The organism is Streptococcus sp. GS001, from assembly GCF_021595565.1.
Classification (GTDB): domain Bacteria; phylum Bacillota; class Bacilli; order Lactobacillales; family Streptococcaceae; genus Streptococcus; species Streptococcus xiaochunlingii.
Window position 1 is genome coordinate 57,092 of record NZ_JACSYJ010000002.1, and the last position, 461,373, is coordinate 518,464.

Here is a 461,373-nt window from a genome sequence, read left to right on the forward strand (position 1 = left end):
GAACGTGAAGGAGTTGTAGTTGCTGAAGTAGCTTACAACTATGATGAAGAAAATGGATCAGTATTTACTCTTCGTGATGTAGAAGCGCGTGAGACCTATACATTCGATAGCATTGACTTAATCGCAATGGAGATCTACGAATTGTTGTACTAAGAAGTATCAATCAAGAGTCTAGAGCATCTAGTCTCTTTTTTGTTGGAAGAAAATAGTTATAGTTTCTTCTTATAACCTTGTCTAATCAAGAAGTGTTAGGAGCAGGTTCACAAATCTGATATAATAGAGAAGATATTGAATAGAAAAGAGATTGAGATGACACATGTAATTGATGGGAAGGCATTGGCAGTAAAATTGCAGGGGGAATTGGCTGAAAAAACCGCTCGCCTGAAGGCTGAGACTGGTCAGGTCCCAGGCTTGGTAGTGATTTTGGTGGGAGAAAACCCAGCTAGCCAGGTCTATGTCCGCAATAAAGAACGGTCAGCTTTGGCAGCAGGATTTCGAAGTGAAGTGGTTCGACTGCCAGAAAGTATTTCCCAGGAGGACTTGTTGGCCCTCATTGACCGCTACAATCAGGATCCACTCTGGCATGGAATTTTAGTCCAGTTGCCTCTACCAGCCCATATCGACGATGAGGCAGTCTTGTTAGCCATTGATCCGGCTAAGGATGTCGATGGCTTCCATCCTCTCAATATGGGACATCTTTGGGCAGGAAATCCGATCATGGTCCCCTCTACACCAGCAGGGATTATGGAAATGTTCCGGGAATATGATATCGATGTTGAAGGGAAAAATGCAGTCGTCATTGGCCGTTCAAACATCGTTGGGAAACCGATGGCCCAGCTTCTCCTAGCAAAAAATGCAACGGTGACCTTGACCCATTCGCGGACTCATCATTTGGCTAAAATTGCTAGAAAAGCCGATATCTTAGTGGTGGCAATTGGTCGTGCCAAATTTGTTACAGCTGACTTTGTCAAAGAGGGAGCGGTCGTTATCGATGTCGGAATGAACCGTGACGAAAATGGGAAGCTCTGTGGAGACGTCGACTATGAACAAGTAGCTCCTCTGGCTAGTCACATCACTCCGGTTCCAGGTGGCGTTGGTCCTATGACCATTACCATGCTGATGGAGCAGACCTATCAGGCTGCAGTGCGTAGTTTGGATAAAAATTAAGTTTATGATGAAAAATGGTTGAGATAGTAATTTCTCGACCTTTTTATTTATTATAAACCCTGTTTTGTCAATTGAAGTTTAATTCTATCTTTTTGTAGTATAATGAAGTAGAGGTGATTATATGATTGTAAAAGTTTGTAATTCAGATTATAGTCTCCAGTGGGATGGAATTTATCAATTTGCCCTTGAAAGCTATCCTCAGATTAAAGAATGGGAATTGGAGAAGCTAGCAAAGTTTATTGCTTATGAGCGCGACCATCATCGTCAGACCAATGTGGAATGTGAGAATCATGAATTAAATATACAAATTCATGATTACTTGCAAGAGCATAGCTATTTTCCTCCGTACAGACCAAGTCATCGCCTTGTAGCTTCTACCTATGATATCCAGAGGAAGTTGGTTACTTCAAATTATTGTAGTCATACTTGTACAGTTGAGGTGGCTAAGGCTATTTTTCAGACTGGAAAACTCATGTCGGCGGTAAAAGTATTTGGTAAAAGTGGGGCTGAGCTAGTTACAGATAGTCGTAATGCAGCTTCTGATCCAGCAGACTATTTTGACTATATCATGTTCGGATGGTCTAATACGACTTCGGGTTACCGACTCGCTATGGAGCGTTTGTTAGGACGGGCACCGTCTGAGGAGGAATTGCAAGAAAAGTTCATTCCTGGCGTTAGTTTTCATTTTCTGTATGAAGAATTAATTCAAGCACCAGGTTATATGTTTGATGGCTATCATGTTGCGAAGGTAAGAGATAGTTTAGATTTGGATACCTTTCTTCATTTGTGTGTTATTCCTTCAAAAGATAAGTCTTGTTTTGAAAGCTTGATTCCTTGTCAATTACAAGATAGAGTGATTTACCTAGACTATGAGGGAGAAGGGTTACAGGCTTGGAATACTAAGGTTAATCAAGTACTACATGGTAAGGATAAGTTGAAGGAGTAGTGTATGAAAGAGATTGATCAAGCTCTTTTGAAAAAAGTTATCATCGAGCGTCCTCGTTCTAGTCATAAGGGAGACTATGGGCGTCTGCTCTTGATTGGAGGGACCTATCCCTATGGTGGAGCCATTATTATGGCAGCCCTCGCAGCGGTTCATAGTGGAGCAGGACTTGTCACGGTAGCGACAGACCGAGAGAATATCCCTTCCCTTCATAGTCAGCTACCTGAAGCCATGGCATTTGCTGTGACGGACCAAGAATTATTGGCTGAGCAAATCGCAAAAGTAGGCGTCATTTTATTGGGACCAGGACTCAATGCCAATGAGCTAGGGGGACACCTTGTAGAACTTGTTTTTGAAAGAGTTCAACCTCATCAAGTGCTCATTCTAGATGGTGGGGCCATTAGCCTCTATACTCGCTTAGGACTTTCTCTTCCTCCAGCTCAACTGGTCTTTACTCCTCATCAAAAAGAATGGGAGGCCATGTCCGGGCTAGCAATCGGAGATCAAGGGGAAGAAGCAACAAGGCAGTCTCTGTCCCAACTTCCTCCAGCAAGTATTTTAGTCCAAAAGGGTCCTCAGACTAAGATCTGGCAACAAGGGCAGACAGATTATTACCAACTATCGGTTGGAGGCCCCTATCAAGCAACGGGTGGTATGGGCGATACTTTAGCAGGGATGATTGCGGGCTTTGCGGGTCAATTTCCGCAAGTTGGACTCTATGAGCGCGTGGTAGTTGCCAGTCACCTTCATTCGGGCATTGCAGACGATTTGAGCAAGAATGCCTACGTGGTTTTACCGACCGCGATTAGTAAAGAAATTCCAAAATGGATGAGGGAAATTTGCCTTTCCAACTGCCAATAAAAAATCAAGTCTCAGATGATGAAATCTGAGGCTTTTTCCGTAGGTAGAATCAGATTTTTCCGCTTATTTTTGGTATAATTTATACTAGAATTTTCCGTGTGAAAGGGGAACTATGTCAGAGTATTTATCGGTATCCAGTCTGACCAAATACCTCAAGTTAAAATTTGATAAGGACCCCTATCTAGAGCGGGTCTATTTGACGGGTCAGGTCTCGAATTTCCGTAAGCGTCCCAATCACCAGTATTTTTCTCTAAAGGATGAAAAAGCTGTGATCCAGGCGACTGTCTGGGCTGGGATTTATAAGAGTTTCGGCTTTGAGCTCGAAGAAGGCATGAAGATCAATGTCATCGGTCGGATCCAACTCTATGAGCCAAGTGGCAGTTATTCCATTGTCATCGAAAAGGCGGAGCCAGATGGCGTCGGTGCTCTAGCTATTCAGTTTGAGCAGTTGAAAAAGAAACTCCAGGAAGAAGGCCTTTTTCAAGAGAAGTTCAAACAGGCTATCCCCCAGTTCTCCAAGAAAATTGGGGTTATTACCAGTCAGAGTGGGGCCGTTATTCGCGATATTATCACGACTGTTTCGCGGCGCTTTCCGGGCGTGGAGATTCTCCTTTTTCCAACCAAGGTACAAGGAGAGGGAGCTGCCCAAGAAATTGTCGCCAATATCCAAAAGGCCAATGATCGGTCGGACCTCGATGTCTTGATCATCGGTCGTGGTGGTGGCTCCATCGAAGACCTGTGGGCCTTTAATGAAGAGCCAGTTGTGCGGGCTATTTTTGAGTCTAGAATTCCCATTATTTCCAGTGTAGGGCATGAGACAGATACTACTCTAGCAGACTTTGTCGCAGATCGCCGGGCAGCAACTCCTACAGCTGCGGCTGAGTTGGCAACGCCTGTGACCAAGTTGGACCTGCTCAATCATTTGCAGAAGCAGGAAGGGCGGATGGCAACCGCTATGCGCAATCGCCTAGTCTATCATCGAGAACGCCTGAAAAAACTAAGCCAATCGGTCATCTTCCGTCAGCCAGAGCGGCTGTACGATTCTTACCTGCAAAAGCTGGATCAGATTCAGTTGCGATTGAAACAGGCTGTGTCAGAGTCGGTTACCAGAAATAGTCGCCAGTTACAAGAACTCCGCCATCGATTGGCTTCCCAAGCGCCACAGCATCAGCTCGAGCGTTATCGAGACCAGATTCTCCAGATGGAGCGATTGCTGACCTTGAAAGTCAAGGAGCTCTACCAGACAAAAGCAGCAGATGCCAAGCGCCTATCGGAAGCTCTCTTGATGTTGGATACCAGTCGCATTGTGGCTAGAGGCTACGCCTTGGTACAGGCTGGAGATCATGTTTTGGATAGCGTGGATACAATCAAAGAAAAGGATGCCTTGACGCTAGTCATGCGGGATGGGCAAGTAGAAGTAGAGGTAAAGCATGTCGAAAGAAAAGAAATTTGAAGAAAATTTAGCTGATTTGGAAGCTATTGTCCAAAAGTTGGAAAGTGGGCAAGTGCCCCTCGAAGAGGCCATCTCAGAGTTTCAGAAAGGAATGAAGCTATCAAAAGACTTGCAAGAAACACTTGATCAGGCTGAAAAGACCTTGGTCAAGGTGATGCAAGCAGATGGCTCAGAAACGGAACTAGTATGATTCTAGAAGAAAAACTGCAAGGGGTTGAAAAAGCGATAGAAGGTTTCTACGAGGCTAAACAAATCGCTCCCCGCTTGGTAGAATCTATCCTCTATTCAGTCCATGCAGGGGGGAAACGGATTCGACCTTTGCTCTTATTGGAGTTGCTGGAAGCCTTTCATGCTCCCATCCTTGAAGCTCATTTTCAGGTGGCAGCCGCTCTTGAAATGATTCATACGGGAAGCTTGATTCATGATGATTTACCAGCCATGGATAATGATGATTATCGTCGTGGTCAATTGACCAACCATAAAAAGTTTGGGGAAGACCTAGCCATCTTAGCAGGAGACTCGCTCTTCTTAGATGCCTTTGGCTGTGTGGCAGAGGCAGACCTTCCAGCTTCTATCCGGGTGCAACTGATTGCTCTGTTATCGGATGCTTCAGGGACAGCTGGGATGGTGGCAGGCCAAGTCTTGGATATGGAAGGGGAAGGGGCGAGCCTGACCTTGGACCAGTTGCAAGTCATCCATGCCAATAAGACGGGGCGACTGCTCGCCTATCCATTCCAAGCAACAGGGATCCTCTTAGAGCTTGAGCCAGCTATCGCGACTCTCTTAGAGGAAATTGGCCTCCATTTAGGATTGGCCTTCCAGATTCGGGATGATATTTTGGATGTGACTGCTGATTTTGCCTCCTTAGGGAAAACCCCTCAGAAGGACCTGCAAGCTGAAAAATCGACCTATCCTGCCCTCCTCGGTCTAGATGGAGCTCAGGATTATTTGGACCGGGAGTTGGATGCCTGTGAGGACTTGCTCGATCGCATCTCACAGCAGGTAGACTTCGATGGGACTGGAATCAAGAAGATAATAGAAAGACTTAGAATTCATGGCGAAGGAAAGAGTTGACGTACTGGCCTACAAGCAGGGACTTTTTGAAACCCGGGAGCAGGCCAAACGCGGTGTGATGGCTGGTCTGGTCGTTGCGGTCCATAATGGCGAGCGCTTCGATAAACCAGGCGAAAAAATTGACGAAGCGACAGAATTAAAACTCAAGGGTGAAAAACTCAAATATGTCAGTCGTGGTGGTCTCAAGTTAGAAAAGGCCTTGGACCTTTTTGAGATTGATCTGCAGGACAAGGTCACGCTAGATATTGGTGCCTCAACAGGGGGCTTTACGGATGTCATGCTCCAAAATGGAGCCGCCTTGGTCTATGCAGTGGATGTAGGGACCAATCAGTTGGCTTGGAAACTCCGGCAGGATCCTCGTGTCATCTCGATGGAGCAGTTCAACTTCCGCTATGCGACGTCTGAGGATTTTGAACATAGACCAAGTTTTGCTAGCATTGATGTTAGTTTTATTTCCCTCAATCTCATCTTACCTGTCCTCCATGGGATTTTACAAGAAGGAGGCCAGGTGGTCGCCCTTGTCAAGCCCCAGTTCGAAGCTGGTCGGGAGCAGATTGGGAAAAATGGAATTATCAAGGATGCCAAGGTCCATCTGTCCGTTTTGGAACAGGTTCAAGGCTTTGCGTTAGAACATGGCTTCTCTATCTTGGGAGTGGATTATTCACCGATTCAAGGGGGCCATGGCAATATTGAATTTTTACTTTATTTAGAAAAAAATACCGGGAAAAATTGTCTTGATCAGCAAGAGTTTGCAGCTGTCGTCGACAAAGCCCACACTGATTTTAAACATGAATAGTAAACAAAACCGATTAGAAAAAATACGCCGCTTTATTCGTGAAAATAAGGTCGGTACTCAGGATGCAATTGTTGAGCATTTGAAAGAAGCAGGGATTTCTGCGACACAAGCAACTGTTTCCCGTGATATTAAAGAGCTAGGGATTATTAAAACACCATTAAAAGGTTCAGCCTATGTCTATGAATTGCGACGCGTCCAACATAGTGGAAAATTAGCAGAAAATAATCTTCAATCCTTTGAACGCATGGGGAGTTTTTTGACCCTCAAACTTGTCCCAGGGACAGCCTATCTAGTCAAGCGGCATCTACAAGAAGATTTTGATGACATCATCTTTAGCATGATCTCAGACGACAATAGTATTTTGATTGTGGCCCGCTCGGAAGAAAAGGCTCAGTTTATCGAACAACGATTGATGGAATGGTAGGAGAGAGATGCTATTAGAAATTTCAATTAAAAACTTTGCTATCATTGAAGAAATCGCTCTGAATTTTGAGACGGGGATGACGGTTTTAACCGGTGAAACTGGAGCAGGAAAATCCATCATTATCGATGCTATGAATATGATGCTGGGGAGCCGGGCGACGACTGATGTCATCCGCCACGGTGCTCCTAAGGCTGAGATTGAAGGTCTCTTTGCGATTGATGAAAACCGTGCCCTTCAGCAGCTCTTTGAGGAGCAGGGCTTAGAATGGGCAGAGGAGTTGATTATTCGCAGAGAAATTTTTCAGAATGGTCGGAGTGTCAGTCGCATCAATGGGCAGATGGTTAACCTCTCTGTTCTCAAGACGGTTGGCCAGCATTTGGTAGATATTCATGGCCAGCACGATCAGGAAGAACTGATGCGGGCTCCCTTGCATATCGCTATGCTGGATAGCTTTGGGGAAGATGCTTTTTTTGCGACGAAGAAGGCCTATAGAGAGACCTTTGAGAATTACAAGTCCTTGCGCAAGCAGGTCTTGCAAATCCAAAAAAATAACCAGGAAAACCAAGCTCGCATCGAAATGCTGGAATACCAAATTTCGGAAATCGAGGCGGCCACCTTGTCTCTGGATGAAGATGTCCAGTTAGAGCAAGAACGGCAACGCCTGCTCAACCATAAGATGATTGCGGATACCCTAAGCAATGCCTACGCTATGCTGGATGCAGAAGACTTCTCCAGTCTTAGCAATGTTCGATCGGCCATGAATGATCTGCAAGGTATCGAAGAGTATGATCCAGAATACAAGACCTTGTCTGACCAACTGGCTGAGACCTACTATACTCTGGAAGATCTGACCAAACGCTTGGAGGATCTGGTAGACGGCTTGGACTTTGACGGTAACCGCTTGATGCAGGTAGAAGCTCGATTAGACCTAATCCACTCGATCACGCGTAAGTACGGCGGTCAAGTAAAGGATGTTCTTGATTATCTGGAGCAAATCAGCAAGGAATATAGCCTATTAACAGGAGGGGGAACCTCCTCTGAAGACTTAGAGAAAGAACTCAAGTCCATGGAAGGTCAGCTGGTTGGCTTGGCTAAAGAACTGAGTCAAGGGCGTCATGACTTGGCCCAGCAGCTGGAAGCAGAGATCCAGCAGGAACTAGCGGATCTCTACATGGGAAAAGCCCGTTTCCAAGTGCGTTTTACCCCATCTAAATTTAACCGTGAAGGGAACGAAACGGTTGAGTTTTATATTTCGACCAACCCTGGGGAGGACTTTAAGCCTTTGGTAAAAGTAGCATCAGGTGGGGAATTGTCCCGTCTCATGTTGGCCATCAAGTCAGCCTTTTCCCGCAAAGAAGGCAAGACCAGTATCGTCTTTGACGAGGTGGATACAGGGGTATCTGGTCGGGTGGCGCAGGCCATTGCTTCGAAGATTTATAAAATTGGACGTTATGGTCAGGTGCTAGCCATCTCTCATTTACCTCAGGTCATTGCAGTAGCAGATTACCAATTCTTTATCGAAAAGGTGAGCGATGAATTTTCAACGGTTTCGACCGTTCGCTTGCTCAGTCATGAAGAACGGGTCGAAGAAGTCGCTAAGATGCTAGCTGGTGAAGATGTGACAGAAGCAGCCCGCATGCAGGCAGAGCAATTGCTAAAACGGCCGTCCTAAGAAGAAAGGAACCGATATGGAAAGCTATTTCGTAGTGGGAGACATTCATGGAAAAGCCGGTATGCTAGAGGAACTGATGACCCATTGGGATGGTCAGTCTCAGCTGGTTTTTCTCGGAGATATGATAGACCGTGGGGAAGATAGTCGTAAGGTTATCGAACTGGTCAAAGATGTTGTCGAACAGCAAGGGGCCATCTGCCTCTCTGGGAACCACGAATACATGTTTCTAGCCTGGATCGATAACCCAACAGAGCGCTACGACCATTACCGACGAAATGGTGGTGACACGACCATCAACTCTCTACTTGGTCGTCCCCTCACAGCTCCAGTAGATGGCGTGGCGGATGCTCGGCGCGTGCAAGAGACTTGTGGGGACCTCGTCGCTTTCATCCGTTCGCTTCCTTTTGTCTATGAAACAGAACACTATATTTTTGTGCATGCTGGGCTTGACTTGACCTTGCCTGATTGGCATGAAACGTCGGATTACCAAAAGGTCTGGATTTGCCAGCCCTTCCATGAAGCAATCAATCAGACAGGAAAGACCATTGTTTTTGGCCATACCCCGGTTCACTATCTCTTGGATCAAAAGATTGGAACCAAGGAGCTCTGGGTGACCAAAGATGGGAAGATTGGCATGGATGGCGGGGCTGTATATGGTGGCGTCCTCCATGGCATTCTCTTTGATGAAAGTGGAATGAAGGCCGATGTTGCTTTGGTCAATGATGGCTTTGCAGCTATCGATGATTAAGTAAAAAGGACTTTGTCCCACAAAAGCCTAGAAAATTTGATATAATAGAGTGGATATATCTAAGAAAAGATTGTAGGAATGTTATGTCACAAGTAAAAATTGTTACAGACTCATCCGTAACGATTGAGCCTGAAGTTGTTGAAAAATACGGAATTACCATCGTTCCCCTCTCTGTTATGGTGGACGGTGTCCTCTATTCAGATGCGGAATTAACAGAAGGACAATTCCTTCAGTTGATGAAGTCCAGTAAGAACCTTCCAAAGACCAGTCAACCTCCAGTAGGTGTGTTTGCGGAAGCCTTCGAAGGTTTGGCTGAAGAAGGGGCGCAAATTATTGCGATCCATATGTCTCATGCCTTATCTGGTACAGTGGAAGCTGCACGTCAAGGCGCTACCTTAGCCAATGCAGATGTTACGGTGATCGATAGTAGCTTTACAGACCAAGCCATGAAGTTCCAAGTGGTAGAAGCAGCGAAAATGGCTCAAGAAGGAGCTAGCGTAGAGGAAATTGTAGCCCGCATTGAAGAGGTCAAGCAAAAATCTAGACTCTACATTGGGGTTTCTACTCTGGAAAACCTGGTGAAAGGAGGCCGGATTGGCCGCGTAACTGGTTTATTGAGTTCCCTTTTGAATATTCGGGTTGTCATGGAAATGAAGAACGATGAACTGCAACCGATTGTCAAAGGACGCGGACAGAAGACCTTTAAAAAATGGTTGGACGAGTTGATACAAGACTTATCTGGTAAAGAAATCGCTGAGATAGGGATTTCCTATGCTGGTGGACCTGACTTTGCTAACCAAATGAAGGCGCAATTACAGCCTTTGGTTGCAACTCCAATCTCTGTTTTGGAGACAGGTTCGATCATTCAAACCCACACTGGTGAAGATGCCTGGGCAGTTCTTGTCCGATTTGCATAGAAGCCCGTCAATAAAGGAATTTATTCCTAGATAAATGTTGATAAAAACAAGTTTAGTACTTGACCTAAAAGCATTTTTTAGATATGATAGAGATGTTAAGGGTAAAACCTAAAAAAATTTGGAGGATTTGTTAAATGGCTAACAAACAAGATTTGATCGCAAAAGTGGCAGAAGCTACAGAATTGACTAAAAAAGACTCAGCAGCAGCAGTTGACGCTGTATTTGCAGCTGTTTCAGAATACCTTTCAAAAGGTGAAAAAGTTCAATTGATTGGTTTCGGTAACTTTGAAGTTCGTGAACGTGCAGCTCGTAAAGGTCGCAACCCACAAACTGGTAAAGAAATCAAAATCGCTGCTTCTAAAGTTCCAGCATTCAAAGCTGGTAAAGCTCTTAAAGACGCAGTTAAATAATTGTGATTACAAAGGTTCCTTCTAGCTTGCTAGAAGGAACTTTTTGTTTTGGAGTAGTTTCTAGACAGGGCCTATAAATAGGAGTATAATAGAAAAAAGTGAGAAATGGAGGGTGGACCATGAGATGGATTGTTGGAATCTTTGTTCTGCTCATGATTAAGCCAATTCTTTATCTATTGAAAGGTCTCTGGTTTATCGCGGAACTCTTCTTTATGTTCCTCTTTGTCAAAATTTTACTAGGAACCATGAGATGGATCCTTAGTTGGGGAAGTTAAGATTAGATATAAAAAAGTGTGGGAGTAAAAAAGCTTGATTCGAGCTGATTTAATCCTGCACTTTTCCTTATTTACAAACATTCTAATTAGGCAAAATGTAGTATTCGTGATATAATAGTTTTAAAGAAGAGACAGAAAGGGGAAAGACCATGCTAGCTTGTTTAAGGCTCGATTCCGTTCAACAAGAAAAAGTGGAAGATGTATTGCAGCACCTGCGTGAAAAATCTGTACGGATTACAGAGACGCGTCGGGCTGTCCTTTCCTATCTTGTCAAAAGTCAGGAACATCCGAGTGCGGATGCCATCTATCAGGACTTGAAACCAGCCTTTCCCAATATGAGCCTGGCAACCGTTTATAACAATCTCAAGGTCCTTATTGAAGAAGGCTTTGTCTCTGAAATAAAAGTACGCAATGATACCACGACCTACTTTGACTTTATGGGACATGATCATTTAAATCTGATTTGTGAGTCTTGTGGGAAGATTGATGATATTGACATCGAAGTTCCAGACGTGAGAGCAGAAGCGAGAGAAAAAAGTGGCTACGTCATTACCAAGTGCCAAACCACAGTTTATGGCCTTTGTCCGGAATGCCAGAAGCAATTGTAAGCAAACCTCTTTTTAGAGGTTTTTTTGTTTAGTCTGGTTTGTGGAAAGAGGGTGGAAGAGGCAGGATTTAGAACCTGATGAGAGCGACTTGTAAATGTCCATGAAAAAGAATTGATAAAATTTTCACGAAATCTTCGATCTAGCTCTGTTAAGACTAGATTTTTCCCTCAAAATCTAGTAGAATAGAATAGATAAACGAGGGGAACCTCGGAAAATAAAAGGAGATCCATCAAATGGTAAAATTGGTTTTTGCTCGCCACGGTGAGTCTGAATGGAACAAAGCTAACCTTTTCACTGGTTGGGCTGATGTTGATTTGTCTGAAAAAGGTACACAACAAGCGATCGACGCTGGTAAATTGATCAAAGAAGCTGGTATCGAATTTGACCAAGCTTACACTTCAGTATTGAAACGTGCGATCAAAACTACTAACTTGGCTCTTGAAGCTGCTGACCAATTGTGGGTTCCAGTTGAAAAATCATGGCGCTTGAACGAACGTCACTACGGTGGTTTGACTGGTAAAAACAAAGCTGAAGCTGCTGAACAATTTGGTGATGAGCAAGTTCACATCTGGCGTCGTTCATACGATGTATTGCCTCCAGCAATGGATCGCGATGATGAGCATTCAGCACACACTGACCGTCGTTACGCTTCACTTGATGACTCAGTGATTCCAGATGCTGAAAACTTGAAAGTGACTTTGGAACGTGCCCTTCCATTCTGGGAAGATAAAATCGCTCCAGCTCTTAAAGATGGTAAAAACGTATTCGTAGGTGCACACGGCAACTCAATCCGTGCCCTTGTAAAACACATCAAAGGTTTGTCAGACGACGAAATCATGGATGTGGAAATCCCTAACTTCCCACCATTGGTATTCGAATTTGACGAAAAATTGAACGTTGTAAAAGAATACTATCTTGGTAAGTAAGATAACATAATTTGTTATCCATAAAAAAGCTGACTTCGGTCAGCTTTTTTGTTTGTCCGTCGCAGACCTAGCTGTTTTTTGGTTTTCAGGGACTCCTAAAAATGATATAATGAAGTGTTATTACATAAGGTTTCATTAGCCTTGAAAGGAAAAGAAAATGACAAAATCATTCTACATCACAACCCCTATCTATTACCCATCTGGTAAATTGCATATTGGTTCAGCTTATACTACGATCGCCTGTGACGTCTTGGCGCGTTACAAACGTATGATGAACTACGATGTGTTCTACCTGACTGGTCTTGATGAGCACGGTCAAAAGATCCAGCAGAAAGCAGAAGAAGCTGGGATCACGCCGCAAGCTTATGTAGATGGGATGGCCGTTGGAGTGAAAGAACTCTGGCAATTACTCGATATCTCATATGATAAATTCATCCGTACGACAGACGATTACCATGAAAAAGTGGTGGCCCAGATCTTTGAACGCTTGCTTGCGCAAGACGACATCTACCTGGGTGAATACTCTGGTTGGTATTCAGTATCTGATGAAGAGTTCTTTACAGAAAGCCAATTGGCTGAGGTCTACCGTGATGAGAATGGCAAGGTCATCGGTGGGGTAGCCCCATCAGGCCACGAAGTAGAATGGGTTTCTGAAGAATCTTATTTCCTTCGCCTCAGCAAATACCAAGACCGCTTGGTTGAGTTTTTCAAATCCCAACCAGACTTCATCACTCCAGATGGCCGTCTCAATGAAATGTTAAAAAATTTCATCGAGCCAGGTTTGGAAGACTTGGCAGTATCTCGGACTACCTTTACCTGGGGAGTTCCAGTTCCATCCAATCCTAGACACGTTGTCTACGTTTGGTTTGATGCTCTGCTTAACTATGTGACAGCTCTTGGTTATGGCCAAGAAGATCATGAAAACTTTGACAAATTCTGGAACGGAACCGTCTTCCACATGGTCGGAAAAGACATCCTTCGTTTCCACTCCATCTACTGGCCAATCCTTCTCATGATGCTCGATATCAAATTGCCAGAACGTTTGATTGGCCATGGTTGGTTTGTCATGAAAGACGGTAAGATGTCTAAGTCTAAAGGGAATGTCATCTACCCAGAAATGTTGGTGGAACGCTTCGGCTTGGATCCGCTTCGTTACTACCTCATGCGCAGTTTGCCAGTTGGTTCGGATGGTACCTTTACACCAGAAGACTACGTGGCTCGTATCAACTATGAATTAGCAAATGACCTTGGAAACCTCCTCAACCGGACAGTAGCCATGATCAATAAATACTTTGGTGGTCAAGTTCCGGCTTATGTCGAAAATGTCACAACATTTGATGCAGATTTAGCTAAGGTAGTTGAAGAAAACATCGCTGAATACCACAAGCAAATGAACGCGGTTGATTACCCACGCGCTTTAGAAGCGGTATGGAATATTATCTCTCGGACTAACAAATACATCGATGAGACTGCTCCTTGGGTCCTCGCTAAAGAAGATGGTGACAAGGAACAATTGGCAGCAGTCATGGCTCACTTAGCAGCTGGCCTTCGTGTTGTGGCTCACTTGATCCAACCATTCATGATGAACACCTCAAATGCCATCATGGAACAACTAGGCTTGGGCTTGGACTTCGATCTTGAAAACTTGACCTTAGCAGGATTCCCTGAAAATGTCACAGTAGTTGCCAAAGGAACTCCAATTTTCCCACGTCTCGACATGGAAGAAGAAATTGCCTACATCCAATCTCAAATGACTGCTGGTAAACCACAAGAAAAAGAATGGATTCCAGAAGAAGTGGAACTCAAGTCTGAAAAAGACGAGATCAAATTTGAAGACTTTGACAAGGTTGAAATCCGTGTAGCAGAGGTCAAAGAAGTGGAACGCGTCGAAGGCTCAGACAAATTGCTTCGCTTCCGCCTAGATGCAGGAGATGGCGAAGACCGTCAAATCCTTTCTGGTATCGCAAAATTCTATCCAAATGAACAAGAATTGGTCGGCAAGAAACTCCAAATCGTGGCCAACCTCAAACCACGTAAGATGATGAAGAAATATGTCAGCCAAGGCATGATTCTTTCCGCAGAACACGGGGATCAATTAACAGTCTTAACAGTTGATCCATCTGTACCAAATGGAAGCATCATTGGGTAAACGATAGACAAAGAAAAAATCATCTAAAAAACTTTCCTTAGGTGAGTACGGACGTCAGCGAACTTCGAAGAAGTTCCATGACTTAGTTTTGGACCCTAGGTTCCAAAACTCCCGAGTGCTAGAAACACAATTGTTTCTAGCACTTTTCTCACGGCGGAAAGTTTCAGTATATGATTGAATAATTCTAACGAATAAATTTTTTGATTTTTATAAAATTAATTTGATTTGTAAGAAAGAACAGATTGTCTACACTCTCAAGCACTCCCTCGGGAGTGCTTTTCTTGTGTCGATATAGTTCCCATCATTGAATTTTATAAGGATGGTATATGATTCCTATTAGTAATGAATATTAATAGAGACTTCCGCAGTGAGAAAAGAGTCTGAAACGGTATCGTTTCAGACTCTCGAGAGATTTGAGACAGTGGGCTCAAATCTTAGGTATGGAATCCCAAAGGGATTCGCTACCGTCCGTCCTCACCTAAGGAAAGTCTTCGAATACAGTTTCTATTCATCTGGCCGGTATTCTAGGATATCTCCTGGCTGGCAGTCGAGTTCTTTGCAGATGGCTTCAAGGGTGGTGAAGCGGATGGCTTTGGCCTTGCCGGTCTTGAGAATGGAGAGGTTAGCTGTCGTGATGCCGATTTTGTCGGCTAGCTCATTAGATTTCATTTTGCGCTTGGCTAACATGACATCTAGATTGACGATAATCATGGCACCCTCCTTAAATGGTTAGCTCATTTTCTTCGGCGATCTCAATCCCTCTTTCCAGAATCTTGCCAAGGACCCAGACGATTGGAACGGCAAGGAGAAGCCCTGTGTTAAAGGTAAATTGGAAAGTGAAGGGAAGGAGATAAGCATTTCCACTGGTTTCAAGTGTGCCAGACATAAAGGACAAGACCAAGAGAATCTTCCAAGCTCGGTTGCAAAGATCAATGTTTGAGTGAGAAAAGATCTTTTCTTGGTAGAGATTTTGGAGGAAGCTGCGAATGGTGATGAGAAGGTAAATATAGATAGCGCTTGAGGCTAGTGGGAAGAGCAACTGCCAGAGAGGTTGCAGATGTTTGGGGAAGAGTTGGATGCCATTCACATCAAAGGACAAGCGTCCAGATTGAATGAGATCCTTAAACACTCCCATCCGGGAAAGCAGGTGGACTACCAGTGCAGCCACGGTCATAAAGCCACAGAAGTAAATGAAAGCCGTTAAGACTTCAATGACATTTTTTAAGGTTTTTGAGTTTTTCATCGCAAGCCTCCTTGAAGTTTTTGTATTTTCACTTATAGTATACTCCTTATAAAAAATAAGTCAATAAAAAAGTATCGAGAAACGATAAAAAATTTATGATTTTCAGTCAAAATTTGCTTTAAATAGAATTTAAGGTATACTATTAGGTAACTACCATTTCAAGGAGGTATTGAAATGATCAAAAAGTTAGATAAGAAATATCTTTGGATGATCATCGCTTTTGTGAGTGCATTGGTTCTAATCGGAGGAGTCTATCTCTACTCTAGCTCCAATATTCAACCGGATCATCAAAAAGAGTTCAACCAGACTTCGAAGACCTCGTCTTCATCTAAGGAAAAAGCTATCGATCTGTCTGGTGAATATGTCTCTAGTGCGCGTGATAAGGCCAAGATACAAAAAGATGGGAAATCTTGGAAAATTGATTATCAAACAGATGATGGTGCTGTTTCAGCAACGTTCTCAACGGATTTCAAAGTAGAAGGTGCCAATAAAGTTTCTACTAGTCAGATGAAAAAGTCTGATGGAAATACTGATTTCACCGTCACTGTGCGTATCTTTAAATACCAATCAGATAAGGATCCCCTCATTACGGTAACCATGTCAGATAAAGACCCCGATCATGAGATGGTCTTTGCCAATCGGAAGGATTTCTTCAAATCAACGAATCCAGATGATGCGGTATTGGATGGGGATTTGACAACCTTCTCAGGAAGTTATTCTAACGAATCGATTGAAAAGCAGATCGCAGATTCTGGCTTTAAGTTGTATGGTTATAGTCCAGAAGATTATTATAATCACCGGACTACTGTCTTCCCTTCTATCTACTCTGATCAGGATAAGGGATGGAGCTTCTGGAGTGGAGCTAGCAATGTCCAATTTGTCCTTAATAAAGATAAGAAACCGAAGAAAGCTGGATCGACCTATCAGGTTTACTTTGTCCAAGCTGGTACAAGTGGAGAAACTCCTGGTCAGGAATTGATTGTCACCTTGATTCCTGAAAATGTTCAAGGTCCTGATGGTGTCGTGTCGCCTTTGAGACGCCTCTTCTACCATCAAGCCTCCTTCCAAGCCTACCAAGACAAATGGTGGGAAGCCTACCCAGAGCCTAAGAAGGAAGCAGACCTTGATATTGCGGCCATCAATAGTGGAGATTTCTCAAGTCTGGCAGGGACATGGCGCAACGCTAAAGGCCAGGAGATGGTCATCCAAGAAGATGGAACTGTGAAAGGTCAAGGAAGATTAAAAGCAGTGCCGAACTCGGATAAGACAAGTAAAGTCCCTTATGTAGATCTACGTGTGGGAGAAACAGGAGTGGCAGTTGGCCTCTTTAAGATTGGTTTTGAAAATCCTGATGGAGACCAGTCAGATAAGAGCAAACCTCGCTTGGTTGTTACCCAATCAGCTGGGAACTATCCAGCGGATCAATACTTCTATCGCCAATAAGATTGAAGAAAAAGTCATTTTTAAAACTTTCCTTAGGTGAGTACGCACGTCAGCGAACTTCGAAGAAGTTCCATGACTAATTAAGATACGAAGGGCTTTTGCGGATAAAGTCAAAATAGGGAGCAGGACAGAAGCACTGTTGTATGGGATTGCTTCGTTGTCCTGCCCCCACAAGGCTGATTAGGATTCTTCCGAGCTGAAAGGTGAGAGAAGAATTCAATCAGCTACTGTGTCTTGGATTTAGTACTAATGTATTTGCACTTTTGACACAATCCGCCAAAACCCAGGAAATTCAATTTCCTGGGTTTTGTTTTGCTTCAATTGTTTATCACTAGGTGCTGAAGGAGTTGATTATTTCATACTTCAACCTGTCTCTTTAGACTTACTCTTTATGCTCAAGGAGCAGTGGTGAGGTGGTCTCAACTGCTTGTTTTCGCTTGAAAAATGCAGCCATTTGAACTAGGATACGAGGAACTGTTTGCCATTTTTTCCATGCTTGGACACGGGTGTCGATGAGTTGCTTGGCTAGACGTTCCAGCATTTCACGCTCGGTGGGGTCTAGGTCCTGAGCATTTTGAAAGATCTCTTTGATCTTGGAGAAATTTTTCAAGTTCATCAAATCGTTTATTGAAGTAATGCCTGTATCCAAGAAGAGGCCAAAGAAGGTATCGAAAAATTTCTTGAGTTGGCTATCAGGGACTTCTTGTACCCACTGTTTTAAGGTTTGGTCCATCTGCTGGCTATCGGGACTGGTTTGATCCAGTGTCACAAATCCATCCTTTTCAACCATCCAAGTAAAGGCGTCATGCTGGGCAAAGCCACCAAAAGCTCGACTTTTAACAATCGTAGCAGGCTCAGGGACTTCCAGCATCATGCCGACAATGGATCCTTGTGGGACAAAGCGATGAATGAGGTGTGCGATTCGTTGGTAGCCTTCTGTTTTGATAATGGACTTGTTGAGACCTGGAGCGTCGTAACAGTAAATGGCATCGACTTGTTTGAATAGCTGATCAGGAAGGTAGGAGCAGGCGTAGGCTGCGAGATTGCCCCCTTTGGAGTGTCCGGCTACCATGAAGCGTCCTTTTGGAAACTCCTTCATGACATGTTGTAGGTAGCTGGCTGCACGTCTCTGAGCTGGGATATGGTCCATGTAGGTCATGTGGAAATCTTCCTTCCAACCGATCAAGGTATCATCCGTCCCTCTGAAGACAACCAAATAAACATCCATGGTGAGACGATAGGTCATGGCCGCAAATTGCTTCTGAACATCAGGATCGTACTCATCGACATAGTTAAAGAGTTTGATGTTCTTAAAGCGCTTAGAAGTAGCTAGCTCATCGACTAATTGCAGGTGTTGGTCTGTCACGATGAAATTGGTAGTCTGATCGACTAGCGCTGCCGCATCAGATAAGCGCACTTCAATATTGGTCGTATCTCCTTGGGGAACGATTCGATTAAAAGGAAGATAGGTCAACTCCGTTAGTGCCAAGACATCCAATTCCTTAAAGGGACGATCGTAGATGGAATCATAGGTGACATGGTCTAGATAATCAAAAATCGTGGACATGAGATTCTCCTTTGTATCTGTATATTCAGTATAGCATAAAATACCTGAAAAGCCCCTCTGTAAAAATAGGTAATTGATGAAAGGGAGTAGCCTGTCAGTCGATATACCGAAAAAATGTATGCTTCTTGGATAATTTGATATAATGAAAGGGTAATACTCTAGTAAGAAAGAGCAGGAAAGAGCATGCATAAAATTCTTCTTGTCGAAGATGATGAAACCATTCGCCAACAGGTAAAGAAAATCATGGAACAGTGGGGCTTTGAGGTCATTGCAGTTGATGATTTTATGGATGTATTGGGCACCTTCGTCCAAACTAATCCTCATTTGATACTGATGGATATCGGCCTTCCTCTTTATAATGGTTATCATTGGTGCCAGGAAATTCGTAAGGTGTCTAAAGTCCCGATCATGTTTTTATCCTCACGCGATCAAGCTATGGACATCGTCATGGCCATTAATATGGGAGGAGATGACTATGTGACCAAGCCATTTGATCCCAATGTCCTCCTGGCAAAAATCCAGGGGCTTCTTCGTCGTTCTTATGAGTTTGGAACTGATCAAGATTTGTTAGAACACCGGGGCGCCATCCTCAATCTCAAATCCATGGATCTGGTCTACGAGGGAGAGGTGGTTAATTTGACCAAAAATGAATTTCAAATTCTTCGCATCCTTTTTGAAAAAGCTGGAAGTGTAGTGGCTCGGGATGATTTAATGAAGGAACTGTGGAACAGTGATTTCTTTATTGATGATAACACCCTCTCGGTCAATGTAGCTAGACTTCGGAAGAAACTCGAAGAAGCAGGACTGGAACATTTTATCGAAACGAAAAAAGGGATAGGATACGGGTTGAGCAATGGATAATCGATTCTTATTTGTCAAACACTATCTGATTTCTCACCGTCGCTATCTCTATTTGATTGGTTTACTCCTTTCATCCCTGGTCTTGTTTGCCTATATATTCGAAGGCTACCGCAATTTTCTCCTTTACCTGACAGGAATTTTGGCTTTTTTGAGTCTTCTTCTGGTCATTTGGGATGCAGTGGCTGGATATCAGGCCTGTCGTAAGGAAGTGCTCTATGGGGAGGGACCACCTGAGACCCCTCTAGAACTGGTCTTGAGTCAGAAACTAGCAACCAGTCAGCAAGCCCAACGTGAGCAGACAACGGTGAGTCTAGAGACCTACAATGACCTGATGGATTACTATACCCTCTGGGTTCACCAGATTAAGACGCCCATTGCGGCCAGTCAACTCTTGGTTAAAAATATAGAAGACAGCGACCTGAGACAACAAATGGAGCAGGAGCTCTTTAAGATTGATTCCTATGCTAATGTGGTCCTCCAGTATCTGAGACTCGAAAGCTTTCACGATGATTTGGTGCTTAAGCGTGTTCCACTCGAAGAGCTGGTCAAAGAAGTGGTGCGAAAGTATGCCATCTTCTTTATTCAAAAGGGCTTGACGGTGGATCTGCATGACTTAGATGTCGCCGTCATTACCGATCGCAAGTGGCTCTTGGTCATCATCGAGCAATTGCTGTCTAATAGTCTCAAGTATACCAGCACTGGCGGGATTGAGATCTATTTCAAAGACCAGACCCTTTTTATGAAAGATAGTGGGATTGGAATTAAGGATAGCGATATACTCCGTGTCTTTGAGCGGGGATTCTCCGGCTACAATGGGCATTTGACCCAGCAATCTTCTGGACTAGGCCTCTATCTGTCTAAAAAGATTGCCGATCAGCTAGGACATCAGATTCAGATGACGTCTCAGGTCGGCCAAGGGACGACTGTTGCCATTCACTTTGAAGAGAAGAAGTTGGTCATGGATTAGGGGAATTCGTCGGTATCTAATGTTTCTCTCCCTATGCTTCTCTTTTATTTGAAAATGACAAAAATGTAAGATTTAATTTTAAAAATGAAAGGTTAGGTTATGGTGACCACCTTTTATTTTTTATACAATAGTCTCATCAAATGAAGGAGGTCAAGAAAATGAAACTCTTGAAATGGATGAAAGAACCCAAAAAGATTAAGAAACCAAATAAGAAAACTGATTTGGAAAAGGCGGAATTTGGTCGCCAAGTCCTACAACAAACCCAAGAATTTTTCTTGATCTACTAGTATAAGGAGAAAAGTATGTCATTGCTAGACGTTCAACATATCAAAAAAATCTACAAAACCCGCTTTCAAGGGACGCAGGTCGAAGCATTGAAAGATATCCACTTCACCGTGGAAAAAGGGGAGTATGTCGCTATCATGGGGGAATCAGGGTCTGGGAAATCGACCCTTCTCAATATCCTAGCTATGCTGGACCAGCCGACGGAAGGGCGGGTCTACCTAAATAGCATAGACACCTCGACCATCAAGAACAAGGATGCTTCGAGCTTCCGTCGCGAAAAGTTAGGATTTGTCTTTCAAGACTTTAACCTGCTCGACACCTTATCCGTCAAGGATAATATCCTCTTGCCTCTCGTCCTTTCTCGCAAAGCGGTCAAGGAAATGATGACTAAGGTGGATGGCGTCAGTCGGGAGTTGGGCATTCACCAACTGCTTGAAAAATATCCCTACGAAATCTCTGGTGGGCAAAAGCAACGGGTGGCCGTAGCACGGGCCATCATCACATCTCCAGAAATCCTTCTTGCTGATGAGCCAACAGGAGCGCTGGATTCCAAGTCTTCGGCTGCGTTACTAGATGTCTTTGAAGATATCAATAGCATGGGGCAAACCATCCTCATGGTGACCCACTCAACCGCAGCGGCAGCTCGGGCCAAGCGCGTGCTCTTTATCAAGGATGGAATTCTCTACAACCAGATCTTCCGAGGGGAAAAAACAGAACGTCAGATGTTCCAAGAAATCTCAGATACTCTGACAGTCATGGCAAGCGAGGTGGGGTAGATGTTTCGATTAACCACTAAATTAGCTTGCTCCAATTTGATCAAGAACCGCAAGCTCTATTATCCCTTTGCGATTGCGGTCATTCTCGCAGTGACCATCGCCTATCTCTTTGATTCCTTGACCTTTAATCCCAACATTTCTAAGCTTCGAGGGGGATCTCCCATACTCTTCACCCTTGGATTGGGACTGTTCGTGGTAAATGTTGCGGGGGCTATCATCGTGCTCTATGCCAATAGCTTTGTCATGAAAAACCGCTCCAAGGAGTTGGGAATTTACAGTATGCTAGGCCTTGAGAAACGCCATCTCATCAGCATGATCTTCAAGGAACTCTTGATCTTTGGCTTTGTGACTATCTCAGCCGGTGTCTTGATCGGGGCTCTCTTTGACAAGCTGATCTTTGCCTTTCTCTTGAAACTCATGAAGATGAAGGTTCAGCTAGTATCCACCTTCCAACCTGGGATTGTCATCTTGGTCTTTGTCACTTTTGGCCTCATCTTTGCCCTTTTGGTCCTTCTCAATGCTTGGCGCATTCTCCGTTTGAATGCCCTTCAACTGACGCGCGAGAAGGCTAGTGGTGAAAAGAAAGCCCGCTTCTTGTGGCCCCAAACCATCCTGGGCTTAGCCTCTCTCGGTTTTGGCTACTACCTGGCTTTGTCAGTCAAAGACCCCATGTCTGCGATTTTGATCTTCTTTCTAGCCGTTGTCTTGGTTATGATCGGGACCTACTTACTCTTTAATGCTGGGATCACCGTCTTCTTGCATCTTCTTAAGAAAAAGAAGAACTATTATTACCAACCCAACAACATGATCTCGGTCTCTAACCTTATCTATCGCATGAAGAAAAATGCGGTGGGCCTTGCGACCATTGCCATCCTCTCGACCATGGTGCTAGTGACCATCTCTGCTGCGACCAATATCTATGTCGGTGGCGAAATGGTCAAGAAAATCATGGCTCCTCATGATTTCTCTGTCCAAGGAAAAGGGGTCGATCTGGAGCAAATCAATCAGAAATTTGATGAATTTGCTTCTGAGCACCAGCTTGAGATCAAGAATCGTGACCTGATGACCTATGCCAACTTTGGAATCAAATCCCAAAAGGGCACAGACTTTACGGTCTATCCAGCTGACGAACGCAGCGTCACTCCCAAAACCGTCTTTATGGTCTTTGACGCAGCTAGCTATGAGCAGATGACAGGAGAAGAGGCCGATCTGACTGGCAACCAAGTCCTTCTCTTTGCCCATAACGAGGCTCTCAAAGGGCAAAAGCAGTTTACCATCAATGGGCAGGACTTCCAAGTCAAGGAAGAAGTGAGCAAGGATTTTATCACTGATCATGTTCCAAATCAGTTCAATTTGCTAACAGAGGATTTCAATTATCTAATCGTGCCAGATCTCTCAGCCTTTATCGCCCAATTTCCAAATCTTGCCATCTATACCAATATCTATGGTGGCTTCAATGTCAATGTTGGTGAAGACCAGCAACTCAAGCTAGCAGCTAGTTATGACAAAATGATCGATGAATTGAGTAGCCAACAGGGCCAAGGAACATTTGTCTATGGAGGTAACCGTGCCAATGATGTGGCAGAGATGAATAGCCTCTTTGGTGGCATCTTCTTTATCGGGATTTTCTTGTCACTGATCTTTATGGTAGGAACGGTCATCGTTATCTACTACAAGCAAATTTCTGAAGGCTATGAAGACCGTGACCGCTTCGTCATCCTCCAACAGGTGGGGCTTGATGAAGATGAGGTCAAACGGACCATCAACCGTCAAGTACGGACTGTCTTTTTCCTCCCTCTCATCTTTGCCTTTATTCACCTGGCCTTTGCCTACCATATGATCCGACTCATTCTCAAAGTGCTCGGTGTCATCAATAGTGGCCAAGTCCTCGTCGTGACCCTCAGTGTCTGCGCCGTCTTTCTCATCACCTACCTGATCGTCTTTTGGATCACCTCTCGGAGCTACCGTAAGATTGTGCAGATATAAGAAAAAGAAGCTCGAATCAAATTAGAAACTTTCCTTAGGTGAGTACGGACGTCAGCGAACTTCGAAGAAGTTCCATGACTAATTATTGAGCCTAAGGTCTCAATAATTCCGAGTGCCTGAAACATGATTATTTCAGGCACTTTTCTCACAGCAGAAAGTTTCAATATACTCTAAATAATAATTAGAAATCATTTGGATATTTTTGCACAATAGTCCAGATTAGGTTATTCAAAGTAAAAATTGTCAACTTTTTAAGCTCGCTCATGGCGGGCTTTTGTGCGAAAATCGACAGCGATTGTTTTTGCTTTTCAAAGGGATATAAAAAAGACTGAACCAGTCGAGTTCAGTCTTTGTTCGCTTTCTATTAAAGTGATGTAAGGAAAGTCAATCCTCCTAGGATGACACCTGCCGAATTCGGAATGATCAAAATCCAGTCTTTTTTAGGTTCCTTTGTCCAACCATAAATGACCCAGATCAAGCAAGAAATAGCAGCTGACAAGGGTTGGAAAGGTTGGGCCTTGTTTCCCTGTAAATTAGCAATAATTTGTGGGATGTAGGCAATGAAAACGATAATCCCAATAAAGGCACCGATCGAGCCAACGATTTGGTTGATTTTTTGTTTATTCATAAAATTTTACCTCTGTGTATCAAAATAGCATAAATAGGAAGATAATGCAATTAATTTGCATGCTATTCAAGATGAAAATGATTATATTTGCAAAAAAATTAGACAAAGTGTCTAAAATAATTACTAGAGAGAAGACTCTCTCGAAGAGAAATCCATCTTCCTGCAAAATCACAAGATTGTGACACTTTACAGTTCGGTAACATTTGAAAAAAGCACTTGAATTTTAAGAGGGCAAGCGCTAGAATAGTGCATACTTTAAAAAAGAAAAGGAAATGGTAGTTTCAAAATGAATGATAAACAAATGAAAATTCTTGGTTGGGTTGCGACCTTTATGTCTGTCATGATGTATGTATCTTACTTCCCACAAATCATGGATAACCTCTCAGGTCACAAAGGAAACTTTGTTCAACCTTTAGTTGCCGCTATCAACTGTAGCCTTTGGGTCTATTACGGACTCTTTAAAAAAGAACGTGATATCCCACTTGCTGCAGCCAATGCACCAGGGATCATCTTTGGTTTGATCACAGCCATCACAGCTTTATAAGAAGGAACTAGCTCCCGCAAGGAAGCTAGTTTTTTTATACCTTACAGAAATGTAAGAAATCAGGCTAAAAATGAAAGGTTAGCTTATTGTAGATCTCTCTCCAAATGGTTACAATAGAGGTGTAAAAAAGTTTTACGGGTGTCAATCATATAACTGAATGGAAATGGAGAATGAAAATGGCCTTATTAGATGTACAACATGTGAAAAAAATTTACAAAACCCGCTTTCAAGGAACTCAGGTTGAAGCCTTAAAGGATATCCATTTTACCGTTGAGAAGGGTGAATACGTCGCCATCATGGGGGAATCAGGATCTGGGAAATCGACCCTCCTCAATATCCTGGCCATGCTGGACCAGCCGACCGAAGGGCGGGTCTACCTCAATGGCATGGACACCTCGACCATCAAGAACAAGGATGCGTCCAGTTTCCGTCGGGAAAAACTAGGCTTTGTCTTTCAAGACTTCAACCTGCTCGACACCTTATCGGTCAAGGACAATATCCTTCTCCCTCTGGTCCTTTCTCGCAGACCGGTCAAGGAAATGATGAGCAAGGTCGATAGCGTCAGTCGGGAGTTGGGCATTCACCAACTGCTTGAAAAATATCCCTACGAAATCTCTGGTGGGCAAAAACAACGGGTAGCCGTAGCACGGGCTATCATCACCTCGCCAGAAATCCTCCTTGCTGATGAGCCAACAGGGGCGCTAGATTCCAAATCATCTGCTGCGTTGCTCGACGTCTTTGAAGACATCAATAGCATGGGGCAAACCATTCTCATGGTGACCCACTCGACCGCAGCGGCAGCTCGGGCCAAGCGCGTGCTCTTTATCAAGGACGGGATTCTTTACAACCAGATTTTCCGTGGGGAAAAAACAGAGCGTCAGATGTTCCAAGAAATCTCAGATACCTTGACGGTCATGGCGGGAAAGGAGGATCGTGATGTTTAAATTAACAAGTAAATTAGCTCTTTCCAACCTCAAACAAAATCGTAAGCTCTATTATCCCTTTGCCTTGGCTGTTATTTTAACGACCATGATCCTTTATAGTTTTATCGCCTTGTCATCGACCCCTCATTTAGAGGATTCTTACGGAGGGGGAGCGGCGAGAACTGTTCTTGGTTTTGGTAGTTTCGTTGTCCAATTAGTCGTCATCATTTTAGTGGCTTATGCCAATGGCTATGTCATGAAAAATCGTTCCAAAGAACTGGGACTGTACAGTGTTCTGGGGATGGAGAAGAAGCACCTTCTCGTCATGACCTTATGGGAACTGCTCTCCTTCTATGTTCTCACAGTTGGAGTAGGACTAGGCTTGGGGCTCTTGTTTGATCGCTTGATTTTTGCCCTCCTCTTAAAATGTATGGGGTTACCAGTCGTCATTCAATCAACCTTCCAGATAGAACCTGTCCTTAACACTTTACTTGGGTTAGTACTAGCTTTTGGTTTCATTCTCTTGTTGAATTCTTTCCGCCTCTTGCGCTACAGTTCCCTAAACCTTATGCAACAGAAAAAGGCAGGAGAGAAGAAGGGACGCTTCTTGCTGGTTCAAACTCTTTTAGGACTAGGGCTCTTAGGAATTGCTTTTTATATAGCGCTAACCGTTGAGCGTCCGGTTGCAGCTGTCCAAGGATTCTTTATTGCCGTTATTTTGGTCATTCTAGCGACTTATCTCTTATTCAACGCAGGCTCGATTACCTTCTTAAGATTTCTCAAAGGTCGGAAAGCCTACTATTACAAGCCAGAGAATTTTATATCTGTCTCCAACTTAATAGCTCGGATGCGAAAAAATGCAGCGGGCCTTGCGACCATTAGTATTCTTTCCACCATGGTCTTGGTCACCTTAACAGGGTCGCTCAATATCTTTATTGGAGGGCAGAATTACCTAGATACTGTTTACCCTTCTGATTATATGATTAGTGTGGGGCATATGCCTTCAGATGCTGAAACAGAATCGGTTATTGAGGATGTTCAAGCTCAAATTAAGAAAACAGCCGATGCAACACATCTATCAGATTATCAGGTGGCACAGACAACATACTGGTCGGCTGAAATTCGAAAGATTGATGGAAGGACCTTAGAGGTGTATGAGCAGTCCGATCAAGAAGCTGGTCAGGAGTTGAAGTCAAAAGGAACAGTCTACTTTTTTGATCAGGCGACTTATGAGCAACTGACCGGTCAAAAAGTTGAGCTTGGGGAAAATGAAATCCTAGCCTATGGGTATCAGTATCCTGGAAGATTAGACGCACAATTAGAAATCAATGGGAAGACCTTCACAATTAAAGAAAAACTAAACTCCAATTTTATCCAAGGGAAACTCCCTCAATCCGACCTGTTTCAACACCAAATGGGCTTGTATCTGGTCCTCCCTGACTTGAACCAACTGGGACTAAAAGTTGATAAAAATTTGGAATTCGCTATTACTGCAAAAGATAAAGAGAATCAAGATTTCATCAGTGGCTTGATCAAAGACCTTTATTCGACAGACAAAATGAGTCAATATGGTGCGACTTTCTTTGGTGGATTTGAACGATACAGCATAGAGAAGGAGTGGCGTGAAACAGCAGGGACTCTCCTCTTTATTGGGATTTTCCTATCGGTCATCTTTCTATTAGCTACAGTACTCGTCATTTACTACAAACAGATTTCAGAGGGTCATGAGGATCGGGATAATTTTGTGATCTTGCAACAAGTAGGATTGGACCAAAAGCAAACCGGCACCACCATTCGCAAACAGATTCTCACTGTCTTCTTCCTTCCATTATTCTTCTCCTTCCTATACCTAGGAGTGGCCTACAAGATGATTGCAAAGATCGTTGCCATCTTAGGAGCGACCAATGCGGGACTGGTCCTTCAAACAACTCTTTCCATCTGCGCTGTCTTTTTCATCTCTTATGTCCTCGTCTTTCTTCTGACTTCTAGAAGTTATCGGAAGATTGTCGTGAGATAGCGTTTGATACGATGGAAGCTTAGGAAAATAGGTGAAAAAGAAATTAACTGGAACACTTTTTTCAACCAAAAACACCGAGGATTTGATCCTCGGTGTTTTTATCGTGATTATTTCACGTGTTCTGCAAGTTCTTCTTGCGCTTTTTTATTGGATTCTTCTTTTTTCTTCAACCAATTCTTATAAGCTTTGTCGTAGTCAGCCGTTGTGACTGTATCACTTTGTAATTCCATGTACTTGTAGTAGCTAGCCCCGTCTTTGATACCAATCAAGGAGAAGGCTTTTGTAAATGGTTTGATCTTCGTGATAGAAGGGACAGCACCCTTAGAGTAGACAGGAAGTGCAAAGGCATTGTCTGTCAACCAAGCTTGAGCAACAGCATATTTTTCATAACGAGTTTTGGTATCCAATTGTTCCGCATTGGCATCATCCAATAGTTGTTTGTACTCGTTCAAACCTAGTTTTTCAATTAGGGCTTGGTCAGTTGACGGATTGATTCCCATTCCTGCTAAGGCTGAACCATCGACTGGATTGAAGATATCCAAGTAAGTTGATGGGTCTTGGAAGTCAGGTCCCCAACCAGCGATATCCATATCAAAGTCTTTTTGATCAGGACTTTGAGCGAAGTAGGTTGCATTGTCCGCATCTTCCGTAGACATTTTCTGAACATCCACGACAACATTTTCTTTTCCTAATGTTTTTTCGATGGAGTCTTTCATTGAATCAGCTTGTTGCACAATGCTAGCAGAAGATTGGTCAACTACATAGTCGATGTGGATTGGGAATTGAACACCTTGTGCTTGGAGCTCTTCTTTGGCTTTAGCAAATTGTGCTTTGGCCTTGTCCGCATTGAACATGCTATCTTGCGCATCAGCTAGGCTGACATCCTTCCAATCATCTCCTGTTGCAGCAAGTTTTTCTTCAACAACAGTACCGAAGTCTTTGTTGTTTACTTGCACAAATGTTGGAGGTACAAGAAGCGTACGAAGAGTTTTGCTAGCCCCATCTTTCCCGTTTGATTGGGCACTTAGAGAAGTACGATCAAGGGCAAAGTTGATGGCTTGACGGAAGTTTTTGTTTTGAAGAGCTGTTTTGGTTTGGTTCTTCTGGTCGTCTGTTGTTTTCTCAGTATGACCGTAGTTTTGACGGTTTACGTTGAAGTAGACATAGTAGACAGTCGCATCTTGTGGTGAATAAACGATATTGTCCTTGAATTTTTTCTCAATCGTACTGAAAGTTGAGCTCGTTGGGAAGAGACGCGCTGTGGTCAAGTTTCCATCAGAGAAGTTACGAGCTAGGTAGTCTTGGTCAGAACCATCGAAGTAGGTCAATTTGATATCATCAATCTTCACATTGTCTTTGTCGTAGTAATTCTCATTTTTAGTGAATTCCATCAAAGATTTGGAAGTGAAGGATTTCAAGTAGTAAGGACCGTTGTAGAGGATTCCAGAAGGTTTGACGCTACCGAAGTCTTTCCCTGCAGACTTGAGGAATTTTTCATTGACGGGCATCATGGTTGAAGTCGTCAATTTAGAATTCCAGAAGGACTCAGGTTGAGCCAAGGTGTATTGGAGGGTATGATCATCAACGGCTTTGACCCCAACTTTAGAGAAGTCTGTATTTTTACCAGTGACATAGTCATCCAGGCCGGCTACTGAGTTTTGAACCAAGTAGAGGGCATCTGACTTGTTGTCCGCTACGTATTTCAGAGAAGTGACGAAGTCCTGTGCAGTGACATCTGCATATTCGTTCCCTTCTGAGTCATACCATTTTGCATCTTTACGAAGTTTGTAAGTATAAGTCAATCCATCCTTAGAAACAGACCAATCTTCTGCTAGAGCAGGGACCAAGTTACCGTATTGGTCGTTTTCAAAAAGTCCATCTACTAAGTTAGTTGTGACATCACTTGTTGTTGAACGGTTTGAAAGGAGGTAGTTCAAAGAGTCTGGATCAGTGCTATACACGTATGAAAAAGTGTTCGTCTGAGAAGACTTTGCAGATGATCCACAAGAAGCAAGGAACAGGGCTGAAGCAGCCGTGATACCTGCAAGGAAAGATAGTTTAGATTTTTTCATCACTTATCTCCTTTAATAAAGATTTTGTATTATTATACACCTTTTTTTATAAAAAGCAAATTTTTTTTGAAATTAATTGTATATTTAGTCATATTGTTATAATTTATTGAGTTTTATTCAAAATTTTTCACTATTATGCTTTACAAACTAGCTTGGGAGGAGTATACTAATAATGAAAGAGCTAGTATGTAAAACAAACTAGCTAAAAAGAGGCTGTATAGAAAGGGGTAGCAGGATGAAAGAGTCGCAATTGCTCAAGGGTGTCCTGGAAGGTTGTGTTTTAGAAATTATTTCAAAAAAATCTATTTATGGCTATGAATTGATCCAAAGTCTTAAGGAAACCGGCTTTGATAAGATTGTTGCGGGGACCGTTTATCCCTTGCTTCAGAAGCTAGAGAAGCAGGGAGTCATAGTAGGAGAGATGAGGCCCTCTCCGGATGGACCTGATCGCAAATATTTCTCTCTAACCACGGAAGGAAGAGAGCGACTAGAGGAATTTTGGAACCAGTGGCAGGATCTGATCATTAAAGTAGAACGCGTAAAAAAGGAGGGGGAAGAATGATCGAAGATTATACAGAAAAAATGTCAAACGAATTGATGCATCTAAATAAGGACGATCAAGCCTATATGAAGAAAATGGTGGCCTATATTGGGGCAAAGGCTTATTTTTATGATGATGAGCTACTGGGTGAACAGCTCTACAATATGGTTTGCGACCTAAAAGTTGCTGAGAAAGAAGGCATTCGGGCAGTGGATTATTTTGTAAAGGATCCTCGGGCAATGGTGGATCAAATTCTTTCAGAGTTACCTAAACGCTCTTTAGGATCTTATGTGGGACTAGTCTTCATACTTGGAGTGATCTTAGTTGGCATGCGTTATTTAATGGATTTTACCTGGATGATGCCACTGAAAATACAACCCTTAACATATGTTGTCATTCTACTCAATTTCTTGGTATTCAGTCAGTTCATCATGTGGCTTTGGTCCAAGCAAAGCTATGGAGAAATGAAGTGGCCTTGGGCTATGTTTATAAGTGTGATTAGCCTAATAGTGTTTCTGAACATCGTACGACTATTTTCGATCTATTTTGGCCATATTGGGAGTCTCCTCTTATCAGATGGTTGGGCGATTTCTCTTGCTGTCCTAGTCCTACTTGGGTTTGCGGTTATGGCTTATAGAAGCAGAGATCGTCTGATGACGAGTCTACTAGTAATGGGGCTGACTTTCCTTGTGACTGGATGCTGTGTTCGCTTTGTGAATCCAGGAACTGCTAATGTATTACGTTGGCTACTCCCTCTTATAGGACTAGCCCTGTTCCTCATTGTATTTCGTCTCCAAAGAAAGGGGAAAGCAATATGACATCAGCTATTTATTTTGAAGAAACGCAGGCTTTGGTTCAAACTTTTAGCCAGGAGGACCAAGCTTATTTCCAAGATCTCTGGGATTATTTCAATTTCGCCGGTTTCTTATATGAGGAGGAAGCTTTAAGAGAGCAGGTCTATAATCTAGCGCTAGATTTTTCGCAAGCAAGTGGAGATGGATTGACAGCGACGGACTATTTTGGACAGGATCCCAAGGGAATGGCAGACCAAATCATAGAGAACATGCCCAAAGAATCCACGCGATCAGTTCTAAAATATGGTGCGATCGTCTCAGGAATTGTGATTTTTTATCGCCTCTTAAGTGATTTTGCTTCACAAGCAGTCCTAGTTCTCAAGCCACTCGTCTATCTAACGGATAGTATTTTAGGACTTTTGGCTGTTGGGCTACTCTTCTATTTCCTTCGTCGCCTAATTTTTGCAGAAGAGAAGTCAAAAAAAGCAATCTATGTAGCAGTCGTTCTCGTTCTAGGAGTCTATTTTGCTAGTGAGATAGTGGGGGTCCGTTTCTTGCCAGCTTTTGCCTGGTTGACGGTACCTAGTCCATGGGATACTTTCCTCATTACAGGAGCTTCTGCAGGTCTTATCCTGTGGCAGTGGAAAGAAGAGTTTGCTCGTGCCTTCATCTTTCCTATTCTGTCCTTCTTAGTAGTGGGATTCTTGCATCGCTGGACTTTGGCGCAAGGGATTCAGAATCCTAGTATGACTATCCTCCTGCCAACAGCTGTCATTGTTTTTGGGCTAGTTATATACTATTTGTTTACCATTCGGGCCTTGAAAAAGAATAAGACAGAAAATGGTAAATAGAGTGAAAAGGGGGAGGAAGTTCCCCTTGTACTGTTGAAAAGCAACGAGGATGCTTGATTTTTGTTATAATGAAAGGGAGTATAAATCAAAGGAGAAGATGATGACATTCGAAGAAATCTTGCCTGGACTAAAGGCAAAAAAGAAATATGTGCGTACGGGTTGGGGCGGATCAGAGAACTATGTCCAGCTTTTCGATACCATCGAGCAAAATGGAGTGGCTCTAGAAGTGACGCCTTATTTTCTCATTAACGTATCTGGTGAAGGCGAAGGCTTTTCCATGTGGAGTCCAACTCCTTGTGATGTCTTAGCGACAGACTGGGTGGAAGTTCATGACTAAAGGGGTCTTGATTACAGGCGTTAGCTCCGGGATTGGTCTGGCTCAAGCCCGTCTCTTTCTAGAAAAGGGCTACCAGGTCTATGGGGTGGACCAGGGAGCTGCTCCCCAGTTGCCAGGTGAGTTTCACTTCTTGCAGCGGGACTTGACCCTAGATTTGACGCCGATTTTTGACTGGTGTCCTGAGGTCGACGTCTTGTGCAATACGGCTGGGGTATTGGATGACTACAAACCACTTCTTGAGCAAAGCGCTCAGGAGATTCAGGAGATCTTTGAGATCAACTATGTGACTCCGGTAGAATTGACACGGTATTATCTGACTCAAATGTTGGAGAAGAAGCAAGGAATCATCATCAATATGTGCTCCATTGCTTCTAGCCTAGCAGGAGGTGGCGGTCACGCTTATACTTCCTCCAAGCATGCTCTAGCAGGCTTTACCAAACAGCTGGCCTTGGATTATGCAGAAGCTGGGATTCAGGTCTTTGGCATTGCTCCTGGAGCTGTCAAAACGGCTATGACCGCTGCGGACTTTGAGCCAGGCGGCCTAGCAGACTGGGTGGCTAGCGAGACCCCTATCAAACGCTGGATAGAGCCAGAAGAAGTGGCAGAAGTCAGCCTCTTTTTGGCAAGCGGAAAGGCGACAGCTATGCAAGGACAGATCCTGACGATTGATGGTGGTTGGAGTTTGAAGTAAGGGCTGAAATAAGCAAAAAAGATAAGAATGAAATGAGTCTAGTTGAACAGCTGGACTCATTTTCTATTTTAGCTTTATGGAAAGGGAATCTTATGGTATGATAGCCTAAAAGGGACCTGTAATATGGAGGTCAAATAAAAAAAGCCTTTGGGAAGAGAGACTCAAAAGGAGACGAGATGCTAGTATTAACAGACACAGATCCAGCTATTTCAAGCGAAGATTTTTTACAATTTGAGGAGATTCTTGGAAAGAAATTGCCGGAAGCCATGAAGGATTTTTATCTCAAGTACAACGGTGGCCAGCCCCAAGTAAGGGGTGTTCACGATGACTGTCATCTCTTTCCTTTCAATTCCTTTGATTCACTTGAGGAGATGAAGAAGTCTTTTACCTGGTTTGACGATGAGGCTGTGCCTGAGGGATTTAAGGCCGCAGATCTTCTCCATTTTGCCTATGATCCTGGATCGGGTAACTATGCTCTTTCTCTAAGGGCAGAGGATTATGGCAAGGTGTATTTCTATGTTCTAGAAGAAACAGCTGAGATCTACGGTCAATGGGCTTCTTTTGAGGAATTTTTGAACTCTTTTGTTGAAGAGTGAGATTAAAAAGGAGAAGGGATGCGGAAATACCAAGAACTTTCACTAGAGCAGATAATTAAGCAGGTGCGAGCGAATCAATTATCTTCAGATGATTTTTGCCTCTATGGCAAGGAGGATGGAGAACTGGCACTAGATAGCCTCTATTGGGTATCCGATTATCCGGATGTCGTGGAAGACTCTGATGTCTACCCGACGGATGTAGCGGAGCAAGATCTCCAGCTAGTCTACTATGGAGAGCAGTTGATTGATGTTCTTGCAGTCGCACTTGAGGAAAAGCCAGATGCTAGTCACAATGACTTGGTCGAGGCTTTGAATTATTATCAGCAGCATGATTGCTTTATGAAATTTGAAGATTAGCTAGGCCGATTAGAGAACTGGCATCCGAAAGGAGGAAAGATAGTGATGAGAGAATATAAATTTGATATCCATAACGAGATGAATGTAGCAATTCCAGAGGAAAAGGAAAAAGTTTGCCTTGCTTTAAGTGATTCTTTAGAGGTTGTCAATGAGGAGTTGACTTCGTCTTATAAAGCAAAACTCGACCATCTACTGGATCAATCATCAGTATGGTATCCAAAAGCTTTGGAAAAAATTCAGGAGGAATTTACAGATCTATCACATGCAAGAATCCTTTCCATTTTTATCTTGTCTGAACAAAGTGACGTTGACTTAATTTTCGGCTTGGAATTTGGACTGAGAGAGGATTCGGAGCATGGTAGAGGACTTAAATTCTCCCTCAATAGTTTTGAAATTTTAGAATATGGTATAGGGGAAGTCGCTTACTACTAGGTCTAGTCGATAACAAAAGAAGCACTAGAAAATGGAGCAGGATATGGTTGAGAAAGATGGGATTATCATAAAGGATGGCCAGGTCATCCTAAACAGTGGTGAGAAGCTATCGATTGAAAATCTAATAGAGGAAGCGAGTAGGATTCGTTTCATTAGTAATCAGCACTTTAAGGATACAAGCATCAGTATACTAGAGGGTTCACGAGTCATATTTGAAAACTGTATCTTTGAGAATGTCGTTTTTGAAAACTGCGATTTAAGGGACATCGGCTTTAAAAATCATACAGTTATTCGAAACTGTACTTTCAAAAGCTGCAATTTAAAGGGAACATTATTTTATGACAGTCACATAATATCGTCTACCTTCCTTTCTTGTCAGATGAAGCGTCCTCTTTTAGAGAATGTCAGCGAGATGAGAGATTGTCTCTTTAAAAAGTGTAGGATGAACGATATTTTCTTTCCTCTACCAGAATTTCAGCAGAATAAAATTGTTGGAAAACTGTCTGAATGTACCTTTGGGTCGAAAACAAAGAAAGTAGAAAAGTTATATGCAGATCTATCAGAGGCTCATCTCAGTTTTGTCGAGTTTACAAGGTGTGATTTGACAGAGACCATTTGTCCCTCGGATCCAGATATTCTCTATATAAAAAATCTGAGTGAACGGTCAAAGAAGGCTCAGGAAAAAATTGCGACAATCCAAGATGATAGAAAAAGGCAGGCCCTTTCTATTTATACAGAAAGTTGGATGAATGAAAAGTATGTGGATTACTTGATGAGTCGCAAAGATTACAAATGGGCCTGGGATGATTATTTTGAGGATGTGTCTAGGTGTTTGGGACTTGAATGGAAGTAACTAGCTCTTGTTTGAAAAATGACTGAGATAATTGCCAATAGGTAAGCAAAAAAAGGGAGATCGGATAGAGAAATGACAGTCAATATCAATGAATTAGTGAAGGAGCAAGGTTTTTGTGTGGTGCCTACAGAGGAGAAACCATTTAGTTTGGATGAGGTCCGTTTCAACCTTTTGGCATATTTAGAGGATTATTCTAAAATGGGATTTTCTTTTGTTAAAGCAGGTGACGAACTAGTCGAACTCAGGAGAAAGCAAGAGGTCTATAGGCTTTTTGGTCAGTGTTTTTTAGGTGCTTTTGTAATAGGAGAAGAGAAGCAGATCTTCTTGCTTTGCAATCGAGAAGGAAGGGAAATTTTTCAAGAATCGAAGGTTTATGTCAATTCTTCCTTACATACTTTTGTTTCCTCTTATTCGCTCTTTCTATCAAGCATCTTTCTTTTGAAAGCAAAGTTTTATGAGATTGAGCAAGATGAAGTCGAAGAAATTGCAGCACACTTGAAGGATCAAGTACTTGCCTTAGAAAAGCCCCTTGAACAAGAAGTTCCTTTCTGGGAGCACATGGCCTATTTGATAGAAGACGATGGAATTGTTCTAAGAGATGATCTCTTTCATATCTTAAATAAAGAGCAGTAGGACTTGGAATTATATAAATAATGGAGAACAAATGACCCAGATAAAGATTCGAGATTGGAATGAAAAGCCAAGAACAAAACTTCGATTTATTAAAATTGGTGATATTTTTTGCTATCAATTTTCGGAGGAAATGTTTGTATTTGGTCAAATCCTTGGAAAAGTGAATGTTGGTCATGTCATCCAATTTTTCGATATCTTTCAAGCAAGTCATACTATAACAGTTGAAGAGCTAAGTCGTGCTCAATTTATAGGTAAGCCCATCATTGTAGATTCCTTCACCTTGTTTGATCGAAGTCCAGTATGGACTTGGCAGATAATTGGTCACCAAGCGGATTTTGATCCAAGCCCTTTTAAGGATTTAGCCTTTAAGTGGGGAGACCCAAATGGTCTTCACTTTGGGAAGGTCTGGCTAGATGGTAGGCGGGAACCTAAGTTTTTTTCTAGGGAAGAAGTTAAGGAGCTGGACTGGGAAGCCTGTGTCGGAAGTATAGTTTATAACAGAATATTGGAAGAAGAACTGGCAAGCAGAGGAAATAAAGGAGTTTGAGATGGACTATGTAGATGAGTTAACTTCAGGACGTACGCCCTTGGTAAAAAAGGCAGCGAAAAAAATTTTAAAGGACAGACTAAAAGGATATGGACCATTCTTGCATCAGGCCTTGGAAGGGGAGATGGAAAAGCCTAAATCATGGGAATCACAAATGTACTTGCTCTACGCCATGGCCGCAACGGATTGTACAGAAGAAGTCCCCTATCTCAAGTCATTACTGCTGAGAGACATCCCAACCCCTGTAACCTATCGCTCTCTAGCAGTAGCGATTGCTTATCTAGAAAATTTAGAAACAGAGAACTTGTCTTTTGTTTATGAGTCCTTGGAATCGAATAACTTATTGCAAGCTGCAGGTGCTTGTGCAGCACTCTATCTAAGAAAGATTGTGCTGAAAGATGACGATTTTGAGAAAATCATGACCTTTATCACCAAGGATGTTTATTTGGAAAATATAAGAGGAACAATCGCTCCGTTTATGTTCATTTTGGCTGCATCTTATCTATATCCAGATCAGAATCGCCAGAAAATTGTAGACTTTTCCTGTCAATTTAATGAAGTACATATAAATACGATCATTGAGGATGTATCCAAAGGAAAGGACGGCAGGAGGATTAGGCTATTCTAAGACCTACTTAGAGAGAGAAGTTACCATCTCCTTAAAGAGCGAAACAAAAACTCTTAAAAATAATACTTTTATTCATTTTTAAAAAGGAGTTCTTACTGTGAAATGGTTTGAAAAAGTAGTGGGGAAGGAAAAGATTATTCATTTGTTTGATGGTGATTTGGACTTGAATAATGTATTTCTTGATACTGTATTATGTTACGATTACAAATTAGATCTTGTCCTTTATTTATATGATTTCCCAACTAATTTTCCTGAAAAGTGGCAGAAAAGTGCATTTAATGCCATAAAAATTAATTTAGAGTTTTTTAATTTAGATGAAATCCATTTTTATTCTAAGGGGATTCATAAGGTGAATGGTCAACTAGAACTGCTTTTTTTAGAGAATAAGGTTGAATTCAATTTTATAAACCAAAATGATGTGATGTTATCGGGGGCTTCTGACCTAGTTAGAATTGCTGAGATTGCTCCTGTGAAAATAGATACTTAGAATTGCATTCCTAGATTAATGGAGGAGATTCTGGATGATCAAACAATCCTCCACTGCTAGGAGGGATACCACGACTATGGGAAAAAGTGAAGGAAGAGCACAAACATTAGACCTTGACCTAAGGCTAGGCCTTTCTACAAGAAAAACACTGCGAGACCACGAATATGAAGTTACAGTATTTTGAATTAGATAAGCCCTATGTGGAAAATCAACAGAGGATTGAGGTGTTGATGGACTCAGCTGGGCTAAATTACGAGGAAGCAAGAATTGAGGACTACCGACAGAATTGGAAAGGTCAGCGAAGAGCGTTCGTATATGAATCTAAATGTATGACCTCTATGGTAGAACGGCTTTTCAAACCAGTTATAACCCAGGATTGTTGGAAAATCATCGTAGAATGTGTAGATACGATTAGCAATCCAGCTATCATGAACCTACTTGGTGTCTATACTGTCCAGGTCTTATTTGATTTTTCTAGCTATGAAAGTTTGAGTCCATTGGAACAGAAAAAGATGCTCTTAGAGGCCTTGGTAAAAGGGGTAAAGCGCGTGTTTCAGGAGTTCTCTATTCCATACTCCTTGATAGAGGATGTAGTCAATGAAATAGAGAAAAACGATTATGAAAATAGCTGGGAGTGGAAAAGGAAGAAGATCCAATCCACGACCTATTCCATTCAAGTGGAGCATCAGCTGGATAAGGTGGATTTGTTTTGGGAGATAGAGCACAAGGATAAGAGCATCCGCCAGTTGATTCAATCCTGCCCTGCTCATGAGATGGATTATGGGGCTAAGCTTGGTAAACTGGAAGCAAAAGGTAACTTCCTATATCTGCTGGATAAAGAGAATGAGATTGTGAGCAAAATTTCTGTTTCAGAATGGTGGAGCAAGAACAATGAGTGACTTAAAAAAGAAATTATCCTTGTTAAAAGTGAAAAGACGAATCAAGAGTTTGAAGGGGATAAAGGATGTCCATTTTCTGACCGATAAACCTAAAGAAATTGCTTGGTATGCTGGGGAGTTGAATCCTATAGACTCTCCGATTCCTTGCCTTTATGAGTTTCCTCTTGCCCACACTACTAAAGATCTAAGTAGGTCAATTCAAAGTCTTGTTGGCAATAGCAGTCGGTTTATCCTAGTTTTTTGGGAGTTTTTACCAGTTTACGTCTTGTTTCAAATGGAGTCTTTGGATGACTTTTTGCCTTCTTATTTTAGTGAATTTTCTACCAGAGACCTGATACTTTTCTTTCAAGACCAGGAAAAAGTACTGGATCTCCATTTAGCGGAGGATAAAGTAGAAGTGAGAGTCTTGGAGAATAAATCTAAGAGCCCGTAGATTCTATAAATTGAAAATGAATATAGAATTAGTCGATGAAAGAGGCAAAGAGGAAAGAACGCCATTCATGGAGAGACAAATGGTAAAGGAAGATTCTAATGTGTGAAAAAGAATATTATTATGGCAATAGTGAGTTTATGTCAGGCCTAGGAGTTATTTATACAGAGTTTACTGGTCAGCGTGCAAGTCGACAAATTAACGTTTTGAATGGGCACTCTTATGCTTCTTCTTGCCTACAGGATTATGTTCCAGAAGTAGGGTTTCTACTCTATGATGGTCGAAAAGATGAGTTGGATTTATCAGACTCCATCAAGATTAGTCAAGAGGAATTTGAGCGAATTTGGGCTCAGGCTGTCGCTAGCGGCCAGAATGATACGTAATCGTCAGTTGAAAATAGCCAAATATAATCCCAAAAATGTGAGAGGAGTCTAATAATGATGTTCAATTTGTTGAAGGAATTTGTAGAAGTCTATCATAGAAACAAGGGCTTAGGAGAGCTTGTATTTACTAGTGACTGTCTCCATATCGAAAAGCCAGATTTGTCTGGTCAATTGAAAGAGTTCTACCAACATTTGAGCTTTGAGGAAGAAGCTTATTTTAGAGGAGCTCCCTATGATCTTGCTCTAATTCCTCTCCCTCTATGTGAAGCTGCATCAGAAGGATGGCAGGATACTAGCTGGAAAGAGAGTTATGTGGTTTTTGCTCACATGATGGGGGATGAGCCAATTTTTTGTGATCTAACTAGCGAGCTTAGTCCTGTATTTGGCAAGATTCCTGGGAATTCCAAGCTCTATTGCTTAAGCCCCTCTTTATCTACTTTCTTGTCTACTTATAGTCAGATGAAAAAGCTAGAAATCACCAAGTTTGAGAATGACATCTACTTTGATGAGGACTTGTCGGACTATAAAGAAGGTTTTTTAACAGGAATCATGGCTATTATCGAGGGGCAACTTCCTGAAGACTATCGAAATGATTTTATAGTATTTATGCTGGGTTAAAGCCAAATAGGGAGAGATGAGAAGCAAATGGAAATGAAGAATTTTTTAAAATGTTGTGAGGATCTGGTTATACAAGAAAGTGGGGCCTCAGCTCTTGAACTAGAAAAACTCAAAGCCAGACAGTTTCCTCAAGCTCACCTGGATTTGCTCTCCATAACCAATGGCTTGGAGTTTTATGGTGGCTATTATCGCTTGTTTGGGACGGATTCTACTCAAGCTATTACGCTAGATTCCTGGAATTCGGATGAGGTATGGAAAGACGTCTGGAGAGATTATGCATCAGACTACTATTTTTTTGGTATGTCTGCTATTGGAGATCAATTCGCTTATAGATTGAAGGATGGGAACATTCAAAGTCATCAAGTTTATTATTTAGATGGGATTACTATGGATGTCATCGAGATCTACGACAGTTTTGAAGCGTTTTTTGAGAGGGAATTTGTTCTGAAAGCCCAGGGTGGGATGGAATCTATTTTTGTTTCTGCAAGGGAACGATTCGGAAATCTAGACCTCTCTACAAGCTGTATTTATTCCCCTTCCTTAATGATTGTGAATGATCCAAGCGTTGAGAATCTTATGCTTTTACCGACAAAGGATGTCATGACCATCAATGGGGATTTGTTTGTTCAATTGTCTGATTCAGAGGAGTCTATTACGAAACTAGAGCAATATCTAGACGCTTCGGGTAGAGCCAGAGTCAAGGTCATTTTTGATCGAGATTGAGCAAGCAGGATATAGTTTATTTAGAAAAAATACTCTGAAGACTCGTGATTTTAACCTTTTGGCGACAAGCGATGATTTAGTCTTCTAGTCAGGGTGTCATTGTAAAATGATTTATGTTGAAAATAGAAAACGAAGCATTTTATTCATGAAAAGAGGTGAATAATGACCAGTTTAGATAAATATTTAGAGATCATTAAAAAAGGATTTTCTGAAAGAGAGAATCTAATGGCAATGGAGCCTCTGCATTCTATTGAAGAGATTGCACCATTATTGGATGAAACATTGACTTATAAAGAATTTATCAATATCAATCGCTTATTAAGACAAAAGTACATTGTCGAAAACCTAGAGGATATGCTGAAAGATGTAGATTTTAACCAGCTTTCTTTACCTAGCAATACGAGGGTGATTTACTTGATGGGAAGTAAATCTGATGTGCTAGACTTTTCAAAATATGAACAAGTAGAAAAGATTTTAATAGTTGGGGCTAGAAAAGTAAGAAAGATCATCTTACCCCAGAATGATTGTGTGAAAGCTCTAGGGATATCTTCCATGACAAATTTGGAAACGATAGAGAACATTTCTTTTCATACTGGCATGCGTTATCTGCACTTTGATTATGGTGTAATGTTGCCTAACTTTAATTTTATTAGAGATTTAAATCAGTTGCTCTATCTTTCATTTACGGCAAATAAAAAATTACCAGAATTGGATTTTATCCATCCATCTAGTGAGCTCCGTTTTTTAGATTTTGTCGATACGTCTATTTTTAACTACGCAACAACAGTTAGCTACCTGAAGAGTCTGAAACATCTTCGTTTTTTAACAACGGGAAGAACAAATCAAAAGCAAAGGGATCTTCTTAGAAGCGAGTTACCACATGTTTGCATGCGAGAGGGTTAAAAAATGACTTCAATACAGCTTTTTATGACCTATGTTTTCAGAATAAACGAACTATTAGTCCCATTGTTTAAGCAGGAGGAAATATGAGCCATACGAATCTAGCAAAAGAAACCTTCCTCCAGTTTATGCAGGCTATGTATTCTTGGGAGAGAAAAACCACTAGGAGCCTAAGAAACCAAGCCGATAAAGAGATGTTGAAGGATGAATTAGCTACTATTTTTAATCAGTTTTGTAAATCTAAAACAACACTCAGAGCAAGGGAAGTAACTTTGTCTGTCCGATTTCCATTTGAGTATAAATTAGAAACGCATCCCATCATTGCTGAAGAGCATGACGGGAATCAAACTTACTTCTATATCAAGGAGAATCGTTCTGGTTTAGAAACTCTCTATCGTTTTCGAATGGTATTTCAAAAGGGGAAATGGTGGATTGATAAGAAAGAATGGCTTGATGATGGGAAGTGGATCAATTCTTCCTTGTGATATACTGGATAGTATAGGAATGCAGGAAAAGATGTACTTCAAAAAACAGTGGTAGTTGGATTAGGCAATGACAAGTGTAAGTAATGAAATGTTAGAGGTCAATATGAATAAAACACTTTCAAATCAAAAAAGAAAATTAACTGCTATAAAAAATAAAATACTGAAGGCAAGAGATTTTCACTTAGAGGCAGAAAACCTATCTAATACTGAAGCCATTTTAACAGCTCTAAAATCTGATAAGAAAAGCGTTAAAATTAACTATGAAGAAAATGGTGAGAATCAATCATATCTGTATGATCATATAGATATGATTGATTCTATAAGTCCGTATCCTCTAGTCTCTAATTTTATAGAAAGTAAAACATCTGAAAACTACAAGTTATTATTGAATGGCTGTTTTTGTTCTGTAATGGCAGATATGGCTTCTGCTAAATATTTGGCTAAAGGGGGCTCAAACTTTGATACAGATATTTGTTTGAATATCTTATTTGCCCTTGCCTATTTAGATAATACTTATGTAGAGTTTTTAATTGATAAATTAGCCTATTTTAAAGAAGCCCAAGTTGAGAAAGGGAAAAAAATTATTTTCTTTTCAGCCAAGAGTTTATTGCCTTTAGTCGTTTTTCTTTATGGAAATGGGGAGGGTGATCGGCTTGCTAACCTACTGGAGAATGCTTGTGATGCCAAATATCAACCCTTTGACACGAATCCTTATCAGAATGTGAATGATGCCTATAAACAGGTTATGGAAACTATTTTTTCAGAGGAAGTTGATGTTTTTAGAGAAACAATTTTATCCATGTGTGATTATCATTTAGCGAACACCAGAGATAGTCATTTAGTAGATTTCAATACCTTACTTTGGCAATATTTCCCAATTGAAATCTTGGTTTTATTAAAAGAACGTCAGAAAAAAGGTCTCTCAATAGATGGAATTAGTCATCCCTTGCTTGATGACTTTTTGCCCTATTTGATGGATGACTTTCAGCTATCTGAGCAAAATAAGATGATTCTAGGAACGATTTTAGACTAGTTGTTTATAAAATATGGAAAATATACATGCCCAATTTATCGCTATGACAATTGAATCAAGTCGGGATTACTGGTTTAAGATAAACGAATATCAGGTTATTCAAGTACAAATTTTTCTAACTTAAGATAAAACTAATTTTCTTACTTTGAAAATTTGCAAGAAGGGATTTTTCTTTTGATCAATTAAATGATGATTTTAGCAAGGAGACTATATGCCACTCATAGAAGAATTAACATCAAAGCGTTCACCTTTAGTTAAGAAAGCAGCTAAGAAAATTTTAAAGGACAGACTAAAAGGATATGGGCCATACTTACATAGTGCTTTAGAGACGGAGATAGAGAAAAACAGAGCTTGGGAAACGCAAATGTACTTGCTCTACGCCATGGCCGCAACAGATTGTGCAGAAGAAATTCCCTATCTGAAGTCATTGATTCTAAGAGACATTCCAACACCTGTAACCTATCGCTCTCTAGCATTAGCCATTGTCTATCTAGAGAATTCAGAAATAGAGAATTTATCATTTGTTTATGAGTCCTTGGAATCAAATAGCTTCTCGAAAGCTGCAGGTGCTTGCGCTGCTATTTATATGAAAAAGTTAGTACTTAAAGATGATGATTTTAATAGAATTATGTCTTATGTAACTCAGCCTAAATACCTTGAGCATATTGGCAAAGTCACAAATCCATTTTTATTTATCTTAGCAGCATCTTATTTGTTTTCTGAGAGCAGTCGAGAGAAAATTTTGATCTTTTCGGAACAATTTGACGTTCAGATAGTGAGAGATATTATTTCAGATGTTAAAAAAGGGAAAGACGGGAAGCGCATTAACTTCTTTTAAGTTAACTCAGGTTCAGAATTTAATACAGCAATAATGTATGTAGTTGAGTTCTGTAAAATACCTGAGTTCTATGATGATCAGATTTATTTTTATTGCGATGAATATATACTCTTTTGGACGTCTATTGATGATGTGGGGGAGATAGATAAGGCTCGGGATTTTAAATTAAAGGGTCAAATAGTGCCAGCAACCCTAGAGGAAATCTGTAAGGAAGGTTTGATCAGTTCCATTCATTCTGTTAAGCAATATGCGATTGAGAACGGGAAAGTTGTAGGGATAACCTATATTCATATAGATTCCTAGGAAAATGCAATGAGGAACTCACCACATTCTGTTAGAAATAGAGGTAAAGAAATGAAAGAGGCCAAAGAACTCTTCCTAAAAAATGGCTTTTCGCGACTAAAGCGAACTAATAACTATTATAAAGTCGATCATGATTTTTACACAGTCATCTATTTTCAACGAAAATCAGATGGTAGTGCCTATTTCGTGAATGTTGGCCTTCATCCCCTCTTTCTGGACTCGGGGCTGTTAGAAGAAGTGGATTGTGCTTTAAGGACTCGATTAGGTTCTATCGATCATAGAAATGGCATGGATCAAGCTGAATTGGAAAAGGCTGTTCAAGAGGCCATCGATTTTACTGCTCAGTATTCATCGTATTCAACCGTATTTTCAAGCATAGATCCCGAGAAGGATCTTGAGAAGGATTGGTTGTTAAAACAATTCTCTATCACCAAAGTGAACTTATGCAGATTGTATGTTGAGTATTATGATGCAATCGATTCTAAGAAGTTGGCTTTAGATTTTGCAAACTATGGCTTATCCATTACACCTAAGATTGCCTCTGTACCTAAAAACTTCTTTAAAACCTATATTCGTTTGGGAGAAATAATCAAAACTACTTATTAGGGTGGAATGAAAGTGCTGATTTACTGGTCAACATCCTGACGAAAGGAACCGGTAGGAGAAAAGAAATGAATCTTAATGAACTCATCGAAGAGGTTGAAAATAATGTTGACTTAGCATCCTATATCAATCTTGTACCAAAAGGAAATAAGAAATGAAAAACTATTTACTTGATGAAAGGCTATTTCAGTATCCTGAATCGTTTAAAAAATTGATTGAATTCAATTTAGTTGATTTTGATTGTTGGTATCTGTTGGATTCAGAATGGGCCCTATCTTTGTATGAGGGATTGCAGGAAAGATACCCAAGCAGAAAGTTGATTCCATTTGCTAAAAGAGGAGATTGTGATGATACAGCTTGTTTTGAAATAGGAAAGGGCAATAAGGTCCAACTCATTCATGATTTTGCTGCGGAAGGATGGGAGCAACGGAAAGAGTTTAACGATTTTTGGGAATGGGTGGAATACGCAATCAAATGCATGATAGAGTATAACAAAGAGGATGGGATTGAATAATGGGAAGGCCCTATTATAGGGACGAAGAAACTGAACTACAAGGTAAGGAGAACAAATGGAAACGATTACCCAATTATTAAATGAGATTGAAAAAAGTCTCCAACAGCTACATCATCCTTGTGTAGATCATCTAAATCCGGGACTATTTTCTCAAAAAACTCAAGAATTATTTGAGGAAATCCCATTGCAACCAAACCAGGACTTGCATGCCCTTTATGCTTGGAGAAACGGATCAAAAGATAGTGAGGGAATCACACTCGGTGAGCTGGCATTTTTTCCTGGTTTCTATTTGATGTCTCTGGAAGAAAGTATACAGACCTACTTGGAACTAATAGAAACGGATGCTTGGGACAAATCTTGGTTCCCAATTTTTGCCAGCGGAGGTGGAGATTTTTATGCCATGAACCTAGCTTCAGAAGGTCAGGGGCAAATCCTTGGTTTTTATGTATTTGAAGAAGAGGCCCAGGTCGAATACCGGTCATTAGAATCTATGCTCACAGCTCTTAAAAACTGTTATGAACAAGGCATTATTTTCCGGAATGAACAAGGCTACTTGGATATGGATTATAAGAAGCATGCTGAGGTAGCTCATGAGATAAATCCAGATGTGAAGATATGGCAGGAATTCCTAAAGGAGACGTAAGAGAAATGACCAAGGAGAGAAAAATGACAGTAGTTACTGTATTAAAAAAGATCATTAAACTCTATTAGGAAACAACGTTTATCCCCCAATCGGTGAGTTTTTCAGATGAAAAATTGAGGATCCAGTCCTCAGATTTGACAGGAGAATTACTTGATTACTATCAACACATAGTGTTCAAAGAGGATTTATTTTTTGCCAATAAAAATTTTAATATCGTTTTGTTGCCATTAGATTCTCCTGCAAGGACAGTTGAATCTTGGGCCCTACAAGATGTTCTTCAATTTAGTGAAGGGCAATACCAGATATTCGCTACTACAGATACAGACGATATTCTTTTCTGTGATATGAAAGATGAAAAATCACCTGTTTACGCAGGCAGTCCTGGAGATCCTAATTTCTACAAACTCAGCGCAAGTTTGACGGAGTTTTTTGAGTTCTATTTCGCTTTTTCAAATTTTTGGAAGCAAAGAGAAGATGTCCCTCTGGAGGAGTATATTGTAGGGACAGGTGACTTGATAGAGCGCTACCTTTCCCCAGACGTCCAAGCGACAGCGAAAGAATATCTATTTCGGTAAAATTAATCTGAGAAAAGCCTTTCTTAGTAACACAAAGTGAGTTGGATAGGAGAAAAGAAATGAAAGTGAAAGAACTAATCGAAGAGATTGAAAATGATGCTGAGTTCTTCTCGTATTTAAACCAGGTTCCCAAAAAGAATAAGAAAATCCAAGCTAGCTATCTTGAATCGCTGAATCATCTGGCCTATTTATTTTATCTGGATGGCCAAGAGGAAATGGCTAAGGAATTATTAGATCGTATCATACAAGTTCCATTTGAAGGGAATTATAACACCTGGACCTTTGTTGATAGCTCTCTGGTTTTATTGGCCTATCTGGAAAGAGAGGTAGAAAATCAGGTAGTCGTCTATAAAAAGCATCTTTTATCTCCCTTAGAACAAGGGGAGGAATCCACTCAAAAAATTAGAAGGAGAGTTCATCAGAGATTTTTGAATGGTGATAGCTTGGAGCAAAAGCTTGCAAAAATCGAGCAAGCCTCAAGTCCTGAATCGGAAATGGAACGCCGTTTGTTATACTTGACAGATTTATTGAAGATTCACCTTTTTATTGATGAGTCAACTTGTGAAGAGACAGATATCCAAGCAAAAATCGAAGAGAATATGGAGATACTAAAGAAGTATATTAAGGAGCATGAAATCTATAGCCTCTTTCCTTTTAAGGGATAAGTGAGCTAACAATCTTGGAGATTAAGAAAGAATAGAATATGGAAATCAAAAATCACTTTGGGGTATACGGAGTCTGTCTTCGAGAGGGGAAACTGCTCTGTATTGAAAAAACAAGAGGCCCCTATCAAAATCGTTTTGATCTACCGGGTGGTAGTCAGGAACTCGGTGAGGGGTTGACAGAAACCCTCAAGAGAGAAGTTCTGGAAGAGACGGGCTATACTCTTAGCCGTTACTTAAATCCTAGGATTTATGACGTGCTGGTTCAAGAAGAAGGGCACGACTTCGCCGTACACCATATCATGGCTTTTTATGATATAGTACTTGATTTAGAACGTTTTCAAAAATCCCTTCCTCATGAAGTTCTTGATGGAAGCAATGATTCAGCAAATGCAATTTGGTTGAATTTGGAAGAAATTACTGCAGACAATGCCTCGCCTTTAGTATTAAAAGTGAAGGCAGAGTTACGAGGATTTCCAGAATTAGAACTGACAAGTTATAGGAATTGGAAGGTGAAATAGAGGGATAATGGAACTATTTAAAACCTGGAAGAAAAATATGGTTCTCTATGGTCTTAAATCTCAAATTGGAACTGTATACCGAAACAGTGATGGGACAACAAGTTTTTATGATATTGGGAATTTTCTATACCTAGCAGGGGAGCTAAATTCTAGATTTTGGGAAGATTTTATTAGGCAATATGGTTTAGATTATAAGATTATTATTTCAGAAGACACTAAGTGGCAAGATTTTATGCGTCGACAAGTTGGGTTAATTTCTTTTACTCGCTATTCTTTTAAGGATAAGGCAAATTTTCAAGTTGAATTTCTAAATGATCTAGTTAGTCAGTTAGAGAAAGGTTACAATATTGTACCTATTGATAATCATATTTATAACTGCCTTTCTGAGGATGAATGGTCACAAGATTTACAGGGAGATTTTGAGTCCTACCAGAATTTTACTTTAAAAGGTGGATTTGGCTTTGTGATTGTTAAAAATAAAGAACTGATTGCTGGGATTTCCTCAGGGTTAGTTTACCAAGGAGCAGTTGAAGTGGAAGTTGCAACTAGACCAAACGAACAAGGAAATGGATTTGCTAAAAAGCTTGGTGCTACAATGATTCTAGAGAGTTTAAATAGAGATACGTTTCCACTTTGGGATGCTCATAACGTGGCTTCTAAAAAAGTAGCAGAATTTTTAGGATATGAGTTAGTTGGACCTTATGAAGCTTTTGAACTAGAGGAAAGTGTCGTATAATGATATCTGATATTGTATCTTTTAAGACGAGGTGAAAGATGAGAAATCAACTGTCTCTTAGTGGCGAAAAAATTGTTGAAAAAGTTTATCCCCATTTATTGCACCACGTCGGCTTGATTCGTGGGGAATACTTGCTAAGAGAGCTCAATCAAAACATACTATTACCAAATTGTCAGCAATTTGTAAAAGATTATCTAAGCTCAATTTGCTCCTTATACTCAGATGAGGATGTATGGTATCGCTTTTCAGAGTTAACAAATGCAGAAGCAAATATTCTAGATGGGACTAAAGAGTATTTTGACGAACGCCACCCCTTATTTGGATACAGAGGTATCAGGCGTTTGTTGGCGTGTCCAGATGAATTTCAGGCTGAGACAAATGTCGTTACAGAAGTCTATCAAACTAATCCCAATCTGTCTGTTATTTTTCCTTTTGTCAATGATGCCGAACAGTTAAAACAAGCTATTAGAGTATTGCGCCAGCATGGTTTTACTGGAAAAGTTGGAACAATGATTGAATTACCGTCAGCTTATTTTGACTTAGACAGGATACTGGAAACAGGTATTTCAAAGATTGTAGTGGGAATGAATGATTTAACTTCTTTTGTTTTTGCCACTGTGAGAAATAGTCAATGGCATGATATGGAAAGTCCCATTATGTTAGAAATGCTGAGACAGATGCAGGATAAAGCAAGGATGAAAAAGATAGATTTCGCTGTAGCAGGTTATCTGAATCCTTCTTTCATACAAAAAATGAATCAGATGGGTATCGAATGTATTCTCCATTACAGCTCTATTCCAGAGATTTTTGATTTAGAAATTGACCATCCAGACCATCTTAAACATATAAAAGAAGAAAGTAAAAAATTACAAAGGAGAACTCATGACACCTCAAGAAATGTGGAATAAATACAAGCAAATGAACCCCTCTATCGGTGATGAAATCGATGCCTGGGCTTTTGGAGTAGAGGCAGATCTCTTGGCTGACTTGGTTCTAAGAGGCGAAAAAACAGCAACCGCCTCTGCCTACGACCTCTACGCAGTGGAGGACGAACCCCTTCCACAAGAAGGGACTTTCGATATCATTTTAGACAGTCAAAACCAGGCTATCTGCATTGTCGAAATTACCAAGGTTTCCGTTCATCCCTTCCATCAAGTGTCTGCTGAGCATGCCTATAAGGAAGGTGAGGGAGACAAATCTCTGGCCTATTGGCGTCAGGTTCATGAGGAGTTTTTCACGGAGTGGCTGGAGGAAGCAGGTCTGACGTTTACACCTGACAGCAAGGTGGTTTTAGAAGAATTTCGCAAGGTTTATCCATTATAGATATGCTCTCCTTTTTGGAGAGTTTTTTTGGTTCGGATCTAATTTTCCAAAAGGGCTAAAAAATGGTATAATGTAAGCGATATTGTACAGAAAAGAGAATGTCTATGCCAAATTATGCCATTATTTTAGCAGCGGGAAAAGGTACCCGTATGAAATCAGATTTGCCGAAGGTTCTACACAAGGTTGCTGGGATCTCTATGTTGGAACATGTTTTCCGTAGTGTTGGAGCCATCTCACCCGAAAAGACTGTAACGGTTGTGGGCCACAAGGCTGAATTGGTGGAGCAAGTGTTAGCGGGACAAACAGAGTTTGTCAAACAAACTGAACAATTGGGAACTGGTCATGCAGTTATGATGGCAGAGCCAGTCTTGGAAGCTCTTGAAGGCCACACCCTTGTCATCGCAGGGGATACACCTTTGATTACGGGTGAAAGCCTCAAACACTTGATCGATTTTCATATCAACCACAAAAATGTGGCAACGATTTTAACAGCCGAAGCAGTGAATCCATTTGGTTATGGTCGGATTGTCCGTAATGACAATGCGGAAGTGCTTCGAATCGTCGAGCAAAAAGATGCGACAGAATATGAACAACAAATCAAGGAAATCAATACAGGGACTTATGTCTTTGACAATGCGCGTCTCTTTGAAGCTTTAAAGAATATCAATACTAACAATGCCCAAGGAGAATACTATATCACGGATGTCATCGGAATTTTCCGAGAAGCAGGTGAAAAAGTTGGGGCTTATACTCTCAAAGACTTTGATGAAAGTCTTGGGGTTAATGACCGCGTAGCTCTTGCGACAGCAGAAGGCATCATGCGTCGTCGCATTAACCAAGTCCACATGGTTAATGGAGTGAGCTTTGTTAATCCAGACGCGGCCTATATCGATATCGATGTCGAAATCGCCCCAGAGGTACAAATTGAAGCCAATGTCACCCTAAAAGGACACACAAAAATTGGGGCTGAAACAGTCTTAACTAATGGAACCTATGTCGTGGACAGTGAGATTGGTGCAGGTGCTGTTATTACCAACTCTATGATTGAAGAAAGCACCGTAGCCGATGGCGTGACAGTAGGACCTTACGCCCATATTCGTCCAGGATCTAGCCTTGCAAAAGATGTCCATATCGGAAACTTTGTCGAAGTCAAAGGTTCGTCTATCGGCGAAAATACCAAAGCGGGCCATTTGACCTATATTGGTAACTGCCAAGTCGGCAGCAACGTCAACTTTGGTGCAGGAACCATCACTGTCAACTATGATGGGAAGAATAAATACAAGACCCTTATTGGAAATAATGTCTTTATTGGCTCAAATTCGACCATCATTGCACCAGTTGAATTAGGCGACAATTCCTTAGTCGGTGCTGGATCTACCATTACCAAGGATGTGCCAGCTGATGCGATTGCGATCGGTCGTGGCCGTCAAGTGAATAAGGATGAGTACGCTACTCGCCTTCCTCACCATCCTAAAAATAAATAGGAGATTTTCATGCAATTTGAAGAAAAAACCATTGATCGCAAGGAGATTTACCAAGGACCGATTTTCCAAGTAGTCACAGATCAAGTGGAACTGCCAGATGGGAAAGGTCAAGCACAGCGTGATTTGATTTTTCATAATGGAGCAGTAGCGGTTTTACCGATCACAGATGAGGGCAAGACCATTTTGGTCAAGCAGTACCGCAAGGCGATCGAGAGAACTTCTGTAGAGATCCCAGCAGGCAAGTTGGAAAAGGGTGAAAATGCGGATCCTCAAGCAGCTGCTCTGCGTGAATTGGAAGAAGAAATTGGTTACACAGCGGATTTAGAGTTGTTGTATGATTTTTATTCAGCCATTGGATTTTGTAACGAGCGGATCAAACTCTATCTTGCGACCAATTTGAAAAAAGTGGAAAATCCTCGCCCTCAAGATGCAGATGAGACTTTGGAGCTCTTTGAGGTGACTTTAGCAGAAGCTGAGGAGCTGATACAAACGGGTGATATCTGCGATGCCAAAACCATTATGGCAATTCAATACTGGAAACACCTACAAAACAAATAAAGAATAGAGGAGAAACCGATGGGCAAACCTTTATTAACAGATGAAATGATTGAGCGGGCAAACCGGGGAGAAGCGATCTCTGGTCCCCCGCTCTTTGATGAGGAAGAGACAAAAATTCTCCCGACAGGAAACAGAGGCTTTGGTTATGAACGGCCGGTGACCTCAAGAGAAGGCGATGGTGGACGAGGAACCTCCTATCCTCAGGAGACTATTCCGATCAGAGTCCAACCTACAGTGACCAAGAGCCGTCGGATTGAAAACCAAAAGGATGAGGTTTTTCAATCAAAATTAAATAAGATTTTATTTTGGGTCATCTTGCTCCTCATCTTGTTAATTCTTGCAATCTGGCGCCTATAGGGAGCGTCTACCAAAGGAGTGACGATTATGAAAATTGGAATCATTGCGGCCATGCCACAAGAGTTAAAAATCTTAGTGGAAGCTTTGCAGAACGGAGAGAAACACCTTCGCTTAGGAAAAGTCTACTATACAGGATCGATTGGTCGCCATGAAGTGGTCTTGGTTGAAAGTGGTATCGGCAAGGTCATGTCAGCCATGAGTGTGGCTGTATTGGCCAATGATTTTAAGGTGGAAGCCATTATTAACACGGGTTCTGCAGGTGCCGTTGCACCAGGGATGACTGTTGGAGATATTGTCCTTGCAGACAAATTGGCCTACCATGATGTCGATGTGACAGCCTTTGGCTATAAGTATGGTCAAATGGCAGGTCAACCACTTTACTTTGAATCCAGCCGCTATTTTGTATCAGAGATGAAAAAAGTTCTGGAAGAAGAGGCTGCAACCACACATGTTGGCTTGATTACAACAGGAGATAGCTTTATCGCGAGTGAAGAAAAAGTCGCAGCAATTCGGGAACATTTCCCAGAAGTATTGGCAGTTGAGATGGAAGGAGCAGCTATTGCCCAAGCCGCTCATGCAGCTGGGCGTCCTTTCATGGTCATTCGAGCTATGAGTGATACGGCAGATCACGTAGCCAATATCTCTTTTGATGAATTTATCGTAGAGGCTGGCGAACGCTCTGCTCAAACATTGATTTCTTTCTTGAAGAGATTGGTGTAAAACAAACAATAGAGTTAAGGCGCCTCTAATATAAATAGGAAGTGGGACAGAATGAATATCATTTAAAATTCATTCTGTCCTACTTCCTTTTCTGAAGCTGATTCCTTCAGAAATAGATGGACTTCATGCTATAATAAAGTCTAGTAATACAAAGGAGACGTTATGGTTTTATCAAAAAAACGGGCACGACATGTGATTGAAGAAATTATCGCCCTCTTTCCAGATGCTCAGCCAAGTCTGGATTTTCGCAACCATTTTGAATTATTAGTAGCGGTCATGCTCTCTGCTCAGACGACGGACGCAGCGGTCAATAAGGCAACGCCCGCTTTGTTTGAAGCTTTCCCAACTCCTCAAGACATGGCGGTCGCCAGTGAAGCCGACATTGCCAAGCATATTTCCAAATTAGGCCTCTATCGCAATAAGGCTAAGTTTCTCAAAAAATGTGCCCAACAATTGTTGGATAACTTTGATGGCCAAGTCCCTCAGACGCGTGAAGAATTAGAGAGCCTAGCTGGAGTGGGACGCAAGACAGCCAATGTGGTCATGAGTGTAGGATTTGGCATTCCTGCCTTTGCCGTTGATACCCATGTAGAGCGGATCTGCAAGCACCATGACATTGTCAAGAAGTCGGCTACGCCGTTAGAAGTGGAAAAACGAGTCATGGATGTTCTTCCCCCTGAGCGCTGGCTCCCAGCTCACCAGGCCATGATCTATTTTGGACGGGCTATTTGCCATCCAAAAAATCCTGAATGTGATCACTATCCGCAATTGTATAACTTTAAAGACAGTTAAAAAGCGAGGTCTAATGACTTCGCTTTTATTTGATAGGGAAGAAAGTAAGTAAGAGCCAAGAAATCAGTAGAGTAATAGCGCCAATTCCAAGGACAAATAGAATAGGAATGAGGATTCTTTGGTAGGGATCTTTACCCCTTTCTTCAGCTTCTTCAATCTCGCTCAGACTGCGTCCTTGTTCATAGGCGACAAGCTGGCGATAAGTACGAAGATTATGCTTTTTCTTGAATTTTTCAATGCGTAGGGCGTAGAATATACCGACAGCAAGAATCAAGCAACTAATAGCGATGCCGTATCCATCCAAATAAAGAATGAGGGGAGTGCTGATGATAGGACTGCCAATTAGTAGTAAGCTAAAGACCACTTCATCTTTTTGATAGCGCATAAATTCTTGGTCGTGAATAATTTGTTTCATGGTTTCCAAATCTCCTTTGACTAGTTTGTCCAATGACACTTCAAAGACCTTGCTTAGTAAGAGCAGGTTTTGAATATCAGGATAGGTTGCGCCGCGTTCCCAGTTGGAAATGGATTGACGGCTGACAAAGATGATTTCAGCCAAATCATCTTGAGATAAATTTTTCTCTTTACGATAGTGCTGGATCTGCTTTCCGACTTGCATAAGATTTCCTCGCTTTCTGATTTTATTCTACTCAATTATACAAAAAATGACTATCAAAGTTCTTTGACATGTTGATTTCATAGGCTTTAGCAACTGTTTTTGACTATAGATTTACAAGCCTGTCAATGGATAGTTACCTACTGAAAAAGAGGCCAAGAGCCTCCTTTTTCTTATTCACTAAATCTTAAAAAATAACCATCTGGATCCAAAATCGCAAATTCATGGGGATAGATAAAGTTATCTCCCACTCGAAATTCTCTTTTTGTCAGCGGACGATGGATGGGATAGTCAGCTTCCAGCAGTTTTTGATGGAGCTGTGGGACATCTTCAATGCCAAAGGAAATATTGATACCGCGACCGAAAGGATAGGTCAGTTGGGCTAATTCTTCCTCCTTGCCTTCTTCTAGCATTAGCTGACAGTCTTCAAGGGAAAGGAAGAGAAATTTTTCCTCTGGACGCTCGTATTGGACAGAGAATCCCAACAAGTCGCAGTAGAAGCGACGCGATTTCTCAATATCCGATACGACAAATTCAGGGATGACAGCTTGATAGTCCATTGTTTTCTCCTTAAAGATCAATCTCCATGACAATTGGTGTATGGTCTTGACGGGCACCGGAGTCAATCATAGCTGATTTAGTCACTTTGTCCACAATGCGGTTAGAAGTGAGCCAGTAGTCAATTCTCCAGCCTGTGTTGTTGATTTTAGATGTCTTGCTACGTTGTGCCCACCAAGTATATTGATCTGGAAGGTCCCCATGCAAGTGGCGGAAGGTATCAGTGAACCCTTTGGCTAGCAAGTTAGTGAAGCCAGCACGCTCTTCATCGGTAAAGCCTGGGGAACGACGGTTGCTGGCTGGATTGGCCAAGTCGATTTCCTTGTGGGCTACGTTGTAGTCTCCTGTTGCCAGAACTGGCTTTTGCTGGTCTAGTTCTGCCAAGTAGTCTGCATATTTGGCATCCCAGATTTGGCGTTCTTCCAAGCGTTTGAGCCCATCTCCAGCATTCGGAGTATAGACCTGGGTCACAAAGAAGTCATCAAATTCAAGGGTAATAATCCGACCTTCGACGTCCATGGTAGAAGGAGCACCGATTTCTGGGAAGGTTACGGTCGGTTTCAATTCTTTTTTGTAGAGGAACATGGTTCCTGCGTAGCCTTTACGGGCTGGTTCCACAGAGGACCGCCATGTATTTTCATATCCAGGGAAAAGTTCTGCTAAGACCTCCAAGTGTTTTTTTGTTGGTCCTTTAGCAGATAATTTTGTTTCCTGAATGGCAATGATATCCGCATCCTCTGCAACCAAGGTGAGGAGGACGTCTTGAGAGAGTTTTGCGCGTGCAGAGTCACTCGTCAAGGCGGCATTCAATGAGTCAATATTCCATGAGATCAGTTTCATATCGTTTCCTTTACTAACTTTTTCGATGTTTCTATTATACCAAAAAATCTCCTATCACTTGTCTCCTGTGATTTGAGGAAGGAGCTATTTTGCAGTCAAGAGCTATGCCTCCCGCATATGCATAAAACAATGCTTGCCGAGGAGTTCAGAATGACGATTATTTTATCTGGTCTAGCGACTCGTGTCTGGATGAAATGTGCTATAATGGAAGTTGAGTTTAAAATAGAAATATTCCTCAGATTCCCTTTAAAGTTATCCTATTTTTATGTCTTGTTAGGGACTGGGACTGAGAATCACAGTGAAAGGAGAGGTATGGCGCAAAAATCTAAACGTTCAAAAAAAGCGAATGCTAAGGTGAGAAAATTTGATAATCGGTGGATTACTAGACGACTTTATTTGTTATTCAGTATAGTCTGTACCCTCTTTTTGATTTTAATTGCTCGACTAAGGTATATGCAGATTACTCATCAAGGCTTTTATACACAAAAATTGGCAAAAGCTACCAAAAAACACTTAACAAGAGGGAGTCTCCGGGGACAGATTTATGATGCTTCTGGTCAGCCTCTGGTAGAAAATGTTGACAAGAAGGTCTTGTCTTTTACCCGAAGCAATAAGTTTACTGCAGAAGAAATGCGTCAAACAGCTCAGCTTCTTCTGAATTATGTAAGTGTTTCGAATCCCCAAATCACCAAGCGTCAAGAGATCGACTTTTATCTCGCAAATTCGGAAGTCTATAAAGAGGTAGTGGACAAGTTGCCCAAAGACGAACGAATCGATACGGACGGCAACCCACTTCCAGAAGCAACTATCTATCAGCATGCTGTTGATAGTATTGAGACTGAAAAATTAGGCTATACAGAAGAAGAAAAGAAGGCCATCTATCTATTTAGCCAAATGAATGCCGTTGAAAACTTTGCTAGTGCTACGATTGTGACCGATCCAATGTCCGATGAGCAGGTAACGACGGTCAAAGATCATTTAAAAGAATTTCCAGGATTTGAAGTGATTACGAGTTGGGATCGAAAAGTGGTTGATAGTCCCTTGGCTTCCATCGTTGGTAGTGTGTCGACAGAGCAAGCCGGTCTTCCAGCTGAAGAAGTGGATGATTATTTGGAAAAAGGCTATGCCTTAAATGATCGCGTCGGAACTTCTTATTTAGAAAAACAATATGAGTCTGTTCTCCAAGGAGAACGGGTTGAAAAAGAAATCCATTTGGATAAGAATGGCAATGTCGAAAAGATCGAAACCCTCTCCAAAGGAAGCAAAGGGAACAATATCAAGCTTTCCATTGATTTGGATTTCCAAAGAGGAGTGGAAGACATCTTGAAGAAGTCCTTCCAGGCAGAATTGGCCGCTGGCAACGCCACCTACTCAGAAGGTGTCTATGCTGTTGCCTTAGATCCAAAAACGGGTAGAATCCTTGCGATGGCGGGGATGAAACATGAAGCTGGTTCGCAAGATCTGACCCCTGATGCTTTAGGGACAGTGACCAATGTCTTTGTTCCAGGATCGGTTGTGAAAGCAGCGACTTTGACAGCAGGATGGGAAAATGGAGTGATTTCTGGGAACCAAGTCCTATTGGATCAACCAATCTCCTTTTCTGGTTCAGCTCCTATCACTTCATGGTTCACCCAGTTTGGAAGCCAAGAAATCAATGCGGTCCAAGCGTTGGAATATTCTTCCAACACCTATATGGTGCAGATTGCCCTTAATTTGATGGGCCAACCCTATCAGCCAAACATGAGTTTGAAGACAGATCAATTGGATCCAGCTATGAACAAATTGCGTTCGACCTTTGCCTCTTATGGTCTGGGAACAGAGACGGGAATTGACCTTCCGAATGAATCAACGGGCTATGTTCCCAAAGAGTTCACGATTGGTAATTACCTAACAGACGCCTTTGGTCAGTTTGATAACTATACACCTATGCAGTTGGCTCAATATGTTGCAACCATTGCCAACGATGGGAAACGCGTGGCGCCACACCTGGTCCAAGGAATTTATGAGAATGATGCCAAGGGAGGTTTGGGCCCTCTGAAAGAAGAGATTGCAACAAGAGAACTCAATCAAGTAGCTCTAACACCCGAAAATCTAGCTATCATTAAACAAGGTTTTTATCAGGTGGTATACGGAACCAGTGGCTTAACAACTGGTAAAACCATCGGAGAAGGAGCTGCCGTTCCAATCAGTGCGAAGACCGGGACTGCAGAAACATTTGTAAATGGTGGGACCCCTGCTGTAAATACCAATGTCATCGCCTATGCCCCATCTGAAAATCCTCAGATTGCGGTGGCAGTCGTCTTCCCTCACAATACTAATCTCCAAGCGACTGTTAGTCACAGTATTACCAGAGAGATTATCAATCTCTACCAGCAAAAACATCCTATGAATTAGAAAGGAAGCTATGCTCTATCCAACACCTATCGCAAAATTAATTGAAAGTTATTCGAAGCTCCCTGGTATTGGGATCAAAACAGCAACTCGTCTGGCCTTTTATACCATCGGAATGAGTGATGACGATGTCAATGAGTTTGCCAAGAATCTCTTGTCAGCAAAGCGGGAATTAAGCTATTGTTCCATCTGTGGGAATCTAACAGATGAAGAAGAGTGTGCCATTTGTCGAGACGAGACGCGCGATCCATCGACCATCTTAGTGGTAGAAGATAGTCGAGATGTGTCAGCCATGGAGAATATTCAGGAGTACCACGGTCGCTACCATGTCCTTCATGGCTTGATTTCGCCCATGAATGGGGTCGGACCAGATGATATTAACCTCAAGTCCTTGATCACACGATTAATGGATCATGAGGTCCAAGAAGTAATTGTGGCGACCAATGCAACCGCGGATGGGGAAGCAACTTCTATGTATATCTCTCGCGTCCTCAAACCAGCTGGCATCAAAGTGACCCGCCTAGCACGTGGATTAGCTGTCGGAGCCGATATCGAATATGCGGACGAAGTGACCCTTCTTCGAGCTATTGAAAATCGAACCGAGTTATAAGCGGTTACAGAAACTGGAGGAACCCCTCCGGTTTTTTGTTTTTTAGGTGTTCTCTCTCGTTTTCTTTCTTTTTAAAGTGTGGTATACTAGAGGGACGAACTTGGTTGTGAGGAGTGCTTCTGACAAGTCAATCAGAAAGCACAAAATTAAAAAAAGGATTAGGACCAAACAATGGCAAAAGAAAAAATTGTACTTCTTTATGGTGGCCGTAGCGCAGAGCGCGAAGTGTCTGTACTTTCAGCTGAAAGCGTCATGCGGGCGATTAATTATGACAAGTATTCTGTTGAGACCTATTTCATTACTCAGGCGGGAGACTTCATCAAGACCCAAACCTTTGAAGAGAAGCCTGCTGAAACAGAACGCTTGATGACCAACGAGACCATTGATTGGGAAGCTAAAGTATCTCCGAGCAGTATCTACCAAGAAGGAGCGGTTGTCTTTCCAGTCCTTCACGGACCAATGGGAGAAGATGGATCGGTTCAAGGTTTCCTAGAAGTCTTGAAACTTCCATATGTGGGATGTGATATCCTTTCTTCTAGTGTGGCGATGGACAAGATTACCACCAAACGGGTCCTAGAATCTGCAGGGATTCCACAAGTTCCTTATGTGGCTGTTCTTGAAGGAGATGACCTAGAAGCTAAAATTGCTTTAATAGAAACAGAATTGACCTATCCGGTCTTTACTAAGCCTTCTAATATGGGCTCTAGTGTCGGGATTTCAAAAGCAGAGAACCAGGCAGAACTTCGTCAATCTTTGGAATTGGCCTTTAAATATGATAGCCGTGTTCTGGTTGAGCAAGGGGTTGTGGCGCGCGAAATTGAAGTGGGGTTGTTGGGTAACTACGATGTCAAGAGCACCCTCCCTGGTGAGGTGGTCAAAGATGTAGCCTTCTATGACTACGAAGCCAAATATATCGATAATAAGATTACGATGGCGATTCCGGCTGAAATTCCTGCAGAAGTTGCTGCGACCATGCGTCAGAATGCCGAATTGGCCTTCCGTGCCATTGGTGGGAAAGGTCTCTCCCGTTGTGATTTCTTCTACACAGAGGATGAGGGCATCTACTTGAATGAGCTCAATACCATGCCTGGCTTTACCCAATGGTCTATGTATCCCTTGTTGTGGGACAACATGGGCTTGTCCTATCCTGATTTGATCGAGCGTTTGGTCGAGTTGGCAAAAGCAACTTTCGAAAAACGCGAAGCACACTTACTGTAAGAATCTGTTCCTAGCGGGAGTGGGAGATGAAGTCAACTCATAGAGGAGTCGCTTTTCTTCCTGCTCCCCCTTTTTAGAGGAGAATACCATGAATGTAACCTTGCACGAAGTAGCAGGTGTCCTGGCTGCTCGCAATGATATCAGTCAATTTGAAGATGTAGACTTTACCAAGCCTGAATTTGATAGCCGTTTGATTGGGCCTGGAGACCTTTTTGTCCCTCTTAAGGGGGCGCGTGATGGGCATGATTTCATCAAGACGGCCTTTGAAAATGGGGCTGTAGCGACCTTGTCTGAAAAAGAAGTAGAAGGCCACCCTTATTTGTTGGTAGATGATGTTCTAGCGGCCTTTCAAAAATTAGCCCAATATGTGTTGGAGAAGAGTCAAGTAGATGTCTTGGCGGTCACCGGTTCAAACGGTAAGACAACGACCAAAGATATGTTGGCTCAATTGCTGTCAACTACCTACAAAACCTATAAAACACAAGGGAACTACAATAACGAAATTGGCCTTCCTTATACGGTTCTCCATATGCCAGAAGGGACAGAGAAGCTTGTCCTTGAAATGGGGCAGGACCATCTGGGAGATATCCATCTTCTCTCAGAAATTGCGCATCCAAAGGCAGCAATCGTGACCCTTATTGGGGAAGCTCACCTGGAGTTTTTCAAAGATCGCAAAGAAATCGCTAAAGGAAAATTGCAAATTGCGGATGGGATGCCAGCTGGTGGCTTGCTTCTAGTGCCGGCCGATCCCATTGTCGAGGATTTTTTACCGAGCCAACAAGAGCTTGTGCGCTTTGGTGAAGGAGCAGACATCAGCATTACCAAGTTGGAGGAACGCAAGGACAGCCTAACCTTTGAAGCGAACTTCTTATCAGATGCTGTTGACTTACCTGTCACAGGTAAATACAATGCGACCAATGCCATGATTGCGGCCTATGTTGCCTTGAAAGAAGGAATCAGTGAAGAAGCCATCCGTGCAAGCTTTAAAGGCCTAGAACTTACTAAGAACCGCACAGAATGGAAGAAGGCAGGTAACGGAGCGGATATCCTATCCGATGTCTACAATGCCAATCCGACGGCTATGCGCTTAATTTTAGAAACCTTCTCCACTATTCCTGCCAATTCAAATGGCCGCAAGCTAGCGGTCTTGGCAGATATGAAAGAACTCGGGGAGCAATCCATTGATCTGCACAACCAAATGATTCTCAGCCTGTCACCGGATGTCTTGGATACCGTTATTTTCTACGGTCAAGACATTGCGGGCTTGGCTCAATTAGCGAGCCAGATGTTCCCACTCGGACATGTCTATTATTTCAAAAAGACCGCTGAGGAAGACCAGTTTGAGGACCTGGTCAAACAAGTCAAGGAAAGCTTAAAAGAGCTGGACCAAATCCTCATCAAGGGAAGCAATTCTATGAATCTAGCCAAATTGGTAGAGGAGTTGGAGAATGGCGAGTAATAATGTGCTAAAGAACATTCAGCGCTTGATTTCAATCACCAACACAGGCTTAGCGTTCTCAAAAGATCCATTTGATCAAGAGCGCTATCAGGATATTCGTGACATTTTACAGGATCTCGTCAGAGAAGCGACTGATTTGAATTCACAAGAATTATCGGATTTGTTTCGACCGACAAACTATTATGACACCCCCTTAATTGATGTTAGGGCTTGGATTGTCAAAGATGGAAAACTTTGTCTGGTGAAAGGTCAGGGAGAAGAGACCTGGGCTTTGCCGGGTGGTTTTGGTGAGGTTGGCTATTCTCCTAAAGAAAATATTTTAAAGGAAATCCAAGAAGAAACGGGCTATGTAGCACGTGTCAATCGGTTGTTGGCAGTATTTGATACCAATCGCTACCAATTGCAAAGTCGCCAATATGTGAAATTGGTATTTGAATGTGAATTGCTGGATGGAAGTTTTCAACAGAATCAGGAAATTTCCGACCTTGCCTTTTTTGAGAGAGAAAAAATACCTGCTCTTTCTACCAAGCGCAATACAGAAGAACAATTGAACTTCCTTTGGGAGGTCTATGATGGGAAACGAGATTTGTATTGTGATTAAAAACGATCTATAAATTAAAGGAATGTGAAAATGACACTTTGGGATTTATTGTTTACAAACCAAAAATCAGCCCCGCCTGGGTTTGGTCTCTGGTATTTCATTCTGCCGGCCTCTTTGTTGGTGGTTGGTTACTTTTCCATCAGATATGCACAGTCCAAAAGCTACCAACGCTTTTGGTATTGGGCACAGTTGATCCAAGTCCTGACCATCAATGCTTGGTATATTCTCGCCCACATGCCTTTGACGGATAATTTGCCTTTTTATCATTGCCGCTTGGCCATGTTGGTGATTCTCTTTGCCCCTAAAGGGACCTATATCAAGCAATATTTTGCTCTCTTGGGAGTTTTAGGATCGATTGCGGCCTTGGTGTATCCGGCCTTTGATCCTTTCCCATTCCCTCATATCACTGTGTTGAATCTGATTTTTAGTCACTGGGCCTTGCTTGCCAATAGTTTGATTTACCTACAGGATCATTATCAATCTGAAAAACAAGACAGCTTGAGAATTTTCAAGACCACTTTTGGCATGAATGCCTTGATTTTCTTGATAAATGTTTTGACGAAAGGAGATTATGGCTTCTTACGGCGTCCACCAATCATTGGCGACCACGGTGCTCTCTTAAACTACCTCTTGGTTAGCTTTGTGATGGTGGCTGGAATTTTCTTAGTCAACCAACGTTATAAGTACAAATACAAGATGGTTGAAGAGACTGTCGGTTCGCATTCGGAATAGAAATTAGATGAGCTGAGGTAAGGAAGACATGACTCTTTGGGATTTATTTTTCACCAGTCAACCAACGGCTCCTCCTCAATTGGGGGTTTGGTATTTCTTGTTGCCGACATCATTGGTAGTGGTGGGGCTTCTGTCTATTCGATTTGCCTCTTCCAAAGGCTATCAAAACTTTTGGTATTGGGGGCAATTGATCCAGTTGCTGATTATCAACGCTTGGTATATTGCAGCACATTTGCCTGTTTCAGAGAGTCTTCCCTTCTACCATAGCCGAATGGCCATGTGGATCATTCTGTTTGCTCCTAGGGGAAGATTCAAGCAATATTTTGCTCTTGTTGGTGTCTTTGGATCTATCATGGCTTTGGTTCATCCCGTCTTTTATCCCTATCCTTTTCCTCACGTATCCTCGATCAACAATGTCTTTGGTCACTGGGCCCTCTTGGCCAATTGCTTGATCTATCTGGTTCAATCCTACCAGGTGGAAGCAAGGGATGCCTGGAAAATCTGTCAGATGACTTTTGGGGTTAATGCTATTATTCAGCTTGCGAATCTTGTAACAGGTGGAAATTATGGTTTTATGCGTCGTCCTCCTGTACTTGGTGATCATGGACTTGTGCTCAACTATTTGATCGTGACCATCCTGATGACAGGGACCCTTATCCTGATCAATGCGATCGTTAAGTCCAGTAAGAAAAGAAAAAGAACATCTGAATCCGTTTAATAAGGAGATCGTATGCATCATTTTTTTACAACTGAATCCACTGCACCACCTGTTATCCCGCTCCTTTGGTATGGGGTCATGGTTCTTTTAATCCTAATGGCAGTTTGGGCTTCATTACGTTACTATCAAAATGAACAATTCCGGAAGATCTTTCGAAACTTACAAATATTTCAATTGATCTGTCTCTATATCTGGTATTTTGCTTTTCAACTTCCCTGGTCCAATAGTTTACCCTTGTATCATTGCCGTTTGGCCATGTTTGCTGTCTTGTTGTTGCCAGACCAATGGAAGAGCAAGCAGTTCTTTGCCTTGATGGGAGTCAGTGGGGCGATCTTTGCCTTGGGTTATCCGGTCTTTGATCCCTATACCTTCCCTCATATTACGAGCTTTTCTTTTCTCTTAGGGCATTACTGTCTCTTGGTTAATTCCTTGATTTATCTCTTGAGATTCTATGATTCGAGTCTCTTAAAAAATCGAGAAATTGTTCTTTATACTTTCGTCTTGGATTTATTCCTTGTGGGAGTCAACCAAGTCACTGGAGGCAATTATGGACTCATGGCGCGACCACCAATTATCAAAGGGGATAGTCTCTTGGTGAATTATGTCGTGGTTTCCAGCATCCTAGCAGCAGCCTTGCTTCTCTTTAATGTATTTTTCAGTCGCAGAAGAGAGCGGGTTAAAGTAAGTAATTCAATATAATTGAAGAAGACTAGAATCGTATGATTTTAGTCTTCCTTTTTGATTTCAAAGAAGAATCATCGTTGAAAAAAGTGCCTATTTTCGCTATAATAGGACAGATAGAGAAATTGAGGAGAAATCCGATGTAGAGATGAATTTGTAAACTTGTCAGAAAATAAGAAGAGAAAGAAATAGGAACATGAACGTACAAGAAGAAATTAAAAAACGCCGTACCTTTGCCATCATCTCCCACCCGGATGCTGGTAAAACGACGATTACAGAGCAGTTGCTCTACTTTGGGGGAGAGATTCGGGAAGCTGGTACTGTAAAAGGAAAGAAAACAGGAAACTTTGCCAAGTCTGACTGGATGGATATCGAGAAGCAACGTGGGATTTCGGTAACTTCATCTGTCATGCAGTTTGACTATGATGGCAAACGCGTCAACATCCTTGATACACCGGGGCACGAGGACTTTTCAGAAGATACTTATCGGACCTTGATGGCAGTGGATGCTGCCGTCATGGTGGTGGACTCTGCCAAGGGTATCGAGGCCCAAACCAAGAAATTGTTTGAGGTTGTCAAACACCGTGGCATTCCAGTCTTTACCTTTATGAACAAGCTGGACCGTGACGGTCGCGAGCCACTGGATCTCTTGCAAGAATTGGAAGAGGTCTTGGGCATCGCAAGTTACCCGATGAACTGGCCGATTGGGATGGGGAAAGCCTTTGAGGGACTCTATGACCTTTATAACCAACGTTTGGAACTTTATAAAGGGGATGAACGCTTTGCCAGTCTAGAAGATGGCGATAAGCTCTTTGCCAGCAACCCATTCTACGAACAAGTGAAAGAGGATATCGAACTCCTGAATGAAGCAGGAAATGAATTCTCAGAAGAAGCCATCCTTGCGGGTGAATTAACACCAGTCTTCTTCGGATCAGCTTTGACGAACTTTGGGGTACAGACTTTCTTAGAAACTTTCCTCAAGTTTGCTCCAGAACCACATGGCCACAAGAAGACTGACGGAGAGCTTGTTGATCCATATGACAAGGATTTCTCAGGCTTTGTCTTTAAAATCCAAGCCAATATGGACCCTCGTCACCGTGACCGCATCGCCTTTGTCCGTATTGTATCGGGTGAATTTGAGCGTGGTATGAGTGTTAACCTTCCTCGTACTGGTAAGGGCGCTAAGTTATCTAACGTGACTCAATTTATGGCCGAAAGCCGTGAAAATGTCACCAATGCTGTAGCAGGGGACATCATCGGGGTTTACGATACCGGTACTTATCAGGTTGGAGATACTTTGACAGTGGGCAAAAACAAGTTTGAATTTGAACCACTGCCAACCTTTACCCCTGAAATCTTCATGAAGGTATCTGCTAAGAATGTCATGAAGCAAAAATCCTTCCACAAAGGGATTGAGCAATTGGTGCAAGAAGGGGCCATCCAGCTCTATACCAACTACCAAACAGGTGAATACATGTTAGGTGCTGTCGGGCAACTCCAGTTTGAAGTCTTTAAACACCGGATGGAAAATGAGTACAATGCAGAAGTGGTCATGAGCCCAATGGGTAAAAAGACTGTTCGCTGGATCAAACCAGAAGACTTAGATGAGCGCATGTCTTCAAGCCGAAACATCTTGGCTAAGGACCGCTTTGACCAGCCAGTCTTCCTCTTTGAAAACGACTTTGCCCTCCGCTGGTTTGCGGATAAGTATCCAGATGTCGAGTTAGAGGAAAAGATGTAACTCAGCACCAACAATTGGAACTAAAGTCCCTAATTGTTGGACGCTAGCCACTATTTTGTAGGCTAGCTAACTAGTCTCTTGGTTCACTTTGGGAATAGAATATATAAATTAAAAAAGCCAGCTCAAGCGAGCTGGTTTTTATTGTTCTGTAATAAGGAGTCTTCCTAAAAATTCTTGTAAGATAAAGAAGACAATGAGGCTAGCAATGGTCTCCCCTAAGAAGGAAGAGCTATTCACAACAAGAGAATAAATGTAGGCACTTTGGCCTGCTGGTGCATAGCTTCCCCAGAAGATGACCCCTGCAATGTAGTGAATGAGGTAGCGTGCAAAACCACCTAAGACGACTCCGGCAGTAATATATGTGAGTGTCTGAACTCGTTTTTTATCTCTGATAGCCTTGTCAAGCGCAGGTTTGACAGTTCCACTCAGTCCAATTAGACTAAAGGCTACAAAATACTCTAAGAAACCTTGGATTGGAGTCAACCAACCACCAGCTGCTTCCCCCGTTACGACTTGCAAGAGTCCCCAGATGAATCCCCCCATGGCACCAGCCTTGACGCCCCAGCGGAAACTAAGGAGAAAGATAGGAACCATTTTAAAGGATAGAGAAATCCAAGGACCTAAGGACATGGGTTGAGTAACCAAATCCAAAATATAAGCAATGGTCGCTAAGAGAGCGACCTCAATCATTGGTCGAACCGTAGTTTTCGACATAAAAAAACCTCCTATACCAATCGTTTTGATTGGCTCATTTGTTGCCACACCAAAACGACGTCATAGAAGTTCTCTATTTCATTCTGTTTTGAGACACATCCCTACGCAGGTCCTAACCTGATCAGGTGGTAAGAGTTTAGGCCAGTAACGAACACCTCTGGTATCCAAGCTAGCCAATCTCAGCAATTGCTCCTCTTGTGACTCTTACATTATACTATCTAAAAAAACTTCCTGCAACTTTTTAACTCGCAAAAAATATGGTATAGTTATAAAGATAGAAAATGCACAAGTTGTGGAGGAAATAATCATGGGTATTTTTGCAGGTTTGATGGGCAATGCTTCTCAAAAGGATGTCGATAAGGTTGAAAAAGATTTAGGGGATATCCTAGTTCCAGGTGAGCAGGTAACCTTGGCTTTTAGCTTGATTCGTGACTTGATTGTCTTTACGGAGTACCGTCTGATTTTGGTGGACAAGCAAGGAATGACAGGGAAGAAAACATCTTATAAATCTCTTCCATATCGTTCTATTTCGCGTTTTTCAGTAGAAACATCTGGTCATTTTGATTTGGATGCTGAATTAAAAATTTGGGTTTCATCAGCTGTAGAACCATCAGAAACACTCCAATTTAAGAGTGATAATAGTGTCATCGAAATCCAGCAGGCTTTGGCAGCAGCTGTTTTGCGTTGATAAGTGAATGAGGACAGGACTCGTATAGTGATTTTGGATGATCGGTAGGAGCACTGGCAGATAAGGTAAAGAGGAAACGAAATGTTCGTTGAAAGAAAGTTAGGAGATGGCCGGAGTTGGATTAATATTGATTCTGACTTGATTGCGGAAACCTCCCAGTTGTATCAAAAGTATGATATTGATCAAGAAACCATTGAATATGCACTGGATAAAAATGAACGTGCCCACATGGATTATAATCGTGAAAATGGGACTGTGACTTTTATCTATAATGTATTGGATATGGAAAAGGAAAAGGAATATTACGAAACCATTCCTATGACTTTTATTATTCAAGGGCCTCGACTAGTCACCATCAGTAACCGGGATAATGCTTATGTTATCGAAAAAATGGAGCGCTATGTCGATGCTCATGAAAGCTTATCTACCTTTAAACTTTTATTTGCTGGCCTCGAGATGATCAGCAATGCTTATTATCCGATTATTGAGCGTCTGGATAAACATAAGGACGAAATCAATCGTCTCTTGCGAAAAACCACGACCAGTAAGAACCTTTATGCTCTTTCGGACTTGGAAACGGGTATGGTCTATCTGGTATCTGCGGCCAAGCAAAATCGCATGTTGCTCGAACATATCAAGGCTCACCTGATCTATCGTCAATTAGATGATGTGGAAAAAGAACAGTTTGATGATGCCATGATTGAGGCCCGGCAGTTGGCCTCCATGACAGAGTTAAACTCTCAGGTCTTGCAGCAATTGTCTAGCTCCTACAATAATATTCTGAATAACAATCTGAATGATAATTTGACAACCTTGACCATCTTAGAAGCCCTCTTAGCGGTCTTAGCAGTTGTCACTGGTTTCTTTGGAATGAACGTTCCATTGCCCTTTACAAACGATCCCAATGCCTGGATTTATATTTCGATCGCTAGCTTCGTCTTGTGGTTGATTTTATCACGAATCTTGCGCTGGATTGCTCATAAACGATAAAAAAAGAGAGGTAGGGAAGAAATTCCTTACCTCTTTCGTATCTTAGTTATTTCAGAAAATTCTTCATTTTTAACTCTGCCTCCCCTAAGAAGAAGAGGCAGTTTTGATACAAGTGATCGACTGTACAAAATCTTCTTGGAAATAGTAGGAGTAGATTTAAAAGTACTGAGTGGATTATAAACAATTTATAATTGGATTGAATCGTTGAATCAGTTAAATGAATGAATCATTTTAATGATACTGAAATATCCTAGATACTAAATTCATTATACATATTTTTATTTTAAAAATCAAGGAAATAATCCCAAAATAAAAGGGGATTTTTTGTGAGTAAAAATTTTTAGAAAGCCTATTGTAACGCTGTTTTTGTGAGGTGCTTCAAATGAAAGAAGAGACTTTTCAGTCTTCTTTATTATTGCAAATTTAAAAAAGAAATAAATAAGGAGTTATACTAATGAACCAAAGTTGGAAAGAGTTCATTTGAAAGGGGTTACCCACTAAAAACTTTTCAACCTGTTTCGTTTTACTATCTTTTAACCCTGGTCTATGGTATACTAGATAAGTTGCAAAAAAGCAGTACTTTTCTTTAGTGGAAAAGAAGCAACACGGTCTTTCATGAAAACTGAAAGTACGTCATGACAAGAAAAGTATAAACTAAGCGCTATAGGATGGCTTCGCACCATCTTTAGAAAGAAGAAAAACATGAAATTTAATGAATTGAACTTATCTGCTGAATTGTTAGCAGAAGTTGATAAAGCAGGATTTGTAGAAGCAAGTCCTATTCAAGAACAAACCATTCCTTTGGCTCTTGAAGGAAAAGATGTTATCGGACAAGCTCAAACAGGTACAGGGAAAACTGCAGCCTTTGGCTTGCCAACCCTTGAAAAAATTCGTACAGAAGATCAGACCATTCAAGCTTTGGTCATCGCGCCAACCCGTGAACTAGCTGTACAAAGTCAGGAAGAACTCTTCCGCTTTGGTCGAAGCAAGGGTGTAAAAGTCCGTTCTGTTTATGGTGGTTCAAGTATCGAAAAACAAATCAAGGCTCTTAAATCAGGTGCTCATATCGTAGTTGGAACGCCTGGTCGTCTCCTAGACTTGATCAAACGCAAGGCCTTGAAACTACAGTACATTGAAACTCTTATCCTTGACGAAGCAGATGAAATGCTCAACATGGGCTTCCTTGAAGATATTGAAGCCATTATCTCTCGTGTCCCAGATAATCGTCAAACCTTACTCTTTTCAGCAACCATGCCTGAAGCTATCAAACGCATCGGGGTTCAATTTATGAAAGACCCTGAGCATGTGAAGATTGCTGCCAAAGAGTTGACAACAGAACTAGTTGACCAGTACTATATCCGAGTTAAAGAACAAGAAAAATTTGACACCATGACTCGTCTCATGGACGTGGAGCAGCCAGAGCTTGCGATCGTATTTGGTCGTACCAAACGTCGTGTAGATGAGTTGACTCGCGGTCTGAAGATCCGTGGCTTCCGTGCTGAAGGAATTCATGGAGACCTTGACCAAAACAAGCGTCTTCGTGTCCTTCGTGATTTCAAAAATGGCAATCTGGATGTCCTCGTAGCAACAGACGTAGCGGCTCGTGGTTTGGATATTTCTGGTGTGACCCATGTCTACAACTATGATATTCCACAAGATTCAGAAAGCTATGTTCACCGTATCGGCCGTACAGGTCGTGCTGGTAAGTCAGGTCAATCGATTACTTTCGTAGCACCAAATGAGATGGGCTACCTCCAAATCATCGAAAACTTGACTAAGAAACGCATGAAAGGTCTCAAACCTGCGACAGCAGAAGAAGCCTTCCAAGCTAAGAAGCAGGTTGCACTGAAGAAGATTGAACGTGATTTTGCTGATGAAGCTATTCGAGGTAACTTCGAAAAATTTGCAAAAGACGCTCGTAAATTGGCTGCAGAATTCAGCCCAGAAGAATTGGCCATGTACATCCTTAGCTTGACAGTTCAGGATCCAGACAGTCTTCCAGAAGTTGAAATTGCGCGTGAGAAACCATTACCATTTAAACCATCTGGTGGTGGATTTGGCAGAAAAGGCAAGTCTGGTCGCGGTGGACGACTTGGTGATGACCGTCGAGATCGTGATCGTCGCGGCAATGGTCGTCGTGATGACTACCGAAAGGGTGGTCGTTCCAATGATCGTTTTGACAAAGAGAAGCGTTACCGCAAGGATCATAAAAAACCTCGTAATACTTCAAGCGAGAAGAAAACAGGCTTTGTGATTCGGAACAAAGGAGATAAATAAAAAATACAAGGGTAAACAACTGTTTACCCTTGTATATTTATAAGGAGACCGAAATTCGTAAACAAAACGTTTGCTATCACTCTGTGGTAGCGTTACCAATTCTGTTAACATATTAAGAATACAACTTTTTATGAGCCCTGTCAACAGATTTGCTAAAAAAAATTTACTTTTTTTTAAAAAATGAACAAAAAGTTTAATTTATCTACAAAAATGATCAACAAAATAAGTGGTTAATATAGAAAAAATTGGACAAAATGTTTGTTTCTTATTGAAAATGATCACTATTATAGTATAATGAAAGCAGAAATAGGAAAGTAGGACGTCATATGAAAGAGAGTAGACATGTAGCAATCTTACAAGAGTTGGACAAAAACGAAGTAGTCTCTGTTAAGGATCTAAGCGATTTCTTGGGTGTAACCGATATGACTATTCGACGTGATTTGATGGACTTAGAGGAACAAGGATTATTGGTTCGTGTTCATGGAGGGGCCCATCGAAAAATCAAGGATAGTCTGACAGAAGTCTCCCATACAGAAAAGAACATGTTGAACGTGGAAGATAAAAGGGAAATTGCTCAAAAATGTGCGGCTTTGATCGATGAAGGCGATACAATTTTTATTGGAGCAGGGACCACTACAGACTTTATTGGCGATTATCTTGAAGGGAAACATGTCAGTATTGTAACCAATTCCCTACCTATTTTTGAAAAATTAAAAGACCAACCCAATTATGACATTATCCTAGTGGGAGGTCGATATAGGGTCAAGACACAGACCTTTGTAGGACAGTTTGCAAATAAACTCTTAAAGGAAATTAAGGTTTCGAAAGCCTTTATCGGGGTAAATGGAATTGATGGTCATACAGCAATGACTGCAAACGAAGAAGAAGGAAACGGCAATAAAATTATTCTTAACAATGCCATTGAAAAGTATGTAGTAGCAGATAACAGTAAGTTTGATAGCTATTCTTTCTATGCTTTTTACCGTCTAGATGATTTAGATGCGGTGATTACCGATCATTCTATCTCTAAAAAGGTGCGAGAAAAATACAATTCTTATACAAAAATTTTGTAAAGATTCCTAAAGAAAGAGCTAAAAGACCAGGATTCAAGCAGATTCTGGTCTTTATTATATCCTTAAATAGGGGAGGGGTTATAAATAAATCTATAAAAAATAAACAAAAAAGAACAAAAAATTACATATTGTAATTGACAGCGCATTCATATAGTGATATACTTATCATGTAATTAAAAGATATTTTAAAAGTGGAAGGGGTGAAAAAATGGGATTAAATCAACTGTTTAATCGGGAATTAGTCTTTTGCCTAGATGTTGCGAATCAAGAGGAATTGTTTGACCAAGTTGCAACTTTATTGGAAGAACGTCAGATTGTGACAGATTCTTATCGAGCTGCATTAAAAGAAAGAGAGAAATCGTTCCCTACTGGTTTAGATATGGAATTTCTAGGAAAGGATCTTCCGAATGTAGCGATTCCTCATACGGATATCATCCATAACCTGACAGAGAATATTGTAGTTGTTCGATTGAAAAATCCGGTAACCTTCCACAATATGATCGCACCTGATAAAGAAGTAGAAGTTTCTCTTTTATTCTTCATCATTAACAATTCTAGTTCCAGCCAAACAAACATTTTGGCGCATTTGATGGATTTCTTTACGACAAACGGAAATCTTGAAAACATGTCGAAATTGGAAACTGAAGAAGACTTATATCGCTATATCACAGAAGCGATTGCTTAATAGTAACAATTAAATATATTTATAATGGAGGTCATTCAAATGATTAAAATTTTAGCTGCCTGTGGTGCAGGGGTTAACTCAAGCCACCAAATCAAAAGTGCTCTAGAAGAAGAGCTTTCAAACCGTGGATATGATGTACAATGTGATGCGGTAATGGTAAAAGATGTCAATGAAGACTTGATTAAAGGCTATGATATCTTTACACCAATCGCTGCAACAGATTTAGGCTTTGATCCTGGTATTCCAGTAGTTGAAGCTGGTCCAATCTTGTTCCGTATCCCAGCAATGAGCGCTCCGGTATATGACAATATCGAAGCAGCAATCAAAGAACACGGCTTAAGCTAATTTCTTCATCTATATTTTGTAAGTGATTCCTATGTTGGAAATTGCTGACATTCTTAATTTTGTAAAATATAAAAATATAAATCGGGAGGATTTATTATGAATGGCATTATCGATTTTGCCAATAAGTTTTTCAAACCCATTCTAGATATGGGTGCACCGATCATCATGTTGATCGTCCTAACTCTATTGGCACTTTTGTTTGGAGTGAAATTCTCCAAAGCGCTTGAAGGTGGTATTAAACTTGCCATCGCTCTTACTGGTATCGGTGCAATCATCGGTATGTTGAATGGAGCTTTCTCAGCGTCTCTTGCAAAATTCGTTGAGAACACTGGTATTCAATTGAATATCACAGACGTAGGTTGGGCGCCACTTGCGACCATCACTTGGGGGTCTGCCTGGACACTTTACTTCTTGCTAGTTATGTTGGTTGTCAACGTTGTCATGCTTGCAATGAAGAAAACAGACACACTTGATGTTGACATCTTTGATATCTGGCACTTGTCTATCACAGGTCTTTTGATTAAATGGTATGCTGATAAAAATGGAGTTAGCGCGGGAGTTTCTCTCTTCGTTGCCACTCTAGCAGTAGTCCTAGTAGGGATTATGAAGATCATCAACTCAGACTTGATGAAACCAACATTTGATGACTTGTTGAATGCACCTAGCTCTTCACCAATGACATCAACTCACATGAACTACATGATGAACCCAATCATCATGGTTTTGGATAAAATCTTTGACAAATTCTTCCCAGGTCTTGATAAATACGACTTTGACGCAGCTAAATTGAACAAGAAGATCGGTTTCTGGGGATCTAAATTCTTTATCGGTTTCCTTCTCGGTATCATTATTGGTTTGATGGGAACTCCACATCCTGATCCTAATGTAGCTGATGCTAAAACTTGGGAATTGGTTATTAAAGGTTGGTTGAGCCTTGGTTTGACTGCCGGTGTCTGCTTGGAATTGTTCTCATTGATTGGTTCTTGGTTCATTGCAGCGGTAGAACCATTGTCACAAGGTATTACAAATGTTGCTACTAAACGTCTTCAAGGACGTAAATTCAACATCGGTTTGGACTGGCCATTTATCGCTGGTCGTGCTGAAATCTGGGCTTGTGCCAACGTACTTGCACCAATTATGTTGATCGAAGCAGTACTTCTTTCTAAAGTCGGAAATGGTATCTTGCCACTTGCAGGGATCATCGCTATGGGTGTGACTCCAGCCTTGTTGGTTGTTACACGTGGTAAATTGATCCGTATGATCGTATTTGGAACACTCTTGTTGCCACTCTTCCTTCTTTCAGGTACTCTTATCGCACCATTTGCTACTGAATTGGCGAAAAGTGTAAATGCCTTCCCAGAAGGAGTTGATAAAGCTCAATTGATTACTCACTCAACTCTTGAAGGACCAGTTGAAAAACTTCTTGGTTGGACTATTGGTAACGCAACTACAGGAGACATCAAAGCTATTGTTGGTGTTGTTGCCTTCTTAGCATTCTACGTTGGAATCTTTGCATGGTATAGAAAACAAATGATCAAACGTAACGAAGAATACACAGCAAATGCAAAATAATCCGCTCCTAAATATGTAACTTGATAAAACTAGGGTATCAATTTTCCAGACATGGAGGGGTAGCCTAGTTTTTTCTCTAAAATAACATGCTAAGGAGTGAAATATGAGGATAGCTTTAAAAAATAATGATCTGGAAGTTTGTTTCAAGGAGTTAGGTGGTGAGCTGGCCTCTATCAAAGATCGGGATGGTATCGAATATCTTTGGCAGGGTGATGCTCAGTATTGGAGTGGCCAAGCCCCAGTTCTCTTTCCTATCTGTGGTTCGGTTCGAAATGATACGACCTTGTATCGCCCTCAAGGTGTTGGGAAGATCCCTCGCCACGGGCTGGTTCGCAAGAAAAACTTTGAGCTGGTAGAGCAAACAGAAGATCGGGTGACTTTTGGGATAGAAGATACGGAAGAAATGTATCAGCAATATCCCTACCATTTCAGATTAGAAATTTCCTATCAATTGCTAGGTAAGAAGATTCAAGTAACCTATCGGGTTTACCATCTTGGGGAGGAAGGAGTCATGCCCTTTTTCGTTGGTGGCCATCCAGGATTTAATTGTCCGTTACTGGCGGATGAAGGGTTTGAAGATTACTGCCTGGAATTCGAACAAGAAGAGACCTGTAGTATTCCTAAATCCTATCCAGAGACAGGCTTGCTAAATGTCTTTGATCGGACACCTTTCTTACAGCAAGAGAAAATCCTAAATCTCGATTACGATCTCTTCCAAAAGGATGCCATCACCTTAGATTGCTTACAATCAAGAAGGGTGACCCTTCGCTCTAAAAAGCACGAGAAGGGGGTAAGTCTTCATTTTCCAGATTTTTCAAACTTGATTATCTGGACAACGCCAAATAAAGGGCCATTTATCGCATTAGAACCTTGGTCTGGTTTATCCACTTCCCTTGAAGAGAGTGATTATTTGGAATATAAAAAGCAAGTTCGACTTTTGCCAGCAGGTCAAGCAGCTGAACTAAGTTTTGAAATCGAAATTTTATAGATAATAATGTTGTTGAATATAGAAGTTTCTGTATTTGATTGAAAAATGAATTAAAAGAAGGAGCATAATATGTCAGTTATTATTGGTGCGGATGCAGCAGGTATCCGCTTAAAAGAAGTAGTCAAAGAATATTTGGAAGCAGAAGGTTTCCAAGTAGTGGATGTGACAGAAGAAGGGCAAGACTTTGTGGATGTGACCTTGGCTGTCGCTAAGGAAGTCAAACAAGCAGAAGACAATCTTGGTATCGTCATTGATGCCTATGGTGCTGGTCCATTCATGGTCGCTACTAAAATTAAAGGAATGGTTGCGGCAGAAGTTTCAGATGAGCGTTCTGCCTACATGACTCGTGGCCACAACAATTCTCGCATGATCACCATGGGCGCTCAAATCGTGGGTGACCAATTGGCCAAAAATATCGCCAAAGGTTTTGTAAACGGTAAGTATGACGGCGGTCGCCACCAAATCCGTGTCGATATGCTCAACAAGATGTGCTAAGGGGAGGAGTAAACGAATGAAAATTGCAATTGGATGTGACCATATTGTCACAAATGAAAAAATGGCTGTTTCTGAATTTTTGAAATCAAAAGGTTATGAAGTTCTTGACTTCGGAACCTATGACCACGCGCGTACCCACTACCCAATTTTTGGGAAAAAAGTCGGAGAAGCAGTCGCTAGTGGTCAAGCTGATCTTGGAGTATGTATCTGTGGTACTGGTGTTGGAATTAACAACGCTGTTAACAAGGTTCCTGGAATTCGTTCAGCCTTGGTACGCGACATGACAACGGCTCTTTATGCAAAAGAAGAACTCAATGCTAATGTCATTGGTTTTGGTGGGAAAATAACCGGTGAATTGCTCATGTGTGATATCATTGAAGCTTTCATTCATGCAGAATACAAACCAAGTGAAGAAAACAAGAAATTGATTGCCAAGATTCAACATTTGGAAACCCATAATGATCACCAAGAAGATGCAGACTTCTTTACAGAATTCCTTGAAAAATGGGATCGTGGTGAATACCACGACTAAGAGGTGAGCTTATGATCTTAACTGTCACCTTGAATCCTTCCATTGATATTTCTTATCCCTTGGAAGAATTAAAGTTGGATACTGTGAATCGTGTGTCGGAAGTTTCTAAGACGGCTGGTGGTAAAGGGTTAAATGTCACCCGTGTCCTAGCTGAGAGCGGTGAAACAGTTGGAGCAACAGGTTTTGTTGGGGGGACCAATGGTCAATTCATCAAGACCCATCTTCCACGAGATGTCCAATCCTTCTTCTATGATATCTTGGGAGATACGCGGAACTGTATCGCCATCTTGCATGAAGGAAATCAAACAGAAATCTTAGAAGCGGGTCCAGAAATTATCCGGACGGAAGGTTTAGGATTCCTTCATCATTTCAAACTCCTCATGCCGACAGCGGATGTGATTGCTATTTCAGGGAGTCTTCCTACAGGGCTACCAGTGGACTATTATGCGAGCCTAATTGAGATTGCAAAAGAAGCAGGACGCAAGGTTGTACTTGATTCATCAGGCAAATCTTTAGAAGCGGTCCTTCACTCACCATTCAAACCAACGGTGATTAAACCCAATCGCGAAGAATTATCTCAACTCTTAGGACGAGATGTTTCGGCGGATTTTGAGGACTTAAAAGTAGTTTTGAAAGACCCACTGTTTGAAGGAATCGAATGGATTATCGTCTCCTTAGGTGGAGATGGTGCCTTTGCCAAACATGGAGACAGCTTCTATAAGGTCGATATTCCAAAAATAGAAGTGGTCAATCCAGTGGGATCTGGAGATTCAACCGTGGCTGGGATCTCTGCTGCCCTCAGTAGCGGAAAAGATGACGCGGCCCTCTTGACCCATGCTATGGTCTTAGGGATGCTAAATGCCCAAGAAAAGATAACAGGGCATGTCAATATGGCCCACTACGATGATTTGTATCAGAATATAATTGTAAAAGAGGTATAAGATGGTATTAACAGAACAAAAACGCAACTATTTAGAAAAATTGAGCACCAAAGAGGGTGTAATCTCAGCCTTGGCTTTTGACCAACGTGGTGCCTTGAAACGCCTCATGGCTCAATATCAAGACACAGAACCAACAGTAGCTCTAATGGAAGAATTGAAGGTCTTGGTGGCTGAAGAATTGACGCCATTCGCATCTTCTATGCTCTTGGACCCTGAGTATGGACTTCCAGCAACCAAGGTCTTGGATGCAGAAGCAGGTCTCTTGTTGGCTTATGAAAAAACCGGCTACGACACTTCTAGCACTAAACGTCTGCCAGACTGCCTTAACCTTTGGTCAGCTAAACGCATCAAAGAACAGGGCGCAGATGCAGTGAAATTCTTGCTCTACTATGATGTGGATAGTGCAGAAGAACTCAACCAAGAAAAACAAGCCTATATCGAACGCATCGGTTCAGAATGTGCTGCAGAAGAAATTCCATTCTTCCTTGAAATCTTGGCTTATGATGAAACTATTGCGGATGCAGGTTCTGTAGAATATGCGAAAGTAAAACCTCGTAAGGTCATCGAAGCTATGAAAGTCTTCTCAGACCCACGCTTCAACATCGATGTCTTGAAGGTAGAAGTGCCAGTCAATGTCAAATACGTTGAAGGTTTTGGCGATGGAGAAATCGTTCATAGCCGTGAAGAAGCGGCAGCCTTCTTTAAAGAACAAGAAGAAGCAACCAACCTTCCATACATCTACTTGAGTGCCGGTGTTTCTGCAAAACTCTTCCAAAAAACCCTCGTCTTTGCCCATGAAGCAGGCGCGAACTTCAACGGGGTCCTTTGTGGTCGTGCAACTTGGGCTGGATCTGTAGAAGCCTACATCAAGAATGGCGAAGCAGCAGCTCGTGAATGGCTCCGTACAGAAGGTCGTCGCAACATTGAAGAGCTCAACCAAGTCTTAGACCAAGTCGCAACTTCTTGGAAAGAGCGTATTTAATTCCTTAGTTCCTAACGTATCAAATAGTCTTTCTAGAAAAATCTAGAAGGACTATTTTTTTGTTTCTATGCAGGAGTAGTTCCGTCATTCATCAAAAATTGGTTCCCAATGTTCATAAATCTGATTAAGCTTTCATTCACTATTCAAATGGCTTCTAATTTGTAAGGGTTTATGTGATAATTTCACATTACAATCGAAAATAAGAGTGTTTTAGAGTATAATAGTTTTATTAGAATGAAGGAGTTGGCGTATGGAAAGGATCGTATATAGAGAAGCAAGGCTAGATGAGTACAAGCTAATTGGAAAAGTCTGTGCTGATGCTTTTATGAATTATCCATTTTTAACCGTCATTAAAGAAGATTTAAAAAAGCCTGAATACTTTCCAGCTTTTATTGAACTATTGCATACCTTGTTAGTCAAGCTCTACATCAAAGGGGAAACGTGCTTAGTTGCTGAACGAGATGGAGAAATTATAGCAGTAGGGCTCTTGCAACAAAAAGATTTCTCAATGGTCTCTTACCTACTAAATGGAATTATCAAATTGTTCCGTTACATTAGCCCTTGGAAATTGATGAAATATCTGGACCTAGTGGAGCGTTCGGAGCAACATTTAAAAAAATCTGGAAACTTTGATTGGTATCTAATGATATTAGCTGTGAGCCCAACTGTTCAGGGTCAAGGGGTTGGTAGTCATTTTCTCCAAAACGGGATTGAACCTTACGTCAAGGCCAAAGGTTGTAAGCGTCTAGGCTTGATTACTAGTACGCAACAAAATGTCTTCTTCTATGAAAAAAATGAATTCGTCCTATTAGATTCTATGGTGCTAGATTATGGGAAACAAAGCGTTGGGAATTGGGCTTTTTTAAAGACCCTTGATGACGAATCTTAGATAATTAAAAAAAGGAGCTCTTGGGAGCTCCTTTTAGCATGCAAACAGATGATTGTTACACCATCTAGGTGTTTTTTTGTTCGGGATCTATCTTGGATTGTTGATGCTTGATATAGGTCAGTTTTTCCTCTCGGCTCTTCCGTTTAAAGAGTGCCTCGGCTGACATAGCAGCTCTTTTGTCGGGAAAAGACTCCTGGTAGATCAAGGTCACAGGAAGTCTAGGACGGGTATATTTGGCGCCTTTGCCAGCATTGTGAGTTTTGATACGGCGCTCGATATCGGTGGTGTAGCCAGTATAGAGGGTCCCATCCGCACACTGGACTACATACATATAAGCTTTAGTTTCCATAATAAATCTCATGAATCTCCGGCGTATAGCTTCCATCTTCCTCATGAATAAACAGTGGAGGAAGAATTTTTAGACCATCCCGCGATCCATCTTTAATGGCCTCAATGAGAAGCATGTTGGCATCTTTATGAACCTTGGGATAGACAAATTGAATCCGTTTGGGAGCCAGATTGAAGCGTTTCATGGTTTCGATGATATCTAAGAAGCGATCCGGACGATGCACCATGACGAGTCGGCCATTGGACTTGAGAGTCCGTTGGGCCACTTGACAAATTTGGTCCAAATTGGTGGTGATCTCGTGACGGGCTAGCAAATAATGAGGGCTCTCATTTAAATTGGAATGCTCGTCCACTTTAAAGTAGGGAGGATTACAGAGAATAAGGTCGATTTTACTACCAGGGAAATGGTGGGGCAAATTTTTTAAATCATCGGTAATCATGGACATACGGTCGGAGAGGTCATTCAATTGGATGGAACGCTCTGCCATGTCGGCGAGTCTTTCTTGTATCTCCACTCCAACGATGGTTGCTTTGGTGCGCGTGCTAGCGAAGAGTCCGACAGCGCCATTGCCGGCACAAAGATCAACAATCAGACCACGGTTGGGCAACTTAGGAAAACGTGACAAAAGGACACTATCAATAGAATAGCTAAAAACTTCTCTGTTTTGAATGATTTTCACATCGCTTGAAAATAGTTGGTTGACGCGTTCGCCGTCTTTTAATTCGATATCGTTCATGGCTCTATTATAGCATGAAAAGAGGGCGGGGAAAAGCATAGAAAGGGATAAGAAAAAATAAGGACAGAACTTTTGTTCCATCCTTATCCAAGAGTTGTTTAATCAAATTCATATTTTTGATAAATGGTCGCCAAGATGAAGATTCCCGTAAAGAGAGCCATCAAGGCAAGGTAGACTGGGAAGGTCACAGCTGTCAATGTTCCGATTTCAATCAGACCTTTCAAGTAAAAGGCAGAGAGATAGAAACCGCAGACAGAGAAGATAATTAAGAGACCTCGCCAGATATTGAGTGGCAAGCAAGCCCGAATAACGGACAAGAAGCCAATAGATCCTAACAAGTAGTAGGAAAGGGTAGACATGTCCAGGCTAGACCAGCCATGATGAGCTCCCCATAAACGAACAAATAAGACGCTAAAGACAACCATCAAGGCATTTGGTAAGGCCAGATGCAAGGAGCGTTTGAGGAAGTGTTTTTCCACTGGATTAATGTTTCGTTCAAAGGTTAAGACAAATGGAGGGAATCCTTCGACAAACTGGTCAATCAGTGTAATCTGAATCGGAATAAATGGGAAGATCAACAAGTAGTTGATGTCAAATAAAAGGGCACTTGCGATACAAATAATCGCCAGAATGAAGGAGTAGATCGTCTTAATAAAGAAGATAGGAGCGATTCGTCCAATGTTATTGACGACCCGACGACCTTCAAAGAGAATTTCTGGAACATCATTAAAGTCAGAGTTTAACAAGACGAGATTGGCAATTTGACGGGTTGCAGGATCGCCTTCGGCCATCACGATGGAGCAGTCAGCTTCTCGTAAGGCTAGGATATCATTGACCCCGTCCCCCGTCATGGCAGTGGTTCGACCAGCGGCCTTGAGGGTTTGAATCAAAAGTTTCTTCTGATGAGGAGAAACCCGTCCAAAAATGGCTGTACTTTCAGCTAGGTCCACCAACTCATCGTCCTCAATCTTAGAACAGTCAATATAACTTTCGTAGCTTTCAAAACCAGCTTCCTTAGCAATGTAAGAAACAGTGACAGGATTATCACCAGAGATGATTTTGAGATCCACATCTTGGGAGCGAAGATAATCCAAGGTTTCGGCAGCCCCTTCGCGGATTGGATCGAGGATTTCAATGACGGCGATCGCTTCTACATCACTTGGCAAGGTCAAATCATGCATATCGATGGCTTCCACACTGCGAGCTAAGATCAAGACCCGAGATCCATGGGCTTGGGCTTCCAATACCGCTGGAGGATTTTCTTTGAGGAGCATTTCTGGTGCCCCCAAATAAACGGTCCCCAAGTTTGTCAGAGTCATGGCACCCCATTTTCGATCACTTGAAAATGGAATGATTGATTCGGCTGTATAAGCGTGTTCTAACTCGCCATATGCTTTGCGGATAGCTTGGGCAGTTGGGTTGTTATCCTCAGAATTTTGCATATAGGCAGCGAGAATAACTTCGATAGTTTCTTCAGAAAAGTGTTCAGACAGGGAGTGAATGCCTTTGACGGTCATTTTTCCTTGGGTGATGGTTCCTGTCTTATCCAAACAAAGAGTATCAACACGAGCCAAGGTTTCCACAGAGTACATCTCTTGGACCAAGACCTTGCGCATCCCTAACTTGATCACGGCTGTCAAGAGAGAGGTCACTGTCAGAAGGGCAATCCCTTTTGGCAACATGCCTAAGAGAGCAGTGGAAGAGGTAATCACAGAATCTTTCATTGGAAGCAGTTTAATTAAAAAGGCTTCACAGAAGAGAGCAATTCCAAATGGGATAATAATCTTTCCAGTAAAACTAGAGATTTTTGCGAGATTATAGAGAATGCGGGAATTGATGGGTTTGAGAGTTTTTGCCTCTACCATTAATTTATTAGCATAGTTATTGGCCCCCACACGACTGACACGAGCGTAGACCTGACCACTCGCTAAGAAGCTTCCGGATAGAAGTTCATCTCCCTCTTCCTTGAGAACCAAGTCACTTTCTCCTGTGAGCATGGCTTCATTGGCTTCAGCAACTCCCTTTTGAACGATGGCATCACTCGGAATTTGGTCTCCAGCTGATAGCTTAATCAGGTCGCCAAGGACGATTTTCTCTGGATCAATGGTTTCTTCTTCCCCGGCTCGGATGACAATGACGAGCTCCTTACTCATCAAATTCAATTTATCAATCATCCGTTTAGCGCGGAGCTCTGTGGCAATTCCGGATAAGGCATTAAAGCAGATGACTGCAAAAAAGACCAGGTTGCTCCAGGCTTGTACCGCAACCAAAGCGAGGGCGATCACAAAGTTCAAAGCATTAAACAAGGTGAAGACATTGCGCTTGATGATTTGCCAGGTACTGGTACTGGTATTCGCTTTAAATTCGTTGGTTTGGCCACGCTGTATTTTTTTGCGGACCTCTTCATGGGTTAATCCCTTTAATTCATTCATTTCCATAAAAACATCATATCATTTTTTTAAGAAAAAGACTAGGTGCAGTCGGTTTGTTGACTCATCCAGTTTTTGAAAAGATTTGCGGGGAAGAGAAGGATAAGGTATAATGGATAAACAAGAGAATTATCAAAGGAGAAAGCATGTTTTATACCTATTTACGTGGCTTAGTGACCTTTATTTTATGGGTTCTGAATGGAAATGCTCATTACCATCATAAGGAACTGATTCCGAGCCAAGAGGAAAATTACATTCTCGTAGCTCCTCATCGAACTTGGTGGGATCCTGTCTACATGGCCTTTGCGACCAAACCCAAGCAATTTATCTTTATGGCTAAGAAGGAACTCTTTACCAATCGGATTTTTGGATGGTGGATTCGCATGTGCGGGGCTTTCCCAATTGACCGTGAAAATCCAAGTGCAGCAGCGATAAAATACCCAGTGAATATGCTCAAAAAAAGCAAGCGTTCCTTGATTATGTTTCCAAGTGGAAGTCGCCATTCTCAGGATGTTAAGGGTGGAGTTGCCGTGATTGCCAAGATGGCCAAGGTACGTATTATGCCTGTCACTTATACGGGTCCAATGACTTTGAAAGGACTAGCGACCTGTGAACGGGTTGACATGAACTTTGGGCACCCTATTGATATCTCTGATATTGCAAAAATGAATGATGAGGGAGTGGAAGAAGTTGCAAGACGTATCCAGGCTGAGTTTGATCGCTTAGATGCGGAATCTCAGGCACTGCGCAATGACCGGAAACCTTTTATCCTCATCCGTTTATTGAAGTTTTTATTGTTGCCATTTGTCTTGGTTGTCGCTTTACTGACCCTCTTGTTTAGTTATATCGCAAGTTTCGTTTGGGATCCAGACAAGCATCGGAAGGACTAATGAGTTTTCTTGAGAACAAGAATGTCAAAAATCATGTGATTTTTGACATTCTTTTTTTATTTCTTCGATTTTTTACGAATAATAAAAATAAAAGGGGTATTTATGGAGACGTGGATTGAGAAGATCAAGGAATATAAACTGTTTTTAGGTTTGGCTGCTGTGGGGCTAGTAATGGGAGGAGTATTTCTCTTTTGGCCTAAGCAACCTCCACAAGCACCGGAAACTGTCATTTCCCAGTTAGAAATGGTGGATCAGGAGATTTCTCCTAAGGAAGAGACAAGCCTCCCTTCTAGCTCTCAACAGAGGAGTGAGGAAAAGACGGACTCCTCTCAAGAGAAAATTATGGTGGATGTGAAGGGTGCTGTTAGACAGGCAGGGGTCTACGAACTTCCAGTGGGGAGCCGGGTCTATGATGCTGTCCAAAAAGCAGGAGGGATGACAGACGAAGCCAACAGCCAATCCGTCAACTTAGCGCAAAAATTGGAGGATGAGTCCATCGTCTATGTTGCTAAGAATGGAGAGGAGGTAGCGCCTGTTGCGTCCGCATCTGCATCTGCTGGGACGACCGGTGGCGAAAAGCAGTCAAAAGATGGAAAGGTCAATCTCAATACGGCAACAGAAGCAGAACTACAGACGATTTCTGGGATAGGTCAAAAGCGAGCCCAAGATATCATTGCTTATCGAGAGGAAAAAGGAAAATTTCAGTCTGTTGATGAACTGAAAAATGTTTCTGGGATTGGCCAAAAGACGTTAGAAAAGTTAAAAGAGCATGTTACAGTGGATTAGAAGTCTCAACATTCATCCATTTCATCTCACCCTGCCGGTTTTAGCTCTCTATTATTGGATGTACAAGGGACACTGGCTTGCTTCGATCTTCCTTCTGGCCTTCTTCATCTTGTTTAGAAGACGCTACGATGGCAAACGATTTCTGTGCCTCATAGGGTTTCTTTCCCTCTTTGCCCTTTGTTTTGCTTTCCGGATCGAACAGGGAAAACAAGAGTCAAGCGATCATAGGGTCCCAAGTGTCATTCAGCTTTTACCGGATACCATCAAGGTGAATGGAGATGCCTTATCTTTTCGTGCCAAGTCAGGTAGCCGGACTTTTCAGGTTTTCTACCAGCTTCAGTCAGAGGAAGAACAAGCCTATTTTAAACACCTGGATCAGGGGCTAGAATTACGGATCAAAGGGGAATTGGAACCCCCGACAAAACAGCGTAATTTTATGGGCTTTGATTATCAGGCTTATCTGAAAACACAAGGGATCTATCACCTTTTGAAAATTAATCACATCCTTGAAAAGAGACCTGCTGAGCCTAGAGATTTCATAGGGCTACTGTCTAGTTGGAGGCGAAAGGCCCTTGTATGGGTTCACCAGCATTTTCCCCAGCCCATGAGCCACTATATGACGGGCTTGCTTTTTGGTTTTTTAGATGTAGAGTTTGAAGAAATGAGCCAGTTATATTCGAACTTGGGGATTATCCATCTGTTTGCCTTGTCGGGCATGCAGGTTGCCTTTTTCTTAGAAGCCTTTAGACGCTTTTTTCTACGTTTGGGACTGGAGCAGGAAAAGGTTGCCTACCTCCTCTATCCGTTTTCGCTTCTTTATGCTGGGATGACAGGCTTTTCGGTTTCGGTCGTTCGAAGCCTCTTACAGAAACTCCTGGCCCAGGCTGGGCTCAAAGGAATGGAGAATATGGGGGTCACTCTCCTCTTGTTAGTCCTTCTTTTACCATCCTCCTTGTTGACTGCTGGAGGTCTCTTATCCTGCGCCTACGCCTTTGTATTGACGCTAACCTCTTCTGAAGAGGAGAAGGAGGGAATCCGAAAAGTCATCAAGGAGAGTCTAGTGTTAACACTAGGGGTTCTTCCTTTTCTCCTTTTTTTCTTTGGAGAATACCAACCCTGGTCCCTTCCTCTAACCTTCATTTTTTCTCTCTTATTTGACCTTCTGTTGTTGCCAGGACTGAGTGTCGTTTTTCTCCTCTCTTTTCTGTATCCCTTGACCTTCTGGAATCCTTTCTTCGTCTGGATGGAAAAAAGTATGGAGTATCTAGCGGGCTTCACTAGTCAATCCTTGGTTTTCGGGCAGCCAAGCATTTACTATTTCATCTTGCTCTTGTGCTTGCTAGCTTGTCTCTATGAGATGCGAAAGGTTAAGAAATGGAGATACCTGTTCCTACTCTTAGTATGCTCTGTATTTGCCCTTGTGAAGCATCCTTTAGAAAATGAGATTACTATCATTGATATTGGTCAAGGTGATAGTATTTTACTACGTGATTGGCGTGGGAAAACCATCCTAATTGATACAGGAGGAAAAGTGGACTTTGGCCAAAAGGAGGCATGGAAGAAGCGAAGGTCTACTAGCAATGCAGAACGGACCCTGCTTCCCTATCTCAAGAGCAGGGGGATTGACCAGATTGATCATATGATTCTCACGCATACTGACACAGATCACATGGGAGATTTGGAAGTGCTCGCGACTAAGGTTAGGATAAAGGAAATCAACATTTCCAAGGGGAGCTTAAAAAAAGACTCTTTTGTCCGTTTGCTCAAACGGTTGAACTTACCGGTAAAAACGTTGGAGGCTGGTGATCAATTGTCGATCTTTGATGGGAGTGCAGAAGTCCTCTATCCGGTAGAAATAGGAGATGGGAGTAATAACGATTCCATTGTTCTTTATGGTCGCTTTTATGGGTTGTCCTTCCTTTTTACAGGAGATTTAGAAGAAGAAGGGGAAAAGACCTTGTTAGCCCGTTATCCTCAACTGCGCGTAGATGTCCTCAAAGCAGGCCACCATGGTTCTAAGGGTTCTTCTCACCCTGCCTTCTTAGAGAAAATACAAGCAAAAATTGCCCTGATATCTGCAGGCGAAAAAAATCGTTATCAGCACCCTCATCAGGAAACCTTGGAGCGTTTCAAAGAGTTACAAATGACTGTTTTTCGTACAGACCAGCAAGGAGCGATTCGTTTTAGAGGGTGGAATCAGTGGACGATTGAAACCGTTCGATAGGAGCTGTTTGATTTCTAGCTTGAAAATTGCTATGATAAAGTCAAGGAAATGAGGTTACAAGTATGAAATCATTACAGTTGTTTTGGACGCAATATGCTGATTTTTCAAGAAGATCAGATAGAAAAGAATTTTGGATCAGCCAAGCCTGGCATTTACTATTTACAAGTCCATTTTGGATTTACCAATTGGTCTTACTCTTTTCAAATTCGAAATCAGAGGAAGAGGTGATTCCCTTGACCGGGATGGACGTTTCAGCTTGGTTCAGCATTTTTTTTCTCCTTTATCTCTATCTTATTTTTGTTCCCCAGCAAGCAGTAGTCGTTCGGCGTTTGAGAGATGCAGGTCTTCATTGGTCTTTGATTTTCCTATTTCTAGGCCCTATCTTGCTCTACCTTTTATCTCCTATTTCCATTTTTCTAGTCTTAGCTCTTGCGGGTTTGCTCTGCTTGGCTTGTCTCCTGGTCCTTCCAAGTGCTAGACTTGCACAACCGGACCAGAATGCTTCTCAAGGATTTGCTTCGACGAGTCCCGAGGTCTCTTCGCCAAGTATGCCATCCCATTTGATGGATCCCAACAGTTTTTCAGCTATTCCCCAGATTGTTTCGGCTCCACCAACTCCACTAGAGAAAGCTCCGCTTGAAAAGAAAATGGAATCGGAACAGCCCCAGCATCAGTTTAGAGAGTGGAATGAGGTACCTTCAGAACATGCAGGCTTTACAAACAATTAAAAAAATCAGTGCCGAGAACCTTCCTCCTATCCTGGTTTTATCAGGGGATGACATCGGTCAGTTTGAGTGGATGAAAGAGCAACTTTTAAAGAAAGTTGGCTACGATTCGTCTGATTTGAACTATTCCTATTTTGACATGAAGGAAACAGCTTATTCTGAAGTCGAGCTTGACTTGGTTAGCCTTCCATTTTTTGCGGACGAAAAAATAGTGATTTTGGATCATTTTGTCGATGTGACGACCGCAAAAAAAAGATACCTGACGGATGATGAATTGCAGTCCTTTGAAGGATACTTATCAGCACCTTTAGAAACAACTCGCTTGATTGTCATTGCGGAAGGAAAACTGGATAGCAAACGAAGAATTGTCAAGCTTTTAAAAAGGGATGCCCAGTTGCTAGAAGCAACTGAATTAAAGGAACAGGAGTTGCGTGCCCATTTCGCGGAAGAGATCAAGTCTCTAGGGCTAGCGATTGATTCACAAGCCTTCGACCAACTTTTGATCAAATCTGGCTTTGATTTTAGTGAGATTCAGAAAAACTTGGAGTTTCTTAAAACCTACAAGGGAGCTTCAAGCATCACTATCACAGATATAGAAGAGGCTATTCTGAAGACACTCCAAGATAATCTGTTTGATCTGATCCAGATGATTCTAAAGAAACAAATTGATTCCGCTCGCAGTTTGGTCAAGGACCTTCGGCTGCAAGGAGAGGATGAAATCAAGCTTTTAGCCATTTTATTGAGTCAGTTCCGCATCTACACACAGGTCAAGCTGTTGAAGCAAGAGGGACGAACAGAATCCCAAATCGTTTCAGACCTATCAGAGCTGACCGGTCGAAAAGTAAATCCCTATCAAGTCAAATTTGCTCTAAGAGATAGTAGAGGGATATCTTTAAGCTATTTGGAGCAGGCGATTTGTCTTTTGATTGATACCGACTTCCAAATGAAATCGGGAACCTATGAGAAAGATTATCTATTTGATTTGGCTGTACTAAAGCTAGCTAACCCATCTGTGTAAGCAGAATAGTTGAATAAATTTGATGATTGCGTTATCATTTTTATATACATAAAGAAATAGAGGTATTTTCCATGGCAATTATTTTACCAGATCTTCCGTACGCATACGATGCATTGGAACCATACATTGATGCTGAAACAATGCACTTGCACCATGATAAACACCATCAAACTTACGTAAACAATGCAAATGCAGCTCTTGAAAAACACCCTGAAATTGGTGAAGACCTTGAAGCTTTGTTGGCAGATGTAGAGTCGATCCCAGCTGATCTCCGCCAAGCGCTTATCAACAATGGTGGTGGACACTTGAACCACGCTCTTTTCTGGGAATTGATGACTCCTGAAAAGACAGCTCCTTCAGCAGAACTTGCAGCAGCAATCGATGAAGCCTTCGGTTCATTCGAAGAATTCCAAGCAGCTTTCACTGCAGCAGCAACCACTCGTTTCGGTTCTGGATGGGCATGGTTGGTTGTGAACAAAGAAGGGAAGCTTGAAGTGACTTCAACAGCAAACCAAGACACACCAATCTCAGAAGGGAAGAAACCAATCTTGGGCTTGGATGTTTGGGAACATGCTTACTACGTGAAATACCGCAACGTTCGTCCTGACTACATCAAAGCTTTCTTCTCAGTGATTAACTGGAACAAAGTTGACGAGCTTTACGCAGCAGCTAAATAAGCTTTCATAATAAAAAAGTTTGAATCAAGAGGTCCCTTAAAGGAGCTTCTCGATTCAGGCTTTTTATTTTTCAAATTGGCCAACATAGTCTCAAATGAATACCCCATTTTAGGAGGGATATTTCTTGCGTTTATACCTGAAAATGATACACTAGAAGAGTATGTGAAAGTGAGGAGAAAGGCTTCCTACATAAGAAAGAAGCCGTATCACTTTTTCTGAAAAAAACTGTACCTCAACAAAAGGGAGAATGAAAATGACAAGTATTACGATTACAAAAGGAGCAGTGGATACGCAACTTTATCTAAAAATGCTCAACCGCCACGGGTTAATTGCAGGGGCTACTGGTACAGGGAAAACCGTGACCCTAAAAGTCATAACTGAAAAATTAAGTCAGCAAGGGATTCCGGTGTTTCTAGCAGATATCAAGGGAGATCTTTCAGGTCTTGCTAAAGCAGGACAATGGACGCCAAAGATGGAAGAGCGCTATAAACTACTTGGTATTACAGATCCTTTTGAACCTCAAGCTTTTCCAGTTCGCTTGTGGGATGTCTTTGGTCAAGCAGGCCATCCGGTCCGTGCAACGATTGAAGGAATGGGCTCTCTTTTGCTAGCGCGCTTGTTGGACCTCAACGAAACGCAAACAGGGATTTTGGCCATCGTCTTTAAATTGGCCAAAGAAAAAAATTGGCCTTTGATTGATTTGAAGGATTTGCAGAGTCTTTTGAAGGAAGTCTATGACCATGCCTCAGAATATTCCGCTCAATACGGAAATATCAGTAAACAATCAGTAGGAGCTATTCAACGAAGCTTGTTAGTGCTAGAGCAAGAGGGTGCAGATCAATTCTTCGGAGAGCCAGCCTTGGACCTTCAAGATTTTATGCAATTGGATAGCAGTGGACGAGGTTACATCAACATTCTATCAGCGACTCGTCTCTTCAACTCCCCTAAGCTCTATTCAACCTTCCTGATCTGGATGTTGTCTCGTCTGTTCGAGACCTTACCAGAAGTTGGAGATCTAGAAAAACCTAAATTTGTCTTCTTCTTTGATGAAGCCCACCTCTTGTTTAATGATGCTAGCAAGCTCTTCCTGGAAAAAGTTGAGCAAGTCGTTCGCCTTATCCGGTCTAAAGGAGTAGGAATCTACTTTATCACACAGAATCCTCAAGATCTCCCTGAGTCTGTATTGGCCCAGCTTGGGAATCGTGTCCAACATGCCTTGCGTGCCTATACGCCAAAGGAAATGAAGGCCATCAAAGTTGCTGCTCAAAGCTTCCGACCAAACCCAGAATTTGATACGGAAACTGTCTTGACGGAGTTGGGAACAGGGGAAGCTCTCGTCTCCTTCCTAAATGAAAAGGGGCAACCAAGTGTGGTGGAACGTTCTTATATTTTGTCTCCACAATCGAGTTTTGATTTGTTAAACGAGAGTGAACAGTTGGCCTTGATTACCAGCTCTCCTTTCCATCAAAAATATGCTGTTCGAGTAGACAATGAATCAGCTTATGAAAAATTGACTGAAAAATCTGCTAGAGAAGAGAAGGAAAAGGAGCGGGAAGAGGAAGATAAAGCAAGAGTTGCAGAAGAGAAGGCCAGTCAAAAACGGAGTCCGGGCCGTCCGCGGAAATCTAGTTTAGAAAAGGCCAAAGATTCCTTTATCAGTTCCTTGTTCCGTACCATTGCGCGTGAAGTGGCAAAACTAATCATGGGATCCTTTAAGCGGAAATAAGACAGTCAAAAGGGGATGGATTCTTAGGATATGAAGAAGGATTGACCTGGAAATCGCTAAAAAATTTCTTCTACAAGAAATCGTTTTCTGAACTGGAAATACCTTGTTATTTTAAAGAGAATCTTTTATAATTAACTTCATATGAAAAAAATATTTAATGTTCGATCGATCATGATTGTGTTGGGGATTTTATTATGTATAGGAGGAGTTGGAGCTTTAACTTACCTCCATCTTTATCAGGCTCCTGCCTCGCCTCTTGCTCAAGAGGGAACGACGCCTCAAGCAGTGGACTCCAAGCAAGAGAAGCAAGCCCTCCAACCTCCTCGTGTCAAAACTCCTGAGGAGAAACAAGCTGTCATGGATCAAGATCGTGAAACCATGGAAAATTTGGGTCTTGTCTATGATTATGCCAATAAAGGCTTGGTAGAAGTTGTACAAGACTATATGACTGAATATGGTATTGATCCTTCCCAAATTACCTTTACCTACAAAAATCCTGCGACAGGCCAACAGTTTTCAATGAATGAGTTACAGCCGATGACAGCTGGAAGTACCTATAAACTGCCCCTCAATATGTTGGTCGTGGATGAAGTCGATGCAGGGAAGTTAAACTTAACGGATGAATTTGATATTACCAATACTTACTACGAGTACCTTGGAGAGCACGATAATTATGTAGCTGCCTTTGGTGGCGCTATGACGATTCCAGATATGCAGCGTTATTCTCTTGTCTACTCAGAAAATACGCCGGCATATGCCTTGGCCGACCGCTTTGGTGGTATGGACAATGTCTATGAGAAGTATAAAAAATATGGAAAATCCCGGGCAGAAATAAAAACCATTAGTCCTGAAAACAAAACGACTTCTGATTACTATATTCAAGTCTTAGACTATCTTTGGAATCACAAAGAAAAATATGCGACCTTGCTAGAATTGATCGGAGAGTCCTTCCCGAATGAATACTACAAACGGTATTTACCAGATTTAGTCATTCAGCAAAAACCTGGTTATGTAGCAGAAGCCCTCAATGTCGAAGCCATCGTTTACGAACAAACACCCTACCTCATCTCGATTTTTACAGCTGGTCTAGGGGGAACTACTCCAGAAAGTACGGAGATCAGTGGCTACGGTCTTCATTTACTTGGTCAACTCTGCTATGTGATTAATGAATGGCACCGTGTAAATGTCAACTAACGATTTAGAACCTTTCCCAAAAACGTTTTGGGAAGGTTTTTTCTTAGCAAAGATAAGTTTCATGGTTAAAATCTTGGTGACATTCTTTGAGGTCAGTGAATAAATATGATATAATAACTAAAGAACCCAAAGAAAGAATAGAAATGATTACAAAAGAAGATTATCAGTTGATTCGCTCCCATCCAGCTTTCTCTGCGATTCCAGTTGAAAAATTTGATAAATTAGCTGTAGAAATTCATTATAGAGAAATCCCAAAGGGACAGATCCTATTTTTTGCCGGTGATAAGCGCGATCGAATTTTTTTAGTGGTAAAAGGCTATGTTCGTATTGAGGAGTTTGACTCTTCAGATACCTTCTCGTATATGGATTACATCAAAGAAGGAGCCGTCTTCCCATACGGTGGTATGTTTACAGATTCCAATTATCACTATACAGCCACTTCCATGACAACCGTTAAATACTTCAGTATTCCTGTTCAGCTTTATGAGGAAATTGTCCAGTCCAGTATGGAACAAGTTCTCTTTATAACGAGAAAACTTTCAAAAATATTGGAATTTCAGGAGTTGCGACTTCGCAATGTGGTTGCAGCCAGTGCCAGTGATCGTGTGATCCAATCCTTAGCTCTACTCTGTAAGGATTATCAAAAGTCTGGGCCAACTATTCCTTTTCCAATGAGTATGAAGGAGTTGGCTAGATTAGCTGCGACGACGAGAGAAACCGTCAATCAAGTGTTAAAGAAGCTCCTAGAAGAGGAGAGAATCGAGTACAAGCATAAGAAATTAACTTTTCTTGATCTTCCATTCTTTTTAGATAGTTTTGAAGAAGCCTAGTAGGGCTTCTTTTGGATTGAAGATAAAGTCTTCTGAAAAACTTTCCTTAGGTGAGTACGGACGTCAGCGAACTTCTACGAAGTTCCATGACTTAGTTTTGAACCTAAGGTTTCAAAACTCCCGAGTGCTTGAAATAATCATGTTTCAAGCACTTTTCTCACGGCGGAAAGTTTTTAAACTTCTTAAATGAAAAAATAATAAAAGTCATTTTTTGAAAATCATCTAGGTGTTTTATGTAAAATAAACTTTGTCTACATTCAAGAAGAAGCCTAGTAGGGATTCTTTTATTTTCTGTCAAAAACGTTAAAAAGTTTCAAAAATCAAATAAAAAAATATTTACTCACAAAAAGAATATATTTAGCAAAATATTCAAAGAAAGCGGTTCATTTTTCATAAAACAAGGGTGATATTTAAAAAAGTGTCAAATTCTTGGCATTCGTAATGGAAGATTGGTTGTGAAAGCGGTACCAATTGGTGATAAAATGAAACATGTAAACGGGATTAGCTAAGCTAAACCGCAAGAAAAAAGGAGGACTATAGATGTCTACACACCCAATTCATGTTTTCTCAGAAATTGGAAAACTGAAAAAAGTTTGTTTGCACCGTCCAGGTAAAGAGTTGGAAAACTTGATGCCTGACTATCTTGAACGTCTTCTTTTTGATGATATTCCATTCTTGGAAGATGCTCAAAAAGAACATGACGCATTTGCTGAAGCACTTCGTAACGAAGGAATCGAAGTACTTTATCTTGAGCAGTTGGCTGCTGAATCATTGACTTCTCCAGAAATTCGTGATCAGTTCATCGAAGAATACCTTGAAGAAGCAAACATTCGTGGACGCCAAACAAAAGTTGCGATCCGTGAATTGCTTCACAGCATTGAAGACAACCAAGAATTGGTTGAAAAAACAATGGCAGGGGTTCAAAAAGCTGAACTTCCAGAAATTCCTGAAGAAGCAAAAGGATTGACAGACCTTGTTGAATCTGACTATCCATTTGCAATCGACCCAATGCCAAACTTGTACTTCACACGTGACCCATTTGCTACAATTGGTAATGCAGTATCATTGAACCACATGTACGCAGATACACGTAACCGTGAAACTTTGTATGGTAAATACATCTTCAAATACCACCCAGTTTACGGTGGAAAAGTTGAACTTGTCTACAACCGTGAAGAAGATACTCGTATCGAAGGTGGAGATGAGTTGGTACTTTCTAAAGATGTATTGGCAGTTGGTATCTCACAACGTACAGATGCTGCATCAATCGAAAAATTGTTGGTAAACATCTTCAAGAAGAACGTTGGCTTCAAGAAAGTATTGGCCTTCGAATTTGCTAACAACCGTAAATTCATGCACTTGGATACAGTATTCACAATGGTGGACTACGATAAATTCACCATCCACCCTGAAATCCAAGGTAACCTTCGCGTCTTCTCTGTAACTTATGAAAACGAACAATTGAAGATCGTTGAAGAAAAAGGTGATTTGGCTGAATTGCTTGCTGAAAACCTTGGTGTAGAAAAAGTTACTTTGATTCCTTGTGGTGATGGCAATGTGGTTGCTGCTGCTCGTGAACAATGGAACGACGGTTCAAATACTCTTACAATCGCACCTGGTGTGGTAGTTGTATACGACCGTAACACTGTTACCAACAAGAAATTAGAAGAATACGGTCTTCGTTTGATCAAGATCCGCGGAAGTGAATTGGTTCGCGGTCGTGGTGGACCTCGTTGTATGTCAATGCCATTCGAACGTGAAGAAATCTAATCATCCTTCTACAGGTTAGACGGGCTCAGTGTCTAAACTGAGCCCTCTAAACTGATTGACAGGATCTTATCATGCATAATAAAAGGAGATAATTAATGACAACTTCAGTATTCCAAGGACGTAGCTTTTTAGCAGAAAAAGACTTTACACGTGCAGAGTTAGAATACCTTATCGGACTTTCAGCTCACTTGAAAGACCTTAAAAAACGCAACATCCAACACCACTACCTAGCTGGTAAAAACATTGCGCTTTTGTTTGAAAAAACTTCAACTCGTACTCGTGCAGCCTTCACTACTGCAGCCATCGACCTTGGTGCTCACCCAGAATACCTTGGTGCAAACGACATCCAACTTGGTAAAAAAGAATCTACAGAAGATACTGCTAAAGTTCTTGGACGTATGTTTGACGGTATCGAATTCCGTGGTTTCAGCCAACGCATGGTTGAAGAATTGGCTGAATTCTCAGGTGTTCCAGTATGGAACGGTTTGACTGACGAATGGCACCCAACTCAAATGCTTGCAGACTACTTGACTGTTCAAGAAAACTTTGGACGCCTTGAAGGTTTGACACTTGTGTACTGTGGTGATGGACGTAACAACGTTGCAAACAGCCTTCTTGTAACAGGTGCTATCCTTGGTGTGAACGTACACATCTTCTCACCAAAAGAACTCTTCCCAGAACAAGAAATTGTTGAATTGGCAGAAGGATTCGCAAAAGAAAGTGGCGCTCATATCTTGATCACTGAAGATGCTGACGAAGCTGTGAAAGGTGCAGATGTACTTTACACTGACGTTTGGGTATCTATGGGTGAAGAAGACAAATTTGCAGAACGCGTTGCCCTTTTGAAACCTTACCAAGTAAACATGGAATTGGTTAAGAAAGCTGATAACGAAGACTTGATCTTCTTGCACTGCTTGCCAGCTTTCCACGACACAAACACTGTTTATGGTAAAGATGTTGCTGAAAAATTCGGCGTAGAAGAAATGGAAGTTACTGACGAAGTGTTCCGCAGCAAATATGCTCGTCACTTTGACCAAGCTGAAAACCGTATGCACACAATCAAAGCGGTGATGGCAGCTACTCTTGGTAACTTGTACATTCCAAAAGTTTAAGACTTTATAACCGTATACCAACAGCTATAGGGGCTGGACTGCTAGCTTTAGTCCTGCCCCTATTTTTTATAGAAAGGGAAAACCTATGTCAAGAAAAATCGTCGTTGCTTTGGGAGGAAACGCCATCCTTTCATCTGATCCTTCTGCAAAAGCTCAACAAGAAGCACTTGTAGAAACAGCAAAACACTTAGTAAAATTAATCAAAAATGGGGATGACTTGATCATCACTCACGGAAATGGTCCTCAAGTAGGAAACCTTTTGCTCCAACACTTGGCAGCAGATTCTGAAAAGAACCCAGCTTTCCCGTTGGATTCATTGGTTGCAATGACTGAAGGAAGCATTGGCTACTGGCTTCAAAACGCTCTTCAAAATGCTCTTCTTGAAGAAGGAATTGAAAAAGACGTTGCTTCAGTTGTGACACAAGTCGTTGTAGATAAGAACGATCCAGCTTTTGTTAACCTCAGCAAACCAATTGGCCCATTCTACTCAGAAGAAGAAGCAAAAGCAGAAGCTGAAAAATCAGGTGCAACTTTCAAAGAAGATGCTGGTCGTGGCTGGCGTAAAGTTGTTGCTTCACCAAAACCAGTGGATATCAAAGAAATCAATACCATCCGTACCTTGTTGAACGACGGACAAGTCGTTGTCGCTGCTGGTGGTGGCGGTATCCCAGTTGTGAAAGAAGCAAATGGTAGCTTGACTGGTGTTGAAGCAGTTATCGATAAAGACTTTGCATCCCAACGTTTGGCTGAATTGGTAGAAGCAGACCTCTTCATCGTTTTGACAGGAGTGGACTATGTCTTTGTAAACTACAACAAACCAGACCAAGAAAAATTGGAACATGTCAATGTCGCTCAATTGGAAGAGTACATCAAACAAGACCAATTTGCACCAGGAAGCATGCTTCCTAAAGTAGAAGCTGCGATCGCCTTTGTAAATGGTCGTCCAGAAGGAAAAGCAGTCATCACTTCACTTGAAAACCTTGGCGCTTTGATTGAGTCTGAAAGTGGAACAATTATCGTTAAAGACTAATTCATGTACATGAGGAGGGGAGTAGATCTTATTTTTACAGGATTTTGTATAAAGATCCTCCCCTTGTTTTTTCTAAAAAAGATTAGGAAAAACTAGTTTTTTAATCTTAAATATGATAAAATGAACATATAGGTAAGCGCTTTCTAAAAGATAAACCTTTTGAAAGAGTCACTCAAACTTTGTTGCGTTAGGAGGATAAGCAAATGAGTGAAAAAGCGAAAAAAGGGTTTAAGATGCCCTCATCTTATACCGTATTGTTAATCATCATTGCGATTATGGCAGTGATGACTTGGATCATCCCAGCAGGGGCTTTTGTAGACGGTGTTTATAAAGCACAACCTCAAAACCCTCAAGGTATTTGGGACGTCTTGATGGCACCAATTCGTGCTATGCTAGGGACTAGCCCAGAAGAAGGGTCGCTGATTAAAGAAACCAGTGCAGCGATTGACGTAGCCTTCTTCATCTTGATGGTTGGTGGTTTCCTTGGTGTGGTCAATGAAACTGGTATGCTAGACACTGGTATTGCTTCTATCGTGAAGAAATACAAGGGTCGCGAAAAAATGTTGATTTTGGTTCTTATGCCTTTGTTTGCCCTTGGTGGTACAACTTATGGTATGGGTGAAGAAACCATGGCCTTCTATCCTCTTCTTGTGCCAGTTATGATGGCCGTAGGATTTGATAGCTTGACTGGTGTAGCCATTATCTTGCTCGGTTCACAGATTGGATGTTTGGCATCTACCTTGAACCCATTTGCAACAGGTATCGCTTCTTCAACTGCAGGTGTTGGTCTTGGTGAAGGGATCATCCTTCGTTTGATCTTCTGGGTTGTCTTGACTGGTCTTAGCACTTGGTTTGTATACAAGTATGCAGATAAGATCCAAAAAGACCCAACTAAATCCCTCACCTATGCAACACGTGAAGAAGATATGAAATTCTTCAATGTTGGTGAAAATGAAGAAGAAGTCAACTCAACACTTACTAAGAAACAAAAACAAGTCTTTGTACTCTTTGTATTGACCTTCGTCTTGATGGTCTTGAGTTTCATTCCATGGTCTGATTTAGGTATTACCTTCTTTGGAGATTTTAACACATGGTTAACAGGCCTTCCAGTAGTTGGTAAGATCATTGGTTCATCAACTGCAGCTCTTGGTACTTGGTACTTCCCTGAAGGAGCAATGCTCTTTGCCTTTATGGGTATTCTCATCGGTATTGTATACGGCCTTAAAGAAGAACAAATTATTTCTTCATTTATGGCTGGTGCAGCTGACCTCTTGAGCGTTGCCCTCATCGTAGCAATCGCTCGTGGTATTCAAGTTATCATGAACAACGGTATGATTACAGATACCATCCTTAACTGGGGTAAACAAGGACTCAGCGGTCTATCTTCTCAAGTCTTTATCGTCTTGACTTATATCTTCTACTTGCCAATGTCATTCTTGATTCCATCTTCATCTGGTCTTGCCAGCGCGACAATGGGTATCATGGCTCCATTGGGAGAATTCGTCAATGTACGTCCTAGCTTGATTATTACTGCCTACCAATCAGCATCTGGTGTCTTGAACTTGATCGCACCAACTTCTGGTATCGTTATGGGAGCTCTTGCTCTTGGACGTATCAACATTGCTACTTGGTGGAAATTCATGGCAAAACTTGTAGTTGCTGTTATTGTAATTACCATTGCCCTCCTTCTTCTCGGAACATTCGTTCCAGCCCTATAAGAAGTAAAGAGGTGATTCCATGAAAATTGAGATTACAAATCAAGTCAAAGATGACTTTCTAGCTTCATTAAAGACTCTGATTTCTTATCCTTCGGTTTTAAACGAAGGCGAAAATGGAACACCGTTTGGACAAGCTATCCAAGATGTCCTTGAGAAAACGTTAGAAATCGCTCAAGAAATGGGCTTTCAAACCTATCTAGATCCTGAAGGATACTATGGATATGCAGAGATCGGTCAGGGGGAAGAACTCCTGGCCGTTCTTTGTCACTTGGATGTTGTTCCAGCCGGTGATTTAGAAGATTGGCAAACGCCAGCTTTTGAGGCGACTCTGAAAGATGGATGGTTGATTGGACGTGGGGTACAAGATGACAAGGGGCCATCCCTTGCGGCGCTTTACGCAGTTAAGAGCCTGCTCGACCAAGGAGTTGTATTTACCAAACGGATTCGCTTTATATTTGGTACAGACGAGGAAACTCTCTGGCGCTGTATGAACCGCTACAATCAGATAGAAGAAAAAGCAGATCTTGGCTTTGCTCCAGATTCGTCCTTCCCATTAACCTATGCTGAAAAAGGCTTGCTTCAAGTGAAGCTCCATGGACCAGGCTGGGAGGATCGTCCCTTACAAGCTGGTCGTGCCCTTAACGTGGTACCAGATAAGGCAACTTATAAGGGGGAACGCTTAGAGGAACTCTTACCAGTGATCGAGCAAAGTGGTGTTAACTATACAGAAGAAGCAGGAGCAGTAACCGTTCTTGGATTGTCTAAACACTCCAAGGATGCGGCTGAGGGTGTCAATGCTATTGTCGGCTTAGCGGAAAGTCTTTCCTTGATCCAGCCTCATCCAGCCCTTCTCTTTATTGCAGATGCCGTTGGGGAAGATGCGACAGGAGCAGCTCTCTTTGGTGAAATCAAAGATGAACCAAGTGGTGCTCTTTCCTTCAATATTGCAACCCTCTCCATTGATGAACAGCAATCTGAAATCGGGATTGATATTCGGATCCCTGTCTTAGCGGATAAGGATGCCTTGGTAGAGCGTTTAACTGAAGTAGCGGCTAGCTATCAACTCCAGTATGAAGAGTTTGATTATGTAGCTCCACTATACGTTCCATTAGATAGTCCGTTGGTGAGTACCCTGATGGCGGTCTACCAAGAGGAAACGGGGGATCAGACCCCAGCTATGTCCTCAGGGGGAGCGACTTTTGCTCGAACTATGGAAAATTGTGTGGCTTATGGTGCCCTCTTGCCTGATGCTCTCCAAACAGAGCACCAGGCGAATGAACGAGCTAAACTGAATGATTTATATCGTGCAATGGAAATCTATGCAGAGACCATTCGACGATTAGCAGGTAAGGAAGCCTAATAGAGATTAGAAAAAAGAGGCTGGGACAAAAGTCCTAGCCTCTCAATTATTTTTGGATTGTTGAGCAAGACGCAGTGGTTGAGTGGGCTCTATTACGCTGATTTCATCAGCTTTTACAGCCCTACTCAACTGTGCGGAGGTGGGACGACGAAATCGAATTCTAACGAATTACCGATTTCTGTCCCACTCTCTTTCTTTTATTTGCTAAAGAAGAAGGGAGGAGTGAATTCTTTCAATTTTTCAAAGCAGTCCAAAGCTCCCTGATTGTCTTCACAAATGATGAGGCAGACATCATCTCCGCAGACGGTTGCGACAATTTGTGGCAATTCAAGGGCATCTAAGATGGCTCCGAAGGACTGGGCCAGACCAGGGAGTGTTTTGACGACTACTTGGTTTTGGACGGGACGAAGCATGACAAGGGCATCTTCCATATAAAAACGCAGTCGGTTTTCCCAGCGAGATGGGGCAATGCTATTGATGGCATAATAAGAGCTATCCCCTTCGTTAATTTTTACCAGATTCAAGGATTTGACATCTCTTGAGAGGGTTGACTGGGTCACGATGATGCCGTTCGCTTCCAGGCTGTCCTGCAATTCTTGTTGGGTTCGAATTTTCTTTTCTGAAATAATGGACCGGATCAGGCGGTGGCGACTTTCAATCTTATTCATAAGGGGCTCTCCTTATTTGATAAACATAGCATCTCCAAAGCTAAAGAAACGGTAGCCTTGGTCGATAGCGTGCTGATAAGCATCCAGAGTGAGTTCTCGACCTGCGAAGGCAGAAACGAGCATGACTAAGGTTGATTTTGGTAAGTGGAAGTTGGTTGAAAAGGCGTCGACAACTTGCCACTGATAGCCTGGTTTGATAAAGATATTGGTCCAACCAGAGTCGGCTTGTAACTCTCCATTAAACTTGTTCCCAATTGTTTCTAAAGTTCGGATAGAAGTGGTCCCAACGGCAACGATGCGGTGTCCACTCGCTTTGACTTGTCGAAGGGTTTGGGCGGCTTCTTCTGAGAGTTGATAAAATTCGGAATGCATTTCATGTTGGTCGAGATCATCGACGGATACAGGACGGAAGGTACCTAGTCCGACATGAAGGGTTAGATAAACCAAGTGAACCCCTTTGTCTTCGATCCTCTGTAAGAGCTCAGGTGTGAAATGGAGGCCAGCAGTAGGAGCTGCGGCAGATCCATTTTCTTTGGCATAGACTGTCTGGTAACGTTCCTTATCTTCTAATTTTTCATGGATGTAAGGTGGTAGGGGCATTTCTCCTAAACTTTCCAAGACTTCAAGGAAAATTCCTTGGTAAGAAAACTCTACGATACATCCTCCGTGTTCCAGCTTTTTGATTAGGGTCGCTTGAAGACGTCCATCGCCAAAGCTGACGACCCCTCCCTCTTTGAGACGTTTGGCAGGTTTAGCAAGAACCTCCCATTGATCGCCTTCGATATTTTTTAAGAGAAGAAGCTCCACATGCCCTCCTGTATCCGGTTTGACCCCATGGAGACGAGCTGGAAGGACACGGGTATTGTTCATGACTAAAGCATCCCCTGGTTCCAATTCATTGATAATGGCGTCAAAATGCTGGTCTTCCATCTGACCTGTTTGTCGATTGAGGATCAGTAGTTTTGAGGCATCGCGCTTCTCTAATGGGGTTTGCGCAATTAACTCCTCGGGGAGGTGGAAATCAAAGTCATTCGTGTTCATGTTCTCTCCTTGTATCTAAATTCTTCTATTTCTTACATTTAACCTTCCCCATTATATCATGAAATAAGAGTGAAACAAAGGAAATCACTAGCCGAATTTTAAAGGGATGAAGGTAAAAAATCCTTTTCTAACATCAAGAAAGCGCTTGACAAAAATTGGTCTATACCATATAATGAATATAAGAAATAAGCGGAGGATTTATCATGAAAGTTATTGAAGTAGCTAATCAAATCGAAGGGGGACAGGTTGCTTTTGACCTGCTAAAAGAAAAGTTAGAGCAGGGTGCCAAAACTCTGGGGCTTGCGACTGGAAGCAGTCCACTTGAGTTTTATAAATTGATTCGGGAGAGTGATTTGGATTTCTCAGACATGGTCAGTGTCAACTTGGATGAGTATGTCGGCTTGACGGGAGAAGATCCTCAATCCTATCGTTACTTTATGCAGGAAAATTTATTCAATGAGAAACCGTTTAATGTTAGCTATCTTCCAAAAGGAAATGAAGATACTGCAGAAGAAGAAACAGCTCATTACAATGAAATTTTGGCCCAACATCCAGTAGATCTGCAAATTCTAGGGATCGGTCGCAACGGCCACATTGGTTTTAACGAACCAGGCACGCCATTTGACAGCCAAACGCATTTGGTCCATTTGGATCAATCAACGATTGAAGCCAACTCTCGCTTCTTTGAAAAAATTGAAGATGTTCCAACTCAAGCCATCTCCATGGGGATTGCGAACATTCTTGCTGCCAAGTCTATCATTCTCTTTGCCTATGGAGAATCAAAAGCAGAAGCTATTGCAGGAATGGTTAATGGTCCAAAAACAGAGAGTTTACCAGCGAGTGCCCTTCAAGGTCATCCAGATGTCGTGATTATTGCAGACCAAGCAGCCTTGAGCCTACTGTAACCAGTTGAAAAAGAGAGACCTATCTGAAATATCCTGAAAGATAGGTTTTTTTATGGATTGAAGTATGGTACAATAAGATAAAATTCTATATTTGAGGAAAATATATTTTGAAAAAGAAGTTGCTCGTTTTAGGAATCGTCGTCTTATCTCTACTCCGCCCTCTGTCAATCGTAGCGGATGAGCTAGTGGATATGGCGCAAAAAATGTATCCCAATGATCATGTGCAAGCCTATAATCGACCAAGGTCCTCTCTCGTCATCGATGCGAATACCGGGGATGTTTTGTGGAGAGACAATATTGATGAAGTGCGGGATCCAGCAAGTATGAGTAAGCTCATGACATTGTATCTGCTTTTCGAAACCATGAAAGAGGGAAAAATTACCAAAGATACGGTTGTCACTGCAACAGCTGCGGATCAATCCATGTCAAAAATCTATGAGATTTCCAACAATAACATCGTTGCAGGTGTGGACTATACGGTCTCTGAATTGATTACCATGACGGCTGTTCCATCCTCCAATGTGGCTACGATTATGTTGGCTAATCTCCTTTCTAACCACGATGCGGATGCCTTTATTCAGCGGATGAACGAAAAGTCCAAGGAGTTGGGGATGACCAATACAATTTGGAACAATCCGAGTGGAGCGGCCATTTCAACCTTCCAAGGTTTATATACCAGTTATAACTATCCAAATGATGCGGCCAACCAGACAACTGCAAGAGATTTGGCGATTCTCGTCTATCATTTCGTGAAAGAATATCCAGAGATTCTTAGCTATACCAATCAGGCTAAGGTGACCGTGAAACAAGTCACGCCTTATGAGGAGACTTTTGATACCTATAACTATTCCTTGCCAGGAGCTAGATATGCTCTTGAAGGAGTAGATGGTCTGAAGACAGGTTCGAGTCCACGTGGTGCCTTTAATTATATCGCAACCGCTAAACGGGGGGACCAACGAATTATCTCCGTAGTCATGGGAGTTGGTGATTGGTCCGACCAGGATGGTGAATACTATCGACATCCATTTGGCAATGCCTTGATCGAAAAGGCTTTTGCTGATTATCGTTATAAGAAGTTGTTGGACAAGGGTGTTCAGACGATTGATGGAAAGACCTACACACTGGATCAACCTTTCTATGCCACGGTCAAAAAGGGAGAAGAGAATCCAAAACTCGTTGTCAAAGATGGACAGGTTGAGGCGGATTCAGGCTTGATGACCCTATCAGAAAAGATTTCTGATGGACTTCCAGTCAAAGAAGGAGCAGTGAGTCAATCGGATTCCCAAAGTACGGCGGCCCCAGCTAGAGAAAAATCCTTCCATTTTCCTCTTGAAAGCCTGGTCATTCTGATTCCAATTTTCATTCTTGCTATGATTCTGTATTTAGAAAGAGCTCATCGCAAAGAACGGGCGCGCAAGGCTCAGGATCGCTACAAAAAATAACTGATCAAAACTCAACTGAAATCCAGTTGGGTTTTGTCATTGCCTTTTATTTCTCATGTTGAAAGGAAACTTATGAAAGCATTTCGAAATTCCTATCCTGCTTATTTATTTTTATATAGTTTTTACTTCATGTCGACGGCCCTCTTTACGACTTTAATCTCTGTCTATCTGATAGGCCAGCAGTATTCAGCCAGTCAGGTATCTAATTTGGTGTCGACAGCCTTTTTCCTATCCATGCTTACCCAGCCCTTATTTGGTTATATCAATGAACGATTTGGCATTGTTAAAATCACGACCTTGAGCTTAGGAGTCCTCATGGCAGGAGTGGGTGGCTTTATCTGGGCCCCTAACTTCTTTTGGTTGACGATTTTTTATGGCTTGGTATTACTGTGTCTAAATGGGACGGCTCCCATGATGGAGATTTTAGCTACCCAGAGTCCCTATGCTTTTGGAAAAATCCGCGTTTGGGGGACGCTAGGGTATGCGGCTGGAGCCCACCTAGCTGGTTGGCTCTATGCTCATCTTAGCCCCCAGTCTGTATACTATTGTGTATTGGTCACGATCCTTCTTAGTTTCTTCACTTTAGGGGCTATCCGTATTTCCAAGACCAATCGGGTACAGAAAGAAGCTGTCTCGATCCGTCCTTTGCTCCATAATGGACCCTATCTCTTTTTCCTATTACTGATGGGGCTTGTGTCGGGCGTGGGGAATATTGGCCATACCTATATTCCAGCTCTCTTGATGGATAGTGGCCTTCCTGTTCAGATAGCCTCTACGGTTGTGGCCCTATCTGTTGTTGTAGAAGCGCCCCTCATCTTTTTTTCAGACCGTTTTATGGACCATTGGCCCTTGCGTTTACTAATCTTGCTTCCTGTGGGGATCCTCTTGCTCCAGTATTTTATCTATGCTCTTCCGAGTCCGGTCTTCTTAAAAGTGCTGGTCACCCTCTTGGCTAAGCATACGACAGGGATGGTCTTGATCATGGTCTCCTTGCGTTTTATCTCCCAACAGGTGGATAAGAAAGATCTAGTCTTAGCTATGGCTCTTGTACAAGGAGTCCGCTATCTTGGTACCATTCTCTTGCAACCGCTAGCAGCTTTCTTTGTGGATCACGGAGGATTTTCAATGATGAGTTACTTCTTGGTGGCTGTCCTAGTCCTCGTCCTTCTACTAAGCCTCTTTTTAAAGATGCCAAAAGGGAAATCTCCAGGTCTCTTTGGGAACACGAAGGAGTAAAAAGTTTAGGAAATAGAGTTTGTGAATAGAAGGACTTATGCTATAATGGAGAACGATGATGTTTATGAAAGAAATGAGAGAGAATGAAGTTTAAACGTGCCTTATTTGCGACACTTTCCCTTGCTTGCCTATGTTTCCCAATGCTAGCAAAGGCAGATGATCTTTACCAACAAGAAGATATCATGTCGATCACAGAAAAATCTGGGACTTCGGTGGATGAATTTTTCCGTCCCAAGGCTGATATTGTCGTTGATGCTCATACAGGAGCTATTCTTTATGGTGATAATATTGATGCTCCTCGTGACTCGGGTAGTATGGCTAAATTGATGTCTGTTTATGTTCTTCTGAGAGCTATTAAAGAAGGGCAGCTGGATTATGATACCCTGATTACAGCGACGGATACGGATGTGATCATTTCTCAAAATCAGAAGTTGAGCAATAGTCCCATTGTGGCGGGTGCTCAATACAAGGTATCTACCCTCCTAAATATGATTTTTGTTCCTTCATCCAGTGCCGCGACCATCATGATTGCCAATAAGGTGTCGGGAGGAGATCCAGATAAATTCTTGGATTTGATGAACCAGCGGGCCCAGGAAATTGGAATGACCAATACCAAGTGGAACAATCCTAATGGTGCCCCAACTGCAGTCCTAGATGGCTACTATAATCCGACCCGCTATGATCAACATGCCATTAACCAAACAACCGCAAGAGATATGTCTATTTTGGCCTATCACATAGTTAACGAGTTCCCTGAAATCCTCAACTATACTAAAAATGCCAAGATAACTCTCTTCCAAGGTACAGATTATGAAGAAACCCATGAAAATTATAATTATTCCTTGGAAGGTGGAAGGTATTCTCTAAAGGGAGCGGATGGCCTAAAAACCGGCTCTAGTCCGACAGCAGATTATAATTACACCTTGACGGTTAATCGCGGAAATCAGCGATTTGTTCAAGTCATTATGGGAGTTGGGCATTACGATGTGGAAATTGCAGAGAGCCTGCGCCACGTCATTGGAAATGCCCTGATTGAAAGACTCTATCAGGATTATGAGTACAAAGAGATCCTGCCTGCGGGGGATCACACGATTCAGGGGCAAACCTATCACTTAGACAAACCCTTCTATGCTACAGTGAAAAGAGGGACCAATCCAGAGATCAGTGTTCAAAATGGCCTGCTACAAATCGCCAATGGCTTGCAAACTGTTTCTCCGTCCATTCAGCAAACGCAGGCTGTAAGCGCAGTAGAAGCGTCCCATCAGAAGACCACGAGTAGTCGTCAAAAAGGCTGGGATCCAATGTGGCTCTGTTGCTTCCTTCCTTTTATTTTCTTAAGAATTTTCTTTAACATCAGATATAAGAGAAAATAAAAAGATTTCCGTATTTGGAAATCTTAAATTAAAGAAATAATATTCCTAGAAACTTCCATAGGTGAGTACGGACGTCATGGAACTTCGAAGAAGTTCCATGACTAATTAAGATATAAAGGGCGTCTGCGGATAAAGTCAAAATAGGAAGTTTGACGCAGAATCTTTGGATTCTAGGAGAACTTATCTTTTTGACACAATCCGCAGCCCGTGTTCAATTAGTTTTGGATCTAAGGCTCCAAAACTCCCGAGCTTGATGCTAAAATGGTAGTGGAAGCTTAAAAAGGAGAGAGTGAATGAAAAAAATACTAATATCGACGCTTGCTTTACTGGGAGTGATGGGGCTAGTAGCCTGCTCGAATCAAGAAGGGACCTCGTCCAGTGAAAAGTCTGTAAAGGAAACACGCCAGTCATCAACCTTTTCTCAGGGCAAGAAAGTGACCAGCTTGAAAGGATCCTCAGAGTCTCCTTTTGTCTTGTATACAGATGAGGAACTTGAAAATGCTAGAACTGTTGGAGACTTTAAAGCGCTCTATGCTTTGATGATGGACCGAACCGTTGCTCATTCAGAGGAAGCAGGAGCATCACTGACGGGCTCTGCTAAAGAGACCTATGAGACCTATCTGAAAGATTTGAAAGAGAAAATGGAAACGAGCAAGACCCGCTTTAATGAATCTATGGATACGATAGGGTCCGAAGACACCGAAGTCCCGGAAGCTACCCGTGCAACCATTGTTGAAAAATTTGAAACGGCTCGAAAACAAGCTGAAGCATCTGAAAATGGGACCGCTCCATCATCGGAAACTCCAGATCCGGCATCAGACGAGAATTCGAGTGAGTCAGATCAATAAGCTAGGGACGTATTTAAACTTCTCGTCTAGGATGGATGAGCAGTCGCTTTGCATGTAAGAACGATTATATCTAAACAAGGAGCTTGGCTCCTTTTTTTCTTTCTCTTCTATATAAATAAGCGTCTTCGGTTACGAATTATATAAGTGGAGGTGATGACATGTTTGTTGCGACAGATGCAAAGCAACAGCGTTGGAATTGTTTGGAGAAAATCCCGATGAAAAAGGAAGGTCCCTTTTTCTGTCTCTTGTGTGGAAAGGAAGTCCGCTTAAAGAAAGGATTCGTGATGCGTCCTCATTTTGCTCACGTTAGCCTAGAGGCTTGCCCCTTTCATCATGAGACGGAGAGTCCAGAGCATTTAGAGTTAAAACTGGGGCTTTATCAATGGGCCAAGCAAAACTCCGATGCTGAAGTGGAAAGTCCTCTGCAGGCTTTCCAACAGATTGCGGATGTTCTCCTTCCGGATCAAAAGATTGCCTTAGAAGTGCAATGCAGTTCCTTGTCTATGGAGCGTTTAAAAGAACGGAGCGATGCCTATCACAAGCATGGCTATCAGGTCTATTGGTTGTTAGGGAAAAACTTGTGGCTTAAGAAAAGCTTGTCTGCTCTGCAGGAAGGTTTTGTCTATTTTAGTCAAAATAGGGGCTTTCATCTCTGGGAGTTAGACCTAGAGAAGCAGGAAGTTCGTCTCCACTATCTCATTCATCAAGACTTGCGAGGGCGTCTTTATTATCGGACTCAACATTTCCCTTTTTATGGAGGTAATCTGTTAGAAGTTTTGCGGACGCCTTATGCCCAACAAAGCTTGCAACAAATGACAGTTCCTCTAGACAGACAGTTTAAGGACTATCTTCGTCAACAGCTGTATTACCGCCATCCTAAATGGATGGCCCTTCAGGAACAACTCTATCTGAAAGGAAAGCATCTCCTGGAGTTGGACTTGGAAGCCTTTTATCCCCTTTGTCGGCCACTGAAGTCTTCCCATTTTATTCAGATTAGGGGAGATTGGCGAAGCTATTACCAGGACTTTATGACCTACTATCGTCGAACTGGAATGAAAGCGACGCAGACTCTTTATTCCCCTCGTTTTTATCAGAATGGGAAAGCTTAAATTTCCGTGAATCAAATACCCCCAAATGGTAATATATGTGATAAAATAGAAACATTGGAGGATTTTTGTAATGGTAAAACAACGAAATGAAATTGATGAAAAATACCAATGGGATTTGTCGACCATTTTTGCGACAGACCAAGCTTGGGAAGAAGAAGCAACTGCTTTAGCTGCAGCGATTAAAGATGCTGCCCATTTTGCAGGATCTTTATTGTCTTCTCCAGCCAATCTATTAGAAACCACAGAAGTTTATTTGGACTTGAGCCGTCGTTTGGAGAAGGTCTATGTCTACGCCCATATGAAGAATGACCAGGATACACGCGTAGCCAAATACCAAGAATTCCAATCAAAAGCCATGTCTCTATACAGCCTTTTAGGGGAGATCTTTGCCTTCTACGAACCAGAATTTATGGAGATCACCGAAGAGCAATATGCCAACTTCTTGAAAGAAGTCCCTGCCTTAGAAGCTTATGCTCATTACTTTGACAAATTGCTCAAAACCAAAGAGCACGTTCTTTCTCAAAAAGAAGAAGAATTGCTAGCAGGAGCAGGTGAAATCTTTGCTGCGGCAGGGGAAACTTTTGAGATTTTGGACAATGCCGATATCGTCTTTCCAATGGTGAAAGATGACCAAGGCCAAGAAGTGCAGTTGACTCATGGAAACTACATCTCTTTGGTAGAGTCGAAGGACCGCCAAGTTCGTAAGGAAGCATACCAAGCCTTGTATGGTGTCTACGAACAGTACCAACATACCTATGCCAAGACCCTTCAGACCAACGTCAAGGTCCACAATTACAATGCTAAGGTTCGCAAATTCTCTAGCGCACGTGAAGCAGCTCTTTCTGCTAACTTTATCCCAGAGAGTGTCTATGATAGTTTGGTAGAAGCGGTTAACAAGCATTTGCCACTCTTGCAACGTTACGTGAAACTTCGCTCAAAAATCTTGGGAATTGAAGATTTGAAGATGTATGATGTCTACACACCATTGTCTTCTACTGACTACAAGTTCACTTACGAAGAAGCCCTTGCCAAATCTGAGCAGGCTTTGGCGGTGCTTGGTGATGACTACCTATCCCGCGTGAAGCGCGCCTTCACCGAACGTTGGATCGACGTCCAAGTCAACCAAGGGAAACGCTCAGGGGCTTATTCAGGTGGTTCATACGATACCAATGCCTTTATGTTGTTGAACTGGCAGGATACATTGGACAATCTCTTCACCTTGGTGCATGAGACAGGCCACAGTATGCACTCTAGCTATACTCGTGAGACTCAGCCTTATGTCTATGGGGATTATTCTATCTTCCTTGCTGAGATTGCTTCCACAACTAATGAAAATATCTTGACCGAGCAATTGTTGGCAGAAGTAGAAGATGATGAAACCCGTTTTGCCATTCTCAACCACTTCTTGGATGGTTTCCGTGGTACCGTCTTCCGTCAAACCCAGTTTGCTGAGTTTGAGCATGCCATTCATAAAGCAGATCAAGAAGGACAAGTCTTAACTAGCGAATTCTTGAATGAGCTCTATGCGGATTTGAACGAGAAATACTATGGTCTTTCTAAAGAAGACAATCCAGAAATCCAATACGAATGGGCTCGCATTCCTCATTTCTACTATAACTACTATGTTTTCCAATATTCAACTGGTTTTGCAGCAGCCTCTGCCTTAGCTGAGAAAATCGTTCATGGAACACAAGAAGATAAGGACAAATACCTAGAGTATTTGAAGGCCGGAAATTCGGATTACCCACTCAACGTAATCCGCAAGGCGGGTGTTGATATGGAAAAAGAAGACTACCTCAATGCTGCCTTTGAAGTCTTTGAACGTCGTCTCAATGAATTTGAGGCTCTCGTTGAAAAATTAGGATTGGCCTAAGATGGTAGAGTCTTACAGTAAAAATGCCAACCACAATATGCGCCGCCCAGTTGTCAAGGAGGAAATTGTCTCCTTCATGCGGGAGCGCCAAGCACCGGTAACGGATGCTTTAAAAGAGCTAGAAGAATTTGCTCGGCGGGAAAATATTCCCATCATCCCTCATGAAACGGTCGCTTTCTTTCGTCTCTTTTTGCAGACCATGCAACCCAAGTCGATCTTAGAAATTGGGACGGCGATCGGCTTTTCGGCCCTCTTGATGGCAGAGCAAGTACCTGATGCAAGGATTACAACCATTGATCGCAACGAGGAAATGATTGGTTTTGCCAAGGAAAACTTTGCTCGTTTTGACCAGCGTAACCAAATCACCCTCTTAGAAGGGGATGCGGTCGATCTGCTAGAGCATATCGAGCAACGCTTTGACTTGATTTTTATGGATTCGGCTAAGTCCAAGTACATCGTCTTTCTTCCAGAAGTTCTCAAACGGTTGGAAGTTGGGGGAGTAGTCATTTTGGACGATATCTTCCAAGGAGGAGATGTGGCGCGTGATATTATGGAAGTTCGTCGTGGACAACGCACCATCTATCGAGGCTTGCAGCGTCTTTTTGACGCCACTTTGGACCATCCTGGCTTGACGGCCAGTTTGATTCCCCTCGGCGATGGCATTCTTATGATTCGTAAAAATCAGGAAGAGATTTCTTTGCCGACAGAAGAGTAGCTTTTAGACTTATTTAAGTTATCCTGTTGAATTTGTGGTAAAATAGTAGCAGTGAATTTTAGAATGGAGAAATAAACATGAAGAAAAAATTTGTAGCTGGAGCGGTGACCCTCTTATCCGTTGTAACGCTAGCAGCTTGTGCAAAAGGTGGCAGTGACAAGGATATCGTCACAATGAAGGGTGACACGATCACTGTTGGTGATTTCTATGATGAAATCAAAAACAACCAAGGTGCACAACAATATCTTTTCCAAATGACCATTAATAAAGTCTTTGAAAAAGAATACGGCTCAAAAGTCTCAGACAAAGATGTTGAGAAAAAAGTTGATGAGCAGAAAAAACAATTGGGTGAAGCTTTCAAGAGCTACCTCACTCAACAAGGGTTAACAGAAGAAACCAACAAACAACAAATCCGTAGCAATCTTTTGTTAGAGTATGCGGTTGACCAAGCTATTTCAAAAGAGTTGACAGACGAAGCTTACAAAAAAGCCTTTGAAAGCTATACACCAGAAATCACTGCAAATGTGATTAAAGTGGATTCAGAAGAAAAAGCGAATGAAGTTCTTGCAAGTGTAAAAGCTGAAGGTGCTGACTTTGCACAAATTGCCAAAGAAAATTCTACAGATGCTAGCACCAAAGAAAAGGGTGGAGAAATCAAATTTGACTCTGGAACAACAACTGTTCCAACTCGTGTCAAGGAAGCAGCATCTAAGCTTGATGTAAATGGTATTTCAGATGTCGTTATTGATCCTGCTAGTCAAAAAAGCGCTGGTGCCTACTATATCGTTAAAGTAACTAAGAAGGAAGAAAAAGGATCTGACTGGAAGAAATACGAAAAACGCTTGAAAGAAATTCTGACGGCAGGACGTAAAAATGATGCCAACTTTATCCGTAGCATCATTGCCAAAGCAATGTCAAATGCCAATATCAAGGTCAAAGATGATGCCTTCAAGGCAACCTTCAACCAATACATGCAAAATATTGGTGCAACAACAGAAGGTAGCTCATCTTCTAAATAAGGATATTAGTTGACGAGCATTGTATTTATCTGTATAATGAGATAGTTGAGAATAAATCATTTAGAATCGGATGCAGAGAAGTGGCGGGGGTGCGAGCCATGGAAGAGAAATGATTTTGCTACTCAATAGAACAATTACATAATCGAATGAAGAATGACAAGTTCATTGAATGAAGGTGGTACCGCGGTTTTTCGCCCTTCGTTAGTGAGCTTGTCTTTTTTTCAGCATTTCTACCGGAGATCCTTTCTAATAAGAGAAAGGTTTTCATAAGGATTTGCAGGAGGAAACTGATGAAAACGTATCTGGTCAAACAAAAGTTTCGACTTGGAGGGGAACGCTTTGACATCAAAAATGATCTAGGAATGGTGGAATACCAGGTAGAAGGTTCATTTTTGAAGATTCCTAAGACCTTTACGGTATTTGATGTAGAAGGCCAGAAGGTCAGCCATATTATGAAGAAGCCTTTTAGCCTCTTGCCCCAATTCACTGTAGAATTGGCAGATGGCTCCAGTTTTTTCATCCGTAAAAAACTGACCTTATTACGTGATAAGTATGACATTTCTAACCTAGGACTTCGCATCGAAGGCAATATCTGGGATTTGGATTTCAAGTTATTGGATGATCGCGACCAGCTGGTTGCAGAGATTAGCAAGCAAGTCTTTACCTTGACGTCGACTTATCAGGTTTCTGTCTATGAAGAGGAATATGCCAATCTGGTGATTTCCTTGTGTCTTGCCATTGACTATGTAGAAATGATGGAAAATGGCTCCTAAGCCAATCAATAGAAAACAATAAATAGAGGAGAAAACATGAAACAATTAACTAGTGCACAAGTCCGCAAAATGTGGCTTGATTTCTGGGCGACCAAAGGTCACTCAGTAGAACCATCTGTTAGCTTGGTTCCAGTAAACGATCCAACCCTATTGTGGATTAACTCAGGGGTCGCAACCCTTAAGAAATACTTTGATGGAACTATCATCCCTGAAAACCCACGGATTACCAATGCGCAAAAGGCTATCCGTACCAACGATATCGAAAACGTAGGGAAGACTGCTCGTCACCATACTATGTTTGAAATGTTGGGGAATTTCTCCATCGGGGATTACTTCCGTGACGAAGCCATTACCTGGGCTTATGAACTCTTGACAAGTCCGGAGTGGTTTGACTTCCCTAAAGACAAACTCTACATGACCTACTATCCAGCTGATACAGATTCATACAACCGCTGGATCGAAGTGGGCGTGGACCCAAGTCACTTGATCCCAATCGAAGACAACTTCTGGGAAATCGGTGCTGGACCTTCTGGACCAGATACAGAAATCTTCTTTGACCGTGGAGAAGCATTTGACCCAGAAAACATCGGTATTCGCCTTCTTGCAGAAGATATCGAAAACGACCGTTACATCGAAATCTGGAACATTGTCTTGTCACAATTTAATGCAGACCCAGCGGTTCCTCGTAGCGAGTACAAGGAATTGCCACACAAGAACATTGATACGGGCGCTGGTTTAGAGCGTTTGGTGGCGGTTATCCAAGGGGCTAAGACAAACTTTGAAACAGACCTCTTCATGCCGATTATCCGTGAAGTTGAGAAGTTGTCTGGTAAAACCTACGATCCAGATGACGACAACATGAGCTTCAAGGTGATTGCGGACCACATCCGTTCGCTGTCATTTGCGATTGGGGATGGTGCCCTTCCTGGAAATGAAGGTCGTGGCTATGTCCTTCGTCGTCTCCTCCGTCGTGCCTCTATGCATGGTCAAAAATTGGGTATCAATGAGCCTTTCCTTTACAAACTGGTTCCAACTGTTGGAAAAATCATGGAAAGCTACTACCCAGAGGTGCTTGAAAAACGTGACTTTATCGAAAAAATCGTCAAGAGCGAAGAAGAGTCATTTGCTCGTACCCTTCACTCAGGTCAACACTTTGCCCAAGGCATCGTAGCAGACTTGAAAGAAAAAGGCCAAACAGTTATCGCTGGTCAAGATGTCTTCAAACTCTACGATACATACGGATTCCCAGTGGAATTGACAGAAGAAATCGCTGAAGAAGCGGGTATGACGGTTGACCGTGAAGGTTTTGAAGCAGCTATGAAAGAGCAACAAGAACGTGCGCGTGCGTCAGCTGTCAAAGGCGGCTCTATGGGGATGCAAAACGAAACCCTTCAAAACATTACAGTTGAGAGTGTCTTCAATTACAATGCTAGCCAATTGTCTTCTAAGTTGGTGGCTATCGTGGCGGACAATGCAGAAGTAGAAGCTGTATCTGAAGGAACTGCATCACTTATCTTTGCAGAAACACCTTTCTACGCTGAAATGGGTGGACAAGTTGCGGACCATGGTCAAATCTTGGATGCTCAAGGAAATGTCGTAGCAACTGTAACAGACGTTCAAAAAGCACCAAACGGACAAGCTCTCCATACTGTTGAAGTTCTTGCTCCACTTGCTTTGAACCAAGAATATACCTTGGCGATCGATACGAACCGTCGTCATCGTGTCATGAAGAACCACACAGCGACTCACTTGCTCCATGCAGCTCTTCACAATATCCTTGGCCACCATGCTACTCAAGCAGGATCTCTTAACGAAGTAGAATTCCTTCGCTTTGACTTCACCCACTTCCAGGCAGTAACTCCTGAAGAATTGCGGGCTATTGAGCAACAAGTCAATGAAAAGATTTGGGAAGCCATCGCAGTGGAAACAGTTGAGACTGACATCGATACAGCTAAAGAAATGGGAGCGATGGCCCTCTTTGGTGAGAAATATGGTAAAGAAGTCCGCGTTGTAACGATTGGTAACTACTCAGTCGAGCTTTGTGGTGGAACTCACGTTGGCAATACTTCTGAAATCGGCCTCTTTAAGATTGTCAAAGAAGAAGGGATTGGATCAGGAACTCGTCGTATCTTGGCAGTGACTGGTAAAGAAGCCTTCGAAGCTTACCGTGAACAAGAAGATGCACTGAAAGCAGTCGCAGCAACCTTGAAAGCACCTCAACTCAAGGAAGTTCCTCATAAGGTTGAAGGCCTTCAAGAGCAGCTCCGTCAATTGCAAAAAGAAAATGCAGAATTGAAGGAAAAAGCGGCAGCAGCGGCAGCAGGCGATGTCTTCAAGAATGTCCAAGAAGCAAACGGCCACCGTTACATTGCTAGTCAAGTTTCTGTATCAGATGCAGGTGCTCTTCGTACCTTTGCAGATAACTGGAAGCAAAAAGACTATTCGGATGTGCTTGTTCTTGTCGCAGCAATCGGTGACAAGGTGAATGTCCTTGTAGCCAGCAAGACAAAAGACATCCACGCTGGAAACTTGGTTAAAGAATTGGCTCCAATCGTCGATGGACGTGGTGGTGGTAAACCAGACATGGCCATGGCAGGAGGAAGCAACCAAGCGAAGATCCGAGAATTGTTGGATGCCGTAGCAGGTAAATTGTAATAAATAGGAGATCTACCTTCGGGTAGGTCTTTTGTTTGAGCATTTTTTTCTAAATGGCTTGACTATTTTTGAAAATGTGATAAACTAATATCCTTTGTCCATTGAGGAGGTGTCAGGACATGAGTGATTTATTCGTACAAAAGTCGGACTATGCTTTAGGTCTATCTGAACATAGAATTATCGTGAAAAATGGGAATCGCGAAATTGTCAGGGAGATTTCGATCCATCTGGTTGAAAATATCTTAATTTTTGGACCAGCTCAACTCTCTACCCAACTCTTACGAGAGTTGGCAATGGCTAAAAAGAATGTCTATTATTTTACAAAAGATGGAAAATTCTTGTTTTGTTTAGATTCCTATCGACAGGAGGATTTCGAAAAGCAAAAGATTCAAGTTCAGGCTTGTTTCCAGCCGGCCTTCTGTTTATCCCTTGCTCAGAAAATTGTGACGGCCAAGGTCAAGCACCAACTCACCTTACTGAAGGAATATGATCGAGAAGGTCTACTGTCTAGCGAAGATTTCACTCGCTTTGAGCAAACGCTCGATAAGATTGCTGGTGCGGAATCGATAACAGAAATTATGGGCTATGAAGGACGTATTGCAAAATCCTATTTTTACTATCTGAGTCTCCTTGTTCCAGACTCGTTTCGTTTTCATGGTCGGACTAGGAGGCCTGCCAAGGATTGTTTTAATAGTCTACTCAATTTTGGCTATTCTTTCTTGTATTCTAGTTTTTTAGGACTCATTCGTAAGAATGGCTTGAGTTTCGGCTTTGGTGTCCTGCACCAAAACCACCATCATCATGCTAGTCTTGCTAGTGATTTGATGGAGGAGTGGCGTCCCGTCATCGTGGACAATACAGTGATGGATTTGCTCCTTCATGAAGAGCTAGGAAAGGAGCATTTTGAAAAAGAGGAAGATGGTGCGGTCCTATTAACAGATGAAGGACGTGAAATCTTTATCCGAGCGTTGAGGGAAAGAATGCTGGAAATCCATCCATATGTAGAAGGGGATGGTAAACGCTACAGTTTTTTCTATACTGCTGATCAGCAAATCAAAAGCTTGATCAGATCGTTTGAAGAGCTAGATCCTCACTCTTATCGAACATGTGATACAGGAGATAGCTAATGGGATTATTCTATCATTTATCAGCAGATGAGAAGGAGTTCGCCAAGAAAAAGGCTCTCTTTTGCTTGATTATCTACGATATCACCAGCAATAAACGGAGATTGAAATTAGCTAAACTGCTAGAGGGCTTTGGTGTTCGCGTGCAACGGTCTTGTTTTGAGGTGGATTTAGAGGTCTCTAGTTATCAGCTCTTGCTTGGTGCTCTGCAAGATTTTTATGATGCCAAGCAAGAGGACAATATTATCATCTATGTCGGTAGTCGGGAGGAAACCGTTCGTTTGAATGGGGATGAGGGCTCAGTAGAACGTGAAGATTGTTTGTTCTTCTAGCTGAAAGCTCTCGTAAAATATGGTATACTTAAGATAGTTTCCAGGTAGGAACTATCTTGTGTGTTGAATCCCTTTGGGGATACAACATATGGGGGTAGGAAACTACCCAAGCCTCGAGAGGGGACGGAAACAAACGTACTCGTGCCCCTGGCACTCGGTCACTACTTGGTAGGAAACTACCCAAGCCTCGAGAGGGGACGGAAACTCCTGAAATACGCCATTGCAACTGCCTATAATCGTTAGGTAGGAAACTACCCAAGCCTCGAGAGGGGACGGAAACAATTGTGAGTCCCAAACCTCTATCATGCAATCATCATCAATCGTAGGAAACTACCCAAGCCTCGAGAGGGGACGGAAACCTGCTGTCGCAAATTTAAAAGTATTTTGTTTTTTGTAGGAAACTACCCAAGCCTCGAGAGGGGACGGAAACTGTATGTTTCATCCAAAAATTCAACAAATCGTGTAGGAACCCACCCATACCTCGAGAGGGGACGGAAACCCTAGTAACTGACTTGTTAATGTTGGTTCTAGCATCTGTAGGAAACCACGCATACCTCGCGAGGGGACGGAAACAAGCGTGACGTTTTTGGTTGATAAATTTTGTATGGCGGTAGGAAACTACCCAAGCCTCGCGAGGGGACGGAAACTGTATAACACTTATAGCTTTTAAGTGTTTGAAATGTGTAGGACCCCACCCAAGCCTCGATAGGGGCCGGAAACGCAAAGACGCCTTCCCTTTATAAACTTTGATTTCGGTAGGAAACCACTCATACCTCGCGAGGGGCCGGAAACATCCCAAACCAACCCCACGATAGACCACCGAAGCTGACGTAGGAACCCACCCATACCTCGATAGGGGCCGGAAACTGTCCTTCTTTCTCGTATTGACGAGTGCGAAGTTCGCCTTCGTAGGAAATCACTCATACCTCGAGAGGGGCCGGAAACCGTCCAACTAGGATTACTTTATTCATTTTAATTTACCGTAGGAAACACCCCCAAGCCTCGAGAGGGGCCGGAAACCCAAGCCCATATAGTGCTTGTCTGGTTCATCACTGTAGGAAACTACCCAAGCCTCGAGAGGGGCCGGAAACTTTGTAAGATTATAGCTTCTTACTAGCTTTTTTCTGGGTAGGAAACTCCCTAAGCCTCGCGAGGGGCCGGAAACGAATTTTTTCCCTCCTTATATCCTCCTATGATTGTGTAGGAAACTACCCAAGCCTTGAGAGGGGACGGAAACTCATTTTATTTTTCCTCTTTTTTCTATTTTTTTAAAAGTAGGAAACCACCCATACCTCGAGAGGGGACGGAAACCATCCGAATAGGCCGATTGTCACCAACATAAACCATAGTAGGAAACCACCCACACCTTGAGAGAGGCCGGAAACCATTGGGTTCCATAGCAACCATCAGCATCAGCACCGTAGGAAACCATCCATACCTCGAGAGGGGCCGGAAACACCTTGATAGGCGCTTTTTTGTAGCGACAAAGTTCGTAGGACCCCACCCATACCTCGAGAGGGGCCGGAAACATGATCTCTTTTGGATCAATTTCTATTTTTTTCATTTGTAGGAAACTACCCAAGCCTCGCGAGGGGCCGGAAACTTTAGGAAACTTGTGTACTATCCGTTATACTATGAGGGCGTAGGCCCCCAACCCTCGAGAGGGGATAAAAACTAGAAAAGTGTTGACAACGCTTACAAAAAATGTTAATATTTACATATATTAAGGGCGCCCCAAATGAGGTGAAAAGTACTTTTCAACTTTTGGGGTTTTTTCGTACATACAGTTTTTGAATGAGAGGGAAAGGGAATTTTAGAACACCTTTTTTCAAAAAGGTTTCTGAGAAAGGAACCAGTTGAATTAGAAATAGAACACTTATATCAATAAAGGAGGCATATGAAACGCATCATTATTTCATTGCAGCGGATCGACCAATCGCCAATCGACCTATCTGCTAAATTGCACGGATTTTTGATGGAAAAATTAGATCCAGACTATGTGGCTTGGTTACATGAGCAGGAGACCAATCCATACTCCATGAAGGTCACTCATCAGAGAGAGCAGACAATATGGACCCTTCAGCTCCTAACAGATGAGGCCATACAGCAGATTTTGCCTTTTGTACTAGAGCTCAAGAGGGTGGAACTAAATGGTCTGCCGGTCTTTGGAGTTCAGTCTATTACTATGCAAGATCTCAGTTCAGAGCAACTCTTTGAGTTTTTTAATGAAAACCAAGATCGGTCACTCTTTATCCTCCATTTTCAAACTCCGACAGGCTTTCGCTCTCAGGGAGAGTATGTCCTCTTTCCCACTATGCGTCTCATCTTTCAGAGTTTAATGATGAAGTATGCACGTCTGCTCGAGAATCGTCAGGACATCGAAGAGGAAACCTTGGACTACTTGGTCGAGCATAGTCGGATAACGAGCTATCGACTAGAGTCTAGCTATTTTAGGGTCCATGGAAAAAAGATACCGGGCTTTAAAGGGAAGTTGACCTTTAAGATTACAGGTCCAACTACCTTGAAAGCCTACGCCAATATGCTCCTGAAATTTGGGGAATACTCAGGTATTGGCATGAAAACAAGTTTAGGGATGGGAGGTTTAGAACTTGAAGAAAGAAAAGATTGATTTAGTTTATGGATCGCTTCTGCACGCTATTGGCAAGGTGATTCAAGGTTCAAGGTATGATGAAAGAGACATAGGTACCATTGGTTCCGAATGGTTTAAACGCTTTTCGGATAATAAAAAAATAGCCCAGCAGATAGCTAAGGCGACTTCTAGTGATGTGACGACGGATTTAGCTCCTGATAGTTTGGTCTATATCACGTCAGCTGCTGCAAAGATTGCTTCTGGCCTAAAAGGGGCGGCAGAGACCCAGGAAGAAAAAGAAGATTTCCTAAGCAGACAATCGGATATCTTCAATGTATTTTCAGATACCCCTAGTCAGCGTTATCTTGATGCACGGCCATTAGAGCTTGACGGGGAGCCAAACTATGCTAAGGAATCGAACGAGCCATCTGACCAGTCAGATTATGACCGAATAGTAGAAACTTTAGAAAAAGAGTTTGAGAGATTGGACTTTAGTCAATTGCAGATAGATGCCCTTTTGAATCTCCTTGAGTCTACCCTTTCCTATGTACCTGTTTCGACAAGGACCAAGGAATTATCGGATATTTCTCTAGCAACCTACAGTCGTCTAACAGCTGGCTTTGCCCTAGCTATAGAGGAATATCTAGCAGATAAGAAGTACCTTGATTATGAGAAGGTACTGGGGCGAGATTTAGAAGCTTTTTATAGCGAGAAGGCCTTTTTATTAGCTAGTTTTGACCTGTCAGGGATTCAGGACTTTATCTACAATATCGCAACAGCTGGTGCAGCCAAGCAACTAAAAGCCCGTTCCTTGTATCTAGATTTTATGGGGGAACATATCGCTGACAGCTTACTGGAGAAGTTAGAGCTGACAAGGGCGAATCTTCTCTACGTCGGTGGAGGGCACGCCTACTTTATCCTTCCAAACACCGAAAAAACTAGAGAAACCTTGGCTAGCTTTGAAGCAGAATTCAATCAGTTTTTGGTCAAGCATTTCCAGACAGGCTTGTATGTCGCTTTTGGTTGGAGTCCGTTTTCTGCCAATGATATGACAACGACACTGGCCGACTATCGAAAAGTCTATCAAACAACTAGTCGGATGATTTCCCAAAAGAAAATTTCTCGTTATGATGCTAAAACTCTCCTTGAACTCAACCAAGGAGGAAAAAGTTCCCAGAAAGAATGCGCTATTTGCCACTCAGTCGAAAAGCTTACCAAGTATAAAGATCAAGAGGTCTGCCATATCTGTGCAGGAATGTATCGCTTTTCTCAGGAAATACAAGAAAGCTACTATATTGTCACAAAAGAAAAAGGCCTCCCGATAGGTCCGGGAGCCTATATTAGAGGTATTTCCAAAGCCGACCTTGCTAAAGAAGAGTGGGTTCGTGTTTATGTCAAGAATAGCTATAGCACAGATATCCTAAAAGCAACCCATGTCTTTGTCGGAGATTACAAGTATGCTGAGATTGACCAGTATGCCAAACTATCTCAGAAGTCTGGACAAGGGATTAAACGACTAGCAGTTGTTCGACTAGATGTGGACGATTTGGGAGCTGCCTTTATGGCTGGATTCTCTTATCAAGCTGGTGGCAAGTATAATACTCTAGCACGCTCGGCAACCTTCTCTAGAAGTATGAGTCTCTTCTTTAAGGTCTATATCAACCAGTTTGCCAAAGAGAAAAAACTATCGATTATCTATGCCGGCGGAGATGATGTATTTGCGATTGGTTCCTGGCAGGATATTATTGAGTTCACTATTTGTCTCCGACAAAACTTTATCAAGTGGACAAATGGCAAATTAACCCTATCAGCAGGAATCGGCCTCTTTCCAGATAAAACTCCAGTTAGCCTCATGGCTGAAGAAACTGGTAAGTTAGAAGGAGCTGCCAAAGATAACGAAAAGGATAGTGTTTCTCTTTTTAAAACAGGCTATACCTTGAAGTTCGACCAATCTTTTGACAATGTCAATTCTGAAAAAAACTATACATTGAAGTTCGACCAATTTATTGACAATGTCTATAATGGGAAACTGAAGAGCATTCGTTACTACTTTAATATCCAAGATGAACGTGGTAAGAGCTTTATCTATAAACTGATTGAGCTCCTTCGTCACTACGATCGCATGAATATTGCTCGATTAGCTTATTATTTAACCCGCTTAGAAGATCAAACTTCTAAGGATCAAAAAGAAGAGTTTAAAGAGTTTAAAGATTTATTCTTTTCTTGGTATACAGGTAGCGAAAATGAACGTAAGGAAGCAGAGATAGCTTTACTTCTATATATTTATGAGATTAGAAAGGATTCATAGATGGCAATTTTAACAGATAATAATTACGTAGATAAGGCAGAACAGGTTATTAAATCTTTGAATCGTAATAAAAGGGATTCTAAGTTATTTCTTTTAACAACTAGTAAAATTCGAAACCTATTAAATTTGACGAGTACCCTCTTTGATGAAAGTAAGGTTAGAGAGTACAAGGATTTGGCTGACAAAATTGCCTATTTAAGAGTGCAGTTTGTTTATCAATCGGGTCGAGAAACTTCGGTTAAAGACTTGGTAAATAAGGCTGAAATTCTAGACATACTAAAAGAAATAAACAATAAGGAAAGTCTCCAACGTTTTTGCCGCTATATGGAAGCGCTAGTAGCTTATTTCAGATTTTATGGAGGAAAAGATTAATGGCATTTGCAAAAATTCAAGTAACAGGACAAATTCGTCTAGAAACAGGGCTTCATATTGGGACAAGCAATGCTTTTGCAGCGATTGGTGCTACGGACTCACCTGTGATTAAAGATCCAATTACGAACTTACCCATTATTCCAGGATCTAGTATCAAAGGGAAAATGCGTACCCTTCTAGCAAGAGTATATAATACTACATTAGCAGAAAAACCAGGAGACGATGGGGAAATTATTAGTCGTCTCTTTGGGAATAGTTCAGACAAAAATTATAAAGTAGGAAGACTTATTTTTAGAGATGCCTTTCTAACTAACAAAGATGATTTAGATTCACGAGATGTCAAAAGTTATACTGAAGTTAAGTTTGAAAATACGATTGACCGTATCACTGCTGAAGCAAATCCAAGACAAATTGAACGTGCTATCCGAGACAGTGTCTTTGGATTTGAGCTGATCTATGAGGTGACGGACAAGAGTCAAGCTCAAGTAGAAGAAGACTTTAAAGTGATTCTTGATGGATTAAAACTGTTGGAACTTGATTATTTAGGTGGTTCAGGCTCTCGTGGATATGGTAAAGTTGTTTTTGAGGATCTTAAAGCAAATACAGTTTTTGGAAACTATGATGTTAGTAGATTGAATGAACTTTTAACTACGGAGGTCTAGTATGACCTATAAGATGTATATTATGAACTTCCATACTGCTCACTTTGGTGCAGGTACTCTGGATAGTTCTAAAATGACTTTTGCAGCTGACCGCTTATTTTCTGCCTTAGCTATTGAGGCAAAAAAAATGGGAAAAATGGAGGAATTCGTGTCAATAGCGGGTCAAGATGAATTTGCTTTGACTGATGCCTTTCCTTATCTGTCAGGTCCATTTTTACCTAAGCCGATAGGATTTCCAAAGTTTGAACAGCCAGACTTAACAACGGATGTCAAGGAAGTAAGACGTCAAGCGAAAATGGCAAAGAAACTTCAGTTTATCCCTTTGGATAAATTTGATTCTTATGTAAATGGGACGCTTTTTAAAGATGAAGAACACGTAGTAACAAATATTGTCACTAAAAACCAACCTCATGTAGATGGAAATCTTTTCCAAGTGTCTACTGTTAGATTTAGAGATGACTCTTGTCTTTATGTGATTGCAAACGAGTCTGAGCTCTTGAATGAACTCTTTACAAGCTTGCAGTATACAGGAATTGGTGGGAAGCGTTCCAGTGGCTATGGACAATTTGATTTGACTATATTAGATTTACCAGATGGCTTCAAAAATCGTCTTACCAAGGTCTATCAAGGACCTGTCATGACTTTGACAACTGCTCTACCAATCGAAAAGGAACTTGAATATGCTATGGAAACTGGTTCCTATTTACTAAGTAAATCAAGTGGTTTTGCTTTTAGTACAGAAACCAATGAAAATTACCGTAAGCAGGATTTATATAAGTTTGCTTCTGGCTCTACTTTCTCTGAAACCTTTACAGGACAGATTGTGGATGTAAGACCTCTTGATTTCCCACATGAAGTATTAAATTATGCTAAACCACTATTTTTTAAGATGGAGGGAGAAAGATGAAAACAGAATATAGAACTTTTCAATTCAGCCTTCTTTCTATGGCTCCTATCCATATTGGCAGTGGTGATAAGTACACTTCTCGTGAATTTATATATGAAAATGGGTACTTTTATTTCCCTGATATGGGTAAGTTTTATAATCGAATGGTGGAGAAAGGTTATGATCAGAAGTTTGAGCGCTTCTTACAAGAGAGAAAGGCAAGAGCCAGTAATAATCGTTTGATTTCCTTTTTACTGGATAACCGTATTTCTGACCGTGATTTTGGTGGTTATAGGATTAAAGAGACAGGTTTGGAAACTGAAGAGAATGATAATGATTCCAAATTAGGTGCTATTAATGAAGTAGTAAAGTTTATGAGAGATCCGTTTGGGACTCCATATATTCCTGGAAGTTCATTAAAGGGTGCTATTCGAACTATTCTAATGAACACAAATCCTGACTGGAACAATAAAAAGGTGGTTGATACTCGTGGTAAACGTCCTAAGGAAAATAAAAATATGATCTCCTGGGGAGCTAAGAAGGGTAAAGAATTCAATGACTTATTTAATGCCATTCGTGTTAGTGATAGCAAACCATTTAGTAATGAGAGTCTTATTTTAGTTCAAAAATGGGACTGCTCAGCTAAGTCACTAAAAGTAAAACCTTTACCTCTATACCGAGAAGCTATTGCTCCTTTGACTAAAGTAGAGTTTACAATTACCACAACGACAGCAGAAGCGGCATCTTTAATTGAAAAACTTGAAGATAAGGCACTAGAGTTTTATAAGGGTTATAAAAACTTTTTCCTAAAAGATTTTCCGGAAGATAAGATCCAAGATAATATTGACTATCCTATATACTTGGGTGCTGGTAGTGGAGCCTGGACAAAAACAATTTTTAAACAAGCAAATGGAATCATACAAGACCGCCACAGGAAACCGGTACAAACTAAGATGAAGGGTAAAGGTGTGTTAAAGCTTACAAAAGCCCCTATCCTAAAGCAAGATGACTCTGTTCAGCCTTCCAAATTAATAAAAAATGATGAATCCTTCTATGAAATGGGGAAGGCAAACTTTATGATTAAGGAGATTACTAAATGAAGGTTTTGATTTCAGCAGTGGGGAATACGGATCCAATCCGAAATTTTCACGATGGAGCCTTAGTTCATATTGCGAGAAAATACCGTCCGGATAAGATTATTATTGTTTTTTCTGAGGAACTGATTCGTAAGAAAGATGATATTGAGAAAGTAATTCGTTCTATTGATAGTCAATACGTCCCAGAAATTGTATACCATGAGCCAATCATTTTAAACAATGAAGTACATATTTTTGATACCATGTTTGATCAATTTGATGCTATTATACGAGAGTATTATACAAAAGACGACGAATTTATTCTTAATCTTTCAAGTGGAACTCCTCAAATAAAATCAGCTTTGTTTGTTCTTAATAGACTAAGTGAAATCAATGTCAAGGCAGTACAAGTTCCAAGTCCTGAAAAAAAATCGAACGCTGGAGTTGGGCATGATGATTCAGAAGATATTGATGCACTAATTGATACAAATATAGATAATAAGCGGGACTTTGTCGATCGAACTATTGAAGATACTTCAGATAAGTTTAAGCAAGGCTTAATGAAAAAAACTTTACGTGATTTTATTAAGAAATATGATTATAAAGCTAGTTTAGAGCTAGCAAATCAACTGCCTGACTTCCCTGGTTTGAAAAACTGTCGCAAAAAGTTACAAGATATTGTGGATTCATTAGATAGGCAAGATATACCTCAACTCCTCCAAAAGAAAAAATGGAGTGAAGAACAGAAAAAAGTACTAAATGCCTATTTGACTATTGATTTACAAAAAGAACGTGGTAATTTTAGTGAAGGTTTGATTAGAATTAAAAACCTTACAGAATTTATCTTAGAAGACTATATTAAAAATCGTTATCCAGAATTTCTGGATAATTACGTGAATGAATCAGAGAAATATTACCTCGGGATTCAGGATTATAATAAGATTCTTCAAATAAAAGATCGGACATTGTATGACAAAATCAAACCGATTTTGAGAATAAACAAAACACGAAATACAGTAGCCCATCGATTAGATTCTATAAAAGCTGAAGACTTAAAACAGTTAGGTCCTGTTCTAAAAACCTTAAAAGAACTAGTCAAGGAACAGTATCCACTCACTGAGAAAGATTTTAATTTTTACAAGGACTTAAATAAGGAATTATTAGAATTACTGAAATAATGAGAGGTAGAATATCTTGGAAATTTTGATTTCAGCAGTTGGAACGACAGATCCGATAAGCAATAATCGAGATGCAGCTTTATTACATATTGCTCGAACTTACAGACCCGAACAGATTGTTTTGGTTTATAGTGAGGAAATGTTAGTAAAAAAAGATCTTGTTGAGAAAGCATTATATTCAATAGAGGGTTATCATCCTAAAGTGGTTATTGAATCAATCATATTGAAAAATGATGAAGTCTATCTATTTGATAAAATGTATGAAGTGATGGGACAGATTATCGAAAAATATTCTGGAACAGATGAGCAATTAATCTTAAATCTCTCCTCAGGGACACCTCAGATTATTTCTGCTTTATTCGCCTTAAATCGAATTAATGATTATAATACGCAAGCTATACAGGTTGCAACACCTAACAAATCAGCAAACAGAAAGTATGTGCCACTTACAAGTGAAGACGAACAAAGGTTATTTGATGACAATATGGATAACCAAAAAGATTACGAAAATCGTACAATCAAAGATGAAGCAGAGAAGTTCAGTCATTCTTTGTTAAAACGTCATTTGAGAAGTTTACTGGTATCTTATGATTACCAAGCTGCTGAAAAAATTATCAATCAAAAGCAGTATCATGCTTTACTGCCCAAGAAAGACTTATCTCGTTTACGAAATTTACTAAATGATTTTGTAAAAGTCTTTAAAAATCAAGGTCTACTTTCAGAAATTCAGCACTACCCCCTTTCAGATGTTGAAAAGAAGGCTCTCAATTACTTTTTAATGATTGAAGTTCTGAAAGAAAGAGGACAAGTAGCGGATGTTTTAATTAAGTCCAAATCATTTGTTGAATTTATCCTTGAAGAAAAGATCAAGGAGGAGCACCCTGATTTAATCAAATTTGAAGGGAGCCTGCCGAAATTAAATGAAGAATACGAAGATTTTGAAAATCTTCTACTTTATTTAGATTCTGAATTTAAACAAATGAGAGATTTGAAAGAAGTCGAGGAAATTATTTATCCTTATCAGTCTACTTTAAATCTATTGTCCTACACGAATATCTTAAGCTATTATCAAGCGTCTCCAGATTTATTGAAGTCACTATCAGTGATTACGAATTTAAATGGAGAACGAAATAAGGTGGCTCATGGATTGTCAGAAATTGATAGTCGATTAATAGGTCGGAAAAAAATGAATGAAGTAATTGCAGCGTTACGCAATATTTTGCAGGATAGTTTTGCGATTGATAATAGATATTTTAATTATTACCAAGAAAAAAACGAAGAAATGCTCACATTGCTTCGAAAATAATGAATATCAGAATTACTTGCTAGGTGTGATTTTACGATCCATACAAGCTCTAAGATATCATTCCCCAAAAATGATCAACAAAAAAACCTTTCCAGATGGAAAGGTTTTTGTCTTATAATCCGTAGTTGTAATCGTCATCCTGCATGGCTTCTACTTCACCGAGAAGATAACCATTTCCGACTTGAGAGAAGAAGTCGTGGTTGGATGTACCGGTTGAGATCCCGTTCATGACGATTGGGTTGACATCATCCGCTGAGTCAGGGAAAAGGGGATCTTGTCCCAAATTCATGAGGGCTTTGTTAGCATTGTAGCGAAGGAAGGTCTTGACTTCCTCTGTCCAACCTACACCGTCATAGAGGCTCTCTGTATAGCCTTCTTCGTTTTCATAGAGGGTGTAGAGCAAGTCATACATCCATTCTTTAAGTTTTTCTTGTTCGTCTTCTGGTAATTCGTTAAATCCAAGTTGGAACTTGTAGCCGATATAGGTTCCGTGAACAGATTCGTCCCGAATGATCAACTTGATGATTTCTGCCACGTTGGCCAATTTGTTGTTTCCAAGATAGTAGAGCGGTGTGAAGAAACCAGAGTAGAAGAGGAAGGTTTCAAGGAAGACGCTGGCTACTTTCTTTTCTAGAGGAGTGCCATTGAGGTAGATCTCGTTGATGATTTCTGCCTTCTTTTGAAGGAAGGGATTGGTATTGGTCCATTCGAAAATCTCTTCGATTTCTGACTTGGTATTCAAGGTAGAAAAGATAGAAGAGTAAGACTTAGCATGGACAGATTCCATGAATTGGATGTTGTTAAAGACAGCTTCTTCATGAGGAGTACGAATATCCGCACGAAGGGCTTGCACACCCGTTTCAGACTGCATGGTATCGAGAAGGGTTAAACCTCCAAAAACTTTACCAACAAGGTCTTTTTCCTTGTTAGACAGCTTTCTCCAGTCGTCCAAGTCGTTTGACAAAGGAATACGTGTATCCAACCAGAATTGTTCGGTTAGCTTTTCCCAAGTAGATTTATCGATGACATCCTCGATGGCATTCCAGTTAATGGCTTTGTAGTAAGTTTCCATTTGAAATCTCTTTCTTTTTCTAATTCATTCGATCATACAATCATTATTATTCTAACACAATTGTTAGAATACTGCACAAAAAGTCGGCGAACCGACTTTTTGGTAGCAATGGATCAGAGTGTCTTAGATGACACAGCTTTCACATTGGTTCGCGCCAACTTCTCCACCATCATCGGTAAAGGTACGGACGTAGTAGATAGACTTGATTCCCTTGTTAAAGGCGTAGTTGCGAAGGATAGACAAGTCACGAGTGGTTTGTTTGTTTTCTGTTTTCCATTCATAAAGCCCTTTTGGAATATCACTGCGCATGAAGAGGGTGAGTGAAAGACCTTGGTCTACGTGCTCAGTTGCGGCAGCATAGACATCGATGACTTTACGCATATCCATGTCGTAGGCAGAAGTGTAGTAAGGAATGGTTTCCGTCGACAATCCTGCTGCAGGGTAGTAGATCTTCCCGATTTTCTTCTCTTGACGTTCTTCAATCCGTTGTGTAATTGGGTGGATAGAAGCAGAGACGTCATTGATGTAGCTGATGGAACCATTTGGTGCGACAGCCAAGCGGTTTTGGTGGTAAAGACCATCTGCCTTGACTTTATCACGGAGTTCTGCCCAGTCTTCTGCACTAGGAATAAAGATATCTTTAAAGAGCTCTTTGACGCGATCAGATTTTGGTACAAATTCTCCAGTCGTGTACTTATCAAAGTAGCTACCGTTGGCATAGTCTGATTTTTCAAAGTTGTGGAAGGTAACACCACGTTCACGCGCGATGTTGTTTGATTCTACGAGAGTCCAGTAGTTCATGAGCATGAAGTAGATACTTGTGAACTCAACAGATTCAGGTGATCCGTATTCAATCAATTGTTGCGCAAGGTAGCTGTGAAGTCCCATAGCTCCAAGTCCGAACGAATGCGCCAGTTTATTTCCGTGGTCAATTGTTGGAACGGCCACGATATGAGAGCTATCTGTAACGAAGGTTAAAGCACGAACCATGGCACGAATCGAACGACCAAAATCAGGTGAAGTCATCATGTTAACCACGTTGGTTGAACCAAGGTTACATGAGACATCGGTTCCCATTTTAATGAATTCTTGAGCATCGTTGATCAAGCTTGGCTCTTGAACCTGGAGGATCTCTGAACACAAGTTACTCATGATGATCTTGCCATCAACAGGGTTGGCCCGGTTAGCAGTATCGATGTTAACTACATATGGGTAACCAGATTCTTGTTGCAATTTAGAAATTTCAGTTTCCAAATCACGGGCCTTAATTTTTGTCTTGCGGATATTTGGATTAGCAACTAACTCATCGTATTTTTCAGTGATGTCGATGTAGTTAAATGGCACTCCGTATTCACGCTCTACAGAATATGGGCTGAAGAGATACATTTCTTCATTCTTACGAGCCAACTCGTAGAACTTGTCTGGCACGACGACACCAAGTGAAAGGGTCTTAACACGAACCTTTTCATCGGCATTTTCTTTCTTAGTAGAAAGGAAGGCGATAATATCTGGGTGGAAGACATTGAGGTAAACCACCCCAGCCCCTTGGCGTTGTCCTAATTGGTTAGAGTAAGAGAAGCTATCTTCGAAGAGTTTCATGACTGGTACGACCCCAGAAGCGGCTCCTTCATAGCCCTTGATCGGTGCGCCAGCTTCACGAAGGTTGCTGAGGGAGATTCCAACCCCACCACCGATACGAGACAGTTGAAGAGCTGAGTTGATAGAGCGTCCGATCGCATTCATGTCGTCGGTTACCTGGATCAAGAAACAAGAAACCAATTCCCCACGGCGAGCACGTCCAGCATTTAAGAAAGAAGGAGTAGCTGGTTGGTAGCGTTGGTGAATGATTTCATTTGCGATGTCTTTAGCAATTTCTTCATTTCCATCCGCAAAGTAGAGAGCATTGAAGAAGACGCGGTCTTCCATGCTTTCGAGATAGTACTCTCCATCATTTGTTTTCAGAGCATACTGGTTATAGAATTTATAGGCAGCCATGAAGGACTTGAATTGGAAGTTTTGGTTTTTGATAAATTGGGCCAATTCTTCTAAAAATTCAGGACGGTACTTCTGAATGAAGGCTGTTTCGATATAGTTGTGTTCAATAAGGTAGTTGATTTTATCCGTTATTGAATCAAAGGCCATGGTATTTGGCACAACATTTTCTTTGAAGAAAGCATCCAAGGCTTCTTTATCTTTATGAAGCATGATTTGACCGTTAACTGGACGGTTGATTTCATTATTAAGACGGAAGTAGGTTACGTCTTCAAGTGATTTTAATCCCATAATGTTCCTTTTTCTAATTCAAAAACAAAGGGGAGGCAAGCTCCCCTGTACAAGTAAAAGGGCCAGGGGAACACCGTAGTCGAGAACTACAGTAATCCATTCCCTAGACCAATCAGATCCTGTTTGATAGTTTTAAGATAATTTCTTGAGCTTAGCTGGTTGGAAGCCAGAGAAGACTTCATCTGCTGTTTGGATAACTGGCGCAGCATTGAAACCAAGGTTCTTCACATGGTCTACAAACTCAGGTTGCTCATCTAGATTAATTTCACGGTATTCAACGTGATTGGTATCTAAAAAACGTTTGGTCATTTTACATTGAACGCAATTATTTTTTGAATAAATTGTCACCATAATGTGATCTAACTCCTCTAAATTCATAAATCTGTTTCTAGTATAAACAAAAGGTTTTTCCTTGTCAAGAGTTTTAACTAAATATTGTGCACATAAATTAACTATATCGAAGGATACCACAATATGTAGTATTGTAAGAATTAGTGAAAATTGAGGAAAACGTGATAAAATATAGGTTTTTTAAGTCAAAGGAATTCGAACCATTTTCCTAAAATTCTATATACTGTGTCCATGAAAGCAATTCTATTTATTTAATAGAAGAAAGTAAAAAAGTAGTTTAAAAGAAGAGAAAAAATGAGTGCTTCCTGTAAGTATTTTCAGTAAGTGTGTGATAAAAATCTTGAAAAATAATGAAGAAGATGATATAATAGCAAATTGTAAGGGTTATCACAGATAACTCAAAAACTAATTTTAAAAGGAGAGTCAAACTATGGCTTCTAAAGATTTCCACATCGTGGCAGAAACAGGTATCCACGCACGTCCAGCAACTTTGTTGGTTCAAACTGCTAGCAAATTTGCTTCAGATATTACTCTTGAATACAAAGGTAAATCAGTTAACTTGAAATCAATCATGGGTGTTATGAGCCTTGGTGTTGGTCAAGGAGCTGACGTTGTAATCTCAGCTGAAGGTGCTGACGCTGATGATGCTCTTGCAGCAATCGCTGAAACAATGGAAAAAGAAGGATTGGCATAAACATGACAGAAATGCTTAAAGGAATTGCAGCATCTGATGGTGTTGCCGTTGCTAAGGCATATCTACTTGTTCAACCCGACTTGTCATTTGAAACAATCTCAGTTGAAGATACAAATGCAGAAGAAGCTCGTTTGGATGCAGCTCTTGAAGCTTCACAGAACGAGCTTTCTCTTATTCGGGAGAATGCAGTAGCGAGCCTTGGTGAGGAAGCGGCACAAGTATTTGATGCTCACATGATGGTCCTTTCTGACCCTGAAATGGTTGGTCAGATCAAGGAAACAATTCGCACGAAGAAGGTGAATGCTGAGGCTGGTTTAAAAGAAGTCACAGACATGTTTATCACCATCTTTGAAGGAATGGAAGATAACCCATACATGCAAGAACGTGCAGCAGATATTCGCGACGTGACCAAACGTGTTCTTGCAAACTTGCTTGGTAAGAAATTGCCAAACCCTGCAACCATCAATGAAGAAGCAATCGTGGTTGCGCATGACTTGACTCCATCCGATACCGCTCAATTGAACAAACAGTTTGTTAAAGCCTTTGTTACAAACATTGGTGGACGTACAAGTCACTCAGCTATCATGGCGCGTACACTTGAAATTGCAGCGGTTCTTGGTACAAACAACATTACAGATCTTGTAAAAGATGGTGATGTGTTGGCTGTATCTGGAATCACTGGTGAAGTGGTCATCAACCCAAGTGAAGAACAAATTGCAGCCTTTAAAGCAGCTGGTGAAGCTTATGCCAAACAAAAAGCTGAATGGGCTCTTTTGAAAGATGCCAAAACTGTTACTGCAGATGGCAAACACTTCGAGTTGGCTGCTAACATCGGTACACCTAAAGATGTTGAAGGTGTGAACGAAAATGGTGCAGAAGCTGTTGGTCTCTATCGTACTGAATTCTTGTACATGGATTCTCAAGACTTCCCAACTGAAGATGACCAATACGAAGCATACAAAGCAGTTCTTGAAGGTATGAATGGTAAACCTGTTGTCGTTCGTACAATGGATATCGGTGGGGATAAAGAACTTCCTTACTTCGATCTTCCTAAAGAAATGAACCCATTTTTGGGTTACCGTGCGTTGCGTATCTCTATCTCTGAAACAGGTAACCAAATGTTCCGTACACAATTGCGTGCTTTGCTTCGTGCATCTGTTCACGGTAAATTGCGGATCATGTTCCCAATGGTTGCTTTGTTGACAGAGTTCCGTACAGCTAAAGGTATTCTGGAAGAAGAAAAAGCGAAATTGGTTGCGGAAGGTGTTGCCGTTGCTGACGACATCGAAGTAGGGATCATGATCGAAATCCCAGCAGCAGCGATGTTGGCTGATCAATTTGCCAAAGAAGTTGACTTCTTCTCAATTGGTACAAACGACTTGATCCAATACACCATGGCTGCTGACCGTATGAACGAACAAGTTTCATACCTTTACCAACCATATAACCCATCAATCCTTCGTTTGATCAACAATGTGATCAAAGCAGCTCACGCTGAAGGTAAATGGGCTGGAATGTGTGGTGAGATGGCTGGTGACCAAACAGCTGTTCCTCTTCTTGTCGGAATGGGCTTGGATGAGTTTTCTATGTCAGCTACATCTGTCCTTCGTACACGTAGCTTGATGAAGAAACTTGACACAGCTAAGATGCAAGAATACGCCAATCGTGCTCTTACTGAATGTTCAACTATGGAAGAAGTGCTTGAACTTTCTAAAGAATACGTGAACGTAGACTAATTGATCTTAAAAATCTGATAAAAGTTATCACCTTGGAAGAGGTGGTAGCTTTTTTATTTTAAACCTGTATTTGTTTCTTTAAATGAAGTAGCTGAACAAAAATGGAGTAGGTGTTGCTATATCAAAACAAAAAATTTAAATTTTCCAAAAAATTTCGGAAATAGGTTTAATTACAATTATTTTTATAGTATAATATTGGAAAGATAGTTTGAAAACTGAACAATTATGAATCTGCTTTAGGAAATTTCAGGGAAACAATGAAAGTTTCAAATTCTTTTCATAATTTTTCATCGTAATATTCAAGAAAAAATCTTGAATATTTCAACTATTTATAGTAGAATAATATTAATAGGAAGCGCTTACATAAAAGCGAGAGAGGTGAGTGAATGGATACGAAACAAGCATTGTATACATTTGGAACCGGTGAGAACTTTCATCTTCAACATTATCTAGGGGCTCATAAAGAGCAAGTAGATGGTGTGGAAGGGTATAGTTTCCGTGTATGGGCTCCAAATGCTCAGGCAGTACACCTGGTAGGTGATTTCACCCAATGGGAAGAAAATGAAATTCCTATGGTAAGAAACGAAGCTGGTGTTTGGGAAGTTTTTACAACTGCACCTCAAGTTGGCGATATCTATAAGTTCCATGTTACAAGACAAAATGGCCACCGCTTGATGAAGGTGGATCCTTTAGCAGTTCGCATGGAAAAACGTCCAGGAACAGGAGCGGTCATTACAGATATTCCAGAGAGGAAATGGAAAGATGGACTCTGGATGGCTAGACGGAGAAAACTTGGCTTTAGATCTCGTCCAGTAAATATCTATGAAGTTCATGCCGGTTCTTGGAAACGCAACGAAGATGGAAGCCCTTATTCGTTTGCTCAGTTGAAGGAAGACTTGATTCCTTACTTAGTAAAAATGAACTATACCCATGTGGAGTTCATGCCAGTGATGGCTCACCCGCTTGGATTAAGTTGGGGCTACCAATTGATGGGTTACTTTGCCTTAGAGCATACCTACGGAACACCGGAAGAGTTTCAGGATTTCGTTGAGGCCTGTCACTTGAATAACATCGGGGTGATTGTGGACTGGGTGCCGGGTCACTTTACCATCAATGATGATGCCTTGGCTTATTACGATGGAACACCAACCTTTGAATACCAAGACCATCATCGTGCCCACAACTATGGTTGGGGAGCAATGAACTTTGACCTAGGGAAAAACCAGGTCCAATCCTTCCTTATCTCTAGTGTGAAGTTCTGGATTGAGTTTTATCATTTGGATGGAATCCGGGTCGATGCGGTCAGCAACATGCTTTACTTAGACTACGATAGTGGTCCATGGACACCGAATATTGATGGTGGAAATCTCAACTATGAGGGGATCCATTTCCTTAAGCGGATGAATGCTGTGATTAAATCAGAACATCCGGATGTCATCATGGCAGCGGAGGAAAGTTCATCTGGCACCAAGATCACTGGTCCAGAAGAGTATGGCGGTTTAGGATTTGACTACAAGTGGAATATGGGCTGGATGAATGATATCCTTCGCTTCTATGAGGAAGATCCTATTTATCGGAAATTTGATTTCAACTTGGTGACCTTTAGCTTTATGTATGCCTTCTCTGAAAACTTCTTGTTGCCATTCTCTCATGATGAAGTGGTTCACGGGAAGAAGAGTCTCATGCATAAGATGTGGGGAGATCGCTATAACCAGTTCGCTGGCTTGCGAAACCTCTTGACCTATCAGATTTGTCACCCAGGTAAGAAATTGCTCTTCATGGGTTCAGAGTTTGGCCAATTCTTAGAATGGAAGTCTGAAGAACAGCTAGAGTGGTCCAATCTGGATGATGACATGAACCGCAAGATGCAAGAGTTTACTTCACAGCTCAATCAATTCTACAAAGACAACAAGATGCTCTGGGAAATTGATGATAGCTATGATGGTATTGAGATTATTGATGCAGATAATCGAGATCAAAGTGTCTTGACCTTTACTCGTAAGGATAAAAAAGGAAATCATCTGCTTTGTATCTTTAATATGGCACCAGTAGAGCGCAAGGACTTTACAGTCGGCGTCCCTGTTGCTGGGGTCTATGAAGAAATTTGGAATACAGAACTAGAGAAATGGGGAGGTGTCTGGAAAGAGCACAACCAGGAAGTGAAGACTCAAGAGGGATTATGGAAAGATTATCCACAAACTTTGACCTTCACCTTACCGGCTCTTGGAGCCAGTGTATGGAAAGTGAAACGAAAACTTCGTTCCAATGTGTCTAAAACAAAAAAATAGTTGTTGGTGATCAACTGATCGCAGTCTATGATCCCATTCCTAACTTTGTAGAAGAAGTTACAGAACCTCTCCTCAGAAGTGGGAAGAAGGTCTCGTCAATCCAAAAAGGAGTAATCAATGAAGAATGAAATGCTAGCTCTGATCCTTGCTGGTGGGCAAGGAACTCGCCTTGGAAAACTCACTCAAAGCATTGCCAAACCTGCAGTGCAATTTGGTGGACGTTATCGTATTATTGACTTTGCCTTATCCAACTGTGCCAACTCAGGTATCCACAATGTTGGCGTGATTACTCAGTATCAACCGCTTGCCTTAAACAACCATATCGGAAATGGTTCCAGTTGGGGTCTTGATGGTATTAATACTGGGGTTTCTATCCTTCAACCTTATTCTGCAAGTGAAGGAAATCGTTGGTTTGAAGGAACAAGTCATGCGATTTTCCAAAACATCGACTACATCGATAGCATCAATCCAGAGTACGTGTTGATCCTTTCTGGAGACCATATCTACAAGATGGACTATGACGACATGCTTCAGTCTCACAAAGATCACAATGCCAGCCTTACAGTAGCTGTATTGGATGTGCCTTTAAAAGAAGCTAGCCGTTTCGGAATTATGAATACGGATGCCAACAATCGAATTGTCGAATTTGAAGAAAAACCTGCAGAGCCAAAATCAACAAAAGCTTCTATGGGGATCTACATTTTTGACTGGTCTCGTCTTCGCAACATGCTAGTGGCTGCAGAGAAGAGTGACATCGATATGTCTGACTTTGGTAAAAACGTTATTCCAACTTATCTTGAATCTGGAGAAAGCGTCTATGCTTATGAATTCAAGGGCTATTGGAAAGACGTGGGGACTATTGAATCTCTCTGGGAAGCGAATATGGAATATATTGATCCAAACAATGCCTTGGACAGCCGGGATCGTCACTGGAAGATCTATTCTCGTAACTTGATTTCACCACCAAACTTATTTGGCGAACATGCCCATATTGAAGATTCCTTGGTAGTGGATGGCTGCTTGGTAGACGGAACAGTAAAACATTCTATCTTGTCTACGGAAGCACAAGTTCGTAAAGGTGCAGTCGTTGAAGATTCTGTCGTCATGAGTGGTGCCATTATCGGTCAAGGTGCTGTGATTAAACGTGCTATTATCGGTGAAGGAGCAGTTGTTTCAGAAGGTGTTGTCATCGATGGAACGGAAGAAGTACAAGTCGTTGGATATAACGAAAAAGTGGGGGTAGCAACAGATGAAGATTGATAAGTATTCAGCTATTTTAGGAAACACAGTAGGCTTCCATGATATGTCATCATTGACAGATCATCGTCCTGTTGCCAGTCTGCCATTTGATGGAAAATATCGCTTGATCGACTTCCCGCTTTCTAGCCTCGCTAATGCAGGAATTCGAAGTGTATTTGGTATCTTCCAGCAAGAAAATATCAGTTCTGTCTTTGACCATATTCGCTCTGGTCGTGAGTGGGGCTTGTCAACCCTCTTGAGTCACTACTATCTCGGTATCTACAACACTCCAGTAGAAAGTTCAAACGTTGGCAAAGAATACTACGAGCAACTCTTGACCTATTTGAAACGCTCTGGTTCAAACCAGACAGTCGCTCTGAACTGTGACGTCTTGGTGAATATTGATTTGAACCAGGTTTTCCATTTGCATAATACCATTGATGCACCTATTACAGTCGTATACAAAAAGATGCATCAACGGGATATCTCAGAAGTAAATGCAATCTTGGATATTGATGAGACAGACCATGTGAATGGTCAAAAATTGTTTGAAGGCCAAGATCCTGAAGCACTTTACAATATGTCGACCGACATCTTTATTGTGGACACTCCTTGGTTGATTGAAAAATTGGAGCAAGAAGTTCATAAGGAACATCCAGAAAAACTGCGTTATATCTTACGTGATTTAGCGGTTGAATATGGGGCATTCGCTTTTGAATACACTGGCTATATTGCTAATATTCACTCTGTTGAATCCTACTACCGCGCTAATCTTGACATGTTGGAAACTCAGAAATTCATGTCTCTCTTCTCACCAAATCAAAAGATTTATACCAAGGTGAAAAATGAAGAGCCAACTTACTATGCGACTGGTTCGCAAATTAAGAATTCGCAATTTGCCTCAGGAAGCATTGTCGAAGCTTTGGTACATGATTCTGTCATCTCTCGTCGTGTTCATCTCCATAAGGGGGCAGAAATTCGTAGCAGTCTTTTGTTCCCAGGTGTTGTTGTTCACGAAGGAGCAGTCGTAGAGCATGCGATTCTTGATAAGGGCGTCGTAGTTGAAACTGGTGTTACCATTCGTGGAACCAAAGAGGCACCTCTTGTAATTAAAAAAGGTGCTGTGATTACAGAGGATATTGGATAATGAAATTATTGTTTGTTGCCGCTGAAGGAGCTCCCTTTTCAAAAACAGGGGGCCTAGGAGATGTGATTGGAGCACTTCCTAAATCCTTGGCTAAAAAGGGACATGATGTTCGTGTCGTCCTCCCCTACTATGACATGGTAGAGGCGAAATTTGGCGACCAAGTTGAAGATGTGCTACACTTCGAGACCAGAGTTGGATGGAGAAGTGAATACGTTGGTGTGAAACGCATCTATCGTGATGGTGTTACTTTCTATTTTATTGATAACCAGAAATATTTCTTTAGAGGGCATGTCTACGGAGATTTTGATGATGGGGAGCGCTTTGCCTACTTCCAATTGGCAACGCTGGAGATGATGGAACGAGTAGACTTTATTCCAAATATCATCCATGTTCATGATTATCATACTGCCATGATTCCTTTCCTTCTTAAGGAAAAATACCGTTGGATTCAAGCTTACAATGGTATTAAGTCTGTCTTGACCATCCATAATCTAGAGTTCCAAGGTCAGTTTGACCCAGGAATGCTGTGGGATTTGTTTGGAGTTGGATTTGAACGCTATGAAGATGGGACACTTCGTTGGAAGGATTGCTTGAACTGGATGAAGGCCGGGATCCTCTATGCTGATCGTGTGACCACTGTTTCACCAAGTTACGGTTATGAAATCATGACGGCTGAATATGGTTGCGGACTCGATCAAATCTTGCGGATGGAATCTGGTAAATTAACGGGGATTGTGAATGGAATCGATACAGACCTCTACAATCCTGAAACAGACCCGCTCTTGACCTATCATTTCAGTCAAGATGATTTATCAGGGAAAGCAGCAAGTAAGCGAGCTCTTCAGGAACGTGTCGGACTTCCGGTACGTGATGATGTTCCCTTGTTTGGAATTGTTTCTCGTTTGACCCGCCAAAAAGGCTTTGACGTGGTGGTTGAAGAACTCCACAATCTTCTACAAAAGGATATCCAAATCGTTCTTTTGGGTACAGGAGATCCTGGCTTTGAGCAAGCCTTTGCTTGGTTTGGCCAAGCTTATCCAGATAAACTTTCTGCTAACATCATGTTTGACGTGCAGTTGGCGCAAGAAATCTATGCCGCTTCGGATGTTTTCTTGATGCCAAGTCGTTTTGAACCATGTGGACTATCTCAAATGATGGCCATGCGCTACGGTACCTTGCCATTGGTTCACGAGGTAGGGGGATTGCGTGATACAGTGCAAGCCTATAATGTCATCAATGGCAGTGGTACTGGATTTAGCTTTAACAACCTATCTGGTTATTGGTTAAACTGGGCTGTCGATCAAGCTTTGACAGTCTATACTCATGATAAGAATGCTTGGTACGGTCTTCAAAGAGAAGCCATGAGTCGTGATTTCTCTTGGGATACGGCTAGTCAACACTATGCGGATCTCTATCAGTCTTTGTAAGATAAATCTCTAAAAACGCCTATTTTGAACTGACCACAAAAGTTAGACAGAAAAATCTGACTCTTGGGGCCGGTACATTTTAGGAGTTTTTTGTTGCTAAGAAAGGAAAAGGAGCTACTTACATATAGGAAGCAAAAAGGGAAGAAATCTGAGTAAGATGAGTTGCTAAAAGATGCGAAAAAAGATAAGATAGATAAAGGTAAAAAATCACGGGAAGCGTTTTAGGGGAAGTGTCATTCCTCTCCAAACATAAATGTGACTTCCTATGATTTACAAATATTACTATGTAGGAAATTATAGGATGAAACAAAGAAGACAAGCTTTTGAAAAGATTACCAAGTATTCGATTCGGAAATTATCCGTCGGAGTAGGTCCGGTTGCTATTGGAGCCCTTATTTTTGCAGGGAGTGTATTAGGAGCACCTTCTGTACAAGCTGATCAATTCACGGCAGAAGCGACAGTTCATTTGGGGTATGTCACGGAAAATGAGTTGACACCTGAGGAACAAGCTCAGGTGATTCGTGCAATTCCTGAAGAATATCAAAATGAAGATACCTTTTATCTGGTGTATAAGAAAAAAACACCTAGTCAAGGGCTACTACCACAAACAGGGACGACCGAATTGGCGATTGCTGGCCTTAGTTTAGCGACTGCCTCTTTAGCAGTTCTTTTGCTGTCCAAAAAGCATCGTAAAAAAGTAATGGGACTCCTATTAATTGGTTCCATGGGGCAAAGTCTGCTCTTATCTATTGATGCCGCAGCCTTGCAAAATATTGAATTAGCAAGCTACAATCAAACTCTTTCAATTGCAAGCAGTAAAGAACTAGCCAATGGTGTCATTCCGATTGAAGGCTATGACTATGTTGGCTACCTTCGTTGTCCAGTTGATCCAAGAGCTACAGGCCAAGAACCTCATGTAAGAGTAGAGGAAAAGCCAGTATCCCAACCTGCAACAGAAGGAAAGACTCTATCTCAGGTAACACCTGAAGAGGGTCCTGCATTCCCTATAGTGGACAAGCCAAACGTTGAAGTTTCAACAGAAATTATTCCGTTTGAAACGGTAGAACAAGCAGATCCTACTTTAGCAAAAGGTCAAACAGCAGTTTTAAGAGTTGGACAAAATGGTGAACAGACTGTTTTTACAGAAGTAAGTACGGTAAATGGTCAGGAAGTTCGCAAGGTAGTTGAAAGCAAGGTTACTAAAGAACCAGTTTCACAAATTCTTGCTGTCGGGACCAAGGAGGATGTTCAACCAAGTTCACAACCTGCCCCAATAGTCACAGCTAAGGGAACTCAGGAAGAAGGTCATGTGGGAGAAGCGCCTGTTCAGCCGGAAGCCCCAGCCTATACCGGTGTGGTTGAAGCTAAGGGAACGCAAGAAGAAGGTCATGTAGGAGAAGCGCCTGTTCAACCGGAGACTCCATCCTATACAGGTGTCGTTGAAGCTAAGGGAACTCAGGAAGAAGGCCATGTCGGCGAAGCTCCCGTTCAACCAGAGAATCCAGCCTATACCGGTGTTGTCGAAGCCAAGGGAACGCAAGAAGAAGGCCATGTCGGCGAAGCCCCAATTCAACCGGAGAACCCAGTTTACCAAGCGACCGAAGGGACAGTGACGGAGACAGAAACGGTAATCCTTCCATATGAAACAGAGTATGTAACGGATGCCAATCGTTACACAGATGAAGAAAGCCTTCTTCAGAAAGGCGAGGCTGGTAGCCAGGAAATTCGTCGTGTTTATAAAACAGTCAATGGTGAGAAGATTGGAGAGCCCCTCAGTACGACAACTGAAACGGTAAAAGCTCCTGTGACAGAAAAAATTAGTCGTGGAAGTAAGGCGATTGAAGGCCAAACAGAGGATGTTTCGTTTGAGGATATTCCATTTAAGACGGTAACCGAACAAGATGGCACCCTGCTAAAAGGAACCGAAAGGGTTTCTCAAGCCGGTAAGAATGGGAAGAAGAAAATCACCAAGGTTTACAAGACCATCAAGGGGGTTAAAACGGCAGATGCTCCAACGGTTTCGGAAGAAGTAGTTGAACAGGCCCAAGATCGGATCATTCAAAAAGGGACCAAAGAACTTGAAAAGCCAACCTTAACCTTGACCCAGGTCGAGAAGGAAGAATTGAAGCGTAGTGCTAAAGCTACTTATCGTTTGGACAAACCAGACGGTGTGACCATCAAGTCTATCCAGGCTGTATTGAAGAAGGGTGATCAAGTGGTTAAAACGTTTGCCCTTTCAGAGACGGACTTAGCAGCTGCCTTAGCGGACTTGGACTACTACAAGGATTATACAATCACAACGACCATGGTCTATGACCGTGGAAACGGAGACGAAGAAGAAGTTCTTAAGGAAGAACCGCTAAGACTTGACCTTAAAAAAGTTGAAGTCAAAAACATCAAGGAAACCAGTCTGATTAGCGTGGATGACCAAGGCCTTGAGACTGATCGTAGCCTCTTGTCGGAGACACCATCAGATGTGAAGCCTTACTACTTAAAGGTCACCACCCATGAAAATAAGGTTACGAAACTAGCTGTTGATAAAATTGAAGAAGTTACTGTAGATGGAAATAAACTATACAAAGTAACTGCTAAAGCACCAGATTTGATTCAACGTACTGCAGAGAATCGTTTCACTGAAGAGTATGTACACTATTTACCTAAGCCAAAAGCTCACGAAGGTGATGTTTACTACGACTTTAATGAACTTGTAAAAGCTATGCAAGCCAATCCGACTGGTACATTTAAACTTGGTAGCAATATGAATGCTAATAATGTACCAGCTGCTGGCAAATCTTATGTAACCAATGCCTTTAAAGGTTCATTGGGAAGTACTGATGGCAATAAATTTGCCATTCATAATATCACTAGACCATTATTTGGAAACATTGAAGGTGGATCTGTCAAGGATCTCTTATTAGAAAATGTAAATATTGATATGCCTGGAGTTGATCGAGTAGCTCCAATTGCCAATGTCATCAAAAACAATGCAACTATCGAGAATATCAAAGTAACAGGAAATGTTGTTGGTAATAATGATGTGGCTGGTATTATCAATAAAATTGATGGTAGTGGAAAAGTAAGTAATGTCGCCTTTATCGGTAAACTTCACGCTGCCGGCAATAGAGGAGGCTATTTAGCTGGTGTTCTTGGTGAAAACTGGAAGGGTGTTGTTGAGAAAGCCTACGTTGATGCTGAAATTACTGGTAATAAAGCAAAAGCTGCAGGTCTAGTCTATTCATCTCAAAATGGTGCTAATAACTACACGGTCGGTAAAGAAGGGGTCCTCAGAAATTCAGTTGCTAAAGGTTCTATCGAACTGAAAGAAGCTGTTCAATCTGGTGGATTGCTGGGTACCAACTGGGCCTTGGGTACTATTGAAGACAACATCACTATGATGAAAGTCAAAACAGGTGAGATGGTATTTGGTCACTCAGATATTGATGCTGACGACTACTTCACCTATTCAAGAACCAAACGTAATTATAGTGTTGATGGTGTGAGTGAAGGTAAAAAATCCTTTAACAACTCCCGTAAAATTCCAAGTATCTCACTAGCAGAAGCTGAACAGAAAATTGAAGCAATGGGAATCACTGCTGATAAATTTACCAGCAGCAAACCTATTGAAGACAAGCTCAATAACAGTCTTAGCAAAGATGATCAATACAAGGCAATCACTGCTTACGATGCGACTCGTGAGCTAGCTTACCGCAATATCGCTAAACTTCAACCTTTCTATAATAAAGAGTGGATTGTCGATCAAGGAAATAAACTGGCTGCAACTAGTCCTCTCTTGACCAAGGAAGTCTTGTCTGTGACCTCTATGAAGGGCAATGATTTTGTCACTGAACTAGCTGATGCCGACCACATCCTGATCCACTACGCAGATAAGACCAAAGATGTCTTCAGCATTTCACCGAAAGAGTCCAAGGTCAAACAAGTCAAAGAGTACAGTGTAGCGGAGCTCGGTGAAGTAGTCTACACGCCGAATATGGTGGACAAAGATCGTAGTGATCTCATTGGTGCCATCGTAGGGAAATTAAGTCCTATAGAATTACAATCAGATCCTATCTACACACATCTTGGTCGAACAGGGCCAAACAAAGTCAATGCTATTAAGAACCTTTACCTCGAAGAAAGTTTCCAAGAAGTCAAGGACAATCTGACTCACTTTGTCAAACAACTGGTTGAAAACCAAGACCATCAATTAAACACGGATGAGGCTGCCAAACGTGCTCTTATCAAGAAAGTTGATGACAACAAGGCCGCTGTTCTTTTGGGTCTCTCTTACCTCAACCGCTATTATGGAGTGAAGTTTGATGATGTCAATCTTAAGCAGCTCATGTTGTTCAAGCCAGACTTCTATGGGAAGAATGTCGATGTTTTAGACCGCTTGATCGAAATTGGTTCAAAAGAAGACTACATCAAAGGGACTCGTACCCATGATGCTTTTCGAGAAGTAGTTGCTAAGCATACTCGCTCTGGAAATCTCAATGATTTCTTGCAATACAACATGGAACTCTTCACAAAAGAGACAGACTTGAACGATTGGTTCATCAAAGCAACCAAAGACAATGTCTATATTGTCGAGCCTGAGACGACCAATCCAGCATTCGCATCTGCTAAGCATAGAGCCTATGAGGGCTTAAACAATGATGTTCACGGTAAAATGATCTTGCCACTCTTGAACTTAAAAGATGCCCATATGTTCTTGATTTCAACCTATAACACCATGGCCTATAGTTCATTTGAAAAATATGGTAAGAATACGGAAGCAGAGCGGAATGCCTTCAAAGCTGAAATCGATAAGGTGGCTAAAGGACAACAGAATTACCTAGATTTCTGGTCACGTCTATCTTTAGATAAAGTCCGTAATCAGCTCTTGAAGAGCAATAATATGGTGCCGACCCCTGTTCTTGATAACCAAAACTATAAAGGTATCAGTACCGACCGTTATGGTCATACAAATGGTGGTAAAGATGTGGCACCTATCCGTGAATTGTATGGTCCGACCGACCGTTACCATGCGACTGATGGTCGTATGGGAGCTGTAGCTCGCGTTTATGCCAATCCATATAAAGATGACTCTGTCTTCTTTATGGTGACGGATATGGTTAGTGATTTTGGGGTTTCTGCCTTTACCCACGAAACGACTCACGTTAATGACCGCATGGTTTATCTAGGTGGCTCAAGACACCGTGAAGGAACAGATCTTGAAGCATTTGCTCAAGGAATGTTGCAAACTCCATCCGTATCAAATCCAAATGGTGAATACAAAGCCCTTGGTCTCAACATGGCTTATGAACGTCCAAACGATGGAAATCAATGGTATAACACTAATCCAAATGATCTGACTTCACGCGAGGAGATTGATCGCTACATGAAGGGTTATAATGATACCCTCATGCTTCTGGATTACCTAGAAGGAGAAGCAGTCCTCAATAAAGCAAATCAAGATTTAAACAACGCTTGGTTCAAGAAAGTAGACAAACAATACCGAGGAAATAATACCAAGAATCAATTCGATAAGGTACGTCCTTTGAGTGATGAGGAAAAGGCTATTCCATTACGTACAGTAGATGACCTAGTAACTAACAATTTCATGACCAACCGTGGCCCAGGTAACAGAGTTTATAATCCATCTGACTTTGATTCTGCTTATGTCACTGTTCCAATGATGTCTGGTATCTATGGTGGAAATACTAGTGAAGGTGCTCCTGGAGCTATGTCATTCAAACATAATACTTTCAGAATCTGGGGTTACTATGGCTATGAAAAAGGCTTCCTAAACTATGCTTCTAACATGTTAAAAGCTGAATCTAAAAAAGCTGGTAAAGATACTCTAGGGGATGATTTCATCATTAACAAGATTTCTGATGGTACATTCAGTACCCTTGAAGATTGGAAGAAAGCATACTTCAATAAAGTGGTGACCAGTGCTAAAAATGGAATGCAGGCTATTGACATCGATGGGAAGACGTACAGTAGCTATGAAGACTTGAAACGTGCATTTGCTGAAGCAGTTGATAAAGATAAGGCTACCCTAAGTAACGGCTCTGTCAAGTTTGACAATACGGTTTCACTGAAAGAAAAAGTCTTTAAGAAATTGCTGCAACAAACTGACAGTTTCAAAACCTCTATTTTTAAATAGGAAGAAAATGCTCATCTGCTCGTCAGGTGAGTTTTTTCTATACTTGGTAATAATGCCTCCTCTCTTGATAAAAATAATATAAATTTGTGTGAAATACAAAAATAGACAAAGTGTCTAAAAATAATTAGAATCTTTTGAACGCTAGTGGCAAGAGGAATTTTAAAAGTGATGACAGATTCGCAGTAAAACGTTTTCTTTCTAGGCAAACATTTGACTATTATATCTTTTAGGAGTAAACTAAGGGAGTAAAATTAATTTAAGGAGAATTCATCATGAATTTAACATTTTTAGGTCTTTGTTTTGCCTGCTTCGGCGTATCCATTGCTGAAGGATTGATTATGAGTAATCTTTTCAAAGCTGCTTCTCGTCAACCAGAGATTATCGGTCAATTACGTAGCCTTTTGATCCTCGGGATCGCCTTTGTAGAAGGTACCTTCTTCGTAACCTTGGCCATGGCCTTCGTTATTAAATAGACTTCTCTATTTAGGAAAGGAGGTGTCAAACCTTGGAAGAAAGTGTAAATCCAACCCTAAATATTGGACCTGTATCCTTTGATTTGACCCTACTTGCCATGTCTCTTGTAACCGTTCTGATGGTCTTTGCCTTTGTCTATTGGGCAAGTCGCAAAATGACCCTCCGTCCCAAGGGCAAACAAAATGCTCTTGAGATGATCTATGATTTTGTCATTAGCTTTACCAAGGGAAACATTGGAGAGCATTATATGAAGAATTATTCTTTATTCTTGTTTTCTCTTTTTATGTTTATTTTGGTGGCCAATAATATTGGCTTAATGGCAAAAATTCAAACAACAAATGGTTATAACTTGTGGACTTCCCCAACGGCTAACCTCGGATACGACTTATCTCTCTCCTTTATGATCACCTTGATCGCACATATAGAAGGGGTTCGTCGTCGAGGCTTTAAGGAATATTTGAAGGCTTTTGCAACTCCTGGTTTTATGACCCCAATGAACCTCCTAGAAGAGGTGACCAATTTTGCTTCCTTAGCAATTCGGATCTACGGGAATATTTTTGCCGGTGAAGTATTGGCAGGCTTGCTCTTAGCCTTGTCTCAACAAGCCTTTTATTGGTATCCAGCAGCCTTTATCGGAAGCATGTTATGGACAGCCTTTTCGATTTTCATTTCATGTATCCAGGCCTATGTATTTACCATGTTGTCATCCATGTACATAGGTAAAAAAATAAACGGTGAGGAAGAGTAAGTAGAGGAGTAGAAGATGGATTTAACAATTGGTACCATTATTGGTGACTTTATACTGATCGCTGGTTCCTTCCTCTTATTAATCTTTTTAGTAAAGAAATTTGCTTGGGGCAATATTACTAGTATTTTGGATGCGCGTGCTGAAAAAATCACCAACGATATTGACGAAGCAGAGGCAGCCCGTAAAAAGGCTGAGGAACTAGCTGCAAAACGCGAAGCAGAGTTGGCAGGTAGTCGTCAAGAAGCTACAACGATTCTTGAAACGGCTAAGGAAACAGCCGAAAAAAATAAGGCTCATATTCTCAGTGAAGCTAACCAAGAAGCTCTTCGCTTGAAAGAAAAAGCGCAATTAGAAATTTCGCAAAATAAAGAAGAAGCGATGAACAGTATCAAGGGGGATGTCGCAGATATAACCGTTAACTTAGCAGGGAAATTGCTAAGCCAACAGTTGGACTCTGAAGGCCATCGCCAACTGATCGATCGCTACCTAAATGAATTAGGAGATGCCTAATGGACAAAAAGCAATTAATGGTAATTGAGAAATATTCCCAGCCTTTTGTTCAATTGGTATTTGAAAAAAATCAGCAAGATGACGTTTATGAAAAATTAAGTCAAATAAAGGCTGTTTTTGAGGAAACAGGCCTTGCTGCATTTTTAGCTCATATCGGTGTAGAGGATGAAGAGAAGGCGAAGAGTCTGCGACTCTTTCAAAACTCGGATTCAGCATTACTAAACCATTTGATTGAAGTGGTTATTCTCAATCATCGTGAAGCCTTATTTTATGATATTGTCAGAGTTAGTATGGAGCAAATTCAACAGGTGAGCAACTGTTTCGAAGTAACCGTATCTTCGGTTACAGGACTCGATCAGGCTCAAAAAGAGAAGTTGATCCCTATTATTGAAAAGAAATTTGGTATTCAAGTTCGTTCTCTGAAAGAAACATTGGATCCAGATTTGATTGGTGGTTTTGTGGTTTCAGCAAATCACAAGACGCTTGATACCAGTCTAAAACGTCAATTGCAAGTCATAAAAGCAAATTTGAAATAGAAAGTGGTGTGAATTTTGGCGATTAACGCACAAGAAATCAGCGCTTTAATTAAGCAACAAATTGAAAATTTCCAGCCAAATTTTGACGTCACAGAGACCGGAGTCGTTACCTATATTGGTGACGGGATTGCGCGTGCTCATGGCCTTGAAAATGCAATGAGTGGTGAGTTGTTGATCTTTGAAAATGGCTCATACGGAATGGCGCAAAACTTGGAAACGACGGATGTCGGGATTATTATCCTTGGAGACTTCACGGATATTCGTGAAGGAGATTCGATTCGTCGGACTGGTAAAATCATGGAAGTCCCTGCTGGGGATGCCCTGATTGGTCGGGTTGTCAATCCTCTTGGTCAACCAGTGGATGGCTTGGGAGACATCGTAACAGATACCTTCCGTCCAGTTGAAACACCAGCTCCTGGTGTTATGCAACGGAAATCTGTCTCAGAGCCCCTTCAAACCGGTTTGAAAGCCATTGATGCCCTCGTTCCAATCGGACGGGGCCAACGGGAATTGATCATCGGAGACCGTCAAACAGGGAAAACCTCCATTGCCATCGATACCATCTTGAACCAAAAGGATCAAGACATGATCTGTATCTATGTCGCAATTGGACAAAAAGAATCAACGGTTCGGACACAAGTAGAAACACTTCGCAAGTATGGAGCAATGGATTATACCATTGTCGTGACAGCATCAGCCTCACAACCGTCTCCATTGCTATTCCTTGCTCCATATGCAGGGGTTGCTATGGCCGAAGAGTTCATGTACAATGGCAAACACGTTTTGATCGTCTATGATGATTTGTCTAAACAAGCCGTTGCTTACCGTGAATTGTCCCTTCTTCTTCGTCGTCCGCCAGGACGGGAAGCCTTCCCAGGGGATGTTTTCTACCTTCACAGCCGTTTATTGGAACGTTCTGCGAAAGTATCGGATGAATTGGGTGGTGGTTCCATCACTGCGCTTCCAATCATTGAAACACAGGCAGGGGATATTTCTGCTTATATCGCGACCAACGTGATTTCGATCACAGATGGCCAAATCTTCTTGCAAGATAGCCTCTTTAACTCAGGAATTCGTCCAGCCATCGATGCGGGATCATCTGTATCACGGGTTGGTGGATCAGCCCAAATCAAGGCTATGAAGAAGGTTGCAGGGACTCTCCGTATTGACCTAGCTTCTTATCGTGAGTTGGAAGCCTTCACGAAGTTTGGTAGTGACTTGGATGCCGCTACTCAAGCCAAGTTGAACCGTGGTCGCCGGACAGTAGAAGTCTTGAAACAACCGGTCCATGAACCATTGACTGTCGAAAAACAGGTGGTGATCTTGTATGCTTTGACACATGGATTCTTGGATAGTGTACCAGTTGATGATATCCTTCGCTTTGAAGAGGAATTGTTTGCCTTTGTAGAAGCACATCATGCAGATATCTTTGAAACCATTCGTACGACCAAAGATCTTCCAAGTGAAGAAACAATGGATGCAGTGATTACTGACTTTGTCAACCAATCAAGTTTCAAATAGAAATAGGAGTGGCAGATGGCAGTTTCTTTAAATGATATCAAAAATAAAATTGCATCGACAAAGAATACCAGTCAAATTACAAATGCTATGCAGATGGTATCTGCTGCCAAACTTGGGAAGTCTGAGCAAGCTGCCAGGGACTTCCAAATATACGCATCTAAGGTTCGTAAACTATTGACCGACCTCTTACATGGACACGAGGCTGAGAATGCTAAGTACCATCCATTTTTAAAGAGTCGTCCGGTCAAAAAGTCTGCTTATATTGTCATCACTTCTGACCGTGGGCTCGTGGGAGGCTACAACGCCTCTATCCTCAAGTCTGTCATGGAATTGAAGGAAGAATACCATCCAACGGGTGAGGATTTTGAAGTCATCTGTATTGGAAGTATTGGGGCAGATTTCTTTAGAGCAAGAGGCATCCAGCCGGTTTATGAACTACGTGGTCTAGCTGATCAACCAAGCTTTGATGAAGTGCGGAAGATCATCAATAAGACAGTCCAAATGTATCAAAATGAATTGTTTGATGAATTGTATGTCTGTTATAATCACCACGTCAACAGTTTGACCAGTCAATTGCGGGTAGAGCAAATGCTTCCGATCATTGACTTGGACCCCAATGAAGCAGATGAAGATTATATCTTGAATCTGGAGTTGGAATCAGACCGGGATGCGATTTTGGATCAATTGCTTCCACAGTTTGCAGAAAGTATGATTTATGGAGCCATCATTGATGCCAAAACAGCTGAAAATGCTGCCGGTATGATGGCCATGCAAACCGCAACAGACAATGCCAAGAAAGTAATTGATGAATTGACCATTCAATACAACCGAGCTCGTCAGGCAACCATTACGCAAGAAATTACGGAAATTGTTGCAGGAGCGAGTGCGCTTGAGTAGTTGATTCGATGCACATTTTAACAATACAAACATAAGCTTGATGGTGTGTATTCACAAGCTTAGAAACTTAATAGAATAGGAGAATGACATGAGTTTAGGCAAAATTTCTCAGGTTGTAGGTCCTGTCGTTGACGTAGCTTTTGCTGCGGGCGATAAACTCCCTGAGATTAATAATGCGCTTGTAGTCTATAAAAATGACCAACAAAAATCAAAAGTCGTTCTTGAAGTAGCTCTTGAACTTGGGGATGGTGTCGTTCGTACCATTGCCATGGAATCAACAGATGGCTTGACTCGTGGGATGGAAGTATTGGACACTGGTCGTCCAATCTCCGTACCTGTCGGAAAAGAAACTCTTGGACGGGTTTTCAACGTCTTGGGAGATACCATTGACTTGGAAGAAGCATTTCCAGAAGATGCTCCTCGTGAATCCATTCATAAAAAAGCTCCATCCTTTGATGAGCTTTCTACTTCAGAAGAAATTCTTGAAACAGGGATCAAGGTCATTGACCTCCTTGCCCCTTATTTGAAAGGTGGAAAGGTCGGCCTCTTCGGTGGTGCCGGAGTTGGGAAGACTGTCTTGATTCAAGAATTAATCCATAATATTGCCCAAGAGCACGGTGGGATCTCTGTATTTACCGGTGTTGGGGAACGGACCCGTGAAGGGAATGACCTTTACTGGGAAATGAAAGAATCTGGCGTTATTGAAAAAACAGCCATGGTCTTTGGACAAATGAACGAACCACCTGGAGCACGGATGCGTGTTGCCTTGACTGGTTTGACCATTGCGGAATACTTCCGTGATGTCGAAGGTCAGGACGTTCTCTTGTTTATCGACAATATCTTCCGTTTCACTCAAGCCGGTTCAGAAGTATCAGCCCTTTTGGGACGGATGCCATCCGCCGTTGGTTACCAACCGACCTTGGCAACTGAAATGGGACAATTGCAAGAACGGATTACCTCAACCAAGAAAGGTTCTGTTACATCGATCCAGGCCATCTACGTGCCAGCCGATGACTATACCGACCCTGCCCCAGCAACAGCCTTTGCCCATTTGGACTCAACCACCAACTTGGAGCGTAAATTGGTTCAATTGGGGATCTACCCTGCCGTTGACCCATTGGCATCTAGCTCCCGTGCCCTTTCTCCAGATATTGTCGGAGAAGAGCACTATGCAGTGGCTTCTGAGGTCAAACGCGTCCTTCAACGCTACCACGAATTGCAAGATATCATTGCTATCTTGGGGATGGATGAATTGTCTGATGATGAAAAGACCTTGGTTGCTCGTGCTCGCCGTATTCAATTCTTCTTGTCTCAAAACTTTAACGTGGCGGAACAATTCACTGGTCAACCTGGTTCTTATGTACCGGTTGCAGAAACTGTACGTGGCTTTAAGGAAATTTTGGATGGGAAACACGACCACTTGCCTGAGGACGCCTTCCGTGGTGTCGGTTCGATCGAAGATGTGATTGCAAAAGCTGAAAAAATGGGATTCTAAGAAGAGGTGAAAGATGAGTCAAATGAACGTCCAAATCGTTACACCGGATGGACTGGTTTATGATCATCATGCCGCATTTGTATCTGTCAAGACAATTGATGGTGAATTAGGGATTTTACCTCGTCATATCAATACCATTGCGGTTTTGGCTGTAGACCAAGTCAAGGTCCGTCGGGTCGATGACGAAAAACACATTGATTGGATCGCCGTGAATGGTGGGATTATCGAAGTAGTAGATAATGTCATTACCATCGTAGCGGATTCGGCGGAACGCGCTCGAGACATTGATATTAGCCGGGCTGAGCGTGCAAAAATGCGTGCTGAAAAAGCCCTTGAAGAAGCCAAGGACCAACATTCTGTTGATATGGAACGTCGTGCCAAGATTGCCCTTCAACGCGCTATTAACCGGATTAATGTCGGAAATCGATTATAAATATAAAAAGAAGTTGATTGGATCGACTTCTTTTTTTCGCATCTTAAGAATATGAAAGGAGACTTTGTCTTATGGTATAATAGAGGTATGATTCAAATGATTTTTACTTTTTGCAGTCACTTATTGTTTATTTTATTTGCCTACCACCTTCTTTCAACGGTGGTTCAGTGGGAGCGTTTTTTAAAGGTAACTGCCGATACAGCTGTGAAAATTCGGCTTCTTATTTTATTGATCAGCATTAGTTTAGGCTATTTAACTAGTAGCTTCTTTATCAGTATTTACGAATTCAGTCGGCAACTGTTTAACGGGAACTTTTAGATTCTTTTTTGATGAATTTATGGTATGATAGTAGTCGTGACTGAATGAAATGGAGTAATAACGAGTATGGACAAAATTATTGTAAATGGTGGTCAAAATCGCCTAGTTGGAACTGTGAGAATCGAAGGAGCAAAGAATGCAGTCCTTCCTCTTTTAGCAGCAACTGTTTTGGCCAGTGAAGGAACGACAACTTTGACCAATGTTCCTGTTTTATCTGATGTCTTTACAATGAACAATGTCGTTCGTGGCTTGAACACACAAGTTACGTTTGATGAAGAAACCAATACTGTAGTCGTTGATGCGACGCAACCATTAACAGAAGAAGCACCTTACAAATATGTCAGCAAGATGCGAGCTTCGATCGTCGTTCTAGGTCCTATCTTGGCCCGGAATGGTCATGCCAAAGTTTCCATGCCAGGTGGTTGTACCATTGGAAGTCGTCCAATCGATTTGCACTTAAAGGGCTTGGAAGCCATGGGAGCGAAGATTACCCAAACGGCTGGTTACATTGAAGCAAAAGCAGATCGTCTTCAAGGAGCTCATATCTACATGGATTTCCCATCCGTAGGTGCCACCCAAAATATCATGATGGCAGCAACCTTAGCAGATGGAACAACGGTTATTGAGAACGCGGCCCGCGAACCTGAAATCGTGGACTTGGCCTCTCTTTTGAATAAGATGGGTGCTAAGGTACGTGGAGCAGGTACAGAAACCTTGACAATTGTTGGGGTGGATCGTTTGCATGGAGCGGTTCACAATGTCGTTCAAGACCGAATTGAGGCAGGAACCTTCATGGTTGGTGCAGCCATGACAGGTGGAGACGTTTTAATCGAGGATGCGATTTGGGAACACAACCGCCCTCTTCTTTCTAAGATGCAAGAAATGGGCGTTGAGGTAACGGAAGAAGAGAATGGCATTCGCATTCGCTCAGATGTTTCTAAATTGAAACCAGTGACGGTAAAAACCTTGCCTTATCCAGGTTTTCCTACAGATATGCAAGCCCAATTTACTGCTTTGATGGCCATGGCTTCTGGTGAATCGACCATGATTGAAACGGTATTTGAAAATCGTTTCCAACATTTGGAAGAGATGCGTCGGATGGGCTTACATTCAGATATTATGAGAGATACAGCTCGTATCCAAGGTGGAGCTAGCTTACAAGGGGCTGAAGTAATGTCGACAGACTTGCGTGCTAGTGCAACCTTGATTTTAATGGGGCTTGTGGCTGAGGGAGAAACCAAAGTGAGCAAGTTAACCCACCTCGACCGTGGATATTTTAAATTCCATGAGAAATTGGTGGCTCTTGGAGCAGATGTACGTCGTGTGAAGGAAGATGATGATGAAAACTAAATTAAAAGCAATCGGAAAACAATTGGGGATCGTCCTATTGGTTGTTACTATCTTAGCGATTGTTTTCGCTCTTGGCTTGGTCATTGGATATGGTGTCATTGGCAATGGGAAGGATCCTTGGTCCATTCTCTCGCCAGATACATGGAAGGAAATCCTTCAGAAATTTTCAGGTAAGTAACTATCTATCAAAAAGAGGAGCTTGAGATCGTGATCCCAGGCTCTTTCCCATTCAGTAGAAACAGAGGAAATCAGTGTGGCAAACAATCAAAAGAAACCACTTAAAATGAAAAAATCAGGACAAACCCTACTGGGCTTGGTGGTGGCAGCAGCCCTCTCCATCGGTGGCTATTATTTTAGTCAACCCCAGCAAGTCGTTAGTCACTCTCAGGTTCAAACGGTTGTGACTTCGAGTCAAGAAGCAACACCGAGTAAGGAACTAGCGGAGAGTGTTCTGACAGATAGTGTTCGAGCTAAACTCGGAAAGAACATTCAATGGAACGAAGCGGGCGCTTTTATTATTAATCAAAACAAAACCAATCTGGATGCGGATGTTGCTAGTCTCCCTTATGCAGATACCAAGACAAAGACTGTAAAAGGACGAGAGATTCCAACAGTTGCCAACGCTTTGATGACCAAGGCGACTCGTCAATACCAAAAGAGAGAACAGACGGATGTAGCTTGGGCCCCTGCTGGCTGGCACCAAGTAACCAATTTAGCTGGGGAATATGACCATGCGGTTGATCGGGGCCATCTTCTCGGCTATGCCTTGATTGGCAACTTAGATGGGTTTGATGCCTCGATGACGAATCCTAAAAATATTGCGGTTCAAACAGCTTGGGCCAATCAAGCGCGTGACAGTTTTTCAACGGGACAAAATTACTATGAAACCCTTGTTCGGAAGGCCTTAGATAAAAATAAGCGGGTGCGTTATCGGGTGACTCTCTACTATGCTTCAGATGAAGATTTGGTACCAGTTGGCAGTCAAATTGAAGCAAAATCGAGTGATGGCAGTCTAGAGTTTAACGTTTTTGTTCCAAATGTCCAGAGTGGGATTAGTTTGGATTATCGTACTGGAAAAGTAACAGTGCATCGCTAAGCTAAAGATAAAAGAAGAAGCAGGATGAAAAGGATTCGGTTGGCTTTGTTGTCAACTGGATCTTTTTCCTTTCATGACTTCACCCTTTAGCTTATTTTAAGAAAACTGAGGTAAAATAACCTCTTCTAGACCTAAACAAAGGTCTTCCTAAGGAAAGGAGGAACTTGTGAGAACCATTATAGCTATGATTCGTTTTCTAATACGGGTTATTTGGAGTCTTGTTTGGGGCTTGTTTTGGACTCTCGCCCTTAGTTTTGCTTTGCTGGTTGCTGCTTTATTCTTTAGTGGCAAAACCGGTAGCGGAATAGATGGGGTCAGTCGCGCAGCCCAAACGGTTGTCACTCAGGTAGATGCTTACTTTCATCGAGATGGTCCTCTACTGGGTCAGGGAAGTCCATCTGCTCAAGAAGGTCTAACAACAGATGGCCATACCTCTACAGGAGCAAGGTGGGATCAAGCAACCGCAAAAGTTTATCTAGATCCTGAAATGGATGATACCTTTATCTGTGCCTATGAGGAAGCTCTTGAGTCTTGGAACCAGACAGGGGCCTTCACTTTCCAACTTGTCACCAGTGAAGAAGAGGCTGATATTATCTTAACGGAGATGGATGATAGCACGGTTTCTGCAGCGGGTGAAGCCGAATCCCAGACCAATGTTTTAACCAATCGATTCAAACGGGTGACAGTTCGTTTGAATCGCTATTACCTATTAAATAAGCAGTACAATTATTCCCATCAGCGAATTGTAAACACAGCTGAGCATGAACTAGGCCATGCGATCGGTTTGGACCATACTGAGGAAGAGTCCGTCATGCAGGCAGCTGGTTCCTTTTATAGCATCCAAGCAAGGGATATTGAGGCTGTTCGTCAACTATACAAGGAGTAGGAATGATTAAACGTATACTGTATGTTATTCGAACCTTTCCAGAACAAGTGGCACTCTTTGTGTTTAACTCAGGAATCTTTCTATGGATATCCCAAAAAGGGCTAGCAATCTCCCATGAATTAGGCATTCAACAGGCTTGGGAAAACTATGCTCCTGAGGGAGTCCGTCAATTTTTCGGGGACAATAAGGAAGCCGTTCAAGCTTTCTTCTCACATTCGGCCATCACTTGGCTGATTGGCTCCATGATGATCCTGTTTGTGATTCGCTTTGTAAAGGGCGTCATCAAATGGGGCTTGCTTTTGCTGGTGATCGGTATCGGGCTTTTCCTCGCCTATCAGTACAGCCAAATGGCTTCCAATATCTCAGCGATTTAAACAGTTAGGACAGGTCAAGCGCATCTAGCGTTTGGCCTTTTCTTCAATTGTCAATTTGTCAAAAGTAAGGTAAAATGAAACTATGATTATTTTACAAGCTAACAAAATTGAACGCTCTTTTGCAGGGGAGGTTCTTTTTGATAATATCAGCCTGCAGGTGGATGAACGGGACCGGATTGCCCTGGTCGGAAAGAACGGAGCCGGCAAGTCTACGCTCTTAAAAATCTTGGTGGGAGAAGAAGAGCCAACTTCTGGAGAAATCAATAAAAAACGGGACCTTTCCCTCTCTTATCTCGCTCAAGATAGCCGTTTTGAGTCGTCCAATACTATCTACGATGAGATGCTCCATGTCTTTGACGATCTCAGAAAGACTGAGAAAAGCTTGCGTCAAATGGAGCTTGCGATGGGGGAAAAAACTGGGGCTGACTTAGAAAAACTCATGCAGGACTATGACCGTCTATCGGAAGAATTCCGTCAGGCTGGTGGCTTCACCTATGAGGCAGATATCCGCGCCATTCTCAACGGATTTAAGTTTGATGAGTCTATGTGGCAGATGAAGATTGAAGAGCTGTCTGGAGGGCAAAATACCCGTCTCGCTCTGGCCAAGATGCTTTTGGAAAAACCAAATCTCTTGGTACTGGACGAGCCGACCAACCACTTGGATATTGAGACGATTGCCTGGTTGGAAAACTATCTGGTCAACTATAGTGGGGCCCTTCTTATTGTCAGCCACGATCGCTATTTCCTCGATAAAGTTGCTACCATTACCTTGGACCTAACCAAGCATTCTTTAGATCGCTATGTCGGTAATTACTCCAGCTTTGTGGAGCAAAAAGAGCAAAAACTGCTGACCGAAGCCAAGAACTACGAGAAGCAACAAAAAGAAATTGCTGCGCTGGAAGACTTTGTTAATCGCAATTTGGTGCGGGCGTCGACTACCAAGCGGGCCCAGTCTCGGCGTAAGCAGTTGGAAAAAATGGAGCGTCTAGACAAGCCGGAAGCTGGGACCAAGTCTGCCCATATGACCTTCCATTCCGATAAGACATCGGGCAATGTCGTCCTGACAGTAGAAGAGGCAGCCGTCGGCTATGACGATCAAATCCTGTCAGAGCCCATCAATCTGGATATCCGCAAGATGAATGCGGTCGCTATTGTAGGACCAAATGGGATCGGGAAATCTACTCTTATTAAGTCTATTATCGGGCAGATTCCTTTTATCAAGGGAGAAGCTCGTTTTGGGGCCAATGTCGAGGTAGGCTACTATGACCAGACTCAGAGTAAGCTAACCCCTCACAACAGTGTCTTGGATGAGCTCTGGAATGACTTTAAACTGACACCAGAAGTGGAGATCCGCAATCGCCTGGGAGCCTTTCTTTTCTCTGGGGATGATGTCAAGAAAACTGTCGGCATGCTGTCGGGTGGAGAGCGAGCCCGCTTGCTCTTGGCCAAGCTGTCCATGGAAAATAACAATTTCTTGATTCTCGACGAGCCGACCAACCACTTGGACATCGATAGCAAGGAAGTGCTGGAAAATGCCCTGATTGATTTTGACGGGACCTTGCTTTTTGTCAGCCACGACCGCTACTTTATCAATCGGGTGGCTACACAAGTCTTGGAACTCTCAGAAGAGGGATCGACCCTTTATCTAGGAGATTATGACTATTATCTGGAGAAAAAAGCTGAGTTAGAGGCCCTTGCGGTAGCGCAAGCAGAAGCTATGCCTGTTTCTTCGACCGAAGAAGTCACCAGCAATGACTACCACTTGCAAAAGCAAAACCAGAAGGAACTCCGTAAAATCACTCGTCGCATTGAGCAATTGGAAGCAGAGATGGAAGAGCTGGATCAGAAAATCCAAGACATCACCGAAACCATGCATAGCACCAACGATGCAGCCGACTTGGTACAACTCCAGAGTGAGCTGGACCAACTAACTGTCCAGCAGGAAGCAGTCATGGAAGAATGGGCAGAACTGTCAGAGCAGGTGGAATAGATGGACGATCTTGGAAAAGTTTTTCGTGAATTTCGAATCAGTAAAAATTATTCGTTGAAAGAAGCTGCAGGAGAAGCTTGCTCGACCTCCCAGTTATCCCGTTTTGAATTGGGGGAGTCGGATCTGGCTGCGTCGCGCTTCTTTGAAATTTTGGACAATATCCATGTGACGATTGAGAATTTTATGGATAAGGCCAGAAATTTTCAACACCATGAGCATGTTGCTTTGATGGCCCAGATTATTCCACTTTACTATTCAAATGATATTGCGGGTTTTCAAAAGCTTCAAAGAGAACAACTTGAAAAAGCCAAACATTCCACCAATCCCCTCTATTTTGAATTGAACTGGATTCTGCTACAAGGCCTGATTTGCCAGAGAGATGCCAGCTTCACGATGAAGCAACGTGATCTGGATAAGGTGGCGGATTACCTCTTTCAAACGGAAGAGTGGACCATGTATGAATTGATCCTCTTTGGCAATCTCTACAGCTTTTATGAGGTAGACTATGTCACACGGCTTGGGAGAGAAGTGATGGAGCGAGAAGATTTTTACAAAGAAATTGGTCGCCATCGAAAACTGGTCTTGATTCTAGCTCTGAATTGCTACCAGCATTGTTTAGAACACCGTTCTTTTGAAAACGCCAGCTATTTTGAATCCTATGTAGAAAAGATTATCGGCAAGAGCATCAAGCTCTACGAACGCAATGTCTTTCATTATCTCAAGGGATTTGCCCTGTATCAAAAGGGGCAAACAGAAGAAGGGCGGCAGCAAATGCAGGAAGCCATGCATATCTTTGATGTGCTGGGACTGCCAGAGCAGGTGGCCTATTATCAAGAACACTTTGATAAATTTGTAAAAAATGAATGTTCTAAATAGGACAGTGATAAAGGAGATTTTATGAACCGACATGCGGTCCAATTAATTAGTCGTGGAGCTATTAACAAAATTGGAAATATGCTCTATGATTATGGGAATAGTGTCTGGCTGGCCTCGATGGGTACTATAGGAAAGACGGTATTAGGGATCTATCAGATTTCTGAGTTAGTGACAGGGATTCTCGTGAATCCTTTTGGAGGAGTGATTTCAGACCGTTTTTCTCGTCGCAAGATTTTGATGACGACCGACTTGGTTTGTGGACTCCTTTGTTTGGCGATTTCTTTTATCACAAATGATAGCTTGATGATTGCGGCTCTTATTTTTGCCAATATTGTTCAGGCCATTGCCTTTGGTTTTTCTCGACCTGCCAATAAAGCCATTATTACCGAGGTAGTAGAGAAAGAAGAGATTGTGACCTATAACGCTCACTTGGAGTTAGTCTTACAGGTTGTTAGTGTCTGTTCACCTGTTTTTTCTTTCCTAGTTCTACAATTTGCCAGTCTTCATATGACCCTCTTATTAGATGCGCTGACCTTTTTCATTGCCTTTGTCCTAGTGGCTTTCCTTCCGAAAGAAGAAGCTAAGTTGCAAGAGAGGAAACAGTTTACCGGGAAAGATATTTTTTCTGATATCAAGGGTGGGTTAGACTATATCTGGCATCAGAAAGAGATTTTCTTACTCTTATTAGTGGCTTCTAGCGTCAATTTCTTTTTTGCGGCTTTTGAGTTTTTACTTCCCTTCTCGAATCGTCTATACGGGGTTAAAGGAGCTTATGCGACCATTTTAACGCTGGGAGCTATTGGATCTATTCTAGGAGCACTTGTTGCCAATAAAATGAAATCAAGTATGAGAATTCTCCTGTTTTTACTGCTTATGGCAGGGATAGGAGTGTTCATAATGGGCTTGCCCCTTCCACCTTATCTTTCCTTTTCAGGAAATCTGGTCTGTGAATTTTTTGTGACCATTTTCGACATCCACGTTTTTTCCCAAGTACAAACCAAGGTGGAAGATGATTATCTAGGTAGAGTATTGAGTACAATTTATACCTTGGCTGTTCTCTTTATGCCCATCGCCAAAGGGTTGATGACTTGGTTGCCAAGCGTCCGTATGGAATCATTTCTCTTGATTGGAGCTGGGGTTATTCTCTTTTCACTCTTGGCTCAGCTAGTAGCTAAGCAGCTTCAATCAAAAGAACAGTAGGGATCCTTTGATAAATTTGTAAACCATTATTTTTCCCAAATAGGGGACAAAATGAAAACCTCTTTCATGAACTGATACAATAGTTTCAGAAAATGAAGGAGGTTTTTTTATGAATCGACATGCAGTCCAATTGATTGCTCGTGGGGCGATCAATCGAATGGGAAATATGCTCTATGACTATGGGAACAGTGTTTGGTTGGCCTCGATGGGGACGGTAGGAAAGACAGTGTTGGGGATCTATCAGATTTCTGAACTCGTCACCTCCATTCTAATCAATCCATTTGGTGGCGTGATCTCAGACCGTTTTTCCCGTCGCAAGATTTTGATGACGACCGACTTGGTTTGTGGTCTTCTTTGTTTGGGCATTTCCTTTATCAGGAATGATCGTTGGATGATTGCAGCCCTGATTGTTGCCAATATTGTCCAGGCCATTGCCTTCGCTTTTTCTAGAACTGCCAATAAAGCTATTATCACAGAAGTTGTAGAGAAGGATGAGATTGTGACTTATAATGCCCGCTTGGAGTTGACCTTACAAGTGGTTGGTGTTAGTTCTCCTGTGTTCTCTTTCCTTGTTTTACAATTTGCCAGTCTCCATGCGACCCTCTTACTGGATGCGCTGACCTTTTTCATGGCTTTTGTCCTTGTGGCTTTGCTTCCGAAAGAAGAAGCCAAGGTTCAGGAAAAGAAACAGTTTACGGGAAAAGATATTTTTTCGGATATGAAAGATGGACTAGACTATATCTGGCATCAGAAAGAGATTTTCTTCCTCCTCTTGGTGGCTTCCAGTGTCAATTTCTTTTTTGCGGCTTTTGAGTTTTTGCTTCCTTTTTCGAATCGCCTTTACGGGGTCAAAGGAGCCTATGCGACCATCTTAACATTGGGGGCTATCGGCTCCATCATCGGAGCTTTGATCGCCAATAAATTTAAATCAAGCATGGAGATGCTTCTTTTCTTATTGATTTTAACAGGAGTAGGAGTCTTCATGATGGGCTTGCCCCTTCCGCCTCTTCTTACCTATTCTGGAAATTTAGTCTGTGAACTCTTTATGACAATTTTCAATATTCACTTTTTTACCCAGGTTCAAACCAAGGTAGAAGGAGACTATCTGGGCAGGGTCTTAAGCACCATTTTTACCCTAGCCATTCTCTTTATGCCGGTGGCTAAAGGTTTGATGACCTTGTTGCCAAGCGTCCGTGTAGAATCTTTTCTCCTGATAGGAGCTGGTGTCATCCTTTTTTCACTCCTAGCTCAAGTAGTCGCCAAGAAATTACAAGCAAAAGAAGGTACATCAGCATGAAAAAGCATCGATTGATTTCAGATTAAATACAAAGTTATATTAGAAACTTTCCTTAGGTGAGTACGGACGTTAGCGAACTTCGAAGAAGTTCCATGACTTAGTTTTGGATCTAAGGTTCCAAAACTCCCGAGTGCCTGAAACAACTCTGTTTCAGGCACTTTTCTCACAGCGGAAAGTTTCAGTATAACTTTTAGTAAGCCAAATTGAGTATCTACTTATATTTTATTCAGCATCACCTTGGTTGTTTTATGAAAAACAGTTTGTCTACATCAAAAAAGCACCGATTGGTGCTTTTTAGTTTTCGATTTGTTTGATTTTTTCTTCTTTATCACCTGACATCTTTTGTCCTAGTTGTTTTTTCGCAGTTTTTAACTCATGTTTTAATGAGAAATTTTTTGGAAGGCTGACTAAGAAAGTCACCAGCGAACCAAGAAGGACACAAACCAGAATCAAAATGATGAGCGGGAGTTTAAATTGGACCAGCAAAAAGTTTACAGTCACCGTTTGCATATTGGCCAAGGAAATAATCGCAATAAGCAAGACTGCAATCAGTAGTGCAACATATTGTAGTTTTCGTTTATTCATTTTGTCTCCCTATTCTTCTATTTCAGCTTTGCTTTTCACATCAGCGTATTCTTCTGCTTTTTCAAGGCTTAAGATATCATTGTAAGTCGCTAAGACGATGTCTTGTCCATATTTTTTCTTTAGAGCTGTTGTCACCAAGCGATAGGCCAAATTGGCGTTGCGAGACAAGATAGGGCCGTGGAAGTAGCTACCAAAGACGTTTTTGTAATGAACGCCTTCGCAACCATCTTCTTTATTGTTCCCATTTCCGTAGACGACCTTGCCCAGCGGTTCTTCATCCTCTGCCAAGAAGGTCCGACCTTGGTGGTTCTCAAAACCATAGTAGGTTTCATTGAACTCTTCATTATGGATCTTGATGTCTCCAATATAGCGATTGTTGACTTGGTTGAGGGTATAGTGCCCCATAATACCAAGTCCCTCAATGCGTTTACCAGAAGCTTCAATATAGTACTGGCCTAGAAGCTGAAATCCACCACAGATAGCAAGGACCACCCCATCGTTATGAATGAAGCGTTCGATGTCTTCTTTTTTATCTGGTAGATCTTCTGATACAATGGTCTGTTCGTAGTCTTGGCCTCCACCGAAAAAGGCAATATCGTAGACTTCTGGATCAAAGCGGTCTTTGAGAGAAACGATATCCACAGTGACATGAGCACCAAGTTTCTCCGCAACGTACTTGAGCATGAGGATATTTCCATTGTCCCCATAAGTATTCATCAGATTCCCATAAAGATGGGCAATTCTCAATTCATATTGGTAGTTTTCCTGATCAGGGGATTGTAGTGAAGTATACGTCATTAATTCATCTCCTTTTCAATCAGGTGTTCTTGAGCTAGCAATTCACGGAATTCTAGCATGGCCGTATAGGTGGCTAAAATATAGGCGTGAGGAGTAGCCTGTCCTTTAATCTGGGTAAAGACATCCTCTAATTTTGCATTTTCAGTAATCTGGTCAGACGGATAGCCTGTAACCCGAAGTCGTCGAGCAATTTCTGAGTGGCGTACCCCACCGGCGTTGATTTCTGGAATGTCCATCTGGGTGATTTGCTCAAAGTCGGCATCCCAGATCCAGCTGGTATCAATCCCATCTGCATAGTTGGCGTTGAGAAGAACGGACAAACTGAAGGGATACGGCGCTAGTTTGATCATTTCAATAGCCTGAGTAGCTCCAACCGGGTTTTTGATCAGGATTAGGGTACATTCTTTATCCCCAATCTTAAAGGTTTCCTGACGACCAAAGACAGCCTTACTCTTATCGAAACCACGCTTAATGACGTCTGGGCTTACATCAAAATAATGGGCCACCGCAACTGCAGCAAGGGCGTTGTAAATATTGTATAGGCCCCCAATATTAATGTGGTAGTTTGTACCGTTGATCTTAAAGTGAGAAGAAGTATTGGTCAGCTCGGTCAATTCATCGACAGCGACTGTTAAAGGAGGACGGTGGAAGCCACAGCTTTCACAAATGTAATCTCCCAGATTGGCATAGGTATTCAAGTGGTAGGTCAAGATTCTATGACATTCTGGGCAGACGATACCTTCTGTATTGTAATGAGCTAGCTGTGGAGCAGTTTTTTCCGTCTCAAAGCCAAAATATTGAACGGGATTTGGTAGGGGAAGGGTATGGAAAAGAGGACTATCCCCATTCATCAAAACAGTTGCTTGAGGCGCTTTTTTAATCCCATCTAAAATCATCCGATAAGTTGTGTAGATTTCTCCGTAGCGGTCCATTTGATCGCGGAAGATATTGGTGATCACAAACAAGGTCGGTGTGATGTAGTCACAAATCCGAGACAGACTGGCTTCATCAATTTCAAGAACAGCGATCGGACGACCAGAAGAACCTTTTGCGTTCAAGAAAGTAGTCGTAATCCCTGAAATCATATTGGCACCACTAGGATTGGTCACGATAGGTCCGAAAGCCTCCTGAAGAATCCCAACAGTGAGAGCTGTTGTTAGTGTTTTCCCATTCGTACCAGTGATAACCACAATTTCGTAGTTCTGGCCCAGATGTTGTAAAATGTCTTTATCAATTTGAAGGGCGATTTTTCCGGGAAGGGTAGAGCCACGTCCAAGCATACGCAAGAGGTGACTGCTCATTTTTCCGGCGATAAGCCCCATACTAGTCTTAATCTTCATAATTCATATTTTATCACAAAAAGCAACAGAAGGTTACAGAAAAATCTGTTGAAACATGATATAATGATGTGGAGTGGTTTGAACGCGCTATCCATTTTCTAGAAGCTCTGCTGTTGCCAGTAAGTATCTACAATGGTTAGTCGCGCGAAAAGCCTAGAAGAGAAGTGGTAGGTATGAGATTGTGAACATCCAACAACTGTCAAATCCCCAGTATTGGGCTAGTTTATTTCCCACTCCCTGGAGTGTGGTTGTCAACCTTATTGACATTGCCCTAGTGGCTTGGTTACTGTATTATTTTATCAAAGCCATTGTCGGCACTAAAATTATGATTTTGGTGCGTGGTGTTTTGACCTTTTTCTTATTTGAGTTAGTTGCCAATATGATTGGCTTGACGACCATTTCTTGGTTGATTAACCAAATCATCACATACGGGGTCATTGCTGCGGTAGTGATTTTCTCTCCGGAAATTCGGACGGGATTAGAACGATTAGGTCGAGCCACTGAATTTTTCTCAACCAATCAAATTAGTACTGAAGAAAAATTGGTTCAATCTTATGTAAAAGCGGTTGCTTATATGAGCCCTCGGAAGATTGGTGCCTTGGTTGCGATTCAAGGAAGTAGAACCCTTCAAGAATATATTTCTACTGGTATTCCCCTTGATGCAGATGTTTCGGGTGAACTTCTGATTAATATTTTTATCCCCAACACCCCGCTTCACGATGGGGCAGTGATTGTCACCAATGATAAAATTGCTGTATCTTGTGCCTATCTCCCCTTAACAGAAAGTACTGGGATTTCAAAAGAGTTCGGTACACGGCACCGGGCAGCCATCGGCTTATCCGAGGTAAGTGATGCCTTCACCTTTGTTATTTCGGAAGAAACAGGTGGTATCTCTATAACGAGAAATGGAAGCTTTAGACACGACCTCAGTATCGAAGAATTCGAACAAGAGTTGCGTTCTTTCATTATTCCAGAAGATCAAGGGAAAAAAGATTTGAAATCAAGAATTTTTGGAGGACGTATCAAATGATTCCAAAAAGAAAAATTGTCTATATCGTGACCTCCGTCTTTTTCTCAAGTCTCTTATTCATCAATGCAACCTCTGTTAATTTCCAGAATAACAGTAGTGCCCGTCAAGTGAGTTCTGAAACTTACACCAATACTCTTACCAATATTCCGATTGACGTAAAGTACAACGAAAGTAAATATTTTGTTAGTGGGATTAGTTCAGAAGTGACAGTCTTTCTGAAAGGATCTAACCGTGTTGCCTTAGCATCAGAGATGCAGGCTAGTACTCGTAAATTTAAAGTGGTTGCTGATTTAAGTGATCTGAAAGAAGGCCAGCATGAAATCACATTAAATATTGAAGGCTTACCTTCTGGTTTAACAGCAACCATCGAGCCTCAGAGGGTAACTGCAAAAATTGGTAAGAAGATGACGAAAAAGTTTGATGTTTCCGTCACTATACCTGATAAACAGATTGCTCCAGGGTGGAGTCTCTCACATGTTACTTTCTCTGAAGATGAAGTATCTGTGACAAGTGACCAAGATACTTTAGCTAAAATTGATCATGTGGAAGCCATCTTCCCTGAAGGAGATCTCTTGAACAATACCTACACTGCAACCGTATCAATGAAGGCAGTAGATAGTGAAGGGAATGATTTACCAGTCATTATCTCTCCATCAGAACTCTACATGAAGGTTGAGTTGAAACAAACAAGTTCCAGCTCTTCATCGACCAGTTCTTCATCACATAATAGCAATTAATATAGATTCATCGAAAGGAATATCATAATGGGTAAATATTTTGGAACGGACGGAGTCCGTGGAGAAGCAAACGTCGAATTGACGCCAGAGTTGGCCTTTAAGCTCGGTCGATACGGAGGTTATGTCCTCAGTCAACATGAAAAAGAAACTCCACTTGTTTTCGTAGGACGAGATACACGTATTTCTGGTGAAATGTTAGAAAGTGCTCTCGTAGCAGGTCTCCTATCTGTAGGGATTAAAGTTTATAAACTCGGTGTCATCGCGACACCAGGTGTAGCTTATTTGGTTCGTTCTGAAGGGGCAAGTGCTGGGGTCATGATTTCTGCCAGTCATAATCCAGCTCTAGACAATGGAATCAAATTTTTTGGGAATGACGGCTATAAACTGGATGATGACCGTGAATTAGAAATAGAAGCCTTATTGGATGCGGAGTCTGATACTCTCCCTCGTCCAAGTGCGGAAGGTCTTGGAACCGTGATGGATTATCCAGAAGGACTTCGTAAGTATCAAGAATACTTAGTTTCAACTGGAACCCAGCTGGAAGGAATGCACGTAGCTCTTGATGCTGCGAATGGTTCCGCATCTACAAGTGCCCGTCAAGTCTTTGCTGACCTAGGAGCACGTTTGACAGTTATTGGCGAAAGCCCAAATGGTCTCAATATCAATGACCAAGTAGGTTCAACCCATCCTGAGGCTTTGCAAGAGGCTGTCCGAGAATCTGGTGCGGCTATTGGTTTGGCTTTTGATGGTGATAGTGATCGTTTGATTGCAGTTGATGAAAATGGGGAACTAGTTGATGGTGATAAAATCATGTACATCATTGGGACTTATCTTTCTGATAAGGGCCTCTTAAAAGATAACACCATCGTAACGACCGTCATGTCTAATCTAGGTTTCCATAAGGCTTTGGATGCCAAGGGGATTAACAAGGTTGTGACTGCTGTTGGAGACCGCTATGTGGTCGAAGAGATGAGGAAGTCTGGTTACAATCTAGGTGGTGAACAGTCTGGTCACGTGATTGTCATGGACTACAATACCACTGGAGATGGTCAGATGAGTGCCGTTCAATTGACCAAGATTATGCAAGAAACTGGTCGTACATTATCAGACCTTGCATCAGAAGTTACCATCTATCCTCAAAAATTGGTCAATATCCGTGTTGAAAATAGCATGAAAGACAAGGCGATGGAAGTACCTGCTATTCGCGCGATTATTGAAAAGATGGAAGCTGAAATGGCTGGGAATGGGCGTATCCTAGTCCGTCCAAGTGGTACAGAACCTCTTCTCCGTGTCATGGCAGAAGCACCAACCCATGAAGAAGTAGACTACTATGTGGATACCATTGCTACAGTAGTCAAAGATGAAATTGGTCTTGAAGTTTAAATAATATAAGTAAACTTTCTAAAATAGAGTTTGAAAGGTTGGCTGAAAAAATACGTTGAATGATGAGGCCCATAGCCCTCATGACAACAGTTCTCTTTTCAATTACTTTTGTTCAAGCCATTCAAGCAGGAAACACCCTGATCTTGGCTTATCCTAAAGAAATAACTTTAATATCATCGTTTTTAAAAGGCTGGAATTTTCCAGTCTTTTTTGTTAGTTAGATGAAAAGGGATTTGAACAAGTGTGGATGTTTAAAAAAATATTTCATCCAATAGTCCTCTTTCGTATAGAGGTGGATGTTTGAAAAATGCCCTTATTCGTGGTAAAATAGGGCTAATGAATTTATTGTAATTGAGGTAAAAAACGTGGCTTTTGGAGACAACGGAAAACGCAAAAAAACTTTCTTTGAAAAATTGACCATGGTGGTCATTGTAATTATGTTGATTGTAACGGTTGGAGCAATCTTTGCTGCAGCTTTGGGTGCACTATCCTACTAAGGGACTACCAAGCAACACTTGGTTATAAAAGGAAAACGATAAACTATGAGTATGTTTTTAGATACAGCCAAGATTAAGGTCAAGGCTGGAAATGGCGGCGATGGCATGGTGGCCTTTCGCCGTGAAAAGTATGTTCCCAATGGCGGCCCTTGGGGTGGTGATGGTGGACGAGGAGGCAATGTCATCTTCGTTGTAGACGAAGGTTTGCGCACGCTGATGGACTTCCGCTATAACCGGCATTTCAAAGCCCAAAATGGGGAAAAGGGAATGACCAAAGGAATGCACGGACGGGGAGCAGAAGATCTCTATGTACGAGTTCCCCAAGGAACGACTGTCCGAGATGCTGAGACAGGCAAGGTCATTACCGACTTGGTTGAAAATGGGCAAGAGTACATTGTTGCCCATGGTGGACGTGGAGGACGCGGAAATATCCGTTTTGCCACTCCTAAAAATCCAGCACCTGAGATTTCAGAAAATGGGGAACCTGGTCAGGAACGCGAACTCGAATTAGAACTCAAAGTCTTGGCAGACGTTGGTTTGGTTGGCTTCCCATCAGTAGGAAAATCAACTCTTCTCAGTGTGATTACATCTGCCAAACCAAAAATCGGAGCCTATCATTTTACAACTATCGTTCCAAACTTGGGGATGGTTCGGACGCCGTCAGGTGAATCCTTTGCAGTCGCAGACCTTCCTGGATTGATCGAAGGAGCTAGCCAAGGGGTCGGGTTAGGAACCCAGTTCCTTCGTCACATCGAGCGCACCCGTGTTATCTTGCATATCATCGATATGTCAGCCAGTGAAGGACGAGATCCTTATGAAGATTACATTCAAATCAACAAAGAGCTTGAAACATATAATCTTCGCTTGATGGAACGTCCTCAGATTATCGTGGCGAATAAGATGGATATGCCAGAGAGCCAGGAAAATTTGAAAGAGTTCAAGAAAAAATTGGCGGCCAACTACGACGAGTTTGATGAACTGCCACAAATCTTCCCAATCTCTAGTTTAGCGCATCAAGGTTTGGACAACTTGTTAGAAGCAACAGCAGACTTGTTAGACAAAACACCAGAATTCTTGCTCTATACAGAAGAAGATATGGCGCAAGAAGAAGTCTACTACGGCTTTGATGAGGACCAACCAGCCTTCAAGATTAATCGTGATGATGATGCTTCTTGGATCTTGTCCGGTGATAAGCTAGAGAAGCTCTTCAATATGACCAATTTTGATCGCGACGAGTCTGTCATGAAGTTTGCGCGTCAATTGCGCGGAATGGGTGTCGATGAAGCCCTTCGTGCGCGTGGTGCCAAAGACGGAGATATCGTTCGGATCGGTAAATTTGAATTTGAATTTGTTGACTAGTTAGAGCTAAAGAGGAGAAGAAGATGGGAGATAAACCTATATCCTTTCGTGATAAAGACGGAAATTTTGTCTCTGCTGCAGACGTTTGGAATGCAGAAAAATTGGAAGAACTCTTTAATAAGCTGAATCCCAAACGTAAGTTACGCTTAGAACGGGAAAAATTAGCAGCATCCAGTGAAAATTAGGAATCAGGAGAAGAAAATGGCAAAAACAATTCACACAGACAAAGCACCGGCAGCAATTGGACCTTATGTTCAAGGAAAAATTGTGGGCAATCTTTTATTTGCAAGTGGGCAAGTTCCGCTTTCACCAGAAACAGGTGAAATTGTTGGAGAAACTATCCAAGAACAAACCCAGCAAGTGTTGAAGAATATTGCTGCTATCCTTGAGGAAGCTGGAACGAACTTTGATCACGTGGTTAAAACAACCTGTTTCTTAAGTGATATGAATGATTTTGTCCCTTTTAACGAGGTATACAAAACAGCATTTTCAAGTGAATTTCCAGCACGTTCTGCAGTAGAAGTGGCTCGCTTGCCACGCGATGTCAAAGTTGAAATTGAAGTCATTGCAGAAGTATAGTCTGAATAGAGGAATGCATTCGGGAAATAAGAATGCTGGAGTGAGAGCCATCGACTGACCAACTGGAAAGATGATGGTCTCCTCCTTTTTTGTAAGGAAAAGGTGATTAGGATGACAGATACAGAAAAAACAATTCAACTGGTCATTGTGACAGGAATGAGTGGTGCAGGAAAGACTGTAGCCATTCAATCCTTTGAAGATATGGGGTATTTCACCATCGACAATATGCCACCAGCTCTCTTGCCGAAATTTATTGAGCTGATTCAACTGTCGATGGACAATAATAAGTTGGCTCTCGTAGTGGATATGCGGAGCCGGTCTTTCTTCGCAGAAATTCGCTCCATTTTGGACGAATTAGAGAACCACGAAGGGATTGATTTTAAAATTCTCTTTTTGGATGCGACCGATAGTGAATTGGTTGCTCGCTACAAAGAGACTCGTCGTAGCCATCCACTGGCTGCTGATGGGCGTGTCTTGGATGGGATTACGTTGGAACGGGAACTTTTGGCTCCACTTAAAAACATGAGTCAAAATGTCATTGATACGACAGAACTAACTCCTCGTAATCTTCGAAAAGTTATTGCTGAACAGTTCTCTAGACAAGATAGCCAGCCTGAGTTTCGGATTGAAGTCATGTCCTTTGGCTTTAAGTATGGTTTGCCTTTAGATGCGGACTTGGTCTTTGATGTTCGTTTCCTACCGAATCCTTATTACAAATCAGAGCTACGGAATCAAACTGGCTTGGATGATGATGTCTATAACTATGTTATGGACCATCAAGAAGCAGAGGAGTTTTATCGTCATCTTTACGATTTGATTGCTCCCATCTTGCCAGCATACAAACGAGAAGGAAAATCTGTTTTGACGATTGCAGTTGGTTGCACAGGTGGCCAACACCGTTCAGTAGCCTTTGCTGCTCGTCTAGGACGGGATTTAGCGAAAGATTGGACGGTGAATATGAGTCATCGAGATAAAGACCGACGGAAGGAAACGGTGAATCGTTCATGAGAAAACCAAAAATGACCGTCATCGGAGGAGGTACGGGGATTTCCGTCATCTTGGATAGCCTTCGGAAAAAGGATGTTGAAATTACGGCTATTGTGACAGTGGCGGATGATGGGGGTAGTTCTGGGGAACTTCGAAAAAATATTCATCAATTGACACCACCAGGTGACTTGCGAAATGTACTAGTAGCCATGTCTGATATGCCTCGCTTTTATGAAAAAGTTTTTCAATACCGTTTTGCAGAAGAAGATGGGCCACTAGCTGGGCATCCTCTAGGGAATTTGATTATTGCAGGGATTTCTGAAATGCAGGGATCGACTTATAATGCCATGCAATTGCTGACTAAATTTTTCCATACGACAGGAAAAATCTATCCTTCTAGTGATACACCATTGACCCTTCATGCCGTCTTTATGGATGGGTCAGAGGTGGCTGGTGAGAGTGAAATCGCCCATCATGAGGGCATGATTGATTATGTTTATGTCACCAATACCTATAATGATGAGACGCCGAAAGCGAGTCGAAAAGTAGTAGATGCGATTTTAGAAAGTGATATGGTGATTTTAGGACCAGGTTCTCTCTTTACATCGATTCTTCCCAATCTAGTGATTGAAGAAATTGGACATGCCTTGCTTGAGACAAAAGCAGAGGTCGCTTATGTCTGCAATATCATGACCCAACGTGGGGAGACAGAACACTTTACCGATAGTGACCATGTTTCCGTCCTTCATAAACACTTGAAGAAGCCGTTTATTGATACTGTTTTAGTCAACATTGAAAAAGTCCCTCAAGAATATATGGACACGAATCGCTTTGATGAATACCTGGTTCAAGTAGAACATGATTTCGCAGGTCTAAAATCGCAGGTTCCCCGAGTTATTTCAAGCAATTTCCTTCGCTTGGAAAACGGCGGCGCCTTCCATGATGGAGAAGCTGTTGTGGATGAACTGATGCAAATTGTACAGGTGATTAAATGAGTTTTACCATTAAAGTAAAAGAAGAGCTCTTGACCCTTCACCGCTTTGAGAAAAGTGAGTTATCTGCTCTAATTAAGATGTCAGGTAGTTTGGGTCTAAGTATGGGGGGCTTAAGTTTGTCTCTGACCACGGAGAATGCTAAGATTGCCCGCCATATCTACGAATTGATTGTAGAATTTTATCAGGTCAAATCGGACATTCGTCACCACCAAAAAACCAATTTAAAAAAGAATCGCGTCTATACTGTTTCTATTGATGAAAAAGTCGAAGAGATTCTTGCAGACCTGCACTTAGCAGATTCTTTCTTTGGTATTGAGACAGGGATTGACCCAAGAATTTTAGAAGAAGATGAAGCAAGTCGAGCTTATCTGAGAGGTGCTTTCTTAGCAAGTGGGACCATCAAGGATCCGGAGTCTGGTCGCTATCAATTAGAAATTAGCTCTGTTTATTCTGACCATGCCCAGGACTTGGCCAACCTCATGCAACACTTTTTGTTAGATGCCAAGACCATCGAACGCAAAAAAGGAGTCGTTACCTATTTGCAACGGGCAGAGGATATTATTGATTTCCTTATCTTGGTAGAAGCCAAGCTGGCTTTGGAAGAATTTGAGTCTGTCAAGGTCATGCGAGAAGCGCGCAATGATCTCAATCGAGCCAATAATGCTGAAATGGCCAATATTGCGCGGACGGTCACAGCTAGTATGAAGACCATTAACAATATCGTCAAAATCATGGATACCATTGGATTAGGTGGTCTTCCGGTCGAGCTTCAGGAAGTTGCCTATGTTCGAATCCATAATCCCGACTATTCCATCCAGCAAATTGCGGATGCCCTGAAAACTCCCTTAACCAAAAGTGGGGTCAATCATCGCTTGCGGAAAATCAATAAGATAGCAGACGAGCTAGATGAACTATAAGAAAAAACCTTTGAATCAATGATTCAAAGGTTTTTTCTTACAAACTAGTCGAATGGACTGGTTGAACTTTCTTATCTGGATAAATGTAGTTTATCGCATTATTTACCGCAGTCGGAGCCTCGCCTAATCCAGTAGCAATCAAATCGATCTTTCCTTCGTAGAAGCAACAGTCGCCACAAGCGTAGATGCCTTCTCGGCTGGTCTCTTGTTTGCGGTTCACGAGGATCTTATGGCGTTGGAGGTCCAAGCCCCATTCTTTCAATTTCCCAACGGATGATTTAAAGCCATAGTTGACAAAGAGTTCATCGATGGGGAGTAATTGGGTTTCATCTGATTTAACCTTGCTAATTTCCAGATGGCTAGCATGGCCATTTTCTCCGATTAAACGGCTAGGAACATAAGGAGTTTGAATAGAGACGGACGAAGCCTTCAATTCTTCAACACTGTGTTCGAGAGCGCGGAAATTATCACGACGATGGACCAGAGTTGTCGGTGCGATTTTTTCAAAGGCTAGAGCCCAATCGACTGCTGAATCTCCTCCTCCTAGAATAGCAACTTGTTTGCCGGCATATTGTTGGATATTTGAAACATGGTAGTGAACGTTCTCGAATTCTTCAGCCCCATCCACTTCTAAAGGACGAGGTTTAAAGGCACCACCACCCATCGCAATAATAACAGCACGACTGAAATGCTGGTCTTTATTGGTTTCAATGAGGAAGTGATTCTCGTTTTTACGAATGTCCAAAACGGTTTCGTTCAGACAAATGTCAGTCTCGAATGTTTCTAATTGATCGATCAACCGTTGGGACAATTCTTCTCCAGTCAGGTTCGTAAAACCAGGGACATCCAGGATTCGTTTTTCAGGATAGAGAATAGCGGGTTGACCACCTAGTTGAGGAAGGGAATCAATCAATTTTACTTTTACTTGACGCATATGGCCATAGAAGGCAGCAAAGAGTCCTACAGGGCCTCCACCGATAATGGTAATGTCATAGATTTCAGACATGAGATCTCCTTTGTGATGTGTAACTAGTCCTATTGTATCATAATTCGGAGATAAATAGAAAGTGGAGGAGGGTACAAGGATTAAAAAGAATGAATCAGGGGATTGAGATATATTTTTTAAAAATAATGTTCGGTTTATTTACAAGTGTTCGATAATCTGTTAGAATAAATTATTATTATTTTTTTTATAAGGAGATTATTCAAAAATGCAATTTGATTTTTGGGTTAAAGTTGCGACCGAATTTATTGCAACAGCATTATTGATTATTTTAGGAAATGGTGCCGTTGCAAACGTTGAGTTGAAGGGTACCAAGGGGCATCAAAGTGGATGGCTCGTGATTGCGATTGGCTACGGAATAGGTGTTATGATGCCAGCCTTGATGTTTGGTAACGTTTCTGGTAACCATATCAACCCTGCCTTTACGATTGGTCTTGCAGTTAGCGGACTCTTCCCTTGGGAAAATGTTTTATACTACATCGTTGCTCAACTTCTTGGGGCTATGTTTGGGCAATTGGTTGTCGTTGCGACTCACCGTCCTTACTACCTTCAAACTGAAAATCCAAACAATATCTTGGGAACATTCTCAACGATTTCTAGCTTGGATAAAGGAACTCCAGAATCACGTAAAGCAGCAACCATCAATGGTTTCGTCAATGAGTTTGCTGGATCATTCGTCCTTTTCTTCGGTGCACTTGCCTTGACAAAACACTTCTTTGGTGCAGAGGTTGCTTCTCTAGCTCAAAGAGCAGCGACTGAGCAGGGAGGGATTTTTGATGCTTCTTCAACAGCCGCAAAATTGGCTTTGTCACAAGCACATGCTCCTGGTTTAGGAGTGGCTCACTTGGCACTTGGATTCCTCGTTATGGCTTTGGTGACATCACTTGGTGGTCCTACAGGACCTGGTTTGAACCCTGCACGTGACCTTGGTCCACGTTTGGTTCACGCTTTCCTTCCAAAATCTGTTTTAGGTGAACACAAGGGAGATTCAAAATGGTGGTACGCTTGGGTACCAGTTGTAGCACCAATCTTGGCTGCAATCGTTGCTATTGCCCTCTTTACCTTCCTTTATAAGTAAGACCAGAACACTTTTCGTAGACATTACGGAAAGTGTTTTTTTAAGAAAGTTTCGTGTAGAAACAATAATTAAGTCTGTTTTTTTATGGGGCTTTAATTGTGTTATTTTAATAAAGGAGTTAGTAGCTTGTTAATTATAATTATTACCATCTGCTTATTATTTTTATATTTCTTAATGCATCATCTAATTCAGCAGTCAAAGAATCCTACAGGAATACTCGGGAAAGGAATGATGAAAATTTGGAATTATACTTATTTTCCTATGTATGTGTGGGCAACCAGACAACTGGATAAAAATGATGTCCATAGAATACTAGATGTAGGAGTAGGAAACGGTCGTTCAAGTATCTTTTTGAAAGAAATCTATCCAAGAAGTACAGTTATAGGAATCGATAGTTCAGCAACTGCTATCTCAGAAGCGAAGGATTCGGAAAGTTTAAACCTTAAGTTTGAACGAAAAGATGTTAGAAAGACAGGTTATCCTGATGAAACGTTTGATTTAATAACAGGCTTTCAAACGCATTTTCATTGGGAGGATATAGAGACTTCATTTACGGAGTTAAGAAGAGTTCTTACATCAGATGGACTGCTTTTGCTAGCTTGTGAATGGCAAAAATTAGTTTATTTCTTGCCACAATTCAAAGTGGAGGATGAGTTTAGTAAGTTCTTGTCGTCAAAAGGACTGAATCTTTTAACAAGTCAGAAGAGTGGGCGATGGATTCTTTATAAGATTGTAAAAGAGACGAATTAAGTCAGTAAATGCTTATTATTAGGAGTAGGGATGAAAGAAAGGAATATAATAAAAGATAATAGAAGAGCTGGTTATTTTAGTTTTCTATATTATTTGCATGAGGAGAAAGAGTTTCATTCAGACGCACTTGTTGCTCTTTGTCAGTATCTAGAAAGGATGGATTCTGTTAGTCTTGAGCAACTGAAAGACTTACGTTGGATTGAATGTCAAATTTTGCGCCATATGGTCTATCATTTTGATCCAAATGATCTAAGTAGAATTCGCAATCTCCCAACGAATTATTGGGAGGAATTGGAAGCATTCGAACAAGTAGTGTCAAAGCTTTATGATCGTTATGAATGAAAGGATTTTCCAAAATCTGAAATTCTAGCACAGTTTTGAAGCTAAGATGATGGTGAGAGATGAATTCCTTTAACTTTTTCTTGACAATCTACAGAATTCCGTGTAGAATAGAATAGATCTTGAACTTGAAGGGAGTGAAAAACATGTCAAAAACAGTAGTACGTAAGAATGAATCTCTTGACGATGCTCTTCGTCGTTTCAAACGCGCGGTTACTAAAGCTGGTACTCTTCAAGAAACACGCAAACGTGAATTCTATGAAAAACCTTCTGTAAAACGTAAACGTAAATCAGAAGCAGCTCGTAAACGTAAAAAATTCTAATTGAATACAAGAACAGACTTCGGTCTGTTTTTTGTTTCTCTAGAAAAATTGAAGATAAAAAACCCGACCTTCTAGCTAGAAGATCGGATCTTTTTATCTGATTATTTGTTTGCAAGCAAGTCGCGGATTTCAGCAAGCAACTCTTCTTGAGTAGGAGCAGCTTCTTCTTCAGCAGCTTCCTCTTTTTTACCAAGGTTTTGAGCTTTCTCAGCAGCTTTTACTACGAAGAAAAGAACAGTACCAACAACAAGGAAGTTGATAACAGCGCTCAAGAAGCTACCGTAAGCAACACCGTTCCATGACAATTGTGCAATCTTTTCAACACCAGCAGCTTTCATAGCTGGGTTCAAAATAAGTGGAGTGATGATATCGTTAACAAATGATGTTACGATAGCTCCAAATGCAGCTCCGATAACGACTGCGACAGCAAGGTCAACAATATTCCCACGAAGGAGAAAAGCTTTCAAATCTTTTAACATATCCTAAATATGTCCTTTCATAATAAATTTTACAGGGCATAGTATAACTAAAATTTTTTTCGTATTCAATAAATATGCTCAAATTTTTTTAAAAAGTTGATTTAAGAAAAATGGAGGCTTTCAAAACTCAGGAAAAATGTGGAAAAATCGGGTGAAAATCAATACGGATGATTTACAATTGACAAAAATTAGTTTAAAATAGTTAATGATATTCTATGGTAAAATGGAGGCACTGTTTATGGTTGACAAACAACTGATTTCAGAAATAAAAAACAGTGTGAATATTGTAGATGTAATCGGAGAAGTCGTTCAATTGACAAAGGCAGGACGAAACTTTTTAGGTCTCTGCCCTTTTCATGGTGAAAAGACGCCTTCTTTCAATGTGGTCGAGGATAAACAATTCTATCATTGTTTTGGTTGTGGTCGCTCAGGCGATGTTTTTAAGTTTATCGAAGACTATCGTGGTGTCTCCTTCATGGAAGCTGTTCAAATTGTCGGAGATCAGGTGGGCATTCGTGTCCAGACTCTTCCTCCAAGTCAGTCTAGGCCCCAACAAGCAGATGAGAAACAGCCCTTCTATGAAATCCATCAAGAGGCTGCCAAGTTCTATCATGCCATCCTGATGACGACAAAGATGGGTGAAGAGGCTCGGCAATACTTGTATGATCGAGGGCTTGATGATGAGGTTCTTCGGCATTTTCAAATAGGGCTTGCACCAGCAGAAGGAAATTATCTGCTTCAGAGTGTTTCAGGGAAGTTTTCAGAAAATATTCTGGCCGACTCAGGTTTATTTCATATTAGTGATAGGGGGATCATGTATGATGCGTTTCAAGATCGCATCATGTTTCCCTTGTCGGATGATACTGGCCGAGTCATTGCTTTTTCTGGTCGACTCTGGCGTGAATCAGCTGAGGGAGCAAAGCCTCAGGGGAAATACAAGAACAGCCGCGGTACGCTCCTTTTTAACAAGAGTTATGAGCTCTACCATTTGGACAAGGCCAAGCAGGTCGCTAAGAAGAACCATGAGCTTTATCTGATGGAAGGATTCATGGATGTCATCGCAGCCTACCGAGCTGGGATTGAGAATGCCGTTGCTTCTATGGGGACAGCCCTCACGCAGGAACATGTGGCTCATCTGAGCAAATTTACCAAAAAGGTTATCTTGGCCTATGATGGGGATAAGGCGGGAAGGCTGGCGACAGCAAAAGCTTTGGAGGTCCTGGAAAAACAGGAGGTAGAGGTTGTTCAAATTCCTGATCAGATGGACCCAGACGAGTATCTCAATAAGAATTCTCCTCAGGCTTTGGCGGATTTATTGGAAAAAACACGTCTCAGTCGCGTAGAGTTTCTCATGGATTATTGGAAGCCAGATAATATTGAAAATTTGCAGGCGCAGATTGAATTTGTCGAAAAAATGGCTCCCTTAATTGCTCAGACGCCATCTGTAACGGCACAGAATACCTATATTTATAAATTAGCCGATCTCTTGGTCGACTTTGATTATATGCAGGTAGAACAGACGGTTAATGCTAGTCGCCTTCAGATGCGTAGCCAACGTCAGGAGCAAGGTCAAATTCAGACACAGGCTCCAGTTGCTAGTCCAACTGTTATCCAAAAGCAACTGCCTCGCCTGGTTCGGGCTGAGAATCATCTCCTTCATCGGATGAACGCTTTTCCTTATGTTTTGAATGAATATCGTCTTCGGACAGATTTTTCATTTGATACCCCTGCCTTGCAAACCTTGTACCAACTTCTTTGTCAAAATGGAGAAGTGACATCGCAGGATTTGTCAGAGCAGACAGAGGAAGTGCAACGGGCCTGGTATCTGATGATGGAAGAAAATTTACCGGATGAAATAGCGGAGAATGAGTTGGAAGAAGTGGAAGAAACGAGAAATCGGGAGCTTCTCCGTAAAGAAAGTCAACAAATAGGAAAGAAAGTCCGAGAAGCCTCTCACAGTGGAGATGCGGATCAGGCTTTATTGGAACTCGAGCGCTTAATCGCTCAAAAAAGAAGAATGGAGTAGGAATGGCGAAAGAACAAAAAGATATCACAACTTTAGATGTCCAAATTGCAGAGTTTATTCGTAGTCATAAGAAAAGTGGTACTGCAACAGATGATGAAATCAATGATCAATTGGTCATTCCTTTTACCTTGGATGCCGATGGAATTGATGATTTGTTGCAACGGATTCAAGATGCTGGAATTTCCATCACAGATAAGGAAGGAAATCCAAGCGCGCGTGTCTTAAACAACGAAGAGGAAGAACCAGAGTTGACGGATGAAGAATTGCTTGGAAGCAACTCTGCCAAGGTCAATGACCCAGTACGGATGTACTTGAAAGAAATTGGGGTCGTTCCTCTTTTGACCAATGAAGAAGAGCAAGAATTGGCCATCTTGGTGGAACAAGGAGACTTGGAAGCCAAGCAACGTTTGGCAGAAGCCAACCTTCGTTTGGTTGTTTCCATTGCGAAGCGCTATGTTGGACGTGGGATGCAATTCTTGGACTTGATCCAAGAAGGAAATATGGGATTGATGAAGGCCGTTGATAAGTTTGACTATACCAAAGGGTTCAAGTTCTCTACTTATGCGACTTGGTGGATTCGTCAGGCTATCACGCGTGCCATTGCAGACCAAGCTCGTACCATTCGGATCCCTGTTCATATGGTAGAAACTATTAACAAGTTGGTTCGTGAGCAACGCAATCTCTTGCAAGAATTGGGACAAGATCCGACACCAGAACAAATCGCTGAGCGCATGGATATGACACCTGATAAGGTGCGTGAAATATTGAAGATTGCCCAAGAGCCTGTTTCTTTAGAAACGCCAATCGGGGAAGAAGACGATAGCCATTTGGGAGATTTTATCGAAGACGAAGTGATTGAAAATCCAGTAGACTACACCACTCGTGTGGTTCTCCGCGAACAATTGGATGAAGTCCTCGATACTCTGACAGACCGTGAAGAGAACGTCTTGCGTCTTCGTTTCGGTTTGGATGATGGAAAAATGCGGACCTTGGAAGATGTGGGGAAAGTCTTCAACGTGACCCGTGAACGGATTCGTCAGATCGAAGCCAAAGCCCTCCGCAAACTCCGCCACCCAAGCAGAAGCAAACCATTACGTGACTTTATAGAGGATTAAAAATGTCCAGTGGACATTTTTAACGGCCACCCAAAAATAAAAGAGTGGCCAGGTCCAGTGGACCTTTTTAACGGCCACCAAAAAACAAGAGAGTGGCCAGGTCCGGGTGCCCTTTTTAACCCGAGCTAAGAAATTCAAAAGCGAGGAAGATCCAGGGGACCTTTTTAACGGCCACCAAAAAACAAGAGAGTGGCCAGGTCTGGGGGACCTTTTTAACCCGAGCTAAGAAATTCAAAAGCGAGGCAAGTCCAGTGGACATTTTTAACGGTTGCCTAGAAATGGAAAAGCAACCGAGGTCCGGGTGCCCTTTTCTAGAGCCCTTTGAATCTAGGGCTTGCTGTAAACAAAAAAATTCTTCCTGGGGTTGAACTGAGTGAAGAAGGAGTAAAGAATGAGTTATACGACAGAAGAAATCGAACAAATTAAAAACCGTATTCTTGAAAATCTAGAGCAAGTCATCGATCCTGAATTAGGTATAGATATTGTCAACCTTGGTTTGGTCTACGAAATTCGGTTTGATGGTGAAACTGGTGAAACAGAAATCGATATGACCCTCACTACCATGGGCTGTCCATTGGCAGACTTGCTGACGGATCAGATTTATGATGCTTTAACAGGAATGGAAGAAGTGACCAAGGTCGATGTAAAATTGGTCTGGTATCCAGCTTGGACGGTTGAAAAAATGAGCCGCTATGCACGGATTGCATTAGGAATTAAATAAAATTGTTTTAAAGGAGGAATGGATGTTCCTCTTTTTTTGCGAAGATGGTTTGGATGTCAAATAGTATGAATATTATATCTTCTTTTACGATTATATCTTGCAATCACTTCTTAGTAAGGTTATAATAGAATCATTATTAAATTAAGGAGAAGATTATGAATCAGTACCCTTTGGTCTACTTAGACCATGTTCAAAAAGTGTATGGTAAGCACATTGCCTTATATGATGTGAGTGTCAATATTCAACCGGGTCGTATCATTGGTTTGTTAGGACCAAATGGAAGTGGGAAAACAACCATTATTAAATTAGTGAATGGGCTTTTGCAACCAACTTCTGGTAATGTCTACATCCATGGCCAAGTGCCGTCTGCAAGAACCAAACAAGTCGTTTCTTATTTACCAGATACAACTTATTTGGATGAGAATATGAAGATTTCAGAGACTCTCCGTTTCTTCCAAGACTTCTATAAAGATTTCAATGTGCAACGTGCCTATCAATTGTTGAACGACTTACAATTGCACCCAGAGCAAAAGTTGAAACAACTCTCTAAAGGGAATAAAGAAAAAGTTCAATTAATTTTGGTCATGAGCCGTGAAGCGGATTTGTACATTCTCGATGAACCAATTGGTGGAGTGGACCCTGCTGCGCGTGACTACATTCTTAGAACCATCATTCAAAATCGTCGTCCAAACTCATCAGTATTGATTTCAACCCACTTGATTGCGGACGTTGAGCAAGTCTTGGATGAAGCACTCTTTATCAATCAAGGTCGTATTCTGTTGCATGAAAACACAACTGTTCTTCGTAACCAATACGGTAAATCGATTGATGAGATCTTCCGTGAACAATTTAGAATGTATTAGGAGGCTCTTATGTTTGGGAAATTAATGAAATATGAATTAAAAGCAACCTATAAGTGGTATCTCATTATTTCGGGTGTGCTTGCTATTCTCGCTATTTTTGCTGGTTTGTTAGCTTCTAGTGTTATTACTGGCGCAGCAAGTTATACAGCAGATACAACCTATACGATTGTGGGAATTGTTGTTCTGGTTATTTTTGCGGGTTACATTGGGTTGACCTTGACCAATTATATCATTATTATTCGTCGTTTTTACAATAATATTTTTGGTCGAGAAGGTTATTTGACCTGGACTTTGCCAACTAGCTCTCATACCGTTTTACTTGCAAAAGCTACCTCTGCTTTGATTTGGAGTATCTTCTGTTTTATTAGCTTGGTCCTTTCTTTGGTTATTTTCCTAGGTGTAATTGGACTTTCTCAACAACAGAATATCTTTGAGGTGCTTGGTCTACTTCTTGAACGTATTGGTGGCCCTCTGTTTTGGCAAACCTTGTTTTTCCAATTGTTAGCAACCATTTCAGGGATTTTGATGCTCTATTGTGCGATTTCACTGGGCCAACTTTTTATTAATCATCGTGTCGTAATGGCCTTTGTCTTTGGTTTTATTCTTTGGGTTGTTCTTAGCATCATTGGAAGAATGTTTCCTACTGTGGAGTTAACCAGCCTTTCATATCTGTCAAGTGGCTATTATGATACCCTTAGTGATGTATTGGCTGTTAACTTTATTCCGGCTTATATCTATGAACTAGTGAAAATTGTAGCGATGTACTTTACAGTTCATTATGTAACAAAATTCAAATTGAACTTGCAATAAGAATGAAAGAGGGAGGAATTCCTCTTTTTCTTTTGCCATTTTACCCAAAAAATGATAAACTTGAGTATATCATTTTGGGGTCGTTACGGATTCGACAGGCATTATGAGGCATATTTTGCGACTCGTGTGGCGACGTAAACGCTCAGTTAAATATAACTGCAAAAAATAACACTTCTTACGCTCTAGCTGCCTAAAAACCAGCAGGCGTGACCCGATTCGGATTGCTCGTGTCTGATGACAGGTCTTAATTTTAGCGAGATACGATCAAACTTTGTCTAGCAGTTTGATAAGAGATTAATGGACTCGCAGTTTCTTGGCTTGAGTTATGTGTCGAGGGACTGTTAAACCAATACATAACCTATGGTTGTAGACAAATATGTTGGCAGGTGTTTGGACGTGGGTTCGATTCCCACCGGCTCCATATATACTTTCTAAAGTTTTCTAAAACTTTCTAAAACGTTGTAAAAACAACGTTTTTTGTTTTATACTTTCTATTCCTTTTTGAACCTTTTTGAAACTGGCAGACCCAAAAACAGACCCTTTTTTATCCAAAGGGTCTGTCTTTATATTATTTGTTTAAAAATCAATATAGTTTGCGAATTTCTCACCAATGTCATCCTTAGCCTCTCTGGTGATGTGCGTATAGATGTTCATGGTTGTTTTTAAATCTGAGTGTCCAAGTCTATACTGTACCTGCTTGAGTGTCATTCCAGCTTCGAAGCATAGGCTGGCATGTGTGTGTCGGAAGCCGTGGATCCTAATTGGACGCATATCCGAATCTTTGACAATTTGTTGTAGCCATTTCCGTGGTAGTGTTCCTGGTATTGGTTTTCCGAATTCATTTTCAAAGATATAAGTAGTAGTAGGATTCATCGCTTTAAACTCTGCAAGAATCTCGCTTGTTTTTTTGTCCAGGCTAATCAATCGATTACTACTTTTATTTTTTGTAGCCCCGATGAATTCGCCCCCAAATCCTCTTGTAATGGCTTTATTTATACTCAGAGTGTTATTGGTCCAGTCTTCCCATTTGAGAGCTAAAACCTCCCCTCTTCGAGCCCCTGTGAAGGCTAGAAGGCGGAAGAGGACTTTCTTTCTCAATTCATCGGTCTGATCTACTAACTCAAGGAATGATTTCAGCTCCTCTTTGTCGTAAAAATCGCTATCTGTATCAACTCGCTTCTTGACAAGCGTCGTTACACTCTCAACCGGATTGGTTGAGATGTATCCGTGTCTGATAGCGTATTTACATATGTTATTCATCAGGCCTTTCATCTTACGGCCATAGACTAACTTCTTAGACCAGGAATTGACTTGTTCTTGAAGCTGAAGAGGAGTGAGAGAAGATATTTTTTGATCTCCTAAAGTCGGATATATATGATTTTTTATATTCCGTTCGGTCTTGATGTAGGTGCTATCCTGTACTGTGTCAGCATATTCCTTGAGCCATTTTTCAGCGACTTCCTCGACAGTGATTTCCTTGACAGTGATTTCTTCGCTATTTTCACGGTCAGTTTGAAGTTGAAGAAGTGCTGCTCTTGCCTTGGCTTTCGTCTGGAAGCCCTGACGCTTTACATACTTGTCTTTTCCATTTTCTTTGCCGACATAGATCCTGAATTTATAGGCAGTATCGCCATTTTTCTTTTTATATGACTTAATTTCCATTGCGTTTTACCTCATTTCTTGTTAAAATGGGTATAAGAAAACGACCTTTTGAATGGTTGTTTCTTATAATGCTGATCCTTACACTCTCCTCGACCAAAATTTGAGTGTAGGGATTTTTTTTATTTTCTTTTTTGATTATAAGTGTAGATTTTTATATTTTGTTCGATAGGTATGTTAAAAAAATCTGCATCGTGTGTAACGATAGAAAAACCTTCTGACATGGCTTTTTTGAGATAAAGCGCATCGTTTAAATCTAGCATATGTTCTGTTAGTTTTGAAATATCTTGGAAGTCTTGACTATCAAATTCTAAAATAGTCATTTTGGGAATGATTTCGGTTTCAACTGTATCAATAACTTCATCGTAAATATCTAAGAAATGCTGTGTTTTTTTGATATTTATGCTTAAAATCAAAAGCTTCTACTTGCAAGTTATGTTCTCTTAAGTACTGTTTGTACCCAGCTCTCACGAAAGTATTTACAAATTCTGAAATTGATAATGTAGTAAAGAATAATTCGTTTCCTTGCTTCCTAGCTAGTTCCCACATTTGATCATATCTTTTAGAATTGCCGCTCTGTAGGTAGACAAGGACATTGACATCAATGAGTAACTTTTCATCTGGTTTAAATTTAAAACGATTTAAGTCGTAGGCTGTTGTTGTCATACCCCAAGCTCCTCATCCATTTCAGCCGCAAGAATTTCTCTAAACTCTTTATCTTGTTTTCTTTTGTTTTTACTGTTTTTTATAGAACGTTCGATAGTACGACGATCGGCAGGATGTAGTGTATCTGGGTTTACTTTTATTAATTCTTTTAATGTTTCGGCATCAGCAACATCATAGAGTTGGCCGATAGCATGGTTAGAAAAAGCAGAAATTAAATCAGTAATTCCTTCAAAATCTAATGTAGTTTTTTCGTTGTTTTCGATATTAGATTTTAATATATCAAAAACTTTATCTCCTTTAACTGACGTTACTGCGAGCGAATCACCTATTACATCTTTTATAAATAATGTTGCCATATTTTTATCTCCTTTTAAAAATTAAAGGTATCATTACTTTCAATTCTAACATTTTTTCTAGATTTTAAACACTTATTAATATCAAATTCTATCCAAAGTAGAGTTCCTCTAAAACGTTCAGGCATTAATTGGTGATTAGTTATTCCGCTTGGACTTATAGAGTAGAAGGCTTGATTTGAAATCAACCTTAATTGACCACGTTGATGGAGTATATCTTTAATACTATATAATCCAACTCCACCTTCTTTTTTTCGTTTGGTAGTATTACCGTCAACAAAAGCCCATTCAACAGCATTAATGTCAGAAATCATGTGTGGATTTCTTTGCTTTACTTTTGCAGGAAGACCTACTCCCAAGTCAGAAATTGCCAGACGCAATATGCCTTGCTTTGGATAGTGCTGACCACAGATATAAAACCTATCTGCTCCAGAATGATCTCGGACGTTGTGAACAATTTCAAAGATGCAGTACGATACTTCTTTTAAAAAGTCGTCCGATATTTTATTTCCGATAGCAGAAAATACCTCTTCTTTTATATATTCGTGAATAAGTGCATCATTTGAAGGGGTATCTGCAAAAAATGTGATTGTTGTATTAAATGTATCAATTAACTTTTCACCCAGACCATAATATGGGAAGAAATTGTTTTTTTGTAATATTTCTCTTACTTTAACTGGCATAGTTTCAATTTTTGCACCAACATTATCAGTGATTTGTAATGCCATCTCAAACATCATTGATAACAGGACGGTCATTTCTGCATCTATCCAACTTGTTCGAGAAAAATCAAAAAGAATTTCATCAAACTGAGTCGCTTTGCGGATAGCTTTAATAAATTCCAAATTTAGCAAAAAGATGCTTTGGTATTCTGGCTTTATTTCTGCAGGGATATTGATTGTATACTTTGCCATCTTCACGCTCCTACAATATTCTTAAACTCTTCCTGGATCATAGATCTAATTGAGCTAATAAAGAATTAATTAACTTCGTATGTAAATAAATTATTTCTTTCATATTATCTCCAATATCTTTTGTGAAGGTGATAATAAAAAGATCTAACTAAATAATTTTCTCAAACACCATTGTAGCCTGGATGCGATCTCCTCCACCTAGGCCCTTGCTTCCCCCGTTAGCTGTGCTAATGGTATGGAGTCGGTATCCTTTGGCAACTTGTTTGTTAATTACATTTTCAAGTTCAGTGAGGTTGCCAGATCCAGTACCAAATAACTTTTCTTTTAGTGTCACTTGAAGCACAACATAGTTCAATCCAGCTACTCCTGAAGCTCCAGAAAAAGAACTTTCTTGTTTAACATTGTCAAAAAATCCCATAATAATTTCTCCTTTTTTAATCAATTAAAGACCTATATTCATCAATCACCATCGTTTCATTAGCGATGGTTTTTAAATTATACCGTTCCATAAAATGGATGTAATTAAATTCTGACACATCATCCATAGTTTTTAATTCTTCTTCTAATAGATGATGAATCATGCTACGATCAGCTTGAAGTTCACACAACTCCCTGTTAACCTCATACTGGACTGGAGTATGTTCTTTATGGCCCAATTCATGCAGGGCAACTTGCTTTTGATCTTGCTCTGATAGATTAATATCAATTGCGAGAACCTTCAATGCTGGATTAAAGAAGCCTGGGCTATGCCATTCGCTCCCATCAAAGTAGCATAAGCTTACACCCTCAAGGGCACAAAGCTCTTTTACAGTCATAAATGCACCTCTATTTATTTTTTAAGTGTGCCTCCAAGACCGCTGTAATAAAATCAATATCTTCTTCAGTAAGTGGTTTACCATCGAATAACATAGATTGCGCAGCAATGTCTCGAAGGTCAAGCGGTGCAGAAGCATCACCGTTTGTCGCTATATTTGGATTATCTGTGCGTCCCAATAGGTAGTCGGTGGACACATTGAAGTAGTCGGCGATTTCTTGCAGGCGGTCAGATTTAGGAGTTTTTTCTTTCAAAGTATAGAGGTAATTTATACTATAACCTAAATCTTCTGCAACTTTTTGAAGGCTTATTCCTCGTTTTAGAGCAAGTTCCTTAATTTTTTCAAGTGTAGAAAACATTGTCATATCACCTTTTCTAAGACATGACAAAAAATATTTTATAAAAAAGTGTTATTTTCTATTGACAAAAATAATACTAAAGTGTAAAATAGTTTTTGTAAGTTAATGAGTTAGTAAAAAACAGAGTTAAAACTTATCTAAAAATAAATAGCTTTGGCGAGCAAGAAAATTGATAGATACAACGTTTTATCAATGTTTTTAATTATGCTTTCATTTTACACTAAGGTATAAAAGTTGTCAATCATTTTATAAAAAAATTTACTAACTCTTTAACTCTATTAAAAAATAAAGGAGGAAAAACATGAGCCAACAACATCGCAAGTGGATCGAGCTTGTAAAAGAGCGAATTGAAAAACGTGGATGGTCACAGACAGACTTGGCCATTGTTGTAGGTGTTAGTCCATCAGCTATCACACAGCTGCTAAAAGATGGAAAAGGGAGTGATGACTTGAAGCTTCGTATTAACAAGAAGTTGCGAATCAACGAGTCCTGGGAAAAATTTGAGGAGTAGAGAGGCATGAACGAAGCAAAAGTAACATATCAAATTTGTGCTAAAAACGTTGATGATGCTATTGATATGAAAAATAAAATCCTTGCCAACACAGTTGACAAGGAAAATATTCAAATCGAAATAAGTATCAATAATGCCTATGTTATTAGCTAGCGCAAGTCACGCAGTAACGCCATTGTTGACTGACGAATCGCAGTTGGGACTTCATCGGATTTGTTTGATTCGTTGATAGTATAAAGCATATCAGCTGCTAAACCAGCGTCCAATGTGAATTGATCAGTATAGCTGCGCTTCTTGTTATCTTTATAGGTAATTTTTAATACAATGCTACCTTTGTAATCTGAATGTATATATGATGTTAACTTTTGGCCTGGTGCAATCATATTTCCAACCAGCGATTGAAAGCGATATTTGCTATTAAGCTCGTCCAATTCACCGTCAATCTCGATATTTTGGATATAAGCTGGTGTCTGGCCAAAATTCTTAAAAACATATACTCGCTGTTGGGATTTTACGGCATAGACATCAACATAAACGTTGATATAAGGTTTAGCCATGTCTTCAGTCGCTCTTTTGGTTTGCCAGAGAGACAAGGTATTAAAAAAGAAACCGATGACAGATATGACGACAGTAGCATATAATGTCCAGATTTGGACATTTTCGTTAGTAATAAAGGGCATATAGCTTATCTCCTTTTATGTGATGATAAGCTCATTATACCAAATTTAGAAAGGAATACTATGAACGAAATTTTTAATTTTCACGGGCAAGAAGTCCGTACTATGACAATTGATGATGAGCCTTGGTTTGTCGGGAAGGATGTCGCAGATATTTTAGGATATGCTAAACCTCTGGATGCAATTTCTCGACACGTTGATGAAGATGACTCCGTGAAATACGGACTCACCGACAATCTAGGGCGGACACAAAATACTATCATTATCAACGAATCCGGTCTCTATTCCCTTATCTTATCCAGTAAATTGCCACAGGCAAAAGAATTTAAACGCTGGGTTACATCAGAAGTCCTTCCAGCTATCCGCAGAAAAGGCGGTTTCATCCGTGAAGATTTAGACGAAGATGCCTTCATCGCTCTATTCACTGGTCAGAAGAAATTGCGTGAGCAACAAGCTAGCATGATTGAAGATATCGACTATCTCAAGAATGAACAACCAATTCATCCAAGCTATGCTCAGTCGCTATTGAAGAAGCGCAAGGCTCGAGTAGTTGCTTGCCTTGGTGGAATCGACAGTCCAGCTTATGCTGATAAGATATTTGCTCAATCAGTCTTCAGACAAGCTGAGATTGATTTCAAGGATCATTTCAATATCAGTCGCTATGACTTACTGCCAAAGAAATTCGCAGAAGCAGCACTCGCTTACTGGATGACTTGGGAGCCAAGTACTAACACTAAAATGAAAATCATGGAATTGAATGCTTACAACGCATAAAAAGCACCTAACAGAAGTCAGGCGCTCAACAAAAGAAACTACTTACATTTTGTGAGGTTTAAATAATGACGAAAATTAATTTTACTTTAGAAAATCAAAACGAATTAAATGAAATCTTGAACGAAGTCTCAAAAAAAGCCAAGGAATTGCAAAAAGCAATAACTCGGCTAGAACAATTTGAAATTAAAATTTCAGTTTCTCTATTACAAATTGAGAACTAGCATCATTAAGCATTTCTTGCCATGTTGAGAAATTCGTATTCTCAGATACAAACACATCAAGAACCGCTTCATCAGCTTTTTCGAACTCTTCAGCATTCGTAATAGTCTCTGGACTTGCCTTTAAAAAGTCCTCGATTGAGTCATATTTACTTACTGATTGCATATATGATTGTGGGAAGATTTCATCAAAATCATAGCTACCACTTAATTGCTCAGCTTTCTGATTGAGTTCATCAAACACTTTGTCCAATCCTGAAAAATCAAAAGTCATAAGTCATCCTCCTTTTTTGGATATTTGACACACGATTTTCATAAGGAGTAAGAGGTCTTATTTAATCGTTTTTTGTCGGTAGTAAATTACCAAAATAATATAGAAAGGTCATCGGTCTTGAGATGGATTTTGAAGATGAAATTATAAAGTTATCTGACTGGCTAATTGAACAATCAGAGACTTATAGAGAAGCTTTAATCAAATTAGAAAAGCTTACTAAAAATATTGCTCATGAAATAATTTTAAGAGCTATAGAACAAAAGAAAAATTAAAGTTAGAAAGGAGACGGTAATGTCACAATATCCTATTCTAAATCAAATAACTCAAACACATAACGAGAACTATATCAATCAGCTCTTTGAAGAACTCGTATCTCTAAACATCAAAGCCATGGAAGAAGCCCAAAGAAGAGCTAGTAGGCAAATCACATGGGTATCCATCAAGGCATTGCAGAAAGCAACTGGATGGGGCAGAACCAAGCTGGAAGAGTGGAGAGATCAAGGGAAATTCCAATTTCAACAATCAGGAAAAGGCGGGAAGTATCTCTATAATTTGGAAGATGTTCAGCGATTCTGTCGAAGCTTGCAAAAATAAAAAAAGCGCCTTTAGAAAGGCACTTTGAAAGAACTATAAATTAATTATAACACAATTTCAAGGAGAAAAAATGGATCCTATTAAAAGATTATTAAAATTGATGGATTGGCAAGATGCCAATCGTCCGCTGAAAGTAGAGGAAAAAGCCGAATTGATGAAACTGACTGATATAGATTTTGAAGAGCGGTTACATCAAATGGCTGTGGATTTCAGGAATGATGGAGTGATTCGAGTATGAGCCTTAGAAAACTAAAATATATGACAATGATGCTTCTGTTTTTCTTACTGCTGTTTTCAATTGCGATGATTAAGGTCTCATATGACCAGCAACAGAAACTGGAAGAGCTGGAGCGACGTGTGCACTCACACTCTGGAAGCATTGGACGTTGGGCCGAGATTGTCGGAAAAATGGAAGAAACCAACAAGGCCCAAGATTTTATGATCAACAAATTCAACCGGGAACTGTTCCCAGAAAAACCAACTGAGGTAGAAACTAATGACAACTATTGAAATTTTCTTGGCAGTAGCATTTGCTACGTATGCGGCACTTTCAGGCTTTGCGATCTTCGTATTGCGTTGCATCATCATCCGTCAAAAAGAGAAGATGCGCTACTACAAATCAGCTAAATATCAGCGGGAATTGCTTAATAAACGTGCGACAGAAATACACCAAAAAAATAATGTGAAAGGAATGACAGCATGAGCGACAACGTACACACTCCAAAACACTACCAAGGTCGAAACGGCCTTGAAGCAATCGATGTTCATCGCAACTTTATGAATGATGAGCAGTTGACTGGGTATCATTTGGGCAATCTACTCAAGTATTTGCTTCGTTATCGTAAGAAGAACGGTATTGAAGACCTCGAAAAAGCCAAGGTGCATATGGACTGGCTAATTGAAAAAGAAAAAGCTATGCTTCTAAAGCTAGAGGCATTGACAAAGGCAGATCCATTGACAAAGCCAGATGGATTGACAAAGGCAGATGGATTGGTTGGAGGTGAAAATGATCAATAATGTTGTACTAATCGGTCGTCTGACTCGTGATGTTGACCTTCGTTACACTCCTCAGAATCAAGCGGTCGGGCAGTTCACGCTTGCCGTCAATCGCAATTTCAAGAACCAAAATGGTGAATATGATGCTGATTTCATCAACTGCGTGATTTGGGGCAAGTTAGCCGAAAACTTTGCAAACTGGACTAAGAAGGGCAACCTTGTCGGCATCACTGGTCACATCCAAACCCGTAATTATGAGAATCAACAAGGTCAACGTGTCTATGTCACTGAAGTCGTTATTGATAGTTTCAGAAGTTTAGAAAAGCGTGACAATTCAGCCAATCGGAACTCTATGGATGAGCAAATGCCTCCTTCATTTGCAGGAGATCCAATGGATATCAAGGATGACGACTTACCATTTTAGGAGGTGATGAAATGGCAACAAGCAATAAGAGGTATTACTGGCTACAGTTAAAAGAAAACTTCTTCAATTCCAAAGAAATGAAACTCATGAGGAAACTTCCTGGAGGGGAAGAAATCACAATCATTTATTTGAAAATAATGTTGACAAGTTTGGAGAATGAAGGGGTTATTTTCTATGAAGGACTAGCTGAAGATTTAGCGGAAGAACTAGCCTTAGAAATCGGAGAAGATGTAGAATCTATCAGAATGGCTCTTATGTTTATGGAAAAGAAGAGGCTAATAACTACTAACGATAATTACTCCTACAAACTTGAGCAAGTCCCAGAACTTGTAGGAAGCGAAACAGCTAGTGCCCGTAGAGTTCGAAAGCATCGAGAGAGTAAGAGGCTGTTACAAAGTAACAACGAAGTAACAAAGTGTATCGGAGAGATAGATATAGATATAGATATAGATAAAGAGATAGATATAGATATAGATAAAGAGATAGATATAGATTTAGAGAAAAACACACTCAAAATCATCGCAGATGAATATCAGTCTCGTATTGCACCGCTTGATGGAATACAGTTTGAATCTTTAAAAGATTTCATCGCTCTAGATGGTATGGAACCAGATGTGATCCTAAAAGCTATCAGTTTAGCTGCTGACAATGGTAAGAGAAATTTTAGCTATATTAGAGCTATTTTGCAAAATTGGAAAAATGATGGATTGTTATCAATTGCAGCAGTAAATGAACGAGAACGGAAGTTTCAGGAAAGTAAAACCAAAGGACAACCAACAAAGCAACAATCAAATGTTCCATATTGGTCAAAACCAAATTATACCAATCAAACAAGTGATCAAGAGAAAAAAGCTTTGGAGGAAGCAAAAAATAAAATGCTACAGAAATTAGAAAAGGATGGAAAGTGATGTTTATTTTAAAACATGGATCAAAACAAGCAAAACCATTTATAAAATCTGTAGTAGTTGGGACAACTGGCCTAGATGTCTCTTTTTCTGAAGAATCAGAAGCTATGAAGTTCGTATCTCGTGGGGTAGCTATCCAGGTAGGAAATGCTTTAAGAAAGTCATTCGGTACATTCTATCCAGTAGAAATTGATAATTGAAAAAGGAGTTGTAATGTATCATGGCAGACTACACCAAAAATCAGATAGAACATTTTAAAGAGCAACTCAAACTCTTAATGAAAAGCCATAACTTAACAGCTAGAAAATTATCCGAAGAAATAGGCTACTCAATAACCACTATAAGTAGTCTATTGACTGGCGAAACAAAAGTACACGAATATCATATACAGCTGATTTGCGAGTATTTTCAAATTGGAGAGAACTCCCTTATGGGTGATGCGGATGAGTTGGCTGATTATAAGCTCTATGAAAATGGGCGCTATTTATGTACTGGCTCATTAAAGAAGTTAAGCAAAATTACAGGGAAAGATAAATTGCTATTGAAATTCTATGCAGACCTAAATAGAAGAGGCAAAGAAACTGGTAATTTAAAACTCGTAAAAAAATAGAAAGAGGAAAAAATGGAGAATTTAATTTTAAACAAAGTGAAAAAATGGTTTATTGATCGAGATCTAGAAAACGGGGGCCGGCTAGATAAGCAGTCATTAAAACTAAGCGAGGAATTCGGTGAGTTATGTGCAGGGTTCTTGAAAAAGAATGAAGCATTAATAAAAGACAGCATTGGTGATTGTGCTGTAGTAGTTGTAGGTCTAGCATTGCTGATCAAAGAGGATGTACAGAGCATCTTTGAAGAGTCTAATAACATTAGACGAAAAGAAGCAATGGACTGCTTTAAAATGCTAAATGCCAATATCAGTGAGTTTCAACTATCTCAAGATTTAGCAAGTAAAAAAATGTGTCGCTATAACCTTGTGCGCATTGTGTCTTACTTGAAATCAATCAGCAACATTTTAGGTTATGAATTTCTAGAATGTTTCACCGGGGCCTATAACGAAATCAAAGATCGAAAAGGTAAATGGATTGATGGAAGTTTTGTAAAAGAGGAGGATTTGAAGAATGAATAAGCAAGAACTTATTGAGAAATATAAAAGCCTTGAGGGTGTATGGAACGCAAATGGGGCAGAAATTGCCCGTCAATGCTTTTTAAGAGATTTGGAACAATTGAATGAAATAGATACGAACACTTTTAGATATAGAGATGTTGTAGACAGATTAAAAGAGCTTGCAAAAATTGACCGAGTTTCATGGATTGCTAAAATCATGGAAGATTTCAGTCAAGAATGTGATATGATTTCTAAAAAAGTCACAATCCCGCAGTTCGTAGCAGATTGGATCGAAGTATGTAAAGAGCATCTTACAAATTCTCTCTATCTTGCTATGACTCCAAGTTTTTTGAAAGCAAATAACCAAAGTATTGAATTAATATTATGGATCAAAAAGAAAGAAAACCAAGAAACATTCGCTTTTGCATGGATCAATGGCTACGAGGTAATGAAAGAAAAACGGTATACAGTAAAGATGAGAACAACAAAGCAACCGCTATTTTATAACAGCCTGGAAAAGAGACTATTCTTTTCTTTGGGAGGATTAGCTACTCAATTTACCCGCAAAGAGCTTGAAGACGTTGGTTTTGGCGAAGTGTTTGGCAATCCACTGTTTGAAGTTGAGGAGGTGGAAGAATGAAACGGAAAAGCATATCTGAAACTACTAGACAAAAAGTTTTAGATAAGTACGACGGTCATTGTGCTTATTGTGGCAAGGTTTTGGACTTGAAAACTTTGAGAGTAGATCATTTACATCCTCACTATAGAGGTGGAGAAGATAGTTTTGAAAATTATATGCCTTCCTGCTATCAATGTAATTTCTACAAATCTACTCTTTCGCTAGAGAAGTTCAGAGGACAAATCCTCACAGTGCATGAACGGATTGCAAAACCATTTATAGCTAGACTTGGGATAGATTATGGAATTATTAAAATTGAACCATTTAACGGAAAGTTTTATTTCGAGGAGGTGGAAAATGAGTAGATTTGAAATATATTTATCTAAAAACGACCTTGAGCATATCGCTAACGGGCATGATATAAAAATAAAAATCGACGGTAAAAGATTCTTGGACACCAACGAAATCGTTTTGAAACCTGCATTGGTAAATGATTTAATGAATCCGATATTGAATTATAAAAATAAAATAATCGATACTGAACAGCAAAATATTGTTAATAGTTTCATAGGAGGTGCAAGATGATTCCAAAATTTAGAGCGTGGACAAAAATAGGAAAACGTATGTTTTTTTCAGATGACATTCTTGCTATTGACTACGAAAACAAAGAAATAGTGGCACAACAAGTCTGTTTCGAGAGTGGTCTAGCAGTCGAAAGAGATATCTATTGTTGTGATTTTGACGAATTAGAATTAATGCAATCAACAGGCCTATTTGATAAGAACGGCAAGGAAATTTTTGAGGGGGATGTTATCGCTATAGAAGTGGACGACACTGAAACGCCAATAAATGCAAGAGTTTTTCAAAATAGCAAGATAGGCGTTTTGATGTTCCACGTTTTTGAAGACAACGAAGATGTCCCGATGGTAGAGTTGCTAGAAGATAATTCGGTGGCGTTCGAAATCATTGGTAATATCTACGAAAATCCCGAATTGCTGGAGGTGGAGTGATGGAAACATCTTGAACGATACCCAGATACTATTAATCGATATTGACTAGGAAACGGAGGTGAACAATGCAACTTTTTGATGATATTGATGAGAAAGAAACAATCAAGAGGGCAAAAAAGAAGCTCTCAGAATATCCACGTTGGAGGGAAATAGCATGCGATAGCCCAATTCAAAAAGTTACGCAGGAATTCACATTTCAACCACGAGGAGGCGCAGGACCTAATAAAGCTGTTGAGAATTTAGCAGTCAGACGTGTGGACGCTATGAATGAGTTGGAGGAAATTGAACAAGCAGTAAGCAGGCTATTTAATCCAACCTATCGTTATATTTTATTCTCTAAATTTTTAAAACCTCAAAAGGATCTTAATTACGAAATTTACAATTATCTAGGCATTGAGAGGACTAAATTTCAGGAGTTGCACAACAATGCTTTACTGGCATTCGCAGAACAATATCGTGATTCTGTTTTAGTGTGTAGTAAAAAAAACGGTATTTTTGCGGTAAAAAAACGGTAAACATAACACAAAAAATGACTTAAAATAGTATTATCAGAAAATGAAGGCGGTGGCCTGGAACTTTTTTGTAGATCTCCTATTTATAATTTTGGTTAGCTGTTCACCAGGAGAGATTCGGGGTGGGATGGGTTCGAATCCCATACAGCTAATATTTTAAGTCAGTTCTAATGGACTGACTATTTTTATTTGAAAGGAGCAGGTAAATGCGTAAAGTAGAACCGATTCGTGATACAGATGACATCGAACGCATGAAGGATTACTTAAAGAGTAAGAATGAACGAGACTATGTAATGATGGTTACAGGGCTGTATTCAGGAATGCGTGTTAGTGATATCCTGCCCTTGAAAGTAAGAAGTGTTAAAGGAACTCACATTGAAGTTACCGAACGAAAGACAGGTAAAACAAAAAGGTTCGCTATTAACCCAGCTCTAAGAAAAGCCCTGGATCATTATATAAAGGAAAATGAATTAAAGGATTATGATTACTTGTTTCCTTCGAGAAAAAAAGTAAGCAATGAAGGAGTTAGAATAACACACATTGGTAGGGTGGCAGCATATCAGATCTTGAGAGATGCAGGAGAGCATATTGGTTTGACAAATATCGGAACACACTCTATGAGGAAAACGTTTGGATACCATCACTACAGAAAGAATCAAAATGTTGGAATATTGATGGAATTATTTAATCATTCTTCACCAGATATCACACTGGGTTATATAGGATTCAAGCAGGATGAGCTAGATAATAGCATGCTGAATTTTGCTTATTAAGGTCACGTATTTAACAAAATGAAATAAAGTAAATTCATTTATTGATGATGGCCCACTTATCTATGAGAGAGTAAGGTGGAAAGTCTTATGGTTCAAATTAACAGAATATAAGATATGTTAAATTCAAAGACCCTCCCCCTCTTAAAAAATAGCACCCCAAAATTATAGAACCTAGGTGTAAATCTTAACACCCTACCATATCAATTCAACACCCCCTACCAATAAAAAAACACCCCCCTACGTTCGATACCACAGTATCGATATCGCAGGAAGAGATGATGTGGAATGATGGTTGTAAGTAGTGAAATAAATATTATGACGGAGATGAACAATGAAAGAACTACGGGCAGACCGCAACGGTCCGCATCGAGTAGCATTTGAAAAGAATAAAAAGATACTACTCAAGACTCAGAATACCTGTGGGATCTGTGGCCAGCCTGTAGATAAATCACTCAGGTACCCTCACCCACTATCCCCAGTGATAGACCACATCATTCCAGTGAATAGGAATGGACATCCATCAGACATCAAGAACTTACAGCTTGCGCATTGGCAATGTAATAGACAAAAGTCTGATAAGTTATATGCTGAACAAAATTTTGAAAAAAATGCAATTGTTGGAAATCGCAATTTGCCACAATCAACCAATTGGCTGAAATACCACAGTTGACCCAGAGCTGATAGGGGGGGTTACCCCCTCCCCTCGGTTCTGGCCGAGCTTCACGCCGTCACTGTACATTTTTTCTCTCGCCAAATCACAATATGAAAGGAGAATGAGTTGGAATTAAGAGGAATTGATTATCTTAGACGAAAACTAGAATCTTGCAGAGCTAGAGTCAATTTGAGATACAAGCATTATGCTATGAAGTATTATGAAGCGCCGATAGGGATTACGATCCCTGCAAATATCAGGGCACAGTATCGGTCTACTTTGGGGTGGACTGCTAAAGGAGTGGATAGTCTTGCTGATCGTATAGTTTTTCGAGAATTTGGTAATGATGATTTTAACGTTACAGAAATCTTTAATCGTAACAACCCGGATATCTTTTTTGATAGTGCTATTCTAGCTTCGTTAATTGGATCGTGTAGTTTTATCTACATTTCGAAAGACAAAGATGATGAGGTGAGATTACAGGTCATTGAATCGAGTAATGCGACTGGAGTAATTGATCCTATCACTGGGCTTCTTGTGGAAGGCTATGCGGTATTGGCTAGGGATGATTATGGCCAGGCAACTTTAGAGGCTTACTTCGAACCAAATGCAACGCATTTTATTCCAAAAAATGGTCGTCCTTACTCAATCAGCAATCCAACTGATATTCCACTGTTGGTTCCTGTGATTCATCGTCCCGATGCGGTAAGACCGTTTGGTCGCAGTCGTATTACGAGAGCAGGGATGTATTATCAGAAATACGCTAAGCGTACTTTGGAACGTGCGGATATCACTGCTGAGTTCTATTCATGGCCTCAAAAATATATTCTGGGACTAGACCCTGATGCAGAGCCACTGGAAAAATGGCAAGCGACAGTATCAAGTCTGTTGACAATTTCGGCTAGCGACAATGGTGAAAAGCCAAATGTTGGACAGTTCAGCACTGCTAGTATGTCGCCTTTTACAGAGCAGCTGAGAACTGCTGCTGCTGGTTTTGCTGGTGAAATGGGCTTGACATTAGATGATTTAGGCTTTGTGTCAGATAATCCATCGTCGGTTGAAGCTATCAAGGCTAGTCACGAGAATTTGCGCTTAGCAGGCCGAAAGGCTCAACGGTCTCTAGGGGCTGGTTTCCTAAATGTAGCTTATGTAGCTGCTTGTTTGCGAGATGAAATTCGGTATGCTCGCAGTCAATTTGTAAGAACAAAAGTTAAGTGGGAGCCACTATTTGAAGCTGATGCTAACATGCTAACGATGATTGGAGATGGGGCTATCAAGCTAAATCAGGCTATTCCTGGATATATTGACGGTGAAACTATTAGAGATTTGACGGGAATTAAGGGTTCTGAGATTCCTGCCTCCGCTCAAATCGAGAAGGGGGTAAATGATGGTCAAGGATATAGTGCCGGAGTTGTTGACGAAAATTCAAACGGAATTTGAAGAGGCAAGACTTGATAGTGAAGTGTTGAAGTCACTCTTATCAAAATTACAATCTAAGTCAGCTGGTTATCTGGAAGCGAATGAGTATGCTATCGAGTTAGGGGAAATTCTTTCCAAGGCTCTGAGGGGGTCTGTAAGCTCCTCTAATCTTCCAGATGGAAAAATGTATTACAATATTGCCAAAAGGCTACTGACGGAGACGCTGGGGTGGAATTTCGAGCTGATAAGTGGTTATGCTCAGCAAGTTCAGAAGAATCTGAATGAAGAGGCTAAAATAGGACTGACAGTCCAAAAACCGAAATTAAATCAAGACAGGATAACTGGTTTGGTGAATCGGATTTCTAGTGAAGAAGAATTTAGTCAGATCTCTTGGATTTTGAGGGAACCGATTGTCAATTTTAGCCAAAGCATTATTGATGATAGTATTCAGGAAAATGCTGGATTTCAGAAAGAAGTTGGGCTGACTCCAATTATTGAACGACATTCAACAGGACATTGCTGTGATTGGTGTCAATCTTTAGTCGGTAAATATTTGTATGGAGAAGAGCCAGCAGGGTTTTATCGAAGGCATCAACGCTGTCAATGTACTATTGATTACCATCCTAAAAACGGGAAGAAGCAAAACTCTTGGTCTAAAAAATGGTCAAAAGAAAGTACTGATATCCTTGAACGACGCAAGCAGCAGAATATTGATATACGTGATAATAATCGAAAGGTAGATATCCGAGAATATAAGAAGATAGTTGAAGTTTTGGGGCCACAAAATGCACCTATTTCACTAGCAAAGTTTCAGGACTTGAAGTATAATGGTGGTGAGGGATATGAACGCTTAAAGGATATAGTTTATATCCAGGAAAAATTTAATAATGGAACTTGGCTGGATAAAATCAATCCAGAAAAACAAGCTAGGCATATTCAATCAACATCATTGTCTGGAAAGAGCTATTTTTATGATCATGTGGATGTTAATGCTCTGTACGATAAGTACAAGATGACTGGATTTTTAGAAACTAGTAGAAAAGGCGCTCAAACCAGTAATGAAAAGGTTGATCTGTTTGAAGATAGGCCGTTAGGAATTGATGTCTATACAGGTAAGCCAGTAAATGCTATGACAATTAAATATAGCAAAACTGGCGCACACTTGATACCGACATACTATGAAAGGGGAGACTGATGGAGCTCAGGAAATTTAATAACAAGGTTGTCAGGATCACCGATATTGACGGCCAAACATTCGAAGGTGTCTGTCTGTATGAGGACAAGGATGTCTATGATGAAGAATTTGATGGGTTGTCTGTTAAGTCAGGAACCCGGTGGACAAAACTCTTTGAGGATGAAATCAAGGAAGTCGAAATTATAGCATAAGCACGTTGACAGTGGTCAAGGTGCTTTTTATGTATTAAAAAAAGGATTGAGATGTATCAAATTTATAAGTTTAAAATATGGTTTATCCAAACTTTTCTTTGTGTGCATGATTACAGGTCGAGAGAATACGGTATTGAGCATGCTATTTTTGCGACCTGTAAAAAATGCGGTAAATTTACGAACAAAATCTAGCAAGGAGGTGATCCGATATCTCCCAGCGACAGGGTTATCATGCGATGACGATTGAAAGGAAATTAGAATGGCAAGGAAGAAACTTGGCAATCAGAATCCTACTCAATCGGTAATTTTAAAATACGTCAAGAAAAATTCAAAAGCTAAAGAAGCAATTGAACTTTACGAGCGGACAGGGCTTTCTTGCTATGCTTGGCAGAAAAACCTGCTATTGCCTTTGATGGCGGTAGACAAAAACGGGCTTTGGGTACACCAAAAGTTCGGCTACTCTATTCCTCGCCGTAATGGTAAGTCTGAAATCCTATACATAGCTGAAATTTGGGCGCTTCATAAAGGATTGAATATCCTTCATACAGCGCATCGAATTTCTACATCTCATGCTTCATTTGAAAAGGTGAAACGATACCTTGAGAAAATGGGATATGTTGATGGTGAAGATTTTAATTCTATTAGGGCAAAGGGGCAGGAGCGGATCGAACTTTATTCAACGGGTGGTGTTGTCCAATTCCGTACTAGGACATCCAATGGTGGTCTTGGTGAAGGTTTTGATATGCTGATCATTGACGAGGCCCAAGAGTACACGACTGAGCAAGAATCTGCTTTGAAGTACACGGTTACGGATAGTGAAAATCCTATCACAATCATGTGTGGGACTCCTCCTACACCAGTTTCCAGTGGTACAGTCTTTACTAAGTATCGAGAAACGTGCTTATTCGGTAAAGGGAAATACTCTGGCTGGGCTGAGTGGTCGGTTTCTGAAGAAAAGGAAATCGACGATGTGGAAGCCTGGTATAATTCCAATCCATCCATGGGCTACCACCTAAATGAGCGTAAGATTGAGGCAGAGCTTGGCGAGGATAAGCTGGATCATAATATCCAACGTTTGGGATTTTGGCCAACTTACAACCAGAAATCTGCTATTTCTGAGACGGAGTGGAATGAGCTCAAGGTGGATGATATTCCAGAATTAACTGGCAAGCTGTCTGTTGGTATTAAGTACGGTCAAGATGGAACGAACGTGGCATTGAGTATTGCTGCACGGACTAAAGATGGTCGTTACTTTGTTGAGACAGTCGATTGTCAATCTGTTCGTAATGGTAATGAGTGGATGGTTGCTTTTCTGAGACAAGCTGATGTAGCTCAGATTGTCATAGATGGCGCAAGTGGTCAGAAGATCCTGGACGAAGAGTTGAAGGACTACAGAATCAAGAATGTGATTTTGCCGACGGTGAAAGAAATCATCGTGGCCAACGCTCTTTGGGAACAGGGGATTTACCAGAAGACCATCTGTCACGCTGGCCAACCATCTCTATCAAAGGTAGCTACTAACTGCGATAAGCGGAATATTGGCTCAAATGGTGGCTTTGGTTATCGATCGCACTTTGACGATATGGATATTTCTTTGATGGATAGTGCTTTGCTTGCGCACTGGGCTTGTGCTACGACTAAGCCTAAGAAAAAGCAAAAAATCAGTTATTAAAATAAGCGGTCTTATGACTGCTTTTTTGATGCTCAAAAATTACCGAACTGCCGGGAAAGCAGGAGAAAGGAGACATGAGAATGTCAGATTTTAAACCAATTACTACACAAGAAGAATTTGATGCTGCAATTAAGGTCCGCTTAGCTCGTGAGAAAGAGAAATACGGAGACTATGACCAGCTTAAATCTCGTGTTACCGAATTGGAAGAAGAAAATGTTGGCTTGAAGTCAACAATTGAAGCTAATCATAAAAGTAAGGCGGATTCGGACAAGCAACTTGAGGAAATGCAGAAGCAAATCGCTGGTTATGAGACAGCTAGCCTGCGAACTCGGATTGCTTTGCAAAATGGATTACCTTATGACTTGGCTGATCGTTTGCAGGGGACTGACGAAGAGAGTTTCAAAGCAGATGCAGAGCGCTTAGCATCCTTTATCAAACATGTCGAACCTGTTGCACCAATGCGAAACCTAGAGCCTGCTCTAGAAAAGAATGAAAACACATCATATAAAAACCTAGTACAAGGTTTAGTTTTTGAAGAATAAAGGAGTAATATTATATGACAGATCAACTATCAAAAGGGACATTATTTGACCCAATGCTTGTAACCGACCTCATCAACAAAGTTAAGGGTCACAGCTCACTTGCTAAATTGTCTAATCAACAAGCAATTCCGTTTAATGGATTAAAGGAATTCACATTTACATTGGATTCTGATGTAGATATTGTTGCAGAAAATGGGAAGAAAACGCATGGCGGTGCAAGTTTAGAACCTGTAACTATTGTGCCTATTAAAATTGAGTATGGCGCTCGTGTATCGGATGAATTTATTTATGCTTCAGAAGAAGCTAAAATCGATATTTTAAAGTCATTCAATGAAGGGTTTGCTAATAAAGTAGCTCGTGGTATTGATATCATGGCTTTCCATGGCGTAAATCCACGTACTAAACAAGAATCCACTGTCATTGGGGATAACTGCTTTGATAAAGCGGTCACTCAGACAGTGAACTTTACAACAAGCGATCCAGATACTAATGTCGAAGATGCAGTTAAAATGATTCAAGGAGCTGACAATATCGTTAGCGGTATGGCTATTGATACTACATTTGCAAGTGCACTAGCTAGCATGAAGAACGCAGCGAATGAACGCCTATACCCTGAATTGGCATGGGGAGCAAATCCAGGGGCCATTAATGGTCTACCTGTAGATGTGAATACTACAGTTGGTCTTAATGTTGGGACCAATAAGGATGTTGCTATTGTTGGTGACTTTGCTAACATGGTGAAATGGGGATATGCTAAGCAGATTCCACTCGAAGTCATTCGATATGGTGATCCAGACAATTCTGGAAAAGACTTGAAAGGTTATAACCAAGTTTATCTTCGTGCAGAAATCTATCTTGGATGGGGAATTTTGGACAAAAACAGCTTTGCTCGTGTTGTGAAAGCGGGGTAGTTTATGGAATACATTAATGTAAAAACAGGGGCTTCTATCGTTACTGAAAATACAATTAGTGGTGGCGATTGGGTTCCGGCTGATCAAGTTACTAAAAATGTGGATTCTCAAGAAGCAGCAGACAGTCAGGGAGATCTGACTGTCTCACAAATTAAATCCCGCTTGGATGAGCTGGGTGTTGAATACGACAAAGGAGCTAAGAAGGCTGACTTGTTTACTCTTTTAGAACAACATGAAGGGTAGTTAAAATGACAACATTTGCAACAGTGGAAGACCTTGAAACTTTGTGGCGTTCCTTGAAATTTGACGAACGGAAGAGAGCAGAGGCGCTGTTGAAAATAGTGTCAGATTCTCTTCGTGAAGAAGCTAAGAAAGTCAGCAAAGATTTAGATAAGATGGTGCTTGACAGCCCATCTTATCAAAGTGTTGTGAAATCTGTTACCGTGGATGTGGTTGCTCGTACATTAATGACATCAACCGATCAGGAGCCAATGACACAAATGGCTGAGTCTGCTATGGGATATTCTTTTAGTGGCTCTTATTTGGTGCCTGGTGGTGGCTTGTTTATCAAGGATTCTGAGCTGAAAAGGTTAGGCTTCAAAAAGCAAAGATATGGGGTGATTGATCTTTATGGGACGAATTAAAGGTATTACGATCACTCTTATAGAAACCGTTGAAAAGGGAAGGGATGACTTTGGTCATCCCATTTTTGAGGAAGTTGAAAAATTTGTGGATAATGTCCTTATATCTCCATCTTCAACGGATGATATCACAAGCCAGATGAATCTAACTGGACGGAAAGCAGAGTATACTCTAGCGATACCAAAAGGTGATCTTCATGATTGGGAAAATAAAGAAGTTTTATTTTTCGGTAAGAGATGGAAAACTTTTGGTATTCCTCTTGAAGGGATTGAGGAAATGCTTCCTTTGGCCTGGAACAAGAAGGTGATGGTAGAACGCTATGAGTGATATTAAGTTTAAGCTCAATCGTGCAGGAGTGGCTGAATTAATGAAATCTGCCCCTATGCAAAATGTCCTTTCTCAATATGCATCTGATATTCAAGCTAGATGCGGTGATGGATATGTAAAAGATATTCATGTAGGTAAAAATCGTGCTAATGCAATGGTTAGTGCAAAAACATATAAAGCTAAGAAGGACAATATGAAAAACAATACTCTTTTAAAGGCGGTGAATTAAATGATTGAAATTGTTATCAAGAAATATCTTGACGGTCATTTATCGGTACCGTCTTTTTTTGAGCATGAAACACACATGCCACAAGAGTTTGTAATCCTTGAAAAGACTAGGGGAGCCAAGAAGAACCACGCTAAGACTGCAACTTTTGCTTTTCAGAGTTATTCAACCAGCATGCAGAAAGCTGCTGAACTGAATGAGAAACTAAAACAAGTTATCGAAAACATGGTTGAACTGAATGAGATCAGTGGAATCCATCTAAATAGTGATTACAATTTCACAGACACAGAGACTAAAAAATATCGTTATCAAGCGGTATTTGACATAAATTATTTTTAAGAAATGGAGAATGGAATGGGATCAGAAGCTCAAACTACTCAAACAACTTCGTCATCATTAGTGACGACAGCAAAACCTAAAATTGGGGGGGCAATCTATTCAGCACCTACTGGGACTCCTCTACCAACAGATGCTACAACCGCCTTAAATGCTAAATTTTTATCTCTAGGATATATCTCAGAGGATGGCTTGGAAAATGAAAATAGCCCTGAATCTGAAAACGTCAAAGCATGGGGTGGTGACATCGTACACTCCTCACAAACAGAAAAACCCGATACTTTCACTTATACATTAATCGAAGCATTGAACGTCAATGTGCTTAAGGAAGTGTACTGTGCTGATAATGTTAGTGGGGATCTTAAAACAGGTATCACTATCAAGGCTAATTCAAAAGAATTAACTAGCCATTGCATTGTGGTAGATATGATTTTGAAAGATGGTACTATGAAACGTATTGTTATTCCTCAAGGTAAAGTAACAGGTATCGGAACTATCTCTTATAAAGATGCTGAGACAGTCGGATACCAAACAACTCTTACAGCATTTCCAGATGGCGAAAGCAATACTCACTACGAATACATCAAAGGAGCTTAATACATGTCAGAAACTAAATCATTTAAAGGGACTACTAAAACAGGTTTTCCATTCGATATCAGTATGGAACGGATGGAGAACTATGAGGTAGTAGAAACTATTGCTGAAATCGATGAAAACCCTCTTGTACTACCTCGGTTGCTTAAATTGTTGCTTGGTGATCAAGTAGCAGCGTTGAAAGATCACGTCCGTGGTGAAGATGGAATGGTGCCAACTCAGAAGTTAATGGATGAAGTGCGGGACATCTTCGAGTCACAGAATGTAAAAAAATAGTAACCCTTTCCAGAATGATCAAAACTGATGAAGATGCTTTGATTTGTGATTTAGCTGAGACGTATCGTATTTATGATTACAGACAGCTACCTGCATATCAGGTAGCTGTTTTTTCATTTGGTCTACGTGATGATTCAAGGATAAAAGTTGCAATGTCAGGGCAGAATGTACCAACTGATCTATTAATCCAGGCAAGTATGTTGGATCGATTATCTATGCTTGTGTGGATGAAAACCAAAGATGGACAACAGGGCAAAAACCGTCCGGCTTCAATGGTTGATAGTCTTCTCAAAGTTGAGAAGGAAAAGGAACAGATGGTATTTACATCTGGAGAGGAATTTGAAGAATACAGAAGTAAATTGTTAGAAAAGATTGGAGGTGGTAATTAATGGCGACAGAATTAGGTCAAGCATATGTCCAAATTATGCCATCAGCTCGTGGGATGAAAGGCATGCTCTCAAAAGAACTTGGGGCTGATATCCCACAAGTTGGTAAGGAAGCTGGCGAGTCATTGGCCGGGAAATTGATTGGTGTCGCAAAAAAACTGATTGCTGCTGCTGGAATTGGTAAGTTAATCTATTCATCATTGATGGAAGGTGCAGATCTCCAACAGTCATTAGGAGGGATTGAAACCTTATTTAAAGGTTCTGCTGATGTGGTTAAAAAGTATGCTAACGAGGCTTACAAAACTACAGGACTTTCAGCCAATGCCTATATGGAAAATGTAACAGGCTTCAGTGCCAGCCTCCTTCAATCGTTAGGCGGTGATACTCGGAAGGCGGCAGATGTTGCTAACATGGCTATGGTCGATATGGCAGATAACAGCAATAAGATGGGGACATCTATGGACCGTATCCAAGATGCTTACCAAGGATTCGCAAAGCAAAACTATACAATGCTGGACAACCTTAAGCTAGGATACGGTGGTACAAAAACCGAAATGCAACGCTTACTAGCTGATGCGCAAAAACTGACAGGTGTTAAGTATGACATCAATAACCTGTCAGACGTGTACCAAGCAATTCATGCCATTCAAGAGAATCTAGATATCACTGGAACGACAGCTAAAGAAGCTGCTACTACATTTAGTGGATCATTCGCATCTATGAAAGCAGCAGCTCAAAACGTCTTAGGAAAATTAGCTCTTGGTGAAGATATTATGCCTTCATTACATCAACTTTTTGAAACCGTTAAAACCTTCCTTGTAGGTAATCTTATTCCAATGGTATGGAATGTGTTAAAAGGAATCCCCCAGGTTTTAGCTGCTGCACTCGGTGAGCTTATGCACACGCTTTTCGGAGACTACATTGGAGAAAGCATTATGAATGATCTTTATGATGTTTTTGACAAAGTAGGAGGAGTGGTCAGCACTATCTATGATATGATTTTCGGATCATTGAGCAAGAAAGACAATATAGATTTTTTAAAGAAGCTAGGAATCAACGAGAAAACAGCTAGTAGCATTGTGAACATTGGGGATAATCTTCGTACCATGTTCGAAAATATTGGCGCTGTTATCAGTAATGTTGCTGGTATTGTTGGTGATTTTATTAGTGATCTTTTCGGACTTGCTAAAAGTAAAGATAGTGTTGGAGGAGTAGCTTCAGCATTTGAAGCCATTACTAAAGTTTTAGCTGATGCATCAGGAAAAGTAAAAGATTTTACAAAGTGGATGCGAGAGAATAAAACAGTTATGGACGTTGTTAAATCTGCTCTAGCAGGAGCCTTAGCAGGTTTTCTAGCTTTTAAAGCTATTACAATTATTCAATCCATTATCATTGGATTTAAATCAGCACTTTTGGCGGTTAAAGGCGCAGTTTTAGCTTTCAATGCTGCAATTGCTGCAAACCCAATCGCAGCATTAGTAATCGCAATTGCTGCTGTAGTTGGTGCATTAGTTTGGTTCTTCACCCAAACTGAAACAGGTAAGAAAATTTGGGGTGACTTTGTTGATTTTGTTAAAGGGCTATGGAATGGACTGGTTAAATTCTTTACCGGTCTATGGTCAACTATCTCAGAAGGTGCTACAAATCTATGGAATGGTGCTGTAGAAGTTTGGAATAGCGTAATTGAAGGCATCAAAAATGCTTGGAACGGAATAGTGGAATTCTTTACTGGATTGTGGGATGGAATTTCTAGTGCTGCAACAACTGCATGGACCACAATCACAGAAACAGTAATGGCCATTGTCCAGCCTTTTATTGAAGTTTTTATGTCAATTTGGAACGGAATGAAAGATGGTCTGGGTCAGATTTTCGAAGGCATTAAAATGATTTTCAGTGGGGCCTGGGAATTAATAAAGAGCATTGTAATGGGGGCAGTATTATTTATCATCGATTTGGTAACTTTAGACTTTACAAAAATGGGTGAAGATCTAGGATTGATTTGGGAAAGTATCAAATCTGCCATATCAATGATTTGGGATGGTATCTGTACTTATTTTAGTGGAATCATTTCTACAATTATAGGATATTTCACTGGTGCTTTCGAAGGGCTTAAGACATTCTTGTCTGGAATCTGGGATTCTATCAAGGCAACAGCAGAAGCAATGTGGAATGCTATATGTCAATCAATTCTTGGCATTATAGATGCTTTCGTGGCTGGTGCAAAAGGTCTTTGGGAAGGTTTCAAATCTTTCATGTCTGGATTATGGGAAGGCATCAAATCTACAGCAATAGGCATGTGGGAAGGTATCAAATCAGGCCTTGGCAGCATCATTAACGGAATCGTTAGCGGTGCGCAAACAGCATGGGACACTATGAAAAACGGAGTTAGTAATCTCTGTTCAGGAATCAAAAACTTTTTCTCAGGATTAGCAAATATCAACCTTTGGGATGCTGGTAAAGCTATTCTTGATGGCTTCTTAGGTGGATTAAAATCTGCATATGATGGCGTTAAGAATTTCATCGGTGGGATTGCAAATTGGATACGTGAACATAAAGGACCTATTTCTTATGACCGTAAATTGTTGATTCCTGCTGGTAAAGCTATCATGGGAGGATTTGATTCTTCCTTGCAAAATAGTTTTAAAGATGTGCAAAAAACTGTTGGTGGAGTAGCTGGCTGGATTTCAGACTCTTTTACAGGAGATGATTTTGATTTTGGATCAGGAGCATCTTTCAGTAAAGATATCACATCCACTTTGCAGATGCCTAACGCCAAATATGATACAACTGAGTCTAGAATGGTGTCTGAGATGATGATTCTGAGATCAAGTTTAGATACTTGGCTTGAGAAGATATCAAACAAAGACTCTAATACTTACTTAGATGGTGAAAAATTAGCCATCAATGCTTATCAACGTCAAGGACGAATCATGGCTAGAGAGGGGATCTAATGGCAGTAAATTATCTGATTATCAATAGTTTCAGCACCAATACTATATCAGATAGTGTAGTGACTGATTTTGGAGATATTAAAGGCGCTATCCCTCGATATGATGAGCAGAAGAAGCTGTTTGGAATGAATGGTCAGTACAACATTGAAGATGGTGCTTATGATGGTTATGAGCGTACTTTTAAGTTATTTGTTAAGCGATATGAGGACGCTCAAGCCATTATTAATGCATTCCAAAAGCAGGACAATGTATTGGAATTTAGTTATCAGCCAGGTAGTATTTACTATGCAGATTTACTTGATTCAGAAATTTCACTTCATGGGCAAAATAACTGGATTGTAAGTATCAAGGTGTATCAACATCCTTTCAGATATGCAAAAAATATCCAAGAAGTCGTACTGACAGGACGTGGCACGATTACTAACCCCGGTACAATCTATTCAGAACCTATCATTACTGTCGAGGGCCAAGGAGAAGTAGCTCTAACGATTGGCAACCAGACAATGGGATTAAATCTATCAGGTGGGGCAAAAATTGATTGTAGACAACGGAAACAAAATGTTTATACATTGAACGGGCAGCTTAAGAATACCTTGCGAACAAGAGGGCCATTTTTTGAACTGCCAAAAGGAGTTATAGGCGTAACTACATCTGGTAATGTTTCTAAAATCAAAATTCTAGGGAATTGGAGGTATATCATTTGATTTATTTAAAAGAGGGGAATATCCCTCTTAATTTGTGTACGGATGACGATATCTTCCAGCAAGAAAATAATACTTATCAACTTACCTTTAAGTATCCTGTTAGTGATAGAAAATGGATCTTACTACAAAATGAAGTTCACTTACTGGCAGATGATTTGTCAGGTGAACAAGAATTTGTAATTATTGATGTCCAAAAAGGAAACGGATATATCACGGTATACGCCAATCAAGTAGCAACGCTACTAAACGGATATAGTATCCGCAAGATCAATGTAGATCGAGTGAATGGTTTTACTGTGATGAGTAAGCTAGTAGAAGGGCTAAAAAGAGAATGCCCTTTTACTTTTTTTTCTGATATCTCTGGATTACATACTCTAAACATTAAGAATGTGTCAGTAATTGATGCACTCTTGAAAGGTCAACACTCAATTGTCGGCCAATGGGGTGGTGATCTAGTCAGAGATAAATACTCAGTGAGATTGTTAAAAAATGGGGGGATTGAGAATCAATCTCTTTTTATGTACAAGAAGAACCTTTCTGAGTACAAAGAATCCACTACCACTAAATCGCTTAAGACAAGAATCCATTTCCGTAAGGCCATTACCGCATCTGGAGAGGGAGAGAAGGGCCAAATCCTTGAGACTACTGTAGATAGTCCACTTATAGATAAATATAAGCATATCTACGAGTATGATATGGAAGTGCAAGACCAGGATGTTAAAACCATCGATGATTTAAAAGTGTACGGTAAGAAATACTTCCAGTCAAGTCTGTGTGATTTGCCAGATGAGAGCTTAGAGATTGATGTATTGGGCCATGCAGATCAACCAGTAAAACTCTTTGATACAGTATCAATCTTTTATGAACTCTATAATGTTGATATACGCAAAAAGATTACCAGCTATAACTACAGTCCAATGTCTAAAAAATTGAAGAAAATTGGTTTTGGTAAAATATCACGTTCGTTAGGTGGTGCAATTGGCAAAATAGTTCGTGATGTAGTCAAAGAAAAAATTGCTAGTCATGATGCTGAATACGAGGCTAAGGTCCAAAAATTAGTTGATAATGCTAATGCAGAATATGACAAGCAATCAAAAGAGCTGAAACAGAATATCACTGATGGTATCGAACAGGCTAAGGCACAAGCTGAGGTGCTTAAGAAAGAAGTTACCGATTCTGTCAATAGCAAATTTGCAGATTTTGATAGGTCATTTAATACACAGCTTGACTCTCAGAAGGAGAGAATACAAGCTATTAATGAACTTGCTAATGATGCGAACCGAGTAGCAACAGAGGCGCTGAGAGATGGAAACAATGCTATTAAGTATGCTCTTAGTGTTAAAAGTTTGGCTGATCATAATTTTACGACGGTAAGAAATCTAAACGATAAGATTGATTTGCTTGCGACTAAGCAGGAACTTGACCCTATTACTGAAAGACTACGGCTTACCGAAAGTCAAATCGAGCTGCAGGCTGATCAGATAACTGAAAAGTTATCACGTACGGAAGTAGATCGCTTGATTGATGGCAAAGGGTTCCAAAATGCTGTTCAGGTCCAAAATATCGTCAAAAAATCAGTTGACGGATTCCAACAGACTATTTCCCGTGTTGAAAATAAGTTAAGAGACGTTATTCGTAACGATAACCTCTTGCAGAACTCTTCTACCATACCAACAGGGAACGGTTTAGAAGGTACTTGGAGACCGAATATTTCAGGTGGTAATGGTAGGACAGAAGTAGTATCGCTTACTGATGCACCTCATACCGCTATTAAGAAAGGTATTCGGATTGTTGGAAACACGAATGGTGGAAACAAAGACTTCGGACAATTCGTTAATTTGGAAATTGGTCAGAAATACACGATTTCTTGCTGGGCTAGGGTTCATTCTAACAGCAGTCAAAACAACGTCAATTTCCTCATGCGTTCATATACATCGAACGACAGAAATCGCATACTTGTCAAGAATATCTCAAATAGAGATTGGGTCAGATACCAATTCACGTTCACAGCAGATGCAGTTAATAACTCAATTCAGTTTGGTCAAAATGGAAATGGTAGTCTTGAAATTTGTGGGATGAAACTTGAACATTCTGATCGTATGACTGACTATGATGTTAATACTTCTGAAATTGTGAGTGTTGTGGAATTTAACGATGTAGTGGATACAGTTAAAAGCCATACACAGACGATTCAGCGACAGAACGAGTCTATTTCTCAAGTGATTCAGACTGCGGATGGTCTAGTCACCCGTGTATCTAATTTCTTGGATGATTTTAACTTAGTCTACGACCCTACCAATTTCAGTAAGTGGAAGAAAAAACAACCTGAAGCTAATATCATCGAAGTTCAAGCCTCAACAAAATTATTGAGAATTACCAATTCGGGGAACACCAACAATGTTTACCGTGGGTTCGCATTGCCGCTTAATACATCAACCTTTACCAAAGATGAAAAACTTAGCTATCGAATTGAAGCATGGGTAGATGTGTTACCAGACGCACCTCTTGGTATTGAATTGTGGAATGATAACAGCGTGATTGCTTCTGATCGTGTGACTTTTTCAAAAACTGGCACACAAGTTATCACGGGCACCATGACGGTCAATAAGACTACAACTAATTCAAGAGACTTCCCTCTTGAATTTTGGCTACTGAAGAATGGCACCGTTGCTATTGGAAAGGTTTCTCTCATCCGTGGAGATAGTCCACCTAAGAAATTCACGGACAACACCTCTACACAGGATATTGCCACACAAACACAAGTAAGTAAGCTTGCTGGTTCGTATGCTATCAAAAACCTTAATAGCGCTGGGGACATCATCAATGGGATCAATATTGCTGCAGACGGTAACAATCGAATTGATGGCCGTCTAACCCACATTACCGGCCAGACATTAATTGATAATGCGGTTATCAAATCTGCCATGGTAGATAAATTAAAGACGGGTAACTTCGAGTCTGCTTCTGTCACGACTCAAATTCTCGCTTCAAATGCGGTCACTGCTGATAAATTGCTTGTCGATTCTGCCATGATTAACAAGCTGGTATCAAATCAAGCATTTATCAAAGAGCTGTTCACTCAAAGAGCCACGATCACTCAAATCCAGTCCATTGATATCACTGGTGAGCATGTCCGAGGTGGCCGAATCACCTCACTGAATGGTGGTACGGTTATCAATTTGCAAGATGGATGGATTGATACCAATCAGGAAGGAGTTGGTATCAGAAACCGATTCCCTGGCCGACCGTTGCAATATCTGGTCTTTGGCACAGGAGAAATAGGCGGTGTCCCAGGTGCATACACCTCACTTATGAGTAATCGTAATGGCATTATCGGCATGGAACACACATCTGCCGGCATACAGATCTGGAACGGTAGAAAGGGTAGTAATGTTCAAACCGCCATAACATTTTACGGAAGAACAATGGACTTTCTTCCGAGCTCGCAAGGTGGAGGAGTGTCGATTAATACTGAAACAAAAGTTTTATGGGGGATGGAAGATGTCGTCATAAAAGGTATATCTTTAGTTAGCTTCTTAAAGAATATCGACTATAACTTCGAACAGATTATTAATCATTTTAAACAAAATGATCTAGGTTGGCCGGCCCAACGTGGTCTAAAATTTTAGAAAGGAAAACTATGAACACACAAGACAAAATTATCAATAACTTAGGGGTTCAACTAGCAAACAAATCAATTGAATGCGCCAATTACAAGGCGTATTTTGAAGAGGCTCAAGAACAATACAATGCATTGCTATCTGTCCTCGAATCAGACAAGGATTTGATGGATCTCTTTAACGAAATCAAAAATAAAAATGAGGAGGCTAACTAATGGATTACAAATTACATTTTAAATTATTTGACGCAGTGACAAACACGACCAAAGTAGCAATCAAGCAGGATTCTCCATATCGAGTATTTGAAGAGACTTTGCCAAATAATCGAATGGCTGATAATGATGCTACGCTGGTTGAAGCGGTTCTGAACATCGTCCGGATGGAATTGGATCCATCTGGTGCAATTATTGCACTGAAAAAAGAGCTTGACAAATCTGTCGAAGCTAACAAGGTAGCTATTCAGAAGATCCAGGAGCTTACAGTTGAGAATGAGAAGAAAGATGCTCAAATCCAAAACAACAAAGCTCTTGCGGATTGGTCGGTGCTCGTAGCTGTGACCAACCAAGACAACCCACTTGATCCAACTCTCTTCAAACGGGCGCTTGAGCTTGTGGAAACCGCTCAAGTAGGAAAGACCTATAAAAAGCATGACATCTTCACCATCATAGATCCTAACCATACCGAACAATTTAGCGAAGGGAAACGGGTACTTGTACAAGTCAACTATGACTTTACCTACAATGGGGAAACCATCAAAGACCTAAAAGGTCCTCTTCTTCAAAATGGAAAACTTGCTATCTATAATTGGGAGGTGCCAAAAGAAGAGAAGCAAAACAAACCATCTGGAGATCTTGAGACTCAGCCGGTGGCACAACCAGAATCTTAATCGAAAGGAGTGTGATCGATGTATCAAGAACCAGATGGAATCTTTGGAATTTTTGAAGTAGTAAGGGAGTTTTATGATCACGGAATCGATGAACACATGATAGTGTTTCTCTTTATGGCAATCGTTGCTCTGGATATTGTTTTAGGCGTATCTAGAGCCTGGGCCTATCATGAGTTTTCTAGCAGAAAATGGCGAAAAGGACTAGTTAGTCACACAGCAATAATTTTGATTGTAGCTATTGGCTATCCTTTCACCCTATACATGAATCTAGGGCCTGTTGTTGATGCCTTTATTGTAGCAATGATGGCAGCGTACGGATCTAGTATTCTGGCTAGCCTCTCAGCTTTGGGAGTTGAAATCCCCGGCCTTGATCATCTCATCAAGCAGAATATTGATCATAATAAATTCCAGTTAAAAGAAGGCTTGGAAGAACCAAGTAAGTTGATTAAAAAAAGGAGAAAAGATAATGAATCAAATCACAGGAATCGTAGTTAATTCACTAATGGCTATTTTTGTCGCTTTCGTAGGAATTGCTGTTAAATCACTCAAAGAGTATCTTCTTACTCGTGGTGGTAAAAAGGCATTGGAAGTAGTGGAAATCCTAGCCAAAAATGCAGTAAATGCTACTGAGCAAGTGGCAGGGACATTAGGAATTCATGGAGCTGAGAAACTAGAGCATGCTAAAGGTTGCTTGATTAATGGTCTAGAATCTCAAAATATTTATCTGACAAATGAAGAACTCAATACTTTTATTGAGGCGGCTGTAAAAAAAGCTAATGAAGAATGGAAAAAGTGAGGATAAAAAATGGATAAAGTAAAACTATTTCAAGATGAAGTATTGGGGCAAGGTTTTGACATTGATGGCTGGTACGGCTGGCAATGCTGGGACGGTTACGCTAAGTATTGCTTATGGCTGGGCGTACCGTTTGCGAATTGTACAGATTCCGGTTATGTTAAAGATCTTTGGGAACAGCGTCATTATAACGGTATTCTTGATTACTTTGATGAAGTGGAAATTATGCAAGGTGGGGAAGTAGGAATCTTTATGGAAACAGCAGTAACGCCGGTTTCTCACGTCGCTGTCTTCGTAGCCGATATTGATGGCTCACAAGGTTGGTTCCTTGGTCAAAACCAAACCGGTACCCCTGGACCAAACGGAGGCGCTAGCTTTGATTTAGCTATCTATCCATATAGTGCGCTTTATCCTACCGCTTTCCGTCCTAAGGGCGAACCGCTAGAGAAAGAAGAATTGAAAGAAATCATTACAGAAGTTATGGAAAACCATGAAGTTCCATTCTTCCCTGAAGAAGCTACCTTTACAGTTGGCGATAGTCCTATCAACGTCCGCCGTTATCCGGATTTAACTGGTGAAATCGTGGCAACTTACCAACCGGGGGAAAAGGTCCGTTATGATTCTAAGGGTACTAATGCAGGTTTCCGTTGGATCTCTTACGTGGGAGCTTCTGGCAACCGTAACTATATGGCTATTGGTCCCGTAGATGAAGCCGGAAACCGTACTGATTTATGGGGTATGCTGGAATAATTCAAAATACAATTCAACCCTACTAGCTTATGGCTAGTAGGGCTTTTTTGTTGTAAAAAAATAAAAAAGTTATAAAAAAGCATTGAAATAAGTACAACCGCAATCGCTAAAGGTGCAGGCGTTCCTTGGTCTACAGTGGCTGACCTTAGAAAAGGAAAGACTAGTATGGATAAAATGGCCCTACTTACAGCTGAAAAATTATATGATCTTGCGGAAAAATTAGAAATAAAATAAATTTTCCATTTTTGTCTGTTATAACGGCAATTCTTCTTTTTGTCTATTATAATAGAAAGAAACTAGAATATTACGTTTATTCGTTAAATTTCACAATCAGACCCAAAAACAGACCATAAATACAAAATAAGTTGATAAATTAATGTTTTTCATACTCCCACCGGCTCCATTTTTATACATGCAAACGACAAATCCTTGTCGTTTTTTGTTTCTTTAAAATCTATCAAGCAATGATATCTTGTGAGCGATTCCTAAATTTTTTGTTGACAGGAGGAGCGCTTTTCCGTATAATGGATACTAGTTTGGAAGATTACTCAAGAGGCTTAAGAGGCCGTGTTGGAAACGCGGTAGGCGTGTAACAGCGTGCGTGGGTTCGAATCCCATGTCTTCCGTAAGAGAAAGGAAAGCAGATCAGTTGATCTGTTTTTTTTGTTAGGCAGGATTGGCAATGGGTAAGAGTGTCTTCTTTGGCGGATTTCCTGTATAATAGAAGGAAAGAACGGACGAAAAGGAGTGCAAGGTGATTACACAACTGGACACAAAATCGGTTTATACCTTTATGGACAGTTTAGTCTCTATTCGAGACTATATTCAGCGTGCCAAAGAAATGGGTTACCAACAAATTGGTCTCATGGACATAGATAATTTATATGGGGGCTACGAGTTTTTAGAAGAGTGTCAAAAAGCTGGTATGGGGGCTGTCCTAGGTCTTGATTTGGAGGTCGAGTTACCGGTGGGTCCTTTATCTATCCGTTTGATTGCATTAGGAACCAAAGGCTATAAACATTTAATCAAGATTTCCAGCATGAAAATGATGGGGACAACAGACTGGTCGGCTTTCCAACACTTGTTGGATGATCTAGCCATCGTCGTTCCCTATTTTGAAGGGATTGAGTATTTAGACTTGGGCCAAGACTTTGCGATTGGTGTCTTTCCAGATACTCCAGCGAAACAGTTTTCTCGTCCTGTTTTCCCACTCCATACGGTCCGCTATTTTTCTACGAGTGATTTGGAGAGTCTTCAGATGCTCCACGCTATTCGTAATAATTGCAGTCTGAAGGAAGTAGGAGCTGTTGACACTTCTATGATGTTCCTGCCACCAGAAGAGTTGGAGCGGGCCTTTGCTCATAATTATCCAGATAGTATTTCTTATCTAGAGGAGACCCTTTCGGTTGTTCATTATGAGATTGATACGCAATTAAAGCTTCCCCGTTTTAATCCAGAGAAGCCTGCTGTCGAGGAATTACGTGAGTTGGCTGAGGAGGGCTTGAGAAGCAAGGGGCTGGACCAGACGGTTTACCAAGAGCGTTTGCGTCATGAATTAGCGGTCATCCATCAGATGGGCTTTGATGACTACTTCTTGATTGTCTGGGATTTATTACGGTTTGGTCGAAGTCAGGGATACTATATGGGGATGGGCCGTGGATCAGCAGTTGGTAGTCTAGTGGCCTATGTCTTGGATATCACAGGGATTGATCCAGTCAAGAACAATCTCCTCTTTGAGCGCTTTTTGAATCTGGAACGCTATACCATGCCAGATATTGATATTGATATTCCAGATGTTTATCGTCCCAAATTTATTCAGTATGTTAAAAATCGCTACCGCAGTCCTCATGTGGCTCAAATTGTGACCTTCTCAACTTTTGGAGCGAAACAAGCCATTCGAGATGTTTTTAAGAGATTTGGAACCCCAGAGTATGAGTTAACCAACCTTACCAAGCGGATTGGCTTACGGGACACCTTAGCCTCTGCTTATGAAAAGAATTTAGCCTTCCGTCAAGCCATCCAAAGTCGTCCAGAATACCGTAAGGGGTTTGAAATTGCGAAGAGGATTGAAGGGCAACCGCGTCAGACGTCGATTCATGCGGCAGGTGTCGTCATGAGTGGAGAAGACCTCACCAATCAAATTCCGATCAAGATGGGTGAGGAGATGAATCTGACCCAATATGATGCCCATGGTGTTGAGGCAAATGGCTTGCTCAAGATGGACTTCTTAGGACTGCGAAATTTAACCTTTGCTCAACGGATGCAGGAAGCAGTGAAGGAAAAATATCAAAAGGATATTAAAATCGAGGATATTCCTCTAGAAGATCCAGAAACGATTGCTTTATTTGCTGCGGGTAATACCAAGGGAATCTTCCAGTTTGAGCAAACAGGTGCTATCCGTTTGCTTAGACGAGTTCAACCTAGCTGTTTTGAAGAAATTGTTGCGACCACATCTTTGAACCGGCCTGGGGCTAGTGACTATATCGATAATTTCGTCAAACGCAAGCATGGCAAAGAGAAGCTCGATATGATTGATCCTAGTTTGGAAGGGATTCTAGCACCAACTTATGGCATCATGCTCTATCAGGAACAAGTCATGCAGGTGGCCCAGACCTTTGCTGGCTTTAGTCTAGGGAAAGCCGATATTCTCAGACGGGCCATGGGGAAAAAGAACGTGGCAGAAATGCATCGGATGGAAGATGACTTTATCAAGGGGGCTGTCGCGCTTGGGCATAGTGGAGAAAAAGCCAAGAAAGTCTTTGCCATTATGGAAAAATTTGCTGGCTATGGCTTCAACCGTTCCCATGCCTATGCCTACTCAGCCTTGGCCTTCCAATTGGCTTACTTTAAAGTCCATTATCCAGATGTCTTCTTTGACATTATGCTCAACTACTCTAGTAGTGACTATTTGACAGATGCTTTGCAATTTGACTTCCAAGTAGCTCCTTTGACCATTAATACCATTCCTTATAAGGATAAATTCCAAGATCAGAAGATTTATCTAGGGATGAAAAACATCAAGGGTCTTCCAAAAGATCTAGCCTATTGGATTATTGACCAACGTCCCTTTGAAAGTATTGAAGATTTTATCTTGCGCTTGCCCAACCAGTACCACAAACTTCCTCTCTTAACGCCACTGGTAGAATTGGGCTTGTTTGACTGCTTTGAAAAGAATCGCAGAAAAGTCCTTCAAAATCTTCCCAACCTATTTGTCTTTGCGGATGAATTGGGTAGCTTATTTGGCCAGGCTAATTATTCCTGGATGGATGCTGAGGATTATAGCAAGGCCGAGAAGTATGAAATGGAGCAGAGGGTCATTGGGGTCGGTCTCAGCCCTCATCCTCTGGTGGAAATTGTAGCAGCAAATAGCCAACCGACTCGACCGATTGCTTCTTTAAATGAAGGAGAACAGGCCACCATCCTAGTCGAAGTCCAATCCATCCGGACCATTCGAACCAAAAATGGGGAAAATATGGCCTTTTTACAAGTTTCTGATCTCCAAAAGAAGATGGATGTCACCCTTTTCCCAGATACTTATCGCCAGTATAGTGTAAAAATAAGAGAGAAGGGCTATTACTATCTCAAGGGGAAAGTACAATCTAGAGATGGTCGTCTCCAAATGATTTTGATGGAAGCAGAAGAAGCTACCAATCAGCGTTTTTGGATTCAATTGTTTGATCACCAAGAGGACCGGGCAGTCTTAGATATTTTAAAAGCCTATCCAGGTCCCTATCCTGTCGTTATTCGCTATGAAGAGGAGAAAAAGACCATTCAATTAAAAGGAGTTTCCGTCCAGAAAAACGATAAGTTAGAAAATGAACTGGCAAGTATTGCTATGAAAACGATTTATCGATAAAATCTACGGAAAATAGGAGAAATTTGAGGCTCTTTGTGTTATAATCATTTAGAATGTAAAAGAAAAAAGGAGCAAATATCGAAATGAAACGTATTGCTGTTTTAACCAGTGGTGGAGATGCCCCTGGAATGAATGCCGCTATCCGTGCAGTTGTTCGCCAAGCAATTTCCGAAGGAATGGAAGTATTTGGTATCTATAATGGATACGCTGGTATGGTTGCTGGTGATATCCATCAATTAGATGCTTCATCAGTTGGAGATATTATTTCTCGTGGTGGAACGATGCTTCATTCAGCTCGCTATCCTGAATTTGCTGAACGCGAAGGTCAATTAAAAGGGATCGAGCAGTTGAAGAAACATGGAATCGAAGGTGTCGTCGTTATCGGTGGTGATGGATCATACCACGGTGCGATGCGTTTGACAGAACATGGCTTCCCAGCTGTAGGACTTCCTGGGACAATTGATAATGATATCGTTGGTACAGATTTTACAATCGGATTTGATACAGCTGTTACAACTGTTATGGACGCGATTGATAAGATCCGCGATACATCATCTAGTCACCATCGTACTTTCGTTATCGAGGTAATGGGACGTCATGCCGGGGATATCGCCCTTTGGTCTGGTATTGCTTCTGGTGCGGATGAAATTATCATTCCAGAAGAAGGCTTTGCTATCGAGGATGTCGTTGAGAGTATCAAGAAGGGCTACGAAAAAGGTCGTACACACAATATCATCGTCCTTGCTGAAGGTGTGATGTCTGCTGCTGAATTTGGTAAAGCCTTGAAAGATGCTGGAGATACAAGCGATCTTCGTGTAACAGAACTTGGACATATCCAACGTGGTGGTTCACCTACTGCGCGTGACCGTGTTCTTGCTTCACGTTTGGGTGCACATGCTGTTAAGTTGTTGAAAGATGGTATCGGTGGCGTAGCTGTTGGTATCCGCAATGAACAAATGGTAGAAAACCCAATTCTTGGTAGTGCTGAAGAAGGTGCCCTCTTTAGCTTAACTGAAGATGGTAAGATTAAAGTGAACAACCCTCACAAGGCTGACTTGAACCTTGCAGAGTTGAACCGTAGCTTATCTTCTATTTAATATTTATTTGTTAAAATTTGTCTAAAAAGACAGTGTATTTTAAAAGGAGTCATAGAAATCATGAACAAACGTGTAAAAATCGTTGCAACCTTAGGTCCTGCGGTAGAAATCCGTGGTGGTAAAAAATTCGGTGATGACGGATACTGGGGTGAAAAACTTGATGTTGAAGCTTCAGCTGAAAACATTGCTCAATTGATAGAAGCTGGAGCAAACACTTTCCGTTTCAACTTCTCACACGGTGACCACCAAGAACAAGGTGACCGTATGGCAACTGTTAAACTCGCAGAAAAACTTGCAGGTAAAAAAGTTGGTTTCCTTCTCGATACTAAAGGTCCAGAAATCCGTACTGAATTGTTCGAAGGCGATGCTAAAGAGTACTCATACAAGACTGGTGAAAAGATCCGTGTTGCGACTAAACAAGGTATCAAATCAACTCGTGAAGTGATTGCTTTGAACGTTGCTGGTGGTCTTGATATCTACGATGATGTTGAAGTTGGTCATCAAGTCTTGGTTGACGATGGTAAATTGGGTCTTCGTATTTTCGCTAAAGACGATGAAACTCGTGAATTTGAAGTAGTTGTTGAAAATGACGGTATTATTGCTAAGCAGAAAGGTGTGAACATCCCTAACACGAAAATTCCTTTCCCAGCTCTTGCTGAACGCGATAACGATGATATCCGTTTTGGTTTGGAACAAGGTATCAACTTCATCGCGATCTCATTCGTACGTACTGCAAAAGACGTGAACGAAGTTCGTGCCATCTGTGAAGAAACTGGTAACGGTCATGTTCAATTGTTTGCGAAAATCGAAAACCAACAAGGTATCGATAACTTGGATGAAATCATTGAAGCTGCTGACGGTATCATGATCGCTCGTGGTGACATGGGTATCGAAGTACCATTCGAAATGGTTCCAGTTTACCAAAAAATGATCATCACTAAAGTGAACGCAGCAGGTAAAGTTGTTATCACAGCAACAAACATGCTTGAAACAATGACTGAAAAACCACGTGCAACTCGTTCAGAAGTATCAGACGTATTTAACGCTGTTATCGACGGAACTGACGCTACAATGCTTTCAGGTGAGTCTGCAAACGGTAAATACCCACTTGAGTCAGTAACAACAATGGCTACAATTGACAAGAACGCACAAACTCTTCTTAACGAATACGGACGTTTGAACTCAGATACTTTCGAACGTAACTCTAAGACAGAAGTTATGGCTTCAGCTGTTAAAGATGCTACAAACTCAATGGACATCAAATTGGTTGTAACTTTGACTAAGACTGGTCACACTGCACGTTTGATTTCTAAATATCGTCCAAATGCTGACATCTTGGCATTGACATTTGACGAATTGACTGAACGTGGATTGATGTTGAACTGGGGTGTTATCCCAATGTTGACAGATGCTCCATCATCAACTGACGATATGTTCGAAATCGCAGAACGTAAAGCAGTAGAAGCAGGTCTTGTAGAATCTGGTGACGATATCGTTATCGTTGCAGGTGTGCCACTTGGCGAAGCTGTTCGTACAAACACAATGCGTATCCGTACAGTACGTTAATCTAACCAATGAACAAACCTTGTTTTCTAAGTTAAAAGCTTGGAGACAAGGTTTTTCTTTTTAGAGCAAGTTTCTGACAATTTGGGAATGTGGGCCTTTTTTATTGTCTAATAAAATGGTATAATGAAATGAGCTGAAAGGGGGGATAGGAATGTCGAAAAGGGATTTGATTCGGAATATGATCATCATTGGAATATTGGGCTTGGTACTTATTACTTTGCGCCTATTTGTTTTTCAACCATTGTGGGTATCTGATCAAATGGCCAATGCCTCCGTTAAGAAAGATGATTTAGTATTAGCGACTAAAAAGGGGAAAATTGATCGAACGGACTTGGTCCTCTATCATGTAAAAGAGAAACAATATCTTGGACGTGTCATTGCGATAGAGAGCGATGAGGTCAGCTATGTGGATGATGTCTTTTATCTGAATGGTGTAGCTACAGCAGAGCCGTATTTGGACAAGATGAAGACCAAACATTTGGCTGCCCCAAGTGGCGATTATTTTACAAATGATTTTTTCTCTAGAGAACTCAAGGGAACCAAGGCTGGAAAAGTACCTAGTAATAGTTACTTAGTCCTAAATGATGATCGCAACAATACCAAAGACAGTCGTGAATTTGGTTATATTCAAGCAGATCAGATTGAGGGTGTTGTCGATTTCAGATTGTACCCCCTCAATAAATTTGGTTTTATTAAAGAAGAAGAATAGTCCATGAGGACTATTTTTTCTTACAAAAAAGCTACTGCAGAAAGGAATTGCAGTAGCTTTTTGTTCTGGTTAGATTGAGGTAGAGGGATCTATTTTTCTTGTTTACTAGTGATTTGATGAAAGACCTTTTGCCAGTGTTCATGGCGACGCCAGAGACTGGTATGGATCTGGTTATTTAACTCATAGCGAATCAATTTGGTCTTTTGACTGATGGATTCGATTTCGAAATTCTTAAAAGGAATCTGATGCTCTTCTTGCAAACGAACGAGATCCTTTTTGTGGCTTTCTTGGCCAAACTCATCGATGAGGGTGAAGTTGTCTGCTAGGAGGGTTGAATATTCTTGTTGAGCCTGCAAGCGTTCTTCGTAGGTTTTTAGTTTGAGAAGGACATTGTCTAAAATTTCATCTTCTGGGATGGAACTTGGTTCCACATGGACATCAATGTCAAAGATACCAAACTGATCTTTGAGAAGATGTTCGACCTCTTCGGTAATGGCATGGCTCTCATAAACAGAGAGATCTGGATTCATTTCGATGACGACATCTAGATAAATATTACTACCGTAGGTCCGTCCTCGTTGGGATTTTACCCGTCTGACCTTTGGCAATTCCAGAATAGCAGCCTTGTATTTATCAAGAAGACTTTCATCAAATCCATCTGAGAGGCTGAAGGAGGATTCAATGAAAATGTCGTAGGCAGTTTTTAGGATAAAGAAGGTAATAACGATGGCCACTAATTGGTCCACAATCGGATAGTTAAGAGCACTAGCTCCAATCGCAACAGAGGTTCCTAAAGAAGTGACCACGTCAGACAGGTTATCTTTAGCAGCAGCATTGAGAGCCTTGGACTGGGCTTTCTTGGCTAAAGTGCGGTTATGAAGATAGACCGCAAACATGACAAGGGCTGACCCAACTCCAACAATGGCTCCTAAAGGATCAATAACAGTTGTTTCCCTGCTGAGGATTTTTTGAACCGTATCTCGTAGGACATCAAAGCCCACATAAAACATGATGATGGAAGTTACCAGGCTAGCTAGATCTTCAATCTTCCAATGACCAAATCGATGGTCGCGGTCAGCTGGCTGGCGGGCCATGCGAATGCCAATGAGAAGGGCGACATTACTGATAATATCGGATAAGTTATTAAAACCATCCGCGACCAAACTGGAGGAGTGAAGCAGGTGGCCTGTTGCTAATTTGGCAGCGGAAAGAATCAGGTAGGCGACAATACTGATCAAGGCTCCACGTTCGGCTAGTTTTAAATTACTTTGTGATTGATTCACTTAGACCTCCTCCAGACTTCTGTAGATTTCCTCCTAAGCGACAAACTTGGATCGTTGTTGATGAGGAAATGTTCGTTCTTCTTAAGGCTTTATTATAGCCTTTTTGAGTGTAAAATTCAAATGATGCCAACTGTTTCCAAAAGGAGAAAGGGCGAAAATGTGGTATAATAGAACGATTGAATGAATGAGGAGTATGAGATGAATCCTTTATTGAATGGTATGAATGATCGCCAGGCAGAGGCGGTCCAAACGACAGAAGGTCCCCTCTTGATCATGGCGGGGGCAGGTTCTGGTAAGACACGTGTCTTGACCCATCGGATTGCTTACTTGATTGACGAAAAAATGGTCAATCCTTGGAATATCTTGGCTATTACCTTTACCAATAAGGCCGCTCGGGAGATGAAAGAGCGGGCTTATCAGTTGAATCCAGCAACCCAAGATTGCTTGATCGCCACCTTCCACTCCATGTGTGTGCGTATCCTTCGCTACGATGCGGATCACATTGGTTACAATCGTAACTTTACCATTGTTGATCCAGGTGAGCAACGAACACTGATGAAACGGATTCTCAAGCAGTTAAACTTGGATCCTAAGAAATGGAATGAACGAACCATTTTGGGAACTATATCCAATGCCAAGAATGACTTAATTGATGAAGTGGCCTATGCTGCCCAGGCTGGAGATATGTATACCCAGATTGTCGCCAAGTGCTATGAGGCTTACCAAAAGGAACTCCGTCAGTCAGAAGCGGTAGACTTTGATGATTTGATTATGCTGACCCTGCGTCTTTTTGATCAAAATCCAGATGTGCTGACCTATTACCAGCAGAAGTTCCAATACATCCATGTGGATGAGTATCAAGATACCAACCATGCCCAATACCAGTTGGTCAAACTCTTGGCTTCACGCTTTAAAAATATCTGTGTCGTTGGGGATGCCGACCAGTCTATTTATGGCTGGCGGGGAGCGGATATGCAGAATATCCTGGACTTTGAGAAGGATTATCCTGATGCCAAGGTCGTTTTGTTAGAGGAAAATTATCGTTCCACTAAAACCATCCTGCAAGCAGCCAATGATGTCATTAAAAACAATAAAAATCGTCGTCCTAAGAATCTTTGGACCCAAAATGCTGACGGGGAAGAGATTGTCTACTACCGGGCCAATGATGAGCAGGATGAAGCGGTCTTTGTTGCTAAGACCATTGAGGAGCTCAGTCGCGAAGCGGGTTACAAACACCGTGATTTTGCTGTTCTCTATCGGACCAATGCCCAGTCACGGACTATTGAAGAAGCCTTGCTCAAGTCCAACATTCCCTACACCATGGTGGGGGGCACCAAATTCTACAGCCGGAAGGAAATTCGAGATGTCATTGCTTATCTGAACTTGATTGCTAACCTCAGTGACAATATCAGTTTTGAGCGCATTATCAATGAACCCAAGCGGGGAATCGGGCCAGGTACAGTGGATAAGATTCGTGATTTTGCTCAAATGCAAGAGTCTTCACTTCTAGATGCTTCAGCCAATATCATGCTATCAGGCATCAAAGGAAAGGCTGCCCAAGCCATCTGGGACTTTGCCAATCTCATTCTTGATTTGAGAGAAAGATTGGACCAGCTGACCATTACAGAGTTGGTCGAAGAAGTCCTTGACAAGACAGGCTACATGACGGCCCTAACCAATCAAGGAAATTTGGAAAGTCAGGCCCGCATCGAGAATATCCAAGAGTTCCTATCTGTTACCAAGAATTTTGATGAAAATGGAGAGACCGTCAAAGACGAATCAGGTGTGGAGACCTTGAGTCGTTTCTTGAACGATTTGGCTTTGATTGCCGATACAGATGATGGAGCGCAAGAGACCTCAGAAGTCACCTTGATGACCCTTCACGCGGCTAAAGGATTGGAGTTTCCAGTCGTCTTCTTGATTGGGATGGAAGAAAATGTCTTTCCTCTTAGTCGAGCAGCTGAGGATCCAGATGAGTTGGAAGAAGAACGTCGCTTGGCTTATGTAGGGATCACACGGGCAGAGAAGGTTCTCTTCTTAACCAATGCCAATTCACGTTTGCTCTTTGGACGGACCAGCTACAACCGCCCGACGCGTTTTATCAATGAAATTAGCTCGGATTTATTGACCTATCAAGGATTAGCGCGTCCAGCCAACACTAGCTTTAAGGCTTCGTATAGCAATGGAGGTGGAACGACCTTCGGAAAAGGAATGAGCCTGTCGCAAGCCCTTCAAGAGCGCAAGAGACAAGTAGCCCCAAGTGCCCTCACGTCATCAAGCCTCCCCTTTGGCAATAGCAACCGTTCTAGCACCAAAGAAAGTGTCGCTTGGGCCATTGGTGATATTGCCATTCACAAGAAGTGGGGAGAAGGAACTGTGCTTGAAGTATCTGGTAGTGGCAACACCCAAGAGCTCAAGATCAACTTCCCAGAAGTGGGTCTCAAAAAACTCTTGGCCAGTGTTGCTCCGATTGAGAAGAAATAAACTAAAGCCAGTAAGCCTAGCTTGCTGGTTTTGTCCTTTTATCAACTTCCCTTAGGTGAGGGCGGACGGTAGCGACTCCCTTTGGGATTCCATACCTTAGATTTGAGCCTTCCGTCTCAAATCTACCGAGAGAGTGGGACAGAAATCGGTAATTCGTTAGAATTCGATTTCGTCGTCCCACCTCCGCACAGTTGAGTAGGGTTGTAAAAGCTGATAAAATCAGCGTAGTAGAGCCCACTCAACCACTGCGTCTTGCTCGATAATCCAAAGACAATTGAGAGGCTAGGACTTTTGTCCCAGCCTCTTTTCTCACGGCGGGAAGTTTCAATGGTCATCGTTCTGCTTTCTCAAATGCTCTCATTTACTCTATTCATTGCCATAAACTTGATTGTGGAGGGAAATAGTAGGAGCAAGCCTCGTTTGCTGGTTTTGATTTTACTGGTGGCATGATATAATATACTAAGAATAGAGAAAGAGGCATGCTATGAACGAAATCAAGTGCCCCAACTGTGGGGAAGTTTTTACAGTCAATGAAAGTCAATACAGCGAACTCTTGTCACAGGTACGGACAGCGGAGTTTGACAAGGAAATTCATGAGCGAATTCGCCAAGAGTTGGCTTTGGCTGAGCAAAAGGCCCTTAATGAGCAACAAGAGAAGTTAGCAAAGAAGGACCAAGAAATTGCCCAGTTACAAAACCAGATTCAACAGTTTGATACTGAAAAAGAATTGGCCAAAAAAGAGGTGGAGCAAACCGCTAGCCAAAGTCTGCTAAAGAAAGAAAAAGAAGTGCAAGCACTGGAGAATCAGTTGGCCACTTTGCGCTTGGAGCATGAGAATCAACTGCAAAAGACTTTATCTGCACTGGAAAAAGAGCGAGACGAGGTTAAGAATCAGCTAGCCTTGCAAGAAAAGGAAGCAGCACTCGCCCAGACTTCTCTCAAAGAGCGCTATGAGGTAGAGCTGCGGCAGAAAGACGAGACCATAGAGTTCTACAAGGATTTCAAAGCTAAGCAGTCTACTAAGATGATTGGCGAGAGTTTGGAACAGCACTGCGAGTATGAGTTTAACAAGAATCGTATGGCTATGTTTCCACGAGCTGAGTTTGGCAAGGACAATGATGCAAGAACTGGCAGCAAGGGTGACTACATTTACCGTGAGGTGGATGAAAATGGTATAGAAATCCTCTCTATCATGTTTGAGATGAAAAATGAAGGCGATGAGACAGCGACCAAGAAGAAAAACGAGCATTTCTTCAAAGAGCTGGATAAGGACCGGCGGGAGAAAGGTTGCGAGTATGCTATTCTGGTGACACTTCTTGAGGCTGATAGCGAGCTCTACAATTCGGGTATTGTCGATGTGTCCTACGTCTATGAGAAGATGTATGTTATCCGGCCTCAGTTCTTCTTGCCCATGATTACCCTCTTGCGCAATGCGGCTCTTAATTCTCTTAAATACAAGCAAGAACTAGCACTTATCCGTGAGCAAAATATTGACATCACCCACTTTGAAGAAGATCTAGACGCCTTCAAGGTTGCCTTTGCTAAGAACTACAATTCAGCCTCCGTCAACTTCGGTAAGGCCATCGATGAAATCGACAAAGCCATCAAGCGAATGGAAGAAGTCAAGAAATTCCTCACCACATCAGAAAATCAACTCCGCCTCGCTAATAATAAGTTGGATGATGTATCAGTCAAAAAATTGACCCGCAAAAATCCAACCATGAAAGCTAAATTTGATGCTCTGAAAGGAGAATAATCTTTGTATTCAGCTAAGAACGCTACCTTGTCCATGAATGGGAAAACCATGGACTATGTGACATTTGGTAAAGGTAAGCAACCATTAGTGATCATACCAGGCTTGGGGGATGGGCTTCAGACCGTTAAAGGAAAGGCCCAGCTCTTTTCCCTCTCTTATCGTTTACTTGCTAAACGCTATAAAATCTATGTTTATTCTCGAATCAATGAGCTGAGACAGGGCTATACGACGCGAGATATGGCAACAGATGTAGCAGAAGCAATGGAGACACTAAACCTAGATACCGCCTATGTCATGGGGATTTCACAAGGTGGAATGATTGCCCAATGGTTGGTGGCGGATTTCCCTGAAAAGGTTCAAAAGCTCATCTTAGCCGTGACCACTGCAAAACCTAGTCAACTTGCTAGAGAACGAATTGAGCATTGGCAAAAACTTAGTCAATCTGGAAATTTTAAGCATCTCATGCTGGATATTGCAAAGCATTCCTATACGCAAAAGAGCTATCAAAAGTGGCGGTTTCTTTATAACATTATGGGGCGCTTGGGACGAATGAAAGATGAGAAACGAATTGCCATTCAGTCTCAGTCTTGCTTGGAACATAATAGCCTTAAGGTCTTAAAAGAAATTCAATGTCCGACCTTGGTCCTTGGTGCGCTTGAAGATGATGTGATCGGTGTGAACGACTCCAAGGAACTGGCAAAAGCGATTTCGGGTTGTCAGCTCCTTATTCTAAAGCATTCTGGGCATGCTCTTTATGAAGAAAATAAAGCATTTCAAGAGGCTGTCTGTGAATTCTTAAACTAAAAAAGAGAGTGGGACAGAAATCGGTAATTCGTTAGAATTCGATTTCGTCGTCCCACCTCCGCACAGTTGAGTAGGGCTGTAAAAGCTGATGAAGTCAGCGCAGTAGAGCCCACTCAACCACTGCGTCTTGCTCGACAATCCAAAAATAATTGAGAGGCTAGGACTTTTGTCCCAGCCTCTTTTTTATGTTAGTTAAATCGCAAAGAGATCGTTTAGGTTTTCTGCCATGGTTGGGTGGGTAAAGATTTGTTTTGCGATGTAAGTATAAGGGATCTTGTTGTCCATGGCCATGGTGATCAAGTTGATAAGTTCGCCTGCAGCTTCTCCAAAGAGAGTCGCTCCAAGGATTTCTTTGGTTTCTGGGTTGACCACGGCTTTGAAGGCACCTCGAAGATCTGCATTAACATGTCCACGAGGCATGGCAGCAACAGGTAATTCTTTAACAGCAACTGGAAGTCCTTTGTCGCGTGCTTCTTGCTCGGTCAAGCCGACTTGGGCAAGTGGAGGAGCAATAAAGAGTGTTGTCGCATAATTTCTACGAGTTTCGAGATTGTAGCTACCATCGCCTGTAAGGTAGTTGAAGACAATGCGGAAGTCATCGAGTGACATATAGGTGAATTGAGGACCACCATTGACATCCCCAACTGCAAAGACACCAGGGACGCTGGTTTCCAAATGACGGTTAACTTGGATCGCTCCACGATCAGTGACTTGGATGTCTGTGTTTTCAAGACCAAGTCCAGCTGTGTTTGGTTTCCGTCCTGTTGCGTAGAGAAGGATATCAAACTCAAATTCTCCCTTATCCGTTACAACGGTTAAGCTGTTTTGGCCATCTTTGATTTCTTGGGTATGAACGCCTTGCAAGAATTGAATGCCATCTTCTTCCAGGTAGCCTTTGGCAAGAGCTGCGATGCTTGGCTCGATCCGTGGCAAGAACGTGTCCGCAGCATCCAATACTGTTACTTGGCTGCCCAAGGTATTGTAGAGGTGGGCAAATTCCAATCCGATTGGTCCACCACCAAGGACGCCCAGGCGTTTTGGTAGGTTTTCCAAACGTTGAATACCGGTTGAATCAACAGCAAATTTACTTTCAGCCAATCCTGGGATTGGAAGAATAGTTGGCACAGCTCCAGTATTAATAATAATGGTTTCAGCTGTCAATTCTTCCTTTTCATCTCCAGCTTGAATTTCAATGACCTTGTTGGAAAGGAAACGAGCAGTCGCATCGATTATGTCTACACCAGTTCCAGCAATGGTTGCGTAGTTCTTGCCATTGAGACGAGTAGTGACTGCATTTTTTTCGCTCATAGCTTGTTCAAAATCCAAGCCTTTTTCCGCTGCGACGATCAAGGTCTTAGTTGGAATACAAGCGATATTGATACAAGTACCACCATACATAGACTTGCTCTTTTCAATCAGAGCAACTTTTTTTCCTTGGCTTGATAATTTCGCTGCGAGTGTTTTACCAGCTTTACCAAATCCAATAACAATAACATCATACATTAACATATGTTACACCTTCTTTCGTTTTCTATTGTATCAAACCCATTTTAAAAAGTCTGAAATCTGCTACGGGATTTTTTTGAAGCTCATGGGAAGAGGGAACAGAGACAAGAAGTCTCGTTTCATGGTATAATAAAGGGTCGGTGACTAGGGTGATCACACATGAGCTAGAAAGAGCAAATCAGATAGACGGAATTATCAATGTAAAAAAAGAAGCAGGGATGACTTCACATGATGTGGTCTTTAAACCGCGAAAAATCCTAGGAACCAAGAAGATCGGTCATGGGGGAACGCTGGATCCTGATGTGGTGGGAGTGCTTCCGATTGCAGTTGGAAAAGCGATCCAGATGGTCGAATTTATGCAAGATGAAGGCAAAATCTATGAAGGAGAAACCACTTTGGGCTTTTCTACCACGACGGGGGATGCAAGTGGGGTTTAAAAGGAGACTTTCAATCTGCCATGGAAAATATGTCCAAATATAATTTGAAAAAAATGGGGGCAGATTAAGAGATTATACATTTTTAATATCAAGCTTTGAGCTATTAAAAGTTTCCATTTTACCGATTGGGAGTGTTGTTCGGGTGAGAGAAGGTGTGGAGTCTGTCATGATTGTTAATCATTGTCCAGATACTAAAAAGCAGAGGCAAAAATGAAACTAGGACCATTTGGATTGGGCTTATTAATGGGGGGGTAAAACATGGAAATACAATTAAAATTACGTGGAAACTCAGAAGGATTTATCCTTGAGTCAAAATTACCTGATGATGAACATTGGACTGAAAGAATTGAAATCGTTCAAGAAGAGGAAGGTTATCGTCTCTATGCAAAAGATGTAGAAATTCTTGTCTTGAAAGCATCAGAATACATTTCTAAAAAGAAAAGAATAGTCGCAAGAGGGTTAAATAAGGATTTGATTTATTTTGAAGAAGAAAGATTTGAACATTTATGGGAACAAGCATACTGGCATGGAGTTTTTCAATTCAATTTAAACAACTATGAAATGACGCGTGTAGGTTCAGGTAGTAAAGGAGATATTTTACCTGTCACAAAAGATGGCATTCCGATTGCCGTTTATGCTGCAAGTAACATTGCAATTGCTGGAAAGAGAAACTTTTCTCTCTATACTGAAAATATTGACGAAATTGACAATTTACTGATGTTATATGTAGTTAAATATATTAGGGGATATGACTTTTTAGATATTGATTCTTTATCTGCAAGATATCGTTACTTTTATCAATTCAGTGATCGTTCAGCTCTAACGAAGGAACATTTAGATATGCTTCCAGAGGCTAGAAAACCTTCTAAGTTAGAGGCGTTTATCATTTATTTTTTATCAGCCTTCTTTGTTGTGGGTATCAGTTTGGTATCATTACGCCCTTTATTCTCATTTTTAGTAGCAATACTGATACATTTTATTTATACTATCATAAAGAATTGGAGAGATAGAGGTGAATAGTAGGGTATTTACCTATAGATTTGTTATTGATGCTACATTAAAAGGAATCTTAAAAAGGTGTCACTATCCTGATTAAAGGCATGAGAGGATGGTTTAAATGATATTGGAACGAATTAAAAAAACGTTTGAATTTTAACAAAGCAAAATAAAAGGCCCCGTTCCTCTGTGGGGTGTATTAAATGGGATTTTTATTTTATATCCTATAGCCTTTTTTATGTTTATGGCAGGAGGGTTAGAGGTTCTAAAAAATGAGGACTTATATCAAGGACTGCTTATTGCAGGGATTGTTGTTTGGGTTTTAAATTTAGTATTTTTACTGGATCTAAAGCGAGGGATTTTGACCAGTTTTGGAACCTATCTCATGTATTTGACTGGTCATGTTTATACTATTATTGGATTTAGTAGTTTGAGTGGGGACCATAACTTTATTGTTCTAAAGTTATCTCTCCCCCTTATCTATGCCCTTGTAATTATTATCGTCATGAGCTGTTTGGTTGACTTGGACTCTGAAGAAATTATTTCGGAGAAGGCTGGGAAAATTATGCTTAACTATGTGATGGGGCCACCTTTAATTTTAAGCACTTGCTTTATTTTAGTGGGAGTGTTTGGTTATGATTTTTTAATGGGCTGGGGAGTATCTTTACTCTTAATGGTTTTTGGACAATTTCTGTACGCAACTTGGTTTTATATTATCTACGCATACCAACACCGTCATGATATTGAGGAAACAAGACCAATTAAGCATATAGAAGTTTCTTCGGATTTGATTCAAAATAAAGAATTTGATAAAAATAGATTTAAAAAGGAAAAGAAACATGACTAAAGAAATCCAGATTCATATGGAACATTTGATGACAGACCAGGTCTATATTCGTGGAGAAGAGTTATTAGAGTTGTTTGTCCACACAGAACTCTTACCCTACACCAATGGCATCTATAAAGATGGTCCGACCATTTTTGAAATGACTCCAACTCAATTTGACGAAGAAGAACAGGACGTTACCATTTATATACCTGTCATTTCTGAAACAAACTCAACGAGCCAACTAAGGTATCAAGCTAGTTTAAGTATTGAGGGTATCAGTAAACGTGTACCTTTTGAAGATGGTTTGGACCAGTCCATCTACGAGATGAAGGATTACATCAGAGAGCACGGTTGGGAATTACAAGATAAGTTGTATCTGGTCTTGATACCTGTTTATGATGATTTGTTTGTAGATTTGATTATCCCAGTGGAGAAGTAAAATGGCAGAAATTACATATGGTATGAATCAATCATTAATGATGAGTAATGTCTTAAGTATCGATTACAACATTGCTGGTGATGAAATTGCAGTAGCCTTTCAAGATATGGTTCAAACAGCCGTAGCGGCTGGGTATACCCCAAAAAGCAATCCCTTTTACTCATGTCCTCATATCGGAGAGTTGGATGATGGGACATACAATATAACAGTCTATCTTCCCGTTCATGAGGATTATTTAGGAGAGAATGAATTACTTGAAGGGACTGCTTATAACAGTTATTTTTTAGTTCCTAGAATGGTAGGAACTAGAGTTACTGGGGAGGAAGCAGTTAACTTTGATAAGGCTATATACGGTTTAACCAATTTATTGATTGACAATGACTTAGAAGAATCTACACCCATATTTTATATTTCAAGTAAGATAAATGATGTTTTATATACAGATATCATGGTAGGGGTTCGAGATAAAATGAATTGAGTTTTGATAAATTAAATTCGGTTACATGGGAAATATGAAATAACAGAAATATAGTTAAAGCATTAAATGAAGCTTATTTCATTTTCAGTTTTGCTTATACTATTATTCATTATTTTGGTTTTTACTGGTATTTTAAAGAAATAATAATTACTTATTTACTACATGAGAAAAAGTGAAACTAGAAAGCAACACATGAACGGTATTATCAACTTAAAAAAAGAAGCAGGGATGACCTCGCATGATGCGGTTTTTAAACTGCGTAAGATATTAGGGACTAAGAAGATTGGCCATGGTGGGACCTTGGATCCAGATGTTGTGGGCGTTTTACCCATTGCTGTAGGGAAGGCGACTCGCATGGTAGAGTTTATGCAGGATGAGGGTAAGGTCTACGAGGGGGAAATCACTTTGGGATATTCTACAACGACCGAGGATGCTAGTGGGGAAGTCGTAGAGCGGACCCCAGTGGAAGCCCCTTTAGATGCAACAGAGGTGGACCGCATGATTGCCCAGATGGTGGGAGAAATGGAGCAGATACCGCCTATGTACTCAGCAGTCAAGGTCAACGGACGTAAGCTCTATGAATATGCGCGGGCAGGAGAAGTAGTGGAACGCCCTGTCCGACAGGTGACGATTTATGACTTTACGCGCATCGGTGAGATTAGCTACGAGGAAGGACTAGCCCGTTTTCGCTTCCGGGTCAAATGCAGCAAGGGGACCTATATCCGGACCTTGTCGGTGGATTTGGGCCAAAAGCTAGGCTATGCAGCCCATATGTCCCATCTGACCCGAACCAGTGCTGCCGGTTTGTCACTGGATGATGCCCTGACCCTGGAAGAAGTGGCTGAAAAAGTAGGGCAAGGAGATTTGAGCTTCCTTCATCCACTTGAGATTGGAACTGGGGATTTGGAAAAAGTAGAGCTGACAGCCCAAGAGGTTGGCGAAGTCCAAGTGGGACGCTTTATTCCAGTTGAGAGCGAAGCCAGAGAGTTAGCTGCGTTTTACCAAGGGAAATTGGTAGCCATTATGGAAAAAAGGGAAGAACTTTACAAACCTCGCAAGGTTTTTCTGACAGAAAGTGTGTTACAATAAATTTATGAACATTTGTTATGTAACTAGTGAAAAAGAAATAAAAGCTCAAGCAGATACCGTTCTTGTCTTGGGCTATTTTGACGGTCTCCATCGAGGTCATCAGGAGCTCTTTCGGACAGCTCGTACCATTGCTGATGAGCAAGGACTTCGAGTAGCTGTTTTGACCTTTCCAGAATCCCCAAAGCTGGCTTTTGCCCGTTACCAACCAGAACTACTCCTCCACCTCCAAAACCCAGAGGAGCGCTTTAAACGAATGGAAGAACTGGGAGTCGATGATCTATATCTTATCGATTTTACCAGTGATTTTGCGGCTCATACGGCCCAAGAATTCGTTGCGGCCTACCTAACTGCACTTCGGGCACGTGTCTTAGTGGCAGGTTTTGATTATAGCTTTGGTAGCGACAAGAAAGTAGCTAGTGATTTGGGAACCTATTTTAAGGGTCAAGTCATCGTCGTTCCACCTGTCCTAGACCAGGGCGAAAAAATCAGCTCGACCCGTATTCGGCAGGCCATTTCATCAGGCCAGGTTAAAGAAGCAGCTGATCTTTTAGGTTATCCCTTATCCAGTCGTGGCATTGTAGTCCATGGGGATGCACGAGGTCGTACCATTGGTTTTCCAACAGCCAATCTGGCGCCGATCGATCGCACCCATCTCCCTCAAGATGGTGTTTATGTCGTCGAAGTAGAGGTGCTAGGGGAACGTCACCGGGGGATGGCTTCTGTAGGGAAAAACTCGACCTTTGATGGGACGGAACTTCGCTTTGAAGCCAATATCTTTGATTTTTCAAAAGATATTTATGGACATACGATTCGGATTTTTTGGTTAGACAAGATTCGAGAAATGGTCAAATTTGATAGTGTAGAAGCGCTTGTGGAACAACTGCGTCAGGATGAGATCCTGGCTCGTCAATGGACCAGATAATTTTTGTTAGAAATTCTCCCTTAAGGGGAGAATTTTCTTTGTCTAAATTAAAAAATCACTATGCAAGCACGGAATAATTTTGTATAATAGAGTTAGCTAAGTGTGTCCAGAAAAAGAAGAGAAGAACATGATTACATTATTTTTGTCTCCTAGTTGTACATCCTGTCGAAAGGCCCGGGCTTGGTTAGAAAAACATGAGGTTCCTTTTAAGGAACACAATATTATGACGAGTCCTTTAACAACTGAGGAGTTGCGTAATATTTTAGCTCTAACTGAGAACGGTACAGACGATATTATTTCAACTCGTTCTAAGATTTTTCAGAAGCTAAATGTTGATGTAGAGGATTTATCGATTTCTGCTTTGATCAAGTTGATTGAGGAAAATCCTAGTCTTTTGCGTCGCCCAATTATTCTAGATAAAAAACGGATGCAAATTGGTTTTAATGAGGATGAAATCCGTGCATTTCTCCCTCGAGGATATCGTAAGGAAGAGTTAAGATCTGCTACACTAAGAGCGGAGATCCATTAATATGAATAAGAATTATAGTTACCCACTCGATTTATCGTGGAGCACTGAAGAGCTTGCTTCGGTGCTTTCTTTTTTTAATCAGATTGAACAAGCCTATGAACAAAAGGCAGATGCCTGCATCTACCTAGAAGCCTATAAGGCCTTTAAGAAAGTTGTCCCAAGTATTGGCGAAGAAAAGCGTCTGGGCAAAGAATTTGAAGAAGTCAGCGGCTATTCACTTTATCGTGCAACCAAAGTTGCGAAAGAAAAAGGGGAAGGATGGTTTTCGATTGATCAATAAATTAGAATTTGCTAAGACCATTGTCAAAGAAGCAGGAAGCTATCTTAGAGAGCACCTGCATGACCAGCTAGCAATTACAGTCAAAACAAATCCCACGGATTTGGTAACTCAAATGGACCAAGAAGTGCAAGCAACCCTGGTTGGCAAGATTTTAGAAGCCTATCCAGAAGACCACATTTTTGCGGAAGAGGATGACCTTCGTGCACCTATTCGTTCCGGTAAGGTCTGGGTGATTGATCCCATTGATGGGACCAATAATTTTGTGACCCAAAAAGAAGACTTTGCCGTTATGGTCGCCTATTTTGAAGAAGGGATTGGCCAGTTTGGCTTGATCTATGATGTCATGCGAGATCATCTCTTTTTTGGTGGAAAGGATTTTGGGGTCTTTTGCAATGAGCAAGAACTGCAACCCTTTCAAAATCGTCCCCTTAGTGATTTATTAGTGGCTTCCAATGTTGGCATGCTCAAATCCAACGCTTGGGGCATGGCGGATCTGGGGGCAGAATGCTTAGGAATTCGGGTTTATGGGAGTGCTGGTATCAGCTTTACCAAGATTTTATCTGGTGGTATTTTAGGCTACTTTAGCTATATTTGGCCATGGGACTATGCAGCAGCAGCCATCATGGGCGAGTGCCTAGGTTACTCTGTTTTGACTCTAGAAGGGAAAGAGCCTAACTATGAGACTTTGGAGCCCATCATGATGATCCCAACCTGTAAGCTAGATGAGATTCAGCCTTTTTTGACGAAAGGAACACACGCATGACCTTTCCTCAAGGATTTAAAGAAAAATATGATCAACTACTTGGAGAGGAGGCTGAGGCCTTCTTTCAAACCTTTGACGAGTCGGCCGTATCTGCCTATCGAACTAATCCATTAAAGGCGGAGCAAATCAGTGGCGATGACCCTATTCCAGGCATGCCTTGGAGTTACTATGGCAAGGTGTCGGGAAAATCGATTGCCCATGTCACTGGACTGGTCTATTCGCAAGAACCGGCTGCCCAAATGGTGGCCCAAGTAGCCCATCCAAAACCAGGTATGAAGGTCTTGGATCTTGCGGCAGCACCGGGTGGCAAGACGACCCACTTGCTCTCTTATTTAGACAATCAAGGACTCCTCGTTTCCAATGAAATCCACAAGGGCCGCTCCAAGATTCTGGTTGAGAATGTCGAACGTTTTGGAGCCCGTAATGTCGTGGTGACCAATGAATCAGCTGATCGCTTGGCTAAGGTTTTTCCAGCCTATTTTGATTTGATTGTTTTGGACGCACCATGTTCTGGTGAAGGAATGTTTCGAAAGCAGCCAGATGCTATGGACTATTGGCATCCTGATTATCCAGCCCAATGTGCTGGTCTCCAGAGAGAAATCTTAACAGATGCCCTCAAGATGCTGGCACCAGGAGGGCAACTAGTTTATTCGACTTGTACCTGGGCACCAGAAGAGAACGAAGAAATTGTCTCTTGGCTCTTAGACGAATATGAGCTGGAATTGCTACAGATTGAAAAAATTAATGGCATGGTAGAAGGGATCGGACATCCTGAAACAGCCCGTATGTATCCCCATCGTTTCAAAGGGGAAGGGCAATTTGTAGCCAAATTCCTTTATCAGGGAGAGCCTGAAGTCAAGAAGATCAAGGAAGGTCGTTCCAATCTAACGGCTGAGCAGAAAAAGTTGTGGCAAACTTTTGCCAAGGACTGCTTGGCCATGGACTTGGAGGGCCTCTACCAATGTTTTGGAGATCAGCTTTATCTCTTGCCGGTTGGACTTCCTGATTTAAAAAAGGTCAAGATTGCTCGTAATGGCTTGCATCTTGGAACCTTTAAGAAAAATCGCTTTGAACCTAGCTTTGCTTTGGGCTTAGCTCTGAAGCCAGATCAAGTGAAGAAAGCGGTCAGCTTATCGGATCAAGACTTCATCAAGTACGCAGCTGGGGAGACCATTCAACTGGAGCAGGACTATACTAATGGATGGTATCAGGTCTTAGCTGGAGGCAATGGTTTAGGCTTTGCTAAAGTAACGGGACGGACCTTGAAAAATTTCTTTCCAAAAGGCTTGAGATTTAGATAAATTATTAGGAAATGCGGTCTTTCTATGTTATAGTGGAAATAGAGTGATTCTTGCTAGAATACTAGAAGATGACCAAGTGTTTAGAGATAAAATTTAAACGATATTTGATTATGATTCAAGGAGACTTACATTGAATAAATGCAAAAAGCTAGTCCTTGGGCTAGCAACAGTAGCACTTGCAGTTTCTCTATCTGCCTGTGCTTCTTGGATTGACCGTGGAGAAGCGATTACAGCTGTTGGATCGACAGCTCTACAACCGTTAGTTGAAGGGGTAGTAGATCGTTATATTGAAGAACATCCCGGTAAGATTGTCAATGTCCAAGGGGGAGGATCTGGTACAGGTCTGTCTCAGGTCCAATCAGGAGCTGTCGACATTGGAAATAGTGACCTCTTTGCAGAGGAAAAAGATGGCATCGATGCTTCTAGCTTAGTAGACCATCAAGTGGCAGTAGCGGGAACAGCCATCATTGCCAATAAGAATATTTCTGTTGACGATTTGACAACCGAACAATTGCGTAAGATTTTTACTGGTGAATATACCAACTGGAAGCAATTGGGTGGTGAGGACCTGGAAATTACCATTGTGAACCGGGCTGTAGGATCTGGTAGCCGTGCTGTATTTGATGACATCATCATGAATGGGAAAGACCCAAAACAGGCTCAGGAACAAGATTCCAATGGAATGGTGAAAAACATTGTTTCCCAGACTCCAGGTGCCATTTCTTATTTGGCCTTTACCTACGTGGATGATAGTGTTAAAACCATGAAGTTAAATGGCTATGAACCAACTAAGGAAAACGTGGTGAACAATAACTGGCCAATCTGGTCTTACGAACATATGTATACCAAGGGAGAGCCAAGTAAATTGGCCAAGAAATTCTTGAATTACATGATGACAGATGAGGTCCAGCAGGAAATCGTTGGTAAGATGGGCTATATCCCAATCAATGATATGAAAGTCAGCCGTGATCTTGACGGTAACATTACGAAGAAATAAGAAGAATTAGGTAAAACATGAACGAAGTAGCAAAAAAAATGCTCGCAAAGTCCAATAATTCTCGGTTGGAAAAATTTGGTAAAACCATTACTTTCTGCTGTATGAGTTTAATCGTCTTTGTCGTAGCTTTGATTTTGATTTTTGTAGCCCAAAAGGGATTATCGACCTTCTTTGTCAACAAGGTCAATGTCTTTAGTTTCCTTTTCGGATCCACATGGAATCCATCAGGGAAAGAATTTGGGGCTTTGCCAATGATCTTGGGTTCCTTCATTGTAACCCTTTTGTCTGCCTTGGTGGCGACACCTTTTGCCATTGGTGCGGCAGTCTTTATGACAGAAGTTTCTCCTAAGGGAGCTCGTCTCTTACAACCAGCCATTGAATTGTTGGTAGGGATTCCTTCTGTTGTATATGGATTTATTGGTTTGCAAGTGGTGGTTCCATTTGTCCGTTCCATCTTTGGTGGGACAGGATTTGGGATCTTGTCAGGGGTCTTTGTCCTCTTTGTCATGATTCTTCCAACTGTGACCTTTATGACAACAGACAGCTTACGGGCAGTGCCTCGTCACTATCGGGAAGCGAGTATGGCTATGGGAGCGACTCGTTGGCAAACGATTTGGCATGTCACCTTAAAGGCGGCTCGCTCAGGTATTTTTACAGCAGTTGTCTTTGGAATGGCCCGTGCCTTCGGTGAAGCCTTGGCTATTCAGATGGTGGTCGGAAACTCAGCGGTTGTTCCAAATTCTTTAACAACTCCAGCTTCCACCTTGACCTCTATTTTGACCATGGGTATCGGAAATACGGTTATGGGAACTGTTAACAACAACGTTCTCTGGTCACTTGCCTTGGTGCTCTTGCTGATGAGTTTGGCATTCAACAGCGTTATCAAATTGATCACGAAAGAAAGAGGTAAGAAGAACTATGCACGCTAAAAAAATAGATAAGATAGCGACAGGGGTTCTCTATGCAATTGCTGGAATTATTGTCACTATTCTTGCTTCTTTGATTCTCTATATCCTGGTTAGAGGGTTGCCACATGTGTCTTGGAACTTCTTGACCAGCAAATCCTCTTCTTACCAAGCAGGTGGTGGGATTGGGATTCAGCTCTATAATTCCTTCTTTCTCTTAGTCATTACCTTGATTATTTCCTTCCCACTTTCATTAGGGGCAGGGATCTACTTATCAGAGTATGCCAAGAAGGGTCCATTGACCAATTTGGTTCGGACCTGTATTGAAATCTTGTCTTCTCTACCATCGGTTGTAGTCGGTCTCTTTGGTTATTTGGTCTTTGTAGTGCAGTTCCAATATGGCTTCTCAATTATTTCTGGAGCCTTGGCCTTGACGGTCTTTAACCTGCCACAGATGACACGAAACATTGAAGATAGTTTGCAAAATGTCCACCATACACAAAGGGAAGCCGGCCTTGCGCTTGGAATTTCTCGTTGGGAAACCGTGATTCACGTGGTGGTACCTGAAGCCTTGCCAAGTATTATTACGGGTGTCGTACTAGCTTCTGGGCGGATCTTTGGGGAAGCAGCGGCCTTGATTTATACTGCTGGTCAGTCTGCCCCAGCCTTGGATTGGAGCAACTGGAACCTCTTTAGTGTCACCAGTCCGATCTCTATTTTCCGTCAAGCAGAAACACTAGCGGTCCACATTTGGAAGGTCAATAGTGAAGGAACCATTCCGGATGCGATTGAAGTATCTGCTGGATCGGCTGCAGTCTTGTTGATCTTCATTTTGATTTTCAACTTTGGAGCGCGTAAGCTTGGTACTTACCTCCATAAGAAATTAACCTCAGCATAAAAGGAGAAGAAATGTCAAAGTACAATTGGGATGAGAAACATATCATTACTTTTCCTGAAGAAAAAGTGGTCCTTTCGACCAAGGATCTGCATGTCTACTATGGTTCAAATGAATCCATCAAAGGGGTGGATATGCAATTTGAGAAGAATAAAATCACAGCTTTGATCGGTCCTTCTGGATCTGGGAAATCCACTTATCTTAGAAGTTTGAACCGGATGAACGATACCATTGATATTGCAAGTGTGACTGGGGAGATTTGGTACGAAGGGATCGATGTCAACCGACCAGATATCAATGTCTATGAAATGAGAAAGCATATCGGGATGGTCTTCCAACGACCAAATCCGTTTGCCAAGTCCATCTACCGCAATATTACCTTCCCCCACGAGCGGGCAGGTGTCAAAGATAAGAAGGTCTTGGACGAGATCGTCGAAAAATCTTTGAAGCAAGCAGCCCTCTGGGATCAGGTCAAGGATGATTTGCACAAGTCTGCATTGACCCTCTCTGGTGGTCAACAGCAACGCCTCTGTATTGCTCGAGCTATCTCTGTCAAACCGAAGATTTTGCTCATGGATGAGCCGGCTTCAGCCTTAGACCCTATCGCAACAGCCCAGTTGGAAGAAACTATGCTGGAGTTGAAGAAGGATTATACCATTATTATCGTGACCCACAGCATGCAACAGGCTGCTCGTGCTAGCGATTATACAGGATTCTTCTATCTAGGCGATTTGATCGAGTATGATAAAACAGCCAACATTTTCCAAAATGCAAAACTGCAATCGACCAACGATTATGTGTCTGGTCACTTTGGATAGGATTTGGCAACATTGAAACAACATAAGGATGAAAACATGACAGAACCAATTTTGCAAGTCAAGGACTTGTCGGTTTATTACAATAAGAAAAAGGCACTGAATAGTGTGTCACTGGATTTCACCCCTAAAGAAATCACGGCTTTAATCGGCCCGTCTGGATCTGGGAAGTCTACCTTGCTCAAAGCCATCAACCGGATGGGAGATTTGAACCATGAGGTGACAACAACAGGCACCGTCATTTACAATGGTCACAATATCTATAGTCCACGGACTGATACGGTGGAGCTCCGTAAGGAAATCGGGATGGTCTTCCAACAGCCCAACCCCTTCCCCATGTCTATCTATGACAATGTCACCTATGGACTCATGATCAATGGGGTCAAGGACAAGCAAGTCTTGGATGAAGCGGTCGAAACCTCTTTGAAAAACGCTTCTATTTGGGATGAGGTCAAGGATCGTCTCCATGATTCAGCGATTGGTCTTTCAGGGGGGCAACAACAACGGGTTTGTGTGGCGCGTGTATTGGCAACCAGTCCAAAGATTATCCTCTTGGATGAGCCAACCTCAGCTTTGGACCCGATTTCTGCTGGAAAGATTGAAGAAACACTTTATGGGTTGAAGGATCGTTATACCATGCTTTTGGTGACGCGGTCTATGCAGCAAGCCAGTCGGATTTCGGATAGGACAGCCTTTTTCTTGGATGGGGACCTCATCGAGTATGATGACACCTCAAAAATCTTCTTGAACCCTGCTCGTAAGGAAACAGAAGATTATGTATCAGGGAAGTTTGGATAAGAAAGGGAAAGTAAATGTTACGTGTACAATTTGAAGAAGATTTAGAAAAGCTTCATAACCAGTTTTATGCCATGGGAAATGAAGTCTTGACCCAGATCAACCGCACGGTTCGAGCTTTTGTCACTCATGATCGTGATCTGGCACGTCAGGTGATTGAAGATGATGCGGAGATTAATGAGTATGAAGTGAAGTTGGAGCGCAAATCCTTTGAAATGATTGCCCTTCAACAACCGGTTTCTCAGGATCTTCGGATGGTGATGACTGTCTTAAAAGCTGTATCTGACGTGGAGCGTATGGGAGACCATGCGGTATCTATCGCCCGTGCAACCATCCGTATGAAGGGAGAACTTCGTAGTAAGGTTGTAGAAGAAGAAATCAGCAAAATGGGTCGAGAAGTCAAAGACTTTGTTGAAGCAACCTTGGAGCTCTACCTAAAAGGGGATGTTGAAACGGCCTATGAAGTAGCAACTCGCGATGAAAAGATTAATGAGTATTATGATCGTATTCAAGAGTTGGCAACGGAAGAAATCAAGCATAATCCTGACTTGATTATCACTGGACGTGATTACTTCCAAGTCATCAACTACTTGGAGCGTATTGGTGATTACGCTAAAAATATCTGTGAGTGGGTTGTCTACTTCGAAACTGGAAAGATTGTGGAATTATAAGAAAAGAAAGTCTGAGGTCATGATCTCAGACTTTTGTCTTTTTGTAGGTCTGGTTTTGCCCCCTCTTACCTTACAGTTAGTATGATTTATGTTAGAATAGAAGATGAGAAAAAATGAAGAAGGAGTTACTCATGCAAGCAGTTGCACATTTTATTGATACATTTGTACCTGAGCACTACGATCTATTCTTAGATTTGAACCGCTCTAGTAAAACTTTCTCAGGGAAAGTGATCATTAGCGGAGAAGCAAAAGAGACTCGCATCTCTCTTCACCAAAAGGATTTGACCATCGAAACAGTAGAAGTACCAGGTCAAGCCCGTCCATTTACGGTAGATGATGACAATGAAGCAGTCTATGTCGAATTAGAAGGGACAGGTCAAGTAACGATTACCTTGACCTATTCTGGTAAGATCACAGACAATATGACAGGAATTTATCCTTCTTACTACACAGTAGATGGTGTGAAGAAGGAAGTAATCTCTACTCAGTTTGAGAGCCATTTTGCGCGTGAAGCCTTCCCAAGTGTGGATGAGCCAGAAGCCAAAGCGACCTTTGATTTGGCTGTGAAGTTTGACCAAGAAGAGGGAGAAATCGTTCTTTCTAACATGCCAGAAATCGATGTGGAAAACCGTAAAGAAACAGGGATTTGGAAGTTTGATACGACTCCACGTATGTCTTCTTATCTCTTGGCCTTTGCGGCTGGAGACCTTCAAGGAGTGACAGCTAAGACCAAGAATGGAACCCTAGTCGGTGTCTACTCTACCAAAGCTCACCCATTAGAAAACTTGGACTTCTCATTGGATATTGCCGTACGTGCTATTGAATTTTATGAAGACTACTATGGCGTGAAGTATCCAATCCCTCAATCTCTTCATATCGCCCTTCCAGACTTCTCTTCAGGTGCGATGGAAAACTGGGGCTTGGTAACCTACCGTGAAGTCTACCTTCTTGTTGATGAGAATTCGACTGCTCAAAGCCGTCAAACAGTAGCCTTAGTGGTGGCTCACGAGTTGGCTCACCAATGGTTCGGAAACCTCGTGACCATGAAATGGTGGGATGACCTCTGGTTGAATGAAAGCTTCGCCAATATGATGGAATATGTCAGCTTGGATGCCATCGAACCAAGCTGGAATATCTTTGAAGACTTCCAAACAACTGGTGTGCCTGCTGCCTTGAAACGCGATGCTACAGATGGCGTTCAATCCGTCCATGTGGAAGTCAAACACCCAGACGAGATCAACACCCTCTTTGACCCAGCCATCGTTTACGCTAAGGGTAGCCGTCTCATGCACATGCTTCGCCGTTGGTTAGGCGATGACGCCTTCCGTAAAGGGTTGAAGATTTACTTTGAAAAACACCAATACGGAAATACCATCGGTCGTGACCTTTGGGATGCTCTTGGGCAAGCTTCAGGTCGTGATGTCGCAGCCTTTATGGATTCTTGGTTGGAGCAACCAGGATACCCTGTTGTCTCAGCTGTTGTAGAGAACGATACCTTGATCATCCGTCAAGAGCAGTTCTTCATCGGAGAAAGAGAAGAAAAAGGCCGCAAGTGGGTTGTTCCTTTAAATAGTAACTGGACAGGTATTCCAGATACCTTGGATACAGAAGTCTTAGAGATTCCAAACTACAGTGCCTTGAAAGCAGCTAACAGCGGTGCTCTTCGCTTTAATACAGAAAATACAGCTCACTATATCAGTGACTACCGTGGGGAATTGTTGGAAGATATCCTTGCTGAACTGGCTAACTTGGATAGCACTTCGAAATTGCAAGTGGTTCAAGAACGTCGTCTCTTAGCGGAAAGTGGTCAAATTTCTTATGCAAGCCTCTTGCCAGTGATTGAACACTTGACAGAAGAAACTTCCTTCCTGGTTGTTTCTGCTGTTTCGAGCGTCTTGAGCGGAATCAGTCTCTTTGTGGATGAAGGAACTGAAATAGAAGTAGCCTTCCATGAGTTGTTGAAACGGATGAACCGTTACAACTTCGAACGCTTGGGACTGGAAGCTAAGCCTGGTGAAACAGAAGAAGACGAAAAAGTTCGTCAGCTAATGATTGCTAATATGATTAAGGCCAATGATGAAGCTGCACAAGCACAAGCGAGCGCTATCTTTGAAGCGCACGCAGCTGATCTAGAAAAACTTCCAGCTGCCATTCGCTTGCAAATCTTGGTCAACCAAATCAAACACCAGGAAACCAAGGCGCTTAGCCAACAATATCTGGATACCTATGTGAAGACAGTTGATGGAAACTTTAAACGCCAGTTGGCGGCTGCCCTTTCTTATACCAAGGATGAGGAAACTTTGGAAGCTCTATTGAAGGAGTGGAAGAACAAGGATGTGGTGAAACCTCAGGACTTGGCTATGAGCTGGTACTTCAATTTCTTGCACCATGACTTTACCCAAGGAAGAACCTGGACTTGGGCGCGTGAAAACTGGGATTGGATCAAGAAAGCACTCGGTGGTGATATGAGCTTTGATAAGTTTGTCATCTACCCAGCTAACTGTTTCAAGACCCGTGAACGGTTGAATGAATACAAGGCCTTCTTTGAGCCTCAATTGGATGATATGGCGATCAGCCGTAATATCAAGATGGGAATTAAAGAGATCGCGGCTCGTATCGATCTTATCGAGCGGGAGAAAGCAGCGGTTGAAACAGCCCTTCTAGCAACTAAATAAAGAAAAAAAAGCTCCTAGAGAGGAACCTACAGGTTTGTAGGCCTCTCTAAGAGTTTTTATTTTGCTTTTTTGAAATATGGGAGATGTTTGAGATTGCGATAGAGAATAACTGCGAAAACCGTTGTCAACGTGATTTTAATCAAATCTGGTAATACAAAAGGTAGGACGACCAGTTTTACGGTGAGATCCAAACTCTGGTGGGTAATGAGCATAAAACCTAAGGCACCCCCAATAAAGAGGACGACTTCCCCCAAGGCGTTAGCTAGGAAGATACGAATGGGCTGTCCCTTTTGGCCAGCGAGGCTAGAGGTAACCAAAGCACGAAGGGGAAAGAAGAAAAGGAATCCAGCAGTGGGACCGTAGAAGGAGCTGATGCCTCCGTGACCACCTGCAAAGACGGGGAGGCCAATGGCACCTAAGAGGAGGTAAATGAGAACAGAAAGGGTGGCTTCTTTTGGACGGTAGATGCTGGCGATCAATCCAATCGCTAAAGTCTGAAGCGTGATAGGAATGGGTCCAAGTGGGATTGTAAAAGGAGATAGGGCAGCAATCAGAGCTGCTCCAAGAGCAATTAATGTCATTGATTCTATTTTTTTCAAAACAGTAAACCTCGCTTTATTTTTATGGTAACTATTCTACAAAAAAGAATGCAAGCCTGTCAAGTCCTCTATTCAGCTGTGACAATTGTCTCCATCCTCATTTTAGGAAAGTTTAAGAAAAAATTTAGTCACGATTAAGGAAGAATCGGTAAACTATCCCTATCTAAACAAAGGCCTTGTTTAAATAATTTAAGGAATGGAAAGAATGCAAGCTTCGAATGAACAAAAGCAAGAAAGAACTGAAAAAATGATTGTCGTTAAGAAAAGTCCTAAGTGGTGGGCAACTGCCGCAGCAACAGGAGGACTTGTCGTAGGAATGACTGGTGGATTTGGCTTGGGAATGTTGGCGACAGCCAATACGACTCCCCAACGCCAACAAGCAGCAGTAGCTACACAAAATAGTAACCAGCCTGCCCAAAACCATCAAGGACAAAATAGCCATGGGAACGATCAAAATGGACCTTCTAACTCACAAGGTTTTGATGGCCAAAATGGTGGTCCAGGGCAAGGAGAAATGAACGGTCAACCACCTCAAGGAGGGGGCTCGCAAGGTGGTCAAGGACAAGATGGATTTGGTGGAGGACCAGGCGGTATGCCACCGCAAGATGGCCAAAACGGTGGACCAGGACAAGGAGACATGAATGGCCAACCACCACAAAATGGAGGCCCTCAAGGTCAACAAGACAAGCAACAAAATAGTAAATCGAGTAAAAAGTCCTCCAAGAAATCCTCTTCGAAAAAATCGTCTAGCAATACAAACAATTCATCAAAGGATGAGACAGGGACAGCAGGCTAAGAAAAAAGTTGAAATCGCTATCTGAATGCTACTGAATGAAGCCTGGTCATGTTATAATAGAGTAGAAAATACTCGTCATCCCTGTATGGAAGAATGAGAAGGAGAAAGTACACATGATTAAGATTTTATTAGTAGAAGACGACCTCGGTTTGTCTAATTCAGTATTTGATTTTTTAGATGACTTTGCAGATGTCATGCAAGTCTTTGATGGAGACGAAGGTCTTTATGAGGCTGAAAGTGGCATCTATGACCTCATTTTGCTAGACCTCATGCTCCCTGAAAAAGATGGTTTCCAAGTTCTGAAAGAATTGAGAGATAAGGGTGTCTCCACTCCAGTATTGATTATGACAGCCAAAGAGAGTTTGGACGATAAGGGCCATGGGTTTGAGTTAGGGGCAGATGACTATCTGACCAAGCCATTCTACCTAGAAGAACTCAAGATGCGGATCCAAGCATTGTTGAAGCGCTCTGGTAAGGTCAATGAAAATACCCTTTCTTATGGGAATGTAACCGTTAATCTTTCGACAAATTCTACGCTTGTTGAAGGGAAAGAAGTGGAGCTATTAGGGAAAGAATTTGATCTTTTGGTCTATTTCCTTCAAAATCAAAATGTTATCCTGCCCAAGACACAAATCTTTGATCGACTTTGGGGATTTGATAGCGATACGACTATCTCGGTTGTTGAAGTGTATGTTTCTAAGATTCGTAAGAAGTTAAAAGGAACAGAATTTGCAAAAAATCTCCAAACATTGCGTAGCGTGGGGTACATTCTGAAAGATGCTCAATAAAATTAAAAAAACTGTCAATGCGGATGACTTTTCTTATTTCATCCGCTATTTCGGACTCTTTACCTTGATTTTCTCAACCATGACCTTGATTATTATTCAAGTAATGCGGTCAAGTCTGTATACAACGGTTGATGAAAATTTAAAGATACTGAGTAAAGATCGTTATTCCATCATTAGCTTGGCCAATCGTACCGGAAATGGGATGGGAAGAGACGAACCAGATGATGACCGACCAGAAGATAATGAACCTGATCCCGAGGATGGCCCTAGACCATCGGTCACTTCCAATAGTACAGCCATCCTCTTGAATGATAATTTTGAAAATGTGACGACGGACAATGGTTTTCTGGATTTAAAAACAGTGACCTTTAGTCGCAGCTATTTAAACAAGATCAAGCAGATTCAAATCACCAACCATTATAAGCAAAAAGAAAGCTACCGGGCTTATTTGGTGGATATTGACCCCGATGATTATATCGATGGGGTGAAATATGCCGTGATCATGACCAATATCAGCCAGTTGGAGCAGACCAGTGAAAAACACGAGAGCCAAATCGCCTTGGTCATGATTTGCTTCTGGGGCATTTCCCTCTTTGCAAGTATCTTCCTGGCTAAAATGAGTGTGAAACCTCTCTTAGAGAGCATGAACCGGCAGAAGGCTTTTGTCGAAAATGCTTCTCATGAATTGCGGACACCTTTAGCCGTTTTGCAAAATCGTTTGGAAACCCTGTTCCGAAAGCCAGAGGCAACAATTATGGAATCCAGTGAGAATATCGCCTCCTCTTTGGATGAGGTTCGCAATATGCGCTTACTGACGACCAATCTCTTAAACTTAGCCCGTCGAGATGATGGGATTAAACCTGAGTTTTGTGAAATCCCTCCTTCTTTTTTCGACCAAACCTTTGCCAATTATGAAATCATTGCCGAGGAAAATGATAAAATCTTCGAGTATGAGAATCATGTCGAAAGGAGTCTGGTGTCTGACAAGGTCCTACTGAAACAGCTGATGACCATTTTGTATGACAATGCCCTCAAATACACAGAGGAAGAAGGAAAGATACGGTTTGTCGCCCAATTCAAGGATCGCTATCTCTATCTTCGGGTAGAGGATAATGGACCAGGGATTGCAGACGAAGATAAAAAGCGGATATTTGATCGATTCTACCGAGTGGATAAGGCGCGTACGCGTCAAAAGGGTGGTTTTGGTTTAGGACTGTCCTTAGCCAAGCAAATCGTAGAAGCCTTTAATGGCACCATTACTGTTCGAGATAACAAGCCGAAAGGTGCTATTTTCGAGGTCAAACTAGCAACCAAGTCAGATAGTAAAAAGAAATCAACTTCTAAATCAACGAAAAACAAGTAAAGCTGAGGAATCTTTAACTTAGATGAAGCAAAAGACTTCTAAAACTTTCCAAAGGTGAGAAGGGACGTCAGCGAACTTCTACGAAGTTCCATGACTTAGTTTTGAACCTAAGGTTTCAAAACTCCCTTGTGCTTGAAACATAACTGTTTCAAGCACTTTTCTCACGGCGGAAAGTTTCAGAACCTACATGGATGGCGCTCATAATAAGGAGTTGTTCTTATTTTTTAGAATAACTTGGCTTATTTTATATAACATAAGTTTTTCGATAATTTAGGCTGAGGAATCCTCAGCTTTTTCATCTATTTCAAATAATCGCTATTTTTGCCTGACTAGTGTATAATAGTAAAAAAAGAAAGAGGTGTCGTATGGCTTCAAAAATGTTACACACTTGTTTGCGAGTGGAGAATTTAGAAAAATCAATTGCTTTTTATGCAGATGCGTTTGGCTTTAAGGAATTGCGTCGCAAAGATTTTCCTGAATACAAATTTACGATTGTTTATCTTGGTTTAGAAGGGGATGACTATGAGTTGGAATTAACTTACAACTATGATCATGGTCCTTACGTCATTGGAGATGGCTTTGCCCATGTTGCCTTGAGTACGCCAGACCTTGAAGCCCTTCATGCGGAGCATAAGGAAAAAGGTTACCAAGTAACAGATCCTAAAGGCTTGCCAGGAACTCTTCCAAACTATTACTTTATTGTGGACCCAGATGGCTACAAAGTCGAAGTGATTCGTGAAAAGTCCTTATAATCAGCATCATATAACTTGTGACAAAGAGCAGATGTGACCACATCTGTTCTTTTTTTCTGCTTGAAAGTTGCCGGTTCAAAGTGACAGGAGATAGGACTGAGCTACTTTAATTTCCCTATCATATTTTAGGTTTTATTTTCTAGATTCTAGAGTTTTCTACTGTTTTTTGGTGATAAAATTGCTATAATAAGAGTATGAAGAAATCCTACTTGAAAATACTTATTCTCATCCTCCTCAACCTCCTTTTTATCGGAGGGATTTATCTTGCTTATCAGAAGATTGAGGAAGCACGCGCTATCAAAAATTATAATCAACAGTTTTCCAAAGCAATCCAGGAAGAAGAAGCAGTTGAAAAAGACAAAGATACCATTCTTCAAAAAGGAATGGTCGGTCAATCTTATGTTGCTGCCTACTACCCGAAAAATAACGAAGAACCTATCGCAGTGGTCAAAGAGAGAATTTTGGCTGACGTAGGCTCTCTTCCCCAAGAAGAGAAGAAGAATCAGCAAGCAAAAGAGCTATTGTTCTATCATACCGAACGCTCAGAGGACCCATTTGTCGGGGTTCACCCTTATCAGGTGAAGAAGACCCAGTACAAGTGGAAAAACGGTAAGTTCATCAAAGATGGGATTGACAAACTTCCCCTCCTTTATCTAACGGATGAGGGGACGGTCTTCCAATTCTCCCAATTGTTTACGGATGCTGATTTAGCCAAAGAAACCCTCTTAACAGAGTTGCGCTCTCAGCTGGTCTTCCTACAGTTAGGGGAAGATCGAATTGAAGAGCTGATGCAAGCTGTCTCAGCAAGTGATATAGCAAGTTGGCAGTTCACCTACAATCAAGGGGTTCTTTCTATCACACTTCCAGTTACTATTGAGGGCATGGAAACCTTCGATATGCCCCTTTCGAAGCTCTATGATGTGATTGATTCTGCTCGCCTGAATCCTGGAGATCGTGAAGCTTATGAGGCCTACCAAACCCAACGTCACGCTAAGATGGTTGCCTTGACTTTTGATGATGGTCCAGATCCAACGACGACTCCTCAAGCCCTGAATATCCTTAACAAGTACCATGTTAAAGCAACTTTCTTTATGCTTGGGAAGAATGTCTCAGCCTATCCTGAAGTGGCTAAACGGGTCCGTCAGGAAGGACATGAAATCGGGATCCATACTTGGAACCATCCTGTCTTAACTAAGTTGCCTTTGGAGTCAGCTCAAAAAGAAATCATGGATACCAAAGAAGTGATTCAAAAGGTGACTGGAGTGCAAACGAAGATTACTCGTCCTCCTTATGGTTCGATTAATAGTGCCATTCAATATGCAGTGGATCAAGCCTTTATCATGTGGGATGTGGATACCTTGGATTGGAAGAGTCATAACACCGAAGCAATCTTAGCAGAGGTGAAAAAACAAGTCAAACCAGGATCAATTATCCTGATGCATGATATTCACCAAACTTCTATTAATGCTCTCCCAGCTGTGATCCAATACCTTCAATCGCAAGGCTACACCATTGTGACGGTTGATGAACTCTTAAACCACCAAGTGGAAACTCATCGCCTTTATTACAATCGTAATTAAAAAAATCGTTCGTAATGTTACGAACGACTCAGATTGAAGATAAAGTAATTTTAAAAACTTTCCTTAGGTGAGTACGGACGTCAGCGAACTTCGTAGAAGTTCCATGACTAATTATTGAGCCTAAGGTCTCAATAATTCCGAGTGCCTGAAACGATTGTGTTTCAGGCACTTTTCTCACGGCGGAAAGTTTTTTTCATATTCTTAAATGACTAAAAATATAAGTTGTTTTTTGAAAATTATCCAGCTGTTTTATGTAAAACAATAGTTTGTCTACATTAAAAATCGTTCGTAATGTTACGAACGATTTTCTTATTCTTCCCCTATATAGAGTTGAGCTCCCTTAAGGATCAAAGGACGAACAGGGGTTAATTTTTTCAAGCTTTTTAATTCTTCTGGATGGCTGACCAAGGTGATGACATAGCCTTCTTTGCCCATGCGTCCGGTACGCCCAGATCGGTGGATGTAGGTTTCGGCATCTCTTGGAGCTTCATAGTTGACGACACATTCTAGTGAGTCGATATCGATTCCCCGCGCTACCAAATCTGTTGCCAGAAGGAGTGTCAGCTGATGATCCTTAAAGCGTTCCAGAATGACTTTCCGGAATTTGACGTTGACGTCACTAGCAAGTGAGACAGCGCTAACTTCTCGGTACTGGAGTTTTTCTTCAGCGCTCCCCAGGTCGGACAAGCTATTGAAGAAAACGAGGCCACGAAAGTCTTCGACATTGGATAGTTTTCTGAGGAGTTCGACCTTTTCTCGCTTGTCCACCTTCATATAGAAGTGCTGGATATTGTCCAAGTTTTGCTCTTCTACCTGAATGGTCAGGGTATTGGGCTCGATTTGCTCTGCATCAAACTTAGTCGTTGCACTCATATAGATAAATTGATGATCTCGCGGCGCGTAGTGGCAAATCTTGTCGACAAAGTGATACTGAGAGTCGCTGAAAAGTTGGTCAAATTCATCCAGGATGATGGTATTGACATTCATCATCTTGATTTTCTTGAGCTTGATCAATTCAAAAATACGGCCTGGAGTTCCGATGAGAATTTCGGGTCCTTTTTTGAGGCGTTCGATTTGCCGTTTTTGACTAGAGCCAGAAAGGAAAAGTTGGGCACTGAGTCCAAGAGGCTCTGCCCATTGTTTAGTGACATCAAAGATTTGTCCGGCCAATTCTGTATTGGGGGAGAGAATCAGCAATTGTTGCGCTTTTTTAGGTTTTAGCTTGAGAAGACTAGGGAAGAGATAGGCCAGAGTCTTCCCGGTACCTGTCGGGCTGACCCCAAGCACATTCTCCCCTTGGGTGATCGGCTCAAAGAGGCGTTCTTGGATTTCAGTGAGTTGCTCAAAGCCGAGGGTTTTGAGTTGCTCTTGCCAGAGCGGTGGGAATGCTAGTGTCATATTAGTTTTCGTCCTTAAAGTGTATTCCAGCATCTTGGCGCATAGCATAGAGGGCTTGATGGACCATCTGTCCAGTTTGGAGCCAAGTCTGGTAAAGTATCTGGTCGCCCTCTGTCATCATACTAGCAAAGGCCTGAGCTTCTTCTAGCATGTTATGAGGAGCAGGAGTGATTAGAAGCTGGTAGCTGTTTCCAGAATGGTCTTGAAAAACAGCCTCGTTAACGGCTTCAATGCCACTCAGAAAGAGGGTGCCATCTGTTGTGTAGATTTCAGCAGGAAGATTGCTGGTCACATCCTTGCCGGCTTGAATGCCGATGACAAAGTCAGAATAAACCAAGCTACCATGTCCGTTCAAATCGATTGAATTAGGCAATTGCCGCGCCTGATAGGTTACTGATTCAGGTTGACCGAAGAGGCCGATTGCAAAGTAGAGGGGATAGACACCCAGATCCATAAGGGCTCCGCCAGCAAACTGGTCAGAGAAAATATTAGGTGTAGCCCCTTTCAGGAGTTCGGGCATTTTAGAGGAGTATTTGGCATAGGTCATGTGACCACCCAAGATGGTCTTGTCTTTGAGAAAGTCTTGGATGGTCGCAAAGGCTTTTTCATGATAGTTGCGAGCTGCTTCAAAGAGATAGACCTGGTGCTCCTTTGCCAATTTGACCAACTCTTCCCATTCCTTGGGAGTAGTGACGGCTGGTTTTTCAAGGATGACATGTTTCTTAGCTAGAAGGGCTAACTTTGCCTGAGGATAGTGGAGTGAATTGGGACTAGCAATGTAGATGACATCCAGGTCACTATCTAAAAAGGCAATCAGATCATCATAGAGGGCCACTTGTCCATAGGGTTGGGCGAAGCTACTAGCCTTCTCTAAGGTCCGCGAATAGACTGCCCTTAACTCATAGTGGCCTGTTTCTTTTGTTGCGGCCAGGAAGGAATGGGAGATGGTACTGGTGCCGATGATACCAAGTTTCAGCATGGCAGCTCCTTTCAATCAGGTATTTACTGGTTTCATTATATCATGTTTCACCCTAAAAAGATGGAATGGGCCTTTCGAACTGGGACGGAAGGGGAAAGGAGATCCTTCTTTGATTTTGGATGAAAGCCATAGAAAAATTGTTCAAGTCGTGGTCAAGTGACCGCTTTTGTGATAGAATAAATAGGATTATAGAAAATGGAGAAGAAGATGCGAAACAGACCAATTATTATCGGTGTAACAGGCGGTTCTGGTGGGGGAAAAACTAGTGTTTCTCGGGCAATTTTGTCCCACTTCCCGGATGAGAAGATTGCCATGATTGAGCACGATTCTTATTACAAGGATCAAAGCCATTTAACCTTTGAAGAGCGGATTCAGACCAACTATGACCATCCTTTTGCCTTTGATACAGACCTCATGATCGAGCAAATCAATGAGTTGTTGGCTGGACGTCCGGTTGATATTCCAACATATGACTATGCAGCGCATACGCGTAGTGCTAAGACTTATCGCCAGGAGCCTCAGGATGTCTTTATCGTTGAGGGGATTTTGGTCTTGGAGGACAAGCGTCTTCGTGACTTGATGGATATCAAGATTTTCGTTGATACCGATGATGATGTGCGGATCATTCGCCGGATCAAGCGGGATATGGAAGAGCGAGGTCGGAGTTTGGACAGTGTCATCGAGCAGTACTTGGGAGTGGTGAAGCCGATGTACCATCAGTTTATCGAGCCAACCAAGCGCTATGCGGATGTCATCATTCCAGAAGGTGTTACCAATACCGTAGCCATCGATTTGATTACGACCAAGATTGAGAAGATTTTGAGCGAATCACGTGAAGGATAAGATAACAAATGAGAGAGGTTAGGAAGTAGTGTCCCAGCCTCTTTTCCATGACAAATAGGGAGAAATATGAAAAAGTTAAGAAGGGAGTTTCACTCCAGAAGTAAGGCTTTTGCCTGCCTGCTGACTATGTGTGCAGGTTTTTCAGATGCCTACACCTTTATCGAAAGAGGAGGGACCTTGGCGGCTGGCCAAACGGGAAACGTGGTCTTTCTATCCGTGGGGTTAATCGGCCATGAAATATCTGATGTGGAGGTCAAACTAGCCACCATGTTGGCCTTTATGATCGGGATTTTTTTGATGACCGTCTTTCAGCGCTTCTTTAGCCATTCGGTTTGGCGACTTAGTACCTTAGTTCCTTTGGTCCTGACGACCTTGGTGGCTGGCTTTCTGCCAAAAGAAGTGCCCAATGTTCTGATCGTGCCTTTCTTTGGACTGAGCTTGGGGATTGTAGCTATTTCCTTTGGAGAAGTCGATGGCTATGCTTACAACCATTCCTTTATGACAGGGAATCTCAAGAAGACCATGGTCGCTTACGGGAATTTTGTGCGGGATCGCAAGATGGAGTTTTTCTGGGAATCCCTCTTTATGACCTCCTTGATTGGGAGTTTTGTCGGAGGGGCTATTCTTTCGACCTTCCTCATCCAATATTATGGCCTTCGGACCATTTGGTTTGTTTCCCTTGTTCTGACCATCTTTCTGACATATCGGGCGATTCAATATGTTCGGAGAGACGCTTAAATGAATTTTTACAAAGTCAGGGACCTTGCTCCCTGGCTTTTTTATTGAGAACATTTGCTTGGTACTTCTGATGTCTAGTCGGGTTTTTATCAAGGCTTGCTCCGTGGTAAATACTTAATTTTCTAGCCAAAGTTTGGTATAATAAAGGGTATGAATACGCAAGAAAAAGAATCAAATTACAAACTCCTACTAGCCCAGTTAGAAGCTCTCTTAGAAGGAGAGAACAATGCCTTGGCCAATTTAGCCAATGCCAGTGCTTTGCTTAATCAAGCTCTACCGCATTCCGTCTTTGCAGGCTTTTACCTCTATGATCAAAAAGAGTTGATTCTAGGCCCCTTTCAAGGACAGGTATCTTGTGTCCATATCGCTCTAGGAAAAGGTGTCTGTGGAGAAGCAGCGGAGAAAAGAGAGACGCTGGTCATCGAGGATGTGACCCAGCATGCCAATTATATCTCTTGTGACAGTCGGGCCATGAGTGAGATTGTGGTCCCCATGGTCTTGAATGACCAGTTGCTTGGAGTGTTGGATCTAGATTCGGATCGGGTGGGAGATTATGACGACCTGGATCGTCTTTATTTGGAACGTTTTGTAGCCATCTTGCTCGAAAAAACAAATTGGAATTTTAGGATGTTTGGAGTAGTAGACTAATGTATCAAGCCCTCTATCGTAAATACCGAAGCCAGACCTTTGGCCAGCTTGTAGGGCAGGAGGTTATTGCGACGACCCTACGACAAGCTGTCGAACAGGGAAAAATTAGCCATGCCTATCTCTTTTCTGGCCCTCGTGGGACGGGGAAGACCAGTGTGGCGAAAATCTTTGCCAAGGCCATGAACTGCCCCAATCAAAAAGGGGGAGAGCCTTGTAACGAATGCTATATCTGTGAAGCCATTACCAATGGCAGTTTAGAGGATGTCATCGAGATTGACGCTGCTTCCAATAATGGGGTGGATGAGATCCGCGATATCCGCGACAAATCGACCTATGCGCCTAGCCTGGCCCCTCACAAGGTCTATATTATCGACGAGGTCCACATGCTCTCGACGGGAGCCTTTAATGCCCTTCTCAAGACCTTGGAAGAACCGACAGAAAATGTGGTCTTTATTTTAGCAACAACGGAATTGCATAAGATTCCAGCAACCATCCTTTCGCGGGTTCAACGCTTTGAGTTCAAATCAATCAAGACGCCAGCCATTCAAAACCACCTAAAAGCTGTTTTGGATAAAGAAGGCATTGATTACGAAGAAGAAGCTGTAGCCATTATTGCCCGTCGGGCAGAAGGTGGGATGCGGGATGCCTTGTCCATTTTGGACCAGGCCCTCAGCCTGACAGCTGGTGCCCAATTGACCACTGCGACGGCAGAAGAAATCACAGGCTCCATCAGTCAGGAAGCTTTGGATCTCTATGTGGCAGCCTTGGCAGCACAAGATGCAACAGCTGCCTTGGACCAGTTGAACCTGATTTTTGATAATGGGAAGAATATGGCCCGCTTTGTGACAGATCTCTTACAGTATTTACGGGATCTTCTAATCGTTCAGACAGGTGGAGAAAATCTCCATGTCAGTGAACGATTTAACCAGAATCTAGCCATTCCGCAAGCCACCCTCTTTGCTTGGATTGATTTTGCGACAAGGAGCTTAGCGGATATTAAAAACAGCCTGCAGCCCAAGATCTATACAGAGATGATGACCATTCGCTTGGCAGAATACAAGGGTGAGGGCTCTTCAACTAGTCAAACGGCTCTTCCAGCAGATTTCTTGGCACAAATGGACCAACTCAAAAGAGAAGTGGAGTTTCTGAAAAGTCAATTAGCTCAAGTAGGGAGCGGGGCTCCTGTAGCCAAGTCAGCTCCAGCCCGTCCTCAGAAGTCCAGCAAGGGATATCGGGTGGATCGCAATAAGGTTCAAGCCATCTTACAAGAAGCGGTTGAAAATCCAGATTTGGCCCGTAACAATCTCATCCGCCTGCAAAATGCTTGGGGGGAAATTATTGAAAGCCTAGCAGGGGCAGATAAGGCCTTGCTGGTTGGTTCTCAACCGGTTGCGGCCAATGAACGCCATGCAATCCTAGCTTTTGAGTCTGCCTTTAATGCCGAACAGACCATGAAGCGAGATAACCTCAATACCATGTTTGGCAATATTTTAAGCAATGCAGCCGGATTCTCACCTGAAATTTTGGCCATTTCCATGGAGGAGTGGACCCAGGTCCGAGCGGAATTCTCGAAGAAAGCGCGTGGTCACAAGGAAGAGGTTGAGGTGGCGGAAGAGTCTGTCATTCCGGAAGGTTTCGATTTCCTCTCTGAGAAAATTACGATCCAAGAAGACTAGCCTGTGCTTTTTTCAGAAAATCGTGGTAGAATATCAATATGAATAAACGTCAATTTTGGACTATGGCTATCTTTACAGCCTTTGAAACCTATTTTTTCAATGATGCAGTGATGAGAGAAAGCTACCTTGCAGCTATCTTCTGGGCTCTCTTGATACTGAGAAATTTGCAAGTCAGCTATATCTTAGGGAAATTGGTCGAAAGTATCGATCAACAGCTCAATCAGAAAAAACGAGATAAGTATAAAAAATAAGCACCCAGCGGTGCTTATTTTTTTGAGCTGTTGGTCTGCTTTACAGGTCCCACTGTTTGAGGGAAATTTCTCCACTGTTGAGCCAGCGTTCTTGGCCGTCCTCCAGTTGGACTAGTAGTTGTCCACTGTCTGAGATATCTTTGGCCAGACCTTGGTAGCTGGTCTGATTTTGTTCGAAACGGACTTCCTTACCTAGGACCAGTGAACGTTGTTTGTATAGGTAGATCAGCTCCTCTTCTGGAGTGGTGAAAAATTCCTTCCAAATCTCAGCAATCAGTTCATTGCGACTAATGGGAGGCTGGGCACCAAAGAGGGACCCTGCCTTGTCCTTCAGTTCCTTTGGAAAATCAGTGATGGCAAAATTGAGACCAACACCAATGATGACATCTGTGATAAGGCCTGTTTCGATGGAGCTGATAGCTTCAGTCAGAATGCCTCCGACTTTTTTCCCCTTGTAGTAGATGTCATTGACCCACTTGATATCAACGTCCAGTAAGGCTAGATTTTTCAGAGCCTTGTAGATAGCAGCCGCGACCATGAGGGTATAGGCAGGAGCTTGATCGAAAGGCAGGTTGGGCTTGAGGTGGAGGGACATGTAGATCCCCCCTTGAGAAGGACAGAAGTAGTCGCGCCCAAAACGCCCCTTACCAGCTGTTTGAAAAGGAGCCAGATAAAGGGTAGCGGATTGGCCCCCAGCTTCCATGGCAGTCTTTGCATCTAGCTGGGTGGATTGGCACTGGGGATTATAGGAGACAGTCAATGGACAAAGGTCTTCGATGACTTGGGGGATTAGGAGGTCTCCAGAAAGGATCTTGTAGCCTCGATTTTTAACAGACTCTATTTCAATGCCTTCTTTTTCTAGACGTTGGATGGCCTTCCAGATAGAGGTGCGAGACAGGCCCATTTCCTGGGCTAGTTGCTCGCCGTTGACATAATCCTGGGCTTGGGCCAAAGTTTGGTATAAAATTTCGTGTGTTTTCATAGTTTCTTATTTCTAAAAGAATGGAAGATCATCCATTCTTGGTACTTTCTCTTAAGGTGAGTTTGGTTCCTAGCATGGTAAGGGTCGGTATTTCTCTCGGAGCTAGGACTTGTTTATTGAGGACGTCCATAGCGGTGCGTCCCATTTCTTCTGTAAAAACAGTGATGGTCGAGAGGGGAGGAAAGACTTGTTTGGCTAAACTGGTATCATTAAAGGAGATGAGTTGGATGTTATCAGGGACCTTGATGCCGGCTTCTTGAAAGGCACGAAGAGCCCCTATGGCCAAACTATCACTGGCAGCAAAATAGGCATCTGGTAAGGGTGAGCCAGACTGAAGCTTAGAGGAAATGAGGTCATAGCCTGATTGAGCTGTAAAACTACCTGTGAGGATGAGTTCAGGGTGATAAATGTTTCTTTCAATACAGTAGTTTCGATAGGCTCTTCGCCGAGGATCGGGAATACTTTCCAGTAGGTCGGTCGTTTTTTCCTCACCGGTTAAGAGACCAATTGTTTGACACCCTTGTTTTCTTAAATAGTGAAGAGCAGTCTGAACAGCATTTTCAAATTCAGTCGTGACACAAGGATGCCCTTGGTTGAGAGTGTTACTATCAACAAAAACCAGAGGCTTGGCTAGCTTTTCTAGTTCGATAATCTGTACCCTACTAAACTTTCCGATACAAAGGACCCCAACAATTTCCTCCCCTAATCGAAAAGGAATATCATTGAAATAGCGGAGGATGCCATAGTCGAGGTCCTGTGCTCTTTTTTCAATGCCTAAACGGATGTTGTAGTAGTAAAGGTCGTCCAGTTCTCCCTCTTCACTTTTCCATTGGATGATGACAATTTGTTGTTTTTCTTTCTTAAAGTTCCCACTTTTCTGATGTCTGGTGTAGCCTAGTTCGTCAGCAACGGTCAAAATTCTGTGGCGGGTTTCCTCCGTTACAGAAAGACTAGTATCTTGATTCAGCACACGTGAGACAGTGGCAATGGATACGTTAGCGAGACTGGCAATATCCTTTAATGTAGCCATAAGTTTTCTCCTTCTGTCTTCTAGTATATCATAACTTTGACCTGGTTAGTGAATTTTACTAAAATTTTAGTAAAATAATTGATTTGCTTTATGAAAAGGGTTACACTAAAGATAAATAACAATATAAGTGAGGTAATCTCAATGAATACTCAAGAACTTCGGAACGCTTTTCAAACAGTCTTTGGAGCAGAAGCGGATCATACCTTCTTCTCACCAGGTCGGATCAATCTGATTGGTGAGCACACAGACTATAACGGGGGTCATGTCTTCCCTGCAGCTATCACCCTTGGTACCTACGGAGCAGCTCGCAAACGCGAGGAGAAGCTTCTTCGTTTCTTCTCTGCTAACTTTGAAGACAAGGGCATCATTGAAGTTCCTCTTGAAAACCTTCAGTTTGAAGAGGAGCACAACTGGACCAACTATCCAAAAGGCGTTCTTCATTTCTTGCAAGAAGCTGGTCACACCATTGATGTGGGGATGGATGTCTATGTCTACGGCAATATTCCAAATGGATCTGGTCTTTCTTCTTCAGCTTCCCTTGAGCTCTTAATTGGCGTCATCGCTGAGAAACTATATGATCTTCAGTTAGACCGTCTAGATCTGGTCAAGATTGGGAAACAAACCGAAAATCACTTCATCGGAGTCAACTCTGGTATCATGGATCAATTTGCCATCGGTATGGGGGCCGATCAACGGGCTATTTATCTCGATACTAATACGTTAGAATACGACTTGGTTCCTCTTGATTTGAAGGACAATGTCGTCGTGATTATGAATACCAACAAACGTCGAGAATTGATTGATTCAAAATACAATGAACGCCGTGCGGAATGTGAAACAGCTGTCTCAGAATTGCAAGGCAAACTAGACATCCAAACCTTGGGTGAATTGGATGTCTGGGATTTTGATACCTATAGCTACTTGATCAAGGATGAAAATCGCATCAAACGAGCTCGCCATGCTGTCCTCGAAAACCAACGGACTCTCCAAGCTCGTAAGGCTCTGGAAGAAGGAAATTTGGAAGCTTTTGGCCGTTTCATGAATGCTTCCCACGTATCCTTAGAACACGATTATGAGGTAACTGGACTTGAATTGGATACCTTGGTGCATACAGCCTGGGCTCAAGAAGGTGTTCTCGGTGCTCGTATGACAGGAGCAGGTTTTGGTGGTTGTGCGATTGCCTTGGTTCAAAAGGATGCTGTTGAGAACTTTAAAGAAGCTGTTGGCAAGCACTACGAAGAAGTAGTTGGCTATGCACCAAGCTTCTATATCGCTGAAGTTGCAGGTGGTACTCGCGTTTTAGACTAGGAGAGAAGGATATGGAAGCTGTAATATTTGATTTAGATGGCTTATTAGCCGATACTGAAATCATTTCTCTAAAAGTTTATCAAGAATTGCTTAGAGATTTTGGAATTCCTTTCACAGAAGAAACTTATTCTAGAGACTACAGTGGACATAGGGAAGAGGAAAATGTTCAACGATTTTTGGATACCTATGATTTACCTTGGAATTTCGAACAAACTCTGGCTAAAGTTTATGAACTAGAAGGTCGAATCTTAGCCCAAGGTGTTCATTTAAAAAAAGGTGCTAAAAATTTGCTTACTTTTTTGAAAACAGAGGTCATCCCAATCGCCCTAGCAACTTCAAGTGTTGAATCTCGGGCTAGAATGATATTGGATAGCAATGGGATCCTGTCTCTATTTGACCATCTAGTTTTTGCAAAAGATGTCAAACGAAGCAAGCCATACCCAGATATATTTTTAAAGGCTTGTAGCGATTTGAATGCTTTACCAGAGAATTGCTTGGTACTAGAGGATAGTGAAGCAGGTATTGAAGCGGCATCTAGAGCTGGGATTCCAGTTATTTGTATTCCAGATTTAAAAATACCAGCACAGTCTTTCTTAAATAAAACAGAACAAGTTTTTCAGGATTTGGATGCTGTTAGAGATTATTTAGAAAGTAAGAAGGAGGTTTTCTAGTGACCTTAGTAGAAACATTTGTTACCAAAGTCATTGCAGAAAGTGCCTTTGAAGAGTTGGATCGTATCTATCTGACCAATCGCGTCTTGGCACTGGTGGGAGATGGGGTTCTTGAAGTCAAGACTGACCAAGATAATTTGATTGACCTTAAAGATCAGCTTGTCGAGGAAGCCGTTCGCTTGGAAACGATTGAAGATAGTCTGGCTGCGCGCGAGATTCTCGATGCTGACCTCATGGACTTGGTAACGCCGTGTCCGAGTCAGGTTAATCGTGACTTTTGGGCTACTTATGCCCAGTCACCAGAGCAGGCGATTGCGGATTTCTACCAACTTAGTCAGAAGAATGACTACATCAAACTAAAGGCTATCGCAAAAAATATTGCTTATCGTGTACCGTCTGACTACGGTGAACTGGAGATTACCATCAATCTCTCTAAGCCTGAAAAAGATCCAAAAGAGATCGCGGCAGCGAAGTTGGTCAAGTCGAGCAACTATCCTCAATGTCAGCTTTGTATGGAAAATGAGGGCTACCATGGTCGTGTCAACCATCCAGCTAGAAGCAATCATCGTATTATCCGTTTTGACATTTCTGGGCAGGAGTGGGGCTTCCAGTATTCGCCTTATGCATACTTTAATGAACACTGTATTTTCTTAGATAGCCAACATCGTCCTATGGCCATTAGTCGCCAAAGTTTTGAACGTTTGTTAGCAATTGTAGAGCAGTTTCCAGGTTATTTTGCTGGTTCGAATGCTGACCTGCCCATTGTAGGGGGATCTATCCTGACACACGATCATTATCAAGGGGGGCGTCATGTCTTCCCAATGGAAGTAGCTCCTGTTGAGGAAAGTTTTAACATTGAGGGCTTTGAGGCTGTATCGCTAGGGATTGTCAACTGGCCCATGTCGGTTCTACGTTTGCAATCAGACGACAAGGAACAATTGATTGCTCTGGCAGACCATATCCTTACAGCCTGGCGTGGCTACTCGGATCCAGCCGTTCAAGTCTTAGCGGCATCCGACGGTCAGCCCCACCATACCATTACCCCCATTACACGAATTCGTGATGGGCATTATGAACTGGACTTGGTGCTCCGTGACAACCAAACCTCACCAGAGCATCCAGATGGCATTTATCACCCACATGCGGATGTGCAACACATCAAAAAAGAAAATATCGGCCTGATCGAAGTCATGGGTCTAGCCATTTTGCCTCCTCGTCTCAAAGAAGAGCTCAAGCAGGTCCAAGATTATCTGCTTGGACGAGAAAGCAGTGTGGCTAGTTACCATCAGGACTTGGCTACTGACTTGAAAGCCACTCACCCATCCCTCACAGATGAAGCAGAGGCAGAAGCCCTTGTCCGTAAATCAGTCGGTCAAATCTTTGCGCGTGTCCTTGAGGATGCTGGTGTTTACAAGCGGACAGAAGAAGGACAAGCTGCCTTTAGACGCTTTGTTGCGACACTTTAAGTGTGGAGAAGAGGCAGAAATTTGGTACAATAAGAGAGAAAACAAAGAAGCGAAAGGAAAATAAATGGCAATACTCGTACTCGGAGGAGCTGGCTATATCGGTTCCCACATGGTGGACCGCTTGGTTAATGAAGGACAGGAAAAAGTCGTCGTGGTCGATAGCCTGGTCACAGGCCACCGTGCAGCGGTGCATCCAGATGCCGTCTTTTACCAAGGAGACTTGGCGGATCAAGACTTTATGCGCACTGTTTTTAAGGAACATGCAGATATTGATGCGGTCATCCACTTTGCGGCCTACTCACTGGTCGCTGAATCCATGGCCGATCCATTGAAATATTTTGACAACAATACAGCAGGCATGGTCAAGCTCTTGGAAGTCATGCATGAATGTGGGGTGCACTACATCGTCTTTTCTTCAACTGCTGCCACCTACGGCATTCCAGAAGAAATTCCGATTCTTGAAACCACTCCGCAAAAACCAATCAACCCTTATGGCGAAAGCAAGCTCATGATGGAAACCATCATGCGTTGGGCTGATCAAGCCTACGGCATCAAGTATGTGCCCCTTCGTTACTTTAATGTAGCAGGTGCTAAGCCTGACGGAACTATCGGAGAAGACCATGGACCAGAGACCCATCTCTTACCGATCGTCTTACAAGTGGCCCAAGGAAAACGCGAGAAGATCTCTATTTTTGGAGATGACTACCAGACACCAGATGGCACCAATGTTCGGGACTATGTCCATCCATTTGACTTGGCGGATGCCCATCTTTTAGCAGTGGAGTATCTGCGTAATGGCAACCCATCTACTGCCTTTAACCTGGGCTCGTCGACTGGATTCTCCAATCTTCAAATCGTAGAAGCAGCCCGCAAGGTGACGGGACATCCAATCCCTCTGGAGATTGCAGATCGCAGACCAGGAGATCCAGATACCCTGATCGCATCCTCTGAGAAGGCGCGTGCCATTCTCGGCTGGCAGCCAAAATTTGACAATATCGAAACCATTATCCAAACAGCCTGGGCTTGGCATTCCAGCCACCCAGATGGCTACAATGATCGATAAGACGAAAACTCAAGTCAGTTGGCTTGAGTTTTTGTATGGGGGAATATGCTATAATGAAGAAAACAGAAGGGTGTGCACGAGTAATGTCACCTAACGGGTCAACAAGGATAGTAGGAGCAAGAATGATAAAATATTTGGTGTAAAAATTTCTCAGGTTTCGAGAGCGTGGATTTGTACTAATCACTCAGAAGACCTTGGTATCTCTCTTTCCATTTTTACTTTTCTCAGCAATTGTTCGCGTGATTTCCCAGTCCTTCTTTTCAGATAGAGGCTATATAAATATGCTCTTTTCTGTTTCGGACGGGTTCCCAGGTTTTCAGCTCACGGGTCAAGTCTTGTCCAATCTTTCTAATTTTACAAGTGGTTTGGCTGGACCTTTAGCAACTTATTTTGCAGGGAAATATACAGCTGGACATTATGGAAGAAGTACAGGGACGGCTGGTGTGACAGCTCTTATGGTCAGTTTTCTTGTTAGCTCACAGGGATTATTGATGGGGCCTCTTCGCGATGGGCAACTATCTCACATCAATCTACCTGCGACGACCAATATTTTCTTGGCGATTTTTTTAGGTTACCTAATTGGCCAGATTTTTCGTCTTTCCAAAGCCAGTGACGACCAAATCGTCAATAAAGACTTTATTTATCAACCCAAGACTGTACGTCCGATTTTCTTGTCTCTGCTCTTAGGAGTCAGTTTAAATGGCCTCTTAGTCCTGGGCAATCAGTACCGTGTCTTTCAGACCATCGGTCAGTTTTTCAGTTCACTAACGGTGACCAGTCATCATCTCTTATCCACCTTTGTCATGGGATTCTTGAATGGATTATCTGCTTGGGTAGGAAACAGTCAGGTTTTTGCCTTGAACTCGATGGCGGATGATAGTTTTGCCTTGGAAAACCTGACTTATGCCGTCGCCAATCATACGACGACTGGCATTCCTTATCTCTATACCTTGACCAATTTGTACCGCAGTTATGGCATGGTGGCAGGAGTTGGTGCAGTACTGGCACTTTTGGTTGCGATCTTACTGGTTTCACGAAGTCAAAAGGACAAGAAAGTTAGTTTCCTTAGTATCTTTCCTAGCCTCTTTAACAATGGCGCTCCTTTTATGGTAGGAATCCCGGTCCTCCTCAATCTCCTATATGTGATTCCCTTCTTATTGATCCCCTTGGTCAATATGGGAATGGCAGCTCTGGCTTTGTGCTTCAAACTGATGCCAGCAGCTGTCTATCCAGTGCCAGATGGGACACCAAGTATCCTTTATGCTTTTATTGGGACGGGAGGAAGCCTGAGAGCTTTAGCTGTGAGTCTCCTCTGCTTTGCCCTAGACGTAGCCCTTTATATTCCCTTTGTCCGTATGGGCAACCAAGTTCGGAAAGATTTGCTAGAAGAAGGAGGAAGCCATGAAAATCTCTAAAAAAACAGCGCTGGTTTTCACCTTGGTCTGCCTTTTCTTGATTGGCTTGGCCGTGCCTTCTTATAGCTGGACTCGAAAAAAAGTCCAGAAAATCGAAAAATTCTATAATTCAAAACTATCGCCTATTATCATGATTCCTGGAAGTTCCGCGACGGAAAATCGCTTTGATGGCTTGGTGACTAAGCTCAACCAAGACCGACAAGGAACCAAACACAGCCTGCTCAAGGTCAAGGTCTGGAATGATGGGACCATTACTTACAGTGGGAGTATTGATGCCAAGGACAATGAACCGATTATCGTCATTGGTTTTGAAAACAACAAGGATGGCTATAGCAATATTAAAAAGCAAGCCAAGATGGTGAACCAAGCCTTCGAAGCCCTACAAGCCAAATACAACTTCAATAACTTTAAGGGACTGGCCCACTCTAATGGAGGCTTGATTTATACCGCCTTTATTGAAAATTATCTAGGGGATTATGACGTGGATCTCAAGACCCTCATGACCATTGGGACCCCTTATAACTTTACCGAGACCAACATCAAAAATAAATCAGAGATGTTGGCAGACTTTATCAAGAACAGAGAAGCTATTCCGACAACCCTTCATATATATTCGGTAGCTGGTACCATTACCTATGACTCGGATGAGTTGGTTCCGGATGCTAGTGTATCGGCTGGTAAGTATATCTATCAAAATCAAGCAGCCAGTTATACAGAGATCACGGTGACAGGAGAGGATGCGCAACACTCGGACCTTCCGACCAATGATGAAGTGGTCGCCTTGATCAAGCAACACATTGAAAGTCAGGATCATCAAAATCGGCAGGAGCAGAAGAATCCGAATTAAATCATATATACTAAGAAGGTTTTACACAAATTATTAGGTGTAGCCTTCTTTTTTGGTATAATATAGAGAAAAGTACAGCTATCAAGGATGACACAAAAGGAGAAACTTATGAAACGAAAAGAGAAATTGGGAGCAGTCATTCTCCTAGCAGCAGGACTTGTTACGGTTGGTTGTAGCAAACGGACTCCTCGACATTCTAGTCAGTTGAATAACAGCTCGGAAACATCGTCGATATCATCTTCCGGTAAAAAAGTTACTAAAAAAGAGGTGAAAAAGGATTACAAGAAGTTGTACCAGCCCATATTTGAGGATTATCAAAAGATTTTGACCTCGCCAAAGGATACAGCAAGTATTGCAAGTCTCTATCAAAGTTTACAAGCAACTGAGCGTCCAATCAATAGTTGGGCAATCGAGAATGCAGTTAACCAAGCAGATGAAATGCGTTATGCCTTTGCAGATTTGAATAATGATGGGATAGAGGAACTGTTGATTGCAGACCTAAATGTGAGTGGCAAATATTTCTTAACCGGTCTTTATTATTTGCAAGCTGGGAAACCAGTCCTTTTAGCAGAAGGGTTCGTGGCAGGCCATGGTGGAGCAAGAAATGCTGCTCTTGTCTATAAAGAAGGAGAAGTTTTGGAGCTTAGCTGGTCCTCAGGTACGGGTCAAGGTTATGGAACTCTTTATCAGCTTAATGCTAAGCAAAAGCAAGCGACTATCCTCCAAGAAAAAGAGATTCAAATACAAGCAAATGATATTGCTGCTGATTTTGGAAAAAATGCATCCGATCAAATTGATTTAAGAGGTCTCGATTGGCAGGAATTTGAAGTTCCAAGTCGTTCAACTAAATCAGAAACACAACTAAAAGCTCCTTGGAATGCCAACAAATCGGCGAAACTGGAAGCTTTTATAAAGGACTGGGGGGGAAGACTAGGACAACCCAATTACCAAAAGGGAATCGCAGGAGGAGACGTTGGGGCTGACCATCTCTATATCCTTGGGGATGGTCCAAGTGAGAAAATGAATGCCGAGTATACGGATGCAGGTCTAGGAAATGCCCAGTACCGAATTGTAGAGCGTTATAGCAATTGGGATAAATTTCCAGATGTTCATAGTTACTTTTTCGCTATCACCAATACGGGAGAACCGATCGTCTTTCATTCAGATACAACTAATGGAGGACAAATGTATCTTAAACCGACAGAAAATGCTGAACTCCAGGCAGAGTTCAAACGCTTAGTGGAAGAAGAGTAATTTTTATTATCCAGAGTTTGGTCTTGGCCAAACTCTTTTTTTTAAAAAAATAATATTTCGATATCGAAATAGTTGACAGATGTAATACAGAGTGTTACAATAGTTCAAAAAGTTCGATATAGAAGAATAAGGAGTTGAAATGAACAAGGGGTTAGGGGGCTATCAAGCTCTACAGATTCGTTTGTTAAACGGGCGTATCTTTCAAAAACTCTTGAGCAAGGAACCAGATGCTCAATACAGAAGTGAACAGGGAAAAATTTTAACGATTTTATGGAAGCAAGAGTTGGGGTGCGCTACTGCGACCGATATCGCTCTTGCGACGGGTCTAGCCAATAATACATTGACCAGTATGGTTAAGAAATTGGAAGAACAAGGCTTGGTCACGATTCAACCTTGTACGCAGGATAAAAGGAAAAAATATATCTCTTTGACAGACCTCGGTTGGGCGCAAAAAGAGATTGGCGACCGTGTCAGCAACGAACTTGGAGAGATTTTTTATCAAGGATTTTCTGATCAAGAAATCCAGGAATTTGAAGCTTATCAAGAGCGTATTATCTCAAATCTAAAAGCTAAAGAGAATGACATCTAGGGAAAGGAAGTAACAGTTATGATTGGAATAACAGGTGTAACAGGGAAATTAGGTTCCTATATGGCTGATCTTGTTGATAAAAAAGGAATCGCTTCAGTCCATCTAGCAAGAAGCCCAGAGCGTGCAAAAGTTTACGCGTCTGCGGAAATCCGTAAAATAGTGTATGCCAATACTCCAGAGGTGGTTGAGGCCTTGAAGGGTATCGATATCTTGTTGATGGTTTCTGCTAGGGAAAATCCAGAGCGTGTCAAGGAGCACAAGGAGTTTTTAGATGCTGCAAAGCTAGCGGGGGTGCAGCAAATTGTTTATACCTCCTTTTATGGGGCAGATGAGAAGGCAACTTTCACTTTGTCTCGAGATCATGCCCAGACGGAAGCCTATATCAAGGAGTCAGGGTTCACCTACACTTTTTTGAGAGATAATTTTTACTTGGACTTCTTGATTGATATTGCGCTTGAAAATGGAGAAATTCGTGGTCCAGCAGGAAGTGGTCTTGTGTCAGCTGTTGCCCGTAAGGACACATCTAGGGTTGCGGCAGAGATTCTTTTAAATCCTAAGGAGTGGGAAAATCAAACCTTGAATCTGACAGGGCCAGAGGATCTTTCCATGGAAGAAATCGTAGCGCTCCTCTCAAAAGAGAGCGGTAAGACCATCACGTATGTAGATGAATCAGTAGAAGAAGCCTATGAGTCACGGAAAAAATGGCCAGCACAAAACTGGGAGTACGATGCCTGGGTCAGTACCTATACAGCGATTAAAGCTGGCGAACAGGCTGGGGTTTCAACAGATGTCGAAAAAGTCCTAGGGCATCCAGCAAGTAGTCTATTGGATATTCTTAGAGATAGAAAATTTATTGAGGAAGAACATGATTGAATACAAACATGTAGCCTTGCGCTACACGGATAAAAATATTTTAAAAGATGTCAATCTCCGAATTGAAAATGGAGAATTTATGGTACTAGTGGGTCCTTCAGGATCTGGAAAGACCACCATGCTCAAGATGGTCAACCGTCTCTTGGAGCCGACAGATGGAAATATCTATATGGATGGGAAACGGATCAAGGACTATGATGAACGGGAGTTACGTCTCAGTACCGGCTATGTCCTTCAAGCCATTGCCCTATTTCCTAACCTGACAGTTGCGGAAAATATTGCTCTCATTCCTGAGATGAAGGGCTGGAGCAAGGAGCAAATCTCCTCCAAAACAGAAGAACTCTTGGCCAAGGTTGGCCTACCTGCTGCAGAGTATGCAAATCGCATGCCTAGTGAATTATCTGGTGGGGAGCAACAGCGGATTGGCATTGTGCGAGCTATCATTGGGGAACCAAAGATTCTATTGATGGACGAACCTTTTTCAGCCTTGGATGCCATCTCTCGCAAGCAGTTGCAGGCTCTTACAAAAGATTTACATAAAGAATTCGGCATGACGACCATCTTCGTAACCCATGATACGGACGAGGCTTTGAAATTAGGCGACCGGATTGCAGTACTGCAAGAAGGAGAGATTGTGCAGGTGGCGGATTCTAAAATCATCCTAGTCAAGCCAGCCAACGACTTTGTCGCAGATTTATTTGGAGGTGCTCACCATGTCTAAACTACTTGCAACCTTTCAAGAACGATTTGGGGACTGGCTCACTGCACTGGGGCAACATTTGCAACTGTCATTACTGACCTTGCTCCTTGCTGTTTTTCTGGCTGTCCCGCTAGCTGTTTATTTAAGTACACGCAAGAGAGCTAGCAACTGGGTCTTACAGGTAGCTGGGATCTTCCAGACCATTCCTTCCATGGCCCTTCTCGGCCTCTTCATTCCTATTATGGGGATTGGGACGCTTCCGGCCTTGACAGCTCTCGTCATCTATGCCATTTTCCCCATCCTTCAAAATACCATCACCGGTTTGCAAGGGATAGACCCAAGTCTAGAAGAAGCAGGGGTCGCCTTTGGAATGACCAAGTGGGAACGACTCAAGAAGTTCGAGATTCCCTTGGCCATGCCCGTCATTATGTCTGGAATACGGACAGCAGCTGTGATGATTATCGGGACGGCTACCCTAGCTGCCTTGATTGGAGCAGGAGGACTCGGTTCCTTTATCCTTCTGGGGATTGACCGCAATAATGCCAGTCTGATTTTGATCGGTGCTCTGTCTTCTGCCTTCTTAGCCATCGCCTTTAACCTTCTTCTCAAATGGATGGAAAAGGCTAAATTGCGGACCATCTTTGCGGCCTTTGCTTTCATGGTCCTTGGATTGGGAGCTAGCTATGCACCAAGTCTTCTTCCAAAACCAGAAAAAGAAAACCTGGTCATTGCTGGGAAGTTAGGACCAGAACCCGAAATTCTAGCTAACATGTATAAGATCTTGATCGAGGAAAACACGGACATGACAGTGACCGTCAAGCCGAATTTTGGGAAGACCACCTTCCTCTATGAAGCCCTGAAAAAAGGGGACATCGCTATCTATCCAGAGTTTACAGGGACCGTGACCGAAAGTCTCCTCAAGCCAGCACCACAAGTCGGTCATGATCCAGAAGCAGTCTACAAAGCAGCCCGAGATGGGATCAAACGACAAGACGACTTGGCCTTGCTCAAACCCATGGCTTATCAGAATACCTACGCTGTCGCGGTGCCTAAGAAAATTGCCCAAGAGTATGGCCTTAAGACCATTTCCGACTTGAAAAAGGTAGAAGGACAACTCAAGGCAGGCTTTACCTTGGAGTTTAACGACCGAGAGGACGGAAACAAGGGATTGCAGAAGGTCTATGGTCTTAATCTACAAGTCTCCACCATGGAGCCAGCCCTTCGCTACCAGGCGATCCAGTCTGGCGATATCCAGATAACAGATGCCTACTCAACGGATGCCGAGCTGGCTCGTTATGACCTGGTGGTCCTTGAAGATGACAAGCAACTCTTCCCACCTTATCAAGGGGCGCCCCTCATGAAAACTGCATTGCTCGAAAAACACCCTGAGTTGGAAGCTGTTCTCAATAAGTTGGCTGGTAAAATCACAGCAGACCAAATGAGCCAGATGAATTACCAAGTCGGAGTAGAAGGCAAGTCTGCTAATCAAGTGGCACGTGACTTTCTGGTGAAAGAAGGGTTTATCAAAAAATAATCCGAATTTTAAATTGAAATAAGTCACTTTATTTAAGTTGTTTCAGATTGAAGATAAAATACTCAAAATAGCTTTCCTTAGGTGAGTGCGGACGTCAGCGAACTTCGAAGAAGTTCCATGACTAATTATTGAGCCTAAGGTCTCAATAATTCCGAGTTCTAGAAACACTAGTGTTTCTAGAACTTTTCTCACAGAGGAAAGTTTCAGAAGATGGTTGAATAAATCTAATAAATAATATTATTTCATCTTTAAAGAAGTTATTAGATTGATATAAAAGAACAGTTTGTCTACAGTCTCAACAAACATCAGAAATGGTGTTTGTTTTTTATAGCAGTTATCTCCAATTGATTTTCTGAAGTCTTCAGGGATGTTTGATCTATTTTTTAATTCCCGAACGTTTTTAGGAAAATTTCAGAAAAATCTTGACTTCTATGAAAATAGGCGTATGATTGGTTGTGAACTGTTGAACAATCTTTTTCAAGAGAATCCCTGATGTCGACTAAGGGATCTGTGAAAGGAGAAGCAGTTCAAATTAAAAATCTATAGAGCGTTGCGTCCGAAAGTCTAAATAGACACGGCTCTTTAAAAACAAAAGGAGAAAAAATGAATACTTATTTCCAAAAGAAACTCGCAAATGCCAAAGTGACTCTCAGTGAGATGTCAGGTGGTTACCACAGGATGGTTGCCGGGATGAAGAAGCTTGGCTTTCTTGGGAGCTTAAAAGCAATCTGGAAAGACCTCTTTGCCCATCGTAGCTTAGGAGGCTGGATTTACCTCTTGGTATTGGGAAGTTTCCCACTGTGGTTGGAGCTTATATACGAGCACCGCATAGTGGATTGGACTGGGATGATTTGTAGTCTAACAGGGATTATCTGCGTGATCTTTGTATCGGAAGGTCGTGCTAATAACTACCTCTTTGGTTTGATCAATTCTATTATCTATCTGATATTGGCCTTACAAAAAGGCTTTTACGGTGAGGTTTTGACAACCCTATACTTCACAGTCATGCAGCCGATTGGCCTTCTGGTATGGATTTATCAAGCTCAATTCAAAAAAGAACAACAAGAATTTGTTGCCCGTAAATTAGATAAGGTCGGATGGACCAAGTATCTATCTATTAGCGTGCTTTGGTGGTTAGTTTTCGGGCTTATATATCAGTCAATTGGGGCCAATCGTCCGTATCGGGATTCCATCACGGATGCAACAAATGGGGTTGGCCAACTCTTGATGACAGCTGTTTACCGTGAACAGTGGATTTTCTGGGCAGCGACCAACGTTTTCTCTATCTACCTTTGGTGGGGAGAGAGCCTTCAAATTCAAGGGAAATACTTCATTTACTTAATCAACAGTCTAGTTGGTTGGTACCAATGGACGAACGCTGCTAAGAAGGGGTATTAGTGATAATCAATAAAATGCAATAGGTTGGGAATTTTGCCCAACCTATTTTTGTGATATACTAGAGTAGTTTTTGAGACTTATAAAAATGGGTTTTTCTAGTTCAAATATATAAAAAAGGAGAATACATGGACATCTTTTTGAGGAGTATATCGGGGATTCTCGTCATCCTGGGTATGATTTTAGTGGGCTTTGTCATTGGTGAAAAAGGCTGGTTCGATGACAAGTCGCGTGGCCTACTCGCTAAATTGGTCACTCAAGTTGCTCTTCCCTGCTATATGCTCTACACCATCACGCAGCGCTTCACAGCAGAAGATCTACTTAAAATGTTGCCAGCCTTGCGGTTTCCTGCCCTGTCTATGGTTATTTTGCTTGGCATCGCGACAGGAGTAGCCAGAATCTTTGCGGTGAGACAGGACCGTCGTGGCCTCTTTATTTCCATGTTTTTTAACTCCAATACCATCTTCGTGGGGCTTCCTATTAACCAAGCCCTCTTTGGAGATGCCAGCATTCCCTATGTTTTGATCTATTACATGTGCAATACGACCTTTTTCTGGACCTTGGGGACCTATCTCATCCAGCGGGATGGTGAGGGAGAAGCTCAGTTTGATCTCAAAACGAGTCTGAAAAAAGTCTTTTCTCCGCCACTCATGGGCTTTCTCTTGGGACTAGTCTTGGTGATGCTGCAGATCAAGTTGCCAGCCTTTCTAGCCAGTGATTTGCAGTATCTGGGTAATTTAACAACCCCTTTATCCATGATATTCATCGGTTTGTCAGTGTCTCATGTAGGTGTGAAGCAGTTGGTTCTGGGAAAAGATCAGCTATTGATTCTACTAGGTCGCTTCCTGGTTGCTCCACTCTTAATGGCTTCCATCGTTTACTGGATGCCTCTTCCAAACTTGATGAAGCAAGTCTTTATCATCCAGTCCGCCATGCCTGTGATGACCAATGCGCCAGTTGTTGCCAGACTCTACGGTGCTGATAGTAATTATGCATCCGTCATGGTGACAGAGACGACCCTTGCAACCATGGTGGTGATCCCTATTCTCATGCTGTTGATGGCTTAATAAATAAAAAGAGCTCAAGTTTTCATTGAAAAAACCTGAGCTTTTCTTATATGAGAGCTAATAAAATTGTAATCACCAGAGCGATGCCCACTCGAATAACATGATGAACTGGTTTGAAGTTTTCTTTGTGCTTGCCATTCCAATAGGCCCCGTAGCAAATCAAACCACAGCCAATCATCCAAAGGAATAAAGCAACAATCGGTAAAAAGAAGTAGAGGATGAGAGAAAAGGTCGCAAGGCAACTTCCGATGAATAGAAGTCGATTTCCTAGAGTATTCTTGCCCTTTCTTAATTCTGAAAGGCTGGCCAATAAATGAAGGAGGGGAAAGGCAAGGGCTAAGAAGGCTGTAAAAATACCAAGAAGAATAAGGAGGTTCATAAGATTTCCTTTCTAGCTAGAAAAATGATGTTTATTCTTGTTTAGCTGTCATTTCCATAACATCTAAATAAAAGCTAACAACTTCTTGCTCGTTATAAGCTTTCCCTTTTCTCAACCACCAGGTCAGAGTTTCGATGAAGTTAGTAACGACAAAGTGCTTGAGGTAAGAAGTTGGAATTCTAGGATGAGCTGTTTTTAAATCATCTGCCACCATAGGATAGACATGGGCTTCTAATTCCTTATGAAGTTGACGGAGAAAATAATCATTTTTGGAGAGAAGGAGGCTGGTTACGTGGTCTTGATTTTCTCGGAAATGGAGAAAGATGTGAGCCAGGTAGTCTTCTGCAGCTAGGTGTGCCTCTCTCTCAAACAAGTGATGGAATAGGTAGTGGCAGAGTTCGTCAAGCAATAGTTCCTTGCTTTCATAATGACTGTAAAAGGTAGACCTCCCAACATCTGCCCGATCAATAATATCTTGAACAGTCGTCGCTTGATAACCTTTACTATTTAACAGTTCTAAGAAGGCTGTATAGATCGCTTTTCTTGTTTTAGCAATCCGCCGGTCGGTTTGACTCATATAGACAATTCGAACAAACTGTTCAGTAACGTACATAAAGAACGGTTTGCTTCTATCCTTTCTAAATAGAGTAGGAGATAATACTAGTGAGAGAATCATCTATTCCCATTATACCATATATTAAAGGAGGTCAAAAATGAGTTCAAAATTTGCTGTTTGGCTGGCTTTTGTCTTAAATTTTAGCTTTGCCATCATCGAATTTATCTTTGGCGGTCTCTTTGGCTCCAGTGCAATCTTAGCGGATGCTGTCCATGACTTGGGAGATGCCTTGGCTATTGGTATCTCAGCTTTTCTCGAAAGTATTTCCAATCGGGAGGAGGACAGCCACTATACCCTGGGCTACAAGCGCTTTAGCCTCTTGGGGGCCATCCTGACAGCAGTCATCCTCATAACAGGCTCTAGTTTAGTCATTCTAGAGAATATCAGCAAGCTAATCGAGTCTCAGCCGGTGGATCATGAGGGAATGCTTTGGTTGGGAGTCATTGCGATTGCCATAAATCTAACAGCCAGTCTCATCGTCCGTAAGGGGCAGACTAAGAATGAATCCATCCTGAGTCTCCATTTCCTTGAGGATACACTAGGTTGGTTGGCAGTGATTGTCGTCGCCATCATCTTGCGCTACACTGATTGGTACTTCCTCGATCCCCTCTTATCTCTTCTAATTTCTGCGTTCATCTTGTCCAAAGCCCTTCCACGTTTTTGGAGTACGCTCAAGATTTTCCTCGATGCTGTGCCAGAAGGAGTGGATATCCAGCAAGTCAAGAGTGATTTGGAGCAGTTGGACCATGTGACTAGTATCAATCAGCTCAATCTCTGGACCATGGATGGCCTGGAAAAAAACGCCATTGTCCATGTTTGTCTAGAGCATGTCAACCACATGGAGGTTTGTAAAGAAGCGATTCGTACCTTGCTCAAAGATTGTGGTTTCCAAAACATTACCATTGAGGTGGACGAAGACTTGGCTACTCACCGAGCCCACAAGCGCAATATCGAAGAACTGGAAGCTGATCAACATCATGGGCATGATCATCACCACCATCATTAATGAAAATCGAACAATGCTTTGTTGAGGATATTTTTAAAATCATCAATTTAATATATTGACCTCGGATTCAAATTGTGATAGACTACTCATATTTATGAAAGGAACGAGTATATGTTACAACTACAACATATTTCAAAAGTGTATTATACGGGCAATCAAGAGTTTCACGCGTTGAAAGATATCTCGATTCGCTTCCGTAAAAATGAGTTCGTCTCCATTCTCGGACAATCGGGTTCAGGGAAAACGACCCTCTTAAATATCATCGGTGGACTCGACCAATACACATCGGGTGATTTACTCATCCAAGGAAAATCAACCAAGCAATTTAAAGACCGCGATTGGGATAGCTACAGAAACCACACCATCGGATTCGTCTTCCAATCCTATAATCTGATTGGTCACCAAACGGCACTCTCAAACGTCGAGATTGCGATGACGCTCTCTGGTGTTTCTAAAGCGGAACGCAAGAAACGTGCCATCGAAGCGCTCGAACGCGTTGGATTGAAAGACCATTTATATAAGAAACCAAATCAAATGTCTGGCGGACAAATGCAACGAATCGCGATTGCGCGTGCCCTTGTCAATAATCCTAAAGTCGTTTTAGCCGATGAGCCAACAGGAGCGCTCGATTCTGAGACTTCTGTTCAAATCATGGATTTATTAAAAGACATCGCCAAGGAACGTCTGGTCATCATGGTGACGCATAACCCAGAGCTGGCAAAAACCTACTCCACTCGAATCGTACAGGTATTGGATGGAAACATCTTGAGCGACTCGAATCCGTATGAGCCTACAGAAGAAACCAAACAAGGCGACATTCAGTTCACGAAGACAAAGATGAGTTTTCTGACGGCTCTGGCCCTTTCGTTTAATAACTTATTGACGAAGAAAGGCCGTACCTTCCTGACTGCCTTTGCAGGTTCCATCGGGATTATCGGGATTGCCCTTATTCTGTCCCTCTCAAACGGTGTGAGCGACTATGTGAAAAAGGTGCAAGAAGACACTCTCGTCTCTTTGCCACTGACGATTAGCGAGCAAAACCAGAGTAATCTTATGGCAACATCTCCAGACTTGAGTGAAAAGCCTTATAGGGATAAAAACGAACTCGGTGTCAATACGCTTTTAACGAATCTATTGAAAAAACAAATCGGAAAAAATGACCTCGCGTCCTTCAAGACTTACTTGGATAAACACGCTTCAGAAGTCGCAACCCTTACAAAAGACATTCGTTACCAATACAACCTGCAACCATATATTTACGCTAGCGACACATCGGGCGGTCCAAAGAGCATTCTTCCATCTAACCTCGCGTCCGAAGTTGATACGGCCAATCAAACGATTAAAGGCTACTTGCAAAACATCGACTACTGGAGCCAACTTTCAAGTGACGAAGCCATGCTGGAAGCGCAATATGACGTGCTAGAAGGTCGCCTTCCAAAGGATAAATCTGAAATCGTCCTTATCGTCGATGAAGATAACCAAATCAGCGACCTGCTCCTTTATAGCTTACGCATCAAAGACCCTAGCGAATTAAACGATGTAAAGAAACTCGACGAACTCAAATCACAAACCTATCAGTATAGGGATTTCATCGGGAAAACATTCAAAGCCGTTGTGAACACGAACCGCTTCGCAAAAGAAAACAACCAATGGATGAATAAAATTGACGACGAAGCGTATATGAAGACGCAAATCGAGAATGGCCTCGAGCTTAAAATCGTCGGCGTTCTTCGTCAAAAAGAAGGCACAAGTTCTGGTGTGAACTCTCCTTCTGGCGGTGTGGCTTATACGAGCGACCTTATCGATTACACTTCTGAACAAATTCAAAACAGTGACATCGTGAAAGAGCAAGAAGCCAACCCTACCATCAATGTATTTACTGGTAAAGCATTTGCCAAAGATCCAAAACCATTCAATTCTGCTGATTTAACCGAAGAAGAAAAAATCCAGCTGGTCAAATTGACGCCTGAACAACAAGCGCAATACATCCAACAATACAACGAAAACTCGGCTGCCACTTACGAGGAAAACCTCGCGAAATTGGGGGTTATCGATAAATCCAAACCGGCTGCCATCGAGTTCTACACCTCTTCGTTCCAACAAAAACAAGAGTTGAAGGACTTCATCAACGCCTATAACACAGCCAAAAAAGACGCTGGCGAAGACGACAAAGTGCTCGCCTACTCCGACGATATTCAAACCATCATGTCATCCATTACGACAATGGTGGGTGTAATCACAACCGTACTTGTTGGTTTCGTAGCCATCTCGCTCATCGTATCATCGATTATGATTGCGATTATCACCTACATCTCGGTTCTCGAACGTACAAAAGAAATCGGAATCCTACGTGCAATGGGGGCTTCGAAGAAAGACATCCGTCGCATCTTCACCGCCGAAACAGCCATCGAAGGATTTATTTCCGGGGTGCTCGGTATCGGAATTACACTTCTTGCAACACTTCCAATCAATGCCGTCGTTGCGAAAATGACTAACGTGGAGAACGTGGCGCAGTTACCATGGGAAGCAGCGCTCATCCTAATTGGTATCTCCATTGTCCTTACCATGTTAGCTGGTCTCATCCCTTCACGCATCGCCGCAAAGAAAGACCCAGTGGAATCTTTACGTAGCGAATAAAAGCTGTAAACAATAAAGTGGATAGAAGAATGTTTCTTTATCCACTTTTTCTATTGTGTAGAAATTCATAGAAAGGAATTTAAACCATTTCTTCTTACATGAAAGATGGTAATTTCAAATAGATGTTGTTTTCAAAGAATAATACAGTATCGGATTGGGCATAAAAAGATATTTGTTCCACTTTCTTTGAATGATTTCTTTTAATAGCTTGTGTATTGACCTAGAAAATTAGTGTCTTCTTCCAAATGATTTATAAAAGAGTTCCCTAAAGTAAGCCTTTTCATGGTAAAATAGAACAAACATGGAACAAGGAGTAGTTATGAGTAAAAGAGCTGTGTTGATGATGACCTTTGGGTCGCCAGAAGAGATTACCTACGAAGGAGTAGCAGAGTTTTTCACGAATATACGCCGTGGGGTTCGTCCTGAACCACATGAAATTCAGACTTTATATGACAATTACGTCCGAATCGGTGGAACGCCGCTCCAAAGGATAACTAGAGAAGAAGTGGACTTGGTTGCTACTGCTCTTGGAGATCAAGCATCGGTTTACTTTGCCAACAAATTTTCCCGCCCTTTCATCACAGATGTGATCAAAGAAATGGAGTTAGATGGAATTAAAGAGTGTTTGTGTTTGATTCTAGAGCCCCATTATTCCTACTATTCTGTCATGGGTTATGAAAAATTTTTAGAAAGTGGTCAGATAAAGTTCCAAATTATCAAGGACTGGTACCGCGAACCTGACCTACTCCACTATTGGGCTGATGAAATCCAAAAGATTTTAGATCAGATTGGAGACGACAGTTATAAGGTGATTTTTTCAGCCCACAGTGTTCCAGTTTTGGCGCTAGATTTTGGTGACCCTTATATCGACCAGATTTATGACAATAGTCGCATGATTGCAGAGATTTTAGGGCTTGAAGAGGATCAGTACACCAATACTTGGCAGAGTGAGAGTGATATAGGTATTCCTTGGATTAAGCCTGATGTTTTAGAATATCTGCGAGATGAGAGTGAACACCCAAACCACTATATTTTTGTTCCGATTGCCTTTATTAGTGAGCATATTGAAGTTCTTTTTGATAATGATGTGGAGTGTCAGGAGCTATGTCAGGAGCTCGGAGTGGCTTATCATCGACCTCCTATGCCAAATAGCGATTCACGACTGATTAAAGCCCTTCTGTCAACCATTCAGTCTCATATAGATGGTGACTATAGTGACTATCAACCTCAGCTAGAGACTTTTGATGAGTTGGAAGCTCCTTCAAGTACAGGTCAGATTTTGGAAGCAGAAAAAGATATTCAAATGCCCGATTTTGTCAGAAAATTGATTGATAAGAAAGGCCGCGAAAATGTCAAAATGCCCTATTTGATTAAGAAAATGCTAGAAAAGAAGTATGGGAAAAAATATGATTAAATGATAGAGTTTTAAATCAGGAAGTGGGCTAGAGCTCGATAAAAAGTGTATACTGTAGATAAGTAAGCAATAGAAAGTAGGTTGTTCCTATGAAGAAAACAGTCTATACAAAAGCTGGGCAAGTGGGTCTAGTAGAAGTAGAACGTCCGCAAATCGAAGCGCCGGATGATGTTATTCTCCGCATCGTCCACACATGTGTCTGTGGATCCGATCTCTGGAGCTACCGCAATCCAGATATTGAAGCAGGGCATCAAAATAGTGGCCACGAAGCCATTGGGATTGTCGAAGAAATCGGAGAAGCCATTACAACGGTCAAACCAGGAGACTTTGTCATCGCACCTTTCACCCATGGTTGTGGGGAGTGTGATGCCTGTCGTGCTGGCTACGATGGGACTTGTGACCGTCATATCGGCACCAACTGGTCTGATGGGGTGCAAGCGGAGTACATGCGCTTCGAATACGCCAACTGGGCCCTTGTCAAAATTCCAGGGCAACCATCAGATTATACAGAAGCCATGCTCAAATCTTTCTTGACGCTGGCAGATGTCATGCCGACGGGCTACCATGCGGCGCGTGTAGCAGACGTGAAGCCTGGTGACAAAGTAGTGGTCATCGGGGACGGTGCCGTTGGTCAATGTGCAGTGATCGCAGCCAAGATGCGTGGTGCGTCTCAAATCGTCCTTATGAGTCGCCACGAAGACCGGCAACAGATGGCTTTGGAATTTGGTGCGACAGCGGTCGTAGCGGAGCGTGGCGAAGAAGGGATTGCCAAGGTCCGTGAAATCCTTGGTGGCGGAGCAGATGCGGCCCTTGAATGTGTCGGTACCGCAGCAGCTGTCGATCAAGCCCTTGGGGTCCTTCACAATGGTGGACGTTTAGGTTTTGTCGGCGTGCCTCATTACAATAATCGTGCCCTTGGTTCGACCTTTGCTCAAAACATCTCGGTGGCAGGTGGAGCAGCCTCGGTCACTACCTACGACAAACAGTTCTTGCTTAAGGCTGTCCTTGATGGCGATATCAATCCAGGACGTGTCTTCACCCAAAGCTATAGCTTGGACGAAATTGATCAAGCATACAAAGACATGGATGAACGCAAGACTATTAAGGCCATGATTGTGATTAACTAACGAAAAAATCTAGTAGAAATCATCTACTAGAATTTTTTATTGTGAAATAAATTCTTATTTCAAATTTGACAACACTTGTTTCTTGGTGAAGGTACGCTCTTGTTTATTAGCTAAGGCCTTAATGCGCGCATCTAGGAGAATAGCGCGACCTTCCGCACTTCGGGTATAGACGAGGTCATACTTGCCTATACTCTTTCGGATTTGCGCCACAAAGGCTTGGGCATCCTCTTTCCGTTTGTCAAAGAGGCTTGGTACAGCGAAATATTCTGTCTGATCGGACACCTTTTCCTGTGCTTTCAAGATATAGCGCTGATTTTCAATCGGTGCGAAGAATTCGATCATGGTTTGCGAGAAGAGTTCCTTCTCCCGCATGGTTCCGCCCTTCAAATAGATCAGCGTGTTGATGGCATCCTTTCTGTCTCGTACGACTTGGATGCGGGTTTCTTGGGTCTGGATCTGGCCAGAAAGGAGTAGGGCTTGGTGGATAGCCTGGCCAAAGACTTCTAGCCGTTTATAAGGGCTCTTATAGAGATAGTAGCGAAGCCAAGCAAGGAGTGCGGGGACAGCTAAGAAGAATAGAAGAATAAGAGACGCTTTATTCCCTCCTCCTCTATGTGAATAGTAAATCAGGTTGGCGAAAGCATCGGTCAAAGCAGCGGCCGTCAGCCAGCGAGCTAGCTTCCTGGCGTCAAAAAATAGGGCCAGGGGCAGGAAGTGTTTATCCACTTGGACCTCATTTGCAATCTCCATATTCTCCAGAATCGGCAGGGCTTTTTGCCAGCCATCCCGGAGTTCTTGACGATGGGTGGAGCGCTCTAAGGTTTCTTCATTGAGTTTCTGCAACTGTTTTTTGGTATAGCGGATATTGTCAAAGGCTAGACGTTCAATACCAGATTCGATGAAGGGCTCTTTGTAATGGAGACCTAAAAATTGCTTCATCCGTCTTTCTAAGAGCTCCAGATCAGGACTGTATTCTTTCAACTGATCAGTGATGGCTTCGATTTCTTCCTTTTCAAGATCGGACTTTTCATACCATTTCTTTAGGGAAAGATTGATGGAGACCAGGTGCCAGATATTACTAGTCTTGTCTGGCTCCTGAGGCCACACTCGGATGGCACGGCCTCGCATTTGGTTGCTGAGCATAAAACTGCCGACAAAGCTCGCTAGGATAAGGGAATTGACGCAAGGAGCATCCCAGCCTTCTCCTAGAAGTGACTTGGTTCCAATGACGACTTGAATGAGCCCTTCTTGAAAGAGCTGGGTCACGGCTGTCACCAAATCATGTTGAGAACCAACCAAGCGAACCTTGAGAAAGTCATCAGGAGATAATTGGCCGACACTTTGGTAAGTCAAACGATTCTCTCCTAGAAGTTCTTCTAATCTTGGCTTAGCGACCGTAGGGATGATGACGATGCTACCGATTAAGACAGCGATGGCAGGAGGAGTTGCTTGCTCTAAGCTTTCCCTGCGGATAGATTCGAAATAAGAGAGCACTCCCAATTGAGTAAATTGGGCGTCCTTATCCCCGAGATGAACTTCAAAGTCTTGGCGAATATAGTCTGTTAGGACCAGTTGGCGCAGTCTGCTTCCAAGAGCCTGGTATTCGGTCTTGAAAATTTCTCGGACAGCATTTAGTTTTCCGAGGGATTGGTTGAGCAGAAGGTCTTGTTTTTTGTTGCGGACCAGTTTGACTTGTTTTCGATCGATCAAGCTGGCTGCTTTTAATTCATGAAGCAGTTGCTTCTCGTATTCCTCAGGTAGATTGTACCAGTGAGGTACCTGAAAGAGCAGGCCTTGCAGGAGAATTTCAAGCCAGTCCAGGGTGAAAGCAGGTAGTTTCTTGGCTCCTAAAAGGTCCTGGAAACGTTTGGGAAAGGCGATTCCCTTGCTTCGAAGAAAGATCAGGGTAGCAGAGAGATACTTGGGCTCATTGAGCAATTCATCATCGCTGATCTGACCCGATAAGGCTTGGCAGGTTTGGAGGTTTTGGCAAAAGAGGGGATCGGAAGTCAGTTGCTGCAAGAGAGCATTCTTTTGTTGGCTAAAAGCATCCAACTGCTCTTGCTCTTCCTTGGTTGGAAAGGCGAAGTAGACATAGTCTTGGTGGGGACAAAGGGTGTCTTCCTTGACCAATTCGGGAACCGTAATTTCCTCATCAATCTCACCACACATGCGGATATAACGATCCCAAAGGGCAGGATCTCCTTCATAGGGCGGGGTAGCAGTAAGGGAGATCATTTTTAAGTCAGGGAAGGCTTGACGAAAGGCTTCCAAACTTTTCCACCATTCATTGCGTAAGTGGTGACACTCGTCTAAACAAAGGGTGCCGAGTGAGATGGCTTTGAAAGTAGTAAAGATATCAAAGCCTTTGAAATCAAATGTTTCAATCTCTGCCTGGTCATCGGTATCCTCAGCTTGTGATTGACCGACGACTTGGTTCATGGCGCTGTGTAGAGCCTGATAGGTAGCCACTGTAATCAGCTTAGGATGTTTGAGGTCCTGAGAGATCAATTGCTCCGCTTGGCTTTCATCACTCAAGAATGCTTGGATAATCCGGTCCACCCATTGTTGACGAATGGTGACCGTAGGAGCCAAGATCAGGGTTGGCTGGCCGAAGCGTCTGATAAATTCGATTCCCAGGGTTGTTTTTCCAGAGCCAGGAGCTGCTACCAAATGTAGGTGGCCATCCGCCATAAAAGCGTCACTCTTATCGAGAACGCGTTCTTGATAGTGTCTCCATTGGCCTGTAAAGGCTAGTTCTTGTAACATAGGTTTCCTCCCTTGTACTGTCCCCATTATATCATAGTTGAAAGTATTCAGTTATATGGGGAGTTGCTGTGGAAGGGAAATAGTCCTTTTTGCTATCTTTTCTTGACACCGGCTAGATGGACTTATATAATATTACAAACAAGTTTGGAGGCAACAAATGATCCATAAACATGAAATTCCTATTTTAGAGTTTGACGACAACCCACAAGCAGTCATTATGCCGACCCATGAGGGGTTAGAACTGCACCTACCTGAAAAATGCGTTTATGCTTTCTTAGAGGATGTGATTGACCGCTTTGCAAAAGCTGTTAGTGCTAAGCAAGTAGCTAGCTTTGTCTCAGCTACCAAGATCTATCCGGTTTATGTCATGGAGCACCAAGGAGAGGATATCTGCTTGGCGCAAGCGCCAGTCGGATCTGCCCCTGCTGCCCAATTCATGGATTGGTTGATTGGCTATGGGGTGAGGAAGATCATATCGGCAGGTAGCTGTGGCGTCTTGGTGGACATGGAAGAAAATGCCTTCTTGATCCCGACCAAGGCCTTGCGAGATGAGGGAGCTAGTTACCATTATGTAGCGCCTTCCCGTTATATCGAAGTGGATAGGCGAGCACTGACCGCTATTGAAACGGTCTTGAAAGGAAAAGAAATTCCTTATCAAGAGGTCATGACCTGGTCGACGGACGGATTTTATAGAGAAACGCCTGATAAGGTCGCCTATCGCATCGAAGAAGGGTGTAGTGTGGTGGAGATGGAGTGTGCCTCTCTTGCTGCAGTGGCCCAGCTTCGTGGGGCGGTTTGGGGCTTGCTCCTATTTACCGCAGATTCTCTTGCCGACCTGGAAAATTATGATCAGCGTGACTGGGGATCTGAGGCATTTGAGAAGGCCTTAGAATTATGCCTAGAAATGATTCATCACTTGTGAGTCCAATCCACTTTTATGATACAATGAAGCTATGTTAGTCAAATCATTTTTTAAACAGTGGCAGTCCAAGATCAAAGGTCTGTCTCCGGCAAGGCGGATCTTTTTCAGCTTTGCCTTGGTTATCATAATCGGCTCGCTCTTACTGAGTCTGCCTTTTGTCCAGCAAGCAAGCTCAACAGCAGGCTATGTCGACCATCTTTTTACAGCGGTATCCATGGTCTGTGTGACAGGGCTTTTTACCCAGTCGGTGGCTTCGACCTATAATGGTTGGGGGCAATTGATCTGTATGCTTTTGATCCAGATCGGAGGCCTAGGTATCTTGACCTTTATCGGTCTCTTCTTTATGGAGAGCCGACAAAAGCTCAGTTACAAGGACCGGCAGACCATCCGGGACAGTTTTAGCTTTAGGAATAACCAGAGCTTGGCCCGTTTTGTGCGCTCCATCTTCATTACTACCTTTACCATCGAAGGGTTGGGAGCCTTGTTCCTCATGACCCGCTTTATCCCTCGCTTCGGCTGGGGCCATGGAATCTTTAACTCTATCTTTGTCGCGGTTTCCGCCTTTTGTAATGCGGGCTTTGATAATTTTGGGGGCGATAGCATGATGAGTTTCCAGACTGATTGGCTGGTCAACCTAACCTTGTCTGCCCTAATTATCACAGGCGGTTTGGGCTTTATGGTTTGGTTTGACCTCGCTTCAAAGACTCGTAACCAATCCGGACGACGGACTCTTCGCTTTCACACCAAGGTGGTTCTCTGGTTAACAGCTGCGATTCTCCTCTTTGGGACAGTAACCAGTCTCTTGACCGAGTTTGATAATCCAGCAACAATTGGGTCTCTGCCATTGGGAGAGAAGGTCTTGGTCAGCTTTTTCCAGACCGTCAGCATGCGGACAGCCGGTTTTGCCTCCTTAGATTATACAGCAGTCCGGCCAGTGACACTCTTTATCTATCTCTTGCAGATGTTTCTAGGTGGAGCACCAGGCGGGACAGCAGGAGGGATGAAAATTACGACCTTCCTGGTTTTAGTTCTTTTGGCTCGCAAGGAACTGCTCGGGTTGCCACATACCAATTTAGGAAAACGAACGATCGCGCCAGACATTGTTCAACGTTCCTTTGGGACGGCGGTGATTTTCCAGTTGACCTTCTTACTGGGTCTATTAGGAATCTGTTTGGTGACGCCGGATGGCCAACGCTTTATCTATTTGGTCTTTGAGGTGGTATCCGCTCTAGCAACAGTCGGAGTGACGGCTAATGTGACCTCAACCTTAAATGGAGCGGGACTAGGCATCATCATGATTCTTATGTTTATCGGACGGATCGGTCCCTTGACCCTCATGGTCAGTTTGAACAATTACAAAGCCAAGAAGGCAGATGCCTTGCAGTATGCCAAGGCAGACATCATTATCGGATAGGAGAGACTTATGGCAAATCGAACCATTGGAATTCTGGGATTAGGGATTTTTGGACAGAGTGTCTTAAAAACCCTGCAGGACCAGGATGTGGATATCATTGCAATTGACGATCACGAAGATGTGATCAACCAGTATGAATCCATGATTACAACTGGAATTGTTGGAGATATTACGGAAATGGACCTCCTGGATGCGGCAGATATTGGGAACTGTGATACAGTCGTTATCGCGACAGGTGAAAACCTGGAGTCCAGTGTCCTAGCTGTCATGCACTGTAAGGCATTGGGCGTTGAGCGAGTCATTGCCAAGGTCAAGAATGAAGTGACCAAGGAAGTCCTTGAGAAGATTGGGGCTGATTTGGTCATCTTACCTGAGGTAGAAGCCGGGATGTCCCTAGCCAAGATGATCCTCTTCCAACACGGGATTGAAGTCTTCCAGTTGGATGAAGCAGTGGTGGTGGCTGAGTTCACGGTTCCAGCTAGCTGGGTAGGAAAAAACCTTCAAGACTTGGCGGTCAGAGAAGAGTACCATCTCAATATTATTGGTTATCGAGATGCGGAAGACCAACCGCTTCAGATTCAGCTTCATCCTGACTTTATTTGGCCGGAAGGGGTGCGAGTAATGGCAGTGACAGACAACCAGTATCTAGATAGAATTCAAGACCTCTTAGAGGAATAGAAATAAAGAAACGACCAACTGGTCGTTTTTATATAGACAAACTGTTCTATACATAAATTAACCTAGATTATTCTTCAAAGAAATCAACGATTTCTTATTTTAAAGTCTTTTCAATATAGATTAAAACTTTCCGCCGTGAGAAAAGTGCCTGAAACTCAATTGTTTCAGGCACTCGGGAGTTTTGAAACATTAGGTTCAAAACTAAGTCATGGAACTTCGTAGAAGTTCGCTGACGTCCGTACTCACATAAGGAAAGTTATTAATAAAATTTATCTTTATATTGTAATAACAGCAAATTATTTATAACAATTTTATTACTAGCTAAGAATTAAAGTTTCTTTAAGCATATTCTTTTATAGTAGAACTACCAAAAATACTTCCAATGTGGGAATAGAAGGATGAATGATGAAAATTCTTAAGTTTATACGTCCAGAAAAGCCTTTAAAAGAGCTCAAATGGTATGATATCGCTATTGTGACCACCATTATGTTTGGGCAGTTTATTGTCTGGTCGACGCAAGCCTTTATAGCAAGCTTTCAGCCGGTTGCTCAAGCCGTTAGCACAGCCACGGAGACAGCTACCAATACTGCCACGGATGGGGCAGCATATTCCAGCAACTTCACCTTGCAGATCATCTTATTAGCCATTGCCTTGGCTTACTTGCTTCTCAGGAATTTCGATTTTAAACAGCTGCCGATTCGCTTCAAATGGTCTGTCCTCTTTTGGGTACCCTTTATCTTTGCCATCGTCGGTTTGTTTGGGGATATCGTGACAACGGTGAGCGGAGAGTATGATTACTTCAATGTTAATCTCTTTGCTTATATTGATCCCATGCAGATTATCCACAAGTTCTTAGCACTCAGTCCCATGGCGATTGCTTATGCCTTGCTCAATGGTTTCTACGAAGAGTTCTTCTTCTTAGGAGTCATGACATCAGTTAATCAGAAGTACAAGTGGTGGGCCCTGGCTTATTCGACCTTGATTCGGATTTCCTTCCATACCTACCAAGGTTTGGTTTGGGCAGTGGTCATCGGTGTCATCTATGGACTCTTCTATTATGTCCTCTACAAAAAGGTGATCAAGAACCTCTTGCCATTCTTCCTCATGCATGCTTTGGCCGATATGTTTGGCTCTAGCATACTCTATCTCTTGATCAACTGGGGAAGCTAAAAAAATAGTTGAAAAGAGAGTGGGACAGAAATCGGTAATTCGATAGAATTCGATTTCGTTGTCCCACCTCCGCACAGTTGAGTAGGGCTGTAAAAGCTGATGAAAATCAGCGTAGAAGAGCCCACTCAACCACTGCGTCTTGCTCGATAATTCAAAGACAATTGATAGGCTAGGATTTTTGTCCCAGCCTCATTTTTATCTGCTTTGACTTGCTTGAACTCTAGGAAAATCCCTGTAGAAAAGGCGCAAAGATGGTATAATAGAACTATCATTTTACAGGAATCCTAACATTATGAAATTAGTCTATACAGATATTCGAACGCCTTTAACCCAGGTTTTGGTAGATGAAGCCAATCGCTTGGTTGCTGAAGGGAAGCGGGTCTTTTATATCGCGCCCAACTCTCTGTCCTTTGAAAAGGAAGGCAAAGTCTTGCAACTCCTCGACCAGAAGGCTTCTTTTGCTATCACCATTACGCGCTTTGCCCAGATGGCACGCTATTTTACCCTCAATGAAAGCCACCAGCAGGAGTCGCTCGATGATATCGGTCTCGGCATGCTCTTTTTTAAGGTGCTTTCTCAGATGCCGGATGAAGAGCTCAAGGTCTATGCCCGTCTCAAGAAGGATCCCCAGTTTATCCAACAATTGATCCAGCTCTTTCATGAATTGCAGACTGCCCAGATGACAGCATCCGACTTGGATGCCTTGCCAGATCAGGAAAAGAGAGAAGATCTGGTCCATATCTTGAAGGCTGTCCAAGACCAGTTAGTCGCAGGCGCCTTTGAGTCTGAGTCTAAGCTGGCTAATTTTGCCTCTCACCTTATCAAGGGAGATTTGGATGAGGAGTTAAAGGATTTGGCCTTAGTGATTGACGGCTTTACCCGTTTTTCAGCCGAGGAGGACTACCTGGTTCATTTGCTACATGACAAGGGTGTCGAGATCATTATCGGGGCCTATGCCAGTGAGAAGGCCTATCGCTCGAGCTTTCGTGAGGGCAATCTCTACCAGGCCAGTGTCGATTTCTTGCTAGACTTGGCTAGGACCTACCAGGTCACACCAAGCTACGTCGGTCAAGGAAAAGAGGATGCCTTTAGCCGCATGACGCGGATCTTGGAAGCTCGCTATGACTTTACAGAAGTCGATTTAGAGCTGTCTGATCAAGATCGAGAAGCTGTAGAGATTTGGACCTGCAACCATCAAAAAGAAGAGCTAGAAGCCGTCGCTCGCTCCATTCGCAAGCGCCTCTATGAGGGGGCTCGGTACAAAGACATTCGGGTCCTCTTGGGAGATGTGGATGCTTATCAACTGCAGCTCAAGACCATCTTTGACCAGTACCAGATTCCTTTCTATCTTGGAAAGAGTGAATCCATGGCCCAGCATCCTTTGGTTCAATGGGTGGAATCCTTAGACCGCCTTCGACGCTACCGTTTTTTGACCGAAGATGTGATCAATCTCTTGAAGACAGGGCTCTATGAGACGCTGACACGAGAGGAAATTGACCATTTTGAACAATATGTTCGCTTTGCAGAGATCAAGGGTCTGGCTGCCTTTTCTCGTGACTTTACAGCCAACCACCAGGACAAATTTGACCTAGAGCGTCTCAATCAGATTCGCCAGCAAGTCATCAGTCCCCTGCAGGAATTTTATAAGACCAAGAGCCAGACTAGCCAGGGACTGCTGAAGAAGTTTGCCCAGTTTTGCCAAGATGCCCAGTTAGCGCAAAACATGCAACAGTTGGCCAGTCGTGGTTCTGAGCAGGAGATGGAACGCTATGATCAAGTCTGGAAGTCCTTTAGCCATGTGCTAGAACAATTTGCCCAGGTCTTTGATCAAATCAAGGTAACCTTGGATGATTTCCTTAGCATCCTCTTGTCAGGGATGTTGTTGGCAAGTTATCGGACGGTCCCGGCGACTGTCGATGTGGTGACGGTTCAGTCCTATGATTTGATTGAGCCTTTATCAGCACCTTATGTCTATGCCATCGGCTTGACCCAGGAGCGCTTCCCTAAGATTGCCAAGGACCAATCCTTGCTGACGGATGAGGAGCGCCAGTTCTTGAACCAAGCCTCAGACGAACAGGCCAATCTCCAAATTGCCAGTCAGGACAACTTACGGAAGAATCGCTTCGTCGCCCTGTCCCTCTTCAATGCAGCCACCAAACAATTGGTCTTGTCTAGCCCTATTTTAGTCAACGAAGTGGATGACAAGATGTCCCCTTACTTGCTCGAGCTGACCAAGGCACCGCTCAGTCTACCCGTCATTGAGAAGAAGGCAAGGGCTTCTAGTGAAGATATGGGGACTTACCAGGCCCTCTTAGCTCGACTGATTGAATTGCACCAGGGAGAAATTGACCAGGAGTTGAGCAAGGAAGAAGCTACCTTCTGGGCAGTTGCCATTCGTGTCCTTCGAAAGAAACTAGATGCAGAAGGCTTGCACATTCCGCAAATCAGCAAAAACTTGACAACCAAGGTCTTAGAGGATGAGACGCTAGAAGCCCTTTACCCTAAAGATCAGGCTTTGTCTTTATCTGCCTCAGCCCTCAACACCTACTACCAAAACCAATACAGCTATTATCTCCACTATGTCTTGGGCTTGCAAGAGGAGTGGCACTTGCGACCAGATGCGAGAAGCCACGGGAATTTCTTGCACCGAATTTTTGAACGGGTGCTAAAAGATCCTTCAGAAGAAGATTTTGATGAGCGCTTGAACAAGGCCATTAGCGAAACCAGCCAGGAGACAGAGTTCGCCCTCCTTTATCAGGAGAATGCTATGGCTGCCTTTTCAAAAGAATTGCTCCTGGATACGGCTCGGGCAACGGGACGTGTCCTCGCTCACAATGATCGCATTGAAACCATTGGAGAAGAAGCTCTCTTCGGCCAGGCAGATCGTCCCTTCTTAACCCTAGAAGATGGTCGTCCGCTCTTGGTCAAGGGCAAGGTCGACCGGATTGACCGGCTATCTGACACAGGAGCTTTGGGAGTGGTGGACTACAAGTCCAGTGAGACCAAGTTTAACTTTGAGAAGTTCTATAATGGTCTCAACTCCCAGTTGCCAACCTATCTGTCTGCTATCAAAGACTTTCAGGCCTTTGATCCTGACAAGGGGATCTTCGGAGCCATGTACTTGCAGATGGTGGATCCTTTGGTGCCTCTCAAGGATACCAAGGCGGTCGATGATGCTGTCCAAGCCGTTCTAAAAACCCAGCAATACAAGGGCCTTTTCTTGGCAGATCAGGCCAGCCAACTAGGGGAGAACTATGAGAAAAACAAGGCTATGCTCCTGAGTCAAGAGGAGCTAGACCTGCTCTTGCTCTACAATGCCCATCTCTATCAAGAAGCAGCAGAGGGAATTTTGTCTGGTAACTTTGCGATTAACCCTTATACTGAAAATGGCATAAGCATTGCTCCCTATGTAGAACAATACAAGTCTATTACGGGATTTGAAGCCAATCTCCACCTGGGACAAGCCCGCTTCTTGGAAAAATTGGATCCAAGTCAGTACGAGAAACGCCCAGTCGGTGACAAGCTCCGCCAGGCCTGGATAGAAAAAATGAAGGAGGAATTGAATCAATGAAACCAATTGAATTTTTAAGTCCCGGTCAGATTCAAGACCTCCAAGTCCAGGAGGCCCAGTCTGACAAGGAACCAAAGCGGACCCCTGAGCAGATAGAAGCCATCTATTCGTCAGGGACCAATATCCTGGTCTCGGCTTCGGCTGGTTCTGGGAAGACCTTCGTCATGGTCCAACGGATCCTTGATCAATTGCACCGGGGAATTTCCATCCAGCAATTGTTTATCTCAACCTTTACCGTCAAGGCAGCGACTGAGCTCAAGGAACGGTTGGAAAAAGAGTTGGAGAAAAGTCTCAAGGCTAGCCAGGATGAGGAGCTCAAGCACCACTTGGCCCAACAAATTGCAGAATTACCAACTAGTGATATAGGAACCATGGATGCCTTCACGCAACGCCTGGTCTCTATATATGGCTATTTATTAGGCCTCTCGCCGACTTTCCGCATCCTCCAAAGCGCGAGCGAGCAGTACTTGCTCAAGAATGATTGTTTTGAACAAGTCTTTGAGCGCTTTTATGAGGAGCAAGGGACCGACCGCCTCTTTAGTCGTCTGGTCAAGAACTTTACAGGAAAGGGCAAGTCGCTAGCTGGTTTTAAGGACCAGGTTTATGCCCTGATAGACTTCCTCCAATCCACTGCGGATCCCCAAGCCTGGCTTGAGGAGTCCTTCCTCAAAGGCTATCAGGACCTGGACTATGATGAAGCCTTGGACCAGTTGGCCCAAGAGGTAAAAGAGCAGCTCTTTGAACTGGAATCTTTCTTTACCTTCCACCTGGCCAATGAAGGCCAAGCCTTTTCAGGGGCCAAGTACCAAGAGAATGTCACCGCTATTCAAGACTTAATTGCTAGTCTCAATGAGCAGTCCAGCCAGGAAGCCATCTTTGAGGTCTTGGAGCGGGTGGTCTTGATCTCCCGTGCCAGCGGAGGACGTAGCCTGACCATTACGACACGAAAAGAAGACCTGAAAGAGCTAGCTACGGCCTTCAATGATGAACGCAAAGAACGCATCGAAGCCTTGCGGGCAGCAGCTTCCCAGCACTACCAGCTAACCTATCAGATTCGATTCAAGGATGAACCCTTGCCTTTGCTGGTCTTGCTCAGGGACTTTGTCCAAGCTTTCTCTACTGCTTATTTAGAGCGCAAGAAGCAAGAAAATGCCTTTGAATTTGGCGACATCAGCCATTTTGCTATCCAGATCCTTGAAGAATTCCCCCATATCCGTAGTCTCTATCAAGAGCGCTACCACGAGGTCATGGTCGATGAGTACCAGGATACCAACCATACCCAAGAGCGGATGTTGGAACTCTTGTCCAATGGCCACAACCGCTTCATGGTGGGAGATATCAAGCAGTCCATCTACCGATTCCGTCAGGCAGATCCTCAAATTTTTAATGACAAGTTTAAGGCCTATCAAGAAGAAGGGGCTGATGGTAAGTTGATCCTGCTCAAGGAGAATTTCCGTAGCCATGTAGAAGTCTTGGAAGCGACCAACCATGTCTTTGAACGCCTCATGGACGAGGAAGTTGGGGAGATTCTTTATGACCAGAGCCACCGCTTGATTGCGGGCAATCCGGATAAGAAAGAGCCGACACCCGCCTATGAAACTGAGTTCCTGCTTTACGATGGCAGTCAGGATGTGGCTGAAGCAACTGAAGACGAGGAGCAAGAAGGGGATAGCCTATCCTCAGGTGAAGTCCTTTTGGTCATCAAGGAGATCATCCGCCTCCACAACGAAGAAGAGGTTTCCTTTAAGGATATCACACTCTTGACGGCGTCTCGGACTCGCAACGACAAGGTGCTTTCAGCCTTTGAAGCCTATCAAATTCCTATCGTTGCAGATGGAGGAGAGGAAAACTACCTCCAGTCCGTTGAAGTCATGGTCCTTTTGGACACCCTCCGAACCATTAACAATCCCTTGCAGGACTATCCCTTGGTGGCCCTCCTGAAATCAGCCATGTTTGAGTTTGATGAGGACCAGTTGGCTCGTTTAGCCTTACAGGGAGTTGAAGGCAAGAAGGCAGAGAATCTCTATGAGAAACTGCAACACGCCCTAGACCTGACAGGGAGTGCTTCTCATTTGATCGATTCCAGCTTGAGAGAGAAGCTCACCCGCTTTATGGAGACATTGGAATCCTGGCGTGAATATGCTCAGACGCATTCTCTCTATGACCTGCTCTGGAAGATTTACCAAGATCGCCACTATTATGATTATGTGGGTGCCCTGCCAAATGGAGCCCAACGGCAGGCCAATCTCTATGCCTTGACCCTGCGGGCAAATGACTTTGAAAGCTCTAGTTTCAAAGGTTTGCCACGTTTCATCTCCATGATTGATAAGATTTTGGAAAACCAACACGACTTGGCCAATGTCGCCCAGGCAGTTCCTAAGGATGCTGTCCAACTCATGACCATCCATAAGAGCAAGGGACTTGAGTTTCCTTATGTCTTTATCCTCAATACTGACAAAAAGTTTGTCGGCAAGGAACTATCGACCAATGCTGTCATCAGTCGGAAAAATGGGGTCGGGATCAAGTATGTTGCGAATCTCCCCGTCGAGTCAGATCAAGAGGGACTTCCCGAGTCGGTACGCTTGGTCATTGAGACCCTGCCTTATCAGCGAAATGTTGAGGAAATTCGTCTAGCATCCTTGTCGGAACAGATGCGCCTCCTCTATGTCGCTATGACCCGGGCAGAGCGCAAGCTCTATCTGGTGGGCAAGGGCCGGCAGGATAAGTTGGAAGAGAAAAAATGGGGATCCAGTGTCAATGGACGCTTGAGCCCAGCTCTTCGTAAGGAGAACAATTGTTTCCAAGACTGGCTCTATGCCATCCAGGCAGTCTTTGCCCAGCAACACTTGGCCTATCAGACCCGCTTTGTGACCGACCAAGACTTGACGCCGGAGCAAATCGGTCACTTGGAGTTGAAGTCTTCTCTCCCAGTCGATGACCTCAAGGACAACCGGCAATCAGAAGAGATCCGCCGTGCCCTGGATGTCTTAGAATCAGTGGACCGGCTCAACACCCAGTACCAAGCAGCCATCCAACTTCCGAGCGTGCGGACACCAAGTCAAATCAAGAAATTCTATGAACCTATCCAAGATGTCGAAGGAGTGGACTTCATGGAAAAAGCTGACCTCCCATTACCAAGCTTTGACTTTCCAACCTTTGGCAAGGAAGAAGCTGTGACAGGAGCAGCAGTCGGTAGTGCTCTGCACGAATTGATGCAACGGATCCCATTGATGACGGTTCCAACCATGGAGAGCCTAGCAATGGTTCTCCAAGAAGTCAATGCCAGCCTAGCTGTCAAGAAGCGAATCGACCTCAAGAAGGTCTTGGCCTTCTTCCAGACCGACTTGGGGCAACTCTTGCTCAAAGAGTCCGACAAGGTCTATCGTGAAGCACCCTTTGCCATGCTCAAGACGGATCCAGCTAGTGGCCAGGACTTTGTGGTCCGGGGGATCTTAGACGGCTACCTACTATTGGAAGATCGGATTCTTCTCTTTGACTACAAGACAGACCGTTACCGGAATCCTCAAGAATTGCTGGATCGCTACCAAGCCCAACTGGAACTCTACGCAGAAGCCCTCCGCCGCTCATATGGTGTGGATCAGGTTGAATCCTATTTGATCTTACTGGGTGGTGAGCAGTTGCAAGTCGTTTCTCTAGCAGATAGAAAGGACAACTCATGACCCCAATTGAACGAATCCAAGAGATGGAAGGTCATCTCAACACCTACCAAGGCTTAATCCAAGAGCTTGAAGCATGTTTGAAACGGATAGAAGCTGGCCAGTCTAGCTATATCGCCCTTCGTGATTACTACACTAGCCAGGTCTACATGGACGATGTCGAATTGTCCAATCAACCAGACTTCCCTGAAGAGGTCTACTGTGGAGTCTTATCGGAAGATGCCGTCTACGATTTGTTGGACGAGCACTACCAAATGGCAGTAGAGATGCTAGATCTTGCCACCAAGATGTTGAAAGAACGATAAGAACACAAAAAAACTCCGGTTTCCCGGAGTTTTTAGATTAAAGATAAATTCTTCTGAAAAACTTTCCTTAGGTGAGTACGGACGTCAGCGAACTTCTACGAAGTTCCATGACTTAGTTTTGGACCTAAGGTTCCAAAACTCCCGTGTGCTAGAAACAATCGTGTTTCTAGCACTTTTCTCACAGCGGAAAGTTTTTGACTTGCTTAAAATCTTAAATAATAAATAACTTTTTTGAAAAAATTATCTAACCAGTAATGTAAAAATAGTTTGTCTACATTCACAAAAAAACTCCGGTTTCCCGGAGTTTTTTCTTTTGATTAGTGTGATACACGACGACGTGCTGCTTTTTTGCGGTTTTCTTCGATGAAAGCTGCTTTTTGTTCTTCAGGCTCGATTACTTTTTTCTTGAATGTGTAAACTGCACCTGCTACAGCAGCAACTGTACCAGCAACACCAGTAACAAAACCTTTACCAAATCCTTTAGCCATGAGAATTTCTCCTTTTTAGAACTTTAAATTTTTATGTTATAATATATGGTAACGAAAAAATGCGATTTTTGCAAGGAAAAACGATGAAAAACAAGATAATTGTGATAGTGGGACCGACCGCTGTTGGCAAAACAGCCCTCGCTATCGAGGTGGCCCAGCGCTTTAACGGGGAGGTCATCAGCGGAGATAGCCAGCAGGTTTACCGCACCCTAGATATCGGAACAGCCAAGGCCAGCCCAGAAGAGCAAGCAGGAGCTCCCCATCATCTGATCGATGTTCGCGAGGTGACAGAGACTTACTCGGCCTATGATTTTGTGACAGAAGCCAGCCAAGCCATCGAGGAGATTCAAGAACGAGGCCACCTTCCCATTATTGCTGGAGGGACAGGCCTCTATGTCCAAAGTCTCATAGAAGGCTATCACCTAGGAGGGGATGTTGCCCACGAGGAAATTCTAGCCTATCGGGAGTCCTTGTCCCCTCTCACTGATGAAGAACTGTTTGACCGAGTAGCGAAACAGAGAATTGAGATCCCGCAAATCAATCGCAGACGGGCTATGCGGGCCTTGGAAATCGCCCATTTCGGTCAGGACTTGGAAAATCTAGCTCCAGCCTATGAAACCTATATCATCTGTTTAGATGATGATCGCCAAGCCTTGTATGACCGCATCAATCGACGGGTGGATTTCATGGTTGAGCAGGGCTTGTTAGAAGAAGCCAAAGGGCTGTATGACAACCATCCTGAGGTTCAGGCGGCTAAGGGGATTGGCTACAAGGAGCTCTTCCCTTATTTCAAGGGGGAGCAAAGCCTTGAAGAGGCTCTTGAACAGCTCAAGCAAAATACGCGCCGTTTTGCAAAACGCCAGTTGACCTGGTTCCGCAATCGGATGACGGTCCATTTTTACCAGATTGGAGAAGAAGGCTTTAAGGAGCGGATTCTTCAAGATATAGAAAGATTTTTAAATGATAGAAACTGAGAAAAAACAGGAGCGGGTCCTCATTGTTGGTGTCGAGCTCCAAGGCATGGAGAATTTTGACATGTCTATGGAGGAGTTGGCCAGTCTAGCCAAGACAGCCGGGGCAGAAGTCGTTGGCGTCTACACCCAAAAGAGGGAGAAGTACGACAGCAAGACCTTCGTCGGCTCTGGGAAGCTAGAAGAGATTGCCCAAATGGTCGATGCAGATGAGGTTTCGACCGTTGTCGTTAACAACCGTTTGACCCCTCGCCAGAATGTGAATTTAGAAGAAATCTTAGGTGTAAAGGTCATTGACCGGATGCAACTGATCTTGGATATCTTTGCCATGCGGGCTCGAAGCCACGAAGGCAAGCTCCAGGTTCATCTGGCCCAGCTCAAGTACCTCTTGCCTCGTCTCGTGGGTCAAGGGATCATGCTCAGCCGTCAGGCCGGGGGGATTGGTTCCCGTGGACCGGGAGAAAGTCAGTTGGAGTTGAACCGCCGGAGTGTCCGCAATCAAATCACCGATATCGAGCGTCAACTCAAGGTGGTCGAAAAGAACCGTGAAGTGGTACGGGAAAAACGCCTAGAATCCCCCATCTTTAAGATTGGCTTGATCGGCTATACCAACGCTGGCAAATCAACCATTATGAATGCCTTGACCAGTAAGACCCAATACGAGGCAGATGAACTCTTTGCGACCTTGGATGCGACCACCAAGAGCATTCATCTAACAGGCAATCTACAAGTAACTCTGACAGATACAGTCGGCTTTATTCAGGACTTACCGACAGAGTTGGTGACCAGCTTTAAGTCGACCCTGGAAGAAAGCAAGAATGTGGATCTCTTGGTCCATGTCATTGATGCCTCTGATCCCAATCATGAAGAGCATGAAAAAACAGTTCTTCAGATTATGAAGGATTTGGAGATGTTGGAGATTCCACGCTTGACTCTCTACAATAAAGCTGATAAAGTCGCGGACTTTACACCGACCCAGACACCTTATCGTCTGGTTTCGGCCAAGGATCCCGATAGTCGGACTAAACTGCAGGACATTCTACTTGAAAAGATGCAGGAGCTCTTCCATCCCTTTACGATTCAGGTTCCTTTTGATCAAGCCTACCGCATCCATGAATTGGAGACCATTGCCATATTGGCTGAGCGTTCCTATGAGGAGACTGGTGAGGTCATAACAGGCTACATCGCCCCCAAAAATGCATGGAGACTAGAGGAGTTTTATCATCATGGATTATCTTAATATCGCCCTCAGCTATGGTGGCTATACCAGTCTCGACAAGGTCTATTTGGAGCGGGTCTTAGCGGGATTGACAGAAGAGCAAAAGCTCCAGTTTATCACGCCACCGCCCAGTGTCATCAATGCCTACTTTGCTGAGCTTTACCAAAAGAAGAGCCCCGAAGCAGCAACAGACTACTATGAACAAGTCACTGAGGCCTTTGATCTCTATCAGACGAGTCCCAGCTTCGAGGAGGACAAACCCTTTGTCCGTCTCAATCTGTCTGGCAAGGCCTATGGCTTTTGCTACCGAGAGAAAGGATTGGCTCAAGTCTTTGCCCAGCAAGCAGAAGCTATCAGCATGGATCTCTTGTTTGAGATTGCGCAAATCTTTCCTCACTACCTCGTTTATGAAGAGGAAGGATTGATCTTGATGCGCCATGTTACGGATCGAGAGGTGGTGGAGACCAAGGAATTGTCAGCTTTGTCTCAATTTGAAGAGTTAGCAGATGGCAGCATCCGCCTGACTGGCTACAACCAGGACGAATTGGCCCAATTGGCTAGGGCCTACCCAGGAAAAATCGCCGTTCGATCGAAAAATCGGACCGCTATGATCTATATAAGTTAGAAAGAATACAATGGAAATTCAATTTTTAGGAACGGGTGCGGGACAGCCGTCCAAATCTCGTAATGTCTCAAGTCTAGCCCTCAAACTCTTGGATGAAATCAATGAAGTTTGGCTCTTTGACTGTGGGGAAGGGACGCAAAACCAAATCTTAGAAACCAGCATCCGTCCTCGAAAGGTCAGCAAGATTTTTATCACCCACTTACATGGGGACCATATCTTTGGTTTGCCAGGTTTCCTCTCTAGTCGCGCCTTTCAAGCCAATGAAGAGCAGACGGATCTAGAGATTTATGGACCGGTTGGGATCAAATCCTTTGTCTTGACCAGCCTTCGAGTTTCCGGTTCACGCCTGCCTTACAAGATCCATTTTCATGAGTTCGATGAAGGTTCACTTGGGAAAATCATGGAGACCGATAAGTTCACGGTCTATGCCGAGGCCTTGGACCACACCATTTTCTGTGTCGGCTACCGGGTCATGCAGAAGGATTTGGAAGGGACCCTCGACGCAGACAAGCTCAAGGCAGCAGGGGTTCCATTTGGACCACTTTTTGGCCAGGTCAAAAATGGGCAGGATGTTACCCTGGAAGATGGTACCAAGATCATTGCTGCGGATTATATCTCAGCCCCTCGACCGGGTAAGATCATCACCATCTTGGGCGATACCCGCAAGACCAATTCCAGCATTAGACTTGCCGTCAATGCCGATGTTCTCGTGCATGAGTCTACCTATGGCAAGGGCGATGAGAAGATTGCTCGTAAGCATGGCCACTCGACCAATATGCAGGCAGCAGAAGTGGCGCGTGAAGCAGGAGCCAAACGCCTTCTACTCAACCATATCAGTGCCCGCTTCCTCTCCAAGGACGTCAGTCAATTGCGTAAGGATGCTGCGACTGTGTTTGAGAAGGTCCATGTGGTCAAGGACTTGGAAGAAGTGGAGATCTAAGATGCGAACTATCATCATCACAGGAGCGAGTGGAGGCTTGGCACAAGAAATGGTCAAGCTCCTTCCTGAGGACCGGCTCATTCTCTTAGGCAGAAATCAAGAAAAACTGGAACAACTCTATGCTGACCATCCTCAAGCCGAATGCATTGGGATCGATATCACGGATTCCTCAGCAGTCAAAGGCTTGGTAGAAGAGCTCTATCAGCGCTATGGGCAGATTGATGTCTTGGTCAACAATGCAGGCTATGGGATCTTTGAGACCTTTGATCGCGTTTCTGACCAGCAGGTGCGAGAGATGTTTGAAGTCAATACCTTTGCCCTCATGAACCTTTCACGCTTGATGGGTGCCCGCATGAAGACAGTAGGCAAGGGGCACATTGTTAACATCGTCAGCATGGCGGGATTAGTTGCAACTGCTAAATCTAGCCTTTATTCAGCCACCAAGTTTGCAGCCATTGGCTTCTCCAATGCCCTGCGCTTGGAACTCATGCCCTTTGGTGTTCATGTGACGACGGTCAATCCAGGCCCCATTCGGACCACTTTCTTTGACCAGGCAGACCCAGACGGAAGCTATGTCAAAGCGGTGGATCGCTACATTTTGGAACCGGACTTTGTGGCTAAGAAAATTGTCAAAAACTTTGGAAAAGCAAAACGTGAGCTCAATCTGCCTTGGCTTTTGAACCTGACCCACAAGCTCTATACCCTTTTCCCTCGCATCTCGGACAAGCTAGCCAGCAAGATGTTTAATTTCAAATAGGAGGAACCGGATGGCAGCCAATATTCAAGCTTATTTAGAAAACCTCCAGCAACCCTGGGGACAGATCTATTATGATATCCTTTTTGAACAATTACAGGACATCAAAGGTAAGCGGGTGCTTGATTTTGGTAGTGGCTTTGGCCTGGTGGCCAACCACCTAGCGAAAGACAATGAGGTCCTTGCTGTGGAGCCCAATGAGGAAATGGTGGCCTTGCGGGCCCAGGACCATCCCTACCAGCAATTCGTCGGGAGTTTGGACCAGTTAGCAAGTCTTGAAGATGCGAGCTTTGATGTTATCCTCTGCCACAATGTCTTGGAATATGTGGAGGATCGCAAGGTGATTCTCAGGGAATTCACCCGCCTCTTGAAACCAGGTGGCCTACTCTCCATCGTCAAGCACAATGAAGTTGGCCGCGTCCTGCAGACAGTCGTCTTTGAAAATGATCCTCAGAAGGCGCTTGATCTCTTAGCCGGCCAAGATTTGGAAACCCACTCCATGGGCTTGGCCCAGGCCTATGATCTCGGTGCAGCAGTAGAAGATCTAGCCCTCGAAGTTCAGGACTACCAGGGAATTCGTGTCTTTTATGCCTTGCAGGACAATCACTTCAAAGGCCAAGAAGGCTGGCGAGAGTCCATGCTTCAGATGGAGCTGGCCGTTTGTCAGGAGTCCCCTTATCGGGATATAGCCTTCTTCCAGCACTATAGGTTAAAAAGGAGTTAAGATGTTAGAGTACAAACAAGAGATTCCAGCGATGGCAGACTTACTCGCACTCTACAACTCGGTCGGTTGGACCAATTATACCAACAACCCAGCTATGCTAGAAGAAGCTGTTAAAGCCAGTCTCTGGCAGTTGGGAGTCTATGATGAGAAAGAGCTCGTCGCCTACATTCGCTTGGTAGGTGATGGCCACTCTGTCCTTTTGGTACAGGACCTCTTGGTGCGACCAGATAACCAGCGCCAAGGCATCGGAAAGAAACTCCTAGAAGAGGCTTTAGCGACCTTCCCCACCGTCTATCAACGGCTTCTCGTCACTGAACGGAGCGAGAAAAATCTTGCCTTTTACCAGTCCTTAGGATTTGTCGAACTTTCAGAGCAAGCCTGTACAGGGATGATTTATAAAATTTGATGGAGAGGATTTCCGGATAGGGAATCCTTTCTTCATTTCTTCTGTAAAATCATTTTTTCGCATTTGAAAAAATAATTCATGTTATAATAAGAAGACTAGATGACAGGGAGAAAAGAAAAACAGATGATCACGTCAAAATATGAATGGCAGTTTGCTGCGCCCTTTTCAGATGATACTTTTTTGGCGCAAGCAAAAAAGAGAGGATTAGAAGCATCTGCAGCCAAGTTACTGGGAGAACGAGGGATCCAGACGGAAGAGGCGCTGGATCGTTTTCTTGAACCGCGGCTAGAAGATCTGCATGATCCCTACCTGCTTCACGATATGGACAAGGCAGTGGATCGCATTCGCCAAGCCATTGAAGACTATGAACAAATCCTAGTTTATGGAGACTATGATGCGGACGGGATGACGGCCGCTTCTATTATGAAGGAAACCCTGGAGCAGATGGGGGCGGAAGTAGCTGTCTATCTACCCAACCGCTTTACGGATGGCTACGGTCCCAATGCCAGTGTCTACAAGTATTTTATTGAACAGCAGGGGATTTCCCTCATCATCACGGTGGACAACGGGGTAGCAGGCCACGAAGCCATTGAATTGGCCCAAAGCATGGGAGTAGATGTTATTGTGACAGACCACCATGCCATGCCAGAAGTCTTGCCCGATGCCTATGCCATCATTCACCCCGAGCATCCAGATGCTGATTATCCTTTCAAGCACCTAGCGGGCTGTGGGGTTACCTTTAAGTTGGCTTGTGCCCTCCTAGAAGAGGTGCCCCTAGATTTCCTTGATCTGGTAGCCATTGGAACCATTGCGGATATGGTTAGTCTGACAGACGAAAACCGCATCCTAGTCAAGTATGGCCTAGGTGTCCTTCGTCAAACCCAACGGATCGGTCTCCAGGAAATGCTCAAGCTGGCCACCATCGCTCCTCAAGATGTAAATGAAGAAACGGTTGGTTTTCAGATTGCCCCTCGTCTCAATGCGCTGGGTCGCTTGGATGACCCAAATCCAGCGGTCGAGCTCTTGACGGGCTTTGACGATGAAGAAGCGCTGGAAATTGCGCTGATGATTCAAGCCAAGAATGAAGAGCGCAAGGAGATCGTCCAAACCATCTACGATGAGGCCAAAGCCATGGTCGACCCAAGTCTTCCCGTTCAAATCTTGGCCAAGGAAGGCTGGAATCCTGGTGTCCTAGGGATCGTAGCCGGTCGCCTACTTGAAGAGCTCCATCAGCCTATCATCGTCCTCACCATAGACCAAGGCAAGGCCAAGGGAAGTGCACGAAGTCCCGAAAGTGTCCATATTTTTGAAGCCCTAGATCCCCATCGTGATCTCTTTATCGCCTTTGGGGGCCACGCGGGTGCAGCTGGTATGACTTTGGAAGTGGACAAGCTCCCTCGTTTGACCGAGATTTTTTCTGACTATATTGTAGGAAAAGGGATTGACCTGACGGCCAAATCCACACTCTTCGTGGATGAGGAGTTGGACCTAGAAGAGCTGACCTTGGATACCTTAAAGAGTTTTGACCGTCTCGCTCCTTTTGGGATGGACCATAAGAAACCTGTCTTTTACATTCGTGATTTTCAAGTGGAGTCTAGTCGGACCATGGGGGCTGGCAATAGCCATCTGAAGTTGAAGATTCAAAAAGGCGATGCCCGCTTTGATGTGGTGGCTTTTGGTCAGGGCCATTTGGAATTGGAGTACTCCCAAGCAAAAAACTTGGAGTTGGTGGTATCCTTGTCCGTCAATCAGTGGAATGGACAGACCACCCTGCAACTGATGGTCGTGGACGCCCGTGTAGAAGGAGTTCAACTCTACAATATTCGAGGGAAAAATGCTCCTCTCCCACAAGCCATCCCCCTCTTTAGTCAGTTGGAAGAAGGGGAAGATTGCCCTGCTATTGTCATCGATCGCATCCCGGATGATCTGGCTGACTTAAAAGCCTTCTTCCAAGAACAGAGCTTGCAAGCGGTCTATTTTAAAAATGAACTAGACAAGGCCTATTACCTGACAGGCTACGGCAGTCGTGATCAGTATGCCAAACTCTACAAAACGCTGTATCAGTTCCCTGAGTTTGATATTCGCCATAAGCTCAGCCAACTATCTGACTACCTCAAGATTCCACAAGTTTTGTTGATCAAGATGATCCAAATCTTCCAAGAGTTGGGCTTTGTCCAGATTGAAAATGGCATCATGACGGTCAACAAGGATGCAGAGAAGAATGAGATTGCCTCTAGTTCCATTTATCAGGACTTGGTGCAGACGGTCAAAGACCAGGAACTCATGGCCCTAGGATCTGTGCAAGAAATTTATAATTATTTGCTTTCTGATGATAAGTAAAGTTTTGTCAACAATTACACTAAAGTATGCTTTTTTAAGACTTTCAAGTGCATCTCATAAATTTTCATGGTATAATGAAATGTAAACATAAATTTTGAAAGAAGTTAGAAATGAATTTAAAAGATTACATTGCAAGCATTGAGAACTATCCACAAGAAGGAATTACCTTCCGTGATATCAGCCCTTTGATGGCAGATGGCAATGCTTATAGTTATGCGATTCGTGAAATCGTTCAATACGCAACGGATAAGAAAATCGACATGATCGTCGGCCCTGAAGCGCGTGGATTCATTGTTGGATGTCCGGTCGCTTTCGAGCTCGGTATTGGTTTTGCGCCTGTTCGTAAACCTGGCAAATTGCCTCGTGAAGTCATCTCAGCGGACTACGAAAAAGAATACGGTGTGGATACCTTGACCATGCACGCCGATGCTATCAAACCAGGTCAACGCGTTCTCATCGTCGATGACCTCTTGGCAACAGGCGGTACCGTTAAAGCAACCATCGAAATGATCGAAAAACTCGGTGGAGTGGTTGCAGGTTGTGCCTTCTTGATCGAGCTCGATGATCTCAAAGGCCGCGAAGCAATCGGAGACTACGATTACAAGGTCTTGATGCATTACTAATATAGTTTAGAGCTATATCTAGATAGAGAAAAACCATAATTGAAAACTATATGCTCCTGTCTTATAATAAGAGGTAACAACTTGTAAGATGGGAGCTTTTTATGCCAATTACCTTAGATAAGAAATTACCAGCAGTTGATATTCTTCGCTCAGAAAATATTTTTGTCATGGATGATATTCGGGCAACTCACCAAGATATTCGTCCGATGAATGTTCTGATTTTGAATCTCATGCCGACTAAGGTAGCCACTGAGACTCAACTCTTACGCCTCCTGGCCAATACTCCCTTGCAGATCAATGTGGATTTCCTCTATATGACGAGCCATGAGTCTAAGACGACAGCGGCAGAACATATGGAAGTCTTCTACAAATCCTTCGAGGATATTAAAGAGAACTATTATGACGGCTTGATCATTACGGGAGCTCCAGTAGAGAAACTAGCCTTTGAGGAAGTGGATTACTGGGAGGAGTTAACAAAGGTCTTTGCTTGGTCGAAGCGCCATGTCTTTTCAACTCTGCACCTTTGTTGGGGTGCCCAAGCTGGTCTTTATTACCGCTATGGGATTGAAAAAGTAGCCCTCTGCGACAAGCTATCTGGGATCTATGAGCAAACAGTCATGAATCCGCAGAATCGCTTGATGCGTGGCTTTGACGATGCTTTCTTGGCCCCTCACTCACGTTATACAGATGTCCCCCTTAAGGAAGTGCTGGAGAAGAGTAACTTGCAAGTCCTGGCTCAGGGGGGTGAAGTAGGACTATCTATCCTGGCCAGTCCAGACCTTCGAGAGGTCTATAGTTTTGGTCATTTGGAGTATGACCGTGATACCTTGGCCAAGGAATACCAGCGAGATGTCAAAGCAGGCTTGAATCCAGATCTTCCAAAGAATTATTACGATCAGGATGACAGTAGTCGGGACCCTCGGATGCGGTGGAACTTAGCGGCAGCCAACTTCTTTAGTAATTGGATCAATTATGCAGTTTACCAAGAGACTCCTTATCGTTTGGAGGAGTTAGAAAAAGATATTTCATTTTATGGTTACCTATAAAGGGGTAGTATGACATATTCACAAGCATTTAAGTCGGGCAATTTGGTCTTACCAAGTGCCTTACTTTTCCATTATCACCATTTATTTAAAGACGCAGAGGATTTTCTGGTTTGGCAGTTCTTTTACTTGCAAAACACGACCAACCAATCCAGCCTCACGCCGAATCAAATTGCAGATGCGATTGGCAAGTCTGTCACAGAAGTCAACCAGTCCATGTCTCGCCTGACCAACCAAGGGTTGCTCCAATATCGGACCATTGAGCTGGATGGAGAGATTGAAGTTCTATTTGATGCGACTATTGCCCTTGAACGCTTGGATGACCTGCTTCAAAGTAAGACAGATACCGCAAAGCGTGGGCAAGACAAGCAAGCAGAGAATGAACTGGCTGATTTGGTCAAAACCTTTGAGCAGGAGTTGGGACGTTTGTTGACGCCATTTGAAATCGAAGATTTGACGCAGACAGTCAAGCAGGACCAAACAGACCCTGATATTGTGAAGGCTGCCTTGAGAGAAGCTGTCTTTAATGGCAAACCTCACTGGAAATACATTCAGGCCATTCTGCGCAATTGGCGACGGGAGGGCATTACCAGTTTGACACAATTAAAAATCAAACAACAAGAACGGGAAGCCCTTCAGCCTGAAAATGTCACAGTTTCAGATGATTTCTTACAGGCGATGGATTTGTGGAAAGATTAAAAAACTAGCACTCATAAAGTGCTAGCTTTTTTTGTTTATAAATAGTCCGCGTAAGCTTTTTCTAGTTTGGTGAGGAGTTCTTGTTTTTCCTCATCACTAGCAAAGGAAGCTTGGATGGCATCGACATTGTGCTGGTAAAAGTCAGCTGGCGTCGTTTGGAAGTGGCGATGGTAGAGGGCATATTCCTTGGCCAGGTCGGTATCAGAGACGGTCCGGTTATCGGTGTTGATACTGATATGGGCTTGAGCTTCCTTCATCTTGAGGTAAGGGAAGTCCGCCACAGTGGTAGCTGCCTTGGTTTGAAGGTTACTAGTTAAACAGAGCTCACCGGTGACCCCATTTTTCACAAACTCTTTTAGAAGCTTTGGTTCATCCGCTAGCAAGGTCACGTGACCATTTCGTTTGATGCCATAGGCCATGGATTGAGCGACGTTGGCTGGACAGTGGCACTCGCCAGCATGCAGGGTCATGGGACGGTTGTACCTTTTAACCTGTTGGATGAGGGCATCAATGGCTTGTGGTGGGTAGTGGTGTTCATCCCCAGCGAAGTCAAAGCCGACAAAATCTTGATCCCTAACTTGGTTGGCTTCTGCCAGGATACGAGAGGTGAGTTCTTGATCCGACTGGCGCATACCACAGACGAGGGCTTTTGAGACAATGCCAAATTCATCCTGGGCTTGGCGCAGTCCTTCACAGACAGCATCGATAGTTTCTGGGACAGTGAGCCCTTGGTCCATGGACAATTCTGGGGCAAAACGAACCTCAATGTAGACGACATTTTCCAAAGCAGCTTGCTTGGCCACATCATAAGCAGCAAGGGTCAAGGCTTCCTTGGTCTGAAGAAGAGGGCGAATGTAGTCGAAGGCCTCCAAATAGTCCAAAAGATTCTCACAGTGGGCAGGTGCAGTGACATGGTGCTTGAGCTCTTCATCACTAGCAGGAAGGTCAATATTGGCCATGGCTGCCAATTGGCGAATGGTCGGAAGAGACAAGGAACCGTCTAAGTGGCAGTGTAGTTCTGTCTTTGCCAAACTATGAAAGTCGATCGTGGACATGTTTTTTCTCCTTCAAAATGTATTTTTTCTATACTATCATTTTGCCAAGAAAAGTCAAGTAAAGCTAGTGTAGCAGATTTTTGAAAGTAGCGACTGGATTTGATATGCTAGTAGTAACATAGACAAAGGAGAAAAGTATGTCAGACTATCAATTACCAGAAGTATGGGAAGCACCGAGCCAGATGGGAGGAGCCTGGGGTGGTTTGAACCAACCAACAGCAGGTGCCCGCTTTGAACAAACTCTTCCAAAAGGCGACCAGCCTTTCCAACTCTATACCCTTCCAACACCTAATGGGATCAAGGCCACCATTATGCTGGAAGAATTAAAAGAGTTGGGAGTGGAAGCTGGTTATGATGCTTATCGGATTAAGATTGGCGAGGGAGATCAATTTGGCAGTGACTTTGTAGCCATCAATCCCAACTCAAAAATTCCAGCCATGTTGGATCAATCAGGCGACCAAGACATTCGGGTCTTTGAATCAGCCAATATTCTCTTGTATCTAGCAGAGAAATTTGGCCAATTAATCCCGTCTGATCCTGCTAAACGGACAGAAGTTCTCAACTGGCTCTTTTGGCAGACAGGTGCCACGCCTTTTTTAGGCGGAGGATTTGGCCATTTCTTCCATTATGCTCCTGAGAGAATCGAGTATGCCATCAACCGTTTTGCTATGGAAGCTAAACGCCAATTGGACCTACTGGACAAGGAATTGGCGATTAAACCTTATATTGCAGGAGATGACTATACCATTGCGGATATTGCCATCTGGTCTTGGTATGGCCGTCTAGCCCAAGACAAGGTCTGGGACCGAGCAGGAATTTTCCTAGATGTGAAGGAATACAAGCATTTGCAAGCTTGGACAGAGAAAATTGCTAATCGCCCAGCTGTAAAACGTGGCTTGGAAGTAGAGTATAAGGAAATTAATGCATAAGAAAAGGGCGCCGTTGCGCCTTTTTTTAATGGTGCAAACATGGTATACTAAAGGATGGAATAAAAGTTTAGAAAGTAGCACATGGAATTTACAAAATTATCAAATCGCTTGGACTTGGTGGCTAGCTTCGTCCCAGCTGGAGCGCGTCTGTTGGACGTGGGGAGTGACCATGCTTATCTGCCAATCGCCCTCTTACAAGAAGGTAAGATTGAGGCTGCTATTGCTGGGGAAGTGGTTGAAGGACCTTATCAGTCTGCCCTCCAAAATGTCGCCGATAATGGCTTAGAGGACAAGATTGAAGTCCGCCTAGCCAATGGATTGGCTGCCTTTGAACCAACAGATGGCATTTCCTGTATTACTATTGCAGGCATGGGAGGACGCTTGATTGCAGATATCCTAGCAGCAGGTTTTAACAAATTAGACAATGTCTTTCGCTTGGTCCTACAGCCCAATAATCGGGAAGATGAACTACGGGCTTGGTTAGTCGACCATGATTTCCGTATCGTCGATGAAGCCATCTTGGAAGAAAATGAGAAGTTCTATGAGATCCTCGTGGTCGAACACGGTTCTCAAGAGTTGACAGCCAAGGAACTACGCTTTGGTCCCCATTTGATGCGGGAACAAGCTCCAGCATTTGTCCAGAAGTGGTCCAAGGAAGTGGAGAAATTAGCCTTTGCCTTGGAGCAGGTCCCAGTTGAGAATCAATCTGCCAGAGCATCGTTAGAAGAGCGCATCGCACAAATCAAGGAGGTCCTACATGTTAGCAAGTGAAGTTATCAAACGCTATGAAGCCTATTGTCCTCAGGAGCTTTCCATGGAGGGAGATGTCCGTGGCCTACAGGTCGGTACGCTACAAAAAGACATCCATAAGGTCATGGTGGCCCTGGATATTCGCGAGCAGACGGTGGCTGAAGCTATCGCCCATGGGGTGGACTTGATCATCGTCAAGCACGCGCCCATTTTCCGTCCGATTAAGGATTTGGTAGCTGATCGGGCTCAAAATCAGATCTATATCGATTTGATCAAGCATGATATCGCAGTCTACGTCAGCCATACCAATATTGATATTGTCCCAGATGGGCTCAACGATTGGTTCTGCCAGCTTTTGGACATTGAAGATACAGAGCCCCTCAGCATGACAGGGGAAGGACTCGGAATCGGCCGGATTGGTCGGATAGCTACCCAAACCTTTGGCCAGTTGGCTCAAAAGGTCAAAGAAACCTTTGGCTTAGATGCTTTGCGCTTGGTCGGTTATGATCAGACTGACCTGGAACGGGTCATTGAGCGCGTCGCTATCTGTGGAGGAAGTGGCCAGTCCTTTTACAAGGATGCTCTTGCTAAGGGGGCTGAGGTCTATATCACAGGAGATATCTACTACCACACAGCTCAGGACATGCTGAGCGATGGGCTCTTGGCCTTGGATCCAGGGCACCATATCGAGGTTCTCTTTGTCTCGAAACTAGTAGAAAAGCTCAATCAGTGGAAAGCTGAAGAAGCGTGGGAGATTGAAGTGATTGGCAGTCAAGCCAGTACCAATCCTTTTTACCATATCTAAGGGGCCATCATGAAAGTTGCCATTATCGGTGCAGGGATCGTAGGGTCTACTGCCTCCTATTATTTATCCAAAGAAGCACAAGTGGATCTGACCGTCTATGACCATGGAGTCGGCCAAGCAACTAAGGCAGCGGCAGGCATTATCAGCCCTTGGTTTTCCAAGCGGCGGAATAAGGCCTGGTATCGCCTCGCTCGTCTGGGAGCTGATTTTTACCAAGAATTGGTAGAGGACCTGGCCAAGGACGGAATCAAAACAGATTTTTACCAGCAGACCGGTGTCTATCTCCTCAAGAAAAATGAGGACAAATTAGACGAACTTTATCAGTTGGCACTGAGTCGTCGGGAAGAATCTCCCTTGATTGGGGACTTGGCGATTTTAAACAAAGAAGAAGTGGCCCAGCAATTCCCAGGGCTAAATGGTTTTGAACAGCTCCTTTATGCATCAGGTGGAGCCCATGTAGAAGGAGCTCTTCTGACAGAAACCCTTCTTCAGGCAAGTGGGGCAAAAGTGATCAAGAAAGAGGCTGCTTTGGCTATTACAGAGGATGGTTTTCAGATAGCAGGAGAAAGCTATGACCAAGTCATCCTAGCAACAGGAGCCTGGTTGGGGCAAATGCTCGAGCCACTTGGCTACCAAGTCGATGTCCGTCCGCAAAAGGGGCAATTGCGGGATTATCAGCTAGACTTAGTTACTGATGATTATCCCGTGGTCATGCCTGAAGGAGAGTTGGATATCATTCCCTTCCAAAATGGCAAAATCAGTATGGGCGCTACCCATGAGAATGAGATGGGCTTTGACCTGACGGTTGATCAAGTTCTGCTAAATCAGATGGAAACAGAAGCCTTGGCCTACTATCCAGAACTAGCTCAAGCGACAGTTGTCGGCGTGCGCGTGGGTACTCGGGCCTACACCAGTGACTTTTCACCATTTTGGGGAGCTGTTCCTGATCAAGCAGGCCTCTATGTCGCTAGTGGACTAGGTTCGTCCGGCCTCACAACAGGTCCCCTCATTGGTTGGCATCTAGCCCAACTAGTGGCAGGAGGAAAGGTGCGCTTGGATCCAGCAGATTATCCAGTTGATCAGTATGTGAAGAAGTAGGCTGGGACAAAAGTCCTAGCCTCTCAATTTTCTTTGGATTGTCGAGCAAGACGCAGTGGTTGAGTGGGCTCTACTACAAGGTAAGGTTTTCAGACGGCTCAGTCAAGGAGCAGTAATCTATTTGAATCATGAGTAAGACCAATGCTAACAATTCTACAACTCTCATCTCCGGTCATCACCTTGCAACACAAATGCAAGGTGACTTTTTTATATAAACATGATAAAATAGGGGTAATGAATACGTAGAAAGGCCTAACATTATGAAAGGTATTATTTTAGCTGGTGGTTCGGGGACTCGTTTGTATCCTTTGACTCGTGCCGCTTCCAAACAGTTGATGCCCATTTACGATAAGCCAATGATTTACTACCCATTGTCAACTCTTATGTTGGCAGGGATCAAAGAAATCCTGATCATCTCAACTCCGCAAGATCTTCCTCGTTTTGAAGAGCTTCTTGGAGATGGTTCTGAACTTGGTATTTCCCTCTCTTATGCAGAACAACCAAGTCCAGACGGCTTGGCACAAGCCTTTATCATTGGTGAAGAGTTCATTGGTGACGATCATGTTGCCCTCGTTCTTGGAGATAATATCTTCCATGGAAATGGCTTAACCAAGATGTTGCAACGGGCTGAAGCAAAAGAAAAAGGGGCAACTGTCTTTGGTTACCAAGTTAAAGATCCAGAACGTTTTGGTGTGGTAGAGTTTGATGCAGATATGAATGCTATCTCTATCGAAGAAAAACCAGAACATCCAAAATCCAACTTTGCGGTGACAGGTCTTTACTTCTATGATAATGATGTCGTAGAGATTGCCAAAAATATCAAACCAAGTCCTCGTGGAGAGCTTGAAATCACAGATGTCAACAAGGCTTATTTGGAGCGTGGAGATCTCTCTGTTGAGCTCATGGGTCGTGGCTTTGCTTGGTTGGATACAGGAACTCACGAAAGTCTCTTGCAGGCTTCTCAATATATCGAAACTGTTCAACGCTTGCAAAACGTCCAAGTTGCCAACCTTGAAGAAATCGCCTATCGCATGGGCTATATTACCAAAGAGCAAGTCCATGAATTGGCGCAACCTCTTAAGAAAAATGAATACGGACAATACTTGCTCCGTTTGATTGGAGAAGCTTAATGACAGAACAATTTTTCGGAAAAGAATTAGCAGCCCGCAAGATTGAAGCCATCCCAGGCTTGTTGGAGTTTGATATTCCAGTCCATGGGGACAACCGTGGCTGGTTCAAGGAAAACTTCCAAAAAGAAAAAATGCTTCCTCTTGGATTTCCTGAAAGCTTCTTTGCGGAAGGCAAGTTGCAAAACAACGTTTCTTTCTCACGCAAGCATGTTTTACGTGGTCTGCATGCAGAGCCTTGGGACAAGTACATTTCTGTGGCAGATGAAGGAAAGGTTCTTGGAACTTGGGTAGACCTTCGTGAAGGTGAAACCTTTGGGAACACCTATCAAACTGTGATCGATGCCTCTAAAGGGATTTTTGTTCCTCGTGGCGTAGCCAATGGTTTCCAAGTCTTGTCTGACAAAGTGGCCTACAGCTATTTGGTCAATGACTACTGGGCATTGGAGCTCAAGCCAAAATATGCATTTGTCAACTATGCAGACCCAAGGTTAGATATCCAATGGGAAAACTTGGAAGAAGCAGAAGTCTCAGAAGCAGACAAAAACCACCCATTGCTCAAAGACGTCAAACCCCTAAAAGCAGAAGATTTGTAAAAATAAACCTTGCACAGTATTTTTGCGACTGCAAGGAGCCTGGTAGGATTGTTCCTGCCCTAGTGGAAACAAGATTGCCGTAGGGAATCTTGTAGGGAAATCCGGAGACATGGGCTCCGGATTTAGCCATGAAACCGAAGGGTTGCTGGCGTCCCTCACTAGCCAAAGGAACAATCAAAACTAAAAATTATTTGGAGAAAAAATGACTGAATACAAAAACATCATCGTAACCGGTGGCGCTGGTTTCATCGGTTCAAACTTCGTACACTATGTCTACAACAACCATCCAGACGTGCATGTGACTGTCCTTGACAAACTCACTTACGCAGGTAATCGTGCCAACATCGAAGAAATCCTTGGGGACCGTGTTGAATTGGTTGTGGGTGACATTGCTGATGCAGCATTGGTTGACCAACTGGCTGCTAAGGCTGATGCGATCGTCCACTATGCGGCTGAAAGCCACAATGACAATTCATTGAACGACCCATCACCATTTATCCATACGAACTTCATTGGTACCTACACACTTTTGGAAGCAGCTCGCAAGTACGATATTCGTTTCCACCACGTGTCAACAGATGAAGTCTATGGAGACCTTCCATTGCGCGAAGATCTTCCTGGACATGGGGAAGGTCCTGGTGAAAAATTCACAGCAGAAACCAAATACAACCCATCATCACCTTATTCATCAACCAAGGCTGCTTCAGACTTGATCGTGAAGGCTTGGGTTCGTTCCTTCGGTGTTAAGGCAACCATTTCAAACTGTTCAAACAACTATGGACCATACCAACACATCGAAAAGTTCATCCCACGTCAAATTACCAATATCTTATCTGGTATCAAACCAAAACTTTATGGTGAAGGCAAGAACGTCCGTGACTGGATCCACACCAACGACCACTCAACTGGTGTTTGGGCGATTCTTACCAAGGGCCGCATCGGTGAAACTTACTTGATTGGTGCCGATGGTGAAAAGAATAACAAGGAAGTGCTTGAGCTCATCCTTGAAAAAATGGGTCAACCAAAAGATGCCTACGACCGTGTAACAGACCGTGCGGGTCACGATTTGCGTTACGCTATTGATTCAACAAAATTGCGTGAAGAATTAGGTTGGGAACCACAATTCACAAACTTCGAAGCAGGTTTGGAAGAAACCATCAAGTGGTACACAGACAACCAAGACTGGTGGAAAGCTGAAAAAGAAGCTGTCGAAGCCAACTACGCGAAAACTCAAGAAGTGATCAAATAAAAACAAGCCTCTGTTGATCAGGATTTCTGACCGACAGAGGCTTTTCTATATTTTTAAAATAGACTATACTGTTTTTTAGAATGCATACAAACTTTTTTTGATAAAATAACTAGTTAATTTTTTTAAAAAGGTGATGTTTAATGGTTTGATTCATTTATGTAGTTATAAAACTTTCCGCTGTGAGAAAAGTGCTTGAAACAATAATGTTTCAAGCACTCGGGAGTTTTGGAACCTTAGGTCCAAAACTAAGTCATGGAACTTCTTCGAAGTTCGCTGACGTCCGTACTCACCTAAGGAAAGTTTTTTTAAAAGTACTCTTTTCTATAATAAAAAGACCAAATGGTCTTTTTATTAATTAGCAGATGATTCGGTATCTGTAGCAGATGGTGTTGTGTCTGCAGGTGCTTCACTGGCACTGGTTTCTGCCTGTGATGAATCAGTTTGTTCAGAGCTTGCTTCCGATGCTTGGCTGCTGCTAGCACTGGTATCTGTTCCTGTGGCACTTGAATCAGTAGCAGATCCATCCTTTTCATGGACAACAACAACGCTAGTGGAGCCATCTTTTTTCTCCTCTGTCTTAGTCGTTGGTTTCATGATACTGTAAATAGTAAAGGAAGTAACGATAATCCCGAGAAGACTAGCAATCGTTGCGACAATCATCTGGAATAAAGAAAGGCTCTGTTTCACTTTTTCGCTTCTTGATGGTCTGTTGCTGTCTTGGTGTTTTTCTTTTCGTGAGTATTGTGACATAATCTGTTTCCTCTTCATTTCATATTTGGTTCTTTTATGTGAACACTTTAGTCATTATACGTTATTTTTATGAAAATGTCTAAGAAGAAATGAAAGAGGTTTTAAAATTTCAAATTGCTTTCAAACTGGACGCTTTGAGTCACGCTTTCCTCAGAGGACGTTTCAAAGTTTGCCTGTCCTTTTTCAGAGACGGAAATTGCTTGGTTTGTTTGACTAGGCTGGCTGATGATTTCATGGTTACTAAAACTAGAGGAGTCATTAGGAGAGATAAACTGGCCATTCGCCTGAATCTCTATCTTGTTTGGATCTGGGATAGAGTAGTCAATCTTACCCTTGAATTCCTTGGTTTTTGAAATCACTTTTACATCTTTGACACGGATGATACGACGGAACCAGCCATTATATTCGACCAAGCATTTGAATTCGATGTGGCTATCGGATTCACCAGGGATTGGTTGGATAAGGCTCATTTCGCGGAGGCTGCCTTCATCTTCCCTAAAGTATGGTGGCTTCTCCAAGGGCTGCTGTAGGTCACACTGTCCTTTACCGTGACAGGCTAGTTGGGTAGAAGGGAGGGCAAATGGAAGTGGTGGTAGGACAGTGAGTAGTCCTCCAAGAGCAAGACTTCCAGCTAGGGCAATGGAAAAATAGATCGGTCGTTTCATGCTTGTCTCCTTGTAACTTCAATCAGTTCCAGTTCTGGACTTGAGTAGGTCATAAAAAACAACAGGGGATCTTGTAAGCGTTTTACAAAACTCTCCATCTTCATCATAAGCTATTTTGAGAAATTTACAAGTTTTCTGTCTGAAACTAGGAACAAAATGAAGCCTGCCAAATCCTTGTCCCTCCAACCTATAAATGTTACAATAAGATGATTGAAAATTGACTAGGAGAGAGTGGAAGATGATTTACTTTGATAATTCAGCAACAACCAAACCTTATCCAGAAGCCTTGGCTACTTACACAGAAGTCGCAAGCAAAATTTGGGGCAATCCCTCCAGCTTGCACAACCTGGGAAGTCAAGCGACTCGGATCTTGGAGGCATCTCGTAAGCAGATTGCTTCCCTCTTAGGCAAGAAAGCGGAAGAAATTTTTTTCACCTCAGGTGGGACAGAAGGAGACAACTGGGCGATCAAGGGAGTTGCTTTTGAAAAAGCTCCTTATGGAAAGCATATCATAGTCTCAGCTATTGAGCATCCGGCTGTGAAGGAATCAGCCCTTTGGCTACAAGGTCAAGGATTTGAAGTGGATATTGCTCCAGTTGATGTGCATGGCTTTGTCCAAGTAGAAGAGTTGGAAAAACTCCTGCGTCCGGATACAACCCTCGTTTCGATTATGGCCGTCAACAATGAGGTGGGCTCTATCCAGCCTATTCAAGCTATTGCAGACCTATTGGCGGATCGTCCGACCATCACCTTCCATGTCGATGGGGTTCAGGCGCTGGCTAAGGTTTCAACCGCTCTCTACCTACCAGAACGGGTGGATCTAGCGACCTTCTCCAGTCATAAGTTCCATGGACTTCGTGGGGTTGGCTTCCTCTATCTCAAAGAAGGCAAAAAGATCAGTCCCCTCTTAACAGGTGGCGGACAAGAAAAGGACCTTCGTTCGACGACTGAGAACTTAGCTGGGATTGCAGCGACTGCCAAGGCCTTGCGCTTGGCGATGGAGCGCCAAGAGGACTTTGAGCGCAAGTGCCATCAGTTGAAGGAAGTCATTCGTGAGGAACTAGCCCATTACCCAGATGTGACTGTCTTCTCAGGAGATGAGGGCTTTGCACCCCATATTTTGACTTTTGGTATCAAGGGAGTGCGAGGAGAAGTCATCGTCCACGCTTTCGAAGAGTATGAGATTTATATCTCGACAACCTCTGCCTGCTCTTCCAAGGCTGGCAAACCAGCTGGAACCCTGATTGCTATGGGAGTCGATAAGGCTCTGGCACAAACAGCAGTCCGCCTCAGTCTTGATATCGAAAATGACATGAGTCAGGTCGAGCAATTTTTGACCAAGTTCAAACTGATCTATGAAAAGACGCGAAAGGTGCGTTAAGGAAAAGAAAAGGAAGTTACTATGCCATTAACTTATTCAGAAATTATGATCCGCTATGGGGAGCTTTCTACTAAAGGAAAGAACCGGATGCGCTTCATTAATAAATTGCGCAATAATATCTCAGATGTCTTGTCCATTTACCCAGCTGTCAAAGTGACAGCCGATCGGGACCGTGCTCATGCTTATCTAAATGGAACGGATTATGAACAGGTGGCTGAATCTCTCAAACAGGTCTTCGGGATTCAAAATTTTTCACCCGTTTACAAGATTGAAAAATCAGTCCCAGCCTTGATTTCAGCCGTTCAAGAAATCATGCAGGATATTTACCAAGAAGGGATGACCTTTAAAATCTCAAGTAAGCGCAGTGACCATACCTTTGAACTCGATAGTCGCGAGCTCAACCAAACCTTGGGAGGTGCTGTCTTTGAAGCGATCCCAACCATCCAAGCCCAAATGAAAAAACCGGATATCAACCTCCAAGTGGAAATCCGGGAAGAAGCAGCCTATATCTCTTATGAAACCATTAAGGGAGCAGGCGGTCTGCCAGTTGGGACGTCTGGTAAAGGGATGCTCATGCTATCTGGTGGGATTGACTCTCCAGTAGCGGGTTACCTAGCTTTGAAGCGGGGGGTGGACATCGAGGCTGTTCACTTTGCTAGCCCGCCTTATACCAGTCCTGGTGCTCTGAAAAAAGCCCACGATTTAACTCGTAAATTAACCAAGTTTGGGGGCAATATCCAGTTTATCGAGGTACCTTTTACTGAGATTCAAGAAGAGATTAAAGCCAAGGTACCAGAAGCCTATCTCATGACTCTGACCCGTCGCTTTATGATGCGCATTACAGACCGTATCCGTCAAATTCGTGGTGGCCTAGTTATCATCAATGGGGAAAGTCTTGGTCAGGTTGCCAGCCAAACACTGGAGAGCATGCAGGCTATCAATGCCGTGACCAATACGCCCGTCATCCGTCCAGTGGTGACCATGGACAAGTTGGAGATTATTGACATCGCCCAGGCCATCGACACCTTTGAAATCTCTATCCAGCCTTTCGAAGATTGCTGTACCATCTTTGCACCAGACCGTCCAAAGACCAATCCAAAACTCAAAAATGCGGAGCAGTATGAGCAACGCATGGACGTGGAAGCCTTGGTGGAGCGGGCTGTCGCAGGTATCATCGTGACAGAGATCACGCCTCAAGCGGAAGCAGATGAAGTCGATGAGCTGATTGAGGACTTGTTGTAAGATCTAGTCAGATCGATCTAAAATAATCAGAAAAACAAATGATAGAATAGAGGAAAAACCTTGTTTTCCTCTATTTTTATCATTAAATGATGAAAATCCGTTTTCAAGGGACAAAAATGCTTGTCTTTGTCAGATAGAAGTGATATACTTAGAGAGTTGACTATGCACATGCCTGTGCAACCGCTCGATCATCGTCGCTCATCCTTTGAGCTTAAGTGGTTCGTCCCACGATGCTAGGCGAGTCTTCACAAAATACGGGGAAACCCAAAAATACATAGGAGGTGCATAATGAGCACATACGCAATCATTAAAACTGGCGGAAAACAAGTTAAAGTTGAAGTTGGTCAAGCAGTCTACGTTGAAAAATTGAACGTTGAAGCTGGTCAAGAAGTTACATTTAACGAAGTTGTTCTTGTTGGTGGTGAAAACACTGTTGTCGGAACTCCACTTGTTTCAGGAGCTACTGTTGTTGGAACTGTTGAAAAACAAGGAAAACAAAAGAAAGTTGTTACTTACAAGTACAAACCAAAAAAAGGTAGCCACCGTAAACAAGGTCACCGTCAACCTTACACTAAAGTTGTCATCAACGCAATCAACGCTTAATTTTTAGGAGAACACATGATACAAGCAGTCTTTGAACGAGCCGAAGATGGCGAGCTGAGGAGTGCAGAAATCACTGGGCACGCTGGAAGTGGCGAATACGGCTTAGATGTCGTGTGTGCATCGGTTTCTACGCTTGCCATTAACTTTGTCAACTCTGTTGAGAAATTTGCAGGCTATGAACCGGAACTAGAATTAAACGAAGAAGAGGGTGGCTTCATGCGGGTCACAATCCCGACAGATATTCCACCTCATCAAAGAGAAATGACCCAACTATTCTTTGAATCATTTTTCTTAGGGATGGCAAACTTATCGGAGAACTCATCCGAGTTCGTCCAAACAAGAGTTATCACAGAAAACTAACATGGAGGAAAACAATTATGTTGAAATTGAATCTTGCTAACTTGCAACTTTTCGCCCACAAAAAAGGTGGAGGTTCTACATCAAACGGACGTGATTCACAAGCTAAACGTCTTGGAGCTAAAGCAGCTGATGGACAAACTGTAACAGGTGGATCTATCCTTTACCGTCAACGCGGTACTCACATCTACCCAGGTGTGAACGTTGGACGTGGTGGAGACGATACTTTGTTCGCTAAAGTTGAAGGCGTAGTACGCTTCGAACGCAAAGGTCGCGATAAGAAACAAGTTTCTGTTTACCCAATCGCAAAATAAAAAGCGAAGAAACGGATTCAAAAACTCTCTGATTCATCAGGGAGTTTTTTGATCTCTCTCGATTGATGTCCCTATCTTTTTTCATCCTCTAGATTATGGTATAATGGAGTGATATTGTTAGAAGGAAGAAGACATGAATATTCAACAATTACGCTATGTTGTCGCGATTGCCAATAGTGGTACATTTCGTGAAGCAGCTGAAAAAATGTACGTCAGTCAGCCGAGTCTGTCCATCTCTGTGAGAGACTTGGAGAAGGAACTGGGCTTTAAGATTTTCCGTCGGACTAGTTCAGGGACTTTCTTGACCCGCCGCGGGATGGAATTTTATGAAAAGGCCCAAGAATTGGTCAAGGGCTTTGATGTTTTTCAAAACCAATATGCCAATCCTGAGGAAGAAAAGAAGGAATTCTCAATCTCGAGTCAGCACTATGATTTCCTTCCCCCTTTGATTACCCAATTCTCAGTCCTTTATCCTGAGAATAAAGACTTCCGGATTTTTGAGTCTACGACAGTTCAAATCCTGGATGAAGTGGCTCAGGGTCATAGTGAATTGGGGATTATCTACCTCAATAAGCAAAATACCAAGGGAATCATGCAACGGGTGGATAAACTGGGCTTGGAAGTCGTTGACCTGATTCCTTTCCAGACCCATATCTATTTGCGCAAGGGTCATCCATTAGCTAAGAAAGAATCCTTAGTGATGGAGGACTTGGCACATCTACCGACCGTTCGCTTCACCCAGGAAAAGGATGAGTATCTCTACTATTCGGAGAACTTCGTCGATACGAGTAGCAGTTCCCAGCTCTTCAATGTGACGGACCGCGCAACCCTGAATGGGATCTTAGAGCGGACCGATGCCTATGCGACTGGTTCTGGCTTCTTGGATAGCCAGTCAGTGAATGGGATTACGGTTATCCCCTTGATCGATGATCTCAATAATAAAATGGTCTATGTCAAGCGGGAAGAGGTAGATCTCTCGCCAGTGGCTGAGAAGTTTGTCCAAGTCATGGAAGCCTACTTTGATGAGAAGAGGTAGGCAATGAAGAGAAAGGTAAGTATTTTTATTAGTATCCTCCTCTTGATTCTTCTGGATCAAGCTGTGAAGGGATATGTCGTCAAGGAGATCCCGCTAGGGGGTATGCGACGCTTCATTCCCAAAGTGGTCAGTCTGACCTACCTCAAGAACTCTGGAGCAGCTTTCTCCATGTTGGAAAACCAACAGTGGTTCTTTACCATCATTACCCTGATTGCGATGGGGGCAGCCTTCGTCTATCTCTATCGTCATATCAAAGGTTCCATTTGGCTTTTGTTGGGGTTGACCTTGATTATTTCTGGTGGTATTGGCAACTTTATTGACCGGCTCCGTCAGGGCTTTGTCGTCGATATGTTCCACTTGGATTTTATGAATTTTGCTATATTCAATGTAGCAGACATCTATTTAAGCATTGGGGTGGGACTGCTACTGATTTATCTATTGAGAGAGGAGAGCCATGGAAGTTAGAGTAGAAGTCGCTGGAGCGCGACTGGATAAGGCCGTCTCAGAGTTGACTGAACTCTCACGTGGCTTGGCCAATGAGCAGATCAAAGAAGGAAAGATCCTCGTCAATGGTCAAGTCAAAAAGGCCAAATATACCGTAAAAGAAGGGGATGTTATCAGCTATGAAGTCCCTCAATTGGAAGAAGTGACCTACGAGGCAGAAGATATCCCCTTAGAGATTGTCTATCAGGATGCGGATGTCGCAGTGGTCAACAAGCCCCAGGGAATGGTGGTCCATCCTAGTGCCGGCCATACCAGTGGGACCTTGGTCAACGCCCTTATGTATCACATCAAGGACTTGTCAGGGATCAATGGTGAGCTTCGTCCAGGAATCGTCCATCGTATTGACAAGGACACCTCTGGCCTTCTCATGGTGGCTAAGAATGATGCGGCCCATGTAGCCTTGGCAGATGAGCTCAAGGCTAAGAAGTCCCTGCGCAAGTATTGGGCCATTGTCCACGGCAATCTCCCCAATGATCGGGGTGTCATTGAGGCGCCGATTGGACGGAGTGACAAGGACCGTAAGAAGCAGGCTGTGACAGCCAAAGGGAAACCAGCTCTGACCCGTTTCCATGTCTTGGAGCGTTTCGGGGATTATAGCTTGGTCGAGCTGCAATTGGAGACAGGTCGTACCCACCAGATTCGGGTTCATATGGCCTACATTGGCCATCCGGTCGCTGGTGATGAAGTCTACGGCCCTCGCAAGACTTTGAAAGGCCATGGCCAGTTCCTCCATGCTAAGACACTGGGCTTTACCCATCCTCGGACGGGAGAGGTCATGGAGTTTTCAGTAGAGGTTCCGGAGATTTTTCAAAAAACCTTGGAGCAGCTTCGTCAAGGATAAGCATTCAATCATCAAAACGAGTTTACCTCTTGTGGTCAAACTCGTTTTTTGTGGGGAAACGGCGCTCCTGGTCTGCTCTTAGTAATTTTTAAGGCTTTCATGGTATAATGTTACAATCGAATACTCTGGAGAATGAATGGATGAAGAATAAGCGAATTGTGTTTAAGGTAGGGACCTCTTCCCTGACTAATCAAGATGGGAGCTTGTCTCGGAGCAAGGTCAAGGCCATCACCCAGCAACTGGCTCTCTTGCATGAGCAAGGGCATGAATTGATTTTGGTCTCTTCGGGTGCGATTGCGGCTGGATTTGGTGCATTGGGCTTCAAGAAACGCCCGACCAAGATTGCGGATAAGCAGGCTTCTGCAGCAGTTGGCCAAGGTCTGCTGTTAGAAGAATATACCTCTAATCTACTGGTACGCGACATCGTCTCTGCCCAGGTCCTCTTGACCCAGGATGACTTTGTCGATCAACGCCGCTATAAAAATGCCCACCAGGCTCTCTCTGTCCTCTTGCAAAGGGGGGCCATTCCGATTATCAATGAGAACGATACAGTCTCGATTGAAGAGCTCAAGGTCGGGGATAACGATACCCTGAGTGCCCAAGTGGCAGCCATGGTCCAGGCAGATCTCTTGGTCTTGCTGACGGATGTCGATGGTCTCTACACAGGACATCCCCAAAAGGACCCGACTGCCAAACGTTTGGAGCGGATTGACTCGATTAGCAAGGACATTATTGAGATGGCCGGTGGAGCAGGCTCAAGTAATGGGACAGGAGGCATGCTGACAAAAATCAAAGCAGCCACCATCGCTACAGAATCAGGTGTTCCTGTTTACATTTGCTCGTCCCTGAAAGAAGATGCTCTTCTAGAAGCAGCAGAAAAAACTCAGGATGGCAGCTATTTTACAGCTCAGGATAAGTTTTTGCGCAATCAGAAACAATGGCTGGCCTTCTATGCCCCTAGCCAAGGGTCTATATGGCTGGACCAAGGAGCGGTTAAGGCCGTCAAAGAAGAGGGCAAGAGTATCCTTGTGTCTGGTGTGATAAGGGTTGAGGGAGCCTTCTCTTTCTCCGATATTATCACGGTTCATGATGCAGAGACTGGACAGGTCATTGGGAAAGGGCGTACCCGCTTAGGGGCTGCAGCCATTAAGGATTTGCTCCATGGGCAAAAGCCAAAGGGCATCGTCATTCACCGGGATGATTGGATTACCATCACACCTGAGGTAGAACTCTTATTTACAGAATTTTAAAGGAGGGATTAGATGGAGACGATCGATCAGATTCGCCTGGCTAAACAGGCCAAAAAAAGTATTAATACTGCAACAAGTGATGAGAAAAATAAAGCCTTAAGAGCGATGGCCAACTCCTTGGTTGATGCCACAGCTGACATTTTGGCTGCTAATCAATTGAATATGGAAGCAGCTCGGGGCCGGATTTCGGAGGTAATGCTGGATCGCCTACTTTTGACAGAAGAGCGGATTCAAGCCATGGCCGATGGAATTCTCCAAGTGGCAGCCCTACCTGATCCAGTGGGAGAACTCTTAGAGGAGCGGACCCTGGAGAACGGTTTGGTCATTCAGAAGAAACGAGTGGCCATGGGGGTCATTGGGATTATCTATGAAAGTCGTCCAAACGTGACCTCTGATGCAGCAGCCTTGGCCCTGAAAAGTGGGAGTGCTGTTGTCCTTCGCAGTGGCAAGGATGCTTATCAGACAGCCCATGCCATCGTTAGTGCCTTAAAAACAGGCTTGCAAGCGACCACTATTGATCCTGCTGTCCTCCAGTTGGTCGAAGATACCAGTCGGGAGAGTAGTCTGGTCATGATGAAGGCCAAGGGGGATCTAGACCTTCTTATTCCACGTGGGGGAGCTGGCTTGATCCAAGCAGTTGTAGAGCAAGCAATTGTCCCTGTGATTGAGACAGGGACTGGGATTGTTCACGTCTATGTTGATCAAGCGGCAGATTTAGACAAGGCTCTCAGTATCATCCAGAATGCCAAGACCAGCCGACCATCCGTCTGCAATGCTATGGAAGTCCTCTTGGTGCATGAGGCTATTGCTGGTGACTTTCTGCCACCAGTGAAGAAAGTCTTGGTAGACGAGGCTCCAGTACCAGTGGAGATGCGCTTGGATGCTCAAGCCCAGCAAATCATTTCTGGGACACCAGCTTCTGAGACTGACTTTGATACGGAATTCTTAGATTATGTCATGGCCGTGAAGGTCGTGCCTTCTGTAGAAGAAGCCATTGCTCATATCGAAGCCCACAGTACCCACCATTCAGAAGCCATTGTCTCTGAAGATGCGACAACAATTGAATTCTTCAGCAACCAGGTAGACTCGGCGGCCGTTTATATCAATGCATCGACCCGCTTCACAGATGGCGGAGAGTTTGGCCTAGGCTGTGAGATGGGCATCTCGACCCAGAAGTTGCATGCGCGTGGTCCCATGGGCTTGCGTGAGCTGACCAGTTATAAGTATCTGGTTACTGGAAATGGTCAAGTGAGGTAAGTCATGAAAGTAGCATTTATCGGTCTTGGAAATATGGGAGCCAGTCTGGCCAAAGCGGTCGCAAAAGAAGTAGCAGCTACAGATCTGCTTTTGGTCAACCGCTCCCCTCAAAAAGTGCAAGAGTTTATCGGCCAGTATGGGGGAACAGCGTCTGATCTTGATCAGGCCTTTAAAGAGGCGGAGGTCATCTTCCTAGGAGTCAAACCCTATCAAATCTGTCCTCTCCTAGAAGAGTACCAAACTGTCCTGTCTCAACGCTCCAATCTCTTGCTGGTGTCCATGGCTGCAGGCTTGGAGCTGGACAAAATGGCGGGTGTGGTTAAAAATGACCGAGTGAGGCTCATTCGCATCATGCCTAATACGCCTGTAGCTATCGGTCAAGGAGTTATCAGTCTGGCCCGCTCCCAAGCAGTGACAGACCAGCAAGTAGCCCAGGTCAACCAGCTCTTAGCAGGAGCAGGGGCTCTCTACGAAATCGAGGAAACATTAATGGATCCTGCAACGGCTGTCGCAGGCTGTGGGCCAGCCTTTGTCTATCAGATGATCGAAGCCATGGCAGATGCAGGAGTAAGCTTAGGGCTTACTCGAGAGCAAGCCTTGCAGATGGCTGCACAGACCTTCCAAGGTGCCAGTCAAATGGTCTTAGAAACAGGCGAGCATCCAGCCCGCTTACGAGATGCAGTTTGTAGCCCAGGTGGCTCTACCATCGCAGGAGTCAATCGTCTGGAACAAGTCGGCTTACGGGGCGACATTATTGCAGGAGTGGAAGCAGCCTACAAACGTACCCAAGAAATGGGACAAGAGGCAGGACAAAATTAGATAAAATAATTGGTCAAAACCAAGTTTGGAGAACGTTGACAAACTGTTCTTTCATACAAATCTAACAAATGAATTATCCAATCCTCTATTGAAACTTTCCGCCGTGAGAAAAGTGCTTGAAACAGGATTGTTTCAAGCACTCGGGAGTTTTGAAGCCTTAGATTCAAAACTAAGTCATGGAACTTCTACGAAGTTCGCTGACGTCCGTTCTCACCTAAGGAAAGTTTCTAAGAGGACTTCATTTTCAATTTAAAAGATTGGTTTTGGCCAATCTTTTTTACGTTAGAGCGACTCTATTTCTACCAAACCATTTTCGGTCAGACGATAGATTTTTTGGCAGACTTCTTTGAGGAAGGTCCGGTCGTGAGAGACCGTGACTAGTCCGCCTGGATAGTCTGCGAAAAGGCGTCGAATTTCTGGTTGAGAAGTGGGGGAAAAATTGCGGGTAGGCTCGTCCAAGAGCAGAAATTGGGGACTTGTGAGTACCAGTCGTAGGAGAAAGAGTTTTCCTTGCTGGCCACCAGAAAGTTCAGAGATCGGATGGTGCATTTCAGAATAGGTAAAGTTGAGGGAGGCTAAATGCAATTGAATGGTGTTGATTTCTTCGCGATCGCCTGAATGCTGTAAGAATTGAACGGGTGTCTGAGTCAAAGGGAGAAGTTCAGTGTAATCTTGAGGCATATAGGCAGTGCGGATACTCTCATTCTTCTGTAAAATCTCCCAAATCATTTTTAGGAAAGTGGATTTTCCAACACCGTTAGAACCGATAATCCCTATCTTATCCTGCCCATGAAGAGTGAGGGAGAGGTTCTTGACTAGGACACGATCACCAATTGCGAGCTTTTCCTGATCTAAGAGAAGGACACGTTTTTGAGGAGACAAGGGAGTAAGGGAAGGGAAATGCAGATTAATGATTTCCTCATCATAGGGTTGGGAAGTCATGGCTTGGAATTCTCGCTCATAGCGCTTTTCCTGTGAGAGGAGAGACTTCATTTTCTTTGCTAGGAGACGTCCAGCAGTACTATCTTTGGTATTTCGTAAGGAGGTTTCGACTTGCTGGCGGACGCGACGGTGCTTCTCCATTGTTTTTTTGTAGGCTCGTTGATCATTGGCAGCTTGCTGAGACTGTTGCTTAAATTGTTGTTCCCTCTGGCTACTGTAGTCTTGATAGCCTAGGTGCTCCACGATGGTTTCAGCCTCCTTGCGGTGTTTGATCTGTCTTAAGTGTATGATCGTATCCGCCGTCTGAGTCAAAAAATCCTCATGATGAGAAATAAATAGAATGGTTTGGGAGCTTGTTTGGATCATCTGCTGGAGCCAGTCTAGGGTCTCTAAATCTAGATCGTTTGAGGGTTCATCTAAAAATAGCAATTCATGAGGACGACAAAGTTCGTGAAGAAGTTGGACCTTGAGGGCTTCTCCTCCAGATAGACTTCCGATGGTTTGATCGCTTGCAAAGCGGTCGCTATTAAAATGCAATTGATCAGCCAGTCTGTAGAGGCTGGCATAGTCTAGCTCGTCCTCTCCAAAAAAAAATTCTCCCAAAGTTTTTCCCTTCAATGCTTCCGGCAAAGACTGGGGAATATAGGCATAGGAGTGAAAGGAAGTGGTGATTTCTCCATCTATGGTCAGATAATCTGGTAGAGATTTTGGGGACATGAGGACCTGAAGTAAGGAAGATTTTCCATTCCCTTCTTCGCCAATAATAGCAACTTTTTCTCCTTCATGTATGGTTAGGGACAGATTACGTACTAGATCGCGTAAATCTTTTGTATGGCGGATAGTGAGGTGGGATAGTTTTAGCATAAGATTCCTTTCTACTGGGACAAAAAACAGCTCTACCTATTTAGTAGAGCTGTATTCAAGCGGAACCCAAGTAGAAAAAGACCTAATTTAGCCAACAAAAGGTTGGAGAATAGGCGAGAGGGTACACAAAAAGAGATAGAACAAGCAGGCCACTAAATAAAGTATCTTATTTAACGAAACTTAGTTGTTCATATCTCCTTACCTCCGAATGTGATTAGCTTTATTCTATTCCTTTCATTCCTTCTTGTCAAGGAAATCCTTGCTTTCCCCTTTCTTTTCTGCTCTGGTTTTGGTGCGAAATGTGGTATAATAAAGGTTATGCAAGCTAAACCGTCCTCTGCCTATGTGCATATTCCATTTTGTACCCAGATTTGTTATTATTGTGACTTTTCTAAGGTTTTTATCAAGAATCAGCCGGTCGATGCCTATCTGGAACACTTGATCCAGGAGACTCGATCGTATGAGATTGGCAAACTTCGGACTCTCTACATCGGTGGAGGGACTCCGACAGCTCTGTCCGCCCAACAACTGGCCTATCTCTTGACAGAATTGCCCAAGGTTATGGACCTATCGGAAGTAGAAGAGTTTACCATCGAAGCCAATCCTGGAGATCTGGATCCGGATAAGATCGCAGTTCTCAAGGAGTCTCAGGTCAATCGGGTCTCTCTGGGTGTCCAAACCTTTGATAACAAGATGCTGAAAAAGATCGGTCGGAGTCACCAGGAGCAGGATATCTATGACAATATCCGCCACCTCAAGCAGGCAGGATTTGACAATATTTCGATTGATTTGATCTATGCTCTGCCGGGTCAGACCATGGACCAGGTCAAGGAAAATGTCGCCAAGGCGATCGACTTGGACATCCCCCACATGAGTCTCTATAGTTTGATTTTAGAAAACCACACGGTCTTTATGAACCGCATGCGACGGGGCAAGCTTCCTCTCTCCAAAGAAGAGTTGGAAGCGGAGATGTTTGAGTACATCATTGAGGAACTGGAAAAAGCAGGCTTTGAGCACTATGAGATTTCCAATTTCTCCAAGCCTGGCTTTGAAAGTCGCCACAATCTGGTCTATTGGGATAATGCAGAATACTATGGCCTGGGAGCTGGTGCTTCCGGCTATGTCGATGGGATTCGCTACAAGAATCATGGCCCAATCCGGCATTACCTGGAGGCTGTTGAGGCTGGTAAGGCACGGATTACAGAGGAGCACCTGACACTGGAAGAGAAGATGGAAGAGGAGTTGTTCCTCGGTCTACGGAAAAAGACAGGTGTGTCTAAGGCACGTTTTGAAGAAAAATTTGGTATCTCCTTTGACCAACGCTATGGACAAGTGGTGGCCAGTCTAACGAAGCAGGGACTCTTGGTTCCAGATGACAAGCAAGTGCGGATGACTAAGAGAGGCTTGTTCCTTGGTGATACCGTAGCAGAGAAATTTATATTGGAGTAAACGATGGCTAAAATTTATCAGTATGACATGAAAGTCCCCTTTGATATGAGCGATGTGAATGGCTTTATCAAGATGCCACAGCTCATCCTCTTGTCTTTGCAAGTCTCAGGTATGCAGTCGATGGAGATTGGTATTAGTGACAGGGACCTGCTCGAACAGTACAATCTAGTCTGGATTATCACTGACTATGACATCACGGTTCATCGCCTACCAGTCTTTGATGAACAGATTACCATTGAGACCCAGGCCCTGGCCCACAATCGTCTCTTTTGCTACCGTTCCTTTGTGGTCAGAGATCAGAATGGGGAAGCCATCGTCGAGATGGTGGCAACCTTTGTCTTGATGGATCGGGATAGTCGCAAGGTCCAATCTGTACCAGAGGAGATCACCGATCCATATGAGTCACCGTTTGAGAAGAAGATCCGCCGTGGTCCACGCTATCCAGAACTGAATGGGGCCATGGAGCAAGACTACCATGTACGTTTCTATGATTTAGACATGAACGGTCATGTGAACAACAGCAAGTACTTGGACTGGGTCTTCGAAGTGATGGGAGCAGAATTCCTAACCCAGCATATCCCCAAACGGGTCCACCTCAAGTATGTTAAGGAGGTCCTGCCTGGGGGCATGATTACCTCTAGCGTTGAGCGAGAAGGGATGATCAGCAATCATGTCATCTCATCAGAAGGCCAAATCCACGCCCAAGCCCTCATCACTTGGGAAGAAATAGATAAGGAAACATTATGGAAAAACGAAGATTAAAACAGAAAAAAGAAGACTTGATGGAGGTTCAACGACGGGTTGTTGCTTATGCTCGTCGTAAGAAAAATCCCCTCTATGTATTAGGAGATGGTTTCTTAACCTTAGTCGCAGCCTTTTATATCTTTATTGAAGAAGCAGTTCGCTTTGTCCGCTATCGGTTGAGTTTTGAAGCCTTTATGCGTTTTCTCAAGGAAGATGTTCGCTGGTATCGTGTTTGGATTCATTTGATTTTGGCCTTTATCCTGCCTGTTGTTGTCTTTTCTTTGAGTATCACCAGCCAATCGGGTAGCTTCTGGAGTAACTTCTTTGATAAGCTCTCCCAAGGTGTCCTCTTTAGTACGACTGTCAGCCTCGCAGCGACTTTAATGACAGATTTTATCGAGACCATGAAGCCTATCCAGGCAGGGAAAGAAAGCAATGAGGAAAAAGAGACTGGAGTCTATACCATTACCATTGATCAGGCTAAGATCGGTGGCTTGATGGTGACCATCGTCATCTTGATGATTTCATCCTTCCTCTTTACTCAGGCTGGAAAAGCAAGTATCAATTTCTTCGGTTTGGTCCTTCAATTTGCCTTATATGGGGCTTGTTTGCTTCTGTATGGAGCAGGAGGCCAGTTTCAGGATCAGGACAAAGTAGCAGAGGAAGCAAGTGAAAAAGGAGACCAAGAATCCCATGACTTATAAGGGTTATTTAATTGACTTAGATGGAACCATCTACAAGGGGAAAGAACGGATCCCAGCTGGGGAAGCCTTTGTTCACGAATTGCAAGAGCGTCAGATCCCCTATCTCTTTGTGACCAACAATACTACTCGGACACCGGAAATGGTTCAAGAGATGCTGGCAGGCCAGTTCAATATCGAAACGCCACTGGATACCATCTATACAGCGACACTAGCAACCATTGATTATATGGTGGACATGAATCTTGGGAAAACTGCCTATGTCATTGGAGATGTGGGCTTGAAACAGGCCATTGCTGAAGCAGGTTTCGTCGAAGATACGGTAAATCCATCCTATGTCGTGGTGGGTCTTGACTGGGAAGTGGACTATGAGAAATTCTCCATCGCGACTTTGGCTATTCAAAAGGGAGCCCATTTCATCGGGACAAATCCAGACCTCAATATCCCGACAGAGCGCGGAATGATGCCAGGGGCTGGTGCTCTAAATGCCCTGATTGAAGCGGCAACGCGCGTGAAGCCAACCTTTATCGGAAAGCCCAATGCCATCATCATGGATAAGGCCATCGCTCACTTGGGACTAGAACGCGAAGAAGTGGTCATGGTAGGTGACAATTACCTGACTGACATTCGTGCAGGGATTGACAATGGCATTCCTACTTTGCTAGTGACCACTGGCTTTACCAAGCCAGAAGAAGTACCAGACCTGCCCTTGCCACCAACTCACGTCCTATCGAGCTTAGCGGAGTGGGATTTCGATGCGTGATCGGTTGAAAGTAACGGGCTTTGTCCTCTGGCTCTTAGCAACGGTGATTTTGGGAACCATTCTACTAGCCTGGTTGATCTATCCCATGGAGATTAGCTGGTTACGAATTCAGAATCGGACCGGTTTGTCTCCTGCAGTCATCCAGAAGAATTTTCAGCTCCTTATGCAGTATTTGACCAGTCCTTTTACCTGGAAGCTGGACATGCCGGATTTTCCATCTTCTCCCGATGGGCTCCATCATTTTCAAGCAGTCAAGTACCTCTTTCACCTGACCCAGGTCTTATTCCTGGTCTTGTTGCCAGTAGCTGTACGATTTATTCGAACAGTGATTCGTAAAGGCTACGCAGGCCTCTATCGCCCTTTATTTGGTGGGATGGTTCTCTTGCCGATTATTATAGGAGGAGTGACCCTCTTTATTGGCTTTGATCAATTCTTTACCCTCTTTCACCAAGTCCTCTTTGTCGGAGATGCTACTTGGCTCTTTGATCCTTATCGGGATCCGATTATTTTAGCACTACCGGAGGACTATTTCCTACATGCCTTTATGATTTTCTTTGTATTGTATGAAGGGGCTTTTGGATGGTGCTACGGGTGGAGTCGGAAAAGAAAAACAGTAGATTAGTGGAGTGAATGGATGAAACAGTTCAATCGATTTATAGATCCCAAAAAGGATTTGGGAAGCTTTTCAGGTATGGTTTGCCTCTATCTCTTGGTCATGGTCTTTGTCAGCATCATTTCGACCTTTGCCGTTACCCTCTTTATGTTTGGACGGTATGGATTGGAGATGGCAGAGAAGCAGGAGTATGTAGAAAAAATCATCAATGGAAATGGGATTAGCTATTTGATATCTGTCAGTATAGGTGTCCTCCTATTTGCCCTTTATCGGCAAGGATCCCTCTTCAAAGGAGATGTGAGACAAAAGGGACGCAAGATGACCTGGCAGACTTTCTTAGTGTTCATTGCCTTCTTGGGGTTTGCCCAATTGGCTTCTAGTGCCTTATCTCAGCTATTGGACCACATGATGGAAACCTTGGGCTTTTTCAAGCCTCAAGAGGACATGTCTGAGCAACTCAGCCAATCTTGGAGCCTCTTGCTCTATGCGACCCTAATAGGTCCTATCACAGAGGAATTGGTATTCCGGGCCGCTGGACTGAGAGCCTTAGAAAAGTATGGAAAAGTCTTTGCGATCGTCATGACAGCCTTGGCTTTTGGAATGTTCCATGCCAATTTTGATCAGTTGTTCTTTGCGACAATTATCGGCTTTGGCTTTGGCTACTTGACTTTCGAGTATTCGATCTGGTGGGCTATTTTCTACCATATCTTTAACAACCTGGTCCTCTCTCAAGGGCTTCATTACCTCGGCACGCATGTCAATATGAATGTGGCCGAGTGGGTTCAAATTCTAGTCTTTTTAGGTGGAACCATCGCCTTTACCATCGTCTTGATTTTAAAAAGAAAAGCTATTTTTCACTACATACAAGAAAACCGACCAGCACCAGGCGTCTTCCAAAGAAGCATGTATTCCTTCTGGTTCTGGGTATTGGTCCTTGGGACAACTCTTATGTCCTTACTTCCTTACCTAAGAGGCTATTAATATCAAGAGGGATCGTTTAGGTCCCTCTTTTTTGCTATAATAGAGAGAATAGAATACAAGGAGAGAAACTGTTTGATAGCCGACGGGGCGTAAAATGCTCTTCGCCGATTTGGGACATGTAAGAGACTAGTTAAAACCTTAGAGTAGTGGAAAAAATATAAATCTGAAAGATATGTTTTTTGATAGAAAAGGAAATGTATGGAAACGGAAAATACAGTGTCCATTTGGATTGGAAATTTTGCTGATCAATCTCAATTAGACCATTATTTGCAGATACGCTATGATGAGGATGGAGAGGCAGTTCCGTCTCAATTCTTAATAGAGAATGGCATTGATTTGGATGATATTGATGACGATTGGCTAGAAGCTCAGGTTGATGATAGGAATCACTCAAACCTCGAACAGATGTTGAAAGGTGTATCCTATGAACAGACTATTCTTCGAAATTTAAAAGAGGAAGGAATCAAAACGATTCTTCCTCCAAGCAACACCATCATTTTGCTTTACAATTATGATTCTAGTGGCAATAAAATAGTAACAGAAAATACAAGATTTATCGGAACTGTAAGCTATAAAGAGGCCTAGTTTTTTTATTGCAAGGTAGTAATATAAAAGGAAAAACAAATGAAATGTAATGTAATGATAGTTTATTATACTTCCTTCAAGAATTGACTTTTAATCTAGTCGATTTAATCAATCATAAAGAATACAAGGACTTTGTTATGGATTCCTTGAAGCTTGCTAATCAATCGCTTGACCAGGACAATAAGATTTGTCCAGATCTTTTATACAGTCGTTTGGAGAATGTGGACGAAAAGGATATCTTGACATTTATGGAGCTGGATAAGGAGACCAATCCTCTTGTATGGAGCTGTATTGCCAATTATTTTGTCTTGGTTTGCTATCATTCGTATCAGCATTCTGGAGAAAAGTACCTACCCCAAACAATTGAAAGTGTGGATGTGGAAACGATAGAAGCTTATGTTTCGTGTTACCGACAACTGCTAGCTGAAAACAATCAATTAGTGCAGCAACTATCCGCATTAGACCTTGAACAGGTGTTGAAAGATCCCCTGATTGACAATTACTTTGGTGATTTGCTTCAAGAATTCAAGTTAAAACAATGATTCAGTAGTCTTAAATTGACGATAGGACGTTCTAAAATTAACTCGTCCAGATAGTACTAGACAAGGAGAGAATATGTTTGATAGCTATTTGATGCTTACTTTTTCTGAAGCTATTGCTCATCAGTTGAGCTCGCCCTATAAGTCTCATATTCGGACAGCCCTGGATGCGTGTTGGAGTTTTTTGGAGAAGAGAGATAAAAGTGGAGATGAGCTCTATGCTCTATTAGATGATGGTTCGGAATTTGGTGGACTTTTTATCTATATGCAATTAGATGACAATGAGGCGCATGTAGCATCCTGGGATAATATGACTTATGCACTAGCTACCACTGCAAAAGCAGCTTATTCATATGATAATAAGAAAGAGCTACCGTCTCTTTTGGAAAATATCAACGATTCTTTGATAGAGATTTTTATTGAGAATTTAAAAGAAATCAATAGTAATTTTTATGAGCACGTACAGGATGTCAAAGACTTCCTTGCGCGTGGTCAATTGCCCTCGAAGGAAGAGGCCTTAAAAGAAATAGAGAGAATAGGATTGTTGCTATGAAAAACTTTGAAGATAAATTATCAGAAATTCAAACAGATATGATTAGTTTAGCTCTTGAACTAGCAGAAGATAAAATTGATACTGCCTATATTTACGGTTCTTACGAGAATAATTCCTTATCTTTTAACAGCTTTTTTGCTAAGGATAGGAAGGTATATACGATCAATAAGCTAGATGAGCTGGGTATAGAGGATTTAACGACTGATAGAATGTTTCAATATTTAGACATTGGAATAACGGATTTTTAACGATTGATAACATTATTCCAAGAGGATAAAAAACAAGCCCCAACTCAACTGAAATTAGTCTATGATAATGTGAATAAAAAAGCTGAGGCTCAGTATTCCTATGATTTATTTCATTCAAACTCAGACACATTAACAGATTACGATATTTTTATGGAATGGTACAACGAAGTGAAGAAAGAGATTGAGGGAAATCATGACATTTGAAGATGAATTCTCAGCCAAACAAACAGATATGATTCAGTTGGCATTAGAATATGTGGAAGGAGTTGGGCAAAAGGTCGATACTGTTTACATTTATGGTTCTAATGAGAATAATTCATACAGTTTTAACATATTTTATATTTCTGAGAATAAAATTTTTACTATGCGTTCATTGCCAGGGAATAACTTTGATGAGTTAAATAATCTAATTTTCCATGTCTTAAAAATAGGAACCGACGACGTTAAAGAGTTAAAGAAAATTTGTGAGAAGTATAACCAGCCAATGCCTACACAGATAAAATTGATTTATGATCATAAACAGAATAAAGTAAAGGGAAAGTATTCCTATGATTTATTCTATTCTAATTCAGATACGCTAACCTCGGGCAATATTTTTGAACAATGGTACAACGAAGTGAAGAGAGAGCTTGAGGGGAATAATGAGTTTTGAAGATAAAATAGCAAAGCTACAAGAAGATATGATATCTATCGCATTAGAATACTCTGATTATAAAGCTGATAAAGTGTATATACTTGCTTCATGTGAAATTAATAGTTTTTACTTTAATGTTTTTTTCAAAATCGGTGAATTATACTATAAAAAACATCAATTGAAAGCATTTCAAGTAGACACTTCTATTAATAGACAATCTCAATTAGTGGATATTGCCTTAAATGATTATATAAAACTTTGTGAAGCTTTCTCTGATAACAATAGAGAGGTACCAACTCAATTGAAAATTATATATGACCATAAACATCAAAAAGCTTCAGGGAAATTTTCATATCATCTTCATTTCTCCAATTCTCCAATTCCGATGTTTTAACAGCAGATGATATTTTTGAACAATGGTACAATGAAGTGAAAGAAGAGATTGAGGAGAATCATGACATTTGAAGATAAATTTATGGAAGTTCAGGCTAGCATGATTTCGTTAGCGCTGGAATATGTCCAAAACCAAGCAGAAAAAGTATATATCTATGCGATAGCGGACAGTTTGTATAGTTTTAATCTCTTTTATGAGATTAAGGGAAATATTGTACACAAACACTTAGTAAATGATTTTTTACCTACAAAATCACACATTGATACCAGTTTACAATCTCTCTTGTTGAAAGAAGGTGTCAAGGATGTAAAATCAATGCTTGATGTTTGCCAAGAATATAATCGCGAGCATCCAACTGAAATGTGGTTGATTTATGATGCTCAGAAAAACAGCCTTGATAGTCGCTATAGCTATGAAGGGCGTTATGACAAGGATGAAGAGTTGCTTCCAAGTCTAGAGTTTGAAAAATGGTTTGAGGAAGTAAAAGGCAAGCAACTGTAGGAGAAAACGATATGGCTCAACAAGATCAATCAATTATCTACCCCCTGCCCACTGATGCGCTATTACAGGAAAGAGAAGTTGCGTGGAAAGTTCGACTGCCTGATGATTATAAGGAATTTATAAAGAATGAGAATGGATTGATTCCGTCAAAACGGTATTTTCATTTTGGGAATAATGAGAAAGTAATCGATCGATTTTTAGCTATACTAGCTATTTCAGGTGAGAAGGCAGAAGAGGCTTATGATATCGGAGTTGTAAGTACACAATTGGAAGGTCGCATTGTCTTTGATGAAGATTATGTCGGAATGCAACTAATCCCCATAGCAGCATTGTTCGGTGGTGATTTTGTTTGTCTAAATTATACAGAGGATCCCGAAAATCCAAGCATGTGTATCTGGTACCACGAGGAATCCTACGAGCTGGAACCAGCTATAGAGTTTGTAGCTAATAACTTTACAGAATTTTTAGCGATGCTATATTGATAGAAAGAAAAAGAGCGTTATCCGCCCATAGAAAAGGAGTTATTACATGTTTGAAAATCAATTAAATCAACTGTTTAATGATATAGTAAATCATGTAAATCGTATTATTCCAGTAACTTGGAATGATCTATACTTTAATGTTGAGTTAAAGGAAGGGGACGGAGAAGTTTTATTTTATTTTAATACGAAAGAAAATCCTGAAAATTATATTTTCTCACATGATATACCAGCAATTTATAACATTCCATTTGCTGAATATATGGACACCTTTAATCAATTAATGAGTATTTCTAGAAATATTTTAAAGGTTTTAGAAGATAATAATCAACCTAAATGGTATGCAATGGTTTTAATGGTAATATCTCGGAAACAATTAAAGGTTGGATTTGATTATACTGATTGGTTTGCTAGTCCCTTTACCTCGAATCAAAGGTTGTCTTTTTTTAAGTATAAATATTTAGGAGAAGAGCCTGAAAATAATGATTTACTCCAACTTTTTAAAAAAATGGAAGAATATCAAAACCAAAGTTAAACATGTAGGAAAAACGCTTGAAGGGGTTGGAAAACTTCCCGTATGACCTTCTAGTCCAAGAAAATTAAGAGGATTGGGGCTCTTACCCAGTTTTAATCGAAAAAGGGGATATCCTTACCTATAGTGACTTTAAGATCAACCATACCATAGGAGGATTCAATAGATGTTTGACAATATAAAATCAAATCCATCTCATCAGTTCTATCCACTCTCTAAAGATCAAATCAAAAACAGTGAATCAAAGTTAGGAATTATGTTTCCGCAATTTTTGAGAGACTTTTACTTAGAGATTGGCTATGGTTTTATTGGAAGTAAAGTGGAAAACATCAATCGCATCATGGATCCAGAGTCTGTATTAGACTTTAGATTTAAACAAAACGATTTTGAGTTTTATCCTGATATTGAAATATATGATGAATTTGCAGAAGATAAACTGGTCTTTTTTGAGGCCAATGAATCCACTCTACTCTCAATTGGTTTTAGTTCAGGGAACAGGGATAAAATCTATTATTATGATGTAGAAATTTCTAAGAATCTCGAAGAATTTTTAGAAAAATTGTCAGAGAATGATACTTTTTATTATAAATATTTCTAATTTCGAAGATTTTTCTGAATGAGTGGATTTGATATTTTCAAAAAGAAATGAAGTAAGCATATGAAGTGGTTGAATTATAAAGCAATTTCCATAGATACAATAGAACGTATGGAAGATAGATTACAGATTACTCTACCTGATGATTATAAGCAGTTTGTTTTAAAATATGATGGTGGTTATCCTCATCCTAATCATTTTAAGGTAGATGAAAAGGTGGAAATTTTCAACAATTTACTAAGCCTAGATGAAAATGAAACCGATAATATATATGAAGTTCTTGAAGATTTACAAAATCGAATAGGTGATCAACTGATTCCATTTGCTGAAGATGGTTTTGGCAACTTATTATGTTTTGATTATTCAGCTGATACAAACATCGTTTTTTGGGATCATGAGAAGAACTATGATGATTTTAAAGAATCAACCTTTGTTTGTTCTAGTTTTTCTAGTCTAATTGAGAATCTTTTTTAATCTGTATAGTGGTTAATGACCATTAATTAGAATCAAAGTAATGAAATTTTTGCTTCCATTTATGGGTGTAAGAGAAAAAACTACAAACTTGCATATTTGGAAGAGATCGATGCTGAACAAGAAGAATTCTTCAATGAGCAGTTGCGAACTATTATTGGAAATAAAATCCAATCTCTAAGTGGCTTAAAAAATTCCTTATCAGTTGATAAGGACAAAACAAAGAAAAGATATTAGAGAAACGATCAGAGATGTTAAGTAAAAAAAGGAGTTAATACATGTTAAGAGATAAAATTCAAACAGAGGAACATTTTCAAGAGTTATTTGAATGGTATTCTAAATGTCAACAGGAAGCTTTAGAGCGATTTGAAAAGGTTAAACCAGAGAATCTTTTGAACCATTTCCAATTTAGAGTCATTGATTCTGAAAATTTATTTAAGGTTGGCTACTCTCTTGGGAAGGATGTTCAGGAGCTTTTTCCTTATTATCAAGAGATTCTCTCCAACTTAAAAGAAGTTGCTTCAGAGGGAGTTCCCTTTTATCGTGCAGTTGATGTATTTGCTTTGGGAGTCCTCTATAGTGACCGTAAGGAAGAGTTTCTAGATGATTTAAAGGCTATCTATGTGCAGATGGATCATACAGATGGCTTGATTGAGTACTACATGACCTATCTATTCCATGATATGGTCGTTCCTTTCCATTCCATACTAGAGTATCAAAATATGATAGAAGATACTTATGAGAGTGTCGCCAAGGCCCAAGGTTTCTGGTATTATAGCCATTCTGATGCCCCATGGTATAACAATCATACCAAAGATACCTATAAAGGTTACTGGAGTTTCGACACCGCTGCGACTTGTAAAATCAAAGGAATCTATGATGAACGCTTGAAGGAGTTGGAGTACTTCCCTTATGACCTTCTAGTCCAAGACAAATAGGAAAGCTAGTTTTTCTCCTAGTTTTTATCGAATATGTCCTCTCTTTTTTCTTTACGTTAACAAGGTCATTCTTAGCACGGACATCTAAACATGGCTGAGAACCTCAAGCAAGGAGGGATTATATCGGAGGTTGATGAAATGGTATTAACTATAGACCCATTTGGGCATGCGGAAGATGAAGATATCAAACTTTTAGAAAAACGATTTGCTATCCAACTTCCAGTTGACTATAAAGAATTTTTAGCTACACAAAACGGCGGAAGGAATTTATCCTATAAATTTGAAAATTCGATTAAGATTAATCAAATAGGTGAAGCTATAAATATTGATACTATGTTTGGAATAAATACAGGAATTAAAAATGCTGATATAGAGCAGTGGACAGAAGAATATCGTAACGATATTTTTGACCATTCCATTATTATTGGTGATACTATTCAGCATGGATTTCTACTATTTTGGCAAAGTGGTGATGATAATGAAGGTTTATATTATTACGACGATACGTATCAATTAGAAGCCTCGAGCGATGAGAATAACGCTTATTTTTTAGCAAAAACATTTTCGGAATTCATTGATTTGATAGAGAACTAAGAGCAAGGTTGAAAGAAATTCGTACTTATGGATAAATATAATAAAGCATTATTTAAGTTAGGAATAGCTACATGGTTATCCAAATCAATGCAGGAAAGTCAGTTTTATAACAAGATTGAAGAGCTTCTCGAAGTATGCTGGAAATGGGCAGAGAATCATGAATTGTCTGCAGATTACATCTACTCCCTTCTTGATGATGGAACTGAATTTGGAGGGGCTTTTGTTTATATGCAAGAAGATGATCCAAAATTTGAAGCAAGGTGGAACTGTATTTTTGAAGCAGGTGCTTTCATAGCCTCGTTAGCTTATGAGTGTGAGGGGAAAGACTATAAACCTGCCTTATTGGAAGAGATCGATGCTGAACAAGAAGAATTTTTCAGTGAACAATTGCAAACTATTATTGGCAATAAAATCCAGTCCTTAGATAACTTTAAAAACTACTTATCAGTTGATAAGGAAAAGAATAGAGAAAAGATACTAGAGAAACTATCAGAGATGTTAGATTAGCAGTGATGTTGAGTAAAGTCAGGAGTTACCGCATGTAAAGAGATAAACACAAAGATCAGGCGTATTTTGAAGGACGATTGAATCGTGTACAAAAACGTTTAAGAGAAGATATAGAGATGACGGATGAAATTGCGGGGAAGTATTTGTTGCTCCTTTACCAAGATTTGGTTTTGGATCATGAAGAACTGGTGAAGCTTTCCTATTCTATAGGATCTTCGAAAGAGGAGATTTTTCCTTATTATCAAGGGATTCTTTCTAATTTGAAGCTCATTGCTTCAGAAGGAGTTCCCTTTTATCGTGCGGTTGATGTTTTTGCCTTAGGAGTCCTTTATAGCGAGCGCAAGGAAGAGTTTTTGGAAGATTTGAAAGATATCTATGCGCAGATGGACCATACAGATGGCTTGATTGAGTATTATATGACTTATTTATTCCATGATATAGTCGTTCCTTTTCACTCGAGTTTAGAGTATCAAAATATGATTGAAGATACTTATGAGAGTGTCGCCAAGGCCCAAGTTTTCTGGTACTATAGCCATTCAGATGCCCCTTGGTATGAAAAACATAAGTATGATAATAGAGGTTGTGATGGCTACTGGAGTTTCGACACTGCAGCAACCTGTAAGATCAAAGGAATCTATGATGAACGCTTGAAGGAGTTGGAGTACTTTCCGTATGACCTTCTAGTACAAGAAAAATAATCCTAAATTTGAAAGATAAGTTGATCGAAGGGGGATAAAAATGAAGATCCATGCCGATGTGATAAATGCATTAAAAAATCTAGACTTTTTGAAAGAGGAAAGAGCAACAAATCTACCAATCATTCAGTTAAAAACTGTAAAAGATGCTGAAAAGAGTATAAATAGTTTGAAGTGGGAGAATTATTGTTTAGATAAGCGAGGAGATTTCACTTCATATTTATTTAAATTTGAAGATGAAATTTATTCGCATTGGAATCAATTAATTGACTCTGCTGATGAACTTGTAATACCTGCTATTAAAAAGAAGTTGAATCATTTAGTTTCTTCAGGGAAACTGGCTGAATCTATGTTAACAACAATAGAATTTGATATTTTAGGTTTAGCAGTATACCTTACGATAAAAGTAGAGTGTCCGACTGTTGATTCTGCCTACTACAATGATATGTATGAACTTTATCAAGCAGGCTACATCCCTTGCGGTTATTCCAAAGGGTGCTATAAGGTTTTATAAGAAGAATGAAGAATACAAGTTCAATTTGGATCGGTCATTTTTCAGATCTTATTTCGTTAAAAATCAATTAATTTAGTAGATTCTAGAGAGGTTGGCTAAGTGCTAGACCTCCCTTTTTTGCTATAATAGAGAGTATGAATAACTTGATTAAATCCAAGCTCGAGCTCTTGCCGACGAGTCCGGGCTGTTACATTCACAAAGACAAGAACGGTACCATCATTTATGTGGGGAAGGCCAAGAATCTTCGCAATCGGGTGCGGTCCTATTTTAGAGGGAGCCACGATACCAAGACGGAAGCCCTGGTATCTGAGATTGTGGATTTTGAGTTTATCGTTACCGAGTCCAATATTGAGGCCTTGCTTCTTGAGATTAACCTCATCAAGGAGAACAAGCCCAAGTACAATATCATGCTCAAGGATGACAAGTCCTATCCCTTCATCAAGATTACCAATGAGCGCTATCCGCGTCTTATCATCACTCGCCAGGTCAAAAAGGATGGCGGTCTCTATTTTGGTCCCTATCCAGATGTGGGAGCGGCCAATGAGATCAAGCGACTTTTGGATCGGATTTTCCCATTCCGCAAGTGTACCAATCCGCCTTCCAAGGTCTGCTTTTACTACCATTTAGGGCAATGTATGGCCCACACAGTCTGCCACAAGGACGAGGCCTATTTCAAGGGCATGGCTCAGGAAGTCTCTGATTTCCTCAAGGGGCAGGATGACAAGATTATCGATGAGCTCAAGCTCAAGATGACTACCGCTGCGCAAAACATGGAATTCGAGCGGGCAGCCGAGTATCGCGATCTGATCCAAGCCATTGGGACACTACGGACCAAACAGCGAGTCATGGCTAAGGATTTGCAGAATCGGGATGTATTTGGCTACTACGTGGACAAGGGCTGGATGTGTGTGCAGGTCTTCTTTGTCCGTCAGGGTAAGCTGATCGAGCGCGACGTCAACCTTTTCCCTTACTACAATGATCCAGACGAGGATTTCTTGACCTATGTGGGGCAGTTTTACCAGGAGAAATCTCACCTGATCCCCAATGAAATCCTGATCCCTCAAGACATCGATGAGGAAGCGGTCAAGGCCCTTGTGGATACCAAGGTCCTCAAGCCCCAGCGTGGGGAGAAGAAGCAGTTGGTCAATCTGGCTATTAAGAATGCGCGGGTCAGCCTGGAGCAGAAGTTCAATCTCCTTGAAAAATCCATGGAAAAGACCCAAGGTGCTATTGAAAACCTTGGAAAACTCCTGCAAATTCCAACCCCTGTGCGCATCGAGTCTTTTGACAACTCTAACATCATGGGGACCAGTCCGGTCTCAGCCATGGTGGTCTTTATCAATGGGAAGCCAAGCAAAAAGGACTATCGTAAGTACAAGATTAAGACTGTCGTGGGTCCAGATGACTATGCCAGCATGCGGGAGGTCATTCGCAGACGCTATAGCCGGGTTATGCGGGATGGCCTGACGCCACCAGATCTGATCGTCATCGATGGGGGTCAGGGCCAGGTCAATATTGCTAAGCAAGTGATCCAAGACGAGTTAGGGCTGGATATTCCCATCGCAGGCCTGCAAAAGAATGACAAGCACCAGACCCATGAATTGCTCTTCGGCGATCCTCTCCAAGTCATCGAACTCTCTCGGACCTCGCAGGAATTTTTCCTCCTCCAACGGATCCAGGATGAAGTCCACCGTTTCGCCATCACCTTCCACCGCCAGCTCCGATCCAAGAATTCCTTCTCCTCCCAGCTGGACGGCATCGAAGGTTTGGGACCAAAACGCAAGCAGTTGCTGATGAAGCACTTCAAGTCACTGACCAAGATCAAAGAAGCTACTGTGGATGACATCGTCACGGTTGGTATCCCACGAGCAGTAGCGGAGGCGGTGCAAGCCAAGCTCCATCAAGGAAAGCAGGAAGAAGCAAGTTCCTTGATGGAAGTGGCGGAGCCGGTAAAAGATTTACAGTAAAGGGTTTTATTTTTAGGGGAAAAATAAATGGAACTTCTTGATACAAAAATTGAAAGTAACGGTTTTATTTTTTATGGGAAATTCTCTGAGGGTCTTTTCCAAGAGTGGTTAAAAATCACAACTATACTGGCATCTAAAAGTGACCTTAAAAATGAGCTTTTGTTTCAGGTTGGGTTTAGTATCTATAAGCTGATAGAAGTAGAAAAACAGCAGTTTAGACTTGTCTCCATTGATTATGAAGCCAATCCTTTTAAAGATTTTACAGAGGATTTAACGGTAGCACTTTGGATTCAGTCCGAACAGGCTAGTCTCACTAAAGAATTGCAGATAAATCCCTCAGAAATTCGATTTGACGATAAAATTCTAATTGCCAAAGGTGTCTTTGAGGATGAACATGCCTATCTGCAACGACAAAATACTCAAAGCCTGAAAGACTCAGGTTGGTTTATGGGCTATCAAAGGCAAGATAATGAAGACTTTGTTTGCATTCACGCTTTTGAACTATTGAAATGGAATCCAAAACTTATAAAAGTGTTGGTCTTACCGACTGATTACCTAGTTATTGTTAATGATGGAGAAATCCATTCAATTTTAAACGATTGCGATGAAGAAATTTTTCCGATTTCGTAAGTCTATTCATTAAACATAAGATGAACCATCCAATTCAAATGGATGGTTTTCACTTTTTGCACTCGTTTTTGTTATACTTAAGGCACACAAATTTTTCAATCCATAAAGGAGTAGTTATGAAACATCGAATCGCTATTTTATCTGATATTCACGGAGATACAACAGCCCTGGAGGCAGTGATTGCGGATGCGCGTGCTCTAGGCGCGACGGAATACTGGCTTTTAGGGGACATTTTGCTACCGGGACCTGGAAGAGATGACCTTTTTGACTTGCTGGATGCGATTCCGATTACAGCGGCTGTTCGTGGAAATTGGGACGATTGTATCCTAGAGGCTTTGGATGGCGAGTACGGACTTGAGGATCCGCAGGAGATTCAACTTCTTCGCCTCACTCAGTACCTCATGGAAGGACTAGATCCTAAGCGAATCGATTGGATTCGATCCCTTCCTTTGGTAGAGAAGAAGGAGGTCAATGGTATTCGCTTTTCACTAAGCCACAACTTGCCAGAAAAGAATTACGGTGGAGACTTGCGTCCAGCAAATGCGACGGAGAACTTTGACCAATTGCTGGATGATCAGACGGATATGGCGATCTACGGGCATGTCCACAAGCAGTTGCTTCGCTACGGCAGCCAGGGCCAACAGATCCTCAATCCGGGGACTATTGGCATGCCTTATTTCGACTGGGAACCAATTCAAAACCACAGAGCCCAGTATGCTCTGATCGATGTCGAAGAAGATGGGGTGACCAACCTGCACTTTCGGAAGGTGGCCTATGACTATGAAGCAGAGCTCCAAGATGCTAAGGACAATGGCCTTCCTTTTATTGAGATGTACGAAGAACTGAGACGCGAGGATAACTATCGGGGTCATAACATCGAGCTTCTAACTTCTTTGATTGAACAACACGACTATCTAAAGGAGGCTAATGCTTTCCTTGAGTCTATAAAAACGCATAAGGGGTAAGTAATAAAGAAATGGGATTAACTGTTGATCAGCATAGAGAGCTTGTGGTAAATGATATCCGACAAGTCCTTCAACATGTTTTTGGTGAGCATTTCGAAATTGTAGACATAGAAACGACAGCCCGGAGTGCTTATGGTCCGACTTTTATTCTTGAGATTCATCTTGAAGAATATAAGACAACAATAAATATGTTGGTTGAAGGTAACGATGTATCACTCCTTTGGGGGCCTGAAAGATTCGGAATGGAGTTTTTGTATGATCGAGATCGTTTTAGGGATAGCTTTGGAAAGATCAAAGCTTATCTGGATCAACCTGGCCTTATGTTTTCTGAAACACTGACTCCTGATAATCTCTTAAAAAAGCGTTTCCTCCTTAAAAGAATGATAGAATCTACCTTTGAGGGAATAGCAAAAATAGACTCCTGGAAAAGACCCTTCGAAAAGAATGAACCCTTTAGGGTTGTCTTTACTTGTTTGTTGCCTCATTATCCAGCTTTTTTTAGCTTTGAGATAGCGGGTCAGCAGTTTGTCCTTGAAGAGATAGACCCCATGCCTTCTAGTATAGAGGACCAAGCATTTCCGATCCATCAGTCTATTGATCTAACCGTATCCAATATGACTTCTTTCTTGGATTGGTTTAAAGATAGTCTAGAAGGGAATACTTCCACCGATACGTTTTCTGCTTTAACACTCCCCCTTGATTCTGCTACCGTTGAAGAAAAAGTTTCCCAAGCACAAGAGATAATCCGATCGACGTTTACAAAGGATATTTCTTTTATGGAAGCGAACAAACTGGTTAAGTCTAATTGTTTTTATGGCATTGATTTTTCAGTTCGATCTGAATATTATGATGCGATATTTTCAATTAGCTTGGTTGGACGACACTTTGCTCTTCGTGTTATGAAGCCAGATAAACCAGATAAGAAAGACAATTGGATGATCAATGGTTTTCCTTATCTGTTGGTGGAGGAAAACCTTAGCAAAGTCATCAGAGAAGCGGAGGCCTATTTTGCTAGACAGGTAGAACCAGTTGAAAAGAAAGTAGGGTCAACTGAAAGCAATAGTGAAGTAAAACCAAGCAGACAAGCTCCAGTAGAAGTAGACCAAGCCAAAAACAAAGAAGAATTGCTCAAAAAAGAGTATTTAGGGTTGAGAAAACTATGGAAAGTCCAATTCCTGATTTTCTGTCTTTTGATGATCGCCGTCTTCGCCCTAGAAGTGTATATGGGGGGAGCTGGCTATAATGCCTTTAAGATGAAAATTAAGTATAGTTGGATTTCTGTCCATAGTTTTTCATTTCTCTTTCTGACCTTGTATGCATTGTTGACCCTCTTTCCGACTCAAAAGAGAATCTATGAGCTCTTGCCTCAAAACCCTAGTTGGAAATCTCTTTCGACCAAGGGAGTTCGCCTACCTAAGAAGGAAACTGGGTGGACCTCTTTGGTGATTCTGATCTTGGTTCTTCTGGGGACTCTTGATTTCCTCAGTCGCAAGCCGGAACCAAAGGTTGAAAATTCGTTGAACTATCAAGAAATCAACAATCTCTATGAAGAAGAAAGAGATTCTCACTACGACGATATCATCAACAAAATCCAAGACTCTAGTGGCCAGTTCTTTGAAAAAGAAAGTCCTGCGTCGGAATAATCTGAGTCCATAGAAGGGCGAGTAGCCTAGTTGAAAAGGAAACAGGGTCCTCAATGAAAAAACTCTGCAAGCTCTTTCATTTTGTGTTAAAATAGAGGTAATAGAATTAGAAAAGGAAGTTGACTATGAAATTCCTAGAACTCAACAAAAAACGTCATGCGATCAAGCATTTCACAGACCAGCCGGTCGATCCAAAGGATGTGCGGACAGCTATTGAAATTGCGACCTTGGCACCAAGTGCGCACAATAGCCAACCATGGAAATTCGTGGTCGTTCGTCAGAAAAATGCGGAATTGGCTAAACTAGCCTATGGTGGGAACTATGACCAAGTCATGGAAGCACCTGTGACCATCGCTCTCTTTACGGATACCGATTTGCAACGTCGGGCTCGGAAGATTGCGCGTGTCGGTGGGGTCCAGAACTTCACAGAGGAGCAGTTGCAATACTTCATGCAAAACCTACCTGCAGAATATGCTCGCTACAATGAACAACAGATTAGCGATTACTTGGCATTGAATGCTGGATTGGTCGCAATGAACCTAGTATTGGCCTTGACGGACCAAGGGATTGGCTCAAACATCATCCTTGGCTTTGACAAATCAAAAGTCAACGAAGTCTTGGAAATCGAAGAGCGTTTCCGTCCAGAACTCTTGATCACGGTTGGTTACGCAGCGGAGAAGGTAGAACCTAGCTACCGCTTGCCAGTAGACGAAATCATCGAAAAACGCTAATTACAACAGAAAGAACCGGATGGTCCTCGTCTCGTACGATACAAGTCCGGTTTTCTAGAATCCTTTGGCAGGCTGATAGACAGTAGCTGAAGGGATTTTAGAGAATTCAATTTAAATCGAAATAACGGAGGAATGCATGACAACAATTGACTTTAAAGCAGAAGTAGAAAAACGTCGCGAAGAAATGATGGCTGACCTTTTCAGCCTCTTGGAAATCAACTCAGAACGAGATGACAGCCAGGCGGATGCGACTCACCCTTACGGACCTGGACCCGTCAAAGCCCTTGAGAAATTCTTGGAAATTGCTGAGCGTGATGGCTACGAAACAACCAATGTGGACAACTATGCTGGACACTTCACCTTTGGACAAGGGGAAGAAGAGCTCGGAATCTTTGCTCACATGGACGTGGTGCCTGCAGGTAGTGGCTGGAATACAGATCCTTACAAACCTGAGATTATCGATGGCAAACTCTATGCGCGTGGTTCATCAGATGACAAGGGGCCTACAGTAGCTTGTTACTACGGCTTGAAGATCATCAAGGATCTGGGATTACCAGTTTCTAAGCGCGTGCGCTTTGTGGTTGGTACAGATGAAGAGTCTGGTTGGGGCGATATGGACTACTATTTCAAACATGTCGGCCTTCCTGATCCAGACTTTGGCTTCTCACCAGATGCGGAGTTCCCCATCATCAACGGGGAAAAAGGAAACATTACTGAGTACCTTCACTTCGGTGGTCAAAACACAGGTCAAGCGCATCTTCATAGCTTCACCGGTGGCCTTCGTGAAAATATGGTACCAGAATCAGCGACAGCAGTCGTTTCTGGCCAATTACCAGATATAGCTGGTCTCTTGGAGGCCTTTGCCAATGAACACCAACTTCGTTATGAGGTGGCAACAGAGGAAGACGGTAAATTTAAAGTCACCATTATCGGGAAATCTGCCCACGGCTCTACTCCAGAAGCTGGAATCAATGGAGCAACTTACTTGGCTCTCTTCTTGAACCAATTTGACTTCGGTGGAGATGCCAAAGCTTACTTGCAGGTGTCAGCTTCTCTTCTTCATGAAGACTTTGCTGGTGAGAAACTTGGCATTGCCCATGTGGATGAAAAGATGGGGGCTCTCAGCATGAATGCGGGTGTCTTCAACTTCGACGAAAACAGCTCAGATAACACTATTGCCTTGAACATTCGTTACCCTAAAGGAACAGATCCAGAAACCATCAAAGCTGGACTTGAAAAAGTAGAAGGAGTGGCGTCCGTTAGTTTGTCTGCTCACGGCCACACCCCTCACTATGTTCCAATGGAAGATGAATTGGTCTCAACGCTTTTGCGTGTCTATGAAAAACAAACCGGACTGAAAGGTCATGAGCAAGTAATCGGTGGCGGAACCTTTGGTCGTCTATTGAAACGTGGGGTTGCTTTCGGTGCTATGTTCCCAGACTATGTGAACACCATGCACCAAGCCAATGAATTTGCGGATGTAGAAGATCTCTACCGTGCAGCTGCAATCTACGCAGAAGCCATCTACGAACTCATCAAATAAGACGCTACTCAGTCGGCACTTGCTGGCTGAGTTTTTGCTTAGAGGAGGAGAAATGGAGCAACTGGAGCGGATCAAAGAGGCCATCATGGCCGATCCACAAAACAAAGACTATACGGATAAAGGGATCGAGCCCCTATTTGCGGCGCCAAAGACTGCTCGGATCAATATTATTGGTCAGGCTCCTGGTCTCAAGACCCAAGAAGCAGGCCTCTATTGGAAGGACAAGAGTGGAGACCGTCTAAGGGAGTGGTTAGGAGTCGATGAAGAAACCTTCTATCATTCGGGTCTATTTGCGGTCATTCCCATGGACTTTTATTTTCCAGGGCATGGTAAGTCAGGGGACCTGCCACCTCGCAAGGGCTTTGCGGAAAAGTGGCACCCTCAACTCCTCAAGGAGTGTCCAGATATTGACTTGACTCTCTTGATCGGCCAGTACGCCCAAGCTTACTATCTCCATGAGAAGGTCAGTGGCAAGGTGACAGAGCGGGTGCGTCGGTACAAGGACTATCTGCCAGATTATTTCCCTCTGGTCCACCCTTCGCCCCGCAACCAGATCTGGATGGCCAAGAATCCCTGGTTTGAGGCAGAAGTGGTGCCAGCTCTCCAGGCTAGAGTCCAGCAGATTTTAAGAGAGTACAAAAAGAATAATGAGTGATAACCACAATAGGAGGTATTGCCATGAATGCATATCAAAAAGTCAAAGCCAAATTGGACGAACTCGGGATTGAATTTGATGTGGTGGAACACCCACCTGCCTTCACGACTGAGCAGGCCGATTCCTATATTGAAGGTCTAGAAGGGGTCCGGACCAAGTCCATGTTTTTGACCAACAAGAAGAAAACCCAGTACTATCTGCTCATCATGGATGACCAGAAACCCTTGGATATGGAGGATTTCAAAGAGCAAGTGGGAGCCAATCGGATCCGTATGGCTTCAGCTGAATCTCTGGCAGAAAAAATGCAGTTACCAGCTGGGACAGTATCTCCCTTTGGCTTGTTAAATAATGCAGAAAAAGATATTCTCGTCTATTTTGATCAGGCCATTGTGTCGGAGGAAATCATGACCTTCCATCCGAACACGAATGAAAAGACGGTTTTTATCAAAACCCAAGACCTGTTCCACTTTTTAGAATCCATTGACTTTAACTATGAAATACTAACCTTGCCATAGTGGCATCAAAAAGGAGAAATCATGAAAGAAATTCCATTTAATGACTTTGTAGCAAAGTACCAGGCAGGAGAAATCCAAGTCCTCGATGTCCGTGAGCAGGAGGAATATGATGCCCTCCATCTGGATGGAGTGACCTTACTTCCCTTATCAGTGTTGGCAGAACGCTATTCAGAGCTGAACAAAGACCAAGCCTATTATGTCATCTGCAAGTCTGGTCGACGCTCGGCCCGTGCCTGCCAATTTTTGGCAGAAGAGGGCTATGACGTGACCAACGTCCAAGGTGGCATGGATGCATTTGACTAGTTGGGAGATCGCAGCTTGTGGATTCCGGTAGAACATTGAATTCTAGTGGAAATTTTTATATAATATATCTGTATTTTGTTTTATAAGGAGATTATTTTATGATCAAACAGGATTGGCTTGATTACTTTGAAGCTGTGAACGGTCGTTCAGCAACTGAAACTGAGATTGCTCAAGCATTGGCTGCGGGTGAGTTCCAAGAAGAACAAGCAGCGCAAGAGGCTTCACAATTTGTAGGGGCTCCAGTATCTCCAGAGCAAGCAAACGCTGGCTTTGTTGCTGCCCCAGAAGCACCAGCTCCAGAAGTACCACAATTCGCTGCTGCCCCAGAAGCACCAGTGCAAGAGGCACCACAATTTGCTGCTGCCCCAGAAGCACCAGCTCCAGAAGTACCACAATTCGCTACTGCCCCAGAAGCGCCACTACAAGAAGCACCACAGTTCAATGCTGCACCAGAAGCGCCAGTTCAAGAGGCGCCACAATTTAGTGCTGCCCCAGAAGCGCCAGTGCAAGAAGCACCACAATTCGCTGCTGCCCCAGAAGCACCAGTGCGAGAAGCGCCACAATTTGCTGCTGCCCCAGAAGCACCAGTGCAAGAAGCGCCACAATATACTGCTGCGCCTGAAGCACCAGTACAAGAAGCGCCACAGTTCAATGCTGCGCCAGAAGCGCCAGCCTTTGGTGCTCAACCAAATGGCTTCCAACAAGCGCCTCAACAACAGCCGCAACCAGGATTTGGTCAACCAGCTCCAGGTCAAGCTCCAGGTCAAGGATTCCAACAAGCACCTTATCCAGGTCAACCTCAACCAGGTCAAGCCTATTATGCACAACCAAGTCAATTTGGTATAGCTGTTGGTGGTTATTGGAATTGGTTCCTTTCAGCCTTGAAACGTCCATCAGCAGAGTATAATACAAAAGCTCTCAATGGAATTTTGCAATATGTCTTGACAGCATTTGTCTTGACCTTGGCAACTTTTTTCACAGCTATTGGTTTTACAGGCGGATATGGAATGGACTTCCGTGCCTTTATGTTAACATTGATTTCAATGTTCTTTACTATTTATGCTTTCCAAGTAACAGGATTCTTTGTCCGTCGCGTGGTTCTTCAAGACAAGGAATATAGTTATGGTCGCTCATTTGAAGAGTTTGGACGCTTATCCGTCTACAATTTACCACTTGCTCTGCTTGCTTTCTTAACAGGACTTATTAAAGTTTATGAATTTTATGGATTAGTAAACTACCTCATTTTCTTATTATTCTTTGTTGGGACTTGCTATGTAGTTCACATAGGTTTGAACAAATCAAGCTTAAAAGCTGACAGATTTTTGCTTTTGGTGGCATCATCTATAATCGTTTTTCTCATTGCAATCTTTGTCCTTTATGTGAATGCTCGTATTTTAGAACAAGTAGCTGCAGGTTTTATTCCAAATACTCCAAGTTTCTCAAACTTTAGATTCTAGATATACCATGAAATGGAAGGTGGGAGATCCACTTTCCCTATTTTATAGTGAGGGAGAAAAGATTCATGCAAAAGAAATGGGTAGAATTATTTGAAAAAGTAATCGGTCGTAAACCGACTGCTGAAGAATTTATTGCAGGAAGAGAGACTGGCTTTGATTTTAAGGCAATCAAATCGATTGCAGGAGTGGCGATTGATCAGGTACCAACGGAACCTACAGGACTAGGAAACCAGGAACCGGTAGAAGAGGTTGTAAATCCTCTCCAACAGGCTTGGGAAGAGCGCTTCGTTACTCTTTATGGACGATCACCAGTTTCTGAAGAGATTGAAGCTGCACGAAGTCAGAATTTTGAAATCGTTGAAGTACCTGCTCCTTCAGTTGAGTTGGAAGAGGACAATCAAACAACACATGTCTTGGCCCCAGTGACAAGCTCATCAGAGGAACCAGAAATCCTGCCCCAGCCAGTTGAAACAATAGTGACAGGAAATGCACTCGAACAAGAGGACTCTGTTAAGAAAGGCAAGAAAAAGGATAAGAAAAAGAAAGTCTTTCTCTTTAGTCTACTTGCTTTATTGGTCTTGATTTTGTCTGGTCTAGGTTATTACTTCTCGTCAACAACCGGCCCACAGGTTACAGTAGATAAATTGGTTACGGCTATTGAACATAAGGATTATCGAGAAGTAGCTAGCATTCTTTCTAGTGAAAAGGATAAGTGGACCAAGGAAGAAGCTCAAAGCTTACTAGACTATATGACTTCTCAGAAGATCGATGTCATTTACGAATTAGATCATATCGCCCAGTCTTCGAAAACAGGTATTGTCAAGGATAAAAAACAGAATCTGCTGATTGGAATTGAGAAAGCGAATAAGAAATTTGGTATTTTTCAAGAATACCGCATTACGACTTATCCACTTGAAGTCACAGCAACTACGAATCTAGATGATGCCAAGCTTAAGACCAGCGAAAAAGAGTCGACAGTGCTCAAGAAGAACCAAACGACCAAGCTTGGAAAAGTTCACTTTGCTTCACGAGACATGCAACTAGATGGGAAGACCGAAGTTGGAAAAATCTCTAGTGGTGTGAAGTTAGATCCGGCTCAAGCCTCTAAAAATAAGCTGAACTTGACTTTTAATTCGGAGAAACGTCTTCTTGAGGTTGAATTCCCAGAAGAAGTCAGCAATCCAACGGATATCAAGGTTGCAGTTAATGGTAAGGAAGTCGGCACAAGCACCTTATTTGAAGTTGATGTAGTGGCCCATCAAGAAATAGAAGTTCACGCTGTCTTTAACTTGAATGGTGAGAGCTATACAACTGAAAAGTCAAAAGTCACTATTGGAGAAACTTCAGATGATGATGAAGTCATCACTTTGAAACTTTCTAAAGATGTGATTAAACGATTGAAAGATGCTGAGACAGCACGTAAAGCTAAGGAAGAAGAAGCTAAGAAGGCTGAAGAGAAAAAGACCTCTGTAACCTCCTTCCTTCAAGACTACCGCACAGATGTCTTCTCATCTGTCTCAAGTAGATCCAACACCTACTCCAAGTACTATGACACTTCAAGTGACGCCTACAAGGAAATGGTGGAGTGGACAACAGGTGGAGGAGTCAAGAAGGCTGAAATCGACTACTATACACCAGGTGTTTTCAACGTTCTCAGCGTTACCGAAGAGAACGGAATGATAATCGTGAAAACCCATGAAGAATATACTGTACACTATGTGACCAGCCGAAAAGATAGCCAGAGTAGCAAGGACAAGACCTATACTCTAAAACCAGTAGGGGATACTTACGTGATTACGGCTATTACGGTCACAGCTGGCAATTAGGAGATTAATGATGAAATTAAGCATGAAAAAATTGACGCTTGCAGGTCTTCTCATATTGAGTCTGGGAGCTTGTGGTCAACAGAACGATTCAAAGAACTCGGTACAAAATGAGCCTGCTTCCAGTAAGCAAGTCGAGCAGTCATCCACTAGAAAAGAAAGAAGATCATCTGAAGCAAGTTCGTCTGATGATAGCGACAAGTCAACGAAGAAGGCTGGCGAAGTCACAGTAGACAAAGGTGTTTCCTTCAATGGTTCTTATTACAGTGTCCAAGGGAAGTCTGGAGATATCGTCATCGCCAACAAGCACTACCCCCTAGCTGCAGACTACAATCCAGGTGAGGATCCAACAGCTGTTGCGGCCTTGCACGAGTTGATCGCAGCCATGCAGGCAGAAGGCTATGCTATCAGCGATCAATACAGTGGTTTCCGCAGTTATGAGACTCAGGTTGATCTCTACCAAAGCTATGTCAATAAAGACGGAGTAGCTGCAGCAGATCGCTACTCAGCTCGTCCTGGCTATAGTGAGCACCAGACAGGTCTAGCGTTTGACCTCATCGATACTAGTGGCAATCTGGTCCAAGAACCAGGCGCAAGCAAATGGTTGCTTAAGAATGCTGCCAAGTATGGCTTTATCGTCCGCTATCAAGAAGGAAAAGAAGCAAGCACAGGCTACATGCCGGAAAGCTGGCACCTTCGCTATATCGGAGAAGATGCAAAAGACGTCGCAGCTTCAGGAAAAAGCCTAGAAGAATACTTTAACTTTACCGGTGGCGACTACGAATAATAAGAAAACCGCTCTTTCAGGAAGCCTGAAGGAGCGGTATTTTTGTGCTGACAAGGACAAGAAAAAACCACTGCCAAATGGAAGTGGTTTTGATTGGTTTCTTATTTGAGACCGTATTTTTTGTTGAAACGATCCACACGTCCATCTGCTTGAGTGAACTTTTGACGTCCAGTGTAGAATGGGTGTGAGTCTGATGAAATTTCAACACGGATCAATGGGTAAGTTTCACCTTCGAATTCAACAGTCTCGCTAGAGTACTTAGTTGAACCACTAAGGAACTTATAACCAGTAGTAGTGTCCATGAAGACAACAGGGCGATATTCTGGATGGATATCTTTTTTCATTTTGCAATAATTCCTTTCTGCCATGGTCTCTTTCCGAGCCATAGATTGTTACTTAGCTAGTGTATCAAAAACAAGAGAGTTTGGCAAGGATTTTTACCAATTTTTTTCGCATTTTATAAAGAAAAAAAGTGGGAGAAGCTCATCCGATCAGACAAGCTTTTCCCACTCTGGCTAACAGTCCTAGAAAGGAAATGTTAGCCATGCAAGATTAATAGAAATCTTTTATTCTTGACCAGGTTCAGTAGTTGACTGTTCTGGTTGTTGAGGTTGTTGTGGTTGCCAAGGTTGTTGAGGCGCTTGTTGGAAACCTTGTTGAGGTTGTTGAGGTGCTTGTTGGAAACCTGGTTGCGGTTGTTGAGGCGCTTGTTGGAAACCAGGTTGAGGCTGTTGAGGTGCTTGTTGGAAACCTGGTTGCGGTTGTTGAGGCGCTTGTTGGAAACCTTGTTGAGGTTGTTGAGGCGCTTGTTGGAAACCTTGTTGAGGCTGTTGAGGTGCTTGTTGGAACCCTTGTCCTGGAGCAGGCTGTCCAAAACCTTGTTGCGGTTGTTGCCATTGTTGTTGTCCAGGTTGACCTGGTTGTTGTGGTGATTGGACAGATGAGGCAACAGATTGGGCAAATCCTCTACCTGTTGATGCAAGTTCTTGGAATGTTCCTTTAGTGATTTTACCACCAGACATGGCAAGGAGTCCTCTGACAATGGTAGCGATACTTGCAAGTACAGCACTAATCAAGCCAAATCCTATAGAAACACCATAGTCACCAAAGTTGACTGCATATTGTCCTACGTTAATGATATTAACGAGAGTTATGATTAATTCGAGGGCGCCGATAACGATAACACCGATGGAAAAATTCTTGTTCATCGGCGAATTAATGTTTGGGAGGCAAGCTAGAACGATTGCTCCAATAGATAGGACAATGATAAACCATCCATCTCCACCTTGTGTTCCACTAATACTGTAACTTCCGAATGTTCCGGCATTCAGTTAAGCCCATGGCAAAAAGCTAGAGATAATAGCAAGAGCTGCTGGGAGAATGATAGAAATACGATGCTTATGCATAAAAGGTCTCCTTTTTTTGTGATTATTATAACATAAATAAGCTCAAACTGGAATGGAGTTTGAAGAAATTGTTCACATTTTTCTAAATTTTATTAAGATTCATTCGTTTTTTGTTCAAAATGAAAAAAGTCAGTCGTCTCCACTAGAAACAACTGACCTACTTGATTGATTTTCATTATCTATTTGGACTTGGCAACTTCTTGTAGTTCCCGATAGATTTGCTCGTTCTCTTCTAAGGAATAAGAATTGGCTCCACTGGCGAGGGGGTGGCCTCCACCATCGTGGCGTTTGGCAATCTCGTTGATTACCAGAGCCTTACTTCTCATACGGACGCGGTAGTGGCCATCTGCTTGCTCGACAAAGATAGCCCAGACGCTGACGTCTTCGATCCGACCAGGTGCTGAGACGATCGCAGCAGTCTCAGCATCTGTGATTTGGTAGTGTTTGAGGAGCTCTTGGGTCAGGGTCACGCGACTAGCTCCATTTTCATCGATTTCAAGATGATCATAGACATAGCCTTGAAGCTTGGCGATCTTAGAGCTCATGCTGTCCATCTGACGAGAAAGACCTGCAAAGTCAAAGTCAAAGCTACGAAGGTGGGCAACCATCTCGAAAGTCCGGCTGGTCGTCGAAGGATAGAGGAAGCGTCCAGTGTCTCCGACAATACCAGCATAGAGGAGACGGGCTGCTTCTGGACTGATCTCAAGCTCTTGTTCAAGAGCAAAGAGGGTGATAAGCTCACTTGTAGAGCTTGAATCTGTGTCTACCCAGAGGAGATCTCCGTAAGCATCATCGTTTGGATGGTGGTCGATTTTGATCAGAAAATCGCCGCTTGTGTAGCGTTTGTCATCGATGCGAGGGGTGTTAGCAGTATCGCAGACAATGACCAAGGCACCCGCATAGTCCTCATCTGTTACAGTATCCATGCTAGCCATCCAAGCAAGAGTCGGCTCGTTAAAGCCGGTAGCTAGGACTCTTTTGTCTGGGAAGTTGGTCTGGATAATTTCCTTCAGACCGACCTGGCTTCCAATCGCGTCAGGATCCGGATTCATATGACGGTGAAGGATAATGGTATCGTAGTGGTTGATTTTCTCTAAAATGTCCTGTGTGATCTGCATATAGTACCTCATTTAATTCTCATTCAATTTTAGCATAAGGAGGGCATTTGGAAAAGAAAAAGGTTGTCTAGCCTCAGGTGGACAATTTCCGAACAATGCCAGGCTCCCAGTACTTCCCTATGCAAAATGCGCGCGAAAGTGGTATAATGTCATAAGATTATTATTTGGAGGGAATTATGACATTAGCAAAGATTGTTTTTGCAAGTATGACAGGAAATACAGAAGAGATTGCTGATATCGTTGCAGATAAGTTTCGTGATCTTGGTGTCGAAGTAGAAGTCGACGAATGTACAACAGTAGACGCAGAGGACTTTCTTGAAGCTGATATTGCAGTCGTAGCGACCTATACCTACGGTGATGGTGAGCTTCCTGACGAAATCGTAGACTTTTATGAAGACTTAGCTGGTCTTGACTTGAATGGTAAGATCTACGGTGTTGTTGGATCCGGTGATACCTTCTACGACGAGTTCTGTAAGGCAGTCGATGACTTTGATCGTGTCTTTGCAGCGACTGGTGCGGTTAAAGGTTCTGAGTGCGTCAAGGTAGACTTGTCAGCTGAAGATGAAGATATTGAAAAATTAGAAGCTTTTGCAGAAGAAGTCGTAGCAAAAGTAGGCTAATCCATAGCTAAGAAAGGTGTTTGCATGTGGCAAGCACTTTTTTTATGGATGAAAACCTTCAATAGCTGGATAGGGCTAGTAAGATTGCGCGATTTTTGATAAAATGGGTAGCAAAAAGTAAGGAGGCCAGTGTATGGAACTAGAGAAGATTCGCCAAGAGATTGACAGCATTGATAAAGAATTGGTCCGTCTGTTAGAACGCCGGATGCACTGTGTGGAAGATGTCATTCGCTACAAAGAAACCCATCAAAATCCTGTCTTGGACCGGGCTAGAGAAGAAGAGGTCTTAGCCAATGTAGCCAGCTTGGTCCAGGAAAAACGCTATGAAGAGACCATCCTTGCCACTTATCGGGATTTGATGAAGCGCTCCAGAGGCTACCAGGCCGATCAGTTAGATGAGGATTAGGGTGCTGATATGACGATCTTTAAAAGAACCTTAGTGTATACCCTAGATGCCCTCATAATCGGGGTGATCGTTGGGGTGATTGATACCCTCTTTGGCCGTGTTTTGATCGGGATTGGTGAAGTTCGTACAGACTATCTCCTTTATCTCTTGCCCTTTCTAGCTCTAGCAGGTATCTTGATTACCTATCTCAATCGCACCTATGGGGGCAAGAGTCAAAAAGGGATGGAGCTGCTCTTTGAAGTGGGAGAGGGAAAGGAGAAAGACATTCCCAAGCGGTTAATCCCTTTGACTATTCTTTCAACCTGGATGACGCATCTCTTTGGTGGATCCGCTGGTCGCGAAGGAGTGGCGGTCCAGCTCGGTGGGACAGTGGCCCATGCTCTACGAAGAGAGGGACTTGGCTCAGACGCTTCACGGGTCTATTTGGTCACTGGGATGGCAGCTGGCTTCGGTGGCCTCTTTCAGACGCCTCTAGCTGCCATCTTCTTTGCTATGGAGGTCCTAGTAGTTGGGAGACTGGAGTGGCGGGCTCTCTATCCTGCCACCATTGCAGCCTTTGTCGCTAGTTGGACCTCTCACACCTTGGGGCTAGAGAAGTTCACCCAGGTCATTTCAGACAAGCTCTCCCTATCGCCTCACGTACTCTTGCAGTTGCTTGTCTTAGGAGTCATCTTTGGTCTGACAGGCAAGCTCTTCGCCTATCTTTTGGGGCAGTTAAAAACAAGCTTTGCCAAGACCTTTGCCAATCCTTATGTGCGGATCGGAGTGGTCGGTCTCGGACTGAGTATTCTCTTGTATCTGATTGGGACAGGTCGCTATACAGGACTGGGAACCAACCTGATCTCCCAAAGTTTTTCGGGAGCTGATGGCAAGAGCTTGATCACTGGAGCAGACTGGATCCTCAAGCTCCTCTTTACGGTGACGACCATTGCTGCAGGCTATAAGGGAGGAGAAGTGACCCCGCTCTTTTCTATCGGGGCGAGTCTAGGTGTATGGCTAGCTCCTTTCTTTGGACTGCCGGTTTATCTGGTAGCGGCCTTGGGCTATGCGGCAGTCTTCGCTGGGGCAACCTCTACGACCATTGGCCCCATCTTGATCGGGTGTGAGGTCTTTGGATTCCAGCATTGGCCAGCCTTTCTCCTAGTCTGTCTGGTCGCTACGCGTCTCTTTCCAGCTTTGTCTATCTATGGTGGACAAAAAGTTGCGAAAAAGTTGCAATAATCCTTTACAAACGGACATTCTTTTGGTATTATAAACTTTGTGCGTAATGGAAGCACAAAAATACAGTTTATCCGCTGGGGGAGTAGCCCTCAAGATTGACGAAGATAGGAGAATAAAATGAATCCATTAATCCAAAGCTTGACTGAAGGTCAACTTCGTACTGATATCCCTGCATTCCGTCCTGGTGACACTGTTCGTGTACACGCGAAAGTTGTCGAAGGATCTCGTGAACGTATCCAGATCTTTGAAGGCGTTGTTATCGCTCGTAAAGGTCAAGGACACACTGAAATGTACACTGTTCGTAAAATCTCTAACGGTGTCGGTGTTGAACGTACATTCCCAGTACACACTCCACGTGTAGAAAAGATTGAAGTTGTACGTTACGGTAAAGTACGTCGTGCGAAATTGTACTACCTTCGTGCATTGCAAGGTAAAGCAGCTCGTATTAAAGAAATCCGTCGTTAAGACGAACAAGGAGGCGGGAGTGATCTCGCTTCTTTTTTTATAGGGTCCCCTTAGTTCAATGGATATAACAACTCCCTCCTAAGGAGTAGTTGCTGGTTCGATTCCGGCAGGGGACAGAATTAGAAAGAAAACACTGAATCTTCAGTGTTTTTTGTTGGTTTATGGAAGTATGGATCTTGGGGAAAGTGCTTGTATGATATAATAGTTGAAAATGAGAACAATCAATTTCACTTACTGAGCAAATGTGGGTTACCTTGAGAGGATAACTTTCAGACGATGATGTGTCATAGTTGCAATAGTTTGTAGAGCCTTATATAAGATGGGAATGTGGTAGATAGACCTAAAGGAGTAGGCCATGGGAAAAATGAATCAGTCAGCAAAGACGAGAAAACCAAAGAAAGGCTCGATTGGAGCCTTAGTTGTGGGGAAATATCTCTCTGATTTTCTTGTGTACGGATCGACCATCTTCTGGATTTTCTTTCTGGTGCCAGGGTTCTTCTTGCTGAGTCTTGTCTTCTTGTTTTTCACTGGTGTGTCCAATGCAAAAGGCTCAGACTTTCCAATTTTTCTCTACTATATCTTTATCATCCTATTTTTGACCCTGATCCTGGGCTTGCTTTGGCTAGGATTCAAGTATCTGAAAGGGTTTGATAACTACCTAAGAAGTATCTTGATAAAAGATGTCAGTGATCAAGAGCTGTTGACCAAGTTGGAGATAGCAGATGAGGGTGAGCGGCTCAGAGCTTTGACCCAATGCTTAATCCATGAAAGCTACCAGCCTCAAGTACGAGTAGGGAGTGTCGATGTAAGGGAAGAAAAAAGCTGGGTCGTAAAGAAACAATATCGAATGGAGGTTGTCACAGACTGGGGACCTTTTAAGAAGATCCCGCTCCAAGTCGTCCAAGTGGAGAAGGTGGAAAAAGCGATCCATCAGGACGATAGCTTGGCAGAAATCAACCAACCAAAATGGGAAGACTAAAAAGCGTGAATGCACGCTTTTTTTGTTTGTGATAATGAAAAAATGGGGGGAATTGGAACTATTAATAAATTAGTAAAATATTCCAGATAAATGCATATAATGGTTTGATTTTTTAGGAAAGAAGGGGTAAAATTGTATTAATATAATAATCGATAGGAGGTATGATTATGAATGGTTTAGTTTTGGAGTTATTAACTGTTAAATAATAACCTACAATATTTATATAAAACCCATTAATTACATAGGTCCATGATATAATTAATTTACAATATTTAGTTTATCTGAAAGGATATAGGTAGTAACTTATGAAACAAGAATTAGAAGAACTGCTTTCTCAACATGAAAATTTTTTAGTTGAGGGTATTTTAAACAAAAATAAATTGGCTGAGTTAGCTCGTAGATATGATCCGGAACTCTTAAATGTTTTGATGGGAGATGAGAAAGTAGCCAGTCATTTCTTTTCAACATTGGAAACAGGTATCCAAATATTTAAGAAGGATGTTTTTTTGCAGTTCCTTAATAATAAAGAATTCTTACCTGATAGTTTCACAGCGTATAAAACAAAAATTGGATTAGCAACTGAGAATGGACACTACTTATCTGAAGATAAGAACGTAGTGTTGAATTTTCCCTACAAAGACTGTGTACTTGAAGGGGGACAAACAAAGGAGGACGCAAAACGTCAAGAAATATTCTTCAATGAAACGCTCGCACCTTCAGAAATTAATCGCTTATTAGATGATAAAGTTCTTACAAATTTTAAGCGATTTGATAAAGATGGAGAACATGATGTTGAAGAGTTGAAAGATACTGACAACTTAATTATCAAAGGAAATAACTTGATTGCTCTCCACAGCTTAAAGAAACGTTTTGCTGGGAAAGTTAAACTTATTTATATTGATGTGCCATATAATACAGGGAATGATGGGTTTAGATATAATGATAGTTTTAATCATTCAACTTGGCTAACGTTTATAAAAAAACGTTTAGAGATAGCTAAAGAATTGCTATCTAAAGAGGGAATTATTTTTATACATCTAGATGATAATGAGGTGAAATATCTTGGAGTTCTTTTAGATGAAATTTTTGGACAAGATAATTTTGTTGAATTAATAACAGTTGTGAATAATCCGCGTGGACGTGACTACGGTGGAATTGCGAATATGCATGAATTTATCTTTGTGTACAAACAGCCCTATGCAGAACTAAATTTGATAAATGATCCTGAAAAGAAATTTCAATTTGAAGATCAGTATGGTGGATTTGATATTAGAGAACTTCGAAATCGAAATACTGCGTTCCATATAGGTAACCGGCCAAATTTAGTTTATCCAATCTTTGTCGATCCTGAGTCGAAAGATGATTCGGGTTTTTATAGAGTTTCTGAGGTGAAAACTGACAAATTTTCAGTTGAAGTCATGCCTAAAAAATCTCGAGGAATTCAGACGGTTTGGAGATGGGGAAAACCTAAATTTATTGAAAATAAGAATATTAATGTTATGGCAAAAGCTATGAAAGATGGAGGATGGTCTATTCAAGAAAAGTATAGAAAGAGTAGTACAATGGCACGTTAAGTATGGTGGGATAAAGAAGTTAATAGTGAGAGAGGGACGATTCACCTTCGTGAACTTTTTGGAGATAAAGTTTTTATGTTTCCAAAGCCAGAGGGGACTATTAAGCGCATAATTGAAATTTCTACTTCAGAAAATGACATTGTCTTGGATTTCTTTCTTGGATCAGGAACAACGGCTGCTGCAGCTCATAAAATGAACCGTCAGTACATTGGAATTGAACAAATGGATTACATTGAAACAGTTACTGTAGAAAGATTAAAGAAAGTTATTGATGGAGAACAAGGTGGAATCTCAAAAGATGTTAAGTGGCAAGGTGGCGGGTCATTTGTCTATTGTGAATTAAAAAATGATGCTCAAGAGTTCAAAAATGCAATTGTGGATGCAACTTCAACAGATCAACTTTTAACTCTATTTGAACAAGCTAAGAAATCTTCCTTCCTTTCATATCGTGTTGATCCTAAAAAATTAAGAAAGCAAGATTTTGAAAAATTATCATTAGCAGAGCAAAAACAAATACTGTCTGAAATCATTGATAATAATAATCTGTATGTGAATTATAGTGATATAGATGATAGAGATTATCAAGTATCAGAACAGGAAAAGAAATTGAATAGATCTTTCTATGGGAAGGAGAATTAAGTCATGACGTTTATTTATGAAACTTACGACACTGTAAGTCAGTCTGGCTTTATTGATTTTCGAGAACTTATTCCAAATTATATTATTCAAAATCTAAAGTATCCTTTACGTCCATACCAAGAAGAAGCAATTGGCCGATATTTGTATTACAAAACTGATAAAAACCGCACTATTCCAGAGCAGGTTCTTTATAACATGGCAACTGGTTCAGGAAAGACACTCTTGATGGCTGCTGTAATTCTTGAAAAATATAAGCAAGGGGAACGTAACTTTATCTTTTTTGTCAATAATGAAAATATTTTAACCAAAACAAGAGATAACTTTTTAGGGAACAGTTCAGGAAAATATCTTTTCACTGATAAAATCGTTATCGATAATCAAAATGTAAACATACGAGAAGTGACAGATTTCTCTGATAGTCGTGATGATAGCATTAATATTGTGTTTACGACCATTCAGAAACTTCACCTAGATCTCAATACTCCTCGTGAAAATCGGTTGTCTTATGAACAATTTAAGGATATTTCAGTTGTGATGCTAGCTGATGAAGCGCATCATTTGAATGCTGGACTGAGTAAATCTGAAAAAGAAGATAATACTAGTTGGACTAACACGATTGAAACGATTCAGAAAATTGCACAAAAATCGAGTATTTTTGAATTTACAGCAACGATTGATTTATCAAATCCTACATTGGCTCAAAAGTACGAAAAATCTTTGTTGTTTAAGTATGATTTGAAAGAATTTCGGCTAGATAAATATTCGAAAGATGTTCTCTTCCATTTAGTTGATGGAAGTGTGAACAACCGTATGTTACAGGCAATTTTGATTAGTCAATTCCGTAAAAAGATTGCCTTAAAAAACGGCATCAATCTAAAGCCATTAGTAATGTTTAAATCCCAAAAGATTTCTGAGAGTGAAGGTAACTTACATTCATTTTTAGAGCTTTTGGATTGTTTGACAGTTGAAGATATTCAGAACCAACGAAGATTAGTCTCAGAAACGGAAGAACAAAATAATATTTTAAAGAAAGCACTTGAGTATTTTGAAACAGCAGGAATTTCTGATACTGACTTAATTTCAGAACTCCAAGAAGACTTTCGACTAGAGCGTTTACTTCTAGTGGATGGAAAGAATAAGAATAAAAACAGTTTGTCCTTATTAAATACTTTAGAGCAACCTGAAAATGAGATACGTGCTATTTTTGCGGTCGATATGTTGAATGAGGGTTGGGATGTTTTGAATCTCTTCGATATTGTCAGACTGTACGATATACGTGATGGTAAGACAACAAAAAATGGATTTGTAGCTGGTAAGACAACAAACACAGAAAAACAACTCATTGGTCGTGGAGCACGTTACTATCCCTTTGTAATTGGGAATAACGTAGAAGAAAAATATACTCGTAAATTTGATGAAAATGAGAACAATGAACTTCGTGTAATTGAACAACTGCATTATCACTCTGCCAATAATCCACGTTATATTTCTGAATTGAAGCAAGTTTTACGTGAATCTGGTATTTATGATGATCAAGAATTGGAAGAGCGACAGCTGAAACTGAAAGAATCCTTCAAGAAAACTCGGACCTATACAGATGGAGTTGTATGGATGAATAAACGCCTATCGTACCAAGAATTAGCTGAGGGGCGTCAAGAGAGTCTTTTTGATACGTCATTTATTCCAAAATCCTTTGAAGTTGTTTTACCAAGTCAAGGCGTTCATGATATAGATGCATTTGATGAGTCGCTCTATATTTCTGAACCTCTGGGTTCAGTTAGTTTTAAATTTGGTAAAGAAATTGGAAACAATATTGTACGCGCTGCAATAAACCGAAATAAGAATTTCACCTTTGATAATCTTCAAAAAGCCTTTTTAGGACTAGGAAGTGTTTCAGGATTTATCACGATGCTCTCTGATATAGATGTACGAGTTGAAAGTCAGCATAAGCTTGTTTCGGATTTAACACCAGAAGATAAACTATATATTACTGAACAATTACTTCACCATATAGAGAAGGATTTAATTCCGAAAGAGGAACGATTCTTTGGTTCAGATACTTTTGAAAAATACCAAATTAAAGATTTGTTTGAAGATAACATCCTTAGAAAATATACTATCAAAAAGAATAGTCAAGCTGAATTTGGATTATCGCAAAAGAATCCTGCGGAGACAAATTACTATGAAGATCTTGATAGTTTTGATTGGTACGCATATGATGATAACTTTGGTACAGATGAAGAAAAATTACTTGTCCGTTTATTAAAAGATTTAATGTCCGAGTTAGAAGAAAAATGGACAGATATTTATCTTCTTAGAAATGAAAAAGCTGTGAGAATTTATAGTTTTGATAAAGGGAAACCATTTGAACCAGATTTTCTCATGTTTGCAAATGATAAGAAGACTGGTAATGTTTCATGGCAGATTTTCATAGAACCAAAAGGAAGCCAGTTCTTAGATTCAGAAGGTACGTTTATAAATGGTAAAGAGGGTTGGAAGGAAGAGTTCTTACGTCAAATTTCTGAGCGAGATGAAGCGAAAACTCTTATAGATGATGATCGGTACCGAATTGTTGGTTTACCATTCTTTAACGAAGAAGTAAGTAAGGATGAGGTTAGGGAAAGATTGAGAGAGTTGTAATTTCTTTAATAATATTAGCTTGATAAATTGGAGGATAAAAGTGTCGAACAGAGGATCAGAATTTAGAAAATGGGATTTGCATATCCATTCTCCACATACTATGATAAATAATCAGTTTGGATTATCAGATGGTAAGGGAGAAATTGATGAAGATAAATTTATTCAAAAAATAAAAGAAAATAACATATCAGCAGTTGGTTTAACTAATTATTTTAATTTTACTGAGCATGACTTTAAGTTAAAGAATAAGTTAAACATGCAAGGTATTGCAACTTTCTTGAATCTTGAAGTTAGACTCTCAAACATAAATAAAACTGACCAACTTTTTGATTACCATATAATTTTTGATAATGAGTTGAAAGATGTAACTATTAAAAATTTATTGGCACAATTAAAAGCAAATATAGGTAGCACAGATAAGTCTTTTAATACTCTAACAAAGTGTGAAATTGAAAATGTTGCAAATATTGATTTCAGTACATTGATGAAAGTGTTAAATAATGATAATGATTTAGGTGGTAGATTTTTAACTGGTTTTCTTGCTAGAGGTCACGGTAGTGCTACTAGCGACTCTGATCCTAAAAATAAGGCAGTTTATGAAAATATCTGTGTTAATTCAGATTTTCTGATTCATTCGAGTTGTGATAATTCAGTAACTTGTAAAGATAAAAAATGTGCTCATAATAATATCATGAACGATAGAGAATACTGGTTAAATCAATCACCATACGTTAGGCCATTACTTCAATCTTCAGATGCTCATTCATTAGAAGAAATCGGAACAAAATATTCTTGGGTTAAAGCTGATTTAACTTTTGAAGGTTTAAAGCAAATTAAATATGAACCAGAATATCGTATTTGTGTTAAGAAAGATAAACCAATTCTTGAAAAAGATGAACTTGTCATTGACAAGATACAATATAAGAATTGTAATATATATTTATCTGAAAATTTAAATGCAATTATTGGGGGACGTTCAACTGGTAAGTCAACCTTGTTAAATTCAATTGCGAAAAAATTGGGACATGAATTGACTACTAAGTCCTACTCATTTGAAAATTTGGATGATTTTCACATTATTTGGAAAGATCAACAAGAGGAAAATTCTAGACGTATTGAGTATATACCTCAAGAGCATATGTATACTTTAGCTAGAGAAAGGGAGAAACTTAAGGATTTAGTGGGAAATATTATTCAGTCAAAAGATATGGACCTTGAGCTAAAGAAATATGAGCAAAACTGTAACAATTTGCGAATTGAAATTATTGAGTTGCTTGAAAATTATAAAGAGAATCAAAATTCTATTAGTGAGTTGGTTAAGCCTGAAGCAGAGGAACAAGCTACGAAAAATCGAATAGAAAACTATGAGGCTAATAAAAAATTATTAATGGATGATAGTAAGATATCTGAAATGGAGGGTAAGTTATTTGAAACTCAAAATAGAGAATTACAAGAGTTAAAAAACAAAAGAGCCATTTATGAAACCGATTTAAAATATTTATCTAGTATACCACCAATTACATTTGAAATTAAAAGTTATGATAATACATTGTCGCCTTCAGTAGATTTAAGAGTCGAGATTGGTCAACTGAATGCTAGATTACAAGATATATTTAGAAAACAACAAGAATATGAAATTGGTAGAATTAAACTAAATAAAGAAGATCAAATCCGAAATAATGAAAATAAGATAAATAGTATAGAAAATGATAATATCTATATAAAATGTATTGAAGCTACTAAAAATAATTCAGAGATAGCAAGATTAAATTCTCTTATTAAGGGTGAATATGATAATTTATCTAGGATTGAAAAATTCAAAAATAGAAAAAATGAACTTGATAAAGAAAATAAAAATATCAAGAATAAAATTATTTCAAAATATAAAGTTTATTCCAAATATAGAGAGGATTTGTTAAGTTCTTTTAAAATTGAGGATGACGATAGTTTAAAAATCTCAATAGAATTTAATTTAAAAGATCTTGAACTGGAATTTGATTACATCAGTGCCCGTGGTCGTTCAAAACAAGATTTTATAGATAAACTAACTAATTCTTTTGATGAGGTAATTGACTCAATATTTGAAGATGATAATCTCACATTTAATGGAAATAGAAATAAGTTAAACCATATAGAGCATTTTTTTACAACAAATTTTTATGACTATCAATTTGAAATCGAGTATCAAGGTGATAAGTTTGATCAAATGTCCCCTGGGAAAAAAGCATTTATAGTATTAAAATTAATATTGGAATTTTCAGATAGTAAAATCCCAGTATTAATTGACCAACCTGAAGATAGCTTGGATAATAGAGCAATATATAATCAATTAACGCAGTATATTAAACAAACTAAACTAAAACGGCAAATAATAATTGTTACTCATAATCCCAATATAGTTGTAGCTGGAGATGCAGAAAATATTATTGTAGCAAATCAACAATCTGATGATTTTCCAAATCAAAATGGTGAGAAGTTTGACTATATAAATGGAGCTTTAGAGAATAATAAGAACAACTTAGAATCTCAATTCATACTTCAAAAACAGAGTATTAGAACACATGTTTGCGATATTCTTGAGGGTGGAGAAGATGCGTTTATTAATAGAGAAAATAAATATAACTTTAATCACTAGAAAATATTAATTTTATACATTTATTATTCTTGAATTTTAAACTTATATTGATACAAAATAGCAGATGTTGTTATATGTTTTAAGAGCATTTTACTAGTTTTATTAGTTAAAAGACAAAATTTGAGTCTTTTAACTAATAAACTGTGTTTCGTAAGCATCCATAACAGAACAGGATTGACTTAGTTAAATTGTTTTCTTAAGGAAAGTAAGAAAAAGCTCCCGACCGAAGTCGAGAGCTGATAACACTGGGGGCGAACGATTCAATCGCAATTCCAGTTGTTTAGAAACCAAAGTTTCAGGGATAGCACCGAAACCCGAAGAGTAAAAACTCAACCTTATTTTCCTGCTAATGTTATGTCTTATATTGTATCATGTAAGATTCTTCATCGCAAGTATTGGCAATAACCAGCAGTCTCTATTACCCGTAGCCATTTATTGTTTTTTTAAGCTTTTATTGTTACAATATCCATATAGACAAAAAGACTGGGATTCCAGCCTTTTTAATTGTTCTTAAGAAAGGTTTTTTATGAAACGCAAATCGATTTTGTTTCTATTTTTATTCTTGCTCTCGATTGGTCTAGCCTATGAGACGCAGTCTATCACAGCTGGTTGGATGACAGGCAGTCAGTATGGGATCATTGGAGTCTCTGTCCTCTTGCTCTTAGTTTATGCGATTCCTGCTGTTTGGGCTCTCTTTCATTTTGCCAAGAAGTGGAAGTTGTCCTGGATTCCGGTTCTCTTTTCTCTTCTAGGTGGGGGCTTTATCGCAGGTTGGCTGTCTAGTTTTGCCAATACCTATTTCCATGAGATGATTCAGGCAGTAGCGCCTAATAGTGATTTTTGGAACCAGTATGAGAGTGCCATCGCAGGGCCCCTCTTTGAGGAACCCTTCAAGTTGATTCCAATCTTCTTTGTTCTCTATTTATTCAATGTGCGTCGGATCAAATCCATCTTCCTTTTAGCGATTGCATCTGGTCTTGGTTTCCAGATTGTGGAGGACTTTGCTTATATCCGTCAAGATATGCCGGAAGGCTTCTCTTATGCAGTATCTGGTATCCTAGGTCGGATCATGAACGGGGTCGTATCTCACTGGACCTACACAGCTCTTTTTATGGTGGGTCTCTACTTGATCCTTCAAGCGACAAAAGGTCGCAAGGAGTTGATGCTGACGGGTTGGTTCTATTTTGTAGCTGGCTTTGGCCTTCACTTTGTCGGCAATTCACCATTTGGCCAAATCGAGACAGAACTCCCTCTTGCTATTCCATTCTTGACAGCAGTAGGACTCTTCTTGATCTACCAAGCCTATCAAACCGTCCAAAGTCTGGACCAAGGAAATTAACAATTGAAAAATCGTATGTTTCAAACATACGATTTTTTTGACTTTATTTACCAAGACAGAACTGGCTGAAGAGTTGGGTGATGAGCTCGTCTGGAGCAGCATCCCCTGTGATTTCTCCAAGGATTTCCCAAGTGCGGGTCAGATCCACTTGAAGGAGGTCCACTGGCATGCCCATAGCCAAGCCTTCATTAACAGCTTGAAGGCTTTCAACAGCTTTCTCGATGAGAGAGATGTGGCGGGCATTAGAGAGGTAGGTAGCATCTTGCTCCACTAAGCCAGCATTTTCAAAGAAGAGGGCGTTGATACGGTCTTCGATCTGGTTGATATTTTGATTTTTCAGGACAGAAATTTTGATGTGATCAGCAGGAATTTCGTCTAACTCGATTTGTTGCGGGAGATCGACCTTGTTGAGAAGAATAATGCGGTTGCTGTCTTGTGAGATTTCCAGCAACTGACGATCCTGATCAGTCAGTGGTTCACTAGCATTAAGGACCAGAAGGACCAGGTCGGCTTCTTTGAGGGCTTTGCGAGAGCGTTCCACCCCGATGCGTTCAACGATGTCTTCTGTCTCGCGGATCCCAGCCGTGTCGACCAGCTTGAGGGGAACACCGTTGATATTGACGTATTCCTCGATGACGTCTCGGGTCGTTCCTTCGATATCGGTCACGATAGCTTTTTCCTCGCGCAGGAGGTTGTTCAGAAGGCTAGATTTACCGACGTTTGGTCGCCCGATGATAGCAGTCGAGATTCCTTCGCGAAGGATCTTACCCCGGCGAGCTGTCTTGAGGAGGTTGGTCAAGAGGGCTTCGAATTCGGTGGTCTTTTCACGGATGATCTCGGTGGTTGCTTCCTCGACATCATCGTACTCAGGATAGTCGATGTTGACTTCGACCTGAGCTAGGGTATTGAGGATCTCTTGACGCGTGTTGTTGATGAGGTCAGATAGGGATCCGTCCAACTGTTTAACAGCGATGTTCATAGCCTTGTCGGTCTTGGCGCGGATAATATCCATGACCGCCTCGGCCTGGGTCAAATCGACACGACCATTCAGGAAGGCCCGCTTGGTAAATTCACCAGGCTCAGCCAGACGAGCGCCTTCGCGGATCACCAATTGCAGGATTTCGTTGGTCACAGCAATCCCACCGTGAGTGTTGATCTCGATGATATCTTCGCGAGTGAAGGTCTTAGGAGAGCGCATGGCTCCGACCATGACTTCATCCAGAATTTCATCCTTATCTGGATCCACGATGTGGCCGTAGTTGAGGGTATGGCTAGCCACGCTGGTCAAGTCTTTTCCTTTAAAGATCTTTTGAGCGATTTTAAAGCTGTCTGTTCCGCTCAAGCGGACGATCCCAATAGCCCCTTCACCGAGCGGAGTCGAGATCGCGGCGATAGTATCAAATTCTCTAGTAATCATGTATCTTCTCTTTTCCTGTGTATTCCCTTCTATTCTATCGTAAACTAGCAAGAGGGGCAAGATATTGCTTTTAGAAGGAGAAGTTGAAAAGGTTTTCAGTTAACTAGTGAAATCTGTCGGCCAATATGCTATACTAAATATGAATAGAAATGGAGGTCTATGATGGTAAACCTAAAAGAACAGGTAGGGATTAAGGCGGCTGAGTTTGTTACTGACGGCATGATTGTCGGTCTTGGTACAGGGTCAACTGCTTATTATTTTGTGGCTGAATTGGGGCGTCGCATCAAGGAAGAAGGATTGAAGATTACTGCTGTAACGACCTCAAGCGTGACCTATGAACAGGCAGAAGGCTTGGGAATTCCTCTCAAAGCCATTGACGATGTAGAAGTGGTAGACTTGACCGTAGATGGTGCGGATGAAGTAGACCCAGCTTTGAACGGGATCAAAGGTGGGGGCGGTGCCCTCTTGATGGAGAAAATCGTTGCGACCAACTCAAAAGACTGCATCTGGATTGTCGATGAGTCCAAACAAGTGGAGACGCTTGGAGCCTTTAAACTGCCGGTAGAAGTGGTTCAATACGGGGCAGAGAATCTTTTCCGTCTTTTTGAGAAGAAGGGTTATTCACCAGCTTACCGTGAAAAGGACGGCCAGCGTTTTGTAACTGACCAAGGCAACTTTATTATTGATTTGGATTTGAAAGTGATCCCAGATGCTGAAGCCTTAGCAGAAGAGTTGGACCGGACTGTCGGTGTTGTCGACCATGGTCTCTTCTTAGGGATGGTTTCAAAAGTCATCGTTGGGACACCAGAAGGTCCAAAAATCATTAGCAAATCACTTTAAAAAGGGCATTTTGTCCTTTTTTCTGAGGATATGAAACTTATTTATAAAATTTTATATGAAAGCGTTACATTTTCAAAAAATTGTGTTATACTGTATTCAGTTTAAATTATAAAGGAGACATTCAAAATGCCAAAATTTAATCGTATGCATTTAGTTGTATTGGATTCAGTAGGGATCGGAGCAGCTCCAGATGCTAATAACTTTGTCAATGCCGGTGTACCTGATGGCGCATCTGACACACTTGGACACATTTCAAAAGCAGTTGGTTTGAATGTACCAAACATGGCAAAACTTGGTCTTGGAAATATTCCGCGTGAACAACCCTTGAAGACTGTTCCAGCTGAGAGCAATCCAACTGGTTACGCAACGAAGTTAGAAGAAGTCTCTCTTGGAAAAGATACCATGACAGGTCACTGGGAAATCATGGGCCTTAATATTACAGAACCGTTTGATACTTTCTGGAATGGATTCCCAGAAGAAATTATTACTAAGATTGAAGAATTCTCAGGTCGTAAGGTCATCCGCGAAGCTAACAAACCTTATTCTGGTACAGCGGTCATCGATGACTTCGGACCACGCCAAATGGAAACTGGCGAGTTGATCATCTATACATCGGCTGACCCAGTTCTTCAAATCGCAGCTCACGAAGACATCATTCCTTTGGATGAACTCTACCGTATCTGTGAATATGCTCGTTCTATTACGTTGGAACGTCCAGCACTTCTAGGACGGATTATCGCCCGCCCTTATGTTGGAGAGCCAGGAAACTTCACACGTACGGCTAACCGTCGTGACTTGGCTGTTTCACCATTTGCGCCAACTGTTTTGGATAAATTGAATGAAGCTGGTATCGATACTTACTCAGTTGGTAAGATCAGCGATATCTTCAACGGCGCTGGTATCAACCACGATATGGGCCATAACAAATCAAACAGCCACGGTATTGACAACTTGATCAAGGCTATGAAATCAGAAGACTTTAAACATGGCTTCTCGTTCACTAACTTGGTAGACTTCGATGCCCTTTATGGACACCGTCGTGATCCACATGGTTACCGTGATTGCTTGCATGAGTTTGACGAGCGCTTGCCAGAAATCATCGCAGCGATGCGTGAAGATGACCTCTTGATGATCACGGCTGACCACGGAAATGACCCAACTTACGCTGGTACAGACCATACGCGTGAATACATCCCATTCTTGGCTTACAGCCCATCCTTCAAAGGTAGTGGCTTGATCCCAGTTGGACACTTTGCGGATATCTCAGCGACAGTGGCGGACAACTTCGGTGTGGAGAAAGCCATGATCGGTGAAAGCTTCTTAGATAAATTGGTCTAAGATGACGCGTTTTGCCTTACTCGTAAGAGGAATCAATGTTGGCGGCAAGAATAAGGTGGTCATGGCGGATCTGCGTCAGCAATTGACGGATCTAGGCCTCGGCCAAGTGGAAACCTACATCAATAGTGGCAATATCTTCTTTACGACGGATCTTCCCCGGACTCAGTTAGTGGAGGAGCTGTCGACCTTCTTTGAAACCTACTATCCTTTCATACAGCGCTTTTCTCTCCTGAGTCGAGAAGACTATGAAGCAGAATGTGCGAACTTGCCGAACTGGTGGACAGAAGAGATGGCCCGCAAGGATGTCCTCTTTTACACCGAGGGCTTGGATAGGGAATCCGTAGAAGAGAAGCTGCTGGCTTTGAAGCTAGGAGAAGAAGTGCTCCACTTTGGCAAGGTAGCGGTTTTCTGGGGGAAATTCTCAGAAGCAAGCTATGCTAAAACGGCCTACCACAAACATCTGATGAAGATGCCTTTCTATCGCCAGATGACTATTCGCAACTCCAACACCTTTGACAAAATCGGTGCATTACTTAAGAAATAATAGGAGGAACACAATGACATTATTAGCAAAAATCAATGAAACAGCAGCATTTTTGAAGGGCAAAGGAATCGAAGCTCCTGAGTTTGGTTTGATCCTTGGATCAGGTCTTGGAGAATTGGCTGAGGAAATCGAAAATGCCGTCGTAGTAGACTACTCTGACATTCCAAACTGGGGTCAATCAACAGTAGTCGGACATGCTGGTAAATTGGTTTATGGTGATCTAGCTGGACGTAAAGTCTTGGCCCTTCAAGGACGTTTCCACTTCTACGAAGGAAACCCATTAGAAGTGGTGACTTTCCCAGTTCGTGTCATGAAAGTTTTGGGATGTGAAGGGGTTCTTGTCACCAACGCTGCTGGTGGTATCGGATATGGACCAGGTACCTTGATGGCTATCACTGACCACATCAACATGACAGGTCAAAACCCATTGATCGGTGAAAACTTGGAAGACTTTGGTCCACGTTTTCCTGATATGTCCAAAGCTTACACTCCAGAATACCGCGAGACTGCTCATCGAGTAGCGGACAAATTGGGTATTAAATTGGATGATGGAGTTTACATCGGTGTGACAGGTCCTACCTATGAAACTCCAGCTGAAATCCGTGCATATAAGACTCTTGGAGCAGACGCTGTCGGTATGTCAACTGTTCCTGAAGTCATCGTTGCTGCTCACTCTGGTTTGAAAGTTCTTGGTATTTCATGTATTACCAACTTTGCGGCTGGTTTCCAAGAAGAGCTCAACCACGAAGAAGTCGTAGAAGTGACAGAACGTGTCAAAGGTGACTTTAAAGGATTGCTAAAAGCGATTCTTGCTGAACTCTAATCCAATGAAAGTACGACTCCAAAGTCTGCCCTACGGACTGAGGGTGCTTCTAGCTACCTTATCATTAGGGATCGGGACGGGTCTGGTCGGCATTGCCTGTCATTATCTACTAGAAGGGGTGCAAGGGCTGGCCTTTGGCCAAGCTAGTTCAGATTTACTTCAGATATTTCAAGAAGCTGGAGATCTCCGTAGATTTCTGGTCTTATGTGTGACTGGGTGCTTGGCAGCTGGCTTCTGGTATGTCCTGCAAAGGCGTCATAAGATTCTGTCTATTCGCCAGCAAATTGACCTAGCTGGAGACAGGGAACCAGCGCCCTTCCCCCACCTCCTTCATGCAGGGATGCAGGTTGCGATTGTCGGAGCAGGTGCATCGGTCGGAAAAGAAGGAGCCCCACGTGAGGTCGGGGCTCTTCTAGCTGGTCGCTTGGCGAAGGGATTCTCACTAGCTCTCAAAGAGCGAAAAGTCTTGATTGCCTGTGGGGCTGGAGCTGGTTTGGCTGCGGTCTATCAGGTCCCCTTTGCCAGTAGCTTGTTCGTCTTTGAGACTTTGGGACTCGCCTACAGTTGGCAGAATCTTCTGCTGGTTTTGACCAGTACTTATCTGGCCACCTGGGTCGCTCGTCCCATCGTTGGTCAGGAGGCCATTTATCACCTGTTCGCAGTTTCATGGTCGGCTAACAGTTTCTTACAGGCTATTGTGATTGCTTTCTTGGTCACTCCCTTGGCTCTGATCTTTGCTTTCCTCGCCAAGCGGGCTAGTCACAAACGGCGGAAGGATGGGACGATTCTTTGGGCTCTTCCTCTAGCCTTTCTAGTGCTGGGTAGCCTAGTAGCCTTTTTGCCTATCTTTATGGGAAATGGCCAGGTACTGGCGCAAGCCCTCTTGTCTAGCCAGTCGATTCCTTATCTTCCTCTGACTCTTGTAGTGAAGGGACTTCTGGTTTATCTCCTCTTGCGTAATGGTGCTTATGGGGGAACCTTGACACCATCATTTGCCTTAGGGATTGGATCTGGCTACCTAGTGATCTTGCTTTTGACAGTCCTTGGGATTCATTTGGATCCTGCTCTAGGGATGTTACTCGGAGCGACAGTCTTTTTAGGTACGACCTTAAAAGCTCCTCTGACAGCCATTGCCCTGAGCCTTGGATTTACAGGCCAAACTTGGAGTTTGACAATCCCGCTTGTATTTGCGGCTGGTCTGTCATACGTGATTCGAAAGAGATGGGAGAAGAAACGATGAAGGTACATTTTGTACTGCATGAAACCTTTGAAGTGCCGGGTGCTTATCTAAAATGGGCACAGGAGCGTGGCCATCAAGTGACCACGACTAAAGTCTATGAGAATGAAGCTCTACCAGAGACAGTGGATGAGATCGACTTTTTGATCGTCATGGGAGGACCTCAATCACCGGATGAAGATCGAGAAGCTTTTCCATACTACGATCCTCAGGCAGAAATCGAGCTGATTCAAAAGGCCATCGAGGCAGATCGTTATATTGTTGGCGTCTGCCTTGGTGCCCAGCTTCTGTCTGTTGCCTATGGAGCGAAGTATGAGCACAGTCCTGAGCGCGAGATTGGGGTTTATCCTGTGACCTTGACGCCTGAAGGACTCACAGATCCGCATGTAGGTGATTTTGGAGAAACGTTTGAAACCGGTCACTGGCATGGTGATATGCCAGGATTGACAGAAGATGCTGTCGTTCTTGCGACCAGTCAAGGTTGTCCACGTCAGATGATTCGCTTCAGTCCGAAACATTATGCCTTCCAAGCCCACTTGGAATTTGATCCAGAAGCAATTAATCTCCTGATTTCTGCGGACGGTGAAGATGTCATAGAAGAACAAAGTCAAAAATTGACCTTTGTTCAAAACCCTCAAGCCATTCGATCTTACGATTATCGAGAAATGAATGCCAAACTCTTTGCGTTTTTGGATTCATTAACAAAATAAATATAAAAAAGAAAGGTAGAGCATGTGTTCTGATTTGAACACGAGCGGAAAGCTCTCCTAATTACTCAATAAAAAAAGAAAGGATGGGTTAACCGTATTCGCTGAACTGAATACGGGTGGAGAACTGTGTAAAAAAGATAAACTGTCTAGCATCTGCGATGCGTCGTCAGTTTCCTATTTTTACTTTGTTCTCTGTCGCCCTTTATATCTTAATTATGTCTATCCATATTGCTGCTAAGCAAGGTGAAATTGCTGATAAAATTCTCCTTCCTGGAGATCCTCTTCGTGCGAAATTTATCGCTGAGAATTTCCTTGAGGATGCTGTATGTTTTAACGAAGTCCGTAACATGTTTGGTTACACAGGTACTTACAAGGGTCATCGTGTATCTGTCATGGGCACTGGGATGGGGATGCCATCCATCTCCATCTATGCGCGTGAGTTGATCGTGGACTACGGTGTGAAGAAATTGATCCGTGTGGGTACAGCTGGTTCTTTGAATGGCGATGTCCACGTCCGTGAATTGGTCTTGGCGCAAGCTGCCGCAACCAACTCAAACATCATCCGTAACGACTGGCCTCAATACGATTTCCCACAAATCGCTAGCTTTGATTTGCTAGATAAAGCCTACCACATTGCCAAAGACCTCGGCATGACCACTCACGTTGGTAATGTCTTGTCTTCTGATGTCTTCTATTCAAACTACTTTGAAAAGAACTTGGAGCTTGGTAAATGGGGCGTGAAAGCTGTGGAAATGGAAGCAGCGGCTCTTTACTATCTTGCTGCTCAACACCATGTGGATGCCCTTGCCATCATGACCATTTCTGATAGCTTGGTCAATCCAGATGAGGATACGACTGCAGAAGAACGTCAAAATACTTTCACTGACATGATGAAAGTTGGTCTTGAGACCTTGATCGCGGACTAATGACAGAATACCTTCATGATGAGTGGCTCTACGACCTTCAGACCTACCAGTATAGTCGGGCCCTACGCTCTGCTAAGAAGCAGAAGAGCGTGCCAGAGCTGGTCTTGACCTTATTGCAGTTAATGGCAGAGCGTCGAGAGCTCAATATCCGACCAATCATGAACCCAAAGTTGAAAACTGACTTGCTAGAAGCGACAGGTTTTCAGCTTTTTTGGCATGAGGACCCAGAAGAGGAACAGTTGGCTAACTACCTTTACGACCTAGAGGCCAAACTTCGCAATGATCAGATCATCGACTTCGTTCGTGCGGTGAGCCCAGCTATTTATCGGATCTTTATGCGCTTGATTGAGTTGCAGATCCCTAATATTGCGGACTACATTCACAACTCCAAAGAGTCCAGCTATGACCATTGGAAGTTTGACAAGATCCGGGCCTCTGACAATCCAGCCTTGCAACAATTCCATAGTGAGAGTGCGGTCAATTCGTCCAGTTTAACGGAGTTGATCTTACTCTTGGACTTGCCAGATTCCTCCAAGGATGCGGCCAAGCAACTGCGGGAGTTGGAGAAATCTGTCCGCAATCCTCTAGCTCACTTGATCAAACCCTTTGATGAGGAAGAATTGCACCGGACGACTGGATTCTCTTCCAAGCATTTTATGGAGCTCTTGGTCAGCTTGGCTCAGGAGACGGGGATTGTTTACCAGCCAGATCCTTTTTATTTCGATCAGGCCAATGCTGTTATCGAGGCACTCTTGTAAGGAGGAAGACATGGATAAACTGAAAGAATTGCAAGACATCATTGATCAGAGTCAAAAGATTGTCTTCTTTGGTGGGGCTGGCGTCTCAACGGAGTCCAATATTCCAGACTTTCGTAGCTCAGATGGGGTCTATAGTGTCACCTTGGGTCGGCATTTTACGGCTGAGCAACTGGTCTCTCATACCATGTTTGAGCGTTATCCAGAGGACTTTTTCGACTTTTACAAGAAGTACCTGCTCTATCCAGATGCCAAGCCCAATGCAGCTCATCGCTATCTGGCTTGGCTGGAAGAAACTGGTAAACTCAAAGCAGTCGTGACGCAAAATATTGATAGTCTCCATGAAATGGCAGGGTCTAAAAAAGTCTTGAAACTCCATGGTAGTGCCGACCGTAATTACTGTACCGGTTGCCAGCGCTTTTATGATTTAGAGGCTTTTCTAGCTTTGGAAGGGCCTGTTCCACACTGTCTCGATTGTGGTAAGGTGGTCAAGCCGGATGTAACCCTCTACGAGGAACCTCTAGATATGGACGTCTTTAGCCAATCAGCCAAAGCCATCCAAGAGGCTGATCTACTGATTATCGGTGGTACCTCCCTCGTCGTCTACCCAGCAGCCAGCCTGATCCAGTATTTCCAAGGGGAGAAGCTGGTCGTCATCAATAAGACCAACATCCCACAGGACAAGAAAGCAGACCTGGTCATCGAAGGGAAGATTGGCCAAGTATTTTCAAAATTAAGACAATAAAAGAACACCTGAGAGAAGTGGAAACCCACTTGTTTCAGGTGTTTTATTGTGCTTGTGTAACTGGTTAGTTCTTATTTATCAAATTGGACTTCCTCAAGTAAGTATTCGATAAATTTCTCACCCATTTTAGAGAGGCTGGCTTTCTCGTGTTGGATGTAGACCAGCTCGATTGGGTCATCGATATCTAGCGGGATGGAGACGATATTGTCTCCGTTGAGGTTGCTGTTAAGGATACCGGTCGCAATGGTGTAGCCGTCCAGACCAATCAAGAGATTGAAGAGGGTGGCACGGTCACTGACAACGATGGACTTCTTGTGATGCTCTTGGGAGAGGATCTCTTCTGAGAAGTAGAAGGAGTTGTGGGTCCCTTGGTCGTAGCTGAGATAAGGGAAGTCTTCTAGATCTTCTAATTTCACCACCTCTTTGTTAGCTAGAGGGTTAGTCTTGCTGACGAAGATATGAGGTTGGGCAGTGAAGAGGTGGGTTGCCTTGAGGTGGCTGTCATCCAGCATTTTGGAGAGGACATCCCGGTTATAGCCATTAAGGAAGAGGACACCGATCTCACTACGGAAGTTCTTGACGTCATCGATGATTTCCCAGGTTCTGGTCTCCCGTAGGAAGAGCTCGTATTTCTCCATATCGCTTTTCTTGAGGAGAGAGACGAAGGCTTCGACTACGAAGGCATAGTGCTGGGAGGATACGCTAAATAGCTCCCGATTGGCTACTGGATTTTTATAGCGTTCTTCTAAGAGTTGGGTCTGCTCGACGACTTGACGAGCATAAGAAAGGAACTCCATCCCATCCTTGGTCAGAGTAATTCCTTTGGGATTACGGATGAAGATATCAATTCCCATTTCTTTTTCCAAGTCCCGCACAGCATTGGACAAACTTGGCTGGGTGATGAAGAGTTGCTTGGACGCCTCATTCATAGAGCCTGTTTCGACGATTTTGATAATGTAATGTAATTGTTGGATTCTCATGCTTATATTTTAACATATTTTTGACAGAAAATCCCAGCTAGTATCAGTCTCTAGAAGGATTTTTCCCTATAAAACAGGTTTAGAATTGAAGGATTGATTGTAGCTTGATAAAATGAGGGAAATGATGGAGGAGATGTGATGAAGAAAATCGTTTTCTGGTACAAAAAATGGAATAAGGAACTGGAGACCAAATTTTTTGCCAGTTTAGTAAAGATAAACTTTATGACCAATTTACTGATCTTTCTTGGTTTGTACGTCTTTCTAATTCTAGGGAGCTTACCGGGAAATATCCAATCTTTGGGTTTCTGGAATGCTATTTTTGGAGTCGCAATATACAGTGTTACAATTCTTGTTCATGCCCTAGGGGTTAGTTATTTTGTTCCCAATATCTTTGTGATTTTGTATGTTATTTCTCGCTGGTCTACGATTCAGGCCCAGACCTTAGAAAAGGAACTGGTCGGTGTCTATGAAGAGAAAGAAGAAGAAAAAATTAAACGAAGGGTCAATAATCGCAAGTACTTTGTGATCCTTTGGATAGGAGTCTTTGGCTGTATTCTGGAATCCTTCGTCATCTATCTGGTAAAGGATTTGACAGATTATGATTGGACCAAACAGCTCATCAATGAGCAGAAGCATACCATGATTTGGTCGGAGGCTCTCCCGACGATTCTTGCTTTGGCACTGATTTCTTTCCTAGCTCTGGTCATTTATTCTTACCGAGATGCCAATTCCTTGTCTCCACTTTTAAATATCTTTTGTATTAGTGGGATATTGATGGGATTGGTATTGTTAGCGGTATTTGACATCCAGTTACAAGTCATCGGTTGTCATACGGTCTTCTTGTTGGTTTATTCTATTAGTCTCTTGCGGACCAGGATGAAGGAGTGGGAGGGTGCTGATCCCATTAGGGTCTATGACAATCCAATTCTCCAGCGCTTTCACCTGATCCTCCACCAATCCAAACACTGGCCTTGGTTGGCAGTCGTCTTTGCTCTCCCCTTGTTAGCAGTATTGGTCATGGTTCTCATGCTCTTTGGTCAACGTCCTGATAGCTTGGTCAAGGCCTGGACCAATACGGCAGATTGGACCTTCTCGGAAAAGATCCCTCCTCAGAATCTCATCATGGATGAGCACTATCTCTGTACGGTTGCGGCTGGTGGCCATGAAAAAGTTGTCAAGCCCCAACGGATGGGAGTCCGGCACGGTCATCCTGTTGTGGTGAATCGCCAGCTCTGTATTGCCAATGCCTTTGAGCAGGTGCTAGAAGAAAAGACGCCAGGTTTCCATCGTTTCCTACGTCGTAATTATGACCGCTATGGCTATCCCTTTGCCAAACATATCAAGAAGAAATGGGCCATGGATGTCATTTACTATCTGATGAAGCCCCTGGAATGGATCTTTTTGTTGGTTCTCTACTTGGTCGATCGCAAGCCAGAAAATCGCATCGCTTTACAGTATATCCCACCGGTACCAGAAGGGTTTTCTCCTGAGACAGATGGGAAATGAGCGGAGCCATCGGGCTTCTACTTGACAAGCGACAAGGAGAGCGATATAATGAGACAAATTTAACCTTTAAGGGGTCCAGAGAGGCCTGCAAGGAAAGACAGAAAAAAGATCAGCGGACCGAGTCTAGCTGATCATTTGTAGGACCTTGCTTTTGCGAGGTCTTTTTTGCTGGAAGAAAGAAGAGGAAACCAATGGTCAGTGACAGCTGTAAGAAACGGTTTGGAAAAATCATGATGGAAGACATGGAGTTAATCGCTCAAGAAGAGATTGCGCCACGGATTTTTTCAATGGTCTTGAAGGGGGAAATGGTGGAGCAGATGCTACCGGGGCAGTTTCTCCATATCCGTGTACCGGATGACTCTAAACTCCTCCGTCGTCCTATTTCCATCTCAGAGATTTATCCAGACAGCCAGACCTGTCGCCTCATCTATCGGGTAGAAGGGGGAGGGACAGCCATCTTTTCTCACTTGCCTGTCGGTAGCTTCCTCAGTGTCATGGGTCCTCAAGGAAATGGCTTTGACCTAAAAGGTCTTGGTCAAGGGGCGCGTGCCTTGATCATCGGTGGCGGGATTGGAGTACCTCCTTTGGTCCAAGTGGCTAAACAGCTACATGATCAGGGAGTAGAAGTCCATTCTGTTCTTGGATTTGCCAATAAAGAAGCGGTTATTCTCGAAGAAGAATTGAAGCAGTACGGCCAAGTCACCATTACAACAGACGATGGTTCTTATGGCACTGAGGGCTATGTTTCTACGGTCATTGATCAGATGGACCAGGAGTTTGACGCTATCTATTCTTGTGGAGCACCTGGCATGCTCAAATATGTCAATACCAAATTCCATGACCATCCCCGCGCCTACATTTCTATGGAATCGCGTATGGCTTGTGGGATGGGTGCTTGCTATGCCTGTGTAGTGCATCTGGAAAATGAGAGCCAAGCAGCTAATAAGCGCGTGTGTGAAGACGGACCGGTCTTTGAAACCGGTACGATTGTGATGTAGGGAGGAAAGTATGACAAGTAATCGATTAGCTGTATCCTTACCAGGATTAGACTTAAAAAACCCCATCATTCCAGCTTCCGGCTGTTTTGGCTTTGGTCAGGAATATGCCAAATACTATGATTTAGACATATTAGGATCCATTATGATCAAGGCAACGACAGCTGAGCCTCGTTTTGGAAATCCGACTCCCCGTGTCGCTGAGACTCCTGCAGGCATGCTCAATGCCATTGGGCTCCAAAATCCTGGCGTCGACGTGGTACTAGCAGAGAAACTCCCTTGGTTGGCTCAGCATTATCCAGATCTACCGATTATCGCCAATGTAGCTGGCTTCTCCAATGAAGAGTATGCCACGGTATCTGGCAAGATCTCGCAAGCGCCAAATGTCAAGGCCATCGAGCTCAATATCTCTTGTCCAAACGTAGATCATGGCAACAATGGCCTCTTAATCGGACAGGTTCCAGAGTTGGCTTATGATGCAGTAAAAGCAGCGGTAGAAGCTTCCTCCGTCCCTGTCTATGTCAAATTAACACCTAGTGTTGCGGACATTACTCAAGTCGCCAAGGCTGCAGAAGATGCAGGAGCGAGTGGCTTGACCATGATCAACACGCTGGTCGGGATGCGCTTTGACCTCAAGACAGGCAAGCCCATCATTGCCAATGGCACCGGAGGTATGTCAGGTCCAGCTATCTTCCCAGTAGCCTTGAAACTCATCCGCCAAGTAGCCCAATCGACCAAACTGCCAATTATTGGCATGGGTGGTGTGGATTCAGCAGAAGCAGCCCTGGAGATGTTTATTGCTGGTGCCTCTGCAATCGGAGTCGGAACTGCTAACTTTACAGATCCATATGCTTGTCCGACCATTATCCAAGAATTACCAAAGGTCATGGATCAGTATGGAATAACTAGCTTGGAAGATTTGCGTCGGCATGTCCGAGAAAATCTATTATAAGGATTATCAAGAAAATAAAAAACGCCTGCTGGCTACAACTCCAACAGGCTACTGAGTAAGTTACAACTAAAACAACCCTTACTCAGCATAGAAAATATCTTACAGGAAAATCGGTAATATGTCAAGTTTTTTGTTATGATCAAGGACTCATACTAGTCTAATCCGAAAAGACAGACTGAATCCGAACGTTTTTCGATTATTTCTTGACTTTTCTTTCATATCGTACTACAATGTAGAAAAACCTTTAAAGTAGTCCTGAGAGGCTCCTAAGGTCTAGACGGTGAATCAGGGTAGATACTACCTAATTTTCGTGTAACCTTGCCTCGGGCAAGGTTTTTTTGTGGAAAAAATGTCAACCATAAAAAGGAGAAACCCATGCGTGAAGAACGTCCCATCATCGCCCTTGATTTTCCAGCTTTTGAAGATGTCAAAAACTTTCTAGAACATTTCCCAGAAGATGAAAAACTGTTTGTAAAAATCGGAATGGAATTTTTCTATGCAGTCGGCCCAGAAATTGTTCACTATCTGAAAGGTCGTGGCCATAGCATTTTTTTGGATTTAAAATTGCACGACATCCCAAATACGGTTAAGTCAGCCATGTCTGTCCTAGGCACCTTTGGTGTGGATATGGTGACAGTTCATGCAGCAGGTGGTGTAGAGATGATGCGCGAAGCCAAAAAAGCACTTGGACCAGGAGCTAAGTTGGTAGCGGTGACTCAATTGACTTCTACCAGTGAAGAAGACATGCGTGATTGCCAAAACATCCAAACCACTGTCCAAGAATCAGTAGTTAATTATGCCCGTAAGGCGCAAGAAGCAGGCTTGGATGGCGTTGTCTGCTCAGCCCATGAAGTAGATTTGATCAAGAAAGCTACATCAGAAGAGTTTGTTTGTGTGACCCCAGGGATCCGTCCTGCAGGAGCAGAAATTGGTGACCAAAAACGGGTCATGACCCCACAAGAAGCCCATAAAATTGGCTCTGACTACATTGTTGTTGGACGTCCAATTATCCAAGCTGAAAATCCATGGGACGCTTACCATGAGATTAAGAGACAATGGAATAGTTAAGAACGTCTAAGAAGCTGTGCTTCAAGACGTTCTACGGGAAGCCTGATAAGGCCTTCCCTAAACTATTCACTAGATTATGAGAATAAAAAGTATCGTTTTATTCTCATAATCGTCGGAACACTAATTGCTACTAAAAGTGAAACTTTTGTAGCTCTACGGGAAGCCCGACGGGGCCTTCCCTAACGCCTTCACTAGATCTCAGAAGAGAAAATTATCGTTTCTCTTCTGAGATCGTCGGAATAATTAAGTCCGATAGGGCCTTCCCTGAACTATTCACTAACCTGTACAGTCGTTTAAAAATAAATCATTGATTTAATTCGTATTCGATTAAAATCGTGAAAAGGAGTTATCATGTCATTAGCTAAAGATATTGCCAGCCATCTTCTAAAAATTGAAGCTGTTTATTTGAAACCAGAAGAGCCTTTTACGTGGGCTTCTGGGATTAAGTCCCCTATTTATACGGATAACCGTGTGACCCTTGCTTATCCAGAAACTCGTACTTTGATTGAGAATGGCTTCGTGGACAAAATCAAGGAAGCTTTCCCTGAAGTAGAAGTGATTGCTGGAACGGCAACTGCTGGGATTCCTCACGGAGCTATTATTGCGGACAAGATGAATTTGCCATTTGCCTACATCCGTAGCAAACCAAAAGACCACGGTGCTGGTAACCAAATTGAAGGCCGTGTACCACAAGGTCAAAAGATGGTCGTAGTGGAAGACTTGATTTCTACTGGTGGGTCTGTTTTGGAGGCTGTCGCAGCTGCGAAGCGCGAAGGAGCAGATGTCCTTGGTGTGGTGGCTATTTTCACCTACCAATTGGAGAAAGCCGATAAGAAATTTGCGGAAGCTGGCGTTCAACTTGAAACCTTGTCTAACTACACAGAATTGATCCATTTGGCTGAAGAACAAGGTTACATCACTTCTGAAGGTTTGGAACTGTTACGCCGTTTCAAGGAAAACCAAGAAACCTGGCAAGACTAAAGTATAATGGAGGAGGGCCAACACTTGGCTCTCCTTTTGTTTTGTAAAGGAAGGAAAAATAATGAAGCTTGAAAGACGCACTCGTCTGAGTCTAGAAGAAAAGAAGCAGTGTGAGCAGCTTGTGAGAGCCTGTCACCAAAATGACCATACCTATCGCTTGCCTTATTTGGACAATCTCTATAATGATGATCCTACGATGCCAGCATTTATCCTTGCATTGGTGGAGGGACAGCTGGTAGGATTTTTGTCCATCTATGCGGATGAACCCAAAGAAGCTGAGGTTCAGCTCTTTGTGACACCTTCTTTTCGTAGACAAGGGATTGCTCGTTCCTTATGGGAAGACTTTATGGACTTGGCCAAGGACTTTCAGCTAGAAAACCGCTTGTATGTATCAGAACTTCGCTTTTTGGACCAGCACCCAGAGTTACTTAGCCATTTTCATTTAGTGGAGGCAGATGAGGAAGACCACGAACTGTGGTTGGATGCACCTTGTCAAGTCACTGACCATGAGAAGAGAGTAGGGCTGATGGTGTTGGAAGCTGAGGAGTCCATTCTCCCAGAGATTGCTCGCTTTCAATCTAAGGCTTTTGAGACAGATCTTGACTATGCCCTCAAGTATGCGACTGAGTCCTTAGAGGGGGAGGATACCCGTCTCTTTGTCTTACTTGACCAAGAGCAAGTCCTTGCTTCTGTTACGGTGGATCTATCTCAGGGTACGACCTATTTCTTCGGATTAGCCGTTGACCCGGATCATCTTCGCAAAGGGTACGCACGCTATCTCTTACGAAGTGTGATGAATCAGATGGCTGCAGAAATGGAGCAGCAATTTCAGATTGTCGTTGAAAAAGAGAATCAAGTAGCCCTGTGTCTTTATCTAAGCCTTGGCTTCACCATCCAAACTGAAGTCCTCTATTTGATGGAGAGCCGATAGAATCCAGCGAAATCCCTATTTTTTTGCTATAATGGAGCTATGTTAGTAAAAAGTAAAAAAGTCTTATTTGGCTTTCTCCATCTGGTCATGTTGTTCCTGATGGTACACTGGTTTATCATTAGTGTCGTCTACCTAAAAGATATTTCGGGATGGGGACTTGTAGTTGGGGGACTTGTCTTCCTCCTAGCTTATGTTGGTCGCTCCTACCTCAAAAGAGCCTTTGCCTGGTTGATGAAACATAAGACAGGATTTATGCTGGGAGCAATTCTGGTTCAGATTGTTTTTATGCTATCTGCAGAATTGTTGATTCGTCGGGATGCTGCGGTGGTCTATACGGGAGCCTTTAGCCTTCTAAAAGAGTCCTCTATCTCAAGCTACCTGAGTCGGAATCCCAATAACCTTCCCTTGTTCTTGTACGAACGCTTTTTCTACCAAATCTTTGGTGGAGCAGGCCTCTGGGTCATGCAAGTTCTCAACATGGTTTTTGTGAATGCAGGAGCTATCCTCTTGTATCGTTTAGGACTAAAACATTATGACCAAAAAGTGGCAGATTGGGTGTATACCCTCTATGTGGCCTTAATCTGTTATTCCCCTTATTTTTACTCCATGTACACTGATATTCCGCCTCTTCCTCTCATCGCCTTGCAATTAGGGCTAGCCTTGGATCTCTTAAAAGGGGGCGACAGTGGTGCACAATGGAAAACCTCCTTGTTATTTGGACTATTATCAGGTCTGACCATGCTTATTCGTCCGACGACCATTATTGTCGTGATAGCCTTTTGGATGGTTCTTTTCTTTAAAGAGCAGTGGAAGGTCTTTGGTAAAGTCTTTGCTTTAACCCTTTTATCAACTGGTCTGGTCTATGGAGCCCTTAATACAGCTGTCAAACACCAAACAGCAGTTCCTATTCTCGAAGGGGAAGGTCTGGCCAAGGGTCCTCTCTTGTTTATTAACCTGGGCTTGACGGATATTGGTCATAACCAAGCAGATATGAAAGAGGGGCTCTTGAAATATGTCGACGAAGATAAGCGAGATGAGTACAATAATGGGATGTTCAAGAACGAATATATCATTAAAGAAATCAAACGGCGCTTGAAGGAATATGGCCCGATTGGACTCCTGGGACACCTTTATACCAAGCAATCCTTGACGGTGGCAGAAGGGACACTTGGTTGGCTCTATCGGGATGTGGAGTATGAGAAGACTCCCGTTATCAATCCTCTTTACGAGCGCTACACTAAGAATTTCCCCTTTGCTAAGTGGGTTCGGACCTACTTCTTGAGTACGGATCGTCCTCAATACAAATATTATGAGTTCCTTAAACAAGTCATTTGGATCATCATGGCAGCTGGCCTGGTCCTTGTCTATCTGAAGAAAAGAGAAGAGGATGATATCCACTTCTTGTCATTAGCTGTATTTGGTGGACTCCTCTTTTTGACCATCTTTGAAGGTGGAAAAACTCGCTACCTTATTCAATTTTTACCACAAATTCTCTTACTAGCTTCAATTGGTCTAGCGGATCGCCCAAAGAAATGGCTTCTCGCTAGCAAAGGCTCTTCAGAAACCCATATGTAAGGAGATAGCATGCAGCATTCAAGTTGGCACCAATTGCTTAAGGAGCAGCTTCCAGAGGGCTACTTTAAGCAAATTAATCAATTTTTAGACCAGGTCTATGCATCAGGGACAATCTATCCGCCTCGTGAAAAGGTATTTCAGGCCTTAAAGACAACGAATCTGGAAGAGGTTAAGGTCGTGATTCTGGGTCAGGATCCCTATCACGGTCCTGGTCAAGCACAGGGACTTAGCTTTTCTGTACCGGATGACATCCCAGCACCTCCATCCTTGCAAAACATTTTAAAGGAGTTGTTGGAAGATGTGGGGGTTAAAACTTCCCATGATTTGACGCCTTGGGCAGAGCAAGGGGTTCTCTTACTCAATGCCTGTCTGACAGTGCCTGCTGGGCAAGCCAATGGGCACGCTGGCCTGATTTGGGAAGAGTTTACAGATGCAGTTATTCGCCTAGTCAGCCAAGAGGAGGAGCATGTTGTCTTTATTCTGTGGGGTGCCTATGCTCGGAAGAAGAAGTCTTTGATTGATGCAAGCAAACACTTGATTATTGAAAGTGCCCATCCCAGTCCCTTATCGGCCTATCGCGGTTTCTTTGACTCCCGTCCTTTTTCAAGGGCTAACGCTTATTTAACGGAGATGGGTCGCGAGCCGATTGATTGGTTGCGAAGTTAGGAAAATAGAAAGAAGAAATAATGCCACAGTTAGCTACAATTTGCTATATCGATAATGGAGAAGCGTTTTTGATGCTTCATCGCAATAAAAAGCCCAATGATGTCCATGAAGGCAAGTGGATCGGGGTTGGTGGAAAATTAGAACGCGGGGAAACTCCTCAAGAATGTGCTGCTAGAGAAATTCTTGAAGAAACGGGTCTAGTTGCTAAGCCAGTTCTAAAAGGAATTATCACCTTCCCTGAATTTACTCCCGATCTAGACTGGTACACCTATGTCTTCAAGGTGACAGAGTTTGAAGGGGAACTCATCGAGTGTAACGAGGGGACACTGGAGTGGGTGCCTTATGATCAAGTCTTAAGTAAGCCAACTTGGGAGGGGGACCACACCTTTGTTGAGTGGCTCTTGGAGGATAAACCCTTCTTTTCAGCTATGTTCCGCTATGATGGGGATCGCTTGCTAGAGACCCATGTTGATTTCTATGAATAAAGGAGTAGAAGATGTTAGTCATTAAAAATGGTCGGGTAATGGATCCGAAAACTGGTTTGGACCAAGTATGTGATCTTTTGGTAGATCAGGGGAAAATTGTGGAAATAGGTCCATCTCTTTCTTATGAGGGAGCCCAAGTTATCGATGCGAGTGGCAAGGTGGTAGCGCCAGGTTTGGTAGACATTCACGTTCACTTCCGGGAACCAGGTCAGACCCACAAGGAAGATATTCACACTGGAGCTCTGGCTGCTGCAGCTGGTGGTTTTACCACAGTTGTCATGATGGCCAATACCACTCCAACTATTTCGGATGTCGTGACCTTAAAAGAAGTCTTGGATTCTGCTGCTAAGGAAGCCATCCATGTTAAAACCGTAGCGACGGTTACAAAGAACTTTGATGGTCAACATCTCACTGACTTTGAAGGTTTGTTACAAGCTGGAGCTGTTGGTTTCTCAGATGATGGGATTCCGTTGCAAAGTACCAAGGTAGTCCGTCAGGCCTTGGAAGAAGCCAAACGTCTGGGGACCTTCATTAGTCTCCATGAAGAAGATCCAGAGTTGAACGGCATTCTGGGACTCAATGAGCACATTGCTCGGGAGCACTTCAAGGTTTGCGGAGCCACTGGTGTGGCAGAATACTCTATGGCAGCGCGTGATGCTATGATTGCTCACGCGACAGGTGGCCACCTCCACATCCAACACCTCTCTAAAGCTGAGAGTGTCAAGGTTGTCGAGTTTGCCCAAGCGATCGGTGCTCCTGTTACAGCAGAAGTAGCTCCTCAGCATTTCTCTAAGACTGAAGACCTCTTGCTGTCTAAGGGAAGCAATGCCAAGATGAATCCGCCTCTTCGTTGGGAAGAGGACCGTCGTGCAGTCATCGAAGGCTTGAAGTCAGGAGTCATTACCGTAATCGCAACGGACCACGCGCCCCATCATGCGGATGAAAAGAACGTAACCGATATCACCAAGGCTCCTTCCGGCATGACAGGATTAGAGACTTCTCTATCGCTTGGTTTGACCTATTTGGTCCATGCAGGAGAGCTCAGCTTGATGGAACTCTTAGAAAAAATGACCTATAATCCCGCTAAATTATATAATTTTGAAGCGGGCTATTTGGAAGTCGGTGGACCAGCAGATATTGTGATTTTTGATCCGGAAGCTGACCGTTTAGTGTCTGATCATTTTGCTTCCAAGGCAGCCAATTCCCCGTTTGTCGGTGAATCCCTCAAGGGACAAGTAGCCTATACCATCTGCCAGGGCAAGATTGTCTACCAAGCCTAAACCTGACTTAAAAATAAGAAAGTCAAATTGAAAGCTGGACGAATGAGGAGTATATGAATAGTAGAAAAATACTAGAGATGATCTTGTATTGTTTGGTCACTTTTCTGGTCTGCTTTTTTCTGGTCAATTGGCTCCTTCCTTCGGCAGAACCAGTGATGACCAAACCGTTAACAAGTGCCAAAAAGAAGGTAGTCACCTATGTAGCGATTGGGGATTCCTTGACCAAAGGCGTAGGAGATAGCACCAATCAAGGAGGTTTTGTCCCTCTGCTCGCTCAGAGTTTGACCAATGAATCCGGTCTTGAATTCAAAGCGATCAACTATGGTGTTTCTGGTAACACGAGCGGTCAAATTTTGTCACGTATGCAGGAGAAAAAGGAGATTCGAAAAGACCTGAAGAAGGCTCAGTTACTGACCATTACTGTCGGGGGCAATGACCTGCGAAAGGCCATTCTTGAGGATACCAGTAACTTAGATCTGGACCGTTTTGAAAAAGCATCGAAGACCTATGAGAAAAATCTCAAACAGATCATCGAATTGGGCCGTAAGGACAACCCGGATCTGCCCGTTTACGTGGTGGGGATCTATAATCCCTTGTATCTCAACTTCCCCGATCTAACGGAATTGCAGACCCTTGTCGATCAGTGGAACCAAAGAACGGAGGAGACCCTCTCTGCCTATCAAGGCGTCTACTTTGTTCCAATCAATGACCTCCTTTATAAGGGCATTGATGGCAAGAGTGGGGTGACAGAATCTGAATTAGGAAAAGAGACTGTAACCAATGATGCCTTGTATGATGAGGATAGTTTCCATCCCAATAATACTGGTTATGAGATCATGAAAGAAGCCGTACTGGAGAAAATACATGCAACTGAGAAAAAATGGTTCGAGTGAGAAGAAGGTTAAGCCAGCAACCACAGGACCTCATTTTAAGGAGAGACGAGAAAAAACGCCAATTAACATCTGGAAATGGCTCTTTCTAGGCTTGGTCAGTTTCTTGCTGGCAACAAGTCTAGTCGTATGGACTCGTTTCTCAACGGTACGAGAGGATGTCCGGCAACTACAGACTCCTAGCCAAGGAGGAGATGTCAAGATCGGCAGTATGACCACAACTAGGGCTCAACTAAATGAAACTATCAAGGTCATGCTTAAAAGTTATCATTTGAGTGATTATCAACTGTATGCAGACAACCAACAGATGTTACTAGAGGGGAAGATGGACTTTTTAGGAAAGGAGTACCCGCTCTATATCTATTTCCAGCCAAGTAAGCTAGAGGATGGGAGTATCCTCCTGATCCTCAAGGATTTTTCAGTTGGGACCTTGAAACTTCCTAAGAAGACCGTGATGCAGGTGCTGTCTACAAACAAGGATCTACCTGATTTTGTAAAAATTGATAGCAAAGAAGCGACGATCAAGATCGAGCTTGCCAAGATTAAAAATGAGATGGATTTCTATGTCAAGGCCAATACCATTGATCTATACAATGATCAAATCATCTTTGATCTCTACAGGAAAAAATAAGAAGATCAGGCGAAAGTAAGAAAGCGACTTTCGCCTTTATTTTGTTTCTATTCAAAAAATTCAGAATATTATAGAAAATTCTTGACATTAATTTTCCCCTATGCTAAAATACTAAACAAGACATCAATCAAAGGAGAAAGTCAGACATGAAAACAGCTAAGTTTATTCAATTTGCTTTGTTGTTGAGGTACTCGGGCTAGTGCAAAAGCATTAGTCCTGTTTGGCTTACCAAGCGGGAGTAACAAAACATCTCGCTTAGGTAACTGGCGAGATGTTTTTATTTTATTCACTATGTTTAGAAAAGAGGAGACCCTATGCGTAAAGTTGAATTTTTAGATACCAGTCTTCGGGACGGTGAACAGACTCCAGGAGTCAATTTCTCCATTAAAGAAAAGATTGCCATTGCCAAGCAATTGGAAAAATGGGGCATTTCTGCTATTGAAGCAGGTTTTCCTGCAGCTAGTCCGGATTCCTTCACTGCTGTGCAAGAGATTGCGAAGGTCTTGACCAAGACTGCTGTGACAGGTTTGGCTCGCTCCGTTAAATCCGATATCGATGCTTGCTATGAAGCCTTGAAAGATGCCAAGTATCCGCAAGTTCACGTCTTTATCGCAACGAGTCCCATTCACCGGGAGTTTAAACTCAACAAGACCAAGGAAGAAATTCTTGAAGCCATCAAAGAGCACGTTTCTTATGCGCGTTCTAAGTTTGAAGTTGTTGAATTCTCACCCGAAGATGCGACACGGACGGAATTGGATTTCCTCTTGCAAGTTGTCCAGACTGCGGTCGATGCAGGGGCTAGCTACATCAATATTCCTGATACAGTCGGTTTCACGACACCAGCAGAGTACGGAGCTATTTTCAAATACTTGATTGACCATGTCAAGACAGATCGTGAGATTATCTATTCCCCTCATTGCCATGATGATCTGGGAATGGCAGTCGCCAATAGTCTCGCCGCTGTCAAGAATGGAGCTGGTCGTGTCGAAGGAACCATCAATGGCATCGGGGAGCGGGCCGGCAATGCGGCGCTTGAAGAAGTAGCGGTCGCTCTTAATATTCGCGAAGACTATTTCCAAGTGGAGAGTCCGATTGTCCTTAATGAAACCATCAACATCTCTGAGTTGGTCTCTCGTTACTCTGGGATTCCAATTCCTAAAAACAAGGCAGTGGTTGGTGGCAATGCCTTCTCACACGAGTCTGGGATTCACCAAGATGGAGTTCTTAAGAATCCTCTTACCTATGAAATCATCACGCCTGAGTTGGTGGGGGTTAAGAGCAATAGCCTTCCACTTGGTAAATTGTCTGGTCGCCATGCCTTTGTAGAAAAACTGTATGAGTTGGGATTGGAATTCACAGAAGAAGACATCCAGCCATTGTTTGCTAAGTTCAAATCTCTGGCAGACAAGAAACACGAGATCACTGATGCCGATATCCGCGCCCTAGTTGCTGGTACAGCAGTGGAAAATCCAGAAGGATTCCACTTTGATGATCTTCGCCTCACAACCAATGAAGATGAAAGTATCACTGCAGCAGTCAGTCTGAAAAATGAAGATGGTGAGATTCTTGAATACCTTGCCAAAGGTCAAGGTTCAGTGGAAGCAATCTTTAACGCTATTGATCAATTCTTCCACCAAGAAGTTCGTCTGACTTCCTACACCATTGATGCGGTGACAGATGGAATTGATGCCCAAGCGCGTGTGCTGGTCACTGTTGAAAACGAAGCGACGGATACCATCTTTAATGCTTCTGGTTTAGACTTTGACGTATTGAAAGCGTCAGCGATTGCCTATATCAATGCCAATACCTTGGTGCAAAAAGAGAATGCTGGAGAGATCGGTCACATTGTATCCTATCGTGATCTACCAGATGCCTAAAGGAGATCACTATGACGAAGAAGATTGTCGCCCTAGCTGGAGACGGGATTGGACCAGAGATCATGGAGGCTGGCCTGTCCGTACTGAAAGCAGTGGCAGAAAAAACAAATTTTGACTATTCGGTCCAAGCTCATCCATTTGGGGGAGCAGGGATTGATGCGGCTGGTCATCCTCTGCCAGCTTCTACTCTAGAAGCTACAAAGGAAGCGGATGCCATTCTCTTAGCGGCTATCGGAAGTCCTCAGTATGACCAAGCACCGATTCGTCCGGAGCAAGGCTTGTTAGCTCTTCGTAAGGAGCTCAACCTTTATGCCAACATTCGTCCGGTCAAGATTTACGACTCCCTCAAGCACCTCTCTCCATTGAAGGAGGAGCGCATCCATGGTGTGGACTTCGTAGTGGTTCGCGAGCTAACCGGCGGGATCTACTTCGGAGAGCATATCTTAGAAGAAAATCAAGCACGGGATATCAACGACTACTCAGTTGAAGAAGTGGAGCGAATCGTGCGGAAGGCTTTTGAGATTGCGCGGGGACGTCGCAAGAAAGTCACCAGCATTGATAAACAAAATGTCCTCGCAACCTCCAAACTTTGGAGAAAAGTAGCTGATCGAGTGGCTCAAGACTTCCCAGATGTTACCTTGGAGCACCAGTTGGTAGACTCAGCAGCCATGCTCATGATTACCAATCCTTCTCGCTTTGATGTCATCGTGACGGAAAACCTCTTTGGTGATATCCTTTCAGACGAGTCGAGTGTCTTGTCTGGCACTCTTGGGGTTATGCCATCGGCTAGCCATTCAGAGTCGGGTCCGAGCATGTATGAGCCAATCCATGGATCGGCTCCAGATATTGCAGGTCAAGGAGTAGCCAATCCAGTCTCGATGATCCTCTCTGTTGCCATGATGATGCGAGAAAGTTTTGATCGAGAAGAAGATGCTAGCCGCATTGAAAAAGCAGTCGAAGCGACTCTTGCTGCAGGGATCTTTACGAGAGACTTAGGTGGCAGTGCTTCGACAAAAGAAATGACAGAAGAGATTATAAAACGCTTATGAGTGTAAAAGGAATGATTACTGGCTTGATCCTTCTATGGAATCTCTTCGTAGGGATTCTCTACGGAGTGGATAAGGAAAAGGCCAAAAGAAATACTTGGCGGATACCAGAAAAGACCTTGCTCTTTTATGCTTTTGCAGTTGGAGGGCTAGGAGCCTGGATAGGAGGGCTACTCTTTCATCACAAGACACAGAAGTGGTATTTTAAGGTCACCTGGCTCTTAGGAACCCTTCTCACACTTTACACACTCTACGCTTTATGGAGGTAAGGATGGCAGGAAAATCAATTTTTGATAAAATCTGGGAACGGCATGTAGTGACCGGTGAGGAAGGCCAGCCCCAACTCATGTATGTGGACCAACACTATATCCACGAGGTGACCAGTCCCCAGGCTTTTCAAGGGCTTAGAGACACTGGTAGAAGGGTTCGGAGACCAGATTTAACCTTTGGAACCTTTGATCACAATGTCCCGACTGTTAACATTTATGATATCCGGGATGTGATTTCCAAGGCTCAAATTGATAAATTAGCTGAAAATGTCAAGGACTTTGGGATCGATCATGCAGGTCATGGTTCAGAAAAACAGGGAATTGTCCATATGGTTGGTCCTGAAACTGGCCGTACCCAGCCTGGAAAGTTCATTGTCTGTGGAGACAGCCATACGGCGACCCATGGAGCTTTCGGTGCCATTGCCTTTGGGATTGGGACCAGTGAGGTGGAGCATGTCTTTGCGACTCAGACCATCTGGCAGGTTAAACCGAAGAAACTCTTGGTCGAGTTTACTGGAAAGCCTCAGAAGGGGATTTATGCCAAGGACTATATTTTGGCCTTGATTGCTCGTTATGGCGTAGCCTGTGGGGTTGGCCATGTGGTCGAGTATAGAGGGGAAGCAATCGATAGCCTCACCATGGAAGAGCGGATGACCATCTGCAATATGTCCATTGAATTCGGCTCTAAGATGGGGATTATGAATCCAGATGAGACGACTTTTGACTATCTCCGTGGTCGTGAATGTATGCCAAAAGATTTTGAAGCTGCAGTAGCCGATTGGCAGTCCCTGGTCAGTGACAACGATGCGACATATGATAGAGTCATCACCATCGATGTATCCCAGTTAGCACCCATGGTGACCTGGGGGACCAACCCTTCTATGGGAGTCGACGTGGAAACAGCCTTCCCAGAAATTCGGGATATGAATGATGAACGGGCCTATGCCTACATGGATCTCCAACCAGGTCAAAAGGCTTCAGACATCGAGTTGGGCTATATCTTTATCGGATCTTGTACCAATGCCAGACTCAGCGATTTGCAGCTGGCTGCCCGTTTCGTAGAAGGGAAGAAAATTGCCCCTAATTTAACCGCCATCGTAGTTCCAGGTTCCCGTCCTGTCAAACGAGCAGCGGAAAAAATGGGTTTGGATAAGATCTTTCTGGATGCTGGCTTTGAATGGCGTGATCCAGGATGCTCTATGTGTCTCGGGATGAATCCAGACAAGGTGCCGGATGGCGTCCACTGTGCCTCTACTAGCAACCGAAACTTTGAAGACCGCCAAGGATTTGGGGCTAAGACCCATCTCTGTAGCCCCGCAATGGCCGCTGCAGCAGCAATAGCCGGTCGCTTTGTCGATGTGCGCCAAATGCCAGAAGTTGAGTAAAAGGAGGAATCATGGAGAAATTTACCATTTATACGGGAACTACGGTTCCTTTGATGAACGATAATATCGATACCGACCAAATCCTCCCCAAGCAATTTTTAAAGCTGATTGATAAAAAAGGCTTTGGTAAATACCTCATGTACGCTTGGCGCTACTTGGATGATCAATACACCGAGGATCCAGAATTTATCTTTAACAAACCAGAATACAGCAAGGCAACCATCTTGATTACTGGCGACAATTTTGGGGCTGGTTCTTCTCGGGAGCACGCAGCCTGGGCTTTAGCTGATTATGGCTTTAAAGTCGTTATCGCCGGCTCTTTTGGAGATATCCATTACAATAATGAACTCAATAATGGGATGCTACCAATAGTCCAGCCTTTAGAGGTTCGTCAAAAGCTGGCAAGCTTGAAGCCGACAGATGAGGTAACGGTGGATTTGGAAGAGCAGAAGATCATCTCGCCTGTTGGAGAATTTAGCTTTGAGATCGATGGGGATTGGAAGAACAAATTACTCAACGGTCTAGATGATATTGGGATTACCCTCCAATACGAGGACTTGATTGCTGCTTATGAGAAGAATCGGCCCGCCTATTGGCAATAAAAATTGTATAGTTAATTAAGAATTTTCAGAAAATATATTGAAGCTTTTTTGGAATTTTGATAGAATAGAAAAAAAGAAATAGAAGAGGACGAAATTTATGACAAAACACATTCAATGGGACGGAACACTTTCACAAGAAGGATTTGACATTCTTAAAGGCGAGGGTGGTTGTATCGTCTGCCCTACCAAAGTCGGCTACATCATCATGACCAGCGACAAGGCTGGCTTGGAACGCAAGTTTGAAGCCAAAGAACGTAACCGCAACAAACCAGGTGTCGTTCTTTGCGGAAGTATGGATGAACTTCGTGCCCTTGCGCAATTGAATCCTGAAATCGAAGCCTTCTACCAAAAACATTGGGATGAAGATATCTTGCTTGGTTGTATCCTTCCTTGGCGTGAAGATGCCTATGCCAAATTACAAGCCTTCGGCGATGGACGTGAAGAACTCATGACAGATGTTCGTGGAACCAGCTGTTTTGTCATCAAATTCGGTAAAGCTGGTGAGCAAATCGCCAAAGAAATGTGGGAAAAAGAAGGCAAAATGGTTTATGCCTCTTCAGCTAACCCATCTGGTAAAGGAAATCGTGGGAAAGTCGAGGGAATCGGAGAGCGAATCGAAGGTGCCGTGGATTTGGTCATTGAAGCCGATGATTATGTAGCCTCTATCCAACCAGACAAGACTATTGAAACTCGCTATGAACAAGGAGTGATGGTTTCTATGGTTGATGCAGAAGGAAAACTCATCCCAGAACAAGGAGCAGGTAGCCGTTCTGTCAATACTTGCCCAGTCGTGATCCGTAAGGGATTGGATATCGACAAGATCATGATGCACTTATCTGATCATTTCAACTCTTGGAACTACCGCCAAGGGGAGTACTATTAAAAGATAGAAAAAAGGTCGTTACAGTTCGTAACGACCTTTTACTTGTCTATTTTATCGAATAGCTGATTTCCAACTTTAATAAGTCACGACATTAATCTCGCCCTTGTCGTACTCAGCGATAAAAATGTCATCAACAGTTTCAAATCCTTTTTTATTGAGTTCGGCTATAAGCCATTCTTCAGTTTTACCAATGGTCTCTAAGATCTCTACTTGGACCACACCATCTGTAATGATTGGGTATTTGGAATTTTCATCTCCCATTCGAACGATTATGAGTTGGCCATTTTGTTCGATGACGGCTCTTTTGACTTCTTTCAATTGGAAGACCCCTTGAGAGCGCAACTTAAGAGCGACGTCAGAAGCAGAAAGGCCTTTTGAGCGACAAGCTTCTGGATCTAATTTTCCGTTTTTTATGATAATAGTTGGTTTTCCATCAATCAGATGTTTGATGAAGTAAACATTGGTATTAAGCCATTTGAGTGACAGAATCAAAATCGTCCAGATGATGAGGATGACGAGATATTGAAGGATGGTAATCGAGCTATTGTAGATGACCCCGCCGATAATACCCCCGAGAACAAAGTTCTGTATTTGGTCTACTGCAGAACTTGGAGCTAAATTTCCTTTTCCTGTTACGTTAATAACAAAAACAAGAGAAAGAAGCCCCAAGGCCAATTTAATTGCAATTGTAGCAAAAAAGCTTATCATTTTTCAACCTCCACCAGTTCTACATCTGTTTTATATAAGTCCATTTTTTCAAGTAAATAGCTATCTAGGTCTGTTCCGCTAATCGCACGATAGAATTGCTTGTCTACCTTGATAATAGCTCCGTCGGTCGTATCCGAAGTATTGACATAGACATCTTCTTTATCTACACCTAATTCTTTTGAAACAACTTCGATAAAGTGTAGGGAAGAGCGGAATTGATTGTCATTAGACTGATTGTTTTGAAAATTTGAAATGCCAATCAAAACAACGGCTACTAAGATTAAGACAGAAATAATAGACAATTCACGGAACTTACTTCCACGTTTATCCTTATATGCCTTAAAGACAAAAAAAGCCGTTACCAACACTAAGAGAATGGACATGATTACCATGACCCAATTTTGCTGGCTAATCTGACTCAATACATAATCATATGAATAGAATTTCATAAAAATCCTCCCGATTTTGAATTCAAGATATTATAAACTAAATCCTCCTTAATTGCAATGATTAAAAACAAAAGGAAGAAAAAACTTATAGAACTTTTTTGAAGAGAAGTGCTGACAAAGTGATCGCAAACAAAAAAACTAGAGCAAAAGTTCTAGTCTTTATGTTTTTGATGGGTGATGTTTTTTCCCCAGGAGATGATATTTTCATTCTTGTTGAGGATTCGTTTGATATTGTCCTTGTGGCGGATAATAATCAAGGTCGCTAAAGCGAGGACGACGATGGTAAAAATCAGATCGTAGCTCGGGAGAACCCAACCAGTCAGCGGGAGGATGAGGACTCCGATACTTGCCAAAATTGCGACTGTCACACTTGAAAAGGAAATCATACTTGTCAAGTAAAGGCTAGCAAAGAAATAAATGGCTAAAAGGATGAGGAAAACGGGAGAGAAGCCGATGAGGACCCCTGCACTAGTCGCTACTGCCTTGCCTCCTTTAAAGCCTGCAAAAATTGGGAAGGTGTGTCCAAGGACTGCTAAAAGACCAAAGACCATAGGAGAAATTCCTGAAACCCCAAAAATAGTCGGCAATAAAACAGCCAAGGTTCCCTTGAGGAAATCAACAGCAAAGACGACCAGACCTGCCTTTGTCCCTAGGATACGGAAGGTATTGGTGGTTCCTGTATTTCCAGAACCGTGTTCGCGGAGATTGATGTTAAAGAAGGCTTTTCCTATCCACAAACCAGAAGGGATAGAGCCTAATAGGTATGCTAATACGAGTAAAAGAATTGTTTTCATCATAGTTTCATTATATCAAAAATGCTTTGAATGAAAAAGAAAATATCTAGCTGATTTGTCACATCGGATAGTTGGTTTGAATCAATCGCACTTAAATAGCCTAGTTAAAGGGAGAGAAGAAAGAAAAATTTTGCAAAATTTCCTAAAAAACTGTAATATAGAAAAGATGAACAAACAGGAGGTTCCTTGTGTCTAAAAAGGAAATCAACATTAATAATTATAATGACGATGCCATTCAGGTACTAGAAGGGTTGGATGCGGTCCGTAAACGTCCAGGGATGTATATTGGATCCACGGATGGAAATGGGCTTCACCATTTGGTCTGGGAAATTGTCGACAATGCTGTCGATGAAGCCCTATCTGGTTTTGGTTCTCAAATTGACGTTACCATCAACAAAGACGGGTCCTTATCTGTAGCAGACCAAGGTCGGGGGATGCCGACAGGGATGCATGCTATGGGTAAACCAACCGTTGAGGTCATCTTTACCGTCCTCCATGCGGGTGGGAAGTTTGGTCAAGGTGGCTATAAGACTTCTGGTGGTCTCCACGGGGTAGGATCTTCGGTCGTGAATGCCCTCTCCAGCTGGCTTGAGGTAGAGATTACCCGTGATGGAGCGGTCTACAAGCAACGCTTTGAAGGTGGTGGGAAGCCTGTTACCACTCTTGAGAAGATTGGGTCGGCTCCTAAGTCTAAGACGGGAACCAAGGTTACTTTCATGCCGGATGCCACCATCTTCTCAACGACGGATTTCAAGTTTAATACCATTGCGGAGCGGATCAAAGAATCAGCTTTCTTACTCAAGGATGTAACACTGACGTTGACCGATCTCCGTAAGGAAGAAGACAACTATGTCGCCTTCCATTACGAGAATGGTGTTCAGGATTTCGTTGAGTACTTAAATGAAGATAAAGAAACCTTGACGCCGGTGCTCTACTTTAATGGAGAATCAGAAGGCTTCCAAGTAGAAGTTGCCCTCCAATACAATGATGGTTATTCTGATAATATCTTGTCCTTCGTTAATAATGTCCGCACCAAGGATGGGGGAACCCACGAGACGGGACTGAAGACAGCTATTACCAAGGCCATGAACGACTATGCAAGAAAGACGGGGCTTCTCAAAGAAAAAGACAAGAACCTAGAAGGATCCGACTACCGGGAAGGACTTTCTGCAGTACTTTCGATCTTGGTGCCAGAAGCTCATTTGCAGTTTGAAGGGCAGACCAAGGACAAACTAGGAAGTCCACTTGCTCGACCAGTTGTTGACGGGATTGTCGCTGACAAGTTGACCTTCTTCCTCATGGAAAATGGGGAGTTGGCTTCCAATCTCATTCGTAAGGCTATTAAGGCCCGGGATGCGCGTGAAGCTGCTCGAAAGGCGCGGGATGAAAGCCGAAATGGCAAGAAGAGCAAAAAGGACAAGGGACTTTTGTCTGGTAAATTGACACCAGCCCAGTCTAAAAATCCTAAGAAAAACGAACTCTATCTAGTCGAAGGAGACTCAGCCGGCGGTTCTGCCAAACAAGGACGGGACCGGAAGTTCCAAGCGATTCTTCCACTTCGTGGGAAGGTTCTTAATACTGAGAAGGCCAATATGAGTGATATCCTCAAGAACGAGGAAATCAACACTATGATCTACACCATTGGTGCAGGAGTTGGGGCAGATTTCTCTGTGGAAGACGCCAACTACGATAAGATCATTATCATGACCGATGCGGATACAGATGGTGCCCACATTCAAACCCTCCTCTTAACCTTCTTCTATCGCTATATGCGCCCTTTGGTAGAAGCAGGGCATGTCTACATTGCACTTCCTCCTCTTTATAAGATGTCGAAAGGCAAAGGCAAGAAAGAAGAAGTAGCCTATGCTTGGACAGATAGCGAATTAGAAGAGTTGCGTCGGACCTTTGGCCGTGGAGCAACCATTCAACGGTACAAAGGGTTGGGTGAGATGAATGCAGACCAGCTTTGGGAGACCACCATGAACCCAGAAACCCGTACCTTGATCCGTGTCACGATTGATGACTTGGCGCGTGCAGAACGCCGTGTCTCCGTACTCATGGGGGATAAGGCTGCACCACGTCGTCAATGGATTGAAGATAACGTTAAGTTTACCTTGGAAGAAACGACCGCGTTTTAAGGAGTGTGAGTGATGGATAGTTCAGGACATTCGATTATATGGACTTACTTAGGTTTTATTTTCATAGTCTCGTCGCCCTAGGTGTTCCTATGATCGTGATTGCCTTGCTTTATCACGTCATCCGATTATTTCCTGTTTTTCCTAAATATGGATGGAAAATAATCCTAATTTTCCTTGCTTATCTAGCGAGTGCTGTCCTTTTTTACCTGGTTGTGCTAGTATGTCGGAAAAGTTTTTGCAACATCGAAGCATGATGATAGGGGTAATGTTCCTTTCTCTTGTTCTATCTTATTTGCCAGCCATATTTTTGAATATTATTTAGAATCGTAGGAAGGTCTGAAATGAATGATATCTTATTACCTATAACTTTCTCTACTTTCCCATTCTTACCGGTCGTATTAGTCGCTACATTTATTTATATTGCAATTAAGAAAAATAAATCCAAGATCCATTTTTTAGGATATTATTTCCCTATTGCAGGGATTTTAACCATGAATGCAATCAGTGATTATTCCTCTAAGAATTTTGAAGGACATTTGTCAATTATCATAGTATTGGTGACGTTTTACTTGCCTTTATTATATACATCCCTAGTTTATAGTGGCATACGTCTCTATTCGGTTTATAGCCATCAATTATTGAAAGCCTCTCTGATTTTAGGGATCTATCTCCTAGCTAGCATCTATATGCATTTGATGATCTTTAAAGTTCAAGGTCAATTTATTAAGGTGGTCATCAACTTCCATTTAGCGAAACTTATAATTATGATTTCCTCGTTTCTTCCATCTGTTTATCTATTTTTTGATAAAAACCAACAATTCCAAGGATTTGTAAGTAATGAAGGAGTAAAAGATGAGAACTGATACAGAAATGATGAATCTGATTGTGCAAATAGCTGAATCTCTGCAAGTGGAAGCAGTGGCCTTATCCGGATCGAGGACTAGCCCACATCCCCTGAAAGATGAGTTCCAAGATTATGATGTGGTCTATATTGTTGAGAATCTAGAAGACCTGGTTTCAGATTTATCATGGATGGATCAGTTTGGTAAACGCATCATTGAGCAAGAAGTTACTCTAGGACACCGTCATCTTTACCTCATGCTCTTTGAAGATGGCAATCGTATTGATTTGACACTCTGTCTCAAGGAACATATTCAAGAGTGGGTGGATAGCGAAGCAGATTTTAGAGCGCTTAAAGACGACAAAGGTTTGTTTGACTCTTACATTCCTAGTCCGAAGCGCTACTGGACCGCTCCGCCTACTGAAGAGGAATTTGCTGTATCCTGCAATGAATTTTGGTGGGTATCGACTTATGTCGTCAAAGGGATTCGAAGAAATCAGCTTCTCTATGCGACTGATCACCTCTATGGCATCTGCCAGCAAGAACTTCTCAAGGTATTAGCTTGGCAGGTGACAACCTATAGAGGATCAGTTGATATCGGAAAGAACTACAAGTACCTCTTCCAGTATCTACCAGCTGAGCAAGAGAAGGAGTTCTCAGCACTTCTTGATTTATCTAGTTTAGAGAAGGTTAGTCAATCCTTATTTGCTACCATGAAGTTATTCGATTGTGAAGCACAAAGTCTGGCCCAAAAGATGGGATTTGACTATGATCAGGAAGTGGCTGTAAAGATGATGACTTATGCTGAAGAGAAACTTTCTAATCATTAATTAATCTATTTTAAACAGCAGAAAGGATAGTTTAGTTACTTGTAGTAACTGAACACCTTCTTTTATAAAAATCTACTCAACATTCTTTGAAAGGAGTTGAACACGCCCTAAATACTGTGTGAAAAAGATAAATTCTTTTGTGAGCATCGCTCACTGCAAGAATTTCCTATTTTCACTTTGTATTTTACGGGCTTTGTATCCTATATGAGTAATATCCAAAACATGTCTCTAGAGGACATCATGGGAGAGCGCTTTGGTCGCTACTCCAAATACATTATTCAAGAACGGGCTCTTCCTGATATTCGGGATGGCTTGAAGCCAGTTCAACGGCGGATTCTTTATTCTATGAATAAGGATGGCAATACCCATGACAAGGGCTACCGCAAGTCTGCCAAGTCTGTCGGAAATATCATGGGGAATTTCCACCCTCACGGGGATTCTTCTATCTATGATGCCATGGTCCGCATGTCTCAAGACTGGAAGAACCGCGAGATCCTTGTTGAAATGCACGGAAACAATGGTTCCATGGACGGGGATCCACCAGCAGCCATGCGTTATACGGAAGCTCGTTTGTCTGAAATTGCGGGCTATCTTTTGCAAGATATCGAAAAGAACACAGTGCCATTTGCCTGGAACTTTGACGATACAGAAAAAGAGCCAACTGTTTTGCCGGCAGCCTTTCCAAACCTCTTGGTCAATGGAGCTACAGGGATTTCAGCTGGTTACGCGACAGATATTCCGCCACATAATCTTGCTGAAGTCATCGATGCGGTTGTCTACATGATCGACCATCCTTCTGCTAAGGTAGACAAACTCATGGAGTTTCTTCCTGGACCTGATTTCCCGACCGGTGCCATTATCCAAGGGCGCGATGAGATCAAGAAAGCCTATGAAACTGGTAAGGGAAGGGTGGTTGTCCGCTCTAAGACAGAGATCGAGCAACTCAAAGGCGGCAAGCAGCAAATCGTCGTTACCGAAATCCCTTATGAGATCAACAAGGCAGTTTTGGTCAAGAAGATCGACGATGTCCGTGTTAACAACAAGGTGGCCGGTATTGCGGAAGTCCGGGATGAGTCTGACCGAGATGGTCTTCGCATTGCCATTGAGTTGAAAAAAGATGCCAATGCAGACTTGATCTTAAACTACTTATTTAAGTACACAGATTTGCAGGTTAACTACAACTTCAATATGGTAGCAATTGACAACTATACCCCTCGTCAAGTGGGGATTTTACCGATTCTGTCTAGCTACATTGCTCACCGTCGAGATATTATTGTCGCTCGCTCACGCTTTGATAAGGAAAAGGCAGAACGACGCCTCCACATCGTAGAGGGCTTGATCCGCGTCATTTCCATTCTCGATGAGGTCATTGCCTTGATTCGTGCGTCAGATAATAAGGCAGATGCTAAGGAAAACCTCAAGGTCAGCTACGATTTTACGGAAGAACAAGCAGAAGCTATTGTTACCTTGCAATTGTACCGTTTGACCAATACGGATATCGTGACATTGGAAGAAGAGCATGCTAGTCTCAAGGAGCAAATCGCGACCTTGGCAGCCATTATTGGGGATGAACGAACCATGTTCAATCTCATGAAGAAAGAGTTGCGTGAAGTCAAGAAACTCTTTGGCAATCCGCGTCGTAGTGAGTTGCAAGACACTGCTAAAACGATTGAGATCGATACAGCCAGTCTGATCGTTGAAGAGGAAACCTTCGTTAGCGTGACCCGTGCGGGTTACATTAAACGGACCTCTCCTCGTTCCTTCAATGCGTCGACAGTGGAAGAAGTCGGTAAGCGGGACGACGATGAATTGATTTTCGTAGAGCCTGCTAAGACCACCCAGCATCTTTTGCTCTTTACCAACTTAGGAAATGCCATCTATCGACCTGTTCATGAATTGGCAGATACCAAGTGGAAGGATATCGGGGAGCACCTTAGTCAGACCTTGACCAATTTCGAGCAGGAAGAAGAAATCCTCTTTGCGGAGATTGTGGATCAGTTTGAAGGAGTGACCTACTTTGCAGCAACTCAACAAGGCCAAATCAAGCGTTTTGAACGCAAGGAATTGAGCCCATGGCGGACCTATCGTTCTAAATCAACTAAGTACGCTAAACTGAAGGACCAAGAGGACCGTATCGTAGCGGTTGCACCAGTTGTCCTCGAGGACATCATGATCATTACTAAAAATGGTTACGGGTTGCGGTTCAATATTGAAGAGGTGCCAGTAGTTGGTGCCAAAGCAGCAGGTGTTAAAGCCATTAACCTCAAAGATGGAGATCAAGTGGTAGCCGTCTTTAAGTCAACGACGCCAAGTATGTACATTCTGACCCAGCGAGGCAGCCTCAAACGAATGTCACAAGATGATATTCCTGTGACCAGCCGTGCCAAACGTGGTCTACAGGTCCTGCGTGAACTGAAGTCTAAACCACACCGCGTCTTTAAGGCAGGTCCAGTCTTCACTGACCAGGGTGATTTTGATCTCTTTACGAGCCAGGAAGAAGTGGGAGAGCAGGATCAAATCCTTCAGATTACCTCCACAACAGGTCAGGTGACAGAAGTGGATGTTACCCAACTCAGCTTGTCAGAACGAACTAGCAATGGTTCTTTTGTCAATGATCAAATTTCTGATCAAGAAGTCTTTACTGCTAGAATTAAATAAAAACAAAATTAGCTATAAACTGGCTAATTTTGTTGCTCGATAAATTTTCTGAAAATTGCAAATTTCACTTGAAATTCTCATGAAATGGTGTAAAATAGAGTACATGTATAAAGTCATCCTTTGTGGTGGCTCTTGCTAATTAGCAAGTCTTGAATGGAAGAAGGAAAACTGACATGACAGTATCACTTGATTGGGAAAATCTTGGATTTTCTTATATGAAATTACCTTACCGCTACATCGCCTATTATCGTAATGGTGCCTGGGAAAAAGGAGAACTATCCGAAGATGCCACTCTTCATATTTCTGAATCTTCTCCGAGTTTGCACTACGGACAGCAAGCTTTCGAGGGTCTGAAAGCCTACCGGACAAAAGATGGCAGCATTCAATTGTTCCGTCCAGATGAAAACGCCAAACGTCTTCAACGGACTGCAGATCGTCTTTTGATGCCACAAGTTCCAACGGATATGTTTGTGGAAGCTTGTAAGGCAGTAGTGCGTGCCAATGAAGAATATGTCCCACCATATGGAACAGGTGGAACCCTCTATCTTCGTCCATTGTTGATTGGAGTCGGAGATATCATTGGGGTGAAGCCAGCAGAGGAATACATCTTTACGATCTTTGCTATGCCAGTCGGAAACTACTTCAAGGGTGGCTTGGTTCCAACCAATTTCTTGATCCAAGATGACTATGACCGGGCAGCTCCTCATGGGACAGGCGCAGCGAAAGTCGGTGGGAACTATGCCGCTAGCCTCTTACCTGGTAAATTAGCTAAGTCTCGGAACTTCTCAGACGTGATTTACTTGGATCCTGCAACCCACACCAAGATTGAAGAAGTGGGATCTGCTAACTTTTTTGGGATCACAGCTGATAATGAGTTTGTGACACCACTTAGCCCATCTATTCTGCCATCCATTACCAAGTATTCCTTGCTCTATCTTGCCGAGCACCGTCTTGGTTTGACACCAATCGAAGGGGATGTCCCAATTGATAATCTCGATCGTTTTGTAGAAGCAGGTGCTTGTGGAACTGCCGCCGTTATTTCACCAATCGGGGGAGTTCAACATGGAGATGACTTCCATGTTTTCTATTCAGAAACAGAAGTAGGACCGGTTACCCGCAAGCTTTATGATGAATTAACGGGCATCCAGTTTGGTGATATTGAAGCACCAGAAGGATGGATTTTCAAAGTAAACGATTAAAGGAATGATCAGAGGGAGGAGGACTCCCTCTTTTTCTTAGGAAGAAGATACTAGTAAAAAAATAATTTAATCATGAAACATTTTCGACTTGCAAGCATGTGAAAATTTTTGTAAAATAAAGGGGTTGAAATGAGGTAGAAGAATGAGTAAAAAAGATAAAAAAATTGAAATCCAAATTTCTGATAGCAAGGTAGTTGTTGGAAAAGATACCTTTGATGGCTACAAATTAGCGATTGGGAAGAAGGCTATTGCTGAGATTGCTGATATGGGAGCTCAGTTCGCTCTAGTGAAAAACGGAGCAGTAGAAAGTCTTTATAAATCCCTTGAAAAAGCAGTGGAAAGTGCCATCGAAAATTATAATTTGAACAAATAAGGGGTTGCATTTTCATGAAATCAATGGTATAATTGTGTCTGTTGATTTGCTTGGAGAGATAGCGAAGAGGCTAAACGCGGCGGACTGTAAATCCGCTCCTTCGGGTTCGGGGGTTCGAATCCCTCTCTCTCCATTAGCGTTCATTGTGACGATGATAAAGTGACTAAGGTCAGCGCTCTTTTTGGGGTATAGCCAAGCGGTAAGGCAAGGGACTTTGACTCCCTCATGCGTTGGTTCGAATCCAGCTACCCCAGTTCTAGGTAATATCAGATAAGGTGGTAAAATATCTACTCAGGTATTTTATTTCTTTATATGAAGATGTCGTTGTAGATCATTTTGATTTCGTTGCGAGTGCTTGCTTAGGAAAAATAATTATAAGTATGTCAAGTTTAGAAAACTTGATTGTTGGAGGATTTTTTAGATGAATGAATTTGAAGATTTGCTAAACAGTGTTAGCCAAGTTGAGCCAGGTGATGTTGTTACTGCTGAAGTTTTGACAGTTGACGCTACACAAGCTAACGTTGCAATCTCTGGAACTGGTGTCGAAGGTGTCTTGACTCTTCGCGAATTGACAAACGATCGTGATGCTGACATCAACGACTTGGTAAAACCAGGTGAAACACTTGAATTGCTTGTTCTTCGTCAAGTAGTTGGTAAAGATACTGATACAGTAACTTACCTTGTATCTAAAAAACGTTTGGAAGCTCGCAAAGCATGGGACAAATTGGTCGGACGTGAAGAAGAAGTTGTTACTGTTAAAGGAACTCGCGCTGTTAAGGGCGGACTTTCAGTAGAATTTGAAGGACTTCGTGGATTTATTCCAGCTTCAATGCTTGATACTCGTTTTGTACGTAACACTGAACGTTTCGTAGGTCAAGAATTTGATGCTAAAATCAAAGAAGTTGACGCTAAAGAAAACCGCTTCATCCTTTCTCGTCGTGAAGTTGTTGAAGCTGCATCAGCTGCAGCTCGCGCTGAAGTATTCGGTAAATTGAACGTTGGTGACGTTGTAACTGGTAAAGTTGCTCGTATCACTAGCTTCGGTGCTTTCATCGACCTTGGTGGTGTTGATGGATTGGTTCACTTGACTGAATTGTCACACGAACGCAACGTTTCACCTAAATCAGTTGTAACTGTTGGTGAAGAAATCGAAGTGAAAGTCCTTGACTTGAACGAAGAAGAAGGTCGCGTATCCCTTTCATTGAAAGCTACAACACCTGGACCATGGGATGGCGTAGAACAAAAATTGGCTGCTGGTGATGTTATCGAAGGTACTGTTAAACGTTTGACTGACTTCGGTGCATTCGTTGAAGTATTGCCAGGTATCGATGGACTTGTACACATCTCACAAATTTCACACAAACGTGTTGAAAATCCAAAAGATGTGCTTAAAGTTGGACAAGAAGTAACTGTTAAAGTTCTTGAAGTAAATGCTGCTGATGAACGTGTATCACTTTCTATTAAAGCTCTTGAAGAACGTCCAGCTCAAGAAGAAGGCGAAAAACAAGAAAAACGTCAACAACGTCCACGTCGTCCAAAACAAGAAAAACGTGACTTTGAACTTCCAGAAACTCAAACTGGATTCTCAATGGCTGACTTGTTTGGCGATATCGAATTGTAATATTCAAAAAGCTTACCTCTCGGTAAGCTTTTTTTACTTGTAAAATTCTCGAGAATTTGATATACTATAACAGTTGCCACCCTTAGTGTAATGGATATCACGTAAGATTCCGGTTCTTGAGATGGGGGTTCGATTCCCTCAGGGTGGATAAGGATAGGAGAGCGGAGTGGCTCTCTTTTTTGGTATCTGGATGGAAAGATACCTGTGAATTTTTAAGAGCAGTATCGGACTCTCAGAGCCCTTTTCGATGAGATCAAGAAAACACCATGTCCTAAGACATGGTGTTTAAGTATTTGTTTAGTTTTTAGAAGCTGCTTGGAATTCTGGGTTCTTCCATGCTTCGTCGATAATCGCTTGTAATTCTTTTGCAGATGCTTGCATTTTTTGTGTTTCAGCGTCGTTCAATGGGATGTTTACTGGACGAACGATACCGTGTGCACCAACGATAGCTGGTTGACCGATAAAGACGTTCTCAACTCCGTATTGTCCTTCTTGGAATACTGAAAGAGGTAGAACCGCATTTTCATCGTCAAGGATTGCTTTTGTAATACGAGCAAGGGCAACTGCGATACCGTAGTATGTAGCACCTTTTTTGTTGATGATTGAGTAAGCTGCATCACGAACTGAGATGAAGAGTTCAACAAGGTCAGCTTCATTCAAGTCACGGTTAGCTTGCAACCATTGTTCCAATTTTACACCGGCAACGTTCGCGTGTGACCAAACGGCAAACTCTGAATCACCGTGTTCACCCATGATGTAGGCGTGAACTGAACGTGCATCAACACCGATTGTTTCAGCAAGAGCTTGACGGAAGCGAGCTGAGTCAAGTGAAGTACCTGAACCGATAACACGTTCTTTAGGGAAACCTGAAAATTTCCATGTTGAGTAAGTCAAAACGTCAACTGGGTTAGCCGCAACAAGGAAGATACCGTCAAATCCAGATGCAACAACTTGTTCGACGATTGATTTGTTGATGGCAAGGTTTTTACCAACAAGATCAAGACGAGTTTCACCTGGTTTTTGAGGAGCGCCTGCTGTAATAACAACTAAGTCCGCATCCGCACAGTCTTCGTACTTAGCAGCATAGATCTTCTTAGGTGAAGTGAAGGCAAGGGCATGGCTAAGGTCTTCTGCATCACCAACCGCTTTTTCAAATAATTGAGGGATTTCGATGATACCAAGTTCTTGTGCGATTCCTTGAGTAACAAGTGCAAAAGCGTAAGATGAACCTACCGCACCATCACCAACAAGGATAACTTTTTTATGTTGTTTAGTTAAAGTCATTTTCTAAACGTCTCCTTCATTTTTTTTGGGCTTTCCCCATTCGGTTTTATTCTACCACTTTTGCATTTTTTTGTCACGGAATTACGACCATTTTGCCTATGTAAACGTTTTTACTCTTGTGTTCCGAAGGAGAAAAAAAGTCCTAAATGTGTTATAATAGTATGGTGAATTAATTAAAGAGAGGCATTGTTTTAATGCAGGATAATAACTTAGTTGATGTTAACTTAACATCTGAAATGAAGACCAGTTTCATCGATTACGCTATGAGTGTTATCGTGTCTCGGGCTCTTCCTGACGTGCGAGATGGTTTAAAGCCAGTTCATCGTCGGATCCTTTATGGAATGAATGAACTTGGGGTTACACCAGATAAACCACATAAGAAATCTGCCCGTATTACTGGGGATGTCATGGGTAAATACCATCCACACGGGGACTCTTCTATTTATGAGGCTATGGTTCGGATGGCTCAATGGTGGAGCTATCGTTACATGCTTGTAGATGGGCATGGGAACTTTGGCTCTATGGATGGTGATGGAGCCGCGGCCCAACGGTATACGGAAGCTCGTATGAGCAAGATTGCTCTTGAAATGCTTCGGGATATCAACAAGAATACAGTTGATTTCACAGATAACTATGATGCCAGTGAACGCGAACCAAACGTCCTTCCAGCTCGCTTCCCTAACTTATTAGTCAATGGAGCGACAGGGATTGCGGTAGGGATGGCGACAAATATCCCTCCACACAACCTCGGTGAGTCTATTGATGCTGTCAAGCTAATGATGGACAATCCTGATGTGACCACACGTGAGCTGATGGAGGTGCTTCCTGGACCAGATTTCCCTACCGGTGCCTTGGTCATGGGCAAATCAGGTATTCATAAGGCCTATGAAACAGGAAAAGGCTCAATTGTCTTACGGTCTCGGACAGAAATTGAAGAGACTAAGACAGGGCGTGAACGGATTGTCGTTACAGAATTTCCTTATATGGTCAACAAGACCAAAGTTCATGAGCATATCGTTCGTTTGGTTCAAGAAAAACGAATTGATGGGATTACAGCAGTTCGGGATGAGTCTAACCGTGAAGGGGTTCGTTTCGTCATTGAAGTGCGTCGTGATGCCTCAGCCAATGTTATCTTAAACAACCTCTTTAAGATGACCCAAATGCAAACCAATTTTGGTTTCAACATGTTGGCTATCCAAAATGGTGTCCCTAAGATTCTGTCTCTTCGTGAGATTTTAGGATCTTATATTGAGCACCAAAAAGAAGTGGTGACTCGTCGGACTATCTTTGATAAAGAGAAGGCGGAAGCTCGTGCCCATATCTTGGAAGGTCTCTTAATTGCTCTTGATCACATTGATGAAGTGATTAAAATCATCCGTAATAGCCAGACAGATGCAGAAGCACAAGCAGAATTGATGAGTAAGTTCAAGCTTTCTGAGCGTCAAAGCCAAGCTATCTTGGATATGCGTCTTCGTCGTTTGACTGGTTTGGAACGTGACAAGATTCAAAGCGAATACGATGATCTCGTTGCTCTGATTGCTGATCTTGCTGATATTTTAGCCAAGCCAGAGCGTGTAGTTGCGATTATCAAGGAAGAATTGGACGAGGTCAAACGGAAGTTTGGAGATCCACGTCGGACAGAATTGATGGTAGGAGAAGTTCTTTCACTAGAAGACGAAGATTTGATCGAAGAAAGCAATGTCTTGATCACTCTCTCTAACAAGGGTTACATCAAACGATTGGATCAAGATGAATTTACTGCTCAAAAACGAGGGGGACGTGGTGTTCAAGGTACAGGGGTCAAAGATGATGACTTTGTCCGTGAATTGGTTTCTACCAGCACCCATGATCGTTTGCTCTTCTTTACCAATAAGGGACGGGTTTACCGTCTGAAAGGCTATGAAATCCCTGAATACGGCCGTACAGCTAAGGGGCTTCCAATTGTCAACTTGCTCAAGTTAGATGACGGAGAATCCATTCAGACCATTATTGACGTCGCTCAGGATCGTAGTGAAGACGCTTATCTCTTCTTTACAACCCGTTCAGGTTTGGTGAAACGAACCAGTGTAGCTGAGTTTGCTAATATTCGTCAAAATGGCTTGAAAGCTCTTAACCTTAAAGATGAGGATGAGCTGATCAATGTCTTCCTCACAGACGGAAATACGGACGTGATCATTGGGACTAAATTTGGTTATTCTGTCCGCTTCAAAGAGTCTGTTGTACGGAACATGGGGCGTTCTGCAACTGGGGTACGAGGTGTCAACCTTCGCCCAGGTGACCAAGTGGTCGGTGCAAGCGTGATTACAGACCAAGATGAAGTATTGATCATCACTGAAAAGGGATACGGTAAACGCACGCGTGCTGATGAGTATCCAACAAAAGGACGTGGTGGTAAAGGGATTAAAACTGCTAATGTGGCTGATAAGAATGGTCCTCTAGCCGGTCTCATGACTGTCAAAGGAGATGAGGATTTGATGATTATCACCAATACAGGTGTCATGATTCGTACCAGCGTCGCCAATATTTCTCAAACTGGACGTTCGACCATGGGTGTGAAAGTGATGCGTCTGGATCAAGATGCCCAAATCGTAACCTTTACAACGGTTCAAGCTGACGAAAAAGATGAGTCAGAGACTGAAACTGAAAGTGAAGGGTAGGATAAAAAATGGCTTCAAGAAGAAAAAAGAAGAAAACAAGCTTACGCAATCGCTTGATTAATATCTTTGCTACCTTACTAATCCTTTTGTCTATTGCCTTGATCTTTAATGCTCCGATTCGGAACATGATCATGGTGTGGCATACTAATCAGTATCAAGTCAACAAGGTATCGAAAAAGACCATCGATAAGAATAAAGATGCCAAGACTAGCTTTGATTTTAAAGAAGTCAAATCGCTTTCTACAGAATCTGTTATCAATGCTCAGTGGCAGGCGCAGAAGTTGCCTGTTATTGGGGGGATAGCAATTCCTGAGTTGAAGATGAACCTTCCGATTTTTAAAGGCTTAGATAATGTGGGACTCTATTATGGGGCAGGTACCATGAAAGAGGACCAGGTTATGGGGGAAAGGAATTACTCCTTGGCTAGTCACCATGTCTTTGGTTTAACAGGGGCAAATGAAATGCTCTTTTCCCCGTTAGAACATGCCAAAGCTGGAATGAAAATCTATATCACTGATAAGGAAAAGGTGTATACCTATGTCATCAATTCTGTTGAGACAGTGACACCAGATCGTGTCGATGTCATTGCAGATCGTGAAGGGGTTAATGAAATCACCTTGGTGACCTGTGAGGATGCCGCAGCAACTTATCGTACGATTGTAAAAGGGACTTTGGAAACTTCAGTAGATTACTCCAAAGCACCAAAAGATATACTGGAAGCTTTCACAAAATCTTATAATCAAATGCAATTATAATCAACTTAAAAAGAGGTCCTTGACCTCTTTTTTGAATGTAGACAAATTGTTATTTTACATAAAACAGCTGGATAATTTTCAAAAAATGACTTTTATTTTTAGTCATTTAAGAAGAAGAAAGACTTTCCGCTGTGAGAAAAGTGCCTGAAACACTGTTAATTCAGGCACTCGGAATTATTGAGACCTTAGACTCAATAATTAGTCATGGAACTTCTACGAAGTTCGCTGACGTCCGTACTCACCTAAGGAAAGTTTTTTTAATTACTTTGTTTTCAATCTGTAAAGAGGTCTTTGACCTCTTTTTTCTGTTAATTTTCTGCCAACATGTAAGAGGATAGTCATGAAATGTTACCTGACTGACATATTTTTGCATGCTTTCTATTTTATAATAGAAGAGTGATAGAAAGAAGCTTGGAGGAACTGAATGCGCACAGAAGATATCTATACTTTGTTAAGAAACTTCTATGGCTTACTGGTCAATGATTTCCCCAAAACAGGCCTTATTACCAAGGGAATCTACGAAGTTGAACAGGTCTTCAAAACCATTGAAAACCTTCCTAATGATCAAGAACACTTAATTCGATACGAAATTCGTCAATTCCTTGCGTCTTTGGAACAAGTACAAGAATGCTATAGAATTAACTTCTCAAATGAAGAAACTCGAATTCTTGAAAACCTAAGAGAAGTAGTTTGTCCAATTTAATTTTTACAGAATCGTCCTTTTTCCTCCTCAATTGCGAATTATTAATTGAGGAGGTTTTTTATGTATCATATTGTATTTCAAGAATCAGGTCTCTTACCTAGAGAACGCTTGCTAACAGAAGGACCCGATAAGCTCAGTCATCAAGAATTGCTGTCCATCTTATTACGGACGGGGAACAAAAATAAACCAGTCTACGAGATCGCTCAAGACCTGTTGGCCTCACTAAAGAGTTTAAAAGAACTGGCTAGTATGAGTTTTCAGGAGTTACAGGAAGTTCCAGGAATTGGGAAAGTAAAGGCCATTGAGCTGTTAGCAGCTATTGAACTAGGGAAACGAATACAGACTTCTGAAGTGATTGAAACGGAACAAATCATGAGTAGTCAGAAGCTGGCAAAAATGATGCAACAAAAAATAGGCCATGAGAAACAGGAGCATTTACTGGCCTTGTATCTGAATACCCAAAATCAAATTATCCATCAGCAAGTGATTTTTATCGGAACAGTCAATCGTAGCATTGCAGAACCGAGGGAAATCTTGCACTATGCCATCAAGCATATGGCGACATCCTTAATCTTGGTTCACAACCACCCGTCCGGGATCATTCATCCTAGCAAGAATGATGATGGTGTCACCCAACAAATGATTGAAGCCTGCAATTGTCTAGGAATTGTTTTTCTGGACCATCTGATTGTCTCAACTGATGATTATTATAGCTATCGGGAAGAAACAGATTTATTGGTATAGAAAAAGAGAGTGGAACAGAAATCGGTAATTCGTTAGAATTCGATTTCGTCGTCCCACCTTCGCACAGTTGAGTAGGGCTGTAAAAGCTGATGAAATCAGCGTAGTAGAGCCCACTCAACCACTGCGTCTTGCTCGATAGTCCAAAGACAATTGAGAGGCTAGGACTTTTGTCCCAGCCTCTTTGCTTATCATGAATTTTTGCGCATAAAGTAGAGAAGGGTTTGCAATTCACTAGTTAGATCGACATATTGGACTACCACATCTTTTGGAACTGTTAGGTGTACTGGAGAAAAGCTAAGGATTCCCTTGATACCAGCCTCAACCAGTAAATCTGCAACTTCTTGAGATTTTACACTTGGAACGGTTAAAATGGCTGTTTGAATCTCTTGTCCCTCAAGTTTTTCTTTTAGTGTGGAGATGCCGTAAATCGGAATACCATCTTTACTTTTAGTGCCGACTAACTTATGATCATCCGTATCAAATGCCATGACAATTTTCATTTTGTTTCGCTCATGGAAGCGATAGTGAAGAAGGGCACTCCCCATATTTCCAATCCCGACGATAGCAACATTGGTGATGGAGTTATCATTCAAGAGATCAGCAAAGAAATTCATTAACTTTTTGACATCATAACCAAAACCACGTCGTCCTAGCTCTCCAAAGTAGGAGAAGTCACGACGAACAGTTGCGGAATCAATCCCGATGGCTTCAGCGATTTGTTTTGAATTTGCTCGCTCAATTTTCTCTGCATTAAAGCGTTTGAAAATGCGGTAATACAAGGAGAGTCGTTTAGCAGTAGCACGAGGAATTGGATTAGTCTTATCTTGTTTCACAATATCACAACCTTTCAAATCTATTTTATAAAAAGTTTGTGAAAAAAGCAACTATCTTATACTAAAAAAACACCAAAATGGTGCTTTTCTTAGTTAATTAGAATTTCTTAAACTCTGATCAAACTGAATCAGATAGCGATAGAAGTCACCGATTCTTCCAGTGAAAGGTAAGGTTTGCCCCTTGTAGGTCACAGAAACAACCTGATAGGAATCTGGAATGGTCACACAGCCTGAGAAGGCTAATAGACAGTGATCGATGTTGTCGTAGCTAACCTGACGTTCCTTTTGGTATGCATCCAAATAGGTGAGGACTACAGGACCATTGGTCATTACTTTTCAATCCTTTCAAAGATCTCACGTTCAACTAAACTGTCCATGAGGAAGTAGAATTTTTGTTGGATAATCTTGTTTTCTGGATTTTTGAAAATATTTACCAAACGAAGGCCTGACTTATCAGTAATGTTAATTTTAAATCCTGTTAGATCCTTATTGATGATTATTTTTAACTTAAAGCCATCTCCGCTATTTGGAATAGCTTCTAATAAACGATTTAATTCGTAGTTACCAACCTTTGTTTGTGCAAAAGTATTGTCACGTAGGGTATATTTCTTGATATTTGGGTGGATTGCGTATGTGTAATCACAGTTTGTTAATGAGACAGATGTTTCAAATGCCATGTAATTCTCCTAAAATTTTGTGTATAGTTGTTATAAAAGTATCGACCTCAGCAGTCGTATTGAATTCAGATAAACTAATGCGAATAGATTCCTTCAAGCGAGGCGAAGCTTCGCCGTAATACGCTGCAAGGACATGACTTGGCTGAACAGTCCCAGCAGTACAAGCAGAGCCAGTTGAGACTGAAATCCCTGCCATATCTAAACGAAGCAGTAGGATATCATTGCTGATACCTGGGAAGCCAATGTTCAAGACATGAGGAAGTTTGGAGTCTGTGCTATTCAGATAGAATTCTAAATCTTCTAGGCCAGTTAGGATACGATCAGATAAGCTCTGAATGTACTGATAATTTGCGTCTAACTGATTAGTTGCTTCTTTGAGGGCTTGAGCCATTCCAGCAATTGAAATCAAGTTCTCTGTACTAGCTCGACGCTTGTCTTCTTGGTCACCCCCGTGTAAGAGATTGAAGAAGTCAGGCTTTTTAGCATAGAGAAGTCCAACTCCCTTAGGCCCGTGAAATTTATGGGCCGATGCAGTTAGAAAATCAACTCCAAGCTCTTCAGGGGCTACAGCAAGTTTACCAACGGCTTGAACAGCATCGACATGAAAAGCAGCAGGATGGTCTTTTAAAAGGTCAGAAATTGCCTTGATAGGTAAGAGATCACCCGTTTCGTTGTTGGCATACATAGTGGATACTAAAATAGTATCGGGACGAAGTGCAGCTCGAATATCTTCAGGTCTTATCTTTTGATCGACTGGTTGAATGATGGTTACTTCAAATCCATATTCTTGGACCAAGTACTCAATCGGTAACAGGACGGCATGGTGCTCAATAGCCGTGGTAATAATATGTTTCCCTTTCTGTCTATGTTTGAGACAGTAGCCCTTTATAACGGTGTTATTGCTTTCGGTCCCGCCAGATGTAAAGATAATCTGTTGACTAGAGGTCTTTAAACAAGTTGCAACGCCTTCCCTAGCATCTCTAAGGATCTTTTTCGCTTGGCGACCGTGGGAGTGGAGGCTAGAGGGATTTCCGAAACTGGTTTCCATCGTTTCTTTCATCACCTTGATTACTCCAGGGCTTAGGGGAGTGGTTGCCGCATTGTCAAAATAAATCACGCCATCACCTTATTTCTTGTGGTATGCAAAGAGTGGACTAACTGGTTTACGCTCTTGGATACGAACAAGGGCATCTCCAATCAATTCGCTTGCAGTAATGTATTTTACATTTTTTGGTTTTTGTTCTTTGGTTGCTACAGAGTCTGTAACTAAAATTTCTTTAATCGGTGCTTGGTCTAGTAATTCCGCAGCTCCCTTAACGAAAAGTCCGTGACTAGAAACGGCATAAATCTCAGTAGCGCCGTCGCGTTGAACAATTTTTGCAGCCTCAGAGAAGGTTTTTCCTGTATTTAGAATATCATCGATCAGGATTGCTTTTTTACCTTTAACATCTCCGATGATGTAGCCCTCATCACGGCTAGAGTCGTCTTGGGCGTAGTCGATGATAGCAATTGGGGCATCTAGATATTCTGCAAGATTGCGTGCGCGTTTCACTCCAGAATTTTTAGGGCTGACAACCACTACATCTGAACCGGTTAAACCTTGTTTAATATAGTGATCAGCAAATAGAGGAATCGTGAACAAGTTGTCTACTGGGATATCGAAGAAGCCTTGTACTTGAACCGCATGAAGATCGAGGGTTACAACACGGTCTACCCCTGCCTTGACAAGCATGTTGGCAACTAATTTTGCTGTAATTGGTTCGCGAGGAGCAGCAGTGCGGTCTTGACGAGCATACCCAAAGTATGGAAGGACCACGTTTACGGTATGGGCACTTGCTCGTTGGCAAGCATCTACCATGATTAACAATTCCATCAAGTGATTGTTAACAGGGAAGCTGGTAGATTGGATGATGTAAATATCATATCCACGCACACTTTCTTCGATATTAATTTGGATTTCACCATCTGAGAATTGACGTGAAGAAAGCTTTCCGAGTGGGATGCCAGCAACTTCCGAAATTTTTTGTGCAATTTCTTGGTTGGAGTTGAGTGCGAAGAGCTTCATATTGTTTTTTTCTGACATGTGTTTGATCCTCATTTAGATATTTTTGTCTAGTCTTATTTTAGCAAAAAAATTCAGTAATTTCAGCTATTTAGCAAACTTTGAGCCAATCTTGCTACTTTACTTTTTGCTGGCTTGTATTCAATTTGTTTTTCTTTGAGAAATTCGTGAAAATAAGTTTCATCTGAGGCGTCATCCACCTCCATCTCCAACTCATAGTCCTCGATAGAGTTATAGCGACTACGGTCAAAAGCTAATAAACCTTTAGGGATTCTTTTCTCCTGTCTCTCTGTTTCTAGACTTCCCCAGACATCTAAGGAAGTTAGAGGAATGTCTAAATCAGTGAGAAAGCTGGCAATCTCACCTTGAGGGAGTTTCTTCTTGGATAGAAAGGTTTCTACTTGGTCAAAAGTAAGGGCTTGATTGTATTCAAAATGTCCCGCATCTTGCGGTACTTTAAGGGTTAGCTCAGCCCGATCAGCTAAGGTACGAATTCGCAAGGCCATCCGATAATTCCGGATAGCATGGTCGGGCGTATCAATATAGTGATTGGTTTGTCGGATAGGTGTTTGGTCTTTGAAAAAGTCTTCTAGAGAATGGTACTCCCCCTCGGTTAGTAAGGTTTTAAATTCAATTTCTAAATGATTCATAGCTACGTCCTTTTCTTTCGTTTGCAAGCTCTTTATGATATAATAATAGATGTGTTTATTTTATACAAAAAACTTTGAGATGACAAGGTGATTCAATGGCGATTGATTGGGAAAATTTTTTAGATCCCTATATCCAAGCAGTTGGAGAATTGAAGATTAAACTTCGTGGGATAAGAAAGCAGTACCGCAAACAACAAAAGCATTCCCCAATCGAGTTTGTGACCGGTCGTGTGAAGCCGATTGAGAGTATTCTCGAAAAGATGGAACGCAGAAGTATTTCTGAAGAGAACCTGGCTCAAGATATGCAAGATATTGCTGGTCTGAGGGTCATGGTTCAATTTGTAGACGACGTAGATGAAGTCCTAGAAGTCTTGCGGAAGCGTCAGGATATGCGCGTGGTTCAAGAACGAGACTATATTCGTCACAAGAAATCAAGTGGGTATCGAAGCTATCATGTAGTGGTAGAGTATCCAGTAGATACCATTAATGGCTATGAAACGATTTTGGCAGAGATTCAGATTCGTACCCTGTCTATGAATTTCTGGGCCACCATTGAACACTCATTAAATTACAAATATAAAGGAGATTTTCCGGACGAGATTAAGAAGCGTCTTGAAGTCACCGCGAATTTGGCTTATCAACTCGATGAGGAAATGGGTGCCATTCGTGATGCCATTCAGGAGGCGCAAGCTCTTTTTGATCCAATGCATCGTAAATTAAATGATGGCGTCGGAAATAGTGATGATACAGATGAGGACTACAGGTAAAAAGGTTTCGATTATTCGAAATCGAAAACGCCAGAGCGAAGAGGTTTTTCAACAACTTCGTTATAAATTAAAAAAGAATAATTTTATCTTAACGGAGAAGCATCCGGATATCGTGATCTCTATCGGCGGGGATGGCATGTTGCTCTCGGCTTTTCATAAGTACGAGAGTCAATTAGATCGGGTTCGTTTTGTTGGGGTGCATACGGGGCATCTTGGATTTTATACGGACTATTTAGATGATGAGATTGACAAGTTGGTAGAAAATCTCAAGTTCGATACAGGTGCCAAGGTATCCTACCCAATCCTGAATGTTAAAGTGACTTTTGATAATGGGGATACGAAGATTATGCGAGCCCTTAACGAAGCGACGATTAAGCGAAGCGATCGAACCATGGTGGCTGATTTAACCATCAATGGCGTTCATTTTGAGCGATTCAGAGGGGATGGCATTACGGTTTCGACCCCTACAGGTAGCACAGCTTATAACAAATCTTTGGGAGGAGCTGTGCTTCACCCGACGATCGAAGCGCTTCAGATTGCTGAAATCGCTAGTCTGAATAATCGTGTCTATCGAACTTTGGGGTCATCGATTATTGTTCCCAAAAAAGATAAGATTGAAATCACGCCTAGCCGGCCAGGTTTTCACATTCTCTCTGTTGATAATTCAACCTATTCCTATCGAAATATCGCCCATATCGAGTACCAGATTGATAACCACAAGATCAATTTCGTAGCGAGTCCAAGTCATACCAGTTTCTGGAATCGGGTCAAGGATGCCTTTATCGGAGATATTGACGAATGAGGTTCGAGTTTATTGCAGATGAACATGTCAAGGTTAAAACCTTTCTGAAGAAACATCAGGTTTCAAAAGGCTTATTGGCCAAGATCAAGTTTTCTGGAGGCCAGATTTTAATCAATGGCGTCGAACAAAATGCCATTTATCTTCTGGATATCGGAGACAAGGTAACGATTGATATTCCCTCTGAGGAAGGTTATGAAGCTTTGGAGGCCATTGATCGTGATTTGGAAATCTTGTACGAAGACGATCATTTCTTGGTTATCAACAAACCAGCAGGAGTGGCATCCATTCCTAGCTCCCTTCATTCCAACACCATTGCGAACTTTGTCAAGGGTTACTATGTTCGCAATCAGTATGAAAATCAGCTCGTTCATATTGTCACCCGTTTAGACAAGGATACCAGTGGGATCATGCTTTTTGCCAAACATGGCTATGCTCATGCTCGCTTGGATAAGCAACTTCAGGCTAAGACGATTCAAAAACGTTACTTTGCATTGGTAAAGGGCAAGGGTAAGTTGGAAAGCAAGGGGGATATCATAGCCCCCATTGCGCGTGATGAAGACTCCATTATTACCCGAAAGGTAGCAAAAGGTGGCAAGTATGCTCATACCAGCTACCAAGTTGTCCAGTCTTTTGGTGATATTCATCTGGTGGATATCCAGTTGCATACAGGCCGGACCCATCAGATTCGCGTTCATTTTTCTCATATTGGTTTTCCACTTTTGGGAGATGATCTCTATGGAGGTTCGTTAGAAGATGGGATTCTTCGACAAGCCTTGCATTGCCATTCCTTGGCTTTCTATCATCCTTTTTTGGAAGAGGAGCTCCGAATTGAAAGCTCTCTGCCAGATGATTTCAGCCAAGTTTTAAAACAGTTATCAAATATTTAATTTTTTTCAAAGGAGAAACTCATGGAAGTTTTTGAAAGCCTCAAAGCCAACCTCGTTGGTAAGAATGCTCGTATTGTGTTACCAGAAGGGGAAGAGCCTCGTATTCTGCAAGCAGCAAAACGGATTGTAAAGGAAACAGACGTTACACCTGTCTTGCTTGGTAATCCAGATAAGATTCGTATTTACCTTGAAATTGAAGGAGTTTTGGAAGGATACGAAGTTATCGACCCGCATTCTTACGCAGGCTTTGATGAGATGGTAGCTTCCTTGGTAGAACGTCGGAAGGGTAAAATGACAGAAGAAGAAGCGCGTCAAATTTTGCAAGACGATGTCAACTACTTTGGTGTTATGTTGGTACATCTAGGAATCGTTGATGGTATGGTTTCAGGTGCGATTCACTCAACAGCTGCAACTGTTCGTCCAGCCCTTCAAATTATCAAAACTCGTCCAAATGTCAAACGCACTTCAGGTGCCTTCCTCATGGTTCGTGGTTCTGAACGTTACTTGTTTGGAGACTGTGCGATTAACATCAATCCAGATGCTGAAGGCTTGGCTGAAATTGCCATCAACTCTGCTATCACAGCCAAGATGTTTGGTATCGATCCGAAAATCGCCATGTTGAGCTATTCAACCAAAGGTTCTGGTTTCGGTGAAAGTGTTGATAAAGTTGTGGAAGCAACAAAAATCGCTCATGAACTTCGTCCAGACCTTGAAATTGATGGGGAATTGCAATTTGACGCTGCCTTTGTACCAGAAACAGCAGCATTGAAAGCTCCAGGAAGCAAGGTGGCAGGACAAGCCAATGTCTTTATCTTCCCAGGTATTGAGGCGGGTAACATTGGGTACAAGATGGCAGAACGTCTCGGTGGCTTTGCTGCAGTAGGACCAGTTTTGCAAGGCTTGAACAAACCAGTTAACGACCTTTCTCGCGGATGTAATGCAGATGACGTTTACAAATTGACCTTGATCACAGCAGCTCAAGCTGTGGAACAATAAGAATGATTGAAAGGCTTAGGGATTTCCTAGGCCTTTTTATGGTAGAGTCAGAATCTCTAAAGTAGAAGTCATTCTATGGTATACTAGGAATATGATGGATTTAAAAGATTACGGGATTATCATGTGGGAGGAGGAAAAAATTGCCTCTTTCCGAGAAAAGTTATTAGCCTGGTATGATGCCAATAAACGGGATCTCCCCTGGAGACGGACGCAGGATCCTTATAAAATATGGATTTCAGAGATTATGCTCCAGCAGACACGTGTCGATACGGTTATTCCTTATTATGAGCGTTTTTTGGATTGGTTTCCGACCATTGCGGATTTAGCTCAGGCTCCAGAAGAAAAGCTCTTAAAAGCTTGGGAGGGCTTGGGCTATTACTCGAGAGTCCGCAACATGCAGAAAGCTGCTCAGCAAATCATGGAGGACCATGGGGGTGTTTTCCCATCAAGCTATGAGGCTATCTCAAAACTCAAGGGAATTGGACCTTATACAGCTGGTGCCATTGCCAGTATTGCTTTTGGCTTGCCAGAGCCAGCAGTGGATGGCAATGTCATGCGGGTTATAGCTCGTTTGTTTGAGGTTGACTACGATATCGGAGTTCCGACTAATCGTAAGATTTTTCAAGCCATGATGGAAGTCTTGATCGATCCAGAGCGTCCGGGTGATTTCAATCAGGCTTTGATGGATTTGGGCTCAGATATCGAGTCCCCAGTCAACCCACGGCCGGAAGAGAGTCCTGTCAAGGAGTTTAGTGCGTCCTACCAACATGGGACCATGGATCGTTATCCCATCAAGGCTCCTAAGAAGAAACCAGTACCAGTCTATCTTACAGCCTTTATTATCAAGGATAGTCAAGGGCGCTACTTGCTGGAGAAAAATGAGCGAGAAGGACTCTTGTCAGGCTTCTGGCATTTTCCCTTGATTGAAGTGGATAGTCTATCTGAGAACCTGGACCAATTGTCTCTGCTGGACGAGAAAGAACAAGCAGAGGGTAATCTAGAGATTCTCTCCTTTGAACAGGACTATGACTTAGTCATTGATTGGCAAGAGAGAACTTATCCCATGGTCCAGCATGTCTTTTCGCACCGCAAGTGGCAGGTTCAAATCCGGTACGGACTGGTAAAAGAAGGAGAACAAGCAACCAGTGAATCGACTATTTGGTTAAAACCGGAAGAATTTTCGGCCTATCCTTTTGCCAAACCCCAGCAGAAGATTTGGACGACTTTTACAGAAAATGAAAATTGAGAGTGGGACAGAAATCGGCAATTCGTTAGAATTCGATTTCGTCGTCCCACCTCCGCACAGTTGAGTAGGGCTTTAAAAGCAGATGAAATCAGCGTAGTAGAGCCCACTCAACCACTGCGTCTTGCTCGACAATCCAAAAACAATTGAGAGGCTAGGACTTTTGTCCCAGCCTCAATTTTTTATAGATGAGCGAATGCTTTGATTTCTTCTTCTGACATGGATGAGTCGCAGCGAACGGTAACTTCACCGGCTTCGATATGTAAAAATCCAGGAACAGTAGGAATGCCATAGGTAGAGCGGAAGGCTTGCAAAGCATCAAGTTGACTTGGTTCTTCACTATTAATGAAGTAGATATGGGCTTTAGTTTCGGCTACTACCGTTGCTAATTTAGCAGCGAACTTACGGCAATATGGGCAAGTCTTACGTCCAATAAAGAAGGTTGCTGTTTCTTTTTGATCGATGGCTTCTTGCGCACGCGCAACAGTGGTTACTTCAAGATCTTTAATATCTTCTAAAAATTGTTCCATGAGATTACCTCGCTTTCTTATAAATCTAGTATGCCATAAAGGGCGAAAAAATGCTGTATTTTGATACGAAAAAAAGATGAGATTGGTTGATCTCATCTTTTGTGGTTGCTTATTTTACAAAGGCATTGATTTCAGCTTCGATGTTAGCAATTTTAGCTTGAGAATCTTCGTTGCTTTCACCAACAACGGCAATGTAGAACTTGATTTTTGGTTCTGTACCTGAAGGGCGAACGGCAATCCAAGAACCATCCTCAAGTGTGTATTTCAATACATCACTTGGAGGAGTTGTCAAGGCTGTTACAGTGCCATCAGCAGCAGTAGATGTTTGTGCTTTGAAGTCTTCAACGACAGCGATGGCAGTTCCATTGAATTCTTTTGGACCGTTTTCACGGAATTTCGCCATGATCGCTTTGATTTGCTCAGCACCGTCAACACCAGAAAGTGTAACAGAGATTGTCTTTTCAGCATAGTAGCCGTACTCTTTGTAGATTTCTTCGATACCGTCAGCAAGTGTCAAACCACGAGAGCGGTAGTAAGCAGCAAGCTCAGCAACGACAAGGACAGCTTGGATGGCATCTTTATCACGTACGAATGGCTTAATCAAGTAACCGAAGCTTTCTTCAAATCCCATCATGTAAGTGTGATTGTGTTTTTCTTCAAATTCTTGAATTTTTTCAGCGATAAATTTGAAACCAGTCAGAACGTTGAACATAGTTGCGCCGTAGCTTTCAGCAATCTTCGTTACCAAGTCAGTTGATACGATAGATTTGCAAAGGGCTGCATTTTTTGGAAGAGTACCAGCATTTTTATGGGCTTCCAAGATGTATTTAGCCATGATAGCACCGATTTGGTTACCTGAAAGGTTAAGGTAGCTACCATCTTTTTGAAGGACTTCAACACCGACACGGTCAGCGTCAGGGTCTGTTGCAACAAGAACATCAGCACCAACTTGACGACCAAGTTCCTCAGCAAGTGCAAAGGCTGCTTGACTTTCTGGGTTTGGAGATTTAACCGTTGAGAAGTCTGGGTCTGGAGTTGCCTGAGCTTCTACGACTTGTACAGAGTCAAATCCTGCCTGCGCAAGAGCGCGACGAGCCAACATTTCACCAGTACCGTGAAGTGGAGTGTAGACAATCTTCATGTCTTTACCGAATTCTTCAATCAAGGCAGGATTGATGTTCACGTCTTTGACTTCTTTGAGGTATTCAGCATCAATAGCTTCACCGATGACTTCAATCAAACCAGCTGCTTTTTCAGCTTCAACATCCGCAACTTCTACAGCGAATGGATTGTCGATGGCACGGATGTAGGTTGTCAAAGCGTCCGCGTCGTGTGGAGGCATTTGGCCACCATCTTCACCGTAAACCTTGTATCCGTTAAACGGAGCAGGGTTGTGGCTAGCTGTAATCATGATCCCTGCAAAACAGTTGAGGTGACGAACAGCAAATGAAAGTTCTGGAGTTGGACGGAGACTTTCAAAGACATAGGATTTAATACCGTGTTTTGCAAGAACGGCTGCTGATTCAAAGGCAAATTCTGGAGAGAAGTGACGGCTATCGTAGGCGATGGCTACACCACGTTCTTTTTCATTTCCACCTTTAGATTCGATCAAACGAGCCAAACCTTCAGTTGCTTGACGAACAACGTAGATATTAATACGGTTAGTCCCAGCACCAATCAATCCGCGCATACCAGCGGTACCGAATTCAAGGTTTGTGTAGAAGGCATCTTCCTTCGTTTTTTCATCCATGTTTTCCAAATCACGACGAAGATAATCTGGTAGGTCAGCGAAATCAGCCCATTTTTGGAAGTTTTCTTGATAAGTCATAGTGCAACTCCTTATTTCTATAAATTAATCGCTTACATTATAGCATTTTTTTTCTGAAAAAACTAGATTCAATAGCAATTGTTTTCAAATTTATATGCTGAGTGTCCACAAAAAATCACACCTTCATTTGAAAAGTGTGATAAACGAAAATGACTTATAATGAATTCTTAACTTTTGAGAGAGGTGGGATGATAGCTAGTGTCAGAATGACTGTCGCTAGGACCTCAATCAATGAGTTGGTGGTTAAAACAGCAGCGAGGAAGGCTTGGATACCACCTGGATAATTTTTTGAAAAGAAGATGAAAATACCTGAAAGCACAAAGAAAGTGTTGGTGAAAGATCCAACCGCTGCAGCGATTGCCAGTCCGGATTTATTATGAATCAACTTGTACACAAAGTAAGGGGTGATCCCGATGAGGATACGGGGAACCAGTACGATAATCAGAGAGTAAATGTTTCCTTTTTCAACAAAGGGACTGAATAAATAACTACTTGGTAGCTGAACGATAGTGTTGATGGTGAGACTAAAGAGTCCCATCAAGAGTCCCAAGGTCCCACCAATACGAGGTCCATAAAGAATAGAGGCAATGACCACTGGAATATGGACGAAGGTCGGTGGAATTAGAAAGGGGAAGAATTGAAAGATCATGGTTGATGTAAAATGAATGGTCACCATGATAGCGAAGAAGATAGAAATTTGTGCAATGGATGAAGAAGATTTTCTCATGAGAGCGACTCCTGTATAGTAGTTAGAATGGTTTCGATGGAAGCTAAAGCGCCAGATCCCTGATCGCCACAAGCTAGTAAAGCTTCGCGCGGTGGGATGATTTGGTAGCCGTAGCTTTTTAGGGTTTCAAGATTGTTTTGTGTAGCTGGGTGGTCCAACATCTTGGTATTCATAGCGGGTGCTAGGAATTTCTTCACCTCAGACGGGAGGGCCAAAGCAGTGCTTGTTACGATATTATCTGCAAAGCCGTGGGCTAATTTTGCAATGGTATTGGCACTAGCAGGTGCGACTAGAAAAAGATCGGCCTCTTTCCCCAAGTCAATATGTTGGATTTGTTTTGGATCCTCTTCTGTCATGACCTCTACCAGGACAGCTTGTTTGGAGAGGACCTGAAGTGTTAGAGGAGTAATAAAAGCTGTAGCTACAGGAGTCATCAGAACCTTTACCTGGTGACCGAGCTTAGTCAATTGACTGGTGAGGTCCGCTGCCTTATAGGCAGAAATGCTCCCAGTTACAGCCAGTAGTATATTCGCCATAGGTTTTATCCTTTGTTCCTAATGTGATGGTAAATTTTTTGAGCAATGTCCAATTTCGTTTCGGCTATTTGAGTAGTATCTTTCGTAACTAAGTAAGCTCGATGTTTTTCATTTTGAATTTCGCTTAAGTCATTGGCAACAATCATTTCTGCCTGATTTTTTTCGAGACTAGCACGAGCAACGGATAGGAGTTGATCCTGTGCTACATCAACCAGCAGTTTAAAGCCAATCAAGCGAATATATGGATTCCACGTTTTTACTAAGGAAATCAACTTAGGATTTTTCTTCAAAAAGAGAACTTGGTAATCTTCTTCTGAAGAAATTTTCGATTCCTGGTTGGTTTGATGAAGAAAATGCTCTAAATTGCTAGCTTCTTTGACAGCCTGAAAGCCTGACATATAGACAGGGCTGTAGTCAGAGACGGCCATAGCATGGATGAGCACCTGGTGAGTTGGAGTTTCTTTTTCAAGGACTGTTTGAAGTTCAGCGACATTTTTGATAAATATCTTTCTTAAATGAGGATGTTCTTTAGGCTGAACCGCAGTTGGAGTTGTTACCAGAGTCACAGAAAAACCTGCCTCTAAAAAACGTTCGGAAATGATTTTTCCAAGTTGACCAGTGGAATGGTTGGTAATCGAACGAACCTGATCGATCTTTTCACTCGTCCCACCGGAAGTAATCAAAATATTCATAGGCTTATTTTACAAGAATTTTAAATTTTAGTAAAGCCAGGAACACGGCTCTTACGATTGTTGATCAAGGGGATGCAAAGGCGGTAGACTAGACGATGAAGGGACTCATAGTTATTTCATATAGAAGGGTATAAGAAATTAGAATGAAGGCTGATAAGGTCCATTTTAAAGGCAAAATCCGAACGAATAAAAAAAGTTTGACATTTAAAATATATATCCTCGCAAAATTTCTGTATAATAGGATTATAAAATAGTGAGGAGATTCAGATGAAGACAGATATCGAGATTGCACAAAGTATTGAATTGAAACCAATCACAGATGTGGTAGAGAAATTGGGGATTCAGTTCGATGACTTAGAACTCTATGGAAAGTACAAGGCGAAATTAACCTTTGATAAGATCCAAGCGGTTCAGAAGGAAGAGCCAGGAAAACTTATCTTGGTGACAGCTATTAATCCGACTCCAGCAGGTGAAGGGAAGTCTACCATCACCATTGGTTTGGCAGATGCTTTAAATAAAATTGGGAAACAAACCATGATTGCCATTCGTGAACCTTCCTTAGGTCCAGTAATGGGGATTAAAGGGGGAGCAGCAGGTGGAGGCTATGCCCAAGTTCTCCCTATGGAGGATATCAACCTTCATTTCACGGGTGACATGCATGCCATTACGACAGCCAACAATGCTCTTTCAGCTTTAATCGACAATCATTTGCATCAAGGAAATGAGCTAGGCATCGACCAACGTCGGATTATCTGGAAACGAGTAGTGGACCTGAATGACCGTGCTTTGCGTCATGTTTCTGTCGGTCTCGGTGGCCCTCTCAATGGGATTCCTCGTGAAGATGGGTTTGATATCACTGTTGCTTCTGAGATTATGGCCATCCTTTGCTTGGCGACAGATATTGAAGACTTGAAAGGCCGTTTGGCTAATATTGTGATCGGGTACAGCTATGATCGTAGTCCAGTTTATGTCCGTGATTTAGAAGTAGAAGGGGCGCTTGCCTTAATCCTGAAAGATGCGATCAAGCCAAACCTGGTCCAAACCATCTATGGAACTCCAGCCTTTGTTCATGGGGGACCTTTTGCTAATATTGCCCATGGATGTAACTCTGTTTTAGCTACCTCAACCGCTCTTCGTTTAGCCGATTACGTGGTGACTGAAGCAGGTTTTGGGGCGGATTTGGGAGCTGAAAAATTCTTGGATATCAAAACGCCAAATCTTCCTGTTAGCCCATCTGCAGTGGTGATTGTTGCAACGATCCGTGCTTTGAAGATGAATGGTGGAGTTGCCAAAGATGCTCTTTCTGAAGAAAATGTAGAAGCTGTTCGTTCAGGTTTTGCGAACTTGGAGCGCCACGTAGAAAATATGCGTAAGTTCGGAGTTCCTGTAGTAGTAGCTATTAATGAATTTGTCACAGATACAGAAGCTGAAATTGCAGCTCTGAAAGAACTCTGTGCTTCTATTCAAGTTCCTGTTGAATTGGCGAGCGTTTGGGCTGATGGTGCTGACGGAGGGTTGGCCCTAGCAGAAACAGTAGTGGAGACACTTGAAACAAGTCCAGCCAACTACTCTCGTCTTTATGATAATGACCTTTCTGTTGAAGAAAAGATCACTAAGATTGCCCAAGAAATTTACCGTGCTGACAATGTTGTCTTTGAGAAAAAAGCCAAAACACAGATTGCTCAAATCGTGAAAAATGGCTGGGACAAGTTACCAGTTTGTATGGCCAAGACCCAATATAGTTTTTCAGATGATCCAAGTCTCCTCGGGGCGCCGTCTGGTTTTGACATTACCATTCGCGAACTGGTACCTAAGACTGGCGCAGGCTTCGTTGTCGCTTTGACAGGTGAAGTGATGACCATGCCTGGATTACCAAAACGTCCTGCTGCTTTGAACATGGATGTAGCAGAAGATGGTACTGCTTTAGGCTTGTTCTAACAAACATATATAGAGGTTGGCGGACAACCTCTATTTTTGTGCTTTTGGGGTATAATAGAGAAATAGAAAGCGAGAAGACCATGTTGAAGATAAGACCAGTCACTCTTAAAGATGCTCCTGAACTTGTCAGGATTTATGCTCCTTATGTTGAGAAAACAGCCATTACTTTTGAATACCAGATTCCGACAATTGAGGAATTTGAAGGGCGTATCGAAAAGATCCTTCAACGTTTTCCCTATTTAGTAGCTGAAGAAGACGGCCAAGTCCTTGCTTATGCCTATGCGTCGACCTATTATGATCGATCAGCATATGATTGGGCGGTGGAAATATCCGTCTATGTAGATCAAGATCATCGTGGGCAAGGACTGGGTTCTCGTTTGTATGAGGCGTTAGAGTCGGAGTTGGAGGCACGTGGTTATTTACGTTTCTTAGCTTGCATCGCTCTGCCAAATCCAGCTAGCATTGCCCTCCATGAGAAAAGAGGCTATGTGAAAGTTGCTCATTTTCCTAAAATTGGCTATAAATTTGACCAATGGCATGATATTGTCTGGATGCAAAAGACCATCGAAGGGCTTGTAAAGCCCCTAATGTAAAAAATAGAAGGAGCTTAGCTCTGCTCAATTTCTTTTAAGTTATTTAAAAGGAAGTCTAGAACGAGCCTCTTGACAGCTCATGTGATTTCATGGTAGACTAGCTTCATGCGATGAGTCGATTGGCTCTTAGGAGCCTTTTGCGCTGAGGAGGTCTACATTCAATTGTAACGCAGGAGCGGACCTTGAACAGTTGTGTGAACCGGCTGTTCTCATCGAAAGATGCCTCGATCCCTTACCGTTTGGTAGGGGATTTTTTTTGTAAAAATTCATTGTAAGCAAATACATAAATTTGTTTGCCTCTTATGACTACCGGTGATATAATGATGTAAATAAATGGATTCATTTGTGTTTGAAAGGAGATGGTTATAGTGTATGATCAAAACAGTCCAAACAACAAGTGGTCACAAGAAACGTTTCAACGTATCAGTGAACTGGAAAAATTAGAACAATATCAGGCTAAGTTGCTCATTATGAAGGAACAAATGAAGAATAATATTCATTGGAGAAACGCCACTATTCTTGGTGGTATTCTAGCTTTTCTCTCCTTCCAACTTGTTAGATGGCGAGCAGCGATTGTTATCATTCTTCTTGTAGTGGTGTTTTATTATTTACCAGCATACAAAAAACGAAAAGCCTTATTCGGAGATCAGGTTCGATCCAATGAAGAGATTTATATTACAGATTTTCTTTGTCCCATCCTGAAAGAAGTTTTTCCTCAAGCGGAGCTAACTCTGACAGCTGACTACCCAATGAATGTCCTGCAGGTCATTAGTCCGAGATCGACTAAGTTTGATCTCTTTCATCAATTGTCTTTCCATGATGAAAAGAATCTCGTAGTAGCCAATCTCTATGCTTATCATATTGAGACGCGAACAAAGAGAGACTCTAGTGGGGAAACTCATACGGTCAGAGAAGAAGTTGAAGATTTTGCTGGTCAGATTTTTTCTTTAAAAGCTCCTATCTCATTTCCAGGGCACTTGAGAGTTGTTCCAACCAAGAAATCTTTGTTTTTAAAAAGAGAACTAAAAGGTGCCTATCCGGGTGCTGGACCTAATGAAGTCCAAATTGAAACAGAAGATATCCAAAACAATGAAAATTACAATATCTATTGTACAGATGAACTGGCTGCTCGAAAATTCTTAAAACCCAAGATACTAGAATGGTTTGATCAGCAAATTTCTCAAAATGCTATGTGTGTGTATTTAGTACAAGATACACTCTATATTTCCTTATATACTAACCGCTACCTTTTCCCAACACCGAATAGAAAAGATGCAATCGAAAGTCTTTCGATTGCTGCAGAGTATCAAAAACTCTGTAGGGTGATTGATCTCATTGATGAATTAACCAATATATTTAAAGGAGAATAACTATGTTAGGATTATTTATTGCCATTGTCGTTTTTGCTCTTGTCATTGTTATGTGGTTTATCGGTGAAAGCAATCGCTTGAATCGTTATCAGGTCATGATTGAAGAAGCAAAGAGAACGGTTGATATTATTCTTGTAAAACGCTACGATACCATTTCTGAAATGTTGAAGGCAGCTAAGGCCTACGCCAAACATGAAGAGAAAGTCTTTACCGAATTAGTAGCCCTTCGTCAAGGTGCCTCTATCCAAGAATCCAACCAAGTTATTGCCAATCAAAATGATGTCTTGGCACAAATTCGTGCGGTCGGTGAAAACTATCCAGATCTCTTATCTTCTAACCAATTCTTGGCCTTGCAAAAAGAAATTGCAGACGAAAATGAAGATTTGGCAGCTTCTAAACGTATTGTTAATAGTAATATTAGCCAAATCAACCAAGCAATAGTAACCTTCCCAACTTCACTAGTGGCGGGTATCAAAGGGATGCAACAGGTGCAGTTTTTATTGGAAGATACTCAAGGCAAGAAGGATTTGAGTGATTTGGATTATGAAATCCATTAATTTTTAATAAAAGCTATTCTATATCTAGAAACTATCCCGGTCTTAGATCGGGATTATTTTGTTTTTATAAGTGTAAAATACACTTTTCATTTGTTAGGAAAAATAGTATAATAGATAAAATTCACAAATTTTTAGAAAATTCCGAAAGAGGTTTTATTATGGGATATACAGTTGCTGTTGTCGGTGCTACAGGTGCCGTTGGTGCACAAATGATCAAAATGTTGGAAGAATCAAGTCTTCCAATCGATAAGATTCGCTATCTAGCATCTGCGCGTTCAGCAGGGAAAGTCTTGCAATTCAAAGGGCAAGACGTGACCATTGAAGAAACAACTGAAGAGGCTTTTGCAGGAGTAGATATCGCTCTCTTCTCGGCTGGAGGATCAACTTCAGCTAAATATGCACCATATGCTGTTAAAGCAGGAGCAGTAGTTGTTGATAATACATCTTACTTCCGTCAAAACCCGGATGTGCCACTGGTTGTTCCTGAAGTAAATGCTCACGCGCTAGATACTCACAATGGTATTATTGCCTGCCCTAACTGTTCGACGATTCAAATGATGGTAGCTCTTGAACCAGTTCGTCAAAAATGGGGCTTGGACCGTATCATCGTTTCAACTTATCAAGCTGTTTCAGGTGCTGGTATGGGAGCCATTCTGGAAACTCAACGTGAATTGCGTGAAGTATTGAATGACGGAGTGGATCCACGTGATTTACATGCGGAAATCTTGCCATCAGGTGGCGATAAGAAACATTACCCAATCGCCTTTAACGCCCTTCCTCAAATTGACGTCTTCACTGATAATGACTACACATATGAAGAAATGAAGATGACCAATGAAACAAAGAAAATCATGGAAGACGATAGCATCGCTGTCTCAGCAACATGTGTACGTATTCCAGTTTTGTCAGCTCACTCTGAGTCTGTTTATATTGAAACAAAAGAAGTGGCTCCAATCGATGAAGTCAAAGCTGCGATTGCTGCCTTTCCAGGTGCAGTTCTTGAAGACGATGTGGTTCACCAAATCTATCCACAAGCTATCAATGCGGTTGGTTCTCGCGATACCTTTGTTGGTCGTATTCGTAAAGACTTGGATGCTGAAAAAGGGATTCATATGTGGGTGGTATCTGATAACCTTCTCAAGGGTGCTGCTTGGAACTCAGTTCAAATTGCAGAAACCCTTCATGAACGTGGTCTAGTACACCCAACAGCCGAATTGAAGTTTGAGTTGAAATGATTCATTAACTAAATAAAGTGTATAGGGGACAGCTATCAACTTTTGGTGCTGTCCCTCTTCCCTATGGTTGTCTCAAGAAGGAGTATGTATGTCTTATCAAGATTTAAAAAATTGTAGAATGATCACTGCCTTTATCACTCCCTTTCATGAAGATGGTTCGATAAATTTCGAAGCCATTCCTCCACTCATCGAACATCTTTTGGCTCATCACACAGATGGGATTCTTTTAGCTGGTACCACAGCGGAAAGCCCAACTCTAACGCACGATGAAGAATTGGAACTTTTTGCAGCGGTCCAAAAGGTAGTCAACGGACGGGTTCCTTTGATTGCTGGTGTCGGGACCAATGAAACTCGCGACTCGATTGAGTTTGTAAAAGAAGTGGACCAATTTGGTGGTTTTGCTGCCGGATTAGCGATTGTCCCTTATTATAACAAACCTTCTCAAGAAGGTATGTACCAGCATTTTAAGGCTATTGCAGACGCTTCTAACTTGCCAATCATAATCTATAACATCCCTGGGCGCGTGGTTGTCGAAATGACACCAGAAACCATGCTTCGTTTGGCGGAACATCCAAATATCATTGGGGTGAAAGAGTGTACAACCCTTGCCAATATGGCTTATCTAATCGAGCACAAGCCAGAGGAGTTCCTCATTTATACAGGAGAGGATGGAGATGCTTTCCATGCCATGAACCTTGGGGCAGATGGTGTGATTTCAGTAGCTTCCCATACCAATGGGGATGAAATGCACGAAATGTTCCTAGCCATTGAGAATAATGATATTAAAAAAGCGGCGGCCATTCAGCGCCAATTTATCCCGAAAGTCAATGCTCTCTTCTCTTATCCAAGCCCAGCTCCTGTTAAAGCAGTCTTGAACTATATGGGCTTTGAAGCTGGTCCGACTCGTTTGCCATTAGTGCCAGCTCCTGCTGAGGAAGCGAAGCGCATCATCAAGGTTGTAGTGGATGGGGATTACCACGCGACCAAAGAAATCATTACGGGAGTTCTTCGTCCGGATTATTGATGTTTTAGATTCTTGACAAATCCCCTATTTATTTAGATAATAGAAGTATATTGATGATCAAGGAGAATAAGATGGAAGTCATTAAACGTAGTGGTGAAGTTGTAGAATTTGATCCAGATAAAATCTATCAAGCTGTTTTGAAGGCAGCACAAACAGTCTATGTCTTGACCGATGATCTTCGCCAAAACTTGGCGCAAGTGACTAAAAAAGTTGTGATGGATTTGGAAGAAGCGAAAGTGGAACGTGCCACAATCAGTATGATCCAATCAATGGTTGAGCACCGTTTACTTGGTGCTGGTTATATTACCATTGCAGAACACTATATTTCTTATCGTTTGCAACGCGATTTGGAAAGAAGTGGTTATGGAGATCACATCGCTGTTCACTTGCACTTTGAACAAATTCGCTAAGCTAAACCACTAGTTAGTAAATCACTCGTGGAGTAAATACCATAGAGTCTAACCACCCTTCATAGGGTGGTTTTGACTGTCTAGCAATTTATTTTTCTTGAAAGGGCTATATTTATGCAGAATCCAACCATCTTTACCTACCTTAATAGGGATTTCTCTGCTATTCCACTTTTTGATGGCTTAAGCGTTGATGGTATATCTCAAGGGAGTCAGGCAGATTTGCATCTGGCTGATGATTATCAGTCCCCTTCTATTGCTGTCTTCCGTTTTCTTGATGATCAATGGTTTCTTGATTGTTTGTCTGGGATGATTGAGGTGGATGGTGTGATCTATCAGAAAAATCAACGTGCTCTATTAAATCATCGTTCCATTATCCACCTTTGTGATGCTGACGGCCATGTTTTTCGCTCAAAATTCATCATTGTAGAAATGCAATCCCTAGAATGGAAGACCATTGAAAAAGATGCATTTCCGGTGGATTTGTCCTCGCTTGCTAGGATTGATTGTGTAGTTTTATCAAATCAGTTGGTTGTCAGACTAGGAGATCAGATCATTTACCAAGATCTTCAGTCAGCAGCTGCAGATCCATCTGTTTCAACTAGAGAGTGCCAGGACTTTTCTCATTCATCACTGACGATTGCTATTCAAGATGTAACAGTCGGAAATCTCTTAAACCGTAAAACCATTCTTAAGGACATTCAGGTAGAATTTAAACCTAAGGAGATGATACTTATTCTGGGTGGTTCTGGTGCTGGGAAATCAACCTTTATGGAAGCAGTGACAGGACTTGTTTATTCAAATACCAGTGCTTATTTTAATGGAGTGGATTTATTAAGTGATGGGAAGAAACAAGGGGTGATCACCCTCGCTCCTCAATCTCCGGATGAGCATTACCGAATGGAAGATACGGTCTATAAGAATTTAGAAGATGCAGCCAAACTCTATGGCCCATCTGAATTAGCAGAAAATCCTGAACTTCGAAAAGAAGAAGTCCTATCAGTTCTGAAAAAGTTGGATTTAGAATCGGTAAAAGGATCTAAGTGTTCTTCTCTTTCAGGTGGCCAGAAGAAAAAACTTACAATAGCAATGGAATACATCACGCGCCCTAAGATTCTCTTTATGGATGAGCCGGATTCCGGTGTTGATGGGAGCATGGTCATGGAGGTCATGACCACACTGAGAGAGATTACGGATGAAGGAAAAATCTTATGTGTTATCACACATACACCCGATCGTATTCGTCATCTCTTTGACAAGGTCATGGTGGTTGGAAAGAGTTCGGAAGGATGCGGAAGACTTTGTTACTTTGGATCTGTTGACAATGCGCTAAAAGTCTTTGCGGCTAATAGCTTAGAAGACATCGTCCATAAAATTTCAGGAGCTGAAAATGCAGCTCTTGTTGACCGATATGTGCTATGGTTTGAAAATGAAAGGAGAGGTGTCCATGCTGGATAAGAAGCAAGTCTCGATTTATTTTAGTAAATTCCTTCGACTCCTCATCAACAAAAAATCTCTATTTTTTGTATCAGAAGCGATTCTCCTTCCTTTCATCATTTCGATCGCTTTTAATGCTAATGAAGTTTTTAATAAATACCACATTACCAGAACTTCTTCGATCATGTTTATTTCTGCAGCTCTCTGGATTGGTCTCTTTAACTCAGTGACCAGTATTTGTAATGAGAGAAAAGTCATCAAGTTTGAGTACCAAATTAAAGGCTTGTCCTTACCTTCTTATGTAGCGGCACGTGTATTAACAGAGTTGGTTCTTTGTTTAGCCGAAGCTGTCTTAATGATAGGAACCATTGTTATACTTTATCCACATGCTCAAGGAAATGGAAGTCAGATAGTTCTTTTTGGGGTTACTTTGTTCTTGGTGATTTTTACTTCCGATATGTTGGCCTTATTGATTTCGGCATTTGTCAAAAAATCGTCCCAAGCGATGACAGCCATGCCGCTAGTATTGATGGTTCAACTGCTGTTTTCAAATTTTCTCCAATCTTTGGATGAAAAAATTCCATTTTTAGTGTGGATCTCACATGCAACGATTACGAGATGGGGAACAACGGCCTTCTTTCGGATTGCAAACATGAACAATTTGGTCCCGTCTCAAGGTCATACTGACTGGCAAGTTTATCAAAAAGATGGGGTAGGAACCTATGCTTATGATCTACTTGCGATTCTTGGAAATTGGGGAGTCTTGATTGCTTTTTCAGCTCTATTTATGGTCGCAACTTCCCTAGTATTGACTTCTGTGCGTAAGGACGCTCGATAAAAAATAAGGAGATGATTTATGAAAAACTGTACCAATTGCCAGGCACCCATCAATGCTGGTGATGCCTTTTGTTCTAAATGTGGTGCTAAAGTTCAAGTAGCTGTCAAAGCTGAAACAAAAGCTGTTGCTTTTCAACCAAAGACAGTTCAATTAGGGCCAAGTCCAACTCAAGCCCCAGAACCTAAAAAACCAAAAAGAAACATTAGAGGAATTTTAGCAGGGATTTTTGTCCTTCTTGCTGTCATTGCTGTCGCAAGTTATTTCCTATTGAACCGTGGAAGCAGTGACACCATTAATTTAGAGGATTATGTAAAGCTGGAAATCAAAGGGAATGATGGTGAAGGATTTATTGTTGAGAAGTCAGTTAGTTTAAATAAGGAAAATTTAGACCGGGATATCAAGAAGAAACTTAAAGCGGATCAATCCAAAACGGAGAGTTCAAATTACAATATTGATCAGTTAGTTTCAAAAGTAGAATTTAGCGTTTATAAAGGGGATGAGCTGATAGATGTAAAAGAGCGAAAGAACCTAAACAACCACGATAAAATTACGGTTAAATTACTTTACGATAAAAGTGATCTTGAAAACATGATACCTGGCCTTCACTTTACTGGTACATCTGTAACTCAGGAGGCAGATCTAATCCCGCTTGTAGGTGTTGACCCCTTTCAGGGTTTTTATCCAAAAATCAAGGGCATTTCTCCAAATGGAACTTTATCAAAACCTTCTCAATTTGAAGGAAAAGATGTAGAAATTGTTGCAAAGGAAACCGCTAAATATGGTTTTCCATTTGATTATTATCTGAATGGAAATGAAGTTTCAAGTAATGATCCCATTGCAGTTGGAGATGAAATTGAAATTCGTCTCAATGAAAGTGGTAAGAATGCGTTGAAAGAAAACGGTCAAACTGTTGAGAAAGGAAAAGACAGTATGAAATACAAGGTCACTTTGGCCGATTTTGAGGAAGGGGCTTATGTGACTTCCTTGTCAAAAGTGGATGAGGATACACAAGAAGCCATCTCTAAAAATGTAGAGGATGCAGCAAAGGCTTATGTGGCTGATCGCAATTACAAAGTCCTTCCAAAATTTGAAGGGATGGCTTTTGCGGCAATAAAAGATGGAGTTGACTGGGGAGGTACATTTGATTCCAAAATCCCACAGCTAATCTATGTATACTCTATTACCAATACCTCCTATGGTAAAACAAAAACAAGTTATATTGTAATTTCGAAAATTACAGTTATTGAACAGGTTGAAAATCATGGGAAAGACAATGCTCATGAAAATCCTGGAAAAACTATTCAGACTTTTGAAAAAGATTCTAAGAAGTATGATTTTCAAAACTTTTCTGATCAGAATGATTTGAAGAACTCCTTTACTAGAAATATAGATACTTTTACCTATACAATGGACGATCAATTGAAATCGTTGATTAATTGGACGGAATAGAAAAAATGAAGTTACCTAGGTAGCTTCATTTTTTGTATTCTCATTTGACGCTGAGAATTCAATAAAACATGTTATAATATAAAAGACTGAACTGGAAAGGAATGGAGAACATGGCAACTATTCAATGGTTTCCTGGACACATGTCCAAAGCTAGAAGACAAGTACAAGAAAATATTAAATTTGTGGATTTTGTGACAATTTTGGTGGACGCTCGTTTGCCTCTATCAAGTCAAAATCCCATGTTGACAAAAATTGTTGGTGACAAGCCTAAGTTGATGATTCTGAATAAGGTAGACTTGGCCGATCCTGTCGCTACAAAAGAGTGGCAGGAGTATTTTGAGTCACAAGGAATCAAAACCTTGGCTATCAACTCCAAAGAGCAATCTACGGTTAAGAAGGTTACAGATGCTGCTAAGTCTTTGATGGCCGATAAAATTGCTCGCCAGAAAGAACGGGGGATTCAAATTGAAACCCTTCGGACCATGATTATTGGGATTCCCAACGCTGGGAAATCAACGCTGATGAACCGCTTAGCAGGGAAAAAGATTGCTGTTGTTGGAAATAAACCAGGAGTGACCAAGGGGCAACAGTGGTTGAAAACCAATAAGAACCTCGAAATCTTGGATACCCCAGGGATTCTTTGGCCAAAATTTGAAGATGAAGATGTAGCTCTAAAATTAGCTTTAACGGGTGCCATAAAGGACCAGTTATTGCCAATGGATGAGGTGACTATTTTTGGTCTTGAGTATTTTAAATCCCATTACCCAAAAGAGTTACAAGAACGCTATAAGCAAATGGATTTGGAGCAGGAAGCGCCAGAAATCATCATGGAAATGACTCAACGCTTAGGCTTCCGAGATGATTACGATCGCTTTTACAGCTTGTTCGTCAAGGATGTACGTGATGGTCGTTTGGGTCGCTATTCCCTTGATCGTGTAGGTGAAGTAGATGCCAACGATTAAAGAAATCAAAGAGTGTTTGGCAACGATTGATAGGCTGGATCATCCCTTATTTGAAGAGTTGATCCTTGATGGTCGAGCAGGCGTTCAAGCGGCTATCAGCAAACGAAAACGCGAACTCCAAAAACAAGTGGACGAAGACTTGCGTTTGGAAAAAATGCTAGCCTATGAGAAAGAACTTTATGCTCAAGGGATTCATCTTATTGCAGGTGTGGATGAAGTAGGGAGAGGCCCTTTGGCTGGCCCTGTCGTCGCAGCAGCCGTCATTCTGCCGGAAAATTGTAAGATACCAGGTTTAAACGATAGTAAGAAAATTCCAAAATCGAAGCACTATGCTATTTATCAAGCGGTTTTAGATCAGGCTCTCTCTGTCGGGATTGGGATAAAAGATAATCGGGTCATTGATCAGGTTAATATTTATGAAGCAACCAAATTAGCCATGCTAGAGGCTATTCAAGAATTGGACCCACGACCTCAACACCTCTTGATTGATGCTATGAAATTGGATCTCCCTATTTCTCAGACATCCATCATCAAAGGAGATGCTAATTCTCTGTCTATCGCAGCGGCTTCTATTGTGGCGAAGGTGACACGAGATCAGATGATGGCAGCATATGCCCAAGAGTATCCAGGTTATGATTTTGCTCAGAATGCGGGGTATGGGACAAACAATCATCTTGAGGCCTTGGAAAGACATGGGGTCACCCCTATCCATCGCCGAAGCTTCGAACCCATTAAGTCCATGACGGATGTTGATTAGGAGGGAAGGAAATGCTCTTAGCCTTTGACATTGGCGGAACCTTTATTAAATATGCCTTAGTGGATGAAGCCTATCAGGTGAGTGATTCCTCTAAAGTTCCGACACCAGCTACTATTGAGGAATTCTGGGAAGCTCTTGAGCGCGTGATTTGCTTGTTCCAGAATCGAATCACTGGGATCGCCATCTCTTGTCCGGGTGAAATCAATAGTCGACTGGGATTTGTCTTCAAAGGTGGCCTCATTCCTTATTTAAGGAATATTCCTTTAGCTTCTCGTTTAAATAAGACTTTTCAAGTCCCTGTGACCGTCCTCAACGATGGGGATGCTGCAGGCTTGGCAGAAGCACGAATTGGAAACCTCCAGGATTGTGATTGTGGCGCAACCTTTGTGTTAGGAACTGGGGTAGGCTTAGCCTTGACTTCCAACGGTTCCTTAATTTCCACCTGGAATCTCAAGGATTATCTTCGTTGGCCAAGCTTAGGTGAGAAGCAAGTGACTCCTGAACAAAAGCAATATCAGACCGAGATTTTGAGACATGGGATTTCCAGTTTGGTTCAAAATTTAGGCTCTGCAGTCAATTTTGTTACTAATGCTAGTCGGCTCTTAGAATTGCCTGAAGAAGATGGAGTTCAAGTTTTTGAAGTCCTTGAAGCTGGTCATCATGAGGAATTGCAAGACTTATTTGCTTCTTATTGTCGGGAAATTGCGATCCTAATCTATAACCTTCAGTCTTTGGTTCGGCTTGAAAAAGTGACGATTGGTGGGGGAATTAGTAGTCAACCCCTTCTTTTAGAAAAGATTAACCATCAGTATAAAAGCCTGATGGAGGAAAGTGGGGAGCAACGATTTTCTTTAGTGGAGATTCAAGCAGCTCGTTACCACAACTCAAGTAATCTTTTGGGGGCAGTTTGTCATTTTAACATCTTAGAAAATCATTAAAAAGTTCTATTTTTAGAGCTTTTTTTGTTTTCTTTTACGAATATTATAAATAGATAGTAGAAAATGAGGTTTACAAATGAACAAATATGAACTTTATAAATTAAAGGTTGCTGGCCTGTCAAATTTACAGGTTTTTAACATTGTCAATTACTGGGAAATGAATGGGGAGTGGCCCTCTTTAGAATTAATGGCAAAAATTGCAGGTTGTCGCAATCAAACACTATTTATGGAACGGTATATCCGGATTGATGACAAGGTCTTGAGAGAAGAGTTCAAGGAGTTTGATTCGATTTCTATTATGGATCCGGAATATCCTGAAGAACTTCTCTGGATGCATAACCCACCTGTTTTGTTGTTTTACTCAGGCAATATTGATCTTCTTAAACAGCCGAAGATTGCGGTCGTAGGAAGTCGATCCTGTAGTCGCACAGGGATTCAATCCGTCGAAAAAATCATTAACGAGTTAAATAATGAATTGATTGTGGTGAGCGGATTAGCCAAGGGAATTGATGCTGTGGCCCATTATGCTGCTATTCGAAATGGGGGAAAGACAATTGGAGTGGTTGGGACTGGCTTAGATGTCTTCTATCCTAGATCCAATAAACAATTGCAGAAGTACATGAGTGGGAGTCATTTAGTTTTAACAGAATACGGTCCAGGCCAAGGTCCTCAAAAACATCATTTTCCAGAACGCAATCGGATTATTGCTGGCCTTTCTAGAGCGGTGATTGTGGCTGAAGCGCGGATGCGGTCTGGAAGTCTGATTACCTGCGAGCGTGCTATGGAAGAAGGGCGAGATGTCTTTGCTATTCCTGGTTCAATCTTGGATGGACGTTCAGATGGCTGTCACCACCTCATTCAAGAAGGTGCAAAGCTGGTCACCAGTGGAAAAGATGTCTTAGATGAGTTTGAATTTTAAAATGAGTTTTCCTATAGGAGAACTTCACGGTTGACATCCCGAAAAAAATAGTTTACACTCTATGAGGTTTATTACAAAATAGAGGTAAAAAAGTGGCTACTAAAACAAAAAAGAAAACCACAACAACTAAAAAGAATTTAGTCATCGTGGAGTCTCCTGCGAAAGCGAAGACGATTGAAAAGTATCTTGGTAGAAATTATAAGGTCATGGCCAGCGTGGGTCATATTCGTGACTTGAAAAAATCTACCATGTCGATTGATTTTGAGAACAATTACGAACCAGAGTACATCAATATTCGCGGAAAAGGTCCTTTGATTAATGATTTGAAAAAAGAGGCTAAAAAAGCCAAACAAGTCTTTCTCGCAAGTGACCCGGACCGTGAAGGAGAAGCTATTTCTTGGCATTTGGCGCATATTCTTCAGTTAGATAAGGAAGATAAGAACCGCGTCGTTTTCAATGAAATTACCAAGGATGCGGTAAAAAATGCCTTTCAAGAACCCCGTAAGATTGATATGGATCTGGTAGATGCTCAACAAGCGCGCCGTGTCTTGGACCGGATTGTTGGGTACTCCATCTCACCAATTCTATGGAAAAAGGTGAAGAAGGGACTTTCGGCTGGTCGGGTGCAATCCGTTGCTCTTAAATTGATTATTGACCGGGAAGAAGAAATCAATGCCTTCCAACCAGAAGAATATTGGACAATTGATGGAACCTTTAAAAAGGGGACCAAGCAATTCCAAGCCAATTTCTATGGAATGAATGGCAAGAAGATGAAGCTTCAAAACCAGGAGGATGTGAAAGCCGTTCTTTCACATCTCGATGGAAAAGAGTATATCGTTGAAAAGGTAGAGAAGAAAGAGCGCAAACGCAATGCGCCGCTTCCTTACACAACTTCTTCCATGCAGATGGACGCAGCCAATAAGATTAACTTCCGTACACGTAAGACCATGATGGTGGCCCAGCAATTGTACGAAGGAATCAATATTGGATCTGGTGTTCAAGGTTTGATCACTTATATGCGTACGGATTCGACTCGGATTAGTCCAGTCGCTCAAAATGAAGCAGCTAGCTTTATCGTTGATCGATTTGGAGACAAGTATTCTAAGCATGGTAGTCGGGTTAAGAATGCTTCTGGTGCTCAAGATGCTCACGAAGCCATTCGTCCTTCTAGTGTCTACAATACGCCTGAGAAAATTGCCAAGTACCTAGACAAGGACCAGCTTAAGCTCTACACCTTGATCTGGAATCGTTTTGTGGCTAGTCAGATGACGGCAGCTGTTTTTGATACCATGAATGTCCGTTTGGGGCAAAATGGGGTCCAATATACAGCAAATGGAAGTCAGGTGAAGTTTGACGGCTATTTGGCGATCTATAATGATTCGGACAAGAATAAGATGCTACCGGACATGGAAGAAGGGGACACCGTCACTCAGGTCAACAGCAAACCTGAACAGCACTTTACCCAACCACCAGCCCGTTATTCTGAAGCGACCTTGATTAAGGCTTTAGAAGAAAATGGTGTTGGTCGTCCTTCAACCTATGCACCGACCATTGAGACCATTCAAAAACGCTATTACGTGAAGCTTGTAGCTAAACGCTTCGAGCCAACCGAATTAGGAGAAATCGTCAATAAACTGATTGTCGAATTCTTCCCAGATATCGTCAATGTAACCTTTACCGCAGAGATGGAAGGGAAACTCGATGATGTCGAACTCGGAAAAGAGCAGTGGCAAAAGGTCATTGATTCCTTCTACCAACCCTTTAAAAAAGAAGTAGCCAAAGCTGAAGAGGAAATGGAGAAAATCCAAATCAAGGATGAGGCTGCTGGATTTGACTGTGAGGTTTGTGGAAGTCCGATGGTTATCAAGTTGGGTCGATTCGGTAAGTTCTTCGCTTGTAGCAATTTCCCTGATTGCCGTCATACGCAAGCCATCGTCAAGGAGATTGGTGTGGAATGTCCAGACTGTCACCAAGGCCAAATCATCGAGCGTAAAACCAAGCGGAATCGTCTCTTCTATGGCTGCAATCGCTACCCAGACTGCGAATTCACCTCTTGGGACAAGCCAATTGGCCGTGATTGTCCAAAATGTGGTCACTACCTAGTTGAGAAAAAAGTTCGTGGTGGCGGTAAGCAAGTCGTATGTAGCAACGGCGACTACGAAGAAGAAAAAGTAAAATAAGATTTTATAATCATGCGATGTCTATTATAACGGCAATTTTAATAAATGTCTGTTATAATAGACATTTTTGTTTTTTTTCGTTATAATAGACACAAGGAGGTGGGCTTATGTATCTTGCTTTGATTGCAGATGTTATTGATTCTAAAATGGTTCAAGAACGTTTTGACCTGCAAAAACAGTTAGAAAAAACGCTTCAAACGATGAATGAACTATTTGGAGAATTCTTAGCATCTAGTTTTACATTGACCCTGGGTGATGAGTTTCAGGCGCTCTTAAAGGTAGATGCTCCGGTTTTTCAAATGATCGATACCCTGCGTTCTTTACTAACTCCTACTCAACTTCGTTTCGGGATTGGTCTCGGGGAGATTGTAACGGATATCGATCCCTTACAAAGTATCGGTGCGGATGGGCCAGCTTATTGGAATGCACGCGCCGCCATCAATCTGGTTCATCAGAAAAATGACTACGGCAATACCCAGATTTATTTTTTAAGTGGGAAGGAAAAGCAAGACTTCTTTGTGAATGCCCTCATCGCTTCCGGGGAAGCCATTCGTTCGGGTTGGCGTGGCAGTCAGGAAGAAATCCTGCTAGATCTTCTTAAGAGATGTGTATATAGTGAGAATTTTAGCCAGCAGGATTTGGCCCAATCGCTGGAGATAAACCCAAGTGCTCTCTCTAAACGGCTGAAAAGTAGTAGTATCCGTGTTTACTTACGGGGGCGAGCAGCAGTACTAGCTAGTATTCAAAGTTTAGCGAAAGGAGAGGCTTATGACCGGATTATCTAGTATCGTAACAAATCCATACTTGCTTCTCTTGTTGAGTTGTCATTTGTTGTCGGATTATTATTTTCAAAGCCAAAAGATGGCGGACCACAAGGACCAGGATAAGAAGGTGCTCGGCCTTCACATTCTGTATGTAGCTCTGCCTCTATTCGTCGTTTCCCTCTGTCATCTGGACTTGTGGTGGATTTGCTGGATTATTTTGTTGACTCATGCTGGAATAGATTTCTTAAAACCGATCGTTCAGAAGCAATTAAATTTACCAACCGGCTGGACTTTTGCCTTGGATCAAGTCTTGCATGTCGGTATCATTAGTTTCTTAGTCCTTTGGGGAGCTAAAAATGGCACAACTTATTTGCCTAGTGATAGTTTAAAGCTAATCTTTTATGTCCTCCTAGTGGGAAAACCGACCAATATCGTCTTTAAAATTCTTTTTGCTAAGTACCAGCCGACGATGGAGGAGAAAATGGATACCATCACTGGGGCTGGTTCCATGATTGGCTTCTTAGAGCGGTTGATTATCGGTGCCTGTCTCGTCTACGGCCAATTTGCTTCTATCGGTCTGGTCTTTACGGCCAAGTCCATCGCCCGCTACAATAAAATTTCGGAGAATCCAGCCTTCGCAGAGTATTATTTAATCGGGTCCTTATTCAGTATCCTATCAGCCCTCTTTGCTGCTTGGTTGTGTCTATAAGAAAACAAATAACAGACTTAGGTCTAAGACAGGAAGGAAAACCCTCCCTGTCTTTTTACTTGGCTTTCTGGTATAATGGACCAAGTAGAAAATTAGAAAGATTTGAGGGTGTCTAACAGTCCAGTGGGGTGTTTGGATACCCAAAGAGGTATTAGTGTCATGTCTCAATCTTATATCAATGTCATCGGTGCGGGGCTTGCTGGCTCGGAAGCAGCTTACCAAATTGCTCAACAGGGAATTCCGGTCAAGCTTTACGAAATGCGGGGAGTTAAATCTACTCCGCAACACAAAACAGACAACTTTGCTGAGTTGGTGTGTTCCAACTCTCTCCGAGGGGATTCTCTAACCAATGCTGTCGGGCTCCTCAAAGAAGAAATGCGTCGTCTGGGGTCTGTTATCCTTGAGGCGGCTGAAGCGACTCGTGTACCAGCTGGTGGAGCATTGGCAGTGGACCGGGAAGGCTTTGCTAGTCGAGTAACGGAAAAGGTATCCCAACACCCGCTCATCGAAGTCATTCGCGATGAAATTACAGAATTGCCGACAGATGCTATCACAGTCGTCGCAACGGGCCCTCTAACCAGCGATGCCTTGGCGGAAAAGATCCACGAGCTCAATGGTGGCGATGGCTTCTATTTCTATGATGCAGCAGCTCCAATCATCGATGTCAATACCGTTGATATGAATAAGGTTTACCTCAAGTCTCGTTATGACAAAGGAGAAGCGGCTTATCTCAACTGTCCCATGACCAAACAGGAGTTTATGGACTTCCATGAGGCTTTGGTGAATGCGGAAGAAGCCCCGCTCAACTCTTTTGAAAAAGAAAAGTATTTCGAAGGTTGTATGCCCATTGAAGTCATGGCCAAACGAGGCATCAAAACCATGCTCTATGGTCCTATGAAACCAGTTGGTCTCGAATATCCAGATGACTACAAAGGACCTCGTGACGGGGAGTTTAAGACCCCTTATGCGGTAGTTCAATTGCGCCAAGACAATGCGGCTGCTAGCCTCTACAATATCGTTGGCTTCCAAACTCACCTTAAATGGGGCGAGCAAAAGCGGGTCTTCCAAATGATTCCAGGTTTGGAAAACGCTGAGTTTGTGAGATATGGCGTCATGCACCGTAATTCTTACATGGACTCTCCAAATCTGCTTGAACAAACTTACCGTTCTAAGAAGCAAGCCAACCTCTTCTTCGCGGGGCAAATGACAGGAGTAGAGGGCTATGTCGAGTCAGCGGCCTCAGGTTTGGTAGCTGGAATCAATGCGGCACGTCTTTTCAAAGGAGAAGAAGCAGCCATTTTCCCAGAAACAACAGCGATCGGAAGTTTGGCTCACTATATTACCCATGCCGACAGCAAGCATTTCCAACCGATGAATGTCAACTTTGGAATTATCAAGGAGCTGGAAGGCCCACGCATTCGGGATAAGAAGGAACGGTATGAGAAAATTGCCGAACGTTCTTTACAAGATCTGGCTACTTTTATTGGAAAATAAAGTCAATCAATGAAAAAGTTTGGAGAAATCCAGACTTTTTCTTCTAAAAATGGTATAATAAATAAAAATTTAGAATATAGAGAGTTTTCTGACAATGAATAAATCCTACTTTTATTTAGAGATGAAGACACACGAGTTGAAAGTGCCTTATACCGGAAAACTCCGTCGTGTGCGAGTCTTATTACCTAAGAATTATGAAACAGATACAGATCGTCGCTACCCTGTGGTTTATTTTCACGATGGTCAAAACGTTTTGTATAGCAAGGAGGCCTATGCGGGTCATTCCTGGAAAGTCATTCCAGCCATCAAGCGAAATCCTGACATTAGTCGCATGATTGTCGTTGCCATTGATAACGATGGTTTGCAACGGATGAACGAATACTCTGCCTGGAAGTATAAGGAGTCCAATATCCCTGGTATGCAATTTGGAGGCAAGGGTGTCGAGTATGGGGAGTTTGTCATGGATGTCGTCAAACCCTTTATCGATCAAGAATATCGAACCCTTGCTGATAGAGAACATACAGCTATGATTGGATCTTCGCTTGGTGGGAATATCACCCAATTCTTGGGCCTAGAGTACCAAGACCAAATTGGTTGTCTGGGAGTCTTCTCCTCTGCTAACTGGTTGCACCAAGAGGCCTTTGACCGCTATATCGAAAGGAAGAAGCTTTATGCAGATCAACGGATCTTCATCTATGTGGGGACTGAAGAAGCTGATGATACGGATAAAACGCTGATGGCGGGAAATATCAAGCAAGCCTATATCGACTCATCCCTTCGTTACTATCACGATGTCATTCAACAAGGAGTGGCTTTGGAAAATATTGCTATTCGGATACAATCTGGGGCTATTCACCACGAAGAAGCCTGGGCTGAGAATCTTCCAGAATGCCTTCGTTTTTTGGCAGAAAAATGGGATTAATAGTCTGTAAATAAAGAAATATAGAGAAATAGGTAACTTATGAATATTGAACATTTAAGCCATTGGAGTGGCCAACTTAACCGCGAAATGTATCTAAACCGCTATGGACATGCAGGGATTCCTGTAGTGGTCTTTGCTTCATCAGGTGGGAGCCATAACGAGTACTATGACTTTGGTATGATTGATGCTTGTGATCAGTTTATCGAAGAAGGTCGGGTTCAATTCTTCACCCTTTCGAGTGTCGATAGTGAAAGCTGGCTTTGTGATTGGAAAAACCCTCATGATCGAGCAGAGATGCACCGTGCTTACGAGCGCTATGTGATTGAAGAAGCCATTCCTTTCATCAAGCACAAAACAGGCTGGTTTGCTCCGATGATGACGACTGGTTGTTCTATGGGAGCCTATCACGCCCTTAATTTCTTCTTGCAACATCCAGATGTCTTCAACAAGGTGATTGCCTTGAGTGGTGTCTATGATGCTCGTTTCTTTGTTGGTGAGTTTGGTGGTGACGAAGCGATTTATCAAAACTCGCCATCTGATTATATTTGGCATCAAAATGACGGCTGGTTTATTGACCGTTACCGTCAGGCGGAAATTGTCATTTGTACCGGTCTTGGAGCTTGGGAACAAGATGGCCTACCATCTTTCTACAAACTAAAAGAAGCCTTTGACCACAAAAATATTCCTGCATGGTTTGCTGAGTGGGGCCATGACGTCGCTCACGATTGGGACTGGTGGCGCAAGCAAATGCCTTATTTCTTAGGTCAGATGTATTTATAAGCTAAAAAGGAGGAGACCTCTATGAATTATCTTGTTATTTCACCTTATTATCCGCAAAACTTTCAACAATTTACCATCGAGCTGGCTAACAAAGGCATTACTGTCTTAGGGATTGGTCAGGAGCCTTATGAACAGTTAGACGAGCCATTGCGCAATAGTTTAACAGAGTATTTCCGAGTTGATAACATGGAAAACTGGGACGAAGTGAAGCGAGCAGTAGCCTTTCTTTTCTACAAACACGGGCCAATCGATCGCATCGAATCCCACAATGAATACTGGTTGGAATTGGATGCAGCGCTTCGTGAACAATTCAATGTCTTCGGTGCCAAACCAAAAGATTTGAAGAAAACCAAGTTTAAATCAGAAATGAAAAAACTCTTCAAGAAAGCTGGAGTCCCAGTCGTTCCGGGTGCAGTGGTCAAAGCCGAAAAAGACATTGACAAGGCTGTGAAGAAGATTGGGTTGCCATTAATCGCCAAGCCTGACAATGGGGTAGGAGCAGCAGCAACCTTCAAGCTTGAAAATGCAGAAGATGTAGACCATTTCAAGGCAGAATGGGATGGCCATACCGAGTACTTCTTTGAGAAATTCGTCACTTCTAGTGAGATTTGTACCTTTGATGGTCTGGTCGATCGCGATGGCAACATTGTCTTCTCAACGACTTTTGACTATGCTTATACGCCACTTGACTTGATGCTCTACAAGATGGACAATTCTTATTATGTCCTAAAAGAGATGGATCCAAAATTGCGTCAATACGGAGAAGCGATTGTTAAAGCTTTTGGCATGAAGGAGCGTTTCTTCCACATTGAGTTCTTCCGTGATGGAGATGACTATATTGCGATTGAGTACAATAATCGTCCTGCAGGTGGCTTCACCATCGACGTCTACAACTATGCTCACTCGATTGATTTGTACCGTGGCTATGCAGCCATCGTAGCCGGAGAACCATTCCCAGCTTCTGAATTTGAGCCACTTTATTGCCTGGCGACTTCACGCCGTGCCAATGCAGCTTATGTCCTTTCAGAGGAAGAAGTCTTGGCCAAATACCAAGATCAGTTCCGCGTGAAGAAAGATATGCCTGCAGCCTTTGCGGAACTTCAAGGGGACTACCTTTACATGTTAACAACGCCAAGTCGTGAAGAGTTAGAACAAATGATTCATGACTTCGGCCAACGCCATCAATAAAATATTCCGATAGGTCTTCCCTATCGGTTTTTTGATTTTCCATAATAAAAAACGACTTTGTGAATCTTTTATATAACAGTTTGGGAATTCATATCTATCAGTATTCTAGACGGATTAGTTTGTGAAAGGAAATGAGCATTTATTTTGACAGTGTTTTCATAGTGAGATAGAATAAAATAGAATGAATAATTGCTTAGAAAGGCGAAATAATGGCAACATTAGATAAAAGTCTCTTATTGGAAATGTTCCGTAAAATGGAAGAAATCCGTCGCATGGACTTAAAAATTGCACAGTTAGTAAAAAAAGGAAAAGTGCCAGGAATGACGCACTTTTCTGTTGGGGAAGAAGCAGCTAACGTTGGAGCGATGTTGGCTTTGAACGATGATGATTTGCTGACATCTAACCACCGTGGACATGGACAAGCCATCGCTAAGGGAATTGATCTGAATGGTATGATGGCAGAAATCCTTGGTAAGTATACGGGTACTTGTAAAGGGAAGGGTGGCTCCATGCATATAGCCGACCTTGATGCTGGTAACCTTGGTGCCAATGGTATCGTCGGTGGTGGTATGGGGATTGCCGTAGGTGCAGCCCTTACTCAACAAATGCATAAGACTGGTAAGATTGTTGTCTGCTTCTTTGGGGACGGCGCAACCAACGAAGGTGTCTTCCACGAAGCGGTAAATATGGCTTCTATTTGGAACCTTCCAGTTATTTTCTACTGTATCAATAACGGTTACGGAATCTCTGCCGATATCAAGAAAATGACAAATGTCAAGCATATCCACGAGCGTAGTGCTGCTTACGGCATTCCTGGAATGTTTATTCCTGATGGAAACAATGTTATTGATGTCTATGAAGGATTCCAAAAAGCTGTTGAACACGTCCGCTCTGGTAAAGGACCTGTCTTGATTGAAAGTGTCACCTATCGTTGGCTTGGTCACTCTTCATCTGACCCTGGCAAATACCGGACCCGTGAAGAAGTCGAAGAGTGGAAGAAGAAAGATCCAATCGAAAACCTTCGCAAGTATATCCTTGAAAATGAGATTGCGAGCGCAGAAGAATTGGATCAGATCCAAGAAGAAGTAAAAGAAGCAGTGGAAGCTTCAGTGAAATTTGCGGAAGAAAGCCCATTCCCTCCACTCGAATCAGCTTTCGAAGATATTTACGCAGACTAAGGGAGAGTAGAGAATTATGGAAACTAAATTAATGTCTTTCCGCGATACCATTATCCTTGCTATGTCTGAGGAAATGCGTCACGACGAAAATGTATTGTTGATGGGGGAAGATGTCGGAGTTTTCGGTGGAGACTTCGGAACTTCAGTAGGAATGCTTGAGGAATTCGGTCCAGAACGTGTCCGTGACTGTCCGATTTCTGAGGCTGCGATTTCAGGTGCGGCAGCAGGGGCAGCCATGACCGGACTTCGCCCAATCGTTGATATGACCTTCATGGATTTCTCAGTAATTGCCATGGATGCTATTGTCAACCAGGCTGCTAAAACTCGCTACATGTTTGGTGGAAAAGGGCAAGTGCCGATGACCGTTCGCTGTGCTGCTGGTAATGGAGTTGGATCTGCAGCTCAACACTCCCAATCTTTGGAATCATGGTTTACTCATATTCCTGGTTTGAAAGTTGTTGCTCCTGGTACGCCAGCGGATATGAAGGGACTGCTTAAGTCTTCTATTCGCGACAACAACCCCGTTATCATTCTTGAATATAAATCAGAATTCAACCAAAAAGGGGAAGTGCCAGTTGATCCAGACTACACGATTCCACTTGGTGTCGGAGAATTCAAACGCGAAGGAACTGACGTCACTGTCGTAACCTACGGAAAAATGCTTCGTCGCGTGATGCAAGCAGCTGAAGAATTGGCAGAAGAAGGCATCTCAGTAGAAGTAGTAGACCCACGGACCTTGGTCCCACTCGATAAAGAGATCATCATTAACTCTGTCAAGAAGACAGGAAAAGTAGTGCTTGTCAATGATGCCCACAAAACAAGTGGCTATATTGGTGAAATTTCAGCTATTATCTCTGAATCAGAAGCATTTGATTACTTGGATGCACCAATCCGCCGTTGTGCGGGGGAAGATGTGCCAATGCCTTACGCACAAAACCTTGAGAATGCAATGATTCCAACAGTTGAAAGCATCAAAGATGCCATTCGTAAAACGTATAACAAAGAATAATACATAACATAAATTATGTAACAACCAATGAATTAGACGAGGAAACTTTGTATCTTTTAAGGTACAAAGTTCTCTGCGTCCTTGATATCTTAGATTAGAGCACGGGCTAAAAGCTCGGAAAAAAGATAAATCTCCTTGACTTCATCGAAGTCTGCGTCGATTTCCTATTTTTCGGTCGCTTTTAAACGCCCTTTGCATCATAAATAGAATAGGAGAGGTCATGGCTGATAATAAGCTAAGAGCGACTCCTGCGGCTAGAAAATTAGCGGATGATCTTGGGATTAACCTCTATGATGTTTCTGGTTCAGGCGCAAACGGTCGTGTCCACAAAGAAGACGTGGAAACATATAAAGACACAAATGTGGTTCGCATTTCACCACTTGCAAAACGAATTGCTTTAGAACACAATATTGCTTGGCAAGAGATCCAAGGAACTGGTCATCGTGGTAAGATCATGAAGAAGGACGTCCTTGCTTTCCTTCCTGAAAATATTGAGAATGAGACCATTAAGTCACCTGCTCAAATTGAGAAAGTCGAAGAAGTTCCTGATAATGTGACACCTTATGGTGAGATCGAGCGGATTCCGATGACTCCAATGCGTAAGGTGATTGCTCAACGGATGGTGGAATCTTACTTGACAGCACCAACCTTTACTTTGAACTATGACGTTGATATGTCTCAAATGTTGGCCCTTCGTAAGAAGGTATTGGATCCAATTATGGAGGCCACTGGCAAGAAAGTCACTGTAACAGATTTGCTTTCTCTAGCAGTGGTTAAGACCTTGATGAAACATCCATACATCAATGCGTCATTAACAGAAGATGGCAAAACCATCATCGCTCACAATTATGTCAACTTAGCGATGGCAGTTGGGATGGACAATGGATTGATGACTCCAGTTGTCTACAATGCTGAAAAGATGACCTTGTCAGAGTTGGTCGTAGCCTTCAAGGATGTTATCGGACGTACCTTGGATGGTAAGCTTGCACCAAGTGAATTGCAAAACTCAACCTTTACTATCAGTAACTTGGGGATGTTTGGCGTTCAATCATTTGGACCGATTATCAACCAACCAAACTCTGCCATCCTTGGAGTTAGTGCAACGGTTGAAAAACCAGTGGTTGTGAATGGTGAAATTGTTATTCGTCCAATCATGAGCTTGGGCTTGACCATTGACCACCGAGTAGTCGATGGGATGGCTGGTGCCAAATTCATGAAAGACTTGAAAGCCTTGATTGAAGACCCGATTTCAATGTTGGTCTAATCAACGAGAGAATAGAAACAAGAAAAAGAGGGAAATAAAATGGCCTTAGAAGTAATTATGCCAAAAGCCGGCGTAGATATGACCGAAGGACAAATCGTTCAGTGGAATAAGAAAGTCGGCGAATTTGTAAAAGAAGGAGAAGTTCTCCTTGAAATCATGACAGACAAAGTCAGCATGGAGTTGGAAGCGGAAGAAGACGGTTATTTGATCGCTATCCTAAAAGGTGATGGAGAAACTGTTCCTGTAACAGAAGTAATCGGTTATCTTGGTGAAGAAGGGGAAAACATCCCAACCGCTGGAGGAGCAGCACCAGAAGCGAGTCCAGCACCAGCTGCAGCAAGTGCTTCAAACGATGATAATAAGAGCGATGACGCTTATGATATCGTAGTGATTGGTGGTGGTCCTGCTGGTTACGTATCTGCTATTAAAGCAGCTCAACTAGGTGGTAAGGTTGCTCTCGTTGAGAAATCTGAACTTGGTGGAACGTGCTTGAACCGCGGATGTATCCCAACTAAGACTTACCTCCACAACGCTGAAATTATCGAAAATATTGGACATGCAGCCAACCGTGGTATTATCATTGAAAATCCAAGTTTCTCAGTAGATATGGATAAACTTTTAGAAACTAAATCTAAAGTTGTTAATACCCTTGTTGGTGGTGTTGCGGGTCTTCTTCGCAGCTACGGTGTGGATGTTCACAAGGGTATCGGTACCATTACGAAAGATAAGAATGTCTTGGTTAATGGTTCTGAATTGCTTGAAACGAAGAAAATCATCCTTGCGGGTGGTTCCAAAGTCAGCAAGATTAACGTTCCTGGTATGGAATCATCCCTTGTCATGACCAGTGATGATATCCTTGAAATGAACAAAGTTCCAGAAAGCCTCGTGATCATCGGTGGCGGGGTTGTCGGTATCGAACTTGGTCAAGCCTTCATGACTTTTGGTTCAAAAGTAACAGTCATCGAAATGATGGACCGCATCGTTCCAGCTATGGATGCGGAAGTATCTAAGAACCTTCGCTTGATCCTTGAACGTAAAGGTATGACAATCTTGACCGATACGAAATTGCAAGAAATCATTGAAGAAGATGGCAAACTCCGTATCAAGGTTGAAGGCAAAGATGATATCATCGCCAACAAAGCCCTTCTTTCAATCGGTCGTGTTCCAGATCTTGAAGGAATCGGTGAAGTCGAGTTTGAATTGGATCGTGGACGGATCAAAGTTAACGAGTACATGGAAACATCTGTACCAGGTATCTATGCGCCAGGTGATATTAACGGTACCAAGATGTTGGCTCACGCTGCCTTCCGTATGGGTGAGGTTGCGGCCGAAAATGCCCTTAAGGGAAATCATGCTGTTGCCAAATTGAACTTGACTCCTGCAGCCATCTACACACTTCCAGAAGTAGCAGCAGTTGGTTTGACTGAAGAACAAGCTCGTGAGAAATACGATGTTCAAATCGGTAAATTTAACTTTGCGGCTAACGGACGTGCGATTGCATCAGATGCAGCTCAAGGTTTTGTTAAGGTTATTGCAGACAAGAAATACGGTGAAGTTCTTGGGGTTCACATCATTGGTCCAGCAGCAGCTGAATTGATCAACGAAGCTTCAACCATCATTGAGATGGAAATCACTGTGGAAGAAATGCTCAAGACCATTCATGGTCACCCAACCTTCTCAGAAGTGATGTACGAAGCCTTTGCGGATGTACTCGGCTTGGCTGTTCACTCACCTAAGAAGAAATAATATTATTTTTTCAACTAAATTTTCTTTAAGTAGTACGGACGGCAGCGACCTCTCTTAGAGTTCCATGCCTAAAAATTGAGCTACCTGTCTCAATTTTTCCGAGAAATGTAACGAGTTATCGTTACATTTCTTTTTACTACTTCAGAAAATTCAAGTGAAATTCAACTATTTCTGTCTAATGCTTATCTTACTATGAGTAGGATTTATAAAACGAATTTTTGGAATTACTATGAAATACATTATTAATTATTCAAATGATACTGCTTTTAATATTGCTTTGGAAGAATATGCCTTTAAACACCTCTTGGATGAGGATCAAATCTTCCTTCTCTGGATTAACAAACCTTCCATCATTGTTGGTCGTCACCAAAATACCATCGAAGAAATTAACCGTGACTACGTTCGGGAGCATGGGATTGAAGTGGTTCGCCGGATCAGTGGTGGTGGGGCTGTTTATCACGATTTGAACAATCTCAACTACACCATCATTTCAAAAGAAGATGAAAACAAGGCCTTTGATTTCAAGAGCTTCTCAACTCCCGTGATCAACACCTTGGCTCAACTTGGAGTTAAGGCTGAATTTACAGGTCGTAACGACTTAGAGATTGATGGCAAGAAATTCTGTGGAAATGCCCAAGCTTACATCAATGGTCGGATCATGCACCATGGTTGCCTTCTTTTTGACGTTGATTTGTCAGTCCTTGCAAATGCTCTCAAGGTATCTAAAGACAAGTTTGAGTCCAAAGGGGTTAAATCAGTCCGTGCTCGTGTGACCAATATCATCGATGAGTTGCCAGAAAAAATCACGGTTGAAGAGTTCCGTGACTTGCTTTTGGACTACATGAAGAAAGAATACCCTGAGATGACAGAATACGTCTTCTCGGATGAAGAATTGGCTGAAATTAATCGAATCAAGGAAACTAAGTTCGGTACCTGGGACTGGAACTATGGGAAGTCTCCTGAATACAATGTCCGTCGTGGCACCAAATTCCCAAGCGGTAAGGTTGAAATCTTTGCCAACGTCATTGAATCAAAAATTCAAGATATCAAGATTTACGGTGACTTCTTTGGTATCGAAGATGTTGCAGCAGTAGAAGATGTTCTTCGTGGCGTTAAATACGAACGTGAAGACGTCCTAAAAGCCCTTCAAACCATTAATCTAGGCCGTTATTTTGCAGGTATCACTGCAGAGGAAATTGCTGAAGCAGTGGTGGAATAAAGTCAAAAGAGATTCGCAGTAGCGGATCTCTTTTTTGAAACTAGTTTCACATAGAAATTATTGTTTTAAGAAGGATTTTGTAGTATAGTAAAGGTGGAGAAATGTATTCGTTTACAAAAGTATAAATAAAATTTTAAATACTCAGCAATCACTAAACAAGGAAATTGATTGACTAGCTGAATAATATTTATCTTTGATGCTTTAGAAAGTGTGATGGTATGAAACGTGTCTTTATTATTTTTTCAAACCTTTTCATCACGTGCTTTTTGATTTGGATTGCCTTTATTTCTCCAAATACGGTTATCCACGACAGTCTTCCTGTAGTAGGTGTGGTGAGACAAGAAAAGAGCGTCACATATGAAGACTTATCTTCCAGTTTAGACCGTTTGGCAAGGGAAAATCATAGTATAATTGCCCGTCAGATACAAAGAACAGATTCTAAAGGGCAGGTTGTTTTCACCTATGATATCTACGGAGAGGGAAAACTTCCTCTTGGAATTAAAAGAGAGAAGAAAGAACTGGCTGCCAATGAAAGCCTGCTAAAGAATTATTATGTATTAACAGGTGATTTAGAAACTGAAAAGCTGGATCAAACGCTTCATACCCTTGGTTTCTCACAAACTTTTATAGAGAAACCAAATCCTCTGCAGACCTTTATTGCCTTTTTTGGCTCAGGTTCACAATCACTTGCCTTAGTCATTTTTATCATTAGTTTTAGCGCTTTGACGATTATACAAAAAACACTTGAAATGAGAAGTGCTGGGATTCGATATATTTCAGGAATGAGACGCTTGCAACTTTTCGGACATTCTCTAAAAGATGATAGTATAGAGTTGCTTTTGGGATGTATTGGCGCAAGTATAATGGGTGCTGTTCTGATTTATTGCTTTCAATTGACACCTTTTTCCTATTCCCTCGTCATTTCCAGTAGTATTATTTACAATGGGATTTTACTAATTTTGTCTGTTTTCTTATCCTTCCTCTTTGCATATAGTATTCAAACGATTCATTTAGTCCCCCTTTTAAAAGGGAAGGTTCCATTGAAGCGCATATTGGTTTTCCTCTTTATTTGTCAATTTCTCGCTGTGGCATTAATTGGCCTTGCGATTCATCGAATCAGTATTTATGGATCAGTCTGGCAAACTTACCAAGAGGGAAGTGAGGCTTGGTTAAAACAGTCGAATTGGGTCCAAATTAGTACAAGTCGGGAGGATTTTTCACAGAAAACAAACAAAGAGACGCAAATTGAGAACAGAGCAAAATGGTCTAAGCTCATCGAGTCTGGCATCGAAAATGGTGGTCTTTTAGCTTATCATCACCTCGCATTTTTTGGTTCAAAAGGAGTTATGACGGATCCTAGTACAGGTAAAGAGTTTTCCATCACAGATTACGATCCTCTTGCACGAACTCTCTATGTAACTCCAAATTACCTCGAAATCCAAGGTGTTCCAGTATCTCCTGAAGAAAAAGATCACTTAAATCACCTGCAAGCAGGAGAATTTGGTCTCTTACTTCCGGAAAAATTAAAAGGTCGAGAAGAGGAGATGATCAAACGATATGAAGATTATCTATCTCCTCGAGATGATCAAGGAAATATCACCTTATTAATGAAGGCGCAGGTAACGTATATTCCGAATCATCAAAAACGCTTTATCTACAACAACACACCAATCAGCTATAAGCAATTCTTTACAGATCCTGTTTTAGTGGTTATACAACCTGAAAGTTTTGGAGGCTATGAGAATCCATATTTCACCCACCTAGATTCCTACCTTTATTTTAATGGGCTTCAGAATAGTAAGAAGCTAGTCGCTGAGTATAATCTTGAAAAAAGTGTTAGTCAGTACGACTATGCAGTGGACGTTTACCAGCAAATGGCCCAAAAAATACAAATAGAAAATCTCATGGCGATTGCAGGAGGAGTCTTTGGTATAGCAACCTCTGTTCTTCTTTTTAACACTATGAATTTCCTATATTTTGAAGAGTTTAGAAAACAAATCTTCTTGAAGAAGATTGCAGGTCTGGGATTTGTAAACATTCACCAAATGATTTTGCTCTCAGAAAGTAGCCTCTTGCTATTAGGAAGCCTCTTGGTATTCCTTCTCACTCAAGAATGGTGGATTGCTCTTGTCACTCTCTTGCTATTTATTACTAATGCTTGGTTCATTCTCTTGTACCGGTCTCATAAAGAAGACCACTTGTTAGCCACTGTACTGAAAGGAGCCTAATATGATTAGCGTAGAACATTTAACCAAATCATTTGGCCAACGAACGGTCTTTCAAGATTTGAGCTTGCAATTTACAGAAGGTAAGGTCTATGCTCTGATCGGAAATAGTGGGTGTGGTAAAACAACCTTGCTCAATATCTTGGCGAAGATAGAGCCTTATGAAGAAGGGAGTATAAGCTATCAAGGGCAAGAACTGAAACAAATCAAACAGCATCACTTCTTTAAGCGTGAATTAGGCTATCTCTTTCAAAACTTTGGCCTACTTGAAAACGAGACTATCGCTAAAAATTTAGATTTGGGATTGATTGGTCAAAAATTAACGAAAAAGGAGAAGAAGCAGCAAGAAGAAGAAGTGCTAAAAAAAGTAGGATTGGCTTATCTTGCTCTGGATCAAAAGATTTATGAATTATCGGGTGGAGAGGCACAACGTGTCGCATTAGCTAAAGTTATTTTAAAAGATCCACCTTTAATTTTGGCAGATGAACTAACTGCAGCACTGGATCCAGAAACCTCACAAGAGGTGATGGACTTGCTCTTAATGTTAAAGAATCAAGAGCGTATAATCATTATTGCAACTCATAATCCAGTAATTTGGGAAAAAGCTGACGAAGTGGTAAAACTCAACTAGTCCATGGTTGAAGAATGGTAGGATCTTCTAGATTATCTTTTATAGCTAGCTATTGATGAGGTATGGGCTGATGAAGAAAAAAGATCATGTCAAACAAAAATGTTTAAGAGTTTTCATCAAAAGTTAGTTCATGACACGGCCTCTTATCTTGATATTCAAAAATAATGAGAGTAGAATATAGAGGAAATCTGAACAAAAAAGGGGATCATATTCAATGATGAAAATTCCAGTTGAAAATCTTGGTCTATTTGAACAGTTAGATCGTATAGTAGTGGCTTTTTTTAGCAGGCAACAACCTTCCAGTCCTTATGATTTGAATGTCAGTATTACACAAGGACACCTTGACCAGAAAAAGCAAGAGCTCGAACCATTAGGCTATCAAGCTGTCCAACTACCATTAGGAATGGCTTTAGATAATATCATCCAGCAACCTCATTATAAAAATTTAATCCTTGGCGGACTTGCTCCCGACGAAATTATAG

Annotated in this window: 477 protein-coding genes, 5 tRNA genes, 1 other RNA gene, 3 pseudogenes, 1 riboswitch and 1 other annotated feature (2 of these 488 only partly in view); of the genes and pseudogenes, 418 read left to right on the top strand and 68 right to left on the bottom strand. The window is 42.2% G+C overall.

Annotated features, from left to right (window positions below):
* The 17 genes from H8S88_RS03670 to metG form a co-directional block, all read left to right on the top strand.
* Positions 1–153 carry the 3' portion of a DUF1797 family protein gene (locus tag H8S88_RS03670; RefSeq protein WP_006596773.1) on the top strand. It extends 78 nt beyond the left edge of the window, so only the last 153 of its 231 coding nucleotides appear in the window; its start codon lies beyond the left edge, outside the window; the stop codon is at positions 151–153.
* Positions 154–309: 156 nt separating this feature from the next.
* Complete coding sequence (locus H8S88_RS03675; RefSeq protein ID WP_236127947.1) at positions 310–1,167, top strand: bifunctional methylenetetrahydrofolate dehydrogenase/methenyltetrahydrofolate cyclohydrolase; 858 nt, start codon at positions 310–312, stop codon at positions 1,165–1,167.
* A 121-nt stretch (positions 1,168–1,288) separates the two neighbouring features.
* Positions 1,289–2,113, top strand: coding sequence for a hypothetical protein (locus tag H8S88_RS03680; RefSeq protein ID WP_048789754.1), 825 nt, complete (start codon positions 1,289–1,291; stop codon positions 2,111–2,113).
* A gap of 3 nt (positions 2,114–2,116) precedes the next feature.
* Entirely contained in the window at positions 2,117–2,971 is an 855-nt protein-coding gene (locus tag H8S88_RS03685; RefSeq protein WP_048789753.1) for an NAD(P)H-hydrate dehydratase, read from the top strand.
* A gap of 112 nt (positions 2,972–3,083) precedes the next feature.
* The gene (xseA, locus tag H8S88_RS03690) at positions 3,084–4,424 is read left to right on the top strand and encodes an exodeoxyribonuclease VII large subunit (protein WP_048789752.1); all 1,341 of its coding nucleotides are present in this window, start codon (positions 3,084–3,086) and stop codon (positions 4,422–4,424) included.
* On the top strand, positions 4,402–4,614 hold the full coding sequence (locus H8S88_RS03695; RefSeq protein WP_006596769.1) for an exodeoxyribonuclease VII small subunit: 213 nt from the start codon (positions 4,402–4,404) through the stop codon (positions 4,612–4,614). The genes xseA and H8S88_RS03695 overlap by 23 nt, the downstream gene beginning before the upstream one ends.
* Positions 4,611–5,498, top strand: a complete 888-nt coding sequence (locus tag H8S88_RS03700; RefSeq protein WP_236127948.1) for a polyprenyl synthetase family protein — start codon at positions 4,611–4,613, stop codon at positions 5,496–5,498. The genes H8S88_RS03695 and H8S88_RS03700 overlap by 4 nt, the downstream gene beginning before the upstream one ends.
* A complete protein-coding gene (locus tag H8S88_RS03705; protein WP_236127949.1) occupies positions 5,479–6,294 on the top strand; it encodes a TlyA family RNA methyltransferase in 816 nt (271 codons plus the stop codon). The genes H8S88_RS03700 and H8S88_RS03705 overlap by 20 nt, the downstream gene beginning before the upstream one ends.
* The gene (locus tag H8S88_RS03710; RefSeq protein WP_236127950.1) at positions 6,287–6,718 is read left to right on the top strand and encodes an arginine repressor; all 432 of its coding nucleotides are present in this window, start codon (positions 6,287–6,289) and stop codon (positions 6,716–6,718) included. The genes H8S88_RS03705 and H8S88_RS03710 overlap by 8 nt, the downstream gene beginning before the upstream one ends.
* Positions 6,719–6,725: 7 nt before the next feature.
* On the top strand, positions 6,726–8,390 hold the full coding sequence (gene recN, locus H8S88_RS03715; RefSeq protein WP_236127951.1) for a DNA repair protein RecN: 1,665 nt from the start codon (positions 6,726–6,728) through the stop codon (positions 8,388–8,390).
* Positions 8,391–8,406: 16 nt separating this feature from the next.
* Positions 8,407–9,138 carry a metallophosphoesterase gene (locus H8S88_RS03720; RefSeq protein WP_236127952.1) on the top strand — a complete coding sequence of 244 codons (732 nt, stop codon included), beginning with the start codon at positions 8,407–8,409 and terminating at the stop codon, positions 9,136–9,138.
* Positions 9,139–9,221: 83 nt separating this feature from the next.
* Positions 9,222–10,055, top strand: a complete 834-nt coding sequence (locus tag H8S88_RS03725; protein WP_223363516.1) for a DegV family protein — start codon at positions 9,222–9,224, stop codon at positions 10,053–10,055.
* A 134-nt stretch (positions 10,056–10,189) separates the two neighbouring features.
* The gene (locus H8S88_RS03730) at positions 10,190–10,465 is read left to right on the top strand and encodes an HU family DNA-binding protein (protein WP_006596762.1); all 276 of its coding nucleotides are present in this window, start codon (positions 10,190–10,192) and stop codon (positions 10,463–10,465) included.
* Between the two features lie 119 nt (positions 10,466–10,584).
* Positions 10,585–10,740 (top strand): hypothetical protein, encoded by a 156-nt coding sequence (locus H8S88_RS03735; RefSeq protein ID WP_193389714.1) that lies wholly within the window; start codon positions 10,585–10,587, stop codon positions 10,738–10,740.
* Positions 10,741–10,889: 149 nt separating this feature from the next.
* Positions 10,890–11,348, top strand: a complete 459-nt coding sequence (locus H8S88_RS03740) for a Fur family transcriptional regulator (protein ID WP_125335245.1) — start codon at positions 10,890–10,892, stop codon at positions 11,346–11,348.
* 233 nt (positions 11,349–11,581) lie between these two features.
* On the top strand, positions 11,582–12,274 hold the full coding sequence (locus H8S88_RS03745) for a phosphoglycerate mutase (RefSeq protein WP_236127953.1): 693 nt from the start codon (positions 11,582–11,584) through the stop codon (positions 12,272–12,274).
* A gap of 157 nt (positions 12,275–12,431) precedes the next feature.
* Positions 12,432–14,423 (top strand): methionine--tRNA ligase, encoded by a 1,992-nt coding sequence (metG, locus tag H8S88_RS03750; RefSeq protein ID WP_236127954.1) that lies wholly within the window; start codon positions 12,432–12,434, stop codon positions 14,421–14,423.
* 504 nt (positions 14,424–14,927) lie between these two features.
* Here metG and H8S88_RS03755 read toward each other — a convergent pair.
* Positions 14,928–15,134, bottom strand: coding sequence for a helix-turn-helix domain-containing protein (locus H8S88_RS03755; protein ID WP_003006064.1), 207 nt, complete (start codon positions 15,132–15,134; stop codon positions 14,928–14,930).
* Between the two features lie 10 nt (positions 15,135–15,144).
* Complete coding sequence (locus H8S88_RS03760) at positions 15,145–15,666, bottom strand: DUF2975 domain-containing protein (protein WP_236127955.1); 522 nt, start codon at positions 15,664–15,666, stop codon at positions 15,145–15,147.
* Positions 15,667–15,840: 174 nt separating this feature from the next.
* On the opposite strand from H8S88_RS03760, the gene H8S88_RS03765 reads away from it, so the two are divergent.
* The gene (locus H8S88_RS03765) at positions 15,841–17,109 is read left to right on the top strand and encodes a DUF6287 domain-containing protein (RefSeq protein WP_236127956.1); all 1,269 of its coding nucleotides are present in this window, start codon (positions 15,841–15,843) and stop codon (positions 17,107–17,109) included.
* Between the two features lie 382 nt (positions 17,110–17,491).
* Here H8S88_RS03765 and H8S88_RS03770 read toward each other — a convergent pair whose 3' ends face one another.
* Positions 17,492–18,676 (bottom strand): DUF2974 domain-containing protein, encoded by a 1,185-nt coding sequence (locus tag H8S88_RS03770; protein ID WP_236127957.1) that lies wholly within the window; start codon positions 18,674–18,676, stop codon positions 17,492–17,494.
* 183 nt (positions 18,677–18,859) lie between these two features.
* Between H8S88_RS03770 and H8S88_RS03775 the strand changes: the two genes are divergently transcribed.
* From H8S88_RS03775 to H8S88_RS03790, 5 genes are all read left to right on the top strand, one after another.
* Positions 18,860–19,537, top strand: a complete 678-nt coding sequence (locus H8S88_RS03775) for a response regulator transcription factor (protein ID WP_006596753.1) — start codon at positions 18,860–18,862, stop codon at positions 19,535–19,537.
* Positions 19,530–20,504, top strand: coding sequence for a sensor histidine kinase (locus H8S88_RS03780; RefSeq protein ID WP_236127958.1), 975 nt, complete (start codon positions 19,530–19,532; stop codon positions 20,502–20,504). The genes H8S88_RS03775 and H8S88_RS03780 overlap by 8 nt, the downstream gene beginning before the upstream one ends.
* A gap of 158 nt (positions 20,505–20,662) precedes the next feature.
* Positions 20,663–20,791, top strand: coding sequence for a hypothetical protein (locus H8S88_RS09855; RefSeq protein ID WP_023022528.1), 129 nt, complete (start codon positions 20,663–20,665; stop codon positions 20,789–20,791).
* A 15-nt stretch (positions 20,792–20,806) separates the two neighbouring features.
* Entirely contained in the window at positions 20,807–21,565 is a 759-nt protein-coding gene (locus H8S88_RS03785) for an ABC transporter ATP-binding protein (RefSeq protein WP_236127959.1), read from the top strand.
* Positions 21,566–23,551: an FtsX-like permease family protein gene (locus H8S88_RS03790; protein ID WP_236127960.1), complete on the top strand. Its 1,986-nt coding sequence runs from the start codon at positions 21,566–21,568 to the stop codon at positions 23,549–23,551.
* A gap of 364 nt (positions 23,552–23,915) precedes the next feature.
* On the opposite strand, the gene H8S88_RS03795 is transcribed toward H8S88_RS03790, so the two are convergent.
* Positions 23,916–24,179 (bottom strand): SemiSWEET family transporter, encoded by a 264-nt coding sequence (locus H8S88_RS03795; protein ID WP_003012241.1) that lies wholly within the window; start codon positions 24,177–24,179, stop codon positions 23,916–23,918.
* Positions 24,180–24,465: 286 nt separating this feature from the next.
* Between H8S88_RS03795 and H8S88_RS03800 the strand changes: the two genes are divergently transcribed.
* The 3 genes from H8S88_RS03800 (at position 24,466) to H8S88_RS03810 (ending at position 27,663) form a co-directional block, all read left to right on the top strand.
* Positions 24,466–24,723, top strand: coding sequence for a SemiSWEET family transporter (locus H8S88_RS03800; protein ID WP_048789737.1), 258 nt, complete (start codon positions 24,466–24,468; stop codon positions 24,721–24,723).
* 176 nt (positions 24,724–24,899) lie between these two features.
* A complete protein-coding gene (locus tag H8S88_RS03805; protein WP_023022533.1) occupies positions 24,900–25,667 on the top strand; it encodes an ABC transporter ATP-binding protein in 768 nt (255 codons plus the stop codon).
* Entirely contained in the window at positions 25,660–27,663 is a 2,004-nt protein-coding gene (locus H8S88_RS03810) for an FtsX-like permease family protein (protein ID WP_236127961.1), read from the top strand. Before H8S88_RS03805 ends, H8S88_RS03810 begins: the two co-directional genes overlap by 8 nt.
* A 107-nt stretch (positions 27,664–27,770) precedes the next feature.
* On the opposite strand, the gene H8S88_RS03815 is transcribed toward H8S88_RS03810, so the two are convergent.
* Positions 27,771–29,735: a peptide ABC transporter substrate-binding protein gene (locus H8S88_RS03815; RefSeq protein ID WP_048789735.1), complete on the bottom strand. Its 1,965-nt coding sequence runs from the start codon at positions 29,733–29,735 to the stop codon at positions 27,771–27,773.
* A gap of 235 nt (positions 29,736–29,970) precedes the next feature.
* Here H8S88_RS03815 and H8S88_RS03820 point away from each other — a divergent pair, with 235 nt between their 5' ends.
* From H8S88_RS03820 to nth, 36 genes are all read left to right on the top strand, one after another.
* Positions 29,971–30,297 carry a PadR family transcriptional regulator gene (locus tag H8S88_RS03820; RefSeq protein ID WP_236127962.1) on the top strand — a complete coding sequence of 109 codons (327 nt, stop codon included), beginning with the start codon at positions 29,971–29,973 and terminating at the stop codon, positions 30,295–30,297.
* Complete coding sequence (locus H8S88_RS03825; RefSeq protein WP_236127963.1) at positions 30,294–31,094, top strand: hypothetical protein; 801 nt, start codon at positions 30,294–30,296, stop codon at positions 31,092–31,094. Before H8S88_RS03820 ends, H8S88_RS03825 begins: the two co-directional genes overlap by 4 nt.
* The gene (locus tag H8S88_RS03830; protein WP_236127964.1) at positions 31,091–31,921 is read left to right on the top strand and encodes a hypothetical protein; all 831 of its coding nucleotides are present in this window, start codon (positions 31,091–31,093) and stop codon (positions 31,919–31,921) included. Before H8S88_RS03825 ends, H8S88_RS03830 begins: the two co-directional genes overlap by 4 nt.
* Positions 31,922–32,021: 100 nt before the next feature.
* On the top strand, positions 32,022–32,258 hold the full coding sequence (locus H8S88_RS03835; protein ID WP_048789731.1) for a DUF2829 domain-containing protein: 237 nt from the start codon (positions 32,022–32,024) through the stop codon (positions 32,256–32,258).
* The gene (locus tag H8S88_RS03840) at positions 32,251–32,949 is read left to right on the top strand and encodes a 3-oxoacyl-ACP reductase (RefSeq protein ID WP_048789730.1); all 699 of its coding nucleotides are present in this window, start codon (positions 32,251–32,253) and stop codon (positions 32,947–32,949) included. The genes H8S88_RS03835 and H8S88_RS03840 overlap by 8 nt, the downstream gene beginning before the upstream one ends.
* 176 nt (positions 32,950–33,125) lie before the next feature.
* Positions 33,126–33,545 carry an SMI1/KNR4 family protein gene (locus H8S88_RS03845; RefSeq protein WP_048789729.1) on the top strand — a complete coding sequence of 140 codons (420 nt, stop codon included), beginning with the start codon at positions 33,126–33,128 and terminating at the stop codon, positions 33,543–33,545.
* An 18-nt stretch (positions 33,546–33,563) separates the two neighbouring features.
* Complete coding sequence (locus H8S88_RS03850; RefSeq protein WP_048789728.1) at positions 33,564–33,902, top strand: DUF7716 domain-containing protein; 339 nt, start codon at positions 33,564–33,566, stop codon at positions 33,900–33,902.
* Between the two features lie 45 nt (positions 33,903–33,947).
* Positions 33,948–34,334 (top strand): hypothetical protein, encoded by a 387-nt coding sequence (locus tag H8S88_RS03855; RefSeq protein WP_048789727.1) that lies wholly within the window; start codon positions 33,948–33,950, stop codon positions 34,332–34,334.
* 43 nt (positions 34,335–34,377) lie between these two features.
* Entirely contained in the window at positions 34,378–35,187 is an 810-nt protein-coding gene (locus tag H8S88_RS03860; RefSeq protein ID WP_048789726.1) for a pentapeptide repeat-containing protein, read from the top strand.
* A gap of 72 nt (positions 35,188–35,259) precedes the next feature.
* The gene (locus H8S88_RS03865) at positions 35,260–35,820 is read left to right on the top strand and encodes an immunity protein (RefSeq protein ID WP_048691821.1); all 561 of its coding nucleotides are present in this window, start codon (positions 35,260–35,262) and stop codon (positions 35,818–35,820) included.
* A 31-nt stretch (positions 35,821–35,851) separates the two neighbouring features.
* Positions 35,852–36,367, top strand: a complete 516-nt coding sequence (locus tag H8S88_RS03870; RefSeq protein WP_048691819.1) for an Imm26 family immunity protein — start codon at positions 35,852–35,854, stop codon at positions 36,365–36,367.
* Position 36,368: 1 nt separating this feature from the next.
* Complete coding sequence (locus H8S88_RS03875; RefSeq protein ID WP_048691817.1) at positions 36,369–36,995, top strand: hypothetical protein; 627 nt, start codon at positions 36,369–36,371, stop codon at positions 36,993–36,995.
* 97 nt (positions 36,996–37,092) lie between these two features.
* Positions 37,093–37,482, top strand: a complete 390-nt coding sequence (locus tag H8S88_RS03880; RefSeq protein WP_048789725.1) for an Imm50 family immunity protein — start codon at positions 37,093–37,095, stop codon at positions 37,480–37,482.
* Between the two features lie 329 nt (positions 37,483–37,811).
* A complete protein-coding gene (locus tag H8S88_RS03885) occupies positions 37,812–38,381 on the top strand; it encodes a hypothetical protein (protein WP_236127966.1) in 570 nt (189 codons plus the stop codon).
* Positions 38,374–38,814 (top strand): hypothetical protein, encoded by a 441-nt coding sequence (locus tag H8S88_RS03890; protein ID WP_048789723.1) that lies wholly within the window; start codon positions 38,374–38,376, stop codon positions 38,812–38,814. Before H8S88_RS03885 ends, H8S88_RS03890 begins: the two co-directional genes overlap by 8 nt.
* 98 nt (positions 38,815–38,912) lie before the next feature.
* Positions 38,913–39,194: a hypothetical protein gene (locus H8S88_RS03895; protein ID WP_048789722.1), complete on the top strand. Its 282-nt coding sequence runs from the start codon at positions 38,913–38,915 to the stop codon at positions 39,192–39,194.
* Positions 39,195–39,248: 54 nt separating this feature from the next.
* The gene (locus tag H8S88_RS03900; RefSeq protein ID WP_048789721.1) at positions 39,249–39,812 is read left to right on the top strand and encodes a hypothetical protein; all 564 of its coding nucleotides are present in this window, start codon (positions 39,249–39,251) and stop codon (positions 39,810–39,812) included.
* A 27-nt stretch (positions 39,813–39,839) separates the two neighbouring features.
* On the top strand, positions 39,840–40,535 hold the full coding sequence (locus H8S88_RS03905) for an SMI1/KNR4 family protein (protein WP_048789720.1): 696 nt from the start codon (positions 39,840–39,842) through the stop codon (positions 40,533–40,535).
* Positions 40,536–40,697: 162 nt separating this feature from the next.
* Entirely contained in the window at positions 40,698–41,438 is a 741-nt protein-coding gene (locus tag H8S88_RS03910) for a hypothetical protein (protein ID WP_048789719.1), read from the top strand.
* Positions 41,439–41,521: 83 nt separating this feature from the next.
* Positions 41,522–41,920, top strand: a complete 399-nt coding sequence (locus tag H8S88_RS03915; protein ID WP_048789718.1) for an NTF2 fold immunity protein — start codon at positions 41,522–41,524, stop codon at positions 41,918–41,920.
* A gap of 103 nt (positions 41,921–42,023) precedes the next feature.
* The gene (locus H8S88_RS03920; protein ID WP_048789717.1) at positions 42,024–42,953 is read left to right on the top strand and encodes a hypothetical protein; all 930 of its coding nucleotides are present in this window, start codon (positions 42,024–42,026) and stop codon (positions 42,951–42,953) included.
* 211 nt (positions 42,954–43,164) lie between these two features.
* Positions 43,165–43,791: a hypothetical protein gene (locus H8S88_RS03925; RefSeq protein WP_195610804.1), complete on the top strand. Its 627-nt coding sequence runs from the start codon at positions 43,165–43,167 to the stop codon at positions 43,789–43,791.
* Positions 43,792–44,145: 354 nt separating this feature from the next.
* Positions 44,146–44,700, top strand: a complete 555-nt coding sequence (locus H8S88_RS03930; RefSeq protein WP_048789770.1) for a DUF4304 domain-containing protein — start codon at positions 44,146–44,148, stop codon at positions 44,698–44,700.
* Between the two features lie 151 nt (positions 44,701–44,851).
* On the top strand, positions 44,852–45,211 hold the full coding sequence (locus H8S88_RS03935) for a hypothetical protein (RefSeq protein WP_048789714.1): 360 nt from the start codon (positions 44,852–44,854) through the stop codon (positions 45,209–45,211).
* A 55-nt stretch (positions 45,212–45,266) separates the two neighbouring features.
* Positions 45,267–45,854, top strand: coding sequence for an SMI1/KNR4 family protein (locus H8S88_RS03940; RefSeq protein WP_048789713.1), 588 nt, complete (start codon positions 45,267–45,269; stop codon positions 45,852–45,854).
* A 134-nt stretch (positions 45,855–45,988) separates the two neighbouring features.
* On the top strand, positions 45,989–46,429 hold the full coding sequence (locus H8S88_RS03945; RefSeq protein ID WP_236127967.1) for a hypothetical protein: 441 nt from the start codon (positions 45,989–45,991) through the stop codon (positions 46,427–46,429).
* A 59-nt stretch (positions 46,430–46,488) separates the two neighbouring features.
* Complete coding sequence (locus H8S88_RS03950; protein WP_048789712.1) at positions 46,489–47,094, top strand: DUF6707 family protein; 606 nt, start codon at positions 46,489–46,491, stop codon at positions 47,092–47,094.
* A gap of 38 nt (positions 47,095–47,132) precedes the next feature.
* Positions 47,133–47,612, top strand: a complete 480-nt coding sequence (locus tag H8S88_RS03955; protein WP_048789711.1) for an NUDIX hydrolase — start codon at positions 47,133–47,135, stop codon at positions 47,610–47,612.
* A gap of 7 nt (positions 47,613–47,619) precedes the next feature.
* Positions 47,620–48,348, top strand: coding sequence for a GNAT family N-acetyltransferase (locus H8S88_RS03960; RefSeq protein ID WP_048789710.1), 729 nt, complete (start codon positions 47,620–47,622; stop codon positions 48,346–48,348).
* A 38-nt stretch (positions 48,349–48,386) separates the two neighbouring features.
* Positions 48,387–49,256, top strand: coding sequence for a putative PEP-binding protein (locus H8S88_RS03965; RefSeq protein WP_048789709.1), 870 nt, complete (start codon positions 48,387–48,389; stop codon positions 49,254–49,256).
* Complete coding sequence (locus H8S88_RS03970) at positions 49,231–49,671, top strand: ASCH domain-containing protein (RefSeq protein ID WP_048789708.1); 441 nt, start codon at positions 49,231–49,233, stop codon at positions 49,669–49,671. Before H8S88_RS03965 ends, H8S88_RS03970 begins: the two co-directional genes overlap by 26 nt.
* A gap of 104 nt (positions 49,672–49,775) precedes the next feature.
* Positions 49,776–51,155 carry a bifunctional UDP-N-acetylglucosamine diphosphorylase/glucosamine-1-phosphate N-acetyltransferase GlmU gene (glmU, locus tag H8S88_RS03975; protein WP_048789707.1) on the top strand — a complete coding sequence of 460 codons (1,380 nt, stop codon included), beginning with the start codon at positions 49,776–49,778 and terminating at the stop codon, positions 51,153–51,155.
* A 9-nt stretch (positions 51,156–51,164) separates the two neighbouring features.
* Positions 51,165–51,713, top strand: a complete 549-nt coding sequence (locus H8S88_RS03980; protein ID WP_048789706.1) for an NUDIX hydrolase — start codon at positions 51,165–51,167, stop codon at positions 51,711–51,713.
* Positions 51,714–51,731: 18 nt separating this feature from the next.
* Entirely contained in the window at positions 51,732–52,070 is a 339-nt protein-coding gene (gene macP, locus H8S88_RS03985) for a cell wall synthase accessory phosphoprotein MacP (protein ID WP_048789705.1), read from the top strand.
* A 27-nt stretch (positions 52,071–52,097) separates the two neighbouring features.
* Complete coding sequence (locus tag H8S88_RS03990) at positions 52,098–52,790, top strand: 5'-methylthioadenosine/adenosylhomocysteine nucleosidase (RefSeq protein WP_048789704.1); 693 nt, start codon at positions 52,098–52,100, stop codon at positions 52,788–52,790.
* A 162-nt stretch (positions 52,791–52,952) separates the two neighbouring features.
* A complete protein-coding gene (gene nth / locus H8S88_RS03995) occupies positions 52,953–53,582 on the top strand; it encodes an endonuclease III (RefSeq protein ID WP_125375054.1) in 630 nt (209 codons plus the stop codon).
* A 25-nt stretch (positions 53,583–53,607) separates the two neighbouring features.
* Here nth and H8S88_RS04000 read toward each other — a convergent pair whose 3' ends face one another.
* From H8S88_RS04000 to H8S88_RS04010, 3 genes are all read right to left on the bottom strand, one after another.
* Positions 53,608–54,201 carry a helix-turn-helix domain-containing protein gene (locus H8S88_RS04000; protein ID WP_048789702.1) on the bottom strand — a complete coding sequence of 198 codons (594 nt, stop codon included), beginning with the start codon at positions 54,199–54,201 and terminating at the stop codon, positions 53,608–53,610.
* Between the two features lie 170 nt (positions 54,202–54,371).
* Positions 54,372–54,758 (bottom strand): bleomycin resistance protein, encoded by a 387-nt coding sequence (locus H8S88_RS04005; protein WP_048789701.1) that lies wholly within the window; start codon positions 54,756–54,758, stop codon positions 54,372–54,374.
* 10 nt (positions 54,759–54,768) lie between these two features.
* Positions 54,769–55,596, bottom strand: coding sequence for an exodeoxyribonuclease III (locus H8S88_RS04010; RefSeq protein WP_048789700.1), 828 nt, complete (start codon positions 55,594–55,596; stop codon positions 54,769–54,771).
* 312 nt (positions 55,597–55,908) lie between these two features.
* Here H8S88_RS04010 and pbp2b point away from each other — a divergent pair, with 312 nt between their 5' ends.
* From pbp2b to H8S88_RS04055, 9 genes are all read left to right on the top strand, one after another.
* Positions 55,909–57,990, top strand: a complete 2,082-nt coding sequence (pbp2b, locus tag H8S88_RS04015; RefSeq protein WP_236127968.1) for a penicillin-binding protein PBP2B — start codon at positions 55,909–55,911, stop codon at positions 57,988–57,990.
* A 10-nt stretch (positions 57,991–58,000) separates the two neighbouring features.
* A complete protein-coding gene (gene recR, locus H8S88_RS04020; RefSeq protein ID WP_006596694.1) occupies positions 58,001–58,597 on the top strand; it encodes a recombination mediator RecR in 597 nt (198 codons plus the stop codon).
* A 171-nt stretch (positions 58,598–58,768) separates the two neighbouring features.
* Positions 58,769–59,815, top strand: coding sequence for a D-alanine--D-alanine ligase (locus H8S88_RS04025; RefSeq protein ID WP_048789698.1), 1,047 nt, complete (start codon positions 58,769–58,771; stop codon positions 59,813–59,815).
* An 88-nt stretch (positions 59,816–59,903) separates the two neighbouring features.
* Positions 59,904–61,274, top strand: a complete 1,371-nt coding sequence (locus H8S88_RS04030; RefSeq protein WP_048789697.1) for a UDP-N-acetylmuramoyl-tripeptide--D-alanyl-D-alanine ligase — start codon at positions 59,904–59,906, stop codon at positions 61,272–61,274.
* Positions 61,264–61,875: an NUDIX hydrolase gene (locus H8S88_RS04035; RefSeq protein WP_048789696.1), complete on the top strand. Its 612-nt coding sequence runs from the start codon at positions 61,264–61,266 to the stop codon at positions 61,873–61,875. The genes H8S88_RS04030 and H8S88_RS04035 overlap by 11 nt, the downstream gene beginning before the upstream one ends.
* 30 nt (positions 61,876–61,905) lie before the next feature.
* Positions 61,906–62,607 (top strand): YwaF family protein, encoded by a 702-nt coding sequence (locus H8S88_RS04040; RefSeq protein ID WP_236127969.1) that lies wholly within the window; start codon positions 61,906–61,908, stop codon positions 62,605–62,607.
* 28 nt (positions 62,608–62,635) lie between these two features.
* A complete protein-coding gene (locus H8S88_RS04045) occupies positions 62,636–63,325 on the top strand; it encodes a YwaF family protein (protein ID WP_061563742.1) in 690 nt (229 codons plus the stop codon).
* A gap of 12 nt (positions 63,326–63,337) precedes the next feature.
* Positions 63,338–64,024, top strand: coding sequence for a YwaF family protein (locus H8S88_RS04050; protein ID WP_125335332.1), 687 nt, complete (start codon positions 63,338–63,340; stop codon positions 64,022–64,024).
* Between the two features lie 178 nt (positions 64,025–64,202).
* Entirely contained in the window at positions 64,203–65,747 is a 1,545-nt protein-coding gene (locus H8S88_RS04055) for a peptide chain release factor 3 (protein ID WP_125335334.1), read from the top strand.
* 138 nt (positions 65,748–65,885) lie between these two features.
* Here the strand turns inward: H8S88_RS04055 and thiT are convergent, their stop codons facing one another.
* Positions 65,886–66,461: an energy-coupled thiamine transporter ThiT gene (gene thiT / locus H8S88_RS04060; protein WP_061563745.1), complete on the bottom strand. Its 576-nt coding sequence runs from the start codon at positions 66,459–66,461 to the stop codon at positions 65,886–65,888.
* Positions 66,462–66,542: 81 nt separating this feature from the next.
* Positions 66,543–66,667: riboswitch (TPP riboswitch) on the bottom strand.
* Positions 66,668–66,768: 101 nt separating this feature from the next.
* Between thiT and H8S88_RS04065 the strand changes: the two genes are divergently transcribed.
* From H8S88_RS04065 to H8S88_RS04125, 13 genes are all read left to right on the top strand, one after another.
* Positions 66,769–67,149: a PH domain-containing protein gene (locus H8S88_RS04065; RefSeq protein WP_006596927.1), complete on the top strand. Its 381-nt coding sequence runs from the start codon at positions 66,769–66,771 to the stop codon at positions 67,147–67,149.
* 81 nt (positions 67,150–67,230) lie between these two features.
* Positions 67,231–68,139 (top strand): magnesium transporter CorA family protein, encoded by a 909-nt coding sequence (locus tag H8S88_RS04070; RefSeq protein WP_048789690.1) that lies wholly within the window; start codon positions 67,231–67,233, stop codon positions 68,137–68,139.
* A gap of 702 nt (positions 68,140–68,841) precedes the next feature.
* Positions 68,842–70,416: a DEAD/DEAH box helicase gene (locus tag H8S88_RS04075; RefSeq protein ID WP_236127970.1), complete on the top strand. Its 1,575-nt coding sequence runs from the start codon at positions 68,842–68,844 to the stop codon at positions 70,414–70,416.
* A 326-nt stretch (positions 70,417–70,742) separates the two neighbouring features.
* A complete protein-coding gene (locus H8S88_RS04080; protein WP_125335340.1) occupies positions 70,743–71,489 on the top strand; it encodes a DeoR/GlpR family DNA-binding transcription regulator in 747 nt (248 codons plus the stop codon).
* Between the two features lie 208 nt (positions 71,490–71,697).
* Positions 71,698–72,174, top strand: a complete 477-nt coding sequence (locus H8S88_RS04085) for a PTS sugar transporter subunit IIA (protein WP_048689142.1) — start codon at positions 71,698–71,700, stop codon at positions 72,172–72,174.
* Between the two features lie 39 nt (positions 72,175–72,213).
* Positions 72,214–72,519, top strand: a complete 306-nt coding sequence (locus H8S88_RS04090; protein WP_006148587.1) for a PTS sugar transporter subunit IIB — start codon at positions 72,214–72,216, stop codon at positions 72,517–72,519.
* Positions 72,520–72,615: 96 nt separating this feature from the next.
* The gene (locus H8S88_RS04095; RefSeq protein WP_061563747.1) at positions 72,616–74,091 is read left to right on the top strand and encodes a PTS transporter subunit IIC; all 1,476 of its coding nucleotides are present in this window, start codon (positions 72,616–72,618) and stop codon (positions 74,089–74,091) included.
* Between the two features lie 103 nt (positions 74,092–74,194).
* Positions 74,195–75,079 carry an aldose 1-epimerase family protein gene (locus H8S88_RS04100; RefSeq protein WP_236127971.1) on the top strand — a complete coding sequence of 295 codons (885 nt, stop codon included), beginning with the start codon at positions 74,195–74,197 and terminating at the stop codon, positions 75,077–75,079.
* A 69-nt stretch (positions 75,080–75,148) separates the two neighbouring features.
* On the top strand, positions 75,149–75,574 hold the full coding sequence (gene lacA, locus H8S88_RS04105; protein ID WP_023026584.1) for a galactose-6-phosphate isomerase subunit LacA: 426 nt from the start codon (positions 75,149–75,151) through the stop codon (positions 75,572–75,574).
* A gap of 16 nt (positions 75,575–75,590) precedes the next feature.
* On the top strand, positions 75,591–76,106 hold the full coding sequence (gene lacB, locus H8S88_RS04110; protein WP_023022658.1) for a galactose-6-phosphate isomerase subunit LacB: 516 nt from the start codon (positions 75,591–75,593) through the stop codon (positions 76,104–76,106).
* Positions 76,107–76,117: 11 nt separating this feature from the next.
* On the top strand, positions 76,118–77,047 hold the full coding sequence (locus H8S88_RS04115) for a tagatose-6-phosphate kinase (RefSeq protein ID WP_125335344.1): 930 nt from the start codon (positions 76,118–76,120) through the stop codon (positions 77,045–77,047).
* 1 nt (position 77,048) lies between these two features.
* Entirely contained in the window at positions 77,049–78,029 is a 981-nt protein-coding gene (gene lacD, locus H8S88_RS04120; RefSeq protein ID WP_236127972.1) for a tagatose-bisphosphate aldolase, read from the top strand.
* Between the two features lie 250 nt (positions 78,030–78,279).
* The gene (locus tag H8S88_RS04125; protein ID WP_023026591.1) at positions 78,280–78,918 is read left to right on the top strand and encodes a GNAT family N-acetyltransferase; all 639 of its coding nucleotides are present in this window, start codon (positions 78,280–78,282) and stop codon (positions 78,916–78,918) included.
* A gap of 64 nt (positions 78,919–78,982) precedes the next feature.
* Here the strand turns inward: H8S88_RS04125 and H8S88_RS04130 are convergent, their stop codons facing one another.
* The 3 genes from H8S88_RS04130 to H8S88_RS04140 form a co-directional block, all read right to left on the bottom strand.
* Complete coding sequence (locus H8S88_RS04130) at positions 78,983–79,267, bottom strand: GIY-YIG nuclease family protein (protein WP_048717147.1); 285 nt, start codon at positions 79,265–79,267, stop codon at positions 78,983–78,985.
* Positions 79,257–80,003, bottom strand: a complete 747-nt coding sequence (locus H8S88_RS04135) for a tRNA1(Val) (adenine(37)-N6)-methyltransferase (RefSeq protein ID WP_061563751.1) — start codon at positions 80,001–80,003, stop codon at positions 79,257–79,259. Before H8S88_RS04135 ends, H8S88_RS04130 begins: the two co-directional genes overlap by 11 nt.
* 98 nt (positions 80,004–80,101) lie before the next feature.
* Positions 80,102–82,441 (bottom strand): cation-translocating P-type ATPase, encoded by a 2,340-nt coding sequence (locus H8S88_RS04140; protein WP_125335349.1) that lies wholly within the window; start codon positions 82,439–82,441, stop codon positions 80,102–80,104.
* Positions 82,442–82,578: 137 nt separating this feature from the next.
* Here H8S88_RS04140 and H8S88_RS04145 point away from each other — a divergent pair, with 137 nt between their 5' ends.
* From H8S88_RS04145 to H8S88_RS04210, 14 genes are all read left to right on the top strand, one after another.
* On the top strand, positions 82,579–83,322 hold the full coding sequence (locus tag H8S88_RS04145) for a lysophospholipid acyltransferase family protein (protein ID WP_048789617.1): 744 nt from the start codon (positions 82,579–82,581) through the stop codon (positions 83,320–83,322).
* Positions 83,323–83,424: 102 nt separating this feature from the next.
* Entirely contained in the window at positions 83,425–84,108 is a 684-nt protein-coding gene (locus tag H8S88_RS04150; RefSeq protein WP_125335351.1) for a helix-hairpin-helix domain-containing protein, read from the top strand.
* A complete protein-coding gene (locus H8S88_RS04155; RefSeq protein WP_125335353.1) occupies positions 84,092–86,332 on the top strand; it encodes a DNA internalization-related competence protein ComEC/Rec2 in 2,241 nt (746 codons plus the stop codon). Before H8S88_RS04150 ends, H8S88_RS04155 begins: the two co-directional genes overlap by 17 nt.
* A 62-nt stretch (positions 86,333–86,394) precedes the next feature.
* Positions 86,395–87,060 (top strand): DUF805 domain-containing protein, encoded by a 666-nt coding sequence (locus H8S88_RS04160; RefSeq protein ID WP_048789620.1) that lies wholly within the window; start codon positions 86,395–86,397, stop codon positions 87,058–87,060.
* Entirely contained in the window at positions 87,038–88,075 is a 1,038-nt protein-coding gene (holA, locus tag H8S88_RS04165; protein WP_048789621.1) for a DNA polymerase III subunit delta, read from the top strand. The genes H8S88_RS04160 and holA overlap by 23 nt, the downstream gene beginning before the upstream one ends.
* A 71-nt stretch (positions 88,076–88,146) precedes the next feature.
* Entirely contained in the window at positions 88,147–88,752 is a 606-nt protein-coding gene (sodA, locus tag H8S88_RS04170; protein ID WP_048789622.1) for a superoxide dismutase SodA, read from the top strand.
* A 253-nt stretch (positions 88,753–89,005) separates the two neighbouring features.
* Positions 89,006–90,478: a helicase HerA-like domain-containing protein gene (locus H8S88_RS04175; protein WP_048789623.1), complete on the top strand. Its 1,473-nt coding sequence runs from the start codon at positions 89,006–89,008 to the stop codon at positions 90,476–90,478.
* Positions 90,479–90,619: 141 nt separating this feature from the next.
* Positions 90,620–91,672, top strand: coding sequence for a serine hydrolase (locus H8S88_RS04180; RefSeq protein ID WP_048789624.1), 1,053 nt, complete (start codon positions 90,620–90,622; stop codon positions 91,670–91,672).
* Positions 91,673–91,815: 143 nt separating this feature from the next.
* The gene (locus H8S88_RS04185; RefSeq protein WP_048789625.1) at positions 91,816–92,502 is read left to right on the top strand and encodes a Crp/Fnr family transcriptional regulator; all 687 of its coding nucleotides are present in this window, start codon (positions 91,816–91,818) and stop codon (positions 92,500–92,502) included.
* 540 nt (positions 92,503–93,042) lie between these two features.
* Complete coding sequence (arcA, locus tag H8S88_RS04190; protein ID WP_048789626.1) at positions 93,043–94,272, top strand: arginine deiminase; 1,230 nt, start codon at positions 93,043–93,045, stop codon at positions 94,270–94,272.
* 95 nt (positions 94,273–94,367) lie between these two features.
* Positions 94,368–95,384 carry an ornithine carbamoyltransferase gene (gene argF / locus H8S88_RS04195; RefSeq protein WP_023022690.1) on the top strand — a complete coding sequence of 339 codons (1,017 nt, stop codon included), beginning with the start codon at positions 94,368–94,370 and terminating at the stop codon, positions 95,382–95,384.
* An 85-nt stretch (positions 95,385–95,469) separates the two neighbouring features.
* Positions 95,470–96,414, top strand: coding sequence for a carbamate kinase (gene arcC, locus H8S88_RS04200; RefSeq protein ID WP_048789627.1), 945 nt, complete (start codon positions 95,470–95,472; stop codon positions 96,412–96,414).
* Positions 96,415–96,617: 203 nt separating this feature from the next.
* Positions 96,618–98,132, top strand: coding sequence for a YfcC family protein (locus H8S88_RS04205; RefSeq protein WP_048789628.1), 1,515 nt, complete (start codon positions 96,618–96,620; stop codon positions 98,130–98,132).
* A 19-nt stretch (positions 98,133–98,151) separates the two neighbouring features.
* On the top strand, positions 98,152–99,492 hold the full coding sequence (locus tag H8S88_RS04210; protein ID WP_048789629.1) for a dipeptidase: 1,341 nt from the start codon (positions 98,152–98,154) through the stop codon (positions 99,490–99,492).
* A 197-nt stretch (positions 99,493–99,689) separates the two neighbouring features.
* Here H8S88_RS04210 and H8S88_RS04215 read toward each other — a convergent pair whose 3' ends face one another.
* Positions 99,690–100,160, bottom strand: a complete 471-nt coding sequence (locus H8S88_RS04215; RefSeq protein ID WP_048689219.1) for an arginine repressor — start codon at positions 100,158–100,160, stop codon at positions 99,690–99,692.
* Between the two features lie 12 nt (positions 100,161–100,172).
* Complete coding sequence (queA, locus tag H8S88_RS04220; protein ID WP_048789630.1) at positions 100,173–101,201, bottom strand: tRNA preQ1(34) S-adenosylmethionine ribosyltransferase-isomerase QueA; 1,029 nt, start codon at positions 101,199–101,201, stop codon at positions 100,173–100,175.
* A 203-nt stretch (positions 101,202–101,404) separates the two neighbouring features.
* Here queA and H8S88_RS04225 point away from each other — a divergent pair, with 203 nt between their 5' ends.
* The 21 genes from H8S88_RS04225 (at position 101,405) to csm6 (H8S88_RS04325) (ending at position 126,983) form a co-directional block, all read left to right on the top strand.
* Positions 101,405–102,106 carry a glucosamine-6-phosphate deaminase gene (locus tag H8S88_RS04225; RefSeq protein ID WP_125335355.1) on the top strand — a complete coding sequence of 234 codons (702 nt, stop codon included), beginning with the start codon at positions 101,405–101,407 and terminating at the stop codon, positions 102,104–102,106.
* Between the two features lie 107 nt (positions 102,107–102,213).
* On the top strand, positions 102,214–103,548 hold the full coding sequence (locus tag H8S88_RS04230) for a DUF1958 domain-containing protein (RefSeq protein ID WP_236127973.1): 1,335 nt from the start codon (positions 102,214–102,216) through the stop codon (positions 103,546–103,548).
* A gap of 72 nt (positions 103,549–103,620) precedes the next feature.
* Positions 103,621–104,784 (top strand): MFS transporter, encoded by a 1,164-nt coding sequence (locus H8S88_RS04235; protein ID WP_048789632.1) that lies wholly within the window; start codon positions 103,621–103,623, stop codon positions 104,782–104,784.
* 83 nt (positions 104,785–104,867) lie between these two features.
* Positions 104,868–106,157: a serine hydrolase gene (locus H8S88_RS04240; protein ID WP_048789633.1), complete on the top strand. Its 1,290-nt coding sequence runs from the start codon at positions 104,868–104,870 to the stop codon at positions 106,155–106,157.
* A 293-nt stretch (positions 106,158–106,450) separates the two neighbouring features.
* Positions 106,451–107,005, top strand: coding sequence for a hypothetical protein (locus tag H8S88_RS04245; protein WP_048789634.1), 555 nt, complete (start codon positions 106,451–106,453; stop codon positions 107,003–107,005).
* Positions 107,006–107,163: 158 nt separating this feature from the next.
* On the top strand, positions 107,164–108,114 hold the full coding sequence (locus H8S88_RS04250) for a competence protein CoiA (protein WP_048789635.1): 951 nt from the start codon (positions 107,164–107,166) through the stop codon (positions 108,112–108,114).
* Positions 108,115–108,184: 70 nt separating this feature from the next.
* Positions 108,185–109,987, top strand: a complete 1,803-nt coding sequence (gene pepF / locus H8S88_RS04255) for an oligoendopeptidase F (RefSeq protein WP_048789636.1) — start codon at positions 108,185–108,187, stop codon at positions 109,985–109,987.
* A 1-nt stretch (position 109,988) separates the two neighbouring features.
* Complete coding sequence (locus H8S88_RS04260) at positions 109,989–110,702, top strand: O-methyltransferase (protein ID WP_048789637.1); 714 nt, start codon at positions 109,989–109,991, stop codon at positions 110,700–110,702.
* A 77-nt stretch (positions 110,703–110,779) separates the two neighbouring features.
* Positions 110,780–111,721, top strand: coding sequence for a peptidylprolyl isomerase (locus H8S88_RS04265; RefSeq protein ID WP_048789638.1), 942 nt, complete (start codon positions 110,780–110,782; stop codon positions 111,719–111,721).
* Positions 111,722–112,011: 290 nt separating this feature from the next.
* Positions 112,012–112,494 (top strand): LURP-one-related/scramblase family protein, encoded by a 483-nt coding sequence (locus H8S88_RS04270; protein ID WP_048789639.1) that lies wholly within the window; start codon positions 112,012–112,014, stop codon positions 112,492–112,494.
* Between the two features lie 36 nt (positions 112,495–112,530).
* Positions 112,531–115,149, top strand: coding sequence for an alanine--tRNA ligase (gene alaS / locus H8S88_RS04275; protein WP_236127974.1), 2,619 nt, complete (start codon positions 112,531–112,533; stop codon positions 115,147–115,149).
* A 119-nt stretch (positions 115,150–115,268) separates the two neighbouring features.
* Entirely contained in the window at positions 115,269–116,276 is a 1,008-nt protein-coding gene (gene cas1 / locus H8S88_RS04280; protein ID WP_236127975.1) for a CRISPR-associated endonuclease Cas1, read from the top strand.
* Positions 116,276–116,605: a CRISPR-associated endonuclease Cas2 gene (gene cas2, locus H8S88_RS04285; RefSeq protein WP_236127976.1), complete on the top strand. Its 330-nt coding sequence runs from the start codon at positions 116,276–116,278 to the stop codon at positions 116,603–116,605. The genes cas1 and cas2 overlap by 1 nt, the downstream gene beginning before the upstream one ends.
* A gap of 1,897 nt (positions 116,606–118,502) precedes the next feature.
* Complete coding sequence (cas6, locus tag H8S88_RS04290; protein ID WP_236127977.1) at positions 118,503–119,234, top strand: CRISPR-associated endoribonuclease Cas6; 732 nt, start codon at positions 118,503–118,505, stop codon at positions 119,232–119,234.
* Positions 119,215–121,503: a type III-A CRISPR-associated protein Cas10/Csm1 gene (gene cas10, locus H8S88_RS04295; protein WP_236127978.1), complete on the top strand. Its 2,289-nt coding sequence runs from the start codon at positions 119,215–119,217 to the stop codon at positions 121,501–121,503. Before cas6 ends, cas10 begins: the two co-directional genes overlap by 20 nt.
* Complete coding sequence (gene csm2 / locus H8S88_RS04300; RefSeq protein WP_236127979.1) at positions 121,504–121,875, top strand: type III-A CRISPR-associated protein Csm2; 372 nt, start codon at positions 121,504–121,506, stop codon at positions 121,873–121,875.
* Positions 121,875–122,537 (top strand): type III-A CRISPR-associated RAMP protein Csm3, encoded by a 663-nt coding sequence (csm3, locus tag H8S88_RS04305; RefSeq protein ID WP_236127980.1) that lies wholly within the window; start codon positions 121,875–121,877, stop codon positions 122,535–122,537. Before csm2 ends, csm3 begins: the two co-directional genes overlap by 1 nt.
* A gap of 1 nt (position 122,538) precedes the next feature.
* Positions 122,539–123,444, top strand: coding sequence for a type III-A CRISPR-associated RAMP protein Csm4 (gene csm4 / locus H8S88_RS04310; RefSeq protein ID WP_236127981.1), 906 nt, complete (start codon positions 122,539–122,541; stop codon positions 123,442–123,444).
* Positions 123,441–124,523 carry a type III-A CRISPR-associated RAMP protein Csm5 gene (csm5, locus tag H8S88_RS04315; RefSeq protein WP_236127982.1) on the top strand — a complete coding sequence of 361 codons (1,083 nt, stop codon included), beginning with the start codon at positions 123,441–123,443 and terminating at the stop codon, positions 124,521–124,523. The genes csm4 and csm5 overlap by 4 nt, the downstream gene beginning before the upstream one ends.
* Positions 124,520–125,677, top strand: a complete 1,158-nt coding sequence (csm6, locus tag H8S88_RS04320) for a type III-A CRISPR-associated CARF protein Csm6 (protein WP_236127983.1) — start codon at positions 124,520–124,522, stop codon at positions 125,675–125,677. Before csm5 ends, csm6 (H8S88_RS04320) begins: the two co-directional genes overlap by 4 nt.
* A 16-nt stretch (positions 125,678–125,693) precedes the next feature.
* Positions 125,694–126,983 carry a type III-A CRISPR-associated CARF protein Csm6 gene (gene csm6, locus H8S88_RS04325; protein ID WP_236127984.1) on the top strand — a complete coding sequence of 430 codons (1,290 nt, stop codon included), beginning with the start codon at positions 125,694–125,696 and terminating at the stop codon, positions 126,981–126,983.
* A gap of 112 nt (positions 126,984–127,095) precedes the next feature.
* Here csm6 (H8S88_RS04325) and nrdF read toward each other — a convergent pair whose 3' ends face one another.
* The 3 genes from nrdF to nrdH form a co-directional block, all read right to left on the bottom strand.
* Complete coding sequence (nrdF, locus tag H8S88_RS04330; protein WP_037608336.1) at positions 127,096–128,055, bottom strand: class 1b ribonucleoside-diphosphate reductase subunit beta; 960 nt, start codon at positions 128,053–128,055, stop codon at positions 127,096–127,098.
* A gap of 123 nt (positions 128,056–128,178) precedes the next feature.
* On the bottom strand, positions 128,179–130,338 hold the full coding sequence (gene nrdE / locus H8S88_RS04335) for a class 1b ribonucleoside-diphosphate reductase subunit alpha (RefSeq protein WP_236127985.1): 2,160 nt from the start codon (positions 130,336–130,338) through the stop codon (positions 128,179–128,181).
* 132 nt (positions 130,339–130,470) lie between these two features.
* Positions 130,471–130,689, bottom strand: coding sequence for a glutaredoxin-like protein NrdH (gene nrdH, locus H8S88_RS04340; protein ID WP_006596951.1), 219 nt, complete (start codon positions 130,687–130,689; stop codon positions 130,471–130,473).
* A 430-nt stretch (positions 130,690–131,119) separates the two neighbouring features.
* Between nrdH and H8S88_RS04345 the strand changes: the two genes are divergently transcribed.
* From H8S88_RS04345 to H8S88_RS04465, 25 genes are all read left to right on the top strand, one after another.
* The gene (locus H8S88_RS04345; RefSeq protein WP_006596636.1) at positions 131,120–131,383 is read left to right on the top strand and encodes a phosphocarrier protein HPr; all 264 of its coding nucleotides are present in this window, start codon (positions 131,120–131,122) and stop codon (positions 131,381–131,383) included.
* 2 nt (positions 131,384–131,385) lie between these two features.
* Positions 131,386–133,119, top strand: coding sequence for a phosphoenolpyruvate--protein phosphotransferase (ptsP, locus tag H8S88_RS04350; RefSeq protein ID WP_048789642.1), 1,734 nt, complete (start codon positions 131,386–131,388; stop codon positions 133,117–133,119).
* A 386-nt stretch (positions 133,120–133,505) separates the two neighbouring features.
* Positions 133,506–135,407, top strand: coding sequence for a 1,4-alpha-glucan branching protein GlgB (gene glgB / locus H8S88_RS04355; RefSeq protein ID WP_236127986.1), 1,902 nt, complete (start codon positions 133,506–133,508; stop codon positions 135,405–135,407).
* 117 nt (positions 135,408–135,524) lie between these two features.
* Positions 135,525–136,667 carry a glucose-1-phosphate adenylyltransferase gene (locus H8S88_RS04360; RefSeq protein ID WP_048789644.1) on the top strand — a complete coding sequence of 381 codons (1,143 nt, stop codon included), beginning with the start codon at positions 135,525–135,527 and terminating at the stop codon, positions 136,665–136,667.
* Positions 136,657–137,793, top strand: coding sequence for a glucose-1-phosphate adenylyltransferase subunit GlgD (gene glgD / locus H8S88_RS04365; RefSeq protein ID WP_236127987.1), 1,137 nt, complete (start codon positions 136,657–136,659; stop codon positions 137,791–137,793). Before H8S88_RS04360 ends, glgD begins: the two co-directional genes overlap by 11 nt.
* Positions 137,793–139,220 (top strand): glycogen synthase GlgA, encoded by a 1,428-nt coding sequence (gene glgA, locus H8S88_RS04370; RefSeq protein WP_048789646.1) that lies wholly within the window; start codon positions 137,793–137,795, stop codon positions 139,218–139,220. The genes glgD and glgA overlap by 1 nt, the downstream gene beginning before the upstream one ends.
* Positions 139,221–139,521: 301 nt before the next feature.
* Positions 139,522–145,368, top strand: a complete 5,847-nt coding sequence (locus H8S88_RS04375) for a ZmpA/ZmpB/ZmpC family metallo-endopeptidase (protein WP_236127988.1) — start codon at positions 139,522–139,524, stop codon at positions 145,366–145,368.
* A gap of 272 nt (positions 145,369–145,640) precedes the next feature.
* The gene (locus tag H8S88_RS04380; protein WP_006596628.1) at positions 145,641–145,841 is read left to right on the top strand and encodes a F0F1 ATP synthase subunit C; all 201 of its coding nucleotides are present in this window, start codon (positions 145,641–145,643) and stop codon (positions 145,839–145,841) included.
* Between the two features lie 32 nt (positions 145,842–145,873).
* Positions 145,874–146,590, top strand: a complete 717-nt coding sequence (atpB, locus tag H8S88_RS04385; protein WP_126404016.1) for a F0F1 ATP synthase subunit A — start codon at positions 145,874–145,876, stop codon at positions 146,588–146,590.
* Between the two features lie 15 nt (positions 146,591–146,605).
* A complete protein-coding gene (atpF, locus tag H8S88_RS04390) occupies positions 146,606–147,100 on the top strand; it encodes a F0F1 ATP synthase subunit B (RefSeq protein ID WP_236127989.1) in 495 nt (164 codons plus the stop codon).
* Complete coding sequence (locus H8S88_RS04395) at positions 147,100–147,636, top strand: F0F1 ATP synthase subunit delta (protein WP_236127990.1); 537 nt, start codon at positions 147,100–147,102, stop codon at positions 147,634–147,636. The genes atpF and H8S88_RS04395 overlap by 1 nt, the downstream gene beginning before the upstream one ends.
* 15 nt (positions 147,637–147,651) lie before the next feature.
* Positions 147,652–149,157: a F0F1 ATP synthase subunit alpha gene (atpA, locus tag H8S88_RS04400; protein ID WP_061563779.1), complete on the top strand. Its 1,506-nt coding sequence runs from the start codon at positions 147,652–147,654 to the stop codon at positions 149,155–149,157.
* Positions 149,158–149,172: 15 nt separating this feature from the next.
* Positions 149,173–150,054: a F0F1 ATP synthase subunit gamma gene (locus H8S88_RS04405; protein ID WP_061563780.1), complete on the top strand. Its 882-nt coding sequence runs from the start codon at positions 149,173–149,175 to the stop codon at positions 150,052–150,054.
* 88 nt (positions 150,055–150,142) lie between these two features.
* Positions 150,143–151,549: a F0F1 ATP synthase subunit beta gene (gene atpD / locus H8S88_RS04410; RefSeq protein WP_135782010.1), complete on the top strand. Its 1,407-nt coding sequence runs from the start codon at positions 150,143–150,145 to the stop codon at positions 151,547–151,549.
* Positions 151,550–151,562: 13 nt separating this feature from the next.
* Positions 151,563–151,982 (top strand): F0F1 ATP synthase subunit epsilon, encoded by a 420-nt coding sequence (locus tag H8S88_RS04415; protein WP_129822217.1) that lies wholly within the window; start codon positions 151,563–151,565, stop codon positions 151,980–151,982.
* An 87-nt stretch (positions 151,983–152,069) separates the two neighbouring features.
* Complete coding sequence (locus tag H8S88_RS04420; protein WP_195611264.1) at positions 152,070–152,300, top strand: DUF1146 family protein; 231 nt, start codon at positions 152,070–152,072, stop codon at positions 152,298–152,300.
* A gap of 66 nt (positions 152,301–152,366) precedes the next feature.
* Complete coding sequence (gene murA / locus H8S88_RS04425) at positions 152,367–153,650, top strand: UDP-N-acetylglucosamine 1-carboxyvinyltransferase (RefSeq protein WP_236127991.1); 1,284 nt, start codon at positions 152,367–152,369, stop codon at positions 153,648–153,650.
* A complete protein-coding gene (locus H8S88_RS04430; protein WP_236127992.1) occupies positions 153,640–153,828 on the top strand; it encodes a DNA-directed RNA polymerase subunit beta in 189 nt (62 codons plus the stop codon). The genes murA and H8S88_RS04430 overlap by 11 nt, the downstream gene beginning before the upstream one ends.
* Positions 153,829–153,933: 105 nt before the next feature.
* Positions 153,934–154,746 carry a DNA/RNA non-specific endonuclease gene (locus H8S88_RS04435; protein WP_236128201.1) on the top strand — a complete coding sequence of 271 codons (813 nt, stop codon included), beginning with the start codon at positions 153,934–153,936 and terminating at the stop codon, positions 154,744–154,746.
* Positions 154,747–154,912: 166 nt separating this feature from the next.
* A complete protein-coding gene (locus H8S88_RS04440; RefSeq protein ID WP_236127993.1) occupies positions 154,913–155,632 on the top strand; it encodes a matrixin family metalloprotease in 720 nt (239 codons plus the stop codon).
* Positions 155,633–155,634: 2 nt separating this feature from the next.
* Complete coding sequence (locus H8S88_RS04445) at positions 155,635–156,006, top strand: hypothetical protein (protein WP_236127994.1); 372 nt, start codon at positions 155,635–155,637, stop codon at positions 156,004–156,006.
* Positions 156,007–156,088: 82 nt separating this feature from the next.
* Positions 156,089–157,996 carry an ABC-F family ATP-binding cassette domain-containing protein gene (locus H8S88_RS04450; protein ID WP_236127995.1) on the top strand — a complete coding sequence of 636 codons (1,908 nt, stop codon included), beginning with the start codon at positions 156,089–156,091 and terminating at the stop codon, positions 157,994–157,996.
* Positions 157,997–158,872, top strand: a complete 876-nt coding sequence (locus H8S88_RS04455) for an XRE/MutR family transcriptional regulator (protein WP_236127996.1) — start codon at positions 157,997–157,999, stop codon at positions 158,870–158,872.
* Positions 158,873–158,893: 21 nt separating this feature from the next.
* Positions 158,894–160,072 carry an MFS transporter gene (locus tag H8S88_RS04460; protein WP_236127997.1) on the top strand — a complete coding sequence of 393 codons (1,179 nt, stop codon included), beginning with the start codon at positions 158,894–158,896 and terminating at the stop codon, positions 160,070–160,072.
* A gap of 109 nt (positions 160,073–160,181) precedes the next feature.
* Positions 160,182–161,369 carry an MFS transporter gene (locus tag H8S88_RS04465; RefSeq protein WP_236127998.1) on the top strand — a complete coding sequence of 396 codons (1,188 nt, stop codon included), beginning with the start codon at positions 160,182–160,184 and terminating at the stop codon, positions 161,367–161,369.
* Between the two features lie 294 nt (positions 161,370–161,663).
* Here the strand turns inward: H8S88_RS04465 and H8S88_RS04470 are convergent, their stop codons facing one another.
* From H8S88_RS04470 to murT, 3 genes are read right to left on the bottom strand one after another with little or no spacing between them, the layout of a single operon-like run.
* A complete protein-coding gene (locus tag H8S88_RS04470) occupies positions 161,664–161,954 on the bottom strand; it encodes a LapA family protein (protein WP_048689338.1) in 291 nt (96 codons plus the stop codon).
* A 9-nt stretch (positions 161,955–161,963) separates the two neighbouring features.
* Positions 161,964–162,752 (bottom strand): lipid II isoglutaminyl synthase subunit GatD, encoded by a 789-nt coding sequence (gatD, locus tag H8S88_RS04475; protein ID WP_236127999.1) that lies wholly within the window; start codon positions 162,750–162,752, stop codon positions 161,964–161,966.
* Entirely contained in the window at positions 162,752–164,092 is a 1,341-nt protein-coding gene (gene murT, locus H8S88_RS04480) for a lipid II isoglutaminyl synthase subunit MurT (protein ID WP_048689344.1), read from the bottom strand. Before murT ends, gatD begins: the two co-directional genes overlap by 1 nt.
* Before the next feature lie 181 nt (positions 164,093–164,273).
* On the opposite strand from murT, the gene cdaA reads away from it, so the two are divergent.
* The 10 genes from cdaA (at position 164,274) to whiA (ending at position 172,576) form a co-directional block, all read left to right on the top strand.
* Complete coding sequence (gene cdaA, locus H8S88_RS04485) at positions 164,274–165,122, top strand: diadenylate cyclase CdaA (protein ID WP_048689347.1); 849 nt, start codon at positions 164,274–164,276, stop codon at positions 165,120–165,122.
* A complete protein-coding gene (locus H8S88_RS04490) occupies positions 165,119–165,859 on the top strand; it encodes a CdaR family protein (RefSeq protein ID WP_061563792.1) in 741 nt (246 codons plus the stop codon). The genes cdaA and H8S88_RS04490 overlap by 4 nt, the downstream gene beginning before the upstream one ends.
* A 27-nt stretch (positions 165,860–165,886) precedes the next feature.
* Positions 165,887–167,242 carry a phosphoglucosamine mutase gene (gene glmM, locus H8S88_RS04495; protein ID WP_140813866.1) on the top strand — a complete coding sequence of 452 codons (1,356 nt, stop codon included), beginning with the start codon at positions 165,887–165,889 and terminating at the stop codon, positions 167,240–167,242.
* A gap of 365 nt (positions 167,243–167,607) precedes the next feature.
* A complete protein-coding gene (locus H8S88_RS04500; protein WP_065426872.1) occupies positions 167,608–167,739 on the top strand; it encodes a DUF4044 domain-containing protein in 132 nt (43 codons plus the stop codon).
* Between the two features lie 45 nt (positions 167,740–167,784).
* Positions 167,785–169,098 carry a GTPase ObgE gene (obgE, locus tag H8S88_RS04505; RefSeq protein WP_048689356.1) on the top strand — a complete coding sequence of 438 codons (1,314 nt, stop codon included), beginning with the start codon at positions 167,785–167,787 and terminating at the stop codon, positions 169,096–169,098.
* Between the two features lie 23 nt (positions 169,099–169,121).
* Positions 169,122–169,283: a hypothetical protein gene (locus H8S88_RS04510; RefSeq protein ID WP_006596601.1), complete on the top strand. Its 162-nt coding sequence runs from the start codon at positions 169,122–169,124 to the stop codon at positions 169,281–169,283.
* A 16-nt stretch (positions 169,284–169,299) separates the two neighbouring features.
* Complete coding sequence (locus tag H8S88_RS04515; RefSeq protein ID WP_048689361.1) at positions 169,300–169,677, top strand: RidA family protein; 378 nt, start codon at positions 169,300–169,302, stop codon at positions 169,675–169,677.
* Positions 169,678–169,788: 111 nt separating this feature from the next.
* Positions 169,789–170,685, top strand: coding sequence for an RNase adapter RapZ (gene rapZ, locus H8S88_RS04520; RefSeq protein ID WP_048689366.1), 897 nt, complete (start codon positions 169,789–169,791; stop codon positions 170,683–170,685).
* Positions 170,682–171,659, top strand: a complete 978-nt coding sequence (locus H8S88_RS04525; RefSeq protein WP_048689370.1) for a YvcK family protein — start codon at positions 170,682–170,684, stop codon at positions 171,657–171,659. Before rapZ ends, H8S88_RS04525 begins: the two co-directional genes overlap by 4 nt.
* Positions 171,656–172,576 (top strand): DNA-binding protein WhiA, encoded by a 921-nt coding sequence (whiA, locus tag H8S88_RS04530; protein WP_236128000.1) that lies wholly within the window; start codon positions 171,656–171,658, stop codon positions 172,574–172,576. The genes H8S88_RS04525 and whiA overlap by 4 nt, the downstream gene beginning before the upstream one ends.
* 37 nt (positions 172,577–172,613) lie before the next feature.
* Here whiA and H8S88_RS04535 read toward each other — a convergent pair whose 3' ends face one another.
* A complete protein-coding gene (locus H8S88_RS04535; protein WP_048689377.1) occupies positions 172,614–173,582 on the bottom strand; it encodes an NAD(P)/FAD-dependent oxidoreductase in 969 nt (322 codons plus the stop codon).
* A gap of 205 nt (positions 173,583–173,787) precedes the next feature.
* Between H8S88_RS04535 and gla the strand changes: the two genes are divergently transcribed.
* The 4 genes from gla (at position 173,788) to rpsU (ending at position 176,069) form a co-directional block, all read left to right on the top strand.
* On the top strand, positions 173,788–174,657 hold the full coding sequence (gla, locus tag H8S88_RS04540; RefSeq protein ID WP_048689380.1) for an aquaglyceroporin Gla: 870 nt from the start codon (positions 173,788–173,790) through the stop codon (positions 174,655–174,657).
* Between the two features lie 126 nt (positions 174,658–174,783).
* Entirely contained in the window at positions 174,784–175,407 is a 624-nt protein-coding gene (locus H8S88_RS04545) for a class I SAM-dependent methyltransferase (RefSeq protein ID WP_125329602.1), read from the top strand.
* A gap of 30 nt (positions 175,408–175,437) precedes the next feature.
* On the top strand, positions 175,438–175,749 hold the full coding sequence (locus H8S88_RS04550) for a hypothetical protein (RefSeq protein ID WP_048689384.1): 312 nt from the start codon (positions 175,438–175,440) through the stop codon (positions 175,747–175,749).
* 143 nt (positions 175,750–175,892) lie between these two features.
* Positions 175,893–176,069 carry a 30S ribosomal protein S21 gene (rpsU, locus tag H8S88_RS04555; protein WP_000048054.1) on the top strand — a complete coding sequence of 59 codons (177 nt, stop codon included), beginning with the start codon at positions 175,893–175,895 and terminating at the stop codon, positions 176,067–176,069.
* 101 nt (positions 176,070–176,170) lie between these two features.
* Here the strand turns inward: rpsU and mscL are convergent, their stop codons facing one another.
* On the bottom strand, positions 176,171–176,548 hold the full coding sequence (gene mscL, locus H8S88_RS04560) for a large conductance mechanosensitive channel protein MscL (protein WP_048689389.1): 378 nt from the start codon (positions 176,546–176,548) through the stop codon (positions 176,171–176,173).
* 238 nt (positions 176,549–176,786) lie between these two features.
* Here mscL and dnaG point away from each other — a divergent pair, with 238 nt between their 5' ends.
* The 6 genes from dnaG (at position 176,787) to ssrA (ending at position 182,507) form a co-directional block, all read left to right on the top strand.
* A complete protein-coding gene (gene dnaG, locus H8S88_RS04565; RefSeq protein ID WP_061563800.1) occupies positions 176,787–178,574 on the top strand; it encodes a DNA primase in 1,788 nt (595 codons plus the stop codon).
* Between the two features lie 2 nt (positions 178,575–178,576).
* The gene (gene rpoD, locus H8S88_RS04570; RefSeq protein WP_048689399.1) at positions 178,577–179,689 is read left to right on the top strand and encodes an RNA polymerase sigma factor RpoD; all 1,113 of its coding nucleotides are present in this window, start codon (positions 178,577–178,579) and stop codon (positions 179,687–179,689) included.
* Between the two features lie 391 nt (positions 179,690–180,080).
* Positions 180,081–180,410, top strand: coding sequence for a metal-sulfur cluster assembly factor (locus H8S88_RS04575; RefSeq protein ID WP_006596590.1), 330 nt, complete (start codon positions 180,081–180,083; stop codon positions 180,408–180,410).
* A 155-nt stretch (positions 180,411–180,565) separates the two neighbouring features.
* Positions 180,566–181,273 (top strand): ABC transporter ATP-binding protein, encoded by a 708-nt coding sequence (locus H8S88_RS04580; RefSeq protein WP_236128001.1) that lies wholly within the window; start codon positions 180,566–180,568, stop codon positions 181,271–181,273.
* Positions 181,274–181,282: 9 nt separating this feature from the next.
* Complete coding sequence (locus H8S88_RS04585; protein WP_048691012.1) at positions 181,283–182,083, top strand: hypothetical protein; 801 nt, start codon at positions 181,283–181,285, stop codon at positions 182,081–182,083.
* Between the two features lie 76 nt (positions 182,084–182,159).
* Positions 182,160–182,507: a transfer-messenger RNA gene (gene ssrA, locus H8S88_RS04590) on the top strand.
* Between the two features lie 152 nt (positions 182,508–182,659).
* On the opposite strand, the gene H8S88_RS04595 is transcribed toward ssrA, so the two are convergent.
* The 7 genes from H8S88_RS04595 to H8S88_RS04625 all read right to left on the bottom strand — a co-directional run bounded on the left by H8S88_RS04595 (position 182,660) and on the right by H8S88_RS04625 (position 186,848).
* Positions 182,660–183,745, bottom strand: coding sequence for a tyrosine-type recombinase/integrase (locus H8S88_RS04595; protein ID WP_236128002.1), 1,086 nt, complete (start codon positions 183,743–183,745; stop codon positions 182,660–182,662).
* A 119-nt stretch (positions 183,746–183,864) separates the two neighbouring features.
* Complete coding sequence (locus H8S88_RS04600; RefSeq protein ID WP_236128003.1) at positions 183,865–184,158, bottom strand: PIN domain-containing protein; 294 nt, start codon at positions 184,156–184,158, stop codon at positions 183,865–183,867.
* A gap of 246 nt (positions 184,159–184,404) precedes the next feature.
* A complete protein-coding gene (locus H8S88_RS04605) occupies positions 184,405–184,764 on the bottom strand; it encodes an STAS-like domain-containing protein (protein ID WP_236128004.1) in 360 nt (119 codons plus the stop codon).
* 14 nt (positions 184,765–184,778) lie between these two features.
* Complete coding sequence (locus H8S88_RS04610; protein ID WP_236128005.1) at positions 184,779–185,675, bottom strand: ATP-binding protein; 897 nt, start codon at positions 185,673–185,675, stop codon at positions 184,779–184,781.
* Positions 185,676–185,823: 148 nt separating this feature from the next.
* Positions 185,824–186,093, bottom strand: coding sequence for a DUF4177 domain-containing protein (locus H8S88_RS04615; protein ID WP_236128006.1), 270 nt, complete (start codon positions 186,091–186,093; stop codon positions 185,824–185,826).
* Between the two features lie 16 nt (positions 186,094–186,109).
* Entirely contained in the window at positions 186,110–186,490 is a 381-nt protein-coding gene (locus H8S88_RS04620; protein ID WP_236128007.1) for an ImmA/IrrE family metallo-endopeptidase, read from the bottom strand.
* Between the two features lie 10 nt (positions 186,491–186,500).
* Complete coding sequence (locus H8S88_RS04625) at positions 186,501–186,848, bottom strand: helix-turn-helix domain-containing protein (RefSeq protein WP_236128008.1); 348 nt, start codon at positions 186,846–186,848, stop codon at positions 186,501–186,503.
* A gap of 301 nt (positions 186,849–187,149) precedes the next feature.
* Between H8S88_RS04625 and H8S88_RS04630 the strand changes: the two genes are divergently transcribed.
* Positions 187,150–187,359: a helix-turn-helix domain-containing protein gene (locus H8S88_RS04630; RefSeq protein ID WP_084940178.1), complete on the top strand. Its 210-nt coding sequence runs from the start codon at positions 187,150–187,152 to the stop codon at positions 187,357–187,359.
* A gap of 6 nt (positions 187,360–187,365) precedes the next feature.
* A complete protein-coding gene (locus H8S88_RS04635; protein WP_236128009.1) occupies positions 187,366–187,512 on the top strand; it encodes a hypothetical protein in 147 nt (48 codons plus the stop codon).
* Here H8S88_RS04635 and H8S88_RS04640 read toward each other — a convergent pair.
* Positions 187,509–188,039 (bottom strand): hypothetical protein, encoded by a 531-nt coding sequence (locus H8S88_RS04640; protein ID WP_236128010.1) that lies wholly within the window; start codon positions 188,037–188,039, stop codon positions 187,509–187,511. The genes H8S88_RS04635 and H8S88_RS04640 overlap by 4 nt on opposite strands.
* A 60-nt stretch (positions 188,040–188,099) precedes the next feature.
* Between H8S88_RS04640 and H8S88_RS04645 the strand changes: the two genes are divergently transcribed.
* Positions 188,100–188,810, top strand: a complete 711-nt coding sequence (locus H8S88_RS04645) for an ORF6C domain-containing protein (protein WP_236128011.1) — start codon at positions 188,100–188,102, stop codon at positions 188,808–188,810.
* A 183-nt stretch (positions 188,811–188,993) separates the two neighbouring features.
* On the opposite strand, the gene H8S88_RS04650 is transcribed toward H8S88_RS04645, so the two are convergent.
* Positions 188,994–189,302, bottom strand: coding sequence for a hypothetical protein (locus H8S88_RS04650; protein WP_236128012.1), 309 nt, complete (start codon positions 189,300–189,302; stop codon positions 188,994–188,996).
* Between the two features lie 122 nt (positions 189,303–189,424).
* Between H8S88_RS04650 and H8S88_RS04655 the strand changes: the two genes are divergently transcribed.
* The 47 genes and pseudogenes from H8S88_RS04655 (at position 189,425) to lepB (ending at position 222,541) form a co-directional block, all read left to right on the top strand.
* Positions 189,425–189,574 (top strand): hypothetical protein, encoded by a 150-nt coding sequence (locus tag H8S88_RS04655; RefSeq protein ID WP_236128013.1) that lies wholly within the window; start codon positions 189,425–189,427, stop codon positions 189,572–189,574.
* Between the two features lie 19 nt (positions 189,575–189,593).
* Positions 189,594–189,896, top strand: a complete 303-nt coding sequence (locus H8S88_RS04660) for a hypothetical protein (protein WP_125329593.1) — start codon at positions 189,594–189,596, stop codon at positions 189,894–189,896.
* Between the two features lie 70 nt (positions 189,897–189,966).
* Entirely contained in the window at positions 189,967–190,134 is a 168-nt protein-coding gene (locus tag H8S88_RS04665) for a hypothetical protein (protein ID WP_236128014.1), read from the top strand.
* A 20-nt stretch (positions 190,135–190,154) separates the two neighbouring features.
* Positions 190,155–190,406: a hypothetical protein gene (locus tag H8S88_RS04670; protein ID WP_236128015.1), complete on the top strand. Its 252-nt coding sequence runs from the start codon at positions 190,155–190,157 to the stop codon at positions 190,404–190,406.
* Positions 190,393–190,599 (top strand): hypothetical protein, encoded by a 207-nt coding sequence (locus H8S88_RS04675; protein WP_236128016.1) that lies wholly within the window; start codon positions 190,393–190,395, stop codon positions 190,597–190,599. Before H8S88_RS04670 ends, H8S88_RS04675 begins: the two co-directional genes overlap by 14 nt.
* A complete protein-coding gene (locus H8S88_RS04680) occupies positions 190,596–190,913 on the top strand; it encodes a DUF3310 domain-containing protein (RefSeq protein ID WP_329605523.1) in 318 nt (105 codons plus the stop codon). The genes H8S88_RS04675 and H8S88_RS04680 overlap by 4 nt, the downstream gene beginning before the upstream one ends.
* Entirely contained in the window at positions 190,903–191,316 is a 414-nt protein-coding gene (gene ssb / locus H8S88_RS04685; RefSeq protein ID WP_236128017.1) for a single-stranded DNA-binding protein, read from the top strand. The genes H8S88_RS04680 and ssb overlap by 11 nt, the downstream gene beginning before the upstream one ends.
* Before the next feature lie 11 nt (positions 191,317–191,327).
* Positions 191,328–192,224 carry a phage replisome organizer N-terminal domain-containing protein gene (locus H8S88_RS04690; RefSeq protein WP_236128018.1) on the top strand — a complete coding sequence of 299 codons (897 nt, stop codon included), beginning with the start codon at positions 191,328–191,330 and terminating at the stop codon, positions 192,222–192,224.
* Positions 192,224–192,421: a hypothetical protein gene (locus H8S88_RS04695; RefSeq protein ID WP_236128019.1), complete on the top strand. Its 198-nt coding sequence runs from the start codon at positions 192,224–192,226 to the stop codon at positions 192,419–192,421. The genes H8S88_RS04690 and H8S88_RS04695 overlap by 1 nt, the downstream gene beginning before the upstream one ends.
* Before the next feature lie 20 nt (positions 192,422–192,441).
* Positions 192,442–192,831, top strand: a complete 390-nt coding sequence (locus H8S88_RS04700; RefSeq protein WP_236128020.1) for a helix-turn-helix domain-containing protein — start codon at positions 192,442–192,444, stop codon at positions 192,829–192,831.
* 12 nt (positions 192,832–192,843) lie between these two features.
* Positions 192,844–193,347, top strand: a complete 504-nt coding sequence (locus H8S88_RS04705) for a MazG-like family protein (RefSeq protein ID WP_236128021.1) — start codon at positions 192,844–192,846, stop codon at positions 193,345–193,347.
* Complete coding sequence (locus tag H8S88_RS04710; protein WP_236128022.1) at positions 193,340–193,966, top strand: DUF1642 domain-containing protein; 627 nt, start codon at positions 193,340–193,342, stop codon at positions 193,964–193,966. The genes H8S88_RS04705 and H8S88_RS04710 overlap by 8 nt, the downstream gene beginning before the upstream one ends.
* Positions 193,963–194,310 carry an HNH endonuclease gene (locus H8S88_RS04715; protein ID WP_236128023.1) on the top strand — a complete coding sequence of 116 codons (348 nt, stop codon included), beginning with the start codon at positions 193,963–193,965 and terminating at the stop codon, positions 194,308–194,310. Before H8S88_RS04710 ends, H8S88_RS04715 begins: the two co-directional genes overlap by 4 nt.
* On the top strand, positions 194,303–194,530 hold the full coding sequence (locus H8S88_RS04720; protein WP_236128024.1) for a hypothetical protein: 228 nt from the start codon (positions 194,303–194,305) through the stop codon (positions 194,528–194,530). The genes H8S88_RS04715 and H8S88_RS04720 overlap by 8 nt, the downstream gene beginning before the upstream one ends.
* On the top strand, positions 194,527–194,955 hold the full coding sequence (locus tag H8S88_RS04725) for a YopX family protein (protein ID WP_236128025.1): 429 nt from the start codon (positions 194,527–194,529) through the stop codon (positions 194,953–194,955). The genes H8S88_RS04720 and H8S88_RS04725 overlap by 4 nt, the downstream gene beginning before the upstream one ends.
* A 65-nt stretch (positions 194,956–195,020) precedes the next feature.
* Positions 195,021–195,470, top strand: coding sequence for an ArpU family phage packaging/lysis transcriptional regulator (locus tag H8S88_RS04730; RefSeq protein WP_236128026.1), 450 nt, complete (start codon positions 195,021–195,023; stop codon positions 195,468–195,470).
* 203 nt (positions 195,471–195,673) lie between these two features.
* The gene (locus tag H8S88_RS04735) at positions 195,674–196,240 is read left to right on the top strand and encodes a site-specific integrase (RefSeq protein WP_236128027.1); all 567 of its coding nucleotides are present in this window, start codon (positions 195,674–195,676) and stop codon (positions 196,238–196,240) included.
* Positions 196,241–196,571: 331 nt separating this feature from the next.
* Entirely contained in the window at positions 196,572–196,910 is a 339-nt protein-coding gene (locus H8S88_RS04740; protein ID WP_061455150.1) for an HNH endonuclease, read from the top strand.
* A gap of 108 nt (positions 196,911–197,018) precedes the next feature.
* Positions 197,019–198,332 carry a hypothetical protein gene (locus H8S88_RS04745; protein WP_236128028.1) on the top strand — a complete coding sequence of 438 codons (1,314 nt, stop codon included), beginning with the start codon at positions 197,019–197,021 and terminating at the stop codon, positions 198,330–198,332.
* Entirely contained in the window at positions 198,280–199,506 is a 1,227-nt protein-coding gene (locus H8S88_RS04750) for a polymorphic toxin type 50 domain-containing protein (protein WP_236128202.1), read from the top strand. Before H8S88_RS04745 ends, H8S88_RS04750 begins: the two co-directional genes overlap by 53 nt.
* The gene (locus H8S88_RS04755; RefSeq protein WP_236128029.1) at positions 199,506–199,697 is read left to right on the top strand and encodes a hypothetical protein; all 192 of its coding nucleotides are present in this window, start codon (positions 199,506–199,508) and stop codon (positions 199,695–199,697) included. The genes H8S88_RS04750 and H8S88_RS04755 overlap by 1 nt, the downstream gene beginning before the upstream one ends.
* 259 nt (positions 199,698–199,956) lie before the next feature.
* Positions 199,957–201,369, top strand: a complete 1,413-nt coding sequence (locus H8S88_RS04760) for a terminase (protein WP_236128030.1) — start codon at positions 199,957–199,959, stop codon at positions 201,367–201,369.
* 80 nt (positions 201,370–201,449) lie between these two features.
* Positions 201,450–201,911: a capsid assembly scaffolding protein Gp46 family protein gene (locus tag H8S88_RS04765; protein ID WP_236128031.1), complete on the top strand. Its 462-nt coding sequence runs from the start codon at positions 201,450–201,452 to the stop codon at positions 201,909–201,911.
* Positions 201,912–201,925: 14 nt separating this feature from the next.
* On the top strand, positions 201,926–202,822 hold the full coding sequence (locus H8S88_RS04770) for a phage major capsid family protein (RefSeq protein ID WP_236128032.1): 897 nt from the start codon (positions 201,926–201,928) through the stop codon (positions 202,820–202,822).
* Between the two features lie 3 nt (positions 202,823–202,825).
* Positions 202,826–203,065 carry a HeH/LEM domain-containing protein gene (locus H8S88_RS04775; protein ID WP_236128033.1) on the top strand — a complete coding sequence of 80 codons (240 nt, stop codon included), beginning with the start codon at positions 202,826–202,828 and terminating at the stop codon, positions 203,063–203,065.
* A 5-nt stretch (positions 203,066–203,070) separates the two neighbouring features.
* Positions 203,071–203,466 (top strand): phage Gp19/Gp15/Gp42 family protein, encoded by a 396-nt coding sequence (locus tag H8S88_RS04780; RefSeq protein WP_236128034.1) that lies wholly within the window; start codon positions 203,071–203,073, stop codon positions 203,464–203,466.
* Entirely contained in the window at positions 203,453–203,791 is a 339-nt protein-coding gene (locus H8S88_RS04785; RefSeq protein ID WP_236128035.1) for a hypothetical protein, read from the top strand. The genes H8S88_RS04780 and H8S88_RS04785 overlap by 14 nt, the downstream gene beginning before the upstream one ends.
* Complete coding sequence (locus tag H8S88_RS04790; protein WP_195227217.1) at positions 203,784–204,020, top strand: hypothetical protein; 237 nt, start codon at positions 203,784–203,786, stop codon at positions 204,018–204,020. Before H8S88_RS04785 ends, H8S88_RS04790 begins: the two co-directional genes overlap by 8 nt.
* Positions 204,021–204,356 carry a hypothetical protein gene (locus tag H8S88_RS04795; RefSeq protein ID WP_236128036.1) on the top strand — a complete coding sequence of 112 codons (336 nt, stop codon included), beginning with the start codon at positions 204,021–204,023 and terminating at the stop codon, positions 204,354–204,356.
* A gap of 15 nt (positions 204,357–204,371) precedes the next feature.
* Positions 204,372–204,950 carry a phage tail tube protein gene (locus H8S88_RS04800; RefSeq protein WP_236128037.1) on the top strand — a complete coding sequence of 193 codons (579 nt, stop codon included), beginning with the start codon at positions 204,372–204,374 and terminating at the stop codon, positions 204,948–204,950.
* A 3-nt stretch (positions 204,951–204,953) separates the two neighbouring features.
* A complete protein-coding gene (locus H8S88_RS04805) occupies positions 204,954–205,223 on the top strand; it encodes a hypothetical protein (RefSeq protein WP_195227220.1) in 270 nt (89 codons plus the stop codon).
* 14 nt (positions 205,224–205,237) lie between these two features.
* A complete protein-coding gene (locus H8S88_RS04810; RefSeq protein ID WP_236128038.1) occupies positions 205,238–205,612 on the top strand; it encodes a DUF5361 domain-containing protein in 375 nt (124 codons plus the stop codon).
* On the top strand, positions 205,612–208,560 hold the full coding sequence (locus H8S88_RS04815; RefSeq protein ID WP_236128039.1) for a PblA: 2,949 nt from the start codon (positions 205,612–205,614) through the stop codon (positions 208,558–208,560). Before H8S88_RS04810 ends, H8S88_RS04815 begins: the two co-directional genes overlap by 1 nt.
* Positions 208,560–209,264, top strand: coding sequence for a phage tail protein (locus H8S88_RS04820; RefSeq protein ID WP_236128040.1), 705 nt, complete (start codon positions 208,560–208,562; stop codon positions 209,262–209,264). The genes H8S88_RS04815 and H8S88_RS04820 overlap by 1 nt, the downstream gene beginning before the upstream one ends.
* Positions 209,261–212,893 carry a phage tail spike protein gene (locus H8S88_RS04825; protein ID WP_236128041.1) on the top strand — a complete coding sequence of 1,211 codons (3,633 nt, stop codon included), beginning with the start codon at positions 209,261–209,263 and terminating at the stop codon, positions 212,891–212,893. Before H8S88_RS04820 ends, H8S88_RS04825 begins: the two co-directional genes overlap by 4 nt.
* Positions 212,894–212,904: 11 nt before the next feature.
* Positions 212,905–213,099, top strand: a complete 195-nt coding sequence (locus H8S88_RS04830; RefSeq protein ID WP_236128042.1) for a hypothetical protein — start codon at positions 212,905–212,907, stop codon at positions 213,097–213,099.
* Positions 213,099–213,770, top strand: coding sequence for a hypothetical protein (locus tag H8S88_RS04835; protein ID WP_236128043.1), 672 nt, complete (start codon positions 213,099–213,101; stop codon positions 213,768–213,770). The genes H8S88_RS04830 and H8S88_RS04835 overlap by 1 nt, the downstream gene beginning before the upstream one ends.
* Before the next feature lie 18 nt (positions 213,771–213,788).
* Positions 213,789–214,265 carry a phage holin family protein gene (locus tag H8S88_RS04840; protein ID WP_236128044.1) on the top strand — a complete coding sequence of 159 codons (477 nt, stop codon included), beginning with the start codon at positions 213,789–213,791 and terminating at the stop codon, positions 214,263–214,265.
* Positions 214,237–214,566 carry a phage holin gene (locus H8S88_RS04845; RefSeq protein ID WP_236128045.1) on the top strand — a complete coding sequence of 110 codons (330 nt, stop codon included), beginning with the start codon at positions 214,237–214,239 and terminating at the stop codon, positions 214,564–214,566. Before H8S88_RS04840 ends, H8S88_RS04845 begins: the two co-directional genes overlap by 29 nt.
* Before the next feature lie 9 nt (positions 214,567–214,575).
* Positions 214,576–214,995: pseudogene (locus H8S88_RS04850) on the top strand (peptidoglycan recognition protein family protein); the annotation flags it as partial.
* A 48-nt stretch (positions 214,996–215,043) separates the two neighbouring features.
* Positions 215,044–215,313: an SH3 domain-containing protein gene (locus H8S88_RS04855; RefSeq protein WP_236128203.1), complete on the top strand. Its 270-nt coding sequence runs from the start codon at positions 215,044–215,046 to the stop codon at positions 215,311–215,313.
* An 81-nt stretch (positions 215,314–215,394) separates the two neighbouring features.
* Positions 215,395–215,547, top strand: a complete 153-nt coding sequence (locus H8S88_RS04860; RefSeq protein ID WP_236128204.1) for a DNA-binding protein — start codon at positions 215,395–215,397, stop codon at positions 215,545–215,547.
* Positions 215,548–215,851: 304 nt separating this feature from the next.
* A tRNA-Ser gene (locus H8S88_RS04865) sits at positions 215,852–215,939 on the top strand.
* 128 nt (positions 215,940–216,067) lie between these two features.
* Positions 216,068–219,169 carry a DNA polymerase III subunit alpha gene (locus H8S88_RS04870; protein ID WP_236128046.1) on the top strand — a complete coding sequence of 1,034 codons (3,102 nt, stop codon included), beginning with the start codon at positions 216,068–216,070 and terminating at the stop codon, positions 219,167–219,169.
* A gap of 83 nt (positions 219,170–219,252) precedes the next feature.
* Complete coding sequence (gene pfkA, locus H8S88_RS04875; RefSeq protein WP_223356048.1) at positions 219,253–220,266, top strand: 6-phosphofructokinase; 1,014 nt, start codon at positions 219,253–219,255, stop codon at positions 220,264–220,266.
* A 60-nt stretch (positions 220,267–220,326) separates the two neighbouring features.
* A complete protein-coding gene (pyk, locus tag H8S88_RS04880) occupies positions 220,327–221,832 on the top strand; it encodes a pyruvate kinase (protein WP_236128047.1) in 1,506 nt (501 codons plus the stop codon).
* A gap of 151 nt (positions 221,833–221,983) precedes the next feature.
* Positions 221,984–222,541, top strand: a complete 558-nt coding sequence (gene lepB, locus H8S88_RS04885; protein ID WP_126404045.1) for a signal peptidase I — start codon at positions 221,984–221,986, stop codon at positions 222,539–222,541.
* 89 nt (positions 222,542–222,630) lie between these two features.
* Here lepB and H8S88_RS04890 read toward each other — a convergent pair whose 3' ends face one another.
* Entirely contained in the window at positions 222,631–223,824 is a 1,194-nt protein-coding gene (locus H8S88_RS04890; RefSeq protein WP_236128048.1) for a cation diffusion facilitator family transporter, read from the bottom strand.
* 198 nt (positions 223,825–224,022) lie between these two features.
* Here H8S88_RS04890 and pcrA point away from each other — a divergent pair, with 198 nt between their 5' ends.
* Positions 224,023–226,308: a DNA helicase PcrA gene (gene pcrA / locus H8S88_RS04895; RefSeq protein WP_236128049.1), complete on the top strand. Its 2,286-nt coding sequence runs from the start codon at positions 224,023–224,025 to the stop codon at positions 226,306–226,308.
* Positions 226,309–226,430: 122 nt separating this feature from the next.
* Here pcrA and H8S88_RS04900 read toward each other — a convergent pair whose 3' ends face one another.
* Positions 226,431–226,643 (bottom strand): hypothetical protein, encoded by a 213-nt coding sequence (locus tag H8S88_RS04900; protein WP_080980944.1) that lies wholly within the window; start codon positions 226,641–226,643, stop codon positions 226,431–226,433.
* A 149-nt stretch (positions 226,644–226,792) separates the two neighbouring features.
* On the opposite strand from H8S88_RS04900, the gene H8S88_RS04905 reads away from it, so the two are divergent.
* Together H8S88_RS04905 and H8S88_RS04910 are read left to right on the top strand one after the other, a co-directional pair.
* Positions 226,793–228,064, top strand: coding sequence for a DUF2130 domain-containing protein (locus tag H8S88_RS04905; protein ID WP_236128050.1), 1,272 nt, complete (start codon positions 226,793–226,795; stop codon positions 228,062–228,064).
* Positions 228,065–228,067: 3 nt separating this feature from the next.
* Positions 228,068–228,868: an alpha/beta fold hydrolase gene (locus H8S88_RS04910; protein ID WP_443032520.1), complete on the top strand. Its 801-nt coding sequence runs from the start codon at positions 228,068–228,070 to the stop codon at positions 228,866–228,868.
* 192 nt (positions 228,869–229,060) lie between these two features.
* Here H8S88_RS04910 and H8S88_RS04915 read toward each other — a convergent pair whose 3' ends face one another.
* Positions 229,061–230,377, bottom strand: coding sequence for an FAD-containing oxidoreductase (locus H8S88_RS04915; RefSeq protein WP_236128051.1), 1,317 nt, complete (start codon positions 230,375–230,377; stop codon positions 229,061–229,063).
* Between the two features lie 179 nt (positions 230,378–230,556).
* Between H8S88_RS04915 and truB (H8S88_RS04920) the strand changes: the two are divergent.
* The 19 genes and pseudogenes from truB (H8S88_RS04920) to H8S88_RS05005 form a co-directional block, all read left to right on the top strand.
* Positions 230,557–230,805: pseudogene (gene truB / locus H8S88_RS04920) on the top strand (tRNA pseudouridine(55) synthase TruB); the annotation flags it as partial.
* 160 nt (positions 230,806–230,965) lie between these two features.
* Positions 230,966–231,025 carry a hypothetical protein gene (locus H8S88_RS09900; RefSeq protein ID WP_329605525.1) on the top strand — a complete coding sequence of 20 codons (60 nt, stop codon included), beginning with the start codon at positions 230,966–230,968 and terminating at the stop codon, positions 231,023–231,025.
* 44 nt (positions 231,026–231,069) lie between these two features.
* Complete coding sequence (locus H8S88_RS04925) at positions 231,070–231,831, top strand: hypothetical protein (protein ID WP_236128052.1); 762 nt, start codon at positions 231,070–231,072, stop codon at positions 231,829–231,831.
* A 214-nt stretch (positions 231,832–232,045) separates the two neighbouring features.
* Complete coding sequence (locus H8S88_RS04930) at positions 232,046–232,654, top strand: hypothetical protein (RefSeq protein WP_236128053.1); 609 nt, start codon at positions 232,046–232,048, stop codon at positions 232,652–232,654.
* Positions 232,647–233,075: a hypothetical protein gene (locus tag H8S88_RS04935; RefSeq protein ID WP_236128054.1), complete on the top strand. Its 429-nt coding sequence runs from the start codon at positions 232,647–232,649 to the stop codon at positions 233,073–233,075. The genes H8S88_RS04930 and H8S88_RS04935 overlap by 8 nt, the downstream gene beginning before the upstream one ends.
* A gap of 1 nt (position 233,076) precedes the next feature.
* On the top strand, positions 233,077–233,553 hold the full coding sequence (locus H8S88_RS04940) for a DUF5085 family protein (protein ID WP_236128055.1): 477 nt from the start codon (positions 233,077–233,079) through the stop codon (positions 233,551–233,553).
* A 192-nt stretch (positions 233,554–233,745) separates the two neighbouring features.
* Positions 233,746–234,642: a tRNA pseudouridine(55) synthase TruB gene (gene truB / locus H8S88_RS04945; protein ID WP_236128056.1), complete on the top strand. Its 897-nt coding sequence runs from the start codon at positions 233,746–233,748 to the stop codon at positions 234,640–234,642.
* A gap of 4 nt (positions 234,643–234,646) precedes the next feature.
* Positions 234,647–235,564 carry a bifunctional riboflavin kinase/FAD synthetase gene (locus tag H8S88_RS04950; protein WP_236128057.1) on the top strand — a complete coding sequence of 306 codons (918 nt, stop codon included), beginning with the start codon at positions 234,647–234,649 and terminating at the stop codon, positions 235,562–235,564.
* 127 nt (positions 235,565–235,691) lie between these two features.
* Positions 235,692–236,093 carry a Spx/MgsR family RNA polymerase-binding regulatory protein gene (locus tag H8S88_RS04955; protein ID WP_040803090.1) on the top strand — a complete coding sequence of 134 codons (402 nt, stop codon included), beginning with the start codon at positions 235,692–235,694 and terminating at the stop codon, positions 236,091–236,093.
* A gap of 1 nt (position 236,094) precedes the next feature.
* A complete protein-coding gene (locus tag H8S88_RS04960) occupies positions 236,095–236,373 on the top strand; it encodes a UPF0223 family protein (RefSeq protein ID WP_236128058.1) in 279 nt (92 codons plus the stop codon).
* On the top strand, positions 236,363–237,136 hold the full coding sequence (locus H8S88_RS04965) for an inositol monophosphatase family protein (RefSeq protein WP_236128059.1): 774 nt from the start codon (positions 236,363–236,365) through the stop codon (positions 237,134–237,136). The genes H8S88_RS04960 and H8S88_RS04965 overlap by 11 nt, the downstream gene beginning before the upstream one ends.
* The gene (locus H8S88_RS04970; protein WP_236128060.1) at positions 237,133–238,437 is read left to right on the top strand and encodes an RsmF rRNA methyltransferase first C-terminal domain-containing protein; all 1,305 of its coding nucleotides are present in this window, start codon (positions 237,133–237,135) and stop codon (positions 238,435–238,437) included. Before H8S88_RS04965 ends, H8S88_RS04970 begins: the two co-directional genes overlap by 4 nt.
* Positions 238,438–238,567: 130 nt before the next feature.
* Positions 238,568–239,434 (top strand): phosphate ABC transporter substrate-binding protein PstS family protein, encoded by an 867-nt coding sequence (locus tag H8S88_RS04975; protein WP_236128061.1) that lies wholly within the window; start codon positions 238,568–238,570, stop codon positions 239,432–239,434.
* Between the two features lie 17 nt (positions 239,435–239,451).
* Positions 239,452–240,363 carry a phosphate ABC transporter permease subunit PstC gene (gene pstC, locus H8S88_RS04980; RefSeq protein ID WP_048717261.1) on the top strand — a complete coding sequence of 304 codons (912 nt, stop codon included), beginning with the start codon at positions 239,452–239,454 and terminating at the stop codon, positions 240,361–240,363.
* The gene (pstA, locus tag H8S88_RS04985) at positions 240,353–241,237 is read left to right on the top strand and encodes a phosphate ABC transporter permease PstA (RefSeq protein ID WP_236128062.1); all 885 of its coding nucleotides are present in this window, start codon (positions 240,353–240,355) and stop codon (positions 241,235–241,237) included. Before pstC ends, pstA begins: the two co-directional genes overlap by 11 nt.
* Positions 241,238–241,248: 11 nt before the next feature.
* The gene (gene pstB / locus H8S88_RS04990) at positions 241,249–242,052 is read left to right on the top strand and encodes a phosphate ABC transporter ATP-binding protein PstB (protein ID WP_236128063.1); all 804 of its coding nucleotides are present in this window, start codon (positions 241,249–241,251) and stop codon (positions 242,050–242,052) included.
* A gap of 36 nt (positions 242,053–242,088) precedes the next feature.
* The gene (gene pstB, locus H8S88_RS04995; protein ID WP_048717263.1) at positions 242,089–242,847 is read left to right on the top strand and encodes a phosphate ABC transporter ATP-binding protein PstB; all 759 of its coding nucleotides are present in this window, start codon (positions 242,089–242,091) and stop codon (positions 242,845–242,847) included.
* A 14-nt stretch (positions 242,848–242,861) separates the two neighbouring features.
* Positions 242,862–243,515: a phosphate signaling complex protein PhoU gene (gene phoU / locus H8S88_RS05000; RefSeq protein WP_006596567.1), complete on the top strand. Its 654-nt coding sequence runs from the start codon at positions 242,862–242,864 to the stop codon at positions 243,513–243,515.
* Positions 243,516–243,646: 131 nt separating this feature from the next.
* Complete coding sequence (locus H8S88_RS05005) at positions 243,647–246,190, top strand: M1 family metallopeptidase (RefSeq protein WP_125335608.1); 2,544 nt, start codon at positions 243,647–243,649, stop codon at positions 246,188–246,190.
* 56 nt (positions 246,191–246,246) lie between these two features.
* On the opposite strand, the gene H8S88_RS05010 is transcribed toward H8S88_RS05005, so the two are convergent.
* Positions 246,247–246,789 carry a biotin transporter BioY gene (locus H8S88_RS05010; protein WP_042361035.1) on the bottom strand — a complete coding sequence of 181 codons (543 nt, stop codon included), beginning with the start codon at positions 246,787–246,789 and terminating at the stop codon, positions 246,247–246,249.
* 205 nt (positions 246,790–246,994) lie between these two features.
* On the opposite strand from H8S88_RS05010, the gene H8S88_RS05015 reads away from it, so the two are divergent.
* The 5 genes from H8S88_RS05015 (at position 246,995) to H8S88_RS05035 (ending at position 252,068) form a co-directional block, all read left to right on the top strand.
* A complete protein-coding gene (locus tag H8S88_RS05015; protein WP_023022846.1) occupies positions 246,995–247,585 on the top strand; it encodes a hypothetical protein in 591 nt (196 codons plus the stop codon).
* A gap of 113 nt (positions 247,586–247,698) precedes the next feature.
* A complete protein-coding gene (locus tag H8S88_RS05020; protein ID WP_023022847.1) occupies positions 247,699–248,373 on the top strand; it encodes a response regulator transcription factor in 675 nt (224 codons plus the stop codon).
* Positions 248,363–249,736, top strand: a complete 1,374-nt coding sequence (locus tag H8S88_RS05025) for a sensor histidine kinase (protein ID WP_023022849.1) — start codon at positions 248,363–248,365, stop codon at positions 249,734–249,736. The genes H8S88_RS05020 and H8S88_RS05025 overlap by 11 nt, the downstream gene beginning before the upstream one ends.
* A 365-nt stretch (positions 249,737–250,101) precedes the next feature.
* Positions 250,102–250,488, top strand: a complete 387-nt coding sequence (gene gloA / locus H8S88_RS05030; protein WP_023022851.1) for a lactoylglutathione lyase — start codon at positions 250,102–250,104, stop codon at positions 250,486–250,488.
* A gap of 209 nt (positions 250,489–250,697) precedes the next feature.
* The gene (locus tag H8S88_RS05035; protein WP_236128064.1) at positions 250,698–252,068 is read left to right on the top strand and encodes a polysaccharide deacetylase family protein; all 1,371 of its coding nucleotides are present in this window, start codon (positions 250,698–250,700) and stop codon (positions 252,066–252,068) included.
* A 309-nt stretch (positions 252,069–252,377) separates the two neighbouring features.
* Here H8S88_RS05035 and H8S88_RS05040 read toward each other — a convergent pair whose 3' ends face one another.
* Positions 252,378–253,466, bottom strand: coding sequence for a DEAD/DEAH box helicase (locus H8S88_RS05040; RefSeq protein WP_048691389.1), 1,089 nt, complete (start codon positions 253,464–253,466; stop codon positions 252,378–252,380).
* A gap of 1 nt (position 253,467) precedes the next feature.
* Positions 253,468–254,445, bottom strand: coding sequence for a Gfo/Idh/MocA family protein (locus H8S88_RS05045; protein ID WP_125335431.1), 978 nt, complete (start codon positions 254,443–254,445; stop codon positions 253,468–253,470).
* A gap of 207 nt (positions 254,446–254,652) precedes the next feature.
* On the opposite strand from H8S88_RS05045, the gene udk reads away from it, so the two are divergent.
* The 5 genes from udk to H8S88_RS05070 all read left to right on the top strand — a co-directional run bounded on the left by udk (position 254,653) and on the right by H8S88_RS05070 (position 258,601).
* Positions 254,653–255,288: a uridine kinase gene (udk, locus tag H8S88_RS05050; RefSeq protein ID WP_048691384.1), complete on the top strand. Its 636-nt coding sequence runs from the start codon at positions 254,653–254,655 to the stop codon at positions 255,286–255,288.
* 66 nt (positions 255,289–255,354) lie between these two features.
* Positions 255,355–256,026 (top strand): YoaK family protein, encoded by a 672-nt coding sequence (locus tag H8S88_RS05055; RefSeq protein WP_140813885.1) that lies wholly within the window; start codon positions 255,355–255,357, stop codon positions 256,024–256,026.
* Between the two features lie 150 nt (positions 256,027–256,176).
* Complete coding sequence (locus H8S88_RS05060; RefSeq protein WP_129822178.1) at positions 256,177–256,674, top strand: GAF domain-containing protein; 498 nt, start codon at positions 256,177–256,179, stop codon at positions 256,672–256,674.
* Positions 256,674–258,350 (top strand): DNA polymerase III subunit gamma/tau, encoded by a 1,677-nt coding sequence (dnaX, locus tag H8S88_RS05065; protein WP_236128065.1) that lies wholly within the window; start codon positions 256,674–256,676, stop codon positions 258,348–258,350. The genes H8S88_RS05060 and dnaX overlap by 1 nt, the downstream gene beginning before the upstream one ends.
* A gap of 38 nt (positions 258,351–258,388) precedes the next feature.
* Positions 258,389–258,601, top strand: coding sequence for a DUF3272 family protein (locus H8S88_RS05070; RefSeq protein WP_048690913.1), 213 nt, complete (start codon positions 258,389–258,391; stop codon positions 258,599–258,601).
* Positions 258,602–258,641: 40 nt separating this feature from the next.
* Here the strand turns inward: H8S88_RS05070 and birA are convergent, their stop codons facing one another.
* Entirely contained in the window at positions 258,642–259,583 is a 942-nt protein-coding gene (birA, locus tag H8S88_RS05075; protein ID WP_236128066.1) for a bifunctional biotin--[acetyl-CoA-carboxylase] ligase/biotin operon repressor BirA, read from the bottom strand.
* Positions 259,584–259,611: 28 nt separating this feature from the next.
* Positions 259,612–260,613, bottom strand: coding sequence for a LacI family DNA-binding transcriptional regulator (locus H8S88_RS05080; RefSeq protein WP_236128067.1), 1,002 nt, complete (start codon positions 260,611–260,613; stop codon positions 259,612–259,614).
* A gap of 141 nt (positions 260,614–260,754) precedes the next feature.
* On the opposite strand from H8S88_RS05080, the gene H8S88_RS05085 reads away from it, so the two are divergent.
* The 13 genes from H8S88_RS05085 (at position 260,755) to H8S88_RS05145 (ending at position 274,795) form a co-directional block, all read left to right on the top strand.
* Positions 260,755–261,921, top strand: coding sequence for a galactokinase (locus tag H8S88_RS05085; RefSeq protein WP_236128068.1), 1,167 nt, complete (start codon positions 260,755–260,757; stop codon positions 261,919–261,921).
* 11 nt (positions 261,922–261,932) lie between these two features.
* Entirely contained in the window at positions 261,933–262,592 is a 660-nt protein-coding gene (locus H8S88_RS05090) for an HAD family hydrolase (protein WP_048690920.1), read from the top strand.
* The gene (galT, locus tag H8S88_RS05095; protein ID WP_236128069.1) at positions 262,592–264,058 is read left to right on the top strand and encodes a UDP-glucose--hexose-1-phosphate uridylyltransferase; all 1,467 of its coding nucleotides are present in this window, start codon (positions 262,592–262,594) and stop codon (positions 264,056–264,058) included. The genes H8S88_RS05090 and galT overlap by 1 nt, the downstream gene beginning before the upstream one ends.
* A gap of 64 nt (positions 264,059–264,122) precedes the next feature.
* Entirely contained in the window at positions 264,123–265,121 is a 999-nt protein-coding gene (gene galE / locus H8S88_RS05100; RefSeq protein WP_125329532.1) for a UDP-glucose 4-epimerase GalE, read from the top strand.
* A 179-nt stretch (positions 265,122–265,300) separates the two neighbouring features.
* A complete protein-coding gene (locus tag H8S88_RS05105) occupies positions 265,301–266,536 on the top strand; it encodes a PTS transporter subunit EIIC (RefSeq protein ID WP_236128206.1) in 1,236 nt (411 codons plus the stop codon).
* Positions 266,523–267,383, top strand: a complete 861-nt coding sequence (locus tag H8S88_RS05110; protein WP_236128070.1) for an alpha/beta hydrolase — start codon at positions 266,523–266,525, stop codon at positions 267,381–267,383. Before H8S88_RS05105 ends, H8S88_RS05110 begins: the two co-directional genes overlap by 14 nt.
* A 108-nt stretch (positions 267,384–267,491) precedes the next feature.
* Complete coding sequence (locus H8S88_RS05115) at positions 267,492–268,637, top strand: DUF4767 domain-containing protein (RefSeq protein WP_236128071.1); 1,146 nt, start codon at positions 267,492–267,494, stop codon at positions 268,635–268,637.
* Positions 268,638–268,776: 139 nt separating this feature from the next.
* Positions 268,777–269,226, top strand: coding sequence for a MarR family winged helix-turn-helix transcriptional regulator (locus tag H8S88_RS05120; RefSeq protein ID WP_048690932.1), 450 nt, complete (start codon positions 268,777–268,779; stop codon positions 269,224–269,226).
* An 18-nt stretch (positions 269,227–269,244) separates the two neighbouring features.
* Entirely contained in the window at positions 269,245–270,099 is an 855-nt protein-coding gene (locus H8S88_RS05125; RefSeq protein WP_048690934.1) for an SDR family oxidoreductase, read from the top strand.
* Positions 270,092–270,820, top strand: a complete 729-nt coding sequence (locus H8S88_RS05130; RefSeq protein ID WP_048690936.1) for an ATP-binding cassette domain-containing protein — start codon at positions 270,092–270,094, stop codon at positions 270,818–270,820. The genes H8S88_RS05125 and H8S88_RS05130 overlap by 8 nt, the downstream gene beginning before the upstream one ends.
* Positions 270,813–272,333, top strand: a complete 1,521-nt coding sequence (locus H8S88_RS05135) for an ABC transporter permease/substrate-binding protein (protein ID WP_048690938.1) — start codon at positions 270,813–270,815, stop codon at positions 272,331–272,333. Before H8S88_RS05130 ends, H8S88_RS05135 begins: the two co-directional genes overlap by 8 nt.
* A gap of 603 nt (positions 272,334–272,936) precedes the next feature.
* Complete coding sequence (pnuC, locus tag H8S88_RS05140) at positions 272,937–273,731, top strand: nicotinamide riboside transporter PnuC (protein WP_236128072.1); 795 nt, start codon at positions 272,937–272,939, stop codon at positions 273,729–273,731.
* A gap of 125 nt (positions 273,732–273,856) precedes the next feature.
* Positions 273,857–274,795, top strand: coding sequence for an AEC family transporter (locus tag H8S88_RS05145; protein ID WP_140813898.1), 939 nt, complete (start codon positions 273,857–273,859; stop codon positions 274,793–274,795).
* A 46-nt stretch (positions 274,796–274,841) separates the two neighbouring features.
* On the opposite strand, the gene H8S88_RS05150 is transcribed toward H8S88_RS05145, so the two are convergent.
* Positions 274,842–275,174 (bottom strand): hypothetical protein, encoded by a 333-nt coding sequence (locus tag H8S88_RS05150; protein ID WP_048690947.1) that lies wholly within the window; start codon positions 275,172–275,174, stop codon positions 274,842–274,844.
* Between the two features lie 31 nt (positions 275,175–275,205).
* Entirely contained in the window at positions 275,206–275,751 is a 546-nt protein-coding gene (locus tag H8S88_RS05155) for a TetR/AcrR family transcriptional regulator (protein WP_048690949.1), read from the bottom strand.
* A 136-nt stretch (positions 275,752–275,887) separates the two neighbouring features.
* On the opposite strand from H8S88_RS05155, the gene H8S88_RS05160 reads away from it, so the two are divergent.
* From H8S88_RS05160 to H8S88_RS05175, 4 genes are all read left to right on the top strand, one after another.
* Positions 275,888–276,796 carry a cation diffusion facilitator family transporter gene (locus tag H8S88_RS05160; RefSeq protein WP_048690951.1) on the top strand — a complete coding sequence of 303 codons (909 nt, stop codon included), beginning with the start codon at positions 275,888–275,890 and terminating at the stop codon, positions 276,794–276,796.
* Positions 276,797–276,907: 111 nt separating this feature from the next.
* Positions 276,908–279,433, top strand: coding sequence for an ABC transporter ATP-binding protein/permease (locus tag H8S88_RS05165; protein WP_236128073.1), 2,526 nt, complete (start codon positions 276,908–276,910; stop codon positions 279,431–279,433).
* Positions 279,434–279,752: 319 nt separating this feature from the next.
* Positions 279,753–280,847, top strand: a complete 1,095-nt coding sequence (hemH, locus tag H8S88_RS05170; RefSeq protein ID WP_140813901.1) for a ferrochelatase — start codon at positions 279,753–279,755, stop codon at positions 280,845–280,847.
* Between the two features lie 89 nt (positions 280,848–280,936).
* A complete protein-coding gene (locus H8S88_RS05175) occupies positions 280,937–281,974 on the top strand; it encodes a zinc-binding dehydrogenase (RefSeq protein WP_125329525.1) in 1,038 nt (345 codons plus the stop codon).
* A gap of 54 nt (positions 281,975–282,028) precedes the next feature.
* Here the strand turns inward: H8S88_RS05175 and H8S88_RS05180 are convergent, their stop codons facing one another.
* Positions 282,029–284,743: a DEAD/DEAH box helicase family protein gene (locus H8S88_RS05180; protein ID WP_236128074.1), complete on the bottom strand. Its 2,715-nt coding sequence runs from the start codon at positions 284,741–284,743 to the stop codon at positions 282,029–282,031.
* A 157-nt stretch (positions 284,744–284,900) separates the two neighbouring features.
* Between H8S88_RS05180 and H8S88_RS05185 the strand changes: the two genes are divergently transcribed.
* The 4 genes from H8S88_RS05185 (at position 284,901) to H8S88_RS05200 (ending at position 288,927) form a co-directional block, all read left to right on the top strand.
* Positions 284,901–285,665 (top strand): nucleoside phosphorylase, encoded by a 765-nt coding sequence (locus H8S88_RS05185; RefSeq protein WP_236128075.1) that lies wholly within the window; start codon positions 284,901–284,903, stop codon positions 285,663–285,665.
* Positions 285,666–285,696: 31 nt separating this feature from the next.
* Positions 285,697–287,079, top strand: coding sequence for a TrkH family potassium uptake protein (locus H8S88_RS05190; protein WP_195612184.1), 1,383 nt, complete (start codon positions 285,697–285,699; stop codon positions 287,077–287,079).
* A 9-nt stretch (positions 287,080–287,088) separates the two neighbouring features.
* Positions 287,089–287,757: a potassium channel family protein gene (locus tag H8S88_RS05195; RefSeq protein WP_195612182.1), complete on the top strand. Its 669-nt coding sequence runs from the start codon at positions 287,089–287,091 to the stop codon at positions 287,755–287,757.
* A gap of 405 nt (positions 287,758–288,162) precedes the next feature.
* Positions 288,163–288,927 (top strand): CPBP family intramembrane glutamic endopeptidase, encoded by a 765-nt coding sequence (locus H8S88_RS05200; RefSeq protein WP_195611639.1) that lies wholly within the window; start codon positions 288,163–288,165, stop codon positions 288,925–288,927.
* A 125-nt stretch (positions 288,928–289,052) separates the two neighbouring features.
* On the opposite strand, the gene H8S88_RS05205 is transcribed toward H8S88_RS05200, so the two are convergent.
* Complete coding sequence (locus tag H8S88_RS05205; RefSeq protein ID WP_195611577.1) at positions 289,053–289,199, bottom strand: hypothetical protein; 147 nt, start codon at positions 289,197–289,199, stop codon at positions 289,053–289,055.
* A gap of 20 nt (positions 289,200–289,219) precedes the next feature.
* Here H8S88_RS05205 and rexB point away from each other — a divergent pair, with 20 nt between their 5' ends.
* Genes rexB through H8S88_RS05220 form a run of 3 tightly spaced genes read left to right on the top strand, consistent with a single transcriptional unit; the run spans position 289,220 to position 296,480 of the window.
* On the top strand, positions 289,220–292,498 hold the full coding sequence (rexB, locus tag H8S88_RS05210; RefSeq protein WP_236128076.1) for an ATP-dependent nuclease subunit B: 3,279 nt from the start codon (positions 289,220–289,222) through the stop codon (positions 292,496–292,498).
* Positions 292,495–296,178, top strand: a complete 3,684-nt coding sequence (gene addA / locus H8S88_RS05215; protein ID WP_236128077.1) for a helicase-exonuclease AddAB subunit AddA — start codon at positions 292,495–292,497, stop codon at positions 296,176–296,178. The genes rexB and addA overlap by 4 nt, the downstream gene beginning before the upstream one ends.
* Entirely contained in the window at positions 296,175–296,480 is a 306-nt protein-coding gene (locus H8S88_RS05220) for a DUF4298 domain-containing protein (RefSeq protein WP_125329514.1), read from the top strand. The genes addA and H8S88_RS05220 overlap by 4 nt, the downstream gene beginning before the upstream one ends.
* 317 nt (positions 296,481–296,797) lie before the next feature.
* Here H8S88_RS05220 and H8S88_RS05225 read toward each other — a convergent pair whose 3' ends face one another.
* Positions 296,798–296,968: a DUF3042 family protein gene (locus tag H8S88_RS05225; protein WP_003002781.1), complete on the bottom strand. Its 171-nt coding sequence runs from the start codon at positions 296,966–296,968 to the stop codon at positions 296,798–296,800.
* An 83-nt stretch (positions 296,969–297,051) separates the two neighbouring features.
* On the opposite strand from H8S88_RS05225, the gene miaA reads away from it, so the two are divergent.
* The 11 genes from miaA (at position 297,052) to H8S88_RS05280 (ending at position 307,312) form a co-directional block, all read left to right on the top strand.
* Positions 297,052–297,942, top strand: coding sequence for a tRNA (adenosine(37)-N6)-dimethylallyltransferase MiaA (miaA, locus tag H8S88_RS05230; RefSeq protein ID WP_048691348.1), 891 nt, complete (start codon positions 297,052–297,054; stop codon positions 297,940–297,942).
* Entirely contained in the window at positions 297,929–299,179 is a 1,251-nt protein-coding gene (hflX, locus tag H8S88_RS05235) for a GTPase HflX (RefSeq protein ID WP_048691349.1), read from the top strand. The genes miaA and hflX overlap by 14 nt, the downstream gene beginning before the upstream one ends.
* Complete coding sequence (locus H8S88_RS05240) at positions 299,163–299,783, top strand: cystathionine beta-lyase (RefSeq protein ID WP_398578234.1); 621 nt, start codon at positions 299,163–299,165, stop codon at positions 299,781–299,783. The genes hflX and H8S88_RS05240 overlap by 17 nt, the downstream gene beginning before the upstream one ends.
* Before the next feature lie 10 nt (positions 299,784–299,793).
* Entirely contained in the window at positions 299,794–300,723 is a 930-nt protein-coding gene (gene rnz, locus H8S88_RS05245; protein ID WP_048691353.1) for a ribonuclease Z, read from the top strand.
* Position 300,724: 1 nt separating this feature from the next.
* Positions 300,725–301,480 carry an SDR family NAD(P)-dependent oxidoreductase gene (locus tag H8S88_RS05250; RefSeq protein ID WP_048691355.1) on the top strand — a complete coding sequence of 252 codons (756 nt, stop codon included), beginning with the start codon at positions 300,725–300,727 and terminating at the stop codon, positions 301,478–301,480.
* A 10-nt stretch (positions 301,481–301,490) separates the two neighbouring features.
* On the top strand, positions 301,491–302,201 hold the full coding sequence (locus tag H8S88_RS05255) for a class I SAM-dependent methyltransferase (RefSeq protein ID WP_125329511.1): 711 nt from the start codon (positions 301,491–301,493) through the stop codon (positions 302,199–302,201).
* 1 nt (position 302,202) lies between these two features.
* Complete coding sequence (locus tag H8S88_RS05260) at positions 302,203–302,607, top strand: GNAT family N-acetyltransferase (RefSeq protein ID WP_048788922.1); 405 nt, start codon at positions 302,203–302,205, stop codon at positions 302,605–302,607.
* Positions 302,608–302,730: 123 nt separating this feature from the next.
* Positions 302,731–304,947 (top strand): single-stranded-DNA-specific exonuclease RecJ, encoded by a 2,217-nt coding sequence (recJ, locus tag H8S88_RS05265; RefSeq protein WP_142999737.1) that lies wholly within the window; start codon positions 302,731–302,733, stop codon positions 304,945–304,947.
* Positions 304,948–305,057: 110 nt separating this feature from the next.
* A complete protein-coding gene (locus H8S88_RS05270; RefSeq protein ID WP_003002788.1) occupies positions 305,058–305,570 on the top strand; it encodes an adenine phosphoribosyltransferase in 513 nt (170 codons plus the stop codon).
* Positions 305,571–305,671: 101 nt separating this feature from the next.
* Positions 305,672–306,616, top strand: a complete 945-nt coding sequence (gene metA / locus H8S88_RS05275) for a homoserine O-acetyltransferase MetA (protein ID WP_048717344.1) — start codon at positions 305,672–305,674, stop codon at positions 306,614–306,616.
* A gap of 9 nt (positions 306,617–306,625) precedes the next feature.
* A complete protein-coding gene (locus tag H8S88_RS05280; protein WP_048788924.1) occupies positions 306,626–307,312 on the top strand; it encodes a DnaD domain-containing protein in 687 nt (228 codons plus the stop codon).
* 35 nt (positions 307,313–307,347) lie between these two features.
* Here H8S88_RS05280 and add read toward each other — a convergent pair whose 3' ends face one another.
* Positions 307,348–308,367, bottom strand: a complete 1,020-nt coding sequence (gene add / locus H8S88_RS05285; protein ID WP_048788925.1) for an adenosine deaminase — start codon at positions 308,365–308,367, stop codon at positions 307,348–307,350.
* A 137-nt stretch (positions 308,368–308,504) separates the two neighbouring features.
* Here add and yghU point away from each other — a divergent pair, with 137 nt between their 5' ends.
* The 7 genes from yghU to rfbB all read left to right on the top strand — a co-directional run bounded on the left by yghU (position 308,505) and on the right by rfbB (position 314,921).
* Positions 308,505–309,296 (top strand): glutathione-dependent disulfide-bond oxidoreductase, encoded by a 792-nt coding sequence (gene yghU, locus H8S88_RS05290; RefSeq protein ID WP_236128078.1) that lies wholly within the window; start codon positions 308,505–308,507, stop codon positions 309,294–309,296.
* Positions 309,297–309,377: 81 nt separating this feature from the next.
* The gene (locus tag H8S88_RS05295) at positions 309,378–310,067 is read left to right on the top strand and encodes a tRNA (adenine(22)-N(1))-methyltransferase (protein WP_236128079.1); all 690 of its coding nucleotides are present in this window, start codon (positions 309,378–309,380) and stop codon (positions 310,065–310,067) included.
* Positions 310,054–310,851 carry a Nif3-like dinuclear metal center hexameric protein gene (locus H8S88_RS05300; protein ID WP_195611634.1) on the top strand — a complete coding sequence of 266 codons (798 nt, stop codon included), beginning with the start codon at positions 310,054–310,056 and terminating at the stop codon, positions 310,849–310,851. The genes H8S88_RS05295 and H8S88_RS05300 overlap by 14 nt, the downstream gene beginning before the upstream one ends.
* A 6-nt stretch (positions 310,852–310,857) precedes the next feature.
* Positions 310,858–311,949 (top strand): NAD(P)/FAD-dependent oxidoreductase, encoded by a 1,092-nt coding sequence (locus H8S88_RS05305; RefSeq protein ID WP_195611643.1) that lies wholly within the window; start codon positions 310,858–310,860, stop codon positions 311,947–311,949.
* A 260-nt stretch (positions 311,950–312,209) separates the two neighbouring features.
* The gene (gene rfbA, locus H8S88_RS05310) at positions 312,210–313,079 is read left to right on the top strand and encodes a glucose-1-phosphate thymidylyltransferase RfbA (protein WP_048717356.1); all 870 of its coding nucleotides are present in this window, start codon (positions 312,210–312,212) and stop codon (positions 313,077–313,079) included.
* On the top strand, positions 313,079–313,672 hold the full coding sequence (locus H8S88_RS05315) for a dTDP-4-dehydrorhamnose 3,5-epimerase family protein (protein WP_236128080.1): 594 nt from the start codon (positions 313,079–313,081) through the stop codon (positions 313,670–313,672). The genes rfbA and H8S88_RS05315 overlap by 1 nt, the downstream gene beginning before the upstream one ends.
* A 202-nt stretch (positions 313,673–313,874) precedes the next feature.
* Positions 313,875–314,921 (top strand): dTDP-glucose 4,6-dehydratase, encoded by a 1,047-nt coding sequence (gene rfbB, locus H8S88_RS05320; protein ID WP_023026717.1) that lies wholly within the window; start codon positions 313,875–313,877, stop codon positions 314,919–314,921.
* 351 nt (positions 314,922–315,272) lie between these two features.
* Here rfbB and H8S88_RS05325 read toward each other — a convergent pair whose 3' ends face one another.
* Positions 315,273–315,671 (bottom strand): DUF6556 family protein, encoded by a 399-nt coding sequence (locus H8S88_RS05325; protein WP_236128081.1) that lies wholly within the window; start codon positions 315,669–315,671, stop codon positions 315,273–315,275.
* Positions 315,672–315,772: 101 nt separating this feature from the next.
* Entirely contained in the window at positions 315,773–316,336 is a 564-nt protein-coding gene (locus tag H8S88_RS05330) for a hypothetical protein (protein ID WP_236128082.1), read from the bottom strand.
* A gap of 238 nt (positions 316,337–316,574) precedes the next feature.
* Between H8S88_RS05330 and H8S88_RS05335 the strand changes: the two genes are divergently transcribed.
* The 11 genes from H8S88_RS05335 (at position 316,575) to proC (ending at position 325,940) form a co-directional block, all read left to right on the top strand.
* Positions 316,575–317,717, top strand: coding sequence for a cysteine desulfurase family protein (locus tag H8S88_RS05335; RefSeq protein WP_236128083.1), 1,143 nt, complete (start codon positions 316,575–316,577; stop codon positions 317,715–317,717).
* Positions 317,718–317,738: 21 nt separating this feature from the next.
* Positions 317,739–318,959: a tRNA uracil 4-sulfurtransferase ThiI gene (thiI, locus tag H8S88_RS05340; RefSeq protein WP_236128084.1), complete on the top strand. Its 1,221-nt coding sequence runs from the start codon at positions 317,739–317,741 to the stop codon at positions 318,957–318,959.
* A gap of 168 nt (positions 318,960–319,127) precedes the next feature.
* Positions 319,128–319,214, top strand: a sequence feature (ribosomal protein L21 leader region).
* A 33-nt stretch (positions 319,215–319,247) separates the two neighbouring features.
* Positions 319,248–319,562, top strand: coding sequence for a 50S ribosomal protein L21 (gene rplU / locus H8S88_RS05345; RefSeq protein ID WP_003007734.1), 315 nt, complete (start codon positions 319,248–319,250; stop codon positions 319,560–319,562).
* A gap of 15 nt (positions 319,563–319,577) precedes the next feature.
* On the top strand, positions 319,578–319,922 hold the full coding sequence (locus tag H8S88_RS05350) for a ribosomal-processing cysteine protease Prp (RefSeq protein ID WP_236128085.1): 345 nt from the start codon (positions 319,578–319,580) through the stop codon (positions 319,920–319,922).
* Between the two features lie 17 nt (positions 319,923–319,939).
* Complete coding sequence (rpmA, locus tag H8S88_RS05355; RefSeq protein ID WP_003002805.1) at positions 319,940–320,233, top strand: 50S ribosomal protein L27; 294 nt, start codon at positions 319,940–319,942, stop codon at positions 320,231–320,233.
* Positions 320,234–320,366: 133 nt separating this feature from the next.
* Entirely contained in the window at positions 320,367–321,269 is a 903-nt protein-coding gene (locus H8S88_RS05360; RefSeq protein ID WP_048690250.1) for a LysR family transcriptional regulator, read from the top strand.
* A 3-nt stretch (positions 321,270–321,272) separates the two neighbouring features.
* Positions 321,273–321,734 (top strand): signal peptidase II, encoded by a 462-nt coding sequence (gene lspA, locus H8S88_RS05365; RefSeq protein WP_223355926.1) that lies wholly within the window; start codon positions 321,273–321,275, stop codon positions 321,732–321,734.
* The gene (locus H8S88_RS05370) at positions 321,724–322,614 is read left to right on the top strand and encodes an RluA family pseudouridine synthase (RefSeq protein ID WP_236128086.1); all 891 of its coding nucleotides are present in this window, start codon (positions 321,724–321,726) and stop codon (positions 322,612–322,614) included. The genes lspA and H8S88_RS05370 overlap by 11 nt, the downstream gene beginning before the upstream one ends.
* A 140-nt stretch (positions 322,615–322,754) precedes the next feature.
* Positions 322,755–323,864: a glutamate 5-kinase gene (gene proB / locus H8S88_RS05375; protein ID WP_236128087.1), complete on the top strand. Its 1,110-nt coding sequence runs from the start codon at positions 322,755–322,757 to the stop codon at positions 323,862–323,864.
* Between the two features lie 12 nt (positions 323,865–323,876).
* Positions 323,877–325,121: a glutamate-5-semialdehyde dehydrogenase gene (locus H8S88_RS05380; RefSeq protein ID WP_236128088.1), complete on the top strand. Its 1,245-nt coding sequence runs from the start codon at positions 323,877–323,879 to the stop codon at positions 325,119–325,121.
* A 3-nt stretch (positions 325,122–325,124) separates the two neighbouring features.
* Complete coding sequence (gene proC, locus H8S88_RS05385; protein WP_236128089.1) at positions 325,125–325,940, top strand: pyrroline-5-carboxylate reductase; 816 nt, start codon at positions 325,125–325,127, stop codon at positions 325,938–325,940.
* 282 nt (positions 325,941–326,222) lie between these two features.
* On the opposite strand, the gene H8S88_RS05390 is transcribed toward proC, so the two are convergent.
* Entirely contained in the window at positions 326,223–327,746 is a 1,524-nt protein-coding gene (locus H8S88_RS05390; RefSeq protein WP_236128090.1) for an ATP-binding cassette domain-containing protein, read from the bottom strand.
* Between the two features lie 318 nt (positions 327,747–328,064).
* On the opposite strand from H8S88_RS05390, the gene hemW reads away from it, so the two are divergent.
* The 34 genes from hemW (at position 328,065) to ldcB (ending at position 354,795) form a co-directional block, all read left to right on the top strand.
* Positions 328,065–329,195: a radical SAM family heme chaperone HemW gene (gene hemW / locus H8S88_RS05395; protein WP_236128091.1), complete on the top strand. Its 1,131-nt coding sequence runs from the start codon at positions 328,065–328,067 to the stop codon at positions 329,193–329,195.
* 3 nt (positions 329,196–329,198) lie between these two features.
* The gene (locus H8S88_RS05400) at positions 329,199–329,957 is read left to right on the top strand and encodes an acyl-ACP thioesterase domain-containing protein (RefSeq protein WP_236128092.1); all 759 of its coding nucleotides are present in this window, start codon (positions 329,199–329,201) and stop codon (positions 329,955–329,957) included.
* Entirely contained in the window at positions 329,939–330,643 is a 705-nt protein-coding gene (locus H8S88_RS05405; RefSeq protein ID WP_229099923.1) for a hypothetical protein, read from the top strand. The genes H8S88_RS05400 and H8S88_RS05405 overlap by 19 nt, the downstream gene beginning before the upstream one ends.
* Positions 330,633–331,403, top strand: coding sequence for a TIGR01457 family HAD-type hydrolase (locus H8S88_RS05410; protein WP_154858298.1), 771 nt, complete (start codon positions 330,633–330,635; stop codon positions 331,401–331,403). Before H8S88_RS05405 ends, H8S88_RS05410 begins: the two co-directional genes overlap by 11 nt.
* Positions 331,396–332,025, top strand: coding sequence for a TIGR01906 family membrane protein (locus tag H8S88_RS05415; RefSeq protein WP_236128093.1), 630 nt, complete (start codon positions 331,396–331,398; stop codon positions 332,023–332,025). Before H8S88_RS05410 ends, H8S88_RS05415 begins: the two co-directional genes overlap by 8 nt.
* Before the next feature lie 12 nt (positions 332,026–332,037).
* A complete protein-coding gene (locus H8S88_RS05420; protein ID WP_061563883.1) occupies positions 332,038–332,997 on the top strand; it encodes a CPBP family intramembrane glutamic endopeptidase in 960 nt (319 codons plus the stop codon).
* 198 nt (positions 332,998–333,195) lie between these two features.
* Entirely contained in the window at positions 333,196–333,582 is a 387-nt protein-coding gene (locus H8S88_RS05425; protein ID WP_236128094.1) for an immunity 22 family protein, read from the top strand.
* A gap of 83 nt (positions 333,583–333,665) precedes the next feature.
* On the top strand, positions 333,666–334,124 hold the full coding sequence (locus H8S88_RS05430; protein WP_268927077.1) for an Imm6 family immunity protein: 459 nt from the start codon (positions 333,666–333,668) through the stop codon (positions 334,122–334,124).
* A 73-nt stretch (positions 334,125–334,197) separates the two neighbouring features.
* Positions 334,198–334,674, top strand: a complete 477-nt coding sequence (locus H8S88_RS05435) for an Imm6 family immunity protein (RefSeq protein WP_236128096.1) — start codon at positions 334,198–334,200, stop codon at positions 334,672–334,674.
* Positions 334,671–334,922, top strand: coding sequence for a hypothetical protein (locus H8S88_RS05440; RefSeq protein ID WP_236128097.1), 252 nt, complete (start codon positions 334,671–334,673; stop codon positions 334,920–334,922). The genes H8S88_RS05435 and H8S88_RS05440 overlap by 4 nt, the downstream gene beginning before the upstream one ends.
* A gap of 193 nt (positions 334,923–335,115) precedes the next feature.
* Complete coding sequence (locus tag H8S88_RS05445; RefSeq protein ID WP_236128098.1) at positions 335,116–335,574, top strand: hypothetical protein; 459 nt, start codon at positions 335,116–335,118, stop codon at positions 335,572–335,574.
* Positions 335,564–335,950 (top strand): hypothetical protein, encoded by a 387-nt coding sequence (locus H8S88_RS05450; protein WP_236128099.1) that lies wholly within the window; start codon positions 335,564–335,566, stop codon positions 335,948–335,950. Before H8S88_RS05445 ends, H8S88_RS05450 begins: the two co-directional genes overlap by 11 nt.
* Before the next feature lie 60 nt (positions 335,951–336,010).
* Positions 336,011–336,451: a hypothetical protein gene (locus H8S88_RS05455; RefSeq protein ID WP_268927078.1), complete on the top strand. Its 441-nt coding sequence runs from the start codon at positions 336,011–336,013 to the stop codon at positions 336,449–336,451.
* Between the two features lie 11 nt (positions 336,452–336,462).
* Entirely contained in the window at positions 336,463–336,933 is a 471-nt protein-coding gene (locus H8S88_RS05460) for an SMI1/KNR4 family protein (protein WP_236128100.1), read from the top strand.
* A gap of 46 nt (positions 336,934–336,979) precedes the next feature.
* The gene (locus H8S88_RS05465) at positions 336,980–337,465 is read left to right on the top strand and encodes an immunity protein YezG family protein (protein WP_236128101.1); all 486 of its coding nucleotides are present in this window, start codon (positions 336,980–336,982) and stop codon (positions 337,463–337,465) included.
* Between the two features lie 163 nt (positions 337,466–337,628).
* The gene (locus tag H8S88_RS05470; protein ID WP_236128102.1) at positions 337,629–338,060 is read left to right on the top strand and encodes an SMI1/KNR4 family protein; all 432 of its coding nucleotides are present in this window, start codon (positions 337,629–337,631) and stop codon (positions 338,058–338,060) included.
* 60 nt (positions 338,061–338,120) lie between these two features.
* On the top strand, positions 338,121–338,531 hold the full coding sequence (locus tag H8S88_RS05475; RefSeq protein ID WP_236128103.1) for an SMI1/KNR4 family protein: 411 nt from the start codon (positions 338,121–338,123) through the stop codon (positions 338,529–338,531).
* Between the two features lie 275 nt (positions 338,532–338,806).
* Entirely contained in the window at positions 338,807–339,466 is a 660-nt protein-coding gene (locus tag H8S88_RS05480) for a PoNe immunity protein domain-containing protein (protein ID WP_236128104.1), read from the top strand.
* 90 nt (positions 339,467–339,556) lie between these two features.
* The gene (locus H8S88_RS05485) at positions 339,557–340,060 is read left to right on the top strand and encodes an SMI1/KNR4 family protein (protein ID WP_236128105.1); all 504 of its coding nucleotides are present in this window, start codon (positions 339,557–339,559) and stop codon (positions 340,058–340,060) included.
* 27 nt (positions 340,061–340,087) lie between these two features.
* Positions 340,088–340,567 (top strand): Imm6 family immunity protein, encoded by a 480-nt coding sequence (locus H8S88_RS05490; protein ID WP_236128106.1) that lies wholly within the window; start codon positions 340,088–340,090, stop codon positions 340,565–340,567.
* A gap of 77 nt (positions 340,568–340,644) precedes the next feature.
* Positions 340,645–341,265 carry a PoNe immunity protein domain-containing protein gene (locus H8S88_RS05495; protein ID WP_236128107.1) on the top strand — a complete coding sequence of 207 codons (621 nt, stop codon included), beginning with the start codon at positions 340,645–340,647 and terminating at the stop codon, positions 341,263–341,265.
* A gap of 40 nt (positions 341,266–341,305) precedes the next feature.
* Complete coding sequence (locus tag H8S88_RS05500) at positions 341,306–341,776, top strand: hypothetical protein (protein WP_236128108.1); 471 nt, start codon at positions 341,306–341,308, stop codon at positions 341,774–341,776.
* A 134-nt stretch (positions 341,777–341,910) separates the two neighbouring features.
* Positions 341,911–343,743 (top strand): excinuclease ABC subunit UvrC, encoded by a 1,833-nt coding sequence (gene uvrC, locus H8S88_RS05505; protein WP_236128109.1) that lies wholly within the window; start codon positions 341,911–341,913, stop codon positions 343,741–343,743.
* Between the two features lie 27 nt (positions 343,744–343,770).
* Entirely contained in the window at positions 343,771–344,373 is a 603-nt protein-coding gene (locus tag H8S88_RS05510; protein ID WP_236128110.1) for an immunity protein Imm33 domain-containing protein, read from the top strand.
* Between the two features lie 116 nt (positions 344,374–344,489).
* Entirely contained in the window at positions 344,490–345,338 is an 849-nt protein-coding gene (locus H8S88_RS05515) for a metallophosphoesterase family protein (protein WP_236128111.1), read from the top strand.
* Between the two features lie 548 nt (positions 345,339–345,886).
* Positions 345,887–346,981 (top strand): hypothetical protein, encoded by a 1,095-nt coding sequence (locus H8S88_RS05520; RefSeq protein WP_236128112.1) that lies wholly within the window; start codon positions 345,887–345,889, stop codon positions 346,979–346,981.
* 125 nt (positions 346,982–347,106) lie between these two features.
* The gene (locus H8S88_RS05525; protein ID WP_048788949.1) at positions 347,107–347,712 is read left to right on the top strand and encodes a nitroreductase family protein; all 606 of its coding nucleotides are present in this window, start codon (positions 347,107–347,109) and stop codon (positions 347,710–347,712) included.
* A gap of 136 nt (positions 347,713–347,848) precedes the next feature.
* On the top strand, positions 347,849–349,255 hold the full coding sequence (gene pepV / locus H8S88_RS05530) for a dipeptidase PepV (protein WP_236128113.1): 1,407 nt from the start codon (positions 347,849–347,851) through the stop codon (positions 349,253–349,255).
* A 52-nt stretch (positions 349,256–349,307) separates the two neighbouring features.
* Positions 349,308–349,910 carry a uracil-DNA glycosylase family protein gene (locus tag H8S88_RS05535; RefSeq protein WP_048689061.1) on the top strand — a complete coding sequence of 201 codons (603 nt, stop codon included), beginning with the start codon at positions 349,308–349,310 and terminating at the stop codon, positions 349,908–349,910.
* 23 nt (positions 349,911–349,933) lie between these two features.
* Entirely contained in the window at positions 349,934–350,425 is a 492-nt protein-coding gene (locus H8S88_RS05540) for a prolyl-tRNA synthetase associated domain-containing protein (protein WP_048689058.1), read from the top strand.
* 21 nt (positions 350,426–350,446) lie between these two features.
* The gene (locus H8S88_RS05545) at positions 350,447–350,728 is read left to right on the top strand and encodes a rhodanese-like domain-containing protein (protein ID WP_048689056.1); all 282 of its coding nucleotides are present in this window, start codon (positions 350,447–350,449) and stop codon (positions 350,726–350,728) included.
* A gap of 98 nt (positions 350,729–350,826) precedes the next feature.
* Positions 350,827–352,185 (top strand): DUF6574 domain-containing protein, encoded by a 1,359-nt coding sequence (locus H8S88_RS05550; protein WP_236128114.1) that lies wholly within the window; start codon positions 350,827–350,829, stop codon positions 352,183–352,185.
* 65 nt (positions 352,186–352,250) lie between these two features.
* Positions 352,251–354,011: a TcaA second domain-containing protein gene (locus H8S88_RS05555; RefSeq protein WP_236128115.1), complete on the top strand. Its 1,761-nt coding sequence runs from the start codon at positions 352,251–352,253 to the stop codon at positions 354,009–354,011.
* Positions 354,012–354,021: 10 nt separating this feature from the next.
* Positions 354,022–354,795 carry an LD-carboxypeptidase LdcB/DacB gene (gene ldcB, locus H8S88_RS05560; RefSeq protein ID WP_236128116.1) on the top strand — a complete coding sequence of 258 codons (774 nt, stop codon included), beginning with the start codon at positions 354,022–354,024 and terminating at the stop codon, positions 354,793–354,795.
* A gap of 101 nt (positions 354,796–354,896) precedes the next feature.
* Here ldcB and H8S88_RS05565 read toward each other — a convergent pair whose 3' ends face one another.
* The 3 genes from H8S88_RS05565 to H8S88_RS05575 form a co-directional block, all read right to left on the bottom strand.
* Positions 354,897–355,139: a type B 50S ribosomal protein L31 gene (locus H8S88_RS05565; protein WP_003016441.1), complete on the bottom strand. Its 243-nt coding sequence runs from the start codon at positions 355,137–355,139 to the stop codon at positions 354,897–354,899.
* Between the two features lie 222 nt (positions 355,140–355,361).
* The gene (locus tag H8S88_RS05570; protein WP_236128118.1) at positions 355,362–356,003 is read right to left on the bottom strand and encodes a hypothetical protein; all 642 of its coding nucleotides are present in this window, start codon (positions 356,001–356,003) and stop codon (positions 355,362–355,364) included.
* A 377-nt stretch (positions 356,004–356,380) separates the two neighbouring features.
* Positions 356,381–357,319: a DHH family phosphoesterase gene (locus H8S88_RS05575; protein WP_236128119.1), complete on the bottom strand. Its 939-nt coding sequence runs from the start codon at positions 357,317–357,319 to the stop codon at positions 356,381–356,383.
* 176 nt (positions 357,320–357,495) lie between these two features.
* Between H8S88_RS05575 and H8S88_RS05580 the strand changes: the two genes are divergently transcribed.
* From H8S88_RS05580 to H8S88_RS05630, 10 genes and pseudogenes are all read left to right on the top strand, one after another.
* Positions 357,496–357,939 (top strand): flavodoxin, encoded by a 444-nt coding sequence (locus H8S88_RS05580; RefSeq protein WP_023026746.1) that lies wholly within the window; start codon positions 357,496–357,498, stop codon positions 357,937–357,939.
* A gap of 133 nt (positions 357,940–358,072) precedes the next feature.
* Entirely contained in the window at positions 358,073–358,345 is a 273-nt protein-coding gene (locus H8S88_RS05585) for a chorismate mutase (protein ID WP_236128120.1), read from the top strand.
* A gap of 9 nt (positions 358,346–358,354) precedes the next feature.
* Positions 358,355–359,566: a chloride channel protein gene (locus tag H8S88_RS05590; protein ID WP_125335588.1), complete on the top strand. Its 1,212-nt coding sequence runs from the start codon at positions 358,355–358,357 to the stop codon at positions 359,564–359,566.
* 117 nt (positions 359,567–359,683) lie between these two features.
* Positions 359,684–360,031, top strand: coding sequence for a 50S ribosomal protein L19 (gene rplS / locus H8S88_RS05595; RefSeq protein ID WP_003003254.1), 348 nt, complete (start codon positions 359,684–359,686; stop codon positions 360,029–360,031).
* A 44-nt stretch (positions 360,032–360,075) separates the two neighbouring features.
* Positions 360,076–360,147: transfer RNA gene (locus H8S88_RS05600), tRNA-Arg, on the top strand.
* 239 nt (positions 360,148–360,386) lie between these two features.
* Positions 360,387–361,010, top strand: a complete 624-nt coding sequence (locus H8S88_RS05605) for a hypothetical protein (RefSeq protein ID WP_125335590.1) — start codon at positions 360,387–360,389, stop codon at positions 361,008–361,010.
* A 305-nt stretch (positions 361,011–361,315) separates the two neighbouring features.
* Positions 361,316–363,223, top strand: a pseudogene (locus tag H8S88_RS05610) (DNA methyltransferase).
* A 3-nt stretch (positions 363,224–363,226) separates the two neighbouring features.
* Complete coding sequence (locus tag H8S88_RS05620; RefSeq protein ID WP_236128123.1) at positions 363,227–365,863, top strand: DEAD/DEAH box helicase family protein; 2,637 nt, start codon at positions 363,227–363,229, stop codon at positions 365,861–365,863.
* 40 nt (positions 365,864–365,903) lie between these two features.
* Positions 365,904–368,498 carry a TrlF family AAA-like ATPase gene (locus H8S88_RS05625; protein ID WP_236128124.1) on the top strand — a complete coding sequence of 865 codons (2,595 nt, stop codon included), beginning with the start codon at positions 365,904–365,906 and terminating at the stop codon, positions 368,496–368,498.
* 526 nt (positions 368,499–369,024) lie between these two features.
* Complete coding sequence (locus H8S88_RS05630) at positions 369,025–369,837, top strand: PrsW family glutamic-type intramembrane protease (RefSeq protein ID WP_125336168.1); 813 nt, start codon at positions 369,025–369,027, stop codon at positions 369,835–369,837.
* A 43-nt stretch (positions 369,838–369,880) separates the two neighbouring features.
* Here the strand turns inward: H8S88_RS05630 and mnmE are convergent, their stop codons facing one another.
* Positions 369,881–371,254: a tRNA uridine-5-carboxymethylaminomethyl(34) synthesis GTPase MnmE gene (mnmE, locus tag H8S88_RS05635; RefSeq protein WP_154858253.1), complete on the bottom strand. Its 1,374-nt coding sequence runs from the start codon at positions 371,252–371,254 to the stop codon at positions 369,881–369,883.
* Between the two features lie 162 nt (positions 371,255–371,416).
* Between mnmE and rpiA the strand changes: the two genes are divergently transcribed.
* The 9 genes from rpiA (at position 371,417) to H8S88_RS05680 (ending at position 379,172) form a co-directional block, all read left to right on the top strand.
* On the top strand, positions 371,417–372,094 hold the full coding sequence (rpiA, locus tag H8S88_RS05640) for a ribose-5-phosphate isomerase RpiA (protein ID WP_125336169.1): 678 nt from the start codon (positions 371,417–371,419) through the stop codon (positions 372,092–372,094).
* Positions 372,095–372,220: 126 nt separating this feature from the next.
* Positions 372,221–373,432 carry a phosphopentomutase gene (locus tag H8S88_RS05645; protein WP_125336166.1) on the top strand — a complete coding sequence of 404 codons (1,212 nt, stop codon included), beginning with the start codon at positions 372,221–372,223 and terminating at the stop codon, positions 373,430–373,432.
* A gap of 1 nt (position 373,433) precedes the next feature.
* Positions 373,434–373,976, top strand: a complete 543-nt coding sequence (locus H8S88_RS05650) for a DUF1697 domain-containing protein (RefSeq protein ID WP_125336165.1) — start codon at positions 373,434–373,436, stop codon at positions 373,974–373,976.
* A 13-nt stretch (positions 373,977–373,989) separates the two neighbouring features.
* A complete protein-coding gene (locus H8S88_RS05655; protein WP_125336164.1) occupies positions 373,990–374,799 on the top strand; it encodes a purine-nucleoside phosphorylase in 810 nt (269 codons plus the stop codon).
* A gap of 4 nt (positions 374,800–374,803) precedes the next feature.
* Positions 374,804–376,039: a chloride channel protein gene (locus H8S88_RS05660; RefSeq protein WP_236128125.1), complete on the top strand. Its 1,236-nt coding sequence runs from the start codon at positions 374,804–374,806 to the stop codon at positions 376,037–376,039.
* Entirely contained in the window at positions 376,036–376,746 is a 711-nt protein-coding gene (locus tag H8S88_RS05665) for a type 1 glutamine amidotransferase (protein WP_221761785.1), read from the top strand. Before H8S88_RS05660 ends, H8S88_RS05665 begins: the two co-directional genes overlap by 4 nt.
* A 215-nt stretch (positions 376,747–376,961) precedes the next feature.
* Positions 376,962–377,672: a purine-nucleoside phosphorylase gene (gene deoD / locus H8S88_RS05670; RefSeq protein ID WP_048716249.1), complete on the top strand. Its 711-nt coding sequence runs from the start codon at positions 376,962–376,964 to the stop codon at positions 377,670–377,672.
* Complete coding sequence (locus tag H8S88_RS05675; protein ID WP_125336161.1) at positions 377,672–378,430, top strand: hypothetical protein; 759 nt, start codon at positions 377,672–377,674, stop codon at positions 378,428–378,430. The genes deoD and H8S88_RS05675 overlap by 1 nt, the downstream gene beginning before the upstream one ends.
* A 10-nt stretch (positions 378,431–378,440) precedes the next feature.
* Entirely contained in the window at positions 378,441–379,172 is a 732-nt protein-coding gene (locus tag H8S88_RS05680) for an NAD-dependent protein deacylase (RefSeq protein WP_125329468.1), read from the top strand.
* Positions 379,173–379,243: 71 nt separating this feature from the next.
* On the opposite strand, the gene H8S88_RS05685 is transcribed toward H8S88_RS05680, so the two are convergent.
* On the bottom strand, positions 379,244–380,152 hold the full coding sequence (locus tag H8S88_RS05685; protein ID WP_048689847.1) for a LysR family transcriptional regulator: 909 nt from the start codon (positions 380,150–380,152) through the stop codon (positions 379,244–379,246).
* A gap of 138 nt (positions 380,153–380,290) precedes the next feature.
* Between H8S88_RS05685 and H8S88_RS05690 the strand changes: the two genes are divergently transcribed.
* From H8S88_RS05690 to H8S88_RS05775, 18 genes are all read left to right on the top strand, one after another.
* Positions 380,291–381,658: a DUF6688 domain-containing protein gene (locus tag H8S88_RS05690; RefSeq protein WP_125336160.1), complete on the top strand. Its 1,368-nt coding sequence runs from the start codon at positions 380,291–380,293 to the stop codon at positions 381,656–381,658.
* Positions 381,659–381,849: 191 nt separating this feature from the next.
* Complete coding sequence (locus H8S88_RS05695) at positions 381,850–382,656, top strand: dihydroorotate dehydrogenase electron transfer subunit (protein ID WP_125336159.1); 807 nt, start codon at positions 381,850–381,852, stop codon at positions 382,654–382,656.
* Between the two features lie 10 nt (positions 382,657–382,666).
* Positions 382,667–383,605, top strand: coding sequence for a dihydroorotate dehydrogenase (locus H8S88_RS05700; RefSeq protein ID WP_125336158.1), 939 nt, complete (start codon positions 382,667–382,669; stop codon positions 383,603–383,605).
* 375 nt (positions 383,606–383,980) lie between these two features.
* On the top strand, positions 383,981–384,673 hold the full coding sequence (pyrF, locus tag H8S88_RS05705; RefSeq protein ID WP_061563914.1) for an orotidine-5'-phosphate decarboxylase: 693 nt from the start codon (positions 383,981–383,983) through the stop codon (positions 384,671–384,673).
* 351 nt (positions 384,674–385,024) lie between these two features.
* Positions 385,025–385,654, top strand: coding sequence for an orotate phosphoribosyltransferase (gene pyrE, locus H8S88_RS05710; protein ID WP_048715880.1), 630 nt, complete (start codon positions 385,025–385,027; stop codon positions 385,652–385,654).
* A gap of 61 nt (positions 385,655–385,715) precedes the next feature.
* A complete protein-coding gene (locus H8S88_RS05715; protein WP_125336157.1) occupies positions 385,716–386,585 on the top strand; it encodes a GNAT family N-acetyltransferase in 870 nt (289 codons plus the stop codon).
* A 39-nt stretch (positions 386,586–386,624) separates the two neighbouring features.
* On the top strand, positions 386,625–388,160 hold the full coding sequence (locus H8S88_RS05720; protein ID WP_125336156.1) for a glycosyltransferase family 39 protein: 1,536 nt from the start codon (positions 386,625–386,627) through the stop codon (positions 388,158–388,160).
* A gap of 9 nt (positions 388,161–388,169) precedes the next feature.
* On the top strand, positions 388,170–388,826 hold the full coding sequence (locus H8S88_RS05725; RefSeq protein WP_125336155.1) for a uracil-DNA glycosylase: 657 nt from the start codon (positions 388,170–388,172) through the stop codon (positions 388,824–388,826).
* A 20-nt stretch (positions 388,827–388,846) separates the two neighbouring features.
* Positions 388,847–389,311 carry an NUDIX hydrolase gene (locus tag H8S88_RS05730; RefSeq protein WP_006596439.1) on the top strand — a complete coding sequence of 155 codons (465 nt, stop codon included), beginning with the start codon at positions 388,847–388,849 and terminating at the stop codon, positions 389,309–389,311.
* An 11-nt stretch (positions 389,312–389,322) separates the two neighbouring features.
* Positions 389,323–390,591 (top strand): dihydroorotase, encoded by a 1,269-nt coding sequence (locus H8S88_RS05735; RefSeq protein ID WP_236128126.1) that lies wholly within the window; start codon positions 389,323–389,325, stop codon positions 390,589–390,591.
* A 53-nt stretch (positions 390,592–390,644) separates the two neighbouring features.
* On the top strand, positions 390,645–391,484 hold the full coding sequence (locus H8S88_RS05740) for an SGNH/GDSL hydrolase family protein (RefSeq protein WP_125336154.1): 840 nt from the start codon (positions 390,645–390,647) through the stop codon (positions 391,482–391,484).
* Positions 391,456–392,112: a YpmS family protein gene (locus tag H8S88_RS05745; protein ID WP_125336153.1), complete on the top strand. Its 657-nt coding sequence runs from the start codon at positions 391,456–391,458 to the stop codon at positions 392,110–392,112. Before H8S88_RS05740 ends, H8S88_RS05745 begins: the two co-directional genes overlap by 29 nt.
* A gap of 314 nt (positions 392,113–392,426) precedes the next feature.
* Positions 392,427–393,989, top strand: a complete 1,563-nt coding sequence (locus H8S88_RS05750; RefSeq protein ID WP_125336152.1) for a 2-isopropylmalate synthase — start codon at positions 392,427–392,429, stop codon at positions 393,987–393,989.
* Positions 393,990–394,000: 11 nt separating this feature from the next.
* Positions 394,001–395,038 (top strand): 3-isopropylmalate dehydrogenase, encoded by a 1,038-nt coding sequence (gene leuB / locus H8S88_RS05755; RefSeq protein ID WP_125336151.1) that lies wholly within the window; start codon positions 394,001–394,003, stop codon positions 395,036–395,038.
* Positions 395,035–395,304: a DUF1294 domain-containing protein gene (locus H8S88_RS05760; RefSeq protein WP_048689804.1), complete on the top strand. Its 270-nt coding sequence runs from the start codon at positions 395,035–395,037 to the stop codon at positions 395,302–395,304. The genes leuB and H8S88_RS05760 overlap by 4 nt, the downstream gene beginning before the upstream one ends.
* Positions 395,305–395,306: 2 nt before the next feature.
* Positions 395,307–396,689 (top strand): 3-isopropylmalate dehydratase large subunit, encoded by a 1,383-nt coding sequence (leuC, locus tag H8S88_RS05765; protein ID WP_125336150.1) that lies wholly within the window; start codon positions 395,307–395,309, stop codon positions 396,687–396,689.
* Positions 396,690–396,700: 11 nt separating this feature from the next.
* Positions 396,701–397,291 carry a 3-isopropylmalate dehydratase small subunit gene (leuD, locus tag H8S88_RS05770; protein ID WP_006596431.1) on the top strand — a complete coding sequence of 197 codons (591 nt, stop codon included), beginning with the start codon at positions 396,701–396,703 and terminating at the stop codon, positions 397,289–397,291.
* 97 nt (positions 397,292–397,388) lie between these two features.
* Positions 397,389–398,174: an L-threonylcarbamoyladenylate synthase gene (locus H8S88_RS05775; protein ID WP_006596430.1), complete on the top strand. Its 786-nt coding sequence runs from the start codon at positions 397,389–397,391 to the stop codon at positions 398,172–398,174.
* A gap of 75 nt (positions 398,175–398,249) precedes the next feature.
* Here H8S88_RS05775 and H8S88_RS05780 read toward each other — a convergent pair whose 3' ends face one another.
* From H8S88_RS05780 to plsY, 3 genes are all read right to left on the bottom strand, one after another.
* The gene (locus H8S88_RS05780) at positions 398,250–398,882 is read right to left on the bottom strand and encodes a DUF421 domain-containing protein (RefSeq protein WP_236128127.1); all 633 of its coding nucleotides are present in this window, start codon (positions 398,880–398,882) and stop codon (positions 398,250–398,252) included.
* Positions 398,879–399,331, bottom strand: a complete 453-nt coding sequence (locus tag H8S88_RS05785) for a DUF3290 family protein (protein ID WP_125336148.1) — start codon at positions 399,329–399,331, stop codon at positions 398,879–398,881. The genes H8S88_RS05780 and H8S88_RS05785 overlap by 4 nt, the downstream gene beginning before the upstream one ends.
* A 152-nt stretch (positions 399,332–399,483) precedes the next feature.
* The gene (gene plsY / locus H8S88_RS05790; RefSeq protein WP_185761540.1) at positions 399,484–400,125 is read right to left on the bottom strand and encodes a glycerol-3-phosphate 1-O-acyltransferase PlsY; all 642 of its coding nucleotides are present in this window, start codon (positions 400,123–400,125) and stop codon (positions 399,484–399,486) included.
* A 188-nt stretch (positions 400,126–400,313) separates the two neighbouring features.
* Here plsY and parE point away from each other — a divergent pair, with 188 nt between their 5' ends.
* From parE to H8S88_RS05840, 10 genes are all read left to right on the top strand, one after another.
* Positions 400,314–402,263, top strand: a complete 1,950-nt coding sequence (gene parE / locus H8S88_RS05795) for a DNA topoisomerase IV subunit B (RefSeq protein ID WP_048788975.1) — start codon at positions 400,314–400,316, stop codon at positions 402,261–402,263.
* Positions 402,264–402,604: 341 nt separating this feature from the next.
* On the top strand, positions 402,605–403,126 hold the full coding sequence (locus H8S88_RS05800; protein WP_048788977.1) for a hypothetical protein: 522 nt from the start codon (positions 402,605–402,607) through the stop codon (positions 403,124–403,126).
* The gene (locus tag H8S88_RS05805; RefSeq protein ID WP_236128128.1) at positions 403,116–403,934 is read left to right on the top strand and encodes an aminoglycoside 6-adenylyltransferase; all 819 of its coding nucleotides are present in this window, start codon (positions 403,116–403,118) and stop codon (positions 403,932–403,934) included. The genes H8S88_RS05800 and H8S88_RS05805 overlap by 11 nt, the downstream gene beginning before the upstream one ends.
* Positions 403,935–404,138: 204 nt before the next feature.
* Positions 404,139–406,592, top strand: coding sequence for a DNA topoisomerase IV subunit A (gene parC, locus H8S88_RS05810; protein ID WP_125336147.1), 2,454 nt, complete (start codon positions 404,139–404,141; stop codon positions 406,590–406,592).
* Between the two features lie 173 nt (positions 406,593–406,765).
* Positions 406,766–407,791, top strand: a complete 1,026-nt coding sequence (locus H8S88_RS05815; protein WP_125336146.1) for a branched-chain amino acid aminotransferase — start codon at positions 406,766–406,768, stop codon at positions 407,789–407,791.
* Positions 407,792–407,933: 142 nt separating this feature from the next.
* On the top strand, positions 407,934–408,164 hold the full coding sequence (locus H8S88_RS05820) for a DUF2969 domain-containing protein (RefSeq protein WP_236128129.1): 231 nt from the start codon (positions 407,934–407,936) through the stop codon (positions 408,162–408,164).
* Between the two features lie 52 nt (positions 408,165–408,216).
* Positions 408,217–408,297 (top strand) — tRNA-Tyr (locus tag H8S88_RS05825).
* A 49-nt stretch (positions 408,298–408,346) separates the two neighbouring features.
* Positions 408,347–408,418: transfer RNA gene (locus tag H8S88_RS05830), tRNA-Gln, on the top strand.
* A 167-nt stretch (positions 408,419–408,585) separates the two neighbouring features.
* Positions 408,586–409,785: a 30S ribosomal protein S1 gene (gene rpsA, locus H8S88_RS05835; protein WP_006596419.1), complete on the top strand. Its 1,200-nt coding sequence runs from the start codon at positions 408,586–408,588 to the stop codon at positions 409,783–409,785.
* Positions 409,786–409,861: 76 nt separating this feature from the next.
* Positions 409,862–409,933: transfer RNA gene (locus tag H8S88_RS05840), tRNA-Arg, on the top strand.
* Between the two features lie 149 nt (positions 409,934–410,082).
* Here H8S88_RS05840 and H8S88_RS05845 read toward each other — a convergent pair.
* On the bottom strand, positions 410,083–411,069 hold the full coding sequence (locus tag H8S88_RS05845; protein WP_000176427.1) for an L-lactate dehydrogenase: 987 nt from the start codon (positions 411,067–411,069) through the stop codon (positions 410,083–410,085).
* Positions 411,070–411,263: 194 nt separating this feature from the next.
* Between H8S88_RS05845 and gyrA the strand changes: the two genes are divergently transcribed.
* The 4 genes from gyrA to radC all read left to right on the top strand — a co-directional run bounded on the left by gyrA (position 411,264) and on the right by radC (position 415,928).
* Positions 411,264–413,726 (top strand): DNA gyrase subunit A, encoded by a 2,463-nt coding sequence (gene gyrA / locus H8S88_RS05850; protein WP_125336145.1) that lies wholly within the window; start codon positions 411,264–411,266, stop codon positions 413,724–413,726.
* A gap of 8 nt (positions 413,727–413,734) precedes the next feature.
* Positions 413,735–414,481 carry a class A sortase gene (locus H8S88_RS05855; RefSeq protein ID WP_048715926.1) on the top strand — a complete coding sequence of 249 codons (747 nt, stop codon included), beginning with the start codon at positions 413,735–413,737 and terminating at the stop codon, positions 414,479–414,481.
* A gap of 424 nt (positions 414,482–414,905) precedes the next feature.
* Positions 414,906–415,184: a porphobilinogen deaminase gene (locus H8S88_RS05860; protein WP_125336143.1), complete on the top strand. Its 279-nt coding sequence runs from the start codon at positions 414,906–414,908 to the stop codon at positions 415,182–415,184.
* Positions 415,185–415,244: 60 nt separating this feature from the next.
* Entirely contained in the window at positions 415,245–415,928 is a 684-nt protein-coding gene (gene radC / locus H8S88_RS05865) for a RadC family protein (protein WP_048689924.1), read from the top strand.
* A 188-nt stretch (positions 415,929–416,116) separates the two neighbouring features.
* Here the strand turns inward: radC and H8S88_RS05870 are convergent, their stop codons facing one another.
* The 6 genes from H8S88_RS05870 to H8S88_RS05895 all read right to left on the bottom strand — a co-directional run bounded on the left by H8S88_RS05870 (position 416,117) and on the right by H8S88_RS05895 (position 420,150).
* Positions 416,117–416,761 carry a redox-sensing transcriptional repressor Rex gene (locus H8S88_RS05870; protein WP_048690030.1) on the bottom strand — a complete coding sequence of 215 codons (645 nt, stop codon included), beginning with the start codon at positions 416,759–416,761 and terminating at the stop codon, positions 416,117–416,119.
* A 93-nt stretch (positions 416,762–416,854) separates the two neighbouring features.
* On the bottom strand, positions 416,855–417,091 hold the full coding sequence (locus H8S88_RS05875; protein ID WP_048689995.1) for a DUF4649 family protein: 237 nt from the start codon (positions 417,089–417,091) through the stop codon (positions 416,855–416,857).
* Positions 417,091–417,438, bottom strand: coding sequence for a DUF1831 domain-containing protein (locus H8S88_RS05880; RefSeq protein WP_048689998.1), 348 nt, complete (start codon positions 417,436–417,438; stop codon positions 417,091–417,093). The genes H8S88_RS05875 and H8S88_RS05880 overlap by 1 nt, the downstream gene beginning before the upstream one ends.
* Positions 417,428–418,555, bottom strand: coding sequence for a cysteine desulfurase family protein (locus H8S88_RS05885; RefSeq protein WP_125336141.1), 1,128 nt, complete (start codon positions 418,553–418,555; stop codon positions 417,428–417,430). The genes H8S88_RS05880 and H8S88_RS05885 overlap by 11 nt, the downstream gene beginning before the upstream one ends.
* Positions 418,556–418,564: 9 nt before the next feature.
* Positions 418,565–419,521 carry a ribose-phosphate diphosphokinase gene (locus H8S88_RS05890; RefSeq protein ID WP_048788987.1) on the bottom strand — a complete coding sequence of 319 codons (957 nt, stop codon included), beginning with the start codon at positions 419,519–419,521 and terminating at the stop codon, positions 418,565–418,567.
* 62 nt (positions 419,522–419,583) lie between these two features.
* Positions 419,584–420,150: a CYTH domain-containing protein gene (locus tag H8S88_RS05895; protein ID WP_236128130.1), complete on the bottom strand. Its 567-nt coding sequence runs from the start codon at positions 420,148–420,150 to the stop codon at positions 419,584–419,586.
* Positions 420,151–420,245: 95 nt separating this feature from the next.
* Here H8S88_RS05895 and H8S88_RS05900 point away from each other — a divergent pair, with 95 nt between their 5' ends.
* The 5 genes from H8S88_RS05900 (at position 420,246) to mutY (ending at position 424,848) form a co-directional block, all read left to right on the top strand.
* Positions 420,246–420,917, top strand: coding sequence for a GTP pyrophosphokinase (locus H8S88_RS05900; protein ID WP_061563942.1), 672 nt, complete (start codon positions 420,246–420,248; stop codon positions 420,915–420,917).
* Complete coding sequence (locus tag H8S88_RS05905; RefSeq protein ID WP_281281320.1) at positions 420,901–421,719, top strand: NAD kinase; 819 nt, start codon at positions 420,901–420,903, stop codon at positions 421,717–421,719. Before H8S88_RS05900 ends, H8S88_RS05905 begins: the two co-directional genes overlap by 17 nt.
* Positions 421,716–422,606, top strand: a complete 891-nt coding sequence (locus H8S88_RS05910) for an RluA family pseudouridine synthase (RefSeq protein WP_236128131.1) — start codon at positions 421,716–421,718, stop codon at positions 422,604–422,606. Before H8S88_RS05905 ends, H8S88_RS05910 begins: the two co-directional genes overlap by 4 nt.
* 21 nt (positions 422,607–422,627) lie before the next feature.
* Positions 422,628–423,602 carry a phosphate acetyltransferase gene (pta, locus tag H8S88_RS05915; RefSeq protein ID WP_195549828.1) on the top strand — a complete coding sequence of 325 codons (975 nt, stop codon included), beginning with the start codon at positions 422,628–422,630 and terminating at the stop codon, positions 423,600–423,602.
* A 91-nt stretch (positions 423,603–423,693) separates the two neighbouring features.
* On the top strand, positions 423,694–424,848 hold the full coding sequence (mutY, locus tag H8S88_RS05920) for an A/G-specific adenine glycosylase (RefSeq protein WP_236128132.1): 1,155 nt from the start codon (positions 423,694–423,696) through the stop codon (positions 424,846–424,848).
* A gap of 179 nt (positions 424,849–425,027) precedes the next feature.
* Here the strand turns inward: mutY and H8S88_RS05925 are convergent, their stop codons facing one another.
* The 5 genes from H8S88_RS05925 to H8S88_RS05945 form a co-directional block, all read right to left on the bottom strand.
* Positions 425,028–425,375, bottom strand: coding sequence for a thioredoxin (locus H8S88_RS05925; RefSeq protein ID WP_236128133.1), 348 nt, complete (start codon positions 425,373–425,375; stop codon positions 425,028–425,030).
* Between the two features lie 109 nt (positions 425,376–425,484).
* A complete protein-coding gene (locus H8S88_RS05930; protein ID WP_236128134.1) occupies positions 425,485–427,203 on the bottom strand; it encodes a phospho-sugar mutase in 1,719 nt (572 codons plus the stop codon).
* Between the two features lie 154 nt (positions 427,204–427,357).
* Positions 427,358–427,930 carry an ECF transporter S component gene (locus H8S88_RS05935; RefSeq protein ID WP_236128135.1) on the bottom strand — a complete coding sequence of 191 codons (573 nt, stop codon included), beginning with the start codon at positions 427,928–427,930 and terminating at the stop codon, positions 427,358–427,360.
* Positions 427,927–428,466, bottom strand: a complete 540-nt coding sequence (gene coaC / locus H8S88_RS05940) for a phosphopantothenoylcysteine decarboxylase (RefSeq protein WP_236128136.1) — start codon at positions 428,464–428,466, stop codon at positions 427,927–427,929. Before coaC ends, H8S88_RS05935 begins: the two co-directional genes overlap by 4 nt.
* A gap of 5 nt (positions 428,467–428,471) precedes the next feature.
* The gene (locus H8S88_RS05945) at positions 428,472–429,158 is read right to left on the bottom strand and encodes a phosphopantothenate--cysteine ligase (protein WP_236128137.1); all 687 of its coding nucleotides are present in this window, start codon (positions 429,156–429,158) and stop codon (positions 428,472–428,474) included.
* A gap of 267 nt (positions 429,159–429,425) precedes the next feature.
* Here H8S88_RS05945 and H8S88_RS05950 point away from each other — a divergent pair, with 267 nt between their 5' ends.
* From H8S88_RS05950 to H8S88_RS06090, 29 genes are all read left to right on the top strand, one after another.
* Positions 429,426–431,096: a formate--tetrahydrofolate ligase gene (locus tag H8S88_RS05950; RefSeq protein ID WP_236128138.1), complete on the top strand. Its 1,671-nt coding sequence runs from the start codon at positions 429,426–429,428 to the stop codon at positions 431,094–431,096.
* Positions 431,097–431,176: 80 nt separating this feature from the next.
* Positions 431,177–431,689: a GNAT family N-acetyltransferase gene (locus H8S88_RS05955; RefSeq protein WP_236128139.1), complete on the top strand. Its 513-nt coding sequence runs from the start codon at positions 431,177–431,179 to the stop codon at positions 431,687–431,689.
* A gap of 359 nt (positions 431,690–432,048) precedes the next feature.
* Positions 432,049–433,059: a DUF3137 domain-containing protein gene (locus H8S88_RS05960; protein ID WP_236128140.1), complete on the top strand. Its 1,011-nt coding sequence runs from the start codon at positions 432,049–432,051 to the stop codon at positions 433,057–433,059.
* Between the two features lie 2 nt (positions 433,060–433,061).
* Positions 433,062–433,616, top strand: coding sequence for a LemA family protein (locus tag H8S88_RS05965; protein ID WP_236128141.1), 555 nt, complete (start codon positions 433,062–433,064; stop codon positions 433,614–433,616).
* A gap of 158 nt (positions 433,617–433,774) precedes the next feature.
* Positions 433,775–434,851 carry an aspartate-semialdehyde dehydrogenase gene (locus H8S88_RS05970; protein ID WP_236128142.1) on the top strand — a complete coding sequence of 359 codons (1,077 nt, stop codon included), beginning with the start codon at positions 433,775–433,777 and terminating at the stop codon, positions 434,849–434,851.
* A gap of 88 nt (positions 434,852–434,939) precedes the next feature.
* Positions 434,940–435,875, top strand: coding sequence for a 4-hydroxy-tetrahydrodipicolinate synthase (gene dapA, locus H8S88_RS05975; RefSeq protein ID WP_048715961.1), 936 nt, complete (start codon positions 434,940–434,942; stop codon positions 435,873–435,875).
* 71 nt (positions 435,876–435,946) lie between these two features.
* Positions 435,947–436,285 carry an ATP cone domain-containing protein gene (locus H8S88_RS05980; protein WP_006597242.1) on the top strand — a complete coding sequence of 113 codons (339 nt, stop codon included), beginning with the start codon at positions 435,947–435,949 and terminating at the stop codon, positions 436,283–436,285.
* Positions 436,286–436,399: 114 nt separating this feature from the next.
* A complete protein-coding gene (locus tag H8S88_RS05985; RefSeq protein WP_236128143.1) occupies positions 436,400–437,740 on the top strand; it encodes an ATP-binding cassette domain-containing protein in 1,341 nt (446 codons plus the stop codon).
* Positions 437,730–438,557 (top strand): ABC transporter permease, encoded by an 828-nt coding sequence (locus H8S88_RS05990; RefSeq protein WP_048788995.1) that lies wholly within the window; start codon positions 437,730–437,732, stop codon positions 438,555–438,557. The genes H8S88_RS05985 and H8S88_RS05990 overlap by 11 nt, the downstream gene beginning before the upstream one ends.
* 18 nt (positions 438,558–438,575) lie before the next feature.
* A complete protein-coding gene (locus H8S88_RS05995; RefSeq protein ID WP_236128144.1) occupies positions 438,576–440,006 on the top strand; it encodes a zinc-ribbon domain-containing protein in 1,431 nt (476 codons plus the stop codon).
* Positions 440,007–440,116: 110 nt separating this feature from the next.
* Positions 440,117–440,968 carry a ribosome biogenesis GTPase YlqF gene (gene ylqF, locus H8S88_RS06000; protein WP_236128145.1) on the top strand — a complete coding sequence of 284 codons (852 nt, stop codon included), beginning with the start codon at positions 440,117–440,119 and terminating at the stop codon, positions 440,966–440,968.
* Entirely contained in the window at positions 440,955–441,725 is a 771-nt protein-coding gene (locus tag H8S88_RS06005; protein WP_236128146.1) for a ribonuclease HII, read from the top strand. The genes ylqF and H8S88_RS06005 overlap by 14 nt, the downstream gene beginning before the upstream one ends.
* A gap of 11 nt (positions 441,726–441,736) precedes the next feature.
* Complete coding sequence (locus H8S88_RS06010; RefSeq protein ID WP_236128147.1) at positions 441,737–442,663, top strand: ROK family protein; 927 nt, start codon at positions 441,737–441,739, stop codon at positions 442,661–442,663.
* 76 nt (positions 442,664–442,739) lie between these two features.
* Positions 442,740–443,582 carry a DNA-processing protein DprA gene (dprA, locus tag H8S88_RS06015; RefSeq protein ID WP_236128148.1) on the top strand — a complete coding sequence of 281 codons (843 nt, stop codon included), beginning with the start codon at positions 442,740–442,742 and terminating at the stop codon, positions 443,580–443,582.
* A 92-nt stretch (positions 443,583–443,674) separates the two neighbouring features.
* Positions 443,675–445,762 (top strand): type I DNA topoisomerase, encoded by a 2,088-nt coding sequence (gene topA / locus H8S88_RS06020; protein ID WP_236128149.1) that lies wholly within the window; start codon positions 443,675–443,677, stop codon positions 445,760–445,762.
* A 107-nt stretch (positions 445,763–445,869) separates the two neighbouring features.
* Positions 445,870–446,547 (top strand): SatD family protein, encoded by a 678-nt coding sequence (locus H8S88_RS06025; protein WP_236128150.1) that lies wholly within the window; start codon positions 445,870–445,872, stop codon positions 446,545–446,547.
* Complete coding sequence (locus H8S88_RS06030; RefSeq protein ID WP_236128151.1) at positions 446,531–447,235, top strand: DUF3307 domain-containing protein; 705 nt, start codon at positions 446,531–446,533, stop codon at positions 447,233–447,235. Before H8S88_RS06025 ends, H8S88_RS06030 begins: the two co-directional genes overlap by 17 nt.
* A 159-nt stretch (positions 447,236–447,394) precedes the next feature.
* Complete coding sequence (gene trmFO, locus H8S88_RS06035) at positions 447,395–448,729, top strand: methylenetetrahydrofolate--tRNA-(uracil(54)-C(5))-methyltransferase (FADH(2)-oxidizing) TrmFO (RefSeq protein WP_048715976.1); 1,335 nt, start codon at positions 447,395–447,397, stop codon at positions 448,727–448,729.
* Positions 448,730–448,823: 94 nt separating this feature from the next.
* Positions 448,824–449,651, top strand: a complete 828-nt coding sequence (locus H8S88_RS06040; protein WP_125336119.1) for an alpha/beta hydrolase — start codon at positions 448,824–448,826, stop codon at positions 449,649–449,651.
* Positions 449,652–449,690: 39 nt separating this feature from the next.
* Positions 449,691–450,431 carry an esterase family protein gene (locus tag H8S88_RS06045; RefSeq protein ID WP_125336118.1) on the top strand — a complete coding sequence of 247 codons (741 nt, stop codon included), beginning with the start codon at positions 449,691–449,693 and terminating at the stop codon, positions 450,429–450,431.
* A 21-nt stretch (positions 450,432–450,452) separates the two neighbouring features.
* Positions 450,453–451,619 carry an ATP-grasp domain-containing protein gene (locus H8S88_RS06050; RefSeq protein WP_195611186.1) on the top strand — a complete coding sequence of 389 codons (1,167 nt, stop codon included), beginning with the start codon at positions 450,453–450,455 and terminating at the stop codon, positions 451,617–451,619.
* A gap of 209 nt (positions 451,620–451,828) precedes the next feature.
* Entirely contained in the window at positions 451,829–452,797 is a 969-nt protein-coding gene (locus H8S88_RS06055; RefSeq protein WP_125336116.1) for a thiamine pyrophosphate-dependent dehydrogenase E1 component subunit alpha, read from the top strand.
* A gap of 16 nt (positions 452,798–452,813) precedes the next feature.
* Entirely contained in the window at positions 452,814–453,806 is a 993-nt protein-coding gene (locus H8S88_RS06060; RefSeq protein WP_236128152.1) for an alpha-ketoacid dehydrogenase subunit beta, read from the top strand.
* A gap of 220 nt (positions 453,807–454,026) precedes the next feature.
* Complete coding sequence (locus H8S88_RS06065; protein ID WP_125336114.1) at positions 454,027–455,070, top strand: dihydrolipoamide acetyltransferase; 1,044 nt, start codon at positions 454,027–454,029, stop codon at positions 455,068–455,070.
* 39 nt (positions 455,071–455,109) lie between these two features.
* Positions 455,110–456,816 carry a dihydrolipoyl dehydrogenase gene (gene lpdA / locus H8S88_RS06070; RefSeq protein WP_125336113.1) on the top strand — a complete coding sequence of 569 codons (1,707 nt, stop codon included), beginning with the start codon at positions 455,110–455,112 and terminating at the stop codon, positions 456,814–456,816.
* Positions 456,817–457,045: 229 nt separating this feature from the next.
* Positions 457,046–458,035, top strand: coding sequence for a lipoate--protein ligase (locus H8S88_RS06075; protein ID WP_014713327.1), 990 nt, complete (start codon positions 457,046–457,048; stop codon positions 458,033–458,035).
* Positions 458,036–458,253: 218 nt separating this feature from the next.
* On the top strand, positions 458,254–460,263 hold the full coding sequence (locus H8S88_RS06080; protein ID WP_125336112.1) for a DUF1430 domain-containing protein: 2,010 nt from the start codon (positions 458,254–458,256) through the stop codon (positions 460,261–460,263).
* Between the two features lies 1 nt (position 460,264).
* Positions 460,265–460,891 (top strand): putative bacteriocin export ABC transporter, encoded by a 627-nt coding sequence (locus tag H8S88_RS06085; protein ID WP_045759461.1) that lies wholly within the window; start codon positions 460,265–460,267, stop codon positions 460,889–460,891.
* A gap of 214 nt (positions 460,892–461,105) precedes the next feature.
* Positions 461,106–461,373 carry the 5' end (the start) of a hypothetical protein gene (locus H8S88_RS06090; protein ID WP_125336111.1) on the top strand. Its footprint extends 374 nt past the window's final position, so 268 of the gene's 642 nt are visible here — the first part of the coding sequence; it begins with the start codon at positions 461,106–461,108; its stop codon lies beyond the right edge, outside the window.

Bases quoted from the DNA above. Each gene is read 5' to 3' on its own strand.
- H8S88_RS03675 (WP_236127947.1), top strand. From the start codon at position 310: ATGACACATGTAATTGATGGGAAGGCATTGGCAGTAAAATTGCAGGGG.
- H8S88_RS03680 (WP_048789754.1), top strand. From the start codon at position 1,289: ATGATTGTAAAAGTTTGTAATTCAGATTATAGTCTCCAGTGGGATGGA.
- H8S88_RS03685 (WP_048789753.1), top strand. From the start codon at position 2,117: ATGAAAGAGATTGATCAAGCTCTTTTGAAAAAAGTTATCATCGAGCGT.
- xseA (WP_048789752.1), top strand. From the start codon at position 3,084: ATGTCAGAGTATTTATCGGTATCCAGTCTGACCAAATACCTCAAGTTA.
- H8S88_RS03695 (WP_006596769.1), top strand. From the start codon at position 4,402: ATGTCGAAAGAAAAGAAATTTGAAGAAAATTTAGCTGATTTGGAAGCT.
- H8S88_RS03700 (WP_236127948.1), top strand. From the start codon at position 4,611: ATGATTCTAGAAGAAAAACTGCAAGGGGTTGAAAAAGCGATAGAAGGT.
- H8S88_RS03705 (WP_236127949.1), top strand. From the start codon at position 5,479: ATGGCGAAGGAAAGAGTTGACGTACTGGCCTACAAGCAGGGACTTTTT.
- H8S88_RS03710 (WP_236127950.1), top strand. From the start codon at position 6,287: ATGAATAGTAAACAAAACCGATTAGAAAAAATACGCCGCTTTATTCGT.
- recN (WP_236127951.1), top strand. From the start codon at position 6,726: ATGCTATTAGAAATTTCAATTAAAAACTTTGCTATCATTGAAGAAATC.
- H8S88_RS03720 (WP_236127952.1), top strand. From the start codon at position 8,407: ATGGAAAGCTATTTCGTAGTGGGAGACATTCATGGAAAAGCCGGTATG.
- H8S88_RS03725 (WP_223363516.1), top strand. From the start codon at position 9,222: ATGTCACAAGTAAAAATTGTTACAGACTCATCCGTAACGATTGAGCCT.
- H8S88_RS03730 (WP_006596762.1), top strand. From the start codon at position 10,190: ATGGCTAACAAACAAGATTTGATCGCAAAAGTGGCAGAAGCTACAGAA.
- H8S88_RS03735 (WP_193389714.1), top strand. From the start codon at position 10,585: ATGAGATGGATTGTTGGAATCTTTGTTCTGCTCATGATTAAGCCAATT.
- H8S88_RS03740 (WP_125335245.1), top strand. From the start codon at position 10,890: ATGCTAGCTTGTTTAAGGCTCGATTCCGTTCAACAAGAAAAAGTGGAA.
- H8S88_RS03745 (WP_236127953.1), top strand. From the start codon at position 11,582: ATGGTAAAATTGGTTTTTGCTCGCCACGGTGAGTCTGAATGGAACAAA.
- metG (WP_236127954.1), top strand. From the start codon at position 12,432: ATGACAAAATCATTCTACATCACAACCCCTATCTATTACCCATCTGGT.
- H8S88_RS03755 (WP_003006064.1), bottom strand. From the start codon at position 15,134: ATGATTATCGTCAATCTAGATGTCATGTTAGCCAAGCGCAAAATGAAA.
- H8S88_RS03760 (WP_236127955.1), bottom strand. From the start codon at position 15,666: ATGAAAAACTCAAAAACCTTAAAAAATGTCATTGAAGTCTTAACGGCT.
- H8S88_RS03765 (WP_236127956.1), top strand. From the start codon at position 15,841: ATGATCAAAAAGTTAGATAAGAAATATCTTTGGATGATCATCGCTTTT.
- H8S88_RS03770 (WP_236127957.1), bottom strand. From the start codon at position 18,676: ATGTCCACGATTTTTGATTATCTAGACCATGTCACCTATGATTCCATC.
- H8S88_RS03775 (WP_006596753.1), top strand. From the start codon at position 18,860: ATGCATAAAATTCTTCTTGTCGAAGATGATGAAACCATTCGCCAACAG.
- H8S88_RS03780 (WP_236127958.1), top strand. From the start codon at position 19,530: ATGGATAATCGATTCTTATTTGTCAAACACTATCTGATTTCTCACCGT.
- H8S88_RS09855 (WP_023022528.1), top strand. From the start codon at position 20,663: ATGAAACTCTTGAAATGGATGAAAGAACCCAAAAAGATTAAGAAACCA.
- H8S88_RS03785 (WP_236127959.1), top strand. From the start codon at position 20,807: ATGTCATTGCTAGACGTTCAACATATCAAAAAAATCTACAAAACCCGC.
- H8S88_RS03790 (WP_236127960.1), top strand. From the start codon at position 21,566: ATGTTTCGATTAACCACTAAATTAGCTTGCTCCAATTTGATCAAGAAC.
- H8S88_RS03795 (WP_003012241.1), bottom strand. From the start codon at position 24,179: ATGAATAAACAAAAAATCAACCAAATCGTTGGCTCGATCGGTGCCTTT.
- H8S88_RS03800 (WP_048789737.1), top strand. From the start codon at position 24,466: ATGAATGATAAACAAATGAAAATTCTTGGTTGGGTTGCGACCTTTATG.
- H8S88_RS03805 (WP_023022533.1), top strand. From the start codon at position 24,900: ATGGCCTTATTAGATGTACAACATGTGAAAAAAATTTACAAAACCCGC.
- H8S88_RS03810 (WP_236127961.1), top strand. From the start codon at position 25,660: ATGTTTAAATTAACAAGTAAATTAGCTCTTTCCAACCTCAAACAAAAT.
- H8S88_RS03815 (WP_048789735.1), bottom strand. From the start codon at position 29,735: ATGAAAAAATCTAAACTATCTTTCCTTGCAGGTATCACGGCTGCTTCA.
- H8S88_RS03820 (WP_236127962.1), top strand. From the start codon at position 29,971: ATGAAAGAGTCGCAATTGCTCAAGGGTGTCCTGGAAGGTTGTGTTTTA.
- H8S88_RS03825 (WP_236127963.1), top strand. From the start codon at position 30,294: ATGATCGAAGATTATACAGAAAAAATGTCAAACGAATTGATGCATCTA.
- H8S88_RS03830 (WP_236127964.1), top strand. From the start codon at position 31,091: ATGACATCAGCTATTTATTTTGAAGAAACGCAGGCTTTGGTTCAAACT.
- H8S88_RS03835 (WP_048789731.1), top strand. From the start codon at position 32,022: ATGACATTCGAAGAAATCTTGCCTGGACTAAAGGCAAAAAAGAAATAT.
- H8S88_RS03840 (WP_048789730.1), top strand. From the start codon at position 32,251: ATGACTAAAGGGGTCTTGATTACAGGCGTTAGCTCCGGGATTGGTCTG.
- H8S88_RS03845 (WP_048789729.1), top strand. From the start codon at position 33,126: ATGCTAGTATTAACAGACACAGATCCAGCTATTTCAAGCGAAGATTTT.
- H8S88_RS03850 (WP_048789728.1), top strand. From the start codon at position 33,564: ATGCGGAAATACCAAGAACTTTCACTAGAGCAGATAATTAAGCAGGTG.
- H8S88_RS03855 (WP_048789727.1), top strand. From the start codon at position 33,948: ATGAGAGAATATAAATTTGATATCCATAACGAGATGAATGTAGCAATT.
- H8S88_RS03860 (WP_048789726.1), top strand. From the start codon at position 34,378: ATGGTTGAGAAAGATGGGATTATCATAAAGGATGGCCAGGTCATCCTA.
- H8S88_RS03865 (WP_048691821.1), top strand. From the start codon at position 35,260: ATGACAGTCAATATCAATGAATTAGTGAAGGAGCAAGGTTTTTGTGTG.
- H8S88_RS03870 (WP_048691819.1), top strand. From the start codon at position 35,852: ATGACCCAGATAAAGATTCGAGATTGGAATGAAAAGCCAAGAACAAAA.
- H8S88_RS03875 (WP_048691817.1), top strand. From the start codon at position 36,369: ATGGACTATGTAGATGAGTTAACTTCAGGACGTACGCCCTTGGTAAAA.
- H8S88_RS03885 (WP_236127966.1), top strand. From the start codon at position 37,812: ATGACCTCTATGGTAGAACGGCTTTTCAAACCAGTTATAACCCAGGAT.
- H8S88_RS03890 (WP_048789723.1), top strand. From the start codon at position 38,374: ATGAGTGACTTAAAAAAGAAATTATCCTTGTTAAAAGTGAAAAGACGA.
- H8S88_RS03895 (WP_048789722.1), top strand. From the start codon at position 38,913: ATGTGTGAAAAAGAATATTATTATGGCAATAGTGAGTTTATGTCAGGC.
- H8S88_RS03900 (WP_048789721.1), top strand. From the start codon at position 39,249: ATGATGTTCAATTTGTTGAAGGAATTTGTAGAAGTCTATCATAGAAAC.
- H8S88_RS03905 (WP_048789720.1), top strand. From the start codon at position 39,840: ATGGAAATGAAGAATTTTTTAAAATGTTGTGAGGATCTGGTTATACAA.
- H8S88_RS03910 (WP_048789719.1), top strand. From the start codon at position 40,698: ATGACCAGTTTAGATAAATATTTAGAGATCATTAAAAAAGGATTTTCT.
- H8S88_RS03915 (WP_048789718.1), top strand. From the start codon at position 41,522: ATGAGCCATACGAATCTAGCAAAAGAAACCTTCCTCCAGTTTATGCAG.
- H8S88_RS03920 (WP_048789717.1), top strand. From the start codon at position 42,024: ATGAATAAAACACTTTCAAATCAAAAAAGAAAATTAACTGCTATAAAA.
- H8S88_RS03925 (WP_195610804.1), top strand. From the start codon at position 43,165: ATGCCACTCATAGAAGAATTAACATCAAAGCGTTCACCTTTAGTTAAG.
- H8S88_RS03930 (WP_048789770.1), top strand. From the start codon at position 44,146: ATGAAAGAGGCCAAAGAACTCTTCCTAAAAAATGGCTTTTCGCGACTA.
- H8S88_RS03935 (WP_048789714.1), top strand. From the start codon at position 44,852: ATGAAAAACTATTTACTTGATGAAAGGCTATTTCAGTATCCTGAATCG.
- H8S88_RS03940 (WP_048789713.1), top strand. From the start codon at position 45,267: ATGGAAACGATTACCCAATTATTAAATGAGATTGAAAAAAGTCTCCAA.
- H8S88_RS03950 (WP_048789712.1), top strand. From the start codon at position 46,489: ATGAAAGTGAAAGAACTAATCGAAGAGATTGAAAATGATGCTGAGTTC.
- H8S88_RS03955 (WP_048789711.1), top strand. From the start codon at position 47,133: ATGGAAATCAAAAATCACTTTGGGGTATACGGAGTCTGTCTTCGAGAG.
- H8S88_RS03960 (WP_048789710.1), top strand. From the start codon at position 47,620: ATGGAACTATTTAAAACCTGGAAGAAAAATATGGTTCTCTATGGTCTT.
- H8S88_RS03965 (WP_048789709.1), top strand. From the start codon at position 48,387: ATGAGAAATCAACTGTCTCTTAGTGGCGAAAAAATTGTTGAAAAAGTT.
- H8S88_RS03970 (WP_048789708.1), top strand. From the start codon at position 49,231: ATGACACCTCAAGAAATGTGGAATAAATACAAGCAAATGAACCCCTCT.
- glmU (WP_048789707.1), top strand. From the start codon at position 49,776: ATGCCAAATTATGCCATTATTTTAGCAGCGGGAAAAGGTACCCGTATG.
- H8S88_RS03980 (WP_048789706.1), top strand. From the start codon at position 51,165: ATGCAATTTGAAGAAAAAACCATTGATCGCAAGGAGATTTACCAAGGA.
- macP (WP_048789705.1), top strand. From the start codon at position 51,732: ATGGGCAAACCTTTATTAACAGATGAAATGATTGAGCGGGCAAACCGG.
- H8S88_RS03990 (WP_048789704.1), top strand. From the start codon at position 52,098: ATGAAAATTGGAATCATTGCGGCCATGCCACAAGAGTTAAAAATCTTA.
- nth (WP_125375054.1), top strand. From the start codon at position 52,953: ATGGTTTTATCAAAAAAACGGGCACGACATGTGATTGAAGAAATTATC.
- H8S88_RS04000 (WP_048789702.1), bottom strand. From the start codon at position 54,201: ATGCAAGTCGGAAAGCAGATCCAGCACTATCGTAAAGAGAAAAATTTA.
- H8S88_RS04005 (WP_048789701.1), bottom strand. From the start codon at position 54,758: ATGGACTATCAAGCTGTCATCCCTGAATTTGTCGTATCGGATATTGAG.
- H8S88_RS04010 (WP_048789700.1), bottom strand. From the start codon at position 55,596: ATGAAACTGATCTCATGGAATATTGACTCATTGAATGCCGCCTTGACG.
- pbp2b (WP_236127968.1), top strand. From the start codon at position 55,909: ATGGCGCAAAAATCTAAACGTTCAAAAAAAGCGAATGCTAAGGTGAGA.
- recR (WP_006596694.1), top strand. From the start codon at position 58,001: ATGCTCTATCCAACACCTATCGCAAAATTAATTGAAAGTTATTCGAAG.
- H8S88_RS04025 (WP_048789698.1), top strand. From the start codon at position 58,769: ATGGCAAAAGAAAAAATTGTACTTCTTTATGGTGGCCGTAGCGCAGAG.
- H8S88_RS04030 (WP_048789697.1), top strand. From the start codon at position 59,904: ATGAATGTAACCTTGCACGAAGTAGCAGGTGTCCTGGCTGCTCGCAAT.
- H8S88_RS04035 (WP_048789696.1), top strand. From the start codon at position 61,264: ATGGCGAGTAATAATGTGCTAAAGAACATTCAGCGCTTGATTTCAATC.
- H8S88_RS04040 (WP_236127969.1), top strand. From the start codon at position 61,906: ATGACACTTTGGGATTTATTGTTTACAAACCAAAAATCAGCCCCGCCT.
- H8S88_RS04045 (WP_061563742.1), top strand. From the start codon at position 62,636: ATGACTCTTTGGGATTTATTTTTCACCAGTCAACCAACGGCTCCTCCT.
- H8S88_RS04050 (WP_125335332.1), top strand. From the start codon at position 63,338: ATGCATCATTTTTTTACAACTGAATCCACTGCACCACCTGTTATCCCG.
- H8S88_RS04055 (WP_125335334.1), top strand. From the start codon at position 64,203: ATGAACGTACAAGAAGAAATTAAAAAACGCCGTACCTTTGCCATCATC.
- thiT (WP_061563745.1), bottom strand. From the start codon at position 66,461: ATGTCGAAAACTACGGTTCGACCAATGATTGAGGTCGCTCTCTTAGCG.
- H8S88_RS04065 (WP_006596927.1), top strand. From the start codon at position 66,769: ATGGGTATTTTTGCAGGTTTGATGGGCAATGCTTCTCAAAAGGATGTC.
- H8S88_RS04070 (WP_048789690.1), top strand. From the start codon at position 67,231: ATGTTCGTTGAAAGAAAGTTAGGAGATGGCCGGAGTTGGATTAATATT.
- H8S88_RS04075 (WP_236127970.1), top strand. From the start codon at position 68,842: ATGAAATTTAATGAATTGAACTTATCTGCTGAATTGTTAGCAGAAGTT.
- H8S88_RS04080 (WP_125335340.1), top strand. From the start codon at position 70,743: ATGAAAGAGAGTAGACATGTAGCAATCTTACAAGAGTTGGACAAAAAC.
- H8S88_RS04085 (WP_048689142.1), top strand. From the start codon at position 71,698: ATGGGATTAAATCAACTGTTTAATCGGGAATTAGTCTTTTGCCTAGAT.
- H8S88_RS04090 (WP_006148587.1), top strand. From the start codon at position 72,214: ATGATTAAAATTTTAGCTGCCTGTGGTGCAGGGGTTAACTCAAGCCAC.
- H8S88_RS04095 (WP_061563747.1), top strand. From the start codon at position 72,616: ATGAATGGCATTATCGATTTTGCCAATAAGTTTTTCAAACCCATTCTA.
- H8S88_RS04100 (WP_236127971.1), top strand. From the start codon at position 74,195: ATGAGGATAGCTTTAAAAAATAATGATCTGGAAGTTTGTTTCAAGGAG.
- lacA (WP_023026584.1), top strand. From the start codon at position 75,149: ATGTCAGTTATTATTGGTGCGGATGCAGCAGGTATCCGCTTAAAAGAA.
- lacB (WP_023022658.1), top strand. From the start codon at position 75,591: ATGAAAATTGCAATTGGATGTGACCATATTGTCACAAATGAAAAAATG.
- H8S88_RS04115 (WP_125335344.1), top strand. From the start codon at position 76,118: ATGATCTTAACTGTCACCTTGAATCCTTCCATTGATATTTCTTATCCC.
- lacD (WP_236127972.1), top strand. From the start codon at position 77,049: ATGGTATTAACAGAACAAAAACGCAACTATTTAGAAAAATTGAGCACC.
- H8S88_RS04125 (WP_023026591.1), top strand. From the start codon at position 78,280: ATGGAAAGGATCGTATATAGAGAAGCAAGGCTAGATGAGTACAAGCTA.
- H8S88_RS04130 (WP_048717147.1), bottom strand. From the start codon at position 79,267: ATGGAAACTAAAGCTTATATGTATGTAGTCCAGTGTGCGGATGGGACC.
- H8S88_RS04135 (WP_061563751.1), bottom strand. From the start codon at position 80,003: ATGAACGATATCGAATTAAAAGACGGCGAACGCGTCAACCAACTATTT.
- H8S88_RS04140 (WP_125335349.1), bottom strand. From the start codon at position 82,441: ATGGAAATGAATGAATTAAAGGGATTAACCCATGAAGAGGTCCGCAAA.
- H8S88_RS04145 (WP_048789617.1), top strand. From the start codon at position 82,579: ATGTTTTATACCTATTTACGTGGCTTAGTGACCTTTATTTTATGGGTT.
- H8S88_RS04150 (WP_125335351.1), top strand. From the start codon at position 83,425: ATGGAGACGTGGATTGAGAAGATCAAGGAATATAAACTGTTTTTAGGT.
- H8S88_RS04155 (WP_125335353.1), top strand. From the start codon at position 84,092: ATGTTACAGTGGATTAGAAGTCTCAACATTCATCCATTTCATCTCACC.
- H8S88_RS04160 (WP_048789620.1), top strand. From the start codon at position 86,395: ATGAAATCATTACAGTTGTTTTGGACGCAATATGCTGATTTTTCAAGA.
- holA (WP_048789621.1), top strand. From the start codon at position 87,038: ATGCAGGCTTTACAAACAATTAAAAAAATCAGTGCCGAGAACCTTCCT.
- sodA (WP_048789622.1), top strand. From the start codon at position 88,147: ATGGCAATTATTTTACCAGATCTTCCGTACGCATACGATGCATTGGAA.
- H8S88_RS04175 (WP_048789623.1), top strand. From the start codon at position 89,006: ATGACAAGTATTACGATTACAAAAGGAGCAGTGGATACGCAACTTTAT.
- H8S88_RS04180 (WP_048789624.1), top strand. From the start codon at position 90,620: ATGAAAAAAATATTTAATGTTCGATCGATCATGATTGTGTTGGGGATT.
- H8S88_RS04185 (WP_048789625.1), top strand. From the start codon at position 91,816: ATGATTACAAAAGAAGATTATCAGTTGATTCGCTCCCATCCAGCTTTC.
- arcA (WP_048789626.1), top strand. From the start codon at position 93,043: ATGTCTACACACCCAATTCATGTTTTCTCAGAAATTGGAAAACTGAAA.
- argF (WP_023022690.1), top strand. From the start codon at position 94,368: ATGACAACTTCAGTATTCCAAGGACGTAGCTTTTTAGCAGAAAAAGAC.
- arcC (WP_048789627.1), top strand. From the start codon at position 95,470: ATGTCAAGAAAAATCGTCGTTGCTTTGGGAGGAAACGCCATCCTTTCA.
- H8S88_RS04205 (WP_048789628.1), top strand. From the start codon at position 96,618: ATGAGTGAAAAAGCGAAAAAAGGGTTTAAGATGCCCTCATCTTATACC.
- H8S88_RS04210 (WP_048789629.1), top strand. From the start codon at position 98,152: ATGAAAATTGAGATTACAAATCAAGTCAAAGATGACTTTCTAGCTTCA.
- H8S88_RS04215 (WP_048689219.1), bottom strand. From the start codon at position 100,160: ATGAATAAGATTGAAAGTCGCCACCGCCTGATCCGGTCCATTATTTCA.
- queA (WP_048789630.1), bottom strand. From the start codon at position 101,201: ATGAACACGAATGACTTTGATTTCCACCTCCCCGAGGAGTTAATTGCG.
- H8S88_RS04225 (WP_125335355.1), top strand. From the start codon at position 101,405: ATGAAAGTTATTGAAGTAGCTAATCAAATCGAAGGGGGACAGGTTGCT.
- H8S88_RS04235 (WP_048789632.1), top strand. From the start codon at position 103,621: ATGAAAGCATTTCGAAATTCCTATCCTGCTTATTTATTTTTATATAGT.
- H8S88_RS04240 (WP_048789633.1), top strand. From the start codon at position 104,868: ATGAAGTTTAAACGTGCCTTATTTGCGACACTTTCCCTTGCTTGCCTA.
- H8S88_RS04245 (WP_048789634.1), top strand. From the start codon at position 106,451: ATGAAAAAAATACTAATATCGACGCTTGCTTTACTGGGAGTGATGGGG.
- H8S88_RS04250 (WP_048789635.1), top strand. From the start codon at position 107,164: ATGTTTGTTGCGACAGATGCAAAGCAACAGCGTTGGAATTGTTTGGAG.
- pepF (WP_048789636.1), top strand. From the start codon at position 108,185: ATGGTAAAACAACGAAATGAAATTGATGAAAAATACCAATGGGATTTG.
- H8S88_RS04260 (WP_048789637.1), top strand. From the start codon at position 109,989: ATGGTAGAGTCTTACAGTAAAAATGCCAACCACAATATGCGCCGCCCA.
- H8S88_RS04265 (WP_048789638.1), top strand. From the start codon at position 110,780: ATGAAGAAAAAATTTGTAGCTGGAGCGGTGACCCTCTTATCCGTTGTA.
- H8S88_RS04270 (WP_048789639.1), top strand. From the start codon at position 112,012: ATGAAAACGTATCTGGTCAAACAAAAGTTTCGACTTGGAGGGGAACGC.
- alaS (WP_236127974.1), top strand. From the start codon at position 112,531: ATGAAACAATTAACTAGTGCACAAGTCCGCAAAATGTGGCTTGATTTC.
- cas1 (WP_236127975.1), top strand. From the start codon at position 115,269: ATGAGTGATTTATTCGTACAAAAGTCGGACTATGCTTTAGGTCTATCT.
- cas2 (WP_236127976.1), top strand. From the start codon at position 116,276: ATGGGATTATTCTATCATTTATCAGCAGATGAGAAGGAGTTCGCCAAG.
- cas6 (WP_236127977.1), top strand. From the start codon at position 118,503: ATGAAACGCATCATTATTTCATTGCAGCGGATCGACCAATCGCCAATC.
- csm2 (WP_236127979.1), top strand. From the start codon at position 121,504: ATGGCAATTTTAACAGATAATAATTACGTAGATAAGGCAGAACAGGTT.
- csm3 (WP_236127980.1), top strand. From the start codon at position 121,875: ATGGCATTTGCAAAAATTCAAGTAACAGGACAAATTCGTCTAGAAACA.
- csm4 (WP_236127981.1), top strand. From the start codon at position 122,539: ATGACCTATAAGATGTATATTATGAACTTCCATACTGCTCACTTTGGT.
- csm5 (WP_236127982.1), top strand. From the start codon at position 123,441: ATGAAAACAGAATATAGAACTTTTCAATTCAGCCTTCTTTCTATGGCT.
- csm6 (WP_236127983.1), top strand. From the start codon at position 124,520: ATGAAGGTTTTGATTTCAGCAGTGGGGAATACGGATCCAATCCGAAAT.
- nrdF (WP_037608336.1), bottom strand. From the start codon at position 128,055: ATGGAAACTTACTACAAAGCCATTAACTGGAATGCCATCGAGGATGTC.
- nrdE (WP_236127985.1), bottom strand. From the start codon at position 130,338: ATGGGATTAAAATCACTTGAAGACGTAACCTACTTCCGTCTTAATAAT.
- nrdH (WP_006596951.1), bottom strand. From the start codon at position 130,689: ATGGTGACAATTTATTCAAAAAATAATTGCGTTCAATGTAAAATGACC.
- H8S88_RS04345 (WP_006596636.1), top strand. From the start codon at position 131,120: ATGGCTTCTAAAGATTTCCACATCGTGGCAGAAACAGGTATCCACGCA.
- ptsP (WP_048789642.1), top strand. From the start codon at position 131,386: ATGACAGAAATGCTTAAAGGAATTGCAGCATCTGATGGTGTTGCCGTT.
- glgB (WP_236127986.1), top strand. From the start codon at position 133,506: ATGGATACGAAACAAGCATTGTATACATTTGGAACCGGTGAGAACTTT.
- H8S88_RS04360 (WP_048789644.1), top strand. From the start codon at position 135,525: ATGAAGAATGAAATGCTAGCTCTGATCCTTGCTGGTGGGCAAGGAACT.
- glgD (WP_236127987.1), top strand. From the start codon at position 136,657: ATGAAGATTGATAAGTATTCAGCTATTTTAGGAAACACAGTAGGCTTC.
- glgA (WP_048789646.1), top strand. From the start codon at position 137,793: ATGAAATTATTGTTTGTTGCCGCTGAAGGAGCTCCCTTTTCAAAAACA.
- H8S88_RS04375 (WP_236127988.1), top strand. From the start codon at position 139,522: ATGAAACAAAGAAGACAAGCTTTTGAAAAGATTACCAAGTATTCGATT.
- H8S88_RS04380 (WP_006596628.1), top strand. From the start codon at position 145,641: ATGAATTTAACATTTTTAGGTCTTTGTTTTGCCTGCTTCGGCGTATCC.
- atpF (WP_236127989.1), top strand. From the start codon at position 146,606: ATGGATTTAACAATTGGTACCATTATTGGTGACTTTATACTGATCGCT.
- H8S88_RS04395 (WP_236127990.1), top strand. From the start codon at position 147,100: ATGGACAAAAAGCAATTAATGGTAATTGAGAAATATTCCCAGCCTTTT.
- H8S88_RS04405 (WP_061563780.1), top strand. From the start codon at position 149,173: ATGGCAGTTTCTTTAAATGATATCAAAAATAAAATTGCATCGACAAAG.
- atpD (WP_135782010.1), top strand. From the start codon at position 150,143: ATGAGTTTAGGCAAAATTTCTCAGGTTGTAGGTCCTGTCGTTGACGTA.
- H8S88_RS04415 (WP_129822217.1), top strand. From the start codon at position 151,563: ATGAGTCAAATGAACGTCCAAATCGTTACACCGGATGGACTGGTTTAT.
- H8S88_RS04420 (WP_195611264.1), top strand. From the start codon at position 152,070: ATGATTCAAATGATTTTTACTTTTTGCAGTCACTTATTGTTTATTTTA.
- murA (WP_236127991.1), top strand. From the start codon at position 152,367: ATGGACAAAATTATTGTAAATGGTGGTCAAAATCGCCTAGTTGGAACT.
- H8S88_RS04430 (WP_236127992.1), top strand. From the start codon at position 153,640: ATGAAAACTAAATTAAAAGCAATCGGAAAACAATTGGGGATCGTCCTA.
- H8S88_RS04435 (WP_236128201.1), top strand. From the start codon at position 153,934: ATGAAAAAATCAGGACAAACCCTACTGGGCTTGGTGGTGGCAGCAGCC.
- H8S88_RS04445 (WP_236127994.1), top strand. From the start codon at position 155,635: ATGATTAAACGTATACTGTATGTTATTCGAACCTTTCCAGAACAAGTG.
- H8S88_RS04450 (WP_236127995.1), top strand. From the start codon at position 156,089: ATGATTATTTTACAAGCTAACAAAATTGAACGCTCTTTTGCAGGGGAG.
- H8S88_RS04455 (WP_236127996.1), top strand. From the start codon at position 157,997: ATGGACGATCTTGGAAAAGTTTTTCGTGAATTTCGAATCAGTAAAAAT.
- H8S88_RS04460 (WP_236127997.1), top strand. From the start codon at position 158,894: ATGAACCGACATGCGGTCCAATTAATTAGTCGTGGAGCTATTAACAAA.
- H8S88_RS04465 (WP_236127998.1), top strand. From the start codon at position 160,182: ATGAATCGACATGCAGTCCAATTGATTGCTCGTGGGGCGATCAATCGA.
- H8S88_RS04470 (WP_048689338.1), bottom strand. From the start codon at position 161,954: ATGAATAAACGAAAACTACAATATGTTGCACTACTGATTGCAGTCTTG.
- gatD (WP_236127999.1), bottom strand. From the start codon at position 162,752: ATGACGTATACTTCACTACAATCCCCTGATCAGGAAAACTACCAATAT.
- murT (WP_048689344.1), bottom strand. From the start codon at position 164,092: ATGAAGATTAAGACTAGTATGGGGCTTATCGCCGGAAAAATGAGCAGT.
- H8S88_RS04490 (WP_061563792.1), top strand. From the start codon at position 165,119: ATGATTCCAAAAAGAAAAATTGTCTATATCGTGACCTCCGTCTTTTTC.
- glmM (WP_140813866.1), top strand. From the start codon at position 165,887: ATGGGTAAATATTTTGGAACGGACGGAGTCCGTGGAGAAGCAAACGTC.
- obgE (WP_048689356.1), top strand. From the start codon at position 167,785: ATGAGTATGTTTTTAGATACAGCCAAGATTAAGGTCAAGGCTGGAAAT.
- H8S88_RS04510 (WP_006596601.1), top strand. From the start codon at position 169,122: ATGGGAGATAAACCTATATCCTTTCGTGATAAAGACGGAAATTTTGTC.
- H8S88_RS04515 (WP_048689361.1), top strand. From the start codon at position 169,300: ATGGCAAAAACAATTCACACAGACAAAGCACCGGCAGCAATTGGACCT.
- rapZ (WP_048689366.1), top strand. From the start codon at position 169,789: ATGACAGATACAGAAAAAACAATTCAACTGGTCATTGTGACAGGAATG.
- H8S88_RS04525 (WP_048689370.1), top strand. From the start codon at position 170,682: ATGAGAAAACCAAAAATGACCGTCATCGGAGGAGGTACGGGGATTTCC.
- whiA (WP_236128000.1), top strand. From the start codon at position 171,656: ATGAGTTTTACCATTAAAGTAAAAGAAGAGCTCTTGACCCTTCACCGC.
- H8S88_RS04535 (WP_048689377.1), bottom strand. From the start codon at position 173,582: ATGTCTGAAATCTATGACATTACCATTATCGGTGGAGGCCCTGTAGGA.
- gla (WP_048689380.1), top strand. From the start codon at position 173,788: ATGCAATTTGATTTTTGGGTTAAAGTTGCGACCGAATTTATTGCAACA.
- H8S88_RS04550 (WP_048689384.1), top strand. From the start codon at position 175,438: ATGAAAGAAAGGAATATAATAAAAGATAATAGAAGAGCTGGTTATTTT.
- rpsU (WP_000048054.1), top strand. From the start codon at position 175,893: ATGTCAAAAACAGTAGTACGTAAGAATGAATCTCTTGACGATGCTCTT.
- mscL (WP_048689389.1), bottom strand. From the start codon at position 176,548: ATGTTAAAAGATTTGAAAGCTTTTCTCCTTCGTGGGAATATTGTTGAC.
- dnaG (WP_061563800.1), top strand. From the start codon at position 176,787: ATGGTTGACAAACAACTGATTTCAGAAATAAAAAACAGTGTGAATATT.
- rpoD (WP_048689399.1), top strand. From the start codon at position 178,577: ATGGCGAAAGAACAAAAAGATATCACAACTTTAGATGTCCAAATTGCA.
- H8S88_RS04575 (WP_006596590.1), top strand. From the start codon at position 180,081: ATGAGTTATACGACAGAAGAAATCGAACAAATTAAAAACCGTATTCTT.
- H8S88_RS04580 (WP_236128001.1), top strand. From the start codon at position 180,566: ATGAATCAGTACCCTTTGGTCTACTTAGACCATGTTCAAAAAGTGTAT.
- H8S88_RS04585 (WP_048691012.1), top strand. From the start codon at position 181,283: ATGTTTGGGAAATTAATGAAATATGAATTAAAAGCAACCTATAAGTGG.
- H8S88_RS04595 (WP_236128002.1), bottom strand. From the start codon at position 183,745: ATGGAAATTAAGTCATATAAAAAGAAAAATGGCGATACTGCCTATAAA.
- H8S88_RS04605 (WP_236128004.1), bottom strand. From the start codon at position 184,764: ATGGCAACATTATTTATAAAAGATGTAATAGGTGATTCGCTCGCAGTA.
- H8S88_RS04610 (WP_236128005.1), bottom strand. From the start codon at position 185,675: ATGGCAAAGTATACAATCAATATCCCTGCAGAAATAAAGCCAGAATAC.
- H8S88_RS04615 (WP_236128006.1), bottom strand. From the start codon at position 186,093: ATGGGATTTTTTGACAATGTTAAACAAGAAAGTTCTTTTTCTGGAGCT.
- H8S88_RS04620 (WP_236128007.1), bottom strand. From the start codon at position 186,490: ATGACTGTAAAAGAGCTTTGTGCCCTTGAGGGTGTAAGCTTATGCTAC.
- H8S88_RS04625 (WP_236128008.1), bottom strand. From the start codon at position 186,848: ATGTTTTCTACACTTGAAAAAATTAAGGAACTTGCTCTAAAACGAGGA.
- H8S88_RS04630 (WP_084940178.1), top strand. From the start codon at position 187,150: ATGAGCCAACAACATCGCAAGTGGATCGAGCTTGTAAAAGAGCGAATT.
- H8S88_RS04635 (WP_236128009.1), top strand. From the start codon at position 187,366: ATGAACGAAGCAAAAGTAACATATCAAATTTGTGCTAAAAACGTTGAT.
- H8S88_RS04640 (WP_236128010.1), bottom strand. From the start codon at position 188,039: ATGCCCTTTATTACTAACGAAAATGTCCAAATCTGGACATTATATGCT.
- H8S88_RS04645 (WP_236128011.1), top strand. From the start codon at position 188,100: ATGAACGAAATTTTTAATTTTCACGGGCAAGAAGTCCGTACTATGACA.
- H8S88_RS04650 (WP_236128012.1), bottom strand. From the start codon at position 189,302: ATGACTTTTGATTTTTCAGGATTGGACAAAGTGTTTGATGAACTCAAT.
- H8S88_RS04655 (WP_236128013.1), top strand. From the start codon at position 189,425: ATGGATTTTGAAGATGAAATTATAAAGTTATCTGACTGGCTAATTGAA.
- H8S88_RS04660 (WP_125329593.1), top strand. From the start codon at position 189,594: ATGTCACAATATCCTATTCTAAATCAAATAACTCAAACACATAACGAG.
- H8S88_RS04665 (WP_236128014.1), top strand. From the start codon at position 189,967: ATGGATCCTATTAAAAGATTATTAAAATTGATGGATTGGCAAGATGCC.
- H8S88_RS04670 (WP_236128015.1), top strand. From the start codon at position 190,155: ATGACAATGATGCTTCTGTTTTTCTTACTGCTGTTTTCAATTGCGATG.
- H8S88_RS04675 (WP_236128016.1), top strand. From the start codon at position 190,393: ATGACAACTATTGAAATTTTCTTGGCAGTAGCATTTGCTACGTATGCG.
- H8S88_RS04680 (WP_329605523.1), top strand. From the start codon at position 190,596: ATGAGCGACAACGTACACACTCCAAAACACTACCAAGGTCGAAACGGC.
- ssb (WP_236128017.1), top strand. From the start codon at position 190,903: ATGATCAATAATGTTGTACTAATCGGTCGTCTGACTCGTGATGTTGAC.
- H8S88_RS04690 (WP_236128018.1), top strand. From the start codon at position 191,328: ATGGCAACAAGCAATAAGAGGTATTACTGGCTACAGTTAAAAGAAAAC.
- H8S88_RS04695 (WP_236128019.1), top strand. From the start codon at position 192,224: ATGTTTATTTTAAAACATGGATCAAAACAAGCAAAACCATTTATAAAA.
- H8S88_RS04700 (WP_236128020.1), top strand. From the start codon at position 192,442: ATGGCAGACTACACCAAAAATCAGATAGAACATTTTAAAGAGCAACTC.
- H8S88_RS04705 (WP_236128021.1), top strand. From the start codon at position 192,844: ATGGAGAATTTAATTTTAAACAAAGTGAAAAAATGGTTTATTGATCGA.
- H8S88_RS04710 (WP_236128022.1), top strand. From the start codon at position 193,340: ATGAATAAGCAAGAACTTATTGAGAAATATAAAAGCCTTGAGGGTGTA.
- H8S88_RS04715 (WP_236128023.1), top strand. From the start codon at position 193,963: ATGAAACGGAAAAGCATATCTGAAACTACTAGACAAAAAGTTTTAGAT.
- H8S88_RS04720 (WP_236128024.1), top strand. From the start codon at position 194,303: ATGAGTAGATTTGAAATATATTTATCTAAAAACGACCTTGAGCATATC.
- H8S88_RS04725 (WP_236128025.1), top strand. From the start codon at position 194,527: ATGATTCCAAAATTTAGAGCGTGGACAAAAATAGGAAAACGTATGTTT.
- H8S88_RS04730 (WP_236128026.1), top strand. From the start codon at position 195,021: ATGCAACTTTTTGATGATATTGATGAGAAAGAAACAATCAAGAGGGCA.
- H8S88_RS04735 (WP_236128027.1), top strand. From the start codon at position 195,674: ATGCGTAAAGTAGAACCGATTCGTGATACAGATGACATCGAACGCATG.
- H8S88_RS04740 (WP_061455150.1), top strand. From the start codon at position 196,572: ATGAAAGAACTACGGGCAGACCGCAACGGTCCGCATCGAGTAGCATTT.
- H8S88_RS04750 (WP_236128202.1), top strand. From the start codon at position 198,280: ATGGTCAAGGATATAGTGCCGGAGTTGTTGACGAAAATTCAAACGGAA.
- H8S88_RS04755 (WP_236128029.1), top strand. From the start codon at position 199,506: ATGGAGCTCAGGAAATTTAATAACAAGGTTGTCAGGATCACCGATATT.
- H8S88_RS04760 (WP_236128030.1), top strand. From the start codon at position 199,957: ATGGCAAGGAAGAAACTTGGCAATCAGAATCCTACTCAATCGGTAATT.
- H8S88_RS04765 (WP_236128031.1), top strand. From the start codon at position 201,450: ATGTCAGATTTTAAACCAATTACTACACAAGAAGAATTTGATGCTGCA.
- H8S88_RS04770 (WP_236128032.1), top strand. From the start codon at position 201,926: ATGACAGATCAACTATCAAAAGGGACATTATTTGACCCAATGCTTGTA.
- H8S88_RS04775 (WP_236128033.1), top strand. From the start codon at position 202,826: ATGGAATACATTAATGTAAAAACAGGGGCTTCTATCGTTACTGAAAAT.
- H8S88_RS04780 (WP_236128034.1), top strand. From the start codon at position 203,071: ATGACAACATTTGCAACAGTGGAAGACCTTGAAACTTTGTGGCGTTCC.
- H8S88_RS04785 (WP_236128035.1), top strand. From the start codon at position 203,453: ATGGGACGAATTAAAGGTATTACGATCACTCTTATAGAAACCGTTGAA.
- H8S88_RS04790 (WP_195227217.1), top strand. From the start codon at position 203,784: ATGAGTGATATTAAGTTTAAGCTCAATCGTGCAGGAGTGGCTGAATTA.
- H8S88_RS04795 (WP_236128036.1), top strand. From the start codon at position 204,021: ATGATTGAAATTGTTATCAAGAAATATCTTGACGGTCATTTATCGGTA.
- H8S88_RS04800 (WP_236128037.1), top strand. From the start codon at position 204,372: ATGGGATCAGAAGCTCAAACTACTCAAACAACTTCGTCATCATTAGTG.
- H8S88_RS04805 (WP_195227220.1), top strand. From the start codon at position 204,954: ATGTCAGAAACTAAATCATTTAAAGGGACTACTAAAACAGGTTTTCCA.
- H8S88_RS04810 (WP_236128038.1), top strand. From the start codon at position 205,238: ATGATCAAAACTGATGAAGATGCTTTGATTTGTGATTTAGCTGAGACG.
- H8S88_RS04815 (WP_236128039.1), top strand. From the start codon at position 205,612: ATGGCGACAGAATTAGGTCAAGCATATGTCCAAATTATGCCATCAGCT.
- H8S88_RS04820 (WP_236128040.1), top strand. From the start codon at position 208,560: ATGGCAGTAAATTATCTGATTATCAATAGTTTCAGCACCAATACTATA.
- H8S88_RS04830 (WP_236128042.1), top strand. From the start codon at position 212,905: ATGAACACACAAGACAAAATTATCAATAACTTAGGGGTTCAACTAGCA.
- H8S88_RS04835 (WP_236128043.1), top strand. From the start codon at position 213,099: ATGGATTACAAATTACATTTTAAATTATTTGACGCAGTGACAAACACG.
- H8S88_RS04840 (WP_236128044.1), top strand. From the start codon at position 213,789: ATGTATCAAGAACCAGATGGAATCTTTGGAATTTTTGAAGTAGTAAGG.
- H8S88_RS04845 (WP_236128045.1), top strand. From the start codon at position 214,237: ATGAATCAAATCACAGGAATCGTAGTTAATTCACTAATGGCTATTTTT.
- H8S88_RS04855 (WP_236128203.1), top strand. From the start codon at position 215,044: ATGGAAAACCATGAAGTTCCATTCTTCCCTGAAGAAGCTACCTTTACA.
- pfkA (WP_223356048.1), top strand. From the start codon at position 219,253: ATGAAACGTATTGCTGTTTTAACCAGTGGTGGAGATGCCCCTGGAATG.
- pyk (WP_236128047.1), top strand. From the start codon at position 220,327: ATGAACAAACGTGTAAAAATCGTTGCAACCTTAGGTCCTGCGGTAGAA.
- lepB (WP_126404045.1), top strand. From the start codon at position 221,984: ATGTCGAAAAGGGATTTGATTCGGAATATGATCATCATTGGAATATTG.
- pcrA (WP_236128049.1), top strand. From the start codon at position 224,023: ATGAATCCTTTATTGAATGGTATGAATGATCGCCAGGCAGAGGCGGTC.
- H8S88_RS04900 (WP_080980944.1), bottom strand. From the start codon at position 226,643: ATGACCATTGAAACTTCCCGCCGTGAGAAAAGAGGCTGGGACAAAAGT.
- H8S88_RS04905 (WP_236128050.1), top strand. From the start codon at position 226,793: ATGAACGAAATCAAGTGCCCCAACTGTGGGGAAGTTTTTACAGTCAAT.
- H8S88_RS04915 (WP_236128051.1), bottom strand. From the start codon at position 230,377: ATGTTAATGTATGATGTTATTGTTATTGGATTTGGTAAAGCTGGTAAA.
- H8S88_RS04925 (WP_236128052.1), top strand. From the start codon at position 231,070: ATGGAAATACAATTAAAATTACGTGGAAACTCAGAAGGATTTATCCTT.
- H8S88_RS04930 (WP_236128053.1), top strand. From the start codon at position 232,046: ATGTTTATGGCAGGAGGGTTAGAGGTTCTAAAAAATGAGGACTTATAT.
- H8S88_RS04935 (WP_236128054.1), top strand. From the start codon at position 232,647: ATGACTAAAGAAATCCAGATTCATATGGAACATTTGATGACAGACCAG.
- H8S88_RS04940 (WP_236128055.1), top strand. From the start codon at position 233,077: ATGGCAGAAATTACATATGGTATGAATCAATCATTAATGATGAGTAAT.
- truB (WP_236128056.1), top strand. From the start codon at position 233,746: ATGAACGGTATTATCAACTTAAAAAAAGAAGCAGGGATGACCTCGCAT.
- H8S88_RS04950 (WP_236128057.1), top strand. From the start codon at position 234,647: ATGAACATTTGTTATGTAACTAGTGAAAAAGAAATAAAAGCTCAAGCA.
- H8S88_RS04955 (WP_040803090.1), top strand. From the start codon at position 235,692: ATGATTACATTATTTTTGTCTCCTAGTTGTACATCCTGTCGAAAGGCC.
- H8S88_RS04960 (WP_236128058.1), top strand. From the start codon at position 236,095: ATGAATAAGAATTATAGTTACCCACTCGATTTATCGTGGAGCACTGAA.
- H8S88_RS04970 (WP_236128060.1), top strand. From the start codon at position 237,133: ATGACCTTTCCTCAAGGATTTAAAGAAAAATATGATCAACTACTTGGA.
- pstC (WP_048717261.1), top strand. From the start codon at position 239,452: ATGAACGAAGTAGCAAAAAAAATGCTCGCAAAGTCCAATAATTCTCGG.
- pstA (WP_236128062.1), top strand. From the start codon at position 240,353: ATGCACGCTAAAAAAATAGATAAGATAGCGACAGGGGTTCTCTATGCA.
- pstB (WP_236128063.1), top strand. From the start codon at position 241,249: ATGTCAAAGTACAATTGGGATGAGAAACATATCATTACTTTTCCTGAA.
- pstB (WP_048717263.1), top strand. From the start codon at position 242,089: ATGACAGAACCAATTTTGCAAGTCAAGGACTTGTCGGTTTATTACAAT.
- phoU (WP_006596567.1), top strand. From the start codon at position 242,862: ATGTTACGTGTACAATTTGAAGAAGATTTAGAAAAGCTTCATAACCAG.
- H8S88_RS05005 (WP_125335608.1), top strand. From the start codon at position 243,647: ATGCAAGCAGTTGCACATTTTATTGATACATTTGTACCTGAGCACTAC.
- H8S88_RS05015 (WP_023022846.1), top strand. From the start codon at position 246,995: ATGCAAGCTTCGAATGAACAAAAGCAAGAAAGAACTGAAAAAATGATT.
- H8S88_RS05020 (WP_023022847.1), top strand. From the start codon at position 247,699: ATGATTAAGATTTTATTAGTAGAAGACGACCTCGGTTTGTCTAATTCA.
- H8S88_RS05025 (WP_023022849.1), top strand. From the start codon at position 248,363: ATGCTCAATAAAATTAAAAAAACTGTCAATGCGGATGACTTTTCTTAT.
- gloA (WP_023022851.1), top strand. From the start codon at position 250,102: ATGGCTTCAAAAATGTTACACACTTGTTTGCGAGTGGAGAATTTAGAA.
- H8S88_RS05040 (WP_048691389.1), bottom strand. From the start codon at position 253,466: ATGACACTAGCATTCCCACCGCTCTGGCAAGAGCAACTCAAAACCCTC.
- H8S88_RS05045 (WP_125335431.1), bottom strand. From the start codon at position 254,445: ATGCTGAAACTTGGTATCATCGGCACCAGTACCATCTCCCATTCCTTC.
- udk (WP_048691384.1), top strand. From the start codon at position 254,653: ATGCGAAACAGACCAATTATTATCGGTGTAACAGGCGGTTCTGGTGGG.
- H8S88_RS05055 (WP_140813885.1), top strand. From the start codon at position 255,355: ATGAAAAAGTTAAGAAGGGAGTTTCACTCCAGAAGTAAGGCTTTTGCC.
- H8S88_RS05060 (WP_129822178.1), top strand. From the start codon at position 256,177: ATGAATACGCAAGAAAAAGAATCAAATTACAAACTCCTACTAGCCCAG.
- dnaX (WP_236128065.1), top strand. From the start codon at position 256,674: ATGTATCAAGCCCTCTATCGTAAATACCGAAGCCAGACCTTTGGCCAG.
- H8S88_RS05070 (WP_048690913.1), top strand. From the start codon at position 258,389: ATGAATAAACGTCAATTTTGGACTATGGCTATCTTTACAGCCTTTGAA.
- birA (WP_236128066.1), bottom strand. From the start codon at position 259,583: ATGAAAACACACGAAATTTTATACCAAACTTTGGCCCAAGCCCAGGAT.
- H8S88_RS05080 (WP_236128067.1), bottom strand. From the start codon at position 260,613: ATGGCTACATTAAAGGATATTGCCAGTCTCGCTAACGTATCCATTGCC.
- H8S88_RS05085 (WP_236128068.1), top strand. From the start codon at position 260,755: ATGAATACTCAAGAACTTCGGAACGCTTTTCAAACAGTCTTTGGAGCA.
- H8S88_RS05090 (WP_048690920.1), top strand. From the start codon at position 261,933: ATGGAAGCTGTAATATTTGATTTAGATGGCTTATTAGCCGATACTGAA.
- galE (WP_125329532.1), top strand. From the start codon at position 264,123: ATGGCAATACTCGTACTCGGAGGAGCTGGCTATATCGGTTCCCACATG.
- H8S88_RS05110 (WP_236128070.1), top strand. From the start codon at position 266,523: ATGAAAATCTCTAAAAAAACAGCGCTGGTTTTCACCTTGGTCTGCCTT.
- H8S88_RS05115 (WP_236128071.1), top strand. From the start codon at position 267,492: ATGAAACGAAAAGAGAAATTGGGAGCAGTCATTCTCCTAGCAGCAGGA.
- H8S88_RS05120 (WP_048690932.1), top strand. From the start codon at position 268,777: ATGAACAAGGGGTTAGGGGGCTATCAAGCTCTACAGATTCGTTTGTTA.
- H8S88_RS05125 (WP_048690934.1), top strand. From the start codon at position 269,245: ATGATTGGAATAACAGGTGTAACAGGGAAATTAGGTTCCTATATGGCT.
- H8S88_RS05130 (WP_048690936.1), top strand. From the start codon at position 270,092: ATGATTGAATACAAACATGTAGCCTTGCGCTACACGGATAAAAATATT.
- H8S88_RS05135 (WP_048690938.1), top strand. From the start codon at position 270,813: ATGTCTAAACTACTTGCAACCTTTCAAGAACGATTTGGGGACTGGCTC.
- pnuC (WP_236128072.1), top strand. From the start codon at position 272,937: ATGAATACTTATTTCCAAAAGAAACTCGCAAATGCCAAAGTGACTCTC.
- H8S88_RS05145 (WP_140813898.1), top strand. From the start codon at position 273,857: ATGGACATCTTTTTGAGGAGTATATCGGGGATTCTCGTCATCCTGGGT.
- H8S88_RS05150 (WP_048690947.1), bottom strand. From the start codon at position 275,174: ATGAACCTCCTTATTCTTCTTGGTATTTTTACAGCCTTCTTAGCCCTT.
- H8S88_RS05155 (WP_048690949.1), bottom strand. From the start codon at position 275,751: ATGAGTCAAACCGACCGGCGGATTGCTAAAACAAGAAAAGCGATCTAT.
- H8S88_RS05160 (WP_048690951.1), top strand. From the start codon at position 275,888: ATGAGTTCAAAATTTGCTGTTTGGCTGGCTTTTGTCTTAAATTTTAGC.
- H8S88_RS05165 (WP_236128073.1), top strand. From the start codon at position 276,908: ATGTTACAACTACAACATATTTCAAAAGTGTATTATACGGGCAATCAA.
- hemH (WP_140813901.1), top strand. From the start codon at position 279,753: ATGAGTAAAAGAGCTGTGTTGATGATGACCTTTGGGTCGCCAGAAGAG.
- H8S88_RS05175 (WP_125329525.1), top strand. From the start codon at position 280,937: ATGAAGAAAACAGTCTATACAAAAGCTGGGCAAGTGGGTCTAGTAGAA.
- H8S88_RS05180 (WP_236128074.1), bottom strand. From the start codon at position 284,743: ATGTTACAAGAACTAGCCTTTACAGGCCAATGGAGACACTATCAAGAA.
- H8S88_RS05185 (WP_236128075.1), top strand. From the start codon at position 284,901: ATGATCCATAAACATGAAATTCCTATTTTAGAGTTTGACGACAACCCA.
- H8S88_RS05190 (WP_195612184.1), top strand. From the start codon at position 285,697: ATGTTAGTCAAATCATTTTTTAAACAGTGGCAGTCCAAGATCAAAGGT.
- H8S88_RS05195 (WP_195612182.1), top strand. From the start codon at position 287,089: ATGGCAAATCGAACCATTGGAATTCTGGGATTAGGGATTTTTGGACAG.
- H8S88_RS05200 (WP_195611639.1), top strand. From the start codon at position 288,163: ATGAAAATTCTTAAGTTTATACGTCCAGAAAAGCCTTTAAAAGAGCTC.
- H8S88_RS05205 (WP_195611577.1), bottom strand. From the start codon at position 289,199: ATGATAGTTCTATTATACCATCTTTGCGCCTTTTCTACAGGGATTTTC.
- rexB (WP_236128076.1), top strand. From the start codon at position 289,220: ATGAAATTAGTCTATACAGATATTCGAACGCCTTTAACCCAGGTTTTG.
- addA (WP_236128077.1), top strand. From the start codon at position 292,495: ATGAAACCAATTGAATTTTTAAGTCCCGGTCAGATTCAAGACCTCCAA.
- H8S88_RS05220 (WP_125329514.1), top strand. From the start codon at position 296,175: ATGACCCCAATTGAACGAATCCAAGAGATGGAAGGTCATCTCAACACC.
- H8S88_RS05225 (WP_003002781.1), bottom strand. From the start codon at position 296,968: ATGGCTAAAGGATTTGGTAAAGGTTTTGTTACTGGTGTTGCTGGTACA.
- miaA (WP_048691348.1), top strand. From the start codon at position 297,052: ATGAAAAACAAGATAATTGTGATAGTGGGACCGACCGCTGTTGGCAAA.
- hflX (WP_048691349.1), top strand. From the start codon at position 297,929: ATGATAGAAACTGAGAAAAAACAGGAGCGGGTCCTCATTGTTGGTGTC.
- rnz (WP_048691353.1), top strand. From the start codon at position 299,794: ATGGAAATTCAATTTTTAGGAACGGGTGCGGGACAGCCGTCCAAATCT.
- H8S88_RS05250 (WP_048691355.1), top strand. From the start codon at position 300,725: ATGCGAACTATCATCATCACAGGAGCGAGTGGAGGCTTGGCACAAGAA.
- H8S88_RS05255 (WP_125329511.1), top strand. From the start codon at position 301,491: ATGGCAGCCAATATTCAAGCTTATTTAGAAAACCTCCAGCAACCCTGG.
- H8S88_RS05260 (WP_048788922.1), top strand. From the start codon at position 302,203: ATGTTAGAGTACAAACAAGAGATTCCAGCGATGGCAGACTTACTCGCA.
- recJ (WP_142999737.1), top strand. From the start codon at position 302,731: ATGATCACGTCAAAATATGAATGGCAGTTTGCTGCGCCCTTTTCAGAT.
- H8S88_RS05270 (WP_003002788.1), top strand. From the start codon at position 305,058: ATGAATTTAAAAGATTACATTGCAAGCATTGAGAACTATCCACAAGAA.
- metA (WP_048717344.1), top strand. From the start codon at position 305,672: ATGCCAATTACCTTAGATAAGAAATTACCAGCAGTTGATATTCTTCGC.
- H8S88_RS05280 (WP_048788924.1), top strand. From the start codon at position 306,626: ATGACATATTCACAAGCATTTAAGTCGGGCAATTTGGTCTTACCAAGT.
- add (WP_048788925.1), bottom strand. From the start codon at position 308,367: ATGTCCACGATCGACTTTCATAGTTTGGCAAAGACAGAACTACACTGC.
- yghU (WP_236128078.1), top strand. From the start codon at position 308,505: ATGTCAGACTATCAATTACCAGAAGTATGGGAAGCACCGAGCCAGATG.
- H8S88_RS05295 (WP_236128079.1), top strand. From the start codon at position 309,378: ATGGAATTTACAAAATTATCAAATCGCTTGGACTTGGTGGCTAGCTTC.
- H8S88_RS05300 (WP_195611634.1), top strand. From the start codon at position 310,054: ATGTTAGCAAGTGAAGTTATCAAACGCTATGAAGCCTATTGTCCTCAG.
- rfbA (WP_048717356.1), top strand. From the start codon at position 312,210: ATGAAAGGTATTATTTTAGCTGGTGGTTCGGGGACTCGTTTGTATCCT.
- H8S88_RS05315 (WP_236128080.1), top strand. From the start codon at position 313,079: ATGACAGAACAATTTTTCGGAAAAGAATTAGCAGCCCGCAAGATTGAA.
- rfbB (WP_023026717.1), top strand. From the start codon at position 313,875: ATGACTGAATACAAAAACATCATCGTAACCGGTGGCGCTGGTTTCATC.
- H8S88_RS05325 (WP_236128081.1), bottom strand. From the start codon at position 315,671: ATGTCACAATACTCACGAAAAGAAAAACACCAAGACAGCAACAGACCA.
- H8S88_RS05330 (WP_236128082.1), bottom strand. From the start codon at position 316,336: ATGAAACGACCGATCTATTTTTCCATTGCCCTAGCTGGAAGTCTTGCT.
- H8S88_RS05335 (WP_236128083.1), top strand. From the start codon at position 316,575: ATGATTTACTTTGATAATTCAGCAACAACCAAACCTTATCCAGAAGCC.
- thiI (WP_236128084.1), top strand. From the start codon at position 317,739: ATGCCATTAACTTATTCAGAAATTATGATCCGCTATGGGGAGCTTTCT.
- rplU (WP_003007734.1), top strand. From the start codon at position 319,248: ATGAGCACATACGCAATCATTAAAACTGGCGGAAAACAAGTTAAAGTT.
- H8S88_RS05350 (WP_236128085.1), top strand. From the start codon at position 319,578: ATGATACAAGCAGTCTTTGAACGAGCCGAAGATGGCGAGCTGAGGAGT.
- rpmA (WP_003002805.1), top strand. From the start codon at position 319,940: ATGTTGAAATTGAATCTTGCTAACTTGCAACTTTTCGCCCACAAAAAA.
- H8S88_RS05360 (WP_048690250.1), top strand. From the start codon at position 320,367: ATGAATATTCAACAATTACGCTATGTTGTCGCGATTGCCAATAGTGGT.
- lspA (WP_223355926.1), top strand. From the start codon at position 321,273: ATGAAGAGAAAGGTAAGTATTTTTATTAGTATCCTCCTCTTGATTCTT.
- H8S88_RS05370 (WP_236128086.1), top strand. From the start codon at position 321,724: ATGGAAGTTAGAGTAGAAGTCGCTGGAGCGCGACTGGATAAGGCCGTC.
- proB (WP_236128087.1), top strand. From the start codon at position 322,755: ATGAAGAATAAGCGAATTGTGTTTAAGGTAGGGACCTCTTCCCTGACT.
- H8S88_RS05380 (WP_236128088.1), top strand. From the start codon at position 323,877: ATGGAGACGATCGATCAGATTCGCCTGGCTAAACAGGCCAAAAAAAGT.
- proC (WP_236128089.1), top strand. From the start codon at position 325,125: ATGAAAGTAGCATTTATCGGTCTTGGAAATATGGGAGCCAGTCTGGCC.
- H8S88_RS05390 (WP_236128090.1), bottom strand. From the start codon at position 327,746: ATGCTAAAACTATCCCACCTCACTATCCGCCATACAAAAGATTTACGC.
- hemW (WP_236128091.1), top strand. From the start codon at position 328,065: ATGCAAGCTAAACCGTCCTCTGCCTATGTGCATATTCCATTTTGTACC.
- H8S88_RS05400 (WP_236128092.1), top strand. From the start codon at position 329,199: ATGGCTAAAATTTATCAGTATGACATGAAAGTCCCCTTTGATATGAGC.
- H8S88_RS05405 (WP_229099923.1), top strand. From the start codon at position 329,939: ATGGAAAAACGAAGATTAAAACAGAAAAAAGAAGACTTGATGGAGGTT.
- H8S88_RS05410 (WP_154858298.1), top strand. From the start codon at position 330,633: ATGACTTATAAGGGTTATTTAATTGACTTAGATGGAACCATCTACAAG.
- H8S88_RS05415 (WP_236128093.1), top strand. From the start codon at position 331,396: ATGCGTGATCGGTTGAAAGTAACGGGCTTTGTCCTCTGGCTCTTAGCA.
- H8S88_RS05420 (WP_061563883.1), top strand. From the start codon at position 332,038: ATGAAACAGTTCAATCGATTTATAGATCCCAAAAAGGATTTGGGAAGC.
- H8S88_RS05425 (WP_236128094.1), top strand. From the start codon at position 333,196: ATGGAAACGGAAAATACAGTGTCCATTTGGATTGGAAATTTTGCTGAT.
- H8S88_RS05435 (WP_236128096.1), top strand. From the start codon at position 334,198: ATGTTTGATAGCTATTTGATGCTTACTTTTTCTGAAGCTATTGCTCAT.
- H8S88_RS05440 (WP_236128097.1), top strand. From the start codon at position 334,671: ATGAAAAACTTTGAAGATAAATTATCAGAAATTCAAACAGATATGATT.
- H8S88_RS05445 (WP_236128098.1), top strand. From the start codon at position 335,116: ATGACATTTGAAGATGAATTCTCAGCCAAACAAACAGATATGATTCAG.
- H8S88_RS05450 (WP_236128099.1), top strand. From the start codon at position 335,564: ATGAGTTTTGAAGATAAAATAGCAAAGCTACAAGAAGATATGATATCT.
- H8S88_RS05455 (WP_268927078.1), top strand. From the start codon at position 336,011: ATGACATTTGAAGATAAATTTATGGAAGTTCAGGCTAGCATGATTTCG.
- H8S88_RS05460 (WP_236128100.1), top strand. From the start codon at position 336,463: ATGGCTCAACAAGATCAATCAATTATCTACCCCCTGCCCACTGATGCG.
- H8S88_RS05465 (WP_236128101.1), top strand. From the start codon at position 336,980: ATGTTTGAAAATCAATTAAATCAACTGTTTAATGATATAGTAAATCAT.
- H8S88_RS05470 (WP_236128102.1), top strand. From the start codon at position 337,629: ATGTTTGACAATATAAAATCAAATCCATCTCATCAGTTCTATCCACTC.
- H8S88_RS05475 (WP_236128103.1), top strand. From the start codon at position 338,121: ATGAAGTGGTTGAATTATAAAGCAATTTCCATAGATACAATAGAACGT.
- H8S88_RS05480 (WP_236128104.1), top strand. From the start codon at position 338,807: ATGTTAAGAGATAAAATTCAAACAGAGGAACATTTTCAAGAGTTATTT.
- H8S88_RS05485 (WP_236128105.1), top strand. From the start codon at position 339,557: ATGGCTGAGAACCTCAAGCAAGGAGGGATTATATCGGAGGTTGATGAA.
- H8S88_RS05490 (WP_236128106.1), top strand. From the start codon at position 340,088: ATGGATAAATATAATAAAGCATTATTTAAGTTAGGAATAGCTACATGG.
- H8S88_RS05500 (WP_236128108.1), top strand. From the start codon at position 341,306: ATGAAGATCCATGCCGATGTGATAAATGCATTAAAAAATCTAGACTTT.
- uvrC (WP_236128109.1), top strand. From the start codon at position 341,911: ATGAATAACTTGATTAAATCCAAGCTCGAGCTCTTGCCGACGAGTCCG.
- H8S88_RS05510 (WP_236128110.1), top strand. From the start codon at position 343,771: ATGGAACTTCTTGATACAAAAATTGAAAGTAACGGTTTTATTTTTTAT.
- H8S88_RS05515 (WP_236128111.1), top strand. From the start codon at position 344,490: ATGAAACATCGAATCGCTATTTTATCTGATATTCACGGAGATACAACA.
- H8S88_RS05520 (WP_236128112.1), top strand. From the start codon at position 345,887: ATGCCTTCTAGTATAGAGGACCAAGCATTTCCGATCCATCAGTCTATT.
- H8S88_RS05525 (WP_048788949.1), top strand. From the start codon at position 347,107: ATGAAATTCCTAGAACTCAACAAAAAACGTCATGCGATCAAGCATTTC.
- pepV (WP_236128113.1), top strand. From the start codon at position 347,849: ATGACAACAATTGACTTTAAAGCAGAAGTAGAAAAACGTCGCGAAGAA.
- H8S88_RS05535 (WP_048689061.1), top strand. From the start codon at position 349,308: ATGGAGCAACTGGAGCGGATCAAAGAGGCCATCATGGCCGATCCACAA.
- H8S88_RS05540 (WP_048689058.1), top strand. From the start codon at position 349,934: ATGAATGCATATCAAAAAGTCAAAGCCAAATTGGACGAACTCGGGATT.
- H8S88_RS05545 (WP_048689056.1), top strand. From the start codon at position 350,447: ATGAAAGAAATTCCATTTAATGACTTTGTAGCAAAGTACCAGGCAGGA.
- H8S88_RS05550 (WP_236128114.1), top strand. From the start codon at position 350,827: ATGATCAAACAGGATTGGCTTGATTACTTTGAAGCTGTGAACGGTCGT.
- H8S88_RS05555 (WP_236128115.1), top strand. From the start codon at position 352,251: ATGCAAAAGAAATGGGTAGAATTATTTGAAAAAGTAATCGGTCGTAAA.
- ldcB (WP_236128116.1), top strand. From the start codon at position 354,022: ATGAAATTAAGCATGAAAAAATTGACGCTTGCAGGTCTTCTCATATTG.
- H8S88_RS05565 (WP_003016441.1), bottom strand. From the start codon at position 355,139: ATGAAAAAAGATATCCATCCAGAATATCGCCCTGTTGTCTTCATGGAC.
- H8S88_RS05570 (WP_236128118.1), bottom strand. From the start codon at position 356,003: ATGAACAAGAATTTTTCCATCGGTGTTATCGTTATCGGCGCCCTCGAA.
- H8S88_RS05575 (WP_236128119.1), bottom strand. From the start codon at position 357,319: ATGCAGATCACACAGGACATTTTAGAGAAAATCAACCACTACGATACC.
- H8S88_RS05580 (WP_023026746.1), top strand. From the start codon at position 357,496: ATGACATTAGCAAAGATTGTTTTTGCAAGTATGACAGGAAATACAGAA.
- H8S88_RS05585 (WP_236128120.1), top strand. From the start codon at position 358,073: ATGGAACTAGAGAAGATTCGCCAAGAGATTGACAGCATTGATAAAGAA.
- H8S88_RS05590 (WP_125335588.1), top strand. From the start codon at position 358,355: ATGACGATCTTTAAAAGAACCTTAGTGTATACCCTAGATGCCCTCATA.
- rplS (WP_003003254.1), top strand. From the start codon at position 359,684: ATGAATCCATTAATCCAAAGCTTGACTGAAGGTCAACTTCGTACTGAT.
- H8S88_RS05605 (WP_125335590.1), top strand. From the start codon at position 360,387: ATGGGAAAAATGAATCAGTCAGCAAAGACGAGAAAACCAAAGAAAGGC.
- H8S88_RS05620 (WP_236128123.1), top strand. From the start codon at position 363,227: ATGACGTTTATTTATGAAACTTACGACACTGTAAGTCAGTCTGGCTTT.
- H8S88_RS05630 (WP_125336168.1), top strand. From the start codon at position 369,025: ATGAAACGCAAATCGATTTTGTTTCTATTTTTATTCTTGCTCTCGATT.
- mnmE (WP_154858253.1), bottom strand. From the start codon at position 371,254: ATGATTACTAGAGAATTTGATACTATCGCCGCGATCTCGACTCCGCTC.
- rpiA (WP_125336169.1), top strand. From the start codon at position 371,417: ATGGTAAACCTAAAAGAACAGGTAGGGATTAAGGCGGCTGAGTTTGTT.
- H8S88_RS05645 (WP_125336166.1), top strand. From the start codon at position 372,221: ATGCCAAAATTTAATCGTATGCATTTAGTTGTATTGGATTCAGTAGGG.
- H8S88_RS05650 (WP_125336165.1), top strand. From the start codon at position 373,434: ATGACGCGTTTTGCCTTACTCGTAAGAGGAATCAATGTTGGCGGCAAG.
- H8S88_RS05655 (WP_125336164.1), top strand. From the start codon at position 373,990: ATGACATTATTAGCAAAAATCAATGAAACAGCAGCATTTTTGAAGGGC.
- H8S88_RS05660 (WP_236128125.1), top strand. From the start codon at position 374,804: ATGAAAGTACGACTCCAAAGTCTGCCCTACGGACTGAGGGTGCTTCTA.
- H8S88_RS05665 (WP_221761785.1), top strand. From the start codon at position 376,036: ATGAAGGTACATTTTGTACTGCATGAAACCTTTGAAGTGCCGGGTGCT.
- deoD (WP_048716249.1), top strand. From the start codon at position 376,962: ATGTCTATCCATATTGCTGCTAAGCAAGGTGAAATTGCTGATAAAATT.
- H8S88_RS05675 (WP_125336161.1), top strand. From the start codon at position 377,672: ATGACAGAATACCTTCATGATGAGTGGCTCTACGACCTTCAGACCTAC.
- H8S88_RS05680 (WP_125329468.1), top strand. From the start codon at position 378,441: ATGGATAAACTGAAAGAATTGCAAGACATCATTGATCAGAGTCAAAAG.
- H8S88_RS05685 (WP_048689847.1), bottom strand. From the start codon at position 380,152: ATGAGAATCCAACAATTACATTACATTATCAAAATCGTCGAAACAGGC.
- H8S88_RS05690 (WP_125336160.1), top strand. From the start codon at position 380,291: ATGAAGAAAATCGTTTTCTGGTACAAAAAATGGAATAAGGAACTGGAG.
- H8S88_RS05695 (WP_125336159.1), top strand. From the start codon at position 381,850: ATGGTCAGTGACAGCTGTAAGAAACGGTTTGGAAAAATCATGATGGAA.
- H8S88_RS05700 (WP_125336158.1), top strand. From the start codon at position 382,667: ATGACAAGTAATCGATTAGCTGTATCCTTACCAGGATTAGACTTAAAA.
- pyrF (WP_061563914.1), top strand. From the start codon at position 383,981: ATGCGTGAAGAACGTCCCATCATCGCCCTTGATTTTCCAGCTTTTGAA.
- pyrE (WP_048715880.1), top strand. From the start codon at position 385,025: ATGTCATTAGCTAAAGATATTGCCAGCCATCTTCTAAAAATTGAAGCT.
- H8S88_RS05715 (WP_125336157.1), top strand. From the start codon at position 385,716: ATGAAGCTTGAAAGACGCACTCGTCTGAGTCTAGAAGAAAAGAAGCAG.
- H8S88_RS05720 (WP_125336156.1), top strand. From the start codon at position 386,625: ATGTTAGTAAAAAGTAAAAAAGTCTTATTTGGCTTTCTCCATCTGGTC.
- H8S88_RS05725 (WP_125336155.1), top strand. From the start codon at position 388,170: ATGCAGCATTCAAGTTGGCACCAATTGCTTAAGGAGCAGCTTCCAGAG.
- H8S88_RS05730 (WP_006596439.1), top strand. From the start codon at position 388,847: ATGCCACAGTTAGCTACAATTTGCTATATCGATAATGGAGAAGCGTTT.
- H8S88_RS05735 (WP_236128126.1), top strand. From the start codon at position 389,323: ATGTTAGTCATTAAAAATGGTCGGGTAATGGATCCGAAAACTGGTTTG.
- H8S88_RS05740 (WP_125336154.1), top strand. From the start codon at position 390,645: ATGAATAGTAGAAAAATACTAGAGATGATCTTGTATTGTTTGGTCACT.
- H8S88_RS05745 (WP_125336153.1), top strand. From the start codon at position 391,456: ATGCAACTGAGAAAAAATGGTTCGAGTGAGAAGAAGGTTAAGCCAGCA.
- H8S88_RS05750 (WP_125336152.1), top strand. From the start codon at position 392,427: ATGCGTAAAGTTGAATTTTTAGATACCAGTCTTCGGGACGGTGAACAG.
- leuB (WP_125336151.1), top strand. From the start codon at position 394,001: ATGACGAAGAAGATTGTCGCCCTAGCTGGAGACGGGATTGGACCAGAG.
- H8S88_RS05760 (WP_048689804.1), top strand. From the start codon at position 395,035: ATGAGTGTAAAAGGAATGATTACTGGCTTGATCCTTCTATGGAATCTC.
- leuC (WP_125336150.1), top strand. From the start codon at position 395,307: ATGGCAGGAAAATCAATTTTTGATAAAATCTGGGAACGGCATGTAGTG.
- leuD (WP_006596431.1), top strand. From the start codon at position 396,701: ATGGAGAAATTTACCATTTATACGGGAACTACGGTTCCTTTGATGAAC.
- H8S88_RS05775 (WP_006596430.1), top strand. From the start codon at position 397,389: ATGACAAAACACATTCAATGGGACGGAACACTTTCACAAGAAGGATTT.
- H8S88_RS05780 (WP_236128127.1), bottom strand. From the start codon at position 398,882: ATGATAAGCTTTTTTGCTACAATTGCAATTAAATTGGCCTTGGGGCTT.
- H8S88_RS05785 (WP_125336148.1), bottom strand. From the start codon at position 399,331: ATGAAATTCTATTCATATGATTATGTATTGAGTCAGATTAGCCAGCAA.
- plsY (WP_185761540.1), bottom strand. From the start codon at position 400,125: ATGAAAACAATTCTTTTACTCGTATTAGCATACCTATTAGGCTCTATC.
- H8S88_RS05800 (WP_048788977.1), top strand. From the start codon at position 402,605: ATGAATGATATCTTATTACCTATAACTTTCTCTACTTTCCCATTCTTA.
- H8S88_RS05805 (WP_236128128.1), top strand. From the start codon at position 403,116: ATGAGAACTGATACAGAAATGATGAATCTGATTGTGCAAATAGCTGAA.
- parC (WP_125336147.1), top strand. From the start codon at position 404,139: ATGAGTAATATCCAAAACATGTCTCTAGAGGACATCATGGGAGAGCGC.
- H8S88_RS05815 (WP_125336146.1), top strand. From the start codon at position 406,766: ATGACAGTATCACTTGATTGGGAAAATCTTGGATTTTCTTATATGAAA.
- H8S88_RS05820 (WP_236128129.1), top strand. From the start codon at position 407,934: ATGAGTAAAAAAGATAAAAAAATTGAAATCCAAATTTCTGATAGCAAG.
- rpsA (WP_006596419.1), top strand. From the start codon at position 408,586: ATGAATGAATTTGAAGATTTGCTAAACAGTGTTAGCCAAGTTGAGCCA.
- H8S88_RS05845 (WP_000176427.1), bottom strand. From the start codon at position 411,069: ATGACTTTAACTAAACAACATAAAAAAGTTATCCTTGTTGGTGATGGT.
- gyrA (WP_125336145.1), top strand. From the start codon at position 411,264: ATGCAGGATAATAACTTAGTTGATGTTAACTTAACATCTGAAATGAAG.
- H8S88_RS05855 (WP_048715926.1), top strand. From the start codon at position 413,735: ATGGCTTCAAGAAGAAAAAAGAAGAAAACAAGCTTACGCAATCGCTTG.
- H8S88_RS05860 (WP_125336143.1), top strand. From the start codon at position 414,906: ATGCGCACAGAAGATATCTATACTTTGTTAAGAAACTTCTATGGCTTA.
- radC (WP_048689924.1), top strand. From the start codon at position 415,245: ATGTATCATATTGTATTTCAAGAATCAGGTCTCTTACCTAGAGAACGC.
- H8S88_RS05875 (WP_048689995.1), bottom strand. From the start codon at position 417,091: ATGACCAATGGTCCTGTAGTCCTCACCTATTTGGATGCATACCAAAAG.
- H8S88_RS05880 (WP_048689998.1), bottom strand. From the start codon at position 417,438: ATGGCATTTGAAACATCTGTCTCATTAACAAACTGTGATTACACATAC.
- H8S88_RS05890 (WP_048788987.1), bottom strand. From the start codon at position 419,521: ATGTCAGAAAAAAACAATATGAAGCTCTTCGCACTCAACTCCAACCAA.
- H8S88_RS05895 (WP_236128130.1), bottom strand. From the start codon at position 420,150: ATGAATCATTTAGAAATTGAATTTAAAACCTTACTAACCGAGGGGGAG.
- H8S88_RS05900 (WP_061563942.1), top strand. From the start codon at position 420,246: ATGGCGATTGATTGGGAAAATTTTTTAGATCCCTATATCCAAGCAGTT.
- H8S88_RS05905 (WP_281281320.1), top strand. From the start codon at position 420,901: ATGAGGACTACAGGTAAAAAGGTTTCGATTATTCGAAATCGAAAACGC.
- H8S88_RS05910 (WP_236128131.1), top strand. From the start codon at position 421,716: ATGAGGTTCGAGTTTATTGCAGATGAACATGTCAAGGTTAAAACCTTT.
- pta (WP_195549828.1), top strand. From the start codon at position 422,628: ATGGAAGTTTTTGAAAGCCTCAAAGCCAACCTCGTTGGTAAGAATGCT.
- mutY (WP_236128132.1), top strand. From the start codon at position 423,694: ATGATGGATTTAAAAGATTACGGGATTATCATGTGGGAGGAGGAAAAA.
- H8S88_RS05925 (WP_236128133.1), bottom strand. From the start codon at position 425,375: ATGGAACAATTTTTAGAAGATATTAAAGATCTTGAAGTAACCACTGTT.
- H8S88_RS05930 (WP_236128134.1), bottom strand. From the start codon at position 427,203: ATGACTTATCAAGAAAACTTCCAAAAATGGGCTGATTTCGCTGACCTA.
- H8S88_RS05935 (WP_236128135.1), bottom strand. From the start codon at position 427,930: ATGAGAAAATCTTCTTCATCCATTGCACAAATTTCTATCTTCTTCGCT.
- coaC (WP_236128136.1), bottom strand. From the start codon at position 428,466: ATGGCGAATATACTACTGGCTGTAACTGGGAGCATTTCTGCCTATAAG.
- H8S88_RS05945 (WP_236128137.1), bottom strand. From the start codon at position 429,158: ATGAATATTTTGATTACTTCCGGTGGGACGAGTGAAAAGATCGATCAG.
- H8S88_RS05950 (WP_236128138.1), top strand. From the start codon at position 429,426: ATGAAGACAGATATCGAGATTGCACAAAGTATTGAATTGAAACCAATC.
- H8S88_RS05955 (WP_236128139.1), top strand. From the start codon at position 431,177: ATGTTGAAGATAAGACCAGTCACTCTTAAAGATGCTCCTGAACTTGTC.
- H8S88_RS05960 (WP_236128140.1), top strand. From the start codon at position 432,049: ATGGTTATAGTGTATGATCAAAACAGTCCAAACAACAAGTGGTCACAA.
- H8S88_RS05965 (WP_236128141.1), top strand. From the start codon at position 433,062: ATGTTAGGATTATTTATTGCCATTGTCGTTTTTGCTCTTGTCATTGTT.
- H8S88_RS05970 (WP_236128142.1), top strand. From the start codon at position 433,775: ATGGGATATACAGTTGCTGTTGTCGGTGCTACAGGTGCCGTTGGTGCA.
- dapA (WP_048715961.1), top strand. From the start codon at position 434,940: ATGTCTTATCAAGATTTAAAAAATTGTAGAATGATCACTGCCTTTATC.
- H8S88_RS05980 (WP_006597242.1), top strand. From the start codon at position 435,947: ATGGAAGTCATTAAACGTAGTGGTGAAGTTGTAGAATTTGATCCAGAT.
- H8S88_RS05985 (WP_236128143.1), top strand. From the start codon at position 436,400: ATGCAGAATCCAACCATCTTTACCTACCTTAATAGGGATTTCTCTGCT.
- H8S88_RS05990 (WP_048788995.1), top strand. From the start codon at position 437,730: ATGCTGGATAAGAAGCAAGTCTCGATTTATTTTAGTAAATTCCTTCGA.
- H8S88_RS05995 (WP_236128144.1), top strand. From the start codon at position 438,576: ATGAAAAACTGTACCAATTGCCAGGCACCCATCAATGCTGGTGATGCC.
- ylqF (WP_236128145.1), top strand. From the start codon at position 440,117: ATGGCAACTATTCAATGGTTTCCTGGACACATGTCCAAAGCTAGAAGA.
- H8S88_RS06005 (WP_236128146.1), top strand. From the start codon at position 440,955: ATGCCAACGATTAAAGAAATCAAAGAGTGTTTGGCAACGATTGATAGG.
- H8S88_RS06010 (WP_236128147.1), top strand. From the start codon at position 441,737: ATGCTCTTAGCCTTTGACATTGGCGGAACCTTTATTAAATATGCCTTA.
- dprA (WP_236128148.1), top strand. From the start codon at position 442,740: ATGAACAAATATGAACTTTATAAATTAAAGGTTGCTGGCCTGTCAAAT.
- H8S88_RS06025 (WP_236128150.1), top strand. From the start codon at position 445,870: ATGTATCTTGCTTTGATTGCAGATGTTATTGATTCTAAAATGGTTCAA.
- H8S88_RS06030 (WP_236128151.1), top strand. From the start codon at position 446,531: ATGACCGGATTATCTAGTATCGTAACAAATCCATACTTGCTTCTCTTG.
- trmFO (WP_048715976.1), top strand. From the start codon at position 447,395: ATGTCTCAATCTTATATCAATGTCATCGGTGCGGGGCTTGCTGGCTCG.
- H8S88_RS06040 (WP_125336119.1), top strand. From the start codon at position 448,824: ATGAATAAATCCTACTTTTATTTAGAGATGAAGACACACGAGTTGAAA.
- H8S88_RS06045 (WP_125336118.1), top strand. From the start codon at position 449,691: ATGAATATTGAACATTTAAGCCATTGGAGTGGCCAACTTAACCGCGAA.
- H8S88_RS06050 (WP_195611186.1), top strand. From the start codon at position 450,453: ATGAATTATCTTGTTATTTCACCTTATTATCCGCAAAACTTTCAACAA.
- H8S88_RS06055 (WP_125336116.1), top strand. From the start codon at position 451,829: ATGGCAACATTAGATAAAAGTCTCTTATTGGAAATGTTCCGTAAAATG.
- H8S88_RS06060 (WP_236128152.1), top strand. From the start codon at position 452,814: ATGGAAACTAAATTAATGTCTTTCCGCGATACCATTATCCTTGCTATG.
- H8S88_RS06065 (WP_125336114.1), top strand. From the start codon at position 454,027: ATGGCTGATAATAAGCTAAGAGCGACTCCTGCGGCTAGAAAATTAGCG.
- lpdA (WP_125336113.1), top strand. From the start codon at position 455,110: ATGGCCTTAGAAGTAATTATGCCAAAAGCCGGCGTAGATATGACCGAA.
- H8S88_RS06075 (WP_014713327.1), top strand. From the start codon at position 457,046: ATGAAATACATTATTAATTATTCAAATGATACTGCTTTTAATATTGCT.
- H8S88_RS06080 (WP_125336112.1), top strand. From the start codon at position 458,254: ATGAAACGTGTCTTTATTATTTTTTCAAACCTTTTCATCACGTGCTTT.
- H8S88_RS06085 (WP_045759461.1), top strand. From the start codon at position 460,265: ATGATTAGCGTAGAACATTTAACCAAATCATTTGGCCAACGAACGGTC.